Consider the following 461,373-nt stretch of genomic DNA (forward strand, 5'->3'; position numbering starts at 1 on the left):
TCCTGCTTCTGCGGGTAGTAAAATCGCGATTTTACTCTCCTCGGCGCAAAGAGAAATTCTAAAAATGTTTTAGAATTTCCCTTTACTACTGTCTTTAATGCCGCATGCATGGCCCGCCATACTAAAATGTTGCGTTTTAATTTAGTTAAAAGAGTCCAATGCTGCCGCTTGCGCATTCACGAGGCGGCGGGGATGCATAAAATATGTCGCTGTTTACGATCGATATTTAATATTTGTATAAAAAGTTGTTTCTGTAAATAAAAATTAAGTATTTTGATTGTCTCAAAATAAAATCACTTTTGGACGAAAGTAGACTTTATTTCAATTACAACACTCAATTCAGCACACTTCATTAAATAGCTTTGTAATAAAAGCCCACTTTAGTTATATAATAGAGTGCCGCGAAGTGAAGGGGCGGACTCCTTGGGGATAAAGCGTGTCTCCAGGAAAGCATGCCCCGTAGCGTAGCAGAACGAATTATATTATTTGCATGTACTTAATACCAGATATTGTATTGAAAAACACTCATTTTGAGTTCTAAATAACTATACGAAAGTCGAAAAGAAAAGATTCAATTTTCATGTCTTTTGTTTAATTGGGGAATTTTTCATGTTAAACTTGTTGTTAAAGGAGCCCGAGAATACATATGAAAAATATTTCGCACTTGCAGCTATTCCTAGATAGCTTAACGAATCCTAAAAAATTAGGTGCATATCGCATACTTTCGATTGGAAAAGTAATGCAATATGCCTTTTTAATGATTGCTTTACTTACTGCTTTTTCTTTTGGTCAATTTGTCAATGGCGGAACGGATGCAATCTTTGGCTATTCAGAAATAGAACAATACGCAGCCGATATTCAATGGATTGTTTATCCGATTGCTGTAGTCTTTTTATTCGTACTTAATACGAGTGTATACTTTATTAAGGTAAGCTTATATGCACTTGCTGGACAATTTTTCGTCAAACCAATGAAACGCCGTGGTGAATATCGTCAAGTATGGCGAAGTGCAGTATTTGCCTGTACATGGGCAACATTATTAACGATGATTGGAAATCTATTTCCGATTTCAGCAAACGTTATTACGCTTATCAGTATTTTTATTACGATGTTATTTATCATCATCGCGATTACAAAATATCCACTCACTAAATAATAATATGCTTCCCTCCAACATATGATTGAATTATAGATGCATATATTGGAGGGATTTTTTTGCGCTTTTTCATTGCGTCAGTCATTATATTAATTCTTGCCTTTGTGATTAAAGTTGATTTGCAACAAGGTACAATTCCTATGGCTTCTTTTTATCAAACAGAGGAAAAATGTGAGCAACAAGAAGAATTACAATATGTAGCCGTTCAAATTCAGCAAGATGATACGATTTATAGTCTATTTGCAGCAACACCCTCTCCCGTTAAAACAACATTCCCAGAACGATTATCCCAATTTTACAAACTAAATCCTCATTTACAATTACAAACGCTCATTCCCGGAAATACTGTCCTTATTCCGCTTATCTCAAATACAACAAAAATATGTGCAAATTGATTTCCTAGCGTTTCTTCCTTGTTCTTCTATTAAGACACTGATAAAATAAGGAACAGTGACGGCTTACATATCGTTTATATCTATGAAAGATAAAAACAACATTAAGAGGCCTGAAAAGGAGAGAATTTTTCATGAGTGAAATCGTTCACCGCACAAAAACGCGTCCAGTACGTGTCGGTAATTTAACAATTGGTGGCAATAACGAAGTCGTAATTCAAAGTATGTGTACGACAAAAACACATGATGTTGAAGCAACAGTTGCAGAGATTTTACGTTTAGAAGAAGCAGGTTGCCAAATCGTGCGTGTTGCCGTTCCTGATGAGCGTGCAGCATTAGCAATTCCAGAAATTAAAAAACAAATTAATATCCCATTAGTGGCGGATATTCATTTTGACTACAAATTAGCCTTAAAAGCCATTGAAGGCGGTATTGATAAAGTACGTATTAATCCAGGAAATATTGGTCGTCGCGAAAAAGTAGAAGCGGTTGTTAATGCTGCAAAAGCAAAAGGGATTCCTATCCGTATCGGTGTTAACGCTGGATCGTTAGAGCGTCATATCCTTGAAAAATATGGCTACCCTACTGCAGATGGTATGGTTGAGTCTGCATTGCACCATATTAAAATTTTAGAAGATCTAGACTTCCACGATATTATCGTATCGATGAAAGCTTCGGATGTTAACTTAGCTATTGAAGCATACGAAAAAGCAGCAAAAGCTTTTGATTACCCATTACACTTAGGAATTACAGAATCAGGTACATTATTTGCTGGTACTGTTAAATCAGCAGCTGGACTTGGTGCAATCCTTTCTAAAGGTATCGGGAATACATTACGTATCTCATTATCTGCTGACCCAGTAGAAGAAATTAAAGTTGCTCGTGAATTATTAAAATCATTCGGTTTAGCTTCAAACATGGCTACATTAATTTCTTGCCCAACATGTGGTCGTATCGAAATCGACTTAATTTCTATTGCCAATGAGGTAGAGGAATATATTTCAAAACTAAATGTACCACTAAAAGTAGCTGTACTTGGCTGTGCGGTAAATGGCCCTGGTGAAGCACGAGAAGCTGATATCGGTATCGCAGGCGCTCGCGGTGAAGGTCTGTTATTCATGAAAGGGAAAACTGTTCGTAAAGTACCCGAAGAAACAATGGTAGAAGAACTAAAAAAAGAAATCGATAAATTAGCAGCTGAAATGGTTGAAAAGCGTGAAGCCGAAGCAAAAGCTAACGCCAATGCATAAAGAAATGGAGTTATGGAAATGACGAACTTAAAGCATCGATTTGGCATAGATATTGATGGAACAGTTACATGCCCTGCTACATTGATACCTCATATAAACAAACAGTACAATATAAATATGAAGTTAGACGATGTAACTGAATACGACTTTTTAAGCGGCTTTCCATATCCGATAGATCGCAACGAATTCAATACATGGTTTAAAGAAAATGAACCGCATATGTATGAAGTGAGTGAACTTGCAGCTGATGCAAAATCTGTATTAACAAATTGGCAAAAACAGTACGAGTTATTTTACATTTCTGCTCGCGGTGAAAACGTTTTTGACATTACAAAAAATTGGTTTGACACATACAATGTCCCTTATGACCATATAGAATGTATCGGTAGTCATAAAAAAATTGAAATTGCGAAAAAACATCAAGTAGAAGCCTTTTTTGAGGATAAGCATGATAATGCAGTGGAAATTGCTGAGGAACTAAAAATTCCAGTTGTACTATTTGACACACCATATAACCGATTATCGGTTCCTAATAACGTCATTCGCGTTGCAAACTGGCAACAAGCCAATGAATGGATTCGAAAAAATTTCTAAAAAGTAAAGGTGATGGATTCTAATAAGTTTCCATCACCTTTTTCCATTCATTAAAATAAACTTCCATAGCCCGAAATCGTCGTTGCTAAATCTTCTCGATAATGATCATCTAACGGGTTAAAGCTATTCACATTTACTTCATTACCACCCAATGACGAATGAATGTATTGCTCATCCCCAATAAACAATGCTACATGCCCTGGGAAGAAAATCAAATCCCCCCGTTTTAAATTTTCACGCGCAATTTCTCGCAACGGAAATCCTTCCATTATATTGGCATCGCGGTATATATACGAGCCATTTAACATGTAGGCCATCGAGCATAAACCTGAGCAATCGATACCAAGTGGCGACTTTCCACCCCAGCGATACGGTGTTCCTAAATAACGAAACGCGGTTTGTACAACTTGTTCTCGAAATAGGTCTTCATTAGCAGTGTAAACTTTTACACGCTTTTGAATCCAACCAGTACGTACATAGCCAAATTGCCCTGTAACAAGCTGCACTTTCGCCCATGATGGTTCTAATCCTGCTTCTTCAACTATCTGAATAAATGCACCGCGCGTCAATGTGATGATCTTATCGCTTTGAATGTTTGGTCCTGTTAATACATCCGCAAAGCTTTGGATCACTACAAAATCCGCATCTGCAATCCAGCTTGTAACGATTTCTGCACCAATTGCTAAATTTGATTTTAACATGTTCCCTTCATAGCGATAAAATGTGCGAACTTTTACCCACGTTTCATCGATATCTTCCAAAATTTCTACCGGCATGCCAAATAGTGCTTCATCAACTAATTCAGAATGGCTATCCGTTTTTTCATGTAAATTGGCAATCATTACTTTTACAACTGCATTCATACTTGACCTCCATTTGACTATTCGCCTCATAAACTACTTTTGAAATTTGACCTATTAAACGCTTTGCTTGCTCATTATCAGATACTTCCGTAATGAAAACCCCGATAAAGTATGCACCTTTGTTATGAAAAACTATACCACAATCATGATCTACCGTATCTAGCCCTCCTGTTTTATGGGCTATTTTTACATCGTCCACAATATAACGTTTTAATGATTCATGACTTCGCTGACGACATAAAATATCGAAAGCGACAGCCGTCCATGTAGTGTCTAACAATTTTTCGTTATAAAGCGCTTCAAAAAGTTTTTGCATATCACGTGCTGTTGTTTCGTTGTCAAAGCCTTGCTTTTGCCGTTCGAAGTCCATCATTTTACGCTGCACTTTTGTATCATGTAAACCAATCTCTTTAAAATAAGTATTGCACGCATCCATACCTAAAAAATCAATACATGCATTCGTAGCTGTATTATCACTAGTGATGGTCATCCACAATAGCAATTCATGTAACGACACATGTTTTTGTCGTTGCTCTGTAAGTACACTAAAATCCACAAAATTTTCATCAGAAATGGCAATCAATTGTTGTAAATCGCCTTTTGTCATTTGTAAATGCTTTAAAATGGCGATTAAAATGGGCACTTTTATGACGCTTGCACTACTAAAAACATCTGAAGCTAGCTGCTCAAATAATTCGTCATTTTCATAGTGTTGCACTGAAATATGAACTTTAAACGGGCATTTTTCAATGATATTTTTTATTTGTTCCATTACCTTTACCCAACAACTTCAATCGTTTTATTTGTCGCATTGACTGTTACTTTTTTCCCTAAAGGAAGTGACATTGTCGGTAATACGTGGCCACAAGTGACATCAGCTAATATTGGAATATTTAGTGGTGATAAAATTTCATCAAATACTTGCTGAAGTGTTAAGTTGTTTTCAGGAATTTTCGTATCAAGTGGTCCACAATCTGTCCATGCACCCAAAATAATACCAACACACGCATCTAATTTACCCGCTAGCTTTAACTGTGTTAGCATTCGATCAATGCGCTGTACATTTTCATCAATATCTTCTAAAAATAATATTTTCCCGGTTAAATCTATCTCGTATGGTGTGCCTAGTGATGCTGTAACTAAAGTTAAATTACCACCAGCTAATATCCCTGTTGCAATTCCAGATGTAATGGTCCTCATCGCTTCTCCAGATTTATTTTCCAGGAAATATTGATTCCAATCTGTATTTGTCACAGTGTTCACAAAATAGTCCCACGTGTATTCATCCATCGCCGGCTTAATAAATTCTGTTGAAGGCATCGGTGTATGATACGTTACAAAGCCACATTGTTGATTGAACACAATATGTAATGCTGTAACATCACTATAGCCTGCAAATACTTTTGGGTTATTTTTAATCATTTCTAAATCGAGCATCGGCAAAATACGTGTTGCGCCATAGCCCCCACGAATGCAAAAAATACCGTCAATTGCTGGATTCGCAAACATTTCATTTAACTCTTTTGCACGTAGCGTATCACTACCAGCTAAATAACCGTGACGTGTTCGACAAGTTTCTCCGACAACTACGTTAAATCCTAATTTTTCTACCGCTTCAATCGCAGGTTGCAAACGCTCTGATGGAGTAGCTCCTGAAGCACTAATTAACGCAACGGTGTCACCCTTTTTCAATGACTTTGGAATAACTAAATTCATACTTTTGCCTCCTGACGTTTGATAACTGCGCGGTACTGTGCTTGTTCCTCTTTATTTGCTAATACAAAATGTCCTTCCTCAATTTCAACAAACTCCGGTGGGTCTGTCTCATATTGGTGTACAGTTGGATCATATACTTGTAATTTTTTCTGACGTTCTTTAATTGGGTTGGGTTCTGGAACTGCCGCTAATAACGCTTTTGTATACGGGTGTAGTGGGTTATTAAATAGCTTTTCCGTTTCACCTAGCTCAACAATTCTCCCTTTATAAATAACGGCTGTTCGATCTGTAATAAAGCGTACAATAGATAAATCATGAGCGATGAATAAATACGTTAAATCACGCTCTTGCTGTAAGCTAGAGAGCAAATTTAGCACTTGCGCACGTATTGAAACGTCTAATGCTGAAATCGGCTCATCGGCTACAACAAATTCCGGCTCCATTACTAATGCACGCGCAATTCCAATACGCTGACGCTGCCCACCTGAAAACTCATGCGGGAAACGGGAAGCAAACTCTGGCAATAAGCCTACTTCTAGTAATGCTTTTTTTACTTTTTCAATTCGCTCTTGCTCATTACTAAATTTCTTATTATTAATGATGCCTTCTGAAATAATATAATCTACTTTTGCACGCTCATTAAGTGACGCACCTGGATCTTGGAAAATCATTTGAATTTTTTGTGTAATTTCTTTATCCCATGCGCTTGAAATACGACCATTTATTTTTTTACCATGGAATAAAATTTCACCATTTGTTATCGGGTTAATACGCATAATAGCACGGCCGATTGTCGTTTTACCTGAACCTGATTCTCCTACTAAGCCGAAAGTTTCACCTTTATAAATATCAAAACTAACATTATCAACAGCTTTGAATACCTTTTTACCGCTACCAAAAATAATATCGATATTCTTTACTTCAATTAGTTTTTCGCGCTCATTACTCATGCATATATCGTCTCCCTTCCTCGAAAAATGCTTGTAACACTTCTGGAGGCTCGACTTTCGGTGCTTTCGGATCAAGTAACCATGTACGAGCAAAATGCGAATCAGTAACTTGGAAAAAGGGTGGACGTTCGACAAAATCAATTTTAAGTGCATATTGATTTCGTGGAGCAAATGCATCGCCTTTAATTTCTTTAAACAAGTTTGGTGGGGTTCCCTTAATTGAATATAACTCCTCACCTTTAACCCCTAGTTGCGGTAATGAAGATATTAACGCCCATGTATAAGGGTGCTTCGCATTAAAGAACACTTCATTCGTCTGGCCCACTTCAATAATATCCCCTGCGTACATCACAGCAATTCGGTCTGCCACTTTCGCAACAACCCCTAAATCATGCGTAATGTAGATCGTTGTTAATAAATATTTTTCTTGTAGGGTCGTTAACAGCTGTAAAATTTGTGCTTGTATTGTTACGTCAAGCGCAGTTGTCGGCTCATCACAAATTAATATTTGTGGATTACATGCGACTGCAATGGCAATAACGATTCGTTGACGCATCCCACCAGAAAATTCATGTGGAAATTGCTTGTAACGGCGTTCTACATCGTGAATTCCAACATCACGCAAAAGCTGTAATGTTGTTTCATAGGCAGCCTTACCTTTTAACCCTTGGTGAAGTACGACACTTTCTTCAATTTGCTTACCTATTGTTTTTAACGGATTTAGTGATGTCATGGGATCCTGTGTGACCATCGCAATCTTTTTGCCACGAATTTTTAACCAATCTGCTTCGGTTTTAAACTGCGCTAAATCATGACCATCATATAAAATCTTGCCAGAATCGATATAACCGTTTTTATCAAGTAAACCCATAATTGATTTTACTAATACCGATTTCCCAGAACCAGATTCCCCTACAATCGCAAGACTTTCCCCTTTATACAAATCTAGTGAAATATCACGAATGGCCGTTAATGTTTGGCCGCGCAATTTAAATTTAATGACTAAATTTTCAATCGACAAAATCTTTTCTCGTTCCATATAACGCCATCCTTTCTACACGTGGTTTTTCGGATCCGCCGCATCAGCAAATGCATTTCCGATAATATAAAAGGCAATCGTAATGACACTTAGCACAATACTAGGGAAAATTAATTGATAACGTAAATCTGGTGACATCATCAACACGCGACCTTCGTTTATTAAGTTTCCTAATGACGGTTCACTTACTGGTAAACCTAAGCCGATATACGTTAAAAATACTTCCGCACCAATCGCTGCAGGAACCGCCAAGCTCATACGTAGCATAATTACCGAGATTAAATACGGTAATAGATTTTTCAAAATGATTTTATAGCCTGGTGTTCCTAATGTTTTTGACGCTAAATTGTACTCTCGGTCACGCAAAATAACGATTTGGTTTCTTAAGAAACGCGCCATCTCAACCCAGCCGGTAATACACATCGCGATAATAATTGTCGAAATGCCAGGACGTAATATATAGGCCATTAAAATTAATACAATCGTCGTCGGAATGTTATCAACAATGTTATACAATTGCGTAATCGGCATTTCTAATTTTCGTGAATAGCCCCACAACGCACCGACTGTAAAGCCGATAATGACTTCAATAATTGCAACTGCAAAGCCAATAAATAGTGATGTACGTGTACCTTGCCAAATACGTGACCATAAATCTTGGCCAATAGAGTTTGTTCCGAAAATATATTCTTCATTTGGGGCTACATTTCGATCCTGCATACCCGTCTCTGAATTAAGATAAATTTGCGTTGGTGATTTTTGATCTGGTAAATAAGGTTGGATAAATGTAAACGCAATTAATAACACTACAAAGAATAATAAAAATACTGCAATTTTATTTTTTGTAAAGGAACGAAACGTCGAACGCCAATACGAATAATTCGAATAGGCTGTTTCTTCCGCTTTCGCATCGTCTACACCAGCAAATTCAAATAAGTGTTCGTTCGATTTATCCGAAATATTTTGAATTTCTTTCGTAAATAAGCCCATTAGCGTACACTGTCTCCCTTCCCTAGCTTAATTCGAGGATCGACAACTGCCATCAATAAGTCCCCTAAAATAAGCCCTATAATCCCTAACGAAGAAAACACTAGAACTAATCCTTGTACGACGTTATTATCTTGACGTTGAATCGCATCAACTAACAATCCACCCATCCCTGGAATCGAAAATAACGATTCAATATATATCGAACCTGTAATCGTAAATAAAATTGTTGCTGGTAAATATTGTGCCATCGGAATAAACGCATTTCGCATGACGTGGCGGAACATGATAGTACGCTCCTTTACCCCTTTTGCGCGCGCCAGTTTAATGTAATCTTTGTTCAATTCATCAACCATATAACGACGCATCCACATCGCATATGACGCAATCGGTCCAAGTGCAAGACAGATTAACGGTAATATAAAGCTTCTCGAATCGTATTCATCAAATAACATCGGTAATCCGAGCCAATCTGAAATATACATTTGAATCATTAAGAAATACACCATTGCCGGTACCGCTACAATAATAACGATATAACCCGTACCAAGACGATCTAACCAGCGCCCTTTAAATTGCGCCATTAATATTCCAAGTGGTACACCTACTAACAGCGAAAGTGCTACTGCCCCTAACCCAAATGAAATAGAATACATCATTTTATCTGCAATAATATCTACTACTGGTACATCCGTACGATATGTAATCGACTTTCCTAGATCCCCTTGGAATAAATCCACGTAAAAGTTTTTCAGCTGTACAATGAGTGGATCACGTAGACCTAAATTTGTTAAATAAACTTCTTGTTGTTCTGGCGACATTTTTTCTGCCGCTGCCCCTAAATAACCTTCATCTGGCATTAGGCGTAGCAGGGAGAAAACAATCGTAATAATAATAAATAACGTTAAAATCGATTGAGCAATTCGTTTGGCAAGATACTTTAACACGCGATTCCCTCCTTACATTTAAAATAAGAAAGGAGATGCAGAAATAATTCTGTCATCTCCTGACGTTACTACTGGTTAAAGCCCATAAAAAACTTACTTTGAAGCGTTCGCTAAAGCTTCAGCACGTTCTTTTTCCCATGCCTCTTTAGCTGATTTATACTCTTCATTGCTCATTGGCTTTTCTAGGATTGACTGACCTTTAAATTTCTCAGATGTTACACCAAATGGCGAATATTGTGATTCAAATGGATTTAATTTTGAAGCAACATAACCGCCACCACCAACAGCGTAAGGAATTACGAATGCTTCTTCAATTAAGAATGCTTCTGCTTTTGCAAATAGTTCATAGCGTTTTGCTGAATCAACTTCTGCTTTTGCAGCTTCTACTAACTTATCGTATTCACCGTTGTATCCTTCAGCTAACTCAGGCTTGTTGTAAGTACCACCTGCAGTGAATGGATCTGTGTACGTTGATGGGTCAGCAAAGTCTGGACCCCAGTTTGCTTCGATCATCGCGAATTTACCTGGACGACGCACTTCACCTAAGAAGCCTGTCGCTGGACCAGCATATAATACTACATCGATGTAATCAGCACCTAATAAGTTTTCAAGTTGTTGCTCTACGACTTGCGAACGGTTCGCCCATTCAGGTGAACCAGAGTTGTATGGTAGTACTAATTTTACTGGGAATGTTGCTTTTCCAGATAAAGCAGTCATTGCCGCTTCTTTATGCTTGATTGCTAAATCTTTGTTAAATGAATCTGTTTCAGTAATTGCTTTTAAAGGCTCTAAAACTGTGTAATCTACACCTTCAACGTCTACGAAGTTTTTCGGTGTAATTGTGTTTGATAATAAATCTTGTGGGTTGTATGGCTCAATTGTTAACATCGCCGATACACGGTCTAACGCATGGTAAAGTGATTTACGGAAATCTTTGTTGTTCACTGCTACTTTCCAGTTTTCTGGCTGATTCTCTGCATCAAATTGTGGATCAAAGTTTAATGCATAGAAGTATGTGTAGAAGTTGTTTGTATTTTGACGAACTAAATCTTTTTTGTCATCCGCATTTAACCACTCATCTAAAATAGATGTTGGGATGCTTGCGCCGTCAATTTCGCCACGTAAGAATAACTCAGGCGCAACTGTTGCTGCCTCTTTGTTATATTTGTAACGAATGCGGTCAATTTTTACATTACCTTTATCCCAGTACGTATCATTTTTCACAAGTACGCGCTCGTTTTGTGGCTCGAATTTGTCTAAAAGGTAGGCACCGTTATATAAGAATGCTTCAGCAGTTGTACCGAAAGTTTCTCCTTTTTCTGCTAAGAACTCTCCGTTAACCGGGAAGAAACATACATAGTTCAGCATTGATAGGAAGTAAGGAGTAGAGCCTTCTAATGTGTACTCTAACGTATACTTATCTACTGCCTTTACACCAACTTGTGAGAAGTCTGTTACTTCACCGTTGTAGAAAGCGTCACCGTTTTTCACAACAGTGGCAATCCATGCCGTTGAAGATTCATTTTTTGCATCAAGTACGTAGTTTAAACCGTCTACGAAGTCTTGTGCCACAACATCAGCAACTTCTTTTCCTTTATTATCTACCCACTTCACACCTTCACGAAGTTTGAATGTCCAAACCGTTGCATCTGCATTTGGCTCCCAGCTTTCTGCTAAACCTGGTTGTACAACACCGTACTTGTCATACTCAATTAAGCCGTCTACTAGGTTTGCAGCAACTGCAAATTCATTTGTTTCTGAAGTTTTTAAGTAGTTTAATGTTTTGATTTCACCAGAATACACTGTGCGGTACTCTTGCGGTTTGCCTGAATCGCCATCTTTGCCTGAATCCGCAGAATCATCGCTACAAGCAGCTAAAACTAATGCAAACATACATGCTAAAACTAATAAATATTTTTTCATGTACTTTTCCCCCATCCTTTTTCTTTTTCTTGGCTTTTAGGAGCCTATAGTTAAAATCCTAAGCCTGCGCGCTTAATCATTTGAATGGTTTCCCCTTCAAAAATCGGCCCACCTTCAATCGGATCTTTAACACAAAGACTAGGTCCATCTAAATCGACCATTGTAACGATTTTGTTAGCTGCCGCAAAATGAGCTGCCGCGCTAACACTAATTTTCGTTTCTAACATACAGCCAATCATACATTCCACACCGCTAGCCTGTGCAATATTGGCAATTTGCTGCGCCTTTGAAATGCCACCCGTTTTCATAAGTTTAATATTTATTAAATCCGCAGCACGCTTTTCGATAACCTCGATTGCCTGCTTTGGAGAAAACACACTTTCATCTGCCAAAATCGGAGTTTGTGTGTGATTTGTCACATACTGCATTCCTGCCACATTACTATAATGTACAGGCTGCTCAACTAACTCCATTTGCACCCCTGCATCTTCTAATTGACCAATTATGGATACTGCCTGTTTCGGAGTCCATCCTTGGTTAGCATCAATTCGAAGTACAATATTTGGACCTACTGCTTCGCGAATTTTTAGTATGCGGTCTACATCTCCAGCTGGATCTTTTCCTACTTTTACTTTCAAAATTGAGAAACCGCGCTTTACTGCTTCAAGGCTATCATGAACCATTTCTGTATGATTATTTACGCTAATGGTAATGTCTGTCGTTAACGATTTTTGATAGCCTCCGAGCAATTCATAGAGCGGTGCATTGTATTTCTTCGCCCATAGATCATACAGTGCAATTTCAACAGCAGCCTTTGCACTAGTATTTTGATATAAACAACTGTCTACACGGTCACATATTACCGCAATTTCTGCAATATCCATGCCATTGATTAGCGGTGCAATTACTTGTTCAATTGCAAATTGGATTGAGCCAAGTGTTTCTCCAGTAATTACATGTGTCGGCGCTGCTTCACCAATGCCTATTTGGCCATCATCCGTGTGAATTGTCACCATGACATTTTGTATACTATGTACCGTTCGTAAAGCCGTCTTAAATGGGGTAATAAGTGGTGCTTCTACTAAACCTACTTTGACATCTGTAATTTTCATGCTGCCACCTACTTTATGTTAAAAATTGTAATAAGCGTAACACTTCGAAATAATCATCCGTTTCAAACGCTACTGTATTATGTGCCTTAAATGTTGCACCTGGATAAAACGAATTGCGGTATGCTTTAATGTGATCTTTATAAATAATCTCTACGTTAAAATGCTTCGGCAATTCGAGTTGAAGTTGTTGTCGATCTACTTTCATAGCTTGCTCGATTAGTGCTTTTGTTTCTTTTAAGGTCTTCTGTGGACTAACATTTATCGTCGCATGCCCCACCCCTTCTTTTGTTGCAAACGTAACGATGTTTTCATTAAAACGAGCAATATGCTCAGTCAATGCCTGATCACCACTTACAAAGGCAACTGGCACATTGTGAATTGCTGATGCATAGGCATTAATAATAAATTCACTTGCATACTCACCATTAATTTTCACATCAGCTAATAAGCTTAGTGTATGCGCAAGCGGATTTTTTGCACTGCCACCTTCACTGTGATATCCGATAAAAATAGCTCGGTCAAAACTTTCATCTAGCCCTGCCACCATACACATTGGTTCTTGTGTCCACCCGCGAATGATTTTCACATTCTCCGGCAATTCTTCTATTAAAATATTACGCGCTGAATCATGCGCATCTTTTAATAAGATTTCAGTAGCCCCACCTGCAACCGCGCCTTCAATTGCGGCAAGCACTTCCCTTGTCATTTGCTTTTGAAACTGTAAATAGTCAGGTGAATTTAATTCCGTTTCACTCCAAACAGTCGTTCCTGTAATTCCTTCGATATCTGCGCTAATGTATACTTTCATTTGTATCGATACTCCTTTAGCTCATGTTGTTTAATTTTAGCAATGATTGGTCCATAGATTGCATTTGGCAATTTTGATTTTCTAGCCCATGTCACATTCCCAAAATCATAATGCCACCATTCTTCTTCATAATTGTGAAAGCCTACATTGGTCATGCTATGAAATAAGATCCGACGATTATTAAGGGCTTCGGTATTTTCAGCTAAATGACTTTCGAAATAGGCTGTTGCTGATTGAGCAGATGTTTCATCAAATGCCGTCCCTAAATCAAGAGGATTTCCGTTTGCATCGCCTAATGTCAAATCAATTGCTCCTCCAGTAAGATGGGGGGCGGGATATTGTGAATCCATACTTGGAAATGCAACATATTTTAATGTTTCTTCTTCAATTTGCTGTATGTTCCAGCTCGGATATTTCTTCGTTATATCACGCTTAATTTGATCAAACAGTACTTGCTGAACTTGTAGTGGTCTGAATCCGTCATAAACAATTAAGCTATATGCTTGCGGCAAACGATCAAGCGCGTGTAACAATCGATTCAATGCTTGCTCTCGTAAATATATGTCTTGCAAGCTATTGGCAATACCTTGTTTATAATAACTAGATTCGATAAAAAGTCGATTTTTTATTGGCTCAAGCTTTACTAATGGCTCTTGATTCTCAATAATCGGTGGTCGCTCACCTGCACTAGCTTTTATTGTAATTGGCTGTAAATATTTTTCTAAAATCGTTATGCACCTCGTTATATGTAATACAGTAAAACACCAGAATAATGCTAACATTTTGATTTTTCAGTATATTCATATAAAATACCACATTTTTTTCCAATGAGGAAGTTTTTTCTTGAGAATTCATTGCTATTTATAAAAATAAATTTCTATTTCTGGTCTTTACTAAAACTCAAAAGTTACATTTATATAACGCTAGAATTCATAATATTATGAATAAAATGGATATTTTTTTACGCAATTACCTTGTCTTCCAATCGTTGTTTCAGCTTGCACAAGTGAATTAATAATGGCTTCTTCGGTAGCTTCTGCAGCTGCTGTAAATAGCAAATTCATAATCGGCTGATCATCTCGTAATTGCATGCGTGTTTCGAGAATTTCTTCACTTTGATGTGAGATTTTATGCGCTATTGTAAAGCCAATCACTATATCGCCACTGCCATTTGAGAAATGACTTCCAGTTCGTCCAAGCCCAATTCCACATCGCTTAATCACACGTTTTAATTGGCGATCACTTAACGGTGCATCTGTCGCTAACACAATAATGATTGATCCATCTGTTGGCGCAATCGTTGAATCCTGTGCCGGTGTGTTTACCTGATAACGTTCCTTCATAAATTCCTCACTCGTACCAAAATTACTTAATACGAGGCATCCTACCGTATAGCTTGCATATTCAAATTCTACAATTCGCGAAGCACTGCCTATTCCGCCTTTATACCCAAAACAAACCATTCCCTTTCCTGCTCCGACCGCTCCTTCAAGTGCAACATCTGTCGTCGCATTTTCGATTGCTTCTTCGGCATGCTCTGGTTTTACTGCGCAATGTCTAATCGAATTGAGATGGCTATCATTACATTCCCCTACAACAATATTTACCGTTCCTGTCGACAAGCCAATTTCTTCATTTTGCGCTAACAAGTATTGTAAAGTTCCTTGTGTAACAGCTGGAACACTAAAAGTATTCGTCAGCATAATTGGTGATTCTAGGACACCTAGTTCATCGACTTGTACAAGCCCTGTTGTCTTTCCAAAACCATTAAGCACATAGCTAGCAGCTGTCACTTTTTCGCGAAATAGGTTACCTCCATGCGGTAAAATAGCCGTTACACCTGTGCAAGCAACATCTCCGTCATTATTTAAAGGATAATCCAATGTCACATGTCCTACTTTGACACCCATAACATCTGTAATACAATTTTTTTTACCTGACTTCAAATTGTCTATCTGTACGCCTAATTTTTGAATTTTCATATAGTTCTCCTTTTAATATGTAAATTAAATCCATATCTATCTTAATCAACAATAGCTAATTTGGATAGAGATTCGTAAATACATTTTTCACCAAATCACGAAACATGATATCTTTTCATATGTAGATTTCCTTGAAAAATTTATTCTTTTCCGAACAAAAAAAGAATTTGCCCAAAAATAATTCAGACAAATTCCTTTACGTATCTAGAAATGTTATTTGATTCAATGCCAACATCATCATAAATTATATTTCTAATATCCCTCTCGACCAACGATCTACAAAACTTTCGAACGTAATGCCGTATTTGTTATACACTTCATGATATACAAAATAAATGCCTAGTTTATCTAATAATTCATCATTAATTTTCACCGTAACAACTCCCTTAACTTTTCTTATGACGATGATGATTTTTTCTATTTCTTTGCGATAAAGTAATACTTAATTTATACCCCAAATTTCAATTTATTATTCACTTTACAAAGTCAAAAGTAAAAATTCATCATTTTCTATACCCCCTTCTCCTCGTTACAAATTTTTCACATTCTACCCAGAAATCCACCACTTAAATTGCTTGCAGTTTAGTATGATAAATTTATGGATAATGTTTATTTGGAGGGACTGGAATGAGAAAGTTAATTCCGCTGCTACTGGCAGTCATTTTATTAACAGGATGCAGCAATACGATGGAAGATATTAAGAATGCCGCATCTGGTATTAATTCTAAAGCAAATGAAGCAGCAACAGCCATTTCGATTGATGTACATACAATTCGAGCAACTGAGTTAGAATTTGACGACGAACATGTGACAATTAACGACTTATTTAAAACTATTTTACGTGATGTTCAATGGCATTATGACGAATCGAAGAACACATTGAAAATTACAGGTACATGGAAGGACAACCAGCTATTTTCCGACCAAGCTTTTACTGAACAACAAAAACAGGAATTAGTTGAAAATGGTAAAGTTACGATACTATTAAATTTTGTCGACAACAATTTATCTAAAAACGATACAACCGCACAAATGATCTTACATAACAAGCTGTTAGTAGATCAGCAAGGCGAACAATTATTACAACATTTTTATGATGTTTTTAAAAACTAATGCTCTAGGCGAGTCAAAGGTAGAATCTATCATCCTATTAACTTAAAACCGCCCCCTAATTTCAACTATAATTAATTTGTATTTATGTACTATTTAGGAAAGCTTAATTGCGTCCAGATTTTTGAGCCTTTCATACTTTGGCATTCACCCCCTACTTATAGAAGTAGGGGACTTCTGTACCTGTCGCTTTTCTTATGTTACAAAAAGAATCTGCTGAAACAAGTTAAATACATATTCTAGTATTATTTCTTTCTATTAAAAGCACGTTACTAATAACGAGTTGCGTACAGTATTCAACGTATCAAAATAAAAATTGAAGTGGCAAAAGATCGACCGTTTTACTGGCTTTTATTGCAGGTCTAAAGTATTATCCTAATAAACTATAAACCTATTATTTTGATAATTGTTCCAAAATACAAACATGAATTATACTATTTTTTACTTTTAGGCATTTAGACCTTTTATACGTAATTTATTTCAAATTCCCATAAATTTTGTTTTAATTTATAGTAATTTTGTTATACTTTAACTAATTCCAACATTTTATTAAGGGGGAAATTTTATGCAACTTAATCAATTACCGCCCCTATCAAAAGATCAATTACTACATTGGCTCATCACCTTCAGTAATCAGCTTTCGAAAGGAACATTCATTGTTGATATTCATGATCGTAATCTATCAATTTTACACACAAATGACTATCTTCTTCGTTTAACAAATTATGAGTTGCATGAGCTTATCAATCAAAATTTATCGATTTTTAATGGTAGTCGCACGAACAATGATTCCATAACGGAATTAATAACGCATATTCGATTAGGTCTCGCAAAAAAATTTACGGTTTTACATTATACAAAAAATGGTTCAGCTTTTTGGAACTCCATTACCATCCACCCTATTAGAGATTCAGAACAAACGATTCAATATGTATTATTAACATGTGAAGATACAACCGAAGCAGAATTAAATAAAATGGTTTACAAATTAGAACATGAAGTTTACGAAGCGATTGACAATGAAGATAATTTACAATCGATTTTGTCACTCATCTCTAAAAAAATTGAAAAATTCTATATTTATGATGTGTATTGTACAATTCATATTTACGATAAAAATTACGAAATTAAATCACTCGGTTCACATAACCTACCAGTTGATGTTATTCATGAACTTGATTTATTAACTGTAACACCTAATATGGGCCATAATCTACGTGCTATTTATGTGAAAGATTTTTCATCTAAAAGCATGGAAAGTAAAGATATAAATTATAATATGATTAAAGGTTCATGGACAAAGCCCATTTTAACTTCGCAAAATGAAACAATTGGAATATTAACATTGTTTTTACAAGATGATTTAGAATTGAAGCAATGCGATATGAACTATTTAAATCGCCTAGCGCTCTTAATTCAACTTTCAATTAAATATGCCGAGCAAAAAATCGAGCTGAGTTGCCTTGCTTTTTATGATATGGAAACAAAATTGCCGAATTTACAGTTCTTTAAAGGTGAGTTAGCGAAATGGATTGATGCGGGACTTACGGGCTATGTTGCAGTTATTCACCCTACAGAGTTCAACAAAATTATCGATTTATACGGACGAAATGCTGGCGCTGAGTTATTACGTCAAATGGCTGATCGCATGTGCAAATTTTTACCAAGTGGCGATGAATTAATAGCACGATTTTCAAATTCCATAATTTTGGCGAAAAAAGCGCCACTAAATTCATTCCATTCGCATCGCAAACATGTCGAACCATTGACACAAGTACCTTTCGACATTAATGGCGAGGAAAATTATATAACATTAAAAACTGGCTATACAACATTTACCTCCACAATGACAGTTGAGCAATGTATCCACCAAATAGACATTGCCTTAACAAATGCGAGAAAAATCAATGGCACGAGCTTTTCTATGTATGAGGAAAACAGCATCAATCAACTAACGGAAGAAATGAATATATTCAATCAATTGACGTATGGCATTAATAACAAAGAATTTGAAGTGTATTTGCAACCAAAAATTAATTTCAAAACAAATGAGGTTGAGGGCTTTGAAGCTTTATCTCGCTGGAATTCTAGCAAACTTGGCTTCGTTTCACCTATCAAATATATCTCTATTGCTGAACAATCGGGAAAGATTAAAGATATCGATCTTTTAAATTTAACTAACATATTACAATGGTTACAACATCGTATCGATACTGGTAAAAAAATTGTACCAATTGCATTGAATATTTCACCAGATCATTTCTATGAGCCCTATTTTTTAGATAATATTATCCGAACATTTAATCAGTTCCGAGTACCACCGAATTATATTAAACTTGAAGTTACGGAAAGTATCGAACTTGGAGACTTTGTAAAAGCAAAGTCGATTTTAGAAAAATTGAATGAACTGGGCATTGAAAGCTCGATTGATGACTTCGGTGTTGGCTTTTCATCATTAAGTTACTTACCTAAACTTCCTTTTTCTGAAATAAAAATTGACCGAAGCTTTGTCAATTCGATGAACGAACCCGGAATGTATGCTGTCGTTCAAACCATCATTCAATTAGCACATAATATTAATATGCGCCCGATTGCAGAAGGTATCGAAACTAAGGACCAGCTAGCTATGCTCCAACAACTAGGCTGCCCAGCAGGTCAAGGCTATTATTTCTATAAGCCAATGACAAAACAAGACGCCGAAATATTACTCGATCAATCCAACAGCTAACCTATTGTTAGCTGTTTTTTCATATGTATAGAAAAGGAGGAAATTTTATTTTTGTAACGAAAGTAATACATAATCCCATTTTTTACAGTCGATACAACGGTGGTTTACTTTTTAACGATTTAAGAATGGGTTAACAGAACTTCTACCTATTTTAGATTGGGGGATTTAATAATGAATTGGGATTTAGAATATGATGTTGTAGTCGTCGGTTCAGGCGCATCCGGTTTTGCTGCTGCTATTACGGCTAAAAACGAAGAATTAAATACATTATTAATTGAAAAAGAAACATATTTCGGTGGTGCTTCTGCTCTTTCTGGTGGTGGTATATGGATTCCAAACAATCGTTATTTAGTGGAGGCAGGTGCTGCTGACAGTTACGAAGAGGCTAAAACTTATTTAGACGCTACTGTAGGTAACGCTGTAGCTGAAGATGTTAAGGAAGCTTATTTAAAACGTGGCATCGAAATGTTAGATTACATGCATGACCTAAGCACGTATATGCGTTTTTCATATGCAAAAAATTATTCTGATTACTACCCTGCTCTACCAGGTGGCAAAGGGACAGGGCGTTCGATTGAACCACTATTATTTGATTTAAATGAATTAGGAGATTGGAAGGATAAGCTTCTTCCCCCTACAATAGATACAAAAGGCTTTGTCATGACTGGTCAAGATTTCGTAAAAGTAAATATGATTTCCCGTACTACCGTGGGGAAAATCCGTTCTTTACGACTCGGCTGGCGTTTAATGCAACATTTAGTGATGAAAAAGAATTTTGCCGCGCTTGGTCAAGCATTAATTGCGCGTTTGGCATTAACATATAAAAAAATTCAAGGCGAAATTTCTCTATCGACTGCGTTTGTGGACTTCGTGTATGATAACGATCAAATTGTTGGAATTGAGGTAATTAAAGACGGCAATCGTCTATTCATTAAAGCCGAACATGGTGTCATTTTTGCTTCTGGCGGTTTTTCACGCAACCAAGAATATCGCGATAAGTTTTTACCTGCGCCACAGAATGCTGACTGGACGAGCTCACCAGAAGGACAAACTGGTGACATGATTGCACCTTTCGAAAAGCTCCATGCAAAATTTGGACTTATGGACAAAGTTTGGGGTGCTCCGACGATTATTGACCATACTGGAAGACCATTTTTCTTAGTTGCTGACCGCGGAATTCCAAACATGATTATTGTTGACCAAGATGGCAACCGCTATATTAACGAGCCGACACCCTATCATGAATTTGTCGACAAAATGTATGAACATAACGAAGCAACAGGTGGCAAAGCGATTACATCTTGGATTATTTTAGATGGACGTGCAAAAAGTCGCTACTTATTTGCTGGGTTATTCCCAATGCAGGACTTCCCAAAAGATTATTACAACAATCAGATTGTTTTCAAAGCGGATAATATCGCAGATTTAGAGCGTCAATTAAATATTCCATTTGGAAACTTACAAAAAACAATTGAACGATTTAATGGCTTTGCGCGCAATGGTGAAGATTTAGACTTCCACCGAGGCGAAACACCGCACGATAAATATTACGGTGACCCAACCCTTAGGAATCCGAACTTACTTGAAATTAACAGCGCTCCATTTTACGCACTAAGGGTATATCCTGGTGATATCGGTACGAAAGGCGGCGTTGTCATTGATCGTGATGGCCGCGTGTTACGTGAAGACGGTACTGCCATTGAGGGTGTTTATGCTTGCGGAAACTGCTCGGCATCCGTAATGGGTACGGCATATCCAGGACCAGGTGCAACCCTTGGACCAGGCATGACATTTGGTTATTTAGCTGCCCTTGATTGCAAAGTTAATAAAGCACTAGCTAAATCAAAAATCAATTATGCCGAGGTTTGAACCCCATCTCTATGAAGGACATAATTAACACTATAGAAGTTGAAGACTTCTACTAAAGTAAGTAAACTTCAATTTATGAAAAATACCAGCTGACATTTTCACGTCAGCTGGCTTTTTAATTAGTTTAATGTTGTCGGTAAATCTTCTGCTAAGAAGGCAATTAAATCGCGTATGTTTTCTGAACTCACACCATGCCCTACTGGATAAGTTCTAAAGGATACATTAGTACCATAATCATTGAAGAAACGTACCGCATGCTCTGCCCATTCAATCGGGAAATCATAATCATATTCACCATGTGAAATGAAGATTTTCGATTCATCCATTGTTTTTTTACTATATTCTAGCGCTGCAAACTCCGGTAAATATCCACTTAATGCTGCTGTTCCACGTAATTTATTGCCCATGATCATTGCAAGTGACTGAGCCATTGCCGCCCCTTGATTGAAACCAACTACATAAAGCTGTTTTTCATCTAAATCAAATTCTTTTACTGCCTCAGCAATAAAATTTTCTACACCTTTTAGCACTTTATCAAAGATATGACGCTCTGGTTTACCCTCTTCTTCAGCAAACGTATAAAACGCATAGCCGGGGCGATGCTTTATAGGACCTTGCAAACTAAAAATATGGCATTGCGATGAAAATGAGTCTACTAATTGAAGTAAATCTTTTTCGTCACTCCCCAAACCGTGTAACAAAAAAATAGCAGGTTGCTTTATCCCTTGTACAGCTGGTGCTTTGTGTAAGTAAATAAATGGTGTATTCATATAAAAACTCCTTTTTAAGAAAGCGTCATTTTATTCACGATCTGATCGCTATGATATGCAATATAACCGTCGATTATTTTTAACGTTTCTTCGATATTTCCTTGCGTTAAAATTGTCGCATTTTTTGAAGTTACTAATGTGATGAAATCGACACGTAATGCATGGTCAACAGATGCATATGCATAATCGTAAATAACATCCTCGTCCTCTACTTCCAATTCCTCATACCGCTTATGGAAATCGGCTGTATAGGCATCCTTATTTTCTGCGACATTGTTGCGAACACGCATTTGCTGCGCCATTAATTCATTTTCTAGAAAGCTGATTTTTGGCACTTGACCTTTGCCGTATGTATCACGAACAATCGTTTCCCATGCCATCTTATTTTCAACGAAGTATGCCATATTTAACATTAAACGATCATAAAATTCGACTGTTGATGTTGCAGATTCTCTTTTTTGGCTCACGTTGTCTTGAAGAATCTTTTGAAACTTATTAATATCTACATTTTTAGTAAGTAAAAAAAGGGTTTGTTCGATAAATTTAGTAATCTCTTTTTGTAATTGTTCTGTTGTCATAATTGGTTCACTTCCTTGTATATTTACTTTCTTTGCCACTGTCTATCGTACCATTCCTTCCCTAAGAAAGCACGTACTTTAGAACAGTTGAATTTAATGATGGTACCATTTTTGAAGATCTTCGTGCTAGCCAACATCCCAGACAAAAAGGACTTGCCCAGAAATAACTTTCCAGACAAGCCCTTTACTGTTTGAATTATAGTGCTTTTACTTTCGCTACAACGTTTTCTACAGAGAAGCCGTACTCTTTTAAGACTACTTTTTCAGGAGCTGAAGCACCGAATTGATCGATTGCTAATACATCTCCCTCGAAGCCAACGTATTTATGCCAACCGAATGATGCACCCATTTCGATTGCTAAACGTTTTGTTACAGCTTTTGGTAATACAGATTCTTTGTATTCTTTTGATTGCTGATCGAAACGGTCCATTGACGGCATCGATACTACTGAAGCGTCAATTCCATCTGCTAATAGTGCTTTTTGTGCTTCTACTGCTAATGAAACTTCAGAGCCTGTTGCGATTAATAGTACATCTGGTGTTGCTTTCGTTGCTGGAGAAACAACATAAGCACCTTTTTCTACACCTGTATAAACCGTTTCAATAGAAGCGTCTAATACTGGTAAGTTTTGACGAGATAATACTAATACAGTTGGTGTTGAAGTGCTTTCTACTGCTAATTTCCAAGCTGCTACGGATTCGTTTGCATCTGCAGGGCGAATAACTGATAGGTTTGGCATTGCGCGTAAAGAAGCTAAATGCTCGATTGGCTCATGCGTTGGACCATCTTCACCAACAGCGATTGAATCGTGCGTGAATACATACGTTACTGGTAAGCCCATTAGTGCTGATAAACGAATCGCTGGACGAACATAATCAGAGAATACGAAGAACGTACCACCGAAGACGTTTAAACCACCGTGTAATGCCATACCGTTCATCGCTGCTCCCATAGCGAACTCACGTACACCGAACCAAATATTACGGCCTTCTGGAGTTTCTGCAAAGAAGTCACCAGCGCCTTTGATTGTTGTTTTGTTTGAACCTGCTAAGTCAGCAGAACCACCGAAGAATGATGGTGTTGTTTTTGCGATTGCGTTGATTGCATCACCTGAAGAAGAACGTGTTGCAACTGATTTACCTGCTTCATAAACTGGTAATTCTGATGCAAAGTTTACTGGTAAGTTGTTGTCCATTGCATTAACAAATTGTGCTGCTAATTCAGGATATTCGTTTTTGTAGCCTGCGAATAATTCGTTCCAAGCATTTTCAGCTTGTGTACCTTGTACATCAGCTGCCGCTTTGAACGTTTCGTAAACTTCTGTTGGTACGTGGAAAGCTTCATGCTCCCAAGCATAAGCTGCTTTCGTTAATGTCACTTCGTCCGTTCCAAGTGGAGCACCGTGAGAATCTGATTTACCAGATTTATTTGGAGAACCAAAACCGATTACAGTTTTCACTTCGATAATCGTTGGGCCACCTGTATTTTGTTTTGCTGTTTCGATTGCTGTATTAATCGCAGCAATATCTGTACCATCTTGAACTTTTAGGTAGTTCCAACCATATGATTCGAAACGTTTTTGGATGTTTTCTGAGAATGACTTTTCTAAATCACCATCTAGTGAAATATCATTTGAATCGTATAACACAATTAACTTGTCTAATTGTAAGTGACCTGCTAGAGAAATTGCTTCTGCTGCAACACCTTCCATTAGATCACCGTCACCACATAGTGCAAATGTATAGTGGTCTACTACATCATAGCCTGGTTTGTTGTAAGTAGCTGCTAAATGACGTTCAGCCATTGCCATACCTACAGTCATTGCAATACCTTGACCAAGCGGACCTGTTGTTGCTTCAACCCCTACTGTATGACCGTACTCCGGATGACCTGGAGTTTTTGAACCCCATTGACGGAAGTTTTTAATTTCTTCCATTTCTAATCCGTAGCCACCTAAGTGAAGTAAGCTATATAGAAGCATAGAGCCGTGCCCCGCTGATAATACAAAACGGTCACGGTTATACCAATTTGGATTTTGTGGGTTATGACGTAATTGCTTTGTCCATAATGTATAAGCCATTGGAGCTGCACCCATTGGTAAACCTGGGTGACCAGAATTTGCTTTCTCGATTGCGTCGATTGATAATGTACGGATTGCGTTAATTGCTAACTGATCCATTTGTTGTGTCATTATGTGACATCCTTTCTCGTACTTAATTTATACAATGTCTAGTTTAGACAAAATCATCTAAGAAAACAATGGTTATTCGCAACGTTCTTCAGAATATGTCATACTTAATGATAAATGTGACATATTAATCAATTATTCCACTTCGTAATTGTGTCCAGATTTATTCGAGCCGGTTCGAAAAATGCCTCTAAAAAAACTGTAACACCCGGTTGGAGGAGTAAGTCAACACGAAGTTGATCACGCAGTCGTTGACACAGGACGTGATGTTTTTAGCCTTCGCTCCCTATTCATCTGGGATTTGAACCCATGCCGAATGAAAGACATACTTGGGCATTCATTCCCTTCTTATTGAAGTGGAGGACTTTTGCTGGAAGCAAGTTAATCAAATTAATTCAAAAACCCTTTTTGCGCCTTAACTTGTTTTAATTTTTCTGGTGTTACGTCGTTACCTTCTTCATCTACTACTTTTACATGTTCAATTGTGTCACGCATCGTCGAACGGAACACATCTAAATATTCCTTGCGTAGTGCTGTTCTCTCTTTCGCTAATTCCTCTGTTAGCTTTCCTTCTTTAGCTAATTTTGATAACTCATTAATACGAGCGATTTTTTCTTTTGATAACATGTTGTTCTCACCTTTCTTATATCCAATACTACAAAGGTATAAAAAAACGACTTGAAGGGCAAGTAAAAGAACTCTGCATTAAAATAAAAAAAACAACGGAAACATTGATTTATAGGCATTTTGTTGATTCACTATTTTATTCAATCATGCAAGTAAATGCACATAAATGATTTAATTTGGGGCTAAGTGGGGCTGATTTGGGGCTTCCCCCCTGCCGCCTCTATTTCTATCATCTTCGCTAAAATTCTTGGAGCTGATGTTTTTAAGAAAAACTCATACATTGATTGTTGAGTTTCCGGCGAGATGAAAATTTCTTTATCCACGTAATCTCTCCTGTCATTTTTGATTAACTCTATACCCGTATTTTCTTTAACCTTTCACAGGGGCATTCCTTAATAGTTTCTCGATGAAATAAAATTCGCGCCGTACTTTAATCATGAGATTTCTCAACTTTTGATGGTGAAACAATATTAATTTCCACACCTTCAGATAGTTGTTTGATGTTGGTTAATAAATTCGCGTATTTCTATCCGCAAATAGTGAATCAACAGTAGTCTCAAAAAAGTTAGCAAGGATGAACGCTTCACTTAAAGTAAACTCTAAATCACCACGTTCTTTTCTGCTATATGTAACTGCATGAATATTTAATAAACGCGCAACATCGCTTTGTTTGAGTTTCTTCTCTTTTCTGGCCACATATAAATTAACCATAATATTTTCATTTGGAGTATCTATAGACTTTTTCTTGGTATCAATAGCAATTTCATTTATGAAAATTTCACAATCATTGTTGCTCACGTTGATTTCAATTTTCATGTATTATCACTTTTTTTCAAAGTGTACTTAGTAACCCAATGCCCTTTTTCGTTTTTGTATTCGTAACGTTCATATTTCCGTTCAATTTCTTCTTCATCTTTTTGCATTTTTTCGAGCATTTCCTCTGTTGGGATTACCCATATTGGTTCTAGTAATTCTGATAACCCTATTGGCGGTTTTATTTTTTCTCCACCAATTTTCAAATGAGTTACTTCAACTTTTATTCCATAATCAATTAAATATTTAGGCTCTTTCAAGACCATCACCTCTTTATATATTCTGTGCAATCTATGTAACATTTATTAATCTTGATAAATTAAAAAAAGCCACACCCGATTGGATGTGACTTCGAATATCACTTTACTTCTTCTATAGAAACAATGTGGTTTGTAAATATTAATTCTGATTGCTCTTCTTTTCCATCATTTAACACGAATCTTATATAACCATAATGAAAGTAACCGTCATCTTTTAAATACATTTCTTCAAATTCCTCAAGACTGGCTTTCATCTCTATCTTTTCACCATTACTTAAACGTAAAATTAAACTCATAACTATACCTCCTTCCACACTAATCATAGTGCGAATGGAAATGATTGTCTGTAATACAAATTTGATAATAAAAAGCCGCAAGCAATCGCTCACGACTATGATTCATACCATTTGATAATTTACTAAGCTTGTGTCTTAGCATAGAGAAAATAAAAAGACTATACTCTTCTAAAAATCCAGTCTCTCACTCATTTTCAAAATACACGTATATTTGTCTGAATAAATAAAAACACCTACCGAAGTAAGTGTTTTCCTTAATCCTATTTGAATGAAAAGGCTTCTAGCAATTTCTGTTTTTGTTCCTTTACCTCGCGAGCAATTTCTTGAATACTGGCAACGGACTTAGGGGTAGCATCTTTGAACTTAAATAGTACCAATTGCTGCTCAAGTGGACGCATTTGTTTCTTTAAAAATCTACATGAAGCATCTATTCCTTTGATTTCTTCTGCTGTACCGGCATTCCGTACTTCTTTACGAACTTGTTTAATCAACCTATGAATCTCTTTAACATCTTGACTCATTATTTTAAGTATACCTTGTTGGACTTTTAGTAACTCATTCATTTGTTTACACTCCCCATTCCATTGCCAGTTGCCTTTGAGCCTGTGTTGCTTTACGCGCGATCTCGGACGGTGATGGATTGTTACCATACACATTAATTGTTGTTTGACCGCTGTACGACTTGGAATTATTGACACTACTGTTTGTATAACTACCACGATTACCCATACCCATAACGTCCATCGGTTGCGTTACTGCTGACGCCATTCTTTTACCAGCGTTAACAACTTGTTGTATTTTATTGTCCATCCCGATTACTAAACCTTCACCCACCCATTCACCATATTGAGTGGTTAACTTACTCGGACTATTTATTTTTAATGCTTTGGTAATCGAGTCCTTAATACCGTCTGTAATGTGTTTTCAGGCAATGCAATTCGGTTGAATGGATTTCGTAATAGTATTTCTTCTTCAACTGCCGTATTGATAGCCGCTTTAAATATTTCATGTAATGTTTTTATCCATCCATTGGGCAACGGTAATATTTTCATTTTCTACGAATACCGTATTTCCACGCAGCGTTTGAGCCTTCACTTCCAAAAGGGCTTTAATCGCTGCTTTACGATGATGGCCTAATATTTATTAATTCAGCTGGGGAACCTGTGTATCACGCTTTACCATATTTCATAATGAAAAGGGTAATTGCCGTTGCAAAGCTCCCTGACGTCACTGTACATGGTTTACGTCATACCCATGCAACAATACTAATGAATGAAAAAATGCCTGTACGCGTCATTGCTGAACGTTTAGGCAATACTCCACAGATGATTCATAGCGTATATGGTCATTTACTAAAAGAACTTGAAGAGGAATCTGTAATGGTATTTAGTAAGAGTTTAGAACAGATTGGGGCTAATTAATATAAAATAGCCCCTCACCCCTTTAGTACCAACGATTCCATAAATGAAAAACGACTTGAAGGGCAAGTGATTACTCTTCAAATCGTTCCATATATTCAATATAACGGCGGTGAACAGTCGCTTTACTGATTGGGATACCAAGACCCTTTAATGTCATGGCAATCTCAGCAAATGTTAGTCCTTTTTGACGCAATTGCACAATTTCTTCGATTGGTACTTCTTTTCGCTCTCGCCCTTCAATATTGCCTCGATTTTTTAAATTATTTTGGGGCATGTAACCATTTTCAACTGCACGGCGCATACCTCGACGTATTTTGGCATTGTGCATACGACGTTGATATTCTTCAACGATCGCTAAAATTTCAAGTAGCATCGTATCCATTTCATTTAATGCAATTGGGCCAGCATCATTTAATGTATAAACTGTCGCTTCATATTTTTGAATTAAATGAAGAACCGCCATTCGTGCATTACCTCGACCTAAACGGGTTTCATCTTGCACAAATAAAACCTTCACCTGATGGTCTTTCATAAAATCGAGCATATCTAATAAACCATCTCGGTCTACTTCATAGCCACTATGCTGATCTTTGTAAACGCTAAGCTCTGTATAACCTAACGATTTGGCATAGCTCGTTAATTCTTCCTGCTGGCGAACTAACGATGTTTCTTGCGTGTCTTTATCGGTGCTAACACGACAATATAATACTGCTTTAGTTTGATCCATCACTTCTCGCTACCTTAACTGTCTTTTCCTTAACTGTCTTTTCGTTCGTTGAATCGTTTTGATTTAAATTGGCAATATAGTATGAATCCTTCTCCACAGGTACTACTAATACTTGGCCGTATAATACCTTTTCATCTTGTAAGCCATTTTCTTCTTTTACAAAGTTAATCCAATCGTTCTTAGCCATTTTACCACGATATGTTTCTGCTAACGACCATAAAGTATCACCTTGTACGATTGTCACTTGTTCGTATTTTTCGATTTTCTCATCTTCAAAAATTAAAAATGTAAATAATAAAATAGAAAATGCTAATAACATTGATGTGAAGCTGTTTAATTTGAATTTTTTCATTGTAGAAACCCCTTTTAGAGAATGTATGTTCGTAATATTTGTCTTTATAGTAATACGAACATATGTTTTTGTCAACTCTTTTTCGAACCTATGTTTGCATTTTTGTTCGCATACTGATATAATGTATCTAAGAAAATAGCATTATAAAGAGGTGAGTTCGTTGACACAAAAAATTTCAAAAAGGCAGCAAGCTATTCTAACTTTTATTAAAGAGGAAGTTCGTGCTAAAGGTTACCCACCATCAGTTCGTGAAATTGGTGAGGCTGTTGGTTTAGCTTCTAGTTCAACTGTCCACGGGCATTTAGCTCGTTTAGAAAGTAAAGGGCTTATTCGTCGTGACCCTACAAAGCCACGTGCAATTGAGGTATTAGATCAAGAAGAGTTGACCATCCCAAAATCAGGTGTCATTCATGTTCCTTTAATCGGTAAAGTAACAGCTGGATTACCAATTTCAGCAATCGAAGACATCCAAGAATATTTCCCACTTCCTGATACGTACGGCACATCAGAAGACGAGTTGTTTATGCTTGAAATTATGGGTGAATCGATGATTGAAGCAGGTATTTTAGATGGGGACTATGTCATTGTCAAAAAAACAGCTACAGCCAATAACGGAGAAATTGTTGTGGCAATGACAGAGGAAGATGAAGCGACTGTCAAACGATTCTTCAAAGAAAAAACACATTTCAGACTACAACCTGAAAATAGTTCAATGGAGCCTATTCTTGTCAACCAAGTTTCGATATTAGGTAAAGTAGTAGGATTGTATCGTAACGTTCATTAACTTTAAAATCCCCCATCAACTACATGATGGAGGATTTTTTTATCCTTAATATTGAACAGCAGCTTCGATAAAGCTATTAAATAGTTTTTCTGAAGGTTGATCATTTTGTAGCCCTTCTGGATGCCATTGCACACCAATACAGTATGGATGCTCTGGATGTTCAATTCCTTCGATAACACCATCTTTCGCTTGGGCATTTATTAAAAATCCTGGCGCAACGATATCAACTGCTTGATGATGATAGGAATTTGTTAAAATCGTTTCTTGCCCGATAATTTCCTGTAATTTGGATGGGAACAATTCAACCGTATGCGTTAATTCATGACGCATAGACGCTTGAGTATGCTTCAAGACATTCTTTACTTGAGTATCTATATCTTGAAGTAACGTCCCCCCAAAAGCAACATTCATCACTTGTTCTCCTCGGCAAATTCCAAGCATAGGCATATTGCGTTCAAAAGCTTTTTTCGCAATTAGAATGTCACTTCGATCGCGTTCATCAATAACCGTTCCCAACTTATAATGCGGTTCTTGATCAAAAATGAGCGGGTTAACATCATATCCTCCAATTAATAATATAGCGCTTAAACCATTCAGTACCGTGTCGACTGTTTCTTCATCCATATATGGAACACAAACTGGGATACCCCCAGCGCGTTTAATCGCTTGAATATACGAATTGTTTATTTCCATTTTCCCTTCGACTGGATGCATCGTTAATCCAATAATTGGTTTCATCGCTTTCCTCCAACAACAGTCGTTTTACATTCCTCAACAAAACTTTTAAATAATCGTTGTGCATGAGTATTACCAAGTGGAGCCAATTCTTCTGGATGCCACTGCACTGAAATACAATACGGATGATCCTCGTGTTCAATTGCCTCAATTATGCCATCCTTTGCAATTCCCGATAAAACAAGCCCTTCTCCTAGCTTTCCAACGGATTGATGATGAAACGTATTTACGCGGAACATATCCTCTTCAAAAATAGCTTTCATTTTTGGTGTTAGCACTTCAACATTATGTGCCAACGCTCCACGCTTTGATTGCTGCTTATGACCAATTGCACTTTCGAATTGGGTTGGAATGTCTTGAATAATCGTCCCACCAAAAAAGACATTCATAATTTGCATACCACGGCATACACCTAAAATCGGCATACCTCGTTCAAATGCGCGCTTCATAAACAATAAATCACTATCATCACGCTTCCGTACAACGCGACCTATATTTTGATGTGGTTCCTCACCAAATAGTTCTGGGTCAATATCTTCTCCACCAATTAAAATAATGCCATCCACACGATCAAGAAGTGCATCCACATGCTCCTCTGACGCATTAGGCAAACAAATGGGGATTCCACCTGCTATTTCCACCGAATCTAAATAGGCATTATTAATATCCAATTTTTTATCAATATCATACATTGTTAAGCCAATAACTGGTTTCATCTCACTATCCCCTTAGAAATATAATTATAATTCAAACTATTCAAATTATAATACTATATCACTATGAAATACTAGTATCTTAAAAGTAGATGATGAGACATATTTTTAAGCACAACTTTAGAAAAAACAAAAAATCACCCAATATTTTATAGTTGGGTGATTTTTTTGATTATTTTTTTGCTAATAGCTCCATAAAATACCCTTGAATTTCTCTCCAATTGTGGACGCGTTTATAGCCATCTTCGGCCGCGTTATACGGCATTGAGTAAAGCAATCCCGTACCACTAAAGGCTTCTAGTTGTCGTGGGCTATCATCGATTAAAAAGTCCGTATGTATTACGGCTTTATTGCCACAGAATACGATGTTTTGCGTTTTTATAAATGGCAAATGTTCCATTAACCAATCATACTTCGCATTAAATGAACCCGGCACATCCATTGCAGCAGTGGCAATATAAATTTCAAAATGTTCTTGTAGCCCTTTTATGACCTCAATACAATCTGGATCTAGTACTGCTAAATCACGGAAAAAATCTGGCTCATTTAATAGCGCAAAAAATTTCTTAGCATCTTCTTGTGATAAATCACGTTGTGTTGTTAATAAAAATTCGTCTTTTGTAAAATTAGCTCCGAAATTTTTATTATAAGTGTCGCATAATTTTGAATAAAAATCCGCTAACACTTGGTCCATATCAATCGCAATACTCGGTTTCATCATATGCCTCCTCAAACATTCCCTATTATTAGTTTATACAAAGCATTCACAAAAAAACAAGCGTAAGCCTTAGCAGCGAACATATTTACGCTTAAAGCCGATTCGGTCCTTTTCTATTTGCTTTTCAATTTCTAATGCAGCATGTAAAATGCCTGGTTTCTTACCTTCACGTTGCATTTCAACAGGGCCAATTTCATGTGAGATTTTTAATGCTTCCTCATGGAGTGGTTTAAACGAAACGCCAACTGTCATGACAAAGTTATTCATTGATGCTTGTGTTCTCGGCGGCGCATCGTGAATCTCTTTCTTTACTTTCTCAAGCATGCCCTGAATTTTCTGAACTTCAAAATATTCATCTTTACGATTTCCTAATAGCCAACAATAACAACTCCAACCAGCTGACATTTTCAATTCATTGCCACTTGCAATCCATTTATCACTTACTTGCTGGGCAATATCCGATTCTGCAAGTGTTACCGCCACAATATAATCTGAAATCATGTAAAAATAAGCACCATCAATCCAGCGGTCATAATCTTCCTCAGTCATCGCTTTTGGATCTGCAATTACCCCTGCAAAATACATCGCATCATAATTGCCCGATGCATATAACTGTTCAGCTAACTGTTGGTCAATTTTAATTTGCTTTTTATATGGCTTCATCGACCCTGTTGTTACACCGAATACAGGCTCCACAGCTCCATTACCCATATATATCTTTTTGGTACGCTCTTTCCCGAGTGCCTCTAATTCTTGCATCATCGTTTGAAATCCCATCTATAGTCCTCCATTCTGCTTATCTACTTAAATAATGACATCTTATTTTAATACAATAATCTATTTTTTCCATTCTGTCATTTTCATTACGTTTACAAAAGTTAAATCCAAATACCGGTAAATATCTCACAGTTAAAATAAAGACTTTATCTCAATTGATATGCATTCAAGATTGTCCAAACTTTTAATTTTGAATGCTCTCATATTTTATATTCTTAAAACTTTTTAAGGATAACGAGCTAACATTTTCTCATACTACCTTTATAACTAAGTAAGGATGTGATCAATTTGGTCAAAACAAAATTCGCAAACCTAGGACCTGAGCAGCTTAATGAATTAAAAAGTCTTGAAGAAAAATTAGGTGTAACTTTACTTGCATACGACCACTTCGCGACTGAGGAACAATCCGAAGAAGAAAATAATTCGAATACAATAAATCCTTCGTAAAATTAGAATGTCAACACAAAATATTGTACTGATTTTGAAGCGATCATTTCTTGCCACTTATCTGAGTGATTGCTTAGATTTTTTTATGGTTTTAATTAGTCGACATGTTTAGAAAGTATAGCATCTTGTTTAATTGTTAATAGTAATAATGGTGTAATAACACCAAATAACTACGATGGAGGGATTTTTTATGAACAACATTCGTGAAGGTTTAATCCCAGCTATTTTAGGTTCTGCTGTTACTGTGACTGGAATTGCACTAAAGCAAAAAAATGGTCCTAATAACATGATTGCACACACTGTATTTGGATTCGGTTTAGCCCATATCTTGTTGGGTGCAATTGACCTTGTAGAACATCGTCGTTAGTAATTGAAGAGCACAATTTTGTGCTCTTCATTTATTTCCAATCATATTAGTAAGAAGAAAGTAAGGTGTGCAAAAATCCCTAAAGGTTTTACAGGCAGTGTTACGGTTGATATCATAGACCGCGTTTATTACGTATTACACTTTAATAATAGGCTTTGTTAAATAGTATTGTTGTTTTTCAGGCAAAAAATATGGGAACGTCTGATTTGGACGTTCCCGTTCTTATTCCGTTATAGCACCCGTTAATGAAATAGGTAATTTATTTATTATAATCTTACCAGTGTACTTGAAGTTTATTACCATTTGGGTCATAAAAGTGGAAAAAGGCATGACCATTATCTTCTTTTATATCCTCGACCTTAACTTGATTATCAATTAAGTATTGATGAAATTTAGATAATTCTGGACTTGTAAAGCCAATGCTAAATTCTTGTTCATTATCAATTGTAAAATGTGCAAATGTTTCATCTTCGGTAGGAACTAAGATAAGTAAGAAAGGTCCTTCATTTACTTTTAAAATTGCAAGTTCCTCAGTATTGTTTAGTAACTTGAGACCTAATACATCTCTATACCATTGTACCGACAGTTCTAAATCTTTTACAGGAATTCTAATATAATGTACTTGTTCAATAAATGATTTACTCATAGCCTTCTCTCCTTTATTTAATCCGGTATATCAAATAGTTCCCTTTCTAAATACCTTTTTCCTTCCGATTATTGAATTAACCTGCCCCTTTATAATTGGAACCAGTTCAAATAATGGTCTAGATATTTAGTCGCTACACCAGTTTATGAGAAAAAACAAAAATAGCACTCTAATGAAGGTACTCATATAAAGTAGCTTTTCATTGTATAGTCAAGTATAATTATATCGACATAATTAATATTATTAGTATTTCAAATGAATATAGTTACTTAAAGCAACAAGAGAGAGTCTTTATATACATTTTAAAAGTGGGGAATTTTATTTTGACTGAGAAGTACTTTAAAATAATCGGATTACTTGTTTATGGCTTAATTCTAAGTGGGATAATCGGTTCTATTTCTTCTGTTTTTTTAATTTTAGTTAATGGGTTGACAGATTTTTTATGGACTGACATATCCAATAATTTAAAAACACCCTTCATCTATACATTATTTTTATGTATTTTTGGTGGTATTTTAGTAGGTTTTAGCAGGTATAAGTGGGGAAATCTTCCTAAAACAGCTAATGATTCTATATTTGAATTAAAAACAACTCAAAGAATTGACTATTCTTATGTATGGCTCAATTTTTTAATTGCTTTTTTTATTTTAATCTTCGGTGCAAGTGTAGGTCCCGCAGCAGCCATATTAAGTTCTGTTATTGCGTTATCGGTATGGCAGGGGGATAAAATGCGTTACTTTTATTTTTCCTACAACGAATGGAAAAAGGAATCATGGTTAATTAGACTGAAAAAATTAGCATTACCTCATAACTACCTTATTTCCTATGATCCTGATCGGGCTCCTAAAGAGAAAAAGCTGCTTTTACTTAAAAAATTATTATATATGGTATTTATCGTTAACGGTATGGTTGCCTTTATGTTTTTAATAAAAATATCAGACCAACCCCCTTTTGTGACAAAATTAGGGGAAACTAATTGGGGTTTGGATGAATTGATTCTTTTTATTCCTTTAATTTTGTTTGGTATTTTATTTAGTAAACTATATGAACTAATGGAAAGAACAATGAGTAAAGTCTTCTCTAAAATGAACAATAAAATTATTCTAAGTGCTGTTATCGGTGGAATTGGTATTGGTTTGATGTCTTTAATTGCTCCTAATCTACTTTTTTCCGGCCAACTTTCTATGCAAGCTTTGCCTAGTTTAGTACCGACACTTTCGATTGCTACATTAATTTTGGCTTCTGTTTTAAAACTGGTTTTAATGGAGTTTTGTTTAAAATCAGGTTGGGTTGGTGGAAATGTTTTACCAGTAATATTCGCTTCCATATTACAAGGCTACGCTATCGCGACGCTGTTTCCACAACTAGATATGCTTTTTATCGTAGCTGTTATAGGTAGTAGTGCTTCGATCTCTATTTTAAAGACACCTTTACTAGTAGGACTGTCTCTAATGCTATTTTTCCCGAAAGAGTTAGCCCCGGTTATATTAATCATTGTGGTTATATTTATTGGGTTAAGTAAAATGAGTAATAAACTTCCACAAAAAATAACTGCTTCATTTTAGTTAGAGACGCTGGGTAGTTAGATATTTGTGGAATAAAGAGATTTAAAATAATCAATAATTTTTTAAAAAATAGTTATTAAAAATAAAAGAAAGCTGTCATTTTGATTAATCTAAATATGACATAGCAGAGCTTATATCAATTCTCCCTAAAAAATCTATATGTAAAATAAAAATGCACACAACTAAAATTGAATTTAGTAATGTGCATTTTTTTAAATGTGAAACATTATATATAAGCCATTCATAGAAGATTATGAATTTGTGGGCAATTTGTGGGCAAACTGAAAAATGCTTTGTGGGCAAATATTATTCATAAATTTATTCATATTTACTTCAAATAAAATATGGTTATTAACGCTCTTTTATATTCGTGACCAACTTATATCTTATTTAACCTTAACAGCCGTTGTATAATATATACTGCTACCTTCTACATCTATCTTTGGCACTTCTAATCACCTCGAAATTAGCAAAAGACCAAGATAGCTATCTTGGTCCATAAACATCCATCAAGCGTGATAAAACTACACGCTCTTGTATTACTCTTATAAAACGCAAAGTAAAGCTAATGATTATTGTCCTGATTATCATTGTGGTTATCATTTTGGTTATCATTTTGATCTTCTTGTTGTTCAGAAGGTTCTTCAGTTGGATCAGGCTCCTGTTCATCATTAGCTGTTCCACACCCATACAATAATCCTGTAGAAAGTATTACTGCAAACGCACCAGTTATTACCTTTTTCATGTATTCACCTCATTTTCAAGGAAATTTTCTTCACCTTTATTATTGTCTTAACTATTATTGCGTATACGTATTTTTAAAGGGAAAGCACGAGTTAAATAAAAAGAAGAGTAGGCAACAAAATAACCCAATAAAACAAATCCATTTACCACGCCATAGATTCAATTCTACTAACAGTTTTTGATGATATGCTTTAACAATAGTCTGCTGTAGTTCGTCCCATTCCCAATCCGTTTTTTCTTTCGGGTACTCGTTACCTATGCTATTTTGCCACTCTTTTATCTGATACAAATGCTCAGGTATCATCATGCCAGTTTGCTAATCAGTGATGTTTAAATACAGAAATGCTCCTCCTATCATTGTGCCCTTAAATAACAAGAACATTCGTTCTCATCTTTTCGTATTATAGAACAATTGCTCTCATTTAAAAATGTGGAATTTTATGTTAAATTGGAATTAAAGAATACACGTAAAAAAGCCCGTTAACTAATTACAGTCCCTAGATTTATACGGATTTACAGGGTTAAGGCAAATATTGCATCCAAACACCGCTTTGGGAACTAATGTTATACTTAAAAGTGTTTCGTGATAATAAATTCGTTTAATTCATAAAGTCATTTGAAATTACTATGTATTAAGATGTTCTGTAAACAGATTGTTGTATAAGTTAAGTTAAAGTTGAAAAATGTGGGAGGTGGCAGCATTGCAAAGTAAACAGAGTATGGGGTTGCTTTCTTTTATTAGTCTAATAGTTGGACTTATTTTCCTAGGTGTCTATATTACTACGGGAAATTCGTTTATTGATGACAATATAACAATGCTACTCGGATTTACCTTTCTAATTCTCTCTTTTGTTTTATCCTTGTTCAGCAAAAAGGACAAATTAGGAAGGGTATCGCTATACGTTTTCCCAATACTTGTAGTTATTTATTTATTGTTTTTCGGAGTTATGTCTTTATTTTGGAATACACCATAAGAGTGCAACTAAAGGGCGCGATTGTTGAATACGCTTAACTTTTCTTCTTTAACTAATGGAGGATTTAATGCAACAGGAACTAATAATGTATACAAAATAAATACAAATAACGTTGCCAAATAAGACTTTGGTAGCCTCTATATTCCTTATTATAAAATATAGTAAAATCAGCTTAATTATAAAGGTTGGGTGAGCTAAATGAGGATATTATTAGAAATACTACGAGTTATGTTTATTTTTCTAATTTTAATGGCGATTTTAGGCACTTTTTTTGAAAACTTATACTTAAATATTGGCAATGGTGCTGAAAAAAATAGTTGGATAAGCTTAATCGCTATTATTATTCTCATTTTTGTATTGTATCGAAATAAATTTCAATTTAGTGGATGGTATGAGGGTGAAGGTAAAGAAAAATTGCCAAGAAAAGTTTCTCAAATATTAATTACAAGTTCAATTATTTTAATATTGATACCACCAATTATTGCTCAATTAAATTGATTCTAAGTACAAAAAACGAAAAATTATTATTACAACTTTATACAAAATAACGTTCCCAAAATAAAAGTTTAGGCGCACATTAAAAAGTCACGAATGTTGTTAAATCAACGTTTCGTGACTTTCATAATGAACATTGTTTATACATCATTTTATACAAATAGCATAAAGTGTGGATACAGCAATGTTTTCACTCGCTGGGCTTGTTCTTCACTTTGTATAAAATCGTGTATATTGTTGACTTGAAATAAAGATTGATTAAAACACAGCTATAAATGATGATTCTTATAGAAAATCATAGCCCCAATTTTTAACAAAGATTGATCATTTCGGAAACCGAATATTCAAGTAAAGCTCCCGTTAGCACAATAATGATTAACTAATCCAAGTCCTTTTCACATCTTTGGATTTCCATTTATTATCTTTATAATAGACTATTACTTCTACTCCAACACCCCCATCACCCGAACGATACTTGGAACCCTCAAAAAAGATATTGTTGTTAACTTTATATTCAACTTTTTCAATTCTAAGAAGTACGCCATCCAAAACGAACGTATCTGTATTAAATAATCCTTTTTCTTTCAGTTGTTCAAGAGTAGCATCCATTACCTCAACTTTATATTTTTCCTTAAAGTAGCTTAAAATTTCTTCTTTATCACTTTCATTTATTTCCTCAAAATTACTCATATCAATAGCTATATATTCCATATCACTACTTAATGCTTCATCTTGTTCCATAATAGAGTCCAATGCAATACTATATATTTCTCCTAAATGTTCCTTTGGTTCTAATCCAGTATTGCAAGCAGAAAGCAAGACCGACAGTATAAACAGAATACTAAAATATCTAAATTTCAATTTTATCCCATCCTTTTCTATTTAGACGGTGTATTTTAAGTTCCGTTTCAAAAAAATGTTATTCAACTAACCTGCTCCTTTAGTTCAATAATAAAAAAAGAGCTGCATATGCAACTCAATGATCTTCAAGTAAAGCACTCCGTTAGTTGAACAAGCAATCTATCTATAATCTTTTATTCCATCTTCAAAAGCCTGTCTATCTTCATTCTCAATCCCGTGCAATGCTTCTTGTAAAGCAAATGTGCTTTTATAAAATTTAACTCGTTCAGATATTTCATTACCGTTAGGATATAGGTTAATACAAATATCAAAAAAATCTTCGCCATAGCTAGAGAGTATTCCAGCAAAGTCATACGCCGGATCTCCTAAACCCGAACCACCAAAGTCTATTATCCCTGAAATCATACTTTTTTCTGGATTCCACAAAATATTAGCTGCTCCAAAATCTCCGTGTATAAGTGTTAAATCTATATTTGAGAATGCCTTCCCTTTTAGGGACGTTTCAAAAAATTGCGATATTTCCTTTTGGGCATCTTTTCTGATAAAAGGAAATAATTTATTTTGAATTTTATCATATAGATTATACATCTCTTCACGAGGGTCACGAACCTTTAGTTTCAAATCTCGACTTGCTTTTTCTCCTGAAATAGAATGGAGTTCTACAAGAAAAGAGACAAGTTGTTTTGCCAACCCATTAACCAACTCAACACTCTTAACACCTGTTAAACTTTCCTTCCACAAAGGAACACCATCTATTAGTTTATAGCCAGTGAAGACCTTACCTGGTTCTAACTCTTCAAAAGACTGATAAATTGGATTCGGAATTGGAGTGGAGATGATACCTTTAATGTATTTCAAAATTTCCGTCTCTCTTCTTAATTGAATTATTCCATTTTTATATTTTGGAAATCTAAAAACCAAAGATTTGTTTACAATTAACACATCATTATTCTGCCCAATTTCATTAGGATAAAAGTCTTCAATGGAAAGGTTAGAATAAAACGATTGAATGTTTTCAATAAAGTTGTTATTCATATAGTAATACCCCTTTTGTTCTCTTTCTATGGAAAGTGTTAAAATTCACAATCATCCCTATAAAAAATAGTTTTTATAATTTCTTTTATTAAAAGTCAAGAAAATGTTTAAAATCACTTATAATTAAGTAACCAACTATAATGTCACACATTTTACAAGGAAAAAGAAAGGATGGATGAACAGGATTAAAATACCTGTATTCATCTATCCTTTTTTGTACTACAAATGACCTCATTTACAACAACAAAATATTTTTTGTTGTTCAACTAAAGCCCCCGATAGTTTAAGTGAAACCATTCACAATCTCTTTACAAATAAACATAAGTAAAAGGGTAGCATCTTTTCAAGGTACCCTCTTACTTATTGTTTTTATTGAATTAATTCAGATTTCCAAGCATTATAAAATTCTTTTACCGTTGAATATCTTTTATTACGATTTTCCTCGACTGCTCTTATTGCAACTTGATAAAGTCCTTGTGTGGCATCCCATTTCGAGAAGGAACGATCCAATTCACCACCCAGTAGTCCAAACACAATCGCTCCAATATTAAAGACATTTGTAATAGAATCAATTGGAGACCCAAGTTTATATTCTTCTGGGGCTTTCGAACGTTTTGAACCCCAAAAATTCTCACCTACATCATTTATTGAAGGTGACTTTCGATAAAAGTCAATATCGCATATTTTTGTTTCATCGTTTTTGAAATCATAAAGGAGACTTCCATCATAAAAATCTACTGCAACATATTTCAGTGATTCCGCAAAAGTATGAAAAGAAAATATTGCGTCTATAGCTTTTAACCGTTTTTCCACTTCTAATTTCTTGAAACGATAAAAAGGTGACTGAGGGTTTGTGTATTTTGCTACCCCACCGAATGACCAATGTGAATGTAAACATTCACCTCCAAAGCATTGAAATACTAATGCATACCCATTATCAGTGGAAAAGTAATCTACTAACTTTATTAAGTGTGGATGTTTTAATGACTGATAAACTGATACTGCCATTTTAAGTCGTTCAATAGCATCATTTGGGTTTCCAGTAAATTCAATAGGTTTTGCTCCCGCATATTTCACAAAATACTTTTGTCAATCTTTTTCTATTCCGAAACTTATATTTCCTGAATCTTGTTGATCGAATACACAAAATACTGCTCCCAACTGCTTTAACCAATTGAAATCATGCTCTTCTTGAAGTTGTAAGTCCACTTTATTAAGTGTCATTGTAATTAAATTCGTTTGTTGAAAATTCTCCAAATTATATGATCCTCCCAAATTGTAAGTAGGGATCACGTAGTTTATAGGGGGATGATACGCTTCCCTTAAATTAATTGCACCCCGTTATTTAAAATTGTCATTTTCATAAGACAACGCCTCCTTTCAAATCTCTAACAAAAATAATACCATTATTTAACAAAATGTACATAAATATATTTCGAACTACTTAGTTAAACTAACCGACCTTGTTAGCTTAATAACTTCAACAAAAAAAATCAATCCTTCTTGGATCCCCCCACAGGAATGCTGCTCCGTTTGTTCAATTAGAGATATTTACAACTCTAAATAAAATAATTGATTTATATCATTTGATATCCCCTGATAACGATTTATCTCTCTTCATACCCCGTTCATATTCGTTTTATATACTCAGCTCAAGTAATAATTATTAATAGTTTATTTACTTAAAGGTAACAGTGGTTAGATAAATTAAAAAAGTGAGGGATTTCAATGCTTATATTAGCAATTATATTCATTACTGCAGCATTATTATTTTATTCTGTAGGAGTATGGTCAGAGAAATTTCAAAAGATATTAAAACCATGGCATGTAATCATTTTTTGGTTAGGATTAGTTTTCGACACTATTGGAACAACTACAATGGAAAAAATGGCATCAGAAGGATCTCTACTTAGTTTCCATGGCATAACTGGTTTATTAGCAATTTTATTAATGTTATTTCATGCTATCTGGGCTACAATTGTTTTGATTAAAAAGGATAAAGTTATGATGGAAAAATTCCACAAATTAAGTATTGTTGTTTGGTTAATATGGTTAATTCCTTATATATCAGGAATGATTTATGGGATGACGAATAATTTTTAATGTAATTGATCACATTTAATGTGATCTTTTTTATTTTCCAATAAAAATACAACAAAATCAAAAACAATATTTAAGTTAAGTTAGGTTAAGTTATTGATAATAAAATGGCCACACATATTAGATCTATATATAATGTGTGGTCATTTATTTTATTGAAGTAAAGCTCCCGCTAGTAAAAAGAGTATCTTCTAAAAAATTTCATTATCCTAACAATTTGTTTCCCAGGTTTTTATAATTTCACCGTTTTGGTCATCTACTTGAATAACACCAAATTCACAATTCTCTTCTATTGCCCAAAAAACGCTATACTCCCCCCTATCGTTGGTAAGGTGTTGCAAAACAATTGATTCTACTTCCACTTGAGTAATTTTAGGTTCTGAATTACCACAAGCAACTAATATAACAAGTGGTACAATAAAAAAGAAAGAAACCATTCTATGCATATTTTCGCCCCATTTCTTTATTAAGGTTAATTTTATTAAACTAACCTGCCCCTTTAGTTCAATAATAAAAAAAGAGCTGCATATGCAACTCAATGATCTTCAAGTAAAGCCCCCGTTAGTTGAAGAAGGAACTATTTAATTTAGTAAGTTTTCGCCCGTTAAAATTTTTATTAGAATACTTGAATTTTCCTTACTTAGTTTAGCGTATGCATCTTCTTCCATTACAATTTCGACTATATCATTATTAGGACTTATCCAAAGATTATATGATGCGACTTTCGCTTCTATATTAGGATTTTTATACTCAAATATAAACCTATAATCAGCAGGATGTTCCATCTGTACCTTTGCTTTTTCCCATTCAATATCAAATACTATCTCTTTCACTTTTTGGACTTCATCATTATCCGTAATTTCTTTGAAATCTTCATAATTGTTTTCATCGTCAACCCGTATTTGAACTTCAATTTTTTGTTCTTCATTCACTACTTCATTTGAGCAACCAGTTATCATTCCAAAAGCTAACAAAATGATAATGATAGAACGCATTGATATCCTCCCATATTGAACAGTCAACGTTGCCTTTCTAAGCATAAAAATTCACTCCCCTCACGCAATTTTTTGTTAGACAAATACAGATGTACTTAAACTAACCTGCCCCGTAAGTTGAAAAATCCTTTAGTTAGATTTATCCTTTTTAATTGGTTTAATTGTAGAATGAATTAACTCTCCAGTTTCAGAATATCCTCTAATGTTTACAGGCATTACCATCTCTCCATCTGATTTAACAAAGAAAAAACGCGATTCTTCGTAACTAATGATTAAAGCATCTTCATAGAAGTCTTTCTTTGTTTCAACTTCTATTCTCTTAATCGTAGGATTGATAATTTGACCAAAGTAGTATGATCTTATTCCCGCCTTTGAACCTGCACTCCAATTAAATTCCTCATCTTCCAAAGGTGGATAATAAGTTGAAATTAATGTAGATTCGTATCCCAGATCATCTTTTATCTCCCAATACCCCAACCAATTCTGCTCTAACCGAGCAATCATAATTGAATGCATATTTCTAAATATGGTTAACCAGTCCCCGTCTATTTTCCTCACAAAATAGACTTCCTCTGTTGCTGGAGACCAGTTTTTTGTAATTTTAAATACATCCTCTTTTGTGGGTAGTTGTTTGTGATTATATATTAGAAACACAATTATCAACACCGTTATTATTGCAATCCCTATAAAAACCTTTTTCATTACTTTCCTCCTCTGTTGTTAAAGTAAACTGCGCCGTTAGCTTAAGTACATTGTTTCACAAACTCACATCAAGATTAACATAAAAACCCATTCTTAATTTAGAAGTGTTATTCAATTAAATGGCCCTTTATTGAAAACGAGCGCTGATCCTTATTACAGAATCGCGCCCGATTGTTGGAGAAGGGGGTTCACCCCTTTATGAAGTTTAACGGCTTTATTTGTGTGTCTGAACTGTAACTCCAATTGTTAAGTGTATTAACAATTGGCGTGCAGTTTATGTTTTTAGTTGTTTTCCACAATAAGTGCGGTGCCTTATTATTTTTGAATATCTACAATAATATCCTCAAGCTCTAATATTTCCTTTATAGAATTGCTATTATCCTTAAAATATTTAACGCCATTTTCATCAATTACGTCAGCCTCCATCAATCGGAAGAATGGGGTGAATATTAAAGTTTCAGCATCCGGATGCAGTTTTTCAAAGGTATAGACAAATTCCTTATCTCTATGGTCGTGTCCTATACCACCGGTTAACGCTGGTGTATACGTATTACCTAAATTGTCCTTTACTTTTAAACCGGAAGAAATAATATCCCATTTTTCTTTTAAATTCTCGTTTTTTATTGTTTCTCTGTAATTGACGATAAAGGAAATCGGTGTGTATATGATTTCATTCAATTTAATACCTAAATCATCTTTTTTTGATGCAGGAGCTTCCACGATTTGGACTTTAGGCTCAGTCGCCTTAGCATTTATTTCAAAATCCCAACTCCCCTGGATCATTTCCTTTTTATCCTGACTGGAAATACTACTAATGTGAAACTCAAAATTCGCCTCCTGTAAATGATTAGATAAATTCAAGATCGCTGTTGTTAAGCCGGCGTATTGATTTGTCCCGACTTTTTCAATCATATGTTTCGTATGAAAAAGTGCGTGTTCGCGGCCATCCACCTTAAAAGTAGTCTCAATTTCCGGGGACTCACCTAAATCCCTGTCCGTTTCAATATAATAGCCAACTAAAAACTTTTTACTATCGAATAAGCTTTCATTTACCGTAATCGTTGTCCCATTGCTTTCTGCTACAAGATGTTGCTGATCCGCGAATTCCTCATAGCCTGATATCATTTTATCCTTGGTCGAGAAAAGCTTGATAATACTGTTCAAAATTGGAATTTCCTGAGCGAATGTTGTGTAGGATAGACCTATAATTGATGCGGTGCCGATACCCAACGACAAGCAGACAGCTGCAGCTCCCTTCATCCACTTTCTCGGTGTTGTTTTGGATGCCTGAATTCTCAAGTCCCTTTTATACTGTTCTTTTTCAAGTTCTGTTACCTCTGCTTCTTCAAATTCAGTTATATCGATTTCAATATCATTGAAGTGTTTAAACAGATTTTTCAATGGGCATACCCCCTAAATCTTTTTTTAGTTTTTTCCTGCCATGGTAAAGCCGGTTATCAATAGCCGATTTTGTCATCAGTAATTGATGGGCAATTTCTTCTGTATCAAAATCTAGCAGGTACCTCATTATAAAAATTTTCTGATCGACAGGCTTTAATGTTGAGATGATTGCCTGAATGTTCTCCTGTTCTTCCAGATAGGTGCTTTCATATTTCAAGGAGTCAGACGGCGTAAGCTCTATATCCAAAGTGGGGCTTTCTTTTTTCTTTATTTCCATGCGGTAATAATCGATTGCTTTATATTTGGCTATCACGCATACCCATTTTTGAAAGTCAGCTGCATCTCCGTTGAACTTTTTCGCGTTTTTCCAGATAGATAATAAAATATCGTTACAACACTCCTTTATGATGTCATTAATGTCAAGAGGACCTAAAATTTTTAATACAACACCTTTTATTAATGGAAGATAGTGATCGATTACGTAATCAAGAGCGTTTTCTTTGCCGCCTTGAAGATATTTTATAAAATTATGTTCATTAATCTTCATTTCTTTCTCCTTTTTATAGTATTGATACTGCAAAAGCCTTTACATTATATATAACGTTGAATGGCATCTATTTATCGCAAAAAACCTAAAAAATGTTGAAATCTTGAAACATCTATCGACTTTATCTCAAATTGCTTAACTTATATTTATAAGGGCGTCATCTGCGGCAACAATACGACGCCTGAGACTACAGGCTCAGGCCGTGCACGCGGAGAAGCTTCCCAGATAGGAAATAAATTTTTATCCATTTCAAAAAAATGCCATTTTCCTCCCCGAAGAAAATGGCATTACTCTCTATATTTTATTTAAGGTAAATATTAATTTCATTTGTCATACCCACTAATACTTCCGTTTCTTTTAATACTTCCAGTATCGTAATCGTAATTCCCATCTTAAAATAATATGTTTTTCTACTGGTATTTTTAAGTTATTGTAGCAAATCTCCATACGGATATATAAGATTCCCATCTGTACACATAACTTATAATTTTGAACCAATGACAATGCGATATTTAATTGTTGCAGCGCCTTTTCCTCTAAATTTTCTTTCACCAACTTTAAGCTATAATTCATCCGCAAATTAATCATTTGGGAACGTTTTCGTATGAGAACGTATATTATTATTTTTTAAAATCCAATTCCAAATGAGAAAAATAATCAATGTTCTAATAAATAACAAAGAAAAATCGAAAAACATATTTTTCATTCCTAAATTATAGACATCAAATATAGATACCATTTGTTCACCTTTATATTGAATTCACTTAAATGGGAAACCAAAAATCAACGCAATTATAAAGCTAATAGTATCATTTTCTTTTTGGTCATTACTGCACCTTAGTTTCATTTCATTATCATAAATAATTCCCTATCAATTTGAAATTTCCTTTTAAAATGCTACCAAAGCGTCGTTTGGTCATATTTCTTATCTTAGCGTTGTAAATCCATATAATTTTGAAGGTACTCCTTGTTGCACTAAACTGCCCCTTTAGTTCAATAAGAAAAAAGAGCTGCATATGCAACTCAATGTTCTTCAAGTAAAGCCCCCGTTAGTTGAAGAAGCACCTTCTCTTTTATTACACATTATGGTCGTACTGTGTATTAGATTTCATCTAACATAGATTGAATCTTATGATAGTCCTTATTCATAAGATTGTTATTTCCCAGTGTCAATAATGTTAATAACTGTGTCTAAGTTTAAGGGGTCACTTCAATGTAAAATGTCCGTTTTTAAGAACTATTATAGAAATAACAAAAAACAGAGAAAACCTATCAAGTAGATTTTCTCTGTTTTCATTATTTATCCATTTGAATCTGTTTCACTAGATAGTAGTTGAATTCTTAATTTAGACATTTCTTTGTCCAGTAACGAGGAAGCATTGGATAGCTCAATTAATTGTTTTTGAGCTTCTTCCGGTATCGATTCACCTTGATATTTATAGTTGAGTTTATGTTCTGTTGATGCCCAAAAATCCATAGCGGATGTTCGGATTTGGATTTCCGCGGGAACCCATATCACTTCATTAGATAAGATGACTTGCGTTTCTACAACAAGATGAAGGCTTTTGTAGCCACTCTTTTTAGGTTCTTTAATATAGTCTTTTACTCTAATCATGCGAATATCTTCACGCTGCTCGATATGTTCCTTCAGCAAATATACATCATCAATAAAGCTAGTGATAATTCGTACTCCAACAATATCTCGTATTTCTTGTTTAATAGATTCTTGAGTCAGCGGTATTTCTTTATTTTCAATCTTCTCAACCAATGACATAATAGTTTTCATGCGTGTTTTCATATGCTCAATGGGAGAGTATCCGTGTTTCGATTTCCATTCAAGATCAATAATATTGAAATCACTCTTCAACTCATTTAACGCCATCTCATATGGGATGAAAAAGCCTTTCCAGTTTTTTAAAACCTTTTGAACTAAATCAATCTTATTTGTCTCTTGATACATATTAAACACCCCTTGATTAAAATCACACTTTATTATTCTGTCATCATATCACAGGTGGTTTGAATCGGATATATAAGAGTGACTAGCCAGGGGATGAAATGGAAGTGTAATCGTGTTGTAGAAACAAGCTAAATTGAAGAACGTTTGAGCTCCCCCAAACTGCGAGAAATCCATTATCTTAAATTTTCACGTCCCTGGGAACAATCAATTATGACTATTCCAATACCGGAATTATGGCGTTCGTCCAGATTTAATTAAATCATTGAGAAATGAAAATCTACAAACAAAAGTGTACGTCACATATGGCACGGAATGGTACTTGTATCTTGCACACCGCATTGCAGAGCATCCACCAAATCTGTATACGTTTGTATCTGATATGATTGAGTCAAAAAACTTACAGACCTCCCTTTATTAATAAAAAGGAGTATGAATATTTTAAAGGCAGAATGCTTTGCGCTGCCTTTTTTTGTTTCGCAGTTTGTGTCAAATGCGACATGAAAACTTCCATTGTCTTATTCAACTAACCTGCCCCGTTACTTCAATAAGAAAACAGTCTTTATTTAAATACTTTATCAATTTCATCTCTGTCGTAATCCAATATCCAATCATTGTATTTTTTATAAATACCTCTTATTGTTTCGGGTGAAGTAGCCAGCAAATCACAACCTCTATCATCGTACACGTGAAAAATGGTTTTCCTTTTGATATTCAAAAAATATATCCTATGAAAGATACTTGGTTGGATTCCTAAATCCTGATTGCATACTGCTTTTAACAATGGAATGTGTTTTATATCAGATGCTTTGCATTTAAGGGTAAACCTATGTGTTTTATATTTTCCGTCTTCATCTTCTTCTGGGAATATATAAGGCATTTCGGTATGCTTCAATTTATATAAGAATGATTTATCATAGACATAGGGAGAAAAAATCCTCGCTTTGCGCTTATAGGTTTTTCCATCTCCAAAATCATTCACATCTACTACAACAAAAATTTCCTCGTCTTGTGAATGTAATAATTCAAATAACGTGACTACCCTTTTATAAACCCCCTTTACATAAGGACTGAGAACGTAATTGTATTGTCTATTCCACTCTACCCCTAATTCGAAACGTAGAGCAATTTCCCAGTTATAAAACAAAGGTGGTCTAAGGTTTAAGTTAGGGAAATTTTCAATCATATAGTCATTTAAAAGCATACTCGCACCTCATTTTGTTTCTTTAAAAGTCGATATTGCCCCAATTTCATTAGGAAACTTTACTAACTTCAAGTAGCTATATCTCACATGATAACCAGAGATTTTATTCAAACCTCCTTAGTTCACTTTATTTTTCGATCAAGCATTTAAGTCTGTTATTGAAGGAATAATGATTTCCTTAACACATGAAATTGGTGAAAGATTAATCACACATTGCACAATAGATACAATATCTTGTACAGGTATACGTGTACCTTCATATAAATCAATTGCCTTTTCTGCACCTTCTTCATAAGGTACTTCTGCTGCCATTTCCCCTGGATTAATACAAGTGACAGGGATTTTATCTTCTCTCAAATGTTCACGTAGCGCATTTGTAATGCCCCGTAAACCGAATTTAGATGCAACAAATGAAACTTGTGAACTGTTTGTGTGATCTAAGCCTGCCGTTGAACCAATTAAAATGACTTTTCCATTTTTAGCTTGTCTTAAGTTTGGTAGAAGCGCCTGAATATATGTAATAGTAGAAGTTAGATTTATATTGATTAAGTTAGAAATATCTCTAATTTCATCCTTGTCAAATGTATAGTCATCCTCGAAACCATGCTTTTCCCATACTCCAACATTATAAATTAATACATCTATTGCATTGTCTTTTAAAGTTTCCTTTAAATCAGAGATTTGTTGTTGATTTGATAAATCTATTGAGAGCCATTTGCGATTTACACCATCATTAATATCCAAACTTTCTGGTCGTGTTCTTGACACCATCCATACTGTATCTCCCTCTGTAGGTAGACCTTTTACAAAGGCGTCACCAAGCCCTTGACTTGCTCCAAAAATAATAAAGTTTTTACTCACCCAATCATCCTCTCCAATAACTATCTTTTTGAATATTTAAGATAGAAAACAATATAACAATTAAATCTATTATATTTACAACATTATTATTTCACTACATTCTTTTGACTGAAATTCAAAACTTTTGCTTGAGTTTTACTATCACTTTCTTGTTCTAGTTTGCTATACACCACATCTGTTCAACTAAACTGCCCTGTTAGTTCAATTAAGAAAAAAGAGCTGCATATGCAACTCAATGATCTACAAGTAAAGCTACCCGTTAGTTGAAGAAAAAAAGTGAAGCTTATTCAACAATCGCGCCCGATTGTTGAATATCGTTTTTTAACTAATATCCCTAAAGGAAACCCCAAGAAATGTTGTTTTCACAGCATTTCTTGGGGTTTTGTGACTTCCCAAACTTTCATTTGGGAACGTTTATTAGGTTTCTTTTGTATACTTTGTAAATCTTATTGCACTAAAGCACTTGTTTAGTCCGCTATTTGATATACGTATTGTTTACAAGTTCATTTTTAATGAACTCAGTAGGAATTATGAACAGGGTTTGGTCATTGTCGTTCCATTTAACTTACTAACAATTATTTCAAAATTCTTGAGCAGTCGCTTTATTCCAGAAAATGGCCCGATTGTTGAACAAAAATTAAACAACGCTCTTCAACTAATCTGCCCCGTTAGTTCAATAAGAACAGAGACGCTTATTCATCAATCGCGCTCGATTATTGAGTATTTTCATTTGTGCAAATAAAGAGTCATATCTTTTAGTATTTACGAATGAATTGGAATGTAAATCTGTACCTCTTCTATATTATTTTCAATTGGATGATAGGTCTCAATAATATAGGATCCTAAGTTTTTTTGATATCCATGTTCATCAGACCATTTAATTATTTGCAAATGAAGGTCACTAACATCGGTTATTCTTCCCCTAGTAGTTACATACTCCTGCGATATTTCAATATATTCCATACCAGAAGGGACTTCATTTAAAGCATCAGGAACAATCAATCCAACATAATAGTCACCCTCTAGGTGGTTTTCATCCCTTTTCGGTTCATAGAGTGCAATTTCTGTATTAGAATGATGTTGAATTTCACTTGCTTTACTTATAAATTGTTGAGCAAACTTAGGTACCTCACTTCCGAAGTTCGCATAAGCCCCCCTGTTTTTCATCCCAACAACTTTAAAATCTTTTTTTACCTTTTTGCATTCCATCATAGTACCCCCAATTAAATGTATTTATTAACTAATTCTATCAACCAATAAAATTTCCCTTTAGATCGACTTATAATTACCTTACATACCTTTCCAATCTTTATTCAACAATTTGGCCCGATTGTTGAACAAAAGTTAAACAACGCTCTTCAACTAATCTGCCCCTTTAGTTCAATAAAAAAGAGCTGCATATGCAACTCAACGATTTTTTACTAAAGCCCCCGTTAGTTGAATAAGCACCATCTCTTTTATTACACATTATTCACATAATATTTAGCAAGAGGGAAACCGAAGCGCTTGTACTCGCTGCGGTTTTTATTTTGCCTGTCATACAGGCACTCAACTAATTATAATCACTACCAAATCATAGAATATAACGTAAAGTGATTTAACTTTACAATCCATCTTTCTTTCATAAAAGGATCTCTTTAAATAAGAGATCCCTTTTTAATACTAATACATATATTTTTCCATAATCGCCCAAACTCGACTGTATGTTATATCACAACTATATTGACTTGGGGTTTTACCACGTCTCACCAAAATAAATCCTCTTTTCTCGAGGTCAGCGATAGCAACATCTAATTCTGTATCGTTTTGTCGTTTAATAGGCTGTAATCTGAATACACCATTTTGTGATGCTAAGCGAATATACATTTTTTCATCCCCTTTAAAATTCTCAACATAGAATTGACTTCAATATATATTTTATCCGCAATATCGATGACCAATTTATTGATAAACAACCATCATCTATTTTGTAATTTCAAGAATTTTTTTGTGTTCTCAGCCCATACTATCCTTGTTCGAATATGACAAAAAACTGAAAAGGACGTGCAAATATGGGTATGTTTAGCGGTAATCCCAAAGATGAACCATTACATTATGGTGAGGTGTTCAGTATCTGGACAAATCTTGCTACAAACTATGGCATGATTGCTGGGTATCAAACATTTTATAATCATGCTGGAGATAAAGATCTGAAAAATATTATTGCAGAAATAATTCAAGGCGCTAAAGAGGAAGTTAGACATCTACAAGAGATTCTAAAAACAAACGGCATTGCTTTACCTCCAGCGCCGCCTGAACGTCCAAACGCAAGACCAGAAGATATTCCTCCTGGTGCAAAATTTAATGATCCTGAAATCAGTGCGGCATTATCATTAGATGCTGCTTCGGGTTTAGTTTCATGTAGTCAAGCAATGGGAATGTGTATTAGAGAAGACATCGCACTAATGTATGGTCAATTCCATACAGCTAGAGCACTACTTGGTGGCAAACTATTACGTCTTAACAAAAATAAGGGTTGGTTAGTGCCTCCACCATTACATGTAAATCATCCAGGAAAATAATAAGTATTTATAAAGCCTGTTAAAAATTAGTCCCCAGTTTAAACTGGGGTTTTTTTACTTATTATTTTTAGGCAACTCTTTCCTAATTTGGATATTAACAAATTCATTTTTATTATCCATTTTCAATCCTCCTTATTTACTTCATATTTTTGTTCAAATGCGACATAAAAAATTCCCTTCTCTTATTGAACTAAACTGCCCCTTTAGTTCAATAATAAAAAAAGAGCTGCATATGCAACTCCATGATCTTCAAGTAAAGACCCCGTTAGCCATCCATGTCGCGTAAAATCACCGTTACACCACAGAAAATGAAAGATGATTACGTTCTTTCATGTGAGTTGAATAAGCTCATAATTTATTCAGATAAGGTAACAATACAATTAATTAGATGAATTTCTAAAGAGGTGTATTGAAAAAAATGAAAAAGATGTTATTCGTTTTTATACTATCCCTTGTTCTTATTACTCCTATTCAAACAACAATCGTTTCATCATTTGGACCTACTCAGGACTCTGAAGAGCTTAGATTACAAGATATGCTAATGTTAATGCTTACCCCTTATATCGAAAAAGATTTGACTAACTATTATTATCCGAAGATTATTAAGGATGTTTCACCTCATGTAACTCCGTGGAAAATTGAATTGATTGAAACTAAAAGAAATCATTTTCGAGGCTTTGATTTGCAAATTACTTTTGAAATTGAACCAACTGATGGCGGTCATAATATATCATTAGGGAAGGATCGAATGACTTATGAAATATCTCCTGGACCTGAGGTTAAATTGATAAATCACACGCACCTAAAGACGTATAAATACCCTCCAGAATGATAAATAGGCTTCAACTAACCTGCCTTTTTAGTTCACTAAGAAAAAAGAGCTGCATATGCAAGGCACTGACTACCCTTTTTGAGACAAGAATAAAACACCATTTTATGCAGCCAATTGACGGTATTGAACCGGCGATTGGCTGTTTAGTTTCGTTTGAATACGGATATTGTTATAATAAGTAATGTATTCTTCGACAATCTGTATCACACGTGCGTTCGTTGTGCGATAGATATCGTCGAGATAGAACGTTTCAGACTTTAGCGTGGAATGAAACGATTCGATTGGGGAATTATCAGCTGGCGTGCCTTTGCGGGACATGCTCATGGTAATTCCTTTTTCTTTGGCTGCTTTTTGATAAGCATAGGATGTATAAACGGAGCCTTGGTCACTATGCAGAATGCATCCTTCTGGTAGCTTAGGCAATTGATAGAGCGTATCCAACACAAAATCAGTGTCTTGTTTGATACCAGTAGTTTGTGCCACAATTTCGCCATTGTAGACATCGAGAATACTAGAAAGATACATCATCGATTGTCCAAAAGGCAAGTACGTAATATCCGTGACTAGCTTCTCCATAGGCTTAGATGCTGTAAAATCGCGTGCTAATAAATTCGGTGCGACGTATGCTGGCTGCCCGGTACGCTTCCGTTTCTTCACCTTTACTTTACATTGCCAACCATATTTTTGCATAACACGCTGCACAGTCTTCCTACAAACTCCTGGGTACAGATTAGCAATCTTTCGATAACCATATCGAAATTTATTCTGTTTGCACAAGTCGCCAATCTGCTGATCTCGAATCTCCTTTTGTGTGGATTGATCCACATCCTTTCTCCAACGATAGTATGACGAGCGACCTACGCCTAAATGACGACAGATTTCACCAATTGGCATAACATCTTTTAATTCTTCAACTAATTGAAGTACTACTTTTGGCGCCACTTCCCTTCCAATTCCGCGTACTTTTTTAAAACTTCAATCTGTTGTTTCAACTCTAGATTCTCTGCCTGTAGCTTGGCTGTCTCACTTTCAAATTCCGGTCCTTTGCCGAAGGCATATTGTTTACCAACTGGTTGTTTAAGACGGTGCATTTCACCATTTCGATACCAATGCATCCATCGCTTCAACTGCGTATAGTTTCGAATGTCCAATTCTTCCATTACTTCTTTTACCGGTACGTTAGCCATTCGCATTTCAATTGCCTTCATTTTCACTTCTACTGGATAACTGACTCTTGTTCCCATAGAAAAACACCTCCACATTGATTATTTCAGGTTTAAGTCCCCGTTATTCAATGAAAGGTGTTTTTATTTGTCTCATGTTATTAGGTCAGTGCCCAACTCAATGATCTACAAGTAAAGCACCCCGTTAATTTGATAAGAACAGCGATGCTTATTAAACAATCGTGCCCGTTGTTGGGAGGGGATTGCACTAAACATTACCCTTTCCCAGCCACTGAATACTCAATGTGTTCTAAAATCCAAGGATTATCTCCTTTTTTTGAATACAAGGAAAAATACTCTTCATCTTTCTTAATAAGGTTCCAAACCATCTCTTCTTGTATCACTATCTTAAATGCTTCCTCTTTGTTTTGATTGTTCGGGTCATATGCCTTAATCCAATATTCTTTGTAGTCGCTTGAATGACCTTTTTCAATCACAATCAACGTCGAGGTAATAGATGCTTCCCCCACACAGGAGGCAAGCATTAATGTGAAAAGCAAAATGAATAACCCGAAAAATTTTTTCATCAATCTTCCTCCAATGATTAAATAATGCTTTTAGGTTTCGACAATCTGGCCCGATTGTTGAACACAAGTTAAACAACGCTATTGAACTAACCTGCCCCGTTAGTTTAAGTACATTTCTTCACAATCCTTACAATTACATTAACATAAGTATCCAATAAAAAATCATCTAACCTCTAAGGAATATACAGAGGAGAGATGATTTTAATCAATCTTTATTACAAATTATCGATCTTTAATTTAAATAATCAATCTTTATTACAAAGCTACACTTAATGAAATATAAAAAATACATCCAATATCTCAAAAAAGAATGATTTAATGGATGTATTTTTATATACAAATAAAAAGTTTGATTATAAAGTTTGTTTATATATAATCAAACTCAAAATATCTAAATATAAGGTCTGGTTTTGTTTTATTATACTATTTACCCTATATTACCTTTACGTTCATGGCTTTTTAGTACGTTTCAACTTTTATTTAGGAACGTTATTTGAATACAACTTGTATAAATTGTAACTGTTATTCATTAGACGATTCGACTCTAGAGATTACCCCGCTATACATAGCTTTCCAGCTATCACCCTCCTTTTCGGCTCGATATAATTTTAGAGTACCTTTATACAAATGCCCTTCAACATCTTTTGTAAATTCGAAGAAATCGGGTTGTTGTTGTAATTCATCGAAATCGGTATAAAATACTTCAGTTTTATAAATAGGTAATCCAGAAGGTGTGTGTAAATATTCTTTCGTAGTTAAGTAGGAAACACCTTGAAAATCTAAAACTGTTTCTGTTTGAAACTCATCGGGAATTATCTCTAATAAATTCTTTACTGCTAATTCTGGTTTCAAAGATTCTGTAAAATCTAGTATATCCGTTTTAGAATAAGGGGCGGCATCAATATCATCATGAAGGTTATAAGTTTGAACAATTACTGTATACTTTTCATGATCAATTATAATTTCCGAAACAGCTATAATGTATTTATTTTCTTCCATGTTACTATGCGTTTTAGAGTCTGGAATGAGATTCCATTCCCCAACTTTTTCTACTACCTTATGGTTGCCTTCAAGGTTAATTTCACCTTTAAAAATTTGTGTGAAGTAAGAATTTTGTTGACTTTGAAAACTTAAAGCTAAAGTGATTTGCTCTGAAGAATAGGGATCTTTGTGTTCACCGCTTTTTGACCAGTAATTAAAACTAGCTTTACTAAGTTTATACTTTTCTGGATTGTTAATTATTGATAGTTGTAAATTGTTTGTTACTTCATTTGAAAACATTTTCTGACTTCTTTTGATAGCATTTCCATTAACTATATTATCTAATGAAGCTTTTATATGTTCATTGTCCTCAGTTTCCTTTTCTTCCACTGCAGAGTAATCGGATTGGGAGTTACTATTAAAGTTTAGAGTATCAAATAACGGTATGCTTAGAATGGTAATTAAAACAATTGTTGAAGCCAATACGATATAATAAACTCCATGAAACTTTATTGTTGAACTTTTATTTATTGTTTTACTGCGAATTTTTTGACTTTCTTCTTGAGAAAAATGTACATGTTTATTCAAGTATCCCTGTACCTCTTCTTTCACATGTTTATCGAATTTGTCCACTAGTATCACTCCTTTCCAATCTGTTTTGAAGGATTTTCTTTCCACGAAGTAATCTTGATTTAATCGTATTAATATTTACGTTGAGGATTTCACTTATTTCAGCCATAGTCATTTGCTGATAATAATATAGGATGATTACCTCTTTATATTTGGTTGGTAGTTTGGCTATTTGTTCTATCATACTTTTTGAAGTCTGCTCATTAATAAATTGCTCTTCTGCAGAAGGTGCAGTGAAAACAGATGAAATAATCGGTTTATATATCAGCTTTTTTATATTCCAACGTTTCTTATAATCCTTACATTTATTAATAGTAATTCGAATTAACCAAGTCTTATAGCTACATTCATGTCGGAAGCTAGTTAACTTTTGATAACAGGATATAAAGACTTCTTGAATAATATCCTCACATTCAGCCATATCATTTACATATAAGAAAGCTATTCTTTTTAAATCGGTTGCATAGTCCTCCATCAGTTGACTTAGTATTTCATCTGATGAAACTTCTGAATAATCTGCTTCAAGATCTATCACTCATTGCACCTCCTTTTATTAATTAGACGAGTCTCGAATTGATATTGACTCAAAAAGTTTTTAATTTCTATTTCTTCCTATTAAACTAACCTGCTGCGTTAAATTTATTTGTCCAATTTTTTAAAAACGTTATTCAATTAAATGGTCTGATGTTGAATAATGAAAAGTCCCCAAAGCGAGATTTGGGGACTTTATAATTTCATTTAAATGCTTGTAGCATATTTTTCAATTTGTTTTTCTTTTTGACCTACTAACCCTGTTTTAGAAAACTTATTGAATTGTTCTTTATCAAGAACTTTTGTTAATTGATTCATAACCATTTCAGTAATCATATCTTTCATATCACCAGTACCTTGTTCATTCTCTTTTGATTTAGGTAACTTCGTTTCTTTAATCATTACTTTCTCACCGTTTGCTTTCGTCACGTAATGACGTATATAGCCGTTTTCTTTTTTGATTTCATATGTTGCCTTGGATTTTTTATTTTTATCTAAAAACAAATCATCGGATAAACGATTAGAGCCATCCTTTTTTATGCTATTTAGATAACTACTATTTCCTAATTGAATATTCATATTAACCTCCGATATGTAACATATTCCCTTTTATATCATCTATTGTTTGTTTATTTAGAGGGGGAAAGCTCCCAAACCCTCGTTTGGTAACATTGTATAAAAGGCTTTTATTCCACAATATAGCCCGATTGGTGAACACAAGTTAATCAACGCTATTCAACTAACCTGCCCCGTTAGTTCAAGAAGAAAAAAGAGCTGCATAAGCAACTCAATGATCTGCCCCCGTTAGTTGAATAAGAACAGAGACGCTTATTCCACAATCGCGCCCGATTGTGGAATAACGAAAAATATATCGTTTTACTAGGTGGTTAATTTTCTACTTCTTTATTATTATTCGAGTATTTGTTTATCAACCTCATTCGACTGCTGTTCTTCCATTAATGTCCCCGTTCCTAAAAAATCTTTGAACGTACTAGTTGCGGATATTATTTGGATCATTTTATTTTGAGCATTCCAACTAACTGTTGCACCCAATTGTTCAAAAACTTTAACAGGAATCATTGTCACGCCATTAATCGTCTGAGGACCAGCAGGATAGTTTTTTACAATTCTAAGGCCGTTACTTCGTTCAGTTACTATATTTCCATTTCCAAGTTGCGCCCAAATATAAGTATCTCCCTTTTTCGCAGTTAGCGACTTATCTTTTCCATTCCAAGTAACCTTCGCACCTAATAATTCAAATCCTTCTCGGAAAGGGATGAATGTTGCGCCCTCTTTAATAACAGGAGAATGAGGATATTCTTGGAGCTTTCCATCTATTACAACGGATAAATTTTTTGCCGCTGAAACTTTTTCTGCTGAAAGTCCAAAGACAAGTGATACAAATAATAGTAGACTCATAAAATAATTCATTTTGTTCTTCATCATATTCCCTCTCTTCTAATCCAATAAATTATACCACGTATAAATAACAATTTATGGAATATTAAAATAGAATTCTTTATTTGATACATCTTCAAAGAACATATCGAGTGTTATTCAACATATAGACCAGATTGTTGAACACAAGTTAAACAACGCTATTGAATTAACCTGCTCCGTTAGTTTAATAACCATTTATTGTGAATTGATATACTCGCTACTTTATTCATATTACTTTTTTAATTACTCGAACTAAATATTTCGCAGCAAAGTATGATAAAGGAATACCTAAAATCAAGACAAGATAGCTCATAAAATGACTATTAAAAAAGTATTTATTTGACAAGTAAGCAGCTAGTTTAAAGTATTGAAGAAAAAGTATTATTACTAATGCTACAAAGCCTGCTTCTCTCATCATTAATCTATTTTCGTTAACCTTTCCCTTGCCATTCCAATTTCCTTCCATAACCAAATCCACCCCTTTTCCATTTGATTCTTCTTGCACTAACCTGCTCCGTTAGTTCAATAAAGTAAAAAAGAGCTGCATTATGCAACTCAACGATCTTCAAGTAAAGCCCCCGTTAGTGAAATTTTAAAAAGGTTTGGCAACCATTAAATACAGAATAAGAATTGGGATTATCGTTGATATTGTTCCAATAACATCCCAAGTTCTAGAGACTTTTTTATAATCAATTTTATTGAATTCTTCTCCACTATACTTAATCATTTTTCTTTGCAGAGGTAACAAAAGAGTAATCCATATCACTCCTGTAATTGTAAATAAAGCTAAGGAAACTGTTAACCAGTTTATTTCATCAAGAGAATACTTACTTTTTATTGCTAATAATAATCCTGAAATTAGTAAAGTGATAATGCTGGGTAAAGTAAACACATAATCAGCAACCATAATATTCTTTGCTGTTTTGTTGATATGTGTTTCATCTCCAGAAAATTCCGCCTTTAGTTTCCAAAAAGCAGCCGTGATAATATTACCAACAAAAATAATTGCCGAAATAATATGTAATAGCACTAAAAAAACCATTTTTATCTTCTCCCCTTTCTCCATACACTAACACATCATATATTCGTTTTTTACTTTCCAACTATATTTCTACATTTCCCATTTCGACAGGAACTAAAATAGTCCTCTAATAGTTCTACTTAAATTAAATTGCTGCTTTAGTTCAATAATAAAAAAAGAGCTGCATATGCAACTCAATGATCTTCAAGTAAAGCCCCCGTTAGTTGAATAAGAGTTGAAGTTTTACTCTCCTTTTTTCTTTTCCTTTGCTAGAGTAAAGTATATTCCTAGAATAACAATGATAATTAAAAAGACATAGGTTACCAAAGGTAAATCATCTGACCACGATAATGTAAGACCCCCTGTTTTCATATGTACAGCTGCTTCTGAAATAGAAACAGATAATTGATTTAACGCATCTAGAATTAGATAAGTCACTATAGCTTGAACGATAAAAAATATTCCTACTAAACGCTTCATCCTCTTACCTCCCTGTTAGTTCAATAATTCTCAAGTAAAGCCCCCGTTACTTTAAGTATATTATTTTACAAAGTTAAAATTTCTTTTTCCCTTTTACTTAAACATGACTCTATTGAAAATCATAAGTTTAGTTCCTCACATCTAAAAGTAATTTTATCTCTTTTATTTGTTCTGTGTGTCGTTGTTCATGTAAATATATCTGTTCAATCCATTGGTCAAGTGGTAATTCACCTAAGGAAGGATGCTTAAATGATTTTTCCGTCAATATCGATTTATCCTCTATTGTATTGAGGAAAGTAAAAAATTTTTTTCTCGAATCATTTAACAAATCAATAATTGACTGAACTTCAAATGGTTCTACATCTGGTTCAACGATTTCGGGAGCTTTAAACTTTTTCGTTCGATCCAACATAAGATGAATGTTTTTACGTTCTTTTTGAGTATTGTCAACCTTTTTTAACCCCCATGCAATAGCCTTTATTGTGGCCTGTTCCACTAAAACTAAGTGATGACAAACTTGTGCTATACTCCACATATTCATACCAGGTCTACCATTAAATTGATTATAACTTAATGAAGTAATCTCCTTTACTAAGTTATTTCTCGTTTCATACAGATTGTCATTTACTAAATTACTCATGAAATTCTCCCTTCAACAGAAAATAAATATCTAAGTTCCTATTCTGTATATATTCTCCACGATGAAAGATATTCTTTGAGTATTATGTTAGTATCTTGCTTTCGCTAATATTTCCAACTTATTCGTTACTTCAATAAAAAAACATCTTCACGTATTGTAGAAACGCCCCCGTTAGTTGAAGAAGGGACTTTTCATTGATATAAACATATAGAATATGCATATGAGTAAAGAAACTATAAAAAGGATCACTAAAGGGGGAAAGTGATCCTAATCCAAAAAAACATTAGAGTGATACCAAGCTATTAATAATTGACTATCGTACCCAGCGCTTACTACCTTTTGTTAATAATTGCCATGCATGAAAGTAGCACCAACAATAATTAGAAGTATGAAAAGGACGACAATTAGAACGAATGTTGAACCATTGTTCTTGCTATAACTGTTGTATCCTCCATAGCAATTACCATATCCTGAGTAGTCCATATTGTCGCCATCTTCTTTTCCTTATCGCTTAATCCATGCCGTAATATTTCACCTTGAATTGTGCGCATAATACTTGCCCCTTCATGTTAAATTGGAATGTTCCAGTCACTTACTTTGTTGTAAAATAAATAAAAAAAGAGGACAACAAATGACGGCAGCTAATACTGCTATCAATCGTTGTCCTCCAGTTTGCTGGTAGAACTTAATATTCATCTAAATATAGTTTAATCAATCCTTTAAGCCGAGTAAATTTCTCTATCTTGTCAATTGTGACAACCAAGTATTTTTTTAAAATCCTATATAACCAAAACAAAATAAATGCAAATCCTATTAAATCAAAGGAATTTTGTATAAGTTCAAAATCCCCTTCAAACTTCATTGAAATTACACTTACAATTATTTGAGAAATCTTTGGTATGGCAGCTAAAAAAATTGACAATATAATTGCTAAAAAAGTATAATATAAAGCTTCAAGTTTTTCTTTTTCAATTTTAGCATATACTGTATTACTCATAATTTTTAAACCTTTTTTATCTTTAAAACTAATTTGACTATTTTCGGTTCTTAACTCTAATTTAAGTGTTAATGATTCAATTTCATGTTCAATATATTCACTGTTCAATTATTTTTCTCCTATTCTGAATTCTAGTAAACAGTACAACAAATAAGGGTAGCGTATTGTTGTAATCCAAATGTCTGGTGAAACTATATTCCCCACTCTTTTTCATGTAATACAAATTTGGATAATACTTTATCAACTAACAAAATAAACTCCATTACATCAGAAACCTTAATGCCAATCACAGTAATCCCTGTCACAGTTGTGTCTCTAACTGGTGATAAGTTAAGTTTATTGATAGCCTTTTTTAATTTATTATTTTTATTAGTAATCTTCCCATCTTCATGCATAACAACGTTTCTAACTGTATTCCATAAAAGTATGTTTTTCCAATCATCATCTTGATTTAACGATATATTTGTCACCTTTTGGATATATTTTTTTGACCTTACTATACCAGCACCACTTAAATCTAAATAATTGTAACCGGGGTCAAAAACCTTCTCATAAATAATGCATAATTGATTTAATACGTCCTCCAATAGTGCGTAAGTTTTCAGAAAAACACCATTACATACAGCTAATTCCTGTACATCGAATCTTTCATAAAATAAAATTTGTTGTGTAAGATGTCTAGATTGCACCATTTCTTTATCTTCAAGTTCCATATCTTTATCATCAATTAGATTTTGTTGAACTTCTGATATTCGTTTCTGAAAATCCCCTTCTTCTTTTCGAAATAAATCCTGTAGTCTGTAACATAAATTCAAGTAATAGAGTAACCTAGTATTAACATTTTGCCCTAAATGCATGAGATTCATTATAATATCTTTTTTACTCCCCTCAGAATATGAGTCACTTATTCTAATAGTTACTACACTTGTTTCCATTGAAAAATTATGTTCATACTTTACTGTCAATACTCCTCATCCTCGTCCCATCTAATTCTTTTCACCTGCCCTTGATGTGTGACGATATTGGTTTCGGCTAATGCGGGAAGCTCGGCGACTTTAGCTTTACCTTGCGACAATATAATCACACAACTGTAAGGCAATTCCATTATATCAGTAATTAGTCTCCCATCGGCATTTATTTTTAGTTCTTGCGTTCTCATCCAAAAGCTCTTTTATGCCAGATTGGAATGAAACTGCCACTGACTTTGCAGTAAAATAAAAAAGGACAACAAAAGACGGCAGCTAATACTGCTATCAATCGTTGTCCTCCAGATGGCTGGTAGAACTCTTATTCATACTTAAATTTATCTAAAATAGCAATAGTATATGAAATACCTACAATTACAATCACCCAGACAAATTGCTTGACTGATTCATTGTATATGTTAATGTCTAAAAATGCGCCTATAGCAGTAGGTATTAATGCAAACCAAAATACTAGAATTGAAAAGTAATCTTTCACCTTAATATTTGTTTCTGAAAGTATGTTACCTTTAAAGAGTCTAATTAAATTTCTATTTAATATTCTCCTTATAACTTTTAATATATATATACTTAGAATAAGCGTTAGTAATGCTATTACTATTAGTTGAATTAAAAAAGGTATATCACGACTAATATATACATTATATTCACTTAACTTGGCTACTAGTATTTCCTCAAATTTATAAATTTTATTATGGAATATTAAATACACATTCAGTAGCACATTACTTATTACTCCGGTTGTAACCAATATTATTGCAAGTGTTAGTAGAGCTAGGTTTTTAATTTTTCTGTCTTCGCTTAATTTATCAAAAATATCAATCAGCTCCTCCTCAAATAATATTATTATAAAAAATAAAATTAATATACATTTTAAAAAAAATGGTTCTACAATGAAAAATAAAGCTAGTGAAATTGCCATAAAGTTTATTCTCAATTTAAACTCCTCACCCTCGTCCCATCTAATTCGTTTCACCTGCCCTTGATGTGTGACGATTTTGGTTTCGGCAAAAGCAGGAAGCTCGGCGACTTTGGCTTTACCCTTTGACAAAACAATCACACAGCTATCAGGTAATTCCATTATATCAACCAAAAGCTTCCCATCAACGTTTATTTCCAATTCTTGCATTCTCATTTGAACACCCCTCTGATATAATAGTATCGAACAGATTCAAAGGGTCGTTCCGAATCCAAGCTACGGTTACCTCCGTAGCTTTTTTTATTAAAACAAGCATAGTTGTTCATTCATTATTTCAACTGGTGCAGGAACTATTGAAAATTCTTGTACTGCCTCAAAATCACCAAGACGCAGTGAACTAGGAAAAATAATAAGGTCCTCCTTCCAATCAACCAAACCTAACGTTTGATGCACCGAGCATCTTTCTTTTGAAACGCAGCCAATATATTGCTCCAGCGCTTTATCCTTATAAATTGCCACTAAATTATGTGAAGCCTCAAAACCGTATACTATGAACTTCTTTTTCGTAGCTGCTATTTCATACATATACTCATAGGCTTCAACTTGCTTTCTTAATTGAGGAACTTCTGCAAAACGAGATAAACTGTAGCAACCTGTGTGAGCATTTTCATTCGGAAATTTACTAATATACGCAAAGCTATTGTTCACTGGAAAAGCATAATATTGAGCACCTACTGACAAAACAGAAACATTCGTAGCATCAATGCATTCAACGACAAGCATTAGATCACCTCGGTTCACTTTAAATAATTTCTCAAAGATAAACTTAAACCAAATACTTATAAAACCTATCGCAACGCTATTGAAGACCACGCTATGCCTGTTTTCGGTCATCAATACTTAAAGGACATTACCCCGATTGCTTATCAAAAATTCATCGACGGCATTATCGAAAGTGGTTTAGCTAAGTCTACCGCGCGTCGTATTCACAATGCGCTCAATCAGTGCATGAAGCGAGCCGTATTAAGTGGCTATATTAAACGCAATCCTTGTGAAAATGTTGTTATTAAGAAGCTAGAAGTTAAAAAGCTGAAATTCATTGAGCCTTCACTTATTCCGCAGTTACTTGAGTACATTTATCGTAGAAATTACACGTATGGTCTCTTTTTTGAAACACTTTTTGAAAGTGGCATGCGTAAAGGTGAATGCGCTGGGCTTCGTTTAGATGATATTAATTGGCGTGAAAATAAGCTAATCGTAGATGAAACACTCGAATTTCAGCCAGATAACAATGCTGAATTATTAGGCAGTACTAAAAACTATAGCTCTACGCGTGAAATTACTATGCGTGAAAGTTACATGCGCAAGCTCAAAACCTACGTAAAATATCGTACAGAGCAAAAAATGCTTGTAGGTGAACTTTATCATCATGAGTTAAATCTAATGTTTGCTAGAGATGATGGTACTCCCCTTCCAAAAGCAACATTGTGGAACGTGTTTAAATCCGCTATGGATCATATTGGACATGAACCTCTCCCTATTCACTCAACAAGGCATACGCACGTTGCTATGCTTATTGAAGCGAACTGGGATATGAAATCTATTGCAGATCGTTTAGGACATAGTTCACCTGTAACAACATTGAATACTTATGCACATATTTCGAATAAAGTTGCAGAAAAAAGTATGGGTAGTTTCGAAAAATACATGGAAAAATTGGGGCAATAAAAAGTTTGTGGGCAATTTGTGGGCAAACCAAAATTGGCTTGTGGGCAAGAAAAAGCAAAAAAGCGTTGGAGCCAGTCGCCCCAACGCTTTATCTATTAATACATTTTCATATATTGGTCGCGTTCCCATTGGTGTACTGTTGAACGGTACATCTCGAACTCGATTTCTTTTGCCTCTTTAAAGTTCGCATAAATGTGTCCACCCAAAGCGCGTTGAACAACTTCATCTTTAGCAAGTAGGCCAAGTGCATCGTCTAATGCTGCTGGTAAGTTATCGATACCATTAGCTTGACGTTCCTCTTCGCTCATTACATAAATGTTACGGTTGATTGCTGGTGGTGGCGTTAACGATTGACGAATCCCCTCTAAACCAGCTTCTAAAATTACAGCCATCGCTAAATATGGGTTAGCAGATGGATCCACAGAACGTACTTCTACACGTGTAGATATACCACGAGAAGATGGGATACGAATTAGTGGCGAACGGTTTTGTGCAGACCAAGCTACGTAACATGGTGCTTCATAACCTGGTACTAAACGTTTGTAAGAGTTTACAGTTGGGTTTGTAATCGCTGTAAAGCCTTGTACGTGCTTTAACACACCAGCCATGAATTGCATAGCTGTTTCTGATAAGCCAAGCGTAGTTGATTCATCATAGAATGAATTTTCTTTTCCTTTAAATAACGATACGTTAAAGTGCATTCCTGATCCTGCTTCGCCAAATAATGGCTTTGGCATGAATGTAGCGTGTAAACCGTGCTTACGAGCAATTGTTTTTACTACTAATTTAAATGTTTGGATGTTGTCACAAGCTGTGATAGCATCTGCATATTTAAAGTCAATTTCGTGTTGTCCTGGTGCCACTTCATGGTGAGAAGCTTCAATTTCAAAGCCCATTTCTTCAAGCTCTAATACGATATCACGACGGCAGTTTTCACCTAAGTCTGTAGGTGCTAAGTCGAAGTATCCACCGTTGTCATTTACTTCTAACGTTGGTTCACCTTTTGCATCTAATTTGAATAAGAAGAATTCAGGCTCTGGTCCTAAGTTGAAATTAGTGAAGCCCATTTCTTCCATTTCTTTTAACACACGCTTTAAGTTGTTACGTGGGTCACCAGCAAATGGCGTACCATTAGGATTGTAAATATCACAAATAAAACGTGCTACTTTACCTTTTTCTGCTGTCCATGGGAAAATCATAAACGAATCATAATCAGGATATAAGTACATGTCAGATTCTTCGATACGTACAAAGCCCTCAATTGAAGAACCATCAAACATCATTTTATTGTCTAATGCTTTATCTAATTGGCTTACTGGAATTTCTACGTTTTTAATTGTTCCTAAGATGTCCGTGAACTGTAAACGAATAAATTTTACTTCTTCTTCTTGTACGAGACGTTTAATATCTTCTTTTGTGTACTTACCCACTAAATTCCACACTCCTAAAATTGTTCAGTACTAATTTTTTTGCTTTTATAGCCTTATATAATTTACACGTTATTGATAAAAACGTGATAAATCCCCTTGTCGGATAGATGATTTTTGCATACGCTGTGCTTGACGCATTTCTTCACGTAATATTTTTCGTAATTCTGTATCCGAGATATCTTTGTTCGCTTGCTGTAGTGCAGGGTTATTTTTCATCGCAAATAGTTTTTTAATACCTGCCATATTGACACCTTGCTCTAGCATATCTTTGATTTCCAATAATTTATCGACATCATTCAGTGAGAACATACGTCGATTTCCCTCTGTACGGTGTGGCTGAATTAAATCATGTTCTTCATAATATCGAATTTGGCGTGCCGTAAGATCTGTTAGTTGCATTACGATGCTAATAGATAATAGTGGCATTGAACGTCGAATTTCGCTACTCATTTAATCCACCTCCCTTACACATATCATAATCCTTTGTAACATCCTTTGTCAATCTTATGTTAGAAAAACTAACACAAGATATATAAACTAGCAATTTTCGTTCTGAAAGTAGAGAATTATCTAAAAAACAATTAAAAAAGCCGTCCGAACTTCGAACGACTTTACAAATTATTATTTCAATTTTTGTACGGCTGCACAAATTGCATATTTCACATGCTCATATGTTAAGCCACCTTGTATAAAGGCTGTATAGGGCGGACGAATAGGACCATCTGCCGTCAATTCAATACTGGACCCTTGAACAAACGTACCTGCCGCCATAATTACATCATCCTCATAACCCGGCATATAAGCTGGCTCTGGTGCAAAGTGAGCGTTAATTGGTGAAGCTGCTTGAATTTCACGACAAAAAGCGACCATTTGCTCTGCCGTTTGGAATGACACCGATTGAATTAAATCCGTACGCGTTTCAGTGAAATGCGGCGATGTTGACATACCAACTTCCTCTAACATAGCTGATGTGAAAATTGCACCTTTTAAGCTTTGCGCGACGATGTGTGGTGCCATAAAAAAGCCCTGATAAAAGTCTGCCAATGTATTTAATGATGCCCCCGCCTCTGCACCAATTCCTGGCGATGTCATACGGTATGCACATTTTTCTACTAAATCCGCACGCCCTGCAATATAGCCACCGATTTTCGCAAAGCCACCACCTGGGTTTTTAATTAACGATCCTGCCATTAAATCCGCGCCTACTTCAGTTGGCTCTAATTCCTCTACGAACTCACCATAACAATTATCCACAAAGATAACTGCCTGTGGTGCGATTTCCCGTATTTGCTTTACCATATCTGCAATTGCTGCAATTGTAAACGAAGGACGTGTTGCATAGCCTTTTGAACGCTGAATCGCAATCATTTTTGTATTTTCTGTTACTTGTGCTTTAACGCCGTCCCAATCAATGTCTTTATTATCAATTAAATCAACATGACTATAACCAATCTTATAATCTTTTAATGAACCCGTATCTTTGTCTCCACCATCAACAATTGACTGTAATGTATCATACGGTTTTCCTGTGATGTATAATAGCTCGTCACCAGGACGTAGCACCCCAAATAAACTTAACGTAATAGCATGCGTACCTGAAATTATTTGTTGACGCACTATCGCTGCCTCTGCACCGAAAACTTCCGCATATACACGCTCTAGATTATCCCGACCTTCATCATCATATCCGTAGCCCGTTGAAGGATGTAGGTGAAAATCACTTACTTGATGATTTCGAAATGCAGCTAATACTTTTTGTTGGTTAAAAAAAGCGCGGTCATCTACCGCTGTATGATATTGACGAACCTTTTCTTCGACAAGCGTTGCAAGTTCGATTGTTTCGTTCGTTAAAATTGATTGAAATGCCATGATTCTAACTCCATTCTTTTTTCAAACTCCTCCCATTATACATCAAAATTTTTCTTTTTGACGAATGATTGAAAAACTGCTATTCTCATTGTTTAGTAACATTAAGGGGGAAGAAAGTTGGCTTGGGATGTGTTTAGCGTTATTGGCACTATTGCCTTTGCTATTTCCGGTGCGATTGTCGCAATGGAAGAGGAATATGATTTATTTGGCGTATATATTTTAGGGATTGTGACCGCTTTCGGTGGTGGTGCAATTCGAAATTTACTTATTGGTTTACCAGTCTCAACATTGTGGAGCCAGGAAATGATGTTTCAAATTGCGTTAGCAGCGATTACGATTTTCTTTTTAATGCCTCATCATTTAATAAAACATTGGAATCGTTGGGGAAATTTAACTGATGCCATTGGGTTGTCGGCATTTGCAATACAAGGTGCCATGCATGCGGTTCATTTAGAATTACCACTTGCTGCAACCATTGTTGCTGCGGTATTAACGGGTGCTGGCGGCGGTATTGTACGTGATTTACTCGCTGGAAGACGTCCGATTGTTTTACGCCATGAAATATACGGTGTATGGGCTGCATGTGCCGGACTGTTAATTGGACTTGAAATTTTTAAAGGCGATTTCTTTTTATATAGCTTATTTATAGTCATTACAGTTTTACGTATTTTCTCCTATACACGTAGTTGGAGCTTACCTATACGCAAACTGCAATATTCGAAGTAACGATAAAAGCACTGTCCAAAAGGTGATTACTATTTGGACAGTGCTTCTTTCATGTATTAATTATCCGCTTTAGGCCGCTTTTCGCGGTGGCTAAAAATAATAAAAATGGTTTGCTAAAAACGTCGCTTCCTGTGGCAACGCATTCATAACCAGCATCGTGCTGACCTCAATCCTCTGCGCAAAGGGTCTGTCCCAGAAATACTTCTCGGACAGACCCTTTTTTGCATTCATTATTTAAATTCTAATTCGCCGTCGTATGCCATCATACCGCCTTCAAGGTTTGTCACATCGAAACCTTGAGAAGCTAAGTATTCGCAAGCATTTGCACTGCGTACGCCGCCTTTACATACTAAAATATATGGTTTTGAAGCGTCTAACTCACCTGTGTGCTCTGGAATTGATCCTAGTGGAATATGTACAGCACCTGGAATCATCCCTTGCTCTACTTCAAAATCTTCGCGAACGTCAATAACATTTAAATCTTCGTTTGCATCTAATAGGTTTAATAACTCATCCGTTGTCATTGTTTTCATAATTAATCCTCCAATACGTGCTAGCGTCTTAGTTATTATAATCAATCCCACTGCAATGCGCTATTAAATTTCCTGAATTATTTATTCATCTTCTGATAATGCAATATTTTTTGAAGGAACGAAAGTTGAAATTGCATGCTTATAAATAAGCTGTTGCTTTCCCTCTGTTTCTAATAAGACGGTAAAGTTGTCATAGGATTTTACTTGGCCCTTTAATTGAAAACCATTTAATAAAAAAACTGTAACAAAAATATTATTTTTACGTATATTGTTTAAAAATGTATCTTGTAAATTTATCGATTTTGTCATCGTTTTTTCTCCTCATCTCTATAATGTATGCAATAATTACCTATTCGTTATTAGTATAAAGTATTCCTGCGAAATTTAGAATAATTTACAATATTTTTTTAATTTCATTATAATCTTTACCAATCCATTTGATTTCCATTTTATTGCGGAAATATGTTAATTGGCGTTTGGCATAACGACGTGAGTTTTGTTTAACTTGTTCAATCGCTTCTTCTAATGTCACATTCCCATCAAAATACGCGTAAAATTCTTTATAGCCAATCGCTTTAATTGCTTGCACGTCGCGAATTCCTGCATCATAAAGCGCACGAACTTCATCTAGTAAACCTGCATCCATCATTAAATCAACACGTAAATTAATGCGCTCATATAATTTTTCACGGTCCATATCCATACCGATAATCAAATGGTTGTAGAGCGCTACATCGCCTCGATTGAATTGTTCCGCTGCACGCGATACCCCTGCAAGCTCCGCCATTTCTAATGCACGAATGACACGGCGCGTATTATTCGGATGGATTTCTGCCGCCGCTGCAGGGTCGATTTGTGTTAATTTTTCATGCATTTCTTCTGGTCCAAGTAGTTCAAGCTCTTTATAGTATGCTTCACGCGCTTCTTCATTTACTTCTTGTTTCGCAAATTGGAAGTCATACAATACCGATTGTACATAAAGCCCTGTTCCACCTACTAAAATTGGCATTTTCCCACGCGACTGAATTTCCTCGATTTTTTCACGTACTAATAATTGATATTCCGCTACCGAAAAACTTTCTGTCGGTTCTTTAATATCAAGTAGATGATGCGGCACACCATCCATTTCTTCAGGAGTAATTTTCGCCGTACCGATATTCATATGACGGTAAATTTGCATGGAATCTCCATTAATGATTTCTCCATCAAATTCCTTTGCAAGACGAATACTTAACGCTGTTTTGCCAGATGCGGTTGGACCAATAATGGCCACTACATCAATTTTTTTATTCATGTTCTAACCACCGTATAATACTTTCATAAACTTTTTCTTTTCCAATTTCATTTAAAATTTCATGGCGCATACCTTCAAACAGTTGAACCTTCACATGTTCAACACCAGCATCTACTAATTGTTTCCCTACCTTTAGTACACCTTTCGCTTGTTTTTCACCTACCGGGTCATGCGTTCCACTAACTAGTAATATTTTCAAATTAGGACGAATACTCACATTGCCAGAATGATTGTCAAGCGTTGCCATCGCACCTGTTAAATCGGCATAAAATTGATTCGTTGATACAAAGCCACAAAAAGGGTCGTTGATATACTTTTGCACTTCAGTATGGTCAGACGTTAGCCAATCAAATTCAGTTTTTGGATTTGGCACTTGTGCATTAAAGGTACCAAAGCTTAATTGATTCATTAATTTACTTGGTTCTGCCGGTCCCTTTAAATGTACAAGTTGACTTGCAAGTACATGACCGGCTTTATGCATGAGAGACGATGAGCCTGTTCCACTTAAAATAAGACGCTCTATTTCCACGCTATACTTTTGTGTGAAACGACGCGCGATAAATGAGCCCATACTATGCCCAAATAAAATGGGCTTGCCTAGATCCTGTAATTTAAGCTGTTCTAAAATTTCCCGTACGTCTTCTACTACCCTTTCAAATCCATTTTCCAAATCAAAATAACCAAGTATACCATTATTCGCAGCGGTGTAACCATGTCCACGATGATCATGTGTCGTGACATAGTATCCTTGCGCACATAGCACTTCCGCAAACGGCTCATAGCGTTCACTATGCTCAGCCATCCCATGTAAAATATGGATATGCTTTTTCGGATGTTGCGGTTTAAATGTTCGTACAAAAATATCGTAACCATCTGACATTGTTACATAAAATGTATTTTTCTCCATACCATCACCCCATCGTTTTATTAGTTAATTTGAGTCTTAGCACTCTCTGAATGCATTTAATATTACATCACACGTTTGAACATTTTTTCTACCTCATATGATGTAAAATGAATGAGTACCGGGCGCCCATGTGGACAAGTAAATGGATTATCCGCTTTGCGTAAGTCTTCAATTAATCGCTGCATTTGTTGCTTATCTAAATAGTGATTTGCCTTAATTGATTTTTTACAACTCATCATAATGGCCGCGTCTTCTCGTAGTTTCTTTATATCTGCTTTACTTGCATTCAATACTTGTTCAATCAGTTCCTCAATAATTTCTTGTTCCTCACCTTTTGGAAACCAGGTCGGATATTCACGTACAACAAATGACGAATGTCCAAATTCCTCAAGAAACACGCCGACTTCTTCCAGTTCGTGTTTCGATTCTTTTAATCGCAATGCTTCATCCGCTGAATAATGGAATGTGAGCGGCATTAAAAGTGCTTGACGTTCATTAACATTCACTTCACCTACTTTGTCACGGAAAAATTCGTATTTAATCCGTTCTTGTGCAGCATGCTGGTCGATTAAATAAAAGCCGTCCTCCATTTGTGCAACGATGTATGTGCCGTGAATTTGTCCAACGATCTCAACTTGCGGGAAATGAAGTTTCTCTTTTTCGGGCAATTCTTCCACCTTCAAAGATTCCTCGAAATCGGGCTGAACATTTAGTGGCGGGTCAGTTTCTTCAATAAAGGATTTTGTTATTGGTTCTTGCATACTTTGCTCGATTGCAGATGGCTGTTTTGTTGGCGCAGGTGCATATGGCTCTTTAATTACAATTGGCTCTGAAGATAAGCGCTCAACTATTGAATTCATTTTCGATGCGTCAAAGGTTGGCTTTGATGCTTTTTGTGGATTCCAAATATTCAACTGCTCATTCGGTACTCGTACGGGCTTTTCTTTTTTCTCAGCCAACGGAATTCGAATAACATCTCGGATTGATGCACGGATTGTATCTTCAATGAGCTTTAACAATTCCGGCTCTTTACTTAAGCGTACTTGATGCTTCGCTGGGTGCACGTTAACATCAGTTAACTGTGGATCACCTTCCACATACAATAGCACAATTGGAAAACGCTCAATCGGTAAATACGTATGATACGCATCGGTAATCGCTTTTTGAATGACGAAGTGCTTTACCCAACGCCCATTCACAAAGAGTGAAATATAGTTTTTCGATGCACGTGTTACTTCCGGTAAGCTTGCAAAACCGTGAATTTTATAGTCATTATTACTTCCTTCAAAGGCTAGCATTTTCTTAGCATTATGCACGCCATAAATTGCTGCTAGCACTTGTTGTACTTGTCCACGACCGTTTGTTTGTAGCAGTGTTTGTCCATTATGCACAAGTTTTATCGCCACTTCAGGATAGCCAAGCGCAATACGATTAACAAAATCAATCGTATGCCCTAGTTCGGTTTGAATCGTTTTCAAATATTTTAAACGCGCTGGCGTATTGTAAAATAAATGCGCCACCGTAATATCTGTCCCTCGTCGAAGTGCTGTAGGTTTATGCTCTTTTAAATGGCCACCCTCTAAATAAAGATGTACCCCACCATTGCCATCAGACGTCCGCAATGTCAACTTTGAAACCGAGGCAATCGATGCCAATGCCTCACCACGAAAGCCTAATGTTCGAATCCGAAACAAATCCTGTTCTTTTTCAATTTTGGATGTAGCATGTCGAGAAAAAGATAAAAGCGCATCTTCTTCGTCCATGCCACTGCCATTATCAACCACTTGAATAGAGCTAAGACCCGCTTCTTCAAGAAAAATTTCAAGTGACGTACTGCCTGCATCAATCGCGTTTTCTACAAGCTCTTTAACAACTGATGATGGGCGTTCTACTACTTCACCGGCCGCAATTTTATTCGATAGCCATTCGTCCATAATTTGAATTTTTCCCATGCGAATCTCCTCCTTAGTTATTTCCTAATAACTTTTGCTGTAATTCATACAGTAACGTCATTGCTTGCATTGGTGTTGTGCCCATCACATTTAATTTCGTTAATGTATCTAGCACTTGTTGCTGTTCAGGTGACAATGTTGGCTCATCACGTAAGCTAAACAACGATAATTGCAATTCATCTTCCGCTACTTTTGTAGGTGTTGTTGCAACAGACTCAGGTTGCTTTAATTCTACTGCTTGTGCAATTGGCGCGAGTTTTTCTGAATGTCCTGCTTCAAATTGTGCTAATAGCACACGTGCACGCTGTAAAATTGCTTGTGGCATTTCTGCAAGCTCGGCAACATGTACCCCGTAGCTTTTATCTGCCGCGCCTTTTTTCACCTTGTGTAAAAATACAACACGTCCATCTTGTTCTGTTGCACTTACATGAACATTTTGTAGTCGCTCCAATTCCTGCTCTAAATCCGTCAGCTCATGGTAATGCGTTGAAAACAGTGTATTTGCCCCAATTTCAGTATGAATGTATTCCATCATCGCCTGCGCTAAGCTCATACCATCATATGTTGATGTGCCGCGTCCAATTTCATCAAATAGTAGTAAACTCTTTTTCGTTGCGTGAGTAATTGCGTGCTGTGACTCTAACATTTCAACCATAAATGTCGATTGTCCTGCTGCTAAATCATCCGCCGCCCCGATACGCGTGAAAATTTGGTCTGTAATCGGCAGCTCTGCTTCTGCTGCTGGTACATAGCAACCCATTTGCGCTAACACAACAATTAACGCCACTTGTCGCATATAGGTACTTTTCCCCGACATGTTAGGCCCCGTAATAAGCATCATATTTTTGTCTTCAGTTAATATGCAATCATTTGGTACATAGCTTTGTTTATTCAGCATTTTTTCTACGACCGGGTGACGACCTTCTACAATTTTTAATGCTCGACCTTCATGGAATACTGGCTTAGTAAAACGATATTTATCGGTTACCTCCGCGAAACTCATGAGGACATCTAATTCACTGATGGACGCCGCTAGCTTTTGAACGCGTGGAATATACGTTTTTAATTGGTCACGCAATGCAACAAATAAATTATATTCTAACGCTAAACTTTGCTCTTCTGCATTTAAAATAAGCGCTTCTTTCTCTTTCAATTCTTCTGTAATAAATCGTTCGGCATTCGCTAATGTTTGCTTCCGTTCAAAGCGCGCTAAATCGGTATTGCCTAAGTGTGATTTTGTAATTTCAATATAATAGCCAAACACACGATTATAACCAATCTTTAAATTTTTGATACCTGTTAATTCACGCTCTTTTTTTTCAAGCTGCGCAATCCAATCCTTACCATTGCGAGAGGCATCTCGGTATTCATCCAATTGCGCATTATAGCCATCACGTATTACATCGCCTTCCTTAATCGAGATAGGCGGATGATCGGTAATGGCATGCGCCAACAATTGTTCAATATCTGCACATACATCTAATTGTTGACCAAGTGCCGTAGATTTTTCACGCCCACTATCAATTAATTTTTGTTGAATCATCGGTACTTGGCGCAGTGATTCACGAAGTTGCGCTAAATCTCGTCCCCCTACTGAACCAAATGCGACACGACCCGCTAATCGTTCTAAATCATAGACATTTTTTAGTAATTCATTTAATTCTTGACGTAAGAAAAATTCTTCTAAAAATTCCGTAACAACGGTTTGGCGTGCTTCAATCGCTATTTTACTTGCAAGTGGTTGATGCATCCATTGTTTGAGCTTACGTCCTCCCATTGCTGTCACGGTTTCATCTAAAAGCCATAGCAATGTTCCTTTTGAATCACCACCGCGAATAGATTGAATCAACTCTAAATTGCGTTTTGAATTCGTATCAATGCGCAAATAACTACTTGCCTCAGTAAACGTAAATGCTTGAATATGTGAAAGTGAACGCATTTGTGTACGCTCTACATATTGTAACAAACGCTTAGCAACGCCTTGTAATTTTACCGGTAATTGTGCCACATAGTTTTCCGCACGAATGCCGTCCATTTCTTCTTTTTCAAGAGATAGCACAATGCCACTTGTATCTGCGAAATCCGATAATAGCAACTGCAATTGCTCTGTAACGATGACTTCCTTAATGGCATACGCTTGAAGTTGCTGAACCAATTCCTTTGCGCTACCTTCGATAATAGATGTATTGGCTTCTCCAGTCGAAACATCTAAATACGCAAAGGCTAACTCATTTGCCGATAGTTCCTCTGCAGCTGCAATAAAATGATTCGATTTTCCATCGAGTGCCTTACCCTCCATAATTGTTCCAGGTGTAATCACTTGTACGACCTCACGTTTTACAACACCTTTTGCATTTTTTGGGTCTTCTGTTTGTTCGCATACAGCTACTTTAAAGCCTTTAGCAACAAGTGTTTCAATGTAGCCTTGTGCTGAATGATGCGGCACCCCACACATCGGAATAGGATTATCCGTGTTACCTGCGCGTGCAGTTAAAGTTATTTCTAATAATTGTGATGCTTTAATAGCGTCCTCAAAAAATAGCTCATAAAAATCGCCTAAACGATAAAATAAAAACGCATCTTGAAAATCTTGTTTGACGAGCAAATATTGCTGCATCATCGGTGTATATGTAGTCATTAATTGTTTCCCTCATTTACTAAACTTGTACTAGTTATTATACCACTAGCTTCGCGATTTTCCTTATGCTCGCTATTAGAAAAACATGACAGACAAAAAAAACGCTCAAGCACTGAACTGTACTTGAGCAAAATCATTATGAAAATGATGATGAATCAAATTCCGCTTTTTCGGAACTAGATGACGATGAGGATGAGGATGAGGATGAAGATGAGCTCGAAGTACTTCTAGAATCATGTGAGCTTTCATCATATGACCACTCTTCCTCGTAATCTGTTGGATGTACATTGATAACAACAGTTGTTTCTCCGATAATTTCAACTAAAAATTCACGTTCAATTGATACTTGGATCTTATCACCTGATTTTGTAATGATCGCTTCTATACAGTTCGGCTGCTGTAAGACACGCATTTTCACATCGTTAGAATCAACTTCTACTCCATCACGAAAAGATAACTTAATACGATCTTTATAAGCAATCGTTTCCGTATGAACCGCTGTTTTTGAGTGATTACTATACGCATACCAAACATTCACATCAAATTTACCTGTTACATCAACAAATTTACCATTACGCTTTGCTTGGCATTGATGGTTTATAACCCAGCAACCTAAAATACTTGTCGGCGCATTTGGCGGACATAGTAATTCTTTGGATTCGGTTCTCTTTTTCCCCTTCGCTACCACCGCTCTTGTTACAATTTGACGCAAACGCTTCACGAAAACTTCTCTCCTTTCTTAACTATTGCTAATGTATGCGATAAGTGCCTAATTGGTGAAGGAACAAAAACATCATTATCAAATGTTAATTGAACCGAACTTAATCATAACCTTCCTTGCGATAACGGTTGTTTTTGCAACAAAAAAGGGAGTGTCCTAGATGTATTTCTGGGACACTCCCTTTGCGCCGAGGATGGAGGCTAGCACGAAGCTAGTCATGAATGCGTTGTCACAGGATGTGACGGTTTTAGCATTCGTTCTTTTATTCTGACCACCGCAGAAGCACCACCTAAAGCGGATTATTACTACACGAGGCTTGCACTGTCCAAAAAGTAGCGACTTTTTGGACAGCCCCAAGTTTTTTAAACTGGTACTGATACCTCAAGTAATTTATTAATTTCCTCTAGCGGTAACGGTTTGAAATAATAGTAGCCTTGCCCGGTTTGACAGCCAAGACGTTTTAACTCCTCGTGCTGTTCCTCTGTTTCAATACCTTCTGCTACGGATATCATATTTAAATTTTTTGACAGCTGAATAATCGTTTTAACAACAGCATTCATGCGTGGATCTGCTAAATTATCGACAAAACTTTTATCTATTTTAATCTCTTCAAATGGCAACTTTTGTAAATAACTTAATGAAGAGTAGCCCACGCCAAAATCATCAATGGCTGTATCAATCCCATTCGCTTTCAGTTCATTAATAATTTTTTTAGCGCGCATCACATTATCCAGTTCAATGCTTTCGGTAATTTCAAATTTTATGTACTTAGGGTCTATGTTGTAACTTTCAATTAATGTAATCGAATTTTCGACAAAGCCGGCATTATAGAAATGGCTTGGCGAAATATTGACTGACACTTGATACAGCTTTAAACCTAATGCTGCACGTTCTTCTAGCCATTGTAATACTTTTCGTAAAATGGCACGGTCAATTTTATAAATATTGCCCGTATTTTCTGCAACCGGAATAAACACTGCTGGTGATACGAAGCCAATTTCTGATGATACCCATCGAGCTAGCGCCTCAAAGCTTTCGATCTCTCCTGTAGCGATGTTTACTTTTGGCTGTAACATTGGTAAAAACTCATTATTTTTCAAGCCTTTTGTAATATGCGCTAGCACATTCATTTCCTGTTCTACTGATTCAATTTGACTTTGCTCAAAACGTTTAACAACTGTACCTGAAGCCTTCAATGCATTTGATAATGCTATATCTGATTTACGAATTGCATCTATAAAAGGCTCATTTTTATTAAATGGTGCTGTCCCTATTTTTAGTGTCAAATACGTCTCTTTTTCATTTATATAGTAAGGCTCAAACAATATATCATCAATTTCTTGCTGGGGAATTCTAACCTGTTGGTTTCTAGTACGAGTAGCAACTATAATCGATGAACTCGTATAACGGGCAATGATTGAATCATCAAATGTAGACAATTTTTGTAAACGTCCTGCCAATTGCCTTAATATTTCATCACCAGCTTGTCGCCCTTGTAAATCCACAATATTTTGATATTCACCTGGTGCAATAATAAATAAGGCCCCTTCAAAGCCATGTTCAATTAAAGACATCATTTTATTTTTGAAACGTTCGAAATTAGTTAAACCCGTTGTTGCATCTTGATATATCAATTGACGAATAGCGTATTTTTGCTCGTAATATTTCACGGCAAGTGTAACAATCGGCACAACTCGATTTAAAAATTTGAAATCTGCTGCCAATGGTTCTGCTTGTTGTTCAAAATATACTGAAAATAATCCAATAATTTTCCCTTCTGTATTTAAGATAGGTTGGCTCCATAATGATACAAATGGGTGCTTTTCAATTAGCGGTTTAAATATTTCATTGTACCTAGATTCACTTAAGTTTTTAATAATGAACGGTTTTTTGATTGAGGTATTTTCATTAAAAGTTAACCCCACCAATAGCAACTCTTCATCAAAGAAATGTATTTCCTCCGTTAAATCTCCATAAACATACTTCATACGATTGTAATCATCTACTAGGACAATCGAATTAAAACATTTCTTACCAAATGTAGCACTAACCGTACTACAAATTTTATTCATTATTTGCTCAAACGAATCGCCATTTTCTAAACTAAAGTATACTTCTCTTTCCAGTTCAATCAACGCCTCGACATTTATCGAATCAGTTAAATCCCTCATCATCAGTACGCTATATTGTAATTCACCGTACTGATTATGCATGGGTATTATATTCACTTCATTCCAAAAGTTCGACCCATCTTTACGATAATGTAGCGACGATGTTTTAAATGTTAAACCATTTTCAATACTTTCTTGAATCGCTTCTTCATTTAATAAATCCGTTTGTGGACCACGTAATTTATCGATCGTCATTCCAATCATGTCATGCTCGTTATAATCTGTCATACGCGAAAAAACATGATTTACAAAGTCAATTGTATAGCCCTTTTTTGTATTGACAATAACAATTCCCGAATCAAGTTGTCTAGCCATTTGACATAACCAAAAATATAATTCTGCATCACTTAAACTTCGATTTTCGAATTCATTCATCTTCCATGTCCTTTCCTTTTATTCAAACTAATTCAATAGTATAGCAAAAAAACGGGAATTTAGAATGAATAATACCACATTTATTTATAACTATTTTCACTTAAATCAGTTACAAAAAAGTACTAAAGGACTAAATTAACATCTTTTTAGAACGCAATAGGGTTTATACCATTAAGTTTTATAGGTACAATATTACCATTAATTATTAACAAAAAAGGAATAACAAGTATTCCCATTAAATTACATCACAATTTTACATAAAAAGGACATTTCATAATTTCCCGATGTATATTTTTCATTTATTTTCATAAAAAAGGCTATTTAAATAAGCACATTTACTTATTTAAATAGCCTAGAATATTTATTTTATGAACAAGAACCTGGCACGCTATTACGTACTTTTGAACCTGTTTCTCCTTTTAATAGATCTCCACCTGTTGAAGCAATGACCTCATTAGTAACTGTATTGGCAATTGCATTAGATACTAACTGCAATAAGTCGTTTACATCTACTTGAGATTGTTTAAACTGTTGTACTACTGGCAATTCGTCGATTTCTTTTTCAATATTTTCGATTTTTGTTTCCATTGTTTTTAATGCGCGCTCTTTCCCTAAGTGCTGGAAGTTAACCGCTTGTTTTTGAAGTGTTTTTAATGATGCGATTTTTTCACGTACAAATTGATTATCGTTAATTTGCTCTTCTGCCTTTTTGAAAAACTCTACTTCTTCCGTGTTGGCAATCATATGGGCGATTTCTTTTGCTTTTTCTACGATTTCGTCTTTCGTATATACTTTTGTTGTCATTTTACGAATTCCACCTCTTCTTTAACTTCTTCTACAAACTCACCCAGTAATGAGTAAGATTTTGCTTCTAAAATCTTCACTTGCACAAGCTTCCCAATATATTTTGGGTCTGCCTTAAAGTTTACAAGACGGTTTTTACGCGTATAGCCAGCTAAAACGTCATCTCGTCTTTTACTGCTGCCTTCAACTAAAACTTCTACGACTTGACCTTCTAGACCTTTTAATGCTTTAGCAGAAAATTCTTGAACAACTGCATTTAAGCGGTGCAGACGATCTTTCTTTTCTTGATCTGTTACGTTATCAACCATTTTCGCAGCGGGTGTGCCTTCACGTGGTGAGTAAATATACGTAAATGCCATGTCAAATCCAACTTGGCGATATAGATCAAGCGTTTCCTGGAATTGTTCCTCCGTTTCATTTGGATAACCAACAATGATGTCAGTCGTTAATGTAACATTCGGAATTGCTTCTTTAATTTTATCGACTAATTGTAGGAAATGCTCACGTGTGTACTTCCTGGCCATAATTTTCAATATTTCATTCGAGCCAGATTGTACTGGTAAGTGAATATGGTCAACTAAGTTTCCGCCATTCGATAACACTTCAATTAAATGATCATCAAAATCACGTGGGTGACTAGTTGTGAAGCGAATACGTGGGATATCAATTTTGCGTAATTCGTCCATTAAATCACCTAAACGATATTCGATGTCCTCAAAGTCTTTACCGTATGCGTTAACATTTTGACCAAGCAACATAATCTCTTTATAACCTTGTGCTGCTAATTCTCTTACTTCTTGAATTATTTCTTCCGGTCGACGCGAACGCTCTTTACCTCGCGTATATGGAACGATACAGTATGTACAGAATTTGTCACAGCCGTACATAATATTTACCCAAGCTTTAATCGAACCAAGACGTTTTTTCGGTAAGTTTTCGATAACGTCCCCTTCTTTTGACCAAACCTCTACAACAAGCTCCTTTGACATGTAAGCCTCATGTAAAATATTTGGTAAGCGGTGAATATTATGTGTACCAAATACCATGTCAACATGTTGATACTGCTTTAAAATTTTGTTTACCACTGATTCTTCTTGCGACATACAGCCACAAACACCAATTAGCATTTCTGGGTTTTTACGTTTATATTTTAACAAGAAGCCTAGCTCACCGAACACTTTGTTTTCAGCGTTTTCACGAATGGCACATGTGTTTAATAGCACCACATCCGCTTCTTCGATGATTTCAGTTGATGTGTAGCCAAGCTGCATGAAAATACCAGCCATTACTTCTGTATCATGTTCGTTCATTTGGCAGCCGTAAGTACGAATATAAAACTTACGATCATGTCCCATTCCTAAAAACTTCTCTTCAATATCAAAATCTTTATGGTATTTTACTTCTTCTTTCCCGCGTTTTTTCGCATCTTTCAGTGAAGGAGCTGTAAATACTTTCTCAAAATATTTACTATAGTCTTTTTCTTCTTTTGGTTGTTTAATCTGCTGACTTGCTAGTCGTTGTTCTTCATTCATCGACTATTTGCCCCCCTATCATTTATTACAATTACTCATTTCAACATTATAGCGAACAGTAGCTAGTAGTTACAAGTTAGTCGACGAATTGTTTATAACTATTTATGTCATTTGTACGCAAAATTGTAAGAAATGTGACACTTAATTTGATTACTTGTGACCAATTCATTGCATATTGTGCTTCAAACTGATGTTTTGGCAGTTTTAAAACATCTTGAAATAACTTTTTTGCATCGAGCTGCTGTTCATTTAAATACGCTAAAAATGCTAAAAACAGTTTGTGGTCCTCTACTGCCAACTCTTTACTTTCTAACAGCGCGTCCATGCGATCTCCTGGCGAATTGGCCCGTTCAAATAACTTCCCTAATAGGAGCTCTAGCTTTTCATTTTTATACTGTAAAAAATCAAAAATGTTCGACATGCTGCACCTCCGCAAATTTGGTGGTGATTTCCTTATTAACTGTAGCAGATTTTAGTGGTTTTCTCATTAGAATAGTAAAAGACAGAAAGATTACCTCTCCTGCCTTCACATTAATTATACAATTACTTTTTTATCGATTTTAGTACCGTGATGAGTGCTTTTTCCTTTGCACTGTAAAGATTTAATTCATTTTTATAAATATCCGTTGTATTGAGTATTTTTATAATGGTGCCATTATCAATTGTAGATTACGTACAACTGTTTCTTCCTCAATAACTTTCCTTTCTACTATAGTAATAGTCTCTTTCCAAACAAACATTTAACAGCATTTAGTTTTTTTTACCCGTATGCGTATGTTTCTAACTTCTTCACCTTTTAAAATAATTATTTTCTGATGGCAAATTCAAAAGTAAAATATTTCATCAATAGAGACAATTATTCGATTCATTGATCATCCTACTTAAACTATGAATAATGACATAACGGTAGAAACTCAATAAAACGCAACTTGAAATTGATAGTTTATGCTCTAACTAACGCATTGTATTTTTCAACTTAATATTATTAAGTTTGAATATTCTAAATGTGGTTATACTAGCGTTTATCGAATTATTATTAAAATTCACTGAAAAGATGTATTTTTAATACTTGTTTATGTCTATTTTGTTAAAGATGTATTTTTCATATTGCTTTAAGAAAATAATAGGCATATATTTATCTCGAAAGGACGTGTTCAGCACATGTTAGATCAACATACAATCGACGTTATTAAATCAACAGTACCAGTTTTAGAAGTACACGGTGAAACAATTACAAAAACTTTTTACCATAATTTATTTAGGGATAATCCAACATTACTAAACATTTTTAACCATACGAATCAGTCAAAAGGTCGTCAACAAACGGCTTTAGCAAACACAGTCTATGCGGCAGCACAACATATAGACAATCTTGAGCCAATCGTACCAGTAGTCGTACAAATTGCACATAAACACGTAAGTTTAGGCGTTTTACCAGAGCATTACCCAATTGTCGGTCAATATTTACTTGGCGCTATTAAGGAAGTATTAGGAGATGCTGCTACAGACGAAATCATCGATGCATGGGCAAAAGCTTATGGTGTAATCGCTGACATCTTTATTTCAGTCGAAGAGGATCTTTATAAAGCAGCGGAGAACAATGGTGGCTGGCGTGCATTTAAGCAATTCAAAATTGCACGTAAAGAACAAGAAAGTGATGATATAATTTCTTTCTACTTAACACCAACAGATGGCTCAAAAGTACCTGCTTATAAGCCAGGGCAATATGTAACGATTCGTGTCACAGTACCTGGCGAGGAATATATGTTAAATCGTCAATATACATTATCTCAGCCAAGTAATTCACAGGAATTCCGCATTTCTGTAAAACGCGAATCCGATAATCTTATTAATGGTAAAGTATCAAACTTTTTACATGACACTGAAGAAGGAACAGTCATTGACGTAAGCGCTCCAGCTGGTGTTTTCACATACGAACCAACAAATGCAGCTGTATTATTCATAAGTGGTGGGATTGGTGTTACACCATTAAATGCAATGTTCCAAACGATAGATAATAAAGATAACGTAACATTTATTCAATGCGCTCGAAACGAAAAGGTGCTTGCTTTCCACGAAGCAATCCAAAATAAAATGAACACATTAAATGGACCAACTGGTTTACGCAAGCTATTTAGTGCATTCAAAAAAGATAGCAACTCACACCATCACGTACTATACTCAGACAACAATGAGTACATTAATGCTAATATTTTGCGTCCAACCTTAACTTCTGATACTCAAGTTTACATGTGTGGACCAACACCATTCATGGAGGCGGCCATTAACGCTTTACATGAATGCAATATCCCAGATAGCCAAATTCATTATGAATTCTTCGGTCCTGCGATGCAGTTAAATACAAAGTAACAGTACCAAGACTAAGATTAAGTGGCAAATTTAAAGAAATAGACCAATTGTTAAACTTATCATTAAGCTGAAAAATTGGACTGTCCAATAAATTCCTTTTACAACAAAATCTCTAAAGTTTACTAATGCCGAAACGTTGTATAATCAACGTTTCGGCATTTTTAATTTTGCATAATTCCAGCTTATATTTACATTTTAGAACATTATCATTTTTATTATTAGACCAAACTTTATGACTTATCTTATACGAATGAAGTGCAATAATTTTCTCTTACCATACGCTAAATGACCATCTTCCAATTCAAAAATCACCATTATAAAACGGAGAAAAAAGTTTTCTATACTTTTTAAGGAAGATATTGCCATCACACCTATTTAAAAAAACTTATTAAAGATCAAAATATTAACAAATACCATTTATTTTCGGAATGAAGTACCTCACTGATTGAAGATTCACGTTATGGATGGATAATCACTTGTGTCCCTATTGGAACAATACTTGCTAACTCCTCAACATCTTTATTATGCATACGAATACAGCCATGTGATACAGCATGACCGATAGAGCTAGGATCATTTGTTCCATGAATACCGTAATGTTCTTTCGATAAACTCATCCACATTGTACCAAATGGACCACCTGGATTTGGCTGCTTGTTGACAATAATAAAATTCCCTAATGGTGTTTCAGTAAGCATTTTTCCTACGGCAATAGGATATTGCTTTTGGACCACACCATCTTTAAATAAACGTAACCAGCGATTATTTACGGAAATCTCTATTTGAAAAGGTGTCGAGTTTGGAAAACCCGGTATAATTATTTGCTGTCCAATATAAAGAACATCTGGGTTGATACCAGGATTAGCATGTATGATGGCCGATAAAGGTGTTCTAAAATCTCTCGCGATTTGGGACAATGTATCCCCAGCTTTTACTGTATAAATCAATCTAATCATCTCCAAAACCAAAAGTTGTTACAGTATCATATGCATTGGTTAAAAATGAATTATCGATTTACGATAGTAGTTGAATCAAAAAGCTTGTACACTGGAAAAAGTAATTGATTTAATACATACAAAAATATAATGCATGCCGCTACTATTCGAAGTATGCTGTAACATCCAAAAGAAAGGCGCACTTATTTATGAAGAGGTTTTATGTAATTTTACTTACCCTTTTACTAGCTGCTTGTATTAACGAAGCAATTTCATCAAATACTAATTTACCGTTCACGCTTTTAAAGTAGGTAAAGCCGATAGTTTATTAGTATCGCATCAAGAGGAACATGTTTTAATCGATGCAGCTGAAGAAGATGACGGAGAAAAAATCGTTGCCTATTTACAATCACAAGGCATTATTTATTTCAGGTGGACCCGAATTTTTGTAATGTAATGCTCCTCGCTATTTTTTACGACTCCATCATAAATATATTCTTCCATTACATAGTCCCCTATGTCATAATTTTGGCGTTGTATTTCTGAAAATAGACGCTCATAAGTTCGGTAGATACTCTCTTCTTTTCCCAAATGATAGCCAATTGCATACATTCCGGGTGCTGAATTAAAGTACGTCTGATTCTTTTTTTGTTTTAGCTGCTCCATATACAGGTAACTATAATTTGTATACTCGCCCTCTAGTACTTGTTCGCGCAAAGTCATCCCCCCGATTTGAAACCCTGTATCTAGACCTATCGCGTTTAGTTCATTAATAAATTGAGTGACTACCTTTGCAAATTCTTCATCTGTTATATCTTTTATATTTTGACTCAGGTATAAAAGATTTCCAGGTAAATATTGAATGCTAATTTGATGGAAATCAATATCTTCAGCTTCCTCCAACAAACTAATTTTCACATCCATCATCTTTTCTAAATTTTCTAATTCTCTCTTTTTCATGCGCACTTTTTCTTTTTGTTTCATCATTAAAGAATAAAATAATTCAGGTGACTTTTTTTCCATATAGCTTTGAATTTCCTCTAAAGACATTCCAAGTTCTTTTAATAAATGAATGACATTGAATAATTCAAGTTGCCGAAAAGAATAATAACGGTAGCCTTTTTCATTTCTGTAAGTAGGTGTTAGCAAGCCAATTTGATCATAATAGATTACTGTTTGCTTATTAATCTTACATAGTTTTGCGAACTCTCCTGTTGTTAATAATTTTTCAGACATTTGAGATCTCCTTTCTTGACTATATAGCAACTATATACCTTACGTTGTATATACACAAAAGAAAGAAAGGTTTTGACATTTTGTTTACTGGGATTCGAGCAATAACTGACTCAAACATAAAAGAGGTTTTAGATTTAAAAATTTCAGAGCAACAGCATGGATTTATCGAGCCTGTCAGCCATTGTTTAGCAGATGCTGAAAAGGACACGCGTTATATTCCGTTAGCTTTATATGAAAAGGGAGAAATTATTGGATTTTCAATGTATGGAAAATTCGATGAACAAATATGGCTCGACCGCTATTTAATAGATGAGCGTTTTCAAGGAAAGGGTCTTGGAAGCTACTTTCTCCGCGCACTTGTCGAATATTTACTGGAACGCTACCCAAAGCAAGTTATTTATTTAAGCGTATTTGAGCAAAATAAAGTGGCGATCCAGCTGTATCAAAAATTTGGTTTCTCCTTTACTGAGGAGTTAGATGAAAACGGAGAAAAAATAATGATTTATCCAAGCGGAGGATTGTAAGATGCTCAAACAAGTAATTATTATCGGTGCTGGTTTAGCAGGCTTAAGTGCTGCTAAGAAATTGAAAGAACAAAATATTCCATTTGTATTATTAGAGGCAGCTGAACGCGTTGGGGGGAAAATCGATTCCATCACATATGATAATGGAATTTATTTCGAGTTAGGTCCTCAATTTTTTAATAATGATATGCATGCCTTCAACCAGTTATTAAGCGTAGCTAATATTCCCGTTGTGGAAACAGCACTAGACAGCAATTCAATAGAAGTGGACGATTATCGTAGACTGGACGTAACTCCGATTATCCAAAAACTCCACACTATTGAAAAAACCAGTTTATCTGAGGATATTCCCTTACAAACTTTATATGAAAAGGTTATAACGAATGAACAGGACCGTCGTATTATTGAAAGTTATTTTTGTGAAATTTTAAATATCCACCCTTCACAAGCAAGTGCAATTGCGTCACTCGAAAGTAGTAACCGTTATTTATCTGAGCAAAATGATTTACTACTTCAAGGGGCAAAGCCATTTAAAGAGCTAACTCAATATCTCGCTTCCCTATTTCAAGAGGAGCTTTTCACGAATCATCTCGTTAATGCTATTCACAAGGTGAATGATTATTATGAAGTTCATACGACAAAGCAAGTATTTTATGCGCAAGCAGTTATTATTGCGGTACCCCCAACGATTGCTTGTCAAATTCAATTTAGCGAATCATTGAAAACACACTTTATGCCAGCTCTTCAAAGCTATGTGGATGGTGCAATTATTAAAATAACATGGCTTTATCCTCAAAAGTTTTGGCAGGATAAACAGCCACTTAATGGGGTTATTTATACTAGTGTCCCTGGTGTCTCAGTGGTGGATTCATCAAAAAAACAGGAGGATGCGCGGTTAACAATGTTCATCGGAGCAGAGGCCGCACATGAATTCGCTACCCTCAATACACAGACTCGCCTACAACAAGCGACTGCATTACTAAAGCAATATTTTGGAGAAATCGCGCATAGCTACACTAACGTTCAGGAAAGTATTTGGGTGAATCACCCTTATTGTGGTGGCGGATATAGTGCAAAAGTAAAATTTGATGGACTTATTGATGCGCCTAAAATTTTGAGGACACCGCATGAAAATATTGTTTTTGCTAGTAGCGAAGTAGCGCTTAAATTCCCCAACTTTATGGAAGGTGCTATTCAAGCAGGATACAATGCTGTGGACAAGTTAAAATTTAAAAAATAAGTTAATTGCTTTATAAAAAATACCTGCAGTTAGTACACTCTTCTTCAAATGTCCTAACTACAGGTACCATATTAGTTTTAGGTGGTCCCTTTAATAAATCTCTCTTACTTATGAAACGGTTCACCGTAATGCCTCTAAGTGCAATTTTTTTTATTACTAACCCCTTTAACTTTTTTGGTTTCAAACAACATTCCACTTAAATTAAATTGCAAAGCAAATGCTTTGCATTCAATAACAAACGCCACTCCATTAATCACCAGTAATATACCAATTTCGCCAAGTAGTTCAAATTCTTTAAAAAATGTTTCGTGAACTCCCCTTTTTAAAAATTGATAAGATAAATTTTTATCCAATAAATTACTTACATCTACATCAAACTCAAGGTGCATAATCAGGAAGTATGACCGGATTTCGAATTTCGTACTTGATTATGACTAAAGACATAAAAGTTATAGAATAATTACCCTGTAAAAAAATACATATCGACAATAGTTGTCCTTTAGAATGAATTTTAGTGTCATGACATACTTTTTCTTGAAGGAAACTTTTTTAGGGGTGGTTAAAAATGAGTGAGGAAAGCAATCTGTCAAGACGTGACGTCTTAAAGTTGGGAACTGCTGGTGCTTTGGGTTTGGCGGGAAGTTATTTTTTAAATAATCTAGCTCCTTTTAGTACTTCCGTTAAAGCACAATCGCATAGACCAAATCACAGTAAGATGAATCATAATCAAATGGTTGGGAATATGACAAAAACTTCAGGTTATAAAATGGCTGAAAAATTACTAACTACATTTGATTATGGAAAAGTAAGTAAGTTACCTACTGGGCAAACGCTTCGTGAATATGAAATTGTGGCTATAGATAAAGAGATTGAAATTGCAGAAGGAATTAAATTTCCAGGTTGGACTTATAACGGAACCATTCCAGGACCTACATTTCGTTGTACTGAGGGGGACTTACTTCGTTTTCATTTTATAAATCAAGGAAGCCATCCTCACTCTGTTCATTTTCATGGTATTCATCCACCAGAAATGGATGGTCTTGTACCGATTTCACCTGGCCAAAAATTTACTTATGAGTTTGAAGCTAAGCCGTATGGAATGCAGATATATCATTGTCATATATTACCACTTGCTCGCCACATTCATAAGGGATTGTATGGAAACTTTATTATTGATCCAAAAACACCAAGGGAACCAGCGTTAGAATTAAATATGGTGATGAATGGGTTTGACTTGGATTTAGATGGCGAAAACGATTTTTATACGGTTAATGGATATGCATTCGCATTCATGAATTATCCTATTAAAGTTAAAAAAGACCAATTAGTCCGTATTTATCTAAGTAATTTAACGGAATTTGATTTGTTGAACTCTTTCCATCTTCACGCCAACTATTTTACGTATTATCCTACAGGAAGAAATGATAATCCTTCTCAATTTACTGATACGATAATGCAATGTCAGGGAGAGCGTGGAATCCTTGAAATGAGATTCCCTTATAAGGGAAAATACATGTTCCACGCCCATGTTAGTGAATTTGCTGAATTGGGATGGATGGGGTTTTTTGAAGCAGAGTAAAGGAGGGTTTGACAAAGTGAATTTAAAGTGGATAATTTCGGGTTTGATTCCCTTGGTATTACTTATAGGAGTATTAGCTTTGGTTTTGATAAACGGAGCAGGAATAGAAAAAGATCCTGCTGCTCCTGTTGAAGTTTTAAATATTGAACGGATAAAAGTAACATATGAAGGTTTTGAACTTTCAGTAAGTAATACTGGTCCTGAAACACTGACAATTTCACAGGTAATTGTAGATGATTCTGTTTGGAATTTCAGTGTATCACCTGACCCTACGCTCAATCGCTTTGAAGATGGGAAAATCACCATTTCCTATCCATGGGTAATGGGTGATCCTCATGCTATTAAAATTATCACTGAAAATGGCATTATTACAGAAGGAGAAATTGCTGCAGCAACTCTTACTCCTGAAGCTAGCTGGAGTAACTTTTTAAACTATGGGTTTATCGGTTTTTATGTCGGGATTGTCCCTATTACTCTAGGATTATTATGGTATCCATTTATGAAACGTTTTAAGCGAAAATGGATAAATGCTATTCTTGCACTTACTGTTGGACTCTTATTATTCCTATTTGTTGGAACACTTGCGGACGGATTTGAGATTGGTGCTGAAGCTCCTTCTGTCTATCAAGGTAATATGCTAGTTATTATCGGAGCTGCTCTTACGTTTTTACTTTTAATTGGATTTGACCAGTATCAGCAAAAAAAACAGGAAGCAAAAGGATATTCACCATTTAAAATAGCATTTCTAATGGCTACAGGAATTGGCCTTCATAACTTTGGAGAAGGATTAGCGATAGGTTCTTCCTTTGCCCTTGGGGAAGCTGCATTAGGAACATTTTTAATCATTGGTTTTACCCTACACAATATTACAGAAGGTATTGGAATAGCTGCACCGCTATTAAAAACTAAGCCTAGTATAAAGCATTTCTTAATTCTAGGAACGCTTGCTGGTGCACCTGCCATTCTTGGAACTTGGTTCGGTGGATTCATCTTCTCTCCAATCTGGGGTGCTTTATTCTTAGGAATTGGAGCAGGTGCTATTTTACAAGTAATCTATGTCATAACAAAAATGCTCGTTGAAGATCATCGAGCATATAAGGAACCATCCGTTTCATGGTTAAATCTTTCTGGATTCACAATTGGAATGTTAATCATGTACTTTACTGCATTTTTCGTAAAATTCTAAGACCACAGATATTAATATATCTTGTTATGAAACTTTTCTAGAAATGATTATAAGCGTCTAAAAAGAATTGAAAGATTTAACGATTAGGAGGAACAATAATGTTTCAAAATATCGGAATACCAGGATTGATACTCATTTTAATGATTGCCCTTATTATTTTCGGGCCTTCTAAGTTGCCTGAAATTGGAAGGGCGTTTGGCTCAACATTAAGAGAGTTTAAAAAATCTACTAAAGATCTTATAGATGACTCAAATGTAGATACATTGGATAAGAAAGAAAAACTAGACAAATAAATTAAGAGGGGATGTAAGTTCTTTCTTACATCTTCTTCTTTTTCTTTATGGAGTGGTTAAATTGGAAGATCAAAATAAGGACTTAGTTAAGCATCTAGAGGAATTACGTAAACGTATTATCATTACTTTAGTTATCTTTTTACTGTTTTTAGTACTCGCTTTTATATACGTTCAAGATATTTATCTTGTGATTGTTCAAGAATTGCCATTTAAATTAGCTCTGTTAGGACCGAGTGATATCTTATTCGTTTATTTAATGATTGCTAGTATTGTTGCCATCACAGCTACTATACCTGTTGCAGCATACCAAGCTTGGCTGTATGTACGTCCAGCATTAACACCAAAAGAGCGCAAAGTAACAATCGCCTATATTCCAGCAATATTTATTTTGTTCCTATTAGGAATTAGTTTTGGTTATTTTATTCTAGTTCCACTTGTACTAAATTTTTTAATGTCACTGTCAAATGACATGTTTACTACTTTCTTTACAACAGAGAAATATTTTCGATTTTTGTTTCATATGACATTACCTTTTGGATTTTTGTTTGAGCTTCCTCTTGTTATTATGTTTTTAACAAGTATAGGAATTATCAATCCGAACAGTTTACGAAAGAATAGAAAATATGCATATTTTTTGTTAATTGTGGTTTCAATTTTAATAACGCCACCAGATTTTCTATCAGATATCCTTGTAATAATACCTTTACTACTTTTATACGAAAGTAGTATAAGCTTATCTAAATTTATATATAAACGGCAAAATAAAGAAGTGAGTAATGAAATATAAAAAAGGATCTTTAAACATTGAAAGATCCTTTTTGGCTACCAAACATATGCAAAAAGAATTAATCATATTGCAAATTGCACTCTCCCCTTTATTTCAAAAATAGAAGTTATTCAAATCAATTTATACAGAATAAACTAATCTATATTCAGAAAGAAATCCCCCTACAGTAGTAAGCTAATACTAAATTTCAATCAATCGTTCTCAGCATAGTTCAAAAAATCATTAAGACATATGGATGATTATGGTATCATTATAAATAGAACATTCTGAATTGTATATTCCGAAAACAAAGGGGGATCTTTTATTATGTATAAAAATATTTTAAGACATCCAGGGCCTACACCTATTCCTAAAAAAGTTCAGCTTGCAATGAATCGAGATATTTTTAGTCATCGGAGCAATGATTTTGTCGAATTTTATCGTGAAACTATTGAGCGAGTAAAGCCAATATTTGGAACGAAACAGGATATTTTACTACTCCCTTCTGGAGGTACAGCAGCACTTGAAGCTGCTGCTGTGAATACTGTTTCAGCGGGCGAAGATGTTGTCGTTGTTACAGTTGGTGCTTTCGGAGACTATTTTGTATCTATTTGTGAAAAATATGGGTTTCATGTTCATAAGCTAGAAAAACAATGGGGACAAGCATGTACAGCTGAGGAGTTACAAGCATTTTTACAACCATTAAAAAATATTAAAGCTGTTTTTGTTACATATAACGAAACATCAACAGGGGTTATTAACCCGATTGCTGAGTTAGCACAAGTAGTTCGAAATGAAACGGACGCGGTATTAATTGTTGATGGGGTGAGCTGTATTGGTGGTTCACTTGCTAAAATGGACGATTGGGGTGTAGATATTTTCGTTACTGGCTCTCAAAAGGCCATGATGTTACCACCTGGGCTTTCTCTTGTCAGTGTCAGTGACCGAGCATGGAAAGTCATTGAAGAAAATAATGCCCCATCCTATTACTTAAATTTGCTTAGCTATCGCAGTTGGGCCGAGAAAGGCATGACGCCGAACACTCCTGCGATTACGCTCATTTACGGTCTAAACGAAGTATGTAAACTAATTGAGGAAGAAGGCGGATTTGCTGAAACGGTCGCTCGTCACGAACTCATGAAAAACATGGTTCGCAGTGCGATGAAAGCACTAAATATCGGCCTTTTAACAGAAGATGAGCACGCTTCACCAACCATTACAGCGATTATGGCACCTGAAGGCATTGTATTGGGAGATTTCTTAACTCATTTAAAGCAAAAGTATCATCTAGATTTTGCTGGAGGACTTGGTCATTTACAAGGAAAAATTTTCAGATTTGGCCATATGGGCTATTGCTTCCCAAGTGACATTTTACAAGCTATCTCTTTAATGGAAGCAGCATTGCAGGACTTTTCTTATGAGTTTGAACCAGGGGCGGGTGTCCTTGCTGCACATAAAGTATTTTTAGCTGCACATTGTAAATAATTGAGGGTTATCTCCCGATGTAATTTTAACTTATATACTTTTACTTTTATAAGAGCAATTATAAGGGTATTTTTTTTCGTATCTTTATTTGCAAATATTGAATGAAGTGAAATTTCAAAATGAATAATGCAAGAAGGTTACAAAAAAGTCTTCCAACATTCACTGAATGACTGGAAGACTTTTTATAATTTTTCTAATAATGATTGAATTAACAACCAAGTTAATCCATTGCTAATAAATGAATGTACACTTCCCCTTTTCCGGACGTCCAAACGACTGGCTATAAAATTGACCGGACAAAACCATTTGGCGCACTCGTTAAATAATATTAAATGTAAAATTAATATTATTCATTTTTTTGATAAAAATAATTAATTTTATTATTTATGTTTTTCGATATTTGTTATATAATTTAATCGAATCAATAAAAAGGAAGGTTTCCAATATGGCTTATCAAGTAATTACAAATTGTCCTGTTTGCAGTGAAACATTGAAAGTCACAAAATTGCAGTGCACTCATTGTCACACGACAATTGAAAATGAATTTGAATTATCTAAGTTAGCATCCTTATCTAAGGAGCAGCTACATTTTGTTGAAGTATTTTTAACGAGCAGAGGAAATATTAAGGAAGTTGAAAAGGAATTAGGTATTTCGTATCCAACAGTTCGAGGAAAGCTAACAGATATCATTTCATCTCTGGGCTATGTGCAGAAAAAGGAGACTGAAGTTGACGAGAAAAAAGTTGTCTCAATGTTGGAAAATGGCGAAATTACACCCGAAGAAGCAATAAAACTTTTAAAAGAAAATTAAGGAGGAATGTATGATGAAAGAAGAAATTTCAAAAGTGTTAACAATGGTTCAAGAAGGAAAGATTGATGCAGATAAAGGATCAGAACTAATTCGAGTATTACAAGAAAAAGAAAATACCGCTATTAAGCTTCATGATAAAACAGTAAAATATATAGATAAAACATTAAAAATTCGTGTTATATCAGCCGAAAATGATAATGTCAAAGTCAATTTGCCCTTAAAGCTAGTTAAAGCAGTATTAATAGCTGGTCACAGCATCGCAGCGAGTATTCCTCAATCCGAAAAATACGTAAAAGATATAGATATCAACCTTATTATTGAAGCTATCGAAAACGAATTAGATGGTCAAATTGTTGATGTTCAATCGGCAAACGGAGATTCCGTTTCAGTTATTATTGAGTAGTGGTTTGCCTATGATGCACTTAAAAGTAAAAGCCAAAAATATGCGGTTCACCATTCCAATTCCATTTGCTGTTTTAGATTTGGCAATATCCATACTATCTTCAAAATTTCTCCATAAAAACGTTAATAAATGGACAAAAAAGTACTTTGAAAGAAAAAAAATTGATTTCTCCTTTCCATTAATAAATAAAAAATCGCTGAAACCTATCATCAAGGAACTGAAAAATAATAAAGGGCTCGTGCTAGTAGATGTTAAAGCGAAGGATGGTACAGAGGTAAAGGTTAGACTATAGTTTGAAAATGTACACGGTCCACTTTTTTTCATTTTAATCAAAAAGCCTATTTTCTCACTTATCATTCGAGAAAAATAGGCTTCCACAATTAAATTGACGAAGAGGCTTATATAAGCGATTTCTAGCACACCAATAAATACACCCCCTACATAGGAGATGCAAAAAATTATGCCAATCTTTTTGGTTGACGAATCCATGCAATAATTATAGCTATTATTAAAGCGAATCCTAAATAACCCATTGTTGAATATACTTTACCAACCAATGTTGTAAAACCTACTAAGCTTGCAAAAAAACCAAGTAACCCTACGAAAATAACAGTAGGTTTAAATTTCTTGCTTTCTGGTGCGACAAATCGAACTGTAAACGCAAAAAACATCCCAACTGCTGTATTGTACATCATACCCAGAAGTGCGAATGCCATTAGAAGACCGACTACCGGATGAATGTTATTTGCTAATTCAAGTGTTGGCATATCCACTTCAGCGATAACATCCAATTTAACAAACATTGTTAAGTTGATTAAAATGATTAGAACCCCAAGCATAACACCACCGAAAACACCGCCAATACCAGCTACTTTACGCTTTTTTACTGTTCCCCCCAATACAATGAGCATCGCGGCACCTGTTGCAAGGTTATACGAAACATAAAGCAAAGCACTGACGATCCAGTTAGACGCAGCAGAAGATTGTATTTGTGCCAGTTCATTTGCCTGTGAGATGGAAAGTTCCATTGTAAATAATGAATAAATTAATATAACAAAAATGATGACCATAAAGTAGGGTGTGAGTAAGGCGATAACATTAATGATATTTTTCACATTTAAAAACAGCGTAAAAATCGTTGCAACTACCATTATGACACTGCCAATCCTCGGGTCCATACCAAACATTTGCTGAAATGTAGACCCCGCACCAGCAAACATAACAACGGCTACACCAAATAAGATGAACGTAATTAATAAGTCTAAAACAAATCCAATATACCGTCCACCTATGTAGTACATTACATCTTTGTGCGATGTTGTTTGTAAATCCGAGCCTAGCTGTGCAAGCGTCATTCCTAATAAGGCAAAGGCAATCGTCGCAATAATCGCACCAATGAACCCTTTAAGACCGAAGCTGGTAAAAAACTGCAAAATTTCTTGTCCAGATGCAAAGCCGGCACCAACAACCATCCCTACAAATGCGCCACCTATTTGCATACTCTTTTTCATCTATTCACCTACTAGGTTTTTTAAAATATTCAGAATTGTATTTTCAAAGTAATCCTTAAATACCTTATTCGATACTTAAAGATTGTATACCATTATCGATACGTTTTTTTCTCAACCGTATATGAATTCTATTGTCTCTACATTTATGAATTTTTACCGTCAAAAGCACCAACTACAATGCCTCCATTTTTTAAAACGGTTAACGTTTGGTGCATCGAAATGGGATTGACTCCCCCAGACGAGTTTCTCTAGCAGCTGTACTTGTTCCATTTCTTGTAATGTTGTTAATTCTTTAATGATCAAGCGTTTTCGCTTACTTTTCATAGAGAATAAAGCATAAAAAAGGTAGTAATTTCGCTTAGTTATCCGATTTTAAATTTTTAGTCTAAGAACTTTTGCTGTTCTTTCAAACAAAAGATTAACGGTGTTAAATGGAATTTGTAGTTAACCAGGCTAATTCCCACTATGACTTTCTTTTTTTCACATAACTTAAAAATAATACTAATGAAAGAAGGTATGCTTTTTGTATCAAAATCCGTTTGATGAAAGTCCAAATGGCCAACCATTTAATCAATTCTTTCCACCAGGATTCGGCGGTCCTGGGGCTCCACCACCTGGATTCGGTGGTCCTGGAGCTCCGCCACCTGGATTTGGAGGGCCTGGCTTTCCACCTCCCCCAATGAATCAACCACCAATGGGAGGAAATACACAAATGCCTACGGGAGCTCCCCCAAACTTTACACCAGCAATGCCGATGTCAACATCTAGATCAGGTTCATACTCTGGTTCTAGCGGGATTAGGCGATGTATTTACCGCAATACATTCATTTGGCTAAGAAACGGCAATAGCTTTTGGTTTTTCCCAACATTTGTAACTAGAAACGTCGTTTTAGGATTCCGTTGGGGAAGATTTGGCTGGCAATATAGCACAATTAATCGAGACTCGATCCTAACATTCCAATGCTTTTAGTTGGTGATTTTCAAGTGATGGGAAAGACATTGTATGATGTAACAGATTTTGTTTTCAATTAAAAAAATTACGTACCTTTTCGATATGTACGAAGAATAGCCAACTATCTGATTTTTTTCGGATAGTTGGCTTTATTACGGTTTTTTCTTAAACATTTAGGTCAATTCATTCATTCATCTCGAATTTTTGGTTGCTATTGTTTCGGTAAATTTGGCAAACCTGTCATTAGATGATTCCTACTTTAGTGCATTGTCTTGATGAACTCAAATAGCTTTAAAATACTCTTTGGGAATGTGCGATTTTTCATTGTGCATAAGTATACATTGCGATTTAAAAATTCACTTTGCACTGGACGTATTAGTAGGTTTTCTGATAAATGCTGTGTAACATAGTGCTGCGGCAAGATGGCAATACCTAACCCTTCTTCTACTAATACTTTGATCATTTCAAAGCGCTCTATTTTATATTGAATACGCGGTTTGATATTCTCTAGTTCAAATGCTTTTAAGATTTGTGCACTTGTTTGAAATTCTGTCATCCCTATTATGAGTACTTCTTCGATAAAGTCTACTAACGTTAAACTTTCCTTCATAGCAAATCGGTGGTCGTTTTTTATTAAGACAACGTACGGCTCGTTATACAATAATTCACTTTTTATTTCTATATCGACAATTTGTTGGTTTGTAATTACTCCATGAACATGTAAGCCTAATAACGCTTGACGTACGGTTTGGTTGTACAGTGTGTCAATGAGGACAATTTGATTATTTGGATATAATTTTTGATAAGCAACCATTACTTTTGAAAACCAATGATTAGCCGATTCAATCATACCTAATCGAATTTCTAACTGTTCCCCTTTCGCTAACTCTATAAGCTCCGTATTCATGACTTCATATTGTTTGATTAAATTATTAGATCGTTCATAAAATTGTTGTCCAAATTCCGTTAATCTAAATTGCTTCGTTGTTCGTTCGATAAGTGGAGCATTGATTTCTCTTTCCAATGATTTTATCGCATTGCTTAGTGAAGGCTGTGAAATATGCAACGCTTTTGCAGCCCTTGAAAAACTTTGATATTTTACAATCGCATCAAAATAATACATCTTTCTCAATTCCATTGAACTACCTCATTTATAGTTTTAAGCTATTGTATAATAAATATTTAATATTTGTTAATATAAATATTTGAAAATATAATAAATATATTATTTTTAGTTTTCAGAAAGGTGAATGTAATGTATAAAAATACAGACTATGAAGTATGGCAAGGCCGTATTGACCATCATACAGAACCAGCTTATTTTCGTTATCATCAAGTAGTGCAATTAGCAGAGACAGCCCATCAAGGAAAAATTGGTTTAGTTGGCTTTGTTTGCGATGAAGGAGTACGTCGCAACAATGGACGTGTCGGAGCTAAAGAGGCACCTCATGCATTACGCAAACAGTTAGCACCATTACCATGGCGTCATTCAATTGTTGAAAATACACTTGTTGATTTTGGGGATATTATTTGTGAAGGACATGCCTTAGAGCTTGCCCAACAAGAACTTGGCGATAAAGTTGCTGACATTTTAAAAAGCGGTAAGGCCATTGTACTTGGTGGCGGACATGAAACGTTATATGGTCAATATTTAGGAGTACGAAAAGCTGTTGGTGCTAATGCTTCCATTGGTTTACTTAATATTGATGCACATTTTGATTTGCGTTCATACGACAATCAAACTTCATCTGGTACGATGTTTAAACAAATTTTAGATGAGGATCCAGATGCACACTATTTTGTATGTGGCATTCAGCAATTTGGCAATACGACTGCATTATTCAATACAGCCGATCAATACAATGTGCAATACTTCATAGACGAGCAAATGGATTCAGCTGTGTTCCTTTCTCAATTAAATCAGTTTATGGATACGCATGATGTGTTACTGGTAACACTATGTATGGATGTCTTAAATGCCGCTGAAGCACCCGGAGTCAGCGCACCATCACCATTTGGGTTATCTGCATTAAAGGTTCGTGATATTTTACGCCGTATAGCCGCTAACAAAAAAACAGTAAGCTTCAGTATTTGTGAAGTCAATCCTTCACTTGATGAAAATCATCGAACAGCAAAATTAGGTGCTTACTTTATTAATGAAGTTATTATAAATAGTTTTGAGTAAATTACCAAAGGGGGATTTTTATGCCATTAAATCAAATTACAACATTATGCCTAGCAGTAACATTATTTTTAATTGGTTCATTTTTAATAAAAAAAGTTGGTTTTTTAAACCGTTTTTGTATACCTGCACCTGTAGTGGGGGGCTTATTATTTGCTATATTAGCAACTACGTTAAAAGGTTTAGACATTGTTGAAATAACATTAGACACTTCTCTACAATCTATCTTCATGATCACATTCTTTACTACAATTGGACTTGGAGCAAGTTTCAAACTAGTTAAGCTAGGTGGGAAACTCCTTATAATTTATTGGATTGCTTGTGGATTCTTAGCATTAATGCAAAATGTCATTGGCGTGTCTTTAGCAAAAGTCATGGATATCCATCCGTTAATCGGTGTTATGGCTGGAGCTGTTTCTATGGAAGGTGGACACGGCGCTGCTGCTGCTTATGGCGAAACAATTGAAGGGTTAGGCGTAGCATCCGCCGTATCAATCGGGATGGCTGCTGCCACATGTGGATTAGTAGCTGGTGCACTTGTTGGTGGTCCAGTTGTCCAATACTTAATTCGCAAATTCGGCTTAAAGCCAACTTCTGATGAAACAGAAGAATATGTTGAAAAAGCACAACATCCGATTACTGAAAAGTCATTTATGATACAAGTTTTCTTAATTACATTCAGTATGGCAGCAGGTACGTATGTAGGTGAATTGTTCTCTACTTTAACAGGATTTGTATTACCTGGTTATGTTGGTGCTATGTTTGTAGCTGTAATTGTTCGTAATCTTATTGACCGTATTAACCCTGAATTAATTAACATGAAAGAAATTAACTTAATCGGTGATATTTCACTTGGTATTTTCTTATCTATGGCACTAATGAGCATTAAATTATGGGAAATTGCAGATTTAGCTTTACCATTATTCATCATTATTTTAGCTCAAGTAATCTTCATTGTTCTTTTCGCCGTATTCGTTCTGTTCCGTTTACTAGGCAAAAACTACGATGCAGCTATTATGGTATCTGGTTTCCTTGGTCACGGTCTTGGTGCTACACCAAATGCAATGGCCAATATGTCAGCAGTCGTTTCAAAGTTCGGTCCATCACGTAAAGCATTCTTAATCGTTCCAATCGTAGGTGCCTTCTTAATCGACGTGTTCGGCATGCCAATTATTATTACTACAATTAACTTGTTTAAGTAGTTCGCCTCGCAAATCATAACTTAAAAACGCAAACCCATAAGTTATACGGGTTTGCGTTTTTTTTAATTTAGTAGAATGTGTAAGTATATTCTTATTGCAATTGTAAGTCACTTAAATAACGAACCATTCCGAATACCTCAGTATAATCGTATTTATCTTATCCAAATATTTGTACTAAAATCAAATAACCATATTATTAATTCCACAATCCTGCTTTTTCTAATTTCTTTTTACCCTTAAACGCTAAAAGAATAGCTCCAACATTCATGATTAACATTATAAAAATAGCATATAAAACATTTGTGTAACTGCCTGTTATTTCAAACATATAACCGTATGTTGGTATAGCAACAATACCTGCAACTGCTAATCCCATAATCGCAAGACCATAGATTCGGCTGAACTCTTTATTACCAAATAGAGCTGTTGTTAAAAGAGGCCCTAATGTTCCAAGAGATGCTACTACAAATCCATATAAACCCGTAGCAATTACAAACATCACTGGATTTTCAGGTTCTATTATAAGAATTCCTACTGGAACTAGCCCTGTAAACATAGCGGAAATCGCTGTATTCTTTACTCCTATTTTATCACTGAGAAAGCCGAAGAACAGCGCCCCAATTACAACACCAACCGACCAAGAGCCCATCGCATTACCTGCAAACTTGATATCATAGCCCAAACCCACAGCGTATGGCGCAACATGTTGATTAAAGGCAGCTATTGACGTATCAAATAAGAAAAAAATAATTAAAAAATAAAATGCACTCGACTTTTTCGCTATCGCAACTGTAACGCCACTATTTGCTGTTTTTTCAACTTGAATCGTTTCATTATGTTTAACTTCATCCATACCATATGGCTGTAAACCTTTTTGTTGAGGAGTCATTCTAATCGTTAATAACACGACTGGTATAACAACCGCCATAACGCCTAGTCCTAAAATAAAGTACGTATTTCTCCAACCTTCGCTAGCAATTAAATTTCCTGCTGCAGGTTGTAAGAAAGCCCCTAGTAAACCACCAGCTGCAACCATGATTCCCATGGCCAACCCTCTGTGCTTTTTAAACCAATTATTAATCAGTACTGGACCGGCTAATTGTGTCACTATTACCGACCCCATCGCCATTGGAATAGCAAACAGATACCAACCCCATACTGAGTTCATGAACCCAAACATTGCAAAGGAACCTGCTTCTAAAATAACAGCTACTACTAAAAGCATTCTAATATTATATTTTGCTATCAGCTTACCTGCAATTGGTAGAGAAATCATTGTTACTATTGATGCAATACTAAAGTACAATGTTAAACTTCCCATACCAATACCTAAATCTTCTGTAATTGAAGTTAAAAATAATCCACCTGTAGTCATTATGCCACCTTTAGCAGCTCCGACCATTACAATTAATCCTATTAGTACCACCCAAGCATAGTGGATTTTTTTCTGTGACTGACTCATGATGACTTCCTCATTTTCTATATTTTATTTCTAGTTTTCATATATATTATTTAGAGAATATTAATAAATATACACTTACATATATTACCATCTAATTACCACCAATTTACTCCATATATAATATGAAAAGACCTTTTATTTCCAACTAATAATTACTAAGTTACTTTTCGTAACAATAATAACCGGAGGCGTATAATGTGTCAATAATATGAACTTTTTGAAATTACGGTATCCACATGGTACATCAACTGTTCAACGAGGCAGCTAAACCACACAAAAAACGCACTCTCCAGGGGGAAATTGGAGAGTGCATTTTGCTTGTACCGATACCGTCTCTAAGGAAAAAGCGATATAGCTGTAAATAGAAAATGTTTGTGACAAGTTTCTGGGTTAGTTATCTTCAATAATAATATACGTGGCTTTTACAGGGCCGTGTACACCAACAATAAGCACCATTTCAATATCGGCAGAGTTACTCGGTCCTGTCATCATTAATATACATGAGGAAATACGCTCGCCTCGCTCGATCTGCTGATGAATACGCTGTGCCGCTTGAGTAATACGTGGCACAATCGTACTTTTAGGAATAAGTACAATTACATTTTTAGGTAGGAAATTCATCGTGCGACCGTTATGCTTATTGCTATATAATACGGCAGTTCCTGATTCAGCAAGTGTCATTTCACTAATTGTAATACTAATATTTGCTTGCTCCGCTTGACGAATGTTTTCATCAGGTTGTGCTTCATTCCATTCATAATGCGCAATGTTTTGACTAGCCCATGCAATCATTGTTTCGGTTAGACCAAATGCTGCAAAGCGTTCATCTTTAGGTGTAATAATCGATCGTCCACCGTTTTCCTCTACGACATTTTGTAGTACGGTTGGTAGCTCAGCTGTATTCGTTACAAGGCAGGTTGTATGGATATTTTTACATTGCTCTTTTAGTACTTCGACTAGATCATCACTTGACGCGTCTTTTAACATATCGTGCTGTGGCTGAAATTTCCAGATAGGACGCTTTACAGCAGTGCGCACAGGACGATTTAATTGGCGCGCAATATTTTCTAAAAACGCTTCACGTTGTTGAATCATTGCGAATCTCCTTTCTGACGCTTCTTCAGCCAATCACGGAAACTTTCCTTATTGGGTGCAGGGAAATCACGTTCTTCAGTCCATGCCTTTAGCGGTCCAGGTCCTTTCGAAATTTTTCCATTCTTAACAAATGGCGACATAGCTGGAGAAGCAACCTTAGTCGCTACGTTAAATAACGAAGACGTAGAGGCACCATAGCCAAATGCTTTCATAATCAGCCGTTCCGAAATGGGTGCTTTTCCTTCAGTTTCAACAATTTTTTGACGATGCTTATGCAGTAATTCGTGCAGTGGAATTTTGACAGGACATACTTCTGTACAAGCACCACATAATGTTGAAGCATAAGGTAATTCTTTGAAATCATCATAGCCACCTAATAATGGTGATAATACAGCTCCAATAGGTCCCGAATAAATCGAGCCATAGCTATGCCCTCCTACATGACGGTATACAGGACAAGCATTGACACAAGCAGCGCAGCGAATACATTGCAGAACAGACTGGAATTCAGTACCTAAAATTTGTGATCGACCATTATCAACGATTACTAAATGGAACTCTTCTGGTCCATCTGTATCACCTTCATCTTTTATACCTGTTAACGTTGTAATATAGCTAGTAAGCTTTTGGCCAACTGCACTACGTGTTAATAGGCTTACTAATACTTCCATTTCTTCAAAAGTAGGCACAATACGCTCCATTCCCATCACGCTAATTAGCGTTTTTGGTAAAGCAGCAACCAAATCTGCATTGCCTTCATTTGTCACAAGTGTTACGGAGCCACTTTCTGCAATTGCAAAATTACAGCCAGTAATGCCAATCTCTGCGGTCAAATATTCTTGGCGTAGCTTTTCGCGCACAAATAATGCCATTTCTTCGGGTTGATTTGATTTATCATACCCAATCTTTTTAGCGAAAATATCACGAATTTGATCACGATTTTTATGCAATGGTGGCACGATTATATGCGATGGTGGCTCATGGTCATTTAACTGTAAAATATATTCCCCTAAATCTGTTTCAATTACTTCACAGCCAGCTTCCTCTAATGCTGCGTTTAAATGAATTTCCTCAGTTACCATTGATTTTGCCTTGACGATTTTTTTCGCTTGTTTATCAATTGCAATTTGTTGAATATAACGTGACGCGTCTTCTGCTGTTTGGGCAAAATATACATGCCCACCACGCTTTTGTACATTTTCACTTAATTCATATAAGTAAGCATCTAAATTTTCGAGCACATGCTGGCGAATTTCTTCTCCATGTGAACGCCAGTCTTCCCAATTGCCAATCTCATCTACCTGTAACTGTCTACGTGTTTGGAAACGTTGTTGTGCGCCAGAAACGGCACTACGCATAAATGTATTCGTTAAATTTGATGATACGCGGTCCTTAAATGGATCATGACTCGTTTTCATCGCCATAGAAAATCCCCCTATCTACAATTTAATACTTCTGCAATATGCATCACACGTATAGGCTTTCCTTTACGTTCAATACGACCGCCAATATTCAATAAACAGCCTGCGTCCGCACCAATTAAAATATCCGCTTCGGTTTCTTCGACATTACACACTTTTTCTTCAACCATTTGTCCAGAAATATTACCCATTTTCACTGCAAATGTACCACCAAAGCCACAACAGCGTTCCTTACCAGGTAACTCGACAAATTCAAGCCCCTCGACGTGCTTTAGTAAGGTCATTGGTGGTGTCTTAATACCTAATAAGCGTGTCATATGGCAAGATGTATGGAAAGTAGCTTTTCCTGTAAGGCGAGCACCAACGTTTTCAACTTTTAAAACGTTGACGATAAAATCAGTTAATTCATATGTTTTGTCAGCTAATTGCTGTGCTCGGTTCTCCCATTGAGGATCATCTTTAAAAATATGTGGATACTCCTTAAACATATACGCACATGATCCTGCTGGTGTTACAACATACTCCGCTTTCTCAAAAGCGTTAATCATATTTTGCATAGTTTTTTTAGATTGCTCAACATAACCGCTATTGTAAGCAGGCTGCCCGCAGCAAACTTGGCTTGTTGGAAATTCAATTTCACAGCCTAAACGCTCCAGTAGTTCAACTGTGGCTTTTCCAACATCTCCTTGGAACATTTCGACTAAACAAGTTGCAAATAATGTTACTTTCATCGTTTTCCGCCGTCACTTTAGACGATGCGGTTCCCCCCTTTTCGTTGTAAATATCATGTTTATACTGTTACGAACTATTTTCAGAACATTTAAACAACAGGTCATCAGATGATTTGAATATTATCACAATTTAAAAAAATCCGCTATATGTTTTTTTCGACAATATGTAGGTTAAAAATTAGAACGTTATACATATACAAAGGTGTAGTAAATAATCGCCTGTTAAGATAATTGAATTATAAAAATATTATGAATTTAAATTTCAAAAAAGCATTTCTCGCTAATTAAAACGAAAGGATGTCGCAACTTTGTGGGGTTCATTAAATATTTTATTCTTTGATCTCCACCCCAAAAAAATAAACAAAGCCATATTGACTTTGTTTATTTTCTTGCAGCAATTACGCCTAAGATAAATAGCGAGTACACTTATAAATGCTTTAAAAAAAGTTACCATGAGTTTCCCCCACTTATTGAAGTAGAGGTTTTCTGTACCTGTCTCATTGCAAATGGTACAGAAAGTATTTGCTGAAGCAAGCTAAATTAATACATCGTTTCTTCTATATATGTTATTAACGCATTTTCTACATTACTTAAATGAGAAAACATTGCTAGTTCAGCAAGATTGGTATTTTGTTGCTTAATTGCTAAAAAGATTTGCATATGCTCATCGTATAGCTGCTCGCTCGCGGTTTTGCTAGAGAACAATAACAAACGTCTTGTGGCACGCATAGTATCAAGCATTAAGTCTGATACTTGAGCTAATAAATTTACAAGTAGTGGATTTTGCGAAGCAGCTGCAATCGTCGCGTGAAATTCAAAATCCACCTGCTCTCCTAATTCGCCGTCACCTTGTACTTCTTTCATTTTTTGCAAAATTTGCTCAAGCTTTTGAATATCATCTTGAGAACGATGCTTGGCTGCGCTTACAGCTGTACCAACTTCAATAATTTTTCGAAGCTCTAGCAAGTGAGGTATGCTATCACGATTTGAAACAATTGTTTTCGATAGCGGTAAGTGTAGGTTTTCTTCGCTAAATTGTTTTACAAATGTGCCAGAGCCTTGTTTAATTTCAATTAGCCCCATCGCATTTAGAGCTGATAGTGCTTCGCGAATAGCAGAACGACTAACTGCAAACTGCTCAGCTAAATGCTCAACAGAATCTAAACGATCACCTGGCTGTAGTTTTCCACTAGTTATTTTTTCATGAAGTACCTCGAAAACTTCTTCATACTTCTTTCTTGTTATGACTTTATTATATTGCAATAAAAGACACCTCATTTTACATGCGTTTAGTAATTATTATACAGATTAACGAATAGAAAAACACTTTTTGAACTAAATCGCGTAAAATGATAATTTTTCTCTTGTTGATTTCCATTAAGAATATTTACTTTCCAATTCACACAAAAATACCAGCTTAAATAAATCTAGTAAGAAATGCAGTAAACACATAACTTTATAACACATTAGTTTAAATAAAATAATCATGTTTAAATTTGCTATGAATTAAACAATAACGACGAAAATATAGTTTTTCCCCCATAATATTATTTAGCAAACATTTTTAAAACAAAAAATATATTGAATTTTAGAAAAACCACCTTTTTAATCGGTTCATAAGTCATCAGATGATCTAACATTTTGATGGCGTACTTACTTTGATTATTACATATTGGAGGAATAAAACTTTATGGCAGTAGGAGGAAGTTTAGTTAAGCTTGTTTCGATTGGTGAACCCCAACACAATGGGACACGCACATTGTACTTTGAACTAAATGGACAATCTCGTGAAATTTCCAATCAAGGAATGGCCGTTGAAGTGGAAGGCAAGGTTGCACAAAAAGCTGATCCAACGAATCCAAACGAAATTGGCGCTACATTGTCAGGGACTGTTTTAAAGGTAGTTGTTTCTAAAGGAAGTTTCGTGAAGCTTGGTGACCATTTAACGATTAATGAAGCAATGAAAATGGAAACAACAGTACAAGCAACTAATGACGGCATCGTGAAGGAAATTCATGTAGTTGCAGGTGATACCATTTCAACAGGTAATTTATTAATCGAATTAATGTAAAGCTTGCTATGTATGAAGTACTTCTAATAACTCCATTAGATTTCATTAGCGCTTTAACATCCCCCTTACTCTATTAATAAGTTTACGAGATGGTTTGATTCAAATAAAGCATACTAAAAAAATAAGAATCATTAAATCAAACATTCTAGCAATTAATAGACGTAATTGTTTACAGCGTTCACTTTGAATAACAAGAATTTCAATATTATCTACGTTTTTAGAGGTAAATATGGAAATGGCATCTTAGTTTTTTGAAAAACCGGCTTTTCCATTACTTTTACTCCCTCTCCTTCTAAATGCGAGAAACGTTTAAATTTATAGACTGCTAGCTATTGATTATAACTAGCGCAATTGCACTGGATTTTATAAAAATGGAGAATGACCAATTCCACGATTAGTCATCCCCCATACTGTTCATCTATACAATTACTTTAACTGCTATTTGAAACTACTTCGTATCATCCATCTTCAGTACCGCCATAAATGCTTCTTGAAGTATATCTAGATTAAAGTAGATTTTTTTGCATTTTTTTATATCCAACAAACCTTTTATTATCAATGGTTTGTTGGATTATTTTTACCTTATTATATTTTTGGCTAACCGCTAATATATCACGTTTATCCGCTGAATTCGGTGGCATGTAGGTGGCTAAATATAGCACTAAGACCACTCATGTTCAAAGTATATTTTATTAATTAAGTTAAATAATATCTTTAGGAGGTGTCGAAATGAAAAGGGATAGAAAAGATACAGAATTTGCAACAGACTTGCCAACAAAACAATCATTTTCTAGTGGAGCAGACTCCAGTAATATTAAAAAACCTAGTGAGCGTGATGGACATACTGAAACCCCTCGCCCACCTGGAGACGTTAGGAATTCGAAACAAAGCAAATCGACTTCGTTATGATCTAATACTATTTAGCGTTTTATCTTTTTTGACCACCCATCACGGAGTGGTCTTTTTATAGTTTAATCAGCTAAAGCACCCTGACTTCAGTACTATAATGTTTACCTTTTGTTTACCTTAATTTTAAGACCCCTCCATAACAGTTAAGGAATTGGCGGAGAAATTACAAACATCACAGTCGAATTTATCCAATAAGTTGAAACGCGATAATTTTAGCGAGAAGGAATTAGAAGAAATTGCGGAAGTATGTAATGCTAAAGTGGAAATTAACTTTGTGTTAGAAGATGGAACTAAAATTTAATATGTAGAAGGAAAAAGAAAATGAATGCATTAGAAAAAGCCGTAAAAGAATTATTGGAAGTTGGTTATACAACTGAGGAAATTAGAAAAACACTAGAAGAAATGACTAAAGAATCAAATAATCCTACAAATGTTAATACAGACGACATATAAAGTTGTCTGTCTTTCTTTTTGCCTTTTATGGTAAAACATTGCAATACCAAACTGAAGAACATTGGCAACTCATCGTCCATTGCATCAATCTCATCCAACTCATCAGCTAATGCCTCTGCATGTTTAGCAATTGCAAGTAATTTTAATTGCATTTTGTCTGTGTTCAAATCAACTGAAATAGATAATGGTTTACGTTCTGTCATTTCCTCTTCACCTTCCCATTCACTTTCTTGTACGTCTGCCGATTAACGCCTATTAACTCACGTAAATCTGCATCTGATAATTGTTCTTTAGTTTGTTAGATGGACTATGAACAACAGGTTCCTTTGCGTTTAATAACCGTCGTGTATCATTTTAAATCAAATATTTTCATGTGCTCACCGCCTTCCATAGATGAATTTAGGGCATAATAATAAGCCACTCAAAGAAAATGAGTGACTTAAAAAATAATTAAGATTAAATAAAATTATTTTTGAATATATTCATGAAACGTTTTTTCGCCCACGGTTTTATCAACAATACTAACCAAAGCATTTAATTCCTCTTGGATAGTTTTAGCTTGTATTAAAGTAACCTCTTGTAAATCACCAATTAATTGGTCTAGCCTATCAAAATTTGTTATCTCAACACTTTCCCCTGATTCAGTAGCAAGACGAGTGACTAAACCGTTCATTGGATAATAATCTGTTAATTCAGTAGAATCTTGACTAAATCCAGAATAATAAATATTCCCATCCTCATCTAAACCACCAATTAAAATATTCATTTCATTTTTTACTTTTCCATTACCTAACTCTTTGAACATTGAATGCGCTAATGCCCTTGCGTTTCTTGTATCAAATTTATTAATACTTACTAATAAAATTTGCGAAACATTATAATTACCACCCACAGCTAAAATAGCATTATTTACTTTGATAACTTTTCGATAGTTTTCACGTACACTATTATTGGTCTCAACCTCACTTACTCTTCCATCACTCATAAATGAAATAAATTTGTCAGTCGCGATAAAACTTATTAAAGTCATTTGTATCCCCTCCATACTAATCATAATGTGAACGGAAATGATTGTCTGTAATACAATTTTGATATAATAAAAAGCCACATCTTTTTAGATGTAGCATGATTAGATTGATTCTATTCACCTATTAATTCAGTCAACTTTTTACACTCAGTTTTCAAATCTGCGATAGTTGTAGCCATAGCTGTATTTATACTTTCAAAGGGATAAAGTGAACCAAGGGCTCTATTTTGTTCAAGTTTTTTGAGTGAACTAAAAAGTCTTCTTATTACTTGATAAGTTTTTAGGTTTACATTTGCGGACTTCCGGAGTAAACCATCTTTCTCGAGGTATTCGATAATGTAGTTGATTCTCTCCCTATAATGACTGTTTAAAGCACTTTTTGATTGTTCCTTAAGGAAGCTTTTGAGTAATAATTCGTTTTGTCTTTCCATTATAAATATTATATCTTCAATATCTAATAACTTTTGGGGTAAAGAATCTTGTATTTGTTTTTCTTTTGAATCTTTTATCGTTATTCTTACACCAATTAAAGTTAACGCACCTGAAATTGTTCCACCTAATATCGCTCCAACAAGGCTAATACCCTCTGCGATGATAGCTGTATTATCTAGAAAAGCCCATTGCAATATTTTTAACCAAAATAACGGTAATGCAATTATAATTAAAATTCCAAAACTTAAAAATAAAATAAACTGCTTCATAATATTCCCTCCTCACTTATCATAGTGTGAATGGAATGATATGTCACTACTTGAAATATGAAGCATAATAAAAAGCCACGCTCAATTGAACGTGACTCTCATATTATTTTATTTCGAAAGCTTATAAACAATATATTGATTTAACGATACACCTTCAGATTCTGCTTCCTGTGCCAGATGTTTATGCAACGTTTTAGGAACACGTACGTTAAATTTCCCGCTATAGTCTTGGTCAACTGGTTCAGGTATTGGATCGCTGAACCCTAATTTAATTTCGATGTGGTCACGTAAAACCTTCTCTAAATCTGTATAAGCCTCTTGAATCGTATCAGCTGGCGTATGACACCCATCTAACTCTTTAACATTTGCCCAATAGCCCGATTCAGTTTTACGCACTTGAAATGTATACGGTAATGACAAATAATAATGTAAGTCTTTCTGATTTCCCATGTTTCACCTCTCATTCATTTAGTACCATATATAGTACCGAAAAGCAAGCGATATGGAAAACATATAATATAAAGCCACACCTAATGAACATGACTAATCTTCACGTTGTGATAAATAGTCTTCATATTCAGCACCAGCTCTCAGATCAAGATTGTAACATCGAATTACTTCTTCAACCTCTTCTTTCATCTGCAAGGCTCTCGCTTCAAAATGAGCACCTTCAATTGATTCAAGAAAGCGTTCGATTGGTTTTAAAATAGATTCAGCATCCATTTGATTCACATCCTTTTATGCATAATAAAAAGCCGCAACTCGTAGTGAGTACGACTTTTATATAATGTAATAAAGGTATCTCAGTTCAATTGTTCTTTTTTTAATTCCTTACTACTTTTTAACTCTTTAACATTTAATCCGTTTTCAAAAGTAATGATTTGTGTATCCTTCATTGATTTTATTTCAATTGCTTGAAATTCGGGCGACATAGTTTCCGTTTTAATATCAAGTGGAGCAATTATTAAATTACCACTATATGACGTAACCACAACGAAGAGTTCTTCCTTAAGCTTTAAAATCATGTATTCTTCTTTTGTTGAAGCTTTAAATTCACCCAATTTAAAGGCACCAAATATAAGAATTGAGATTAAAAACACTAAAATTGTAACCCGTTTCCATAAAGTATCTATTTTTAATTTGAAAGATATGAAATATACGATTGTATTTAAAATCGAAAAAATAACCAACGCTGCTAATAGTGTATATGATAGTGACCTAGTTAAGGTAGTTATATTTAAATCAATAAATACAATAGGTAATTTATAATACCCTTGATAACTGTATTCATAAAAAAATGCCATACCATACGAAACCCCTGTTATTAAAACTATTAACAACGCTATATCTATTTTATCTTTATCATTTTGCATTCTTTAATCGAGGAATTATTTTATCTTAATTTCTTTTATACTCTTTATCCCTCGATAACACCCCCATTCTCTCTACCTATATCATAGGATAAATGGAATGTATTGTCATTATAGAAAAATAGAACATAATAAAAAGCCACACTCGATTGAGCGAGACTTTTAAAATTAATCCTATTTTGAATCAAGCAAGTTATATTTCTTCGATACTTCCTCGATAAATAAGTTTAGATCTTTTTCGATACTTGCAGGATAGCTAAGGTTCCCATAGATATTAGCGACAGAAGAAGGTCCCCCAACATATAAACTAAAGTAAATAAATTTTTCATCTGTTTTAGTATAGTCGACTTGGTACTCTTTAAATTTTGATTTAATTTCCGAACAGGCTAAATTTATATCCTCTTTGTTCGTTGAGTATTTACTATCTCTAAAACTAAATTCAATTTCGTAATAAATTTGTTCAACAGACATATTCTCACCTCCCATTTATTTACCATTGATTCAATTGTAAATTAAAAGGGAATTTAAATAAACCGTTGTGCATATAAAACTTTCGTATTGTCTTAATAAACATATTTTGCAAGCAATCGCTCACGACTTTGATGTAAAACTCGATAATATCAATTTACATGGTTTTGTTGCGAACTTCTCTAGTGTTAATAAGTTCAGCTTTATCTTATTGTTGAACAATACAAACCGCCTATAGATTATAAAAATTGTAATTTTTCAATGTAAATTTGAATAGAATGATAAGGTCACACAGAGTTCATATTTATCATTCCTCCTAAGTTTTTTTGTTATTACCTTATATTTTAACCAATGAACTGGAGGGTAAATAATGAGCCGTTTAATAATGAACCATTTTAATATAACTTGTGCCTATATTATGAACGACCTTTATGAGTACAGAGGAACACTAAGTTGGGATGATTTATTTTGGTCTGTTCACCATGCAGTACAATATCATTCCTCGACTATTAATCGTCGTAAACATGGGAAATCTCATAGTTTTGATGAAAATGATTTCATTCTAATAAGAAATCGCATAATAGATGATCTTCTAACCTCAAAAAAATCGTAGGCTAAGCTTTAAACTGTGTGACACGAGCTACTAACTATAGTTGGTAGCTTTTTTCGTCATCAAGGTATAACAAAAAGCCACATCGTAATTGATGTGACTTTTGCTAATGTTATTTTAATATTATTAGATTTTGAATATCCTCTTTTAAAGATTCGATGAACCTTGCAATGCTACCACTTAATTCTAAATAATTTTTTTGTTGATCCTCAAGGTCTATATTTGTTCGCATAAAAGATAGTTGTTTTCCTTCCATGAAATTTATTAAATCTTCAAAATCCGATTTAAATTGCAACACTTTAGTTCCAATATCTTCTAAATCAATTGGTGTATTAAAAGACATTTCATACCTGTCAAACATTTCATACATAAGGTCCAGTGTTTCGATTTGAGTTTTTATTTTTTCAAATAATTTAATATATTGGTCATCTTTATATGGTAATCTCAAATATACAAGAATATTTCTTTTATTTTCATGACATGAAATTAGTGTTTTTTTAAATTCAAACGCCAAATCTAAAGTTTCATTTAGTTTCGCAATTTGATATTCTACCCTTCTATCACTATTTTGTTTTTCAAATTGTTTTTTCATTTGATAAGTAGCAACCATATAGGCACCTAATGCTCCGAACGCACCACCAACCATACTTAATAACCCACTAATAATAGTTGCAGTATTAGGATTTATTGAAACAGCTGATAAGAATGCATAACCGATTAAGTACATCAATACTAGTAAACTCTGTGTAATTAATACACTCCAAATACCAATAAAAACTTTCATATGTATTTCCTCCTAAATCTTACTGAATAAATAATACCATTAATTCGTAAGATTTACAGAAGCTCACAAACAATGTAGGCCTTAATTGAAATTAAGGCTTCAACACATAATAAAAGCCGCAAGCAATCGCTCACGACTTTGATATGATATTTGGTTTGTTTAAATTATGGTATGTTATCAATTTACACTGTTTTTACCTGAACTTCACTAGAGTTAAGAAGTTCACATTGTAAGTACATAATAAATTATATAGAGCCAACCGAACAGACCGTGGATAATTGCCCACAATATAGATTTATTAACGCTCCATGAAATAATCATAGCGAGCACCATACCAATACCTACACCACTAATTTCAATCTTCACAACCAACCCATCCTTTCTGCTGTTTTATCGATTAACACATTTCGCTTACGTAACACCTTATTACGGGACATGTATAATTTATCCGCTACATCTTCCCACTCATGGCAGCCTTCTTTATCCCAGTAACGCATATGCACAATGGTTTTCAAATCATCATCTATTTCTTTATATAAGCTTTCAATAATATCAATTGTTTTCTTTAAATGTTGATAACGCTCATCTTCTGCTAACACTATTGCTTTTCTTTCAGTTGGGTTGGATATTTTATTAGCTTTACCACCGCCAGTATTCCTATCTGCTTCATTATATGGATTCATCAATTCCAATTCACGAAAATGAAGAAGGCGTTTGTTTTCGCTGTGATAAATCCAAAATTCCTCAATGGTTTTATTTTGTACTGGTGATAATTTATTCATTTCTGCCCTCCACAATTACTGATGTATTTCAAAACGCACACACGTTCGTTTTAAGAGGTTAAAAAAATAAACAACACAAACATTTGTTCTTGTTATTAAAACCCCTAGAATCGAGCGCTAGGCACTAAATATACGATGTTAGTAATCTACTCCGATTGTAAATCTTCACTTTTTACGAATACACCGTCAATCATCTTTCCTGTACGTCCTTTAATTTCGTCATATGCGCAATTTAAGCATTCGTGTAAATCCATGCCGTTTTGTTGAGCAAGAATAATGAGTGTTACAACTACATCACCAATACCATCGCGTAAAGCGTTCATATCGTTACGTGCTAATGCTGCTGCAACTTCCCCAAGCTCCTCCGAACATTTCAAAAATTGCTTACTCGATTCCGCATTGTCCAATCCTTTATCGATTGACCATTGTTCTACTTGTTTGATTAATTCGTTCATTTTGTCCTCCTGGTTACTGTTTGATTTGATCATAATCTTTGAGTAACTAATCGCAAACAGCAGTATATGCTAATTCACATAAAATCCCGCATTCGCCCATTACTTCATCTTCTAAACGTCCACGTGCTGGGTCTAATTCGTCTAAGTAAACGCCTTTTATACAACTAGCACCTATATCACGCTCTAGTGCCGCCATCTCCTTAAAACGCTCTGGAAAATGCTTTCGAATCATATTCCAGTAGCCCATGCCGCCTTTAACGCAACCAACGCAATTATTATTACGGAAACCTAACTCATACATTGCTGGTCGTTTAACTACCAAACGGTCTAATAAGCCATGCACTTCATCTTTTGTTAGCATAGAGTCAATCAAAGGAAATACATGATCGTGCTCTGGATAAGTGCTATCTAAACGTTCTGCTCGATGTCGTTCTTCGCTATCATAACCCCACACATAACGCAGTAAATCATCTTGTGTTTTCTCCCATTGTTGACGTACTTTTCTCTTTATTTCACCCGTACACGCTGCACCAGATGGGCCATTATGTGGAAGGCTATACAGTTTGCTTTGAACCGTTAGGCGTTTTAGAAATGTTTGATTATATCGAACCAGCAAAAGTTACAATTTTTGAAAGGGGCTAACAGTATGAAAGGTGGAGTACGCAAACGCGGTAACACTTGGTATTATTATTTCGATATGGGGATTGTTGACGGGAAAAGAAAGAAAATAGAACGTTCAGCAGAAGGTGCTCAAACGAAAGCGGAAGCTGAATCGGTATTGAGAAGAAAAATTTTAGAATATGAAAATGCCGGCACAGTTTTTAAACCTTCTGAAATGACACTACAGGATTTCTTAACATTTTGGCAAAAAGAATACGTAGAACTTAAATTGAAACCAAATACACAAGTTAACTACCGAATAACGATAAAAAATCACATAACTCCCCATCTCGGAAAATACAAATTGAAATCTTTAACTCCTCATGTACTACAACAATTTATGAATATAAAAGTACGTGAAGGTTTAGCTAAGCAAACATTAAGTATTATAAGAGGTATTTTAAACAAAGCTTTAAATCAAGCTGTATATCCATTTAAATATATTAACGAAAATCCTATGCGTTATGTTGAATTAATGAAAAATAAAGATCGTAAGCCTACAAAAGAAGATTTAAAAATACAACCTAAAGAAAATTTGCGTCTTTTAAATAAGAAAGTTACAGAAGATCACCCGTTCTATCTACCATTTCACATTGGACTCCATACTGGCGTTCGCGTAGGTGAATTATGTGGTCTTGAATGGAAACATGTAAATTTTGATGAAATGACACTCGAAATAGAACAGCAATTAACTATCAAGCGTATTGAAGGTAAAAATCATTGGGTAGTATCGACACCTAAATCTATATCTGGCTATCGCACTATCCCCGTCGGTAATACGCTATTAAGTATCCTGAAAAAAGCTAAAAAGCTTCAAATAGAAAATAAATTGAAATATGGGGAGTTCTATCAGCAAGATTCCAAACATGATTTTATTTGTAAAAAAGAAAATGGTGAACATTATACACCAAGCGTTATTAAGTACCATACACGTGAATTGATAAAAGGAAAATTAAAAATAGATTTCAACTATCACTCATTACGCCATACACATGCAACAATGTTAATTGAAAATGGCACACCTATAAAAACTGTACAAAAAAGATTAGGACATAGCCGTTCTGCAGTTACAGAAGATCGCTATGTCCATTTAACTCAAAAGATGGCGAGAGATGCTGCCGATATTTTCGAGTCCATTGCTAAAGATTTATGAGTTGTTACTGGCATAAATCAAAAGCGGTGGCATATCGGTGGCAAACCCCACCATCTAGTTTTATTTATTTTATAAAATTATCTTCTAAAACATTGTTAAATCAATGTTCTTCAGAACTACTTCGTATCATCCATCTTCAGTACCGCCATGAACGCTTCTTGTGGTACTTCTACTGAACCGACTTGTTTCATACGTTTTTTACCAGCTTTTTGCTTATCAAGTAATTTACGCTTACGTGAAATGTCACCACCGTAACATTTTGCAAGTACGTTTTTACCCATTGATTTAATCGTTGAACGAGCAATGATTTTTTGACCAATTGCTGCTTGAACTGGTACCTCGAATTGTTGACGAGGAATTAATTCTTTTAACTTCTCTACGATTACTTTTCCGCGCTCATAGGCAAAGTCTTTGTGTACGATGAAGCTTAATGCATCGACTTGCTCACCGTTTAATAGGATGTCCATTTTGTTTAACTTCGAAGGTTTGTAACCAATTAACTCATAGTCAAATGACGCATACCCTTTTGTATTTGATTTTAAGAAATCAAAGAAGTCATACACGATTTCCGCTAATGGCATTTCATAGACGATTTTTACACGTGTATCATCGATATAATCCATCCCAGAGAAGTTACCACGTTTCTTTTGACAAAGCTCCATAACAGCCCCTACGTAATCGTTTGGTACCATAATTGTTGCTTTTACATATGGTTCTTCGATTTTATCGATTTTTTGTGGGTCTGGCATCATTGATGGGTTGTCCACTTTTAATACTGTACCATCTGTTTTTGTTACTTCATAAATTACAGAAGGCGCTGTTGTAATTAAATCAATATTAAACTCACGCTCGATACGCTCTTGGATAATTTCCATGTGTAATAGACCTAAGAAACCACAACGGAAACCAAAGCCTAATGCTTGAGATGTTTCTGCTTCATATTGTAATGCTGAGTCATTTAACTCTAATTTTTCTAAAGCTTCACGTAGGTCGTTATACTTCGCTGTGTCGATTGGGTAAAGACCGCAGTATACCATTGGATTTAACTTACGGTAACCAGCTAATGGCTCTTTTGCTCCGCGACTACCTGCAAACGTAACTGTATCACCTACACGTGTATCTTGTACGTTTTTAATCGATGCTGTTAAGTAACCTACGTCACCTACTGTTAATTCTTTTTGAGCTACAGATTTTGGTGTATGAACTCCAACTTCGATTACCTCGAATTCAGCTCCTGTTGCCATCATGCGGATAGTATCGCCCGCTTTTACCGTACCATTAATGATACGAATCGAGATAATTACCCCTTTATAAGCATCATAAACAGAGTCGAAAATTAACGCTTGTAGTGGAGCATCTGGGTCGCCTTGTGGTGCAGGTACTTTTTCTACGATTTGCTCTAAAATGTCTTCAATACCAATTCCTGCTTTTGCAGAAGCTAATACTGCCTCTGAAGCATCTAAACCGATTACATCTTCTACCTCTTGGCGTACGCGCTCTGGGTCAGCAGCTGGTAAATCGATTTTGTTGATAACCGGTAAGATTTCTAGATCGTTATCAAGTGCAAGGTATACGTTTGCTAATGTTTGTGCTTCAATCCCTTGTGCAGCGTCTACTACTAAGATCGCCCCTTCACAAGCCGCTAACGAACGAGATACCTCATATGTGAAATCGACGTGACCTGGTGTGTCGATTAAATGGAATGTATATTCCTCGCCATTTTTTGCAATGTATTTTAATTGCACGGCATTTAATTTGATTGTAATTCCGCGCTCACGCTCTAAATCCATAGAGTCTAAAAGTTGTGATTTCATTTCTCGTTGCGCAACTGTTTTTGTTTTTTCTAAAATACGGTCAGCTAACGTTGATTTCCCGTGGTCGATATGCGCGATTATCGAGAAATTTCGGATATTTTCTTGACGTTTTAAGCGTTGTTCTCGGTTCATAGTAATTTCCTCTCCTAATTAGAAAAAACACCGCTTTTTCATCGTTCAAAGCTCGGTGTTATGACGTATGTAAAGAATACCCCACTTACTTTTCTACTAAAATACAGCCCCTATGCTCTAGTGTTTTTACACAAATGAGCAATAGAGGCCTCTTGTATCTTTAATTATACTATGAAAGTAAGCGATACGACAACAAAGAACACATCTCAACAGCGGGCATTTTTTCTAAATTCAATAAAATATGTGCTTTATTAGACGAAAAAATGCTACACCATTGATTCAACAAATGCCAAACGAATCGCTTGCGCTAATACCGCCATTGTCCGCTGAAGTTCTTGCTCTGTATTATCTATACCACCAAATTCAATTAACAGCATATTGGGAGCTAAGTCTTGATTGTAAATCCCATCAACACCTTTACCCTCTTTTTTTATAATGCCACGCGATATACCAGGTACAATAGTATTTAATTGTTCACTTAATGCTTTAGCATAAGCTAAATTCGATTCATATCCAGCGTGTTCAGCACCGACAACAAATGCAACTTTCGCAAAGTTTTCCTCACCGTAATTCAGTGTTGTCACCTTTCTAGATGCCGAATCCCGATGGAAATCGATAACTAATTGATATTCGCTTTGTTGCAAATAATCAGCTAACACAGGACGCGCTACTTTATAAGCCTGATGAAATGTGGCATTTGTTAATTTCATTTCCGTCATTACATCAAAATCCAAAATATGCGGTGTAATGTCATTCAACTGCAAATAATGCTCCATCATTTGTTGCAACGAATAGATATTCGTTTGCTCATCATAAACCGCAGTTAAACCTGTCGCTTGTTCAACAATGGGTTTATACGACTCATGTGAATGTGTATAAAGCATAAGTGCATTAAATGGTTCAGTCTTTTCCATAATTGGTTCCGGTTCAGGCACATCTGCTGCTGCAAATACAAAATGAGGCTGCTCCTTTTTTTCGGTTGCCATTTTATTATTTGGAAAAGGGAGTTGCCCAATAATTAGGGGCAGTGTAAATAAAAGGCATAGCAAGATCGTAAAGCGTTTTAGTTTTTGCAAACACATCACCCTTTCTCCAATACGATATGGAGAAGAGATGAAAATTAGAACGATTTTCTAGCATTTTTTATCCATTCAAAAAGACTTTCACTTAGCAAAATGGCAAACTGAGTTAACCAAAAATCCACCTCTTTTGGTGTTACAATAAGACGTTCGGGATGGGAGCTAAAGACTTCCTCAAACAACTGACGGCGATCCTCATTTGACCATGTCACCCATTGACCAAAAATCGGTTCTAATGAAGTTAAATCAAGTTTTTCTTTCGATGAAGTCCAATTAGTTACAGATAATTTACTAGAGGGCTTTCCTTTTTCACTAATTTTCGCTGCAATCGATTGAAACACAGCCTCTACAGCATCTGCCATTAAAATCGGGGCCTCAACAACTGTAGGAATACCAATTGCGCTTATTGGTACGCTTAACACTTCCTTCGAAATTTCTTTCCGGTGATTACCTACACCACCACCTGGTTGAATACCCGTATTAGTTAATTGAATTGTACGGCACAGCCTTGCACTGCCACTCGTTGCAAGTGCATCAATAATAATAACAAGTTCAGGTTTAATGCTTTCTGTTAATGCTTGTACATAATCGCTTGTTTCAAAGCCTGTTTGTGCAGTCACACCTGGGGCATACAAAATAAACTCTGGTGATTCAAGCTCTGATTGCTTTTTATGCATCGCGTCAATTACATATGGCCCAATCGCATCTGGTGTTATCGTTTTATTCCCTAATCCAATTACTAAAACTCTTGAATCTGCGGTAATGGAGATTTCTTTATGCATCTCATCCAAATAATGTATAAGAGATTCTTGTAATTGCAAAAAGCCGTGCTGGTCTTCAGAGGTTAATGTTGGGATAGATAATGTAATATAGACCCCTTGTTTTTTTTGAATTTGTCGTTCACCTTCAGCATTTACTTCCACTTTAGTGACTTTTACTCGATTTTGCTGTGACTCTTCAATGTGAATACCGCTTTTTTCTTCTAATTTTTCTTTTTGCCGATCATTTGTTTGTAAGACAACTTCTGCTGCCTCATCTATTAAATCTGTCCGATTCCAAGTTATTTCTTGCATTTTAACACCTCCATTAGAAGTGTGTTCAAACTGTCAAGTAAATATTCTTTGCGTTTATGTATTGCAATTACTTCAATCCTTTGGTAGAATGATTTTTGTTGTATTGACACATGAATTAAGTGAGAAAATACTCATCTCGTACCTAAATACTAGGAGGTGAAAGAAATGCCAAACATTAAATCTGCTATTAAACGTGTAAAAGTTAACGAAAAAGCAAACGCTGCTAACGCACAAGCTAAATCAGCTATGCGTACTCAAGTTAAAAAAGCTGAGCAAGCGATCGCTGCAGGTGCTGATAACACACAAGAATTAGTAGTTGCTGCTTCTAAAGCATTAGATAAAGCTGCTTCTAAAGGTCTTATCCACAAAAACGTGGCTTCTCGTACAAAGTCTCGTTTAGCGAAAAAAGCTTAATTTTGTAACTTATAAAGTCAACTGTCATTGGACGGTTGGCTTTTTTCGTTGTCTGTAATCACAAAAAAGTAGGTGCTTAGAAAAAAACATTCTTAAACACCTACTTTGCTATAATTTTTTCATTAAAAACAATTCTAAATGACGTTCACGATTACCACCTGTCGTTTTCAGCTGCAAATCCACGTCTGCGAGGCTGTAGAGCGCCTGTAACAACCGATAATCACTCGGTCGATTCCTTTGTCCCGAAATAATTTGAACGCGATACGGATGAATTTTGAGCTGTTTAGCAATTTGTTGTTGGTGATAGCCCTTTTTTTGTAAATAAAAAATATGATTCATCGTTCGAATATTGCTCGCAAGTAATCCGACCAATTTAATAGGCTCTTCTTTTTGACGGAGTAAATCATGATAAATTTTCAATGCTTCCTCTTGATCATGGTTTAAATAGGCATTTAACATTTTAAATGCGTCGTGCTCTAATGTTTTTGCTACCAAATCCTCGACTAAACCAATCGTAATTTCTAGTTCTTCCCCTAAATAAAGCGCCATTTTTTCGATTTCCATTTGAAGCTGTAGCATGCTAGGCCCAACCATTTCAAGAAGCTTACCGATTGCATCCTCTGTAATTGCTTTGCCATGTATTTGCGCCTCATTTTGTATCCAAACATTCAAATCGTTATTTTGTGGTGTTTCTGCCAGTAATACAACACATTTTTCTTTCATAAGCTTTGTAACTTTTTTACGCTCATCTAGCTTTTCGTATGGGGCTATAAATACAGTGACTGCCGTATCTGTCGGATTGTAGAGCCAATTTTCGAGTCGTTTCACATCATGCTCTATTTTTTCTTTCCCTTTTTCTGTCGCTTTTAAAAATGAAGCAGTCTTAGCTATAATTAATTTACGTTCAGTAAAGAATGGAATCGTATCAGCTTCATCGATTACATAATCGATTGGCTGTTCATTTAAATCAAAGGTCATCACTTCTGCTTCTTCTTGTGCACTTAGAGCAACCTTTAATCGATTGATCGTTTCATCAACAAAGTAGGATTCTTCACCTACTATCAAATATACTGGGGCGAAATTCCCTTTTTTAATATCTTGCCATATTTTTGTTATCATATTGGGAACCTCCCTAAGTTGTCGTACCCTTTAGTATACACATTTTTTTGCAAATTGAGAATGTAGAGTTTGTACATGGCATCATGTGTCAAAACTTGTTTTAATGATTTTTGAAATACCATAGCTAATTTGTGGATTTTTCTTGAAATTATGTGTCGATAAACCACCTAATAAAGGGAATAATTAGTATTCTATATAGCATTTTAGATGGGATTATTTTATAATAATGGCAGATTAGGAGGGATACTTATGGCAGGACATCAAGATCCAAACTACGTAACTGAAAATCCATTTGAGGGTCGTGGCCGCGCAATGAAAGGTAACGACTTCCCAGATACAGGTTACGGTTTCGTCGTTGGCGGCGGTTTCTTCATCACAATGTTCATCATTGCGGTTATTGTAGAAGCAGCTGTTCGTTTATAATGCATTAAAAAGAGAGCGACTGACTATATTCAGTTGCTCTTTTTTTGAGTATATAAGAATAAGTTTTTCTAATTTATTTCTTTAACAAATCATTCGATGTTTCCAATTGCATCACACCATCTTTTACACGAAGTTCTATCGTTCCATCATAACCTGTTATTAAATACGGAATTTGTCGTTGTTCAAAACGGGTGATGACATCAATATTTGGATGCTTATAGCGATTATTTTCTCCTGCTGTAAAAATTGCAAGTTTGGGAGATGTCTGCTCTACAAACGCTTCAATACTCGATGTTTTACTGCCATGATGCCCAGTTTTTAATACATCTAGCTGTTCAATTGCCGCACTATATAGCCGTACAATTTCTTCTTCGCCTTCTTTTTCTAAATCACCTGTAAATAACATCTTAAACGCTCCCTGACGTACAAGTAGCACAAGCGAATCATTATTTCCCTCATATACCATATCATGTGGCCAAATATAATCAAAACGTACATCGCCAATTTGCCAGCCATCACCCGCCATTTTTTCTATCAATGTCGTCTTCGTTTTTGCAAGCTCTTCTAATAAATCATTCATTACTGCTTTATCAAGCGAATTCGGTGTTACATGTACTTCTGAAACGAGAATTTCCCGGAGCACTTCTTCTGCTCCCTCTACATGATCTGCATCAGCATGAGTCAGTATAAACGTATTGATTTTTTGAATACCACGCCCCTTTAAATAAGGGACAACAACTTGCCTCCCTACCTCAAAAGGTTTATCCCGTTCCTTCCAAGCCTCTTGCTCAAAGTGCAGTAAACCACCAGCATCAATGACGACAACTGAATTTCGGTGCGGCAATTCAATAACAATACAATCCCCTTGTCCAACATTTACAAAGGCGATTTTTAAATCTCCATGCAAATACGTTTGGAAGTGGAAAATAACCGCTGGGATAAGTAATGTAGCAGCCATCTTTTTAAGACTGGAACCTTTATCAAGGAAATAAAATGCCAATAACACCGAACCATATAGGACGACGAGCCAAAACATTGACGGTTTTCCAGGATTCCACATTTGAATAATTGGCTGTTGAATAGCGAGAATGAGGTCTGTTAACCACAAACGAAGTGGCTTATAAATCGTAAAAATTAGATGATTAATTGGTAGTGGAATAAATGAACAAGTAAGGAGAGCGAGATTAACCGGTAAAATAATGAAGGAAAACAGTGGTACAAAAAAGATATTCGCAATAAAAGAAGATAAGCTGATTTCAAAAAAGTGATGTAACAACAGTGGGTAAACGAGGATTTGACAAACGAACGTAATAAAAAATGACTGCACCCAAAAATTTTCGTAGCGCGCTAATATACGGCTTGAGTATACAAGACTATACGTAGCCAAATAAGATAATTGAAAGCCTACCTGATATATCGCACCAGGCTCAATGAGTAAAAAACCAAGCAAACTAAGTGATAAGGCATCGTCCATCGGAATTTTCCAACGAAAATATTGTGCTAACATAATGAATTCTACAACACTAACAGCACGCCAAATTGACGGTGCGCCACCCGCTAAAACAGCATATATAGGTAATAAAATAAGCAACAATATATTCGCTAACTCGCGTCGTACACCTAAACGCAGTAATAGTTGAAAAAACAGTAGTGAGACAAGTGCCACATGTAGACCTGAAATTGCAAACAAATGTGTAATGCCTAGTTTTTGATACGCGCGGTTTAATTCTTCATCCACATTTTCTTGTAGACCGATTAATAGCGCCTGAGCTTCTGCAACGAGCGAGTTTGGAAAGGTTTGTTCAATATGCTCTTTTAACCAAAAGCGCTGATCATAAATCGGTTGTAGGAACGTTTTTTCCGTACTGACAAGCGTCATGCTTCCAATCTCCACAATGCCGCGCGCACTTTTACTTTCCAAATACCGCCCCATTAAAAACCCGTAGCGATGCGCTGGAATTGACGGCTCTACTTGCTGTCCTGTTACAAAATAAATTTGCCCAGCTAATTGCATGGACTGTAATTCATGCTTTTGCTGTTCACTCTTGATTTCGTATGTAACATAGACTTTATTACCTTGCGCATCCTTCATAATGCCACGCAACATGACACCATTTATTTTGTATTGATCTGTCCAAGTAAGTTCTGCAGGCAACGTCACAGGTTCCTGTAACTTATCTACTTCATAGCTAAAATAACAGTATGTCAATAAATTAATAGTCACAATCCCTACTAAATGCCATTTCCAAAGCTTTTTATAGAAACAAAATCCAACTAATAACCCGAGTAACCATAATAGCCTTACCGATTGAAAACTAGCGACAGCACTAATACAAACCGATAAGGCATAGTAAATCCAATTATGCTTGTATAAGTTGACCAAATAAAGCATGCATCTTCTCCTCAAACGGGAGCAATTCTTCATGGCTAGCGCCTAAAGCACGCAATTTTTCAAGCATGTCAAATGTTAACGCGTATTTTTCATCCTGTAAAAAATCAATTTTTGCTTCATCAAATGGAATATGTACAACATTTACATTTGCTTTTGCAAATAATTCTAACGCATACATACTATTTTTATAATCTTTTGCATAGTAGACGTTTTTAATACCGGCTTGGATAATTGTTTTCGTACATGGTAAGCACGGGAAATGTGTTACATAAAGGTCGGCACCATTTGCCGGTGTACCGTATTTTGCACATTGTAGTAATGCGTTAGTTTCGGCATGAACCGTACGTACACAGTGATTATCCACCACGTAACATCCTTGTTCAATACAATGCTCATCGCCCGAAATCGAGCCGTTATAGCCACCTGCAATAATGCGTTTTTCGCGAACAATTGTTGCGCCAACAGCTAGGCGTGTACAAGTACTACGCAATGCTAGTAAATGACTTTGTGCCATAAAAAATTGATCCCAAGTAATACGCTCCATATGATAACCTCCAATAATTATGTTACTTCTCAGTTTATACGTAAGTTTTGTGAATCGCAATGCACGTTTATTTCGAGATTTTACATTACTTTACATCAATTAACTCTTTTAATTGCTCAAACGTCTTTTCACCGATTCCAGTTACCTTTTTTAAATCCTCAATCGTCTGAAAATTGCCCTGCTCTGTACGGTGGCCAATAATGGCGTTTGCCTTTGATGGACCGATACCTGGTAATTGAGTCAGTTCACTGTCATTTGCCTTGTTTAAATTAACTTTGCCTGATTTATTAACTCCACTGCTTCCACTTGATGAGGAATTGCTTGTGGCACCTACAATAAGCATTTCTAGCTCCTCTGTTAGCTGCTCGCCGACTTTTGGAATATAAAGTACCAATTCATCTTGAAGCTTTTGAGCATGGTTAATAAGTGTTGGATTTGCCTGTTCCGTATAGCCACCTGCAGCTTCAATAGCATCAACAATACGCATGCCTTCTTCAAGGGTATAAACACCTGGATAACGAACAGCCCCTTTCACATCTACCATATAAGCTTCGGGTGTATTATTTTCAATAATTTCGGGTTCGGTAGGTTCAATTGCTGCTAGTGGAGCGATTGGTTCAATCGTTTGTATTGGGGATTGTTTTGAAGTATCGTGAATGGTGAAAAAATAAAATAATAGAGCTGCGAGAACACTCCCTGTAATCACAAGCATCTTTTTATACTTCTCTAAAAATGGCTGCACATCAAAAAACACCCTTTCTTAAAGAAGGCTTTATATATGGAGCTACCTCCACTATACAAAGTTTCATTCATCAAGAAAAGGTATTTCAAGTAAATCACTGAAACTGTCTATTTCGGCTATTTTACCGCACGAATAAAAATTCGTTCACTTTCATCTTGTGGTGCTTCATCGGACCAATCGGCTGAAATTTCAATAGATGTAAAGCCGATTTCTGTTAACCACATTTCGTATTGCTGATAAGCAAATGTCCTCTGGAAATGCTCTTCGTCAAAACGTTCAAATAAATCGCTCTCTGTTTGTATAAAAAACGTCATTTGATGATAGACGGAATGCTCAAATTCACCTGGTTCTGTATGCCAAACATACGTTATTTTACCGTCGTCATACGTAAATGGACCATCCAAAAAGATGTCGTCCATTTTAAATAGTGAATGCACATCAAAAAACAATTGCCCACCAACACGTAAACTAGCATAAATCCGCTTCAACGTTTCAACAACATTTGCCTCGTCTTTTACATAGTTAATCGAATCAATTGGTATAATTGCAACATCTAAGTTGTCAAAGCCATCTAACTCATCCATACTCATCGCATATAACGGCATTGATATACCGTTTGCTGCCATTCGCGCACTTGCCACAGCAAGCATGTCCTCAGATAAATCAATACCCGAAACTTGATAGCCCGCAACATGTAGCATACTTGTTAGCGTCCCGGTACCACAGCCAATATCTAATAATTGTTTGAATTGTGTTGCTGGTGCATAACGAGTAATCCACTGTACGTACTGATCATACGGAATGTCGACCATTAGTTCGTCATAAACCTCAGCAAAACGCTCATAACTATTCATTGTTAGATTGTGGCGTATCTAAATGTGGTGCATCTCCCCATAAACGCTCTAAATTGTAGTATGCACGCTCATCTTTATGGAAAATATGCGCAACAACATCACCCATGTCCACTAAAATCCAACGAGCTGTATCAAAGCCTTCTAATTTACGTACAGTAAAGCCTGCTTCTTCTGCTTTTTCTTTAATTTCACGTGCAATCGCTTGTACTTGGCGTTCTGAGCTACCTTCTGCGATGATAAAATAATCTGCTAATAGGGAAATACCTTGCATATTTAATGCAACAATATCCTCGCCTCGTTTGTCGTCAATTGCTTTATAAGCAATACTTAATAATGTTTCGTTCATGTATGTTTATTCCTCTCTCATTAAACTGTTGTAACACTCAATTGAAACTGGATAAATGGCTATTTGTGAACTTACTAAATGCATGAGCGAATGCAGTACACATGCTCGAAATGCATCATTCAAATCCACCTCTGCAAATGCACGTAGCTCATCTACCCCGGGGAACTTTCGATTTGGTTCAATCATATCTGCTACAAAAATAATTTTTTCAAATGTAGTCATATTCTCTCGGCCAGTTGTATGGAAACGGATGGCATTCAAAATGTCTTTATCTTCGATATGAAGTTCGTTTTGAACAATCCAAGCGCCAACAGGTCCATGTAGAATTTCGCTATCCCATTGTAGTAATCGCGGATCTAAATTTTGTTCGTAAACAATTTTTCGCATCCACTCTACATCAGCATACTTGGCGATATCATGAAAAATCGCTGCAATTTCAGCCTTTTTTTCATCTTGACCATATCGTTTTGCCAAATGAATTGCCGTTTCCATTACTCCAATAGTATGAATATAACGTTTTTCTGGCATACGACCTTTAATTGCTGCTAACATCGCTTGTCGCTCCATATAGACCTTCCTTTCGAATATAACATTCCACTGCTTCTGGTAATAAATATTGCAGTGAGCCTTGCTGTTGTAATCGATTGCGAATAAATGTTGAAGAAAGATTAATCTCCGGTGCCTCCACCATTCGTACATTGTAATCAGTTTTTGCCTCGGAACCAGGACGCTTCACCCCAACGAAATTGACAAGCTTTATAAGCTCATCAATGTGGTACCACGTATGAAGCGAATCAATCATGTCGCCACCAATGATAAAATAAAATTCCACATCGGGTTCACGTTCATGTAATACTTTCATCGTATCATACGTATAAGAAACGCCTCCACGCTCAAGTTCAAAAGTTTCCACGTTAAAATAAGGTACGTCTTCAATCGCGAGCTCAACCATTTTTAAGCGTTGTTCATTCGTCGCAGATTTCGATACGTCTTTATGCGGTGCTTTCGCATTTGGCATAAAGCGTACTTCTGACAAACCTAACGCCGCATACACCTCATTAGCCATAATTAAATGACCAATATGTGGCGGATTAAATGTACCACCAAAAAGACCAACCTTCTTCATCATCATTCACCTTATTTCGCTTGTGCTTTTGGTAATACGATTTTTTTATTGTTACGAGATTCTTTATATAACACAACTGTTAATCCGATTAATTGTACTAATTCAGCGCGTGTACCTTCTGCTAACTCTTGTGCTACGTCATTTTTATCTTCTTCGCAGTTATCTAAAATACGTACTTTAATAAGTTCGCGAGCTTCTAAAACATCGCGTAATTGTACAAGCATTGCATCATTTACGCCACCCTTCCCCACTTGGAAAATTGGATCTAAATGATGTGCCTCAGCACGTAAAAAACGTTTTTGTTTACCTGTTAACATAATTTCTATTTTCCTCCTAATTGCTCTATTAAACGAGCAATCATTGCATTTGTATTTGGATAATTGCCTAACCAATGCTCATAAGCAATCGCGCCTTGATGAACGAACATGCCTAAGCCGTTGACAATTGTTGCACCTTTTTGCTCAGCCGCTTGCAAAAAGGGCGTCATTAATGGATTATACACAATATCAGCCGCAATTGCCCCTGTTGGAAACTTTTCAAGCGAAAATGGTAATGCAAAGTCGCCCGTCGACATACCTGCAGGAGTAGTTTGAATAAAGATTCGATACGCATCTAAATTCCCCTCTGCTTGTTGCATGGTAATCGCTACACCAGCATTCATTTCATCGACAATTTGTTGTGCTTTTTCGACTGTACGATTAGCAATTGTTATGTTTTTATAACCTACCATTTGAAGCGCAAATGCAATACCACGCGCTGCACCACCCGCACCGATTAATAATACAGGCTCCGTTCGCTTTGATGTACCGATTGCTGCTTCAAGTGACTTTACAAAACCTGGACCATCTGTGTTATAGCCTTTTAGTTTGCCTTCAGCTGTTCGTACGACTGTATTGACTGCACCCATTTTTTTTGCTAATTCATCTAATTCATCTAAAAAAGGAATAATCGTTTGTTTATGTGGAATTGTAACGTTCCAGCCACTAGCTCCTAGCAGTTTAAACGACGCAACTGCCTGCTGTAAATTTTCAGGCTTCACGTGTACTGGGATATATGTTGCATCTACTTTCTCCTGCTCATACCACGCATTGTGCATTTCAGGAGATTTTGATTGAGCAATCGGGTCTCCAATAACCGCAAACCACTTTTTCATCGACAAGACCTTCTTTCCCAAAAATTGAAATCCATTTCACCTTGGCATAATTACCGTCTAGCAGGTGTGCTGGTAGTCGTTAGATTAGTGACGGGCGAACGAATACTTCGACCCCTTTAGGTGCATACGCTGCAACGACAACATTTGCATGTTGTACCGTGATCCAGCCTAAACCTGAGAATACAACATCTGTTTTCGCTTCTTTAATCGAAAATTCATGACGTACTAATTCAGGTAATTGATCAATATGCGCTGCTGTAGGTGGTGCTAAAAGCTCCCCTTTATGCTCTGCGTACAATAAATCTGCTCGTTCTAGCTTTGTACGGTGAATTGGTAAATCATTTGCTACATGCACAGTAAATGCAGCACGTTCACCTTTAATGAAATCAAAGCGTGCTAATGCCCCAATAAATAACGTTTGTCCCTCATTTTGTTGATACACTTTTGGTTTAATTTCTTTTTTCGGCATAATGTATTTTAATTCACTCGAATCAATATGATGCGCCATTTGGTGATGATTGATAATACCAGGTGTGTCAAATAATGCAGCACCGTCATCTAACGGAATACCAATCATATCAAGTGTTGTCCCTGGGAAGTGAGATGTCGTAATTACTTCCCCTTCACCAGTTGCTTGTTTAATAATGCGGTTAATGAACGTTGATTTTCCTACATTTGTACAGCCAACTACATACACATCTTGTCCATTACGGTATTCTTCAATTGCCTCAACCACTTCTTGCATGCCCATACCTTTATGTGCAGAAACAAGTTTTACATCTATCGGCTTTAAACCTAATGCCTTTGCTTCGCGTTTTAACCAGTTGATTACCTTTTTTTCTTTTACAGATTTCGGTAAAAGATCGGCTTTGTTTGCAACTAATAATACTGGATTTTTTCCAACAAAACGGTGTAAACCAGGTAACCAGCTGCCGTTAAAGTCAAAAATATCTACAATTTTTACGATTAGACCTTGCTGTTGTCCAAGACCATTTAAAATACGTAAAAAATCGTCATCCGTTAAGCTAACTGGTTGAATTTCATTGTAATTTTTTAAACGGAAACAACGTTGGCAAATAATTGTTTCCTTTTCTAATGAAGATGCTGGCGCATAACCTAAACCATTCTTATCTTCTGTTTGAATCACTGTTCCACAGCCAATACATTGTGGCATTTCGTTCATTAAATATTTCCTCCTAAAATAAATGGCACCTTTGGATTAGTCCTCCCAAGGATATTGCCCTTTTCGTTTTAAATCATTGTACACACGACGCTCTACAAAGCGGTTAAACTTAGTTACAAGCCCGTCTGAGTCTGCAACAGGACGCACTAAAAACGTATAAATTTTTTGACGTTTTGCCCCCATGACATCCGTTAATAGTTGGTCGCCTAACATAGCAACCTCATTACGATTTAGGCGCAGTTTTACCATTGCATCATAGTAGGCCTTACCTAAAGGCTTTTTTGCACGATAAATAAACGGAATTCCATGTGGCTCTGCAAACGTTCTTACACGTTGTTCGTTGTTGTTTGATGCAATAATAACTTTTATGCCCGCTTCACGCATCATGTCAAACCACTCAACAAGTTCTTCCGTTGCATCAGCACGATCCCATTCTACTAACGTATTATCTAAATCCGTAATAATGCCTTTAATGCCTAGGTTGGCCAATTTTTCTGGCGTTACTTCGAAAATACTCGTGACAAATTCATTTGGTAATAAAAAACTATACAAATTCGTTACCCCTAACTCAAATTGATTTTTCTATTATAACATAGTAGCAAAGGCTTCTCCCATTTTTATCTTCGCTCCTTGGGTTACGTTCTCACAAAACGTCACTGCCTCTCGTTCAAATAACATCACCACAGTTGAACCAAATGTAAAATAGCCAACCTCTTCACCTTTCTTCCAATTGCTCGTTGTATTCGTTAATTCAATCGAATTGACGAAAGTTGCACCTACTTTAATGAACGCTGCTTGGTGTTGGTCATCATATTTGATTTCGCTAATCATACGATAGTTATGGCTAATTGGTTTCTTTCCATATTCAAGACCCATTTGATTTACTGGATATGATTTTTGTCCGAGCACATATTGGCGAGTAATCTGTCCGTTAATCGGGCTATGTATACGGTGATAATCTGCTGGGCTTAAATAAAAGACAATATATGTGCCATCTTCGTATCGCTTTGCTTGTTTAGTGGAGCCAAGTAAAGCTGCTAATGAATACGGCTTATTTTTTACCGTAAACATCATGCCATCCGTAATTTTGCCGAAAACTTCAATTTTCGCATCTACTGGACTAGTAAAAATCGTCGGGCGATTATCTACAGGTCTTACATCCGCTTTTAACTCACGCACAAAAAAATCATGTAAACTTGTAAATTGTTGCTGTGATTTTGAAACCTCTGATAGGTTAATTCCGTATATATTACTATAGCTTTTAATAAAGGATTTACTTATTCGTGATTGGGCAACTGTTTGAAGCATTTTTGATGAAAATTTCCCATTCGAAAGTTCGATTAAATTTTGATACAATTTTTCTTTCACTTGCACTGGCCTCCAATGTTTATGTTTTCATATTTTCTAATTAAATTGATTTCGTAATTAATTTATTAACGTGAACCTCCACCTACCACGTAGATTGATGAATGCATTTACTAAACGAGTTTTTTGGACGGTAATTTTACCGCTTATAAATACGGGATAAAGATAAATTATATAATGGAAATGCACACAAATAAAGGTCCTATTATGAATAAACTACTACCTTTTTTTCAATTAACAAGTATAATAAAGAATAGCTAAAGAGCAAAGGAGTGTTTCCGATGTTTCTATTTCAAAAGGTGGATTCCACATTGAAAAAGATAAAAGCAAATGCTGCAAATATTATAACAATTACCAATATGTCATTTGGTGGAGCTGCAATTATGGCGACGTTAAATGATTCATATAGCTATAGTGTTTTACTAATTTTTATCGCAGCATTTTTAGACCGTTACGACGGCAAAGTCGCACGGAAATTTAATCAAGAGTCTGATTTAGGGAAACAACTCGATTCAATGGCTGATATAATTTCGTTCGGTGTTGCACCCGCCCTGTTAATGTATGAAATGGCATTAATCGATGCTGGTGTTACGGGAATGATGATGCCCGTATTATTTATCGCGGCTGGCGCAATTCGTTTAGCACGCTTTAATGTAATGGATTCAACAGGTTATTTTGTTGGTTTACCAATTACAGCAGCTGGTACGTTACTAACATTTTCTTATTTCTTTACCGATGTTCTATCAACGCAATTTTACATGATTTTGTTCCCTGTACTTGCTGTATTGATGGTTAGTACATTTACATTGAAAAAAGTGTAGGCACTTTAAGTCCTACACTTTTTTCATGCTCTGACGAAATTCATCATATACTGTCGAAAACGTGAAAGGAGATTTCTTTGAGCGGTGTTTTGACAGTACTGCTTCAACTTTGGCTTGAGTTCCCTGCACTTGTCGGCTATTTAAAAGGGCAAACATTTTCGAAGCCACTCAGTCGTGAACGAGAACAGCAAGTAATTTCCCGCTTTATGGAAGGTGACGAACAAGCGCGTATCGAATTAATCGAGCACAATATGCGACTTGTAGCGCACATCGTCAAAAAATTTCATCCCCCACATGAATTGCTCGATGATTATATTTCAATTGGCACAATCGGTTTAATGAAAGCCGTCAGTAGTTTTACCCCTGAAAAGAAAACTCGCCTAGCTACGTATGCCGCGCGCTGTATAGAAAATGAAATTCTCATGTATTTACGCACGCAAAAAAAGGTCCAAAAGGATGTATCATTATTTGAACCTATTGGTATAGATAAGGATGGGCAATCCCTACAAATTCGTGATTTACTTCAGCTTGATGAACCTTCCGCCATTGAAGAAATTGAAAAAAAGGAAGATTTCGCGAAGCTTTATCACTATTTAAACACACTCGAACCTCGTGAACTTGAAATCATATCCTACCGCTATGGATTGCAAAACTATGACCCCCACACTCAAAAAGAAATTGCAAAACGCCTCAATATTTCGCGCAGTTACGTATCCCGAATTGAAAAACGGGCATTAATCAAACTGTATCAGCAGTTTAAACACAATGAAAATCACCAATAAAAGAATTGTCTAGAAATTTCCTTGTGCCGAGGATGGAGGGCACACAATGCTAATCGCGAATGCGTTGTCACAGAAAGTGTCGTGTTTAGCATTCTATCTTTCTTATCTTGACTACTGCAAAAGCACCACCCTAAGCAGTTCCATAATACAGGAAGAGGACATTGTGCAAAAAGTGTTACTTTTTGCACAATGTCCTCCCCTTTAAGTGTTGCTTTCATTCGTTTCAAAAATCATCACGAATCCAATAATAGTTGTAATCGCAACGGCACCATAAAGTAAAAAAATCATCGCGTTCCCCCTTTAAACGAAGTATTAATCAAGTTATACCCGTTTAAGAATTATTGAAAACGCTTCGTTAATTATAATTTTGTAATCGCTTTTAATACTACTTCTGTTGAATGCTTCGCTGCTACTGGTAAAAACTCATCAAAGCTAAGATTCGATTCTTGGCCTGCAATATCAGATAACGCACGGATTACTACAAAAGGTGTACCGAATTGGTAGCAAACTTGCGCTACGGCAGCTGCTTCCATTTCAACTGCCTTCATTGTTGGGAAGTCTTTACGCACAGCTTCAACGCGTACAGGATTGCTCATAAATACATCGCCTGAACAAATTAATCCCACCGCTGCGTTGTGCTCACCTACTTCAGCCACTGCTTGTTGTGCCACTCCCATTAACTTTTCATCAGAGTTATATGCTGCTGGCATGCCCGCCATTTGCCCAATTTCATAGCCAAATACTGTTACGTCACAATCATGATGACGTACTTCATCAGAAATGACAATATCCCCTACTTTTAATGCGCTATCAAAGCCACCAGCTGAACCTGTATTAATCACAACATCTGGCTGATATTTTTCTAATAAAATTGTTGTCGACATAGCTGCGTTTACTTTTCCAATACCACTTTTTAAAAGCACAACTTCTTTGCCTTCGTATGTACCCGTTGTATATTCGCTGTTTGCGATTGTTTCAGATTGTGGGTTTTGCAATGCTGCTCGTAATAATTCTACTTCTTGTTCCATTGCACCAATTACTGCAATTTTCATATCTATTCCTCCAATGTTAAAGCACTCTTCTTAAAGTACTCAATCCTACTACACTTCGTCAAGCAAAATTTGTGACAACTGCAAGGACACTAGACCAACATGATGTTGATCACTCACGCGTTGCCACACGGTGTAGCGCTCTTTACTTGAGTTCCCTTTTTCAGCCCTAGTTAGGAGCTTTTAATGTAGCAAATTAATAGGCACCAACAACTGTATTTAACATTTCTAAGCGCGTTGGTTTCCAGCCTTCACCATCAATCCATTCTATACTAACACGATACATTTCCGATTTATCCATTGACGTGACAACCGCAATTGCAGTATTTGCACTACCATTATTTTTTACTCTTAACACAATACTATTGTCTTGTTGTAAATCAAGCACACTAAAAACTGCCTTTAGCTTCTCTTCATAATCGATATGACCCGATACAAATGTCGATACATGCTTACCCGTTTGCTCAGTCGGATATGCTGCCCACGCACTATTCACTTGAACTTCATCGACAATTGGATCTGCAGAAGGTAGTATGGTGTTTTCAACTACATCTGTCGTTTCTTCCGTCACATTTTCATCATCTTCATCGTTTTCATCGTTTTCATCGGTAGTTCCAGCATTCGTTTGATCTCCACTCGTTTGATCTTCATTCGATTGTTGCTCTTCTGAAACAGCTTGCTCATTTGTTTCTTTCGGTTCTGCCTGGTCTTTTGGTACTGAATCATTTGATAATATTATCGCTAATGTTACGACAATCGCTATTGCCACAATTGCAATTAAAATATTTAAATTTTTATTGACCCGATCAAATTTTGAGCTCTTTGCTTTTTCTTCCGCATACTGTTGTCGTGTTTGAAAGCGTCTTTTACGTTCCATTTCCATACCCCCTATGCATGTACATATTGTAGCAAAAATAAAAGCAGTTAGCGAATATACGCTAACTGCTGCTTGCAAAAAATACAATTATTTAATTTCTAAAATAACAACTTCCATGTCGCCGCCTGGTGTTGTTAATTTTACAACATCATCGACTTGTTTGCCCATTAATGCTTTTGCGATTGGCGAGTCGTTTGAAATTTTACCTTCGATTGGATCTGCCTCTGCTGAACCTACAATTGTATAAGATTCTTCAAAGTTTGCACGCTTACCGCCGATTAGCTCATCGAAAGTAATCGTTTTACCTAATGACACAGCATTCGTAGTACCATCTTCAGTGATGATTAATGAATTACGTAACATTTGTTCGATTAAGGAAATACGTCCTTCAACGAATCCTTGCTCTTCTTTTGCTGAATCGTACTCAGAGTTCTTTGATAAGTCACCAAAAGAACGCGCTACTTTAATACGCTCTACTACTTCTGGGCGTTTTACCGTTTTTAATTCGTTTAATTCATTTTCTAATTTTGTTTTACCTTCAAGTGTCATTGGATATTGTTTTTCGTTTGACATTTGTTCTCACTCCTCCGTTATACCTTGAAAACGTTTACTTATACCATTTTCATGCTGTTTACTTTATTCTTAATTTGAACAAAGTTTACAATTCAAATTTTTTGTTCATAAATAACAGAAAACCCGACTACTAGTTTACGGTATGTGTAAAGATGTCTAATTAGAATCTTTACACAGCGTTTACTAGCAGCCGAATTTCATCATTGCTTATTTATGTGTTGTTACCATTATTGAAATGCAATATTTGTAAATACTACACCATCATATTACAAGTTAGCACCAGTTTCAAGAATTGTTTTTATTTTCGTTACCATTAAATCGATTGCAACGTTATTATCGCCACCTTCTGGGATAATGACATCCGCATAACGCTTTGTTGGTTCGATAAACATATTATGCATTGGTCTTACTGCCGATAAATATTGCTCAATTACTGAATCTGCTGTGCGACCGCGCTCTTTAATATCACGTTGAATACGGCGAATAATGCGTAAATCCGAATCTGTGTCTACAAATAATTTAATGTCCATTAAATCACGTAAACGCTCATCTTCAAGTACTAAAATACCTTCAACGATAATTACATCTTTCGGTTCGACGTCAATAACTTCTTCAGAACGCGTATGCTGTACATAATCATACACCGGCTTTTTTACCGCTTTATATTCTATTAGGCTGTGTACATGCTCAATTAATAAATCTGTATCAAATGCTAATGGATGGTCATAGTTTGTCAAAAGACGCTCATCAAACGTCATATGGCTTTGGTCTTTGTAGTAAAAGTCTTGTTCGATTACTACTACTGAATGGTCACGGAAAACATCATAAATGGCACGTGTTACACTCGTTTTACCTGAGCATGAACCACCAGCAATCCCGATAACAACAGGGCGCTTATTTGTCATTTAGTTGTTCTCCTTTCGCATCATGTCGTACTTCGAAAGTGGTCGGTCGACTTTGAATTTTAAAATTTGCAATGGGTGACGCGCAACATCTAACTCGTTGCCATCTTCGTCCCAAAGTTGGCCAACTGTCATTTTGAACGTTTCAATATTTGGTCCGAAGAATTCAATTGTATCACCTGGTTTGAAGTAGTTACGCTGCTCCATCGTCACCATTTGCGTTTCCGCATCATAGTCCATTACAAAGCCTGCGAAATCCCACTTCATTTTATGTGAGTGGAAACCGAACATTTGCTGTTTATAACTTGGCTCACCTTCGAAGAATGAAGAAGCTGTCGCGCGATTTGCACAACGCGCTAATTCTTCTAACCATTCTTTTTGGAATGAGAAGTTTTCTGGGTCAGCACAGTATGCGTCAATTACTTTACGATATACTGAAACAACTGTTGCCACGTAGTGAATTGATTTCATACGACCTTCTACTTTTAATGAATCAATGCCCAACTCAATCATGTGAGGAATTGATTCGATTAACTTTAAGTCTTTTGGACTCATCGCAAATGGTGCTTCACCTTCGTTAAATAATGCTACTTCTTCACCGTCTTTTTCTTCGTATAGATCATAGTCCCAGCGACAAGATTGGCAGCAGCCGCCACGGTTTGAGTCACGTGCTGTCATGTGATTCGATAATGTACAACGACCAGAGTAAGCGATACACATTGCACCGTGCACGAATGCCTCGATTTCAATATCTACTTCCTCTTTCATTTTTAGCATTTCTTCGCCGCCAACTTCACGTGCCAGTACAACACGCTCTAAACCTTCGTCTTTCCAATACTTAACCGCTTTCCAGTTTGAAAGTGATTGCTGTGTAGAAAGGTGGATTTCTAAAGATGGAGCTGCCTTTTTACAAGTTTCGATAATTAACGGGTCGGCTACAATAATCCCTTTAACACCAGCACCTTCAATTCCTTGTAAATATTCTTCAAGACCGTCCATATTTTCATTGTGAGCGAAAATGTTTGTTGTAACGTAAATCACTGCGCCATATCGGTTGGCAAACTCTACGCCTTCTTTCATCTCTTCAATAGTGAAGTTTCCTGCGTTTGAACGTAGACCGAATTCTTGACCACCGATGAATACAGCGTCTGCGCCGTAATGTACGGCAACTTTTAATTTTTCTAAGCTTCCTGCTGGTGCCAAAAGCTCAGGTTTTTTCGTAATCACTGTTTTTCCGTTAATTGTTTCACGGATTTTTTCGTTTTGAATTAACTGTAGCATGATGCCTTCGTTCTCCTTCCTAGTAAACTGTTTCTTTGTAGATGAAGCCAGTATCCAGTGGACGTAACGCCGGCTGAATTGCCTCTACTTGCTCGAATAATTCAGATTTGATTTCATCGTATGCATCTTCACCTTGCTCAAAGTAGGTATCAATTGCTGTACGGTAAAGTGACGCCACTTTGACCACATAGTCGAATGATTGTAAGATGCCATCGATTTTTAATGAATCAATGCCTGCTTCGAATAGTTCATTCATTTCTTCGATAATACACATATCATTTGGAGAATATATGTGCGTACCGTTCATGTCTTCATAAATTGGGTATTTATTTTTACGTTCTTTATCATGTATGAACATGTTTTTATTGTCTTTACGATTTTCGATTTCCATCGCTTGATCGCGGTATAAGAAATAGTTACCTAAAAGGGAACGCTTTGATTGGAACATGCATGTCATACCGTGCACTTGCACTTCGATTTCATGTTTTGTATTTTCTTTAATCTCTAACACTTCGTCAACAGAAAGCTCACGTGCTAATACACCACGTTTACTGCCTCGCTCACCCCAATAGTTTACTTGGAACCAGTTTGTAGCTGTTGTTTCTGGGTTCCAATGTAATGGAATCGTGATGCCTAATTCGCGAACCGCAACGATTACCGCTGGATCACCAAAGATTAGCGCATCAACACCAATTCGTTTCATTTCTTGTAAATACACGTCTAGCGCTTCTAAACGATCATTATGGAATAAAACATTTACCGCTACATATACTTTTTTACCTGCAGCATGAATAAGCTTCGTTGCCTCTTCTACTTGTGCTACGGTAAATTCTCCAGCTAAACGTAAGCCAAATTTCTGTTCACCAATTACAAAAGCATCTGCACCTGCATCAAGTAATGCTGCAACATGCTCTACCGATTGTGGTGTTACTAATAATTCTGGTTTTTTCACACTAATCACCTCTTCAAACATATTAACAAACCATCACCAACTGGGAAGAACGCACTTGTATAATCTGGGTGCGCCATAATCCAATCGGAAAATGTTTTTAAGTTTCGAATCATCGTTCTTTTTCTTCTCGGTACTTCTTTAATATCTAAATCTGAAAGCCCGTGCATATACATATTATCGATATATAAAACGCCACCCGATGGAACGAGCGGTGCATATTTTTCGAAAAACTTCATGTATTGCCCCTTTGCCGCATCAATAAAAACAGCATCAAAAGTAGGTTTAATGGATTCCACATCTACTTCTAACGCATCGCCCTCTATGACTTGTATACGGTCTTTTACCTGTGATCTTGCAATGAATTGTTTCGCATATTGTACACGTGACACATCACGTTCAATTGTGACAATTTGGCACGTTGGTAAAGCTTGTGCCATACGCATTGCTGAATACCCAATCGCTGTCCCAATTTCTAAAATCGATTTCGGATTTTGAATGCGCAGTAGCTGATTTAATGACTCAATACCAGCAAGCTGCATAATTGGTACATGATTCTCCTCTGCAAAGCGTTCCATTTCTAATAATAATTCATCACGTTCAGGAATGAAGGAAGCAATATAAGCATCTGATAATTCCATTCGTCTATCTCCCTTTACGTGTAGTTTTGCCTCGCATCTTTTCATTAGAAAAACACATTCCGTGCCAGTTAGCGTGAAATGATGTCGCATCTTTGTGGATTTCCTTGAAAAGGTATACTTCCCAATCCACTAAAAAAAGACGAAACGAAAGATGTTTGCGCCTACAAGCTTATTTATATAAGGACAAAAAATCACAATTTATGATAGCACGAAAAGAATAGGAATGCGAATAATCTTTACTAAAATCCGCCTTTAGACGAAAATATCTATCACATTTTGACGAAGTTACGACTAGATTTTTCGAGTTAATTCGATAATTACCTTATATATGTGTGCTATTAACTGAGGGATTTATCTTCATTTAACTACGAAATTGCACTAAAAAAAATAGCGATTATCTCTACTTTCATAAAAAGTGAGAGATAATCGCGAATTAAATTTATATTCTTTTAAAATTTTTCTAACTTAACGTAAATATTTTTCAATATTCGCTAAATGCTCATCATACGATTTAGCAAAGTGATTTGTTCCTTCTTTATCTGCTAAGAAATAAAGATAATCCGTTTCAGTTGGATTTAATGTCGCTTCAATTGATGTTTTCCCAGCACCAGCAATTGGGCCTGGTGGTAGACCAACATTTACATACGTATTATATGGATTTTTCACTTCTAAATCTTCATACAGCACTCGGTCTTTATGCGAACCTAACGCATAAAGCACAGTTGGGTCGGTTTGAAGTGGCATATCAATTTTCATTCGATTGTAGAATACACTCGCTATCGTTTCACGATCTGTTTGAGCAGTTGCTTCCTCTTCAAGTAGAGAAGCAAATGTTAAAAACTCATGAACCGACATTTCTTTTTCTGCTAAAACTGTTGTGTATTCAGACACAATTGTATTCATCGACGTTAGCATCGTTTTAATTACATCGTCAAGCGTAGGGTCTTTCTCAAAGAATGGATATGTCGCTGGATATAAGTAGCCTTCTAATGCATAACGAACATTCTCTTTTAAAATATCTTCTGTAAGTAATTCTGGATACTCTGTCATCATTTGTTCGATGAATGATTGATTTGTTACGCGTTCCATGAATTTCTCAGCGCTATGTGATGTATTTTTTTCTACAACATTAGCAATTTGTTCTAATGTTAACCCTTCAGGTACTGTCATCGTAAACACTGGCTCACGATAGACACGGCCTGTTTTTAAACTTTCGATAATTTCATCAAGCGTCATTGATTGTGTTAATGAATAATTACCAGCTTGGAAATCAGATTCGTTTTTAAATTTCGTATAATATTTAAAAATGCTCGCATCTTTAATAATACCTTTTTGCTCTAAAATACTCGAAATTGATGTAATCCCTGAACCCATCGGAATTTCCACTTCAATTTTTTTATTTGATTCTGGGTCCACTGGCTCTAGTGCCGAAGTGACATAATTATAGCTTGAATAACCCGCAATTGCGATAACAATAAGAACGACAAGCGCGATGATCCCAACAATTTTCCGCACGGTTTTCACCTCTCCTTTACGTTCCTTCATTTTCTTGAACATTTCTTGCTTTGAATTTTCATCTAGCACGGGAGTCCCCCCTTTTTCTCTTTCATTATGATACATAAATTTAAGCTTTCATACAATAATTGGCGTTAAATTGATGAATTTATTCTCGTAAATGAAGACGAATAAATATACTTTGAGGTTCAAACAGAAAAAAAGATATGCTAAAAGTTTTTCAACTTTCAACATATCTCTTATCCATATCACTTTTGAATTAGTTTTGTGCTAATGAATTTAGGACATCTTCCACCATTGCCCATTCTTCATCTGTTTCGATTGGCAATAAGTCCACTACTTCACCGTTTTCCCCAGCAATATAAGCTGAAGCGAATACTTCTTCAAGCTGAGGCTCGTCATCTTCTAAAATCGCATAGAATAAATAGCTTTTCCCTGCATTGTCGAAGCGGTGTAAAATTTGGCACATAATTTCTTCGTCTTCTTCATTTGTAATTGTGAAGTAATTGGCTTGGTCTGTACCAAATTCAGCTAATACTGTATTCATCACTTCTTCCACCATTGTCCACTCTTCATCCGTTTCGATGTCCGAAAAATCCGCCATTTCTCCATTTTCGTCTAGCTCGTAGCGCAATGCTGAAATTCCAGCATCTTCATCGCCCACTAATGAGAATAATACGTATGAATGATCGTCTGAATCAAATGTGAATACAACACGGCATTGTTGTTCGCCGCCATCTTCCTTTTGTAAAATGAACATATTTTCTTCCATTATTTTTTCCTCCTAAATGATTGAGAGTTGTTCAAAAAGTAATATCTTTTACACAGCGCCCAAACCAAAAATTAATGATTCATTGAAGGCAGAGATCGCAATTAGAGGGTAATTGCTAAAATCAACTCATGTGAAAACGCATTCACGACCCGTAATGTGCTGCCCTCCATCTTCGGCGAAAAGGGATTGTCTAGAAAACACTTTCCAGACAATCCCTTTGTTTTTCGAATAAATTATTCTTCGCCTAATTCGTCTTCGATTTGATTTAATACTTCTTCAATTAAATCCCATTCTGCTTCAGTTTCGATAGGCGTTAATTCGCCATCTTCACCATTTTCAGCTGGTACGAACGCTGATGCAAAGATTTCTACAGCACCATCTGCATCTTCTTCAGCACCTACTAAAGAATAAAGCACGTAAGATTTACCGAACTCTTCTGATTCAAATGTGTGTAAAATTTCGCAAAGTTGCTCGTTACCGTTATCGTCTACTACTGTAATGTGGTGTTGTTGTTCTGACATAATTGTCACCTCTTCATAATATTTAGGCAATACCTATTATTGCTCAACTCATTATACATAAAGCTTCCTGTATTCAGTACAAAAAAGCCTCATTTTAAGCAATTTTTATTTCTGCCTTAAAAGGATTTAAGGCAAGAAATGTTTAATTTCGGCTGTCTAAATAACCTTGTAAGATCATGACAGCAGCCATTTTATCAATGACCTGTTTACGTTTTTTACGGCTTACATCTGCTTCTAGTAGCACGCGCTCAGCAGCCATCGTTGTTAAACGCTCATCCCATAGCTTCACAGGGAACCCAAATGTATCTTCTAATAACTTTTTATAGTTTTCAGAAGCTTCCCCACGAGGACCAACTGTATTATTCATGTTTTTTGGATAGCCGACAACAAATTCTGTGACATTGTGCTCTTTTGTAAGTTCTTTAATGCGTTCAATGCCGAATTCACCTTCAGCTTCGTTGATTTTTACAGTTTCAATTCCTTGCGCTGTCCAACCAAGTGCATCACTAATTGCCACTCCGATTGTTTTTGAGCCAACGTCTAAACCCATAATTTTCATTATTCCGCCTCAGTATTCTTTCTAATATAAAATTTCACGAGCTCCTCTAATATTTCATCACGCTCGAGCTTGCGGATTAAATTACGCGCGTCTTGGTGGCGAGGGATGTATGCCGGGTCACCAGATAACAGATAACCTACAATTTGATTTGTTGGATTGTAACCTTTTTCTTCTAGAGACGTATACACCTTCAACATCACTTGCTTTACTTCTTGTTCCATTGACTCTTCAGGAAAACTGAATTTCATTGTTTGATCGAAAGAACTCAAGACCAGCACCTCGCTTTCAGCAATAAGGAGTCGGTATAAGACACCTTCTCCATTTTTACTATTATAACTTATTCAAGCAAGCACTTCAAATATGCTTCGAGTAAATTTTCAAACTTATAAAGATTTCACGTGTTCATATACATTTGCTAGAGCTTCATCTAATTTAGAAGCATCTTTTGCACCAGCCATCGCCATATCTGGACGACCGCCTCCCTTACCATCGCAAGCTTCTGCCACTAATTTTACGATGTTACCAGCATGGTAGTTACCACCAACAATATCTTTCGTTACACCAGCACATAGCATTACTTTATCATTATCTGATGCACCAAGTACGATAATTGCTGATGACATTTTTTCTTTTAAATCATCCATCATTTGACGTAATTGATTATTATCTTTCGCTTCAACGCGTGTCGCAAGTACGGTTACATCACCGATTTGTTGTGCCGCATCTAACACTGCACCAGCTTGTGCGTTGGCAATTTTTTGTGATAACGAATCATTTTCGCGTTGTAATTCTTTATAATCTGCTTGAAGTGATGCTACGCGTGTTGCTACATCTTTTGGATTTGCTTTTAATAAAGTTGCTGCTTCGTTTAGAATTGCTTCTTCTTCTTTAATTGCTTCATATGCAGCTTTACCTGTTACCGCTTCGATACGACGTGTACCAGCACCGATACCACCTTCAGAAACAATTTTGAAAATACCAATTTCAGAAGAACGGCTCACGTGTAAACCACCGCAAAGCTCGATTGAATAATCCGAAACTGCTACTACGCGGACAACATCACCGTATTTTTCACCGAATAATGCCATTGCGCCCATTGCTTTTGCTGAATCGATATCCATTTCTTGAATAACAACTTCGATATCTTCCCAAATCTTTTCGTTTACTGCGCGCTCTACTTGTGCAAGCTCTTCTTTTGTTGCCCCACCGAAGTGTGAAAAGTCGAAGCGCAAACGATCTGGACCTACATAAGAACCAGCCTGTGCTACGTGGTCACCTAACACATCTTTTAAAGCGCGGTGCATTAAGTGTGTAGCTGTATGATTTTTCAGGATTAATTTACGTTTTGCTTCGTCAACTTTAGCCGTTGCCGCGTCTCCAACGTTCATTTCACCAGATTCAACAACAACTGTGTGTAATGGTTGCCCGTTTGGTGCTTTTTGTACATCTTTTACGATTGCTTTGAATGTATCTGATTCAATAACACCTGTATCAGCTATTTGACCACCCATTTCAGCGTAGAATGGCGTTTCAGATAAGATAATAAGTGCTTCTTGACCTTCAGAAGCTGTGTTTGTTTCTTGACCGTTAACAACAATTGCAGCCACGGTACCTTGTAATTCATATGCATTGTAAGTAAATGTAGATGCCTGTTTTAAGTTTGATAATACTTCATTTTGGACTTGCATTGAGTCCACGTCCGTACGTGCATTACGAGCGCGTTCTCGTTGCTCTTCCATTGACGTCTCAAAACCAGCATGGTCAACTTTCATGCCTGCTTCTTCCGCGTACTCTTCTGTTAATTCCACTGGGAAACCAAATGTGTCATAAAGTTTGAATGCATCGCTACCCGGAATAACTGTTTCCCCTTTTGCTTTTTGTGCTTCAATGACTTCAGAAAGAATTGCTAAACCACCGTCTAATGTTTCGTGGAAGCGATCTTCTTCGTTTTTAATCACACGTTGAATGAATTCTTGTTTTTCAGTAACTTCTGGGTAGAAGTCTTGCATATTCGCACCTACTGTTGGCACTAATTTGTACATAAATGGCTTGTCGATACCAATTTGTTTTGCATAGCGTACCGCACGACGTAGTAAACGACGAAGTACATAACCACGTCCTTCGTTTGAAGGTAATGCTCCATCACCGATTGCGAATGCTACTGTACGGATATGGTCGGCAATAACTTTGAATGGCGTGTTAATATCTTCAGCTGAACCGAAAATTTCTTTTAAGTCTACTTCACCTGGACGTTTGTATTTACGGTTTGCGAATTCTTCTGTTTTTTCGATAATTGGCATGAATAGGTCCGTATCAAAGTTTGTTGGTACGTTTTGTACAACCGAAACGATACGCTCTAGTCCCATACCTGTATCAATATTTTGCTTTGGTAGTGGCGTGTAAGTGCCATCTGGATTATGGTTAAATTGAGAGAACACAAGGTTCCAAATTTCTAAGTAACGCTCGTTTTCGCCACCTGTGTATAGCTCTTCTTCAGGTGCACCAAATGCATAAGCTTCACCACGGTCATAGAAAATTTCAGAGTTTGGACCAGATGGACCTTCACCGATATCCCAGAAGTTCCCCTCTAAACGAATTAAACGCTCAGCAGGAATGCCAATTTCGTTATGCCACACGTCATAAGCTTCTTGGTCTTCAGGGTGTAGCGTAATCGATAATTTTTCAGGTTCAAAGCCCATCCATTTCGGATCCGTTAAAAATTCCCAAGCATAGTGAATTGATTCTTTTTTAAAATAATCACCAATTGAGAAGTTTCCTAACATTTCAAAGAAAGTATGGTGTCGCGCTGTTTTACCTACATTTTCAATATCGTTAGTACGAATTGATTTTTGAGCATTTGTAATTCGTGGGTTATCTGGAATAATACGACCATCGAAGTACGGCTTTAATGTTGCTACCCCTGAGTTAATCCATAATAATGATGGGTCATTGATAGGTACAAGTGGCGCTGAAGGCTCAACGTGGTGGCCTTTTTCTTTAAAGAAATCCAGGTATAAACGACGAATTTCAGATCCTGTCATTGTTTTTGTTGTCATGTGTTTTTCCTCCTAATATTGTTGAGTTGACGATGAATTTTACCAATAAAAAAAAGCCTCCATCCCAGGTAAAGGGACGAAGACTGTTATCTCGTGGTACCACCCTAATTTATAATGCAAAATGGCACTATATCTCAGATGCTTGTAACGTAAGCACACGGCAGGGATTAGCTGCACTCTGGAGTAGCTTTCGGTAATAGTTCATGGAGATTATTTCAGCCAAGGAATCTCTTTCTAATACATGATTATTATTACGTACTTATTCCATCATCGTTTTCAATTTTATTCTTTATTCATTATAAATAAAATAACAACGTACTGTCAATTGACACTTATTAATAATCAAAACGTTTTTTTGTCAACAGAATAATAAATACAGCAGGTACCGTAAAGATCAGCATACCTAAAAAGGCTAAGCCTGGTTCAATTTCATAAAGCACCCCACCAAGCAATGTTAATAGCGCCGCACTTAAGCTCATTGCTAATGCAGAATACAGTCCTTGCGCATTAGGAATTTGCTCTTTCGGTAAAGCTTTTGAAATATATTGTATGAATGCATAATGTGCCATTGCAAACGACAAGGCATGTAGCACTTGCGACACGACAAACATAGGCATATTTGGGAACAAATAAATGAGCAACCAACGCACTGTCGAGCCTATTGCAGCTAGCAACATGAGCGAAGAAGGCTTCCATTTCGTTAAAAACGAATCCGCCTTTAAGAAATATAAAATTTCAAAAAGCACCGCGACATTTAAAATCATCCCAATATAAAAAGCATTGACGTTTAAATTTTGTAAATAAATATAGCCATAATTGTAGTACGAGGCATGGGCACCTTGCAACAATATGACGACAATTATAACTACTACAAAACTCTTTTCCTTAAACAAACTTTTCATTGATAATGTTTTAGTGTTATCAATCTTTGGTAGAACACTTAAAATTGGTGGAGCTGGCATTAATTGAATCGCAAATAATGCAGTTAACCCAAAAATCATTGTCCATAAAATTATTTGTTCCCCGTAAACACCCGTTAACATACTAATAATTAATACAGACACAATGTAACCAAACGAACCAAGAGATCGCGCTTTTCCGTAATGGATTTGTCCATGTTGCATAAGTGTTGCGGCACTACTTTCCACAGCTGGTAATAATGCCGGATAAAACATGCTAAATAACATTGTAATTATAAACAATCCGACAAAAGAATCTACCGGGATATATAATACCGTCACAATTAATGAAGCTAACGTAAAGAATATTAATACACGTTTATTACTCATAATTTTTGAGACGTAAGGGAAAATAAACATCGTCGAAAACGCACGCGCTACTAATCCGAACCCCATAATTTCACTTGCTTCTGAAACTGAAACTCCCTTATCATTTATCAGCCAGCCTGTCCAATAGGCAATAAAAATGCCCCATGTTGCAAAAAACATAAAGAAGTTTTTCGCTAACCAACGTTGTTGATTCATACAAAACCTTCCTTTTTTTAATTTCTATTATGTTGAATATTAGCACGATACCCATTACAATACTGTGAGATATCTCATATTTTCTGTTTAGGAGTTGCATTATTTCTTGAAAAAATTAGCATATGATGAAGCAATTTATTATATTAACAAGTATCCCATTACGCAATATTTTTCATTTGATATTACCCCATTTATTCATGTGTATGAATTTGAAAAGGGTGAATTTATCTTTCAAGAGCAATCACACCCCGATGCGTTATACTACATGATTGAAGGGAAAGCAAAGCTATACATAACACATAAAAACGGGAAAATTTCTTTAATCGAATTTTTAACTTCCCCGACGTTTATGGGGGAAATCGAATTATTAAACGAGGCACGTTATTCAAAAGGCATTCAAACTGTTACACAAACCATTTGCCTTGCCATTCATTTCCGCGATGTAAAAGACAAGCTACTCGCCGATCCCGTTTTTTTAAAAAAGATTTGTCTGTTTTTAAGCTCAAAAACTATGAAAATAACTGCCAGGTATACTCAAAATCAAGCATATCCTCTTGAAAATCGACTTGCTTCTTTTATCTTACTGACTTCTGACAATGATTTTTACAAAGAAAAACATACCGAGGTATGCGAATATTTAGGAGTATCTTACCGCCATTTACTATTTGTACTTGCAAAGTTTACAGAGGCTGGCTATTTAACAAAGAATAACCGTGGCTATATTTTAAATGACCGAAAAACACTCGAACAATTGGCGTTAGAAATACAGTACTAGAAGACAAAAAATCCAGTAATTTCTTCAAATTTATAAGAAGAAATTACTGGATTAAATTAATAACTAACATTGAGCAAATTTACTAACAAAAAATGGATTAAGTGCAGTGTTACTTATTTTGGCGGGCTACGGCATGACAGCATGCATGGCCCGCCAAATAAAAATATTACGTTTTGTTTTAATAAAGGTAAAAGAGTCCAATGTTGCCTCTTGCGCTATCGCGAGGCGGCGGTGCTGAATAAAATATTACACTGTTTACAATATTGTATCTTAAATTAAAAGTTAGCCCTTTATAGTAGAGTGCCGCGAAGTGAAGTAAGGCTCAAATGCCGTATGATTTGAGCTTTGCTTTGCGACGAAAGCGCAGCGACAGGAGCACAATTTTTTGAGGAAACTTCTGAGACCTGCGCGTGTGCGGAAAAAAGAAAAGTTGCTCCTGCGGTTACTCGTCGCAAAGCGTTTGTCAACGCTTTGCAGCCACGCCCTCAGGAACAGTAGTGCAAATGCTAAAAGCGCCACATCGTGTGGCAACGCATTCGTGACCAACATCGTGTTGGCCTCCCGTAGCGTAGCAGAACGGATTATGTTAGATAAAGTAATAAATGATTTTCAATCTAATCATTGTAATCATACGGTGAAATGCCGTCCATACCAATCAACGGATGAATATAGGGCGCTGTTTCCGTTGTTAAATTGCTTGGTAATACTTCACCAATTTTATGTGATTCTGCAGTATTTAATAATCCTAACTGTTCTGTGGTAGATTGTATTGCTGTTTGTTCCTGTTTAAGTTCCATAATTGATGAGGGCTTTTCTTGTGACACCGCTTCGATAACTTCTGTCGTTAATGTTGGATTTAAACGTGCCTTTAATGTTGTAAAACGCATTAAATCATCTGTTGTTGCTAATCCTTTAGCCAGCACATCTGGTTCTCCACATAAAATTAAGAAGTTTTTTGCACGTGTAATACCAGTATACAGCAAATTTCGTCGTAGCATTTTCGAATAGCCACGAACAACTGGCATAATAACAGTTTGGAATTCTGAGCCTTGTGATTTATGGATTGAGCAGCAGTAAGCAAGGGTGATTTGATTTAAATCTGGTCGCTGATACGTTACTTCAATGCCATCATAAGAAACAACAAGTAAATCCTGCTTTTCAACTGTTTCCTTCGCTCGAATGATTGCAATAACTTCACCCATATCCCCATTAAATACGTTGTTTTCAGGTTGATTAACTAGTTGTAACACTTTATCACCAATACGGTAAATAGTATCCCCAAAGACGAGTTCTTTTCGTGTGCCATCATTCGGATTAACAAGCTCTTGAATTTCTTTATTTAAGTTATCAATACCTGCAGGCCCTTTATACATTGGCGCGAGCACTTGAATGTCACGAATTGCCTGACCTTTTGACATGGCTCCCTTCACTACTTGTGTGACAACACTCGTTACTTGGTTAGCAGCTGCTTGAATAAAAGAGCGATCGGATGTTTTCACCGTTAAACTATCTGGTACAATGCCCTTTTTAATTTGATGAGCCATTTCAATAATTGTTGAGCCTTCCGCTTGACGATAAACATCGGTTAATTCAACTATAGGAATTTGCTGCGAACCGAGCAAGTCTTTTAATACTTGCCCTGGTCCTACAGGAGGTAGCTGGTCTTGGTCACCAACAAAAACTACTTGTACATCTTCATGCAACGCTTTTAGTAGTTGATGTGCCAACCACGTGTCAACCATCGACATTTCATCGATAATAATTAACCGCCCAACAACCTCACGTCCTGTTTCTTCATCTTTTTCCTGTCCGTTAAAACCTAATAAGCGATGAATCGTCATCGCAGGTAATCCTGTTGATTCGGCTAAACGTTTTGCTGCACGTCCTGTTGGAGCTGCAAGTACGATCGGAAATGGCTCGTCTTTTTCTACATATGTTTTGGGATTTAAAGATAAACCATGTAGTTCTGCATACACTTCCACTAAACCGCGCACAACGGTCGTCTTCCCTGTACCTGGTCCGCCCGTTAATATCATGACGGCTGAATTAAGTGCCGTTTCAATTGCTTGTGCCTGTGTTGGAGCATATGTCACCTCATATTGCTCTTCAATATCGCCAATTGCTTTTCGAATTTCGTCACGCGAAAAATTTTGTGCTAACTTATTTTTTTCTTTTAGCTCAATAATTTTACTCGCGATTCCTACTTCACTGAAATAGAGCGTAGGTAAATACATGCGTGTTTCTTCACCGCAAATTTTCGACTCTTCACGCATTTCAATTGCCGCTTGTGAAATCGCCTCATACGGAATTTCAATACGCTGACTTTGTTCAAGCATTGCCTTTACTAGAGGAAGCACAATTTCTGCTTCCAAATAAACATGCCCCTCCGATAAAGCCGCATTTGTTAGCACATGAAAAATCGCCGCTTTTATCCGGTCTGGATGATTGCCAGTAATGCCAAGCTTCGCACCAAGTTCATCCGCGCGTATAAAACCCACCCCGTCTACTTCTTCAATAAGACGGTACGGATTTTCAGTAAGTAGCGAAATTGTTGCCTCTCGATAAGCTTGATAAATTTTCATCCCTAGCTGTGGGCCGAATCCCCATTCATTGAGACGTACCATTACACGCTCTAAACCTAGATTTTCTTCTATCGTCTGACGAATATGCAATTTTTTTTCTACTGAAAGTCGTGGTACCGCATCGAGCGCTGATGGGTCTTCTAAAATTTTCGTTAATGCATCGAGGCCAAGCTTTTCGACAATCGTCTCTGCTGTTTTGCGTCCAATACCTGTAAATAAATCACTCGATAAATAATGCACAATACCTTGCTCTGTTGTCGGCACTTCTTTTTCAAAGGTATCAATTTGAAATTGTACCCCATATTTTGGGTGTGTTTTCATTTGCCCTTTAAAACGGTAGAGCTCATCTTCAGCTAATTTTGGAAAATAGCCAACAACAATAATTTCTTTTTCTTCAAATTGAATATTTGTTTCTTGAATTTTGACACGAACAATGGAGTACATATTCGTTGCATTATGAAAAATTGTTACTATTGGGCGACCTAAAATAAAGTTTTTATTTAGCTCGAACAAATCTAGATTTTCCGCCATTTTCATGTCACACCTTCTTTTTCATCGTATCGTCATTTTACCATACGATGCCTATACTGTCTTTGCCATTGCTAAACCTGCGATGCGTCTGATTTTTCTATTAATTTCAGTTAGTAAAATGGTATGATAGAACATAATTATTGAAAGTAAAGGTAGTGAAAACATGCAATTTAGACCATGTATTGACTTACATGATGGCAAAGTCAAACAAATCGTCGGCAGCACGCTCGGCTATCAAGATAAAGAAGTTGTAGAAAATTTTACATCCGAGCATGATTCCTCATATTATGCATCATTATTTCAGCAAAATAAATTAACAGGTGGACATGTCATAATGCTTGGCCCTGGCAATGTAGACGCGGCAATTCGCGCGTTACAAGCGTATCCAAACGGCTTGCAAATTGGCGGTGGTATTACCGCTGACAATGCAACGAAATATATTGAGGCCGGCGCATCACACGTTATCGTTACCTCTTATATTTTTCATGATGGGATATTAGATATAGCGCGCCTCGAAAAATTAGTACAAGCTGTCGGCAAAGAAAGATTAGTCATTGATTTAAGCTGTCGCAAACGTGATGATAAATGGTTTGTTGTAACCGACAAATGGACGAAATTCAGTGATTTTGAAGTAAATGCACAATCGATTCAGCAAATTGAGAATTATTGTGATGAGTTATTAATTCATGCGGTTGACGTGGAAGGCAAACGTAGTGGTATGCAAGAGGAGCTTGTTCGTGATTTAGCGCAGTGGACTTCGATTCCAACTACGTATGCTGGTGGTGTACGTTCACTTGAGGATTTAAAAGAATTCGAATCAATCTCAAATGGTAAACTTCATGTAACAATTGGCAGTGCATTATCAATTTTTGGTGGCGATTTAGATTTCCAAAAGGTTGTAACGTATTGTAAGTAAACTGAGGATTGGCTCATCCTCGACGAAAAGGAATAGTCCAGGAAATACTTCCCGGACCATTCCTTTTTTATAAGTTGGCCATTAACCGCTTGGCAATCATTTGATATTCTTCAGGACCAATACCCGGTGCAAATTCTTCAGGTAGTTCATGTAAATCTGGAATTTTCACTCCCTTTGGTGTGCCCTCCTCCACAATGAGCGGAGCGTTCGTCAACGGATGTGTTCCTTTCCAAATCTTATCAATATCCTTATAATCGCCAACATAATTCCACGTAAAGAGTACATTTCCATAGCCGCGCTCTTCGTATTTTCTTGCCTGATCAAACACATGGTTATCAAGACTTGGAATTGGTAGCATTTTTGTGACATCAAGCCCTGTTGCCATTTCAATAGCTTTAGCATATGCCACTACGTGAACACCACCGCGCACAAGTAAATAACCAATCATTTCACGTGCGGTTGGGTGATCGGTCATCTCAAACACACGCATTTTATGAGTACGCGCTCCGCATTCTAAGAAAAAATTATGCAGTAAATCAAGCACTAAATTCCCACTAGAAAACACATTTTCCCCTGTCCAAGGCTTCCCCATTGAATCCATTGGTAAAGACGTTTGTGCAGCAGCAATAAAGCTTTGTGTATTCCGCATGTTTTTTGCATTTTGCAGTGGCGCCACATTTGGTACACCTGAAAACGAGCTATCCTTATTGAGTAAATTAATCGTATTCGCTACAAGCTCTACGTGGCCAAACTCCTCTGCCGTAATACTTGCAACTAAATCATAAAAAGGCTTTAGCTTCTTTTTGCCACGAAAATTAAACGACTGATACATATAATTATTAAGTGTCGACATTTCGCCAAACTTTCCACCTAATAATTCTTGAACTGCACTCGCCGCATTGGCGTCACCATACTCCACTTGCGGCAATTCAATTAACAAACGATTAACGCGTTGAAACAAACTTGCACCCCTCCTACTTAACAAAACATATGCCAGTAGAAGTAGCGCTATTCCTTAGTCTTTGCGATTTACAAACGGCGTTATCCAAACAATTTGATCAATACGAATGTAAAAAGGCGTTCGGCATACATCTAGTAAAATATAATCTGGACAGACAGCTGCTAAAACACCTTGTTGAACATGATTACCTGTTTGTTGCACAGCGACCATTTGCCCTAAATAATGCTGTATTGCTTCCAACCAGTACGCATTCGAATAATTATTCATTTGAACCAAAAAATCACTCCTTTAGTTGCATATCCTACAATATGCACAAAAGGAGTGATTCGTTCATCTCTTATTATTTTGCCTTAGATTCTACAATAATTGTTACAGGACCATCATTTACAAGTGAAACATCCATCATTGCACCAAAAATGCCCGTTTCGACATGTAAGCCATATGTTGATAACTCATTATTAAACGCTTGCCATAGAGGTTCTGCTTGCTCTGGACGTGCTGCAGAAGCAAAGCTTGGACGTTTCCCTTTGCGTGTATCCGCGTATAACGTAAATTGTGATACCGATAAAATGGTACCACCTACTTCGTGGATTGCTCGATTCATTTTGCCATCTTCATCTTCCCAAATACGCAAATCAGCAATTTTTTTTGCAACATATTGAATATCTTCTAATGTATCGGTATGTGTGATACCTACTAATAGCACATAGCCTTTGTCAATCGCGCCGGTAATTTGACCATCTACTGTGACAGAAGCCAGCTTTGAACGTTGTAATACTACTCGCATGTGATACCCTTCAATCTATTAATTAATAACGCGCTGTACAGAATAAATATCCGGCAGCTGCTTAATTTTTTCTACGACTTTATGCAGTCCAGAAATATTCGAAATCGCAATCGTTAAATGAATCGTTGCAATTTTATCACGGTCAGCACGACCCGTTACTGCTAATATATTCGTCTTTGCCTCACTTACGGCATGCATGACATCATTTAATACCCCTGGGCGATCAAACGCAGAAATTTCAATATCTACTGGATATTCTTTACGCGTTTGAGTCGTGGCATTTTCCCACTCTACTTCAATTAAGCGTTCCATATTGCCATCCTCTTGAATATTAGGACAATCTGCACGGTGAACGGAAACACCTCGACCTTTCGTAATAAAGCCAACAATTTCATCACCTGGCACTGGTGTGCAGCAACGAGATAGACGAATTAATAAATTGTCGATGCCTTTAACGATTACACCGGATTCAGTACGTTTTTTCGGTGCATTGCTATTCATATTTCTGACGATTTTTTCAAGCGCCTCTTCTTGTTCACGCTCTTTACGCATTTTTTCTGCAAGGCGATTGACGATTTGCTGTGCTGTAATACCACCTACACCAACTGCTGCATACAAATCATCTTCGTGCGTATAATTGAATTTTTCAATAACACGCTTAATATTTTCTGCTGTTAATACTTCTTTGGCGTCAAATTCTTGTGCTTTTATTTCTTTTTCAACAAGCTCTTTACCTTTCACAACGCTTTCTTCACGTACATGCTTTTTAAAGAACTGTTTTATTTTATTTTTCGCCTGTGAACTCTGTGCAATTTTAATCCAGTCACGACTTGGTCCGAATGATTGTTTTGATGTTAATACTTCAACGATATCACCCGTTTTAAGTGGTGTATCAAGCGGGACCATTTTACCGTTTACTTTTGCTCCAATTGTTTTGTTGCCGACTTCCGAGTGTACACGGTAAGCAAAATCAATAGGGACAGAGCCTGCTGGTAATTCAATAACATCTCCTTTTGGTGAGAATACGTATACCATGTCAGAGAATAAGTCGAATTTTAATGACTCCATAAATTCTGCGGCATTTGATGATTCATTTTGGAACTCTAAAATTTCACGGAACCATGTTAATTTTTGGTCAATGTTTTCTGCATTTCTCTCAACCGTTTTCCCCTCTTTATAAGCCCAGTGAGCCGCGATACCGAATTCCGCAATTTTATGCATTTCTTTTGTACGGATTTGCACTTCAAGCGGGTCGCCATATGGTCCGATGACCGTTGTATGCAATGATTGATACAAATTTTGCTTTGGCATCGCAATATAGTCTTTAAATCGTCCTGGCATCGGCTTCCACAACGTATGAATAATCCCAATAACAGCGTAGCAATCTTTAATGCTACCAACCAATATTCGCACTGCTAGTAAGTCATAAATTTCATTAAACTGTTTCTTTTGCAGCGCCATTTTTCGATAAATGCTATATAAATGCTTTGGACGGCCATAAACGTCCGCTTCAATTTCAACTTCTTCTAGCTGAGAGTTAATTTCGTCCATCACATTGTCTAAATAAGCTTCACGTTCATCACGCTTTTTCTTCATTAGGCTGACGATACGGTAATATTGCTGTGGATTTAAATAGCGTAAAGCAGTATCTTCTAATTCCCACTTCACTTTCGAAATCCCTAATCGATGTGCTAATGGTGCAAAAATCTCCAAAGTTTCTTGAGAAATTCGGCGCTGTTTTTCCGCTGGTAAATGCTTTAAAGTACGCATATTATGTAAGCGGTCTGCCAGTTTTATCAAAATCACGCGGATGTCTTGTGCCATTGCGACGAACATTTTACGGTGATTTTCCGCTTGCTGTTCTTCTTTTGACATATATTTGATTTTCCCAAGTTTCGTAACACCATCAACTAATTTTGCCACTTCTTCACTAAAGTCGTTCACTAAATCATCTCGTGTTACTTCTGTATCTTCAACGACATCATGTAAAAAGCCCGCTGCAACCGTCTCTGGGTCCATTTGTAATTCGGCTAAAATGCCCGCGACTTGCACAGGGTGAATAATGTATGATTCTCCGGAGCTACGGAATTGCTCTTTATGTGCTTCCTTTGCCACCTCATACGCTTTTTCAACAAAGGCAACATGTTCTTCATTCATATATGATTTGACCAGCTCGAATACATCTTCGGGCGCCAAAATTTGTTCTTTCGACATAGTTTGTCCACCTTGTTTTATATTTTCACGTTAAGTATAAATTCAATTGTATAAAAAATGTCTAGTAAAAGTAAAGACACGTGGGCATTTAGTTTTGCAGAAAAGCGAAATTTGTAGAATTGATGAACGGTAATTGGGGAATTTTTATCAATGTGGGCCAAAAATCGGCCTATAGAAAAGTAGAGTTGCGTTATGCCAGGTTTGTTTCGTGACTTTCTGTTGTACTTTATTAGGGATATTTTGAATTTCATTAATATTTAATTCTAACGAGGTGCAAGCTGCTAAAATCAAAATGAACAAAAGCAGTGTATAACATCGTTTTTTCAATTCATACTTCCCCTTTCTATCGATGGTTATACATTAGTATTTAACAATTCACTTCAAAAACCTCCCTAACACCTTTTTTAGTAATTCATAATACAAAGAGCTATCCTTATCAAAACCATCAAAAAACTACCCTGCACAAATGTACAGGGTAGTTGCATCTATTTAGTATTTAATTAATGCTTTAATTGGAGTTTGGCTAATTTTTTGGCGACCATTTAATTCCTCTAACTCAATTAGGAAAGCTGCACCTACTACTTCTCCACCTAATTGCTCGATTAAACGCACCGTCGCTTCTACCGTACCACCCGTTGCTAATAAGTCGTCACAAATCAATACTTTTTGACCAGGTTTTACAGCGTCTTTGTGCATTGTTAATGTATCTGTACCATATTCTAAGCCGTAATCCGCTGAAATTACTTCACGTGGTAATTTACCTGGTTTACGTACTGGTGCGAAACCAATTTCTAAAGCGTATGCTACTGGGCATCCGATAATGAAACCACGCGCTTCAGGTCCAACGATAATTTCAGCGCCAACTTCTTTCGCATAAGCAACAATTTGATCTGTCGCATATTTGTATGCAGGACCGTTATCCATAATTGTTGTAATATCCTTAAAGCTGATCCCTTCTTTAGGCCAGTTTTCTACTGTTGTTACATATTGTTTTAAATCCATTGTTCCTTGTTCCTCCTCAAGAACTCAATCGTTCATCAAACCATTGCTTTAATTCACTATATGTGGCATATAATAGTTTTTGCTCGAGCTCGATTTGTTTTGAACGCATTTTATATGACGGCGCTTCTGATAATGCTTTCTTCGGCGCATTATCATTGACAGTCGTCAAACCATTCTCTATTGTAACAAATCCTAGCTCAAAAAACACTTTTGTCATAAATTTAATTACTTCAATATTTAGTCCGATATGTTGTGATAATTGTTGAATATGCTGATTCAAGTTAAAGGTCGGACGTTTTTTCAGAAATCCATAATACCATGTAAAATGATCGCGTGAAGGCATCCCGTTAAAGTACGCTGAGTTTTTCGTGTAAAAATGTGCATATATTCGTTCTACTTTTACGGTTTGTAATAGTTGTTCTAATAGCATGATATTTTCCGGTAAATCTAAAAGTACAATATTCTTTTTTACATCAACTAACGACACTTGGTCTGTTACGTGAACAATTTCCTTTGGAATAACTTGGGCATGTTCAATGATTGTTTGCTCAGAAAAGGCAATAAAATCCGTTTGTTCCATTGGTATTTTGGCAAGCCAATGCGCTGTTTGACTTTTCCCACGATAATCGTACAGCTGCCATTCATTTACACCTACATCTTGTATCATAAATTGTGGTTTTTTATTTCCTTGCCATTCATTAATTTGTAAATCCCCAACGAGCGATAATGCAATGCCATACGAAATTTCATCAAACAAATATCCTTTGCCAAAGCCAATTGCATCTAGTGTCGCATAGGGATCTTCTAGTTCCATTTTTAAATGGTTCTCAGCTGTGCCAATTTTACGCATTGACTTTACTTTCACCTGTTGAATTGCAAAATTAGGCTTCGGGAATTCCGTTCCAAATGGAGCGAGCTGACGTATTTCTTCAATTGCTTCTACCGAAATTTCATTCAGATTAATTGGTACATCAATTTGAAGCTTTTGAATCAATTGTTCTTCAGTTAAACATGCACTTGCTTGCTCATTCAATCTCGTTCGAAGTTCATCGACATGTTCAATGGGCAAGGTCATACCTGCTGCCATAGGATGTCCACCAAAATGCGGTAAAATATCACGATTTTTCGCAAGTTCATTGTATAAATGGAACCCTTCAATACTACGGGCAGAACCTTTTGCAAGCCCTTTTTCGCGATCGATAGATAAGACAATTGTAGGGCGATAATATTTTTCTACTAAACGAGAAGCTACAATGCCGACAACGCCTGGATTCCAGCCTTCACCTGCTACGACTATTACGAGTGAATCTCGCATTGCCTCATTACTTTCAATGATTGCAATCGCTTCATTTGTAATATCTTCAACAATTTTTTTACGCTCTATATTTTTATCATTTAGCTGTTTAGCTAGATTGTTCGCTTCTAGTTGATTTTCACTCATTAAAAAGTGAACACCCGGCTGTGCATCACCTAATCGACCTATCGCATTTAAGCGCGGACCAAAGTAAAAACCGACTGTTTCTTCGTTAATCTCCTTTTGAACAGCTCCAGAAGCTTCACAAAGCGCTGGTACCCAAGGATTGTGCGATTGCTTTAACGCCTGTAAACCGCGCTGAACCAAATAGCGATTTTCGCCAACTAAAGGCACTAAATCGGCAATCGTTCCTATCGCCACATATTCAAATAAATGTTCTGGCAATTCGCCATATAAAGCATGTGCCAATTTAAATGCAACACCTACACCTGCAAGCTCACCAAATGGGTATTGCCCCTCTGGTATGCGTGGATGCACGATGATAGTAGCATCTGGTAATTCATCTCCCGCTTCATGGTGATCAGTAATAATCACATCCATACCGAGTTCGCGTGCCAATTTGACTTGCTCAATACCGCTAATTCCATTATCAACAGTAATAATTAATTGTACTCCGTCCATATGTGCTTGTCGGAATAAGTTTTCATTTGGGCCATAGCCATGCAGAAAACGATTCGGAATAACAAAATCAACATCTGCGCCTAAATCTAACAGTACATTAAGCAATACGGTAGTACTTGTAATTCCATCGGCATCATAATCTCCATAAACTAAAATCTTTTCGCCGCAATCTAATGCTTGTTCAATTCGGGCAACTGCTTGTTCCATACCTGCCATTAAAAATGGATCATGATAGGCAGTTTCATCTATCTTTAATAGCGGTGCCGCCTTCTCCACTGTTTCACAGCCACGTGCAATGAGTATTTTCGCTGCAATTGTTGAAATATTTAGCTGTGATGTTAATTGGTTTATAAGCTGTTCATCTGGATTTTGGATTGTCCAAAGTTTTTGTGACTGGATCATGTTAATTCACTTCCTCATGCAGTCCATTATACAAAAAAATAAGGATGTTTCCTAAGGATTCTTATTAAAATTAAAAAAGATGCTCTGCTAAAAATTTAGCAAAACATCTTCTGTAGGGTTATTTCGTTCAATCTCGATTTGTTTCGATATCATCCTGTAGTTCTTCTATTATGAATTAGAGGAACTTCGCTCTCGCAATTCAGCTTTCAAATCAAGGATTTCATCATCCTTTTCGTTAATTAGTGTTCGCGCATTTTCTAATTCTTTACGCACTGTTTTTGTTTGGCGCTGACTGCTAAACATCCGGAATGCGGAAAAGCAAAAACTCATAATAAAACCGACTAAAACTGACCCCAAAATAATTAAAATTAATGGCCAATATGCTTCACCAAAAATATAATCTACCGGAACTTTTTCAACATTTACCGTGGCAAAAACAGCGATAATTATTGCAAAACCAATCCCTACTACTACTGTCCATTGTTTTTTCATTACCATCACCTGCTCTAATATAATATGTCTATCCAATTATTGCTATTCCCACTTTTAAGGTTTATTCAAACAAAAAAGGCATTCAATAAGCAAAAAGCTTATTGAACACCTTTTTGACTTTCTTAAACTTGTGGCTCGTCTGAACCCCATTGTTTTTTCTCTTTTTTCACAACGGCAGTACCTTTTTTGTCCATTTCACGAGACTTTAAAGTATACCAAACTTGAGCTGCGATACAAATTGATGAGTACATACCCGTTACTAAACCAATCAGTAAGGCAATTGAGAAGTTTTGAATCGACGGTGCACCTAAGAAAATAAGCGCAATGACTACAATAATTACTGTTAACACTGTATTAATAGAGCGTCCCATCGTTTGACGAAGAGATTTGTTTACGATTGTTGCAAGTTCTTCTTTAGTAGAAATTGAACCTGCACGATCAATATTTTCACGAATACGGTCGAACGTAACAATCGTATCGTTGATTGAATAACCAACAATCGTTAACACCGCTGCAATGAATGTAATGTCTACTTCTAAACGTAGCATACTGAAAATCACCACAATAAAGAATACATCATGTAGTAACGAAATAATTGCCCCTAGACCCATGCGCCATTCGAAACGAACCGCTACATAAATAATAATTCCAAGTGCCGCAAGTGCTAATGCTTTAATTGCGTTTTTCGCTAACTCTTTACCAACTGTTGCTGAAACAGTACTTAAGCTTGGCTCATGACCATATTTTTCAGCTACATTAGCTTTAAAATCTAATACTTCTTGTTGAGAGAAGTCTGTTTTATAACGCATTACCGCTATATTTTGCTCTTCTCCCGAAATAACAACATCTTCATTTGCAAAACCAATTTCATCTAAATATTCAACGACTTCTTGTTGCGTTAATGCGTTGTCTGCTAGAATTTCAACTCGTGTACCTTGAGAGAAGTCAATGCCTAAGTTTAGCTTGAACACGCCAAGAATGACGATTCCGACTACAAGAATAATCGTTGAGAGTGCATAGAACTTTTTACGGTTATGCACGAAATCAATCTTATCGAATTTCGTTGTTAAATCTAATGAAGTAATGCCTTCTTCTAGGTTATGCTGTTGAGATTTGCGAATACCAAACCAAACTGGGTTATTAAAGTAGCCACTATTTACAAGTAAACCTTGTAGCATACGTGAACCCCATACCGCTGTTACGAATGATAATAATATCGAAATGATTAATGTTGTTGCGAAACCTTTAACAGAGCTTGTACCAAAGTAGAATAATACTACCGCAGCAAGCAATGTTGTTAATTGTGCATCAATGATCGCGGATAAAGATTGCTTTGAACCTAATTTAAAGGCATCTTTTACAGAATGACCAACACGTAATTCTTCGCGAACACGCTCTGCCGTTAAAATATTGGCATCGACCGCCATACCAATACCTAAAACAATTGCTGCAATACCTGGCAATGTTAATACCGCATTGATTCCGTTAAATACGATTAATACTAAGTAAGTGAATACAGTTAATGTAATAATCGAAATGAACCCTGGTAAGCGGTAGTACAGTAACATAAAAATAAAAATTATGATGACACCAACAATACCTGCTAATACTGTATCATTTAATGCATCTTCACCGAACTGTGCTCCAACAGAAGTTGAATATTTTTCAGTTAATTTAACTGGTAATGAACCAGAGTTTAATATCGAAGCAAAATGTTTTGTTTCATCAACAGTGAAGTTCCCTGAAATCATGACATCTGTTGTATTTAATACTTGTGTTACAGAAGCTGCAGATTCAAACTTTTGTTCTTCTACTGGCTTTTGAATTTCAGCAGCATATGAATCTACGCCTTCTTCAAAGTCTAACCAAACGACTAATAAGTTATTTGGCGCACCCATACTCATAACTTTTTGTGTTACTTCAGCAAATTTCGATGCATCTTTTAATGTTAATGTAACGATTGGACGGTTTTGATCGTCGAATGATGCATTTGCACCACCCTCTTTTAAATCTGTCCCATCGAGTAAGATGTTGTCATTCACATCACGGAACGTTAAATTGGCCGTACTAGATAATAACTCACGTGCAGACGATTGGTCTTCTAAACCAGCAAGCTGTACGCGAATACGGTTTTCTCCTTCGATCTGAATGCTTGGCTCACTAACACCGAACATGTTAATACGATTATTCAGTGCTGTTGTTGTATCAGCAAGCACCTTTTGTGTAATCTCTTGCCCCTCAACTAATGATTCCACTTCATAAAGAACTTCGAATCCACCTTGAAGGTCTAAGCCGAGCCTTACATCGTTTAATACTTTCTGTACCGTTGTGCCCATCCCTGTGAATAGCAGCGCTACAACAAGAACAAACGTAATTATACGGTTTGCTAATTTCATTAAAAAATCCTCCTCAATGTCGTACAAAAAAGTACGAACAAAAAACGTCTAACTGCGTTCCACAAACTATGTACTAATGGCTATTCATGTACTTTTTGCTTTTCAAATATAATATATCTACAAATTGAAAAGCGCAACACTATCATTATGAAACAGCTTGTGGAAACTGTCAAATTATTACTAGATATTTCGAATTACTTTTCCCTAAATTATGATGACCTATTTCTTTGAATCAAATAATTCATCTAGTTCATCCTTTGACATCATTGTTTCAACATTACTTTGCTTTAAATCTTTTATTTGAATATAGTTCAACAATTCAGAAGCACTTACACCTAAAATTCCTGAAGCGAGTTCATGAAGCCTTAAACTTTGAACGTCTTTCTTACGCCATACCTTATCGATGCAATAGCGCCACACATCTTGCTCTGTAATGGAATCATAGCCAAAGTAATGAATTTCCTCAACTTTGTTTTTCAAAATTTCTTGAACTTGTTCAAAAAGTTGTGAAAACGGAATTTGCATAGCAATCACTCCTACTGTAGGTTTTAACTTAATTTTATGGAGCATACGTTAATTGTATATGAATTCGAAAGGAGAGAGCAGAAGGTAATTGGGCTCATTTTTAAAAGGAACATTATTTTTAATGTTCGTCATCTTTATTTCTAAACTTTTTGGATTTCTTTACCGCATGCAATTTATGCGTATAGCAGGTGAAGAAGTTGTGGGGCTCTATATGACCTCATACCCAACATTCATTTTCTTTATTTCACTTATTCAACTAGGGATTCCGATTGCTGTGTCAAAGCTTATTGCGCAATATGATGCCACACGTAAAAACGATCAAATTTCAGCTGTCATGTCAACTGCTATTAAACTATCTGTCATTTCAATCATTATATTTACACCAATTGCCCTACTAAGTACCCCATTGATTGCAAAAACATTATTACATAATGAAAATTTAATCTTCACACTCTATATTAGCGTCTTTACGATACCACTAGTTATCATATCAAGTCTCATAAAAGCTTACTTACAAGGCTTAGCTAAAATTGCACCTACTGCTTGGGCACAACTCCTTGAACAAGCTGTTCGCATTGGACTCATCATGGCTGTTTTGCCGTATTTTGTTTCTACGTCCCCTGCCAAAACTGCGGCGGCAGCAATGGCGATTACGGCGATTGGTGAAATCTTTTCGTTGCTATTTTTGAGCTACTTTTACATTCGTGCCAAACGAAAACAAGCTACATCTAAAAAAGCGAAGACTTCTTTCACGAAACCGATTATGCAAATTGCTTTACCATCTGCGGGTAGCAAATTATTTGGCACATTTACGTGGTTTTTAGAGCCGATTGTTTTTTTAAAAGCGTTGACCGTTGCTGGCCTAACTGCGGGTGCAGCGACTACACTGTATGGGGTGATTTCTGGTGTACATATCCCATTATTATTATTCCCTGCGTTCATCCCAAGTGCGTTATCAATTATTCTCGTCCCAGCTGTTAGTAGCGCCTTAGCACGCAATGATTTGCCCTTGCTCACGAAGCGGGTCAGCCATTCACTAAGACTGAGTTCGTTAGTTGGCTGCATTGCTGCTACCTTGTTTTTCATACATGGAGACGAATTGGTCACGCTTTTGTTCCATTTAGAAGAAAATCGAGGCTATATGAAAATTTTAGCACCTATTTTTTATTTTTATTATATTCAAAGTCCACTTCATGCCATTTTACAGGCAATGGACGAGGCACAAGCTGCAATGATGAATTCGATTTATGGTGGCATCGGCAAACTGTTTTTATTATTTTTCCTTGCGTCTCAGCCGGAAATCCAAGAATTTGGTGCTATCATTGCCATAGGTTTTGGTGTTTTAATAACGTCCTTTTTACACATCGCGTCTATTAAACAACAACCAAAAATCCGTGTTGGTTTTCGATTTTTTGTGTTGCCCTATAGTGTATTTATCGTTACAGCTGCCGTACTCCCTACCTATACACAGCACTTTCCTTTCACTATACAAATCATAATAACACTTACAGTTACCATTTTATTATTAGTACTCACGAAGCAAATTCGCATTCAAGACATTTTATACATTCGTACGATCTTTTCGCGCACGTAATTGGACAAACCACTTCCCATTGTCATAGCTACAATAAAAAATATCTCGAATATTAGTATAGCCTTGTACCATCAGCTCATGCTCTAACCATTCCAAATCTCTATCAATAATTTTTAAATGCCGCATATCCACATAGCCATCAAGCACAAGTGGTAAAATTATCGGGTCTTGATCCTTAAGATAAATTGACAATTTTCCAGACTGCTCTAAAAACGCAAAGGCCACATCTTGTACAGAGCTAACACCTTGCTCTCTTAATTGTTGTAGCAAATCATCTAAATTATAGCGCTGTTTTCTCATTTCGATTTCACATAACCAGCCATCGCGAATGATCATTGTAGGATCACCCTCTATAAAATCACGTAATTTTTTATTTTTTAAAATAAACCAAGAATTCACATATTGTATGATAAATAATACACCAATTGGTAATATATCCTTCCCTAAATCATGATTTAGATCATCTAAAGCAAGTGCAGCAACCTCTGCCATTAAAACAAAAATCGCTAAATCTACAATGCTCAATTCGCCAACTTCTCGTTTGCCCATTAAACGAAATACAACAAGTAAAATAATATATAAAAGTATTGTCCGAATACTAATTAGTAAATAATCATTCATATGATCACCTCGTAATTAGCATGAACAAAAATAGAAAATTCATACAAAAAGGCTTGTGGAAGATGCATTCCACAAGCCTTTTATCATTACACAGATTCTACACGACCAATTGCTTGGCGTTCGAATTTTAAACGTGTATTTCCATCAACTAATAAGTATACAGTAGTATCTTCAATTGCGTCGACTTCACCATGTAACCCACCAACTGTAACGACTTTATCGCCACGTTTTAAGTTAGTCTGCATTTGTGTCGTTGCTTTTTGACGTTTTTGTGCTGGTCGAATTAAAATGAACCACATCGCAATGAACATTATGATAATTGGTAAAAATTGATATAAACCTTCCATTCTCAAATTGCCCCCCTTCTATATCTCATTTTCATAGTATAGTATAAAATTACGCTATTTTGCGCATAAAAACTCTAAAATTTCTTAAAAAAATTAAAAACTGCTAATTTCTACTAAAATTCTATCAGATTATTAGAAGTTTTTTGCATTTGGCTTATTATAACCATACTTCTCAAAAAATTCCTCTTTGAAATCACCAAGACGGTCTTCACGAATCGCCTCACGAACTTGCTCCATTGTTTTGATTAAAAAGCGTAAGTTGTGGTATGAAGTTAAGCGTAAACCAAACGTTTCTTCCGTACGCATTAAGTGACGAACATATGCACGTGTATAGTTTTTACAAGTATAACAATCACAAGTTTCATCGATTGGTGTAAAGTCTTTTGCATACTTTGCGTTTTTAATAACCATACGACCTTCAGAAGTCATTAATGTACCGTTACGAGCAATACGTGTTGGTAAAACGCAGTCAAACATATCAATTCCGCGAATCGCACCATCAATTAGTGAGTCAGGAGAGCCTACGCCCATTAGGTAACGTGGTTTGTCTGCTGGCATCATTGGTGCAGTGAAGTCTAATACTTTGTTCATAATATCTTTTGGTTCACCAACCGACAAACCACCGATTGCATAACCAGGGAAGTCTAATTCAACCAATGCTTCTGCTGATTTACGACGTAATTCCTCGTATTCGCCACCTTGAATAATACCGAATAACCCTTGCTCGTCTGGACGCTGGTGCGCTTCTTTACAACGCTTTGCCCAACGAGTCGTACGGTCTACAGATGCTTCCATATATTCGTATGTTGCTGGGAATGGTGGACACTCGTCAAATGCCATCATAATATCTGAACCTAAATCGTTTTGGATTTCCATTGCTTTTTCTGGTGATAAGAATAATTTATCGCCATTTAAGTGGTTGCGGAAATGTACGCCCTCTTCTTCGATTTTACGGAACTTTGATAAAGAGAAAACTTGGAAGCCGCCTGAATCTGTTAAAATCGGGCGATCCCAGTTCATGAATTTGTGTAATCCACCTGCTTCTTTCACGATGTCATTTCCTGGACGTAACCATAAATGATACGTGTTTGAAAGGATGATACCTGCATTCATTTCTTTTAATTCTTCTGGACTCATTGCTTTAACAGTAGCCTGTGTTCCTACTGGCATAAATGTCGGTGTTTCAAATGAGCCATGTGGAGTATGCACAATTCCTAAACGTGCTCCTGTTTGCGCACATGTCTTTATTAACTCATATCGAATGGGTGGTTGCTTTTTTGTTTCTGTCATATATATTTCCTCGCTTTTCTAAAGTATCAACACTACTTCGAATCAATTTCGCCTCGGCGTAATTGCGTCCAGATTTTTTTTGAGTTTACTCAAAAAGTTTCCTTTAAAAAATCTGTGACATCTACCAGAGGCTTATCATCATTCAGCGGGTGTCCCAGACAACCGCTGAATGATGATAAAACACCTACCACTTGTTGTAGTAGGTGCACACAGATATTTATTGTATAGAGATTTAAAGGTAATTGCAAATTACTTCTTCGGGCGAATAAACATCGCATCGCCAAAACTGAAGAAGCGATATTTTTCGTCTACTGCTTTTTCATATGCATTCATTATTGTTTCTTTTGAAGCTAATGCACTTACAAGCATCACAAGTGTTGATTTTGGTAAATGGAAGTTTGTAATAAGTCCATCAATCGCTTTATAGTCGAAGCCTGGGAAAATGAAAATGTTTGTCCAGCCTTGTGAAGCCACGATTTTACCGTTATTATCACGCGCTACCGTCTCCAGCGTACGTGTTGAAGTTGTACCTACAGAAATGACTTTACCACCTGCATCTTTTACACCTTGAATCGTTGCCGCTGCTTCTTCTGAAACACTGTAAAATTCTGAGTGCATGTCGTGCTCTTCGATTGAGTCAACACTTACAGGGCGGAAAGTTCCTAAACCTACGTGTAATGTAATAAATACAACTTTTACACCTTTTGCTTTTATCGCTTCCAATAAGTCTTCCGTAAAGTGAAGGCCTGCTGTTGGTGCTGCTGCTGAACCACGCTCTTTCGCGAATACGGTTTGGTAGCGATCTTGGTCATCTAATTTTTCGCGAATATATGGTGGTAAAGGCATTTCACCTAATTGATCTAAAATTTCATAGAAAATACCGTCGTACTTAAAATTGAACGTTCGGCCACCATGATCTAGCTCACCAGTACAAGTTGCTGTTAATAAACCGTTACCGAAAGTCACAACTGTGCCAACTTTTACTCGCTTGGCAGGTTTGACTAGTGTTTCCCACTCATCGTCTTTTGTTTGCTTTAATAAGAGCAGCTCGATGTGTGCCCCTGTGCCTTCTTTTTCCCCCATTAATCGAGCAGGTAAGACACGTGTATCATTTAATACAAGACAGTCCCCTTCGTTTAGCTCTTCTAAAATATGCCCGAATTTATGGTGCTCAAGTGCTAATGAATCCGGATTTACAACCATTAATCGGCTCGCAGTACGGTCTAATAATGGTGTTTGGGCAATTAATTCTTCTGGTAAATGAAAATCAAAATCTTCTACTCTCACGTTTAAAACTTCCTTCTTATTCTTTTTGTGCTGGCGGGTAGCCAAAATGTTCGTAGCAAATCATCGTAGCAATTCGGCCTCTCGGTGTACGCTGAATAAAGCCAATTTGAAGTAAATACGGCTCATATACATCTTCAATCGTAATGCGCTCCTCACCAATTGACGCCGCTAGTGCATCTAAACCAACTGGACCACCACCAAAGCGCTCAATCATCGACTGCATTAATTTATGGTCAATATGATCTAACCCGCGCGGATCGACTTGTAATAATTCTAACGCTTGCTGTGCTAGTTGTTCTGAAACAATACCATTCGCTAACACTTGCGCATAGTCACGCACACGCTTTAGTAAACGATTGGCAATACGTGGTGTCCCACGAGAACGACGCGCAATTTCAAAAGCCGCCTGTTCATTTAGCTCAACACCAAATAACTCACCTGATCGAATGACAATTTGTGCAAGTGCTTCCTCATCATAATATTCTAAGCGTGCTAACACCCCAAAACGATCACGTAATGGTGCAGATAACGCACCTGCACGTGTTGTCGCTCCTACTAATGTAAATGGGGGTAAATCCAAACGAATCGAACGTGCTTCAGGTCCTTTACCGACAACAATATCTAGACAAAAGTCTTCCATTGCCGAGTACAATACTTCTTCAATTGCACGTGGCAGACGGTGAATTTCATCGATAAATAATACATCGCCTGCTTCAAGTGAGCTTAATATCGCAGCTAAATCACCTGGACGTTCAATCGCAGGACCACTTGTCATTTTTACATTTACCGCCATTTCATTAGCTATAACTACTGCCAATGTTGTTTTCCCTAAACCTGGTGGACCATAAAGGAGAACGTGGTCAAGACTTTCTTGGCGTAGCTTTGCGGCTTTGATAAAGATTTTTAAATTGTCCTTTACTTTATCTTGGCCTATGTATTGCGCCAAGCGTTGTGGCCTTAACGAAAGCTCAAATTGCTGTTCAGCTTCGGTCGCTTGTCCAGAAAGTACGCGGTCTGACAAAGTTCTCACTCCTTTTTATTTCAATTTTAATAATAATTTTAATGCCTGTTTAATATAGGCATCTGTCGTTGTTAAGCTATCATCTTCTTCAAGCTGAGGTTTAATTTTATCGAGTTCTTTTTCTGAATAGCCAAGCGCGACTAATGCAAGCATTGCTTCTTCTAGCTCATGTTTATTTGGATTGACACCAAACAACGGTAGCTCATCTTCGGCACTTGGTAATACATCAGCATCAAGTAGCATATCAAGCTTGCCTTTTAAATCTAAAATCATTTGACGCGCTGTTTTCTTACCGACCCCTGGGAAACGCACTAAAAAAGCTTCATCTTCCATTTCGATAGCTTGAATCACTGATGTTGGATTACCGCTTGCTAAAATAGCTAAAGCACCTTTTGGACCAATGCCTGACACTTGAATGAGTTTTTTAAATAATTCACGTTGCTCTAAACTATGGAAACCGTATAAATTTTGTGCATCTTCACGCACTTGCATCGATACGAAAATTTGCTGATCACTTGCTGATGTTCGAAAAGCATAAGGATTTGGCGTATAAAGTAACCAGCCTACCCCTTGTTGTTCTAACACGATATACTCTGGTGTAATACGTGTCACTTGTCCTTTTAAATAATCATACATCGTTCATCCCTCACATTTCTTGCTTCATTATAGCATAGTTTGATTGGAACTTACGAACATACGTTGCATTAATCAAAACAAAGAGGCTGCCTATTAGACAGCCTTTCTAAGTGTAACATATTCTACATCATCATTGTTTGAATCGTACTTTTTAACGATGCTTTATATTTGAGCCAATCCCGGACAATCGATTGGATAAATGGATAGCATGAAAGCTTCTGTCGTTCGTTTAATTTCAAATAAAACAAACTTTCTCTCAGTATTTCATTGGGGAAATTTAAATATTGTAATTTATGATGGGCTGTTTGTAAGTACGGGTGCGTTTTCATGAGTTTTTTTAAATTATAGTTTGTTTGAGGTAGCACGCGATGCATCCATAATATCAACTCATCCGATGCTTCCCCAAGAGTTGCCAAATCAAAATCAATTATTTTTACCTCATTCGCTGTGACCATGAAGTTATGATGAACGACATCCCCATGCAGTATCGTAATTGCTTCCTGATTTTTTTGAATTTGTTCAATTGCATTTAATGCTGCTAAAGCTTCATTTACAATAATGTCATAATTATCACGGAGCAAGCTTTTTAAAGCCTCTTGTTGCATAACAAAACGGTCAAATCTCCGTTGCCATTTTTGTAGGAGATGGTAGTTTGGCAATTCTTCTCGAGACCAATTGATTTTATTTGATGTGTTGTGTAATGTTTCGAGTGCTTGTAGCGCTTGTATTTGATGCGCTCTTTTTTCATAGTTTACACTCGTACCATCAATCCATTTTTGCTTTAAAATATGGCCACTTTCATTTTGCTCAAGTGGCACATGGTATGGAAAATCAATATTTTCTAGCTCTTGATGAACATATTTCACTTTTTGTGCAAGCCCTATATCTTCATAATATTTCATAAAAAAACGGCCGTTTGGTGAATCCCATTGCCAACAATTATCTTTAATCACTTTCGACATGATTTATTTTGAGATGGCATTTGATGCATCGGGTGCATTTGTTGCATCTGTGGCATCATAAATGTGGGATGCGGCATCATTTGTGGATGGTGACAAGGATTCGGGTTACACATCATCTGATGAATTTCATCATAATAATGGCGTAATTGTTGATCTTGATCAGAGCAGTCACAATCTTTTGTCGGGGACTCTTCATGAATAATTGGAAGCATATTCATGGACTCTTCCATCGGCATACGGTGACAATGCGGACATTGGTGCATTGGCATCATTTCCGGCATCATTTCCGGCATCATTTGCGGCATCATCTGTGGCATCATCTGTGGCATCATCTGTGGCATCATCTGTGGCATACAATGATGTGGCATCATTTGCGGCATACAATGATGTGGCATCGTTTGCGGCATACAATGATGTGGCATCATTTGCGGCATACAATGATGTGGCATCATCATCGGCTGCTCGATATAAATCGGCTGCTGTGGTTGAGGTGGTTGCTGAATAAAAATAGGCTGCGGGTGTATCATTTGTGGCATTGGTTGTGGTTGCGGTATTGGTTGTGGCATTGGCTGCGGTTGTGGTGCAGTTACGTTTTGCTCAATCGATGGTTGGACATGTACATGCGTTTGCCAATTTGGCATCGGCATTGGCTGCGGTATTGGCGGTTGGAAATAAAAATCTCCTTGCCACAGCGGTTTTTGAATTTGCGGAACTGGTAATGGTGTTGGCGTTGGTGTTGGAGTCGGGGGTAGAGTAGGCTTTGATGGTTGCACTGGCGTCTCCTTCACCGGCTTCTGCTGTTCTTTCACTACGTGCTGTTCTTTCACTACATGCTGTACCTCTTTTTTCGGTGCACTATTAGGTAAATAAATTTCCATTCCCGGTACGATATAATCGGGATTGGTCAAATGTGCGTTTAAACGCTTTAATTCTTCAAAGCCAACTGCATACTGCTTGGCTATTTTCCACAAAGTATCTCCCTTTTGGACAATATGAACGCGCACATCTTTCCTCCTTTTCTCGTAATAGCATATGCATAAATTGCCTAGTTGCCACAATGTTTACTTCAAGTAGTTAAAAGTTGTGTTACACTTAAAGGTACAGCTACGTTGATAGAGGTGGAATAAATGAAAAAATTATTAGGAGAAGAACGCAGAATCGAACTTCTCGCCTTGCTAAAAAATGCGAAGCAACCATTAACAGGTACGGACTTAGCAAAGCATACAAATGTGTCACGTCAAGTAATTGTTAATGACATGAATTTATTGAAAGCACGCAATGAACCAATTGTCGCGACAAGTCAAGGCTATGTTTACATGCATCATGTGCAACAAGAAAAATTCACACGTAAAATTGTATGCGCGCATAAGCCGGATGAAGCAAAGGATGAGCTATTTATTTTAGTTGATTGTGGCGTTACAGTAGAAAGCGTCATTGTTGAACATCCCGTTTATGGTGAAATTACCGCATCCATCATGGTATCCAATCGTTTAGAGGTGGAGCAATTTGTGAAACGAGTCGAAGAATCGAACGCCCTTTATTTATCAGCATTAACAGACGGAACACATTTACATGTGATTAGCGCAACTTCTAAAGAAAGTATAAAATTAGCTGAAGCAAAATTACGCGAACGCGGCTTTTTAATCGAACATTAAACGAAAACAGCTTAACGGCATCATGGCCGCTAAGCTGTTTTATTTTATGTAATAACCTTTCTTTTCGTCATATATAATTTTCTACGATATACACTTAACACAACGCCGATTATTAATGCATTAAGCAGGTATGGTGTAATACCGTAACTTATAAACGGCAAGGGGATTTCTGTAATCGGCAACAATCCAAATACCATTAATATGGAATAAACACTTTGGACGCTATATAATGTGACTACCGATAGCACAAGCAATCGCCCATATGATTGTGGCATTGTGCGTAAAATCCATAAAATGCGAATTGCAATCGCAAGGATGACAACAATCACCGTGATACCCGCACTATACCCATATGTTTGGATTAACTGGACTAATGCAAAATCTGTATGACCTTCAGGTAAATAGTAAATGGTTTCGGAACCAAACCAACCTGCCTTCGCAAGTGCAGCTTTAATTTGTAGTATCATATAGCCTGCTGAATCCGGATATAATTCAGGATGTAAAAACGCTTTAATGCGCATGTATTGATAAGGTGCAAGCAAATAGTGATAGGCATATATAAGGTACGTGATTGACACAATTCCCACCCCACCCACTATCGAAAACACGGTTAGTTTAATTTTCCGCGTGTAATAACTAAAGCTAAACAATATTACCATAACGGCAATGTACAGCATTGCTACGGCAAGATTGGGAACCATCAAGAACATGGCTAATGGAAGTATAATTAAACCCGTTAACTGCCAAGTATTATATTGACTTTCTGCAAAAATTCCAGCAAAAGCTACCACCAATAGTGGTAACACTGTCCATGCCTGAAAAAGAATGGGACCAATTCTAAACATCGCTTCCCCGTTATGAGTTTCATTACGTATAAAAAGCATCATCATTAGTAAGAGTAATGCTACTGTATAAAGCACCATACGATAGCGCTGTAATTTACGGTAATCAACAAATATACACGCAACAATTAGCAAAATGGCTAGTATGATATGGATGATTTTTTGTTCTATTAAATAACGAACAATATTTTGTCCATATTGCATACTTAAATCCATCGTAAATATCGGCACAAAGCTTGCTGCAACAAGCAAAATGACTGCGCCAATTAACCAAAAATCCCATTTTGGTCGATGAATTTTGTCCATTGATTTTCCTAATTGTGATGGAGAACCCATTTCGCTAATCGCTATTTGCTCCGCTTCTTCTGTTGAGTAGCCCTTGTTCACCCACGCTTGTTTTGAATGCGCGATATGCTGTTGCAATTCTTCCTCCACATAACCGCGCGCCTCCTTGGAACGAATATGACTCGTTACTTGCTGCAAAAATTGTTTACTCGACATGCATGCGTACCCCCAGAATTCGTTCTTTGATCGATAGCTTTACATGTTCACCTTCCTGGTGTAATTGCTTTTTACTGTATTTTGATAATTGATAATATTTTACACCTTCTTCCCAACTTGAACTAAGCAAGCCCTGTTGCTCAGCTTCATGTAATAACGAATAAATGAGCCCCTCATTTTCAACAATTTGCTCAACACCTCGCACATGTAATAGTTGCGTCAGTTCAATGCCTGATTTTGCTTCTATAAGCATGGATAAAATCCTATGTTTTAGAGGTAGTACCTGGTTTTGCTTGCGTATTTTTTCTTGATGCTCGTTTGTAAATTCGATATTTTTAAAAGCCGTTCGATCGACTGCTTTTTGTAAATTTTTTAAGCGCTCTTCCATATCACTGACGCTCCAATCGTTTCTTTAATAATTGCTTTGCCTTACGAAGCCTTGTCTTCACAGTACTTTCGTTTAACTGTAACACGTCTGCTATTTCCTTCATCGGTTGCTCCTCGTAATAGCATAAATAAATGACTTCACGGTATTTCACCGGCAGTGCAAACAGGTCCTCATTATTCGTTTCTACATTTCTTACATACCAGCTTTTTAAATAATCCTTTGCATGATTAATCGCAATGCGCCATAGCCATGTTTTTAGCGAGGAATTAAAATGGAATGTTGGCAATGCCTTATAACACTTCATAAAAATTTCTTGCGTTAAATCTTCTGCAACATTGCGATTATGTACGTACTGCATAACAAGCTGTAAAATATCTTGCCCGTAATTAGTCATAAGTTCATCGATGATTGTTTCATAGGTAAGTTGTTTTGTTTGTTCAATTGAATAGCTATCCACTTTACTTCCTCCCTTCAAATCATTAGACGAGTGCCAATACCTGAAAGTTTGATTTAATTATAATGCAAATTTATTTAAACAATTTCTGCTTTTTTATCCACTAAAAAATGCTTGAATGAAAAATTTCCTTTTCACTCAAACATTTCTTTACAAATTAATGAGGCCAATAAACAAATAAACTGCCGTTGCAAATATAAAGAGTGCAGAAAATTTATTAAAGATGGTCATCACCTTTGTTTGATTATTCAACTGCTTCATTAATGAACCCGCAAACATTAATCCGAAAAACCAAATCCATGACACTACGATACAAGTTGTTGTAAAGAAGAAAAGTGCCTCACCGCTATATTTCATTGCACTTGTACCTATTACACCGACTATATCTAAAATTGCATGTGGATTTAATAATGACACGGATAATGCAAAAATAATTTGTTTTTTTATAGTAATTGCTTGGCCCACTCTTTGGTCATTCGGTGTCGAACGCCAAATTGAATAACTCATATATAGTAAAAACAAAATACCAACGCACATTAAAGCATTACGTAAACCCTCATATTGCAAAATAATTAACGACAGCCCATATACTGCCAAAACGATCAGTAGTGTGTCGCAAAGTGCAGCCGTAATTGTGGCAGGCAATGCACGTAGTAATGTCGGTTGAGTTGCCCCCTGTGAAAAGATAAATACGTTTTGAACACCTAAAGGCAATATTAACCCAAATGCTAACACAAGACCATGTACAACAGCTTCCATTTCATTCACTCCATTTCCCTTCTACTGTAAACCGTTTTATACTAATAGAAAACGACCAATTGGATGGTAAATAACCCAACCAATTTATAGGAGGGCTACGATGAACTGGCAACCAGTGAAAAATATATCCACAACATTACAACAGCAAATTATCAACTGGTTTACTACACAACTCGGGCAGGGTGATTTAACACCAGGTATGCGCTTGCCTTCTCAACGTTTACTTGCCCTTCAATTTAACGTGAATCGCAGTACGATTAATGTCGTAATGGAGGAACTGAAAGCAAGGGGCCTTATCGAAACACGCACTGGAGATGGGACCTATATTAGCGAAGATTCGTGGCAATTATTATGGAAAGAAACCCATCCAAAATGGCAGCAACATATAGATTTTAGTGTCCATAAACCGAATGACGATACGATTCAGCTCATCAATGAATATGAGCAGTATGAACACATCATTCGTTTAGGTACAGGTGAGCTATCGCCTTCGCTTATACCAACAAAACAAATCGAGCATTCTTTACGCGAGCTATCACTTACTGCTCCGGTTTTAGGTTATTCCGTGCCTCAAGGGAGTAAAGAGTTGCGTGAAGCCCTTTGCCATTATTTACAAAAGCGTGGTATTCATACAACTACAAACAATATACTCATTACATCCGGCGCATTACAGGCATTCCAGCTCATCGCACTTGGTCTTTTACAACCTGGTTCTTTTATTTTTCAGCAGGAGGCCTCTTATTTAAATTCTGTACATTCCTTTCAATCTGCAGGTATGCGCATGACTAGCGTCAAAATAAATGAACAGCTCCAGCAAACGCTCTTAACAAAAAAAAGAAATAATCAAGGCTTGTTTTATGCGATTCCTACTTTAGACAATCCAACTGGACACTGTTGGTCTAACACAAAAAGGCGGCTTGTTTTAGAGGCATGTAAGGCACTAGCAATTCCTATTATTGAGGATGATGTTTATCATGAACTATTATTTCAGCCAGATAATGAGCTCCCTTTAAAAGCATATGATCAAAGTGGACATGTCCTCTATATTGGTAGTGTATCCAAAACATTAAGTCCTGGACTGCGCATTGGCTGGATCGTCGCCTCTGAATCAGTTATTAAACGTTTAGCAGATATTAAAATGCAAACTGATTACGGTTCTAGTGCCCTTTCTCAACAATTAGTTGCACATTGGCTACAGTCTGGCATGTACGAACAGCATATTAAACAACTTCGTCATGACTTACACCAACGTGCCGAATTTGTTGAACAGCTTTTGCAGCGCTACATACAACCTTATGCAAAATGGCAGCAACCAAATGGTGGTTTTTATATTTGGCTTCGTTTTGAAAAACCAATTATTAATAAGGGCCTGTTTCTCGAATTACTTCACCAAAATATTCTCATCAATCCCGGCTATATTTATCAACCAAATGATTTTCATCATCTACGTCTATCGTTTGCATACGCCTCTTATGAGCAATTAGAGCAAGGGATTCGGCAACTGGCATTAGCTGTTAAACAGCGATAATCAATTACACCTCGGCGTAATTACGTCCAAATTTTTTCGTGCTTGGGGCCACAGGACGTGGGTCAGTAAGCCGTTGTCACAGGATGTGATGTTTTTAAGATAACATCATCTTTAAAACACCTCTAAAAAATCTGTGACATCCGCCGAGGGGCATTGGGCCAACACGATGTTGGTAACTTAGGCGTTGCCGCACGACGCGGCGTCCTTAACCTGAGTACCTCTATTCAGCCGGATTTGACCCCACTGAATGAAGGACACACTTGGTATTTCCTCCCACTAATAGAAGTTGAGGACTTTTGCTGGAACAAGTAAAAAAAGTGTGCGAAAAGTTTTTTCAACTTCTAGCACACCCTCTAAATTATTTGAAAAACGTATTTCATATCTTTGTGGATCTCATAGAAAATATTATTCTTTTCGATCAACTAAAAAACGACTTCGCTGCTCCACTGTTGGTAGCATACATGCCTCTTTTTTCCCAAACCAACGATAACGATTTTTCGCAAAATAGCTATAGACTGCATCGCGCAAAGGCCTCGGTACTAGGATTACGCCAAACATCAGCTTCCACAAACCAGCCAGCTGCCGCGCAATTCTTAACGCCGCAGTAGACTTCAAATAATAACACTCCCCTTCAAGAAGCACTAAACTATCAATGTCTACTGGTACTTGAAATTTCTTTAGCAATGCCTGCCCTATCTCACTTTGAAGCGCTGCAAATTGAAAAACTGCTTTTGTATCACGCGTTAAAATAAACTGCACACTTGCATCACAAAAACTGCATTCTCCATCAAATAATATTATACGTTCCATTATTGATTCACCTCATTCAGGTGTTACGTACGTAAAATATGTTCCGAGTGACTTTACAGTACAGCCAAGCGCTTTTAATTCCTCTACTGCACCTTTCATCATCGGTTCATCCTCATCTGCTAGTATATCAACAATAAAGAAATAATTCCCGAGCCCTGTTTTCAGTGGACGCGATTCAATTTTACTTAAATTAATTTTGCGCCATGCAAATACCGATAACACTTGATGTAACGCACCAGATACATCTGTTGGCAATGTTAACATGAACGTCGTTTTCGGCTGTGCTTTTAAGGGCACTATGCCATGACGAATGTTTTGTTTAGATAATACGAAGAAGCGCGTATGGTTAAAATGAAAATCATGAATATTTGTTTCTGCAATATGTAAGCCGTACTTTACAGCTGCCGATGCGTTTGCCACCGCGGCAATGCAACGATCTTCCGTCTTTGATACAAATTCAGCGGCTGCTGCTGTTGAAGCATATGGAGTTTGTTTTACACTCCCATGATTGTAAAATAAAAATTTATGACATTGCGCTAATGCATGTGGATGTGAGTATATTTCTTCAAGCATGTCTACATGATTTGCATATTTTTTATTCACTAACAAATGCTGTTGAATTTTTGACATAACTTCCGCTGTAACAAATAGCTCTGCCTCATGGAATAAATAGTCTACTGTAAGCGGCACAGAACCTTCCAGCGCATTTTCTACTGGCACAACTGCTAACTCCACTTTCCCTTCTGCAACAGCTTCAATACATTCTGGAATCGATTGATAGGGAATATGCCAGTCATTTGGAAATAATCCCTTTGTCGCTAAATATGTAAACGATGCTTCTGGACCTAAATACGCAATTCGTTTTTCCCATTGTTGTTGTGACATCTAATTACCCCCTCAATTTCAAGTTCTAAATTTTCTGTTAATTTTTTATAAAAAGAAAGGGCTGTCCAATCTGTCCGAAAACTTTTGGACAACCCTTTTTCATCTAGGTTAATGCGCTCATTTAGCACTTACGATTTATTATAATGCACCTGAACTAATCACTTCAGCCGATTCAACAAAGTCTAGTTGATTTAAGCCACGAATTAGCTCATCCAGCTCATGGACCATGCTTGTAACATCTAATGACAGTGTTACATTTGCACGACCTTGAATCGGAATCGTTTGGTGAATCGTGAGCACATTACAATGTGCATCTGATACGGTTTCAAGTAATTTGGCAAGTGTGCCTTTACGGTCTTGTAATTGAATAAACACCGTTAAGATACGCTCTTGCACAATTGAATGGAAAGGAAAAACTGCATCACGATATTTATAAAATGCACTGCGTGATAGGTCAACTTGCTTTACTGCATCCCAAATAGAAGCGACGGTACCCTTTTGTAATAGCTGCTTTGCTTCTAAGGTTTTTTGCATTGCATCGGTTAATACATCTTCACGCACTAAATAATACCGTTGATTTGCTACGTTTTTCATCAAGATCCCTCACTCCATTAGTCAACAAAGTCAAATTCGAATTCCATTAAACGAACTGTATCGCCATTTTCTGCGCCTCGTTTACGTAATTCTTCATCTACGCCCATTGCACGTAATTGACGAGCAAATCGGCGAATACCGTCTTCACGGCTGAAATCTGTCATTTTGAATAGACGTTCGATAGTGTAACCAGAAAGTACGAACGAACCGTCATCATCACGTGAAATATCGAAGTCTCCGCCTTTTGATTCGTGTTTATAAAGCACAACTGCTTCTGATTCTTCATCGACTACTTCATGTAATAAGAATTCTGGTGTTACCTCTAATAAGTCTGCTACTTCGAACAATAATGGTTTTAACCCTTGACGAGAAACTGCTGAAATCGGGAAGACTTTTACATCGTCGCCCACTTTCTTTTTAAACTCTGCTAAGTTTTCCTCTGCATCTGGCATATCCATTTTGTTCGCTACCACGATTTGTGGGCGCTCTAATAAGCGTAAATTGTATTGCTCAAGCTCGTTGTTAATCGTTACATAGTCATCATAAGGTTCGCGACCTTCCATACCACTCATATCAATTACGTGTACGATTACTCGTGTACGCTCGATATGGCGTAAGAATTGCATCCCTAAACCAACACCTTGGTGTGCACCTTCGATTAAACCTGGTAAATCGGCCATTGCGAATGAACGACCATCTTCCGTTTCAACCATTCCTAAGTTAGGTACGATTGTTGTGAAGTGGTAAGCACCGATTTTCGGTTTTGCTGAAGATACAACTGATAATAATGTTGATTTACCTACTGAAGGGAAACCTACTAAACCAACGTCTGCTAATACTTTTAATTCTAAAATAACTTCTAGTTCTTCGCCTGGTTCACCTTTTTCAGCAAGCTCTGGTGCTGGATTTGAAGGTGTAGCGAAACGACAGTTCCCACGACCACCACGGCCTGCTTTTGCAACTACCGCTTGTTGGCCGTGCTCTACTAAGTCTGCAATAACCGTCTTTGTTTCTGCGTTCATCACAACTGTTCCTGGTGGTACTTTAACGATTAAATCTTCCGCACGTCGACCGTGCATCCCTTTACTCATCCCGTGCTCACCGCGTTCAGCTTTAAAGTGACGTTTGTAGCGGAAATCCATTAACGTACGTAAACCTTCTTCTACTTCAAAAATAACGTTACCACCACGTGCGCCATCGCCACCTGCTGGACCACCATTTGGTACATATTTTTCACGACGGAAGGCTACCATCCCATCTCCGCCGTCTCCACCTTTAACGTAAATCTTTACGTGATCGACAAACATTGCTTTCACTCCTCATGCATGTGAATTACGTATTTCCATGATGTATCCGTTTGTTCATACGTTTTCACTTCAAAAATATTTTGCTCTATTGAAAATGGCTTCATTCGCCAATTCCCATTCAAATGGAATGTAATCGACCATTCCTTGTCTTTTGCTTCAATGTTCAATTGTAACTGATGTTCTTCAAAAGGATCGAGCACATCATAAACATGAATAATTGTTTTTTCCAAGTATTGCGCAATTGCATCATCAAATTCACTGCGAATAGGTGCTTGTACATAACTCGATAATTGGAATTGTAAAGCCGGGTAGCGCCAATGTACTGTATGTAGCCATTCTACGGTGTTTTTAAGCTGCAGTCGATTGATATTTGAAAATACTTTACAATGTTCAGATTGTTGTAAAATAACTTTTTTTGCATCCTCTACTCGGCCTAAATCTAAATTCATTTGAATTAAATGAAGCTGATTTAAATAATCGTGATTGGCGTAGCGTAACGCTTCGCTAACAGTTAATTTGGAAACGGTCATTTTGCACTCTCCGTTTTACAGATTCGTTATTAGTATAACAAGTTTTCGATTAATTTTCCTTCTATACCTCACACAAATAATACATTCAATACTTAAGAAAATTTCAATTATTCATTAAAAAAGCAAATTTTCGCTCGTTTAGCCTCAACAGATATTGGTGGGCTCAATGCACTTCACTTTCGACCACAGGACTGAAATGGCTGTGGGATTGCTACAAATGCTGAGATCTACTTTTACCAAAAAAAAGGACTGCAATAAATGCAGTCCTTTAATTGCAAAAATTATGCTTCTTGTGCAACTGGGTATACAGATACTTTTTTCTTGTCGCGACCCATGCGTTCGAATTTAACAACGCCATCAACTGTTGCGAATAAAGTATCATCTCCACCACGGCCTACGTTTGTACCTGGGTAAATTTTTGTACCGCGTTGACGGTAAAGAATTGAACCACCAGTAACGAATTGACCATCAGCACGTTTAGCGCCTAAACGTTTTGACTCAGAGTCACGTCCGTTTTTAGTAGAACCTACACCTTTTTTAGATGCGAAGAATTGAAGATCTAAAGTTAATAATAACATACTGTTCCACCTCCTAGATCATTTTATATTTCAATTCGATATATTCTGAATAGCTTGCAGTCATTGTATAGAACTGTGTCACCATTGTGTTCAGAATAACTTGTAATTTAGCGTCTGTTTCATCATTCAAATCCGCTTGAGGAATTGTTACCTTTAAGTAACCTCCTTGTGAACCTTGATCGATTTCGGGAGTTATCCCGATAATTTGTGGAATCGCATTTACTGCACCAAAAGCAACAGCAGAAGCGCCTGCACAAACTAAATCTCGACCATAGACGTCCGACAATGCGTGACCTGAAATTTCAAAGCCATACGATTTGCGATTTGCGTCACTGTAAATAGTTACCGTAATCATAATATCACCTATAATTAAGCGTTGATTGCTTCAACTACTAATTTAGTGTATGGTTGACGGTGACCTTGTTTACGACGGTAGTTTTTCTTCGCTTTTAATTTGAAAACAGTAATTTTCTTTTGCTTACCTTCTTTAACAACTTTAGCTGTTACAGTAGCGCCAGCAACAGTTGGAGCTCCAACTTTAACTGTTTCTCCACCTACGAATAAAACTTTGTCAAAAGTAACGATTTCATCAGCAGCTACACCTAGTTTTTCAACGTAGATTTCTTGACCTGCTTCAACTTTGATTTGTTTACCACCAGTTTCGATAATTGCGTACATTAAAATGCACCTCCTCTTAGACTCAGACTCGCCCGGAATTGCAGGTGATCATAAAAGATACTTAAAACCTGTTCAGCGCGGTTGCAGTAGCACGGGTGCTACAAACAATAACATTAAAATACTACCATACCAAAATTCTTAAGTCAACCTGTTCATTACATGTTTTTCAAATGCTGAACGGTATTTTCGATTTCTCCAATCTCCTATGACTTTGCTCCATAAGAATATACTTACGACAACTAAAGAAAGAGATTGTGGTAGTAAATATAATAGTACGATAATTGTGACTGTAAGTAAATAGAAAGAACTAGAGACGTAATATTCGAACAATTTTGAGTAAGAATATTGTTTTAAGAGTGTAAAACAAAGAATCCTTCCACCATCAAGCGGCCAAATTGGCAATAAATTAATGCATAAAATAAATAACTGTATTTCGATAAATAACCCTTTTAATAACGGTGGCAATAATAAACTAAGCCCAATCCCTATTAATGTTGCAATTGGTCCACCCATTGCAACGACGATCAATTGCCGATACGATAATTGCATTTCGTGCTTTAAAGTCATTTCTCCACCATATGGCATAATTTTACAAGTATCAACTTGAACTCCTACAAATTTTGCCGCTAGAAAATGACCGAGCTCGTGGATCACTAACGAAATCATCATCGCGCTATATAATGCAATATTACCATAAAGTGCGATCATCAATAATAGCAATAAAAATGCCGGATGAATTGAATACTTCATTTAAATTTCGCGATCCTTTAACCACTGAGTAGTTTGTTCCATATCCAAAATAACACCGTCTTTTTCAATTTGAATATAAAGCTCACCACTTTTTTTCGTTGCCATAACAGTTCCTTTACTAACAGATGTGTATGGCAACACATAAAAGTCATCAACAAAACCAAATGTCATCGTCATCCCATTATCATAAATAACTGAAATCGATTTACCATTGTATTGTGTATGACCAGTAAAAATTATAAGTCCGTCATAGAGCGCATTTAAAACGAAAGGCTCTTTATACGTTAGTAAATAGCCATCATTAAAGCGTTCAATTGTTTCGAACATCTGTAATTGCTCCACCGAAGAATGAGCCGTCACTGTAATCTGTTGGTCTTTTGGTTGTGTGATGGCTACAACTAATTTGCGCATATACAGTAAATCATCCGAGCTATAAACAATTTTATTAATAGCTCGTTTTAACGTTAAATCCCCAAAATAATTAGCACCTGCAATGCCAAGAAAAAGAGCGATTGCGATGAGCCATTGCCATTTTTTCAAGCTCACCATCCTATCCTTTTTTCTCTATTATATGCTCCATACAAAAGTGCATGAAAAAAGGAATGCTAAAAGTTTTTTCGACTTTTGACATTCCTTATATTCATTATTTAAATAATGATTTAATTTTTGCTAATACGCCTTTTGGTTGATCGTCCTCTAAAGTCATTAGTGGCACAGAATCTCCTAAAATACGACGCGCAATATTACGGTAACCTAGAGAAACTTTGTTATTCGGATCCATCACAATTGGTTCACCTTTATTTGATGAGCTAATGACATCCTCACTATCTACAATAATACCTAATAAATCAATTGATAAATGCGTCGTAACCTCAGTAATATCCATTGCATCACCATTGTTCATTAGATGTTTACGAATACGATTAATAATTAATTTTGGCGGTTCGATTGGCTCTTGTTCAAGTAAACCAATAATGCGATCTGCGTCACGCACAGCTGAAATTTCAGGCGTTGTAACAACGATTGCTCGATCCGCACCAGCAACAGCATTACGGTAACCTTGCTCAATCCCTGCTGGACAGTCGATTAATACATAGTCAAAATCACGTTTTAACTCATCAACTAATACCTTCATTTGCTCAGGAGATATAGCGTTCTTATCTGTATTTTGAGCAGCAGGTAATAAGTATAAACGATCATCAATACGCTTATCTTTTACTAGCGCTTGATGTGTTTTACAACGACCTTCAATTACATCGATTAAATCATAAATAATACGATTTTCTAATCCTAAAATAACATCTAAGTTTCGTAGCCCGATATCAGTATCGACTAAACACACCTTTTTCCCTTGCAGTGCTAATGCAGTTCCAAGGTTGGCGGTTGTAGTCGTCTTCCCTACGCCACCTTTTCCTGAAGTTATAACGATTGCTTCTCCCACATTAGCGGCCCCTTCCTTATGTAAGGTAGCATATTGAGTATTTGCTTCATCAATATTCTTAGAGAATAAAAACTCTTCTTCACTCATTTAGCTCCCTCCTTTAAATGTTGATAAATTCGGTCGAATATTTCTTAATTCTTGGATTCGGTCATAGGAAATCGTACCATCTTCGTTTACATAGGCAAAGATTTGATACGTGTGTTCTAAAAAATAATTGCTTTCGTTTGTCATTACTTCGACAAGATTCGCAATTAACACATGCGTCGGCTCAAAATGAGAAGCAAAAACGACTGCTTCTTCGTTGCCATTTGCTCCAGCATGAACAATTCCTTTTAGTTTACCTGCTATATGGACATTGCCCCCTGCTTCAACACGTCCATTTGGATTGACATCACCTAAAATTAGAATATCTCCAGTTGCACGTAATACTTGCCCTGAACGTACAATTCCAACAAATGTTTCAAAGTGACTTGATTCTTCCTGTTCTTTACTTTCTTCTACAGTTAGTACATCACTTTGAATATTTTTCACACGGTATTTTTGCTGTTTCTCGACAACTTCTATAAGCTGTGCCTTTTGTTCGGGTGTACAGTAACGTTTTCCTAAGTGCAATTGTACATCTATTTTACCATCAAGATGTCCATCTGTAACTTTTTTTCCTAGTTCTTCTAGCAATTCAGTATATGAGCATTGGTCTCTAAACGAAGGACCAATCCATCCTTCGTACCTTTAATATGGACAAGTTGCTTCTTCATAGCAATTTCCGTCACCTCGCGCCAAATTATTATGAAAAGAAACAATCCAATATAGTGAATTGTTTCTTCCCATCATTTTTTAATGCTACTTAAGCGCGTTGAAATACGCGAGCGCTAATACAATATTTAAACGCCCATGCAAGCATTATTAAAAATAAAAAATTTGCAATTAAAGTTGGAACTAATCGATAAACTAAAAATGGTTGCAACGCCATCGTAGTAAATTGAATCATATAGAAAAATTCATATAAGATGAATTCTAATACTGCTAATAGCCCTATAGCTAAAAATGTAGTGAATACTAAATGTGACTGTACACGCTTCACAGACCAAGCCGCAACAAAACAAATGGCAGGATATAACACAGTATATAGCCCAATAATATTAATGTAAAATACATCAAAACATAACCCAAAAATTAAGCCATAAATCATGGCTTTTTTACGACTATAATAAATGGCTAAAAAGATTAAATATAAAATTAAAAAACGTGGAATTAAATAATACGTGCCGTCATTCCACTGAAGTGGTGAAAACATCGCAAATTCAGACTCTACTAAAAATAATATTACTCCAACAAGTACAATAGCCAATCGAGTGATCATTATTCATCCCCCTCAACTGCTGCCTCGTCTACTTCATTTGTTAAATCCGCATTCGTTGCATCGCCGTCAGAGCCATCTACTGCTGTAGTTTTACGCTTTGCAATAATGACATTTTCTAGCATCGAAAAGTCTGCTGCTGGTTTTACATAGGCCATTTTCGTCAGACCGAAATCATCTGTTGTAACTTCCGTAATTTCACCGATTAACATTCCTTTAGGGAAAATCCCCCCTAAACCAGATGAAATTACTTTTCCGCCTACTTTTAATTTAATTTTCGAATCGATGCGCTTTAGTAATAATTCGTTACGCTCTGCGTCATAACCTTCTATTAAACCATGAATTTCTTCATTGTTTTCCCCAAAGACGATTGCTGAAACACGATAATTTTCATTATTCGTATAAAGCAGTTCTACTTCAGAAGTATACGGTGTCGCGATAACAATCTTACCGATTAATCCACGCGATGTCATAACTGCCATGTTTTTTTCAACACCATGAGCAGTACCTTTATTTAAAATAATTTTTTCTTCCCATTGATCAGGGTTTCTTGCAATGACCGTCGCCTGAATCGGGTCGAAATCACGTAAGCTTTCCTCTACTTTGGCAAGTTCACGTAATGAAGCATTTTCGGCCTTTAGCGTACTTACTTCCGCTTGTAATACAGCAAAATCCTCTAAGCGCATTTTTAGGCGTTGATTTTCATCGTACGTATTCATAAGCGAGTCAATATTGCTAAAAATACCCGTTATGTAGTTCGTTGGCTTTGCTACAAGCGATTGTGCAAAGCCAACTGTATCTTTAATAAGTTTTTCGGGTAATGTTGCGTTATGACGATCACGTAAAGAGAAACCAATCAATGCCACTAGAAAAATTACACTTACTAAAAGTATGATTAATTTTTTATTTGTTAATTGTGGCACAAGAAAAGTCCTCCTTATTTCAATTGTTGAGCACGAATAAGATCGATGTTATCTAGTGCTTTACCTGTTCCGATTGCTACGCAGTCTAATGGGCTCTCCGCGATAAATACAGGCATTTTTGTTTCATCACTAATCACTTTATCTAAGTTGCGTAATAATGCGCCACCGCCTGTTAATACGATACCTCGCTCCATTACGTCCGCTGATAATTCTGGCGGTGTTTGCTCTAATGTTTTCTTCACGCCATCTAAAATAGCCACAATTGCTTCGTGTAATGATTTAGAAATTTCATCTGATGTAATTTCGATTGTTTTTGGTAAACCTGTTAATAAGTCACGGCCACGAATTTCCATTGTTTCCGCTGGGCCTTCTGCACGTGCTGTACCGATTTCAACTTTAATTTGTTCTGCAGTACGTTCACCGATTGTTAAGTTATACGTTTTGCGAATATAAGCAATAATCGCGTAATCCATTGCATCTCCACCAACACGTACAGATTCACTTGTTACAATACCGCCTAATGAAATAACTGCAACTTCCGTTGTACCACCACCGATATCAACGACCATAGAACCTGTAGGCTCCCATACCGGTAAGTTGGCACCGATTGCCGCTGCAAATGGTTCTTCAATCGTGAATGCTTCTTTTGCACCTGCTTGACGAGATGCGTCGATTACTGCACGTTGTTCAACTGAAGTAATGCCATATGGTACACAAATCATTACATTCGGTTTTTTCCAATTAGAGCCAGAAGCTTTCATTGATTCACGTAAATAATATTGAATCATCGCTGTTGTAATTTCAAAATCAGCAATTACACCATCCTTCATTGGACGAATTGCTACGATTGAACCTGGCGTACGGCCGATCATATTTTTAGCATCATTACCAACTGCTACAATATCTCCAGTTTTCGTATTTTTCGCTACTACTGAAGGTTCACGTAATACGATTCCTTTTCCTTTTACAAACACAAGTGTATTAGCTGTGCCAAGATCGATCCCGACATCTTTATTCCCTAATCCAAACAAATTAGTACTCCCTTTCTTATAAAAACCATTGTTTATTTATGATGTTACAAAAATCATACGCTCTATTATAACGAATTACATCAAGAAATTATAGTGTCACAAGAACTGAATCGCGACTTTTGTCGAATATTTTTCATATAACACTACTTATCTATTGTATTTCGAAATTCGTTTTGAAACAAATAAAATTAATATGTAAGATTTAACAATATAACAACATGGACATGACGAATATAACAACAAAAAGTTCCATGATGCAATAACATTTAATTATTTATTGTTATGTAACAATTATTATAGTGATGTAACAAAAATGCATAAAAAAGGGAGTATCCTAGAAGTATATCTGGGACACTCCCTTTGCGCCGAGGCTGGAGGCCAGCACGATGCTGGTCATGAATGCGTTGTCACACGATGTGACGGTTTTAGCATTCGTTCCTATTCTGACCACCGCAGAAGCCCCGCCTAAAGCGGATTATTAAAACACTAGACTTGCACTGTCCAAAAAAATGTGACTTTTAGGACAGCATCTTATTGTTTAAAAATAGCCTTTTTCTTTCATGCTAATAAATTGATGGTCTCCGATGATAACGTGATCCAGCAAATCTACTCCAATAATTTTCCCGGCTTCGTATAGACGTGTCGTAACGTCAATGTCTTCAGGGCTTGGGGTAGGTACACCACTAGGATGATTGTGCGCACAAATTATCGAAGCGGCGGATCGTTTGACTGCTTCGCGGAATATCTCACGAGGATGTACAATGCTAGCATTTAAGCTTCCAACAAAAATCGTTTTCTTATGCAAAATTTGATTTTTGACGTTCAAAAATAAACAAACAAAATGTTCCTGATGTAATGATGTCATATCTTGCATTAAAAAATTAGCTGCATCTTCTGGTGACCGAATTGTGTAACGTTGCTCATCTTCTTTTGATGCTAATCTTCTCCCCAGCTCAATCGCTGCAAGTAGTAATACAGCTTTAGCCTCACCAATGCCTTTAATTTCAGTCATTTCCTCTAGTGTGGCAAATTTTAGATTGTGTAATTTTTCGAAATTTAGCAATACGCGATTGGCCACAGTAAGTACCGATTCTTGTTTCGTTCCTGTACCGAGTAAAATCGCGATTAACTCCTGATTAGAAAGACTTTTTGCTCCTTGACGCAGCAACCTTTCACGTGGGCGATCTGCTTCATGGACATCATGAATTTTCATATTTTGCATAGTAGTTCTAATCATTTCCATCACTCCTAAACGTGTAGTTTTAGAAGTTGTAATGTAAGCATTTTTTGGACTAAAGACGCAATCGGTAGACCAACGACATTATTATAATCTCCTTCAATTCTGTCAACGAGTAAGGCGCCACTCGTTTGAATGCCATAACCACCAGCCTTATCAAACGGATCTTTTGTTTGAACATATGCTTCAATCATTTCATCCGACACTTCTTTAAAAAGTACTGAAGTTTTCTCGACAATAGTATGCTCTGTACCATCTGCTAAAACGATGGCGACCGCTGTCATAACCATATGACGATTACCACGTAGCTGCTTTAAATGCGCTACCGCTTCTTCATGTGATGTTGGCTTATGTAAAATTTGGTCGTTAAAAACGACAATTGTATCGGCCCCAATGATGCATTTTTCGGGACATTTTGCTGCAATATCACGTGTTTTTAAGAGCGCAACCCCTTCTACATAATCTTCTGCTGTAAAAGCCTCTACACTTGTTTCTTCAACATTACTCGTTACAACCGTAAATGGCACACCTAACATCGATAATAATTCTTTACGTCTCGGAGAAGCTGATGCTAAAACGAGCTGTTCATTAGTAGTAAAATTCATATTCCAATCCTCCCACTACTATAGTAAACGACAATTTCGGTTTTGAAAAATGTCCTTATTCGATATTAGGTATGAATTTTGACAGTTTACACATATTTCTCAGTTCAAAAAGTTACTTTCATGCAATCTAGCTGTTCAAAATAATTTTTTGTTAAATGGAGGCGAATGACATTGGGATTTGTTGTTAGCTTCAACACTTCTTCCGCACGATCGACCCAATCTTCTGGAATTGCAGTTGTATCAGCCTTATCAACGGATTGTAACGTGAGCCATTTCGTATCTTTCAATGTTTTTGGCAATTGAAGCTGAGCTGCATTAGGACAACTACTATGAAGCGTAAGTTTTTTATAAAATGCGCTCGGCACAACCGTTAATGCCGTTTCCACCTTTTCAATATCTAGTCGCGACCATACAAAATATTGTGAATCTATTTCAATAATTGCTGATTTATTTAACGTTGGATACCCCGCAACAAATTGTTCCGCGCTTTCAGAAGACGAAAATACACCATGTTGCAACGCATAAAAAACTTGTACAACTTCTTGTTGTTCTTGTTGTTCTTGTTGTTGTACAGCCGTTTCCACAACTGAATCAACATCTTGTGCTTTTTCCTCAGTCGGCATTTTTAAAAGCATGATTAATAACAATACCCCAATGATTCCTGTCATACTTCCAATAAAAATCGCTTGAAAGACTACATTATTTTTTATTTTTTTCATTTATTAATCACCTCAACTCTTTTAGCTCTACTCTAGCAAAATGTGCATAAAAAAAGACGAGACTAATGTCGTCTCGCCAAAAAAATTTTTCGATCTCATTCGAGCTAAACAGACAATCGCTACTTAAAAATAGCTACACGATTACGCCCTGCCTGCTTTGCCCCAACATATAATGCCTTATCAGCAAATGTAATTAAATCTGATAATTTATTTGTATGCTCTGGAATACTAGCTACCCCAATCGATACCGTCACATGCACTGCCATTTCTTTTTTTAATTGCCGCTCTAATACTGTAATTTGAAATGATAGCGTTTCTATCACTTGACGATAATGTTCAGCTAATTTTAGTGCTTCATCGGAAGTCGTATTCGGTAATAATATTACAAACTCCTCTCCACCATAACGAGCCAAAACATACTGTTCATCAACAAGTGCCTGTAAGTGAGCCGCGAACTCTTTTAAAATACTGTTTCCATTTTCATGACCATACGTATCGTTCAAACGTTTAAAATGGTCAATATCTAAAATGATGGCCGATATATTATCCATTTTATGTTGAACTAACTGTAATTCCATTTCTTCAATACGTTCAGTTAGATAGCGATAATTGTACAAATTTGTCAATGCACATCGTTCACTTTTATAAATCGTTTCTTCTATGACCGATTTATGCTCCAATGCCGTTTTATATGCCGTCACTAGCAGTTTACAATGTTCAACTTGAACTTTGTTAAACGCAAAAAGCGCATCACTTTCTAGCACAAGCATCGCTGGATGATCGAATTGATCAATAGGAATGACCAATAAAGATTCTGTTTTAATATCCGTTTCCAGCCAGTGTTCCATTTGCAAATAGGCACGTTTTTTTATATAGTGAATCTTATTTTCAGCAAATACTTTTTGTAACAAATTAAGCTGAAACCGGTCGATATAACGTTTTTCAGGCTGTGCATTATTAAAAATAAAATGTTCCTCTGTTTCATAAACAACGGAAACTTGTTTTGCTCCAGTAACAAGTATCACCTTTTGTAAAAATTCTTTTGTAATTTGTTGCTGTGTTTCATAATCATTAAAATTCACTTGGAATTCCATGACATTTTCTAATGTTGCCGACTTTTGCAGCGTGGCATCATAATTCCGATAAATTTTTACAGTAATTATGTAAACTAATAATGCACCTACAACTGCATACTTTCCATACATTAAAAAATTCGTGTACAATGCAGTACCTAACAGTACAAAAAATATGGAACTTAACACCTCTCCAAAAAGCGACTCTTTATATTTAACTAAGTTCAAACCTTTAACTTGCTTATTTAAAGTCATTATTACAACTCCGCTAAAAAGAGCAAATATTGCATAAAATAGACAGTTCACCAACAGCATTTGTAAAAAAGGCATTGTATCAAATTCAAAACCGAATATCGTAATGATTGTATAAGACAACAAAGGTCCAACAAAAAACACCATCGCATAGATTGGGTAATGTGAAAAATTCCCCAATTTCATACGACTTATTAATAAAAAAGCGAATATAGCTAATTGATAATACAGTATCATCAATGGTAAACCGTACAAATATAAAACCGGAATCATTATCCAAAAAATATTAATGCGTTCCATTTGTCCATATTTCAATGGATAACAAGCCGCAAAAATTGTTACTAACAATAATCCTAAAAATGTATATATATCCATCTGATGTGTAGGCACTTTATCAAATAATAGAGCCAGCATAATCGTCACAACTAAAAAAACAACAGCATTTGATCTAATTTTATTTTCATTGCTAAACATATTTCCCCCACTAGAAAACACTTAAGTTCTACCATAGTAGCAAACTAGTGATATGATGTCATCTGATTAATCACAAGAGGGTAAGTTTTTGTCGTATCTCGCTCAATAAATAGAGTGAACCCGTCACAATTAGTACTTTTCCATTCTTTGTTGGCATTTGTAACAAAGTACCTACATTTGATACAATCGATTTTTCAATTACGTTACTTTTTTCCAGTAATTGCTGCGCTGGCATAGCACGTGGATTATCAATATCAACAAAATAAAACGTCTCACTAACTTGTTCAAGCATGTTCAAAATGGTATCTACATCCTTATCGGCCAATAAACCAACGATAAATTCAATCCTTTGCGTTGGAAATTGTTGATGGACTGTTTGTACAAGCATTTCGATACTTGCTGGATTATGTGCACCATCAAAATATACATTTGGTAACACTTGTTCAAAGCGACCTGACAATTTTGCTTTGCTGATTGCTTGATTTATTTTTAGTGCTTCCACTGGCAAATCAAATGCTTGAAGCACTTGTAAAAAAGCGGAAATTGCTAGCGCCATGTTTTTCCCTTGATGTGGTCCTAAAAATTGACGTGATAATTGATCAAATGAAAAGCTATTTTTTACGTGAGTATAGGTTTCGCCTTGCGCTGTATACGTCACAATAAATTCCCGCCCGTACTGCTCAATTGACGTATTTTTTATTTGTGCTTCCTTTTCGAAAATAAATTGAACCTCTTGAGGCACTTCGCCAAGGACAACTGGTCGCCCCTGCTTAATAATACCTGCTTTATGTGCGGCTATACTAGAAAGTGTATTACCTAAAAAATTCGTATGTTCAAGTGCAATACTCGTAATAACTGAAACTATCGGATTTACTACATTTGTACTATCATCACGCCCGCCCATCCCTGCTTCAATCAGCACTAAATCAACATGCTGCTGTTTAAAAAACACAAATGCGATAACTGTTAATAATTCAAAATCAGTTAGTTTCCCACTTAAACCACATTCATGTAATTGTTGAAAGATTGCGTCTAGTTGTTGTGCTGTAATATTAACACCGTTTATTTGAATTTGGTCGTGTACATCAACAACACATGGTGACATAAATTTCCCAACAGACAGACTATATTCACGTGCCATCGCTTCCACAAACGTTAATGTAGATCCTTTCCCATTTGTACCAGCAAAATGCACGACCTTTAGCTCCTTTTCAGGACTTCCGAGTACTTTAAGAGCTTGTTCAATCGAGGCTAGGCCTGGTTTTATAGCCGTATCACTCGCAACCTGCCAACGTTCTTTATAAACATCTAATAACGGAATCATTTATAACCACCCTTTACACAAAAAATAACTACGTACTTCTGCAATAAAATACAGTGAACCTGTGATGACAAGTACATCATCAGCTGTTAAATGAGCCATTTTTTGCTCAACTAGCTCCATCCAATTCCCACTAGCAAACTTCTGTTGATGATTACTTTGTTCAAAAAGCTGCCTTGCTGTAGCTGCCCGAGGTAAGGTAATTTGTGTGAAATTCATTTCTGAAGCGACTTGGTCCATTAACTGGATGCTTAGCGCATGATCTTTATCTTGCAGCGCAGCATAAATAAACACATATTTTTTGTTTGGAACGACTTGCTGTAATGTTTCAATAAGCGCCGTTGTTCCTTCCGAATTGTGAGCACCATCTAATACAATATTATTACGTACCCATTCGAAGCGACCTTCCCATTTTGCTTTTTTCAATGCGTCACGCAATTTCACTTCATCCAGCTCTTGTAAAAACAGCTTTGTAGCAGTAATAGCAAGCGCGGCATTTGCTATTTGATGCTCCCCCAACATTGCTAGCTCTACATCTTTTAGCATGAACTCACCTACATAATCAAAACGTACTTGGTTTGACTTTGCAAAAAATTGCTCACTTAATGTATAAATTGGTGCCTGTAACTTATGCGCGGTTTCTTTAATGACCGACAAAGCTTCCTCATTTTTCACACCGACTACTACCGGTTTTCCTGCTTTAATAATGCCCGCCTTTTCCGCTGCTATCAGTGCATATGTGTCACCTAACATATCGGTATGCTCTAATGAAATCGTCGTAATAACCGAGACCTCTGGAATAATGACGTTTGTCGAATCTAAACGTCCGCCTATGCCCGTTTCAAGAAGTGCAACATCCAACTTTTGTTCAGAAAAATAGACTATAGCTAACAGTGTCATAAATTCAAAAAAGCTTGGAAACTTCCCATCAAGCTTGTCTACAATGACCCTTACCAAAAGATTAGCAATTCGCAAAAAATCCTCGTCTAATATTTGCTGCTTGTTAATTGTTACGCGCTCGTTGGCACGCTCTAAATGCGGCGAAATAAAAGCACCTACTGTTAAACCATGTGCCATTAATATTTCACGAGTAGCATTTAGTGTCGAGCCCTTACCATTTGAGCCAGCAAAATGAATAAATTTCGTTTTATGTTGTGGATTACCTAGTGCTCCTAAAATAATATGTGCTGATTGTAAAGGCTCTCCCTTATACTGACTTGCCTTTAAGCGAAAAATAAAATCTGTGCACTGCTCCATCGTTTGAAACATGTCGTTCTCTCCCTAGTTACATGTATATGCATATTGTATTAATTCTTAATTATAGCGAAAAAAAAGAAAAGAGGTACCGAAAATTCGGTACCTCTAAGAAAATTACATAGCCTTTAACTCAGCAATGCGTTTTTCTACTGTTTCGTATTTTGCTTCGTAGTCTGCAAGTTTTTCACGTTCCCCGGCTACTAAAGCTTCTGGCGCTTTTGAAACGAAACGCTCATTTGATAATTTACCCGAAACTAATTTTACTTCTTTCGCCCATTTTTCCAGCTCTTTTTCAAGACGTGCAATTTCTTCATCAATATTGATTAAGCCTGCTAATGGCATGAAGATTTCTGCGCCTGAAACAACCGCTGACATCGCTTGAGCTGGTGCTTCAAGTGTCGCACCAATTGTTAAGCCATCTGGGTTACAGAATTTTTCGATATAGCCTTTATTTGCTTCAAGTACAGACGCAGTTACAGCATCTTTTGCTGAAATTGTCATTGCTACTTTTTTGCTCATAGGCGTGTTTACTTCTGCACGGATATTACGAACTGAACGGATAATGTCCATTAATAGCTGCATGTCGCCCGCTTCCGCTTTGAAATCAAATGTAGGGTTTACAATTGGCCAAGCTGCTACCGTAATTGAATCACCTTCATGCGGTAAGTGCTGCCAAATTTCTTCTGTTACGAATGGCATTAATGGATGTAACAGGCGCATTGTATTGTCTAAAACGTAAGCAAGTACAGAACGCGTTGTTAATTTTGCTGCTTCATCTTCACCGTATAATGGTAATTTCGCCATTTCGATATACCAAGAACAGAAATCATCCCAAATGAAGTTGTATAACTCACGGCCTACTTCACCGAACTCGTACTTATCAGATAATGTTGTAACACGCTCGATTGTTTCATTTAAGCGACTTAAAATCCACTTATCCGCTGTAGAAAGGTCGCCTGTTAAATCGATTTGCTCGAATGTTAAGCCTTCCATATTCATTAAAGCAAAGCGTGACGCATTCCAAATTTTATTTACGAAGTTCCAAGTAGATTCAACTTTTTCAGTTGAGTAACGTAGATCTTGACCTGGTGAAGAACCAGTTGCTAAGAAGTAACGTAAAGAATCGGCACCATATTGCTCGATTACTTCCATTGGATCTACACCATTTCCTAGTGATTTAGACATTTTGCGTCCTTCTTCATCACGTACTAAACCATGGATTAATACATCTTGGAATGGACGTTTGCCCGTGAATTCTTTCCCTTGGAAGATCATACGACTTACCCAGAAGAAAATAATGTCATAGCCAGTTACTAGTGTGCTTGTTGGGTAGTAACGTTTGTATAATGCGTCTTCTTCATTTGGCCAGTTCATTGTAGAGAATGGCCATAATGCAGATGAGAACCACGTATCAAGCACGTCTTCATCTTGAGTCCAGTTTTCTTTATCTGCTGGAGCATCTTTACCTACGTAGATTTCCCCAGTTTCGTTATGATACCATGCAGGAATTTGGTGACCCCACCATAATTGACGAGAAATACACCAATCATGAATGTTTTCCATCCAGCGGTTATACGTATTTTCGAAACGGTTTGGTACGAAGTTTACTTTTTCTGCTTCATTTTTTTGCATTTCTAATGCTTCTTCAGCTAATGGGCCCATTTTTACGAACCATTGTGCCGAAAGATATGGCTCTACTACTGCGTTTGTACGCTCAGAGTGACCTACTTGGTGTACATGTGGCTCGATTTCAACAAGTACGCCCGCTTCTTGTAAATCTGCTACAATTTGCTTACGGCATTCGAAACGATCCATGCCATTGTATTTTCCAGCAAGTTGATTCATTGTGCCATCTTCGTTCATAATTAAAATACGTTCTAAATTATGACGGTTCCCTACTTCAAAATCATTCGGGTCATGCGCTGGTGTCATTTTTACAACACCTGTACCGAAGTCCTTATCAACGTAATCATCTGCAACGATTGGAATTTCACGGCCTACGATTGGTAAAATAACCGTTTTCCCTACTAAGTGTGCATAGCGCTCATCTTCTGGGTGAACAGCAACACCTGAGTCACCTAACATTGTTTCTGGGCGTGTTGTTGCAACGCGTAACACACCAGAGCCATCAGCAAGTGGGTATTCCATATGGTAGAATGCACCTTCTACTTCTTTATGAATAACTTCAATGTCAGAAAGGGCAGTTTTTGCAGCTGGGTCCCAGTTAATGATGCGTTCGCCGCGGTAAATTAAATCTTTTTCGTATAATTTTACAAATACTTCATTAACTGCTTTTGATAAGCCTTCATCTAATGTGAAACGCTCTTTTGAATAGTCTAATGCTAACCCTAACTTCGACCATTGCGCGCGAATGTGAGAAGCATATTCATCTTTCCATTCCCATGTTTTTTCTAGGAATTTTTCACGACCTAAATCATAACGTGTAATACCGTCTTCACGTAATTTTTGTTCTACTTTTGCCTGTGTTGCGATTCCTGCATGGTCCATACCTGGTAACCAAAGCGCATCGTAACCTTGCATACGTTTCATACGGATTAGAATATCTTGTAATGTTGTATCCCATGCGTGACCAAGGTGTAATTTCCCCGTTACATTTGGCGGTGGAATTACGATTGAATAAGGCTCTTTATCGCTAGTTGGGTCTGCTTCGAAAAATTTACCGTTTAACCACCATTCATAGCGGCCGGCTTCTGTTGACTGTGGATCATACTTAGTTGGCATTGTCATTTCAGTCATGTGTATCTCTCCTTTTAATAAAAAACTTTTTCAATGAAATCAAAAAACTCCCTTCGTCTTTAAAAAAGGACGAGGGAGTTAAGTCGCGGTACCACCTTTAATTCCGGTCGGGTTTAGTCAAGCGCTCGCAAAATATGCGGCGTTACTATGCCCAAACGGCACTTCATTCGATAACGGTGTTTAACCGGCACTTAGCTACTAACTGTTCACTAAGTCAGCTCCTAGGCTACCTTCTGTAAGGACAATGTGGAAACTTTGCAGCTACCGTTTCCTCTCTAATACATTGTTGCTTTACGTACTCTTCCTATTCAACGCTTCAAATATTAAGTTATTCTTTATTTTATGATGTTTTGCGTAAAATTTCAAGTATCACAATTTACACGGAATGATTATTTGTAACATATACTGACCTAAAGGAGTTTTCTAAATGCGTAAAAATTATAATCCATATTTATTGCCTCCTTGGCTAAGAAAATTTCGCTTTTTAATGCGACATTGCATTGTTCCATTAACGGTTTTTCAAGCAATTCGCACTCTTATTTTCCCAACTACTTTGGACATTATCTTATTGTTTATTTTGATTTTATTTTGTTATTTATTTTTAACAGATTTCATTTAATTAAATTTCCCCAAAATAAAAAAGGCAATAAAGAATAAGTCTTATTCTTTATTGCCTCGTTTCTTATTTTTTGGATGCATTTAACTGTACTTGTACAACACTATAGGCTTCCGCTAATTGGTCAAAAAAGTCAACTTCTTCATTCGAAATTCCTGAGGATTCTAAGATGGCAGCTTTCACCATTTTTTGTGCTTGCTGAAGCTGTTCATTTTCCTCATGCGTAACCGTAATTTGATGTTCTTGTTCGATATGGGCAACCGTAATTGGCTGTTCTTGTTCGATAACCTCTATTTTCTTTTCAGCTTCTTCTTTTTCTAGGTCACAGCTCACTTCCCACTTACAAACACATTCTCCACGCTCATTAACAGTTACAACCGATTGGAATGTCTGAATTTTAATATTCGCCACTTCCTCATTCGGTACATCGATCGAGAAAGGTAACGCGTATTCGAAATAGGCCTCGTCCTTTTCAATATCGAGATGTTCAATATAAATACCATCTTTCGAATTCGATTCGTTTTCTTTAAAATCAAAGTGCATATGACCTTTTAATACATAAACACCCTTTACGATGATTGAATCTGCATTCACTTCACTTTGCCAATTTGGCTCTACTTTTATGATAGAGCCTTCCTGTACAGTTCCAAAATGTTCAGGAAAGCGAAGTACCTCACTCATCTCCCATTTTTGCATTAAAACCGCCTCCTCCGTTTACTTTATGCCAAAATGCAATAAATAGACCAAGTATGAATAATTGTCCAACTATGCAAAAAATATTTACCTCATTTCCCCAGTTTAACTTGCTGTATCAGTTTTTACTCAAAAAAAGACCATTGTTTCCTGTGTAAACGAAACAATGGTCTTTAAATTTATCTTGCTAATTTCTCAAATACGGTATGGAAAGCAGCAACTGTTTTTGCAATATGTTGTTCTGTGTGAGCTGTTGAAAGGAATAAACCTTCAAATTGTGATGGTGGTAAGAAGATTCCTTCCTCCGCCATTAATTTAAAGTACTCCGCAAAAAGTGCTAAATCCGATGTTTTAGCAGATTCAAAATCAACTACGTTTTCATTTGTGAAGAAGAAACCAATCATAGAGCCTGCACGATTTACTGTGTGTGGAATGTTGAATTTCGTTGCTGCTGCGCGGAAACCTTCTTCTAATTGATCACCTAACTTTTTGAAATATTCATAAGAAGCTGGTGTTAATTGCTCTAATGTAGCACGGCCTGCTGTCATTGCAAGTGGGTTACCGGAAAGTGTACCCGCTTGATAAATCGGACCTGCTGGCGCGATGTTTTCCATAATTTCACGTTTACCTGCAAACGCTCCTACCGGAAGACCACCACCGATTACTTTCCCTAATGTTGTTAAATCAGGTGTTACACCGTAGTAACCTTGTGCACAGCCATAGTCTACACGGAATCCAGTCATAACCTCATCAAAAATTAATACCGTCCCATGTTTTTCCGTTAATTCACGTAAGCCGGTTAAAAACTCTGGCTTCGGCGGAACAACACCCATATTACCTGCTACTGGCTCAACGATAACCGCCGCTAATTCTGAACCGAATTTTTCAAAGACAATTTTTGCTGCTTCTAAATCATTGTAAGCAACCGTTAATGTATTTTTTGCGATATCTGCTGGAACACCAGGAGAGTCTGGTAAACCTAAAGTAGCAACACCAGAACCAGCTTTAATTAATAGCGAATCGCCATGTCCATGATAAGAACCTTCAAATTTTAAGATTTTATCACGCCCTGTATAACCACGAGCTAAACGCAATGCAGACATCGTTGCCTCTGTGCCCGACGAAACAAAACGAATCATTTCGACGCCTGGTACGCGGTCCATCACTAATTTTGCTAATTCATTTTCAGAAAGAGATGGTGCACCAAAAGAAGTTGCTTTCGCTGCTTGCTCTTGAATTGCTTGTACAACTTTTGGCTCTGAGTGACCTAAAATAAGTGGTCCCCAAGATAATACGTAATCAATGTATTCGTTGCCATCGATATCTGTAATCATTGCACCTTTACCTGATTCCATGAAAATTGGGTCTAAGTTTACTGATTTGAATGCACGTACTGGAGAGTTTACTCCACCCGGCATTAAATCAACAGCCTCTACGAAAGCTGCTTTTGATTTTTCATAACTACGCATATTATTTTTCCTCCAACCAACGGCAAACGTCTTTTGCATGATAAGTAATAATTAAGTCAGAACCCGCACGCTTCATACCTAATAATGTTTCCAGTACAACGGATTTTTCATCAATCCAGCCATTCCCGGCAGCTGCTTTAACCATTGAATATTCACCCGAAACGTTATACGCAACGACCGGAACAGGGAAGCTATTTTTCACATCACGAATAATATCCATGTAAGCTAATGCCGGTTTAACAATTAAGAAATCCGCGCCTTCTTCAATATCAGAAGTTGCTTCGCGAATGGCTTCCATACGGTTTGATGGGTCCATTTGATATGTTTTACGATCACCAAATTTCGGTGCACCTTCTGCAGCTTCACGAAACGGTCCGTAGTAGCTTGACGCATATTTTACCGCATAAGACATAACAGGAATATGTTCAAAACCAGCTGCATCTAACCCAGCACGAATGGCTGCTACGAAGCCGTCCATCATGTTAGAAGGAGCAATAATATCAGCCCCTGCTTCCGCTTGAGAAATAGCAGTTTGCGCTAATAAATTCAATGAAGGATCATTTAAAATTTGTTGGTTTTCAACAACTCCACAATGTCCATGATCTGTGAACTCGCATAAGCAAGTGTCAGCAATTACTAATAACTCAGGGTGTAATTCTTTAATTAATCGCGTTGCTTTTTGAACGATACCGTGTTCATGGTATGCACCTGAACCAACCGCATCCTTTTCAGCTGGAATTCCAAATAATAATACTGCTTGAATGCCTAGCTCAACAATTTCATCTACTTCAGTAGCTAAATTGTCTAGTGATAATTGAAACACACCTGGCATTGAGCTTACTTCGTTTTTAATATTTTCGCCTTCAATAATGAATAAGGGATAAATCAAATCTTCTTTGTGTAAGTATGTTTCTTTTACTAATGCACGCATCGCCGATGTTTGACGTAAACGGCGGTGACGTTGAAAATAAAGTTCTGTCATGTTGATGATTCCTCCACAATAAGCTGTTCAATGACTGCTTGCATAGTATAGATTTTAGGCTGAACACTTGGTGTAATACCATATTTTTCTAGTGCCGCCGTTGTTATATGACCAATAGAGGCTATTTTTACTTGATCCCATGAAATAGAGGTAGCCACTTCATTTGCATACACATCTACTGCGGATGGGCTAGCAAAAATAACGACTGGATTTGGTACATTTCGTATTCTTTCTTTCAAATCCTCTACGTACCGCTGATGAGCATGCGTTTCATAGACCGTCCATTCATCTGCGCCTGTGCCATCACGAATAGTGCTTTTTGCCATAGAGCCCCGTACAAATAAAGCACGTTCATTTGACTGTAACTGAAATTCTTTAATAAACACATCGGCACTATAAACAGTCGGTATAAAGTGAATCGGATAGCCATGCTTTTTCAGTAAGGCCGCTGTCTTTTCACCGACAGCCGCAATTTTAATCGTACTCGACAATGTTGTTAGAGCGCGTTCAAGTTTGTTTACAAAATACTTAACCGCATTTTGACTCGTAAAAATAAGCCAATTATACGCTGTCAAATTACATAAATAAATTTGATCTTCTTTCGTCTCTTTTTCAACTGTTTCAATTAACGGATAACAATAAACTTGACCGCCATGCTGTGTAATGCGTTCTTTGACAGACATGACAACACTTGAGCCCGTTAAAAAAATTGTTTTGTTAGCAAGTGCTTTACTCAACATCAAGCTCAGCCTTTACTTTTTGAATTAAATCAAAGGCACCTTGTTCTGTTAGTTTTGCTGCTACTTGTTTACCTAATACATCCGCATCCGTACCTGTTAACGTTTCTTTATAGCTTACAGAAGCATCAGGTGCTGCGACTAAACCAGTTAATGTAATTGTGTCCTCATCAACTGTTGCATACCCTGCGATTGGTACTTGGCAACCCCCATCCATAGCCGCTAAGAACGCTCGCTCTGCATTAGCTGTTTTCCAAGTAGGTGCATCTGTTAATTTTGACAATTGCTCAAGTAACTCTGCATCATCTGCACGGCACTCGATTCCTAATGAGCCTTGTGCTACTGCTGGTAGGCAGATATTCGTATCTAAGTACTCTGTTACGACTTCATCGCTCCATCCAAGACGTTTAAGACCTGCTGCTGCTAAAATAATCGCATCATAGTCTTCTGTTTCAAGTTTATTTAAACGTGTATCTACATTTCCACGTATCCATTTAATAGTTAAGTCTGGTCGTACTGTGAGAAGCTGTGCTGAACGGCGTAACGAGCTTGTACCAACAACTGCGCCTTCTGGTAAATCAGCAAATTTTACATGATTTTTTGAAATGAATGCATCACGAGCATCTTCACGTGGTGGAATACAGCCAATCACTAAGCCTTCCGGTAATACAGCAGGCATGTCCTTCATTGAATGCACCGCGAAATCGATTTCTTTATCATATAATGCTTGCTCAATTTCTTTTACGAATAAGCCTTTACCACCAACTTTTGAAAGCTGAACATCTAAAATACGGTCGCCTTTTGTAACGATTTCTTTAATTTCAAATTCAAACGGTACACCAGCTGCTTTTAATTCGTTAATAAACCAGTTTGTTTGCGTTAATGCTAATTTACTTTTACGTGAACCTACAATAATTTTTCTCAAGTTATTCCGACCTTTCTGTTATACCCATAGATGGAAATTCGATAGTTTGCTGCCGAGAAAGAAATTTACGACAACAAGTAAAAATAAATAAATATGTACGCGTGCATACATCGTACCTATTAATGTGCCTTTACGGTGCAATACAAAAATAATTAAGTACACGACTGACACAACAAATGAGCCAATAATTTTCACATCAAAAATTGAAATACCTTCTAACGTTAAAAATGCCCATTCCAACCCTAAAATTAAACTAATTAATAATAAAGGAACACCAATAATTGTTGAATAATTAATCCAACTCATCGTTTGCTGTAAATTCGGCAAGCGCGACCATAAATTGTTCCATTTCTTTTGCTTTAATATGCGATACAAAATCAAATACAGAATGGCAAAGATAAACGCCACAGAAAATGCCGCATAAGAAACAATCGCAAAGCTAATATGAATAAGTAGCATTTCAGAAATTAGCGCTTCTCCAACTATTTGTTGTGCTGACTGTGGTGCAATTAAATGAATCGACATAAAAACAAAACTCAATACATTTATAAAGAACACCGGCAGATCAACACGGACAATGCAGTGTAGGACGATTGACAACATTGTAAGTAGCCATGCATAGATAAAGACACCTTCATAGAGCGATAATATCGGGAAACGTTTCGTCTCTATGACAAACAAGACTAAATAAATCGTTTGCAATACCCAAACAATCGAAACAAACCAAAATGCAACACGCCTACATTTCACATTTTTATATAAATAATCAATAAAATATAGCACGATACTGAGCGCATAGAGAACAATTATGAGCTCATATAATCTTGCCATAACTAAATCTGTCATAAGCTCAATCCCCTATTTGAAATTTGCTCCAATAACCCATTTCTAGTTATGTTTAGAGAAACATCTTCCACACTAAATCGTGCGAATTACTATCATTTCTAATGTAGACTTCCAAAATTTTATACTTGATAATCTACAATAAAAACGACCAATCATAGAATGTCCTAAAACATATATGAAAAAGCGTTTTCGCTATCTATAATTTTACCATATAGATACGAAAACGCTTATGTTTTATTTGAAGAAAGTACGTCAATATGGCCAGATTTCTATTGGCGAAGCGTTCTATTAATAAGACAAACGTGGCTCAAAATTTGCCTCTTGAAGCTGTTCATCTTGCTGTGCCTTTTGTTGCATTTGTTGCACTTCATGTTCCACATCTTCTTCAATCCCAAAAATTTGTTGGAATAATAAAAGCTGTACCGCTGCTTCATTTGAATTGGCCAATTCTTTCGCCTGTAAAATAGGATTTTTTAATAATTGATTAATAATCGATTTCGTATGTTTATTTAAAATTTTTCGCTCACGCTCTGTTAAATCAGGCATTTTGTTTTCAATACTCATCATCGTTTCTTCTTGAATCGATGCCGCTTTCTTACGTAATGCTGAAATAACTGGTACTACACCCAACGTTTTAAACCAATCTTTAAATTCAACAATTTCGTTTTGAATCATTGTCATAATTTCATTTGCTGCACGTTCTCGCTCTGCTAAATTGGCTTGTACAATTCCTTGTAAATCATCGATATCATATAAGAAAACATTTGGTACGTCGCTAATTTTTGGATCTAAATCACGTGGTACCGCAATATCTACCATAAATAACGGGTCGCCTTTACGGAATTTCGCGACGTCCTTCATTAAATCGTAATCAATGACATAGTCAGTCGCACCTGTTGAGCTGATTAAAATATCCGCCTCAAGTAGCGTACATTGTAATTCATTCATTGCCTTAGCATCACCATCAAATTTGGATGCTAAATTTTGTGCCTTTTCAAAAGTACGGTTAATTACTGTTACTTTCCCAACGCCATTACCATGAAGATTTTGAATCGCTAGCTCACCCATTTTACCAGCACCTAAAATCGCGACATGCTTGTTTTGTAATGAACCGAAAATCTTCTTGGCTAACTCAACTGCTGCATACGAAACAGATACGGCATTTTCTCCGATCGCAGTTTCACTATGAGCACGCTTGGCAAACGTTACAGCTTGTTTAAATAAGTGATTATAAATAGTTCCCGTTGTCCCTAATTCTTGACCTTTTAAGAAACTTTTTTTCACTTGACCTAAAATTTGGGTTTCACCTAACACCATCGAATCAATCCCCGCAATTACACGGAATAAATGATCTAGCGATGCTTCCTCCTCACGAATGAATAAGTGATCCTCAAATTGTTCCATTGGGATGTTAAACCAGTTCGCTAAAAATTGCTTTATATAATGACGGCCTGTATGTAATTGATCTACAACCGCATAAATTTCTGTACGATTACATGTAGAGATAATTACATTTTCTAATATACTTTTTTGATTTTGTAGCGCTTCCATCGCATTCGGAATATCAGATTCGATAAATGATAATTTCTCTCGGATTTCGACTGGCGCTGTTTTATAATTCAAGCCTACTACCAATGTATGCATGAATCCCCCACACCTCACACGTTCTAATTCACAAAGCTTATTGTATCATATTTCCAACATAATTCACGTAAATATTGTGAACATGCTATGAATAAAATGTAACACACTTAATTAGAATAATTCTAATGTAAGTTTACCAAAGTTCTCTTAATAATTCAATGCGTTCGACTCAGAAAAAAGCTACACCAAAAGTTTCCTTTTAGTGTAGCCAATATTTTTACATATTATGAATTTTAGTAGTGATAACATTTCCAGAAGCATCTAACGCTTGGAATTCCACTTCTGTGTAGAGATCAAACTCTGGGAATTCATATAAATTTGGACGGTGCATATACCGTGAAGATCCACGCGACGGTAAGTCATATTGTGTGTTACCGCTTGGTGAATGGAAAATAACACGCACACCTTTTACATCTGTACAGCTTGTATTAACATCCGCAATCAACGTTACTTTTGTTGGTTCAATTCGTACATCCGTATTATTGAATAATGTATCCCCAACTAAGCAGCTATTATTGCTAACAGGTGTTTTACATAAAATCGAATTAATAATCGATTGTAAAGCACCATGTAAATTCTCAATCTCTACAATATTTTGGTAAGTACCTTTTGTTTCAGATGCGATATCTTTTAACAGCTTTTCGTTCACTTGCTTGTACGAGCCAACGGAAACAGTATGAATCGCAATTCCTTGTGCATTTGCTTTTCGAAGCACTTCATCTAAGCCATTTGTATTTGAATAACCGTCTGTAATTAAAACAATTGCTTTATTCGTAAACTCATTGGTTGTGAAGTTATTTAATGCCGTATTCAACGAAGCGATTAAATTTGTACCGCCCGAGCGCTTTTGATCTAACAAGCTTTCCATATTAGCGACTTCCTCTGCCTTACCTTGTGCTTCAAAGGTTGCTCGTGTGTTAAAACGATACACATGCGTTGGATTTGCATTCACTTGCTTCACTGTTTGCTTTATTTTGCCTCTTGTTGCGTTGGCAGGATCCACTTTATTCATCGAACCTGAATGATCGACTACAAACATTACTTCAGATTCTAGTGAACATAAATTATTTTCATATCGAGGGTTTGCAAAAATTGGTGCTGAAATGGTTTGCCCTTTCAATGAACCTATCACTTTATCGTAACGTGGATCTAAGTCAACCAAACGTACCTTGACCTCTGATTTGCCATAAATAATATCATCGAAGAATACAACGGCCGAGCCTGGGCTACCTGTGCCGGTATTGTAGTCTTTTGTGTTTGTATCGAATGACACAAGCTTCGATTTACCGTTATACGTCACTTCGACCGTTCCGTAATAATCGGTAATGATGACCCCACCTGGTGCAACAAGGTTTACAATTATTTTCGTATAACGATCCATGCCTTCTGGACGCTGTTCCAATTCTTGCCCTGCAAGTAACACATCTATTTTGGCAATGGCACCTAGTAATTTACCGATTAAGTCTGCTTGTTCCTTCTGCAATAAGTTTTTATCCACTTGACCTAATCGTTCATACATTGCTTGAATCACTTTTACCGTTTCAGCATGGGCTAATGTAATATCATCAGCAGGAGGTAAAAATTCTTTAATTAAATAAATAATAACGGCGTGTACTTTGCTCTCAAATTGATCTAAATATTCTTTACCAATAACGCCTTGTAAATCATATGTGGCACGGCCTTCACTATTTAGTGTATACATCACTTTTGCAGTGCCTACGCCTCCCCAATCAGAGTCTTTATCTGCGCCATAAATCATATAATCTAAAATTTGTTCAAATAACCAAACGGAAATGATTTGACCTTCTAACTTTAATTCAGCATTTCCATATTGAATTTCATCAGATTCGACGTCACCTTGCGTTAAAACACCTTGTTCGTTTGTGTAGGTTTCCCATTTTGAACCTGTCATTAATTTCGTATCAACATCATAATCCGTTACTGTAATTTCTCCATTCACTGTAAAAGGAACTGTTATTGTACCTACCTTCCCTTGAGGCAGCGCTGGTAATGGCTTAGATCCTGGATCAACGTTGCCGCCATTCCAATCTTTTTGCTCTGGGTCAAATACTTGATACGTAACACGTAATTCTGGCCTTGGAATGTAACGAACAGACGTTTTAATTACTTGATTTTTATATGTGTAATATTTGTCTGCTGGGTTAACCATTTCAAAGCTAATCGTATCAACAATTGATTTTGTTAAGGCTGGTGCGGTTACATAAACGTTTAAAAATGGACCATCCGTGTAAACAACGCTCGCTTCACCACTAGTACTTGTATTCGTTTCAGAAATTTTCGCTTTTGCTTGTGATGCTACTTTAAATGCTAAAGATTCATCATAAGGAATGTCATTGCCATAACTGTCACGCAAATCAATTGTAATAAGTGTAGAATCTACACCATTGGCAATTAATTCTTCTTTTGCTACGTTAATACTTTTTACTGCCTTATAAACATCCGGACGTTTTTCCTTGTCATCTGTGCTTGAACCTGGCTTAGATGGAATCGTTACCGAATTATCTTTAGATGTTACAAAGTTTGGAGGCAGTGTAATTTTATTATTGTCTTTACCTGTTGGTGATGATGTTAGCCCTTCGATTGATAGCTTCCCTTGCTTATAAATACGATACATAAATACAGCAAAATCACCGCGTTTCAGCGTATTCCCCGATACATAGTCCTCAAAGGTTTTCTTTCCTGTTGTACCTGCTGTAATTTCATTCATATATAAATAACGAACAGCTTGAACCTCTGATAAATCTAATCCGTTCGCCGCCGCATAAATTCGAGCAAATTGCCCTCTATTTACTGGTGATGTACGTTTGTTTGCATTAGCAACACCATTTAATGGGATATTTAAATTACCATAATAATTATATAAAATCTCTTGCATTTCTCGCTCTGACTTACCCTTTAAATCAAGATGAAAATTCTCATCTAATTTTGAAATAAAATGAAGTAGCTGCCATTCTTTTACAGAATAACCTCCGTCAAATTTATTTCCTGGAAACAAGTCCAAATAATTATTATCCACTGCCCATTTAATCGCAGTATACTTCGGATTGTTCGTTGAAACATCCGAGATTTTCGTGTTAGCCGCCGCCTCAACTGGTGACGCACTAAATGGTAACGCCGTTGAAAGAATCAGTACACAAATTACTACTAGCGCCATATATTTTTTTATATTTTTCATATTAGCACTCCCCTAATTGTAGAACAAAATGTTGTCGCGATAGTTTTCTTTTAAATCTGTTTCTAAATAACGTAAGAAGCGCTCAATAATAGCTGCTGACTCGGCACGCGTTAACGTACTTTTCGGATAGAAGTAACCATCATCCCCCTGCAGTAGCCCTATTTCTGTCGCTACATAAATCGAATCACGAGCATAGTCTGAGATTTTGTAATCATCCTTGTACTCAGTTGCATAATTTGGATCTGGAGCTTTCCCTTCAAGTCCTAATGCACGCACTAAAATCGTCGCTGCTTGTTCACGTGTTAAATAGCCATCTGGTTCAAATGTTTGCGGAGTAATCCCGAAAATGACACCTTTTTTAACTGCCGCCTCTAAGTAGTTATAATCTTTCATTGAGCGCTTGACATCTTTAAAAATCGTAGTTGCCGTCTTAGTCTTAGTTTTCTTTTCTTCTAATACACGAATATCAATCGCTTTACCAATGGCAATCGCAAAATTATAGCGTTCCTCTGGTGTATTTGGAGAATAGAAATTCGATTGATCATCTAAAATTCCTAACGAATAAAGCTTTTCAATTGATTCACGTGCCCAGCTTGATGAAAGGTCACGGAACTTAGGTATCTTTAGCATCTCAATTTTTGGCATATACTCGATTTCAAGTGCTACCTTTCCACTAGCATCAGGTAAATCATATTCATATTCTGATAATGTATCCGCCGAGCTAATCGTTTTGTAATTGCCTTTAAAGCTCGATAAGCTTGCATCACTTTCGTTGTACTCTAATACGCGAGATTTCGCAGTTGAAATTTTATTTTTTACAGTTCCGATTTTTCCATCTGCGAAATAGATTTCATAATCTGTTATTTGTGTCTCAGCTGAACCCCAGAAGTTTTCATAGCCTTCATCTCGGCTATTAATATGAATCGTAATTTCTTCTGGTTGTGCCTTTTTCCCACTACCAACCGATGTATACGTTTTGCGTGCAATCGCATTGCCTGCATAATAATCTGAAGCAGGGCGCTTATCTGTTACTGCACTGTCTGAAAGCTGGTAGTCCGCTAATGTATACGTGCGGTTATTAGCTACAATTTTCTCAGTAAATTTCGTAACGCTACCTGTTGCAGTACTTTGACCAATTTGATCGTAGTTTGTTACATCATATGTATAAGCATAGTTACGCGTAAGCTTTTCGCCATTTGGTCCAGTTAACGTTAATTTATAAGTTTCAGTTAACTTCCCTTTATTTTCTTTTATTGTGACCGATACATCTTTATTAGTGCCTGTAAATTTAATTGGTTTACCCGTTAAAAAAATATATTCTTCGTAATCGTATTCATTTTTAATGCCACCAGTAAAATCCAATGACTGTGCTGAACTCTTTTGCGGCACCATCAGCACTAACATCAGCAAGCATGAGAAGGCTGCTGAAAAAATAAATTTAAATTGCTTGTTCACTCATACATCCCTCATCTCTCTATGTACTTCTATTTTTAACTTTCTCTAAAAACATTGATTGGCATGCGAGTATTTCCCTCGCATGCCATCTTACTTATTCGCTTACCATTAAGACATAAACATCAGATGTTGAACGAGCAATTGCCGTAATATGATCTGATTTTTTAATATCATTGATTGTAATGACTTTACCATTTTTGACAATCATCGTTTTCGATAAATCCAATGTTAATGCCCCATATCGGAAGCTCCATGACCCATCCTTATTCCACTGACTACTATTTTTCACTGACATTTTTTTCGTATTATAGTTAATGTCATCGACACGACCAGTTAAGGTTAATGTCGCTAACTTCTCACCAGGAACAAAGTGAATACCTTGTATATGACCGTCCTTCTCATAGAAATAACCGTAGTATGGGTTTGGCGAGTTTGTATAGTTATCATACAAATCTAAATCTAATTCAGGAATGACTTTGAAATTTGAAGAACCATCTAATTCAGACGCAACTGTTGAATTACTAAATGCAAACTGCGCATTTGACTTATCTGTTTTCCAGAAATGATTATTAAAGCGCTCAATATCTGTTAATTCTAATTGATATGCGCCCATATCTGCTACATCAATACGTGCAAAGTATAGACCGTATTTCGATAAATTTGGCGCTAAGAAGCCATCATTTGTAATATTGACGATATGTGCATAATCGTTCTTCGTTGCACCATCTGTCAGTACAAAGGCAGTTGTAGAGATAGGTGTTTGCTCTGTATTTAACGCAATTAATCCCTCTGGTTCTACTAAACGGCCATTTCGAATTAAAATCGAACCGTCATGATATTGAACCTTTGATACGTTTTTTAATGAAATGGTATTAACATCCAATGATACATATTCAATCGGCTGATAATAGGTACGCTCATTTTTAGCTAACACAATAATTTTGTCGACTACTTCTTTACTAAATTGCTTTTTCGTTACAAAATATAAATCACTATTTTTATAGTTTATTAATTTTGATTTTGAAATCTTTTTGTTGCCTACATAAATCGATGTATTATTCGTCAATGTGAATGTTTGCTGCGCTATCGTATCTTCTGTGCCGAAACGCCAATTCAACAGTGGATGCGCATTTTTAACGACCATTGTATTTTTCGTAGTATTGACTGTGTTTAAATTTGCCTTATACAAATCTTCTACCATTACCGCAGTTGAAATAATATGAATTTCCGACACGCGAGATGTAGTTGCCGTTTCAAACTTGAGACGAACACGATCCCCAACATAAATGGTACTTATATCAACTGAAGAATTATCTTTAAACACTTCCGTATTGTTCGTTACAACAAAGGTTTTTGTTGAAGAACCATCAACCTTTACACGAATTTGTAAGCCATTTGGGTCAACCGATGTCACGCTACCTGAAAGCTGCTTACTATTCGATACAATCGAACCATCTTCAATATTCGTTGTGCCACGCATTTCTTTAATTTTACCATTCGATAATTTAATCGTTACTGGCATGCCATTTTTGAAGCCAGCAATCGTTGTTAGCGTATTATTTATGTAGTAAATGCTATTTGCAGCTACTTGGAAAACCCCTGTAGTACCATTGCTCTTTTGTAATGAAATACTCTTTAGTGTACGTGTTACACTACCATCTTTATTTTCCGTTTCACTATATTGCGCCTTTACAAATGTATATGTAGTTGCTGCCTCAGCTTGCTGTCCTGTTGGAAACATTGCTAAAGCAATAATAATTGCTAGTAATACTGTTGCCCATTTTTTTAGCAATTGTTCCGCCTCCCTTAAGTTACTTCTACATAATAATTTTATCAAAATAAATTCATTCATCATCTATTAATCAAAATTCGTAACAAAACGCTCGTAATATTTGTATAATTTGTAAAGCTCAAATGAACTATCCCCTGTATTAAACAAAAAAATAATGAGCGTTTTTAATTTTGGTCAAACATTTTAAACCGATACGTCAATTGCATGACCAGAAGTTGGGTGTGGAGCATCTAAAATTTCAAGTACTTGCTCGGTAGATTGTTCTTGAAATTCCATCGCTTTTTTTGTTACAGCCAATGAAACATTTTGCATTAATTGTGCTTGTTTCATCGACATCGCTAATGCTGCAATATCCATATGTAGCACCTCCCTACACCTTTTATCGACAGTCCATATTAAATATCAAGTCATTTTGATTTGTTTATTGGGAATATTATTGAATTTTCCCAATAAAAAAGCAATCTCACAGACAAACATGAGATTGCTTTTTCATTCTTACATACGTCCTTCGATTTCAGCCCAAGCTTGCTCGAAACCAAGACCTTTTTCTGAAGAGAAAACGAATAATGGATCTTCCTTTTCCATTTGTAATACTTCACGGACATTCTTTTTGTGTTTATCCCATTTACCTTTAGGGATTTTATCTGCCTTCGTCGCAACAACAATTACCGGAATGTTATAATGCTTTAAAAAATCATACATCATTTGGTCATCGTTTGTTGGATTGTGGCGGATATCGACGATTAGCACAACCGCTCTTAGCTGTTCGCGACCCATGAAGTACTTTTCAATCATTTTCCCCCATGCAGCACGTTCAGTTTTTGACACTTTCGCATAACCATAGCCTGGTACATCAACGAAATACAATTGTTCTTCAATTCGATAGAAGTTTAACTGTTGCGTTTTACCCGGCTTTGACGAAATACGTGCCATCGCTTTACGGCCAATCATACGATTAATGAACGAAGATTTGCCGACATTCGAACGACCCGCTAACGCAAACTCAGGTAACCCATCTTCTGGGAACTGTTCTTCTCGGACAAAACTTCCGATCATTTCAACGTTGTGGACTTTCATTACTTTTTAAAACCTCCATCTAGTGCAATAGCTAGAACTTCTTCAGCTTGTGACACTAGTTTAAATGTGAGCTGCTCACGAACTGTTTCAGGAATATCATCAATATCGCGCTCATTGTCTTTCGGAATAATAATCGTCGATAGTCCTGCACGATGCGCACTTAACGATTTTTCTTTAAGACCACCAATTGGTAATACGCGACCACGAAGCGTTACTTCACCTGTCATACCTACCTCGCGCTTAATTGCTTTACCAGTTATCGCTGAAACAATTGCTGTCGTCATCGTAATACCTGCAGAAGGACCATCTTTTGGTACAGCACCTTCTGGAACGTGAATATGAAAATCATGCTGCTCGAAATAATCTGCATCTATGCCTAAATCGTTCGTAAGTGTACGGACATAAGATAGTGCGATTTGAGCAGACTCCTTCATCACATCACCAAGCTTCCCTGTTAATACTAACTTTCCTTTACCAGGCGCTAACGAAACCTCAATTTGAAGTGTATCGCCACCAACTGTTGTGTAAGCTAAACCTGTTGCTACACCAATTTGATTTTCCGTTTCGGCTTGACCGTAACGGAAGCGGTGTTTTCCTAGCATATCAACTAAGACTTTTGAAGACACGGTTACTTTTTTCTTATCACCAGAAACAATTATCTTCGCAGCTTTACGGCAAACCGTTGCAACTTGGCGTTCTAAGCCACGCACACCTGCTTCACGCGTATAGTAACGAATTAAATCAGTAATTGCTTCTTCCTTCATTAAAAATTGTGCCTTTTTTAAACCATGTTCCTTCATTTGCTTCGGAACTAAATGGTTTTTCGTAATTTCCATCTTCTCATACTCTGTATAGCCTGCAATATTAATCACTTCCATACGGTCAAGAAGCGGCCCTGGAATTGTACTTAAATCATTCGCTGTTGCGATGAATAAAACATCATGTAAATTATATGGCTCTTCGATGTAGTGATCGCTGAATGTACCGTTTTGTTCAGGATCTAATACTTCAAGCATCGCTGCTGATGGGTCTCCACGGAAATCATTCGACATTTTATCGATTTCATCAAGTAAAAATACAGGGTTTGTAGTACCCGCTTTTTTCATCCCTTGAATAATACGACCTGGCATCGCTCCAACATAAGTACGACGGTGACCACGAATTTCTGATTCATCACGCACGCCACCAAGTGAAATGCGGACAAATTTACGATCTAAACTTTCAGCAATTGATCGCGCTAAACTTGTTTTACCAACACCTGGAGGTCCCGCTAAACAAAGAATCGGACCACGCAATGAATTCATTAATTGACGCACAGATAAATATTCTAACACACGCTCTTTCACTTTTTCTAATCCATCATGATCGCGGTTCAAAATTTCCTCTGCAATACCAATATCAATACGGTCTTCTGTTTTTTCGCTCCAGGGAATCGATACTAGCCATTCAATATAATTACGAATAACACCGCTCTCTGCACTTGCTGCTGGCAACTTTTCATAACGATCTAATTCTTTATACGCCACTTTTTGTGTTGATTCTGGCATGTCTGCAGCTTCGATCTTTTTACGTAGCTCTGAAATTTCACCTGTTTTGCCTTCGCGATCACCAAGTTCTGTTTGAATCGCTTTCATTTGTTCGCGTAGATAGTATTCTTTTTGCGTACGCTCCATCGCTTGCTTTACTTTTGAGCTAATTTTCTTTTCTAAATTTAAAATTTCTTGCTCATCATGTAGACGGATCATTAAATGATCTAAACGTTTTTTAATATTTGTAATCGCTAATACTTCTTGCTTTTCACTAATTTTAAACGGCAAATGTGACGCAATTACATCTGCTAAACGCCCAGGCTCTTCAATATCTAATACCGATTCAATCGTTTCAGTCGTAATTTTATTCGATGATTTTGCATATTTTTCGAAGTATGTTAGCACTGTTCGCATTAATGCTTCCGTTTCAGAATCTTTATAATCTTCGTCCTCGAAAAGTTCTAAATCGGCAATTGTAAATTTGTCAGATTCTACGTAACGTAGCATTTTTGCTCGGTGTAAGCCTTCCACTAAAATACGTAATGTACCGTTTGGTAATTTTAGCATCTGCTTCACTTTGACTAATGTACCCATTTCAAATAAGTCTGATTTTACAGGAGATTCTACACGTAAATCTTTTTGTGTTACTAAAAAAATTGTGCTGTCCCCTAACATTGCATGTTCTAGTGCAGCGATTGAGCGCTCACGTCCCACGTCAATATGTAAAACCATCGTTGGGTATACTAAAAGACCTCTTAAAGGTAAAACTGGCATATTCGTTAATTTGTTTGTCACGCGGGTATTCACCTCCATCCAAATCTTTAAAAAAACCCGCATTTGTAGTATGTGTTAGTTTTTCATCAATTAAGCTTTGCTATACGTAGTCTCAATTTTTTCCGAGTTATTAAAAAATGTTCTTCAAAAAATCTGGGACATCAGCCAGCAGTTATCTTAATTCAGCGAGTTAAATATTCGCTTGAATTAAGTTTAATATTCCAATTTATTGCCGATATGTATTTTCTTTTGTTAGAAAAAGCTGACTTTGGACTTGTTTATGAAGTCAAAGTCAGCTACATCATTGGATAACTTCAGCAATTAAGCTGTTGTTTTTTCGTTATCATCTTTTGTATAGATTGTGCCGTCTTCTAATAATAGCTTTGGCTCTACTTTGTCGCGAATTGTTTCTGCTGTAATGATACATTTTTTAATATCTTCACGAGATGGTAGTTCAAACATTACATCTAGCATTGTCGCTTCAATAATTGAGCGTAAGCCACGAGCACCTGTTTTACGTTCGATAGCTAATTTTGCAATTTCAACTAACGCTTCTTCCTCGAATTCAAGCTCTACATGATCAAGTTCCAACATTTTTTGGTATTGTTTAGCTAACGCATTTTTCGGCTCTGTTAAGATTTGAACTAATGCATCTACATCTAACTGTTCCAATGTAGCTAACACTGGTAAACGTCCGATAAACTCTGGAATTAAACCAAATTTTAATAAGTCTTCAGGAATTAATTGAGACATTAATGAACCATCTTCATCATTCCCCTTATTTGGGTTTGTACCAAAGCCGATTACTTTCTCACCTTGACGACGTTTAATAATCGTATCAATACCGTCAAACGCACCACCTACGATAAATAGGATGTTCGAAGTATCGATTTGTAAAAACTCTTGGTGTGGGTGCTTTCGGCCACCTTGTGGAGGAACGCTTGCAACTGTACCTTCTAGAATTTTTAGTAATGCTTGTTGCACACCTTCACCTGAAACATCGCGTGTAATCGATGGGTTTTCAGATTTACGTGCTACTTTGTCGATTTCATCGATATAAATAATCCCTTTTTCAGCACGTTCAATATCGTAATCTGCTGCTTGGATTAATTTTAGTAAGATATTTTCTACGTCTTCACCAACGTAACCAGCTTCTGTTAGGCTCGTTGCATCTGCAATAGCAAATGGCACGTTTAAAATACGTGCTAACGTTTGGGCTAGTAATGTTTTACCACTTCCCGTTGGACCGATTAAAACGATATTTGATTTTGATAATTCCACATCATCAATTTTTGAATTTGAATTAATGCGTTTATAGTGATTATAAACAGCAACTGCTAATGCTTTTTTTGCACGCTCTTGACCGATTACATATTCACCTAAAATATTTAAAATCTCTTTAGGTTTTGGAATATCTTGGAATTCGATTTCTTCCTCAATCCCTAACTCCTCGACTACAATTTCTGAGCATAATTCGATACATTCATCACAAATATATACACCTGGCCCTGCAACCAGCTTTCGAACTTGTTCTTGTGGCTTACCACAAAAAGAGCATTTTAAATTGCCTTTTTCATCATTAAATTTAAACAATTCGGTTCACCCCTATTCAAGCAACAATCTTACAAGATTCTATTCGTTTTATCAAATATATTGACTGCACGACGTTACTTCGTTGTTTTAAAATATTATATTTCAATATTGTGAGAATACTAGGTAAATTACAAAAATTGATAATGTCCTAGCTTTCTAACAATAGGAAAATATATTTCTATGTATGTATTATGTCATATTTCATCATTATGTAAAATCAGAAGCATTTATGTGATAAAACAAGGCACGGCAAAAAACCGTACCTTGTTATCATCTACTATATAATTGAGTTTTCATTCCTTAAATTTCAATAAACAATCGCCCAATGAAATCAAGTAAAAAATTGCTATCCATTCCTTACCATGGTGAATAAATAGCCTTTTCTATTGAATATAAATCAAAAGATATTAGTTGATTTTAGCGTTTTCTACTAAGAACTCAACTGTTTTTTGTGTGCGGATATCGTTCTCAAGGATCGATGTACCACCTAAAGCAGTTAGGATTTGGTCTTTGTCCATACCAAATTGTGCAGCCATTTTTTCGATTTCTGTATTGATATCTTCTTCAGATACTTCGATGCCTTCAGCTTGACCGATTGCTTCTAATACTAAAGAAACTTTTACGCGACCGCCCGCTTCTTCTGCCATTTGAGCGCGTAATGCAGCCTCATCTTGACCTGAGAATTGGTAGTAAAGGTCTAGGTTCATACCTTGCATTTGTAAACGTTGACCAAATTCTTGGATCATACGGTCTACTTCAGTGTTGATCATGCCTTGTGGAATTTCAACTTCTGTGTTTTCAGCAGCTTTTTCAACTAACTCATCACGTAAAGTTGCTTCAACGTCAGCTTCTTTGTTAGCGATTGTAGTTTCTTTTAATTTAGCTTTTAAAGCTTCTACAGTTTCAACTTCTGGGTCGATTTCTTTAGCGAACTCATCTGTTAATTCTGGTAATACTTTTGTTTTTACTTCTTTAATGTTTACCACGAATTTCGCTTCTTTACCAGCTAATTCAGCAGCGTGGTACTCTTCTGGGAAAGTAACTAAAACGTCTTTTGTTTCGCCAGCTTTAGCACCGATTAATTGTTCTTCGAAGCCTGGGATGAATGAACCAGAACCGATTTCTAATGGGTAGTCTTCACCTTTACCACCTTCGAATGCTTCGTCACCTACGAAACCTTCGAAATCGATTACAGCTGTATCGAATTCTACGATAGCTTCATCTTCTTTAATTTCTAATTCAGCTTTTTTCGCTAATTCAGCGTCAATCATAGATTGAATCTCTTCATCAGTTACTTCAGCAGATTGTTTCGTTACTTCTAAACCTTTGTATTCGCCTAATTTTGGTTCTGGTTTCACTGTTACTGTTGCAGTGTAAGTGAAGTCAGCACCTTTAGCGAAGTTTTCTGTACCAGCGATTTCTGGGTAGTCAACTGGCTCGATACCAGCTTCATCTAATGCTACTGGGTATGAAGAGTTAATCACGATTTCTAAAGCATCTTGGTATAATGCTTCTACACCGTACATTTTTTCGAATACTGGACGAGGCATTTTTCCTTTACGGAAACCTGGTACGTTAATTTGTTTTACAACTTTTTTGAAAGCTTGGTCTAAAGCTTTATCAACTTCTACAGCTTCTACTGTAACTGTTAATAAACCTTCGTTACCTTCTTGTTTTTCCCATTTTACTGACATGTATAATTACCTCCAAAATTAACTTTCGTTTGATTTACAACTGTCATATATATTGTTTGACAACCATTTTAGTATAACATAGATGCACAATGTTTCAACAATTTTCACTACCGTTGTAAATCGGTCATATATTCTAATTTTTGTAAAAAATCCTCAAGTTCATCATGGGCTTCTAGTATTTCGCCGAACATTGTTTTCACGAAATTAACGTAACTATTTGCTACATCTTCACTATTGTAGCCGCTCCACTCAAATGGGTACAGCACAATTGCATGTTTGGCTACTAAATGGTTTACAGCCTCAAGCATCGTAGGATCTTGCTCCAGCATCTCTGTTATATGCACCATCACTTCTTGAAATTGTGGCAGCTTCGTTGGTAATTCCAACTGAGCAGGATTTATTGTATCCATGTGATTAAACTTTGCAAGCGCAATTGGTATATTTACTTGTTGTTCTACTAATAAAATCAGTAACAAACTTTGAATAAACGGATGAACAGATTCGGTTTCGATGATAATCTTTAATTCTTCCACAAATGGTCGAATGTTTATATCTGTCATTTCATGAATTTGTAATAACTGCTGTTGCACAGTAAGTTGTAAAAAAAGATGTGCGTCAAAATCATCATCATCTTCATCGATTGTTGTTTGCAATAAATGCGCCTCTTGGTTTTCGGCAATTTCAGCATTTAATTTTTTTAAACGTGTAAACTTGTCAATTTCATCGCTTGGAATAATATCTTCATCTAATAGAGACTGAATGATTTTTTCTACTTGTTTAAACTGACGAAGCTGCATACAAATCGTTAAATATAATTCCATTACTTCAAAGTACATGTTCGGCCCTTTTGCGAGTATGTCCTCACAAATTTCTTTCGCACGCTCATAACTTTTCGTTTCATAAAGTGAATATGCAAAAACACTCAATGAAACTTCATCACCTTCCTCTAAAAGCAATGCCTGTTCAAACAATTCATTCGCATCATGATAACGATTTAGCTCAGCTAAAGATTTGGCCTCATTGAATAATCGCTCAACAGTACCCGGAAATAAAATAACTTTCCGCGATGATTTATTATTTTCCATCTAGTTCAACTCCAATAATTGTGAAGTAGTATAATGTCACTATTTGTATCAAAACTATATCACACTAATATTTTATTAATCATGGCTTTAAAATTCACAAATTTAATATTTATCATAATTTACATTAATTGAAAAAAGTATATACTAAGTAATAAGATACATATAATTCTCTCATTTTCCTTTTTACATAATTCATTATTCCCGTTCAGTTCAGTAAATAATCTAATTTATTATATAAAGGGGCGTTTCAAATGGTTGTACTTTCTGAAAATGTACTATTAGAGTTTAAGCCACGTTTCGAAAAGTCTTTAGAAAATTTACCGATTACCGTTGTTAGTCGTAGTACTGCGATTGTCAATGAATCCGAATATCCTGTTAAATTCGATTTTATTACTGAGACATTAGTTGATTACAAGAAGCAAGTGGTGACAACAAATATTATTAAAATCGAAGGAACGATTCCAGGATCAATTAAAATCGGTGCACTTCTGGTTGTTCCTCAACATTTATACATCACTTGTGAATATGAAATTTTATCAATTACAAACAATGAATTAAAAACTTTAATTCAAAATGAAAATCCGATGTTATTATATAGTAACTGGCTACTTGAAGCGATTGAAAACGAAACATTGGTATTAGAGGTAAAAACAGATACAGGACAAACAGTAGATTGGCCTGTAGGAATTAAAAACGCATATTTCTTATAATATTTTGGAGATGCTAATCATTTAGCATCTTTTTTTCTTTTATACCGCTTTTGTTTTTCAATATACCCATTTCAATTTAAATTTTCTAATGTCTATTGTATACTAATCGCTATGCACATTTCAGTAGATTTATATAAATGAAAGAAGGAATACGTAACATGAAATATGGATTTATCGGGCTTGGCAATATGGCGAGCGCTATTATACATGGAATGATTACAAGTGAATACTTTGTGCCAACAAATGTATATGGGATTAATAGATCTATCGAAAAAACAGAAAATTTAATTGATAAATATGCTATTCAAGCAGCTACTTCTATAGAACAATTAGCAAATGAAGTCGACGTCATCATACTTGCAATAAAGCCACAAATGTTCGAAGATGTTTTGCCAACAATTAAGAAACATTTAACTGACAAGCACATCATAATTTCTATCGCAGCTGGAAAATCACTAGAATATTTACACGAACAATTAGGTAATGACACAACAATTTTCCGTGTAATGCCAAATATTAATGCAACAATTGGTGCTTCAACAAGCTGCTATTCTACCCTTAATGCCAGCCAAACACATAAGGAGTTAGTTGAACAATTATTTTCAACAATAGGTTCAATTGTGGAACTACCAGAAAATTTATTCTCGATTTTTACATCAATTGGTTGTTCTTCACCTGCTTTTACCTACCTTTACATTGATTCATTGGCTCGCGCTGCTGTTCGCGAAGGAATGCCTAAGGATATGGCATTAGAAATTGCGGCAAGTTCGGTATTAGGTAGTGCAAAAATGGTACTAGAATCCGATTCGCATCCATGGGCTTTAATCGACCAAGTTTGTTCACCAGGTGGCACTACGATTCAAGGTGTTACTTCACTTCAAGTAAATCATTTCGAAAGTACCATTTATGAAGCTGTAGATGCTGTCACTACGAAAGACGCATTGATTCAAAAACAAACTGTAAAATAATTAGGAGAATAATTATTTCACTTTGGCTATTTTTAATTAGATACTTTCTGCTACGCTACGAGTGGCCAACACGATGTTGGTCACGAATGCATAGCCACACCATGGGGCACTCTTAGTATTTGTACCCCTTTTTTGATGGGAGTGCCTTCAAAGTTTTGAATAAAAGCTTTGCAATTAGTAACTGCAGGAACAACCCATTTTCACCTACCTGTTTGCCCTCCTAAATGTATTATGTGCCCCTATTCCTACTCTCTCTCCGCAACCCCAAAGTTTTGTAAAAGCTGATTAGAAAAAATCCCTCCATGCTACAGTGAACCCCCATAGTTCCCCAACCCTTTTCAAACTAATTTTAATCCACTGGCTAACCCTCTCCCAAATTAGGACCTTCCCATTATTTCTTTACAATTGACACAATCAAAAAAAATTTTTATAAAACATAATTGCTAACTTTAATACTATTTTATATAATCAATCTTGTTTCGAATTGAAACAACTCTATAAAAGATGATTGGGAGCGTGACAAGAAATTGGGTAAAGCATTGATTATTGGAGCTGGCGGTGTAGCTAGCGTAGTGGTACACAAATGTGTACAAAACTCTGAAGTATTCGAAGAGATTATGATCGCGAGTCGAACAAAATCTAAGTGCGATGCTTTGAAGGAAAAATTAGATGGTGGTAAAACGATTATCCACACAGCACAGGTGGATGCGGATAACACTGAAGAACTAATTGACCTAATCAATGGATTTAAACCAGATGTGGTAATTAACGTAGCTTTACCATATCAAGACTTAACTATTATGGATGCATGTTTAGCAACGAAGACTCACTATGTAGATACAGCTAACTACGAGCCTTTAGAGACAGCTAAATTCGAATATAAATGGCAATGGGCTTATAAAGAGCGTTTTGAAGAAGCTGGTATCACAGCACTTCTAGGTTCTGGTTTCGACCCAGGCGTAACAGGCGTATTCACAGCGCATGCACAAAAGCATCACTTCGATGAAATTCACTACATCGATATCGTGGATGCAAACGGTGGCGACCATGGCCTTCCATTCGCAACAAACTTCAATCCAGAAATCAACATTCGTGAAATCACAGCGAATGGTCGTTTTTGGAAAGAAGGAGAATGGGTTGAAACAAAACCTTTAGAGCACAAAATGGTATACAACTTACCAGAAATCGGCGAAAAAGATTGCTACCTTCTATACCATGAAGAATTAGAATCTTTAGCGAAAAACATTAAAGGATTAAAACAAATCCGCTTCTGGATGACATTTGGTCAAAAATATTTAACACATTTAAACGTGCTTGAAAACGTTGGAATGACTTCAATCGAGCCAATCGAATTCCAAGGCCAAATGATTCAACCAATTCAGTTCTTAAAAGCTGTTTTACCAGACCCTGCAACACTAGGTCCACTAACTAAAGGTAAAACAAACATCGGATGTATCGTTCGCGGTATTAAAGATGGCGAAGAAAAAACATATTATGTATACAACATATGTGACCACCAAGAGTGCTACCAAGAGGTTGGCTCACAAGCAATTTCATACACAACAGGTGTACCAGCAATGATTGGTGCAATGCTTGTGATGAACGGCGAGTGGCAAAAACCAGGTGTTTGGAACGTAGAAGACTTCAATCCAGACCCATTCATGGATGCGCTAAACAAATGGGGCTTACCATGGCAAGAAACAGAAAATCCAGATTTAGTAGACTTAGACTTCACAAACCCTAGCAAAGAGGTTAAATCATAATGGCGAGCGCGAAAGCTGATTTAAAACCTATTATGACTGCTGCTCTTGAAAAAGAAACAGGCATTAATTGGAATGAGGCACCATCACCTGCCTTCGTTGTAGACGAACGCCTACTAGAACGAAATTTAAAGCTGTTAAAATCAGTCCAAGACCGTACAGGCTGTGAAATTTTACTTGCATTAAAAGGGTTTTCAATGTGGTCAACATTCCCAATGGCTCGCGAATATTTAGCAGGAATCACATCTTCTTCTTTATTTGAAGCGCGCCTTGGTTTCGAGGAATTCGGCAAGGAAGTACATGCATATGCACCTGCCTATGCAGAACACGAAATTGACGAATACTTAACATATGTCGACCACATCGTCTTTAACTCATTTGATCAGTTAAATAAGTATAAAGACAAAGTATTAAACCACGAGAAAAATATTTCGATTGGTTTACGCGTCAACCCTGGTTATTCTGAGGTGGAAACACCACTTTATGACCCGTGCTACATTAATTCTCGCCTTGGGATTCCAGTTGATTCATTCCGACCTGATGAACTAGACGGGGTGGAAGGCATTCACTTCCATGCGATGTGTGAGCAAGGTGCTGACGTACTAGAACGTATTTTAGTGCACTTTGAAGAAAAATACGGTCAGTACTTACACCAAATGAAGTGGGTGAACTTCGGTGGTGGTCATCATATTACGAAACCAGGTTATGATGTGGAACTACTTGTAAAGCTAATTAACCATATTCAAGACACATATGATGTCAAAGTAATTTTAGAGCCAGGTGAAGCAATTGCGCTAAACACAGGTTATTTAGTCGCTACAGTGCTTGATATCGTACACAACGGCATGGAGCTAGCAATTGTTGATTCTTCAGCAACTTGCCATATGCCAGATACGTTAGAAATGCCGTACCGCGCACATATTATAGGTTCAGGTGAAGCAAATGAAAAAGCATATACATACCGATTAGGTGGTATGACATGCTTAGCTGGTGATATTATCGGTGATTATTCATTTGATGAGCCATTAAAAGCAGGCGATAAGCTCGTATTTACAGACATGGCGCATTATACAATGGTGAAAACGCATATGTTCAACGGTGTAAATTTACCAAGTATTTGCTCTTATAACGATGAGGAAGGTATGAAGGTCATTCGTACATTCCATTATGAGGATTATAAAGGCCGCTTATCTTAAAATTCAAAAAGACATCATCTCGTGCCTAATAAGCGCAAGATGATGTCTTTTCTTTATGTGGATTTTATCGGATAATTGATACTTTCCTATCCATCAAAAATGTTATAGTCATATGCTATTTTTAATTTATTTTGGCGTTGGAATAAATAGTGAGACGAACGACGGCTGCCATATGCCCTGCTCATTTTTTGCCATCCCTACACCTGCTGGTAAGCCGTTTTCCCCTGTAAACATCACCCATCCTTTAGTATCTGTATCTTGTTCAAATTCACCTTCTTGCAGCCCATTAAAGTAAGTGGCAATTAATATACGATTGAGCTCAGGCGTAAATAGCTGCTGGTGTAGCGCTTTTGTTTTTTCATAATATGCCTTTACCTCTAAAATTTCTGGCGATTGAGCCGTTGTAAAAAGCGCCTCGTATGTTGGAAAATCCATCTCTATTTCGCTCAATAAATACATTTTCGCAATTACTACAGGTGAAATATGTCGTAAACGCTCTAAATCATGATCGATTTTAAATGCCTCAAAAACAGCCTGCTCCTCAGCTGTCAATGTCAGTGCCAATTCATCTGACGCTTGAATGGCTGTCACCTTACCAGCTAATTGTCCCTCGTTAATTTTCAATAATTGATGCTGCTCTTCATTTTGATAAACAAGCAGCTCATCCTTTGCCGCCTTAATCGTTTCATTCGCAAATGACGAAAATGTTACGCCATGCTCCTGAAAATAGTAGGGATTAAGAAACGGGTCTTGCTTATTCATTTCGGTTAATTTTTCACCAAGCCCTCGTACCGTTAGCACCGTACCATTGACAGTAATTTGCCCCTCATCCATCGTCACAGAATCATTCGCTAAACCGAGTACAGTCGAGACAATGATTCCACCAGGCGTATAGTAGGCGACGTAATCCCCGTAAGTAATCGGTGCGTCCTTATCTATGACCATTGGCAAACTCTCTAGCATCCATTGTTCGCCAAGTAAACGCGCATAACTGGGTTCAATAACCTCTAAACCTGTTACATCATTTAATAACGGCAATAACGTCTCACTTTCACTTGCAGTTAGAACACTTTTTTGAGATGCAAATTGTGCAATCAGCAACATGCCAATAAGACAGCACAGTGCAACTGAAACGGATAGTACTTGCCAATTATGTTTTTTAGGTTTTGGCTTCGGTTGTAATAGCCGCTGTTTTAATTCGTCCGTAAATGGTGCGTCTTGCTGTAATTCCTGCCTTAGCTGTTTATTAAATCCCATCATAAAATGCCGCCTCCAACTCCTGATTGTTTTTTAATAATTCCTTTGCACGACGAATTCTTGTACGCACGGTGTTTTGTGAAATGTTTAATAAATCGGCAATTTCAGCTACCTCAAATTCCTCGTAGTAGAATAAGACAATTACTTCTCGATAATGAACGGGCAATGCAAACACACTATCTTTTAACGTTGTAAACGATTCTGTTACTAAGTATGCTTGCTCGCTTGAAGGTTCATTTTTACGTATCGGGAGTAATTTCGCTAATAATTTTTTGCGCTTTTGTTTGCGTAATTCATCGTGACAGCAATTAATAGCGATACGCGTTAAATAGGTTTTTAATGAGGCATCTTTACGGAAATCCTCTTTATGTATTAGAAACTTTATTAATACATCCTGCGTAATTTCCTCTGCAAGCTGAATATCCTTCACGTATAAATAGCTAAAATGATATAAATATTCACCATATTGCTCTATGATTTGTTCCACCGATCACTCACCTCTTTTCAATTCTACAACTTAGACGCATATTTTCTGAAAAATTGTTCAATTAATTCAAAAATATTTTTCAATAGCATTCTTTTGAACAAATAATTATAAAAATGTTATACTTACTTTTAGTAACTAAAGGTAAAGGAGTAACCTATAATGAAAAACTTTGAATTTGGGATTTATTCACTAGCTGATATTGGGACTAACCCATTAACTGACGAAACACCGAGCCCTTCGCTGCGACTTCGGGAAATATTAACGATGGCAGATTTAACAGAGCAACTTGGACTAGATATATTTGGCGTTGGAGAGCATCATCGCTTAGATTATGTCGTTTCTGCTCCACCCGTTGTTCTATCCGCTATTTCACAACGTACAAAACGTATTAAATTAACGAGCACAACAACGGTATTAAGTACGGTTGATCCAGTACGTTTATTTGAAGATTTTGCTACACTCGATTTACTTAGTAATGGACGTGCTGAAATCTTAGCAGGTCGTGGAGCATTTATTGAATCATTTCCACTATTTGGCTATGACACAAAAGATTACGATGCATTATTTGAAGAAAACTTATTATTACTACAACAATTGAACAGTAATGACCGTGTCACATGGAATGGACAATTTCGCTCTTCATTACGTAATGCCGATATTGCCCCTCGTCCATTACAAAACGAAATTCCGATTTGGGTTGGGGTTGGTGGTACTCCTCAGAGCGCTATTCGTGCAGGAAAACTCGGTGTTGGTATGGCATTAGCGATTTTGGGTGGCCCTCTTGACCGTTTCCAGCCTCTTGTCGATTTGTACAGAGAAGCAGGACAGACGCATGAGAAAATTTTAAATGTTGGTGTTACAGGACATCTATTTATTGCTGAAACAACCGAGCAAGCACGTGAAGAATTTTATCCGTTTTATAAAAATTATTGGCAGTATGTCAATCAGCAACGTGGTGGCTTAGGCTTCCAATTATCCTTTGAACAATTTGAAGAAATGACTGCTCCAAATATGGCGTTATTTGTTGGTAGTCCTGAAGCGGTTGCTGAAAAAATTATTAAGCAGCATCAACTTTTTGGACACACTCGCTTTTTAGCACAACCAGATATCGGTGGACAGCCAATTGAATTAATCGAACGTAGCATGAAGCTATTTGCCGAAAAAGTAGTGCCCCTTGTGAAAAACTATATGCAGCAACAGTAAAAAGCACGGAACAACAGATTTTCATGTTGTTCCGTGCTTGCTATTTCAAGTTGATCGGCAAGTTGAATATGGGTCTTTAACCACTTCCATCACTCCGTACCATTTACTGCTTTTATCATACTTGAAAATCTCATGAAAAAACACCATAGCAAAATACTATGGTGCAAAGATTTATGTGCCACAATAACTCACAAATGGTGGAGAGTCATCTTGTGGTGGCTCGGTAAATTTTGAGTCTGCTATTGTATACGGATTTGTTACCGCTTGTAATAGTTGTAAAAAAAGCGCTGGCTCCCCTTCAACGAATTCGTTAATCGATTGTTCAACGACATGATTACGCGGGATAATAACTGGGTTCACTGATTTCATAAAGTCTCTTGCTTCTTCAATAGTCGTGCCTTGTGCATCTAAACGGCCTAGCCATTGTTGTTCCCATTGTAAAAATTCTTCTGATTGGAACAATAGGTTCTTAGGATATGCTCCGGCTGTTAGAGCACGGAATGTATTTGTATAGTCAACTTCAAATTGCTCCATATACTCAAGCAATTGTAAGATAAGTGCCTCGTCTTGCTCTTCGGTTGATAATAATCCTAGCTTTTTTCGCATTTCACTAAAATAATAAGCTTCAAAGGCACTCGGGAACTTTTCAACTACCGGTTGAGCAAACTGAATAGCTTCTTCTAAATCAGTTGCAATTATCGGCAACAAACTTTCGGCAAATCGTGTTAGATTCCATAATGCGATGTTCGGCTGATTACCATATGCATATCTCCCTTGCCTATCAATTGAGCTAAAAACCGTTGCGGGATCAAAGGTATCCATAAATGCACATGGGCCATAATCTATTGTTTCACCACTAATCGTCATATTGTCTGTATTCATGACACCATGAATAAAACCGACACTTTGCCATTTTGCTACAAGTGCTGCTTGCTTGTCTAAAACACGCTCTAGCAGCGCTAAATAACAATTTTCATCCTGTAAAATGTCAGGATAATGACGTGCTATTGTATAATCTGCCAACGCACGCAAATTCTCTACACCTGCATATGTTGCCGCATATTGAAACGTCCCAACACGCAGATGGCTTTGTGCAATACGTGTTAATACTGCGCCCTCTAACGCCTGTTCCCGATAAATCACATCGCCTGTAGAAGTGACTGCTAAGCTACGGGTTGTCGGAATACTGAGCGCATGCATTGCTTCACTGATGATAAATTCACGCAACATAGGGCCAAGTGCTGCACGCCCATCGCCACCACGAGAATACGGTGTGCGCCCAGAGCCCTTTAGCTGTACATCAAAACGTTCACCATTTGCTAATACATGTTCACCCAATAATAGTGCGCGCCCATCACCTAGCATATTTAAATGACCAAATTGATGTCCAGCATATGCCTGTGCGATTTGCGCAGCTCCTTCTAGCTCTAAATTTCCGGCTAATACATCCGCACCTGTCTGTAATAATTCATCTGCATTCAACTGTAAATCCTGGGCCAACGAACGATTAAAAATCGCAATCGAAGGCTTTTTCACACGATTTAGCTGAACTTTCGTAAAAAAACTTTGCGGTAACGTTGTATATTGATTGTCAAATCGAAATCCAAATTGTTGTTGTTGCAAAAATTTTCACCTCATTCTTCCTTATACTTATTATAGCCGTCTGTATTTAAACAAACCAAAAAAATAGACCTAACCTTTTATGGTTCTTCACTTGATAACATATAGATATCATTGCAAGTCCCTTATGTAAACGCAAGACAAACGTTTTCCACTTTACTCATTTCTGTAAAAAGTTATAGTAAACTAACAAAATCATCGTTAACCATCTATAAATATCGGTTGACATACTACAAAATTCCACCTATCATTTAAGTTAACTAATTTAAATTCCTAGTTAACTAAAGGAGTACTCAAATGAATACTATTACCTCAACAAATAGCTTTAAAACGATTGATTTAGTTTATTGCGGACTATTTTCTACTTTGATGATGATCGGTGCAAATATTACATCATTCGTACCCTTTTTAGTAATTGGAGGTGTTCCAATTACATTGCAAACCTTTTTCGCGATTTTAGCAGGCCTTGTACTTGGAAGCAGAAAAGGGGCCATTGCTTGTACAGTATATATGTTAATCGGATTAGCAGGTGCACCTGTATTTTCTAAATTCACAGGTGGTTTCTCAGCCATTCTATTTCCAACATTCGGCTTTATCATTACGTTTATCTTATGTGCGTATGTAGCAGGTAGAATTGTAGAACACTACAAAACAAAAACTTCTTATATCTTTGCAGCTCTTATTGCACTAGTTATTAATTACGTACTAGGTACAACTTGGATGTATGTTGCCTATAAATTTTGGGCTGATGCACCAGAAGGCTTTAGCTATGGGATGGCTTGGTTATGGATGTTACCTCCGATGCCAAAAGATATCATACTAGCCATTTTTGCTGGTATCTTTGGGTACCGTATCCAAAAGATACTAAAAATTTTACCGATAAAATAATACAATACATGTAATTATTTTAGTAACCCTACACAATCCTCCTTTGTACAAAGTAGAAGCTTTATTTTTCCAATTTCTTTTTCTTTGATATAATAAAGTTAATTACAAAGGAGGAATTCTCTGTGTCGAACCATTATCAAAATATTGTCGTTGCAGTAGACGGCTCAAAATTATCAGATTATGCATTTAAAAAAGCGATTGATGTAGCAAAACGAAATGTGGGGTCTACCCTACATATTATTCATGTAATCGATACTAGTGTAGCTACTTCATTCGATATGCTTTATGACAATATGATAGAATTAATTCGCAAGCACGGCGAAGTATTATTAGATGGATGCGAAACACAAGCAAAAGATGCAGGCATCGAAAATGTAGAAAAGATCTTAACAAAAGGGGTTCCTAAACAAGTATTATCAAAAAAATTACATGAACATGTGCAACCCGATTTAATCATTTGTGGTGCAACAGGTGTTAATGCCGTAGAACAAGTTTTCCTTGGCTCAAACACTGAAGCAATTGTACGCCACGCAAAATGTGATGTTTTAGTAGTACGTACACCAGAAGAGTAAACGAAAGGGTATGAGGATTTTTGTCCTCATACCCTTTTTAGTTGAATAAATTACGCCTCGGCGTAATTGCGTCCAGATTTTTTCAAGTTTACTTGAAAAACTCCTCTAAAAAATCTGTGACATCCTCCGAGGCCAACTTGATTCATCCGCTACTTCTATAAGTGGGGGATGAATCAAGTTAAAATTTCGCGAATGTCTTGTTCTGTTAATATAGACGACTGCTCCGAATCTAAAATATCTGCAATGAGCATCTTTTTCTTTTGCTGTAATTGATTCATTTTCTCCTCAATCGTGCCACGTGCAATGAGCTTAATAACCTGTACGACATGCTGCTGTCCCATGCGATGCGCTCGGTCTGCCGCTTGCTCTTCTACTGCTGGGTTCCACCATAAATCGTATAAAATAACGGTGTCTGCGCCAGTTAAGTTGAGGCCGGTTCCTCCAGCCTTTAACGATATTAAAAATAGATTACTTTCCCCTTCATTAAAAGCGTTACATAATTGCACACGTTCCTCTGACGGCGTTTGCCCGTCTAAATAAAAATAATGTTCTCCGCGCTTTGTTAACTCAGTCGAAATTAGTTTTAGCATTTGTGTAAACTGAGAAAAAATTAGCACACGACGCCCTGAATACTTTGCTTCTTGTAAAATCCGTAGTAGCTGTTCAAACTTTGCCGAACTCCCTTGATAATCTTCAATAAACAATGCGGGATGACAACAAATTTGTCGTAATCGAGTGATGCCTGCCAAAATACGAATTCTATTTTGCTGAAATGTATCCTTATCTAAATGCTTTAATGTATCTTCACGCAATTTTGCTAAAAATGCTGCATACAAAGCTTTTTGATCTGGTAGTAATTCGCTAATATCAATTGTTTCTTCCTTACCTGGAAGCTCCGTTAATACATTTTCTTTCATGCGGCGCAGCAAAAACGGGCGCACACGACGGGCAATGTCCTTGCGTTGCATATGCTTAAATTCCTCAAGTTCACGGAAAAGCTGCGGAAAAATAATACGATAAATGGACCATAATTCAGCTAATGAGTTTTCAATTGGTGTTCCTGTTAACCCAAAGCGATTCGTTGCTTGAATTTTTTTCACTGTACGGGCGGTTTGCGTTAATGGATTTTTAAAGGCTTGCGCTTCATCAAAAAATACCGCGTGAAAATGCTGACGCTCATAAAATGCGATATCCCGGCGCAGTAATGGATACGTTGTAATGATCACATCATGCATCGGTAATTGTCGGAGTAATTCTCGACGTTCTACTGTTGTGCCATCTACAATAATAGCTTCAATTTCTGGTGCAAATTTCATCAGTTCATAAAGCCAGTTATATGCTAGTGAAGACGGACAAACAACCAGTACTGGCTGCTTATTGGCTCGAATGATTTCTAGCTCAGACACAATAAAGGCGATACTCTGAATGGTTTTACCAAGCCCCATATCATCTGCGAGTACACCACCAAAGCCATAATTCGCAAGTAACTTGAACCAATTGTAGCCGTGCTTTTGATAATCACGTAAAATTGGTGCTAAACTTTCTGGTACTTTAAATGACAACATTTCTGGTTGTAATAGCTGCTGTGTAAACAATTGAAAGGACTGTTCTGCTTCAAAAATGTCACTATGCTCAAACTGTTCTAGAAAAGGCAAACTATCTAAAATCGGCATATTAAACGTCAGCTCATATTCATCATCCTGTGCTGGAATTGCTCGTAAAAAGCGCTGGATTTCTTCCATTTCACGTGTTTCTAAAGATAATAAAGCACCATTTGCGAGACGATAAAATTTCTGTTTTACAGTCAGCCCTCGTAATATTTCTTTAATTTGCTTATTTGTTACGCCATCCATTTCAAATTTAAATTCCAGCCAATTTGTACGCTCTCGTTGTACATTGACACGAATTTTCGGAAAGTTATTTTCCTTTGCAATACGTAATTTCACAGAATTCGTCGTATAAATTTGCGTGAGCTTTTGTAGCTGTGGCAATGTATGATACAAAAATTGATACTCTAATTCATCATTTTGCATATAATAGCCGCCCTCTGTATTTGTGAATCCACTATCATCCATTACTTGCATAATGGCTGCCTCTTTTTCGATATCACGCAAAATTAAAATCTCGTCTGCAATCGACGTTTCTTCAAGTGGCTGAATAACAAATTGGTCATAATGAAATTCTAGCCCTGCTAATAGTCGATTATTGACACGGTCTAAATACAGTTTTGCTTGTAACGGTATCTTCATTTGTTCCTTTGTAATATCCGCGGCGATTTCGACACATCCAATTTTCTTGAGCTTTGGTACAATCACATCTAAAAAATGCGTTAACTGGTTATTTTCAATGATGAAGCGCTCCTGTTTTGCAAAAAGTTGCTGCAAGTCTTTTACTTGCTTTGTACTTTGCGCAGACAAAACATACATATCATGCTCAATTAAAAGGGCCCCGTAGCTTTCAAATAAAATAACGCTCTCTATCTGCGGTATGTTCATTTCATAATGATTCTCCATTTTTTCAACATTAAATGTCAATGAAGATGGCGCTTCCATATAGTGAAAGCCATTAAAACTTTCACGGTTATATTGAACAGCAATTTCTTGTTGCTCTGCTAATTTCGGCGCAAGTTTTTTCCATGCAGATGGTGGAATGAGCATCATATCTTCAAATAATTGAAGTTCATCTTGCTGTAAGGCTGCATCAATATATAGTTCCTCATCTTGCACAATGTCATTTAGCTGTTGTACGATATTATTTTGTTTCGTTTCAAAACAATGCTTACTTTGCTCATACGTAAAATGTGGGGCAATTTGATACGGCTGTGCTCCTGAAACTGCCTGTAAAAAAGGGCGTATAGCGCGAATCGGAATGTCCTCTACCCTCAAACGTAGCGCAAATAATATTTCATGTTTTGTTAACTCAATCGGTGTTAAAACAAATTGCAGTGCTAATGTCTCACGCTGCTCAAAATGCCGCTGATAACCACTCCCACGAACCGACTTCTCGTCAAAAATTGAAAATAATTCATTATCAATAGCGTCTTGCTGCTCTCTTTTTATTTGTAATTCGCCCTGAAGTAATCTTTGCTGCTGAAACGCAATCAAAACAGCGGCCACATGCTGACATTTTTTCGAAAACTGAATAAGGCTTTCACAGCTACAGCTCGTTTGCAATTCTTTTGATGTTGTTATTTTCATAATACGCACTTGAAAATCTTCTGCGCTTTTCACAGTAGCTGTAGCATGAATTTCGTCATTTTCATTGATTGTAACTTTTCCAGTTTGATAAAAGGTTTGTCCCTTTTTATAAGAGACCGTCCCGCATAGATCCTTAATTTTTTTGTCTGTTATGTTTATCTCCATGCTCAACACCCCTTTCTCATTACTTCTATTCTCGCATGAAGTCACTGCAATTTCTATCCTACTACCCCAAACATTCTTCCTCAAAGCTATTATCTAATGCTTTAGAGATTTAATCTGAAATGATTTAACAATTTGAGGTGACGATATGTCATTATCATAAATATTGATGTCATGCTTGCGAAAAAGCGATGTGAAGCTCTTGAATGTCAGTTAGAATATGTAAAGGAATAGGATAATAAGAGAAATCATTAATTTTTAGACGGATAACTAAGCGAAAAAGACATTTTCACGAATGAAAATGCCCTGTCTCGCTTTTAATTACTTATTTCGCTCCCATCTCAGCAATGACGGATATGGATCATATGCCCATTCTGTCCGACCATTGAATTTATACATACCATAATGTAAATGAGGCGGAAACTTGCCAGCCGTTCCTTCTTTACCATAACCTGTACTCCCCACATAGCCAATCGTCTGCCCTGCTTCCACGATATCACCTTGTTTTATGCTATCATCAAATGAATGTAGATGTGCATAATAATGGTACGAATTATGATGATCACGAATGCCAATGCGCCAACCGCCAAATTCATTCCACCCTATTACTTCCACAACACCGTACGAAGTCGAACGTATTGGTGTACCGTAATTTGCAAAAATATCTGTCCCTTCATGGATACGTCTACCACCCCAGCCACGATTTGCTCCCCATGTGCCAGCATAGCTATAATCGTAATTTTTAGGAATCGGGAAATAATACGCATCTAAATCAATCGTGCCAAACTTTTCGAATAATTTCGCAATGACCGTAATTTGATTGACAACTTGCTCATTTTTATAATAATCCCACAACGCTAATTTAAAATCCTGTACACTATGCCCATACATACGCAAATATTTAGCCATTGTAAACATTACATCATCATCATCATCTAGTGATGCAACACCATCTCCATTGCCATCTAGTCCCATGCCACCAAACAGTTGAATTGAATTTGGAATCGTATCATCTTCTACTGGATTCAATGCACCTGCCCAATATTCATTTGAAAATTGAATAGCTATAACGCCTTCCTTCTTCGGTATGTCTTGCCGCACTTGCTGAATATTACGTTCATACTGATCAATTGCCGCTAAATAATACCATGGAATAACGAAATCCTGGAATTGCACATAATATTTCATACGCTCTTGGATTCGCTGCTCTTTTGTATCCTGTTTTTCATTTGCATTAATAGCTTCATGTCCTATGTTCATAGTTGCTATTGCAGCAACAACCATCGCTAATAATTTTCGGTGCACAATTCCTCCTCACTTTCCGGCCTGCTGCAATCTCAACATTTCTGAAATTGTAACAAAGCTATAGCCTTGCTTTTTAAGTTCTGGTAATATTTTTTCAAGTGCCTGAACCGTTTGCTCACGGTTTCCGCCTCCATCATGAAACAGAACAACATCTCCTTGTTCTATACCAGTCAACACTGTATTAACAATCTTATTGACTCCAGGGTCTTTCCAATCTTCAGTATCTAAATGCCAAGACCACATGACTAATTTATAGCCTTCACGTGCCACTTCCGTTACTAATTCATCTGTGTAATTTCCTTCTACTGGACGAAATAATTTCGTTGAAAAACCGGTAATACTGTAGAGAATTTTATTCGTTTTCTCAATTTCCTTCATTACCTTTGGGACAGATTTCGAATAAGGGTGGCTGTACGTATGATTGGCAATTTCATGACCTGTTTCATACATACGTCGAACAATTTGTGGATATTTTTCAGCTTGTTGTCCTACAATAAAAAAAGTACCTTTCGCATCATATTGATCGAGTAAATTTAGCACGTTTTCTGTATGCGTCGCTTGTGGGCCATCATCAAACGTAAGTGCAACAACCTTTTTTTCGGTTTGAATATCCCAAATAATATAACCGGCGTCTTCATAAAATTTACGCCCTTTTTCAGCTGCAGTTCGATCAATGACGTATACTACCGAAATGGCAGTAAACACAAAAACACTTAAAAAAAAACCCATTTCTTTTTCATTATTAAGCCACTTCCTTTAATCAATCGTTACGTATATTATTGTTCATTCCAATAAAATTATTGACGAAACATTAAGGAATTGTTGTTAAAAAAAACCTAATACTTTTTTAAAGCATAATTATTTTCCTCATTTACCGAAAATTTTTTATTCTAAATACTATAATAAACAAGTTGGTAACGGCACCATTGTGTATGTATGAAATGGATAACGATTCTACAAAAACGAGGAGAGAAGCTGGCACCTAGACACCTTTTTCTTTTCTTTAAATGAAAAACACCTGTAGACTAAAATCATGTCTACAGGTGTTTATTTGAATTAGTTCATTTTTAAAGAATATTTGCCAAAGCCGTCTGTACCTTCCCCAATGTATTCTATACTTTTATTGCCGTCTAAAACTTTCACTGCTTTTTTAGATGATTCAAATACAACTTTTACATCGCCTGAAATCGGAGCGAATTTCCAGTTACCATCTGCTGATGGGTCGATCGTTTTTTCATCTAAAATATAATCGATAATCGCTTGACGATTTTCATCTGGGTAAATTTCTACAGCTGTTGCATTACGAACACCTGGGAATGTACCATTTGCGCGGTAGTTGTTTGTTGCTACGATAAATTCTTGTGCTAAATCAATTGGTTGACCATTGTATTGTAAGTTGACAATACGTGAAGCACCTTCATTTACTAATTTACCGCTTGGATCGTATTTTGCTGGTTGTGTTACATCGATTTCATATGTCACTCCATCAATTACGTCATAGTTATATGAACGGAAGTCTGTGTTAATTAGTTGTTGTTCTTCTTTATTACTTACATTAATTTGATTGAACTGACCTGCAGACATTTCTAACCATTCTTTTACATCTGCGCCTGTTACTTTTAACATCGATAACGTATTATCGTATAGGTAAAGGTCTGCCACGTTTTTAATCGCCAGTTCGCCAGCTGGAATGTATGTGTAGTAATCTGCATCGCTACGAGTACCTGCTTTAAATGGTGCACCGGCTGATAATACTGGAAGATTTTCGTATTGTGTCCCTTTGATTTTGTTTTTCACATAAATAGTTTGTGCATTTGTTACGATTTGAATCGATGGATCGTCTTGTATTTGTGAGAAGTAGCTATGAATTGTTGCTGTTGTTGTCCCTACAGCTTGACGTACATACTTAATTGTACCTTCATGCGCTGATTTTACACTTTCTACAATCTCTTTATTTACTTCAACGTTGTCTTTTGAGATTTCACGCACTGCGCCAGTACCTGAAGTTACGTCCCAATCATCGCCTTTTTTCTCAAGTTGTAAATCGATTACACCTAAATGGCTACCGAATTTACCCGCCATTACTACCGGAACACCATTCATTGTACCTTGTGTTTCATCAACATTTGTTAATGATTCATCAACTTTCCCCGGGAATACGCCATGTGCATGTCCTGTAATGATTGCGTCTACGTCATTAATTTTTGAAAGTAAGTAGGATACATCCTCTTCGCCCGTTTCATGAGTTGCATCACCCATACCTGAGTGAGAAAGAACAACAATTACATCTGCCCCTTCTTCCTTCATTTGAGGAACGACAGCTTTTACAGCTTCTACAGAGTCATCTACTGTTACTTTTCCCTCAAGGTTAGATTTGTCCCATTTTAAAATTTGTGGTGGAACGACCCCTGTAACACCTACGCTAATTGTAGATGTGTTACCCTGTGAATCCACTACCTCTTTATCAATTAGTACATACGGTGTATATTTTAATGCTTTTGTTGCTGCATCACGAACATTCGCATTAACAAATGGGAATGTCGCGTCATCTGTTACTTCATCTAAAAAGTCTAAACCATAGTTAAATTCATGATTACCAAATGTAGCCGCGTCATAATTTAAAACTTCCATTGCTGCTACTGACGGATGCATTTCTCCGTCTTTAAGCTTTTGAACTGCTTGAACATAAGAGCCAAGTGGTGTACCTTGAATCGTATCACCATTATCAAATAATAATGTATTTGGATTTTCTTTACGCGCATCGTCAATTAGAATAGCTGTTTTCGCAAGACCTAAGCTGTTAGATTGTGTATCTTTATAGTAATCATAATTCATGATATTTGTATGAATATCTGTTGTACCTAAAATTCGTAGTGAGGCCGTTGTATTTGCTACTACCGGGCTATATTCTGCTAAGAAACGTTCTAAAATTTTCTCAGCTTGTGCTTTTGTTACAAAGTCTTTCGGACGGATTGTCCCGTCATCAAAGCCTGTTACTAAACTTAAACCTACTGCTTTTGCCATATCAGCACGATCGCCTTGTGCGATTTTTGAGCTATCTTTATATTGGTCTAATACCTTTTCTGAAAATGTTTCATCCGTATCAAGACCACGAACTGCAATCATAGCTGCATGTGAACGTGTTAGCTTTTCATTTGGCGCAAATTCAGTCTCTGTTTTACCTTTAATTAATTTTAATTCGATAGCCTTTTCAATATATGGCTTTAAAGAATCTGGAACATCTTTAAATTTTACTGATTGTCCAGTTCCTAAAGGCACCCCTAACGCATCAATTACTTCTTTAACATACTCACCACGCGTAATTTGATCATTTTCTGCTGCCGCTGTTGGCATCACTGCTAAACCACCAGCTAATAGCGATAGTGTAAGGGCAGAAGCCGATAATTTTTTCCACATACATATTCCTCCATTGATTAATTTTCCAACTCACTAATATATATTACCAAACATTCAAAATAATAATGGATAATTAATTAACTATTTATAAAATATTTACAATTTAAAAGAGTTAATAGAGCTTGAAAATTATAAAAAAGTTTATAAATAAAACCCCTCGAAATAATCTAATATTTCAAGGGGGTTCGTGAACAACTTCTATTTAGATATTGTACATTTCTCAAATGCGCTTTGTGTTTCGCGATATAAAATCATATTTGGTATTTGATATGTTTCTGTCGTAATAAAAATTTGTTGAAAGTCATTTTGTAACGTCGATAACCTATCTTCCTCTTCTGACGAAATAAAAAATTGACTCGTCATAATATCAAAAGTTATCGTATGGATTTGATTATCTTCGTCAATTGTATTGACGATTAACTTCGGTACACCAAATGTAAGCTCAAGTTTATGCGTAATAAGCCTTTCGCTATGATTCAATAGATTGTGGAAATCATCTAGATAAGGTAAAGTATAAATTATTTCCTTGAAGGGTAAATCTGTTAACATAGTATTTAATATTAATTTAAAAAATTTAGTATTAGTTGAACCTTCAAAGTTAGTTTCTTCTACATTTAACTGTTCATACTTAAAAGGAACTTCGAAAACTTTTCCGCTATCCGCTTTAAATAAAATATTCACTCGGAACACCTACTATTTCAAAATTTCCGCCAATTTGTGCTACTACATTTAAATGTTTAAGTTAGCAATTTATTTACATAGCGGCAAAAGTATTATAACTCAATTAGTTATTTATAACTAATTTAAAGTCTAAATACATTACTTTTGATTCAACTCAATTCATCCATATACAAATTATTGTAATGTGTCTTATGAATTGATCTAAAACTAGTTATACATGAGGTATTTTTGGGAAATTAGAAAATATATTAGAAATGCATTCTATCTATAAAATTATTTTTCTGCCTATAAATTTCGATTTTCTTTGTATAAATTATAGATCGCTCCAGACATCCGCTCTGGATTACCAAAGAAAAAGCGTTCATACAATGTTTGACGGGTACCAAATGGACTCATCGTTAAATCCCATGCAATGCGAAATAGCTTTACGCGTTCTTCACCTAATTGAGATTTTGATTGGAGAAAATGATTCAGGTCATCGTTTAGCCCAGTTTGAAAGGTATTTTCTGTTGGTATATTTATTAAGCCACTTGCAGCTAATAATTGAATAATTTCAACCATGCGTGGATACATTTTTGGATAAATCAAAATGGCTGCTTCTAGCGGCTCACGTTGTGGACAAATATAGCCAAATTCGTGTAGCTTCGCGTTATGCTCTGATTTTAACAACAATGCTTCAATCGTTTCCTGAAGCACAAGCATTTCCGCTAATTTTTGCTGAACATGAATATACTCCCCGATATTAATCGAATCGACAATTGCATTTGCAACATCTATCAAAAATTCAGTTTTCTTTACTTGCCGTGCCACAACTTGATGTAATGACAGTGGGCGAAATAACGAATTTTGAGCAAATGTGTTTGCTACATGCACATTATTTACATAAAAGACACGCTCCCATGGAACAAATACATTATCAAAAATAACGAGCGAATCGATTTCATCAAACTTTGAACCAAGAGGATAATTAAATTCACTTTCCCCAAGTACAAATGATTCACGGCAAATAAATTTTAGCCCACTCGTATTACTCGGAATCGCAAACGCAAACGCACGATTTCCATCTCCATCGTTACTTGCAGACATCACATAAATTTCGTCCGTCATCCCACCCTGTGTAGCAAGTAATTTTGCACCATCAACAATAATCCCTTTATCATTTTGTTCAATAATCGTTGCCGCAATTGGTTTTTCATCTAATTCGATATAAAAATTCGAGCGGTTCACTTGTGGATCAATGAATGTATGGGTAATGGACAAATCCTGCTCACGTGCATATTCATAATAAGCCTGTAAATGCTCAGGATAGCAATTTTCTTTTCCTTGTAAATAATCCGTCGAACAAGCAAATGCGGTAACTACTGTATTCATATAATCCGGGCTCCGGCCCATTAAACCATGATGATACGATGCGTAATGCTGAACCATCTGCCTCCGCTTTACTAAATCCTCCTTAGTTTTCGGTTGAATAAATGACCGACCTATCAAATCATTCGTTGTCGGTGATGAATAAGTCAATTCATGTTGCAAGCTTTGATCGTGCTGCATTGAATAAAGCTCAGCCTGACTGTTCATAATCCCTTTAAATGCGCGGTGCTCTGATAGTTTGCCCTGTATCCGCTCCCCGTCAATCCATATCTCAGTCCCTAATTGATCAATACGTGAAATATATTGCTCCCCTGTAATAATTGGCATTAGCACGCTCCTTTTTTAACAATCATTCTATGTATCATATTAATAGCAACATTAATTTGACCATCTATTAATAAAAAACTAAATAAAGGGGGTGTCCGAGAAGTGATTCTGGGACACCTCCTTTGCGCCGAGGATGGTGGAAATTTTATTTCGACCACCGCAGAAGCACCGCCTGCAGCGGATAATTAATACACGAACGAAGCACTGTGCGAAAAGTATTTACTTTTTGCGTAGTACCAATTGTTTAATCTTCCAAATAATCGTACTTTCGTGCCTCATCTGCATAAGCTTCGGAAATTTGACCATTAAGCTGTTCATCTTTAGAAAGATGTAATATTTCTATCGCTCCGTACATGTCTTCATTCAATTCACCGTACAAACTTTTGTAATTGTCATAATCCCCTTCAAAATCAGAAGGTGTATCTGAATTACCATACTGAGCAACTTCTTGGAACGAATCTTCATCATCTTGTAAAACATCGTGTGATTCCCTATTAGAAAATGAATTATCCACTGGCGGCAAAATTATTTCTTCCTCAACTGGTCGATCAGTCGCAATCGATTTAGACTCTGTATGCTCAATACAAAATGCTGTATAAGGTATTGCCCTTAAACGATCATATGGAATTAATTCTTGGCATTTTGCACAAACTCCATATGTGCCATTCTCCATTTTTTCGAGTGCGGAATTTACCTGTCTTAACAATTCTTCACTATGGACACTTAAGGCTAAATCCTTTTCTCTGTCATATAACTCAGTTGCTAAATCGGCTGGATGATTATCGATTGTCGATAATTCATCGGTAGCCTCTCTCAAGCTGTTGCGAATTGACCCTCCATTTTCTTGATCAGCCGTTGCAATAGTTAGTTCCTCTTTTTGTTCTATAAGCTGCTTTTTTAATTTTGATAACTGTTTAACGGTAAGCATCGCTTTCACTTCCCTTCATTTGTAGTATGAGCGAAATGAAGCGAAATCATGAAAGTAAACTTGGTAAAAAAACGAATAAGGTTCTATTGATGAAGCAAGTCAAGCATTTTCAAGTATTATCTTATATTGTTGTGCAGTTCGAATCTCGATTGTCAGCACGCCGGTACTATAAAATGTTTTAATTAAAAAAGGCACACCACTCGTATTTTGAAATTTAAAATCTAACGTGCCATAAGATACAGTTGCATCTCTGCCTACAGGTACGTAGCCTACACTTAACGAATGATGATGTCGCTCTGTTATCCTTAACGCAACTTGATCGATTGCATTAAATAATGTGGAGGAAGTTTGACAAATCCCTCCGCCAATTCCCATCACCATTTTTTTATTGACAATTTCATATGCGGGTTGATAGCCCCTTACTTCAGTCCTTTCACCAACCATTGTATTAAATGAAAAATAATCGCCTTCTCCAACAATGATATTGTTTAGTGCGAGTGCCGATAGCTCGATGTTTTTACTTCTTCCTTCTTCTGACGGTTGGAAATAAGTTGTAAATGAAGCAATCACAACATCATTCAGCGAGGCAACTTCTTCAAATTGATAATTACTTTCTATTTCGTACAGCGGTAAATATACATTTTCTCCATTTTTAGAAGCTTCAATAATTTTAGCTACTAATTCACTTTCTTTTAGAATTATCCCTACATTTCCTTTAATAATTTGCCCATTCTCCCCCACACGATCAAGTTCCATTGTTTGATCGTAGCCAATAAAAGTCTCGTATCCCCGTGCTAAAGTCTTGGCAATTTGCTTCAACTGTGTTTGATAAAACGTAAAATCGGATTCGAAACCTAATTCTTTCGGATTTATCGTTTGAACAATTTCCAAGGTACGTGGATCGATTAAGGTAACAAAAGCCGATTTTGAAATTTGTTGTGGCTCAACATCTACCTCCGTTACATTTGAACTTTCTTCTGTAGGTTGAGTCATATATGTGGGTTCATTTTTCTCCTGTTCGCTATGAAGTGTTTTTTCCTGACATCCTACTAAAAGCCATATGGTACAAAAAAGCAGTAAAGTTCCCCACGTTTTTTTCACTAAATTTCCCCTATCTATAAAAGCCAAGATACTTCTAGTTTATTCAACACTTTCTAAAATTGTGTTATGTAAGAAAAACGTATACTTCCTCTCCATAATAAAAAACCGACAAGTGAACTTATTAACAGCTCATTTATCAGTCTTTTGGTTGAATTATATTTCAATAACAATGGGTAAAATTATCGGACTTTTTTTCGTCAACGTATAAATATATTGATCGACTACCTTTTTGACCGCTCTTTTCATGGCAAATGGATTGGCTTCATTAAATTTCAATACAGCTGTTTTCGCCAGCTCATTAATATCATTAATTAACTGCTCGGCGTCTCTAGCATAAACAAATCCTCGCGAAATGGTATCTGGGTCTGTAATAATCGAACCATCCAGCTTACTAATCGTTACAACAATTACGAGCATGCCATCTTCAGACAAACGTTTGCGATCACGTAATACAATATCGCCTACTTCTCCAGTGCCAATACCATCTACATAAGAATCTCCAGCAGCTACAGCCCTAGTTTGCCGCGCCACTTGCCCGAATATATCGACAACGTCTCCATTTTTCAAAATAAATGTGTGCCCTTTCTCCACGCCAACTGCCTCAGCGAGTAAACGATGAATATGTAGCATACGGTACTCTCCGTGCACGGGAATGAAATATTTCGGCTGCATGAGCGTAAGCATTAGCTTCAAATCCCCTTGATAACCATGTCCCGAAACATGTAATCCAGTTATACTTGAATTACCATATACAACATTTGCTCCAAGTTGAAATAAATTATCGACGATTTTAGATACGTCTTTCTCATTCCCTGGAATCGGTGAAGCCGCAAAAATAACTGTGTCACCTTGTATCACTTTAATATCCCGATTACTACCTGTAGATAAACGTGACAGCGCTGCTAAAGGCTCCCCCTGACTTCCTGTGCAAACGATGACGATACGTTCTGGTGGTAATTCGGTCAAATCTTCTATCTCTATTAACATCCAACTCGGCATTTTTAAATAGCCAAGCTTGATGGCAACAGATGTAACACTTTTCATACTACGTCCAAGAAATAATAGCTTACGGTTTGTTTTACTAGCCGCTTCTATAATTTGCTGGATGCGGTTTACGTTTGAAGCAAAGGTTGAAATAAAAATCTTTCCCGTCGCCTGCAAAAATTGTTGCTCTAATTGATTAGCCACTAAACTTTCAGATGGTGTATTACCTGGTCTTTCTGCATTCGTACTTTCCGAAATTAATGCTAATACACCATCTTGACCTATTGCTGCCATTTTATGAATATCCGATGATTGGTCATTTACAGGAGTTAAATCGAATTTAAAATCTCCCGTATGCACAACTTTCCCTTCAGGTGTGTGGAATACTAGCCCTAAACAGTCTGGAATACTATGGCTCGTTTTGAAAAAGGTTACGGCCATTTTGCCAAACTCCAAGCGAGAGTCCGCAGTAATTTCGGTTAATTGAGCATCCCGCAATAGCTTATGTTCTTTCAATTTTAATTCAATAAGACCTAATGTAAAACGTGATGCAAAAATAGGGATATTGAATTTATTCAATAAATACGGAATCCCACCAATATGATCTTCATGCCCATGCGTTACAATACAGCCTATGACTTTATCTCGATTTTCTTCAATATAAGTAAATTCAGGGATGATTACATCAATACCTAATAAGCTTTTATCCGCAAATTTCACCCCGCAATCAACCAGAACAATTTCATCTGCATATTGAATTACATACATATTTTTTCCGATTTCATTAATACCACCTAAGGCAAAAATGGAAAGTGTCGATTGTGCGCTAGTCAAACAATTCCCTCCCGATGAAAAGTTAGTAAAACACTTCAAGTGCTTTCTAGTATTGCTTATTAAAGTGTGTTATATACCGTAAAAATTACTCGGGAGAAGCATCATATACAAAAACACTCTTGCTATTTTTTCACTACATTAAAATTTGAACCAATTAATTGCCAATTTTGCGGGAATGGAAGACCGAGCTTCCAATAACCAACGCCACGTAAATTTAAACGTTTTACCAAATTAAATTTCGCTTGAATAGAGCGAGCATCCTCAAACCAAACAATATGTGAACGCCCCTCATCATCGGTATAATTAAAGTATGGTGCTTGCGCGGTATAGTCGTATAGAATCGCTGCATGATATCGTTTCGCTAACTCAATCGCTCGCTGCGGGCTTAATGCTTCTGCATATGGTCCACCTTGTACGAAAGGTAGCGTCCAATCATAGCCGTATAAATTTTGCCCAAGTATAATTTTTTTCGATGGTATAACCGTTAAGGCATATTGTACGACCTTTTCGACTTCCGGTAACGGTGAAACAGCCATTGGTGGCCCTGCTGAATATCCCCACTCATACGTCATTAACATCACAAAATCGACTATTTTACCGTGTGCTTCGTAATCATGACCAGCGACCCATTCACCAGATTGAGCCGAACTCGTTTTCGGTGCGAGTGCAGTCGATACCGTATAGCCCTCTGCATGCATTCGTTCTACGGCTCTACGCAAGAAATTATTGTATGCTTCTCGTTGATCACCTGGTATTTTTTCGAAATCAAAATGAATATCCGACACATTGCCAATGCGCTGTGCTTCCTCAATAATATTGTCAAAAAGTACATCTTGTACGGCTACACTTTGAAAAATATCGCGGGCAAGTTCACTACTGAACTGAAAATCTTCAAGATTCGATATGACCATCGCAATTGCTGCGTTGTTCTTTGCTGCTACTGTCGGTAATGGCTTGATAGGCGGGACCTTTAACGAACCATCGCGCCTCGCCTCATAACTAAAAAGCGCTAAATACGTCAAATAGGGACTCGTTGCTCGCGCTTCATCTACTAATGCATCGCTTACTTCATCGCCCCTCGGTTCAATATACGCCAAAATTTCCGCTGTAGTTTTTGGTATTGGGGGAATAAATAATCGTGTACCAATCATAAGCGGTGCATTTGGATTAATGCCATTCATTTGCGCAAGTGTTAAATAATTGATCCCAAAACGCTGTCCAATTGACCATAAACTATCCCCAGCCTGTACGACATAAAATTGCCCCCAAATAGGAATAACCAAAGCTTGCCCGACAACTAATCGGTCTGGTTCTGGTATTTGATTAGCTGTCACTATGTCTTGAACAGTAGTTCCATATGCCCGCGCGATTCCCCACAACGTTTCTCCCGGCTGTACGACATGAATGTAAATTGTCGTTCCTCCTCTTTATTCGATTCTATAATTTATGAATTGAAGTGTGCGAAAATGTATTAATGTATATTGAAAGGTGCGAAGCAAGGAGCTGTTCAAGCTCCTATATACAATTTCGACATGGGGAATGGCATCAATTTCGACTTTTTTCATATGATAATGATGAGGTGAATAAATGCCAAGAGTCAAATATCGCGAAGCTGATGTGGATTTAATGGCTCGTATGATGCGGGCAGAGGCAGAAGGTGAAGGAAAACAGGGAATGCTCTATGTTGGTAACGTTATCGTTAATCGCGCCATTGCGGATTGTTTAGATTTTCGTGATGTTAGAACGATTGAGGATGTTATTTTTCAAGTACAGGGTAACAATTATTCATTCGAAGCAGTCCAAAAAGGCAATATGTTTTATCAACGTGCCCGCGATACCGAACGAAGATTAGCGCGCCAAACCCTAGATTACTGGCGCCAACATCCTGCTAAATTTGCACTATGGTACTTCAATCCAGCTGGTGAATGTCCACCAACGTGGTACGGTCAACCGTTTACCGGACAGTTTAAGCAACACTGTTTTTACGAACCAATAGGTGGGACTTGTGATAGTGTTTATATGAATTAATTATTTACATTAAAATAGAAAATTTTATGGAACTGCTTAGTATATAAGCGTTCCTTTTTTTAATGCACATTTCATTTAAGATTTGAATAATTTAGGGAATAACCTAACTTTTCATTTTTCGCCAGAAAAACCAAAGGAGCGAACGACTATTTATTCATATGAAAATCTTGGTTACCCACCTTCAATGCGTTCGATTTATCCAAGTGCCCTCTCTGAATATCCCGCGCCAATACGTCATTTCTTAAATGAACAGCCTTCTTGGAACGATTGTCGATGTATTAGTAAAAAAGAAGCAGACTTTATGGCAATGAACCAATTATTATGGATGGAACACGTGAACTGGACGAGAATGACGATTATTAGTATTGTTTTCGGTTTACCTGACTTACCATTTGTACAAGAGCGTCTTTTACGTAATGCAACGGATTTAGGCAATAGTTTGCGTCCGTTTTACGGGGATCAAATTGCCAATCGGTATGCTGAGTTAATTAAAGACCATTTAACGATTGCTGCCGAGTTGGTGACCGCAGCAACCAAGGGAGATACCATTACTGCGAAATTGAAAGAAGAAGAGTGGTATCGTAATGCGGATGACATTGTTGCTTTTTTAACGCGGATTAACCCCTATTTACCCAAAGCTCCCTTACAACAAATGTTTTATGGACATTTGAAACTTACAAAGGAAGAAGCCGTTAACATTATCCAAAAAAATTATAAAGAAGGTGTCGCTATTTTTGATTTAATCGAAGCTGAAGCATTAGCCATGTCTGATATGATTGCTTCAGCCATCGTTTGTCAATTTTGGGGGTTCTTTTCTCCTTTTAATCTGTATTAACAAATAAATAGGTTAGCGAGCGCAAATCGTTTGTGCTGCTAACCTGTTTTGATTGAACCGATTACTCCTCTTTTAAAACGAGTTGATAATATAATCTCCGCAACTCAGACGTTTTGGAAAGCCCTAAATGTGTTTTAAATTGTGGATGCAGCTTTACGCCGTTCATACGTAATTCCCTCACATACCAGCCCTTCGAATACCTGTACATTCTTCTGTCCCCTTCTCCCCATTACTTGACCAAAAAACCGTTTTACCGTACCCATCATATGCTGGAAAATGAATTCAATTACGCGTAATTAGTGAATTTTTTGGATATATATTTTAGAAATACAATTGAGTATTTTACGCAAAAAAACCACTTCGATTTATACAAAGCGGTTATTTTATCAGTTTAGAATATGACAGATTTAGATTTTGTACTTAAAGAGGTTTTCTACATTTGATCATAATAAATTTAAATGGAGGTTTATGTTCCATATTTTTATGTGGTTCAACAATTTCAGAATAATCTACCATTCCGTAATTGCCAAACTCTTGTTCAATTGACTCCGAATCATAAAAGAACATTTTTACTCCGGCCATTGTTTCGAAATAATCTTTCCCTAGTTGTTTCCCTTTTCCGAACATTGGGGCATCTTTTGAAATCGTTGTGAAAATCATATATCCACTTGGCTTTAACTGATTGTAGCAATCTTTTATCAGCTTTTCTCTCTCGTCACTATTCAATAAATGAATTAGTGCATAACAAAAAATACCGTCATACAGTTTGTTCTCAAAAGGCATATCTGTTACTGAACCATGAAAAATATTCATATGAAGCCCATTTTGCCTTGCTAATTCAATCGCAGTATTGGAAATCTCAATACCTGATACATTGATTCCGTTATCAATAAAAACCTTTGCATTTCGACCATAGCCAATACCAGGAATCAATATATCCTTTACATTCTTCTCAAGGAAAAAATCCTTTGTCAGGATGGCGGAGTCTGAAGGTTCAAATCCCCACATCATTTGATTTTCTATGAAACTTGCTTCCCAAAATTCAGACATATATGAATCTCCTTTGAAATTAGTTGTTTTTTTGATATCAGCTTGCTCTATAATTGAAAGTACTTTAATCCCTTAGAGATTTGAGCGTATTTTAGCATGATTAATAAAATATAACAAAATAAAACTCCAATACCTCAAACACAATTGTTGTGCAAGAAGTATTGGAGTGGATTATTTCTATTATAGTGGTAATTTACCGGCTACATAGCCACCATCAACTGGTAAGATAACACCGTTAACTTGTTTAGCTAAATCTGAACATAAGAATAATACAGCATTCCCTTGATCTTCAGCTTTAGTCATTTCACCTGAAGGCATTGCTTTTAAAACTGCGTTATATTGTTCTGGTGCAGTCTCTGCCCAACGCTCGATAGCTGGTGTAAGAGTAGAACCTGGTGCAATCGCATTTACACGGATTTTATCCTTTCCGTATTCTAATGCAGCAGCTTTCGTTAAGCCAACTACAGCGTGCTTAGATGCTACATAAGCAGCCATGTTCATAACGCCTTCCATACCAGCACCAGAAGCTGTGTTTACGATAGAACCACCGCCGTTTTTCAGCATGGCATTTACTTGGTGCTTAATAGAATAGAACGTACCATATAAATTAATTTGAATCGTTTTATCCCATGCTGCAGAATCAGCATCACCTATTTTTGTTTGTTGTAAGTTTACACCAGCATTATTATGAGCAAAATCTAATTTGCCAAATTTATTTACTGTTTCGTCAACTAGTGCTTTTACTTCTTCTTCTTTACTAGCATCACACTTGAAGAAATGTGCTTCGCCACCGATTTCTTCAATCAATTTAACTGTTTCAAGACCACCTTCTACATTAACGTCTGAAACCATTACTTTTGCGCCTGCTTTTGCTAAAGCTAGTGCACTCGCTCTTCCAATACCTGATCCCGCAGCTGTTACTAATCCAGCTTTACCTTCCATTAACATCATAAATGTCAACTCCTCGTGATTTTGATTAATTGTAATGTTCCTTGTCATTATTACAATTACTAGTTATTTAATTTTTGTAAACCATGATTAAAATATGATTATTTAAAATAGTTTAGCATTAAACTATATTGATAATATACAACAAGAAAGAATAAATGGTCAAAGAAAACGTCTATATTTTTAACCCTAAAAGTAGAATAATGATATTAATCCCCCTCTTATAGAAGCAAGTCATATTTTGTGTATAGCGTTCAGAAGCTCATCTGTCAAAATTGATATACGACTTAAATATAAATAAGTGACAATCTGTTGCTAAAGTCCCTTTGTGGCACTTAATAGTAAATATGTAGTATATCAAAAACTACAACGTGGAAATTTGCACTATTTTTCCATTCAGTTAATAAATTCAAATGAGAAATGAAAATAGAAAATTGATTGTATCAGCCAGAGAAGATTTTTCTTGGTGTGGATTTATAATTGTTAATTCAGCATCGCCAATAGTCTTAGAATGAGCTGTAGGTACTTTCCTTCCCTAAACAGATGTAGTTAACTCATGAATTGATAGGTTTAAATCGACATCAAACACTCCCGATTTTTTGGTCATAAAAAAAATCCTCCAATCATGTAAATTGGAAGATGCTTTGGTTCATATAGATAGTATAATTTTTATTTAACAAAAAAAGGGATTCAGAATCAATGACCGAAGCCCTGACCGAATCCCCTACTGCTCAAAAACCCTTGGTATAGAAAAATTTTTGATTTGTTAATTTACGTCCCCAGTAGGATTCGAACCTACGACCGCACGCTTAGAAGGCGTGTGCTCTATCCAGCTGAGCTATAGAGACAACTGCTTTAATAATATAACTGGTATTAAAGACAATTTTTATTATAAGTTACAAACTAAAGAAAGTCAACAACCTTTTTCATAAACTATTATTGAAATAAAATTATAGTTCAAAAACCTATCTTACTTCATACTATGCAAAAAGCCTCGAATTTAAAACGAGGCCCCTCCATTTATTCATTAACGTTCAATAAACATTTGATCAAATAAATTATTTCTGTCGTCATAACAATCTAACGTATAATGCGTCGGCGATATGGTTAACGTGACAAAAGATTTTTCTTTTATTTGGCGAGGCTTCTTTAAGCTACCCGGATTAATGAAAAAGATACCATCAATATATTCCGCACCTAAAATATGCGAATGCCCAAAGCACACAATATTCGCACCAAGCTCCTTAGCACGATAGACAAGCTTCATCGGCGAAGATTTCACGTCATATAAATGGCCATGTGTGACATATACACGCTCACCATTTACATGAATCAAAACTTCATCTAAGTAATTTTGATCATAATCACAGTTGCCCTTCACCCGTTCCATGTCTTGCATTGCTGAATGGGAGTACGGTAATTCACTATCGCCACAATGAATCATCTTGTATGCATCTGGATGATAGCTTTTTATACGTTCAATGATTTCCTCATCACCATGGGTATCACTCATAATTAATAGTTTCAATCCAACCCACATCCTTTTCCAGTGTATACGAATCAGTTTGTCATCAACTAAAAAAATCAATTATCATTTCACAATTGTTTTTAACTATTTACTTCAGTAATTCCGCTAATTGCAATGCCAATTTACGAATTGCGTTACCGCGGTGTGAAATGGCACCTTTCTCTTCACCAGAAAGCTCAGCCATATGCTTTTCTAAAGCTGGTACGTAGAAAATTGGGTCATACCCAAAACCGTTTGTTCCTTTTTTCTCATGGGCGATGATACCTTCACATGTGCCAAATACCGTTTTCGTTTCCATATTTGGACCGGCGATTGCTAATGCACAGCAAAAGCGTGCTGTACGTTCTTCTTCTCGAACGTCCTTCATATTTGCTAGTACTTTCACCATATTGGCTTCGTCGTCATGATCGCCTGCATAGCGTGCAGAATATACGCCTGGCTCCCCATTTAATGCGTCGATTGCTAAACCGCTATCGTCAGCGATTACGATTTTGCCAAGTAAATTGGCTAACGTTTCTGCTTTTAATATTGCATTTTCTTCAAATGTCGTCCCAGTTTCTTCGATTTCTAAATCTGGGGCTACTTCGAACATTGTAACTACTTCATAGCCGAATGGATTAAATAAGGCTTCAAAGTCTTTTGCTTTGCCTTTATTTTTAGTGGCGATTACTACTTGCTTCATTATGCTTCCACCTTCCCAATTAGTACTGCTAATTCACCTAGCGCGTCTTTTTGAATATTAATTAACTGGGCAATACCCGCTTCACCTAAATCTAATAGCTCGTTTAATTCCGTTCTTGAGAAAGTCGCTTCTTCGCCTGTTCCTTGTAATTCAACAAATTGACCTGCACCCGTCATAATTACGTTCATATCAACCTCTGCTGTTGAATCTTCAATGTAATTTAAGTCTAATACTGCTCCAATGTTAGCTAATTTCCCAACACTTGTTGCAGCTAGAAAATCGGTTACTGGAAACTTGGCAAATGGTTTTTCAGTGCCCATTTCCGCAATCGCTTGAGTCATTGCTACAAACGCTCCAGTAATTGACGCTGTACGCGTGCCTCCGTCTGCCTGAATAACATCACAGTCAATCCATACTGTTTTTTCACCTAACGCCTCTAAATCAACAACTGCACGTAATGCACGCCCGATTAAGCGTTGGATTTCCATTGTACGACCTGTTACTTTACCTGCTGAAGATTCTCGGCGTGTACGTTGCTCCGTTGCGCGTGGTAGCATTGAATATTCTGCAGTAATCCAACCTTTACCTTGTCCACGTAAAAAACCTGGTACTTTATCTTCAATAGTTGCTGTACAAATTACTTTTGTATTCCCAACGCTAATTAATACCGAGCCTTCTGGATGCATTAAATAGTTATTTTCAATTTGAACTGGACGTAATTCCGCCACAGCTCGTAAGTCATGTCTTGTCATGATGGACCTCCTCAATTTGTTCGCGCACTAATCTTAACATACTTTACTAGCAGCCTAAAGCGAAAATGCAATGCTAAAATAGAAAAAACCCAAATTAGAGAACACTCTAACCTGAGTTTGATCATTATTTTTCAAATGAGATTTTACGAATATCCAGAGTCCCCCGCTCTAACCAGCGCTCCGCAATAGAACGGAAAATTGGCACTGATCCAGAGGCATAAAGGACATGTTGTGGCGGCTCACTGTCCAAACGCAGTTGACCTTTATAGCTTAGTATCGCCTCAACATCTTTTGCCGTTTCTTCAGCACTAGATAAAACGTGTACATCCTTACCTACTGCTGCCTCAATTTGCTTTTGTAAAATAGGATAATGCGTACAACCTAAAATCACCGTATCAAAACGTTCATTTTCAATAGGTTTCAACCCTTTTGAAACGAGATCATACGAGAACTGTCCCTCATATTCACCACTTTCTACAAGAGGCACAAATGTTGGACAAGCTAGCGGAATAACCGTAGCCTTAGTCGAAAGCGATTTAACAGCTTCCTCATACGCTCCACTTTTTACCGTGCCTTCTGTAGCTAACACAACGATTTCATTACGCTTTGTTTGCTTAATTGCTGCTCGTGCCCCAGCATTAATAACACCTAAAACAGGGAAAGGCATATGCTTTTGTAAGCTTTCTAATGCCACCGCTGTCGCTGTATTGCATGCAATAACGAGCATTTTAATATTCATTTTTTCTAGCGCCTTTGCCATTTGCCATGTAAAGTTACGCACTTCTTGTTTCGAGCGTGGCCCATACGGACAACGCGCAGTATCACCGATATAATATATTGTTTCATTCGGTAATAGTTCCATTATTGCTTTTGCGACAGTTAACCCGCCGACTCCTGAATCGATTACACCAATTGGGGCATTCACTAGTACCGCCTCTATCCTATTTCATTAATAAATGTAGCTTTTGCAAATATTTTAATAATTGCTCGAACTCTACTGTGTCAAATTCATCGGTAATATCGCGTAAATAATCTTGACGCTTTACAATTACTTCTTGAATAATGCGTTCACCCTCCGGTAATAGGTGGATGCGCACCACACGACGATCATTTTCGTCACGAACTCTCTGAACAAGTTCGTTTTTCTCCATTCTGTCGACTAAATCGGTTGTTGTCGAAAATGCTAAATACATTTTAGTCGATAAATCACCAATTGTCATATCACCTGACTCTTGCAACCATTGCAATGCAACAAATTGCGGAGGTGTAATAATATAATTGCTTAATATTTCACGGCCTTTTTGCTTTATTAAGTGAGAAATATATCGTAATTCTTTTTCTAAGATTGCTACAGATTCAGAGCTATGTGTGCTTTGATCTTTCATCGATTTCATTCACTCCCCGAACGTTTCATAATTCTATTTTGATGTTTTTTTCGTAAAATAGCAAGTATCCATTCAGTTTATAGACAATTCTTGCAATCGCAATAACTCAATTAGTGCCTGTGTTCGACTGGAAACACCTAATTTTTGAATTGTATTGGAAATATGATTACGTACTGTTTTTTCACTAATACCTAGCTTAGCCGCAATTTCTCGTGTCGAATAGTCTTCAATTAATAACTCAAAAATTTCTCGTTCTCTTTTTGTTAACAGCGAACGATGCTGCGGACGAGTCATTTATGCAACACCCTCCTATCCTCTTCTTTGTACATTATGTCACGTGCGAATTAGAGGTGAGGGCATTTAACTATTTCCCAAGCAATAATTTTTTTTGTTCTTCTAAAAACGGGACACCTTTACCTGTCTCATAGTTCAATTGAACCAATGTACCTCGCGCTGTGTAGCAGACTTCCTCTTTTTCGTTTTTAACTAAGTAATGTAAATCCATTGAAGTATTGCCGATTGATGCAGTTTTCACATAAATCGTTAATGTTTCGTCATAAAATACTTGTTTTAAATAATCACACTGAATATCGGCAACAACTAACATATTTTGATTAATTGCTTCACTTGAAAGGTCGAATCCAAGTGCTTTATAATATTCCATGCGAGCATATTCTAAGTAGGCAAATACCTTCGTATTATTAACATGTCCATACATGTCAGTTTCTGAAAAACGCACCTTTACGGTTGTCGAAAATGAAAATCCTGCTGCCCATTCTTGTGGCTCTTGAATATAAGTTGCTCTCATATTATTTCCCCCTTTTAAGTAAAAAAACATCATCCCCCGATAATGAATCTCCGTTCATTATAACATAATTTGTCATTTTCGACAGATATGATCATTATGCTATTACTTAATTATTGATGGACTATTATATTAATGTAAATACAATTAAGATTTAATTACGCTAATATCAAAATCCCTAAAAAAAGACCTCCACAAATGTGGAGGTCTTTTGAGTTGGTTTGATTAGTCAACCATGTGGTCAGAACCGAAGAAGTTCTTGAACATTTGAACAGTTGTTGCACGGTTAAGCGCAGCAATTGAAGTTGTTAAAGGAATACCTTTTGGACAAGCAGCTACACAGTTTTGAGAGTTACCGCAGTTTGCAAGACCGCCGTCTCCCATAATTGCTTCTAAACGCTCGTCCTTATTCATTGCACCAGTTGGATGAGTGTTGAATAAGCGTACTTGTGATAATGGAGCTGGACCAATGAATGAAGCTTTTTCAGACACGTTTGGACATGCTTCCATACATACACCACAAGTCATACATTTAGATAATTCGTAAGCCCATTGACGTTTGCGCTCTGGCATACGAGGACCCTCACCTAAATCATAAGTACCATCGATTGGAACCCATGCTTTAACTTTCTTAAGTGCGTTGAACATACGTTCACGGTCAACTTGTAAGTCACGGATGACTGGGAAAGTTTTCATTGGCTCTAAGCGAATTGGTTGAGTTAATTTGTCTACTAAAGCAGAACAAGATTGTTGTGGACGTCCGTTGATAACCATTGAACAAGCACCACAAACTTCTTCTAGACAGTTCATATCCCAAGCTACTGGAGTCGTTTTTTGACCATCAGCAGTTACTGGGTATTTTTGAATATGCATTAAAGCAGAAATTACGTTCATACCTGGGCGGTAAGGAACTTCAAACTTCTCAACGCGTGTAGCACCATTCTCAGAATCTTGACGAACGATTTCTAACTGAACTGTTCTACCAGTATTTACTGTTTCCATTTTCTAGTTCCCCCTTTTACGCAGAGTAGTCGCGTTTACGTGGTGGAATTAACGAAACGTCTACTTCTTGATAAGTAATAATTGGCTCGCCCGTAGCTGGATCGAACTTCGCCATAGTTGTTTTTAAGAATCTTTCATCATCACGTTCAGGGAAATCTGGTTTGTAGTGCGCTCCACGAGATTCATCACGTAATAATGCACCCTTCGTCATAACTTTTGCAAGGTATAACATGTTCTTTAACTGACGAGTGAAGTGAGCACCTTGGTTAGACCATTTTTGTGTGTCATTGATGTTGATGTTTTCCCAACGCTCTTGTAATTCAGTTAATTTTTTGTACGTTTCTTCTAATTTAGAGTTAACACGTACTACTGTCATGTTATCAGTCATCCACTCACCAAGCTCTTTGTGAAGTAAGTAAGCGTTTTCTGTACCGTCCATTTTAAGGATAGCTTCCCATTTCTCTTGCTCTTCTTTTTCACGACGTGTGTAGATTTCTTCTGATAAATCTTCCGCATGCTTTTTAAGACCTTTAATGTACTTAACAGCATTTGGACCAGCAACCATACCACCGTAAATCGCAGATAATAATGAGTTAGCACCTAAACGGTTTGCACCGTGTTGTGAGAAGTCACATTCACCAGCAGCGAATAAACCTGGGATTTCAGTCATTTGGTCGTAATCTACCCATAAACCACCCATTGAGTAGTGAACTGCTGGGAAGATTTTCATTGGTAATTTACGTGGGTCATCACCTACGAATTTTTCGTAGATTTCGATAATACCACCTAACTTAATATCTAATTCATGTGGATCTTTATGAGATAGGTCAAGGTATACCATGTTCTCACCGTTGATACCTAATTTTTGGTTTACACATACGTCGAAGATTTCACGAGTAGCAATATCACGAGGTACTAAGTTACCGTAAGCTGGGTATTTCTCTTCTAAGAAGTACCAAGGTTTACCGTCTTTGTAAGTCCAAATACGACCACCTTCACCACGAGCAGATTCTGACATTAGACGGTTTTTGTCGTCTCCAGGAATTGCTGTTGGGTGAATTTGAATCATTTCACCGTTTGAATAAGAAGCACCTTGTTGATAAACAATTGATGCTGCTGAACCAGTGTTGATTACTGAGTTTGTTGTTTTACCGAAGATAATACCAGGGCCACCTGTTGCCATGATTACAGCGTCAGAACGGAATGATTTAATTTCTTCAGTACGTAAATCTTGTGCTACGATACCGCGGCAAACGCCTTCGTCATCCATAACGGCACCAAGGAATTCCCAGTGCTCATATTTTGTAACTAAACCAGCTACTTCGTGAGAACGAACTTGCTCGTCTAGTGCGTATAGTAATTGTTGACCAGTTGTTGCACCTGAGAATGCTGTACGGTGCATTAACGTACCGCCGAAACGACGGAAGTCAATTAAACCTTCTGGCGTACGGTTGAACATTACACCCATACGGTCCATTAAGTGGATAATTCCAGGGGCTGCATCACACATACCCTTAACTGGTGGTTGGTTCGCTAAGAAGTCGCCACCGTATACTGTATCGTCAAAGTGGATCCATGGAGAATCCCCTTCACCTTTTGTATTAACTGCTCCGTTAATTCCGCCTTGCGCACATACAGAGTGCGAACGTTTAACTGGAACTAACGAGAATAACTCAACTGCAGTACCAACTTCAGCTGCTTTAATCGTAGCCATTAAGCCGGCAAGACCGCCACCAACGACGATAACTTTACTCTTTGCCATGATTATTTCTCACTCCTCATTAATTGCTAATTACTTTTACTCACAATTTCATCCGATACTTAGTTCTTAACTATGTATTAGCGTTCAAGTTAAGAAATTATGCGAATGAAACGATTGCTGCAACACCCATAATGCTTAAAATCACAAATACTAATAAAGAAACATAAGTGAAGATTTGTTGAGATTTTTTAGATTGTGTAATACCCCAGCTCACGCAGAATGACCATAAGCCGTTCGCTAAGTGGAATGTTGCTGATACGATACCAACGATGTAGAATGCTAACATTAATGGATTGTCAACGATTTCAGCAATCATGTCCCATTCAACTTCAGTACCTAATGCTTTTTGTATACGAGTTTGGAAAATATGCCAAGCAATGAAGATTACTAGGAAAATCCCTGTGAAACGTTGTAAAGCGAACATCCAGTTACGGAATGTGCTAAAACGCTTCGTGTTGTGTGTAGCAGTGAATGCAATATACACTCCGTAGAATGCGTGGAACATAAGTGGGATATAAATAATAACCCATTCCATTACTAACAATAACCAATGCGGAACTAAATCCATCATGTGAATTGAGTCATTGTAAGTACTTTCACCGCCAATTGCAGTGAAGTTCAAACTTAAGTGGAACACCAAGAATAACCCGACAGGAATTACACCTAGTAACGAGTGTAAGCGGCGCCATAAAAATTCACGATCTTTCGACAAAACTGTTACCCCCCTTAGTACTTGAAATACACATAAACATCGTCACGAAATTGTTGACTCTGTTTGTTGACTGCATATTTCATCATGGTACAATATTATGACATGTCCATTGTACTCTCAACAGATACTAGCGTCAAGGCAACCAGTGATATTTTATAATCATTTTAAAGACGACTTTAAGCTGTTTTGAGTCGGATTTTTTCTACTTATATTAACATTTCTTATCAAGAATTAAAATTATAAGAAAAATTATGAAAGAGGTATTTTACTATGGGAGAGCTAAAAATGAAAACGATTCCATCTTTTGGGTACGAAATCATTCGAGATCATCTGCTTCATTCAATTTTAGGAAAGCACGAAGAGGATGTATTATATTGGGCGGGAAAAGAACTAGCACGAAAATTTCCACTATTTTCATCAGAGGAACTACCATCATTCTTTACAGAAGCAGGCTGGGGCGTAATTACATTAGAAAAAGAATCAAAAGATGAAGCCCACTACGTATTGACGACAACTGAAGAACATTCGTTAAATATTGAACAACGTTGTTTCCGTTTAGAAGCCGGGTTTTTAGCCGAGCAAATACAAAAACAATTAGGCTGTTTAACAGAATGCTATGAAGAAAAAATCGAAAAGAAAAACTACGTAAGATTTACTTTAAAGTGGGATTTAAAGGAGTTAGTTTAACAAAAAATACCGTTCATGGACTTAGTCAATCCATGAACGGTATTTTGATTATGAAGCTGAAATCTCTAATATTGCTAGATTGAATTCATCATGCAATGCATTAGCCGCGCGTACCATTTCGTCCTGCGGCACAACAACCGACACTTTAATTTCTGATGTACTTACCATCTTCACAGGAATATTCTCTTTACCTAATCTGGCAAACATACGTGCTGCGACACCAGGATTCGATACCATCCCTGAACCCACAATTGAAACTTTTGCTAAGCCAACCTCAAAATCTGCAAAGCTAAAACCTAATGATAATTTACTTGCCTCTAGTACACGCAAGCTTTCCGCGAATTCTTCTTTTGCAATTGTAAAAGAAATGGTTGGCTTTATACCATCAATCACTGCCTGCACAATAATATCCACATTGATTTCATGTTCGGCTAACGCATGAAACACCTCAGCTAGTGAAGCTGTTTCATAAGAATCATAGCCAATTGTTAAACGAATAATATCCGATTCATATGCAACACTGCGCACGATTAAATTTTTTTCCATTTCTACATCTCCTTTAATTAACGTCCCATCCACATCATGCTCAAATGAACGAATGACGAGCGGTAATTCATATTTCTTAGCTAGCTCTACCGCACGTGGATGTAAGATATGTGCTCCTAAATTTGCAAATTCGAGCATTTCATCATATGAAATTTCAGGTAACATACGGGCATGTTCAACGATTTGGGGATCTGCAGTAAAAATGCCGTCCACATTGGAATAAATGTCTACTCGCTCTGCTTCTAGCGCTACAGCTAGTGCTACAGCTGATGTTTCAGAGCCGCCTTTTCCTAATGTTGTAATATCATGCGCCTCCGTTATTCCTTGAAAACCCGACACAACAACAATTTCACCTTGTGCTAAATGTGCTTTAATACGCAGCACATCAACGTCTTCAACACGTGCATTACGATGCGCATCATTTGTTTTAATCCCTGCTTGCCACCCCGCAAGTGATATCGCTTTTCCACCTAACTCTTGAATGGCCATCGTTAAAAGTGCACTTGTCATCTGCGCTCCTGTTGCGATTAATACGTCCATTTCACGCTTTGATGGCTCATCCGTAATATCATGTGCAAATTGTCGCAACTCTCGTCGAATTGATTCCATCGAAGAAACCACAACAACTAAGTGTATGCCTCTTGCCTGCTCCTTTATTACGTTTTTCGCTACATCCCTAATTTTTTCGGCCGTCGCGATTGCCGGGCCACCAAATTTTGCAACAACTGTTTGCATACATTTGCACTCCTTTTTTCTTGTACTCTTAATACCACTTCTTCTATTCCAGTGAAAAAACGCAAAAAAAAGCGACCTTCCACGTTCATGGAAAGTCGCCATCAAGACAAATAAAAATTAAAATATCTTTTAGGATAGCTCTCCAGAACATAATGCTCTGACAGTCTTACATCTCTTAAATGCAAAACCAGCAAAATACGTGAACAATACGCATTTCACTTCGGCAGGCTCCCCTTTCGATTGCTTTCTTAGGAATTGTTCTTCCTCGAGCAATGTACTATTGAATACTGCACCTCTATCATTCGAATTTATAGAATTGTTTGTATTTTAGCATAACACTACTCCGTTTTCAATGATGCATCCTGAAAATGTCGGTAAATGCCCTCCGCTAGCTTTGGTGGTATACCCGCCTCTTGTAATTGTAATTCACTCGCTTCACGTATTTTTTTCACAGAGCCAAAATGTTTCATCAGTTGTTGTTTGCGTCTTGGTCCGACACCGTCAATATCATCCAGTACAGACTGAATCGCATTTGTTTGACGCTGTTGACGTAAAAACGTAATCGCAAATCGGTGTACCTCGTCTTGAATACGCTGCAATAAATAAAACCCATCACTTGTACGTTTTAGTGGCACCACTTCAGGTGGACTACCGAATAATAGCTGTGACGTATTGTGCTTATCATCTTTCGCAAGACCCGCAATTGGAATCACGAGGCCAAGCTCATCTTCAATCACTTCACGTGCCACTTCGATTTGCCCTTTCCCACCATCGATAACGATTAAATCCGGTAACGGTAAATTTTCACGTAGAACGCGCGTATAACGGCGGCGCACGACCTCTGCCATCGCACCGTAATCATCATGCTTTGCTGCTTCACGTGTTTTATATTTGCGGTATTCCTTTTTAGCGGGCTTTCCATCTATAAAAACAACCATAGCTGACACTGGATCAGCTCCGTGCATGTGGCTATTATCAAACGCTTCAATTCGCAACGGAATCGAAATATTCATCGCTTCCGCTAATGCTTCACATGCACCAACTGTTCTTTCTTCCTGACGTTCAATTAGTTGGAATTTTTCTTGAATGGCAATGCCTGCATTTTTCATCGCCAAATCGACGAGCTCTTTTTTAGAACCTCGTTTTGGAATTATAACTTTTGTATTTAAAAGCTTTTGCAATATTTTTTCATCAATTGAACTTGGCACAAAAATTTCTTTTGGCAAAATATGATTCGACGGTTCATAAAAACGACCTACAAAGGTTAGAAACTCCTCTTCAGGCTCATCGTAAATCGGAAAAACAGAAACATCACGCTCAATTAGTTTCCCTTGGCGTACAAAAAATACTTGTACACACATCCACCCTTTTTCAACTGCGTAACCAAATACATCACGGTTTGTTAAGTCATCAGACACCATTTTTTGCTTTTGCATAATACTATCAATATGTGTAATTAAATCACGGAATTCCTTTGCACGTTCAAACTCTAAATTTTCCGCTGCTTCGAACATTTTTTGCTGAAGATCCTCTTTAATTTCATCGACCCCTCCATTTAAAAACTTTGAAATTGCTTCAATCATTTCGTCATATACTTGTTTTTCAATATCCTTTACACAAGGTGCCAAGCATTGACCTAGATGGTAATACAGGCACACCTGATTGGGCATATGAGCACATTTTCGAAGTGGGTACAGTCGGTCTAACAGCTTTTTCGTTTCATTTGCTGCGTAAGCATTCGGATAAGGACCAAAATATTTCGCTTTATCCTTTTTAATTTTACGCGTCGTAATAAGACGTGGATGACGCTCATTTGTAATTTTAATATACGGATAGGTCTTATCATCAGTTAGTTTAATATTATATTTTGGATCATGGAGCTTAATTAAATTTAGTTCTAAAATAAGCGCCTCTATGTTACTAGAAGTGACAATATATTCAAAGTCTTCAATTTCACTTACTAAGCGTGCCGTTTTCCCATCATGACTGCCTGTAAAATACGAGCGAACACGTTTTTTTAATATCTTTGCCTTACCAACATAAATTATCGTGCCTTGACGGTCCTTCATAATATAGCAACCCGGGTCAGCCGGTAAAATTTCTAGTTTCGCTTTAATCATTGCATTCATATTTCTCACCTATACACTGTGTCGTTATCTTAATTTTAACCGATTCTAATACAAGAAAAAAGCCGTACACCTTCATAGGCATACGGCTTAGTTACTGAAATTATTTATTGTCGTTAATGAAGTCGATTAACGCTTCTTTTGGCATGAAGCCAGCTGTTTTTGCTTTTAGCTCGCCATCAACGAATAATAATAATGATGGAATAGACATGATTTGGTACTCAGCAGCAGTACCTTGGTTGTTATCTACATCCACTTTAACGATTTTAACATCGTTACCGATTTCTGCATCTAATTCTTCAAGAACTGGAGCGATCATTTTACATGGACCACACCATGCAGCCCAAAAGTCTACTAAAACTACACCATTTGAAATTTCTTGTGCGAAAGTTTGATCTGTACCGTGTACAATTGCCATTTTAAAATAGCCTCCTTAATTACAATATGCTAGTAGTATAGCATGATTTGGCAATGAGAAAATAATAAAATGCTCGCGAAAATTGGATTTGCGGTGAAATGTTGGAAACAGGGAGATACATAAACATACATTTGAAAAATACTTGTATCAACTTATATCAATTACGTCTCAGCTACTTTTGTCCAGATTTTTTTCAAGCTCTCTTGAAAAACTTCCCTAAAAAATCTGTGACATCTGCCGGGGATTGAACCCCTGCTGAATCAAGTTAAAATTGTATATATCAAATAACACCTAACAAAGTTACGATACTACTTATCATTATAATTCCCCCTATATTATTAGAAGAGTTAAAATATAAATGCTCTACCACCTAGTGAATAGTCAGGATGGATCTCGTGGATTCTGATTATCGAGGTATAAATACGCAGCTTTTCTTCTTCCAAAAATTAGAGTAAGCTATAGACAGAGTACATAAAGGAGGTAGTATTACATTGATTACAATAAATAAAGAGCGTGTCCTTCAAATCGCAACGGACTTACTACAACTGCATAGTCCTACTGGATATTGTCATGAAATTATGGATACGATTGAACAGTTCGTTCATCAAACAGGTTATCAATTTGAGCGTACATTGAAAGGCGCGGGGATCATTTCTATTCCCGGAGCTAATGAGGGCAAGGTTATCGGTCTTTCTGCGCATGTTGATACATTGGGCGCAATGGTACGTTCGATTACTGGTCACGGAACACTAAAGTTTACGCTTCTAGGTGGTCCGCTCGTTCCAACTTGGGATGGCGAATATGTTTTTATTCGTACGAGAGATGGCAGAACGTATAGCGGTACTATTTTAAGCACAAGCCCGGCAGTACACGTATTTGAAGACAGCAAATCAAAAAAACGTGAACCGCAGTTTATGGAAGTGCGTCTCGATGAAAAGGTGAAAACGAAGGAAGATGTTTTGAAGCTTGGCATTGGTGTCGGTGACTTTATTTTTATTGATCCGAAAACGACTGTAACAGAAAGTGGCTTTTTAAAATCCCGTTTCATTGATGACAAAGGAAGTGTGGCGTGCTTATTAGCGCTTCTTGAAATTATGAAACAGGAATCAATTGTACCGGCATATCCGGTGAAAATTGTGATTTCCAACTATGAAGAGGTTGGTCATGGTTCATCGTATATCCCTGCTGATATTACAGAATACATTTCTGTTGATATGGGCTGTATCGGTGATGATTTAAGCTGTACAGAATATGATGTTTCCATTTGTGCAAAAGATTCAACTGGTCCGTATGATTATGAATTAACATCAACTTTTATCCAATTAGCTCAAGAAAATAAGCTGCAATACGCAGTTGATATTTACCCTATGTACGGGTCAGATACAAGCGCCGCGCTTAGAGGCGGCAATAACATCAAAGGTGCCCTAATCGGACCTGGTGTTCACGCTTCACACGGAATGGAACGAACACATTATGAAGCATTAGAAAACACGATTAAATTACTTTACCTGTACATCACAAAAAGTTAATAAGGACTATCTCTAGGCAACACAAAAAGCTTCCCCAATTAATTGAGGAAGCTCGTTTTTTATGCGTTTACTTTTAATGCTTTGAATTCCTCGATTAAAAGTGGGATAACTTCGAATAGGTCCCCTACGATACCGTAGTCAGCAACTTTAAAGATATTTGCTTCTGGGTCTTTGTTAATTGCTACAATTACTTTAGAGTTCGACATACCGGCTAAGTGTTGAATTGCTCCAGAAATACCAGCCGCGATGTAAAGGTCAGGTGTTACAACTTTACCAGTTTGGCCGATTTGTAATGAGTAATCGCAGTATTCTGCGTCACATGCACCACGAGAGGCACCAACTGCACCACCTAGTAAGTTAGCAAGCTCTTTTAATGGTTCGAAACCTTCCTCGGATTTCACGCCACGGCCACCCGCAACAACTACTTTTGCTTCAGAAAGGTCTACACCTTCAGTAGATTTACGAACAACTTCTTTAATAATTGTGCGTAAGTTTGTAATGTCTACTGTAACAGCAGATACATCACCTGAGCGACCTGTATTTTTTTCTAAAGGCGCGATGTTATTTGGACGAATTGTCGCAAAAATAACGCCATCTTTAATTTTTACTTTTTCAAATGCTTTACCAGAGTATATTGGACGGATGAAAACTGTGTCATCACCAGCGCCTTCGATTTCTGTAACATCTGAAACTAAACCAGATTGTAAGCGAGACGCGATCTTTGGAGATAAGTCTTTACCTAATGAAGTATGTCCAAATACGATTGCTTCTGGTTTTTCTTTTTCAACTACAGCTAAAATTGCTTGGCTGTAACCATCAGATGTATAGTTTTTTAAGTGTGGGTGCTCTACAGTAACGACACGGCTTGCACCATATGCGATAAGCTCATTTGCTAAATCTGCTACAGCATCCCCAACTAATAATCCAACTACTTCACCACCGTCAGCTATTTTTGAACCTGCTGCGATTGCTTCGAATGAAACGTTACGTAAGTTCCCTTCACGAACCTCACCTAACACTAAAACTTTCTTTGACATGAATATCCCTCCATTACCATCTTCGTAAAACTTCGATTTATTTCGTATCTAATGAATGATTAGACAACTTTTGCTTCGTTGTGTAATAAGCTTACTAGTTCTTTTACCTGTGCAGAAAGATCGCCTGATAATACGCGACCAGCTGCTTTTTGTGGTGGTAAATAAATTTCTACTGTTTCTACTTTTACTTCAACATCATCTTCATCGATATCTAAATCATCTAGCTCAAGTTCTTCAAGTGGCTTTTTCTTTGCCTTCATAATCCCTGGTAAAGATGGGTAGCGTGGCTCGTTTAACCCTTGTTGAGCTGTTACTAATAATGGTAAAGATGTTTCTAACACTTCAGAGTCACCTTCGATATCACGAACAATTTTCACGTTAGTACCGTCAATTTCAAGGCTCGTAATTGTTGTTACATAGTTAATGCCTAATAGGTCTGCTAAACGTGGACCAACTTGACCAGACCCACCATCGATTGCAACGTTACCTGCTAAAATTAAATCCGCTTCTTTGTCTTTTAAATATTCCGCTAAAATATAAGCTGCAGAATATTGATCTAACTCATCTAAATCATCTTCTGTATTAATTAACACTGCTTCATCAGCACCCATTGCTAATGCTGTACGTAATTGCTTTTCAGCATCTTCGCCACCGATTGTTACAACCGTTACTTTACCGCCTAATGCATCACGCTTTTGAATTGCTTCTTCAATTGCATACTCATCATATGGATTAATGATGAACTCAGCACCATCTTCTTGAATTTTACCGCCTGAAACGACGATTTTTTCTTCTGTGTCAAAAGTACGTTTTACTAATACATAAATATTCATAATCTAGACCTCCTAAAAGCTTTTTAATTTAATCCGTATGAACGGTTTATTTACCTGTAAATACTGGTTCACGTTTTTCGATAAATGCTTGAATGCCTTCTTTTGCGTCGGATGATACGAATACTTCACCAAAGCTTTTTGCCTCTGCAGCAACGCCATCATAGAATGAAGGTGTTTTCGAGAATTGCAGCATTTGAATCGCTGCTCTTAATGCAATTGGTGATTTTTTTGCAATTTTTTTCGCAATTGCAAGCGTCTCTGGTAATAAATTCTCATCAGAAAATGCTCGGTTTGCCAATCCCCATTCCACAGCTTCAGCACCTGAAATCGGATCGCTTGTAAACATCATCTCTGCCGCTTTAGCAACCCCTACATAGCGTGGTAAACGCTGTGTACCAGCAAAACCTGGAATAAGACCTAATGATAGTTCAGGTAAGCCAAGCTTGGCATTTTCAGTTACGAAACGCATATGGCATCCCATCGCAAGTTCTAAACCTCCACCTAATGCCGCCCCATGAATAGCCGCGATAACAGGCTTTGAAAAATTTTCAAGTCGCTCGAATACGTCTTGCCCGTTTTTCGCTAAAGCGGTGAACTCTTCACCTGACTGTACGCTTGTAAATTCTTTTATGTCAGCCCCTGCAGAGAAAAATCGTCCCTCTCCATGAATGACAACTACTCGTACCGATTCATCATTTTCTACAAAGTCCAGTAATCCATTTACATCTTGGATTAAGCCTTGTGAAAGCGCATTTGCAGGCGGTCTAGAAATTGTAGCGATTGCTACGTTATCTTCTACTTTCCAACTTAGAAACTCCATTTCCCCACATCCCCTTTTTATGCTTTTAATGCATTTATTAATAATTGCTGAATTTTTGGAGCTTGTTCCATTAAGTCATAGCGATATTCATTCATCACCCATGATGTCGTAATTTCGTCAATCGTACCGAATACCATTTGACGGGCAATACGAACATCCATCGTTTGATTAAACTCTCCATTAAGCATGCCCTCGATTAATATTTGATCTACTAAAATTAAATACTCTTTAAGAATAGCGTTAATTTTCAATCTAATCTCTTTATTCGACTGCCTTAACTCTAATTGAGTTACGGTTGCTAAATGGCGATCACTCGATAAAACATGGAAATGGTTTTCAATCATTTTGCTTAACTTTTCTGAAGACGTTTCTCCACTTTTTATTATAGCCTGTAAATTCTCTACGAAAATACCCATTTTTTCCTGAAATACAGAAATTAAAATATCTTCTTTATTTTTAAAATATAAATAGATTGTTCCGTCAGCTACGCCAGCCTGTTTTGCAATTTTAGATACTTGTGCTTGATGATAGCCATTCTCCGCTATTGCAATGACTGCAGCATCTACTATTTGCATATACTTGGGTTTATTTCGTTTCAAGTTGCTCACCACCAAAAAAAAATGAAAACATGAATGACTATTCATTCATGTTTTCATATTATAATTTGTTAAACTTTCTGTCAATAGCTTAATCTGGATTATTTTGCTTCTCGTTCCATCATTTTTTGTTTTTCTTCATCTACTAATTTACGACGTAATATTTTTCCTACAGCTGTTTTCGGTAACTCTGTACGGAATTCATAATAGCGTGGTACTTTGTATGCTGCTAAATTGCTACGACAAAATTCATTTAATTCTTTATCGGTCACTTTTTTGCCTTCTTTTAATACGATATAAGCTTTTACTGTTTCACCACGGTAAGGATCTGGAATACCTGCAACAACGCATTCTTGAATGGCATCATGCTCGTATAAAACCTCTTCTACTTCTCGCGGATAAATATTAAAGCCACCTGCAATAATCATATCTTTTTTACGGTCTACTACGTAGAAATAACCTTTTTCATCCATATAGCCTAAGTCACCCGTTAAGAACCAGCCATCATTAAACGTCATAGCCGTATCTTCTGGACGATTCCAGTAACCTTTCATTACTTGCGGTCCTTTAATCGCGATTTCCCCTATTTCACCTGGTGGTAATACTTCCGATTCGCCAGAACGAAGAACAGCAGCATCTGTATTTGGCCAAGGCAATCCGATCGAACCATTAATTCGATTGTCCCAAATTGGATTAGCATGAGTTACCGGTGATGTTTCAGTTAATCCATACCCTTCAACAATACGACCACCTGTTAATGCTTCAAACTTTTCTTGTACTTCAAGCGGTAGTGGCGCAGAACCACTTAAACATGCTTTGATAGAAGAAAGATCATATTTTAATAAATCGGGATGATTTAATAGTCCGATATACATCGTTGGTGCACCTGGGAATAATGTTGGCTTTTGCTTGTCTATTGTTTTTAATGCTTGCTCAACATCAAATTTAGGTAATAACACCATTTTACCTTGTTGCATTATTGAAAGAACTAACACGGTAGTCATTCCATAAACATGGAAGAACGGTAAAATACCTAAAATTATTTCTTCCCCTTTATTACATTTATACATCCATGCATCACACATCATTGTGTTAGCTATTAGGTTTTTATGCGTTAACATTACACCTTTCGGGAACCCTGTTGTACCACCCGTATACTGTAACAGCGCTAAATCATTTTCAAAATCAAAATCTACGGAAATTTCAGTAGCAGTTGCTGACTTCATAATTTCTGTGAACAAATGATTCATACCGCTATGTTCAACTTTTACACTGAATCCGTATTGTTTTTTCTGAATGAATGGATATACCAAATTTTTAGGGAACGGTAAATAATCTTTAATACCTGTAACGATAACGTTTTCAATTTTCGTTTCATTTAATATTTTCATCGTACGCGGATACAAAATATCCATCACTAAAATCACTTTCGCACCACAATCAGACATCTGATATTGAAGCTCACGCTCAGTGTATAACGGATTTGTTTGAACGACAATACCACCAGCATACAAAATACCATAATAAGCGATAACTGATTGAGGACAGTTCGGCAACATAATTGCGACACGATCGCCCTTCTCCACCCCTAGAGAACGTAAATAATTCGCAAACTTTAATGCCGATTGATATAACTCTTTGTTTGTTAGCTCCCTACCCATGAAGTGAACCGCTACTTTATCCGGGACCTCATTGTAAGCATCCGTCAAAAATTGTTGCACTGGAATTTGAGGAAGATCTATCGTATGCGGGATTTCCTCAGGATAACTCGCTAGCCAAACCTTTTCTGTCATAAAACTTCTCCCCTTTTCTAAAAGCTTTATTTATTACCAACAGTATAATTAAAAAAGGAAATTCTTTCAAACTATTTAGTTATAATTTTACTTTATTTTCTCGATATTTCATGTATTTTCTCGTTTAATATTATGTTTCTCATAATAATCTCATACATTAAAAACAAAAAATTGCATAATTATTTTTGAAATATATTTTTGTAGAAAAATATTATTTTTTTCTAAAATGGCTAATCTTTTTCCTCAAAATAAAAAAGCAAACAAACCATTACTAGTTTGTCTGCTTCTTCATTTAAATCGTAGCCAAATAATAAACTCCTACTGCGAGGAATAGAACACATACAACAATTAAAATTTTTGATAAAGTTTCCATCGACCTTCTCCTTGGAAAAACACACTTCTCGCCGAATAACGTGAAATGCACTATTTTCTTATGTGGATTTCAACGAAAAATCATTCTTTCTATTCCACTAAGATATACTTGCACCAATGACAAAGGATAATCCTAATGAAATCGTAAATGATATAAACCCGACAGAACGATTGTCTGCAGCGATTTCTTCATCTACATTGAATTTTGGTGTTAAAAATTCAAACAGTAAATAAGCAAAAATCAATAATATAAACCCGAAAAGTCCCCAACCTAACATCTCTACAAATGATGGATGTTGTTGAATTGAGTATCTGAAAATGTTACAAATGCCGACAATCTTACCACCTGTCGCTAATGCAACTGCAACATTTCCTTTTTTTATTTCTTCCCAATTTTTATATTTCGTCACGATTTCAAAGATAATCATTGCCACAAACAAACATAGCACTACTACACTAAAATAGCCTGCCGTTTCAACGAGAGGATGGCGCCAAAAGCTTGAACCTAGCAATCCATTGTACCCCCTTAACAAATTTTGTACTTACTCTTAATATGAGCTAATTTTGAAAAAGGAGCAACTATTATTTTAGTTCAACGACCGTCACACCAAAGCCACCCTCACCTGCCTCACCATATCGATAGGATTTGATACGCTTATGATTTTTCAAGAAGCTTTGAATTCCTTGGCGTAATGCCCCCGTTCCTTTACCGTGAATAATTGATACACGTGGATAGTTCGCCAGTAAGGCATCATCTAAATATTTTTCCGTGAGAATGAGTGCATCTTCATAGCGCTCTCCACGTAAATCTAATTCTAGTTTCACATGGGAATTACGATTTTTAACATTCATATTCGGACGTGTTACTTGTTCTTTTTCTGGCTTAATGTATTCTAAATCGCTATCAGGTAGCTTCATTTTTAAAATACCAATTTGAACAACCCACTCATTACCTGATTTATCAAGAATTGTTCCTTTTTGACCATAACTTAATACTTTGACCTCATCGCCGATTTGTAAATTTTGTTTACGTTCTCGTGCAGCAACTGCTTTTTGAAGGACTTTATTTTCTTTTGGTGTTGCTTCGTCTAAACGTTTTTTCGCATCGATAAATTCGTGTTCCTTAACGTTTGCTGCTGCGAGTTTTTTCATTTCACGTAAATCAGCAATGACATTTTCAGCTTCGCGTTTTGCTTCATCTACAATTTTACGCGCTTTTTCTTTTGCTTTTTTCTCTAGGCTTTCTTTCTTTTCATCATATATGCGAAGACGTTCTTCAAGCTCCGCGCGAATTTGTGCTGCATCTTCTAGTAATACATGTGCCTCATCTGCCTCACGCTCTGAACGTAAGCGGCTTTCTTCTAGTGAAGCAATCATGGATTCCACTTCATGACGGTCTGTGCCAGTAAATGATTTCGCACGGTCTATAATCGAGTTTGTTAATCCTAAACGCTTCGAAATTTCAAAAGCATTTGAACGACCCGGCACACCAATTAATAAACGATAAGTTGGACTAAGTGTTTCAATATCAAACTCCACGCTGGCATTCACTACAAGCGGACGATTATAGCCGTATGCTTTTAGCTCAGGATAGTGTGTCGTTGCCATAACGCGTGCCCCACGATCTACCACTTCATCTAAAATTGAAATTGCTAATGCCGCACCTTCTTGTGGGTCTGTACCCGCACCAAGTTCATCAAACAGTACAAGAGATTTGTCATCAAACTTACTTAAAATGTCAACAATGTTCACCATATGAGAGGAGAACGTTGATAATGATTGCTCGATGGATTGCTCATCACCAATGTCCGCAAAAATTTGCTCAAACACCGCTAGCTCTGAGCCGTCTAAAGCAGGCACTGGTAAGCCAGACTGTGCCATTATTGTACAAAGTCCAACTGTTTTTAACGTTACCGTTTTACCACCTGTATTTGGACCCGTAATAACAATCGCTGTTACATCGCGCCCAAATTCAATTGTGTTTGCTACTGCTTCTTCAATCGGTAATAGTGGGTGTCGAGCACGAACTAAGCGTGTATAGCCTTCCTGATTCATTTTTGGCATCGTACATTTATTTGCTTGGCCGTACTTCCCTTTTGCTAAAATAACATCGATTTCCCCAAGCAATTGCACTAACACGAATAAATCATGACCTACTTCTGCTACTTTCGATGTTAGCTCTAATAATATACGCTCTATTTCCGCTTTTTCTTTTACTTTTAAGCGCTGGACTTCATTGTTTGCTTGAATTACTGATTCTGGCTCAATGAACAATGTTTGACCGGAAGCTGATTGGTCATGCACAATGCCACCATAATGTGAACGGTATTCTTGTTTTACTGGAATAACAAAACGATCGTTACGAATCGTAATAATGGTATCTGATAGCATTTTTGTCGCATTCGAACCGCGCGTTAAGCTTTCTAGCTTTTGACGTACCTTTGATTCCTCCGAACGTAATGACTGACGAATTGAACGTAATACTGGACTCGCAGAATCAAGCACCGCACCGTTATCATCAATACAGTCATTAATTTCATGCTGTAATGCCGTAAGTACTGGCATCTGCTCTTTTCGCTCGATAAAATGAGGGATTTCAATATCCTTTTCTGCCTCAATATCTTCAATGAAATTACGTAAAATGCGGCTCGCACGAATCGTACTTGCAATTTCCATTAACTCCATTGGGCTCAGCATTCCCCCAATTTGTGAACGACGTGCATGCGGTCGCACATCAAAAATACCGCCTAACGGAACATTGCCCTTCACACGTAAAATAGCTAAGCCTTCATCCATTTCTGCTAATAATTCAACAACTGTTTCAAAATCGGTTTCAGGCACTAATTCATCAATAGCCTGCTTTCCGATTGAGTTCGTACAAAATGCCGAGACTTGTTCACGGACTTTATCAAATTCTAGTGTTTTCAACGCTCGCTGTTCGATCATGAAAAACACCTCCTGCTACAATTATTTATTTTTCCTAATAAAAGCTTCAAATTGCTCTTTTGACCATGTATTAACGATTAATTCTTTCTTTAACCATGCTTTTTGCGCGTATTTAACACCAATTTCCATGAAGCGTAATTGATCAATCGCATGAGCATCGGTATTAATAGCGATAGGTACATTATGTTCCATTGCTAATTGTAAATGCTCAATACATAAATCCAAACGGTATGGGTTGGCATTCAGCTCTAAAATTTTCCCATGCTGTGCAGCCCATTCAATTAATAGTGGAACATCTGGTTCATAGCCACCGCGCTCGCCAACAATTCGCCCCGTTGGATGTGCAATCATATGCACGTATGGATGTTCGACTGCTGTTTTTAAACGTGCCATAATTTTGTCCTGTTTTTGCGTGAAGCTTGAATGAATCGACGCAATGACAAAATCTAATTCCTTTAGTACTTCATCGTCAAAATCAAGTGTGCCATCTGGTAAAATATCCATTTCTGTGCCGCGATATAGGAAGAAATCAGGGTTTGCCTCATTAAAGGCATAAATATCTAGCTTTTGTTGCTGTAAACGTTCTGGCGTTAAACCGTTCGCCACTTTTAAATATTGCGAATGGTCAGTAATTACCGCATGTGTATAGCCTTTAGCAATTAATGCTTGCCCCATCTCACTTACTGAATGTGCACCATCTGACCAAGTTGTATGCATATGCAAGTCCGATATAATGTCCGCAAGATTCACTAAATGATCCAGCTCATCTAAACGGTCTAGCTCTTTACCACTTTCACGCACAGTTGGCGGAATGAACGGTAAATCAAAATGTGCGAAAAACTGCTCTTCGGTTTCAAATGTCACAATCGAGCCGTCCTCTTGTTCAACACCGTATTCACTAATTTTTTTGCCCATTGACTTGGCCAGCTGGCGCATACGTACATTGTGATCTTTTGAGCCAGTGAAATGGTGTAGCGCTGTCGCAAATTCCTCACTCATAACTAAACGGAAATCAACACTCACAGGCTCATCACGGTCTAAAATTACCGACACTTTTGTATCTCCTGCAGCAATTGTTTCTAAAATCACAAGACGTGTTAAAATAGCTTCACGTACAATTTCATAAGCACTCGTTGCAACTATAAAATCGATATCCTTACTCGTCTCTGCTACACGTCGAAAACTACCAGCTACAGAAAACTTTTCCACTTCAGGCAAGCTTGCAAGTAGTTCATTGATTTCTAATACAGCTGGCTCTAATTGCCAAATCGGTAAACGTTCTTTGCGTGAACCGAAATTTTCAAGTTCTTTTAAAATTTTCTCCTCGGTTTTTGCCGCAAAGCCTGCTAATTCTCGAACTTTCCCTGTTTCACATGCTGTTTTTAACGAATCTGCATCGACTATGTTTAATTCTTGGTATAATTTCGCTAGCTTTTTTCCACCTAGGCCAGGTAATTTCATTAAAGGAATCAACCCTTTTGGTACCATTTCTTCAAGCTCTTTTAATGTTGAGGATACGCCCGTTTCCATTAGCTCTAAAATAACCGCAGCTGTTCCTTTCCCAATGCCTTTTATTGCTGTAATATCATCTATTTCACTTAAACTACGTTCATCAGCCTCAAGTGCGGCAGCAGCCTTACGAAATGCCGATACTTTAAATGGGTTTTCTGCTTGTAATTCCATATATAACGCGATTTTTTCTAGTGTGCGGATAATGATTTTTTTATTCATCATATTTCCCCTCTCTAAAGAAAGCTCCCCCCGAAAATCGAGAGAAGCTTTCACATGATTTTCAAATCCATTACTCCTGATTAATTATGCCTTGGCGTAATTATGTCCAGATTTTTTTCAATGTTACTCGAAAAACTCCTCTAAAAAATCTGTGACATCCGCCGGGGGCATTAACTTGTTTCAGCCGGGGGTTAAAATCCCACTCGATTAAGGAAATCTTGGCATTCACCACACACTTATAGAAGTGGTGGACTTTTGCTGAAGTAAGTTAAAAGTTAATTTTTGTAAATATACCACCAATTTTGGAACATGCTTGTGATGACTGGCGTGTGTTCAAGAATTAGCCCTGTTAGGAACGAGCTATCAATTATCAACTGGACCGATTCTACAGGTAGTAATGCAATGACGTATAACCCGATAAATAAAATAATGTACGCTTCGATAAAGCATAATACTGCGCCTAATAAGTAGTTTAACGAATTCAACACAGGTAAATAAGTTAAAAAGTCAAACATCGAGCCTAAAATTTGTAACGCAATTTTCACAACAAAGAAAATAAGTGCAAATGCAAATACGCGGTAAAACGTACGATCGACATCTAATGAATCTAGCACTAATGTCATCGTCGAACCTTCTGTAAAGCCTGGATATGGAATCCACAGCACAAACTTATCGGCAAGTGGTTTATAGTAAATTATCGCCACTACAAGCGCTACTAAAAAGCTACCGATATTGATTAATTGGACGACAAGACCACGCTTGGCACCAATGATTAAACTAATGATAAAGACCGCAAGAATAAATAAATCTAACATATATGTCAACCCTTCAACTGTTTCAATTGTTCTTCTAATTTTTCATATTGTTCTTTTAATATTAAATAGTCGTTAACAGAATTTACAGCCGTTAATACAGCTAGCTTCGAACTATCTAATGACGGATTTAACCCATTAATTTCACGCATTTTGTCATCGACGATTGAAGCGACTAATCTCATGTGGCCAGTTGACTCTGTTCCTACCATTTTATATGTATGTCCATAGATTTCTACGGATATGCGATTCTTTTCTTGCTCAGCCAAAATAACCCCTCCAAAAAAGAATAGATAAACAGTTATCAACAACTCTAGCTGGATTGTTCGCATGTCATATACGTCTGATCCCTGTTCTATATCAATTACGCCATTTTCATATTGTACATCATATCATTTCCAATTTGATTATCGCAACCGAATGCCTATATTGTATATCGGAATCTGCAAAACAAATGTTATTTTCACATTTTTTCATTTCGGGCTATACTTATTTTAACTCACGCTTTCGAAAGGACCTATTATGACAAACATTGTATTACAACTAACTACTGACATTCAGAAACAAATTAAAACGCATTACCAATCTTCATTGATCGAACGCCATGCTCCTGGGGTTATTTTTGCCGCAAAATTATCTGATACAGCCATTACTGCATATAAATCTGGGAAAGTGATGTTTCAGGGTGCAGGCGCTGAACGTGAAGCGGCACGTTGGTCTAGTACTGCTACACCCACTACGACAAAAACACCGTCTACAAAAGGTGACAAGCTTCCAACCAATTTTGCTGCCTTTTCCGTCATTGGCTCTGATGAAACAGGTACTGGAGATTATTTCGGACCTGTAACGGTAGCTGCCGTTTATGTGTCGGCTGAAAATATCGCTCTTGTACAAGAGCTCGGTGTTAAAGATTCGAAGCAATTAACTGATGACTATATGCGTCAAATTGCACCGGATTTAATGAAGGTTTGCCCTCATAGCATTTTAACGCTACGCAATGACAAATATAATGAAATACAGGCACGTGGCTATTCACAGGGCAAAATTAAAGCACTTCTTCACAACCAAGCATTAAAACATGTATTAGCAAAAATTGAGCCTGAAAAACCAAACTATATTTTAATCGACCAATTTGCGGAGCGCGGCATTTATTACAACCACATTAAAAATGAAAAGAATATTATACGTGAAAATGTCTTATTTTCCACGAAGGCCGAAAATTTACATGTCGCAGTAGCTACTGCCTCGATATTAGCCCGCAATGCTTTTTTAAAAGAAATGGACCGTTTAGCTGAAATGGTTGGCTTTCCATTACAAAAAGGAGCTAGTGGCAAAGTTGATGCAATGGCAGCAAAAATTTGGCTGAAACATGGCGAAGAAGTGTTGAAATCAATGACAAAATGGCATTTTGCCAATACCGAAAAAGCACGTAAATTACTACAAAAAAAGAAGGGATGATGCGCTAATAATAGTGCATTTCATCCCTTTTTAGTTATTTTTCTGTAATTGCGAAATAATTTCCTTCTTCATCCGAAAAATTAAAGACTTTACCAAATGGCATATTGACTAATTCACCAACTGTAATGCCTTTCGCTTTAAAATCTTCATATAATGCATCTAAGTTTTCACTGTAAAACATTAATGAAGGCGTACCTAAATTTAATTCTGGTGACATTGCTTGAATTTTCTTTTTGTCGTGCAATACAATGCTTGTCTGCGCTTCATCTGTTGGTGCAATTGTAATGATGCGCATACCATTATCTACATCTGAAATTACTTCAAAGCCTAACTTCTCTGTCCAAAATGCTTTTGCTAGTTCTTGGTCATTTACATAAACCATTACTTGTCCTAATTGCTTAATCATCCCATTCACTCCTTCACGTTTCACCTTTTACTATACCCGATTTTACCAAAAGTAAAAACGATAGAGCTTCATAAACTCTATCGTTTTCATTAATTATTTTTCTTCTGGTTTTGCACCCATAAAGTCATCTCGTTTTGTAATATCAACACGTTTAATAAATAACGCTAAAATCATTGCTACAACCGTAATCCCCGCTGCCACGAAGAATGAGTACGTAATCCCATCAAGTAATGCCTGTTGCATAACTTGACCTTGAATCAGTTCTAATTGCTCTGCTGTTGGCTGTGCTGCACTAGGATCCGCATTCGCTTTCATGTCAGCGACAATTTCTGCTGCGCGAGTTTTTGTATGTGAGTTGAAAATGGTTACTAATACCGCTGTACCAATCGCACCTGCCACTTGTTGTGCTGTGTTATTCATTGCCGTACCATGAGGATTTAGGCGGTTAGGTAAAGCATTTAAACCATTTGTCATGATCGGCATCATCACCATTGAAATCCCCAACATACGAACTGTATACATCGTAATAATAAATGTATACGTAGAATCTGTTTCTAAGTAGCCTAAACCGAATGTTGCTATTGTCGCAATCATTAAACCAGTAACAGCTAAAATACGTGGTCCAAATTTATCGAACAACTTACCTGTAATTGGTGACATAACCCCCATCACAATTGCACCTGGTAACATCATTAATCCCGCCTCAAATGGCTCAATACCACGTACATTTTGAACGTAAGCTGGTGTCAAAATCATTCCTGAGAACATCGCAACGGATAATACCATAGACACAACAGATGCTAGTGCATAGGCTGGATATGTGTAAATACGTAAATCCAGTAAAGGTTCCTCTAAGCTGAATTGGCGCGTAATAAACCAAACTAAGCCAATCGCCCCCACAAGAATCGTACCCCAAACTTCAACGGCACCCCATCCTGCTGAACTTGCAGTACTGAAGCCGTATAACAATCCTCCAAAACCTAAAGTCGATAATACAACTGAAAATAAATCAATTTTAGCTGGACGATTTGGCAATACATCTTCTAATTTCCAAACCGCTAATAATAAAGCAATAATTGCGATTGGTAAAATCATTTTGAACAGAACGCTCCAGTCATAATGTTCAACAATCCATCCTGATAATGTCGGTCCAATTGCTGGCGCTAATACCATAACTAAACCGAAAACCCCCATTGCAGTCCCACGCTTTTCAACTGGGAAACTAATTAACATCACATTCATTAAAATTGGAGACATTGTTGCTGCACCTGCTGCTTGAATCATACGACCTGCTAGTAACAGACCAAATGATGGTGCAAATGCGGCCATCGCTGTACCAATAACGAAAATCGCCATTGATAAAATAAATAACGGACGTGTTTTAAATTTAGTAATTAAGTAAGCCGATGCTGGAACAAGTATCCCACTTACTAACATATACCCCGTTGCTAACCACTGCACCGTTGAGTAATCCTTAATATCGAATGCCACCATAATGGAAGGTAGTGCTACGTTTAATAGCGTATTGTTTAAAAAAGCAACGAATGCCCCTACAAATAACACAGCAATCATTAAATAGGGAGGCTTTTTAAACGTTTTAACGTCTTGTATCTTTTCCATAATTGAAACCCCTCTTTTTCTTTTAAAAAATTAATATTTTTATACTCGAACTATTTTATACTCACAGTCCAATAAATTCAACAATTTTGCACCACAAGTCCAAAAAATTGCTATACTCCTAAGAAAACAGTAAACTTGAAATACAAACTAAACGGAGGAATAGTATGAATCTGCGAAAAAGACAAGTATTAGAAACCGCGCTACAGCTATTCATAGAAAAGGGATTCCACAATACATCGATTCAAGATATATTATCAAAATCTATGATTTCAAAAGGAACATTTTATAACTACTTCTCCTCTAAAAATGAATGCTTTATGGCCATATTAGAACAAGTACGTTATGAGGCAAGCATACGCCGACATGAAATATTACACGGTAATGACCCATCAGATGAAAATATACTGATCGAACAAATTATCGTATTAATGCAAATCAATAAGGAGCAAAATCTTGTCTCGATTTTCGAGGGCATTTTTCAATCAAATGATTTAGAATTACGTGATGCACTTATGCGTAATCGCCTCATTGAAGTAGAATGGCTATCGAATCGATTCGTTGATATTTTTGGCGAAGAGGCAAGACCCTATACACTAGAACTATCCATATTATTTTTTGGAATGGTACAGCATTTATCAATGTCATTTCGTACATTTTATGGTGTCACAGTAGATGTTAAAAAGGTTGTAAAGATTGCCTTTCGAAATATTAAAGTAGTGTTACCCGAAATGATTGCAACAAATGACGTTATTATAGGAGCAGGGTCACTCCAATTAATTGAAGGAAACACGCACTATCAACCAATTACAAAAGATATGATTTTAAATAAACTAGAAGGCTTTTTATCTGAATTGCAATATGAAGATATCCATACAGTGGGCATCCAGTTTACGCAAACGTTAATCGAACAATTAACTGAAGATACATTGCGTAGCTCAGTGGTCGAAGCTTTATTAAAACCATTTCGCTCTTCATTTTCAAATACCTCACATGAAGCTGAATCGATTGAACTCTCCAATATGCTGTGGTTTTTCGTAAAAAACTTTAAAGAAGCATAAAACAGGTTACGCCAAAGGAATTTTACCTTAGCGTAACCTGTTTTTATTTGCTGTTATCTATTGATCGCTATAAAACAGCCGATCTCTTTATTTACTACTCATGAGCATTTTTCAATACAGAATTTGGAACCAATTGCATTTATCTAATAAAATCCGTTCTGCTACGCTACGGGGGACGCTTTTCTGGGGGCGTGGCTACAACTAACTCATTTGTGCCTCTTACGGGTGCACAAATGAGTGGATTTTCCGCACACGCTTGATCCCCTAGAAGTCGCCCCCTACACTTCGCGGCACTCTACACAAACTAAAGTTGGTTTTTATAACAAAGATTTTGAATAAAGTTTGGTGAATCAAGCGCTGTTATTGAAATAAAGTAAAAAGTTAGTCTAAGAATGATTATATTTTAACGCAATAAAAGTAGCTAATTTCATTGCCATAGGTAACTTTTAATCAAAGATACAATATTGTATACAGCGTACTATTTTATTCATCACCGAAACCCCTGCTCCTGTCGCTATGCTTTCGTCGCAAAAGAACAATCAAATCACACGGCATTTGATTGTTCTTTGCCTCGCGATAGCGCAAGCGGCAGTATTTTACGATCTTAATTATTTGAGAAAAAGTAACATTTTAGATTGGCGGGCCTTGCATGCGGCATTAAAGACAGTCAAGAAAAAGTCTAAAACCCTTTTTAGACTTTTTCTTTGCGCCGAGGATAGTAAAATCGCGATTTTACTACCCGCAGAAGCAGTAATGCTCCTTTCGCTACGCTTTCGTAACATTATTTAAAGTCAGTCAATACTGACTTTAAATATGCTGTCATGCCGTAGCCCGCCGAATATAAGTAGATTGCACTTGATCCATTTTTTGTTAGTAAATTTGTTCAATGTTATTTACTAGTTGAAATATGCACTTTTAGTTGCTTCCCTTTAACAGGTGTAGTTTTCATTGCATTCAACACAATTTTACCTTTACCGTTTAAAATTTCGATAAATGTAGATGTATCTAAAATGGTAATGATGCCGATATCTGCTGCGGTGATACCTGGAATTTTACATAATGTGCCGACAAAATCAACGGCGCGTAGCTTTTTCTTTTTACCGCCATTGAAGTAAAGCTTAGTAATATTGGCATCAACCTTAGCGCTTTTTTGCTTTTTCTTTTGTGGACGGGTTTGCATTTTTTTATCAAATGCCTCTGCCTTAACTTCTACTTCTTCATGTGTTGGTAGAGCCGCAATCGGAATTTTATTCCCAATATATTGCTCAATTCCTGCTAAAAAGTCGTATTCAAAAGGTGTCACAAACGTAACTGCCTTCCCTTCTTTCCCAGCACGACCTGTACGACCTGTTCGGTGCACATATGCCTCTTTTTCCATCGGCAAATCATAGTTAATGACTAACGAAATATTATCAATATCAATGCCGCGCGCTGCGACATCTGTTGCGACTAAATAACGAAAATCTCCGCGCTTATAGTCATTCATTACCATTAAGCGCGTCGATTGTTCCATACCACCATGTAGTTGGTCGACGCTATATTCACGATCATATAAATAATCATACACTTCATCTACTCGTGCTTTCGTACGACAAAATATGATACATGTATCAGGATTTTCAATAACCGCCACCTTTTCTAGTGCTGATAGCTTTTCTTCCTCCGGTACTTCAATGACCACATGTTCAATTTTTGGCGCTTGCTGTTCGGAATGTACTTCAATATCAAGCGCATTCTTTAAATGACGGCCCGCAAGCGACTTAATTTCATCAGGTACTGTTGCAGAAAATAGCATTGTTACATGTGGTTCGGTAATATGTGACAGGATGGCCTCTACTTGTTCAATAAAGCCCATATTGAGCATTTCATCGGCTTCATCTAAAATCACATATCGAATTTTTTCTAGTTTTAATGTGCCTTTTTCAATATGATCAAGTACGCGACCCGGTGTTCCAACCGCAACATGCGTTTTTTGCTTTAGTTCATCTTGCTGATAACGGAAAGGTTGTTTTCCATAAAGTGCTGCTGCTTTTACACGTTTGTAGCGACCGATATTGGTGAATTCTTCTTTTACTTGCACGGCTAACTCGCGCGTTGGTGTTAATACTAATGCTTGCGGTTTGTTTTCTAACCAGTCAATGTTTTCGCAAATCGGAATCGCAAAGGCGGCTGTTTTCCCACTGCCTGTTTGTGCTTTAACGATTAAATCTACATTATTTAATGCGTGAGGCAATACTTTTTGCTGCACTTCTGAAGGAGAAATGTAGTCTAAATCACGTAACGCCTGTATTATTTCTCTTGTTAAATTGTATTGTTTAAAGTCGTTTGACATTTATTTCCCTCATTTTCTGTTAATGGATTATTCCTGGGTCTACGATTGCGATGAATTTACGCGTAGCTTGTGATAGTGGCACAGTTTTTAAATGAACAATACCAATACTACGTTTAGGAATTTTTTGTTGTAGTTCAATTTCATATAAAATCCCTCGTTCAATATAGTCGAGCGAAAATTCCTTTGTCACACTGGCAATTCCTAAATTGATTTTCGCAAATTCTAAAACTAAATCATGCGATCCTAGCTCGAACTCAGGAGAGATTGCATAGCCTTGCTCTTTCAAATATCCTTCGACATAATTACGTGAATTAGCCTTCTTTTCTAAAAAAATTAGCGGCATTTTCATGAGCATTTCGAAACTGATTGGTTTGCTTGTTAAATTTTTATATTTTTGACCGCATACAAATATATCATGAATTTCTTTGCAAGGGATTACTTGTAGATGCATATCTTCTACCGGTAAGTTACAAATGCCTAAATCTGCCTCTCCAGCTTTAATAAAAGCTAAAATTTCACTCGTAGTTCCATTTAATACTTTTAATTTTATACCAGGATAACGAATGTGGAATGTTTCTAAATATGGAAGTAAAAAATGGCGTGAAATTGTATCGCCTACTCCAATACGCAATTGCCCTGTCTGTAAATTTTTAAATTCAGCAATTTTCTCTTCGCCTGCGTCAAGGATTCCTAAAGCTGAATTTACATATTCATGTAATAATTCTCCTTCAGTTGTAAGCTTTACTCCTTTAGGCGTTCGGTTGAACAACAATGTTTCAAGTTCTTTTTCTAGCTTTGAAATCGCTTGACTGACTGCTGGCTGTGTCATATACAGCTCTTTGGCTGCTTTAGAAAAGCTTTTATTGCGACTGACTGCATTAAAAATTCGATAAGCTTCTAATTTCGCTATCATATAACCACCACTTATATCTGTTATTAGAAATATTAATTTTACTTATATCACATCACTGCGTTATAGTAAACATCGTGATAAAAATTAAAACAATATTTGTTTACATATGAGGAGAGATTATTTTGGAACGAGTAGTAGGAACTGTAGTACGAGGTCTTCGTGGCCCAATTATTAATGAAGGGGACGACATTGTACAAATCGTCGTTGATACAGCATTAAACGCTGCGAAAGTTGAAGGTTATTCTATTGAAGACCGCGACATCGTAACTGTAACAGAATCAGTAGTAGCGCGTTCACAAGGTAACTATGCGACAATGGAAGATATTGCTACGGACGTAAATGCAAAATTCGGTGATGACACTGTGGGGGTAATTTTCCCAATTCTTTCACGTAACCGTTTCTCAAATATTTTAAAAGGGATTGCAAAAGGGACAAAAAAGATCGTTCTTATGTTAAGCTACCCTTCTGATGAAGTTGGAAATCACTTAGTATCATTAGATGAATTAGACGAAAAAGGCATCAATCCTTGGACAGATGTTTTAACTGAAGCTGATTTCCGTGGACACTTCGGTTACAATAAACATACTTTCACTGGTGTTGACTACATTGAATACTACAAAGAATTAATTGAAGAACAAGGCACTGAAGTGGAAGTTATCTTCTCAAATAACGCGAAAACGATTTTAGATTATACAAAGAGCGTACTTACTTGCGATATTCACTCTCGCTTCCGTACTAAACGCATTTTAACAGCTGCTGGTGCTGAAAAAGTATACGGTTTAGATAACATTTTAAATGAATCTGTAAACGGTTCTGGCTTCAATTCAAACTACGGTTTACTAGGCTCAAACAAATCAACGGAAGATGGTGTAAAATTATTCCCTGATAACTGTCAACCAATCGTGGATGACATTCAAGCGAAAATTTTAGCAGCTACAGGTAAATTAGTAGAAGTAATGATTTACGGTGATGGTGCGTTCAAAGATCCAGTAGGTCAAATTTGGGAACTTGCTGACCCAGTTGTATCACCTGCTTACACTCCGGGACTTGACGGTACACCAAACGAAATCAAATTAAAATATTTAGCTGATAACGATTTCTCTGAATTAAAAGGTGAAGAGTTAAAAGCTGCTATTAAAGAATATATTAACAACAAAGAAGAAGATTTAACTGGTCAGATGGCAGCTCAAGGGACAACACCTCGTAAGCTTACTGACTTAATCGGTTCATTATCTGACTTAACTTCTGGCTCTGGCGACAAAGGAACACCAATGATTTACATCCAAGGTTACTTCGATAACTATACAAAATAATTTTCTGACTAGGTGTTTGTAAAAGCACCTAGTTTTTTTGTCTTTTCCCTCTAGTTTATCCTACTTTTTTTCTGAAAACAGGTATTGCTTTTGTCACTTCAGTACTTCAACTCGATAAACCTCTTTTATTTTCTGAAAATTTATGATATTATTTTGATTATTGCTTTATAGAAATAGGTGTTAATATGAAAAATTTATTAAGAAAAAAATCAATCGATGACCTTTTACATAAGAAAGGTTCGATTCAGCTTCAAAAAACTATGGGTCCCTTCGATTTGATGTTACTTGGTGTAGGTGCCATTGTCGGTACGGGGATTTTCATTCTTCCAGGTACAGTTTCAGCGCAGCATGCGGGACCTGGTATTGTGTTTTCATTTATTATCGCAGCCATTGTTTGTGCGTTAGCCGCGCTTTGTTACTCAGAATTCGCTTCTACTGTTCCTGTAACAGGAAGTGCTTACTCATATAGTTATATTGTATTTGGTGAGATTGTTGCCTGGTTTGTCGGCTGGGCATTACTACTTGAATACGGCTTAGCAACAGCTGCCGTTGCTACAGGCTGGTCGGGTTACTTTGTCACATTAGTAGAAGGCTTCGGTATTCATTTACCGGCTGCACTTACCAACTCATTTAGTGTAGAAAATGGCACGTATATTAACTTACCTGCTGTTATTATTATTTTTGTTATCGGTTCTCTTCTCTCATTAGGCATGAAGGAATCAACACGTTTTAATGCTTTACTTGTTGCACTAAAAACTGGGGCAGTCTTATTATTTATCTTAGTCGGCGTATTTTACGTGAAGCCTGAAAATTGGTCACCATTTTTACCTTATGGCATGAGTGGCGTGTTCACAGGTGCCGCACTTGTTTTCTTCGCTTACTTAGGTTTTGATGCGGTGTCATCTGCTGCAGAAGAAGTAAAAAATCCACAACGTAATATGCCAATCGGAATTATCGGCTCTTTAATCATTTGTACGATTCTTTATGTAGCAGTTTCGCTTGTATTAACAGGGATTGTTCCATATCAACAGCTGAATGTAGCTGATCCAGTTGCCTTTGCGATGAAATTTGTCGAGCAAGATTGGGTAGCGGGGGTAATTTCATTAAGTGCGGTTATCGGGATGTTAACAGTAATTTTAGTCATGATGTACGGTGGTACACGTTTATTAATGGCCTTTGCACGAGATGGCTTAATGCCAAAAGTAATGAAAGAATTACATCCAAAGCGTAAAACACCGATGAAAAATACATTTATTTTCACACTGGTTATTTCCATATTTGCCGGTTTTATTCCACTAGGTACATTAGCTGAATTGGTCAATATGGGCACATTAATCGCGTTTATCTTCGTATCTGCGGGCATCATTTATTTACGTAAAAATAAAGACTTACCAAACGGTGGCTTTAAAGTTCCGTTTTATCCCGTACTACCAATTGTGTCGTTATTATTGTGTATTTTCTTAATTAGCCAGCTTTCTGCACACACTTGGATTGCTTGTGGTATCTGGTTCGTGTTAGGAATTATCATTTACTTCATTTATGGTAAAAGACATTCAGCTTTAAATAAATAAATAAATCTATTTGTATGAACTATCCAACATTTTTGCTTCATTAAAAAATGTTGGATTTTTTTATTCAATTCATTTTAACTTCATAACTAATATAGTTTACTTAGCACAAATTATAGGAGTGATATCGCCTCCATGTGTCCAGGTCCTTCTGTGCCACCTGGTGGACCCCCAGGGGAAGTACGCAAATTCCTACACCATATGGGACCCCCTCCTGAATTCACTCCAACTAGGACACACTGGAGCCCTGACTCAGCCAAAATGCGAAGCTGTTTAATCGCAATACATCTGTAGGGTTAAATAACCTAGATGATTTTTGGTACTTCCCGACATTCGTATCTCGAAGCATCATCCTCGGTTTCAGGTGGAGGCATCGATTCTGCTGGGGATACCAACCCCTTACCTCAAATAGCATTAGTTTCATTTCAAAGTTTTTAAGAAATAAACTACAGTAAATAATCTTTAATTCATTATTAGTTTAACTTTCCAGATGAAAGTGGCTAAGACAGCATGCCGAAAAATACAATTTTTTTTACTTATAGAAAAATTGTATTCTTGTTTTATCACAACCCTTTTCATCTTTTTTTGCTCAAACCAGCAAATATCCCCCTAAATATTAGCCACCAAGTTAAATAGAGGTAACTGAAACAATTGTAATTAAACTGTAATTAATGCTAGTTTACCTAGTAATAGCAGTCTATTGGCGCACTTTCAAAATCTGCTACCAACATTTCCCTCCAAGAATCATGTATTTCCCATGATAAAGTCGTTAGTGTACTAAATTTGGAGGTAACTATTATGAAAAAACGTTTCGTAACAACTGTCGCTTTAGCAATTGGGATTAGTTCATTTTCTACAATGCCAGCAATAATGGAACCAACACCTGTATATGCTGCAAATGTACAAAATAATGATCAAGCCGTTGCTATTAAAGCCAATCAATTAATTACTACTGCAAAAAGTTTAATCGGGAAAGCAACTTATAGTAATACCGTCTATAAACCTACTGCACCTTATAAATTTTCATGTGCCACTTTTTTAATGTATATTTTCGAGAAAAATGGCGTAGATTTAGCAACTTATAACGAAAACTATATGATGCAACAAGGAACCTATGTACCACGTAACCAGCTTCAAAAAGGGGATTTATTATTCTTTAAAAGTAAAAAAACAGGAACAGACCCAGACCATGTTGGGATGTACATTGGAGATAATAAAATCATTCACATGGCGGATTCAAAACAAAACATAGTTATTTCAGATTTAAATAGTAAGCCGTACTACAAAGATAATTATGTAACCGCTCGTCGCGTACTACCAACATTAATGAGTGCAAATCCTGCAACAACAGGAGATAAAATTGTTGCCAAAGCGTACGCTACGAAAGACCAAGTAAAGATGGGCTCAATTAATAATGATGCTTCATTACGATTTACATCAGGCGGCTTCATTGAATATACGTACCGAAAAAATGGCGTTTTATTAAAAACCAAAACACTTAGCGAGCAAATGAAACTTGGTACAGCTGTTTCTAAATCAAACTTAAAAAAAGGGGATTTAGTATTCTTCAACAGTACGAAGGGATCTAAAACACCAACACAAGTTGCAATTTATGCAGGTGACCACCGATTAATTATTCCTACGAGTAATGGAGTGATTACACGTGTTTTACTAGTAGATTATTATAAAGATCATTATATTACCGCTAGACGTGTAACGAAATAAAACAAATGAAAATAGCTCTATCAACTGTATTGTAGACAGTGATAGAGCTATTTTTAATCTATTTCTTTTCATCATTCACTACTTTTTAGTTGTTTAGCAAATTGAATCATTGCTCGACTCGACATCGGGCCCTTAATGAGCAAAAGTGATTCTCTATCTAACTGTTGCTCTAGTAACTCATACACACCTTTAATGTCTTTATACATATATACTTTTGCTGATGTTCCGTCTGCAATTGCTTGTTTGGCAATATTCTCCGCTTTCGTGCCAACCGTTATTAACGTGTGAATCGGATAGGTGGCAACTAAACTCCCTAATTCCATGTGATATTTTTTTTCGAATTTTCCAAGTCTTTTAATATCACCTAATACTAAATAGCGCTTCTTACCATTCCCTACCGAATCTAGTACCTTTAATGCTGCTTCTAGCGAGGTTGGGTTATTTGTCCATGTATCATCGATAATCGTGCTCCCGCCTACTCCCTTTGAAAACTGTAAATGGCGCTCCATTTGCTCGAAAGTTCTTAACTGTAAGATTGCCTTTTGAACAGATAGGCCAAGCTCATGAATGACCGCTAGCACTGCAAGAACGTTGTACACTTGATGTTCCCCGTAACCCGGAATATAGGCTTGATATTTTTTGTTATTTACATGAACCTGAAATTTCATGCCTTTTTCAGCAAATTGCACTGCCGTGGCGTATATGTCCGCTTTATTTTTAATGCCAAATGTAAACACTTTATTTTGATACGTTGATAAAGGAATTTTCTTTGTATTTTCATCATCGCTGTTAATGATTAGTGTTCCTCCCGCACGTATTCCATATAAAATTTCGGATTTCGCTTTAATGTAGCCATCTAAATTTTTACATCCATCTAAATGATGTACACCTATATTTGTAATTACACCAATGGTTGGCTGGTAGATTTGACATTGATAGCTGATATTACCTGAATTCCCTAAGCCTAATTCAAATACAGCCGCCTTTGTGTCATCATCAATTCCTAATAAATATGGTAATGATTGACGCGGTTCGTTTTTACTGCTTACGGATGTTTGAACGTTCATTTCATTACTTAATATATGTTTGAGCATTTCTTTCGTAGTCGTCTTTCCACAAGTTCCAGTAATTGCAACAACGGGAAGGTCAAACAAGTTCCGATAATACGTGCAAAATACAAAGAAAGCTTGTAAAAGATTGCGAACATAAATAGCGGTAATTTGAGATAGTGCTTGATTTTGCAGTTTCTCCTTTTCATCACAAACAATTAATAAATGCTTTATATTATTTAATTCTTCCCAATTTATATCATCACTTTTGCGGATAAACAACATTGTATTCGGTGCGATTAATTGCTGTGGATCATAATTCATAACATGCTTCACAAACCAATTTTCAGCACCGTTTATTAATTGCCCTCCTAGCAATTGACGTATGGTTTTTACATGTAAAGCTCGGATAAAATCGCCCCCTTTAAATTAGGTTATGAAAGTTTATCCATCTTTCTTAGGTGATCTATTCATAAGTTTATAATTCATTATCGTGTTGTACATCGTTGTATCTTCTAATGTTTGAAAGAACGACAAATCTGGTACATAATTACCTTCAATAACCCATATCCTCCCCAAATCTGTTACCGCTATATCAAAGCCAATAATGTTACGTTCTGTTGATTGGTCAAGCAAATGGGATGCTGCTTTACAAACGGTATCTATTTGATTTTCCAGTTGCCCATGGAACTTTGAAAGTACAGTAGATTGTCTTAGCGCTTGTTGCAAAGTCAAAATAGCTTGAGCTGCATTCGTTACAAAAAAATGAGGCCCAGCAACTTTTACCACTTTGCCAGTTACATACCAATCATTTGCTACCTTTTGAGTTATAACTCGGATATCCATAAAACGATTATCGATTGTCGCCAATTCAATACCCCGTTGAATGATATAGTTTTCTTCTATTGGAGCAATTTTGAGGACATGCTCATACACTTGCTCAATACCTGCTATTGCCCATTTTTGTCTTCCCATCTGAATTTCATAATTTCGCATTCCTCTTTTGTGAATTTTAATAATCCCTTTTCCTTGTTGCCCATTACATGGCTTTAAAAATACAAGGGAATACCTACTTAAATAGCATGAAAATGTTGACGACGTTAGTAAATCCGTTTGGGGCATGAAGTTCGCGATACTTTGATATTGATTCCATTTGCTAACCGAGAAATGGAGAAACGAATCGGTAATCACTATATCCCCTGCTAAATTAAATATCAACTCTATAACTATAGATTCACAATTGCTATAAGATGGTCCCAGTTGTTCAGCCGCCATAATCGCAACTTTTTGTAATTGTACTTGGTGCCTAAAACAAGCTACTGTTTCAATAATATTGAGAGTTTGTTTTGATGAATGTGTAACATACCAGCGTTCATTGCGTCTTTGAACAGTTATTAAACAGTGATACCTTTTTTTACTTAGAAATGTCGAATGAAATTGCGATTGAATGATATAATTTCTATCACCAATAATCTGTTGAATATATTCATAAAGACCTTCTTCTAATACGTCAACTACTATAACTTTAGTTTTTACCTGATACATTCCTTGATGTTTTGTCACAATAATAAAATCCATGCCAACAATTGGTTTCAGGATGATTTGATGCTCTAGCTTCAACATGGAGTACAATGCATCCTTTGAAAAACGTTCATTCTTGGCTAAATACGGTTGCAATTGCTCATGTTGCATTAGTATTTTATATTGTTCGATTCTCCCCCTAATCGCATGCATGATGGCCTCCCCCGATACATTTTATAAAAGCCCCCTCAATTCATAATTGAAGGGACCTCATTCACATTAACGTACCTTTAACATTGACAACCTAAAGCAACAACTGATCCTTGCTCAACGGGTACAGTACCGTCTTGATCAAAGAATCCTTTAATGACGAAGCTTTGAACTAAATCATTATTTGCAGTCGCTACTTGATCTCTGAATACTGCTTTAAATGGGTATTCTGTCATCCCAATAAGCCCAGTACCACGAACCTTTATAACACAGTTCTTCCCTTCTCTTTTACATTTCACATCTGTAATTTCATTTGCAGTAAATAAAAAACTAAAATGATCTGGTGTTTCAGTATCTTCAAATCGTAATGACAGCGTAGAAGTACTTAGTGTAGTAATACATACATTGGCAAGGTATGTTAAATTCCCGCGAATATTTCCACTAACACCATCGAACTTAACATTTACACCTTCGGCAAAAGCATTTACACGCACACCACATGGACAAACTCCTCCCATAGTTTCCCCTCCCTTCTTGTATGATTAATACACTATATTCATATAACATTGTTGGTGCTTGTGTATATGCCAATACCAGCTCTATCCCTATATGCGTGTCTTGTATAAAATGATTTATCAATTATCAAAAAGCAACGTATCACTCTTTCATGTTTTTTTCTTCAATTTTGTCGCTAAATCAAACATCGTTTTACTATACATATCTCCTTTGATTAAAATAATTGTATTGCGATTAATGATTTCTTTTAAAAGTTCATAGGCTAACACACTATTAATAAAACGATATACTTGTGCTTGTATCCCTAAGTCCTCCGCATGATCTGCAATAATTTTTGCATGTTCTCCAACGGTAATAAGTATATCTACTCCTTTTTCAAATACTATCTCTGCTGCTTTTTTATGAATAAACGTTCCCCATGAACCGACATCGGTAATTGTTCCAATAATGGCAATACGTTTCTTTCCACCAGCAAGTTCATTTAATACGGTTAAGGCCGCTTCAAGTGATGTTGTTGTAATGCTCCACGTATCATCCAGTATGAGCGCATCATTCGTACCTTCAAATAATTGCAATTGTTTATTGAGCGGACGATATATTTGTAACTGTCCCGCTGCTTGAGGTATTGTTAACCCCATCTCAACTACTGCGACAATAGCAGCTAACGCGTTCATTACTTGGTGTTTTCCAAAGCCTGTAACGTTTACTTTATGGTGCTCCCCCTTATGAACAACTACAAACTCCATACCATTTGTACTGTAGCGGATATTTGTAGCGGCAAAATCATTTGAACTTTTCGTTCCAATTTTTATGAGTCGCCCTTTGAATCTTTGGAAATCTATTTTGCTTGTATTACGATCCTCCGTATTAATGATTAACACACTATTCGCATCTAATATTTCTAACATTTCAGCCTTAGCGTCAATATAACCCTCTAATGTTTTGCAATAATTTAAATGATGTTCTCCAATATTTGTAATAATTCCAATTGTCGGCTTGTAGTACTTTCCAGCTTTACGCAAATCTCCTGGTGCCCCTACAGCTGTTTCAAAAATAGCTGCCTCCGTATCACTTTCAATGCTTAATAAGTATTGAAAAAAGGCCGTCCTAGAATTCGTACTAAGCTGTGTTGCCGTCACTTTTTTATAACGCATTAAAATATGTTTAATCATTTCCTTTGTTGTTGTTTTACCTGCTGTTCCCGTAATGGCCACAACCGGTAGCTGAAATTGTTGTCGATAGAAATGGATAAATTTCCATAACGCCTCCTCTGAGCGCTCTACTTTGATTACCGTCACTTCATTTGGAAGTTCCTTCGTGTGATAATGACATTCCGTAACAAGTACAAGCGGGAAACATGGTGCTAATTTTGCCCAATTCATAATGCGCTTTTCAATAAACAAAACCGTATTTCTCCGCTTTACCTGTTTTAATCGATATGCCCCATAATGAATACCGATTGACGAGCCATGTATATGTTTTCCATCAACAATTGTACATAATGTTTCAACAGAAATCGGTTTCATAATACATTTCACCTTCCTTTCACTCTTAGCATATGTTCGATGAATTTTTAGACGTAGATATTTGAATTATATAGGTTGGATAACCAGACAAAATCTATATGTCACCATACTTTTAAGAGGAGGTACTTTCATCAATTCGAATGGAGGTGAATGAATTGAAGACAATTGTTTTTATTGGTACTAACAAATCTGGTTCAAGCAGGGAAGCAACAAAAGCAGCGGAAAAGTTAGGTTATTTTACCGTCCTATTTACAAGTAACGAAAGACAATTTGAACAGCGTGAGCAATACGTGGATATCCATAAAATGATTGTTGTGGATACTTCAAATATGGAGGCTTTGAAAGCGGAAATTGTTAAACTTCAACAAATCGGATTAGAAATTAAAACGATTGTTAGTTTTGTGGACCCCTATGTACATGTGGCTTCCTTACTTTGCGATATGTTTTGTCAAAATCTCACCTCATCAAAAGCAATTGAAATTATGGAGGATAAAGAGGAGACACGAAAGTTTTTACTGAACAAATCATACACGCCACAATTTACAGTCATCGGACCAAACGAAATACCAACAGGCAAATTAATATTCCCTCTCATCATTAAATCTCCAAAATCAACTGGTTCTAAAGATGTATTATTTGCTAAGGATAAAAAGGAATTTAACAAGCATCTTGCAACGCTTCAAAGTAAATATCCTACCGAATCCATTATTTATGAGGAATACTTAAAAGGTGAACAATATTTAGTGGAAGTTATTGTACAAAAACACCTTCCCCATATTATTGCGGTCATGAGACAAGATATTACAAAGGGAAAACGATTCATTATTACAGGCTATCAGCTATTTGCAAATATACCTCCAAATTTGTTACCAGGACTAGAAACGCTTTGCCAATCCATTGTGGAAACGTTCGATATTAATACTGGGGCTTTTCATTTAGAATTACGACTAATAGGCAATAGTTGGAAGTTGATTGAAATAAACCCACGTATTTCAGGTGGAGCTATGAATAGAATGATTGAGGCCGCATTTGGTATTAATTTGATAGAGCAAACATTAAAACTCTATCTCGGGGATGAACCAGATTTCACACCTAAACACCATCATTTTGTCTATACTAAATATTTAATTGTCCATCGTAAAGGTAGATTAGAAAAAGTGACAGGAAAGCTACGCGCCTTAAAATCCCCAGGCATTTTCGATGTGTATATTAAACCTAAAAAAGGCACAATACTCATTCCCCCTTTATCAATGGGACATCGATATGCCTACATCATTGCTCAAGGCAGTTCTATAAGTGAAGCCGTATCACGTGCTAATCGGGCAGCCCACGAAATAAAATTTCACATGCACCATCTACAATAAAAAATAAAAGGCTTTACGAAAAGAAAAAACTTCCGTAAAGCCTTTTATTATGCGAATTATGCTTTAAATTGCTTATCTAAAAATTGAATCGTTTCAAACATATTTGTTTTACTTGCACCCTTAACTAAAATCGTATCTCCTCTTCTAACCATACCTTTTAGAAACAAATGTAATTGATCCTTATTAATAAAATGGTGAATGTTCTTCGCCGGTATGCCACTTTTTTGTGCTGCTATCCCGATTTCCTCTGTCCGGAATCCGTACGTAATTAATTGATCTATTTTTTTATCCCCAATATACGCACCTAACTTACGATATTCCTCTTCTCGCAAATCTCCTAATTCACGCATTTGTCCGATAATCGCAACTTTTCGCCCTTTTGCAATTTCGCCTAACACATCAAGTGCAGCGCGAACCCCCTGTGGATGCGAGTGTACCGTGTCATCAATTAACAAAATATCATTTCTGCATTGGTAAAGCGTTAAACGACGTGGCGGCTTTTTGAATACTAAGCCCGCCTGAATAACATCTGATGAAAATCCTAATTGGTCCGCCACCGCTATAGCATTTAACGCATTATATACATGGTGCTCCCCTAAAATTGGAATAAACATCGGGATTTCCTTATTTCGTAATCGGATGTTAAAAGTCATACCATCATCTTTATACTGCACATCATAAGCCATATAGTCTGCCTTTTTATGAATACCAATTGTCTTTATTTGTCCTTTAAATTGGTCGGTTAATAGCCATTTAGAATTATCATCGTCTTTATTTAATATGAGTAATCCTTTTTGATCCATTCCTTGAATTAGTTCTGATTTGGCTTTTGCCACGCCTTTAATGTCACCATCAAAGTTCCCTACATGCGCTAATCCAATATTTGTTACTACGCTTATGTTCGGTTGAATGATTTCACAATGATCAGCAATGACACCTGGATAAGCCATACCGTATTCTAAAACAACAGCTTTATGGGATTCGCTAATAAGTTCCTTATGCTTTTTCGTATGTTCCGTTGTATTCCAATAATCCTTCGACTCAAAAATGGACCAATTTTTTGATAAAATCGATGCAATGAATGCTTTTGTAGTTGTTTTTCCTGCACTCCCTGTAATTGCAATAATTGGTTTTTCAGTTGTTTTTCCTGCTCTCCCTTTAATTGGGACAACTGGTTTTTCAGTTGTTATCTCTGCACTCTCTGTAATTGTAGCGATTGGTTCTTCAGTTGTTATCTCTGCACTCTCTGTAATTGCAGCGATTGGTTCTTCAGTTGTTTTCTCTGTACTCTTTGTAATTGCAACAATTGGTTTTTCAATTGTTTTCTCTGCTGGTGCAAGATTTTTGGCGGCTTGAATCTGCGCTTTTATCTCCTGCTGATGATGTGCAATGTAATTTGCATACTGGATGGTATGTCGGACAACATCTAATTCCAAGTAAAATGCTGGTGGACACCCTGGTCGCCAGTTAACTTCATAAATCCAAAGCTTACCGTTTTCATCTAAGCCAACGTCAATACCGATTTCATCAATTACTTCCTGAAATTTAACCATTTGAATGTCATCTAAGTGACGCGCCAATGACAAACCAAAATGCTCTAGCATGCGCTTAATATTAAACGCCTCACGAGGAAATTGTAATTGTAAAAAGGGCTCTAAGTAATTTGTAAAACCACCATTATTAATATTAGGAACTATCGAACCTTGGGGCGCAACACGAGGATACACGGTAGTAATGATCCACTTACCTTCACCATTTTTTTGAACATGAATTCTAAAATCAAATACTTGCCCGTTTTTCAACGAAGATTTAATATATGGTTGCAATATAAATGCTTCTTCTGCTAATTGATTTTTTAAAAATGTGTCTAGCTGATCCTTTGTTAGCCTTTCTTTCTGTGTATCCTTTTGTACTTCATAGCCATTTGCTAGTATTGAAATATAATATATCCCCTTACCTTTACGGCCTTCAACCGGCTTAAAAACTACTTTTTTGTATTTTTGAATATGCCGGTAAAATTGTTCTTCATTTTGTACACTTTCAGTAGGGATGAGGTAACTCGCAAACTCCTTCCCCTCCTGTAAACGTTTGGTTATACTCAGTTTGTTGCCGATGGAATTTGTCGTGAAAGGAATTTCTTTACGCAATTGCCTTAAAATATTTTTCGAAATCGCTAATTTTTCTGGGCTTCCTGCGTTATAGATGACATCGGGAAATGGGACGTTTTTTTCTTGCCAAACCCCATCTTCTAAAACTTTCGCTTGAATCGTTCGTGTTTTGAAGTTAACCGCTCTAGGTGTGAAATAATAAAACAACATCCCTTCTGCCTTTGCAACTGCTGCAAACGCATATGACTTGAAAACGGTTTCTGGATCTTTACGATGGTGCAACATGCCAATTGTTGTCAAAAACATACACTCCTTTTTATCCCACTACCATTTCGACTCTATATAAGTATTTTTGCTTAACAATGCTGGCTCTAATAGTTGAATCGCCAACATGGAACCAAGGTCAACGGTCATCTGCGTTTCAGTTTTTTCTAGCCGAACAACATCTTTTAATACATTCGTATTTTGCTCTTCTATATCAACTGCACGTAATAACGTTAACTTTACGCGTGACTTTTCAATTGCTTCTAAACGAAAGAAGCTTGTTGCTGTATGTGTTTTTGGATTCACTACTGTATATAGCTTACATTCCTTAGTCGTGAAGCAAAACGGAATCGTGTCACTCCCAACTAACTTCTCAAAAAAATGACCATAGTATTTTGACCAAGAATTCGTGAGTAAGTCTTGCAATTGTTTCAAATCGTTTAGTGCACCATAAAGCGGGTGTTGCTTTTGATTTTCATTGTTCACAATACTTCCTCCCTCTTGTCTCGTACACAGTCCTTTTCAGCAGTTAACGATTCTTACAAAGTGCTTCTCTCTACGATATGACTGTACATGAATTGTTGGTGATAAGTTACGCCCAATTATTAAAATTTCAGTTCTGTTTTTCTCACCAATAACTCCTGCCTTTTTTACATCCACAATATTTGGTTTTCGAAAAAAAATTTCAATCCTTCACAACTGACCACTATTGTTTAATGTATATTGACACTTTCAACCATACCAATTATTTGTTAAGGTATCAGTAATCGCGAAACAGAAAAAATTATCAGCTGAACGACAACATTTTGGAGGAACTTATTATATGGAAAAAACATCAACACTTTCTAAATCATCTAGTAAAACATTCGATATCATTTTATCGGCAATGTTAATTACACTCGTATTTGTGGCTACACTATTTTTAAATATTCGATTACCTATAGCGGCTAATGGAGGATTAGTGCATTTAGGTACGGCTATGCTTTTCATTGTTTCAATTGTATTTGGACCTAAAAAAGGGGCAATTGCAGGGGCATTCGGAATGGCTTTATTTGATTTATTTTCGGGTTGGACACTTTGGGCTCCATTTACATTTATTGCTCGCGGCTTACAAGGGTATGTAGTCGGCAAAATTGCATGGTCTTCAAATCGCCAAGGAAATAATGTAATGTTTAATATTTTGGCAATTATTGTTTCTGTACCAGTAATGTTAGCCGGTTATTACGTTTGTGAAGCTATTTTATTTAAAAGCTTGGTAGCACCATTCCTTTCAATTCCTGGAAATCTTGTTCAAAATGCAGTAGGTATTATCATTGCGATACCCGTAGCAATTGCGCTAAAAAAATTACCCATTTTCAAATAAAACATCTATGAGCTTTTCGCTCACAACCATTGTAGGCAAATAAATTATTTACACAGAAAAAATAGGTTAGCGTGGAAAAGTAATCCGCGCTAACCTATTTTTTACTTCACTATTTTACTAATGGCTTTAAAGGCATCACCTTGTGCAATTTGTTGCATTTCAAAAAGTGCCATTTCAACACTTGTAATGTTCGCGCCAAGTTGTAGCATTTTTTGAATCCCTACTTCTCGGTTGCCTGCTGTACGGGATGACACACAGTCGGCTAATACTTCTACCTCGTAGCCATTTGCTAGTAAATGCGTAGCCGTTTGATATACACAAATATGAGTTTCAATACCAGCTAACAGCACCTTTTTACGTCCCGTTTGCTCCAATGCTTGTACAAATTCTGGTGTGTCGTACGCACTAAACGTAATTTTTTCAATTGGCTGTTGATCTGTTAAATGCATAGCAATACGCTCATCAGTTGGACCAAGTCCTTTTGGATATTGCTCTAACCATAAAATCGGTAATTGTAATACCTTTGCCCCCTGTACTACATTGGCAATGTTATTAATGACAAAGTCACTTTCATCGACAATTTGCGCTAACTTTCCCTGAATATCAATTAAAACTAACACCGTTTCTTGTTTTTGAAGCATAAAATCCCTCCTCTTTGTTACATTCCTTTCTATTATACTGGAATTTTAATAAAAGAACAAAAGCGCTAATGCGCCTGTTCAGCCCCGAGAGACATTGGAGGACCCGAAGCAAAAGTAAACGGTCTACCACTTTTGCAGGAGGGATCTAATGGTGCGAGAGGCTAGCGTTTTAGCCTAGACGGAAGATGAATTTTTATAAAAGTTATCCACAATGCGATAATTTATAGTTTCCTTAACAGAGAAAAAACGATTCCTTAACATTGAATCCGCTAAGACAACCCTGTATAGTAAAATTAGAATGGAGGATTTACATGCTACGTCTTAGTTGGTTCATTAGTATGGGCATTAGTTTATTTGGTGTAATGATTATTCAACATTTTTTCACAATGAAACCAGATGAAACAGCAAATGCAGGTAACTTGGGAGCATTAGGCATTGCGCTGGTGGCTCCGTTTATTTTGCTTAGCCTTTTTATTACATATCGCTTTTTTGTTGAAAGTTCACGTCACGCGCGTGATCATATTATGCGCATGATTTATTTAGTATTTGGTGTTGCGTTGCTTGTTGTATTCGCTTTTTATGCAAATGGCTATAAGGAAGATGTATTGACCAATTTAGGTGGCGACACAAAAACACCCGGCTCACAAATTTATGGCTTTCCACTACTAAATGAATATACAAATAGTACTTTTATTAATTTTTATACATTTGGTATTGTGCATACGATTAGTGGTCTTATCGGAACCATAGTTGGTATCGTGCTTCCTGCAAAGCAAGCCGATATTGATCAATAAGAGAACCCCGAATGTCGTTTAACTACGACATTCGGGGTTTCGTTTTATGATAACTTAAATTTCCGTACTTCAGTTTTTAAATTGGCTGCGATTTCAGCTAATTCCTCAGAATTTGCTGTCATTTCTTCCATCGTTGCTGATTGCTGCTGAGTAGTTGCAGCTACTTGTTCACTTGCGGCTGCTGTATTTTCAATAATTGTAGAAATATCTCGCATTGCACGCTGGACTTGGATGGAGTTATCTTGCACTTGATTAAATGCTTTATGCATATGACCAACATTTGCCTCTGTATTTGCTACACGATCAACGATTTGTATTAATGCGTCGCCGCCCTTTTTAATAATCATTACTTGTTCTTCTACTGCAAGTAAATCACTTTCCATTGTTTTTACTGTTACAGTAGTTTCAGCTTGAATCTCATTAATCAGCTCTGTAATTTGGCTAGATGCTAGACGAGATTGTTCTGCTAATGCACGTACTTCCTCAGCTACAACGGCAAAGCCCTTCCCATGATCACCTGCACGTGCGGCTTCAATTGCTGCATTTAATGCAAGTAAATTTGTTTGGTCTGCAATATTCGTAATAACCGTAATAATGCCTCCAATTTCTTCGGAGCGCTTACCAAGCTTTTGAATCGAATCTGTTGCAAATGAAACCGTCTGCGTAACGGTACTTAAATGTTTAATCGCATCACTTATTGCTGCTTCACCTTCTTTAGCAATAGCTGTTGATTCTGTCGCAGTAACAAGTGTTTCTTCCGCCTCACGTAAACATGTCGCCACTTCTGAGATTGTTTCACCTAACATGTGTAAGATTTTCTCAATTTGGGTAGATTGCTGTGATGCGCCCGCTGCAATTTCATTAATCGTATTGGCAATTTGGTTGGAGCCCTCGCTAGTTTGCACGGATGAATCTGACAAAATTTGTGAAGACTCAGCAACTTGAACGGCACTGCTCGACACGATACGTATTGTTTCTTTCAAACGAAGTTGCACCGCTTTAAAGCTGTTTGCTACACCAGCGATTTCGTCATTTCCTTTCCATTCTAAAATACGGGTATCCAAATTTAATTCTGCTAGCTCATTTGCATTTTCTTGTACCTTTTTAAGAGGTCTTGAAACTTTATATTCCACAAATAAACTAATGACTGTTATTGCCAAGAACATTAAAATAGCGTTAATAACCGTAATAATGCCTAAATCCTCTTGTAAACTCCCTACATAAGGAGCCATCAAAATCGCTGTTGCCCATATCCCAATAACCTCACCATTTTTATCAATTATTGGTTCATAAATGCCTTCTGATTCTTCATCTAAGATTTTTGAAAATCCAATATAACGCTCTTTATTACCAAGCACTGTTTCTTGGATTTCACTTGAAACTTCCGAATTTAGAGCACGTTCACCATTTGCCATAACATTAGTACTAATACGAGTACCACCTTGAAAAAAAGACACATAGTTGCCATTTGTCAATGTTGCAATTTCATCGACAATTTCAGTATTCCCTACTAAATTTAGGTCCCCTTTATGTAAATCACCATCAATAATAGCCCATTCTCCTGGATATTTCGCTTCTATGTACGCTTGACTTAATGAACTATCAGAAATCAGTTTGTTTACCATTGTATCAATTAAATTTTGTTTAGATGAGTTATAGTTAAATACCGTGATAACTACCACCAGTACCGCAATACAATTAAATAAAATAAAATTAATTTTTGTACGTATTTTTGGTGATTCTGCAATAAATTTTAAGCCTTTCATCGTTCTCCTCCTCTTTATCTATGTACTTCGACTCTATTTTCATCATTATAGAATAAAATGGGTTTTTTAGAAATATACAACCAAATAATACTAATAATTATTTTAATATTCCATTTCTAAAGCAACTCATTCTGCATATCTCAGAAAGTGAAATTTGTCCGGCCATTTTCTCAAAAATAAAAACAGTCTATAGTAAATTTACTATAGACTGCCCTTACTATTCATGTTAAATTATCGTACTTCTGCACCTGCTTGAGCCAATGCTTTTAGTACTTTGTTATGTGCAGCTACGACTTCTTCATCTGTTAACGTACGTTCTGGATCGAAGTAAGTTAATGAGAAAGCAACTGATTTTTTTCCTGGTGCCATTTTCTCACCAGAGTATACGTCAAATACTTTCACATCTTTTAATAAGCTAGTGCCTGCTCCTTTAATAATGCTTACGATTTCACCTGCAGCAGTTGTTACATCAAGCTCTAACGCGATGTCACGGCTCATAGCAGGGAAACGAGGAATGATGTTGTAAACTAATTCTTCTTTAGTTGCAACTAAAATCGCGCGTAAGTTTAATTCTGCTACATATGTTTCTTTTACATCAAATGCTTTTTGCTCTTGTGGGTGAAGCTGCGCGATTATCCCAACTTTTTCGCCATCTAAGAAAACTTCGGCAGTACGGCCTGGATGCAGCCCGTCTAACTGAGCTTTTGCGTAAGAAACACGAGCTGTTAAGCCTAATTTTTCAAATACTGCTTCCACAATACCTTTTGCTACGAAGAAATCTACATTTTTCTTCTCACCTTGCCATGTATTGTCAATCCATTTACCAGTTAATACAAGCGCTAAATGCTCTTCTTCAAATGGAAGCTCTTCCGCAGTTTGACCAAGGAATACAGAACCAATTTCATATAATGCCACTGTTTCTGCTTGGCGTGCTACGTTGTAAGCTGCTGCTTCTACTAAATGTGGAATTAAGCTTTGACGTAATGTTGAACGCTCTTCAGACATTGGCATTAATAATTTTGTTGTTTCTTCTGCCTTTAACGCGAACTTTTGAGAAAGGGCTGCAGACGTTAATGAATACGTCACTGCCTGGTAAAGACCCGCGCCCTCAATAACGTTACGCACAATACGGCGACCCGCTTGATATGGTGTTAAGCTTCCGATTTGCTCACTTGCTGGTAAGCTTACAGGAATTTCATCATATCCATACATACGTGCGATTTCTTCCACAATATCCTCTGGAATTTTAATGTCTTGGCGGCGAGTTGGCGCATCAATAATTAATAAACCATTTGCTGCTTCTACATCGAATTTTAAACGATTTAAAATAGATAACATATCTTCTAATGAAATCTTCATACCTAAACGACCATTAATGAAGTCTGGAGATACAATCACACGAGTAGGTGCTTTATCTAACTCATCTACTAACACTGTACCTTCTAATACTTCACCACCTGCAAGTTCAGCCAGTAATTGTGCTGCACGATCTGCTGCTGGTAACACACGGTTCGGATCTACACCTTTTTCAAAACGAGCTGATGAGTCCGAACGTAAGCCGATATCTTTTGAAGTACGACGCACGCTTGCTGGGTTGAAGTAAGCTGATTCGATTACTACTGTTGTTGTCGTATCAGAAACCTCTGATTTTGCTCCACCCATTACACCAGCAACAGCTTCAGCTTCTTGACCGTTTGTGATCATTAAGTTATGTGACGCTAATGTACGCTCTTGGTCATCTAAAGTAGTAATGACTTCACCGTCTTTTGCCATACGCGTTACGATTTCGCCTGTTGCAAGCTTGTCGTAGTCGAATGCGTGAAGTGGTTGACCATATTCCATTAACACGTAGTTCGTAATATCCACTACATTGTTATGTGGACGTACGCCTGCAGCCATTAAATAATGTTGTAACCATAATGGAGACTCTTTTACTTCAATGTTTTTTACAACTTTCGCTGCATACACTGGGTTGGCTTCTTTATCTTCTACTGATAATTTTAAAACATCAGCTGCTTTTTCAGAAGAAGTAGCATATGAAATTTCAGGTAATTTTACTTCTTGCTCTAAAATTGCAGCTACTTCATAAGCAACACCTAGCATGCTCATTGCGTCAGAACGATTTGGCGTTAATCCAAGCTCTAATACAGTGTCGCATAGACCTAAAACTTCTAAAGCATCTGCACCTGGAGTCGCATCTGCTGGTAACACGTAAATACCTTCCGCGTAAGCTTTTGGTACAAGACGACCTTCGATACCTAGCTCTTGTAATGAGCAAATCATACCGTTTGATTCTTGACCACGTAATTTCGCTTTTTTAATTTTAATGCCGCCTGGTAATTTTGCACCTGGGCGTGCAACGATTACTTTTTGACCTGCGTCAACGTTTGGTGCACCACATACAATTTGTTGTAGCTCTTCTTCGCCAACATCAACTTGGCAAACATTTAATTTATCTGCTTCCGGGTGCTTTTCTTTTGATACAACGTGACCGACAACAACATTTGTCATCCCTGATGCACGATCGATTACCGCATCCACTTCAATACCCGCGCGCGTAATTTTTTCAGCTAATGCGTTTGCTTCTAACGCTGAAATATCAACATATTGACTTAACCATTTTAATGATACTAACATTTCGATTGTCCTCCTTACACTTCTGCCTGGTGGAATTGTGATAAGAAGCGTGTGTCATTTGTATAGAAATGACGAATATCATCCACACCGTATTTTAACATTGCGATACGTTCTGCACCGATACCGAACGCGAAGCCTGATAATTTTGTTGAATCGTAACCAGCCATTTCAAGTACGTTCGGATGAACCATACCTGCGCCTAAAATTTCAATCCAACCAGTTTGCTTACATACGTTACAGCCTTTACCAGAACATTTATGGCAAGATACATCTACTTCTACAGAAGGCTCTGTGAATGGGAAGAATGACGGACGTAAGCGAATTTCACGCTCTGCACCAAACATTTTCTTAGCTAACGCATCTAATGTCCCTTTAAGGTCTGACATGCGAATGTTCTCGCCAATAACTAACCCTTCGATTTGCATGAATTGGTGAGAGTGTGTTGCATCGTCTGTATCACGACGGAATACTTTACCCGGGCAAATTACGCGAATTGGCTCGCCTTTTTTCGCTTCCATTGTACGTGCTTGTACTGGTGAAGTATGTGTACGTAATAATGTTTCTTCAGAGATGTAGAATGAATCCTGCATGTCACGTGCTGGGTGCCCTTTTGGTAAGTTCATCGCTTCGAAGTTGTAGTAGTCTTTTTCTACTTCTGGTCCTTCTACGATTTCATAGCCCATACCTAAGAATAGATCTTCGATTTCTTCAATTACACGCGTTAATAAGTGACGGTTCCCTACGCGTACTTTCGCACCTGGTAATGTTACGTCGATTGATTCACTTTCAAGCTGCGCTAAAATTGCGGCCTCTTCTAAAACCGTAACTTTCTTTTCAAGTTCTGCTGTAACATTTTCGCGCACTGTGTTAACAAGTGCTCCCATTTTTGGGCGCTCTTCAGCAGAAAGCTTCCCCATTCCTTTTAATAAGTCCGTAATAGGTCCTTTTTTACCTAAATACGCAACTCGAACTTCGTTTAATGCTTTTAAATCAGCCGCTTCAGCAATTTTCGCTAAAGCTTCTTGCTCTAATTGCTTTAATTGTTGTTCCATTTATAAAATCCTCCTTTATATCGTTTTTTCATAGCGTGTAATTTACAACATTTATGAAAACAAAAAAACCTCGCCCCTATAAAAGGGACGAGGACGAGTTTCGCGGTACCACCCTAGTTATTGCTAAAAAAGCAATCACTTCATTGGAGCTAACGACTGTTTCCAGCCGGCTATCCTTTCACCAAAATCGGCTCCCGGACGCTGCTCGCGGGGTGAACTTCATTATACGTTTTGTTAGCGTGCTTTCAGTCAGTGACGCGCTTTTCCTAAAACAAAACATGTATAATTACTCTTCCCGGTCAAAGCATTTAGTAATTATTCTTCAATTAGTCTACTCGATTTTTTAGCATTTTTCAACTAATTGAAGAAATTCGATTGATTACATATCCCAAAGAAGGATTAAAAGTGTACCAAGAATTGTCATAACTACTAAACCTATACCGTATACAATGTTTGAATAAATTGACCAACGATCTTCTGTTTCACCTGCGTGCATGAAAACTGCAAACTGTAAAGTCGCTTGTATAAACGCTGTTACTATAAGAACGATCATTCCTGTAGTGAACGACATATCTGTAAAGTAAACAAGCATCGCAATCACAGTTAATACTAGTGAGAACAAGAAGCCCATTACTTGGCCAATTGGAAAGAACTTAGCCATAAATTACATCATTCCTTTCAGGTAAATGAAACTGAAGATGAAAATCCAAACAACGTCTAGGAAGTGCCAGTAAAGTGAGAATACAAATGTTTTACCAGCTGTAACTGAGTTTAATCCACGTTTCCAAATTTGGAAGATGATGAATGAACCCCAGCATAGACCCATTGTTACGTGTAGTCCGTGTGTTCCTAAAGTTGTTAATAGTATCGACGTGAAGGCACTAACTGATAACCCTGCACCGATGTGTACATAGTGTTTAAATTCGTAGATTTCAACACCTAAGAATACTGCACCTAAAAGTAGTGTAATAACCATGAAACTAATTGTAGCTTTTTTACTACCAATGCGCATTGCATGAATTGCTAAACCAATTGTAAAACTTGATGTTAAAAGAACGAATGTTTCAATTAACACTGGTGTAATTTCGAAAATTTCTGCACCAGTTGGACCCGCACCTGTGCGATCAACTAATGTGAAGTATGATGCGAATAATGTACCGAATAACATAATCTCCGCACCTAGGAACACCCAGAAACCAAAGATTTTCAGGTTGTTTTCCTCTGTAGAGTACTCTAATGGAACGTTGTTATTAACCTTACCCATTATTTCGCACCTCCTTTTTGAGCATGTTTTTTCTCGTCTTCTTCGACTTCATGAGCATGAATATGGTAGCCATGATCGTCTTCTAATGAACGGTAAGCCATACAAGCAAGAATTCCAATTAAACCGAAGATTGCTAAGTACCACATACTGAATACAAATGCGAACCCAGCGATGAAGAAGAATACTGACATAACAAATGTTTGCCCTGAGTTATTAGGCATATGAATGTCTTCAATTTTACCTTTAAATAACTGCGTACCTTTTTTCTTAGAATCCCAGAATGCTTCTTCTGACGCGTCAGTTACATCTGGAGTAATTGCAAAGTTATAGTGTGGAATTGGCGTATGCGTTGCCCATTCAAGACCACGTGCATTCCAAGGGTCGCTTGAAATATCGCGTGGAGAGTTTTTAAAGCTGTACCAAATGTTCCAAACGATCATTATGAATGAAACTGTCATAATACCAGCACCAACGAATGATACCATGTTTAAGAATGAGAAGCCTGTCGCATCAGAGTAAGTGTACATACGACGCGCTTGACCATCAAGACCCGTAATGTACATTGGAATGAACGCTAGTACGAAACCAATAGACATTACCCAAACAGTTGCTTTACCGATTTTCTCGTTAAGCATGAAGCCAAACATTTTTGGCCAGTAGAATGTTAAACCAGCTAGCATCGCGTAAACAACACCTGGGATGATTACGTTATGGAAGTGGGCTACTAAGAACATTGTGTTGTGGTATTGGTAGTCAGCTGCTGACATCGCAAGCATAACCCCTGTTACACCACCAAGAGTGAATAATGGAATGAAATGCATCGCATAAAGCATTGGCGTTGTCATTTCAATCTTACCTTTGTAAAGCGTAAACAACCAGTTGAAGATTTTAACCCCTGTTGGAATTGCAATCGCCATTGTTGTAATCGAGAAGATTGAGTTTGTAAATGCACCTTGCCCCATCGTGAAGAAGTGGTGCGTCCATACTGCGAATGAGAAGACCGAAATAACTATCATCGACCAAACCATTGACGTATAACCATAAAGGTTACGACGAGCAAATGTTGAGATAACCTCAGAGAAAATACCGAATGCCGGTAAAATTAGGATGTATACTTCAGGGTGGCCCCATACCCAGAATAGGTTGGCCCAAAGCATATCCATACCACCGTTAACAGTCGTAAAGAAGTTTGTAGCAAATAAGCGATCCATCGTACCCATTGCTAATGCAACTGTTAATACTGGGAACGCGAATACGATAATTAAGTTGGCAATCAGTGCAGACCAAGTGAACATTGGCATTTTGAATAATGTCATACCTGGGGCACGCATTTTCATAATTGTCGTAATGAAGTTAATACCTGTCATTAACGTACCAAGACCCGCAATTTGTAATGCTATCATGTAATAGTTTGTACCAACACTCGTACTAAATTCATTACCCGCTAACGGGAAGTAAGATGTCCAACCAGAATCTGGAGAACCACCGATTACGAATGAGATATTAAATAATCCCATACCCATAAAGAATAACCAGAATGCTAAGTTGTTTAAACGTGGGAACGCTACGTCACGTGCCCCGATTTGTAATGGTACTAAAAAGTTAAAGAAGAAAGTAATGAATGGCATTGCCATGAACAGGATCATTACAACCCCGTGTGTTGTAAATACTTCGTTATAGTGCTGTGCTTCTAAAAATGTATTTTCTGGAACAGCAAGTTGCATACGAAGCATTACGGCATCTACACCACCACGGAATAGCATAACTAGAGCCGTAATTAAGTACATAATACCGATTTTTTTATGGTCAACAGTTGTAATCCACTCACGCCATAAGTAACCCCATAATTTAAAATACGTAACAACTGCTACTAATGCGATTGTACCAAAAACAATCGAAGCCATTGCGATATAAATTAATAGACTTGGATGTGGAATTGCAAACTGTGCAAAGAATTCCTTCATTGTAGTACTCCTTTCGAGTTTAATACTTGCTTATTCGTGTGAAGAATGATCTTCCGCTGCTTCGTCATCATGATGCTCGTGATGAGGAGCTGGTGAGAACTCTAAGTGAGTTCCAGTGTAAGTTGATTTACCAAGATGACCTGGTTCTAATAACTCATCGAATTTTTCTTCAGTAATAGGATCAGCAGTTTCATGAACCTCTGTTACCCACTCGTCAAATTCTTTTGCAGTCATTGCTTTTACATCAAAAATATTTTCTGCTGTACCGCGACCAGAGAAGTTCGCGTTACGACCCCAGAATTCACCTGGGTTATCAGCTGCTAAGTGTAAAGTTGTTACCATGTCAGACATTGCATATTTCTGTCCACCTAGTTGTGGAATCCAGAAACTAGTAATTGGGCCGAATGAATATAATTTAAATTCAACTGGTCGATTTGCTGGAATGTAAACATAGTTCACTGTCTCAATACCTTGTTCTGGGTAACTAAAATGCCATTTCCAGTCAGATGAAGAAGCATAAATTACAAGTGGTTCTTGATCTTCGTATCCTTCTGGGACATTTTCTACAATGTAGTTACTCTTTACAGATACTACAGATAAGAATATTACAATAATAACCGGAATCCCAATCATAATTGTTTCTACAAGCCAGTGACCATGAATATGTGGCGGCTCGTAATCAGCACTTTGTTTTGAAGCACGGTACTTAAATAACATAAATATCAAAATCGCTACTACCGTGATTACAATACCACCCATCAGAGTAATTAATAACATCGTATCGTCTGCTTGGCGTTGTGCTTGAGGACCTTTAGGGTCAAGTACTGTTAATTTGTCATTACAACCTGCTAATAACACTGCACTTAAACCAATGAAAGATAGTAAAGTTGCCTTCAGATTTTTCATAGTTGGACTCCTTTCCAATATATCGATCTTGTTAGAATTTCGCGTAGCTTGCAAACTTTGCAAACAAAATAAAGAAACAATGCATGTCATGGAAAATGTTTTCTACTTTCCCACTATGGTAATAGTAGAAAATAAAAATATTTCTAGGATACATACACAATTGAATTTGGTATGTACAGTTTTACTCATATAAAAACATTTAACTTCGTTTCCACATGAAAAAATTATTTTGTTTAGCATGTTGCGTTAATTTATTTTCTAACCTTCCTCGATTTTAGTGAAACATCAAATAAGTGTCAAAACATCAAATTGGAAAAAAGCCTTTTTTATTACTATTTCCTCAAATTTATTTTTCATTATTTCAAAATATCGATAGGAAACCCAGTAAAACCGCGCAATTACGAGCATTAAAATTCACATTGTTAAAATTGACATTTCTATGAACTTCTCAAAGTTCACCTTTTCCGAACTATCTGAATTATCCGCATGACGTAAATTTTGGGTTTATCTTACAGTTGTTTACCAATAATTATAAAAATAAGGGATTGTAAGCACTAAACTTACAATCCCGTTACTTATAATTTATTTGACAAATGAGTATAATAAAATTCCCGTTGCTACTGCGACATTTAATGATTCTGCGCCACCTAAAATTGGAATAATGACATTTTGGTCTGTCTTGGCTAAGATTTGCGGATTAATACCGCTACCTTCATTTCCAACAATTAGTGCAAATGAATTAGTTTGTTCAATTTCTTTGTAAGAAATCGATTCTTCTAGAGATGTTCCATATACCTTAACGTCATCTTGCTGTAATTGCTCAATCCATTCGATTAAATCCCCACGTACAACAGGGATATGAAAATGTGAGCCCTGTGCTGATCGCAATGTTTTTGGATTGAATGCGTCTACACAGCCTTTTCCTAAAACGACTGCATCAATACCAGCTGCGTCTGCTGTACGAATCATTGTCCCGATATTACCTGGGTCTTGTACTGAATCGACTAATAATACTTTGCGCCAATCGTACTTCTCATCTTCCGAAATTTCACGTTGCTTACAGTGCGCAAATACACCTTGAGAATTTTCTGTTTCTGCAATTTCCTTAGCAACTGAGTCATTTACATGTACTAACACAACATCATCAATCGCCCATAATAATGGTAAATCTACACCATCACGTACGATAATTTGAATGATTTGGTCTGTATGCTTTAATGCCTCTTCTACTAAATGAAAGCCTTCTACAATATATTCACCAGATTTTTCCCGCTCTTTACGCTGTGATACGAGTTTTTTCCAATGCTTTACGAGCGCATTTTGTGTTGATTCAATTCTTTTCATAATTTCCCGTCCTTTATAAGTACTCGAAAATTCATTTTATCACAGAATCACTTTATTCCATAATGAGATGTGATGTATAAAATTGAATTACTGCGAACACACTTCGTATAAAGGAGGCGTTTTGAATGGATTTTCAAATTCGACAAGCAATTACAGCCAATGTATTAGGGTCAGATGCAGCTGAATTCAAAGACATTGTAAATGATGCTATCTCTCGAGGAGAAGAACATCTATTACCTGGGTTAGGTGTATTTTTAGAAACTTGGTGGCAAGCATCAAATGAAGACGACCGAACACATTTTGCCGAAAAGCTAGCAGAAAAATTCGCAAATTAATAAATGCCCATCTCAATTTTCTCTAATGGATTTTGAGATGGGCTATTATAATTTTTGACGTATCCAAGTACTATCCAATTGGTTTATTTTCAGATGACAAACTTTTTTCAAAAACAAAAAAAGCAATCCAGCGTCTCCCGAATTGCTTTTTTCTATGTAGTGATGGGGCATTCCATCTTGAATACAAACATCACTGTAGCGTACCACCCTTTGTCACAGCGTCTCCCATTTCAAAAGGCTTTACTCTACTACATCACTTGCTCGCTCTTCCTGCTTACAAATGCTGCACACCTTAAATAGATGAGACTACAACCGGTAGCACGCTTCATCTATTTCAATCTTTACGCTAATAAAGATACTAATACCGCTTTTTGTGCATGCAGACGATTTTCTGCTTGCTCAAATATATAAGAATTTGGTCCATCAATTACTGATGTCGCAACTTCTTCCTCTCTGTGTGCTGGTAAGCAATGTAGGAACAAATAATCTGGCTTTGCATGTGCAACTAACTCATCATTAATTTGGTAGCCTACAAAGTCTTTTAAACGCTTTTCTGTTTCCTCTTCTTGCCCCATAGATGTCCAAACGTCTGCATATACCGCATCCGCATCTTTCACGGCTTCAATCGGATCATTTGTCACAAAAACTGTGCTACCGTTTTGGACTGCAATTTGCATTGCTTTTTCAATAATTGTCTTGTCGCATTCATAGCCAACTGGAGTTGCTACTGCTACATGCATACCAACATGTGCTGCTGCTACAATTAATGCATGTGCAACGTTATTGCCATCACCTACATAAGCAATTTTTAAACCTTTTAACTCACCTTTGTTTTCAGCAATTGTTTCAAGATCCGCTAATGCTTGGCACGGATGATCGATGTCTGTTAAACCATTAATCACTGGAATTGATGCGAATTCAGCTAACTCTTCTACCATCGCATGTGAATTGGCACGAATCATAATTCCATCTAAATAACCAGATAACACTTGGCCCGTATCTGATATTGGCTCACCGCGTCCGATTTGCATATCACGTGCATTCATATACATACCGTAGCCACCTAACTGCTGCATACCGACCTCGAATGATACACGTGTACGAGTCGAGCTTTTTTCAAAAATCATGCCTAGCGTCTTACCTTCAAGTAGACGAGGACATTTGCCCGCTTTCGTAATTGTTTTTAACTGTGTAGCAAGTGTCAATAACTGTTGTACTTCTTCACTTGTATAATCAAGCAGTGTTAATAAGTCTTTACCTTTTAAGCTTTCGACAGGCTTTAACTGCACCTCTTCTAATAATTTCATGTCTTACACACCTCTGTCACCTTTATGTTGATTTTCATTTTACATATGCATAAATATAAAGTCAAGCGAATTAATATAAATTTTTATAATTAATTAAATTATTCAATAATTATACATATCCATCCCATGGTGATTTATTATAAAATTTTTACACAAACGAGCATTTTTGTTGTTTTTACAGAAAATACCTACATAAACATTGAATTCCGATTCATTTTTCAGCATAATAAAAACAGGATATTCTTTGAGAATATTTTACTTCAAATAGATCTTTCAAAGGAGGAATCATTCATGCCACAAGCAACAAATATCGTAACGTTAGCAGTATCAAAGAACGCTATATGGGATTTTTTAAAGGATTACACAAATTGGGCACCATTAATTCCAGGCTATATCGCGCATGAGGTACAAAGCGACAAGCAATTCACATGGATCTTCTTAGCAGATTTAGGCTTCACGAAAAAAACAATTAAATTAGACGTAAAAATTACTGATTTAGTTGAAGCAATGGATGTAAAGTTTGATTTAAAGGGGCTTTCTGATAATTTTAACGGCAATGGATTTTTTAATATTGCAGGCGACACCCAAGCAGAAGTGATAGGTAGTTTGGAGTTATCAGCAAGTGGCATAATGGGTATGATGATCAACTCCGTATTAGAAAATTTTGTCCCAAAGGCAACAAAAGAATTAACAGAGTCTATTCAATCTAAAATCGATGAATTACACGGTGTAAAATAATGAAAATCCTGCATTGCTCAATTTTAAAGCAAATGCAGGATTTTTTAGTTCTCTGTTTTTGTAGTTAGCTTTTCATATAATGCTTGCGTTTGTTCCGCCGTTTGTAAATTGAAGATAACGATTTTCCCATCATCAATAAACTGAATAAATGGTGGGACGTTTGTATCAACAAAAAGCTTTGCCTTATCGCCATTTTCAAATTTGAAATGTCCCTTTAATTTAGATCCAACAGCTGAACCATTTGTACGCATTGCAATGTCCGGCAGCTCTTCTAATAATTGCACGTGCTCCATTTGTGCAAATTCGTATGTATCACCATACATACCAGTAATTTCAATATGTTCATCGGTAACTGTAACCCCTGTTGGCTGTAGTGCAAAATAGAAAATAATCGCAACGCCAACCAATGTAACCGTTAAAATAATCACTGGACGCTTTAGGTTTTTACTAGCTCCTTGTTTCCACTTACCATTTTCATCGAATAAATTGTGATTATATTTTTGCGATTTCACAACAACGATAACCGTAAAAACTATAATGAGCGTTAAGAGAGGCATTATAAGGTTTGTATAATCAAAATATTCTACAATACCGATAACAATAAACAGTGCTGCTAATGCACAGGAATACCGACCAATTAACTTTGCAAGTCCCTCAACATCGACCTTTTCCTTTTCCTCCTTTGTCATCGTATTATAGCCAGATATTAAAAAATACCATTTTAATTTTTGTACTGCGAAGCCTAAGAAGAGAAATAATGCCGCTAAAATAATCCAAATCATCTTCATTCCCCCTTCTAAAGTAAATAATAAATAAAGATAGATTTATTCTATATAAGAACAAATCTACCTTTTATTATAGTGTATATAGCACCAAATTATGGCGCATTATGCATATTTATTCGAATTTAATTTTATCCACTGTTTCACGGTCTAAGCGTTTAATGACTTCTACGATTAACTTAACCGCATTGTCGTAGTCGTCACGGTGTAAAATCCCTGCGTGTGAGTGGATATAGCGTGTTGCTACACCGATTGCTAAAGATGGAACACCGTTAGCAGTGATATGGATTGAACCCGCATCAGTACCGCCGCCAGCGATTGCTTCGAACTGGTATGGGATGCCAGCTTTTTCCGCAACATCTACTACAAATTCGCGTAAACCTGAATGCGATACCATTGATGCGTCATATACAACAATTTGTGGACCTGCACCCATTTTCGATGTTGACTCTTTTGGTGTTACTCCTGGTGTATCCCCAGCAATACCAACGTCGACTGCGAAGCCGATATCTGGTTGTACTTTAAATGTAGAAGTTTTCGCACCACGTAGGCCGATTTCTTCTTGCACGTTACCAACACCGTATACGATGTTCGGGTGTTTTTCGTCTTTTAACGCTTTTAATACATCAATTGCAATCGCACAGCCAATACGGTTATCCCATGCTTTTGCTAGTAGATGCTTTTCGTTTTTCATAACGTTGAATTCGAAATATGGTGTAATCATATCACCAGGACGGATTCCCCACTCCATTGCTTCCTCTTTAGAAGTTGCACCGATATCAACGAACATTGCTTTAATATCAACTACCTTATTACGTTGATCTGCTGGTAAAATGTGAGGTGGTTTTGAACCAATTACCCCAATTATTTCTTCACCATTGCGTGTTGTAATTGTTACGCGCTGGGCAAGCATTACTTGGCTCCACCAACCACCAACTGTTTGGAAGAATACGAACCCTTTGTCATCAATCCGTGTCACCATGAAGCCAACTTCATCTAAGTGACCGGCAACCATAATTTTTGGACCGTTCTCATCACCCACTTTTTTCGCGATTAAGCTACCTAAGTTGTCTGTTTCTACTTCGTCTGCAAATGGTGTAATGTATTTTTTCATTACTTCACGAGGAGCACGTTCATTCCCTGGAATACCGTTTGCATCCGTTAAATCTTTGAACATTTGTAATGTTGGATCAAGCTTTGTCATGAGAAATTGCCTCCTAAATAGATTCCATTTAATTATAACGACTTTATTTCGAAAAGTGAAATAGTTTTACTGTTTTCGTGTATATTTCAGCCATTAATACCCATTACGCTGACGCTCGTAATTTTTTTCGTTTTTAGCTTTATATGCTTCAATAATATCTTCCACTGTAAAGCCTAAATTATAAGCAATTAAGCTATATTGCGACCAGATTGCCTTATAATTTTCTTCTGTTTGTTGTTTTAAAAACGTTAATACAGTTTGTGTCGCATCAATAAAAGCTTGTGTTAAATCCGTTTTCTTTTCAACAACTGGCCATGCCTCTAATGTAAATTCGCGCATGTAACCAAGTGACAGCATAAAATGAATGGAATCAACAAACTCCTCTAAAATCACGCTTTTTTCTGATGGTCCCTTCGTTGACCAAAACTTAAAGCAGCGCGTTTCATTTGCTAACTCGGCAAGCTCTACTAATAGTGCCAACCCTTTTTCATCAAAAACATCCTTTTGAATATTTTGTGTTTCTTCAATAAAACGATCTAGTTGACGCTGCATTTCAAATAATTCTATAAATTCCATAAAAAAATCCCTCTTTTTCTAAAATAAATGAAACTTTCATTCATACTTAATCGTATAGCATGAAAACACTGTAATCAAGGAGGAACTTCTATGGCACTTCTTTTACGTATTGTCATTATTATCCTCATCATCTACATATTTTATAAAGGGGTTCGCTATTTAATCGACCCAAAACGCAAATTAGATGAGGCATATGAAAATGGGAACTATTATTTTTATGATGATGTAAAAAATGTCCGGAAAAACTTTTTCATCACTTATAAAGGAGCGCTTTTTGAAGGGGAAAAATATTTAGGCACAACAGACAATTCCTTTGAAGTTATTAGCATTTTTATTTTTGTACATGATGCCATGAAACTCCAAGGGTTTACAAAAGAAGACTTCTTATACTTGGAGAAGGAAGTCCAAATGAATTATCCAAACGCCACCATCAATTGGAAAAATCCGATTGAGCAATTGATGAAGGACTAATTGATGTAAAGCGAATCGTTTTTTAACGGTTCGTTTTTTTTTTTGAAACGAAACGCCGTTATAACCGTATAGTAGTTTGAGGTGAAATTTATGGAAATACATATTCAACAAGCTGGTTATGTAGCAAATGAACCAAGTATTGAACAGATTGAATTTTTAATAACGTCCGGTGAAATTGTTGGGCTCATTGGAGGTAATGGTGCTGGTAAAAGTACAACGATTCAATCGATGTTAGGTGTTATTCCTTACTTTGAAGGGGATATCTCGATTCCCTCTTATGGTTATGTCCCTGAACGTCCACTATTCTATGAACATTTTACATTACGCGAACATCTTCAATTTTTAATCGACGAATTTCACGATGAAAGTTTATGGCATAAGGCAAATCAGCTATTAACGCTTTTTCAAATAGACAAACGTCTGGATGATTTACCTATTTACTTTTCAAAAGGAATGCAGCAAAAAGTAATGCTCGTTTTAGCATTTTTAATTGAACGCCCACTCTACATATTAGACGAGCCGTTTATGGGGTTAGATCCAAGGGCTATGCGTGAGCTGCTTATGCTAATTGATGAACGAAAACAACAAGGGGCCAGTTTTTTACTTTGTACGCACCAATTAGAAATGGCTGAAAAATTATGTGACCATTATGTATTACTGCATGATGGAAAGATGCAAGCACGGGGCACATTACAGGAACTACAACAAATTGTGGGGCAACCCATTTCATTATTGGATATTTTTTACGAGCTTCAAGGTAGGTTGTAGTTATGTTTGTAAAACGCCTTTATCGCTCTTATCAATTTAATTTTAAATTATTTAAATCTGTCTTTGATTGGACCGTTGTTCTATACATTGCCATTCCTAGCGTCGTTATTAGCTTCTTCTTATATCGCGATATTTCAGCAAATTTTCAAGCAATTGAAATTCAGTACAACATTTTGCTCACTCTACTTTTCGGATTAAGCTTTTTTCTAATAATACCTTCTTTGCGTTTGTTTTTGTATGATGCTGACCTTTTATTTTATAAACAGCAAGCCACGAAAATACGTCATATCAAATTATATGGCTATTGCTATTCATTTTTACGCTATAATTGTTTCCTTATTATCGCACTATTATTTGCTTCTCCATTCATTATTTTGCCATTATCAAAAATCATACTCGTTTTCAATATAGTCAGCGTGCTCCATATTTTCATTCATTACAAATATCAAAAATGGTATACGAAATGGCCTCTTTTTTTAGTCATTCACGCACTTTTTACTTTTACTCTTTTTATAATTCCAATTTGGGGATATAGCATACTGCTGGTGATTGTGCATGTAATTTTATTGAAAGCTGTTTTTAGCAATCGCTACTGGACAATCGAGGTTCGTTGGGAATACGAGGCATTTTATCAATGGATGAAACGTTTCTATCAATTTAGTAAGGAAATGCGCTATTATTTACCAGCTAAAACAAAGCAACCACTCGTTTTACTCGCTAAAAAGACGGTGTTTAGTAAATATCGAATTGACAATTTATTCTATAAAACACTTTTACGAAAATTACATTACATGATCTCACCTCTTCAGCTTATTGCGATTTGCTCCGGTCTATCTTTAGTTTTACCAATGTGGGCAAAAGTTTTAGTTTTTGTGTTTTCAATTATAGGTCTTCATGTTTTATTGCGTTCAATTATAGGCGAAATTAAGCAAGCGCCCTTTTTCCAGCTAATGACGGTTCATGAAGATGAATGGTTAAATGCAACATCACGGCTCCGAAATCGATTACTTACTCCAACGATTGTTATAATGGCAGTCCTATTTTTTATTCTTTAACAAACTAAAAGTGGATGCTACAGCTTTGTAGCACCCATTTTTTTCGTTTTATCGATTATGTCCATAATGCCCTGGGTTGGCAATTGCACCAATTGTACTTACCCAGCGATTTGTATAATTGAAGAAACCTGCAACGTACGCCGCCTCTAACACTTCATGGTCATTAAAGCCAGCTGCTCGCAATAAATCTACTTCTTTCGGTGTCATTTCATTCGGATAACGCGTTGCACGATACGCATAATCGCATAAAGCACGCTGCTTTTGCGTTAACTTCGCTGAACGATAATTATAGGTTAACTGATCGACCCAGCCTGGATTTTTCGTTAGTCCACGTAAGACATCGCTATGTGACGTTAAACAGTAACTACAATTATTAGTTGATGATACAACAAGCCCTATCATCTCTTTATCCGCAGTTGATAAATAGCAGGTTTCTTCATTAAATAACGAATATTTAAAGTCTAAAAAGCCTTTGTACTGCGCTGCATTAAGCGGAAGTACTTTAAATAAGTTATTTACAAAGCCATTTTGCTCTAGCTGCTTTTCGACATGCCCATCGAATATCTCCTGCAAGTCCTGTGGAATTTCTTCTTCATTTGGCTTTTGTAAATAAGAGAGCTGTTCGTTATATTTACTCATCTGCTTCACCATCTACTGGGGCAATCGCAAAACAACGAGCTGGGAAACCTGTTGCATTTTTAACTTTCGGGAACGTTGCAAAAATAATCGCACCAACTGGAGGCACTTGGTCTAAGTTGGCCATTACTTCAATTTGGAATTTATCTTGTTGTAAAACATAATCCTCACCAGCAAAGCCGATTTCTTGCTGTAATAATGGCGGATCTGTATCAAATGGTTCGTGTCCAACCGCGCCAACATTTCGCACTTCAAATAAAAACTTCAATGCCTCCACAGACCAACCTGGATAACGTGAAATGCCATTCTCATCTTTATTTAACATCGCATTTTGATTTGGCCAACGCTTCGACCAGTCCGAACGCATTGCGACAAACGCACCTTCTGGAATTTGACCATACTGCGCTTCAAACTGCTCAATATCTTCAACCGTTAATGCATAATCATGACTTTCTGTCACTTTTTCATGCACATCTATGACAGTTAATGGATATGCAAATTCATCGACACGAATTTCATCGACTAATCGGGCATTTGGTACAAAATGCCCCGGTGCATCAATATGCGTACCATATTGGCCTGGAAAAGCATAATGATTTACTTTCATTGGCGCTTCAGGGAAATCAAATAATACCGTATTTTTTAACGGTTCAAATCCCGGCCAGCGCGGTGTATCTTCACCAAAACTTTGTGTTAAATCTACCCACTTGTATTTTGGTGACTGCAATTCCTTTAATTGATTCCAAAGTGTTAAGTTTGTCGCAACTACCATCTAGAGTCCCTCCTAAAATAGTTTTCTGAATTTATTGTAAATTACAAATATTTATAAATCAAACTATTTTAATATGGATAATTAAATAATTTTTTTGTATTTCAATTATTGAATTCCTATCAAATTAAAAAAAACAATTTTTCTACATAGTGAAAAATTGTTTCTTGTTTTGTTCGAGCTTCATATCGCTATATTTTAAATAATTGCACAAGAAAAAAAATATGGATTGCCGCCATTAATGGTAAGCCAAACGCGAAGGCATTGTGCTTTGTTTTATGGCGAAATAAATACATTCCTAGCACGCCGCCACATGCGCCACCGAAAAATCCAAGCGTTAACAATGTTTTTTCTGAAATGCGCCATTCTTTTTTCTTTGCACGGTCTTTATCGATATACATATAGACGCACAAAATGAGTGAAACAATTACAACGTATGAAAGGGCTGCTAATGCCACAACAATTCCCCCTTGATTTAAGAAAATCGCTAAAGCACCCTTCCAGCCCCGAGTGGGATCGAAATCGCCGAAGGGCTGGCGCTTTAGCCTAGACAATTTGAAAAAAGACTGATAAGGAGAATTCCCTATCAGTCTTGATTATAAAAGAACATGCTAAGTATTTTGCACCTGTCGCTTCGCTTTCGGTGCAGAAAAAATATTTTCGGCTTAGCCTCAAATATTATTTAGCTACTGCTTTTTTAGCTTCTTCAGCTAATTGAGTGAATGCTGCAGCATCAGTTACAGCTAAGTCAGCTAACATTTTACGGTTAACTTCGATACCAGCAACTTTTAAGCCGTGCATTAAACGAGAATATGATAAGCCGTTCATGCGAGCAGCCGCGTTGATACGAGTGATCCATAATTTACGGAAATCACGTTTCTTTTGACGACGGTCACGGTATGCATATTGACCTGATTTCATTACTGCTTGGTTAGCTACTTTGTATAATGTATGTTTTGAACCATAGTAACCTTTAGCTAATTTTAAAACTTTTTTGCGACGAGCGCGTGTTACTGTTCCGCCTTTTACGCGTGGCATAGTAATTACCTCCTGCTAATTCTTTCGAATGATTAGTTATTTTTGTGTTTTTAAATAATCTTTACCGAACAAAGATTATTTCATGTAAGTTAATAATGTACGAATACGTTTGAAATCGCCTGAAGTTGCAACTTTAGCTTTACGTAAGTGACGTTTTGCTTTAGTAGATTTGTTAGCGAATAAGTGAGAGCCATAAGCACGGTCAAATTTTAATTTACCAGTACCTGTTTTTTTGAAACGTTTCGCAGCTCCACGGTGAGTTTTCATTTTTGGCATGTCGATTTCCTCCTAAACTTGTTTCTACATACTTATTATTTCTCGTTCTTTGGTTGAAGAACTAAGAACATGCTTCGGCCTTCCATCTTCGGTTTTTGTTCAACCGTAGATACTTCAGCACAAGCTTCAGCAAAGCGATCTAGCACACGCTGACCAATTTCTTTGTGTGTAATTGCACGACCTTTGAAGCGAATTGTAGCCTTCACTTTGTCACCTTTTTCAAGGAACTTAACTCCGGCACGTAATTTCGTTTGGAAATCATGTTCATCAATTGTAGGGCTCAAACGAACCTCTTTCATACTGATAACTTTTTGATTTTTACGAATTTCGCGGTCTTTCTTTTGCTGTTCGAACTTAAATTTACCATAGTCCATGATACGAGCGACTGGTGGCTTGGCTTGAGGGGCCACAAGGACAAGATCCAAGTTAGCACGAGCGGCAATTTCTAGCGCTTCGATTCTCGTTTTAACGCCAAGCTGATCACCATTGTGGTCGATTAGACGAAGTTCACGTGCGCGAATGCCTTCGTTTACATACATGTCTTTGCTAATAATAATCCACCTCCAAGTGTTTGTCGCGAATACATGAGTTGGTGTAAAGTATAACCCGGTCGAACGGTACACCTCTCCGCGTTATGTCCATATAGCCTTTTTTGCCTTTACAAACAAAAAAGACGGACATTCGAGATGTCCGCCCGCTATATGTGCATACGCATAAACGCGTAAAACAATTCAACGTGTCTATACCTGTAGATAACAAAATGCATCATTCAGGTGAGAAGCGGGCAGCCTCTACTTGCTAACTTTGTATTCATAACCTAGATAATCTTATCATGCCTCTTATTTAACGTCAACGTTTTTCTTTTTTTATTTTGAACAAAAATAGCCTTTCTATTCCACGCAACATTTTAAAATATTTAAACTTGCTTCAAACGTTCACCATGTTTAAAACTTTTTCAACTAGAACATTTATTAATAGTTCTTTAGATTCTTACTGTACTACTATCAATACTAGTTCATTAGATTTCAATTGAATTGTCCACAGAAACTACCTTTTATTTCCTATAGCTCCCTGTACTACAATGAAAGTGTAAGGCTATAATATTAAATGGAGTTGATAGGTATGTCTATTAAACACAAATTATTAGCTGGATTTGCACTAATGGTTATTACGAACCTCACAGCAAGCACAATCTCATTTTATCAAATGATTGGCATTGACAAACAGTACAGTGACACAATAAACAACGGATTGCCCAAGTTAAACGCAGTAAGTGATATACGAAATAGCTAAACGATAGAAAGTACACAGCTACAATCTTATATTTTAGGCGATGACACTGCTAAGGAGCAACTTGAAGTAGCTCAGTCTAAATTAGATGAAACACTAGACCTTTTCAAAGAAGGCTTAGAAACCGATGCAACCATGCAGCAATTTATTTACACTAATGAAAAAATTGAACTTTATGAAAAAGAAATTAATGAAGCATTACGAATTAATGATGCCACAGGTGGAGTCGATGCCGTGGCGTACTATTTAAAAACCGTGATCCCAGCTCGTGATGCAGCCATTAATTCAGGTGAAGAGTTAAACAATCAATTTAAACAATTATTTGATAATGCAAAAAAACAATCCGAAAATAAAAAGAACGAAGCAATAATTATCGCCGCGATTGTATTCTTTAGCTCACTCCTATTAGGTATACTACTTGCACTTAGCTTAAACCGACGAATCGCTACACCATTACAAAAATTACAAGCTTCCGTGCATACAATTGCTTCAGGTGACTTGAGTCAAGAAGACATTCAAATAAAATCAAAAGATGAAATTGGTCAATTAACGGGTTCAGTTAACACGATGAAAAATACAATCAAGGGACTACTTGAATCCTTAGGTAGAAATGCTGAGCATTTAAGTGCTTCAGCTGAAGAGTTAAATGCTTCAACACAAGAGATTACATTACTCTCTGAAAATATTGCCCATGCTGCTTCTAACTCTGTAGAATCTACACAGAATAGTGCATTTGCCGCAAAAGAATGTGCAACGGCAATGGAAGAAACTTCTTCAGCTATCCAACGTATTGCAGAATCCGCGCAGCTATTAAATACATCAGCTAACGAAACTTCTGACATGGCAGATGAAGGTGAATCAAATGTTAAAACAGCAAAACACCAAATGCAAACGATTTATCAATCAACGAAATTAACAACAGATTTAATCCATAAATTAGCGCAACAAACAGTCGAAATTGAAAATATATCACGCGTCATTACAAGCATTACAGATCAAACGGATTTATTAGCACTGAATGCAGCCATTGAAGCCGCACGTGCAGGTGAGCATGGTAAAGGCTTTGCAGTTGTTGCTGATGAAGTCCGCAAATTAGCAGAGGCTTCCAACAAGTCCGCAAATGAAATTGTCGCATTAACAAACGAAATTCAACTAGATACAAAAAATGTAGAGCAAGCCATTCAAGAAAGCTTAACTTCCGTTGAACAAGGCGTTGACATCATTGACAATACAGGTACATCCTTCAATAAAATATTGGCGGCAGTAGATTATATGCGCTCGCAAATTGAAGATGTATCTGCAGTAACAGAACAAATTTCAGCCGCAGCAGAAGAAGTTACCGCTTCAGTGCAGGAGTTGGCTGCCCAATCACAAATCGTCACAGATGATACTGCAAAAGCGAGAGATTCGATTAATGAACAAATTTCAGCCATGCAAGAAATTAATAGTGTTGCAAACGATTTAAGTGTACGCGCAGAAGATTTACAACAAGCTGTTGGAGAATTTAAATTTTAACTATTGATATTAACGAAAAATCTTACCATGTTGTATGAAACAACTTGGTAAGATTTCTTTATTTCGGAAGGATTATACTTCCAAATTACAAAAACACCCCCCTTTTTTTCAATGTCAGCATTGAGAAAAGGGGGTGAGATAAATTATTTTGTAATTTCAGCTTTAATGTTTGCTAAGAATTCTTCAAATGATACTGTTTCAGAATCTTTTGAGCCGTAACGACGAATGTTAACTGCCCCTTCTTCCACTTCTTTATCCCCTAATACTAACATGTAAGGGATCTTCTTCATTTGAGATTCACGGATTTTGTAGCCTAATTTTTCTTCACGGTCATCCATTTCGACACGTACACCAGCAGCTTGTAATTTTTCTTGTACTTCGCGAGCATAGTCATAGTGTACAGCATTAGAAACCGGAATGATTGTTGCTTGAACTGGTGCTAGCCATGTTGGGAATGCACCTTTGTATTCTTCGATTAAGAATGCTACGAAACGTTCCATTGTCGATACAACACCACGGTGAATAACGACTGGGCGTTGTGGTTGACCATCTTCCCCGATGTATGAAAGATCGAAACGCTGTGGTAATAAGAAGTCAAGCTGTGCAGTCGATAGTGTTTCTTCTTTACCAATTGCAGTTTTTACTTGAACGTCTAATTTTGGACCGTAGAATGCTGCTTCGTCTTCTGCGATGAAATAGTCATAGCCTAATTCGTCCATCGCTTCTTTTAACATCGCCTGTGCAGTTTCCCACATTTGGTCGTCATCGAAATATTTCTCTTTATTGTTCGGGTCGCGGTAAGAAAGACGGAATGAGAAGTCTTTTAAATCGAAGTCTTTGTAAACTTCTAAGATTAACTCCACTACTTTTTTGAATTCCGCTTTAATTTGGTCTGGACGTACGAAAATATGCGCATCGTTTAATGTCATCCCGCGTACACGCTGTAAGCCTGATACCGCACCTGACATTTCATAACGGTGCATTGTACCAAGTTCTGCAATACGAATTGGTAAGTGACGGTACGAGTGTAAACCGTTTTTGAATACCATCATGTGGTGAGGGCAGTTCATCGGACGTAAAACTAAAGTTTCGTTGTCCATCTCCATTGGAGGGAACATGCCATCTTGATAGTGCTCCCAGTGACCTGATGTTTCGTATAATCTTTTCGAACCAAGTACTGGAGTGTAAACATGCTTGTAGCCTAAAGATAATTCTTTGTCTACGATGTAACGCTCAATTGTACGACGGATTGTTGCACCGTTTGGTAACCATAATGGTAAACCTTGACCTACAGTTTGAGACGTCATGAAAAGGTCTAATTCTTTACCGATTTTACGGTGGTCACGCTCTTTTGCTTCTTCAAGCATTTGTAAATGATGTTTTAACTCTTCCTTCGTGAAGAACGCAGTACCGTAAATACGTTGTAACATTTTGTTGTCTGAGTTACCTCGCCAGTAAGCACCAGCAAGTGATAATAATTTGAACTCTTTTAATTTCCCTGTAGATGGTACGTGTACCCCACGGCAAAGGTCAAAGAAGTCACCTTGGTAGTAAATTGATACTTGCTCATCCGCTGGAATTGCTTCAAGTAATTCTAATTTGTACTCGTCTCCTACTTCTTCGTAGATTTTTTGCGCGTCATCACGAGAAACATTTTTGCGATCAATTTCGATGTTTTCCGAAATAATTTTTTTCATTTCTTTTTCGATTGCTGGTAGGTCTTCTGCTGTAATTGGTGTTGGTGAATCGATGTCATAATAGAAACCTGAATCGATAACTGGTCCAATACCTAATTTTACATCCGGGAATAAACGTTTCACTGCTTGTGCAGTCAAGTGAGCTGTCGAGTGACGTAAAATTTCTAATGCCTCTGGTGATTTGTTCGTAATAATTTCAATCGCACCATCTTGTTCGATCCCTGTTTTTGCATCGACTAACGCGCCATTAATTTTACCTGCTAATGTAGATTTTTTTAGACCAGGGCTAATTGAACCTGCAACGTCTAAAGTAGATGTGCCTTTTGCAAATTCCTTTACTGCGCCATCTGGGAAAGTTAATTTAATCATTTCTGACATAATGTTGTCCTCCTTATTTTTGGCAAAATAAAAAGCACCATCCCTCGTAAAGGGACGATGCTGTATATGCTCGTGGTGCCACCCTTCTTCCTTCTTCGTATATTACGAATAAGAAGCTCTCGGTCAGTTAACGTACTGAGAAACGTTGACGGATTTGCCCCATCACTGCTCCAAGGTAGTAAAGTAAAACACTTTGCTAGGAAGTTTGCAGCCAATGACTTCCCTCTCTAAAAGCTAGTTCGTTAAACTTATTGTCCTTATCAATGCATTTATTGTTTAATTACGTTAAAAGTATACGCTCGTTTTTAATGAAATGCAACTACGAAGAAGAAAATATTTAACAATTTAAATTCTTCGGTTTGTACCATCCATTTGCACTGGAATTGTGACTGCTTTAATGCGCTCCATTAAACGTGCTGCTTTTACGACCTCAATATCACCGCGCTGCGATTGTGCCAAATGATGCTCTAACCCGCTATAATCAAAATTAGATGTAATGAATGTTGGTAGCTCTTCACTCATTCGGTAATGCATAATCGTTCCTAGGATTTCATCACGTGTCCATGCTGACATCGTTTCTGCGCCAATATCATCTAACATAAGTACGGGTGCTTTTTTAACATAATCGATTTTCTCATTTAATGAATTATCGCCAATGGCATTTTTCATTTCACGTAAAAATTCTGGTACGAATACAACAACAGTTTTCACTTTTAATGTTGCAAGCTCATTGGCAATTGCACCGAGAACAAAGGATTTACCAACACCAAATTTACCATATAAGTAAAAGCCTTTTTTCGGTAGCTCTCCTGTACGTTTATATGTTGCGACAAACTCTGCTGCTTGATCAGCAATCGTTAAACGCGAATGATTGTCGATCGCTAAATCTTTTAATGTCGCCTTTAACACATCTTTTGGCATATGCATACTCGAAATCATATTCGCTACGTCACGGCGCTCATCTTCACGTTGCTTTTGCTCGCATGAGACATACGTAATATCAATAACATTGCGCGTAATGAACAACTTCGGAATATAACCTTTTAGTAAATTAGTACATTGATTCGTATTACCACAGCCGCAGCATGTTAGGGATTGCCCGGTATACTCTAATAGCTTCGGTAAGCTAATTTCAACCATTTCCTTCGTTACTTGCTGCTCATGTTCGCGTAAAAATTCTTGAACTTTTGGGTGTTCGATCGTTTCACGACGAATTGCTTCAAAACGTTCTTCAAATGAGGGCATACGCTTTTTAATTTCGTTTAATTGATTATTAATTGGTTCGATTGCTATTCACCTGCCCTATCAAGCTTTTGTAATATTTTTAAGCGCTCTTTTTCAAAATCGATTGCTCCGTCTGGTTGCTTATCTTGAAGTGGTTCCTCATTACGCTTATAAAACCAATCTGGTACTTGCTCGTCACGGCCACTTTTTCGATTATTATAGGTTGGCTTTTTCGTTTGCGTTTGTTTTGGTTGCGCACTTTCTTGTTTCCACTGCGAATACTTATCACGCTCTTGTCGTGCCAATTCCATCGCTTCTTTCGCCGTTTTTAACTGTTTTCGATTCCAGTGGTCCGCAATTTTTTCAACGTAAGCCTTAGGTAACTTCATGTCTGTTGATAGCATAACGTATTCTAATAAAACGTTTACTACACCAACGGACATTCCATATTTCACGACTAAATCTTCAGCAAGCTGTATCGAAGAGGGGATCGGTTCTTTGCCGTTGTTGATATCACGTAAAACTTGAACCGGTGCCGTTGTTTCTAAATATTGCAGTAGTTCTTGCTCTTTTGATAAATTTTCATCAACAGCTACTTCTATTTGTTTTTCAAAAGCTTTCGTTAACACTGGCGCATCTGTTGACACTGTCAGTTTATAAAAATCTGCTGCTGCTCGTTTTAAACGTTCTGTCGTTAACTTATTGTGCTCATCTAATGCGGTGATGACCACTTTTTGCATATGAAGCGGTGATAAATTGTATAAAAATGCAAGTTTAGCAATTGTATCTCGTGCCTCAAGCGTTAATGCTGCACTTGGAATTAATTGCTCCGATAGGCCAGCCTGTAATAATTTAAAATCAAATTGCTCATAGTAAAAAGGATAATCCCCAGTTGTCGCTTGATTTATCTCTAAATCGTCCATAGGTAAGCTTTGATTGATTGGGCGATACACATCAGTAAATGTGCGCGTCACCTCTTCAAATTGAGCCTTATTTGGCATTGTTAAAAAGCGTTGACGCAGTTTACGATAAGCCCCTTCTCCGATCTTACTAAATAAAAACATCGATAAAAGCGGATCTTTAAAAAAACTTGCCGCATCAAGTGGGCGCACTAATTCATAGAGAAAATGGCGACCATCCGCGACGTCTTTACGCCATGTACGAAGGAGGCCGATTGCTTCTAGCGCTACACGCGCTTCAAATACTTGCTTTAGTGGTAGTGATAACACTTGCATTAAATAATAATGGTTCATCACCTGCACACTATGGCTTTCTGCTTCTGCCCACAACGTTAAATACAAACTAATAGGTGGGGGGCCAATTAACGGCTGATAAAATAATGTTAATAATTGACGTTCATTTGTTGAAAGTGCGTGAGGGAGCGTAATTTCAAAATGATCCGTAGGCTGTAATTCTTTGAAGTGAACCATTTTCGTCCCTCCCTTTATTATTTCGAATTCGATTGACGGGTCATAATTTCTTTTAGTTCATCGATAAATACCGTAATGTCTTTGAATTGACGGTAAACGGATGCAAAGCGCACGTAGGCAACTTCATCGACTTTTGATAGTCGGTCCATTACCATTTCCCCCACATCTTCAGAGCGGACTTCAGCATTACCTAAATGACGAAGCTCTTTTTCAATTGCAAGTACGAGTTCTTCTAGCTGCTCTAATGAAACAGGACGCTTTTCGCATGCGCGAATTAAACCACGCAATACTTTTTCACGGCTAAATTCTTCGCGTGAGCCTTCCTTTTTCACAACAATTAATGGTGTTTCTTCTATTTTTTCGAATGTCGTAAAACGAAAACTGCATGATTCGCATTCACGACGTCTACGAATTTCTTTATTATCATCAACAGGTCTTGAATCAACAACACGTGTGCCATTGTATTGACAAGCTGGACATCTCATAGTTTTTTCTCCTAAGTCGTTTAATTAATATCTTTATTATATCAAAAAGCGCGCAATGGAAATAGTGATTCCTACGCGTCTATATTGTATTCAAAATGAATGCTTTAAAATTATATAGTGTTCATAGCATATAAACAATCAAAAAAAGCTTTTTGTAGAAACAAGTCGTTCTACAAAAAGCTTAGGAATTTTCAAATTAAGAGTTTACTACTGCTAATTCGTTTGCAATTTTCGTTGCTAAGTCTACTACGCGAGCTGAGTAACCCCACTCGTTGTCGTACCAAGCGATTACTTTTACTTTACGGTCACCTAAAACGATTGTTGATAAACCATCTACTGTAGATGAGAATGTTGTTGTGTTGTAATCTGAAGATACTAATGGCTCTAAGTTGAAATTTAAAATACCATTCATTTTGCCATCAGCAGCCGCTTTAAATGTAGCATTTACTTCTTCTACTGTTACATCACGTTCTAAATCAACAACTAAGTCTACTAACGAAACGTTTGGTGTTGGTACACGTAATGCCATGCCGTGAATTTTGCCATCTAATTCTGGTAATACTAAGCGTAAAGCTTTTGCTGCACCAGTTGAAGTTGGGATAATTGACGAAGCACAGTTACGCGCACGACGTAAGTCTTTATGCGGGTTGTCAATGTTGTTTTGATCATTTGTGTAAGCGTGAACTGTCGTCATTAAACCGTTTACGATACCAAACTCATCGTTTAATACTTTCACTACTGGAGCTAAACAGTTCGTTGTACAAGATGCATTTGAAATCACGTCATGTTTAGATAAATCTAATTTGTCGTCATTTACACCTAATACTACTGTAATATCTTCATTTTTACCTGGAGCAGTTAAAATAACTTTTTTCGCACCAGCTTCTAAATGCATTGCTGCTTTCGCACGGTCATTAAATTTACCAGTTGCTTCGATTACGATATCTACGCCCATTTCAGCCCATGGTAATTTTAATGGATCGCGTTCGCTTACTAATTCAACGCGTTTGTCGTTTACGATTAAAGCACCTTCGATAGCTTCGACAGTACCTGGGAATACGCCGTGATTTGTGTCATACTTAATTAAATGTGCTAACGTTTCAGATGGGTAGCTCGCATTTACCGCTACGATATTTACGTCACCGCGCATCATTGCTTGGCGGAACACCATACGACCAATACGGCCGAAACCATTAATTGCAATAGAAACTGTCATATTTTTTAAATCCTCCTAAAAGTACATTTCATTCGTTTTCTTTATTCGTTGATTAGTATAACACATATTTCAAAAAGGTGAACACATTTTACGCACATTCATAAAGTTGTTATATTCTGATAATAATGGCTGAGTAGCTACAACAAAGATGTTTATCTTTTACAAAGTAAATCAGAATGTAATCATGTTACGATTCATTTATCCACATATTTTTCATAATATGATGGCAAATCGTTTTATTTTGGGGCATGAACATAGAAATTTTTACCATTTTGTGAAAAAGCCTGTAGTAGTCGTCTTGGTTGAATTCGTTTCTTTTCCTGTTCTGTAATGCCTCATCGAATTAACTTCAATACGACCGTTTGCCATTGATTTCTTAATAATTTATATGGTGAAAAATCACATCCATTCACCTTTCTTGTCATGCCACCCATAGTATCAAGCATATGTATCTGTTGATTTAAGTTACTCTTGAGACAACTGTGTTATACTAAGAAAATTCCTGGTGTGACTTTTACTTTCTTTTGGTTGTTGAATTCTAATCAAAGAAGATTTGTTATAGTTATTTTGTCCACAAATTGTAACACCCACAATCCGGAGACTGTGGGTGTTACAATTTATTTACTTTCTTATCTTTGAAATAATTTAGCCCTAATTATTTCAAATAATCTACCATTATTTGTACAATCAGTAACACGGTCACTACCCTTAGGAGCGGCTTAATATGTTTTGATTTTAACTTTCTCGCTAAACGCAATCCTAACTGGGCACCTACAATTGCCCCAATCATCAATGCAATGGTAAGTGACCAAATGATTTTACCTGTCGAGATATACGTAATGGATGCCCCAAAACAACTTGCGAAAACACCAATTCTAGCTAAACCCACCGCTCGGATATACGCTATTTTTTGACTAGCATACAAATACATTGCAAGCGTGCTACTTCCAGGTCCAAACATCCCGTCATACATACCAATTCCGAGTAAGGCTGTACCTATTTTTTTATTCACATGTAATGGCTCTGTCCCATCAAAGTTCCCGCTACCCATGAAAGATGTAACGAATGCAAAGCTAAGTAGTAATATTGCAATGACCGTCAGCGCTTCCCCACTTAAAAAGGAGGCAATTAGTCCACCTAAAACCCCACCGCCTAAGCAAAATGCGATGACAGCCAGCGCCTCTTTACCCGTAACTTCTTTCTGTTTGAAAATAACGAGAAAACTAGATAATGAACTAACTGTATTAGACACTTTATTTGCTCCAATTGCTGAATGCACGGGCAAGCCCATGAGAAGCATTGTTGGTAAGCTAATAAGTCCTCCGCCTCCCACTAGTGTTCCAACTACATTACCAACGACCCCGACAATAAAAAAGAGGAGAAATTCCATAAAAGAGCCTTCTTTCCATTCGTACTAAATGTAAATAAAGCATACCTTTCCATAACCAATAAGTAAATTCAATATTTTTTATCGTCGCTCATAAGAAATATTCATCCTAAAAGAAGGTGAGTAAAAGATGAAAACAGGAAATGAATCCCTCGATAATAACGACCCTTACATCGGTAGGTCACCTTATTTCAAATCAAGACATCCTTCGCAAACGAAAAGTTTGAAACCATTGACAATCTTTCTTCACCCCTAACTTTATTACTTCTTTTATCGCTATCAGCCTTACCTTTTTTCTATGATTCTTTAGAAATCACTTAGAATGACTATACTCATCAAAAAATATACGTTTTAAAATATTCGTCTCCATGAAAAGTAAAATGCCATGAACACTAGGTTCATGGCACACTTAATTTATATACTTTTTTCTTTGTTAAAAAAATTCTTCAATCAGGGCACTCCATTATTTCAACACATTCCACTCATATAAAATCGATTGTAACTGAATGGCCGTATCTTCCAATGTGCCATTATTATGAATCACAGCATCTGCAAGCTGCTCTTTTTCTTTTACAGGTATTTGAGTAGCGATACGCGCACGTGCCTCGTCTTCTGTAAAGCCGTTACGTGCCATTAAACGCAGTAATTGCACTTCTTCCTCGACTGAAACAACGATAATTTTCTCTACAAAATGCTCGAGCTTACTTTCAAACAGCAATGGAATATCCATAAAAATGTTTTTTTCACCATATGACATAAATTCATCGCGCTGGCGCAGCATTTCCTCACGAATGGCGGGGTGAATAATACCGTTTAACGTTTGACGCATGTCGCCGTTATGAAAAATAATGCTCCCTACCTTTGCACGGTCCATTGAGCCATCAACTGCAATCACTTCTTCTCCGAAGGCTTCCGCGATTTTTTTTAATGTGGGGGTGCCTGGCTCTACTACCTGACGTGCAATCAAATCCGCATCCACTATTGGTAATTTATAAGATTGAATCATTTTTGCGACAGTGCTTTTTCCACTCGCAATACTTCCTGTTAATCCAATAATCACAGCAATTTCCCCCTTTTACTTTTGGCATTGTGGACAATAGGTTGATGTTCTACCCGCAATGACCATTGATTCTGTAGTTGTCCCGCATGCTAAACACTCTTTTTTTCCATACATTTTCAAGCGGTGCTGCATTGTACCCGCGCCACCATTAATACTACGGTAATCCGAAATCGTTGAGCCACCTGAGTCAATGCTCTCCTGCAATACCTCACAAATCACCTGAAACAGCTCAATTTTTTGTGTATGGCTTACTTCACTTGCTGGTTTTGCAGGGTAAATACTCATTTTGAATAAAGATTCTGTTGCATAAATATTGCCACAGCCCGAAATAACCTGACCATCCATAATAACTTCTTTAATCGCCTTTTTTGCAAAGCGCGGTTTATCACTTTGCATTAAGAAAAAGTCGCACGCCTCCGCATCAAATGGCTCAGGGGCCATTTTCAAGAGCGGTGCATGGTCAGCTATTTCTTTAATAAAGCGCAGCTCACCAAAGCGGCGAATGTCTGAAAAAACAAGTAACTCACCGCTCGTTAATGTGAAAATAGCATGAATATGCTTACGGAATTTTTCTTCAGTTATTTCAAGAACATCATTTACGACAAACCATGCACCTGTCATTCCTAAATGATTGACTAACATAAAGCTTTCTTCATTTTTCGTTAAGTGAAAGAAAATATATTTGGAGCGACGTTGTATGCGTTCAATTGTCATTCCTTGTAGCATTTTTTCAAATTGTTCAGGCGCTGCACTTTTAATAATCGCTTGTTTTCCAGCCTCATGAGAAGCATAAACGGTTTCTGAAAGTGTGACACTTGCGATTGTTTTTCCTTCAACAATTGGCCGTAAATCGCGTACTACTCCTTCGACTTCTGGTAATTCTGGCATTACATTTACTCCTTATTTCGCGTCGTACCAAGTAGCTCCATGTGAATAATCCACCTTAAGCGGTACAAGTAGTACAATCGCATGCTCCATTACTTCTGGTACAATACGCTCTAAAATTTCGATTTCTTCTTTTGGTGCTTCGAAAATTAATTCATCATGCACTTGTAGTAATAATTTTGCCTGTAAGCCTTCTTGTTGTAGGCGTGCATCCATATCAATCATCGCTTTTTTAATAATATCGGCTGCACTACCTTGAATCGGTGTATTCATTGCCGTACGCTCAGCAAAGCTTCGTAAGTTGAAGTTCGAGCTTGTGATGTCTGGTAAATAGCGACGGCGATTTAAAATCGTTGTCACATAGCCCATTTTCTTCGCATCTTCAACAATTGAATCCATATAGTTTTTTACACCTGGGAAGCTTTGTAAATAATTTTCAATAAACGTCGCTGCTTCCTTACGAGTAATATCTAAGTTTTGCGATAAGCCGTAATCACTAATGCCGTATACAATACCAAAGTTTACCGCTTTTGCTGTACGACGCATATTGCTTGTTACTTCATCTGCTTCAACACCAAACACGTCCATCGCAGTACGTGTATGAATATCCATTCCTTGCTTAAATGCTTCTACGAGTGCTTCGTCCCCGCACATATGGGCTAATACACGTAATTCGATTTGAGAATAATCGGCCGCAAATAATACCCAGTCCTTTTTCGATGGCACGAATGCTTGGCGGATTTTTCGCCCTTCTTCCAAACGAATCGGTATGTTTTGTAAGTTCGGATCTGTTGAACTTAAGCGCCCTGTAGCCGTAAGTGCTTGCTGGAAGCGTGTGTGTACTTTTGAATCGTCACAGTGCACCTCTTTTGTTAAACCTTCAATATAAGTTGACTGTAATTTTGCTAACGTACGGTACTGTAAAATATGCTTTACAATATCATGCTCAGATTGTAATTTTTCCAGCACATCGGCCGCTGTTGAATAACCTGTTTTTGTCTTTTTAATAACTGGTAAACCAAGCTTATCAAATAAAATAACACCTAATTGCTTTGGTGAATTGATGTTGAATGTTTCACCGGCAAGGTCATAAATCGTTTGCTCAATGACATCTAGTTTCGCTTTCAATTCATCGCCCATTTGCTCAAGTGTATCTACGTTTACCGTAATCCCTTCGCTTTCCATTCGCCCTAAAATATGTGCAAGTGGCAGCTCTAGCTCTTTATATAATTCAAATTGTTCGTTTTGTTGTAACTTCGTTTCTAATACCGGGTGCAATTTCCAAACTGCAACTGCTTTACGGCTCACATGCTCGGCTAGCGCTTCAGCTGTTGGTAATGCCCATTTTGCACCTTTACCATATACGATTTCGTTTGCCTGTACATCTGTATAGCCAAATTCCTTTGCTAACGTTGCCACATCATCCCCTGAAATCGACGGCTTTAAAATGTATGAGGCAAGGAGTAAATCAAACTCGACACCTCTTAATGAAATATTTAAACGCTGTAGCATCGCTTGTGCCGCTTTACTATCTGCAATATATTTTTTCTTAGATTCATCTTCTAACCATGCTTTTAACGCTTCATTGTTGAACACATCTTCCATTGTAGTGAAATACGTTTTCTCACCATCAGATAGTGCAATTCCAAATGCTTGGCAGCTATGATAATGCTCATTTTCAAGCTCTAAATGCAACGCCATCGTGTCTTTTAACATATCTGTTGTAAAAGTCTCTACGGTAGTAAATTCCACTTGTGCCTGTTCTGTATCTTCAACTTCAAAATCACTTTTTTCGATTAAAGATTTAAAGCCAAGCTCTTTCCAAACATCCAGCAACGCTTCTTCGTTCGGACCTTGATATGCTAAATCTTCTAAACCAATTGTAATTGGTGCTTCCGTATAAATCGTCGCTAATTTTTTCGATAAATGTGCCAGTTCTTCATTTTCAACAAGCTTCTCCTTCATTTTAGAAGCCTTCAACGCATCCATTGCTTCGTATAAGTTTTCGATTGTCCCATGTTCTTTTAATAGCTTAATTGCTGTTTTTTCGCCGACACCTGGAACACCTGGGATATTATCCGATTGATCGCCCATTAACCCCTTCATATCGATAATTTGTATCGGGGTTAAGCCATATTTTTCTTCGATATGTGCAGGTGTATATTTTTCGATATCGGTAATCCCTTTTTTCGTAATGTACACTGTCACATCATCATTCGCTAATTGCGTTAAGTCTTTATCGCCCGAAACAACAATAACTTCCGTTCCCTGTGCTGCAGCTTGTTTTGCTAAAGTCCCGATAATATCATCTGCCTCATACAGTTCTAACTCATAGCGTTTAATATTAAAAGCATCGATTAATTTGCGAATGTACGGGAATTGCTCTGATAATTCAGGTGGTGTTTTTTGACGACCGCCTTTATATTCGCCAAATGATTCGTGACGGAATGTCGTTTTGCCCGCATCAAAAGCGACTAACATTTGTGTTGGATTTTCTTCACCAATTATTTTTTGTAGCATTGTCGTAAAACCATATGTCGCATTCGTATGGATACCGCTATCATTCGTTAATAATGGCAGTGCAAAAAATGCGCGGTAAGCTAAGCTGTTGCCGTCTAATAAAAGTAGTTTTTGTTTTGTCATTCGTTTTCCTCCATTTAAATCAATTTCGCCTCAGTGTAATTGCGTCCGAATTCGGTTTTGCGCTAGAGCAAAGTACTTCTTACCGAATTCGTGATATCCGCCGGAGGCATTAACTTCTTTTAGAGTGTTTAACACTCGCTAAAAGAAGTCAACGTACGATTATATGTTCTCTTTCTACTTTACCGATTGTTCACATGAATTACCAACATTTAATGGTCATTTGCAACGTTTTTTCTCAAAAAAACAAAAAAGCCCCTAATCATAGGAGCTTTCCATTATTTCAATTTCTTAAATTTAACTTGTTCAACTGTATCACGTTTTTCATCATAAAAGATTTCTTCAAAAATAACCGTTAATAAAAACGCATTTAAAAATGGAATAATGAGATACATCGGCATGCCCGCTAAATCATATGGCATTAAGCCGCGTGCAAAAACTTCTACAAAACCAATTTGTGTGAAGTAAAAAATCATCCCCACCCCTACTTGCCAAATGGGACGCTTATCCTTGCGCTTTTCAAACCAAAGCACCTTTTTGAATGAATTTCGCACATCTTCTGCAACAAACAAACTTAATATAAAAATGACAATAAATAATACAGGTATATGATAAATTTCAACTTTCATAAATTGAAGATTCGACTGGAAAAATAAAGCGGTAACAGAAGTTGCCATAATAAAAGCAATTAATGTATTTTGAATTGTTCTACTCATGCGCAATTCTCCTTTTCTATTAACTAGTTCATATTATAACAGTAAAATAATATGAAACAGTAGTATTTTTAGAAGAATTCATGAAGGTAATTAAGCCCAAAAAAGGAACGCACATTATTTGCATGTACGCTCCCCAAAATTATTGTAATTGTCCTGAAAGTAATTTTGCATATGGTGAATCGGCTGGAATAATAATAACGGTTTCATCACCAATAGTTTTCTTATATGATTCTAGAGTTCTAAATAAGCTGTAGAACTCTGGATCTTTTGAATAAGCATTATTATATATTTCAGCGGCTTGCGCTTCACCCTCTGCACGAATAACCGCAGCATCTTTATTTGCTGTCGCTAAAATGACTTGCACTTCCTGATCGGTTTGTGCCTCTCGACTACGCTTCTCCGCGTCACCTTCAGATAAATACTTTTGGGCAATCGATTGACGCTCCGACACCATACGAGTAAAGACAGCTTGCTCATTTTCCTGTGGTAAATCGGTACGGCGAATTCGTACATCGACTACTTCAATCCCCAAATTAGCTTCGGTAATCAGTTCATTGACACGCTCCGTTACACGGTCATTAATATTACCACGTTTTGAGTTCTCTTCGTCAATGATATCATCATAAATTGTTTGACCGAATTCTGTACGCAACGCCGAGTAAATATACTCTTCCATACGACTTTCTGCATTCAGCAATTGACCCGCGTTTGAAATTAACGCTTTCGGGTCTGTCACACGCCAAATTGTATAGTTATCAATAATAATACGCTTTTTGTCCCCCGTACTAATTTCTTCCTCTGTCATATCATGCGTCATTAAATTACGAGGTAACGTCGTAATACTTTGAATGAATGGGACTTTTATGTGTAGACCAGGTTCAGTTTCATATTTGATTACTTCACCAAATTGGCGAATAACTTTATACTCATTTTCCTTCACGACATAAAGATTGGCAAAGACAATGGCTAGTACTGCAAATACAGCAGTAATAATTGCAGCAGATGCACCCCATTGCTTCATATTCACAGGTTTTTTATCTTTATTAATTGTTTTCGGTGCTTTTTTAGACTTTTCCTCAAACGCTGTTTCTCCATCATTTGTTTCGGTCTTTGGTACTTCGTGCACTGTTTTTTGTTGCTTTTTATTGCCAAATAATTTTTTTACAAACACATCTAAATCGCCATCAAAGTTATTTTTATCATTACTCATTAGTTCGAACCTCCTTCTTTCTTCGTTTCAGTAGAAGTATTCGTTTGTGTTGGTTGTAATGGTAAATACTTTAATGTACTACTACCATCGTCATTCATAATATAAATTTGTGCATTCGGTAATACTGCCTCTAATGTTTCAATCATTAAACGTTCACTTGTAATCTCTTTATTTAAGCGATATTCTTCATAAAGCTGATTGAATAGGGCTACTTCCCCTTTTGCCTGCTCAATACGGGCCGTTTTTTCCCCTTCTGCTTTCGATAAAATAGCCTTCATTTCCCCAGCTGCTTCACTTGTACGTTGGTTATTATATTTAATTGCTTCGTTGATTTTTGTGCTCTTCATTTCACGTGCATCCGTTACAGCGGTAAACGACGCACGAACTTCTTCATTCGGTACATCAACATCTTGGAGCTTGACGCCAACAACGCTAATCCCAATATCATACTTTTCAATTAACGACACTAATAAATCACGCGTTTTCGCCTCGATGTCTGCTTTACCATCCGTTAATGCATCATCAATCGTTGAGCTACCTATAATTGAACGAATCGCACTTGAAGTCGCGCTATGTAAAATTGTGCGTGGATCAGCAGAATTAAATAAATATTTCTTAGGATCAACAATACGCCATTGCACGACAAGGTCTGTTAACACAATGTATTCGTCACCTGTAATCATTTTTGTTTCTTTATCAAATGTTTCTAATGAGCCATCTGATTTTTGCTTATAACCAAATTGTAGACTGTATGTTTCTTTTGATAAAATTTCTACCGTTTGAATTGGCCAAGGTAATTTAAAATGCAACCCTGAATCTTGAATGGTTTCATCGGCCTGCCCGAACGTAATTACAACAGCTTGTTCGGATTCATCTACCGTATACCACGATGTCGTTACAGCAACGATTGCGATAATAGCAAAGAATATAAGTCCAATCCATAATAATGTTCGCTTAACACTCATCGTTAAAAACCTCCTAATCTTTTTTATTATTCAAATTGTTTTACGGACGAAACAAGCTTAAAGTTTCAATATTTTTCATAAAAATTAGATTTAGGTAAAAATAGAAAATTCATTCGGTGCAAAATGATCAATATTAATCATTAAAAAACCGTCCTCTAATAATAGAGAACGGCAGTTTGAAGTACGTATTCATCAACTAATGTATTACTTTTGAAACGGGGGTTTCTAATACAAAGAATAGCACCCGAATATAAAGTATTTATATCAGTATTGTAAAAGAATTGTTAAGCTTATTTTTTCAGTGGTAAGTAGACCTTCATACTCGTACCTTTACCGACTTCACTCGTTACTTGAATTTTCCCTTGATGCGCCTCGATTAAATGCTTTACAATTGACAAGCCTAGCCCTGTACCCCCAGAATTTCGACTGCGGGCACGATCTACACGGTAAAAACGTTCAAAAATTCGTGAAATTTCCGCCTTTTCAATGCCTAACCCTTCGTCTTTTACCTCAAAAATTCCGTAATCATTATTGGTACTAATTCGAAGTTTGACTGTTGTTTCTTCTTTTGAATAAGCGATTGCATTGTTAATTAGATTTGTAAAAATTTGCATTAGGCGATTGACGTCACCTAATATGACGGCATCTTGTTCGATATCTACATCAAATTGCATATGCTTACTTTCAAGCTGTGCACTTGTTAAATCAACGACGCGTACTAAAATATCTTGTAATTTTGTTGGCATAATGTCTAATGTAAAGCCGTGCCGCTCGATTTTCGATAGTTCTAATAAATCATGTACAAGCACTTCAATACGGTTACTTTCATCATGAATAATTGTCAAAAACGATAGCAGCATTTGTTCATCTTTAAATGCTCCATCTAGAAGTGTTTCAGAAAATCCTTTAATCGACGTAATAGGTGTTCTTAATTCATGGGATACATTGGCGACAAAATCTTTTCGAATTTGTTCAAGTCGTACAATCTCACTAATATCATGCATTACAATGACAACCCCAAGCCATCGCCCATGTTCTCCAACTACTGGTGCACCATAAACTTGTTCATTATATTCTTCTTCCGCAATTTCCAAAACAAGCTGCTGACGGTAAGGCATTTCGGTTAAAAATACATGGTCAATAAACTTCTCTAACTGCTTTGGTAAACCTAGCGACATAAAGCTTTTACCGATTAATTGTTCAGTGGGTAATTCAAAAAGCTTTTGGAATTTTTTATTGACGATTGAAATATTCCCTTCGCGGTCAATCATCATAAGCGCACTCCCCATATTTTCAATCAATGTTTTAAGACGTTCCTCTTCAATCATACGGGTTTTTGTAATGTCTTGGAGATTACGCGCTAAAATATTGATGGAATTACGAAGCTCTACTACTGTTCGAGGGCCATTCGCAAAGGCACGGGCACGATAGTTGCCCTTTGAAAGCTCAATCGCTGTTTTCGTAATATTGACAATCGGCGTAGTAAAGTTTGCAGCCACTCGATGCGCCATCAACGCCATTATGATAAGCCCTATCAGAAGCAATATTGCCACAGAAATATAGAGCTTCATTTTTAATGTGTTAAAGTCAGTCGAATACATATCCATTGTATAAGTCTCTAATAATGCTTGCTTTTGAGAGTCCGTTAACACAATTTGTTCATCCGCTATTAATTGTTCCACTTGTGCAACATTGGCATCTTTTGCAATCGTATAATATTCATCTGCAAAAAAAGGAAAAAGCTGCCCTATGAACAACCCTAGAACAGCTAATCCTAACCCAATGACAAAAATAAACGAATAAAATAAACGGTTCTTCATGATATTCATTATTTTTTTGGCTCCTCAAATTTATAACCCAGTCCGCGAATTGTTTTAATATACAATGGCTTACGACTATTTTCTTCAATTTTATCGCGTAAATGGCTAATGTGGACGTCCACAATTCGTGTATCGCCAGCAAAATCATAATTCCATACGGCGCTTAGTAATTGATCGCGCGTTAATACGCGGTTTTTATTTTCTAATAAATACACTAAAAGCTCAAATTCTTTCGGTGTAAATTCTAATGATTCTTCATTAATGAATGCTTCAAAACGTTCTGGATATACTTTTAAATTTCCAAACGAATAAACAATTTCACTCGATTCTACTACCTCTTCAACAATTGGGCCAGAAAAACGACGTAATACAGCCTTCACACGTGCAATCACTTCACGCGGGCTAAACGGTTTTGTCATATAATCATCCGCACCAAGCTCTAAACCTAACACTTTATCAAACTCATCATCACGTGCTGTTAACATAATAATCGGTACGTTAATACGAAGGCGGCGTAATTCTTTACAAACTTCAACGCCATCAAGCTTAGGTAACATTAAGTCTAATAACATTAAATCCGGTGTATTTTCTACAGCTGCATCAAGTCCTGCTTGACCATCATGCGCAAGCAAAACTACAAAGCCAGCTTGTTCTAAGTTATATTTCAATAGTGTTGCAATTGGCATTTCATCTTCTACCACTAAAACCGTTTTCGTCATATTTAAATCCTCCAAGATTGATTTGAAACCCCCATCTCAAATCAATGACTTCATTTGCCTTGTAGTAAAACTATTCTTTGAAATACGGTATATCAAAGTGTCCCTTTCATAGTAACAACTTTTTCGGAAAAGCACAATTGTTGAAATGCATGTAAATTTCCTTTCCATAAGAAAAACACCATTTCACGATAAAATGGTGTTTCGTGTATAACTAGTTTAAACTAAAGCCTTCATAACATCCTTCACTGCATTTGCAGAGTTGTCTAATGCTTGTTTTTCATCTGTTGTAAGTTCTAGTTCATATACTTTTTCAATTCCGTTTGCACCAAGTAATGCTGGTACACCAAGGTAAATTTCTTCATAGCCATACTCGCCTTCAAGGTATGCGATTGATGGTAAAATACGTTTTTGATCTTTTAAAATTGCCTCAGCCATTTCGACCATTGCTGCAGCTGGTGCATAATATGCTGAACCGTTGCCAAGTAAGCTGACGATTTCACCGCCTCCAACACGTGTACGTTGCACGATTTCTGCTAAGCGTTCTGCGGCAATTAAGCTTTCTAACGGTACACCACCAATTGTAGCAAGTCGTGTTATTGGCACCATTGTGTCACCATGCCCACCTAAAACTAGCGCTGAAATATCTTTCACAGATACGTTTAATTCTTCTGCAATAAATGCACGGAAGCGCGCCGTATCTAGTACCCCAGACTGACCAATAACACGGTTTTTCGGGAAGCCCGATTCTTTAAACACAGTATACGTCATCGCATCTACTGGATTTGTTAATACGATAATAATTGCATTTGGTGATGTACGTGCGATTTCTTTGGCAACTGTTTTCATAACACCTTGGTTGATTTGTACTAAATCATCGCGACTCATCCCTGGTTTGCGTGCAACACCTGCCGTAATTAATACGATATCTGAATCCGCGATATCATCATAATTTGAAGTACCCTTTACATAAGAATCAAAGCCTTGAATCGGTGCTGTTTCCCACATATCAAGTGCTTTCCCTTTCGTCGGATTTTCTACTGCTGGTAAATCTAAAATGACAACATCGCCTAATTCTTTTTGCGCTGCGATGAATGCTGCTGTTGCACCTGTGTAGCCACTACCAATTACTGCGATCTTTTTTCGTTTTAATACCATAGTAAACGCTCCTTTTTAATAGCTAGTATAAGGTAACTAATTTTTAGTGGATAAGAAAGGATAGCTTTTTAATAAAATCCACATAGGAAAAGGGAGAAAACACGAAGTCTCTCCCTTTTGTAGTTACTATTTATTTTGAAACGAATTCTTATTAAAGTCAATCATTGCCTATAAAATGATTTATTATGTTCACAATATTATTTTAAACTAAATAATTTGTTAAATATTTCACATAAAACGGCAAAAAATAAGTTTTAATTAGAAGTTTTCGATTAATTTAGTAGCGAATTCAGAACATTTAACTTCTGTAGCGCCATCCATTAAACGTGCGAAGTCATAAGTTACGTATTTAGAAGAGATTGTTTTCTCAACTGAAGCAGTAATCATGTCCGCAGCTTCTTGCCATCCTAAGTGCTCAAGCATTAATACGCCTGATAATAATACTGAAGATGGGTTTACTTTATCTTGACCAGCGTATTTAGGAGCAGTACCGTGAGTAGCTTCGAAAATAGCGTGTCCAGTTAAGTAGTTAATGTTAGCACCTGGAGCGATACCGATACCACCAACTTGAGCAGCTAGTGCATCAGAGATGTAGTCACCGTTTAAGTTCATTGTAGCAACAACGTCGAACTCGTTTGGACGAGTTAAGATTTGTTGTAAGAAGATATCAGCGATTGAATCTTTAACTAAGATTTTACCAGCAGCTAATGCAGCAGTTTGTGCTTCGTTAGCAGCAGCTTCACCTTTTTCAGCTTTGATTGCATCGTATTGGTTCCAAGTGAATACTTTGTCGCCGAATTCAGCTTCAGCTACATCGTAACCCCATTGTTTGAATCCACCTTCAGTGAATTTCATGATGTTACCTTTGTGTACTAAAGTAACAGATGGTTTGTTGTGAGAGATTGCGTACTCGATCGCAGAACGTACTAAACGCTCAGTACCTTCTTTAGATACCGGTTTGATACCTAAACCAGAAGTTTCTGGGAAGCGGATTTTGTTAACGCCTAATTCAGTTTGTAAGAAGTTTAATAATTTCTTTTGCTCATCAGAACCAGCTTTGTACTCGATACCAGCATAGATATCTTCAGTGTTTTCACGGAAGATTACCATGTCTACGTCTTCTGGACGTTTAACTGGAGAAGGTACACCGTCAAAGTGACGTACTGGACGTAAGCATACGTATAAGTCTAACTCTTGACGTAAAGCTACGTTAAGTGAACGGATACCGCCACCGATTGGAGTTGTTAAAGGACCTTTGATAGCGATTAAGTATTCATTAATTTTTTCTAAAGTTTCTGCAGGTAACCATTCACCAGTTTGGTTGAATGCTTTTTCACCAGCTAAAACTTCTAACCATTCGATTTTCTTTTCGCCGTTATAAGCTTTATCTACTGCTGCGTCGATAACGCGAGAAGCTGCTGCCCAGATATCTGGACCGATACCGTCACCCTCGATGAATGGGATTACTGGATTGTTTGGAACGTTTAGTTTACCGTTTTCAACTACGATTTTGTTAGTCATTGGAAATTGCCTCCTAATAATCATAAATCTAGGACTGTGTCAATTCACAGTCCCAGATATTTTAACATACTTTTTTGCTTAGCGCTCGTTAATTGGAACGTATTTTTGCATATCTGGACCAACATATTCCGCACGTGGACGGATTAAGCGGTTGTTTGCATATTGTTCTAAGATGTGCGCTACCCAACCTGAAGTACGAGATACTGCAAAGATTGGTGTGAATAAGTCATGCTCGATACCTAAAGAATCATATACTGATGCTGAGAAGAAGTCTACGTTTGCAGGTAATTTCTTTTGCTCAACGATCATGTCATGAATTTTTACTGACATTTCGTATAATTCTGGTTTACCAGTTAACTTAGTTAACTTTTCAGACATTACGCGTAAGTGAGGTGCACGTGGGTCTCCACCACGGTAAACGCGGTGACCGAAGCCCATGATTTTTTCTTTGTTGTCTAGCTTGTTTTGTACCCAAGCTTCAACGTTATCTAACGAACCGATTTCAGTTAACATTTTCATAACTTGTTCGTTTGCTCCACCGTGTAATGGACCTTTTAAAGCGCCGATAGCTGAAGTTACACCAGAATATACATCTGATAATGTAGCTACACATACACGTGCTGTGAATGTAGAAGCATTTAATTCATGGTCAGCATGTAAAATTAACGCTTTGTCGAATGCTTCGATTTCGATTGCTGCAGGCTCTTCACCTTTTAGCATATATAAGAAGTTTGCTGCATAACCTAATTCAGGTTTTGGAGCTACTGGTTCTTTACCTTGACGTACACGTGCAAAAGTAGTTACTACTGTACCGATTTTCGCTTGTAAACGAATCGCTTTACGGTAGTTTGCTTCTGTTTCCATAACGTCTGCTTCTTCGTCAAATGCACCTAACATTGATACAGCTGTACGTAATGCAGCCATTGGGTGTACTGTGTTTAATGGCATAGATTTAAATAAATCTGTAATTGCCGCTGGGATTTCCATGTTCGCTGCTAATTCAGCTTTTAAGTTAGCTAATTCTTCAGCGTTTGGTAAACGTGTATTCCATAATAAAAATACTACTTCTTCAAATGTTGCGTTGTTAGTTAGGTCGTCGATGCCATACCCTACGTATGTAAGTGTATCATCGATAATTGAAGAAATTTTCGATTCTGCTGCTACGATACCTTCTAAACCTTTAGTTGCTGACATAAAAAATCGCTCCTTCACTTAATAAAATAGTTTTGTAAGTGCTTTCTTTTTCTAGTAATAAAAAGAACTACACTCATACTGTTCTGCTCAATGAACCTATAAGTAAATCGCTTACATAACTCATTATAATCAATTTTGACGGCTTTGTGAATGAATTAGTTCGATTTTAAGAAAAATACGAATATCTAATAGAATTCAAGAATTAAAGAGAATTTCTCGTTTCGAGCGAGTGATATAAGGCATAATTTAGGAGTGATTTGCATAGAAACCAAAAAAAACCAAACCCAATTACTATTAAAAATTAAACATATAGGCGTTTTCTTACTATATATTGCCCTTTTTTATTTCATTCCACCTATAATTTTTGGACTATTTTTCGCTTACTTACTATTCCCTATTTTTCTTTATTTTAAGCGAATTCTACATGTCCCATTTTTTATAGTTGTTGTTGTACTTTCTATTTTACTTTTTACAGTAATAAGTGCCGTTGTTATATTAATTTTACATAGTTTATTTACTCTACTCCCTAGCTTACAAACTACAGTTCACCTATTAGAAAAAAACTATGATACCCATCCATTATTTCCTCTAATTCTCGATAAATTTTCAGGTTTACTAAACGAATTAATGTTCTTTATGGTTGATTTTATTAAAAATAGTTTGCATTCGATTTTTGAATTACTTATTTTTATCGTTACTTTCTATTTTGCATTGTTCGAAAGTAACAGGAACCGTCTTTGGTTCTTTGCTTATATTCCAGCAATGTATCGAGCAAGTTGGTCTCGGTATTTTCAAAAGGCGATGCAGTTAATAAGCTATTTTTTACTCGTGGAAATACAACTATTTACATTAACGTTCATTCTACTTAGCATTGGCTTTTATTTTTTACAGTTTGAAGCGTTTTTCATGAAAGCATTTTTAATTGCTTTTGCAGATTCTTTGCCATTTTTGGGCATTGGTATTTTTTTAATTCCTATATCTATTTATTTTTTCATTGTCGGACAGCCTATTGTAGCTACGCTTATAATCGCGCTCTATATTTTTGTACAAATAGTTAGACAGCTAACTGAGTCAATGTTATGGAGTCATACATTTCACTTACGTATGATTCACACATTCATCATTAGCGCTGCCTCTGTTTTACTATTTGGTATTTATGGCATCATTTTGAGCCCATTGCTTTTAATGATGGCTATTAAATTTAAGCAACATCCTATCTTTGTACGATAATAACATTGCCTCTTTTCATTTTTTTTCGTAAGTAATAAAAAATTAATGGTTTAAATAAATTTCTTGTAATTCCTAGTACAAATAATAAACCGATAATATCGGTTATAAAACCAGGGAACACCATTAACACGCCACCTATGAAAATCATAAAGGTTTCAATCATTGCAATACCTGGTGGTTGACCTTGCTGCAGGCTATTTTGAACGTCTTTATACGATTTCATGCCGCGCTGTTTTGCGATGAGTACACCCACTACAGAAGTGAGTACAATTAATAATAATGTATAGAAAACGCCGATTGCTTTTCCAATTAGGATAAGCATAGCAATTTCTGCAAAACCTAGCGCTAACATTCCCCATAATAATTTTTTCATATTGATTGTCCCCCTTCTTACAATATATACGTATTTTCACCAAAAAAGTTTCATAAGAAAAGTGCTAAAGCGCCCTTCCAGCCCCGAGTGGGCAAAACACCACGTCCATGTGGTATGCCCACAATGACTCACATCGTGTGAGCCTCAGACATTGGAGAGACCGATGCAAAAGTAAACGCTCCACCACTTTTGCAGGAGGGTTCGAAATGGCCGAGGGGCTGGCGCTTTAGCCTAGACACTGTTATAACGGAAAAATTTATACTTTCTTATAAATATAAAAATCCATTTTCATAATTGAAAATGGATTTTAACATTTAAATTTTATAGTACACTCGCATGACCTTTGTAGATGACACCTGTTTCTGCGTCCATTGTAATTTCTTGTCCGTGACGAATTAATGTTGTTGCTTCTTTTACGCCTACAATTACTGGAATGCCAAGACTTAGGCCAACTACCGCTGCATGCGACGTTAAACCGCCTTCTTCTGTAATAATACCGACACAGTTTTCAATGGCTGGCATCATTTCACGGTCTGAACCGACTGTTACGATAATGGCACCTTCTGTATCATAAGCTAATGCTTCGCCAGCGTTTTTCGCTACAATCGCTTTACCGACTACCGAAGCTTTACCAATCCCTTGTCCACGCGCTAATAAGTCACCAATTACGTGAACTTTCATTAAGTTTGTTGTACCCGCTTCACCTACTGGTACACCTGCAGTAATAACAACAACATCTCCATGACTTACGAATTCGTGTTTAAGTGCTTCATCGACTGAAAGCTCTAAAATTTCGTCCGTAGTTGTTACACGCTGCGTTAAAACTGGTTTTACGCCCCACACTAAAGTTAATTTTTGTGCAGTTGATTGTTGGCTTGTAACCGCGATAATTGAAACGCCTGGGCGATATTTCGCGATCATTTTTGCTGTATTTCCGCTTTCTGTTGGCGCTAATACAGCTGTAACACCTAAGTTAATCGACGTGTACGCCACTGCTTGTGAAATCGCTTCTGTCATGTTTGCTTCTCTTTCACGGCTACGTTGAGATACGATTTGACGATAGTCTAACGCATTTTCTGTGCGCTCAGCAATTTTATTCATTGTAATTACTGATTCAACTGGATAAATACCAGCTGCAGTTTCACCTGAGAGCATAATTGCATCTGTTCCGTCCAAAATGGCATTCGCTACGTCTGACGCTTCTGCACGCGTTGGGCGAGGATTACGTTGCATAGAATCTAACATTTGCGTTGCTGTAATAACCGGCTTTCCAACCTGGTTACATTTATTAATTAATGATTTTTGTACAAGTGGTACTTCTTCAGCCGGAATTTCTACCCCTAAATCACCTCGTGCGACCATTAAGCCATCTGACACTTCAATAATGTCATCAATATTGTCTACACCTTCTTGGTTTTCGATTTTCGGGATAATTTGAATATGGCTACCATTATTTTGTTCTAATAGCTCACGAATTTCTAATACATCCTTTGCTGTACGTACGAATGATGCGGCGATAAAGTCTACCCCTTGATCAATACCAAATAAAATATCGGCTGCATCTTTTTCTGTAATCCCTGGTAGTTTAACTGAAACTCCTGGAACGTTCACACCTTTTTTATTTTTTAAAACACCCGCATTTTCAACAATCGTATGAATTAATCCTTGTTCTAAATCCTTTGCTAAAACGCGTAATTCAATTAAGCCATCATCTAATAAAATAATGTTATTTTGATCTACATCTTCAATTAACTGATCATACGTTACTGAAAAACGAGATTCATTGCCAAGCACTTCTGTCATAGAAATGTCGATTACTTGACCAGTTACTAAATGAATTTCGCCGTTTTCCATTGAATGCGTACGAATTTCAGGGCCTTTCGTATCTAATAAAATACCTACTGGTTTTTTCATACGCTCTGACGCATCACGAATAGCTGCAATACGAATTGCATGTTCTTCATGATTACCGTGCGAAAAGTTTAAACGCGCTACATTCATACCCGCCGTAATTAATTTATCTAACATTTCTGGTGATTCACTTGCAGGACCAATCGTACAAACAATCTTAGTTTTTCTCATAGTTTTGTCATCTCCGTTTTTTACACTTTAAATTGAAAGTTCTTGTGATAATGTATAAAGACTTAAATCTGCTTGGTGTTTTGATTCAAATGCTTCCTTTAAATCATAATCGATAATATGATGATTTTTCACGCCAACTGCTCGTCCACCTTTATTTTCAAGTAAAAGTTCTACTGCTCTTGCACCAAATTGCCCTGCTAATACGCGATCGCGTGCAGATGGTGAACCACCTCGTTGAATATGACCTAATACGGAAGTACGGATTTTGACACCTGTGCGCTCTTCAAGCTGCTTTGCTAATTTGTGCCCATTCATAACGCCTTCTGCCACGATAATAATACTATGGCGCTTACCACGTGCCGCACCACGTTCTAAACGTGTCACAATATCCTCCATGTCAAACGACTCTTCAGGTATTAAAATGGATTCAGCACCAGCTGCAACTCCAGCCCATAATGCAATGTCCCCCGCATCACGCCCCATTACTTCAATAACAAAAGTATTTTCATGGCTTGTTGCCGTATCACGAATTTTATCGATTGATTCGACAACAGTATTTAATGCCGTATCAAAACCGATTGTATATTCAGTCCCTGGTACGTCATTGTCAATTGTGCCTGGAATTCCAACACAGGGGAACCCTTTTTCAGTAAGTTGCATTGCACCACGGTAAGAACCGTCACCACCAATAACAACTAACCCTTCGATGCCGTCTTTTTTCATGCGTTCAATCGCTTCATATTGATAGTCATCTTCTTTGAATTCTGGAAAACGAGCAGAGAATAGCTTCGTGCCACCACGTTGAATAATATCGCCAACTGAACCAATATCTAAAAGCTCATAATCACCATTGTATAAACCTTCATAGCCGTGATGCACACCAACTACGTCTACTCCATGAAAACGTGCCTTACGAACAACCGCACGAATCGCAGCGTTCATTCCTGGTGCGTCTCCACCACTCGTTAATACCGCAATCTTCTTCATACGCTATTTTCCTCCTACTTGTCTCATACTATTCACATTAACAGAAAAATGGTCTATATGTAACTATTCTGGATAACAAAAAATACAATCTTAATAAAAAAATGAAAGAATGCGCTTTCACGCATTCTTTCGCATCAATTCTTTCAGTCGATATTTTCTTCTGAAAACTGACCGATGTTTTTAAATTTTATATAACGATTCTCAATTAATTCATCTGATGTTAATTTTGTTAATTCACTCAAATGAAGCTCTAGCGCTTGCTTCATGAAATTTGCCTGTGCAAGTACATCTTTATGTGCACCACCCGCAACTTCAGGAATAATGTCGTCAATGATTTCTAAATTTTTCAAATCGGGTGCCGTAATCTTCATTGCCTCTGCAGCTTGCTGAGCATAGGTTGCATCCTTCCATAAAATCGATGCTGCTCCTTCAGGAGAAATAACAGAATAAGTTGCATTTTCAAGCATAAGAATTTTATTTGCTACCCCGAGTGCTAATGCACCTCCACTACCACCTTCGCCAATGACAATACTAATTACCGGAACACGTAACCCTGCCATTTCAAATAGATTGCGTGCGATAGCTTCACTCTGTCCACGTTCCTCGGCTGCCTTCCCTGGATACGCGCCTTTTGTGTCAATCAAACAAATAATCGGACGGTTAAATTTCTCAGCCTGCTTCATTAAACGTAGTGCTTTACGGTAGCCTTCTGGATGAGGCATACCAAAATTACGGCGAATATTTTCCTTCGTCGTTTTCCCACGCTGATGACCGATTATCGTTATCGGCTGACCATTAAACGACGCAATGCCGCCTACAATCGCTGCATCATCTTTGAATGTACGATCGCCATGTAGTTCAATGAAATCATCAAAAATATGTTCAATATAATCAAGTGTCGTTGGACGCTCTGCATGGCGTGCCACTTGTACACGATCCCACGGTTTCATATTTGCATATACTGATTTTTCAAGCTCTAGTAAACGAGTTTCAAGCTTTTCAATTTCACCACTCATGTCGACATCTGCTTCTATAGCAATGGTCTTTAACTCCACAATTTTTTCTCGTAATTTTACAACCGGTTCTTCAAACGCCATTAATTTAGACATGAGAAACACCCCCTTGTACATGTAACTTCACAATTGTTGATACATTTTCACGGATATCACAGCGGTTAAAAATCGCATCTAATTGACCATGCTCGAGTAAAAACTCAGCTGTTTGGAAATCGTCCGGCAACTTTTCACGTACCGTCTGTTCAATAACACGACGTCCCGCAAAACCTATTAAACTTTGTGGCTCAGCGATATTGTAATCTCCAATTGAAGCAAAACTCGCTGATACACCACCCGTTGTTGGATGTGTCAATATCGAAATATATAGTAAACCTTCTTCACTATGTCGTTTGAGCGCTACACTTGCTTTCGCCATTTGCATTAGCGACAACACACCTTCTTGCATGCGGGCACCACCACTCGCAGTAAAAATAATAAATGGAACACGTAATTCCGTTGCTTTTTCTACTGCACGTGTAATTTTTTCTCCAACAACCGAGCCCATAGAGCCCATTCGGAAAGTAGAATCCATTACCGCAACAACGATTTGCATCCCTTTCAATGTTCCTACGCCTGTCAACACAGCTTCATTCAAGCCTGTTTTCTTTTTGTCGACTTCAATCTTTTCGACATATGCTGGGAATTGTAACGGATTAGTCGTCTGTAAATGGTCGTCCATTGATGTAAATGAACCTTCATCTAAGAAGCTCGCGATACGTTCCTTAGCATTAAGTGTGAAATGGTGCTGACATTTCATGCACACTTTTAAATTTTTCTCTAATTCCTTTGTGACATGAATCGTTTTGCATTTTGGGCATTTTGTTACGATTCCTTCTGGAAATTCCTTTTCTTCAGCTTTTTTTGATATGCTGCCACTATTTTTTTTGCGGTTTATTGATAATAAATCACGAATCGCCATTGTATATCCCCCTTTTGTAGTAACTCGCTTTTTTAGCGCTCTATACATTCCATCCATTTTTCATATGCTTGAATTGCTTCATGTGTATAACCCATTTGCATCGCCTTTAGCATTGTTTCAACTTCAAGTTTTTCATGCATTTCAATCACACCTGCTAACAAATCATTGCTAAATACTACTAGTTGCATCCAAATTTTTAGTGCTAACCGATTGCCACTCGCGATTATACATTCACGTAATATATCCTCACGCAATACATTTTCTCCGAGTTCCACTTTAATGAAAAAACTATCTAATATCGGCAGCGACCGTAATTTTTTCGACTGACAAATCAAACGAATCGCTTCTTTTTCATGCATTTGTCGTGTTGCCTCAACATCGTTTGAAGACTTTTCATCTTGTAATATAAACGAGCCAACAATTTCAACAAATTGGTGATGCTTCATGCTGGCCAAAAATGTTCCGCCACCATGCTTTGTTTCGATTAAACCTAATAGCTCTAAACTTCGCAGTGCTTCTCGAACTGATGAACGTCCTACTTGTAATTGCTCAGACAAAACCCGTTCAGAAGGAAGCTTTTGACCTTCCAGAATATTTTGGTTCGCAATTAACTCTCGTAGCTGCTTCACAATTTGCAAAAACATTTTTTTCTCTGGCTTATGTTCCACTCAACTCACCTCAATATCATTTCCATATCAATTGCGCCTCGGCTAACTTTAGTCCAGATTTTTTTCAAGTTCACCTGAAAAACTCCTCTAAAAAATCTGTGACATCCGCCGGGGGCTTAACTTGATTCAGTGGGGGTTTGAACCTCCACTGAATCAAGTTAAAAGTGGTCTGACCAGTTTCACTATAATTAAGAATACAAAATGTTTTTATCATTGTAAAGAAATATTCGCTATCTTTTCAATTCACCATAAAGATATTTATGTATAACACATAAATTTTACGATTTTTCGACCAATATTTTTTACTTCAGAAAAAAAAGCGCTTCTAGTATACACTAGAAAACGCTCTATATTATTATTCATTTAATAGTAATTTGCTTTACTTTTATTTGTGCTTTGTTAAATCTCCGTTCCAAAAAGCCCTCTACATATAGTAATGTATCTTCGTTTAACTGGCCGACAACTTGTTCATATTCTTTTGGAAATAGCGTGCAAATTACCGCACCAAATTCATCTTCAATCGTTACAAATGCCATCAGTTCACCACGCTTCGTACGCAATTGACGAAACTCGCTGACAATACCAATGATGCGAATATAACTATTATCCTTCAATGTCTGCAATGATTGAACATTGGCGTTCGTCTGCTGAAATTGAGGACGCATACGGATAATTGGATGATCCGATAAATAAAAGCCTAGCACTTCTTTTTCATATTGTAGTTTTTCTTTTTCAGGAACATTGGACATTTCGACATACTTTGGTTTACCAAATGCCATGAAATCAGCTTGCTTTTGAGCACCCTCAATAGTAGCAAGTAGTGTAGCACGGTCTTTCCCAAATTCATCAAGTGCGCCTGCTTTAATAAGCGGCTCAACTACTTTACGTTGAAAATGCGTGCTTGTTAATGATACAGCCAAATCAAAGATTGTCTCAAACCGCTGTTGTTGCTCATCTCGCACTTTCAATAATTGTTGTAAAAATGGTTGTGAAACTCCTTTAATAGCAGATAAGCTAAAACGAATCTTACCATTTTCCACTTTAAAATGACGTACGCTTCGATTGATCGATGGCGGTAATATTTCAATTCCATTTGCTTTAGCTTCCATTAAAATTTGCATCAGTTTATCGCTATTCCCAGTTGCATTTGTTAATAATGCTGCATAGAAATTGACAGGGAAATTCGCCTTTAAATACGCCATTTGGTATGAAATGATACTATACGCAACCGCGTGACTCTTCGGGAATCCATAATCAGCAAAGCGCACAATTAATTCATAAACTTCGTGCGCCACTTGCTCTGTGTATCCTTTAGAAAGCGAACCTTTTACAAATGCTGCGCGTTGTTCTTCTAGCGCTTCCCGTTTTTTCTTACTTACCGCACGTCGCAGAATATCAGCTTGACCAATCGTAAAGCCCGCCATGACATTTGCGATACGCATAATTTGTTCCTGATAAATAATAACACCGTACGTTTCTTGTAAAATGGAAGTTAAATCAGGATGAGGCATACTGACAGGCTCTAGATGATGCTTACGATTTGCATAGACAGGGATAAATTGCATTGGACCTGGTCGATAGAGCGCATTAACTGCAACGATGTCTAAAAAATGCGTAGGCTTTATATCACGGAGTGCACCTTTCATACCGTCAGACTCTAACTGGAATATCCCAACCGTATCCCCCCTCTGCAACAATTCAAACGTTTTCGCATCGTTTAATGGAATCTGATTGAAATCTAGTTCGATTTGATGAGTATACAGAATCGACTTTCGAATTTGATCTAAAATTGTTAAATTTCTAAGACCTAAAAAATCAATTTTCAGTAACCCGGTTTGCTCAACTTCAAGCATTGGCCACTGTGTTAAATAGATATCATCATGCCCTTGTTCGATCGGTACAACATCGACAAGTGGTACAGGGCTTAGTACAACACCGGCCGCATGTGTTGACGCATTACGAGGCAACCCTTCTAATCTTAGTGCCGTTTGAAACCATTTATGTCGAATTGGCTCAGTGTCCATCCATTTACGTAAGTTTTCAGAATTTGCATAGGCTTCTTGTAGTGTAATACCTGGCTTGTTTGGAATAAGCTTTGATATCATTTCAAGTGTTTCTGAATTAAAGTTAAACATTCGTGCGACATCACGCGCGACAGCTTTTGCGGATAAAGTCCCAAATGTAATAATTTGTGCAACATATTGCTTTCCGTATTTACTCGCTACATACTCAATAACTTCCTGTCGACGTGTATCTAAAAAGTCGATATCAATATCCGGCAATGTAACACGCTCCACATTTAAAAAGCGTTCAAACAGTAAATCATACTGTAGTGGATCTACTTGTGTAATTTCTAGCGCGTATGCGATGAGTGATGAAGCAGATGAACCACGACCTGGCCCTGTTAAAATTTGTTGTTCACGAGCAAAGCGCATAAAGTCGGCAACAATTAAAAAATAATCCGAGTAACCCATCGATTGAATGACTTGTAGCTCATAATCAATACGTTCTACATATTGCTTTGGTAATATTTCCGTTTGTAATCGCTTTTGTAAGCCAGCCTGCACTTCTTGCTTTAATACATCTGCAGCTGTTTGCCCTTCCATAAGCGGAAACTTTGGCATATACACTTGATTTAGGTTAATTTCCACATGACAGCTTAATAATAATTTTTCAGTTGCATCTAACCACATTTGCTTATCTGAAAAGCGAGCATTCCAATCTTGGGCTGTTAATACATAGCTGTCATGCTTTTGTTCATGATTTCGGTCATTCAACTTTACACCTGTTTCAATCGATTGTGCGACTTCATAGGCAAATGCGTCTTGTTCATACATATACAAACTTTCATGTGTAGCAATTACACGCAGTTGATGTTGCTGTGCTAGCTCCTCTGCCTGAACTTCAAATGGATGCACGCCATTTGCACGTGTAATCCCTATGTAAAGGTTTGCCTTATTTGCTTGAATAAGAGCATGTAAGGATTTTTGTGCTTCTGGCTGTAACCAGGCTTGTTGATTAGCAAATGGTAAGAGAACAAATGCGATGTCCTGACAATAGGCAACAAGCCAACGTAGTGGAATGTTTTGTTGTGGACGAATTGCAATACTACTCGCTATTTTCAATAAATTTTGGTAGCCTTTATTTGTTTTCGCATAGAGCACAAGCGGTAGTGTTTCATCCTCTGTTCGTTCAAGCTCAATCGTTAAGCCGGCCACTGGATGAATGCCAGCCTTTTTTAGTTGAAACATAAAAGGCAAAAGCCCATACAATTTTGAGTTAACAATTGCACAGCTTTTTGCCTGTTGTTGTTGTAAAAAAGGGATGAGCTCATTGATACGAATTGTACTTTTCAATAAATCGGCACTCGTCCGTATTTGTGGATATACCGTCATCGTTCATCCCTCCTGAATTAATCCCGTATTAAGGGCCCGTAAGACGCCCACATCAAACTAGCAATTGATGGAAACAGCTAAGTGGGCGATCCACTGTACCTATAAGTCCGATTGGTGAAAGCTAATGCTCTGTGGGGATGAGCAACACCCCCTCCGAGCAAAGTTTCACTTTATGCGTTTTGACAAATTTCCTTTAAATCGACAATAACTTGTTCTACTTCTTCCCAAGAATGTGCCGTTGCACCTGAAGCAAGTGGATGACCTCCACCGTTGTACTTTTTCGCTAACCCGTTAATCACCGGCCCTTTTGAGCGTAAGCGTACACGGATTGTGTCATTTTCTTCGATAAACATCACCCATGCACGAATGTTTTTCACATTGCCTAATGAGCCGACTAATAACGATGTTTCAGATGGTGTTGCATCAAATTGCTCTAACACTTCTGTTGGTAATTTAATGTAAGCCATACCGTTTTCGTCCATCATAAAGTGTTGATAAATATAACCTTGTAAATTTAGTAGCTTGCGTTCCATTTCATACATACCATCAAAGACTTGGTTACGATCAAAATCATACTGAATAAGTTGTCCCGCTGTTTCAAATGTTTTTGCACTCGCACTCGGGAACAAGAAACGTCCTGTATCTCCGACAATGCCTGCAAATAAGAGACGTGCCGATGCGTCAGACATTTGCCAGTTTGCGTAGTCTTTAGCTTCTTCATATAATTCATAAATCATTTCACTACAAGAGCTTGCATTCGTATCAATCCATAAAAGATTACCGTATGCGTCATCATTAGGATGGTGGTCAATTTTAATAAGGAAATCACCCATTGTGTAACGTTGATCATCAATACGTTCTGTGTTTGCTGTGTCTGTTGCAATAATTAATGCCCCTTCAAAAACAGCATCATCAATTTGCTCTGGATGTGCTAAAAATGAAAGGGACTCGTCATGCTCTCCAACTGTGTAGACCTTTTTTTCTGGGTAATTGGCGCGAATTAGTTCTGCTAAACCCATTTGGGAACCATAGGCATCTGGGTCTGGACGTACGTGCCGATGCACTATAATTGTTTCATATTGTTTAATTTTGTCAATAATTTGACGCTTCACAAAGTTTCCCCCTAATACATAGTGAATACCTATCGCAATTCCCTGAAAAAGCCGTTACAATATTTAGTAGTTTTTGTAAATGGGAGGTTCACTATGGTTTATTTAAATTTCTTGTTAGTAGCTGGTATTATTGCATCTCTTGTTTTTTATTTTTATTTCAAAACAAAGCAGTTCCGTTCGACGTTGCCAATTCGTACGAAATGGTATAAGGCCAAATCAGGTATTGCACTCGCTGCATTTATCATTTTCTTTGGGTTCAATGCAACGATTCTTTATCCTGATCTGATTGGCTATATTGTAGCGGTTGTATTTTTAATTATTGGTATCAGTCTTGGTACGAATAACTACAAACGTATGCGTCACGAAGGGCGTTTCATTCAAGAGGAATACGAATTAAATAAATAATGGATGGGCCACTATTTTTTATAGTGGCCTTTTCATTTAGATAAGAAAAGCGCTAAAGCGCCCTACCAGCCCCGAGTGGGAAAAACGCCACGTCCATGTGGCATGCCCCCAATGACTCACATCGTGTGAGCCTCAGACATTGGAGAGCCCTCCTGCAAAAGTAAACACACCACCACTTTTGCAGGAGGGTTTGAAATGGCCCAGGGTCTGGCGCTTTAGCCTAGACACTTTAAAAAATAATTATTAGCGCTCTAATAGCTGGAATGTCATCATTGCTTTACCGACTAACAATCCCTTACTATATACTTCAAAGTCCATTTTTACGAATTTACGTGACATGTCCAAAATACGTGGTTGCACGGTTAATACACTCTCCATTTGTACAGGCTTGATGAAATAAATATTCATATTCTCTACAACTGCTTCACCACGTTTACGACGTTTTAATGCAAACGCCCCTACTTCTGATAATAAAGTTGTGAAAGCGCCGTATGAAATTGCACCGAATTGGTTCGTCATTTGCGGTGTAACCGTAAACTCGACAACGATATCATCTTCACCTGTAACACGCATTTCGTTTTTCACTAAATCATCAATCGTTTCGCCATGCTGTGGTTGACGTTGGGCAATTTGAATCGCCTTTAACACGTCTTGACGGCTAATAACACCACGCAATGAACCACCATCATCAATAACAGGTAATAGGTCGATTCCTTCCCAAATCATACGGTGACCTGCTGTTGCAACACTCGTTTTCATTGAGGCAGCAATTGGATTTTTCGTCATTACTTTTTCGATTGGCTCATCCTCGTCTTTTCCGATTACGTCTTTACTCGTAATCATTCCGACAAGTTTATTTTGTTGTGTGACAACCGGGAATGCACCGTGTGTTGTACGTAAATTTTGTTTGTGGAAATCGGCAATTGTGTCGGAATTTTTCAACACTGCCGTATCCTCGATTGGCACATACACATCTTCAATTAATAATATATCTTTTTTGATTAATTGGTCATAAATCGCACGGTTAATCATTGTTGCAACGGTAAATGTATCATAACTTGTTGAGATGATTGGTAAATCTAATTCATCAGCCAACTGCTTATTTCGCTCAGTCGAATCGAAGCCACCTGTAATTAATACAGCCGCGCCTGTTTTTAATGCGTATTCATGCGCTTGCGTACGGTTACCGACAATCAGTAAACTACCTGCATCCGTGTAGCGCATCATATCTTCTAGCTTCATCGCTCCTATTACGAATTTTGTTAAAGTTTTATGTAGACCTGATTTTCCACCTAAAACTTGACCATCAATAATATTCACGATTTCAGCAAATGTTAGACGCTCAATATTTTCCTTCTTTTTCTTTTCAATCCGAATGGTTCCGACACGTTCAATAGAGCTTACTAAGCGACGATTCTCCGCTTCCTTAATCGCTCGATAGGCAGTTCCCTCACTCACTTGCATTTCCTTTGCAATTTGACGAACAGAAATTTTATCTCCGACTGGTAGTGATTCAATATATTGTAATATTCTCTCGTGTTTTGTTGACAACTACATCACCTATTTTTCTTCATTCATTTCTAATATTAGTGTAACACATTTAATCATCGTAATTACACCAATTTCATTAGTACAGTTGTGAAACATTCGTTCAATTATTTGAAAATTGATAGTCGAGCAATTAAAAAAGCTGTCCAAGTAAGAACAAACCTACTGGACAGCTTTAAAATAGTTAAAGCTTTACCGACTCACCGGCTGATAATATTTGTACTTCCGCACCTTCTACAAGCTTCGCAAATTCATATGGATCTTGCTTAATTGGTGGGAATGTATTGTAATGGATTGGTACAACAATTTTTGGCTTTAACAATGATACAGCGTAGGCTGCATCTTCAGGCCCCATCGTAAAATTATCACCAATAGGTAAAAACGCTACATCAATCGGATGACGTTTCCCGATTAACTCCATATCTCCAAATAGCGCTGTATCTCCTGCATGGTAAATGGTCTTTCCTTCTGCTGTAAATAAAATTCCCGCTGGCATTCCTGTATAAATAATTTCGTTATTTTCTGTTACATAAGATGAGCCATGAAATGCTTGTGTAAACTTCACTTTGCCAAATTCAAACTGCCGTGCACCCCCAATATGCATATTGTGTACATTACAGCCTTGCCACCCTAAATAATCAGCTAGTTCGTATGGTGCTACAACAAGTGCATTGTTTTTCTTTGAAAGCTCTACCGTATCCCCTACGTGATCGTTATGACCATGTGTCAATAAAATAACATTAGGATTCTCGTTTTCAACTATTAAATCGGTTTGCCCATTTCCTTTAATAAATGGATCAATTAAAATGGTCGTTCCATTCGTTTCGATTTTTACGACGGAATGTCCGTGATAAGAAATTTGCATCTTATTACCTCCTCGATAAATTTCATCACCAATTCTATTCGTTATTTCTGCACATTTCCCCTTTTTTTGATATGCTAAATAAGCGAAAATAATAATTTTATTTTTATTCAAAATCAAAGGAGTATGTACTATGACAAAACTTAATGAATTGCAAGATTACTTATTGGCGCACAACATCGATGCGGCTTTTATTACAACGCCAGATAACGTATTTTATTTCTCAGGTTTCAATAGCGATCCACATGAGCGTTTACTTGGAATCATGGTATTTAAAGACTCAGAGCCATTTTTAATTTGTCCAAAAATGGAGATGCCAGATGTTGTAGCGGCTGGTTGGACATATGAGGTTGTAGGTCACGAAGATACAGAGAATGCATGGGATGTTGTGGCAAAAACAGTTGCATCACGCAAAACAGCATTCAATACACTTGCTATTGAAAAGTCTCATTTAACAGTTGAGCGTTACGAAGCTATACAAGAACGTTATGAAAACGTAACTTTCAAGGGCCTTGATGAAAAAATCAATGCGATGCGTATTTGTAAAGGCGAAGAAGAATTAGTAAAAATGCGTAAAGCTGCTGAACTTGCAGACTATGCAATTCAAGTTGGTTGTGATGCAATTGCTGAAGGTAAAACTGAAATGGACATTTTAAATGAAATCGAATCAGCTATTAAAGCGAAAGGCTATGCCATGAGCTTTGATACGATGGTACTTGCCGGTGAAAAAGCCGCTTCTCCACACGGAACACCAGGTGAAAGTAAAATCCAACATGGCGACCTTATTTTATTTGACCTTGGTGTTATTTATGAAGGCTATTGCTCAGATATCACGCGTACTGTCGCATTTGGTCAACCAGGTGAGGAGCAAATCAAAATTTATAATACCGTACGTGCTGCCAACGAAAGTGCAATTGCAGCCGTAAAACCCGGGGTACGCGCAATGGATTTAGATAAAATCGCACGTGATACAATTTCAGCAGCTGGTTATGGCGAGTATTTCACTCACCGCTTAGGGCATGGTCTTGGTATTTCAGTACATGAATTCCCTTCTATTAACGGCACAAATGAAATGGTCTTAAACGAAGGTACCGTTTTCACAATTGAACCAGGCGTATATAAAACAAATGTTGCTGGTGTTCGAATCGAAGACGATGTAGTTGTGACAAACACAGGGGTAGAAATATTAACAAAGTTTACGAAGGAATTAGTGATTCTTTAAGTTCCACGATCAACGGTGTGTCCGAAAATCGAGGCAAAATTTTAGTGGCCACCACTAAAAGCACCACACTTAGTGAATAATGAATACATTAGTAATGCACGGGGACGTCCTAGAAATATTTCTAGGACGTCCTTTTGCGCCGAGGATGGAAGTATTCATGAATGCGTTGTTACAGTATCCAACGTTTTTTACATTTATTCTTTACTTGCAACCACCGCCACAAGCGGATTATTATCATGTGAGGTGCGAGCATACTTTCTAAAAAGTTTCTACTTTTTGCACAGCTTCAATTCTTTATTCATGGACATATTTAATAATTACATTGCCGTTCATTTTTAAATATGTTTTAATAATGATAATCATTCTCAAAATTAAGAATAAAGGAGTTTATTCCATGATTGCTATTATCCATTACGCTTATGGCGCACCAAAATCGATAGATGATGTAGAAACGTTTTTCAGCCATATTTTAAAGGGGAAACAAGTTCCAGCACCAATGCTTGGGCAAATTCAAAATGCTTTTTTAAAGCCAGGTTTTCCTGACTTTATCGCATCAAGCACACAACGTATTGCACAAGGCTTAGAGCTGCTATTAAACGAAAAATTAGAGCAAGAAGTAAAGGTATATAATGCCTATAAACATACAAATCCATTTGTCCCTGAAGTGTTAACAACTGCCCTTCGTGAAGGAGCAACAACAATTGTCACATTGCCAATTAACGCGATTAGCTCAGCTTCTGGCGGTGGCGCTGTACATGCAGAAGTGGCGGCATTACTTGAAGGTCAAAATGTGCGCCATATCGCTCTTGATAACTGGCATACAGACGAAAACATTGTCGCTGTTTATGCAGATCGCGTAAGCCGTGCATTCTCTTGGCTACCAATTACAGTCCAAAATGATTCGCATGTATTGTTTACAGTACATAGCCAGCCGATTGATCCAGAGAAAAACGCAGCATATGTATCTCAATTTGAACAGTTAGCACAGGCAATTGTAAAAAAAGCAGGGTTCGAAAACTTTCATATTACATACCGTTCTTCAGGCGGTAAAGCGAACTGGTTAGCACCAGATGTAAAAGATAAAATTAAAGAATTACATGCGGCAGGTGTAACAGGCTTCGTTACTTGTGAACTTTTAGCATTAAGTGCAGATGTAGAATCCTATTCCGAGGTTGGCAAAGAGTGCCAAGACATATGTAAGGAATTAAACGTACCATTTAGCGTAGCAGAGTTCCCTAGCGACAGCTTCGATACAGTTGTAGCATTAGCTGAAATAGTTAAAAAAAATATTTGAATAAAACGCATTATTTTTGCGTAACCTATTACGAGTGATTAACGAGCATTATGCAGTTAATCACTCGTTTTTTGTTTTACAAAAGATATTTTTGATAAAAAAGTATTTTACAATATTTCACTCGTTTTTCATAGATAAAAAAAAGGAATAGTAAATTCATAACTTTCGAAAGGAATGGTGCATCATGAAAAAATGGACAATCATTACCATCTTTGTTTTACTTTTTTCTATCTTGCCAAACTCTCCTGTGGTACAACATACGGAAGCCGCTTCTACACAATACGTACAAGCAATAAACGATATTCTTTTACGTGATGCACCAAAGCAAACGGCAAACACGATATTGAATATTAAGACCAACTCAAAGGTAATTGTTCATTCCAAAAACAAAAATTGGGCATTTGTTGAGTATAATGGCAAGAAGGGCTATGTTCTCGCTTCCACCTTAACTACGAAAAAACCAAAGGCTATTGCAAAAGCGCCAATTATTACAACAGGCTTAATGCCGAAAGCAAATAGGAGTTATACGTATGAGCCTTCTTTTGAAGGACTTGAAAAAACAACCTACTATGCCTCTAAAAATGAGGCAATTTCAGATTCAATTGAATTACTGCAATCGGATTATATTGGATTTACGTATATCGAAAAATTTAATCAGCTCACATTTGGTGTTGCCTATTCAGACGTTTTTTTCTTTACACTTAGCTATCCAATAAAAGAAAAAGCTACCGTTCTGGATACCGATTACGACTATGATGGCTCAATGACAACAACAAAAGTCTTTGTAGAAAGTACATCTGCAACTTTATTAACTAAGGCCGGTACGTTTAATAATGTCGTAATATTAGCTTATCCGAATGGCACAAAGCTTTATTTTGCTAAAGATTATGGTATTATCCGCATTACAGATTTTGAAGGTAAGATTGTCACTGAACTCGTTTCTGTCGATTAAAAAACCATGTGAAAAACAGTATTGTCTAACAAAAAATCCGCCCTACTTTCATTTTTTGAAAGTGAGGCGGATTTTTCTATTATTTACTTAATCCTGTTAAAACGCCTAATACATCGTCAACTGCAACATAAGACAATTCTTGTGCATCTGCTACTGCGCGGTACACAACTTTACCATCAATTGTATTAACACCACGTTTTAGTGCTTCATTTTCTAAGCAAGCACGAATATAGCCTTTGTTCGCAATTTGTAATGCGTAAGGTACTGTGTTGTTAGTTAAAGCAATTGTCGACGTACGTGGTACTGCACCTGGCATATTTGCCACTGTATAATGCACAACTCCGTGTTTCACAAACGTTGGGTTGTCATGCGTCGTTACTTTTTCAGATGTCGCGAAGCATCCACCTTGGTCAATCGCAATATCGACGACAACAGAACCTGGAGACATCGCTTCAATCATTTCTTCCGTCACTAATTTTGGTGCTTTTGCGCCAGGAATTAGTACAGATCCAATGACTAAATCCGCAGAACTTACCGCATCCGCAATATTAAATGGATTAGAAATTAACGTTTGTACATCACGGCCAAAAATATCTTCTAATTGACGTAAACGCTCTGGGCTTAAGTCAATAATTGTCACATCTGCACCCATGCCTACTGCAACCTTAGCTGCATTTGTTCCAGCAATACCGCCTCCAATAACCGTTACTTTTCCTCGATGAACGCCTGATACACCACCTAATAAAATCCCTTTTCCGCCTGGTAATTTTTCTAAATAGTGTGCACCAATTTGTGTCGCCATACGTCCCGCTACTTCGCTCATTGGCGTCAGTAATGGTAAAGAACCATTTGGTAATTGCACCGTTTCATAAGCAATGCCGACTACTTTGTTTTCAAGTAATGCTTTTGTTAACTCTGGCTCAGGTGCTAAGTGTAAATATGTAAATAATATTAAGCCCTCACGGAAATATTTGTATTCGCTTTCCACTGGCTCTTTTACTTTTAACACCATGTCTGTATTCCAAGCTTCTACTGCTGAATCAACAATAGTAGCTCCTGCTAATAAATAATCATTATCTGTGAATGAAGAACCTAATCCAGCGCCAGTTTCAATATACACCTCGTGATTATTCGCAACTAATGATGATACCCCAGATGGCGTCATTGCCACTCGATTTTCATTGTTTTTAACTTCTTTTGGTACCCCGATTTTCATTGTGAATTCCTCCCTGTGAATCATATATTCTAATAATTCAAATCCATTCTACCAATTTTATCAAAAAAATAGTAGCTAATTTTTTAATATAAAATATTTTCGTAATAATCGGATTATAAGGAACTCCCTTTTTTCCCTAAAAATACTTTTCTAATATTGTAGTGAACATTATTTTTTAATAAAAACCGAATAATATTTCAACATTTTTAAGAATTATTTTACATATATGACCGAAAATATTATTAATAATCAGTTTTTTCAATGTTAGGTATTTCCAATCTTAAAACATTTGTTATAATAAAGCTATAGAAAACTAGGAGGTAATGAAAATGGCAAATCATTATAAAAGTATTGTAGTAGCAGTAGACGGATCAAAAGAAGCAGAATATGCATTCCGCAAATCGATCGATGTTGCAAAACGTAACGAAGGCGCGACAATTAACTTAGTTAACGTTATCGACACTCGTTCATTCGCAGCAATCGAAGCTTATGATCGTTCTATCGCTGAGCGTGCTCAACAACACTCTGAAGAACTATTAAACGGTTACAAAAAACAAGCAGAAGAAGCTGGCGTTGCTAACGTAAACTTAGTAATCGAATACGGTTCTCCAAAAAATATTATCACAAAAGAGCTTTCTAACGTAGTAGAAGCTGACTTAATCATCTGTGGTGCAACTGGTTTAAACGCTGTTGAACGTTTCTTAATCGGTTCTGTATCAGAAGCTATCGTACGTTCTGCAAAATGTGACGTATTAGTTATCCGTACTCCAGAGTGATTTTTTCATTCTTATAATTGAAAACGCCATCATTTTTATTTAATGATGGCGTTTTTTTATATTTTGGCTAAAATGCCAGCCCCATAGAGCTATACGAAAGCTTTAGCGCTTTTGATCATTTCCTTCACGCCACATACTTACTTTTTCAAAGAACATCGCAAGTGCTTCTCGGTTTGACATATTTGGCACTTTTGCCAATAATACTTCGCGTGGTGCTTTTAAATGCTCGCTTTGCTTTTGTAATATCAAAATACTTTTCTCATGCGCTTTCGATGCAAATAAATTTTCTGGTAATTGAATTACCGCTTGAATCCATGCATGACCTTTAATAAACTTGTGTAATTGCTTTGCTTGCTCTGATTCAAATAAATTAGCAGGAATTAAGAAGAATGCAAAGCCTCCATCTTTTGTATAATTTATGGATTGTTCAATAAATAAGTGGTGTGCATAGCTCATTCCTTCACTCGCACATAATTCAAAATCTAACGCTACTTCTTCATTTGGATAATACCCAACAGGTAGATCACAAATGACTGCATCTACTGGATCTACTAATAATTTTTCTAATGCATCTTGACGGAATAATGTCACAGGTTGCTCAATTAAATCACCTGTTGCTGCAGCAAGGCGTATTAATAAATCATCGACTTCAACACCTGTTGCTTCGACATTACCATTTAAAGCATTCATAACGGTAAATAGTAAATTCCCAGTGCCTAGAGCTGGATCAACTACTGAAATTGGTCCATGCTGTAATCGCTGTTCAAAGCATTGCTCTACAAAATGCGCCACAAGTAAGCCTAACGTGTCTGGTGTCATTTGGTGGTTAGGTTGTGCACTTTTACGCATGCCTTTTAAAATTGCAATTTGGATTGCTTTCCGCATATCTTCCTTAGTTGCGCCATCTACTTGCCACTCAAATTTACCGTCTAATGTATCTTCTAATGTCTGTAATAACGCTTCTAAATAATCAAGCCCGTTTGCTTCTACCAATTTTTCTGCATATTCATTGACATATTTAAAAATCTGTTCAAATTTTTCCATCGTATTAAAACCCCTCTTACTATTTTAGAAAACACTTTTTCGTCAAATGGCATAAAATGATGCCTTTCTTATGTGAATTCCCTTGAAAAATTTATCTTTTCTTATCCATCAAACAAATGAACAACCCACTCAAGAAAATTGAGTGGGTTTATTATACCTCTATTCACTTTACACTAAATTACTGTAAAACAAAATTATTTTGAAAGTTCTTTTACCGCTTCTAAAGCTGCTTCATAGTTCGGGTGTGTTGTACCTTCTGAAACGTATTCTACATAAGCTACCTTACCGTTTTCATCCACTACGAAAATTGAGCGTGCTAAAAGGCGTAATTCTTTCATATGTACGCCATATGCTTCCCCGAATGATGCATCGCGGTGATCTGATACTGTAACTACTTTATCGATACCAGCTGCGCCGCACCAACGTCTTTGTGCAAATGGTAAATCCATTGATACAGTATAAATAATAACGTTATCGCCTAACTCTGCAGCCGCTTCATTGAACTTACGTGTTTGTTGGTCACATACACCTGTATCTAATGATGGAACGACTGAGAACAAACGAACTTTACCTTCAGAATCTTTTAATGTTACTGGTGATAAATCGTTTGCTAACACTGTAAAGTCAGGTGCTTGGTCGCCTACTTTTATTTCATTACCGATTAAAGTGACTGGTTTGTTAATAAATGTTACTTGTGCCATAATAACGCCTCCTTATTTATTACCTTATATTACTAAACTCTAATTGAACTTTGCAACTGACGGGACTTGAAAACAACAAGAAAAAAGCTATTTCATAAGTTAACCCTTACAAAATAGCTTTTTACTTGTTTAGAAGGTATCGATACTTTATGATTCCCTCACATTGTACTTGTTAAACCTTTTGCACATAAATATTTTCATGTACTACCATCGTATCCGCAAAATAGTCTGCGATGCTTTTATTGTTTGGTGCAAATGCGACAATTACATATGGTAAATATAACATCGTCCCATTAATAAAGCGTCCCACCCCTTCACGGAATAATACTGTCATCCAGTCTAATGGCTCCCCATTCTCTTTTTGCACTTTTAATCCAAATACCATTTTGCCTAAAGTTTGTTTAAAGAACTTCGTCATCAATACGAAGTACACATAAAATATTATCCCCGATATAATCGTATATGGTGCGTACCAAATTTCACCCGTTACGCTCCAATCCATCACTGCGAATAATGGCTTTACTGCAATTCCTACAATCGCTGCAATAACTAGCGAATCTATGACAAAAGCCCAAAATCGCATCCAAAAGCCACCTGTTTTAAGTTGAAGAGAAGGCTCTACTACGACTGGTTTCGTATCAATCGTATTTACTTCTTCGATTATGTCCGACATCGTAACCCCTCCTAATCTATTGTTCTCCATATAAATACATCATACGCGGTGAGCTTGTTGATGAAATAATTTTTGAAATTGCTTGTGTTTCCACTGAAGGACTAAACATTGAACCAATTTTAACGCCTAGTAACGAAGCCCAGTTATCTGATTCCGTTGCATATTCAAATAACTCTGCGTCCTCTAATCCTTGTTCTGTTCGTAATGCGCTTAACGCTGTATTTTCGTTGCCAATTTCATCTACTAATCCCGCTTTTAATGCTTGCGTACCGCCTAAAATTCGTCCGTCTGCAACTTTCTTTACATCCGCTTCTGACATACCACGACCTTGTTCAATAATGTCGACAAATTCTTCATACGATTCATCGATCATTTCTTGTAGCATTGCTTTCTCCTCCGCTGTAGATGGACGAATGCCACCGAACATATCCTTATGCGCACCAGATTTAATTGTTTCATATTCAATTCCTACTTTTTCTGCTAACTTGCTATAGTTAAGTGATTGCATAATGACACCAATCGAACCTGTAATCGTTTCACGTTGTGCAAAAATTTTGTCTGCTGGCGCTGAAATATAATAACCACCTGAGGCAGCCATTGAGCCCATTGAAACATAAATTGGTATTTGCTTTTCTTCTTTAATTTGAACAAGCTTTTCATGGATTTCAGCTGATTCTATAACACCGCCACCTGGAGAATTTACAGAAAGCAATACAGCTTTAACTGTATCATCCATTAAAACAGCATCTAACTGTTCCATAAAAGCCTGATGATTATATTCAACCGTTTCCCAAACACTCGGTTCTCCTACATCTTGAATGACACCACTTACCGTTAAATGGGCAATCCGATTTGAAAAGTCACCCGATTCAATCACATTTTCATACGTTAAATTTTGACTTCCAAGCATGTCGTCAAAGCTCGTAAAAAAATCTGTTTTAAAGATCGTAATAATTGTATTTATTCCGATAGAAAAGAATAATAATACCGCTGCGATAATGAGCGCAACTACACGTTTTGTATTCATTTTTAAAGCCTCCTTTATTTATTGTACGAAAGTATTTTACATAAAGTTTCAACTTTCTACAAAACTAGCCCCAAAAAAAGAGGGTGGAAAAATAACCACCCTCAATATTACCCAGGAAATAAATCGAAATAGCTGTTATTTTGTTGCTTTTACGCGTAGTTCAACGCGGCGAATTTTGCCGGAAATTGTTTTTGGTAGCTCATCTAAAAACTCAATAATTCGTGGATATTTATATGGAGCTGTTAGTTGCTTAACATGGTTTTGCAATTCTTCAATAATTGTTGGACTCTCTTTTAAACTAGCATCCTTTAAAACAATATATGCTTTTACGACATTCCCTCGGATTTCATCGGGACTTGCTACAACCGCACATTCTTGAACAGCTGCGTGTTTCGTTAATGCATCCTCTACCTCAAATGGCCCGATTGTGTAGCCAGATGAAATAATAATATCGTCATTACGCCCTTCAAACCAGAAATAACCGTCCTCATCCTTCGTTGCTCGGTCACCCGTTACATACCAATCGCCACGGAATTGAATCGCTGTGCGCTCAGGGTCTTTGTAATATCCTTTAAATAATGCCGGTGTCGATTTATGCACGGCAATATCGCCCACTTCACCTGTAGGGACTACTTCACCAAACTCATCGATTAAATCAATGCGGTTACCAGGTGTTGGTTTCCCCATCGAACCTGAACGTAATTCTGTGTTCAGTAATGTACCAATTAATAATGTATTTTCCGTCTGACCATACCCATCACGTACAATAATTCGATGTTCACGCATAAATGTTTCTATAACTTCACGATTTAATGGCTCACCTGCAGATACCGCACTTCGTAATGAAGCTAAATTGTAGGAGCCAAGTTGATCAAGTTTTGCCATCATCCGATATTCAGTTGGTGTACAGCATAGTACATTAATTTTTTGTTGTTCAATAATTTCTAAATATAATTTTGCTTCAAACTTCCCTTTGTAGACAAAGCCCGTTGCTCCGCTACCAAGAACCGCTAAAAACGGACTCCAAATCCATTTCTGCCACCCTGGCGCAGCAGTTGCCCAAACGATATCCCCATCTTGCACACCAAGCCACTCGCTCGCGGTTGTACGTAAATGCGCATACCCCCAACCGTGTGTATGCATTACTCCTTTTGGATTGCCAGTTGTGCCAGAAGTATAAGCTAAAAATGCCAGGTCATCAGCATTTGTTGCAACAGCATTAAAATCAGTTGGCTGCTCATTTGCTAACTCCATTAGTGATAGCCAATCTTCATGTTTTTCACCAATAATAAAGCACTTAACGTTCGCTAAGTTTTTGACTTGCTCAAATTCTTTTACAAACTGCTCTTGCACAATAACTGCCTTAGCATCTGAGTGAATTAAACGGTAGTCAATATCTTTTGCGCGAAGCAATTCCGAACTAGGTATAATAACTAATCCCGCTTTTAACGCACCAATATATGACACATACGCTTCTAAACAACGAGGCAACATTATTAAAATAACGTCCCCTTTTGTTAAGCCTTGAGCGATAAAGGCATTGGCTGCCTGGTTTGCTTTTTCAAGGAGCGCTTCGTATGTATACCGCGCTTGTTCGCCGTTTTCCTCTTGAATAATGAGTGCTGTTTTTTCCGATTTATTGCGGTGTTTTTCAAATTCATCCGCAATATTGTACTTTTGTGGCGCTAATAATTGTTCATAATTCACCATCAAACTTCCCCCTTGTTTGAAAAAATGATACTTTCCATTTTAGTATAATAATACAACGCTATAAATTCAAAAAATCCCATCGAAAATTTCGAATAAATTATTTAATTAACGTCAAAAATAAAAGGAATGCCTACATGTAGGCACTCCCTTTATTTTTTACTTATTATTGTTTTCCGCGTAATTGTTGTTCAGCCATTTGAACTAGGCGTTTTGTAATTTCGCCACCAACTGAACCGTTTGCGCGTGATGAAGCGTCTGGGCCAAGTTGCACTCCGAATTCTTGTGCGATTTCGTATTTCATTTGATCAAGTGCTTGTTGTGCTCCAGGAACTCGTAATTTGTTTGAGCTACCGTTGTTGTTTGTCATGTGTTGCTCACCTCCTTGTGCAATTAGAATGCGCAGGATGAAATTTTTCATACACATTAGAAAACAGGTAATTCCTACTTCTAATAGGAAATACGCTACAACTTTTCACAAATTATAGTAAGTCTGCAAATTGATCCTGTTTTGCTTCTTTTTGCGGGAAGCTATATACTTCGCGGTTTTTCACTGCACGCTCGATTAATTCATCAAATTCCGTGAAGCTTTCAAAATGTTGAACTTTTTCTAATTTTGGCTTTGTTTTCGGGCTAGATGGCGTAAAAATCGTACAGCAATCCTCATATGGCTGAATCGATGTTTCATACGTACCGATTTTTTCAGCAATTTTAATAATATCATTTTTATCTGCTGAGATCAGTGGGCGTAAAATAGGTGTGCTCGTTACATCATTAATTGCTGTTAAGCTTTCTAATGTTTGCGAAGCTACTTGTCCTAAGCTTTCACCTGTAACAATTCCTAATGCACCAACTTCTTCTCGCACACGGTCTGCTACTTTCATCATCATACGACGTGTTGACGTCATGGACATATTATCCGGTACAGCATCTTTAACTGCTACTTGTAATTCAGTAAAAGGAATTACGAATAAACGGACACGCGCACCAAATTTTGTTAATTCATTCGCTAAGTCTTTCACTTTTTGTAACGCATTATCACTTGTGTACGGTGGACTGAAGAAATGAATCGCGTCAATACGTACACCACGCTTCATCATTAAATAACCAGCGACTGGACTATCGATTCCACCAGATAGCATAAGTAATGATTTACCATTTGAACCAATTGGCATACCACCAGCACCTTGAATGACTTGTGCCATCATATAAATTGCATCTTCACGCACTTCAATACGTAATGCCACTTCTGGATTTTTCACTTGTACTTTAAAGTTTGGGAACTGTGGTAACAGTGTCGCACCCATTTCACGCTGCAATTCATGTGTGTTTAACGGGAACATTTTATCAGTACGGTGCACTTCAACTTTAAATGTTACCAGTTCGCGGTCACGATAATCTTCTAAAATTTCACCAGCTAAAGCTTTCATTGTATCTAAATCTTTTTCACAAGAAGCAACAGGACTGAATGATTGGATACCGAATACATGTGGTAAACGCTCCATTAACACATCGAACTTTTCTTGGTTTTCGATTTCGATAAACATACGATCGCGCTCAGCACGAATTTTTAGTGGCGCGATATCATGGAATGAATAACGCACATTGTCACGCAAACGGCTAATGAAGTCTTTTTTGTTACGACCTTTCGTCGATAATTCACCGTAGCGAATTAAAATTTCTTTAAAAATCATGATGTAAATTCTCCTTTTAACTCTTTCATCACTGCTATAAATTGCTTTTTAAATGCTTCGATATCAGCATCTGTATTATTTGCGCCAAAGCTAATACGTAGTACACCGTTTTTAAAACGGCTATCCATATTTAACGCTTCGACAACATGGCTTGTTTTCGTTTGTTTTGATGAACATGCACTAGACGTTGACACAATAATATCACGTTTTTGTAGCGCATTAATTAACACTTCACCTTTTAAGCCTCTTACACTGAAACTCATAATATGTGGCGCACCATTACGAGATGATAATACATATATTTCTTCACCAAATCTAGCAAAGAAATCATGTAAATCATTAGCCCATCTTTTATAGTTTTCAACGTGTTGTGGCATTGCTTCAATTGCTAAACGTGCGGCTTTTGCCATTGCTACGGCTTGAGGTACTGCTACTGTACCGCTACGTAAACCAAACTCTTGCCCACCACCAACGATAAAAGGCTTAACTTGTGGCTTTTTGCGGAATGCTAACACCCCTGTTCCTTTTAACGCATGAATTTTATGACCGGAAATTGAAATTAAGTCCGGCCCTTTTTCACCATTAAATAGGATTGGCAATTTACCAAAGCTTTGAATCGCATCAACATGTAGCATCGCTTGACATGTTTCATGAATCAACTCAGCGGCCTGCTCAATTGGCTGAATGGCCCCCATTTCATTATTTACGTGCATAATGCTGACGATAATTGTATCTTTACGTAATTTTGCACGTAATTCGTCTAATGAAATAACACCTTGTTTGTCGACTTTTAAATAATCGATTTCGTAACCTTCTGATGCAAGTCGTTTTGTTGCTTCTAAAATCGATGGATGCTCGATTTCTGTTGTAATGATGTGCTTACCACGGAAGTCACTTGATTTTGCTAAACCGTAAAGCGCTGCGTTATTTGACTCTGTACCACTTGCTGTAAAGAGCACATTTTTTTCTTCTGTATTTAAAAGTTGCGCAAGCTGTTCGCGTGCTTTTGTAAGTAATGCATTTGACTCAACACCTGCTTTATGAATCGATGACGGATTCGCAAAGTATTGTTCATTCACTTGAATAAATGCTGATAGTACCTCTTTGTGCGGCTTTGTTGTCGCACTATTATCTAAATAGATCATGTTTGCATACCTTCTTTTTAGAACTAGTTTCCGTAAGAAAAAGGGCTCGTTCCGAAATAACCTCCCGAACTGCCCCTTGTTCTTTTTGCTTATATATTATACCGCTAAAATCCGTAACATGTAACCGTTATGCTTATGAATTTGATAGTAATTGCTCCTGCACTAATTCTTCGATACCTTTAATAGCGTTTGGATCGACCATTTCTACTGCTTTTGCGGCATCTTCAAGTGCTTTCACATAGCGGAAGTTTTTAAATGCATCCTCTGCATCTAGTAAACTTTCATGTACTTGACGATTGCCTGCACGGTAACGGTTACCATATTGAATTAAACGCTCAATGATTAAGACATTTTCAATCATTTCTTGTGCTTTGTCGTGTGTTTCTTCAATCGATTGTTTTGCTGTTAGTAAATGCTGATTTACTTGAATTATATTTAACGGCACTTCTTGTAAGCTTTGAATTACGACATAAATACGTTCTTCTGCTTCTTCTAAACGTGCATCCATTTCTTCTGGAATCCCTGGAATATTGGCACGGTTTAACAGACGTTCTGTATCTTGCAATGTACGTTTTAACAACTCTAAATCCGTGCGAGCTTTATTTTCATCGATACGTAGATTTTTTAATTGGTTTGAGAAGCGTTCTTGCTCTTCTGCAATACGTTCGATTTCCTCAGTAATTTCTGTTAGCTCTTGTTGTAAGCTAGAATACGCTGATTTTTCTTCTTGTACACGCATTGATAAAATTTCATAGCGCTTTTGCAATACTTCTAAATGTTTTAAACCTACTTTTGGGATTTCTGCCTCTTTTTCTTGCAAGCGATAGCTATGCTGCACATACTCGACTTCGTTATTGATGTCTTTCGTTAAGCGCATCACTTCTGTAATTGTGTTAAACATACTAGAACAATTGCGCTCTACATATTTACGCGACATAACCTCTTTTTCCAGTAAATCATAGAAATGATCAATTTCATCATTAATTTCTTGAATGCGAGGTGATACCGCTTGTAAATTAAGCTCAGCAATCGCAGTTTTTAATGTAATTAGTTCATTATCTAGTGCATCTAAGTATTCTGTTAGCTCTAGATGGCGCAAGTAATAGTTTTGCTCTTCCATTTCACGTTGACCATTTCGTAATTCATGAATAGCCGTTGGAATTTTTGTTTGAATTTCTGTTAATAATGTTGGTACTTCATTTAGCAGATTGAAAATTTCCTGTGCTTCGGTATTTAGCTGCAACACAATTTCACGTGCTTGTAAGTAATTACCTTCTTTTGTTAACTCATTAAACTCTTCAAATCTAGGTGAAAACTGTTCCAAACGCTTTTCTAACCCTTCTAATGCAGGGCCAAATGAATGTTGATGAGCTAAAATTGTTTTACGCGCAGAGCGGTAATATTCTTTTAGTTGTTCCATTTCAATGCGGTTCTTTTCTTCACTACCGATTAATTCATCCAACTCTGCGATAATTTGTACACGTACTTGTTCACATTGTGTTAGCTGTTGTTCAATTTCACGCTCAGTAGTAGATGCTTTTTTAAATTGAAAGCGGTCAATATGCTCTTCTGCATCAAATAGCATTTCATCAACTTTTGGAATTTGCTTATCCATAACATCTAGCCATCGATTACGCCAGTTTTCGAATAGTTCCTCTGTTTGACCATTCATATTTAGTGCTTTCACTTTTGCTAATTCTTCAAAAATCGGATAATGTTGAATTTGTAATTTTTCTTTGTCTAATCGTCCTATTTCTGCATTATGCTTGCGTCGTACTACTAAGCCGGCAGTTAATAATGCTAATAGTATGACGACAACAATGATGATATACTCCATTGTAAGCCCCCTAATCCCAAAAAAAAATCAATAAAATAGCTATATACGTATTACTAATCATAACATGTTTTTTGGAATTTGTTTAACTATTTACAGGTTTTTTACTTCGAGAATCCCTTATTTTCAAAGGAGGACGCTAATGAGAAAGCGAGACGGTCATATACATACGCCTTTTTGCCCACATGGATCAGGTGATTCATTGGACAAGTATATTACTAAAGCAATAGATGAAGGTTTTACTGAAATTACATTCACCGAGCACGCACCATTGCCAATTTCGTTTATCGACCCTACTCCTGAAAAGGATTGCGGCATGAAACACGAATTGCTCACAGCTTATTTTGGACAATTACAAGAATTAAAAGAACGTTATAAAAAGCACATTATTATCAATATCGGTTTAGAAATTGATTATATTGTAGGTTTTGAACATTCAACTCGAAATTTTTTAAATGAAGTAGGACCAATGCTTGATGATGCCATTCTTTCAGTACACTTTTTACAACATACAGGAAACTATACATGCATTGATTTTTCTGAGGATGTATATTTACAATTTAGTGAACAAATTGGTGGAATCGAAGCAATGTACGACCTTTATTATGAGACGGTGAAGCAATCTATAATAGCCGATTTAGGGCCTTACAAACCAAAGCGTATCGGGCATCCTACACTAATTCATAAATTCCAACTTGCACATAACCAATCGATTAATGATCGGGCACAAATCGAATCAGTGTTACAGTTAATGCAAACACATGGCTATGAACTTGATTTCAATAGTGCGGGATTAAGTAAAACCTATTGTCAGGAACCTTATCCAAATTATGAATATGCAGCTTTTGCTAAACAAATTGGTGTACCGATTGTTTTCGGTTCAGATGCACACACGGCAAAAGATTTACATCAGCATTATAATGCGTTACAACAAAAACTAACTTTTTAATTTTGGAGGCTTTTTTATGTTTGCAAAGAAAACTTACAACGGCACTCTCGCCGAGCAATACCATTTACTCTCAAAGCAATTAGACGCACTTTGTCATGGTGAAACTGATATGATTGCCAACTATAGTAATGCTTCTGCTTTACTAAATCAGTTTTTAACAGACATTAACTGGGTCGGCTTTTACTTTATGAAAGAAGGGGAACTTGTACTCGGGCCATTCCAAGGTTTACCAGCATGTGTTCGAATTCCTGTTGGTCGTGGTGTTTGCGGAACAACGGTGGCCAACAAAGAAACTATCGTTGTTGAAGATGTACACGCATTCCCTGGTCATATCGCTTGTGACGCAGCATCAAAATCAGAAATCGTTATTCCAATTATCAAAAACGATGAAGTGATTGGTGTGTTAGATATCGACAGTCCAATAGAAGCTCGTTTCAGTTCAGAAGATCAAGTAGGCTTAGAAAAATTTGTGACAGTTCTACTAAAGTATGTATAAAACAGTTAAAGCTCCCCACTACTGTGGAGAGCTTTTTTAATGATGTAATTGCATCGAATCTGCAAATAAGCAATAACGATTTTTACCATTACGTTTTGCGCTATATAACGCAGTATCTGCTTGCAAAAATATGTCCTGGAAATCCGGACGGGCATGGCGGTTCCAAGTAATAAGCCCTGCCGAAACGGTAACAGATGGATTAGTCTTATGTGGAACAATATCTACAATGGATTGCGCTATTTTTAATGCTTCATTATTTAAAATATTCGGGATATAAACGGCGAGTTCTTCCCCACCCCATCTTGAACAAATACCGCGCGTACCAATTTGTTGTTGTAGCTGTGTGCTTATTTGCACGATCACTTCATCGCCAACTTGATGACCAAAAGAGTCATTTATTTTTTTAAAATTATCAATATCAATTAGTAAAAACATCCCCGAATCATCTTTTTGAATTGATTGTTCTACATAATTATCCGAAAATCTGCGCGCGTACAGCTTTGTTAAATGATCACGGTCTACCATTTCTTGCAAACGATCACGTAAAATCGAATTGGATATAGCAAGCGATGAATGGTGAATTAACGATTGCATTAGTTTGAAACTATCAAACGAAAAGAAATAAGGTTCATCATGTAATACAATACTAAACCCATTAATCTTTTCTTCAACAATCATCGGAATGGCCATAATTGATTTGAAAGGAATGTCCTCATCAATAAGACGACTAAAATCTGCGATAAATAACGAATCTTGTGTTACTTCGAAATGTTTTTCTATATGCTCAATATAAATTTGGACTACCTCATGTTGGAAAAAGTCCGTACAAACTTCGGTTGATTTATATTGATTTTCATTTTTAAAGAAGAAACCAATCTCTCTTGGTTGAAATGACTTCAATAATTGTTTTTGTAAAAAAAGTAGCATTTCATTAATCGATAGCTTCATATTCATTCGATGGGACGTTTCATTAATCAGTTGTAAGTCGCTTACTAAGCGATGTGATTGATGATATAACTTCGCATTTTCTAGTGCATTACCTGAAGCATGCGCTAACATACGAATAAATTCTTTTTCAGTAGTTGAAAATACATACTTTAACGGAGCCTTTACTTGTAAAATGCCGTATATTGCTTGGCGACCTTTAATTGGCGCATTCAGTAAGCAGCAATCTAAATCAGAAGCTTTTTCTTCTTTCATTTCTCCAGACACAAAGGATTCTATCGTTGATGGACGCTCTGACAAATAATCAAACGGCTTAATACTTACACGCGTTTGACGGTCCTGGTCATTTGATAAAATCAACTCTACTTCAAAATTTGCGAAATTTTCTTCTATTGTTACGAGTACATTTTCTAAAATGACATCAATATCCATTGTTGAATGGAATAAATCCGTGATGGCATATAATTTGCGATATTTATCTTCATTTGCTTGCATATTATAGCTATCCAGTAAAAATTGATATATCTTCGTTACTTCTTGCACAAGTTGAGGTGTTAAATAAGCTTCTTTTGTTTCATCATCACATTTAAAAACAATCAAGCCTAAAATAGATTGCTCTACAATTAGTGGCATAATATGTGTATGATTTTGTAAATAGTTTTGTTTTTGAACTATTTTTGGTATTTCAATTATGTAGTGACTTTTTAATAATGGTTGAACATCGTTTAATGTAAGTTCATTTAAAAACTGATAATCTGTATAGTTTGGTTTCAGCGAATTTCCTTTTAACCGAAATAAAAAGCTGTCTTGAATCGTAAAGTATTTGTTTAAACCATGAGCTAATAAACTAAAATAATCATTAAAATTATTTAGGTTTTCTTTAGAGTCGATACATAGACTTAAGATTTCGGATTTAAATTGATCAACCAATTGTTGATATTCTGTCATTTAACCACCTTTTCTTTCACACTTACGATTTACGTTACCTCTACTTACTTTATATTATACACTAGTTATGCCTATTAGACCATTTATTTTTGTTAAAATTTTCTAAACAATTAAACTAAAATGTCCTTTTTGCGTATAAATCGAGACTTTAGTTTAATTTACAAATATTAAAACTATGTAATTTTAACTATGTTTATCCACCTTATATAAATCTAAATTCACTATATCGGCTTCAACAGTATAATTGGTTGACGTGCAAAAAAAAAAAAGTTACAATAGTTTTTGTGTAAAATGAATGCAGTAGTTGTATAACTTACTTGTGTATTTTATTCCTTCTTTTTATATAGAATGGTGTATTGCGTAACCCTTTCGGCTGCATGGGCGAAGATACGTGAAAATAAAATGCCTATTAAGATCGGGTACAACTGGTTTTTTCTTTTACAACAAAAACCAAATTTAAAGGAGGAGACACAATTATGTCTCGTTATACAGGTCCATCTTGGAAACTATCTCGTCGTCTTGGTATTTCATTAAGCGGCACAGGTAAAGAAATCGCTAAACGCCCTTACGCACCAGGTCAACACGGCCCGAACTCTCGCGGTAAAAAATCAGAGTACGGTCTACAATTAACTGAAAAACAAAAATTACGCCACATGTATGGAATGACTGAACGTCAATTCAAAAACACATACAATAAAGCTGGTAAATTACAAGGTGTACACGGCGAAAACTTCATGATTTTACTTGAAACTCGTTTAGACAACTTAGTTTACCGTTTAGGTTTAGCTCGCACTCGTCGTGCATCTCGTCAATTAGTTAACCACGGTCACATTTTAGTTGACGGTAAACGCGTTGACATTCCATCATTCTCAGTAAAACCAGGTCAAACGATCTCTTTACGTGAGAAATCAGCTAACTTATCAGTAATTGCTGAATCAATCGAAGTAAACAGCTTTGTACCAGAATATTTATCATTCGATGCTGACTCTAAAGTAGGTACTTTTGTACGTTTACCAGAGCGCTCTGAATTATCTTCTGAAATCAGCGAACAATTAATCGTAGAGTTCTACTCTCGTTAATTTTTAACGGTTGATTTTCTAACCCTTGGGGTAACGGCTTAACGCTGTTATACCAAGGGTTTTCATATTTTCTATGCCCTTTTCAATTTAGTATAATTTACGATTAATTTTTGGGAACCGCTGGGGGACCGAAAATATTAATATAAATCGGGCAGATGTATACATAAAAAAAACCTTTCATATAGTCACCACTGAATTTTACAGAGTGACCGGCTTAAATTTATTTAGTAGTACGCTTAATATAAATGAGTGCATACTCTAATAATTGACTTGTTGTGTAATTTTCAACATTATCATGTGGCTATGGAAATACCTTCGTAGCCATTGCATTTTTAATTAACGCAATGGCACGCTCTCCCTGTAAACTATGTCTTGGTGACTTTTTAGGTATTTATTAAATACCCTCCGTGTTCATTAAAACAATACGCCAACCATCAGGATCTGCAATTGTCACACCTTTTTCTTCCCAGTATGGATTTTCTGGCGGTACTTCGGGATAGCCCATGTTAGCGAGTCGAGATTGTATTGCTTGAATTTGTGTGGTATTAGGCATATAAAAAACGAGCAAATTGTCATCTGTCGGTGCAGGGCATGGACTTCCATGAATATGCTCTGTAAATTCTAAATGATACGATGTATCTGGTAAGCCAATCATTATGCCAGTATATCCGCGATGCCCTTTAAATTCACCGAGTTTTTTTAGACCAAGACCTTCGCAATAAAAACGTTCTATTTGTTCTAATTTATCTGTTGGTCTTGCGATGCGAAATTGTGCTATGTGTAATGTTTCTGTCCACTGTTTCATAATCATCCCCCTACTTTCATTTTAAAGAGAAAAGATGAAGAATACTCTACAACATTTGGCTGAAAAAAGTAGGCTAAATCATTGTAAATCCGTTTTGTCTGGTACTTACCCTGCAAATGCAAAAAATCCTGCCACCACTGTACTTAAGAGTGATGACGGGCTAAAATTTATTTACGTGTACGCTCAATATAAATAAGAGCGTACTCTAATAATTGAATTGTTGTGTACTTATCAACATCAGTATGCGGTGATGTAAATACTCCACCTTTTACTGCTTTACGAATTAGATCGCGCGCTTTGTCCTCCACAGACGATGTTGTGAAAGGCTTATTTAATCTAGCACGGACATTGTTCATATTATCTCCAGGGCAATTAGTGGATTGGTTTGGGAACTCGTTATGCCCTTTTACGTCCTTAGCATTCAATCCTAAGCGTTCCATCCAGTAGCGAGACCGTTCATCAAATACCTTCTCTTGCTCCGCTGTTACCGCCATCAATCTTTTCGGCAATACCTGTTGTTGCATCTAGCGCATCATCATGCTTATTTTTACCTTCGCTTAGGTACTCGTTCATAGCTTTAATATAATCTGGCCATCTCTCACGCCAATTGCTCGGGAAATAGATAAGATCCATTATCCATGTCGCATTAGGTATATACGAGCTTGTTTGTTTTTACTTTGATGAAATGGCTCAACACGCGGGAAATTCAATTCCATATGTTGTAGTATGTGCCGTAGCTGAAAACGAGCCCAATTGATCTTTCATACGCTTATACTTACACATATTATTGCGATATTTCTTTAACACCTTGTCTAATTGATAACGATTTAACTTAACTTGCCCTGCCATAAAATCCCCCCCTTTTATCTAGAATAATCTTGTTGGAATAATACGAAAGAGAATTACCAGGCCGCAGCTCTGCAAAGCTGTGGCTTTTTTCACTCAGAAACAGGACTTTTCTTTTCGACATTTAAGATTGCCATATTCACTATAATATTGGAAAATTTTATTATTTATTGATTATAATTAATCTAATCGAATTTGGGTTTTCAAAGTTCGTATTATAAAAAGGAGTCTGTTAAATGGATAAAGCTAAACTTCAATCTTTTTGTCTCACACTACCCGGAACTACACATGATTACCAAGTAGACTGGCAAGCGGATCGTTATCATGTTGGCGGAAAGATGTTTGCAATGATGGGTGGGGACGCTGAAAGAAAGCCTATCATTACTTTAAAATGCGCCCCTGCTCATGCTGAAGAGTTACGAGAAACCTTTCAAGGCATTGTTCCAGGTTATTATATGAATAAGACGCACTGGAACTCTATTTATTTTGATTCAGATTTATCCAATGATCTGATTGAAAATCTGATTCTTCATTCCTACCAGCTAGTTTTCGAAAACCTCACAAAGAAAGTTCAAAACCAAATCAATCCGAAATAATTTTGCTGACTTGAGTGGATGCTCAGGTCTTTTTATGCGGATATTACTACGCGTAATTGACGAATTGTTCAGTAAGTCATTTTATAATTTCAGCATTAACAATCGCATCTTTAACAAATTCCGCTATTTCTGATAACGTGTTTCTATCGTCTTGTTGGTGCTGGATGAGTACGACAACCTCAATGGTAATGACTTTATAAGGGCACCTTTCTACTCTTTAGTCCATAAGATACCTAATAAGGTGATTTTCTATTATAAATAAAAAGGACGTGACTTTTTGTATCACGCTTTACAAGGAACTTCAAACGATAAGTTAGTTCTCGACATTAATAATGCAATTAATGGTGAATTCAATGCTATCCGATTTTATGAACATTTGGCACAACTTGCTCCAAATGAAGAAGTTAGAAATCGAATTTTAGAAATTAGGAATGATGAAATACGACATTACCAGGGCTTTACTTATACGTATACCTGGCTCACTGGCCAACAACCTTCACCTCAATTAACTGAGCCTTTACCATATGATTTTAAAAGCGGTATTTTAACTGCATTTAAAGATGAACAAGAAGCGGTTGATTTTTACCATCGGGTATCTAGAGAATCTAATATGCCTTATATCAGTAATCAGTTTCGTTCTAACGCTTCTGACGAACAGAATCATGCTGTTTGGTTTTTATTTTTTATAAACAAATATTAACACCTTATCCTGATTATTTTAGGAGGTTGAATTTTGAGTAAAAAAAAAGAGAATTTTAATATTAATGAACTTTTATCAAGTGTAGATAATGACGCTGCTAAACTTGCTGTAATTGCTGGATTAATTACTACATTAGGTGATGGTTTAGCTACTATTGCAGCAATTATGGCCTTAGAGGAATCACAACAATCAAATAATAGCAACGATAATAACTCGATCAAAATAGCTGAATTAGAAAAACAAGTTCAATATTTAACAAAGGAACTAAATAGACTTAAATACTCAAGAAAATGAACCTCGTTGTTTTTGCACATTTTGTTTCACTTGCTTAGCAATCCCTTTCCGTCTTTATCTTTTTAGAAGGTTCTTCTAGGGCTTGCTCCTTGTCATAGCCCTTCACTTCGGCTAAAAAATGCACATGTGCCATGAATGCCATTTCAATCTCGTAATAACTCAATCCACCAAATAAACAACATAATCTATAAATTTAATCAAACCTACTCAAATAATTGGGGGATTAGCCGGGGGAATGAATTTAATTGCTACTGGCGAGTTCAATAATTAAGATGGATATAAATAAGCCTGCCACTATCTATAACTGTGGAAGGCTTATTTTATATCTAATCGAGCATGGTCTGAATTGAGTTGTTTTATACTTTATGGATTATTGGCAACATTTTTTGTTCTATCAATAATTGGCTGTTTTGCTTTAGCACATGGGTAGAAAATCGAATTACTACATCTTCACCATCAGTGGCTAATATGGCGTCTGTAAAATAATCATCTACCTTTACCCACTTGTAAAATCGTATTTTCTTTCCAACCAACTTTTTACGTCGCCAATGATAATCTACTTGTAAATTTTTCAGTACTCCGTCTAGCTGGGTAAAATACAGCTCGGCAAATTTTAAATGTTTCATATTATCTATATCATATTGTAATGACCGAATAGCTAATTCCAACATTAGAAATTCATACACTAATTGACGATCTTGGAGAGCAATCATTATTCAATCTCCCTAACATTTTCTATTTCCCCGTATTTAATGCGCTTAACGCTAAATTCTGTATCAAGTAGTAATTCATTATGTCCAGAATGCAATGCCGTTATAATCCCTTTTTCTACAATCCATTTATCTCGCCACAAATTCAATTCTACTTGCTGTTTTTGATGATATGCTTTTACAACGGTCTGCTGTAGTTCGTCCCATTCCCAATCCGTTTTTTCTTTCGGGTACTCATTACCTACGCTATTTTGCCACTCTTTTATTTGATGCAGGTGCTCCGGTATCATCATACCAGTCCATTTTTTAGCCAAACCTCTATTTTTAATCATAGAAGCGCCCCCTATTTTTTATGCCCGGCAACAAGCTGTCGGCGTGACCTTGCAGTACCTGCACTTGTAAATGATACTGCCCGTAATATGGATGTTGAACCGAATCGATTCCGTAAATTATCCATTGTGTGAGCTAAATGCGCACGTTTATCTTTCGCTTGGTCAAACAAATCAAGCTGCATACCTCGTTCTTTTGAAACGTTGGATATTCGCACAGATAATTGGCGAGCTGGCTCACCACCATAAAACTCATTTAAAAGTTCCTTGCATACATTATATATTACAAGCGTGTCGTTCGTTGGCTCCTCAATTGTACGCGAGCGATAAAAATTATCAGACATAATTGCGTGTCGACTATGTGCTAAACCGAGTGAAATTGTTCTAGCTGAATAGCCCTTCTCTCGTGCACGTTTTGCTACATCCTCGCACATTTCCAGTAAAACAACAGAAATTTCTCTTTTATGATTATAGTCACGCATCAGCATTTGAGACTTCCCAAAACTCAGACCACGCTTTATATCTTTACTATTTTCTTGCTCTCCAATTTGCGCTAAATCTATTCCCCATGCGTGATAATATAATTGATTACCCATAACACCAAACTTCTTTTCGAGTTCATCTAAATTAGCTTCAGCAAGCCCACCAACAGTATAAATCCCCATAGCATTTAAACGTTTTTCGGTTCGTTTGCCTATTCCCCACATTTCTGATAGGGGACTTACTTTCCACAGTTTGTGCGGTATATCCTCATAGGTCCATTTAGCAAAGCCCGATTTTTTTCCTTCCAAGTCTAGAGCCAATTTCGCCATCAAAATATTATCCCCCATACCAGCTGAACAAGGTATTTTAAATTGCTGATAAATTGCGTTTTGTATGGATTTTGTTATTGATTCTGCGTCGCCATATAAACTTGTTACATCATCTAATTTCAGCATAAATTCATCGATACTATAAACGTGTATCGATTCAATTGGGACATAGGTAGCTGCTAATTTTATTATTTCTACTGACATGTGAATAAAAAATTCCATTTTGGGCTCAAAAAGTTTTATATCTGGGTGTTTAGGGATCTCATATAAACGGTTACCAGTCTTTATTTTAAAGCGCTCCTTCATTGGGCGATTAGCTGAAAGGACTACCGAACCGGATTGTTTTAAACTACCTACAACAGCCATTGGTACATTCATAATATCGATATTTTCTAGCGACGCTATGCAACTTACGTAAAATGCGTGCATGTCCATACAAACGATTTTGTTTCGAGGCAAAATTTCGTATAAATGATATTCTCCCACTTTCCAACAACTCCGTTCTCTTATAAATAAGAACATGTGTTCCTAATTACTTTATTATAGAACGTTTGTTTCTATTTTAAAACAGAAAAAATTTAATTTTATTGGAAAAATTATGATTAAACGCAAAAAAGCACGTTACCACCATTTAAAGTGGTAACAGGCTTCAAATATATGGCTATTTTTTGTGTATATTGTAAAACATCGTAATTAACTCCTCGAGTGTAGCTGGATGGCAGCGTGAAAATATCATTGATTGTATAAAACAAACGCATAAACAACTACATAAATGCTAAAAGGGCTTAGTATAGAAATAAATTCTGTACTAGCCCTTCTTTTTTGTTCAATTACACCTCGGCTAACTCTTGTCCAGATTTTTTTGGAGTTCTCTCGAAAAACTTCTCTAAAAATCTGTTACATCTGCAGAGCTTGGGCCAAACGATGTTGGTCACTCAAGAGTTGCCGCACGACGCGGCGTTCTTAGCCTGAGTTTGGACCCCGCAGAAGCAAGTTAAAATAACACAGCCTGCGCCAAGATAACTAATAAGATTAATACAAATAGCGATGCAAAAAACGCTTTCCATTTCGAAATTTTATGTACCTCCGAAATACCGATAATTGTAATGACATACGTCCAAATACTTGCAATGATGATCAGCGTTCCACAAATAAATTGTAAAATATAATCGCCCATTCCCGGCAGTATATATGGAATATTAAAAAACGACTGTGGTGCGAACTGCATCCAAAATAAGACAATCGGTAAAATCCAAATGTACGGCACCATTGTCATACTAATCATGCGGAACATTTCTTTAAACTTCCCTACTCCACCGAACACTTTTGCAGATAGCATCAAAACCCCTGCTGATAATAACGTTGATAAGAAGTACAGTAAAAAGCTCGACATGAATGTAGAGTAAACAATATCTCCAAGTGTAAATTTCCCTGTAAACTCCGAGCCGACAAAGCTAATTAAATTGCTAGCAAACATTCCAACAACCCCAACAAAGATGAAGTATGGAAGATTTTTTGTAGTTAATACATAGCGAATCGTATCACGAGGTTTTATAGCAATGTTTAAAATCGCGTGACGATCATCAACCAATGTATTTGGTAGATTACTCAAAAATAGAACCCCCTAAAAAAATGTATAGTATCTATTATACTAATATCTTTCTAGTGATTCAAAGTTAATGAACAACAAAGTTATGGTGTTGTAGGAGAAGTGATAGGAACATAGCCCGCCTTTTCTAGTAGCAGCTGCCCTTCCGTTGAAGTTACCCAATCAATAATTTGTTGTACTTGAGGATTACTATTCTGCGTTGTGACAATATAAAATTCATTCGTTATCGGGTAGGCTTCACTGCGAATCATCTCAACAGTCGGCGCAACACCATCTACTTCAAGCAATTTTATTTCATCATTTTTGACCATTTCATTCGAATAATAACGGAATGTATAACCAATTGCATTTTTGTAATTACGGTATTTTGACACTTCTTCAATAATGCCACCCATACCTTGTGCAATGTTTTCCGTTGGCGCTTCCATAATCGGTTTGTCACCCATTAGATTTTGCAAAGCAGTTTGTGAGCCACTGTCTTGTGGTCGCTGGAATGCCCGAATGTCTTCATCTTTACCGCCTACTTCTGACCAATTCGTAATGGTTCCTGCATAAACATCTTTAATTTGATCGAGTGTTAATCCATCAATATTATTTTTAGCATTTACAAAGAATACAAATGCCTCTTTGCCAATTGGCGTTAATTTCAACTCAACACCCATTACTTTTGCATAATTAATTTGCTGCTCAGATGGGGCCAAAGCAAAAATTAAATCGACTTGACCATCTATTAAATTTTTATAGGCTGCTGGTGTTTTATTAACCATTACCTTGCTTTCATAAGGTTGATAGTCTTTCTTTGGGTAAATTGCTTCTGTAAAAGATGCATAAAGCGGATAAAATGCCGTTGCACCATCGATAATAGGTAATGGTTCCTGTAGCTGTATACTCGCCTCATGGTCAATCTTTGTCACATTATTCCCCTCTGTAAATGGCATATATTGATAAATATCAACCTCTGCATCAACAGTCGGTATCTGATTTTTATAAATCTCCTTAAACGGCGTAATAAAAGCTAAAAGTATCGTGATGACAGCTAACACTGCAACAGCTTGCTTTCTTTTTTTCGTCGTAAAAAACTGGAACATCATCAAAGTAGCAACAATAAAAATAACAACCGCTACAACAATAATAAATGATACGTAATAGAATCCACCATTTAATGATACGACTAACAACAAGAATATCGTCCCCATTGCCAGCACGATACCAATACCGACTAGCCCCATAATACGAAATATGATTTGACCTAAATCCATAACGGACACCTCTCTTTAATATGGACTTCCCTTTTTTCTCAAAAATCCCCTCTAAAATACAAAAAAACACCCCAAATGACTTGAAGTGTTTTCATATTATAATAAAATTATGCGAATTTCACCATATGGTATTTTTTCTTACCGCGACGAATAATCGCGAATGCATCTTCTAAACGGTCTTTGCCGTCGATTACATATTCTAAATCTGTAATTTTTTCACCGTTTACACTAATCGCACCGTTTGTTACATCTTCACGTGCTTGGCGTTTCGATGAAGAGATGCCTGCTTCTACGATTAAGTCGACGATGTTTTTATCTTCTTTTGCCACTTCTACTGAAGGAACACCTGCAAATGCAACTTTCATTTCATCTACTGATAATGCTTTTAAATCACCAGAGAATAATGCAGCTGTAATACGCTCAGCTTGTGCTAATCCTTCTTCGCCATGAATTAGCTTGGTCATTTCAGCAGCTAATGTTTTTTGTGCTTTACGTAAATGTGCTTCTGCTTCAACACTTTCAGCTAAAGCTTCAATTTCCGCGCGGCTTAAGAATGTGAAGATTTTTAAGTATTTCACAACATCCGCATCGGCTGTGTTAATCCAGAATTGGTAGAACTCGTATGGCGATGTTTTCTTGCCATCTAACCATACTGCGCCACCTGCAGTTTTACCAAATTTTGTACCATCTGCTTTTGTTACAAGTGGAATTGTAATACCGAATGCTTTTGCGTTTTCATCATGCGTTTTACGAATCATTTCTAACCCAGTTGTGATGTTCCCCCATTGGTCAGAGCCACCGACTTGGATGCGTACATTGTGGTGGTCGTATAAGTGATTGAAGTCCATCCCTTGAATTAATGTGTATGCAAATTCAGTAAATGAAATACCCGAATCTAAACGAGAAGCAACAGTATCTTTATTTAAAATGTAATTTACATTAATCAATTTCCCGTAATCACGTAAGAAATCGATTAACGTCATTTGACCTGCCCAGTCATTGTTGTTAACTAATACCGCACCATTTTCATTATCAGATGAGAAGTCAAATAAACGTTCCATTTGCTTTTTAAGACCTTGTACGTTCTGCTCAACTTGCTCCATTGTTTGTAATTGACGCTCTTCTGAACGACCTGATGGATCACCTACAGTACCTGTTGCACCACCAACTAATAAAATTGGTGTATGGCCAGCTTTTTGGAAGCGACGTAATGTCAGTAATGGTACGATATGACCAATATGCATTGAATCTGCTGTAGGATCTACCCCTACGTATAACGAAACCTTTTGCTCGTTTAATAATTTTTCCATACCTTCTGCGTCAGTTTGTTGGTATAACAAGCCGCGCCATTCTAAATCTTGTAATAATTCGTTTGTCATTGTCATTCTCTCCTTTTACATGTTTTAACATTTGCATTGTAAGGAAATAAAAAAACGCCCCTACACGCAAACTTGCATGCAGGGACGTCAAATGGTCATTTAACGCGGTACCACCCAGCTTGAAGAAAAAACTTTCTTCCACTTTAAGCGTCTATATCGCTGACGATGCGTACAAGCTCCAAGAACGTAATTCATAAAAGCGTTATGACTAGCTTTCACCAACCGCTAGCTCTCTAAATCAGGGAACGTTTTTACTACTGCAAACTCTTCAATGCTTGAAATTTATAATCTCTATTCTACTTAGAATTCGGATGATGTCAATAATTATATTCGTTTATAGAACAAATATGCTATAATAAACAAGATTTTAGGAGGGCGATGATGTGAAAAAATGGCTTGACCAATTAAAAAAATGGCTTGATCAATTAAATGAAAAAATCGAAACCCTTGCTTCTTCAAAACCAATGCGTTATGTAAGAATGACAGGTGACGTATTTTGGAACCTTTCATTATTAGCAGTTATTTTTATTACGACCGTTGTCATTTTAGTCGGCGGGATTGGCTTTGGTTACTTTGCATCATTAGTAAAGGATGAGCCGTTACGTTCCAAAGAAGAAATGCGTGAACAAATTTTTAACTACGAAGAAACAAGTGAAATTTACTTTGCAAATGATATTTACATCGGTAAAATCCGAACAGATTTAGATCGACGTGAAACATCACTAGCAAATATATCCCCAAACGTAATTAATGCTGTACTTGCAACAGAAGATGAATATTTCCGCGAGCACCCTGGTATTGTACCAAAAGCCGTACTTCGTGGTCTGTTACAAGACGTAACAAATTCGTCAACGCAAACAGGTGGTTCAACACTCACACAGCAATTAATTAAAAACCAAATTCTAACGAATGAAGTATCTTATGAGCGTAAAGCAAAGGAAATTTTACTTGCCTACCGCTTAGAAAACTTCATGTCAAAAGAAGAAATTTTAGAAGCTTATTTAAATATCATCCCATATGGACGTAACTCATCCGGTCGCAATATCGCGGGGATTGAAACAGCCGCACAAGGTATTTTTGGAATTAGTGCTTCTAAGCTAAACTTACCACAATCGGCTTACATTGCGGGAATTCCTCAAGCTCCATTTAAATACACACCTTTTACAAATAAGGGTGAGATAAAAAGCGCTGAAGGAATGCAGCATGGTATCGACCGTATGAAAACGGTATTATTCCGTATGTTAGAAGTTGGCTATATTACAGAAAAAGAATACAACGAAGCCATTAACTATGATATTAAAAAAGATTTTAAAGAACCCGAAGAACGTCCAGAAGATAAATATCCATGGTTAACTGTTGAGTTAGAAGAACGTGCGAAAGAAATTTTTGCGACAATGCTTGCTGAAAAAGACGGCATTGACCCTACTCGCTTAAAAGAAGAGTCAAACTTAAAAGATAAATATACAATTTTGGCTGACCGAACAATACGTTCAGGTGGTTACCGTATTTATTCAACAATTGATAAAGATATGTACGACACAATGCAACAAGTTACACAGGATTACACACTGTACGGTCAAACATATAAGAAAAAAGAAAAAGACCCTGAAACTGGTGAAGAAGTTGAAGTCGATGTCCCTGTACAAACAGGTAGTATCGTCATTGACAACAAAACCGGCAAAATTTTAAGCTTTGTTGGTGGGCGTGATCATGAGCTAGAGCAGCTAAACCACGCTACTAAGGCATACCGCTCAAATGGTTCGACGATGAAACCACTGTTAGCGTATGCACCTGCATTAGAATATGGCGTTATTGGTGCTGGTAGTCCGGTTGTCGATGTCAAATTCAAGCGTTCATATGACAATTATGAACCAGTCAACTACAATCCAAAACAAGAGCTAGGTATTATTCCTGCTCGCCAAGCCGTAGCTTCTTCTCAAAACTTAGCAGTATTACGTCTATATGATTCCATTTTAGATCGACGCCCTGCAACGTTCTTAGAAAAAATGGGCTTCTCTAAGTTAACAAAAGGTGACTTTGTCAATCTTTCAACATCTATCGGTGGTTTAACATACGGAGCGACTGTTGAAGAAAACACAAATGCCTACGCAACATTTGCAAATGGTGGTCAATTTATTGACGCTTATATGATTGACCGCATTGAAGATTTAGATGGCAATATTATTTACCAACATAAAGCTGAGCCAGTTCAAGTATTTTCTCCAGAAACAGCTTACATGATGACAGATATGCTTCGCGGTGTATTAAAAGAAGGCGGGACAGCTACATTAGGTAAGAGCCAGCTAAAATTCTCATCTGACTTCGCTGCAAAAACAGGGACAACCCAAGACCATAATGACGTGTGGTTAGTCGGTTACAACCCGAATATTTCAATCGGTGTATGGCTTGGCTATGACAAACCACGCACACTCAATGCATTCAATAATCGTTATCAGCACCCAAGTAATCGCGTTAACCGATTATGGGCCAAGTATTTAAATGCGCTTTATGATATTAACCCTGAATATATCGGGACGAAAGAAACCTTCAAGCAGCCTGAGGGTGTTGTGACCAAATCATTCTGCGGTATTTCAGGATTAGCACCATCCACATCTTGTGCAAATGCCGGTCTAGTTCGTTCAGATTTATTTAATAGAAATGTATTTTTACCAACACAGCCAGATGACAGTTTCGTTTCATCAACAACGGTTGTTATCAATGGAAGCACATATGCAGCTTTACCAACAACACCTACTGAATTCGTACAAATGAATGGCTTCGGACTTAACCAAAGCTTCATTGATCGTATGTTAGGCAAATTAGGTGGCGATTCAGCCAAATTACTGCCGTCCAGTTCAGGAAATGGGATTGTTGCAGGAGCAACGTTTAATGCAGATAGCCAAGCTCCAGAAGCAGTATGGGCTAAGTTAGCAAATGGTTCTTTAACTTGGACAGCCTCTGCTTCAAATGATGTAGTAGGTTATCGCGTTTATAGTGTTACAGATGGCGGTATATCGTTTGTTCGTTCAATTAAAGCTTCTGATGGGTTACAAATGAACGTTTCACCTGGCGTACGCTATGTAGTGAAAGCTGTGGATATTAGTGGCTTTGAATCGGCCATTTCTAATGAAGTCGGTGAAATTATCGAAGTTCCAGAACCACCAGCTCCTGAAGAAAATCCAGATACGTCGACACCTGAGGAAAATCCAGAAAACCCAAGCCCTGAGGAAACACCGGATTCTGGTGAAAATCCTGACGACACAACCGACACTATAGAATAACTTCAAAATGATCAAAAACGCCCGAGCTCAAATTTGAACTCGGGCGTTTTTTTATTTATCCACTTCGATTCTGCTATTTTTAATGACTGCTTGTAATTTTGCAACTGCTTCATCGATTTCTTGCTCCGTCACCGTTAATGGAGGTAATAAACGAATCACTTTTGGACCTGCTGCTACCGTTAATAACCCCGCTTCATCTAACGCCATTACGTACGGTGCTACATCTTCTCCGCCTAAACCAAGACCTAACATTAAGCCTTTCCCTTGAATCGTGTATTTTTCTTCAGGGAATGCTTGCTGTAGTTTTTCTACAAAATAGGCAGATTTCTGTTGCACATTTTGTAAAAACGCTTCGTCGAATACGTTGTTAATGACTGTTTGTGCTACTGCAACGCCTAATGGATTACCACCAAACGTTGTACCATGTGTACCCGCGCTAAATGTATTGAAAAATTTCTCTTTCGCTAAAATACCACCGATCGGGAATCCGCCACCAAGCCCTTTTGCCATGGACATGATGTCTGGGTTGATTGCTGTTTGTTCAAATGCAAAGCGTGTACCTGTACGACCAATACCTGTTTGTACTTCGTCGACAATGACTAATATATCTGAGTTTGCCTGAATGTCCGCAATTGCATGTGCGAACTCTTCCGTTACACTATTAACGCCACCTTCACCTTGAATAATTTCAAGCATAATGGCTGCTGTTTCAGAATCAACCGAGGCTTTCAATTGTTCTACATCATTGAACGGTAGTGTAATAAATTCACTTACTAATGGGCCGAAACCTTGGCGTACTTTATCTTGCCCCGTTGCACTCATCGCACCAAATGTACGACCGTGGAAGCTTTGCTCGAACACGATGATTTTATGTTTCCCTGTATGCTTACGTGCTAGCTTAATTGCTGCTTCATTTGCCTCTGCACCACTGTTACAGAAAAAAGCGTAATCTAATGGAATATCCTTTACTAACGATGCCGCAAGTTGCTCTTGTCCTGGACTTTCAAATAAGTTACTAATATGCCATAGCTTTTCACTTTGGGTTTTAATGGCTTCTACGATTACTGGGTGGGCATGCCCTAAGCTACAAACTGCAATACCACTTGTAAAATCTAAATAACGCTTTCCTGTTGTATCAAAAACTTCTGTTCCTTTCCCTTCGACAATTGCGAAAGGTCTTCTTGCGTAATTTTGAAATAATGCACTCATCCTACTAGCTCCTCACTTTTAATCGTCGTACCTGTCAACGTTTCATTGACAATTTGGACAGATGGAATACCGGCTTGTAAACAATTTAACGCCCCTTGTACTTTTGGAATCATGCCACCGTAAATGTGGCCCTCTTCAATCCAGTTATTGATTAAGCTTGGTGTTACTTCTGTTTGATATTCATCATTAATGCGAATTCCCGCAACATCCGTTACGAGTAATAAACAATCCGCACCCACTGCAAGCGCGATTTCACTTGCTACCGTATCACCATTAATATTAAGCGCTTGACCATCTTCGGTAGCCCCAATACAAGCAATGACCGGCACAACACCTGCTGATGTTAACATATTTAAAATATTCACATTCACTTTCTTCACTTCACCAACATATTGATACGTAGCAAAGTCTAAATAATCACTTGTTAAAAGTGCGTTATCAAAACCATTTAATCCGATTGCCGTAATGTCAGCAGCATGAAGCTCATGTACAAGTGCAGGGTTCACCTTACCAATTAATGTCGATTGTACAATACCAATCATTTCTTCGCTAGTGACACGTAAGCCATTTACAATATGCGATGTAATCCCGAATGATGCGAGTTCTCGGTTAATTGCTGAGCCACCACCATGCGTAATAATTAGTTGGATGCCCTGTGCTTGTAAGGCTTTGAAATTGCGAAAGAAGGCCTCATTAAGACCTTCTAGCGTACTACCTCCAAGCTTAATCACCATTTTACGAGCGGTAAGATGCGTTGATTTGAACGTAGTCATAAGTTAAATCACACCCCCATGCAAAGCCGTGTCCCTCTCCTACTTCAAGTGACACATAAATTTTCACTTCATGCTGCTTTAAAATATCAATAAGCGCTTCTTCCGAGAATTTAATCGGCTCGCCGTTTTCAACCATCGTCGCGCCGCCAATCTTAATTGTAATTTTTTCTGGATCAACCGTTGCACCTGAATAGCCAACTGCAGCAATAATACGGCCCCAGTTCGCGTCACAGCCAAACACCGCTGTTTTTACAAGAGGTGAGCCGACAACTGTTTTCGCGATTTTACGTGCTTCTTCGTCTGAAACCGCACCTTCTACCTCAACTTCGATTAATTTCGTTGCACCTTCCCCATCACGTGCAATTGATTTTGCTAAGTCTTCTGCGACAAGGCGTAATGCTGTATAGAAGTTTTCCCAGTCTGGATGTGTTGGTGATAATGATTCGTTCCCCGCTAAACCGTTTGCCATCACAACAACTGTGTCATTTGTAGATGTATCACCATCAACTGTAATAGAGTTAAATGTGCAGTCTGTTACGCTTGATAATGCTTTTTGTAATTCATCTGATTCGATATTGGCATCTGTTGTAATAAACCCAAGCATTGTTGCCATATTTGGTTCGATCATACCAGAACCTTTTGCCGCGCCAGATACTAAAACTTCCTTACCATCAATTACCGTTGCGTACGTTGTATTTTTCATCACCGTATCTGTTGTCATAATTGCCTGTGCAAAATCAATGCCGTTTTCTAGTTTTGAATCTGGTTGAAGTAATGCCATACCATTTTTGACTGGCTCCATTTTCATAATTTCGCCGATTACACCTGTTGATGCTACCCCTACTAAACTCGCATCGATGCCTAATTTTTCTGCTGCTAGCTTTTGCATTTCATATGCATCCTCTAACCCCTGTTTACCTGTACAAGCATTGGCATTGCCTGAGTTAACAATCATTGCCTGCATTTTTTTCGTATTATAAACAACTTCTTTTGTAACTTTAATTGGCGCTGCTTGCACAGCATTTGTTGTAAATACACCTGCAACGCTTGCAGGAACTTCACTAATTAAAATCGCTAAATCTTTTTTCTTATGCTTAATACCTGAATGTACACCTGCTGCTGTAAAGCCTTTTGGTGATACGATATTTTTGCTCGATAATTTTTTCATTTCAATTGTTGATGCCATTGATATTGCCCCCTAATTAAATAAAGTATGGTACAAGTTGTAAACCTGTTTGTTGTGGTAACCCGAATTGAACATTCATATTTTGAATCGCTTGACCAGCCGCGCCTTTAACTAAATTATCAATCACCCCAATGATTGTTGCGCGCTTTGTTCGTTCATCAAGCTTGACGTAAATATCACAGTAGTTAGAACCTTTTACTCGATTTGTACCAACCGCATTCGCATCTTGGATAACACGAACGAACGGATGATTTTTGTACGTTTCATTTAAACAATCAATTAATTGTTGCTGCGTAACACCATCTGTTACGTGCGCATAAGACGTTGCTAAAATACCGCGTGTCATCGGTACTAAATGTGTATTAAATGTGATTTTTGTATCGACACCTGCAAATAAACCAATTGCCTGTTCAATTTCTGGTATATGCTGATGTTCGTTAATTTTATAAATCGAGAAGCTTTCATTCGCTTCGCTAAAGTGTGACGTTTGTGATGGCTTGTTACCCGCACCTGAAATGCCGCTTTTCGCATCAATTATTAAAAAATTTGGATCTATTAATTTATGCTTTAGTAGTGGCAATAACGACAATAATACAGCTGTCGGATAGCAGCCTGGATTGGCGATTAATTCCGATCGACGAATCTCTTGTTCATTCCACTCAGTTAATCCATAAACGCTTTTGTTAACGGCGTCTTGTGGTGCTGGAGTTTTTTTATACCAATGCTCATAGCTCGCTAAATCCTTTAATCGAAAGTCACCCGATAAATCAATTAGCTTTGGCCCTAAACCAACAAGAGGTGGGAAAAGGCTACTGGATACTCCTGATGGCGTGCTTGCAAATACTACATCGTATTTCGCCAATGCATCATAATCAATTTTTTTTAACGGTACATTGTATAGGTCTGTTAAATGGGGAAACTTATCTGAAAAAATTGTTCCTTCCTCAGATGATGTAAATAAACCGATTAATTCTACTTCTTTATGGTTATGCAAAAAGCGCAACAATTCTAAACCGCCATAGCCTGTTGCACCAATAATACCTACCTTCATCATGTCACCTCGAATTTTCATTTCGTACGTTAGTTTAAATAAAAGATAAAACTAAGTATAATTATGTATAAATATTTAGTCAACTGTATTTTTATATATTTATCGATAATTCTAAAATTTTATTTTATATTACATAAAAGTAAAAAAAGACAAAGCTATTATTATCGTAGCTTTGCCTTTTGAACTTAGTCTTCCATTGTTGAAAGATCGCCTGTTGGTAGGTTTAATTCCCATGCTTTCAACACTCGGCGCATAATTTTACCGCTTCGTGTTTTTGGAAGCTTCTCTTTAAATTCGATTTCACGTGGTGCTGCATGCGCTGAAAGCCCTGTTTTTACGAAGTCACGGATTTCGGATTCTAGCTCTTCAGTTGGTTCTACACCTTCGCGTAAAGAAACAAATGCTTTAATTATTTCACCACGCACTGGATCGGGCTTACCGATTACCCCTGCCTCAATTACATCAGGGTGCTCTAATAATTTACTTTCAACCTCAAAAGGACCAACACGCTCACCTGCTGTCATAATAACATCATCAACACGTCCTTGGAACCAGAAGTAGCCTTCATCATCCATATAAGCAGAATCCCCCGAAACGTACCATTCTCCTTTTAAGAAGTATGATTCATAGCGTTCTGGATTGCCCCAAATTTGACGCATCATTGCCGGCCAACCTTTTTTCACCGCTAAATTCCCCATTGTAAATGGCGGCACTTCATTGCCTGAGTCATCAACAATTGTTGCATAAACACCTGGTACTGGTTTACCCATTGAACCTGGTTTAATAGTCATAGTTGGATAATTACAAATCATGTGCCCACCTGTTTCAGTCATCCACCACGTATCATGAATACGATGATTTAATGTTTCTACACCCCATCGGACTACTTCTGGATTTAACGGCTCCCCAACCGATAATACATGACGAAGTGACGATAAATCATATTGGCTAATGACATTTGGTCCTGCCCCCATTAACATGCGAAATGCAGTCGGGGCACTATACCATACTGTTACGCCATATTCTTGAATGGCACTATACCAAGCTTGTGGACTAAAGCGCCCACCGATGATAACATTGGTCACGCCATTTAACCATGGACCAAAAATTCCATATGCTGTTCCAGTAACCCACCCCGGATCTGCTGTACACCAATAAATATCATTTTTCTTTAAATCCAATACCCACTGTGCTGTTTGGAATTGTTGCACCATTGCATAATGTACATGCAGGACTCCTTTAGGTGCCCCTGTTGAACCCGATGTATAATGTAAAATAGAGCCATCTTCTTTATCAACCCATTCAATGTCAAAGTCCTCAGATGCCTCTTGTAATTGCTTATTAAAATCGATAATGTTTGTTGTTTCTTCAATATCATCGCCAACTAAAAAAACTGTTTTTAAATGTGGCAATTTATCCAGTGGAACACGACTTAATAGTGCTGGTGTAGTCACAAGTGCTACCGCCTCACTATCAGCTAAACGATCATATACCGCTCCTTCCATAAATGCTTCAAACAGTGGACCAACAATTGCGCCAATTTTAATTGAGCCCAATAAGCTAAAATAAAGCTCTGGCGTCCGAGGCATAAAAATGAAAATACGATCCCCTTTTTGCAATTTCGATTTATCCTTGATGACATTTGCAGCTTTGTTTGAATAATTCTTCATGTCTTCAAATGAATATGCTTCTTTACGTGTCCCATCATTATAATGTAGTGCAACTTTGTTTTTTAGTGTTGTATCCACATGGCGATCAATTGCTTCATATGCAATATTGACCTTACCTGTTTCATACCAAGAAAATGCCTTTTCAGTGTTTTCCCAGTCATGTGTGTTAGCTGTTTCCTCATAATTTTTTAAATTATGCTCCCCTGGAATCACAGCTAATTTCTCCATCGTTTTCATCCCCATGAAAAATCCCCCTTATATATAACATACACCAATTTTACAACACTGTACTATAATAGGCAAAAGTTTTTTAAATTTTCACTTAATTAAGATATTGACCGTAAATTTAAGCTTTTTTTAACATAAAATAGAGTATAATGGAAATATCATAAGCAGGTGGTGTGACTATGAATCATGTGAAAAATCATTATTGCCTTGAATTCGAAACGAGGCATGGTAAAGTTTTAGTAGAAGGTCCTGTTCCTTCTACAAGGCTTGCTTCGTATACATTACACGAAGATTTAAAAGCATTTAGGCCTTCACATCAGCAACACGAGGCGCTAATAGAAATTGCAAAGTTAGAAGAAGGCCGCATTATCGTCATCCGACAAGACGATACAGTTGTCGGTTATGTGACGTATTTGTATCCGGATCCGCTTGAAAGGTGGGCAGAAGATCGTATTCCAAATATGATTGAGCTCGGTGCAATTGAAGTTATTCCCACGTTTCGTGGCACAGGGGCAGGGAAAAAATTATTGGAGGTATCGTTTATGGACGATACAATGGAGGATTATTTAGTCATTACAACTGAGTATTATTGGCATTGGGATTTAAAAGGGACAGGTCTTACAGTGTGGGATTATCGAAATATGATGGAGCGCATGATGACATCTGCCAAATTTGAATACTATGCAACGGATGACCCTGAAATTACCTCTCATCCTGCGAACTGTTTAATGGGACGTGTAGGGGCACGTGTTGAAACAGATACGCTTGAACGTTTTGACAAACTGCGCTTTAGAAATCGTTTCATGTATTAATTCTTATCACAAGGGGGATTATAAAATGATTGTCGAAGAAATTATGAACAGGGAATTACATACGCTAACGCCAAAAAACTCTGTGCGTGACGCCGTGCGCTTAATGCGTGAAAAAAATATCCGTCATGTTCCAATAATTAATAAAGAAAAAAAGATAGTAGGAATCATTACAGACCATGACATAAAAAAAGCACTTCCTTCGTGCCTAAGAGAAGAGCCAAATTCCACTATTTACGATGCAGCAATTGAAGAAGTTATGACGAAAAATCCACTTGTTGGCCATCCACTCGATTTTGTAGAAGAAGTCGCACTCACATTTTATGAATCTAAAATTAGCTGCTTACCGATTGTTTCAGCTAACGAATTGATCGGAATCGTGACAACAACCGATTTACTGTATACGTATATCGAATTAACAGGTACAAATCAACCGGGCTCTAAAATTGATATCCGTGTCGATGATCGCCCAGGTATATTGTTTGAAATTACAAAAGTATTTCATGAAAACAAGGCCAATGTATTAAGTTTACTCGTCTATCCAGATGGTGAAAGTGAAACAACTAAGATTTTAAGTGTCCGATTACAAGTAATTAACCCACTACAAATTATTGAAGCTTTACGAAATCAAGGCTACGACGTCCTGTGGCCACATGTGCCTGGCGTAACACTATGAAAAAAGCTGTTTTTATTTATTCGCCAGATCAGCTCAATTACAAATTTTCGGACACTCACCCGTTTAATCATAAACGCTTACATTTAACTATTGATTTACTTAAAAATATCGATGCTCTATCCGATGATGACATCGTACCTGCGCGCATGGCAACCGATGAAGAAATCGCACTTGCGCATGACCCACAATATATTGAAATCGTCAAAAAGGCAGGTCACGGTGAACTCACTTCTTTACAAGGTGAGCCTTATGGCATTGGTACAGAAGATACACCGATGTTTACAAACATGCATGAAGCAAGTGCGCTGCTAGTTGGTGGTACACTACAAGCCGTTGACTATGTGCTACAAGGGAAATCCGAGCACGCTATTAATCTCGGTGGAGGCTTACACCATGGCTTTCGCGGGCGCGCATCAGGATTTTGTATTTACAATGATAGCAGTATAGCTATTAAGTACATACAAGAAAAATACGGCTTACGCGTTCTCTATGTCGATACGGATGCTCATCACGGGGACGGCGTACAATGGTCGTTTTACGATGACCCAAATGTGTGCACCCTCTCCATTCATGAAACAGGTCGTTATTTGTTTCCGGGTACAGGTAGTATTACCGAGCGTGGCAATGGTGAAGGTTATGGAACATCATTCAATTTCCCGATAGACGCTTTCACTGAAGATGAAAGTTTTTTACAAGTATATGAGCAATCCATGCGCGAAGTGTTTGAGTTTTTTAAGCCTGATGTTGTGTTAACACAAAATGGAGCAGATGCACATTACTTTGACCCACTTACACATTTATATGGCACAATGAATATCTATAAAGAAATCCCTAAACTTGCACATAAATTAGCACATGAATATTGTAATGGACGATGGATTGCAGTTGGTGGTGGTGGTTACGATATTTGGCGTGTTGTACCCCGCGCTTGGAGCTATATTTGGACAGAAATGACCGATCAACAAGCGCCAACTGGTCCTCTTCCCCAAGCATGGTTAGAAAAATGGCAAGTAGAATCACCGGTACCATTCATTCCAACATGGGAAGATCCCCACCCATTATACGAGGCTATTCCACGTAAAGCTGAAATTGAGGAAAAAAATGCACAAATGCTAGAAAAAGCCTTACATATGGTTCGTTCAGAGAAAAATCGTATATAAGTGTAGTAACTATGCAGTCTTTTACAAGTTTGCATAGTTTTTTGATTGGAATATATTAAGTTTTTCGGTGTAATCCGTATAAGATACGACAAGCACTCGTGCTATTTCACGAGAGTTGTACATATCTAAAGTTCGTTTGTTTTTCACAGCAAATACTGAAAAAATGAACTATAATAATCTTATTAACGGATTGGAGGTTTTTTTATGTATAAACATATCTTACTAGCTGTTGACGGTTCTGAAAATTCATTACGAGCAGCACAGGACGCCGTAAAAATTGCTTCTGAAGAATCGTTCATTGAGCTATTTTCTGTCATTCCAACAGAAGGTATTACATCGCAAGCTGTACGTGCAGGTACTTTAGACAATTTAGAAGCAGAATATGCTCAAAAATTAAAGCAAGAACAAGAATACATTCAAGCAAATCATCCAAATTCCAAATTAACAATCGTACACGGCCCAGCTGGTCGTATGATTTCAAACTATGCAAACGACAAAAAAGTAGACTTAGTAGTTATAGGTTGCCGTGGCTTAAACCCAATGCAAGAAATGGTGTTCGGTAGCGTAAGTACCTATGTAACAAAAAACGCAAACTGCTCCACTTTATTAGTTAAATAATTCAAAAAGGGGGACAACCAATAGTAATTCTAGGTTGTCCCCTTTGCGCCAAAAATGAACATAAGCACAAGGCTGATCATGAAGAGCGTATTGTCCAAAATCTTTCTACGTTTTGAATAGCTCCTATATTTATTTACTTGAATCGCGTTGTTCCACACGGTGAGGCAGGATGACATGCTGCTCATCTATTTCCTCTTTGTTCATAAACTTCGTCAGTAATCGCATTGCTACCGCGCCGATATCGTATAGTGGCAATACAACACTTGTAAGCTGTGGGCGTACCATTCGTGCTAATTTTGAATTTTCAAAGCTGATGATTTCAACATCACCTGGCACCGTTTTACCACTGTCTTGAATACCGTGAACTAAACCAATTGCTAATTCATCATTGCCAACAAAAATTGCCGTTGGTGGTACATCAAGTGCTGCCAATGTAGCCCAGGTTTCTAAGCCATCATCATAAGAGTCATCCCCTGCTACGATTAACGCTTCATCAATTTCGATATTTGCCTGTGCTAATGTATCTTTATAAGCCGTTAACTTATGTTGACCATTCACCGTATATTGCAGTGGGCCAGATACGAAAGCAATACGTGAGTGCCCGTTGCTAATTAATAGTTGGACTGCTTCTTTTGCCGCTGTGTAATAATCGATATTAACCGATGCAATTTCTTCCGTTTCACATATTGACCCTGCTAGCACAATAGGCACCGGACATGTTTCAATTGCACGCTGAATGTTTTCCGTTACTTCTTCACTCATCATTACAATACCATCTACCTGTTTGCCAAGCATTGTATCAAGTAATGAAAGCTCTTTTTCTTCATTTTGGTCTGAATTTGCTAAAATAATGTTATAGCGATACATTGTTGCAATATCTTCAATGCCGCGCGCAAGCTCAGCATTTAAATTGTTTGAAATATCAGGGATGATGACTCCTACTGATGTTGTTTTTTTACTCGCTAGCCCACGTGCAACCGCATTTGGACGATATTCAAGTCGTTCAATAACTTCTAATACTTTTTTTCTAGTTGTCGGCTTAACATTTTGATTTCCGTTTACTACGCGTGATACTGTCGCCATCGAAACATTAGCCTCGCGTGCAACATCGTAAATTGTGACAGTCAAACTAATCTCCCCCTTTAACTTGTAAATTCAATAAATGATGGCCTAACCCATATTTATGTATAACATCATCATATAATACTTTCATTTCCATTTTCAATCTAAAACCAAGTAATTTACTAGATTTCTCCTAATATTATGAACAACTCGTGTTGCATATAATCATATTTAATACAAGTTAGCAAGGGACTGTATTGAAAGTTGATTACTTTCCGCACAGTCCTTCATGGTGAGCTTAGTCTTGTCGATTGAGAATCTTTTGTTGTAAGGCTACATAAATTTGAATTTCTTCATTTGTTAATGCCGAAAATAAATCTAAATGTATTTCTTTTCCTATCTTGTTTGCTTCAAATAATGCTTGTTTCCCTTTATCTGTAATGCATAATCGAATTATGCGACGATCATTTTCGTCGAATACTCGCTCCGCTAACTGATTCGTAACAAGCTTATTCGCAATACTTGTCATTGCACCTTTCGTATAGCCTAAACGATCTGCTAATTCCACTTGTTTAAGTAGCCCATTATCTTTTAATTCTAATAATACTAAAATTGGAGAAATGCCGATTGGATACTTAAATTTTTTTGTAAATTTGACAATGTTTTCATTATTTATTAATTCAGTCATGTGAATCAATTGAAAAATATTTTCCTTAGTGATAAAAAGCACCCCTAGCTCACAAATTTATTAGTGTTATTATACTGAAACACCATTAACCATAATGATTTAGCCAATGATGTATCTCGCGTCTTCAGAAGTTAAAAATACAGCAACTTCGCCGAAATTTTTTTCTGGCTCACCCCACCAACCTAATGGAATACGGTTTAATGTCGCTTCATCCATACTTGTTTACAAACCTCTACGACAGGAATGTTTGAAATTGGTCTAATCAAGTTAATATTATATTTATCCAACTATTTCTGTTGCAACATGAATGACTTCTTTTGACGATACATAACCACCTTATATTGGTTGACCAATTAAACCAATGCCTATAATAATAACAACTTTATCTATTAATTTCATTAAATAACACTACCCATGTTGAACTAATTCCATTGTAAAACACAAATAGTTTACAAGTAAACCATTCACTTATAAACCTTTAACATTTTGCTCTCACTATTATGTTCTTCAAAAATAAAACAATCCCTCTAATAAACATCAGAGGGATTGTTTATATTATTTTGAAACTTCGTATTGCTTCATGAATTTTAAAATTTCATTGTAGAACGCATTAAACGTTGGGATGTCCATTTGTTGTTGTTGATCAGATAACGCAATAGATGGATCTGGGTGCACCTCAGCCATTACACCATCTGCACCGATCGCGATTGCCGCTTTTGCACACGGTAATAATAAATCACGACGACCTGTAGAGTGTGTTACGTCTACCATTACTGGTAAATGCGTTTCTTGTTTTAAAATTGGTACAGCTGAAATATCTAATGTATTACGTGTTGCTTTTTCGTACGTTCGAATACCGCGCTCACAAAGAATGATGTTTTCATTCCCTTTTGACATGATATACTCTGCAGCGTGAATGAACTCGTCGATTGTTGCTGCTAAACCGCGTTTTAATAATACTGGCTTGTTCGTTGCACCTGCAGCTTTTAATAATTCAAAGTTTTGCATGTTACGTGCACCGATTTGGATAACATCAATGTAATCTAAAGCATGATCTAAATCAGATGGTGTTACAATTTCTGTAATGACACCTAAGCCATATTCTTTAGATACTTCTTTTAAAATTTTTAAGCCGTCTAAGCCTAATCCTTGGAAATCGTATGGTGATGTACGTGGTTTATATGCACCACCGCGAATTAATTTTAAGCCTTTTTCTTGAATTGTAGCAGCAACTGCTGCAACTTGCTCGAATGATTCAACCGCACATGGTCCGAATACAAAAGAAGGTGTACCTGAACCAATTAGCTCACCGTTCACATTAATGACAGTATCTTCTGACTTTTCCTTACGTGAAACCAGTAATTCTTTTTTCTTTTCTGCTTCAAGTTGCTTTAAAGCCGTTTTGAAGATTTGTTTGAAAATATAATCAACCGTCATTTGATTTAATGGACCATTGTTATTTTTCTTAATTAAATCAAGCATATGACGCTCACGTAATGGATCGTAACGGTTTACGCCTTGCTTTTCTTTAATTTTACCGATTTCTTCTACGACAGCGGCACGTTCGTTAATTAAACGTAAAATATCCAAGTTCAAGCTGTCAATTTGGATACGTAAGCCTTCTAAATCTTGTTGACTCATATTCCTCTTACCCCTCTTCTTTGCGTATCCGGCACTTTAAGATAACTTAAAAGTATGATACATTTTTAAATAATAAGCTTATTATAATCAACTCTCACCAAATTGTCACGCATTTTTAATTTAGCGCTTCAACTCGCTAAAGTTAATTGCAGAAATAGTTAGAAAGGAAGCGTTTTCAAATGACCAATAAATTATTTGCACTTGATATCGGTACTCGTTCAGTTGTAGGTATTATTCTAGAACAACTTGGAGACCAATACCATGTATCCGATATTTTAGTAAAAGAACATAAAGAACGTGCGATGGTAGACGGCCAAATACATAATGTTTTATACGTTGCAGAACTCATCAAAGAAATTAAAGCCGAATTAGAACAGGTACATGGGCAATTACAAAAAGTAAGTGTAGCCGCAGCTGGTCGTGCTTTAAAAACTGAGCAAGCAAGCGTTACTATTTCAATAAAAAATCGTCCAATTTTTACCGAAGAGGATATTAACCGCTTAGAACTTCAAGCGGTTCAACAAGCTCAGCAACAGCTTCTACAACAAAAAGGAGATGCAAAAAATAACCATTATTATTGTGTAGGTTATTCAGTACTACATTTCCGTTTAGATGGTGAAGAAATCGGTAGCCTCCTTGATCAGCAAGGCGATGAAGCAACAGTTGAAGTCATCGCTACATTTTTACCACGTGTCGTTGTCGAATCATTACTTGCCGCATTAAAACGCGCGGATTTAGAAATGGAGGCTTTAACATTAGAGCCAATCGCGGCTATTAATGTATTAATTCCACCAACAATGCGTCGTTTAAATGTTGCGCTTGTTGATATTGGCGCAGGGACATCCGATATCGCGATTACCGACAAGAGCACTGTAGTGGCATATGGGATGGTACCAACTGCTGGTGATGAAATTACCGAGGCATTAAGTGACCATTATTTACTCGACTTTCCGATTGCCGAGACAGCAAAGCGACAAATGCATACAAACGATGAAATCTTAATTCAAGATATTTTAGGCTTTGACCAATACTTCCCTCGTGAAGAAGTGTTACAAGCAATATACCCCGCTATCGAAAACTTAGCAAAATCAATCGGGGAAGAGATTTTACGTTTAAACAACCAGATTGCGCCAAAAGCGGTGATGCTTGTTGGCGGTGGTAGTTTAACACCAAACTTACCTGAAGAAATTTGCAAAATTCTACAATTACCAACAAACCGAGTAGCTGTACGTGACGTCAATGCTATTCAAAACTTAACGCGTGCCGAGCATATCGAACCAACTCCTGAACTTGTTACACCTATTGGAATTGCCATTGCAGCTCAAAAAGCACCCGTTCACTATATGTCTTTAACAGTAAATGAACAAGTTGTTCGGTTATTTGAGCTAAAAGAAATGACTGTTGGCGATGCATTTTTAGCCGCAAATATTCGTGCGAAGCAACTTTATGGAAAACCAGGACACGGATTATCAATTACAGTAAACGGACAAAGTATATTTGTTCCAGGCGAACATGGCCAAGCTGCCCAAATTTTAGTGAATGGTGAAGCCGCATCGACAAAAACACAAATTAAGAGCGGTGATAAAATCGATCTTATTCCAGGTCTTGATGGTGCCGATGCAAAAGTATCTGTCCGAGAAATTATAGATGGTGCCACAATCAAGTCGATTACCATTCAAGAAAATCTGCATATGATTGAACCAAGAGTCCACGTTAATGGTACCATCGTAAACTTAGATACGGCTTTAGTGGATCGCGATGTTGTTATGGTCGAATCAATTGAAACAATAGAAGATGCTTTTAAGCACACAAATAATTTGATGCAGTTACAGCAATTTAATTCCTATTGTGTGCATATCGATGGCAAGCCATTATACTTGCCTGAGTTTTCATCACAGCCTTCGATAAACGGCAAACCTGTTAAAATTAATTACCCTGTTCAAAATGGCGATGTAATCACTTTTGATCAAAGCTCTTTACCAACAGCTGATCAAATCGCTGCACATTTGGATATATTGCTAGAAGAAAAAGTGGTCGTAACCTTCCAAAATGAACAGGTAGAGCTCATGAAGCAAGCTCGCGAATTTTCCGTCAATGGTCATGTTGTTGAGAGCGGCTCAACCGTACCGAATGGCGCAACAATTAAAATTTTAGAAAAAGATATGAGCAAATGGATTTACCAAGATGTATTCCGCTTTTCAACATGGCAGCTGCCAACCACATTTAAAGGTTCATTTACGATTTTACGAAATGGACAACCATCAATGTTTGATGCTGAAATTTTCGGCGGTGACCGTTTAGAAATCCAATTATCTGAACAAACCGTTTCACAATAAAAATTAGCGTCAAAAGTAAATAAATAATTATCTCCGCTAATTTTCCATTTAAAAACGGCTCTCAAAATGCTTGAGAGCCGTTTTTATTATTCTACATCCGTATGACGTGTTGAGTTTGCAACGTCGCCCTGTGTAACTTGTGCTTCTTCTTCAGCAATTCCATCGATTATTGCTTCATACTCATTTCCAAGTGGTTCTTCACCCTCAGAGGAGACCGTACCATCATCCAAAATCGGTGCTTGTTTTGCCGTTTTTGCTTTTACTTTTTCTACAATTGTTGTAGATTGTTCCTTAAGTTGTGATGATAGTTGTACAGTTTTTTCTTTCGCTGTTCCTGATAGCTCAATCCCTTTATCCTTAAGTGTTACCGCTTGAATGGCTACATCATTACGCAATTCGCTACCTGCTTTTGGTGCAAGTAATAAGGCCGTTGCTGCTCCGACAATACCACCGACTAATGCACCAATAATAAAATCTTTTCCGTGAATTTTATCATCCCCATAAATGGCGTCATTAATTTGCGTAAAATCTTGAGTTGCGTTGTAATTTACTGGTTGTTCTACCTTCATAACAAATCTCCCCCTTATGTCATAAAATTAATAATTATTTACGTTTAAAAAATCCAAATTTTTGCTTTGGTTCCATCGCTGGAGGTGTTTCATTTGTTTTTGTACTTGTATAGACAATGTCATCTTGGTTAATCGGCTTGCGTTGACGCCATTGGTCAGCAATTCCCATCGCAACATTGCTCCACTGAACAACTTGTGCAATTTTTTCTTCGTTTTTGTGAACCTCTGTAGAAATCGAAGAAGTAACTTTTTGTATTGAGGTGTTTAAACTATTGACTGAATCACCAACACCTTTTACTGCATGAATAACAGAGTTTAATTTCTCTGATTTATCCGAAATATCATCTGCTAGAGCATTAGTTTTTGTTAGTAGGCTCGTTGTTTCACGTGTGATGCCTTCTAGTTGCCCTTCAATTCCTGCTACTGTTCCCGCGATTGAATTTAATGTATTCTTTAATGAAAACAGCGTCATACCAATACTTATACATAAGACTAAAAAGCCGATTGCTGCCACAAGTGCTGCAATATAAAGCACTACTTCCATCCAATATGACCTCCTCTATCTAATTCAATTTAAACATTCAACAAAAAATAAGACAATCCCTTTTCTATAAATAGAATGACAATTTTGTCCACATTTACATATTCCCCATTCAAACTTGGAATAAAACACAAATTTTTGATATATGTATGAAAAACAGCTTAGCCAGTCGTGCCGGTAAGCTGTTTGATTGTTTACTATTTTAAAATGGCTTCGAATGCTTCTTGATATTTATGCACGTCGCCTGCACCCATAAATAGGAATACAGCATTGTCGTATTTTTTCAAGTGATCGATTGTTTCTAATGTTAATACTTCACAACCTTCAATTAAGTTTGCTAAATCTTGAATTGATAGCTCGCCTTGCTTTTCACGGGCTGATCCGAAAATATCGCATAAATATGTCGCATCTGCTGGGCTCAAGCTATCCGCAAAATCTTGTAAAAATGCCTTTGTACGCGAGAATGTATGTGGTTGGAAAATAGCCACTACTTCACGCTCTGGATATTTTTGACGTGCTGATTGTAATGTTGCTGCAATTTCTGTTGGGTGATGTGCATAATCATCCACTAAAACCGCATTTCCAATTTTTGTTTCTGTGAAGCGGCGTTTAACACCACCATAAGTCAATAAACGTTCCTGCACTAAATTTGCTGGTATACCTTCATAATGGCATAACGAAATTACTGCAAGTGAGTTTAGTACTGTATGGTCACCAAATAACGGGATAAAGAATTTACTATAAAATTCATTGCGCACATACACATCAAATTCAGTACCTTCTGTAGTTTTCACGATGTTGCGTGCTGCAAAATCATTTTCTTGACCGAAGCCATAGTAAACAACTGGTACATTCGCTTGAATTTTTTGTAGTTGCTCATCATCCCCACAAGCGATAATTGCTTTATTTACTTGGAGCGCTAACGATTGGAATGCACTATATACATCCTCAATATCGCTAAAGTAATCTGGGTGATCGAAGTCGATATTCGTCATCACAGCATAATCTGGGTGATATGCTAAAAAGTGACGACGGTATTCACATGCCTCCATAACGAAATACGCAGCATCTTCTTTCCCTGCTCCTGTGCCATCTCCAATTAAAAATGAAGTCGGCATAAATCCACCAATAACATGACTCATTAAGCCTGTTGTTGATGTTTTACCATGTGCACCAGTAATTGCAATAGATGTGTAACGGTTAATATAGTCGCCTAAAAACTTATGATAACGGATTACTTCTACGCCTAATTCACGTGCACGTACTAATTCAGGATGCTCGTCAGGAAATGCGTTCCCCGCGATTACTGTTAATCCTTCTGTAATATTATTTTCGTCAAATGTTAAAATTTCAATTCCTCGGTCGCGTAAAGGCTGCTCCGTAAAATAATATGTGTCGACATCAGAACCTTGTACGTACTCTCCAGCATCAAATAAAATTTGTGCAAGTGGACTCATGCCTGAACCTTTAATACCGGTAAAATGATAGCGTGTCATTATTGTTAAAACCCTCCTAGGATGCAACGATCCCATTGAATTAAAATATTTCAAATTCTTTATACATTATAGCACTAAATACACGGAACGATAATAGAACAACAATTCAAATTATTCTTTTTCATGTATTTTTTAGTTCTTTAGTCACCAAACTGTAAGACTAAATCCTCTTCCGTAATAAAGACGTCTCTCGGTTTACTTCCTTTTGGCTCGGAAACGTACCCTTGACGCTCTAACATATCAATTAATCTCGCCGCACGATTATAACCGATATGGTATTTACGTTGTAACAGTGAAGTAGAAGCCGAACCTTGTTCATAAACAAAACGGCATACTTCTTCAAACAGCTCATCTTGTTCTTCGATTGCTTCAGATCGTTTTAATAGTTCTTCTTGTTTGAAAATGTATTCAGGCTCCCCTTGTTCACGAACAAAATCAATAATTTCTTCGATTTCATCATCCGTTACAAATGTACCTTGAATACGTGTTGGTGCTGACATACCGTTACCTAAATATAGCATATCCCCTCGACCAAGTAAGCGCTCAGCTCCTTGTGCATCTAAAATTGTTCGTGAATCAATTTGCGATGAAACTGAGAAGGCGACACGTGTTGGGATGTTTGACTTAATTAAGCCAGTAATAACATCCACCGATGGACGTTGTGTCGCGACGATTAAGTGAATACCTGCTGCACGTGCCTTTTGCGTAATACGGCATATGCTATCCTCTACATCTTGCGGTGACATCATCATTAAATCCGCTAACTCATCAATAACTATTAATAAGTATGGCAATTTCTGCGCGTGCATGCCATTTTCATCACACATTTTATTGTATGCTTCAATTTTACGTGCACCGCTATGCATAAATAACTGATAACGTCTTTCCATTTCTTCAACTGCCCATTTTAATGCTGCTGTTGCGGCTTTTACATCGGTAATAACCGGACTTACTAGATGCGGAATATGGTTAAACGGCGCTAATTCAACCATTTTCGGGTCAATTAACATTAGCTTTAACTCATTTGGATTGGCTTTGTAAAGTAAGCTCACTAAAATGGAGTTAATACAGACCGATTTTCCTGAGCCTGTAGCCCCCGCGATTAATCCATGTGGCATTTTTCGTAAGTCAATTGTAACTGGCTTCCCTGTTAAATCTAATCCTAGTGCCGCTTCTAATGGCGAATCTGAGTTGCGGAATGATTCAGAATCTGTCACTTCCGAAAGCCTTACAGAACGAGAAATACGGTTTGGAATTTCAATACCGATTGAGCGTTTCCCTGGGATTGGTGCATCAATACGGATGTCCTTTGCAGCAAGAGCTAATTTTATATCGTCCGCTAAATTACGCACTTTACTTACTTTCGTGCCTTGACCAACTGTAATTTCAAATTGTGTAACGGCTGGTCCCTGTACGATTGACTCAATATTCGCTTGAATTTGGAAATACGACAATGCTTCAACTAAATTTTCACCTTGTTCGTCCATCCAATCACGGTCTTCTATCATTTCCTCTGGCGGCACTAAATAATCTAGTGGTGGTTTAACATATGGTATGCGTTTTTTAATTGGCTCGATCATTGGTTGTTCTTCAATAATGGGCTCTTCTTCTACTGTTGAAGCTGATTCATGTTCATCTTGTACTATGTCTACAGATGTGGGTAGTTGTATTTCGTCCTCAATTACAACCTGTTGTTCATCTTGTTCATCTTGTTCATCTTGTTCATCTTGTTCATCTTGTTCATCTTGTTCATCTTGTTCATCTTGTTCATCTTGTTCATCTTGTTCATCTTGTTCATCTTGTTCATCTTGTCCATGCTGCTCTAACTCTTCTTTGCTAGTTTCACGATCTAACAGTCCAATTGCTGTTGTTTGTGGTTGTTGGTCTAGCTCAGTTAACGCTCCTACAGTTTGTTCGAATGCTTGTGGCATCAATATCACTGGGGCTTCCGTTTCAATTTCTGACTGTTTTTCAAATTGAATTGGTTGTTCCTGTTGAACAGCGTTTTCCACGTGAGTTTCTTCTGTAATAGCTTGCGGTTGATCTTCAGTTATTTGTAGAACTTCCTCAATAATCTTCTCTACTACTGTATCTTGTTCAAAAAGTTTTGGTTCTTCGATTGCCTCTTCAACATCAGATTGTTTGAATTGCTGTGCAACAAATTGCTTTGTTAATAGCTTCTGTTTATCTGATTTTAACATCAAGACATTAAACGGTAAGCGACTTCCTGTAGGCTCTGGTTGCACTTGCAATGAATTTACTTGCTGTGCTTGCTCAATAATTTTGTCTTGCTCCTTCTGAGGTAGTTGCTCCACATTTAGCTGCCCAATATGAATCGTAGAATTTTCAATCGTGACATGCTTTACCTGCACATCATTTAAAGCCTCTTCTACTGTAGACTCTTGAGGTACTTGTTTATCCTCTGCCAATAATATCACTGGTGGCTCAGCTTCTTCAGGTAGTGGCTCGAGAATTGCGATGTCACTTTCTACCGCAACTGGTTCATCTTCAAATAAAATTGGTTCTAAAGCTTGAATTTCGATTTCTTCAGCAATTGCTGGTTCCATATTTGTTGCGACAGGTTGGTTTTGTTCGATATCTGCAGCTTCTAACACTGCTATCCGCTCGATTGTAGTAGCAATTTCTTCGACAATCACTTCATTCGACGGCGCATCTTGTACAATTGGCTCAATTGGTTTAGGAGGCAGAATATCTTCCACAACTTCTGATGCAGCTACCTCATGTTGTACTTGTTCATCAATAGGTTGAGGTTGTTTTAAGTTTTGTTGTTGGCCATGTTGCTTTTCGATTAACTGCTCAATCGGTGTCGGTTTCAAAAATCCATGCACCGGTGATGGTACGTCAGTTGGAACAAAGCGTTTACGATTTTCTAACGGATTGACGAATTCCCTGTTGATGTTTGAATCTTCCCGCATAGGATTTTTTGTTAATATTTGTCGTTCTTCCTTCGTCACAGGAACATTACGTACCTGCTCTGGTGTACGAATAACATTCGAATGTCCCTTACCTTTTCGGCGACGCTCTAATAAATCACGAATGCCGGAAACCTCAACTTCTAATATTTCATTTGTTGGTCTCTTTTGTAAATGATTCGGTAGTGATAATTGTGCTCGATCCTCATCGTAATAGCTTGTCGTTTGTGGCTCGACATGTTGCTGCTGTGATTGTGTCTCATATTCGTCATCAATTAATGGAAAACGAAATGTCTTTTTTGGCTGCTGCGGCTCTTCGTAAAAATCTTGCTGTCTCTGACTAATTTGTTGAGCTGGTTGCTCGACTTCCTCAAGGTATTCCTCATAATAATCTTCATTTTCATCCAATTTAAATAATTTATTAAATTGATTTTTAACCCAACTCATTTATTTCACTTCTTTCTATCAAAACATTGCCTTACAAATAGTTTATTTGTATCGGTCTTTCATAAAATACGTCAAAAAAATATATTTCGTACTACCTAGTGCGAAATGCTATTTTTTCTAATGTAGATTTCATTGAAATAATTTATACTTTTTTATCCACTAAAAATATGTATACCTCAAAAGCATATCATATTTATTGCATAAATGCGCACATCACAATGTTTTTTCAAGGCAAAATAAAAAGTCAGTACGAAAGACTACGCTACGTACTGACTATTGTTTCAATTATCGAGTTGGTACTGTAAATGCACTACCTACTTCAGCAGTTTCTTCTAATACTAAAATCCCTTTTACTTCTGGTGCGCCTGGAATTGCTAGCTCACGCGCTGAACAAAGCATACCGAATGAATCTTCGCCACGTAAGTTACCTTCTTTAATTAATAAACCTGATGGCATCACTGCACCTACTTTTGCTACCACTACTTTTTGACCTGCATCTACGTTTGGTGCACCACATACAATTTGTAATGTTTCTTCACCAACGTTTACTTTACAAACGCTTAATTTATCTGCATTTGGGTGCTTTTCTTTTGATTCTACTAAACCTACAACAAATTTAGGTGTGAAATCTACGTCTAACGAAATTTCTACGCCGTTTTCTTTAATTGCAGCTTCTAATTTTTCTACTAATTCAGGTGTTACTTCTACGTTACCTGCTACATCAAGTGCCACGTATTTGCTCGCATTAAATAAATTGAATGCTTTTACTTCACCCGTCGCTTCTTCTTTTAAAATCGCGATGTCACCAACTCGCTCCATTTGTGTTTTTACGATTGATTCCATTGCTAATTGAACTAATAATACGTCCCCTACATGTACTTTGTTGTAAGCTACTTTCATAAATATTCTTACTCCCTTTTCTTGTTTTTCGCTAAAATAAAAATTGGTTCGAAACGACCATCTTCATATACAAATGAAAGGCTCGTAATTGGAACGGCCCCCACTGTAAAGAAGTGCATCGTCATCTGTGCTAATACATCATAACCTACATCGTTACGAATATCACCAATAATTAGTACATCTTGGTGTGGCACAGACACCGTCATTTCGCCTTCAATTTGACTGGCCATCTCTTTTAAGAAACCGTCATTTAAAATACGACTCGCATCATAGCCGTCATTATGATTTAAAAAATAATAGACATTGCCCGAAACTTCATCACGTTTGACAGAAGTCGGTAATTTTTTGACAGAAAACCGTGCCATCTCACGTACTTGCTCCGCTGTAATGTTTAATTTGGGCAGCATCGATTCATCAATTAAGCGATACGTTGTGCCTAAATCAAGTGCATAAAAAATGCGTGTTTCTGCAGTATGATCTGTTGTGACAAATGCGTGCCCCTCATTAGACTTTTTTTGGAAGGAAGTCGAACGAACAACTGGATACACTGATGCTAAGCCTTCAAAACCCTGCTCTTGCTCATGTGTCATTGCTGCAAAGGTTTGCTCAATTGTATAAACGACTTCATCGATTGCTCGTTGTTTTTTTGTTTCATATTTTGCTAAAATTTCTGCTAAAGAAATATCCATACCACGTCTAATTACTTTGTTATCGAGACGCAATTTATCATGTTTTTCATCGAATATGAATGTATAATGTGCTTCACCTAATCTTTTTTTCAGTTCCGCTACTAATTGTTTCGATTCCATGAGGTCACTCCTTTTCTATTAGAAAAACACAATTCGCGCCAAATAGCGCGAATTGATGTATTTTCTTATGTAGATTTCCTTGGAAAATGCATACAATCTTATCTACCAACACAAAACGGTCCACAACTGTGAACCGTTTTGAAATACTCTAACTATTGTAGCAAAATTTAAGTTGCATTACTTAGTTGAAAGCTTGTATTACTTAATTACTTTTACTGATTGTGCAATTTCCATCATGTATTGTAACTTTTCATCTAATTTTTTCTTGTCAGAAATCGTTGTCATTTTTACGCCGCCAACACTAACAATTAGTTCAAACTCTTCTTCATTCAATTGATTTACAGCAGAAAATCCAAATAAATCCCCTTTTTCAAACTTCTTATCTTCAATAATATTCGTCTTCGCATCTTGCTTTAAAATGTCGTAATGTAATTGGCTATTTTCGGTTTCATTTGGATTAACGAATAAAATATATGAATCTTTGCCATTAATAACTGTGTAGTTTGCTTCATCAATACCTTTTTCAATATTAAAGCCGTTTGGTAAATAAAGCTCGATATGACCCATCGACTTATTTGTTGCATTTGGTTCGTTTGTAAATACAGATTCTGCATTTTCAATCCCTGTTGCTGTTTTTTCTTCTACCGTCTTGCCACAAGCAGATAATACAAGCATACATAAAGCGGCTAACAGTATGTGACTCCATTTTCGGTACATCTTAATCACTCCTTAAAACCTTATAATGATGATTGTTGTTTTTTTAATTTAAATAATACTTGCCCAATAAGTAATGTGACAATATGTTCAAACATTTGCTTTCGATCGATTAAATCATTTGTAAAAATTCCTATTGCTCCTTGGTGATGGCGAATATTTTCGATATCGGTATAGACGTCCATTACTGGGCCAAGTTCCTTCCCCATACGAAGCTCCTGCGCTATAACTTCTGGCAATGCAAATTGTGCCCCTGAACTTGAAATAACTGTACCATCTTTCATTGCCACTGCACCCCAGTTACAGCAATACATTACACCACCAATTTCATCGACGCCACCTTCTAAACCAAATGCTAAATCAGCATTTGTTTTAAGTAAAGTGTTACGTGCGCGATTTACTGCACCTTGACGGGTTTCTTCATTTGAAAATGGTTGCACTGATACATCTGAGGCAACTTCTAAATTTTCAAGTTGTGCATCAGGAAAATATTTAGACACAATAGCTTGTACTGCGCCTACTTTTGCTTTATTTTCTGTCCCTACTGCGATTTTCATTCATTCATCTCCAAATTGTGTTGTAGATTTTTAGTTTAGAAAACTCATTTCACATCAAATGCGCGAAATATTATTTTTCTTATGTGGACTCCTAAAAAAATTTACTCTCCAATAAAAAACGAGAATGCGAAAAACACCACATCCTCGTATTATAACATTAATATACTTTTTTACACGTTTGCACGAATTGAATCGATTGTTGAACGGTCTGCTGATCGAATCAGTTTTACTAATAACTCTTTTGCAGCTGCATAGTCATCAACATGGATAATGGACGCAGATGTATGGATGTAACGCGAGCAAATACCGATAACTGCTGAAGGAATACCGTCGTTTTGTGTATGCACGCGACCTGCATCCGTACCACCTGGTGAAACGAAGTATTGATATGGAATATGATTTGATTCAGCTGTATCTAATACGAATTCACGCATACCTCGGTGTGTCACCATAGAACGGTCGAAAATACGTAATAACGGTCCGTTTCCTAATTGACCAAATTGCTCTTTATCACCCGAAGTGTCGTTTGCTGGTGACGCGTCAAGTGCAAAGAAAAGGTCTGGTTGAATCATATTTGCCGAAACTGCTGCACCACGTAAACCAACTTCCTCCATTACGTTTGCGCCAGAATAAATGTGGCTCGCTACTTCTTTGCCATGCAATTCTTTTAATAATTCGATTGCTAAACCACAGCCATAGCGGTTATCCCAAGCTTTAGCCATAATTTTTTTCGGATTTGCCATTGGTGTAAATGGACAAACTGGAATGATTGATTGACCTGGGCGTACCCCTAAGTTCATCGCATCTTCTTTAGAATCCGCGCCGATATCGATTAGCATGTTTTTAATATCCATGGGCTTTGCACGTTCTGCATCTGTTAATAGATGCGGTGGAATTGATGCAATTACACCCGGAATTTCACGATCTTTTGCATACACTGTTACACGCTGAGCTAGCATTACTTGGTTCCACCAGCCACCAAGTGTTTGGAAGCGAATCATACCGTTATCTGTAATTGATGTTACCATGAATGCCACTTCATCCATATGACCAGCTACTAAAATTTTTGGCGCATTTTCGTCTTGTGCTTTACGTACACCAAAGATGCCACCTAAATTATCTTGAATAATTTCATCTGAGTATTTTTCTAATTCAGAACGCATGAAGTTACGAACAGCACGTTCATTTCCTGGTGCACCAGGGAGTTCTGTTAATGTTTTAAATAAATTCAATGTATCTTGATTCATGTTAGACACCTCAAAATTAGATTTTTTCCATTATAACATAAATTCCAAATAATATTTCGAAATTCGAACCTTCTATTTTTTGTACACAAAATTCAGAGTATGTTAAAGTAAATGTAGATTATATTTTTGAGGGGGATTTTTCATGAATGTAAAAGATTTTGCTCTTGGCGTGGTGACAGGTGTTGCAGCAGCAGTCATCGTCAAAGAAATGTCAAACCGTGTCGTTCCATATGCAAATCCAGACAATATTTTAGAAAATATTAAATCGGAATTTAAAAAACAAACACCAATTGATGGCTCATGGATTTATATGAAAACTGAAAACTACAGCAATGGCTTTACTGAAATCCCAGTATTTAAAGGTGGAATTACCCGTACGGTAGAAGGCGAAGTTGAAAATTTTGAATTTGCTGCAGATGCACGTTCTGGGGCAATCGTAAATATTGAACAAGTGAAGTAATTCCAAAAGAGGGGCTGTGCAAAAAGTGTTTACTTTTTGCACAGCCCCTCATGTATTTATAATTCGCTTTTGGCGACAGTCAGATATAGAAACAATGCTAAAAACGTCACGTCCTGTGACACGCATTTATAACCAGCTTTATGCTAGCCTCCATCTTCGGCGTAAAGGGAGTATCCCAGAATTACTTCTTAGGGTACTCTCTTTGTCATTTAAAAGATGATTTTTGCTTGTTTTGAACGCTCTAGACGATCGGTAATTTCTTTACCTGTCGCGTCCCATTGAATCATGCGATAGTAAGCATCATGATAGAAAATAAAGCGGTAGTTATTCGCTAATGCTTCCTTTAGAATCTTTTCTTTCGCAAACACACTTGTCATTGGATAATCATCATACGCTAATACCCAAAGCGGGTTTTGGTGGGCATGTGTTGGCATTATATCTGCCATGTGTAGCGCTACTTCTCCATTTTGCTCAAGGCGAATGACTGCATGTCCATCACTATGACCACCTGTATGGATCATTGTAATGCCAGGCGCGACTTTTAGCTCACCATCAAACGGTTTTACTAAATGCTGCACAGGCTCCCAATTGTCCTTCCAGTACGTATTTTTAGAGCGTAAATTTGGCTGACGCATTTCATCCCATTCAGTTTGCGTCACGAAAATGTCTGCATTCGGAAATACCGGCACAAGCTGTTCGCCTTGCCATTTCGTTAAGCCCCCTGCATGGTCAAAGTGTAAGTGTGTCATTAAAATCGCATCGATATCGCCAGGTGTCATGTCGAGTTCGGCTAGGCTTTGTTCGATTGTTGATTCTTCCGAAACACCAAAATTGCGAAGCTGCTTTTCATTTAACTTCCCAGCACCAACGCCAGAATCGATTAAATAATTTTTCCCTTCGTATTGAAGTAGAATCGGCTCACAAGGTAATTCAATTTGGTTTAACTCATTCACTGGATATTTGCGTGACCACAGTGCTTTTGGCACTACCCCAAACATTGCCCCGCCATCTAGTGCTGTGACACCCCCATCTAACCAAGTTAGTGTCATGTTGTGAAATTCAAAACGATCCATTAATCCATCCCCCAAATCATCTTATTATTTTGTTTTAAATTGAGATTCTAATCGATAAATCGGCTGACCTTTTTTCGAGAATTTTTCCTCGTACTCAGTCATGACGTTATCTTCTGGCATGTTTACGTGTAAATCTAATGAAACATAATTTAGAGACATTCCATAAGCGTTCATGCTCACTAATGAATATTCAAAAAGACCACGGTTATCCGTTTTGAAATGGATTTCCCCGTTATCGACTAAAACATTTTCATAAAGCTTCAAGAAGTTTTCATGTGTTAAACGACGTTTCGCATGACGCACTTTTGGCCATGGATCTGAGAAGTTTAAATACACACGGTCTACATCATTTTTAGCAAAGAATTTTTCTAAGTCTTCACCATTTACTTTTAGTAGACGCAAATTAGAAGGTTTGTTTGCTGCTTCGATTTTTTCTAAAGCACAAACAATAACACTATCAAATAATTCAATACCGATATAGTTGATATCTGGATTTTGCTGGGCCATACCTAACACGAATTGCCCTTTTCCTGTTCCTACTTCTATATGTACAGGATTATTGTTGCCAAATACTTCATGCCATTTGCCTTTATAATCTTCTGGGTTTGGCAAAATCACATCTGAATGTTGTGCAATATATTCTGCCGCCCAAGGTTTATGCTTTAATCTCACTGATATATCCTCATTTCTTTTGTAACATCCTCTACATTATAACATCAATTACGACTTGGCGTAATTGAGTCTGGATTCTGCTTTGAGCTCTCGCAAAGAACTCCTTTCCGAATCCATGGCATCCACCGGAGGCTTTAACTGTTATTTTGCTAATTGCCACGCTTTTTCGATTACCGTAATAGCAATCTTGTTGTTACTTTCAAGGAGAAGTTGGTTTTCGCCATCTGCATGCGCCATTACGGAGTCGCTAAACTCAAGCTCAAGCGCTATCGTTTCAAACTGATAAACTTCTTTTAATCGCGTATGCTTTGCAAAAAACACACTACCAAAAAGGAATAACAATTTCCACTTTGATAAATTCGAAACAACCGTTACTTCTAATTTTCCATCAGAAGTATTTGATTGCGGAGATATATTCATACCTCCTCCAAAATACGGCTGATTACTAACGGTAGCAAACCATACATTTTGAAATCGCTGCTGATTGCCATTCTGTTTCACGGTTAATTGAAACGGTTTAAAGGTAAACAGTGCATAAACGACAAAATACGGATAGATTAATTTTCCAATACTCCATTTATTTAGCTTTTTCTTTAGCTGTGATTCATTAGCCGTGTTCGCTACAAGTGCATCAAAGCCTACACCGAAATTATTAACGAATAATTTTGATGCTCCATTTATTTGTGCAATACCGTAATCATGCACTGACGTTTCTATAGTAGCAACAAACTGCTCAAGTTGTTGTACATTTGCAAAAGCTGTATAGCCTCGTGCAAAATCATTACCCGAGCCTGCTGCAATTGCTCCAATATATACATTTTCTACATTTGCCGCGCCGTTTAACACTTCATGTACTGTTCCATCCCCACCAATTGCAACGATACATACCGGCAGCTCTTTTGTTGCAAGCTTTGCAATGTCCTGTGCGAGTACAAATGTGTGCCCCACGTACTGTGTTTCATGCAGTTCATACGGAAACGAGAGCTGCTGATTAAACTGCAACCAACGCTTTTTGGCACGTCCATTCCCAGCATTCGGATTTAAAATAAAATGAACATGCATCGCTAGTTTTCCTTATTCTCCGTACTTTCTGTATTCCAAATATCACGGTGGAAGGACGTCGTTTGAACATTATTTAAAATAGATTGTGCCGCGCGTATTTGCATATGCTTCATCGGGGAAACTGAGCGTCTTAATTGCTCCATCCACTCAGGAAAATTACGCTTGTCTACTAATTGCGTACCATACATTGTACCTGGATAATCGAAATATCCATTACGTGTTAACAATACTTTTTTAATCGACATTTCAGTTCCACTTTGGATAAACAATTGCTCCAGTAACTTTTCCATACGATTCAATTGAATTAATGGGCTTAATACTTTTTTGTCATTTTTGCCAACCTTCTTCATCCAAAAACGCTCACTATTTGCAATATAAACGGCCTGTTCTTCTTGTTCAAGCACTGTAATACATAAGCATTCTGTTGGCGTTAAAATAATAATATCCAGTTCAATCGGTGCCTTTTTCACACGAATTATCGGATAATAAAAAATCAAATAATTATCTGGTAGTGTTTGTAACATCGCCCGTAGCAATGTATCACGCATATATTTCGGATCAACATATGATCTTTCACGTAGCGTTGAGCTTGCCCATTTCATCTGAAAATGGAAAAATTGATCAATAAACATCTTTTTTAATTCTTCTAATGTATTGGGCTCATAAATAATATTTGGTTCAAAAATTAATGTTGTATCTTCTTCTGGAATTTGATCTTCAACAGCCCACTCACTCGAGATATTCACTGTTTCTATTTCTTCACTTTCTTGTACTATAACTTTTTCTTTTTTACTAAACGGAAAGAATTTTTGAAAAAATGTTCGGCTTTTTTCTTCCTGCAGTAAGGGATCTTCATCAATATGTTCCCATCGTTCGATTACTTCACCTGTCTGCCATTGTTGCTTGACACGTTCCCACTGATTTTGTTTTAATCGCATAAACTGTGTCGGGTAACGCGACAAATCAATTTGATAGCGTGAAATATAATCTTGAAGTTTAACTAATTGAGCCATTGTATCGTCTCCTAAATTGTAACCTTATGTTTATTAAGTTATATTTTACAGGTAATTGACAAAAAAAAATAGCAGATTGCGTGATTGCAACCTGCTAGCACCTTTTTCAATTCTTATTATGCATTAATGCCTTTAGGAATCTTTGTTTCAAATTGGGCTTGTAATTTGCGTGTCCATTCGCCCGGCGTACCATTTCCAATTGCCTTACCATCTATGTCAATGATTGGTGTCACTTCAGAAGTTGTTGATGAAACAATTGCTTCATCCATTGCCAGTAACTGCTCTTTTGTCATTGCTTCTTCCTTAACAGACATACCGATTTCAGTTGCACATGTTAAAAGTACTTGGCGTGTAATACCATTTAAAATTAAGTTATTTGCTGGATGCGTGTATAATACTCCATCTTTTATGCCGTAAATATTTGAAGATGATCCTTCTGTAATCGTTTCACCACGGTGTAAAATCGCTTCGTAGCACCCTTTTTCATGTGCTTCTTGTTTTGCAAGCACTGCACCTAGTAAATTAAGTGATTTAATGTCGCATCGTAACCAACGGATATCTTCTACAAATGTCGCTTTTACGCCATTTTCAAAGTTTGCCACTGGACGTGGATTTTCTTTTGTATTCCCCGTAATTACTGGTTTTACGTCATCTCCAGGGAAAATGTGATTTCGTGGGCAAGCACCGCGCGTAATTTGGAAGTATACATGACCAGTGTCGACATTATTGGCTTCTACTAACTGATGTAATAATTGATGTAACTTATCTTTTGTATACGGAATTGCGATACGAATTTTTTCTGCGCTCGCATAAAAACGATCAATATGCTCAGTAGCTGTGAATAATTCACCATTATATACTTTTACTACTTCATATACACCATCACCAAATTGGTAACCACGGTCTTCCTTATCAATTACTATTTCATCATTTTTCACGATTTGATCATTTAATAAACTATAGCTCATTAATTTTACCACCTTTTATTTAATTATTTCGTTGCTAATTTTACAATAGCTTCCGCATAAATTGCAGCAGCCTTTACTAAATTTTCTACTACAACAAACTCATTTGCTTGGTGTGCTACATCTGGTTCACCAGGGAATAACATCCCAAACGCCACACCTTTTTTCATAACACGCGCATACGTACCGCCACCTGTAGATAGTGGTTTGCGGAAATCCCCGCTATATTTGCGGTACACTTCCATTAATGTTTGTACTAGTTCATCATCCTCACTTACATAGTGTGGCTTTGAATTACCCGCTACATCTAATGTAAATGCATCTTGTTGCAATAAGCCTTGCGCTGCTGTCATTTTTTCTTCAAATGGATAAGTAACAGAGTATCGCATGCTTACTTCAATGACTGCACCATTTTCAGTGAACGACACAATACCTGGATTTAGTGTAGTTGGGCCTGACATATCATCTTTAAAGTTTAGCTGTAGCGCTGAACCATAGCAATCCCCGTCAAATAGCTTGACTGTAAAATCAACAAATGCCTTCGCTTCTGTTGTTGTCACAACGCTTTGTAAAAACTTCGCTAAATACACCGCTGCGTTTCGTCCTTTTTCTGGCTCCATCGCATGCGCTGATTTACCTTTAATCGTAATTATAATCGTATCGCCCTGTTCAATGAAAGAGCCTTCAACATTATTTTTTTCTAAAAATGCTTGAAAATTCCCATTTGAGTTAGCATCAATACATTTTAGGATTGCCACTGCTTCATCTGGCACCATATTTATACGATTACCTGCTTTAAATGAAATAAGCTGTTCATTTGCTGACGGCTTTTCTTTGCCCGCGAATACTAAATGCGCAATGCCTTTTTCTGCATTAATCAGTGGGAAATCTGCATCTGGTGCAAATCCAATTGTCGGCATCTCTTCTTTCTTAAAATAGCGGTCCACACATCGGAAGCCGCTTTCTTCATCTGTACCGATAATCATACGCACACGCTTGTTTAATTCAATTCTCTCGTCTTGAATCATCTTCATTGCGAGCCATGCTGCTATCGTTGGTCCCTTATCATCAATAGCTCCACGGCCATATAGCTTTCCATCGGCAACTTGCCCTGCAAAAGGTGGGTAGGTCCAAGTACTGGAATCACCAGCCGGTACAACATCTACGTGGCAAAGGACACCGATTAACTCGTCCCCTTCGCCCATTTCAATATGTCCCGCCATATGATCAACATCTTTTGTTTTCATGCCTTGTTGCTGTCCTTTAGCAAGCATAAAATCCAGTGCCGCACGAGGCCCCGGTCCAAACGGCATCTCGTTAGACGTATGCTGTTCATCTAAAATACTTTCAATTTGAATTAGTTGCTGTAATTCATTTATAAGTTCCTCTTGTCTCGCCTCGGCAATTTTTAGCCAGTCCATCAAAGCACCTCATTGTTAATTTATGGATTTTTAAAAAATGTCAAAATACTTTTATATTTCCTATGTATCATACTACTTAAAACATTCGCGAGTCCATTACTCTGTCGCTTGTGCAGCCTTTCATTTAGAAACATCAAAAAAGTTGAACACCGTAAATGCTCAATCCCTTTATTTTAAAGAACTATCCTCCATCCTCGACGCAAAAGGAGTGTACAAGAAGTAATTCTCGTACACCCTCTCTGTTATTATTTTACAAAACCAAACGATTGCCATGGCTTAATATGTTGGAGTAGAAATTTTTCCTCCTCAACTATTGTTCCAACAATGTTTGTTGTCCCTTCATTTGGCATTTCTTTTAGGACAATTTGTAGCTCGCCTTTATAGCGAACATCCTCATTGTTATCGATTGTCACATCGCCCATTTGTAATGGTCGAACCGTATGCGCCGGAAAGTCTTCCTGCTTAAATTTTACACGTGATTGTGTGCTACGAATCATATATTCTGACACATCACCACGATTAAAATGGTACTCATCAAACACAATTGTTTCCTCGATAGGTGTGATACCTGTTGCAGGTTGGACTTGCAGCTCTAGTTTTTGACGATTTAATTTGCCAAGTGCTTGCAATTCCTGCTCAGAAGCAAACATATTGCCAATAATTAAATCATCTATTAAGCAGGTATTCCACAAATCCTTCGCCTGTACAGTGATTGGTAAATGACGGTGTTCCTCCAACGTTGGCAGGCCATACAGCGTCTCTTCCCACGGTCCAAACCTCCCGTGTTGCGAGCTAATCATTGCAGCTGTACGAATATTTTGCGCTTTAAATAGTTGCGATGTTGTCAAAAAGTGCTGACGAGAAAGTGCTGTATATTTTCTTGGATAAAAATTATGACAGCCCAATAAATTATCTCGATTTGCCTCGTATGTCAAAATCGTTTCAACATACTTCGTTCCATTACTAATATTTAATTCTATTTTAATATTACTTTCATCAAGAGACATAAACGCTTCCTCTTGCCCGCTAAAGCCCATATCAAGACGTAAAGCTGATACATGAAATTGTTCTTTAAAATAACCGACATCGCGATACGTTTTCCCTAATTCCTGAAAAACGGACGGCGCAATATCTGCGGAAATATCAAAGCCCAAATTTTTGGCAAATACATTGACTTGTTGTAGCTTGTTCAGTTCTTGTTCATTTGTTAATGACATCAAGCATGTAAACATTCGATTGAAACCGTTTTGATGTGCAAGCTGAATGTAGTTCTGCAGCTCTTGTACTGTGCTATGCTGTGGATAAACAGCAATTCCAAGCCTTCTCATTGCATTCCCTCCATGCACTAATCCACTTTTTGCTCGCTATTTTTCACTGACATACGATTCGCCATTGCGATAAATGGTAAATAGATTAACACCGAAATTACGATGAGCACTAAACTTAATACCGCGCCACTCCAATGCTGAGTTACTAATAAACCATTTAAAACTGGAGGTATTGTCCAAGGCGCAACAACTGTTGCTACAGGGACCAGCCCCAATTTTGTAACGAAGTACGCAATCGATACATTGACCATCGGCGTTAAAATAAACGGAATAAATAAAATTGGATTTAATACAATCGGAAGTCCGAATAGTAACGGTTCATTAATATTGAATAGACCTGGTGCTGCGGAGAGCTTTCCGACCGTACTGTATTGTTTGTTCTTTCTTGCAAATATGAATATTGCGATAATTAAGGCGATTGTCGTTCCAGAACCACCCATATTAACGAATGCATCAAAGAATGGTTTGTTAATAATATAAGGTGCTGCTTCTCCCGCTTGTAGTGCTGTTACGTTCTTTGCAATCGCGTCTGCATTAATAGTTTGCATGAACGGGTCAATAATATTTGCACCGTGCACACCTAATGTCCATAAAAACGCTGGAATAAATGCAAGGATTAATCCTGCTGTCCAAGTATTCGTTAAGCCCATGAACGGCTCTTGCACCGCTGCATAAAACGACCCAATAATATCTGGCATTTCTAAAGTTACTGTAATAATTGTGCGAACAAGAGCAAAAATACTAATTGTAATAATTACTGGTAATAATGATGCAAATGATTTCGATACTGCTGGTGGTACACCATCTGGCATTTTAATTAACAGTTTGCTATTTCCAGATAATCGACAAAACAACTCAGAAGCAAGTAAAGATATAATAATGGCAATAAATATTCCGCCTGTACCTGTTGTTAAGCCTGTTAATCCACCTTCACCGAATGTACCAAATGTCATGTATGCGGCAAGTCCCATTACCCCTGCCGCTAAGCTATCTTTACCATACCCCTTCGCCAAATTATAAGCGATTGTAAATGCAAGTAAAATGGACATCATTGCGAAGGTAGCGCTCCAAACATTTCCACCCCATTGCTTCCAATTGCCATCACCAAACACGGCATTCATCATGTTTTGATACAAATCAATTGGTAAATTATTAACTAATACTGCGAGTGAACCTGCAATTGTCAGCGGCATAATCGCGATAAAGCCATCACGTACTGCAATTAAATGACGCTGATTTCCAATTCTTGCTGCTACTGGCACAAATTTTTCTTCTAAAAATTTGAACATAACAACCCAACCCCTTTACTTTTATAAGATGCATCTAAAACTAGATGGTATTTCCCCCTAGACGTTCGTAAAGTTCAACCATTTCAATTGCTAAATCTCTAAATGTAATCGCATTCATCAAATGGTCTTGCGCATGAATTAATAGCATTGTCAGTTCGATTTTTTCCCCACTTGCTTCTTTTGTCAGTAACCCCGTTTGCGAATGATGGGCATTGATAAGCGCTTCATTTGCTAAGTTTATTTTTTCTTTTGCCTCAGTAATCTTTCCTGTTTTGGCAAGCTTCAATGCTTCCATACATTCACTTTTCGTATTTCCACTATGCACAATTAACCCCATCACTGCTTGTAACATATCGTTTTGATCCACGGTCAAATCCCCTTCTATCCAATAAGCTTTAATGCGTGATTTAATACATTGTCACCATTCATCATGCCGTAATCGACCATCGCAATTGTATCAATCGGAATGTTGTGGTCCCTATACTTCTCTTCAAATGTAGATTTTAAATAACGAACTTGAGGACCTAGCAATAATACGTGCACATCCTCATTTGCTAAAACTTTATCTACTTCATTTTCAGCAACTGCAAAAATATGTGCATCCACATTTTTCTCCTGTGCTACTTTTTGCATTTTTGAAACAAGTAAACTAGTACTCATACCAGCTACACAAACTAACATAATATTCTTCATTTAGCACACCCCTATTGTAATTATTGTTCTCTGATTTCGACTTATGAAATCGCTTTCTTAAAAAGAGAATAGCATCTGTCGGTCTATACCACAATATAATTTTTACATTACTTTCATTAATTACCATTAAATCTAAATGCCGGTCTATCGCAGTATTCCAATGAAAATCACCTTTCTATAACAACTGGTATAGTCCAGAAAAATCCGCAAATTTTTTTATGAATATTCAAAAATATTCATAAAAAGTTGGTACTTGATATGGAATAGCTCTTTCCCACTGACGGATAACTTCCTCTGTACACGTAACATTTGTTAAATAGACTAAACGTTCCATCGTTATATACCCAAGCAACAAAGTAGAAAGGTGATTGATGGTTAGCTCCAATATATGCTCCTTATTCACGTTTTCTTCATCGACTTTTGCAATTTTTCCGTATTTATTTATTTCATAAATCGCTTCATTCCATTCACAAAATGGATCAGTAATTTGCACATATAAACTTGCATCAAGCTCTCTCCAATTATATTGTTGCAAAAATTTCTCCACATCAACAATTCGAGCCATGACATCGCGCGTCAGTTCACGCTTATACTGAGGTTCTTGGAATAAAAAGCCCATCTGCTCATCGAGAGAGGTCACTCCACATATTTTTTCTATACTTGCTGCATGCGCAGTCATAAAACGCCATAAAGCTTGTTGGGCATAATAATTCTTCACAAGAAAATCTTGTACTTCAAATGTTAATTGATCGATTGTATAACGAATATAGCCGATCACTTCTTGCAGCTCATAAACAACCGCAAAATGACTTGTAGGTTGACGTCGTTCTATTCGCTTCCACCAGGCTGCATCACGTAGCATCGCACCATTTTTCTTCGCACACAATTCATTATGAAACTGCATTACATCACTAAAAAGCGCTGTATCTACTACAGAAAAGCTAAAACGTTTGACATCATCTCGTTGCTTGCCAAAGTCAGGAAATGCCGTGCGTGGAACTATATAGTGAACCTTATCAACAAACAGTTCCCAGCCAAAATAACGATAAAAAGAAACAGAATAGGGTGCTAATACGGAAACAAGCTGTCCCTTTTGCCGCATGCTTACTAATGCTTGTTGCATTAATTGCTTCATTACACCTTTATTTCGATGCTCTGGATACGTTGCAACGAAGCCAATTCCCCCCATGGACATATTAACCCCATGGACCGTCATATTTAACGGCAGCACTAATAATTGACCGATTAATTGGTTTTCCTCATATGCACCAAGCGTCTCACTACTTGCTACCCAAAATTTAAAATCTTCTTTTTTGTCGCCTTCATAAACACTCGGAAAGCTATAATCACGTAAGCGATAAATTTGTTCATAGTCGGAAGGTGGTACTTTTTTGATTTCCAAAATGGTTCAACACCCTTCATTGATAACGTGATAATTATTTCAATATATCTATTACAGCTTGTTCAACTTGCTGTGCAGTAGTTAATTGTAGTAAATTTTGTACATGCGGAACGAGCTGTTCTTTACTTAAAGTCGCAAGCTGACTACGTACCGGTAAAATAGATGACGCGCTCATCGAAAATTCATCTAAACCAAGTGCAAGTAAAATTGGAATGGCTACCCAATCCCCTGCCATTTCACCGCACATCCCTACCCATTTACCTTCGTTATGGCCAGCATCAATAATCATTTTTACTAAACGCAAAATGGCTGGATGATACGGCTGATATAAATCCGATACATTTTCATTCATGCGATCCGCAGCTAAGGTGTATTGAATTAAATCATTTGTGCCGATTGATAAAAAATCTGCCTCTTTGGCAAATAAGTCCGCAATAATTGCAGCTGACGGAATTTCAATCATCAGGCCAATTTCTATTTCTTCCTCTACTGGAATGCCCTCTACACGGAGCTTTTCCTTTTCCTCGAATAACAATTCCTTAGCCTTACGAAACTCATCTAGTGTAGCGATCATCGGAAACATAATTTTTAAATTACCAAACACACTGGCGCGCAGTAATGCTCGTAATTGTGTACGGAATAGCTCTTGATGATCCAAACAAAGACGAATCGCACGATAGCCTAAAAATGGGTTCATCTCCGTTGGTAATTTCAAATAAGGCAGATTTTTATCCCCGCCAATATCAAGTGTACGAACGACTACAGGCTTGCCATTTAACGCTTCTAGAACCTCCTTATAAGCTGTGAATTGCTCTTCCTCACTCGGTAAATCCATTCGGTCCATATAAAGAAATTCCGTTCGAAAAAGACCTATGCCCTCGCCACCAACAGCTAATACGGCTGCAACATCTTGTGGCCCGCCAATATTCCCTGCAAGTTCTACGAAATGGCCATCCTTTGATACACTTTTTAACTCACGATATTTTTCTAATTGTTGCTTGAATAGCTTTTGCTGTTGTTTTATTTGCTTGTATTTTGCAATACGGTCATCATCTGGATGAATAATAATTTCTCCAGAGGAACCATCGATAATTAATACATCTCCATGCTTAATATCCAATGTGGCACTTCTAACCCCCACAATTGCTGGGATACCTATCGTTCTTGCTAAAATAGCTGTATGTGATGTTTTTCCACCAATATCCGTAATAAATCCCTTTACATGAGTCGGATCCAACTGAGTTGTCATGGAAGGTGTTAAATCCTTCGCTACAATAATGACATCTTCTTTAAGACGACTATAATCTGGTAGCACTATGCCTAATAAATGAGCCAATACCCGCTTTGATACATCGCGAATATCCGCAGCACGCTCCTTCATATAGTCATTATTCAAATCTTCAAACATGTGTATGAAAAATTGTGCCGTTTCATCTAAAGCATATTCTGCATTCATACCATCTTTAATTTTCCCTACTACCATAGTAATCAATTCAGGATCTTGTAAAACAAGTAGATGCGCACCAAAAATAGCTCCTTTGTCTTCTCCATACTTTTGCGTAGCTGCAGCTTGAATTCGTTCAATTTCACTTTTAGCATGACTAATTGCTTCGTTGAAACGTATGATTTCTTCATCATTATTTTGATTTTGCTTTTTTGAAAAGGTTAAATCAGGCTCTACTAAACAATAAGCCTTTGCAATTGCTGCACCGTTTGAAACAGGAATCCCTCTTAACGCTAGCATTCTTCTCCAATTCCTTTCGACACAATTACATCGCCAATCACCTGTAATGCCTCTGCCTCATCACTGCCTTGTGCTGAAATAACGATTGTACTTCCAGTAACAACCCCTTGCGCCATAACGCCCATTATCGACTTTAAGTTTGCTGATTTTCCATTAAAGTGTAATGTAAGGTCCGCTAAAAATGGAGTTGCCGTCGATACAAGTAATGCGGCAGGTCTTGCATGAAGCCCTTCTGGTGCAGTAATTTTAAATGTTTTTTCCATAATTCATTCCTCCAATTAATTAAATCTCATAACGAGCATTTTTCAATACAAAATTTGGAACCAAGTGTATTTATCTAATTTAATCCGTTCTGCTATGCTACGGGGACGCTTTCCTGAGGGCGTGGCTTCAAAGCGTTGAGAAACGCTTTGCGACGAGTAACCGCAGGAGCAACTTTGTTTTCTTACACGTACGCTTAATCCTCTAGGCGTCGCCCCCTTCACTTCGTGGCACGCCACTATCAAAGAGATTAATTGTTGAACTTCTACTACGTATTGATGCATTTACTCACCTTTTTATTTCACTAATAAATTTATAGCTATCTGCTCGGTACGTACTCTCTACCATTTCAAATGGGAAGCCATCGCTCAAATAACTAATTCGTTTAATATTTAACACAGCAGAAGTTGGACTTATTTTTAATAGCTTACTTTCCTCCTTTGTCACAATAGATGCCTCAATTTGCTGCACAGCATTGCCTATTTTTTGTGGAAACTTTGCTTCAATCAGCTGATAAAAAGAGCCCAATATTTTTTGTTCATCTAAATTAGGTATGAGCTTAACGGGAATATAGGCTCGCTCGATCCCCATTGGTTTATCATTGGCACTTCGTATACGCACAACATAAAAAACCTCATCCCCAGACTCCAAAAATAAATCATTTATAACATCGAGTGATGGGATTATTTTTTCAAATCGGATGATTTTGCTACTTGGCTTCATACCACGTGCCAGCATATCCTCTGTAAAGCTCCGAAGTCCTGTAAGTGGTTGCTCTAGTTTAGGATTGGCTACATAAGTCCCTCGCCCTTTTTCACGATATAATAGACCGTTATTTACTAAGTTTGTAATTGCCTGCCTAACAGTCATTCGGCTTACATCAAATTGAACCGATAGCTCTCGTTCAGAAGGAATATTTTCACCAATTTTATAAATCTTTAAATAAATCTTTTGTTTAATAATTTCTTCGATTTGACCGTAAATCGGTATTCGAGAATTTTTATCGATTTTTGTATTCATCTTCATTCATCTCCATGTTAGATTTTTCATAGACGACCTTTCCTTGACGAATGGTTTTACAAACAGTTACTTCGCTGTCTACTAATATTAAATCGGCTTCATAGCCAACAGCAATGCGCCCCTTAGTTGTTTCTTGTAGTTGCTGCGCTGCATTGGATGAGGACATAGCGACATTTTCTTCTAAACTACAATTTGTACACTTTCATGTTTTCATAGTTGCTCCATCGTTAAGATGCTACCTGCCAATGTCCCGTCTTCTAAGTGCGCGCTATTTTCTGTTACATACACGATTTGCCCACCCAAATCATATTCACCATAAGGCAATCCCTTGGCGCTCTCAATGAGTTGCCTGTGTAACACCTGCTTCAACAGCTGCTTGCACTTCCTCCTTGGTTGAATCCGAATGTCCTATGGAGGCAATAATATTAAGCTTGCGTAGCATAGTTACAAATTCCAACCCATTTTCTAATTCTGAAGCGAGTGTCATTATTTTTATTACTCCATCACTTAAAGTATGCCCGTGCTTAGAAGAGAAATTGAAGAGTAAAAATAATGATGTCGCTTACAATCAATTATCCGAGTAGCTTCTTTTTTTAACGATTTACCAATATCAATATTTTTTCCATTTTCAATATAGATGTCACATAATTCATTTCTTTCATCGCAATTGACAATGGTAATATTGGTAATAAGTAATGTTTCCATCAATATCCCACCCCATATAATTTATTACTACACGGTCGCTTTACATTTCGGTATAGTTGTCTATACCAATTATACACAATAGTTATTGGAATTTGAAATGTATTTTGTATTTTCTGAATATTAATTTCGGTTTTAGCATAAAAATCTTACTATATACTGAAATGGAAATCATCTTTTCAAATATGTAGATGACATTCAAATCCTCTCGTACATTTCAGTAAAAGATACTTTTACAAATTTTCTACCTGATTTTACGATTTAAAAACAATAATTTTTGATCATTAAGTTAAATTAAAGTTTATGAATTTTCAGTAAAACTATTAATAATTCGATCTCAATTATGGAACTATACTTAATTTTTCGCTATAATGTATGTGTCGGAACAATTATTCTGACCAAACTTTCAGAAAAGGGGATGTCTCAGGCAAATTAAAAAGAGCCTAAGTGCACTCCGCACATATCTTGTCGTCCGCTAGTCTTATGCCATGAGAATCTAAGATCGAAGGAGTGGTTTTTATTATGAAACCAACTACTGACAGAATGCTTAATCGTATTAAAGACGTGTATATGTTTATCCTCAACAAAGGAGAAGTGACTACACAGGATTTAGTCGAAGAGTTCAACATCACTCCTCGCACCATTCAAAGAGATTTGAATGTGTTAGCCTTCAATGACTTGGTAATGAGCCCAAGTCGAGGTAAATGGACAACGACGAAGAAAAAAGTTAAAATGACATCTTAGAATTTTTGAAAGCGGCTGATTCTTATTTTGTGAGAAAGGACTTAATTGTCCCAACATAATTTAAGGTGTCGATCAGTTACACAATGTAATAAATAGACTTTTATGCTGAAGGTCAACCAGTTCCTAAAACACTGGGAACGAAAAAAGCGAATGTCCTTTTCGTCGGGGACATTCGCATTTTTTTAACGCTCTAATAAACTCGTTAATTCTTCTTTCGTTAGCTCACGGTAATCACCTAACGCTAACTCTTCATCCAATTCAAGTGGCCCCATCGATAGACGTTTTAAATACGTTACTGTTTTACCAACGGATTCAAACATACGCTTCACCTGATGGAACTTTCCTTCTTGAATCATTAGTTCAATTTCAGATTCCTCACCCGAAACTAATACTTTCAACTCACCCGGCTTTGTATGATAGCCATCATCAAGTGTTACCCCTTGCGCAAATGCTTCGATATCGGCCTCCGTTACAACACCGTCTATTTTTGCATAATACCATTTGGGTACGTGCTTTTTCGGAGATAATAAATTATGCGCTAAATTACCATCGTTCGTAATCAGTAATAGCCCTTCTGTATCTTTATCTAAGCGTCCAACAGGGAATGGCTGAAAATGCTGTACATAAGGATCTAACAAATCAATTACTGTTTGGTCATAACGATCTTCTGTCGCCGAAATTACTCCCGGTGGCTTGTTCATCATCACATAAATGAATTCAATGTATTCCACACGTTCACCGAACACAGATACATTCTGCTTTTCTGGATCAACATGCATCGCTGAATCCTTAACCACTTCACCGTCAACTGTTACGGCTTTTTGTTTTAATAATACTTTTACTTCTTTACGCGAACCATAGCCCATGTTCGCTAATAGTTTATCTAAACGCATAAAACCCTCCAAAATGAAAGAGGACGCCTACTAGACGCCCAACTTGTTTATTTAACTAAACGTAATTTACGCATCAATTTTGTTAATTTTTCACCTAATAATAATTGAGCTAAACCAAGCTTGTATGAAATTGAACCGTATACAACCATACCTATTCCCGCGCAAATAACGGCATACATAAGTGCCATTAATTTTGTATCGGCTGGGGCAATTGCTGTTAGTGCCAAATGTGTTAATGACACCGCAATCGCCATGAAAACTGTTAATAACAATATCAATAAAATTCGGCGACGTGCTACCTTCATTTTGTAATTTGTTACTTCATTAATGACGAATATATTAATGACAATCGTAAAGATATAACCAATAGCTGTTGCTAAAATTGCACCATCAACAGATAGTAATTTAATTAGCGGTGTATTTAAAATCGTTTTTACAAACAAACCAATTAATAAGCTAAAGATAACCCATTTTTGATAATCGACACCTTGTAAAATCGCTGCCGTTACTGAAAATAAACCAAATAAAATTGCAAGAGGTGCATAATGACTTAACACCTGCGTCCCCATTTCACTATATTCAAAGAAGAAGTGATATAAGTCCTCCGCTAAAATAGCGATACCAATTGATGCTGGCACCGTAATAAATAACAGTATTTGGTACGTTTTATCAATCGCCCCATGTACAGAGCGTAAATTTCCTTCCGTGAAAAACTTTGTCACTGTTGGAATAATCGCCATCGAAAAACCTGTCGCTAATACAACTGGAATCATCACAATTTTTTGTGTTAATAAGTTAAGCATCGTAAAGTATGTATCCGTTACATCTGCTGGCTCGCCCCCTGCAATCATTGCACGGTTGAACGTTAACATATCAACTAATTGGAATAACGAGCTCCCAAGTCCTACGAAGACCACTGGGATCGAGTATTTGAATATTTCCTTATACATCTCTGAATATGGCAACTGATGTTGTTTTGGTGCAACAACTTGAACGGCTTTAATTTCCGGACGAAGCTTCTTCCAAAAATAGAATAGTGTGGCAAGACCACCAAGTGCGCCAAGAAACGCAGCAAATACCGATACGTTAATCGCAGTAATTTTGTCTCCTTCAAAAACATTTACTACTAAGAATGCTCCGCCAAGCAAAAAGACAATACGCACAATTTGTTCAATAAGCTGTGATACTGATGTAGGTAAATAATGACCATATCCTTGGAAATAGCCACGCACTAAACTCATAAAAGGCACGACAATCAATGCGTAACTTACCCATTGAATGACATCGGTAATTTGCTGTACACTAAATGCTTGCTCGTCATCAGCAATTACAATATTAGCAATAGGCTCTGCCAATAAATTCATGATAATAAACGCTACAATCCCTGTAAGCGTCATGAAAAGTGCACCCGTTTTTACTAAGCGACGACCGGCATCATAATCACCGAGCGCATTATATTTTGAAACGAATTTTGATACCGCAATTGGTAACCCTGCAATAGCGATACTCAACATAATGTTATATGGAATATAGGCATAGTTGTATAAACCAATATTTTCTTCACCAACAATCGCATAAAAAGGGAAAATATAAACTAATCCTAAAAGCTTAGATAAAAACAAACCGATTGTTAAAATCGCCGTTCCCTTCATTAAAGAAGACATGAAAAAACCTACCGTTCTAAATTTAAATTCAAGTGATGCTGCTGTCATCACTTTTAATAATTGCCAGTTTTCATAATGACGACTTCCCTTTGTCGGAAGTTTCATTGTATTTCACTATAACAGTTTACATGTGAAAGACCATTTACTCAAATAGTTTCTTCAATTAATGTATAATAGGTCATAGAAAACTTTAGCCAGTTAAGAAAATTTATTGAAAAGAAAGTGAGAAATAACTATGTTTGATTGTATCGTAATCGGAGGCGGGCCATCGGGCTTAATGGCCGCAATCGCCGCAGCCGAACAAAATAAAAAAGTATTATTATTAGAAAAAGGGTCGAAGCTTGGGAAAAAACTTGCGATTTCTGGTGGCGGGCGTTGTAATGTTACAAATCGCCTATCTGTTGAAGAAATTATTAAGCATATTCCTGGGAATGGACGCTTTATGTATAGCCCATTCACAGTCTATAACAACGAAGATATCATTCGCTTTTTTGAAGGGCTTGGAGTGCCATTAAAAGAAGAGGATCACGGTCGAATGTTCCCAGTATCAAACCGCGCGCAAGATGTTGTCGATGCTTTAGTGAATGAATTAAAGCGATTAAAAGTAGAGGTTCGTTTACACACTGCTGTCAATAAATTAATGATGGACGACGAAAAAATTTATGGCGTACGTCTAGAAAACGGTGAAGAAATCCGTGCGAATGCGGTTGTCGTAGCAGTTGGTGGTAAAGCAGTTCCACAAACTGGTTCAACGGGTGATGGCTACCCATGGGCCGAACGTGCCGGACATACTGTGACAACACTTTTCCCAACAGAAGTACCGGTTACATCCAAAGAATCTTTCATTCAATCGCGCGAATTACAAGGTCTAGCACTGCGTGACGTAGCAGTTTCAGTATTAAACAAAAAAGGCAAAATACTCGTTACGCATCAAATGGATATGTTATTTACACACTTCGGCTTAAGTGGTCCTGCTATTTTACGTTGTAGTCAATTTATTGTGAAAGAGCAATTAAAAACAGGTAGTGCCCCTGTACAAGTACGTATTCAATCCTTAATTGAATATAATGAAGAAACTTGTTTCCAAATGTTAAATAAAACAATTAAACATGAGCCAAAAAAAGCCGTTAAAAATTTATGGAAATCACTCATTCCTGAACGATGGTTACTATTTTTACTAGAGCGTGCTGGAATTGACGCATCACTTACTGGTATCGAATTATCTCAAGAAAAGATTCGCAACTTTGCCCGTGAATTAGTTAGTTTTACGATGGATGTACACGGTACTCAATCTATTGACAAGGCATTTGTTACTGGTGGAGGCGTATCTGTTAAAGAAATTGAGCCAAAAACAATGGCTTCAAAGAAAAAAATTGGTCTTTATTTCTGTGGTGAAATTTTAGACATCCACGGTTATACAGGTGGCTACAATATAACATCCGCACTAGTGACTGGTCGTATTGCAGGTATGAGTGCAGGTTCTTTCAAATTTTAGGTGAATTCAACTAGCGATTGCCAGCATTCCTTAGTATCATTAATGGCATGTAAAATCAGGAGGCTACAGCACGATGCTTAATTCTGACGCAAAACAATCAACTCTTTATTTAGCGGCAGACGATATGATGCAAATTCATTTGTCTGTCCAAAAAATACGTGACTTAAATAAGGATGAATTTTCATTTGCTATTCGTACATTTTGCTATGTTGAACAAGATGAGGAATTCGCTCAAAATTTACTTTTCAAACTTATTTTAGGCATAAGCAAGCAAGGGCAAGGCATGACGCTCGCGGTAGATTTAGTAAACATCCCTAATATTTTTCCGCTTCAATTAAAAAATATTATCGAACACATTCAAAAAAGCCCCATGCTATTGGAAAGTCTGTACAATCAGCTCACTTATATACAGAAGTCTGATGATTACGAAAAAAGTTTGCAGGCTCAGCGCGCAAAAGATTTTTTATTAGATAATCTTTCAAAGGGCATTACGAGCTTTTCTACCAATCGACAAGCAACCGAAATGATTTGGTTAACAAATCAAAACCATAATATTTCAAATATTAGTCCCTTTTTACTCGACGAAAAAGGTGGGCATATTCAATTTACAGTTCAAATCGGGTTCAAACATTCCTATATGATGCAATGCTATGAAGTAGATTGCATGATGCATATGTTTAATGAAGGTGAAAAACTAGGCTACTATTTTGAGCTGTATTTAGATCAAGAAAATTACCATCACCAGTTGATGTACGAAAAATTGCCAGACCAGTTTATGGATAACCAAGCCTTTTTACAGCAAATTTTAACTCAAATGAAAAAACGCAACGAAGAACAATACGACGAATATTTACATGATTTAATCGAAAAATTTACTGCGAGTATTTAAAAAAGTCGGCTCTCCAAATACGAGAGTCGACTTTTTAATCAATTACGCCTCGGCATAATTCCGTCCAGATTTTTTCGAACCTAGGCCTGCACGATGCAGGTCAATTAGCCGTTATCGCATGAATGCGATGAGCTTAAGCGTTATACGTATAAATAAATCGCGAAATACATCGCAACACTGCCACCCATTACAAATAAGTGCCAAATTGCATGATTGTACGGAATGTTTTTATTTTTATAAAAATACGTGCCAATTGTGTAGCTTAGGCCTCCTGCAAGTAATGTGAGGATGCCCGCAATACCAATGTGTGCAAATAAAGGCTTGAACACGAAAATAATAATCCAGCCCATACCGATATAAACTAGTAATGATACCCCCATATACCGATGGACGAAAAATTGTTTTAGCGCAATACCAATTGCCGCTAATCCCCATTGAACCGCGAAAATCGTCCAGCCTAACGTACCACCAATTGCAATTAAAACAACTGGTGTATAGGTCCCCGCAATAAGTAAAAAGATTGAGCTATGATCAAGTTTTTTTAGGAAAGTTTTGTGCGTTGGCCATACGTGATACATCGTTGAGGCTAAATATAGGCAAAACATTGACATTCCAAAGATTATATAACTGACGAGCTCTACTGTTGAACCATTTACCTGTGCTTTAGCAATCAAAGCTATCGTTGCAGGAATTGTTAACAGCGCGGCAATACCATGCGTCAAGCCATTCCAAAACTCTTCTTTGGCATTATAGCCACTTTGTTCCACTATGATTTGTGTCATCAAAACCACCTCTTTCGTAACTACATTATAGGAAAGAGCAGGTCGTTTCCACATAGGAAGTTGTCATAGCTTCAATATGATATTTATCACATATTAGTAAAGTACTAAAGTGCCTGTGACAAGCTTTGGTAGGGCCGACTAGTAAGTAGATGCTTTATCAACTTTCTACGTACGGACCAAAAAATCGGGGAGCTGACGCTTTAGTCTAGCCCCCAGTAAAAAGTTATACTTCCTTATCTTAGAACAAAAGCCCATTAGAAAAACATTCTAATTGGCCTGTTAAAATTAAGCTTGGATATGACGTGCAATTTTTTCCGTTAAACGAGATGTGATTTTTGGTAATACTACTTTAATCGCTGGCGTTAATACAGCCCCAGATAAACCACCTGCATTTACTTCTACTGTACCAGTCATGTATGTACCGCCGTCTTTTGGCTCTGCTTTAAATTCGCCGCCACCTGAGAAATTGTCTGACAACCCTTTTATTTCAAATTTAATGCTCGATGGTTCGTTCATTTCGACAATTTTAATTTCTAGTTGGATTTTTTTTGATAAACCTTTGAAGTTACCTTCGAACGTCCAATGCGATGTTAGTTCATCAATTTGCTTATGATCTTTATAGGCTGGAACTAATGTTGCCCATTTTTCGATTTTGCTTACGAAAGCCCATACTTTGTCTTGAGCTACTGGAATTTGTACTGAATGTGATGCTTGTGCCATATTACTACACTTCTTTCTAATTAAATCGTTAAATGAAAGTCATTTACTATTCTAGTATACATAAAACTATGGATGACTAAAGTATTATTTTTCATTTAATTGTAGTGTCATTTTATCGAAGTTCGCTTTATTTAAAGCATTCTCACCTTTTTTCATATTCAATGAAATCTGAACTTCCTAAATCAATTACAATAGCAATAATGTACCCACCTCTTACAAACACGCTTTCTTCATACAATCGCAATATCCCTCTCAAACCAATTCTTTTAACCTATATACTTTCCATATATACCATTTTAACCATTAAAGTTAACCATCCACTTTATACTTAAAGTAATTATTTCAAAAACAATAAACAGTACTTTTTAATTAATTATTTCTAAATAATTCAATAAAATTTATCCATTGATGAACAGAATTAACATATAATAGGTAATGAATTGTTTGCATTTAAAGTTAGGAGTGAACCTATGCCAAAAATTGAACAACTATTGCTGCAGGATATCGTACCTGGTGATATTCTTGCTGCCGATATATATGTTGACCGCCAACTAATCATGACAAAAGGTAGTCCCATCACAGAAAAAGCAATTGATTTACTTAAAAGAAAGAGTGTACAATTTGTTTCGATTTACTATAACGAACAAGTTATGGCACCAATTGATATAAATATCCCTAATGTCAAATCAGAAACCCTTCAGCCAACGGAAAGCTTAACATTTAACTTTGCAGCTATTTCTGAAGATAATTACGAAACCTTTGACTTCTACGCTATATTAGCTGAACTTGATATTGAAATTCGTTATGGTGAAATCTTAAAGGATGAGAAAAAAATTGATTACTTGCAAAAATTATTAGCCAAAATTTTATCAAATAGTGATTATAAAAATTATTTAATGCAACTAAGAACATGGGATCATCATTCTTATCTACATTCGATTGATGCCTATATTATTGGAACTTTATTTGCGCTCCATTTAAATTTAAAAAATATAGAGCGTTTGGCAATTGGCTATTTGCTACACGATATTGGGAAGCTTAAAACTCCACGTACCATCTTATCAAAGCCTGGTCGCTTAACTGCACACGAATATGAAGAAATGAAAATGCATACGCTTCATGGTGAAGAGATTTTCAAACAAATTGGCTTAACAGATTTAGCTTACATCGCCAAATCACACCATGAACGTCGTAATGGCGAAGGATATCCTGAAAGTGTACCAACCATTTTTACAACAGAACTTGAGCTGCTTCAAATCATTGATGTTTATTCTGCTACAACAATGAAACGAACATACCGTGACGCGATGCGTGCAGCAGATGCCTTTAGTTTACTTTACCGTGACGAAGAAAAATTTAATGATAGTCTATTAACATTATTTGTTGATTTTATTGGTATTTACCCTGTAAATTCAATTGTTCTATTATCAGACGGCTACCACGGAATTGTCGAAAAAACAAATCCACAATTCCCAACGTCACCTCGTGTGAAATGTATGGAAACGAATACTTCTTTCCATATTTCAATTAACAACGATATTACAATTGTTAAAATGATTTCACACCAAACTGAAGATAAGTCAGAGCTTTTAAATACGTTTTACAATGAACTTGCTAGCGCTAATGTAGAAAGCGCGAAAAAAACCTATTTAAAAATTGTAGACAACTTTAAGGTTATTGAATATTTCACGAAAATTTTTATTCCTGTCTATCAAATTCTAAATTTACTGCATATGCAAAAGGCCATTTCTGACAAAAAGCATGCAGATGTCATCAATTATATGAAGCAGCTCATGCAACAAAAAGTAAACGAACAAATAGAAAATAATTTATATAAAGAAAATGTTTTAATTTTGGTTGATGATCAATTTAAAAACGATTACTTCTTCTCGGTTTTTTTAGGTCTCATTCATAATGATCGCGTGATGCCACATATCATGCCGATAAACGCTAATCTTGAATTAATTTTAAACAAGCTAGACACTGTAGAATTTACAACAACATGCGTCATTAGTAATTCCAATACCGATACGTTGTTATTGTCATATTTACCAAATATGTATGAAGTACCGAAAAATAAAATCGAAAACTATTTAATCGGCCTTATTGGTGATAATAAGGATGTATTCAACTTCCACTATTTACTCGAAGATTTAGCTGTGGAACAACCGTTTGTTTTTAATTAATATAAAAGTGGTTATGCAAAAATGGCGACCTGAAACACTTCTCGGCCGCCTTCCTTTTTATGTTAAGAAGCATCTGTTATTTCACTTCAAATTTATAGCCAAACCCTCTGACTGTTTGAATATACTTCGGCTTCGCTGGATTCGTTTCAATTTTTTTACGTAGCATACTAATATGAACTGTAACTGCCTTTAAATCGACATTTTCGTCATAGCCCCACACTTGATCAATAATTTGCTCGACACTTAATACTTGATTGCGATTTTCGACAAGATAAAATAAAATTTGCTTTTCCTTTGTAAAGAGATGCACCTGTTCCCCGTTTATGTACACATTTTTTTCTTCAAAATCAATTAGCATATTATCTAATTTAAGCTGCTGCTTTTTCATACCTTTTTTTCGATTAATATGCGCATTGATTCTTGCAATCACTTCTTTTGCGATAAATGGCTTCGTTATATAATCATCCGCCCCTACATCAAAGCCAGTTAATCGATCCACTACCGTATCATTAGCCGATATAAAAAACATTAATACTTCTGATTGCTTACGAATATATTTTGCTAATTCCATTCCTGAACCATCAGGTAAATTAATATCAATTAGCATTAAATCAATTGGATGCGCTGAAAATTGTTTTTTACCTTCTGAAATTGATCTTGCTTTGACAATGTTGTAACCTGCATTTTGTACATAAAGTGAAAGAACTTCTAAGATATCTTCATCATCTTCAATAATTAAAATCGTCACATCCTCCATATTACTCCCCCACTGTAGTATTATTTTTCTGACGTTACTAGAAAATAGTATCATATTTTACAGATGCTTCATAATACAAACAATGTTTTCTTGAAATAAAATAGACTGTTCAGAAAAAATTCTGAACAGTCTTTCATAAAAAATGATTATTATTTTACAACGATGTTTACTAATTTCCCTGGGATTACGATAACTTTTACAACATCTTTACCAGTAATGAATTCTTGTACTTTAATATCTTCAAGCGCAACTTTTTCTAATTCTTCTTTAGAAACGTCTTTTGCTACTTTTACTTTAGCACGAACTTTACCTAATACTTGCACAACAACTTCGATTTCATCATCTACAAGCTTAGATTCGTCAAATGCTGGCCACTGTTCGTACGTAATTGTACCTTCGTGACCTAAAATTGCCCAAAGCTCTTCTGCTACGTGTGGAGCGATTGGTGATAATAATTTTACAAAGCCTTCTACATATTTAGTTGGAATCACTTCTGCTTTGTAGCAATCATTGATGAACACCATCATTTGTGAAATCGCCGTGTTGAAACGGATACCTTCGTAGTCATCTGTCACTTTTTTCACTGTTTGATTGTACACTTTTTCTAATGATTGATCATCTGATACTTGTACTTTATCGGCTAATTTGCCTTCGTCTGTCACGAATAAGCGCCAAATACGATCTAAGAAGCGACGTGCCCCATCAAGACCATTAGTAGACCATGCAACAGAAGCTTCTAACGGACCCATGAACATTTCGTATAAACGTAATGTATCGGCACCATGAGATTCGATAATATCATCAGGGTTTACAACATTCCCTTTTGATTTCGACATTTTTTCGTTCCCTTCACCTAAGATCATCCCTTGGTTGAATAACTTTTGGAATGGCTCTTTCGTGTGAACAACGCCTAAATCGTAAAGTACTTTATGCCAGAAGCGTGCGTATAGTAAGTGCAGTACCGCGTGCTCCGCGCCACCGATGTAAATATCAACCGGTAACCAACGCTTTAATAATTCTGGGTCAGCAATTGCTTTGTCATTTGTCGGATCGATATAGCGTAGGAAGTACCATGAAGAACCAGCCCATTGTGGCATTGTGTTCGTTTCACGACGACCTTTTTTTCCTGTTACCGGATCTACAACATTTACCCACTCTTCAATATTCGCAAGTGGTGATTCACCTGTACCTGAAGGACGGATGTTTGTTGTTTTCGGTAACTCAAGTGGCAGCTGCTCTTCAGGAATTGTAGTCATTGTACCATCTTCCCAGTGAATTACTGGAATTGGCTCACCCCAATAGCGTTGACGGCTGAATAACCAGTCGCGTAGACGATAAGAAATTTTCTTCTCTCCAACACCATTTTCCTCTAACCAAGCAATTGCTTTTTCAATACCATCCACTTTGTTTAAGCCATTTAAGAAATCAGAGTTAATGTGAACACCGTCACCAGTGAATGCTTCGTTTTCGATATCGCCACCTTCTAATACAGGTGTAATTTCTAAACCGAATTCTTTTGCGAACTCGTAGTCACGCTCATCATGTGCAGGAACCGCCATGATTGCACCTGTACCATAAGAAACTAATACATAGTCGGCAATCCAGATCGGCACTTGTTTGCCGTTAATTGGGTTCACAGCATAAGCACCAGTGAAGACACCCGTTTTTTCTTTCGCTAAGTCTGTACGCTCTAGGTCAGATTTTAGAGAAACCTTTTCTAAATAAGCTTCAACCGCCTCTTTTTGTTCTGGTGTAGTAATTTCAGAAACAAATTTATGCTCTGGTGCAAGTACACAGTAAGTTGCACCGAATAATGTATCTGGACGAGTCGTAAATACTTCAAACTCTTTTTCTGTACCAGCAACTGTGAATTTCACTTGTGCCCCTTCAGAACGTCCAATCCAGTTACGTTGCATCTCTTTAATTGACTCTGGCCAATCTACATCTTCTAAATCATCTACTAAACGGTCTGCGTATTTTGTAATACGTAGTACCCATTGACGCATCGGTTTACGCACTACTGGGTGACTTCCACGTTCAGAAAGACCATCGATTACTTCTTCATTCGCTAGTACAGTTCCAAGTGCTTCACACCAGTTAACTGCGATTTCGTCTACATACGCTAAATCCATTTCCACTAATTTCGTGAAAATCCATTGCGTCCATTTGTAGTAGGAAGGATCTGTTGTATTAATTTCACGATCCCAGTCATACGAGAAGCCTAATTCGTTAATTTGACGTTTGAATGTAGCAATGTTTTTTGCAGTGAATTCTGCTGGGTCATTTCCTGTATCAAGTGCGTATTGCTCCGCTGGTAAACCGAACGCATCCCACCCCATTGGATGAAGTACATTGTAACCTTGCATACGTTTAAAACGAGAAAGGATATCTGTTGCTGTGTAACCTTCTGGGTGACCTACATGAAGACCTGAACCCGATGGATAAGGGAACATATCTAATGCGTAGAACTTCGGTTTATCGACTTCGTTTTCCGTTTTGAATGTTTTGTTAACATCCCAATATGCCTGCCATTTTTTTTCGATTTGCTGATGATTAAAGCTCACAATATTTCCTCCTTTTAAAAGCTGTTGATTGATCTATGATGAAGTATTTCACAATACGCGCATAAATTAACTGAATATTTTAACAATAAAAAAACTCGCCCCTATCTTGTGAAAGACAGGGACGAGAGAATATTGTTAACTCCCGCGGTACCACCCAAATTAGTGACACAGCACTCAGCTTGTAGATTCTTAACGCGAATTCACGGCTTTACTTACTAAGTGTTCAGCAAAGCATACTCCGAGGCGAGTTCGATTTATCACCTACTAGCTTACACCAACCGCTAGCTCTCTATAAAGTGAAACCATCTACTATTCCTCATCACAGTTCAATTTATTATTATTTCATTCATTCTAATGGATAGCTGGTAAAAGTACAAGTGGGAGTTTTACGTATTCTTCAATGCTCTGTCATAAACCAAACATGGAATAATTGCGACTAATATAATAATAGATAAAATGATCATTAACACTTGCATACCATAAACATCCACCATGAAGCCACCAAATACTGGACCAATCATACGTCCAATTGTTGTAGCACTATTTATTAAACCTTGATAAAAGCCTTGCTGTCCTTGTGGAGCTAGATTGTTTGCAATTAACGGAATGACCGGTGAAAAGAACACTTCACCAAACGTTAAAATAACCATCGCTGCTACAAATATTTTAAAATCTTGTGCAAAATACACGACCATATAAGATACAGACATTAACACTAAACCAAGCACTAGTTGATGCTTAACTTTCTTTTCCCAACGCGTTACAAGTGGTTTAATAATCGGTTGCACCGCAACAATCATAAAGCCATTTATCGTCCATAGTAAGCTATACTGCGACAAACTCATCCCTAAACCTTGAGTATATGACGAAATGGTTGCGCTCCATTGCGAATAACTTAGCCAACAAACAACAAGTGAAATACTTAATATTGCAATGGCCAATATCGGACCTTTTTGACGACCTTTCTCCCCTTGCGAAATCGCTTTTGTCGTCACTTGAGCTACGTCAAAACACTTAAATGTTGTTAACACAAGAATGAAAAATAACACATAGAAAAATAGATTTGCACTAAATACATAATCAAATTTAATATCAGCCACAATTCCCGCAAGTGCTGGACCAATAGCAACTCCAACATTATTTGCTAAAAAAATAGAGTTAAAGGCTTTTCGTCCCCCCTCTGGCCAAGCACTACCAGCAATCGCATAAATTGCAGGATATACAATCCCCCCACTAAAGCCAAGCATCGCTAAAAAGATGACATATTGTGGCCAATCATGCCAAAATGTTAATAACAAAATCGATACTAAATTAAGCACAACCCCAATAAATATCGCTTTATAGCCTCCCAATTTATCAAATAAAAAACCACCAACTAAATTACCAATTACCCCTGCTAATGAATTTAGCATAAGAACAATTCCTGCAACCGTTAATGACTTCCCTAAATGATCATGTATGTAAATACTATTTAAAGGCCATAAAAATGAATTTCCTACCGTATTAATAAACGAGCCAATAATTAATAACCAAACTTGTTTCGGCACAAAATTTCCCCCTTCAAAAACGACCTCAAACAACAAGTTTATTCTTAATATTAAAAATACACAAGAAAAAGATTTTCTATTAGTACAGTTCTTAGCTCCATGATAAAATAAATGCTTAGAGGAGTGAAACAGACTTATGACTGAAACAAATTTCCCTTTCCCTTCAGATGGAAAGCGTTATTATACATGGAATCGCTATTTACGAAATGAATTCGGGAAAAAGGTATACAAGGTAGCACTAGATGCTGGCTTTGACTGCCCTAACCGTGATGGTACAGTTGCATTTGGGGGTTGTACATTTTGCTCGGCAGCTGGTTCAGGTGACTTCGCTGGCAATAAAGTGGATCCTATTCCCGTACAATTTGAGCAAATCAAATCAAAAATGGAGAGCAAATGGAAAGACGGCCTAACGATGGCTTACTTCCAAGCTTACACAAATACACATGCTCCCCTTGAAGTATTAAAGGAAAAATTCGAAGCAGCATTAGCTTGTGAAGGCGTTATGGGCTTATCAATCGCCACTCGTCCTGACTGTTTGCCAGACGATGTTATTGAATATTTGGCGGAATTAAATGAACGCACATATTTATGGGTAGAGCTTGGTTTACAAACGGTACACGAAAAAACAGCAAACTTAATTAACCGCGCACATGATTACGAAACCTATGTTGAAGGAGTTAACAAGCTCCGCAAACATAACATTCGTATTGTGACACATATTATAAACGGCTTACCACTCGAAGATTACGATATGATGATGGAAACCGCGCGTGAAGTGGCAAAGCTTGATGTACAAGGCATCAAAATTCACTTATTACACCTATTAAAAGGCACACCGCTCGTAAAACAATATGAAAAAGGTATGCTTGAGTTTATGGATAAAGATGCCTACATTAATCTCGTGGCGGATCAGCTTGAAATCATTCCCCCAGAAATGATTGTACATCGAATTACAGGTGACGGCCCCATCGATTTAATGATTGGTCCAATGTGGTCAGTGAACAAATGGGAAGTGTTAAACGGCATCGACGCGGAGCTTGAACGACGCGGATCATGGCAAGGAAAGCACTATAAGGCTGATGTGACAAGCGAATGAAGCTAGAACGAGTTATTCAATACGCACAAACACTACTACAAATGTCAATTGCTGAAGGTGATATCGCCGTTGATGCGACAGCTGGTAACGGGCATGATACGTTATTTTTAGCGAACCTTGTTGGCGATCATGGTTTTGTTTATGCATTTGATGTGCAGAAAGAAGCCGTTGATGCAACATTACACCGTTTACTTGACAATGCATTAGAACACCGTGCCATCGTGTTACGCGACGGCCATGAAAATGTAGCTAAATACGTCAATAAGCCGGTATCAGCCGCCATTTTTAATCTTGGCTATTTACCAGGCAGTGACCACGAAATTGTAACAAAGCCAAATACAACAATTCAGTCACTCGAAAGCCTACTTAAATTATTAAAAGTAGGCGGCATGATTGTATTAGTTGTCTATCATGGACACGAAGGCGGGAAAGAAGAGCGCGATGAAGTGATTCGCTTTGTTAGTAATTTACCACAAAAACACATTCACGTACTGCGCTATGAATTTATTAATCAAAAAAATGACCCGCCGTTTATCATTGCATTAGAAAAAGTAAAAGAATTACCAAGGGATTTTGAATTTATTTTGACCACCGCAGAAGCACCGCCTGTAACGGATAAATAATATATGAGACGAGCACTGTCCAAAACGGAAACATTTTTTTGACAGCTCCCCTTTTAGAAATGAGGGAATATATGCGATTATGGCATTATAAATTGATACCTTATTTACCAAAAAGCCAACTTCTTGCACAATGGCGCGAGCTCAACAGTATTTTTGCGAAAGAAGACAAACACATTCTCATCAATTATATTTACGAATACCCAAAGAGCGATTTATATGTATACTCAGAGCTTGTACTACAAGAAATGAAATTGCGCGGTGTCAACATTCGAACGCTTGATAAAATGGCACGCTATTTTGAAGACATTGAAATTCCCATTACTTATAACCCGTTCGCGAAGCATCATAACGAACCGTATTTAACCATTTGCTTCTACAATTTATATGAAAAATTTATTCGCGGACAAAAGGATTTTTCTTCAGAGCAATTTACAACACTTGAAACATTTTATACGTTAGATAAACCTATTTCTCGCAATAATAATGTGAAATAATGGCTATACTTACGTGGAATTCCTTGAAATATTTTATACTTTCCTATCCACCAAAAAGGGCAGCCGAATTAATTCGGTCTGCCCTTTTCCATTTTTATTTATTACGCGTTTCCCAAAAATCAGCATTTTTAATGCCGAGCTTCTTCGGATCAAACTCTGGGTCTTTCCCCTCTTTTTTTTGCTGCTCATAGTCTTTCAACGCAATTAACGCTGGCTTCATGATGAATAGCATCAAAATAACGTTTATCCAAACTGTTAATCCTAATCCTACGTCACCAAACGCCCATGCTAAATCAGATGTTTTTACCGTACCGTAGAATGCAGAAGCTAATAAAATAATTTTCATTGCGAAAATACCAATTTTTTCGGTATTACCTTTAAACATGTATGATACATTTGTCTCTGCAATGTAGTAGTAAGCCATTAATGTTGTAAATGCGAATAAGAATAATGAAACCGCAACAAATCCTGAACCAAAGTTATTTAATGTAGGGAATGCATCATTTACAGCTGCTTGTGTAAAGCCTGTATATGTGATTGCTCCATCTAATTTCGCCTCGATTAATGCACCATCTTGACTCCCATCATGTACGTTGTATGTCCCCATGAATAAAATCATTAATGCCGTCGCAGAACAGACTAATAATGTGTCAATGTAAACCGATGCTGCTTGAACTAAACCTTGTTTTGCTGGGTGAGAAACTTCAGCAGCTGCGGCTGGATGTGCACCAGTACCTTGGCCTGCTTCGTTTGAATAAATTGCACGTTTTACACCCCAGAAAATCGCACTACCAATCATACCACCAAATAGTGCATCCGTTGCAAACGCACTACGGAAAATTAAAGATAAAACAGCTGGTACTTCTGAAATATTCATAATGATAATAATAAATGCAACTAACATATACGCTAATGCCATGAATGGCACTAAAACTTGTGCTACGTTGGCAATACGTTTTACCCCACCAAAAATGATTATTCCAAGTAAAACAATTGTTACTAATCCAGTGATCCAAGGCTCAATACCAAATGCATTTTCTACTGCACCTGAGATGGCGTTAGCCTGTACTCCTGGCATTAAAACTGCAACCGACATAATCATTGCAATCGCAAAAATAATACCTAACGCTTTAATACCTGTTGATTTTTCGATATAAAATGCTGGACCACCACGATATTGCCCATCCTTCTTTTCTTTGTAGATTTGGGCTAATGTTGATTCCATATACGCTGTAGATGCACCAATGAATGCTGTTACCCACATCCAGAACACCGCACCAGGACCACCAAATGCAATTGCTGAAGCTGTCCCGATAATATTACCTGTACCTACACGTCCTGATAATGCAATCGACATCGCTTGGAATGACGATACACCCGCGTCTGACTTTTCCCCTTTAAACATCAGAGTGAACATATCGCCAATAAGTCGAACTTGAGCGAATTTTGTTAGAATCGAGAAAAATAACCCGACAATTAAAATACCGTAAATCATTACTGGGCCCCATAAAATATTATTGGCCCACCCTACAAACTCATTAATAAATCCCATAAGTTTCCCCCTTGTTGGCATAGTGTATTATTTTAAAGTTTAGTATATTACAAATATTCTAAAATTTCGATATATTTTTTCTTAAAATTTTAAAAGCCTAGTAAAATGGAGTCTCTACTAGGCTTTTCCTTATTCAATAATATATCCCAAATCGCGCAAAGCGTTGTTTATAAAGTCTACACTATATCTAAAAACTTCCTCTCGTTCTAGCTCAAAGTATAAGCTATGCATACACCCTTTCCACTGTTTAAATTGGAATTCTGAGTGTCCCGTTTGTTCATAAGCCCATTTTTTTGTTGCTTGAACATCGGTAATTTTATCATTTTCACCCGTCATCACTAATAGGGGAACATTAGGTAATTTAAATTCTGGATCACGTATGGTACGTGTTACTTGCTGCCAATCACGATACCATTTCACTGTCACTGTATTATTTAATGGCAAATATTCTTTTAGCTCCATTAACACATCCGTGTTACGTGTAAAATGTTGTAACGTCAACTCATGCTTCAGCTTTACATTAGACGTAATAACACTAAAGCTAGATAGCGCATTGGATAATTTTCCTGGAGTTAATTTTAAATTTAGCCACGGTGAAGTTAATATGATTCCAGCACAATCAAGTTTTTTCTTTTGAAGTACATACGTTGCAATCGTGGCACCTAAACCATGCCCAACTACAAATAATGGTAAATTATATTCTAATGCTACTTTAAATAATAATTTCGTATATTTATAATATCCTTCGAAATCTTCATCATGATATCTTGCAAATTTCTCTTGCTCCCCATGTCCAGGTAAATCTCCCATTACAACATGAAAGCCCGCACTTCTAAACTTTTCAATTAACCATGCGTACCAGCGATGCTGTTCATAAACACTATGAAGAATGACGATTACTGCTTTCGGTTGCTGTTCTGTTTCCCATTTCCACATGGTCAAACCACTCTTTCATTCAAATTTCTATTTTCTATCATACATTGTGCCTCAAATAAATGCTAATTGAAAATTTCCCTCTATCTGTTACGATAATAACAGCACATACTATTTTATATAAGAATCGAGGAATTGCACATGATTTATCCTTACAAAGACAAATCACCTAACATTCATCCTAGCGCGTTTGTTGCGGATTATGCAACAATAACAGGCGATGTAACAATTGGGGCTGAGTCAACTATTTGGTTCAATACTGTAATTCGCGGTGACGTCAACAAAACCGTAATTGGTGAACGTGTTAGTATCCAAGATTTATCTTGTCTACACCAAAGCCCTGCTTATCCATTAATTGTTGAAGATGAAGTAACAGTAGGTCATCAAGTTACGCTACATAGTTGTACAATAAAAAAACGCGCACTTGTCGGTATGGGTTCCATCATTTTAGATGGGGCTGAAATTGGTGAAGGGGCGTTCATTGGTGCAGGTAGCCTTGTCCCTCCAGGAAAGGTAATTCCACCAAACTGCTTGGCAATGGGGCGTCCAGCAAAAGTTGTACGTGAACTTACAGAAGAAGACCGCGCGGACATGGATCGAATCATCCGCGAATACGTTGAAAAAGGGCAATATTATAAATCTTTACAAAACACTCAAGCAAATAAGAGCGTTTAAAATTATACAGTTCCTTCCTATTGTATTGGTCTAAATTTTTCGAGTACCGAAAAAAGCAAATAGAGCCATTATTAGCATGTTACTAATAATGGCTCCATTTTTAATTTTATAAACCTGCTTTTTCTTTTAACAATTGTGCTTTGTCTGTATTTTCCCAAGGCACATTTAAGTCTGTACGACCAAAGTGACCATAAGCAGCTGTTTGCTTATAAATTGGACGACGTAGGTCTAACATTTTAATGATACCTGCAGGACGTAAGTCGAATAATTCACGTACCCATTCAACCATTTGAGATTCTGCTACTTTACCAGTACCGAATGTATCAATCGCGATTGATACAGGTTGTGCTACCCCGATTGCATACGCTAATTGCACTTCTGCGCGATCTGCTAAACCGGCCGCTACGATATTTTTAGCCACATAACGTGCTGCATAGGCTGCAGAACGGTCTACTTTTGTCGCATCTTTACCAGAGAATGCACCACCACCATGACGTGCATAACCACCATAAGTGTCCACGATAATTTTACGACCTGTTAAACCAGCATCCCCTTTAGGACCACCGATTACGAAACGGCCCGTCGGATTGATGAAGTACTTTGTAGCTTCGTCTAATAATTCTGCCGGAACAACTGATGCAATAACATGTGCCTTCATGTCCGCTTGAATTTGCTCTAATGTTGCTTCTTCATCATGCTGTGTAGAAATTACGATTGTATCGACACGAACAGGTACGTTGTTTTCATCATACTCAATTGTTACTTGTGTTTTACCGTCTGGACGTAAGTATGCAAGCTGACCAGATTTACGCACTTCCGATAATCGACGCGCTAATTTATGCGCTAATGAAATTGGCATAGGCATAAGTTCTGGCGTTTCGTTACATGCATAACCGAACATTAAGCCTTGGTCACCTGCACCGATTGCTTCTAACTCGTCCTCTGACATTGAACCTTCACGTGCTTCTAACGCTTGGTCTACACCTTGTGCAATGTCAGGAGATTGCTCACCTACTGCTACAAGTACTGCTAAGTTTTCGGCATCAAAGCCATATTTACCACGCGTGTAGCCGATCTCTGCTACAGTGTCACGGATAATCCCTTTCATATCTACGTATGTTGATGTTGTAATTTCACCAGATACTAATACTAATCCTGTAGTAACTGTTGTTTCACATGCTACACGTGCATTTGGATCTGCTGCTAAAATTGCATCTAAAATTGCATCTGAAATTTGATCACAAATTTTGTCTGGATGTCCTTCCGTTACACTTTCTGATGTAAACAGTCGACGATTTGCCATGTTTATTTCCTCCTAAAAAACCTTACAAGTATTTTTGACGGTACTCATTACGCCCATGTTCAGCTTCTTTGCTTTATCAACACGAGTTATTCGAAAGGTATTTCAAGGAAACTTCCCTTTATAAATTAAAAAAACCTTCCGCTCTGATCTGCGCAATAGTGCACAGCGAGGAAAGGGTTACGTTCGTTCATTACCTTTCACTCTTATCGTTCAAGGAAAAATCCTTGCATCAGATTGGCACCAACGCATGTCGTGAATGTTCATGCAGGTTGCCGGGTTTCATAGGGCCTGACCCTCCACCAGCTCGGGATAAGAGTATCCGTTCAATTAAACATCTTACGTAAAAAAGCTTTTACTGTCAATTAAATTTGTCTTATTTCATGCAGTTTTTAAACAGATAAAATTTCCTAAAAAAATAATACATAATTAGTATAGATTATTATAATCAATGTGTTATACTATTTTTGAATTAACAAATAACTCCCCTACACAAGGGAATAATATAAAAAAGGATGGTATTTAATAGATGAATTCGGTAGAAATTGCTAACGAGCTGAAAGAACTTTTAAATGGGGAAAACATTCAAACTCAATTATCAGTTCCACAATTAGTTGAAAAAGCTACATCACGTGGAGAAGCAATGTTAACTGTAGAGGGCGCATTACGTGCCGAAACAGGTAAATATACTGGTCGTTCTCCTAAAGATAAATATATTGTTGAAGAAGAATCTTCAAAAAATAAAATCGACTGGGGCAAAGTAAACCGTCCAATCTCAGCAGATGTTTTCGATAATCTTTATGTAAAAGTAATCAAGTACTTAAAAGAGCGCGATGAATTATTCGTATTCAACGGCTATGCAGGTGCAGATAAAGCTTCTCAATTATCTATTAAAGTAATTAATGAATACGCTTGGCATAACCTATTCTGTCATCAATTATTCATCCGTCCTACTGCAGAAGAATTAGCTACTCACATTGCTGACTTCACAATCGTATCTGCTCCAAACTTCAAAGCAGATCCAAAAGTAGATGGAACGGATTCTGAAACATTTATCATTACATCACTTGAAAAGAAAATCATTCTTATCGGTGGTACAGAATATGCTGGAGAAATGAAAAAATCTATCTTCGGTATTATGAACTACTTATTACCAGAACAAGATATTTTCCCAATGCACTGTTCAGCAAACGTTGGTGAAACTGGGGACGTATCATTATTCTTCGGTTTATCAGGTACTGGTAAAACAACTTTATCAGCAGACGCTGACCGTAAATTAATCGGGGATGACGAGCATGGTTGGTCTGACAACGGCGTATTTAATATCGAAGGTGGTTGCTACGCTAAAACAGCAAACCTTTCTCCTGAAAACGAACCAGAAATTTATGCAGCAATCAAATTTGGTTCGGTTTTAGAAAACGTAGTAGTAGATGCACATACACGTGTAAGTGACTACAGCGACCTTTCATTAACTGAAAACACACGTGTAGCGTACCCAATCGACTACATCGAAAATATTGCAGTACCATCAGTGGCAGGACACCCAAATACGATCATCTTTTTAACTGCAGATGCATTTGGCGTATTACCTCCAATCTCTAAATTAACAAAAGAGCAAGCAATGTATCACTTCTTAAGCGGCTTCACTTCGAAGTTAGCAGGTACAGAGCGCGGTGTTACTGAACCAGAGCCAGTATTCTCTACATGCTTCGGCTCACCATTCTTACCATTACCTGCAACAGTTTACGCTGAGCAATTAGGTAAAAAAATCGACGAGCACGGTTCTCAAGTATTCTTAGTAAATACTGGTTGGACTGGTGGCGAATACGGTGTTGGTAGCCGTATGAAGCTTTCTTTCACTCGTACAATGGTACGTGCAGCAATCGAAGGAAAACTAAACAATGTGGAAACAACTCAAGATGCCGTATTCGGATTAAATATCCCAGTTGCTGTTGAAGGTGTTCCAACTGAAGTGTTAAACCCTCGCGATGCATGGTCTGACAAAGCAGCTTACGATAAAAAAGCATCTGAGCTTGCAGACTTATTCAAAAACAACTTCACAAAATTCGTAAACGTAGACGAAGCAATTGTGAAAAAAGGCGGTCCTTTAGCATAATTCGCTAAATCAATACGACATAATGTTTAACTTTGGAGTGCATTTTCAGAGCTCCTCCCTAATTTGGGTAAACATCAAATAAATGTATATCATATTAGAAAAAGGATGTTACGCACAGGTCTAATGCGTAACATCCTTTTTCGATTTCATCCAACCACATAATTTTTGTACGGTTATCCGATTTAATTTAGGTGGGTAATGATGTTTTAAGCCATAAGAAAACCACGTTTCAACTGACTTCCCTTCCCCTTTTAAATACAGCTCGAGCTGATAGGCATGCTCAATATCGACATGTTGGTCTTCTGTACCATGAATAATTAACACAGGTGCATGAATTTGTGCAACATCATATAACGCTGTACGATCCTCATAGTTTTCAGGTACTTTATTTGGTGTACCACCTACGATACGTTTTAAGCCTCTGCGCATATCAACACGCTCCCAATACGTAGCAGTCGCATCTGATACACCCGCCCACGTTACAAGTGATTTTACTTCATCACTTAATATTGCGGTCCATAATGCCATTAAACCTCCGCGTGAAAATCCGAAAACATTCACTTGCTGAACATCAATAAATTGCTTTAGTACCGCAATAGCACTAATCGCATCATAGCGATCGTCACCAGCAAACTCATCCTTCCCTTCACCACCACGATTTCCACGATAATACGGTGCAAAGACAACGAATCCATGTTGGGCAAATTGTGCGATACGCGCAGGGCGTACCATGCCAATCGATTGTAAACCTCCGCGCAAATAAAGAATGGCTTCGTAATTTCCATCCTCTATAGGGCGCGCTAATAGCCCTTTAACGCGAAGTCCCTGCGAGTAGTAAATTACTTCATCTAGACGTATTTGACGGTTAGGTGAAGGATATGGGCGTATTGAAAAGATATTACCATTGTCATTCATGATTTTTCACTTCCTGCAACATCTTTTTCATGCCAGCATCTCGCATATAGAAACTTAAGTTGGGCCGCTGCCAAAGCTCCTCTTCCGTCAACCATAAAATTCCGTCAGTCTCATAATCACCAACAAACGTCTCAATTTCTTTTACCTTTGCTGTAAATACAGCCTTGCAAAATGGAATTTTATCATGTACAACATAGTAAGCAAACCACTTTATATCTTCTACAATAACATTCGTTTCCTCATACACTTCACGAATGGCCGCCTGCATCAATGATTCATCCTCTTCCTGCTTGCCGCCAGGAAATTCTACTCCACGGCTACTATGAATTGTACAAAGCCATTTTCCGTCGTGTTGTACAAGTGCTAGCACATGCTTTGGCTCTACTTCAAATGGTCCTTCATCAAAACGTAAATCTACTTGTAATCCGTTTTCATCAATAAATGTAAACATTCGCTCAACTCCTACTTGTAAGTGTAACGAACGAATAAACATCATTCAATATGAGATATCATCTCTCTAACGAAAATAAGGTAACTGTTCTACAAATCTTTTTGCCTCATCGTCGCCAAATTCATGAATAAGTGCGTATACTTTTTGCAGACGGTAATCAAGCTCATGATTTAAGCGGTCCATATGGTACGGAATAAACGGCATATGCGCTCGAAATGCATTCGATGCTTCTAAGCTTTGCATTTGTGAAAATAGTTTTGAAAACACCCGTGCCTTAATGGGGTCCATTTGCAACACAAATTCATACGACGATCCTGGATGCATATTACACGTTAAATGAACGACAGATACATAGATATTTCTCTTTTGCATGTTGTTTCACCTCAAGTATTAGCATGCTTAACATCGAAAAAACTATGCAAAAAAACGACCCCATAATCGGAGTCGTTCTCTTATTAGTTACCTAAATATGCGTTTAACATCCAAGCATGCTTTTCTAGGCTTTGGAATGTTGCGTTCAGTAAATCTTCCGTACGATCATCACCAGCTTCACCTGCTGTTTCCATCGCTTTCTTTAAAGCTTTCATAATCGTTTGGAAGTCGGCAATTGTTGATTCAACCATTTCTTCCGTTGATTCTTTCCCTGTCGCCTCTTCGATTAATGATAATTCCAGATGCTCTTTTAACGTTGCAACTGGTTTACCACCCTTAGATAAAATACGCTCTGCAATATCATCTAAATTAATTGTTACTTCGTTGTATAGCTCTTCAAATTTAGTGTGTAGCGTGAAGAATGATGGACCATTTACATACCAGTGATAGTTATGTAATTTTGTATACAACACTGACCACGTAGCTACTAATTCGTTTAACTGTCCATTTAACTTTTTCTCTGCCATGCTTGTCACCTCATAGTTTATATTTAAAATCTCAAGTTTAATAGAGATTTTATCCCTAATTGAAAAATATTATCATTAATATAATAATACACCATTTTAATAATTGCTGTGACAAAACCTCGAATTTTACTCACCTTTAATATTATTGCCCACTAAGAATGTTTTAAAACATAATATATTCAATTTTTATGCCGTCCATTTATTGTAATATAGAAGGGAGTATTTACAAATTGGAGGTAGCATTATGAAGATGACGATCATTGTTATTGCTGTAGTAGTTATTTTTATTATTACTGGATTATTTTTAACAGCCGTCAACTGGGGTTATAAAGTAAAGCACACTGTAGACACGATTACACATGATGATTCCGAACAAATGAAAGAGGTGAAAAAATGAGCTTACCAATTGTTTTGATTATTATCGTAACGATTATGGGGATATTTGCATTCTCAATTATTTTACTTGCACGAAAAAACAACGTATCATTAAAGCAGACTATTGATGAAAAACCGATTCGAGCTTATAAAAATGGAGAACAAAAATAACAATGAAAAAACTTTTTATCGGATTCATTCGCCTGTATCAAAAATACTTATCGCCAATGAAGCCTCCATCATGTCGTTTCCATCCTACTTGTTCAAGCTATGGTATTGAGGCCATACAAAAGCATGGGGCCATTAAGGGAACATTGATGACCATTATCCGCATATTAAAATGTCAGCCACTTCATCCCGGCGGCTTTGATCCTGTGCCAGATAAATGGCCTTCGAAAAAAAATTAATTTTCGAAGGCTTTTTTTAATTGTATTTTACCCTTTTATCTTATATAATAGGTAATGTTTCAAAAATACAAATCGTAATTATTACTATTTAAGGGGTATATAGCGCATGAAAAAATGGTTTTTATTTATTCCACTATTAACATTATTATTAGTGGCATGTAATTCTAATGATGACACTACTTCTCCAACGCAATCAGAGGATACTTTATCTGTTTATACAACGGTATATCCGTTACAATATTTCGCAAAACGTATCGGCGGCGACTATGTGGATGTCACTTCAATTTACCCGGCTGGTGCAAATGAGCATACATTTGAACCAACGCAGAAAGATATGATGGCTTTAGCTGATTCAGATATTTTCTTCTACATTGGTCTTGGCTTAGAAGGATTTGTTGAAAATGCTAAGAAAACTTTGGCAAATGAGGACGTGAAGTTAGTACCTACTGCAGAAGGAGTAACGGAAGAACAGCTTCAAATTTCAACTGGGCATACACATGCAGAAGCCGAAGAAAGCGCTAATGAGCATGGTGAAGATGAGCACTCTGACGAAGAAGGACATGACGAGCACGCGGACACAGAGCATGATGCACATGTTTGGTTATCACCTGTTATTTCACAACAATTAGCATTAGCTATTAAAGATGAGCTTGTAGTTGCTTTACCTGAGCAACAACAAACATTTACAGCAAACTACAATGCATTAGTAGCAGACTTAACTACATTACATGCAGATTTTGAAAAAATGGCATCCGAAGCTACAACGAAAACTTTCTTTGTATCACATGCAGCGTTCGGTTATATCGCTGGTCATTACGGACTGACGCAAGTTCCTATAGCAGGCTTGAATTCTCAAAGTGAACCATCACAAAAAGAGCTGACGTCTATTGTAGATTTAGCAAAAAAAGAAAACATCGAATATATTTTCTTTGAGCAAAATATTTCATCAAATTTAACAAAAATTATTCAAAACGAATTGGGCGCAAAAACCCTCACATTGCATAACTTAAGTGTATTAACAAAAGAAGATATCGAAAATGAAGAAGATTACTTCACATTAATGCGTAAAAATATCGATGCATTAAAGCAAGCGTTAAACTAAAAAAGAGGGCTTTCACGTTATTGTGAAAGCTCTCTTTTTCAATTTATTTTGCTGCTACAAAAGTCTTTTTTGTTTGTTGAAACTGTTTTGCTGTAATTGCCGTTGATTCCAATGTTTTTAAGTTCATTAGATAATACTTCTTATCTTTTTCGTTCATATAATATAAGTTATTTTTAACCGTATATGCTTGCGTTGCTATATGAAAATTTTTATACTTTTCACTTTTAGCAACAGGGTATTCTGATTTTTCCCAACTATGCGTTGCTACAATTTGTTTGTCGGTTAACATGAAGTATTTATAGCGAACTTCATCTGCGTTATTACCGATTGGATCATCCCATGTTGGATCAACGTGGTACCATTGTTTATCAACGTTCACCAAAATCCATGCGTGACGCTCATTATTTGAATAGCCTTTCACATACTTAGCTTCAATTTTTAGCTCATCTAACATTTTTAACATTAATAATGCATAAGCCTGACATACACCTTTGCCTTCTGTTAAAAATGTATACGTACTATATTGGCTGTTTTTTGTGTTACTTGAATAGCTACCATTTAACACGATGTAGTCATGTACCGCTTTGATTTTTTCGACTTGTGTTGCATCTTTTTTAATGATATTTGGGAGAATTTTTTTTACTTCTGCTGTAACATGATTTTCTTTTTGCTTATTTGTTAAGTAATTAATTTTAAAAGTTAATGTGCCACTATTACCTTTATATTTCATTGCCAATTGCCATTTTGAGACATTCTCATAAATGTACGAATTATTTCTGCGAATTTCATCCATTACACTTTGTACAAGCGTTTTCATTTTTGAAAAATCACCATCATAAGCAAATGCAAAATCCGTATTATAATTACTTAATTCGCTTAAAATATCATTTTTTAACGTACGCTCGGTAGTAATGTTTTCTGCATATGCTGTTGTATTTCGCACTTCCCAAATCGATGTAGGTAAAACACTAAGTAACAGTATCACTATAAAAAATGGAGTAATTATTTTCTTCATATAAAAAACCTCCCCAAATTTTTATATTCAAAAAATCTATTCAATTTCTTATTACAAGTAATACCTTAATATTCAATGCTGTTTCAGCTTATTTAATTGCCTTCTAAGAAGTTTATTTGAACCATTTCTAGGTAAGTTATTTACAAAATATATTTTATTAGGTTTTTTATAGCTCGCCAGATTCATTTCACAAAAATTCATTAATTGTTTTTCTGTGACAGGCGCTTT

At 36.9% G+C, this 461,373-nt stretch carries 455 protein-coding genes, 1 tRNA gene, 5 pseudogenes, 2 riboswitches and 7 other annotated features (1 of these 470 only partly in view); of the genes and pseudogenes, 106 read left to right on the plus strand and 355 right to left on the minus strand.

All coding sequences use genetic code 11. The features are described 5' to 3' along the window. The first annotated feature begins 646 nt into the window (after positions 1–646). The 4 genes from O7776_RS12640 to O7776_RS12655 all read left to right on the plus strand — a co-directional run bounded on the left by O7776_RS12640 (position 647) and on the right by O7776_RS12655 (position 3,392). Positions 647–1,156, plus strand: a complete 510-nt coding sequence (locus O7776_RS12640; RefSeq protein WP_274307405.1) for a DUF1189 family protein — start codon at positions 647–649, stop codon at positions 1,154–1,156. A gap of 59 nt (positions 1,157–1,215) precedes the next feature. Then, the gene (locus O7776_RS12645) at positions 1,216–1,551 is read left to right on the plus strand and encodes a hypothetical protein (RefSeq protein WP_274307406.1); all 336 of its coding nucleotides are present in this window, start codon (positions 1,216–1,218) and stop codon (positions 1,549–1,551) included. Positions 1,552–1,682: 131 nt separating this feature from the next. Further along, positions 1,683–2,798 carry a flavodoxin-dependent (E)-4-hydroxy-3-methylbut-2-enyl-diphosphate synthase gene (gene ispG / locus O7776_RS12650; RefSeq protein WP_274307407.1) on the plus strand — a complete coding sequence of 372 codons (1,116 nt, stop codon included), beginning with the start codon at positions 1,683–1,685 and terminating at the stop codon, positions 2,796–2,798. Between the two features lie 18 nt (positions 2,799–2,816). Next, positions 2,817–3,392: a 5' nucleotidase, NT5C type gene (locus O7776_RS12655; protein WP_274307408.1), complete on the plus strand. Its 576-nt coding sequence runs from the start codon at positions 2,817–2,819 to the stop codon at positions 3,390–3,392. Positions 3,393–3,442: 50 nt separating this feature from the next. Here the strand turns inward: O7776_RS12655 and O7776_RS12660 are convergent, their stop codons facing one another. From O7776_RS12660 to O7776_RS12720, 13 genes are all read right to left on the minus strand, one after another. Beyond that, complete coding sequence (locus O7776_RS12660; RefSeq protein ID WP_274307409.1) at positions 3,443–4,255, minus strand: C40 family peptidase; 813 nt, start codon at positions 4,253–4,255, stop codon at positions 3,443–3,445. Further along, positions 4,215–5,027 carry a serine hydrolase gene (locus O7776_RS12665; protein ID WP_274307410.1) on the minus strand — a complete coding sequence of 271 codons (813 nt, stop codon included), beginning with the start codon at positions 5,025–5,027 and terminating at the stop codon, positions 4,215–4,217. The genes O7776_RS12660 and O7776_RS12665 overlap by 41 nt, the downstream gene beginning before the upstream one ends. 5 nt (positions 5,028–5,032) lie before the next feature. Further along, positions 5,033–5,971: a S66 peptidase family protein gene (locus O7776_RS12670; RefSeq protein ID WP_274307411.1), complete on the minus strand. Its 939-nt coding sequence runs from the start codon at positions 5,969–5,971 to the stop codon at positions 5,033–5,035. Then, positions 5,968–6,921, minus strand: coding sequence for an oligopeptide/dipeptide ABC transporter ATP-binding protein (locus O7776_RS12675; protein WP_274307412.1), 954 nt, complete (start codon positions 6,919–6,921; stop codon positions 5,968–5,970). The genes O7776_RS12670 and O7776_RS12675 overlap by 4 nt, the downstream gene beginning before the upstream one ends. Then, positions 6,914–7,960 (minus strand): ABC transporter ATP-binding protein, encoded by a 1,047-nt coding sequence (locus tag O7776_RS12680; RefSeq protein ID WP_274307413.1) that lies wholly within the window; start codon positions 7,958–7,960, stop codon positions 6,914–6,916. Before O7776_RS12680 ends, O7776_RS12675 begins: the two co-directional genes overlap by 8 nt. A gap of 15 nt (positions 7,961–7,975) precedes the next feature. Then, complete coding sequence (locus tag O7776_RS12685; protein WP_241368734.1) at positions 7,976–8,950, minus strand: ABC transporter permease; 975 nt, start codon at positions 8,948–8,950, stop codon at positions 7,976–7,978. Then, on the minus strand, positions 8,950–9,894 hold the full coding sequence (locus O7776_RS12690) for an ABC transporter permease (protein WP_274307414.1): 945 nt from the start codon (positions 9,892–9,894) through the stop codon (positions 8,950–8,952). The genes O7776_RS12685 and O7776_RS12690 overlap by 1 nt, the downstream gene beginning before the upstream one ends. 93 nt (positions 9,895–9,987) lie before the next feature. Then, complete coding sequence (locus tag O7776_RS12695; RefSeq protein WP_274307415.1) at positions 9,988–11,817, minus strand: peptide ABC transporter substrate-binding protein; 1,830 nt, start codon at positions 11,815–11,817, stop codon at positions 9,988–9,990. A gap of 50 nt (positions 11,818–11,867) precedes the next feature. Then, the gene (locus O7776_RS12700) at positions 11,868–12,929 is read right to left on the minus strand and encodes a dipeptide epimerase (RefSeq protein ID WP_274307416.1); all 1,062 of its coding nucleotides are present in this window, start codon (positions 12,927–12,929) and stop codon (positions 11,868–11,870) included. Positions 12,930–12,942: 13 nt separating this feature from the next. Beyond that, entirely contained in the window at positions 12,943–13,737 is a 795-nt protein-coding gene (locus tag O7776_RS12705) for a M55 family metallopeptidase (protein ID WP_274307417.1), read from the minus strand. After that, positions 13,734–14,519, minus strand: a complete 786-nt coding sequence (locus tag O7776_RS12710) for a M15 family metallopeptidase (RefSeq protein ID WP_274307418.1) — start codon at positions 14,517–14,519, stop codon at positions 13,734–13,736. Before O7776_RS12710 ends, O7776_RS12705 begins: the two co-directional genes overlap by 4 nt. A 156-nt stretch (positions 14,520–14,675) precedes the next feature. Further along, the gene (locus O7776_RS12715; protein WP_274307419.1) at positions 14,676–15,719 is read right to left on the minus strand and encodes a DmpA family aminopeptidase; all 1,044 of its coding nucleotides are present in this window, start codon (positions 15,717–15,719) and stop codon (positions 14,676–14,678) included. Between the two features lie 244 nt (positions 15,720–15,963). Continuing rightward, positions 15,964–16,092, minus strand: coding sequence for a hypothetical protein (locus O7776_RS12720; protein WP_274307420.1), 129 nt, complete (start codon positions 16,090–16,092; stop codon positions 15,964–15,966). 254 nt (positions 16,093–16,346) lie between these two features. Between O7776_RS12720 and O7776_RS12725 the strand changes: the two genes are divergently transcribed. The 3 genes from O7776_RS12725 to O7776_RS12735 all read left to right on the plus strand — a co-directional run bounded on the left by O7776_RS12725 (position 16,347) and on the right by O7776_RS12735 (position 21,426). Then, positions 16,347–16,832 carry a 23S rRNA methyltransferase gene (locus O7776_RS12725; protein WP_274307421.1) on the plus strand — a complete coding sequence of 162 codons (486 nt, stop codon included), beginning with the start codon at positions 16,347–16,349 and terminating at the stop codon, positions 16,830–16,832. Positions 16,833–17,394: 562 nt separating this feature from the next. Beyond that, complete coding sequence (locus tag O7776_RS12730; RefSeq protein ID WP_274307422.1) at positions 17,395–19,557, plus strand: EAL domain-containing protein; 2,163 nt, start codon at positions 17,395–17,397, stop codon at positions 19,555–19,557. 171 nt (positions 19,558–19,728) lie between these two features. Continuing rightward, positions 19,729–21,426, plus strand: a complete 1,698-nt coding sequence (locus tag O7776_RS12735) for an FAD-binding protein (protein WP_274307423.1) — start codon at positions 19,729–19,731, stop codon at positions 21,424–21,426. 119 nt (positions 21,427–21,545) lie between these two features. Here the strand turns inward: O7776_RS12735 and O7776_RS12740 are convergent, their stop codons facing one another. The 11 genes from O7776_RS12740 to O7776_RS12790 all read right to left on the minus strand — a co-directional run bounded on the left by O7776_RS12740 (position 21,546) and on the right by O7776_RS12790 (position 28,010). Beyond that, positions 21,546–22,196, minus strand: a complete 651-nt coding sequence (locus O7776_RS12740) for an alpha/beta hydrolase (RefSeq protein WP_274307424.1) — start codon at positions 22,194–22,196, stop codon at positions 21,546–21,548. Between the two features lie 14 nt (positions 22,197–22,210). Then, positions 22,211–22,774: a DNA helicase gene (locus O7776_RS12745; RefSeq protein ID WP_274307425.1), complete on the minus strand. Its 564-nt coding sequence runs from the start codon at positions 22,772–22,774 to the stop codon at positions 22,211–22,213. Between the two features lie 196 nt (positions 22,775–22,970). Next, entirely contained in the window at positions 22,971–24,965 is a 1,995-nt protein-coding gene (gene tkt / locus O7776_RS12750; RefSeq protein WP_274307426.1) for a transketolase, read from the minus strand. A gap of 387 nt (positions 24,966–25,352) precedes the next feature. Continuing rightward, positions 25,353–25,589 (minus strand): DUF896 domain-containing protein, encoded by a 237-nt coding sequence (locus O7776_RS12755; protein WP_241368721.1) that lies wholly within the window; start codon positions 25,587–25,589, stop codon positions 25,353–25,355. A 182-nt stretch (positions 25,590–25,771) separates the two neighbouring features. Continuing rightward, positions 25,772–25,912: a hypothetical protein gene (locus tag O7776_RS12760; RefSeq protein ID WP_274307427.1), complete on the minus strand. Its 141-nt coding sequence runs from the start codon at positions 25,910–25,912 to the stop codon at positions 25,772–25,774. A 184-nt stretch (positions 25,913–26,096) separates the two neighbouring features. Beyond that, complete coding sequence (locus O7776_RS12765; protein ID WP_337999444.1) at positions 26,097–26,405, minus strand: helix-turn-helix transcriptional regulator; 309 nt, start codon at positions 26,403–26,405, stop codon at positions 26,097–26,099. Further along, positions 26,402–26,662 (minus strand): hypothetical protein, encoded by a 261-nt coding sequence (locus O7776_RS12770; RefSeq protein ID WP_274307428.1) that lies wholly within the window; start codon positions 26,660–26,662, stop codon positions 26,402–26,404. Before O7776_RS12770 ends, O7776_RS12765 begins: the two co-directional genes overlap by 4 nt. A gap of 98 nt (positions 26,663–26,760) precedes the next feature. Beyond that, a complete protein-coding gene (locus O7776_RS12775; RefSeq protein ID WP_274307429.1) occupies positions 26,761–26,958 on the minus strand; it encodes a hypothetical protein in 198 nt (65 codons plus the stop codon). 260 nt (positions 26,959–27,218) lie between these two features. After that, positions 27,219–27,521 (minus strand): hypothetical protein, encoded by a 303-nt coding sequence (locus O7776_RS12780; protein WP_274307430.1) that lies wholly within the window; start codon positions 27,519–27,521, stop codon positions 27,219–27,221. A gap of 4 nt (positions 27,522–27,525) precedes the next feature. Next, complete coding sequence (locus O7776_RS12785; protein ID WP_274307431.1) at positions 27,526–27,792, minus strand: hypothetical protein; 267 nt, start codon at positions 27,790–27,792, stop codon at positions 27,526–27,528. 44 nt (positions 27,793–27,836) lie between these two features. Beyond that, positions 27,837–28,010, minus strand: coding sequence for a hypothetical protein (locus tag O7776_RS12790; RefSeq protein ID WP_274307432.1), 174 nt, complete (start codon positions 28,008–28,010; stop codon positions 27,837–27,839). A 90-nt stretch (positions 28,011–28,100) separates the two neighbouring features. Between O7776_RS12790 and O7776_RS12795 the strand changes: the two genes are divergently transcribed. Then, the gene (locus tag O7776_RS12795; protein ID WP_274310503.1) at positions 28,101–28,379 is read left to right on the plus strand and encodes a tyrosine-type recombinase/integrase; all 279 of its coding nucleotides are present in this window, start codon (positions 28,101–28,103) and stop codon (positions 28,377–28,379) included. A 70-nt stretch (positions 28,380–28,449) separates the two neighbouring features. On the opposite strand, the gene O7776_RS12800 is transcribed toward O7776_RS12795, so the two are convergent. Together O7776_RS12800 and yneA are read right to left on the minus strand one after the other, a co-directional pair. Next, complete coding sequence (locus O7776_RS12800; protein ID WP_274307433.1) at positions 28,450–29,106, minus strand: YneB family resolvase-like protein; 657 nt, start codon at positions 29,104–29,106, stop codon at positions 28,450–28,452. Further along, the gene (gene yneA / locus O7776_RS12805) at positions 29,093–29,458 is read right to left on the minus strand and encodes a cell division suppressor protein YneA (RefSeq protein ID WP_274307434.1); all 366 of its coding nucleotides are present in this window, start codon (positions 29,456–29,458) and stop codon (positions 29,093–29,095) included. Before yneA ends, O7776_RS12800 begins: the two co-directional genes overlap by 14 nt. Positions 29,459–29,618: 160 nt before the next feature. Here yneA and lexA point away from each other — a divergent pair, with 160 nt between their 5' ends. Beyond that, positions 29,619–30,242: a transcriptional repressor LexA gene (gene lexA / locus O7776_RS12810; RefSeq protein ID WP_274307435.1), complete on the plus strand. Its 624-nt coding sequence runs from the start codon at positions 29,619–29,621 to the stop codon at positions 30,240–30,242. Positions 30,243–30,287: 45 nt separating this feature from the next. On the opposite strand, the gene O7776_RS12815 is transcribed toward lexA, so the two are convergent. From O7776_RS12815 to O7776_RS12830, 4 genes are all read right to left on the minus strand, one after another. Beyond that, positions 30,288–30,980 (minus strand): gamma-glutamyl-gamma-aminobutyrate hydrolase family protein, encoded by a 693-nt coding sequence (locus O7776_RS12815; RefSeq protein ID WP_274307436.1) that lies wholly within the window; start codon positions 30,978–30,980, stop codon positions 30,288–30,290. Then, positions 30,977–31,693, minus strand: a complete 717-nt coding sequence (locus O7776_RS12820; RefSeq protein WP_274307437.1) for a gamma-glutamyl-gamma-aminobutyrate hydrolase family protein — start codon at positions 31,691–31,693, stop codon at positions 30,977–30,979. Before O7776_RS12820 ends, O7776_RS12815 begins: the two co-directional genes overlap by 4 nt. Positions 31,694–31,862: 169 nt before the next feature. Continuing rightward, complete coding sequence (locus O7776_RS12825) at positions 31,863–32,408, minus strand: 5' nucleotidase, NT5C type (RefSeq protein ID WP_274307438.1); 546 nt, start codon at positions 32,406–32,408, stop codon at positions 31,863–31,865. A gap of 69 nt (positions 32,409–32,477) precedes the next feature. Then, positions 32,478–33,185, minus strand: a complete 708-nt coding sequence (locus O7776_RS12830) for a DNA alkylation repair protein (RefSeq protein WP_274307439.1) — start codon at positions 33,183–33,185, stop codon at positions 32,478–32,480. Positions 33,186–33,473: 288 nt separating this feature from the next. Here O7776_RS12830 and O7776_RS12835 point away from each other — a divergent pair, with 288 nt between their 5' ends. Further along, positions 33,474–33,632 (plus strand): hypothetical protein, encoded by a 159-nt coding sequence (locus O7776_RS12835; RefSeq protein ID WP_274310558.1) that lies wholly within the window; start codon positions 33,474–33,476, stop codon positions 33,630–33,632. A 190-nt stretch (positions 33,633–33,822) separates the two neighbouring features. Beyond that, on the plus strand, positions 33,823–33,999 hold the full coding sequence (locus O7776_RS12840) for an asparagine synthase (protein ID WP_274307440.1): 177 nt from the start codon (positions 33,823–33,825) through the stop codon (positions 33,997–33,999). Between the two features lie 274 nt (positions 34,000–34,273). On the opposite strand, the gene O7776_RS12845 is transcribed toward O7776_RS12840, so the two are convergent. Next, complete coding sequence (locus O7776_RS12845; protein WP_274307441.1) at positions 34,274–34,645, minus strand: VOC family protein; 372 nt, start codon at positions 34,643–34,645, stop codon at positions 34,274–34,276. A 323-nt stretch (positions 34,646–34,968) separates the two neighbouring features. Between O7776_RS12845 and O7776_RS12850 the strand changes: the two genes are divergently transcribed. Then, complete coding sequence (locus O7776_RS12850; RefSeq protein WP_274307442.1) at positions 34,969–36,210, plus strand: chloride channel protein; 1,242 nt, start codon at positions 34,969–34,971, stop codon at positions 36,208–36,210. Between the two features lie 565 nt (positions 36,211–36,775). Here the strand turns inward: O7776_RS12850 and O7776_RS12855 are convergent. Then, positions 36,776–36,955, minus strand: a complete 180-nt coding sequence (locus tag O7776_RS12855; RefSeq protein WP_274307443.1) for a hypothetical protein — start codon at positions 36,953–36,955, stop codon at positions 36,776–36,778. Positions 36,956–37,009: 54 nt separating this feature from the next. Further along, a complete protein-coding gene (locus O7776_RS20375; protein WP_420802119.1) occupies positions 37,010–37,261 on the minus strand; it encodes a YolD-like family protein in 252 nt (83 codons plus the stop codon). Between the two features lie 394 nt (positions 37,262–37,655). Here O7776_RS20375 and O7776_RS12860 point away from each other — a divergent pair, with 394 nt between their 5' ends. Both O7776_RS12860 and O7776_RS12865 read left to right on the plus strand, forming a co-directional pair. Continuing rightward, positions 37,656–37,928 (plus strand): hypothetical protein, encoded by a 273-nt coding sequence (locus O7776_RS12860; protein WP_274307444.1) that lies wholly within the window; start codon positions 37,656–37,658, stop codon positions 37,926–37,928. Positions 37,929–38,126: 198 nt separating this feature from the next. Continuing rightward, entirely contained in the window at positions 38,127–38,426 is a 300-nt protein-coding gene (locus O7776_RS12865; RefSeq protein WP_274307445.1) for a hypothetical protein, read from the plus strand. 372 nt (positions 38,427–38,798) lie between these two features. Here the strand turns inward: O7776_RS12865 and O7776_RS12870 are convergent, their stop codons facing one another. The 3 genes and pseudogenes from O7776_RS12870 to O7776_RS12880 form a co-directional block, all read right to left on the minus strand. Then, entirely contained in the window at positions 38,799–39,284 is a 486-nt protein-coding gene (locus tag O7776_RS12870; protein ID WP_274307446.1) for a peptide ABC transporter substrate-binding protein, read from the minus strand. Between the two features lie 159 nt (positions 39,285–39,443). Continuing rightward, positions 39,444–40,319: a phosphotransferase family protein gene (locus O7776_RS12875; protein WP_274307447.1), complete on the minus strand. Its 876-nt coding sequence runs from the start codon at positions 40,317–40,319 to the stop codon at positions 39,444–39,446. A gap of 369 nt (positions 40,320–40,688) precedes the next feature. Further along, positions 40,689–41,543: pseudogene (locus tag O7776_RS12880) on the minus strand (protein kinase family protein). Positions 41,544–42,047: 504 nt separating this feature from the next. Here O7776_RS12880 and O7776_RS12885 point away from each other — a divergent pair. Next, positions 42,048–42,422 carry an HsmA family protein gene (locus tag O7776_RS12885; RefSeq protein ID WP_274307448.1) on the plus strand — a complete coding sequence of 125 codons (375 nt, stop codon included), beginning with the start codon at positions 42,048–42,050 and terminating at the stop codon, positions 42,420–42,422. A gap of 206 nt (positions 42,423–42,628) precedes the next feature. On the opposite strand, the gene O7776_RS12890 is transcribed toward O7776_RS12885, so the two are convergent. The 10 genes from O7776_RS12890 to O7776_RS12935 form a co-directional block, all read right to left on the minus strand. Then, entirely contained in the window at positions 42,629–42,865 is a 237-nt protein-coding gene (locus O7776_RS12890) for a hypothetical protein (RefSeq protein ID WP_274307449.1), read from the minus strand. A gap of 135 nt (positions 42,866–43,000) precedes the next feature. Further along, positions 43,001–43,414: a YhfM domain-containing protein gene (locus O7776_RS12895; protein WP_274307450.1), complete on the minus strand. Its 414-nt coding sequence runs from the start codon at positions 43,412–43,414 to the stop codon at positions 43,001–43,003. Positions 43,415–43,543: 129 nt separating this feature from the next. Beyond that, a complete protein-coding gene (locus O7776_RS12900; protein ID WP_274307451.1) occupies positions 43,544–44,116 on the minus strand; it encodes a hypothetical protein in 573 nt (190 codons plus the stop codon). Between the two features lie 315 nt (positions 44,117–44,431). Then, complete coding sequence (locus tag O7776_RS12905; protein ID WP_274307452.1) at positions 44,432–45,517, minus strand: DUF4179 domain-containing protein; 1,086 nt, start codon at positions 45,515–45,517, stop codon at positions 44,432–44,434. Continuing rightward, positions 45,501–46,064 (minus strand): sigma-70 family RNA polymerase sigma factor, encoded by a 564-nt coding sequence (locus O7776_RS12910; RefSeq protein ID WP_274307453.1) that lies wholly within the window; start codon positions 46,062–46,064, stop codon positions 45,501–45,503. The genes O7776_RS12905 and O7776_RS12910 overlap by 17 nt, the downstream gene beginning before the upstream one ends. Positions 46,065–47,364: 1,300 nt before the next feature. After that, positions 47,365–48,024 (minus strand): GTP pyrophosphokinase, encoded by a 660-nt coding sequence (locus O7776_RS12915; RefSeq protein ID WP_099423441.1) that lies wholly within the window; start codon positions 48,022–48,024, stop codon positions 47,365–47,367. Positions 48,025–48,583: 559 nt separating this feature from the next. Further along, positions 48,584–49,207, minus strand: a complete 624-nt coding sequence (locus O7776_RS12920) for a DUF3885 domain-containing protein (RefSeq protein ID WP_420802184.1) — start codon at positions 49,205–49,207, stop codon at positions 48,584–48,586. 156 nt (positions 49,208–49,363) lie between these two features. Further along, positions 49,364–50,086 (minus strand): SDR family NAD(P)-dependent oxidoreductase, encoded by a 723-nt coding sequence (locus O7776_RS12925; RefSeq protein WP_274307455.1) that lies wholly within the window; start codon positions 50,084–50,086, stop codon positions 49,364–49,366. A 762-nt stretch (positions 50,087–50,848) separates the two neighbouring features. Then, complete coding sequence (locus O7776_RS12930; protein WP_274307456.1) at positions 50,849–51,295, minus strand: GyrI-like domain-containing protein; 447 nt, start codon at positions 51,293–51,295, stop codon at positions 50,849–50,851. A 453-nt stretch (positions 51,296–51,748) separates the two neighbouring features. Further along, on the minus strand, positions 51,749–51,952 hold the full coding sequence (locus O7776_RS12935; protein WP_274307457.1) for a hypothetical protein: 204 nt from the start codon (positions 51,950–51,952) through the stop codon (positions 51,749–51,751). Between the two features lie 185 nt (positions 51,953–52,137). On the opposite strand from O7776_RS12935, the gene O7776_RS12940 reads away from it, so the two are divergent. Together O7776_RS12940 and O7776_RS12945 are read left to right on the plus strand one after the other, a co-directional pair. Continuing rightward, a complete protein-coding gene (locus O7776_RS12940; RefSeq protein WP_274307458.1) occupies positions 52,138–52,647 on the plus strand; it encodes a DUF3231 family protein in 510 nt (169 codons plus the stop codon). Between the two features lie 418 nt (positions 52,648–53,065). Then, positions 53,066–53,479: a DUF3888 domain-containing protein gene (locus tag O7776_RS12945; protein ID WP_274307459.1), complete on the plus strand. Its 414-nt coding sequence runs from the start codon at positions 53,066–53,068 to the stop codon at positions 53,477–53,479. A gap of 102 nt (positions 53,480–53,581) precedes the next feature. Here O7776_RS12945 and O7776_RS12950 read toward each other — a convergent pair. From O7776_RS12950 to O7776_RS13025, 16 genes are all read right to left on the minus strand, one after another. After that, positions 53,582–54,723, minus strand: a protein-coding gene (locus O7776_RS12950; RefSeq protein WP_420802120.1) for an IS3 family transposase whose coding sequence is annotated in 2 segments (ribosomal slippage) — positions 53,582–54,450 and positions 54,450–54,723 — 1,143 coding nt in all. Because the reading frame shifts where the segments join, the coding sequence is not laid out codon by codon here. Between the two features lie 194 nt (positions 54,724–54,917). Then, positions 54,918–55,229, minus strand: coding sequence for a hypothetical protein (locus tag O7776_RS12955; RefSeq protein ID WP_274307461.1), 312 nt, complete (start codon positions 55,227–55,229; stop codon positions 54,918–54,920). A gap of 522 nt (positions 55,230–55,751) precedes the next feature. Then, complete coding sequence (locus O7776_RS12960) at positions 55,752–56,843, minus strand: hypothetical protein (protein WP_274307462.1); 1,092 nt, start codon at positions 56,841–56,843, stop codon at positions 55,752–55,754. Beyond that, positions 56,827–57,375: a sigma-70 family RNA polymerase sigma factor gene (locus tag O7776_RS12965; RefSeq protein WP_274307463.1), complete on the minus strand. Its 549-nt coding sequence runs from the start codon at positions 57,373–57,375 to the stop codon at positions 56,827–56,829. Before O7776_RS12965 ends, O7776_RS12960 begins: the two co-directional genes overlap by 17 nt. Before the next feature lie 203 nt (positions 57,376–57,578). After that, on the minus strand, positions 57,579–57,950 hold the full coding sequence (locus O7776_RS12970; RefSeq protein ID WP_274307464.1) for a hypothetical protein: 372 nt from the start codon (positions 57,948–57,950) through the stop codon (positions 57,579–57,581). Between the two features lie 330 nt (positions 57,951–58,280). Further along, positions 58,281–58,814 (minus strand): copper amine oxidase N-terminal domain-containing protein, encoded by a 534-nt coding sequence (locus O7776_RS12975; protein ID WP_274307465.1) that lies wholly within the window; start codon positions 58,812–58,814, stop codon positions 58,281–58,283. 223 nt (positions 58,815–59,037) lie between these two features. Next, positions 59,038–59,316 (minus strand): hypothetical protein, encoded by a 279-nt coding sequence (locus O7776_RS12980; RefSeq protein ID WP_274307466.1) that lies wholly within the window; start codon positions 59,314–59,316, stop codon positions 59,038–59,040. 87 nt (positions 59,317–59,403) lie between these two features. Further along, positions 59,404–59,853 carry a DUF2269 family protein gene (locus O7776_RS12985; RefSeq protein ID WP_274307467.1) on the minus strand — a complete coding sequence of 150 codons (450 nt, stop codon included), beginning with the start codon at positions 59,851–59,853 and terminating at the stop codon, positions 59,404–59,406. Positions 59,854–60,075: 222 nt separating this feature from the next. Continuing rightward, complete coding sequence (locus O7776_RS12990; protein ID WP_274307468.1) at positions 60,076–60,312, minus strand: hypothetical protein; 237 nt, start codon at positions 60,310–60,312, stop codon at positions 60,076–60,078. A 127-nt stretch (positions 60,313–60,439) separates the two neighbouring features. Then, a complete protein-coding gene (locus O7776_RS12995; RefSeq protein ID WP_274307469.1) occupies positions 60,440–60,952 on the minus strand; it encodes a DinB family protein in 513 nt (170 codons plus the stop codon). Positions 60,953–61,294: 342 nt separating this feature from the next. Continuing rightward, positions 61,295–61,435, minus strand: a complete 141-nt coding sequence (locus O7776_RS13000; protein WP_241369468.1) for a YjcZ family sporulation protein — start codon at positions 61,433–61,435, stop codon at positions 61,295–61,297. 202 nt (positions 61,436–61,637) lie between these two features. Then, complete coding sequence (locus O7776_RS13005) at positions 61,638–62,057, minus strand: hypothetical protein (protein WP_274307470.1); 420 nt, start codon at positions 62,055–62,057, stop codon at positions 61,638–61,640. Positions 62,058–62,140: 83 nt separating this feature from the next. Next, positions 62,141–62,914 (minus strand): hypothetical protein, encoded by a 774-nt coding sequence (locus O7776_RS13010; protein ID WP_274307471.1) that lies wholly within the window; start codon positions 62,912–62,914, stop codon positions 62,141–62,143. Then, on the minus strand, positions 62,911–63,108 hold the full coding sequence (locus O7776_RS13015) for an XtrA/YqaO family protein (protein WP_274307472.1): 198 nt from the start codon (positions 63,106–63,108) through the stop codon (positions 62,911–62,913). Before O7776_RS13015 ends, O7776_RS13010 begins: the two co-directional genes overlap by 4 nt. Before the next feature lie 128 nt (positions 63,109–63,236). Further along, positions 63,237–64,067, minus strand: coding sequence for an XtrA/YqaO family protein (locus O7776_RS20285; protein ID WP_337999445.1), 831 nt, complete (start codon positions 64,065–64,067; stop codon positions 63,237–63,239). Between the two features lie 87 nt (positions 64,068–64,154). Continuing rightward, positions 64,155–64,634, minus strand: coding sequence for a hypothetical protein (locus O7776_RS13025; protein WP_274307473.1), 480 nt, complete (start codon positions 64,632–64,634; stop codon positions 64,155–64,157). A gap of 45 nt (positions 64,635–64,679) precedes the next feature. On the opposite strand from O7776_RS13025, the pseudogene O7776_RS20380 reads away from it, so the two are divergent. Next, positions 64,680–64,898, plus strand: a pseudogene (locus tag O7776_RS20380) (tyrosine-type recombinase/integrase); the annotation flags it as partial. Between the two features lie 51 nt (positions 64,899–64,949). After that, positions 64,950–65,579, plus strand: coding sequence for a site-specific integrase (locus O7776_RS13035; RefSeq protein WP_274310504.1), 630 nt, complete (start codon positions 64,950–64,952; stop codon positions 65,577–65,579). Between the two features lie 95 nt (positions 65,580–65,674). Here the strand turns inward: O7776_RS13035 and glnA are convergent, their stop codons facing one another. From glnA to O7776_RS13050, 3 genes are all read right to left on the minus strand, one after another. Continuing rightward, positions 65,675–67,009 carry a type I glutamate--ammonia ligase gene (gene glnA / locus O7776_RS13040; protein ID WP_274307474.1) on the minus strand — a complete coding sequence of 445 codons (1,335 nt, stop codon included), beginning with the start codon at positions 67,007–67,009 and terminating at the stop codon, positions 65,675–65,677. Positions 67,010–67,078: 69 nt separating this feature from the next. Further along, entirely contained in the window at positions 67,079–67,459 is a 381-nt protein-coding gene (locus O7776_RS13045; RefSeq protein WP_241369185.1) for a MerR family transcriptional regulator, read from the minus strand. A 171-nt stretch (positions 67,460–67,630) separates the two neighbouring features. Continuing rightward, positions 67,631–68,878 (minus strand): methionine gamma-lyase family protein, encoded by a 1,248-nt coding sequence (locus O7776_RS13050; RefSeq protein ID WP_274307475.1) that lies wholly within the window; start codon positions 68,876–68,878, stop codon positions 67,631–67,633. Between the two features lie 117 nt (positions 68,879–68,995). On the opposite strand from O7776_RS13050, the gene O7776_RS13055 reads away from it, so the two are divergent. Further along, positions 68,996–69,604, plus strand: a complete 609-nt coding sequence (locus O7776_RS13055; RefSeq protein ID WP_274307476.1) for a trimeric intracellular cation channel family protein — start codon at positions 68,996–68,998, stop codon at positions 69,602–69,604. A 230-nt stretch (positions 69,605–69,834) separates the two neighbouring features. Here O7776_RS13055 and O7776_RS13060 read toward each other — a convergent pair whose 3' ends face one another. The 11 genes from O7776_RS13060 to O7776_RS13110 form a co-directional block, all read right to left on the minus strand. Then, on the minus strand, positions 69,835–70,137 hold the full coding sequence (locus tag O7776_RS13060; RefSeq protein WP_274307477.1) for a rhodanese-like domain-containing protein: 303 nt from the start codon (positions 70,135–70,137) through the stop codon (positions 69,835–69,837). Between the two features lie 81 nt (positions 70,138–70,218). Continuing rightward, complete coding sequence (gene hfq, locus O7776_RS13065; protein WP_241369189.1) at positions 70,219–70,446, minus strand: RNA chaperone Hfq; 228 nt, start codon at positions 70,444–70,446, stop codon at positions 70,219–70,221. 85 nt (positions 70,447–70,531) lie between these two features. Beyond that, a complete protein-coding gene (miaA, locus tag O7776_RS13070) occupies positions 70,532–71,431 on the minus strand; it encodes a tRNA (adenosine(37)-N6)-dimethylallyltransferase MiaA (RefSeq protein WP_274307478.1) in 900 nt (299 codons plus the stop codon). Beyond that, complete coding sequence (locus O7776_RS13075) at positions 71,424–72,338, minus strand: alpha/beta hydrolase (RefSeq protein ID WP_274307479.1); 915 nt, start codon at positions 72,336–72,338, stop codon at positions 71,424–71,426. The genes miaA and O7776_RS13075 overlap by 8 nt, the downstream gene beginning before the upstream one ends. A gap of 62 nt (positions 72,339–72,400) precedes the next feature. Next, positions 72,401–74,290, minus strand: coding sequence for a DNA mismatch repair endonuclease MutL (mutL, locus tag O7776_RS13080; protein ID WP_274307480.1), 1,890 nt, complete (start codon positions 74,288–74,290; stop codon positions 72,401–72,403). A 13-nt stretch (positions 74,291–74,303) separates the two neighbouring features. After that, on the minus strand, positions 74,304–76,928 hold the full coding sequence (gene mutS / locus O7776_RS13085) for a DNA mismatch repair protein MutS (RefSeq protein ID WP_274307481.1): 2,625 nt from the start codon (positions 76,926–76,928) through the stop codon (positions 74,304–74,306). 136 nt (positions 76,929–77,064) lie between these two features. After that, positions 77,065–77,649, minus strand: coding sequence for an outer spore coat protein CotE (cotE, locus tag O7776_RS13090; RefSeq protein ID WP_274307482.1), 585 nt, complete (start codon positions 77,647–77,649; stop codon positions 77,065–77,067). A gap of 362 nt (positions 77,650–78,011) precedes the next feature. Beyond that, positions 78,012–80,195: a bifunctional diguanylate cyclase/phosphodiesterase gene (locus tag O7776_RS13095; RefSeq protein ID WP_274307483.1), complete on the minus strand. Its 2,184-nt coding sequence runs from the start codon at positions 80,193–80,195 to the stop codon at positions 78,012–78,014. A 366-nt stretch (positions 80,196–80,561) separates the two neighbouring features. After that, positions 80,562–80,999: a YlbF/YmcA family competence regulator gene (locus O7776_RS13100; RefSeq protein WP_241369197.1), complete on the minus strand. Its 438-nt coding sequence runs from the start codon at positions 80,997–80,999 to the stop codon at positions 80,562–80,564. Next, positions 80,996–82,531, minus strand: a complete 1,536-nt coding sequence (gene miaB, locus O7776_RS13105) for a tRNA (N6-isopentenyl adenosine(37)-C2)-methylthiotransferase MiaB (RefSeq protein WP_274307484.1) — start codon at positions 82,529–82,531, stop codon at positions 80,996–80,998. Before miaB ends, O7776_RS13100 begins: the two co-directional genes overlap by 4 nt. Before the next feature lie 76 nt (positions 82,532–82,607). Then, entirely contained in the window at positions 82,608–82,952 is a 345-nt protein-coding gene (locus O7776_RS13110) for a hypothetical protein (RefSeq protein ID WP_274307485.1), read from the minus strand. Between the two features lie 740 nt (positions 82,953–83,692). Between O7776_RS13110 and hmpA the strand changes: the two genes are divergently transcribed. Then, positions 83,693–84,901, plus strand: coding sequence for an NO-inducible flavohemoprotein (gene hmpA, locus O7776_RS13115; RefSeq protein ID WP_274307486.1), 1,209 nt, complete (start codon positions 83,693–83,695; stop codon positions 84,899–84,901). 458 nt (positions 84,902–85,359) lie between these two features. Here hmpA and O7776_RS13120 read toward each other — a convergent pair whose 3' ends face one another. Further along, positions 85,360–85,848 (minus strand): L,D-transpeptidase family protein, encoded by a 489-nt coding sequence (locus tag O7776_RS13120; RefSeq protein WP_274307487.1) that lies wholly within the window; start codon positions 85,846–85,848, stop codon positions 85,360–85,362. A 411-nt stretch (positions 85,849–86,259) separates the two neighbouring features. After that, complete coding sequence (locus O7776_RS13125; RefSeq protein ID WP_274307488.1) at positions 86,260–87,072, minus strand: MerR family transcriptional regulator; 813 nt, start codon at positions 87,070–87,072, stop codon at positions 86,260–86,262. An 80-nt stretch (positions 87,073–87,152) separates the two neighbouring features. Here O7776_RS13125 and O7776_RS13130 point away from each other — a divergent pair, with 80 nt between their 5' ends. After that, entirely contained in the window at positions 87,153–87,596 is a 444-nt protein-coding gene (locus O7776_RS13130; RefSeq protein WP_274307489.1) for a GNAT family N-acetyltransferase, read from the plus strand. 1 nt (position 87,597) lies between these two features. Then, entirely contained in the window at positions 87,598–88,836 is a 1,239-nt protein-coding gene (locus tag O7776_RS13135; RefSeq protein WP_274307490.1) for a flavin monoamine oxidase family protein, read from the plus strand. A gap of 134 nt (positions 88,837–88,970) precedes the next feature. Here O7776_RS13135 and O7776_RS13140 read toward each other — a convergent pair whose 3' ends face one another. After that, entirely contained in the window at positions 88,971–89,189 is a 219-nt protein-coding gene (locus O7776_RS13140; RefSeq protein WP_274307491.1) for a hypothetical protein, read from the minus strand. Between the two features lie 212 nt (positions 89,190–89,401). Here O7776_RS13140 and O7776_RS13145 point away from each other — a divergent pair, with 212 nt between their 5' ends. The 8 genes from O7776_RS13145 (at position 89,402) to O7776_RS13180 (ending at position 95,651) form a co-directional block, all read left to right on the plus strand. Then, entirely contained in the window at positions 89,402–90,415 is a 1,014-nt protein-coding gene (locus O7776_RS13145; RefSeq protein WP_274307492.1) for a multicopper oxidase domain-containing protein, read from the plus strand. A 16-nt stretch (positions 90,416–90,431) separates the two neighbouring features. Continuing rightward, a complete protein-coding gene (locus tag O7776_RS13150) occupies positions 90,432–91,601 on the plus strand; it encodes a ZIP family metal transporter (RefSeq protein ID WP_274310505.1) in 1,170 nt (389 codons plus the stop codon). A 98-nt stretch (positions 91,602–91,699) separates the two neighbouring features. Next, positions 91,700–91,894, plus strand: coding sequence for a twin-arginine translocase TatA/TatE family subunit (tatA, locus tag O7776_RS13155; RefSeq protein ID WP_241369218.1), 195 nt, complete (start codon positions 91,700–91,702; stop codon positions 91,892–91,894). A 61-nt stretch (positions 91,895–91,955) separates the two neighbouring features. Further along, positions 91,956–92,681, plus strand: coding sequence for a twin-arginine translocase subunit TatC (gene tatC, locus O7776_RS13160; RefSeq protein WP_274307493.1), 726 nt, complete (start codon positions 91,956–91,958; stop codon positions 92,679–92,681). Positions 92,682–92,987: 306 nt separating this feature from the next. After that, positions 92,988–94,145, plus strand: a complete 1,158-nt coding sequence (locus O7776_RS13165; protein WP_274307494.1) for a pyridoxal-phosphate-dependent aminotransferase family protein — start codon at positions 92,988–92,990, stop codon at positions 94,143–94,145. 445 nt (positions 94,146–94,590) lie between these two features. Then, on the plus strand, positions 94,591–94,956 hold the full coding sequence (locus tag O7776_RS13170; RefSeq protein WP_241369221.1) for a DUF2089 domain-containing protein: 366 nt from the start codon (positions 94,591–94,593) through the stop codon (positions 94,954–94,956). A 13-nt stretch (positions 94,957–94,969) separates the two neighbouring features. Continuing rightward, positions 94,970–95,359: an SHOCT-like domain-containing protein gene (locus O7776_RS13175; RefSeq protein ID WP_274307495.1), complete on the plus strand. Its 390-nt coding sequence runs from the start codon at positions 94,970–94,972 to the stop codon at positions 95,357–95,359. 10 nt (positions 95,360–95,369) lie between these two features. Then, positions 95,370–95,651 (plus strand): hypothetical protein, encoded by a 282-nt coding sequence (locus O7776_RS13180; protein WP_274307496.1) that lies wholly within the window; start codon positions 95,370–95,372, stop codon positions 95,649–95,651. A 166-nt stretch (positions 95,652–95,817) separates the two neighbouring features. Here O7776_RS13180 and O7776_RS13185 read toward each other — a convergent pair whose 3' ends face one another. Next, positions 95,818–96,870 carry a YkvI family membrane protein gene (locus O7776_RS13185; RefSeq protein ID WP_274307497.1) on the minus strand — a complete coding sequence of 351 codons (1,053 nt, stop codon included), beginning with the start codon at positions 96,868–96,870 and terminating at the stop codon, positions 95,818–95,820. 523 nt (positions 96,871–97,393) lie between these two features. Between O7776_RS13185 and O7776_RS13190 the strand changes: the two genes are divergently transcribed. Beyond that, entirely contained in the window at positions 97,394–97,840 is a 447-nt protein-coding gene (locus O7776_RS13190; RefSeq protein ID WP_274307498.1) for a hypothetical protein, read from the plus strand. A 241-nt stretch (positions 97,841–98,081) separates the two neighbouring features. On the opposite strand, the gene O7776_RS13195 is transcribed toward O7776_RS13190, so the two are convergent. Further along, a complete protein-coding gene (locus O7776_RS13195; protein WP_274307499.1) occupies positions 98,082–98,960 on the minus strand; it encodes a LysR family transcriptional regulator in 879 nt (292 codons plus the stop codon). A 117-nt stretch (positions 98,961–99,077) separates the two neighbouring features. Between O7776_RS13195 and hutG the strand changes: the two genes are divergently transcribed. Both hutG and gltS read left to right on the plus strand, forming a co-directional pair. Then, positions 99,078–100,007 (plus strand): formimidoylglutamase, encoded by a 930-nt coding sequence (gene hutG / locus O7776_RS13200; protein ID WP_274307500.1) that lies wholly within the window; start codon positions 99,078–99,080, stop codon positions 100,005–100,007. Between the two features lie 14 nt (positions 100,008–100,021). Continuing rightward, positions 100,022–101,206, plus strand: a complete 1,185-nt coding sequence (gltS, locus tag O7776_RS13205; protein ID WP_274310506.1) for a sodium/glutamate symporter — start codon at positions 100,022–100,024, stop codon at positions 101,204–101,206. A 196-nt stretch (positions 101,207–101,402) separates the two neighbouring features. On the opposite strand, the gene O7776_RS13210 is transcribed toward gltS, so the two are convergent. The 5 genes from O7776_RS13210 to O7776_RS13230 form a co-directional block, all read right to left on the minus strand. Next, entirely contained in the window at positions 101,403–102,668 is a 1,266-nt protein-coding gene (locus O7776_RS13210; RefSeq protein ID WP_274307501.1) for an MFS transporter, read from the minus strand. A gap of 390 nt (positions 102,669–103,058) precedes the next feature. Further along, entirely contained in the window at positions 103,059–103,763 is a 705-nt protein-coding gene (locus O7776_RS13215; protein ID WP_274307502.1) for a LutC/YkgG family protein, read from the minus strand. Further along, positions 103,760–105,187 (minus strand): LutB/LldF family L-lactate oxidation iron-sulfur protein, encoded by a 1,428-nt coding sequence (locus tag O7776_RS13220; RefSeq protein ID WP_274307503.1) that lies wholly within the window; start codon positions 105,185–105,187, stop codon positions 103,760–103,762. The genes O7776_RS13215 and O7776_RS13220 overlap by 4 nt, the downstream gene beginning before the upstream one ends. Before the next feature lie 11 nt (positions 105,188–105,198). After that, on the minus strand, positions 105,199–105,915 hold the full coding sequence (locus O7776_RS13225; protein ID WP_274307504.1) for a (Fe-S)-binding protein: 717 nt from the start codon (positions 105,913–105,915) through the stop codon (positions 105,199–105,201). Positions 105,916–106,455: 540 nt separating this feature from the next. Next, entirely contained in the window at positions 106,456–107,178 is a 723-nt protein-coding gene (locus O7776_RS13230) for a FadR/GntR family transcriptional regulator (RefSeq protein ID WP_274307505.1), read from the minus strand. Between the two features lie 445 nt (positions 107,179–107,623). Between O7776_RS13230 and O7776_RS13235 the strand changes: the two are divergent. The 3 genes and pseudogenes from O7776_RS13235 to O7776_RS13245 all read left to right on the plus strand — a co-directional run. Continuing rightward, a pseudogene (locus O7776_RS13235) lies at positions 107,624–107,986 on the plus strand (biotin/lipoyl-containing protein); the annotation flags it as partial. Between the two features lie 729 nt (positions 107,987–108,715). Beyond that, positions 108,716–108,895: a hypothetical protein gene (locus O7776_RS13240; protein WP_274307506.1), complete on the plus strand. Its 180-nt coding sequence runs from the start codon at positions 108,716–108,718 to the stop codon at positions 108,893–108,895. Between the two features lie 151 nt (positions 108,896–109,046). After that, the gene (locus O7776_RS13245; RefSeq protein WP_274307507.1) at positions 109,047–109,196 is read left to right on the plus strand and encodes a transcriptional regulator; all 150 of its coding nucleotides are present in this window, start codon (positions 109,047–109,049) and stop codon (positions 109,194–109,196) included. A gap of 64 nt (positions 109,197–109,260) precedes the next feature. On the opposite strand, the gene O7776_RS13250 is transcribed toward O7776_RS13245, so the two are convergent. From O7776_RS13250 to O7776_RS13280, 7 genes are all read right to left on the minus strand, one after another. Continuing rightward, complete coding sequence (locus tag O7776_RS13250) at positions 109,261–109,551, minus strand: hypothetical protein (RefSeq protein WP_274307508.1); 291 nt, start codon at positions 109,549–109,551, stop codon at positions 109,261–109,263. Positions 109,552–109,814: 263 nt separating this feature from the next. Further along, complete coding sequence (locus O7776_RS13255; RefSeq protein WP_274307509.1) at positions 109,815–110,378, minus strand: hypothetical protein; 564 nt, start codon at positions 110,376–110,378, stop codon at positions 109,815–109,817. A 110-nt stretch (positions 110,379–110,488) separates the two neighbouring features. Beyond that, entirely contained in the window at positions 110,489–111,076 is a 588-nt protein-coding gene (locus tag O7776_RS13260) for a hypothetical protein (protein ID WP_274307510.1), read from the minus strand. Between the two features lie 108 nt (positions 111,077–111,184). After that, positions 111,185–111,526 (minus strand): type II toxin-antitoxin system HicB family antitoxin, encoded by a 342-nt coding sequence (locus O7776_RS13265; RefSeq protein WP_274307511.1) that lies wholly within the window; start codon positions 111,524–111,526, stop codon positions 111,185–111,187. Positions 111,527–111,619: 93 nt separating this feature from the next. Continuing rightward, positions 111,620–111,799 carry a hypothetical protein gene (locus tag O7776_RS13270; RefSeq protein ID WP_274307512.1) on the minus strand — a complete coding sequence of 60 codons (180 nt, stop codon included), beginning with the start codon at positions 111,797–111,799 and terminating at the stop codon, positions 111,620–111,622. A gap of 80 nt (positions 111,800–111,879) precedes the next feature. Continuing rightward, positions 111,880–112,380, minus strand: coding sequence for a hypothetical protein (locus O7776_RS13275; protein WP_274307513.1), 501 nt, complete (start codon positions 112,378–112,380; stop codon positions 111,880–111,882). Between the two features lie 240 nt (positions 112,381–112,620). Continuing rightward, entirely contained in the window at positions 112,621–112,917 is a 297-nt protein-coding gene (locus tag O7776_RS13280; RefSeq protein WP_274307514.1) for a hypothetical protein, read from the minus strand. A gap of 367 nt (positions 112,918–113,284) precedes the next feature. On the opposite strand from O7776_RS13280, the gene O7776_RS13285 reads away from it, so the two are divergent. Continuing rightward, positions 113,285–113,527: a hypothetical protein gene (locus O7776_RS13285; RefSeq protein ID WP_274307515.1), complete on the plus strand. Its 243-nt coding sequence runs from the start codon at positions 113,285–113,287 to the stop codon at positions 113,525–113,527. A gap of 109 nt (positions 113,528–113,636) precedes the next feature. Here the strand turns inward: O7776_RS13285 and O7776_RS13290 are convergent, their stop codons facing one another. From O7776_RS13290 to O7776_RS13305, 4 genes are all read right to left on the minus strand, one after another. Continuing rightward, positions 113,637–114,308, minus strand: coding sequence for a hypothetical protein (locus O7776_RS13290; RefSeq protein WP_274307516.1), 672 nt, complete (start codon positions 114,306–114,308; stop codon positions 113,637–113,639). 362 nt (positions 114,309–114,670) lie between these two features. Next, positions 114,671–115,090, minus strand: a complete 420-nt coding sequence (locus tag O7776_RS13295) for a DUF722 domain-containing protein (protein WP_274307517.1) — start codon at positions 115,088–115,090, stop codon at positions 114,671–114,673. 146 nt (positions 115,091–115,236) lie between these two features. Continuing rightward, positions 115,237–115,545: a MazG-like family protein gene (locus O7776_RS13300; RefSeq protein ID WP_274307518.1), complete on the minus strand. Its 309-nt coding sequence runs from the start codon at positions 115,543–115,545 to the stop codon at positions 115,237–115,239. 46 nt (positions 115,546–115,591) lie between these two features. Beyond that, entirely contained in the window at positions 115,592–116,161 is a 570-nt protein-coding gene (locus O7776_RS13305) for a hypothetical protein (RefSeq protein WP_274307519.1), read from the minus strand. A gap of 30 nt (positions 116,162–116,191) precedes the next feature. Here O7776_RS13305 and O7776_RS13310 point away from each other — a divergent pair, with 30 nt between their 5' ends. Beyond that, on the plus strand, positions 116,192–117,358 hold the full coding sequence (locus O7776_RS13310) for a tyrosine-type recombinase/integrase (protein ID WP_274307520.1): 1,167 nt from the start codon (positions 116,192–116,194) through the stop codon (positions 117,356–117,358). 116 nt (positions 117,359–117,474) lie between these two features. On the opposite strand, the gene lepA is transcribed toward O7776_RS13310, so the two are convergent. The 3 genes from lepA to gpr all read right to left on the minus strand — a co-directional run bounded on the left by lepA (position 117,475) and on the right by gpr (position 121,456). Then, a complete protein-coding gene (gene lepA / locus O7776_RS13315) occupies positions 117,475–119,304 on the minus strand; it encodes a translation elongation factor 4 (protein ID WP_274307521.1) in 1,830 nt (609 codons plus the stop codon). A 266-nt stretch (positions 119,305–119,570) separates the two neighbouring features. After that, positions 119,571–120,386: a stage II sporulation protein P gene (gene spoIIP / locus O7776_RS13320; protein WP_274307522.1), complete on the minus strand. Its 816-nt coding sequence runs from the start codon at positions 120,384–120,386 to the stop codon at positions 119,571–119,573. Positions 120,387–120,424: 38 nt separating this feature from the next. Beyond that, a complete protein-coding gene (gpr, locus tag O7776_RS13325) occupies positions 120,425–121,456 on the minus strand; it encodes a GPR endopeptidase (RefSeq protein WP_274307523.1) in 1,032 nt (343 codons plus the stop codon). Positions 121,457–121,621: 165 nt separating this feature from the next. On the opposite strand from gpr, the gene rpsT reads away from it, so the two are divergent. Continuing rightward, positions 121,622–121,870, plus strand: a complete 249-nt coding sequence (gene rpsT / locus O7776_RS13330) for a 30S ribosomal protein S20 (protein WP_241369238.1) — start codon at positions 121,622–121,624, stop codon at positions 121,868–121,870. A 108-nt stretch (positions 121,871–121,978) separates the two neighbouring features. Here the strand turns inward: rpsT and holA are convergent, their stop codons facing one another. After that, positions 121,979–122,989 (minus strand): DNA polymerase III subunit delta, encoded by a 1,011-nt coding sequence (gene holA / locus O7776_RS13335; protein WP_274307524.1) that lies wholly within the window; start codon positions 122,987–122,989, stop codon positions 121,979–121,981. A gap of 249 nt (positions 122,990–123,238) precedes the next feature. Here holA and O7776_RS13340 point away from each other — a divergent pair, with 249 nt between their 5' ends. Then, positions 123,239–123,412, plus strand: coding sequence for a YqzM family protein (locus O7776_RS13340; protein ID WP_274307525.1), 174 nt, complete (start codon positions 123,239–123,241; stop codon positions 123,410–123,412). Positions 123,413–123,485: 73 nt separating this feature from the next. Here O7776_RS13340 and O7776_RS13345 read toward each other — a convergent pair whose 3' ends face one another. The 12 genes from O7776_RS13345 to O7776_RS13400 form a co-directional block, all read right to left on the minus strand. After that, positions 123,486–125,804, minus strand: coding sequence for a DNA internalization-related competence protein ComEC/Rec2 (locus O7776_RS13345; protein ID WP_274307526.1), 2,319 nt, complete (start codon positions 125,802–125,804; stop codon positions 123,486–123,488). Then, positions 125,773–126,348, minus strand: coding sequence for a ComE operon protein 2 (locus tag O7776_RS13350; protein ID WP_274307527.1), 576 nt, complete (start codon positions 126,346–126,348; stop codon positions 125,773–125,775). Before O7776_RS13350 ends, O7776_RS13345 begins: the two co-directional genes overlap by 32 nt. Before the next feature lie 85 nt (positions 126,349–126,433). Continuing rightward, a complete protein-coding gene (locus O7776_RS13355; protein ID WP_274307528.1) occupies positions 126,434–127,090 on the minus strand; it encodes a helix-hairpin-helix domain-containing protein in 657 nt (218 codons plus the stop codon). 116 nt (positions 127,091–127,206) lie between these two features. Continuing rightward, positions 127,207–127,944 carry a class I SAM-dependent DNA methyltransferase gene (locus O7776_RS13360; RefSeq protein WP_274307529.1) on the minus strand — a complete coding sequence of 246 codons (738 nt, stop codon included), beginning with the start codon at positions 127,942–127,944 and terminating at the stop codon, positions 127,207–127,209. Next, positions 127,937–128,290, minus strand: coding sequence for a ribosome silencing factor (rsfS, locus tag O7776_RS13365; protein WP_274307530.1), 354 nt, complete (start codon positions 128,288–128,290; stop codon positions 127,937–127,939). Before rsfS ends, O7776_RS13360 begins: the two co-directional genes overlap by 8 nt. 6 nt (positions 128,291–128,296) lie before the next feature. Next, positions 128,297–128,857 (minus strand): bis(5'-nucleosyl)-tetraphosphatase (symmetrical) YqeK, encoded by a 561-nt coding sequence (yqeK, locus tag O7776_RS13370; protein ID WP_274307531.1) that lies wholly within the window; start codon positions 128,855–128,857, stop codon positions 128,297–128,299. Further along, positions 128,826–129,416: a nicotinate-nucleotide adenylyltransferase gene (locus tag O7776_RS13375; protein ID WP_274307532.1), complete on the minus strand. Its 591-nt coding sequence runs from the start codon at positions 129,414–129,416 to the stop codon at positions 128,826–128,828. Before O7776_RS13375 ends, yqeK begins: the two co-directional genes overlap by 32 nt. 11 nt (positions 129,417–129,427) lie before the next feature. Next, positions 129,428–129,733 carry a ribosome assembly RNA-binding protein YhbY gene (gene yhbY, locus O7776_RS13380; protein ID WP_274307533.1) on the minus strand — a complete coding sequence of 102 codons (306 nt, stop codon included), beginning with the start codon at positions 129,731–129,733 and terminating at the stop codon, positions 129,428–129,430. A gap of 5 nt (positions 129,734–129,738) precedes the next feature. After that, complete coding sequence (gene aroE, locus O7776_RS13385; RefSeq protein WP_274307534.1) at positions 129,739–130,569, minus strand: shikimate dehydrogenase; 831 nt, start codon at positions 130,567–130,569, stop codon at positions 129,739–129,741. A 79-nt stretch (positions 130,570–130,648) separates the two neighbouring features. Then, complete coding sequence (gene yqeH / locus O7776_RS13390; RefSeq protein WP_274307535.1) at positions 130,649–131,752, minus strand: ribosome biogenesis GTPase YqeH; 1,104 nt, start codon at positions 131,750–131,752, stop codon at positions 130,649–130,651. 36 nt (positions 131,753–131,788) lie between these two features. Beyond that, positions 131,789–132,304 carry a YqeG family HAD IIIA-type phosphatase gene (locus O7776_RS13395; protein ID WP_274307536.1) on the minus strand — a complete coding sequence of 172 codons (516 nt, stop codon included), beginning with the start codon at positions 132,302–132,304 and terminating at the stop codon, positions 131,789–131,791. A gap of 33 nt (positions 132,305–132,337) precedes the next feature. After that, positions 132,338–133,120 carry a phosphatidylserine decarboxylase gene (locus O7776_RS13400; RefSeq protein ID WP_274307537.1) on the minus strand — a complete coding sequence of 261 codons (783 nt, stop codon included), beginning with the start codon at positions 133,118–133,120 and terminating at the stop codon, positions 132,338–132,340. A 278-nt stretch (positions 133,121–133,398) separates the two neighbouring features. On the opposite strand from O7776_RS13400, the gene pssA reads away from it, so the two are divergent. Together pssA and sigK are read left to right on the plus strand one after the other, a co-directional pair. Further along, a complete protein-coding gene (gene pssA, locus O7776_RS13405) occupies positions 133,399–133,938 on the plus strand; it encodes a CDP-diacylglycerol--serine O-phosphatidyltransferase (RefSeq protein WP_274307538.1) in 540 nt (179 codons plus the stop codon). A gap of 77 nt (positions 133,939–134,015) precedes the next feature. Continuing rightward, the gene (sigK, locus tag O7776_RS13410) at positions 134,016–134,720 is read left to right on the plus strand and encodes an RNA polymerase sporulation sigma factor SigK (RefSeq protein WP_274307539.1); all 705 of its coding nucleotides are present in this window, start codon (positions 134,016–134,018) and stop codon (positions 134,718–134,720) included. Positions 134,721–135,079: 359 nt separating this feature from the next. Here the strand turns inward: sigK and mtnN are convergent, their stop codons facing one another. From mtnN to O7776_RS13480, 14 genes are all read right to left on the minus strand, one after another. Beyond that, positions 135,080–135,772 (minus strand): 5'-methylthioadenosine/S-adenosylhomocysteine nucleosidase, encoded by a 693-nt coding sequence (gene mtnN / locus O7776_RS13415; protein WP_274307540.1) that lies wholly within the window; start codon positions 135,770–135,772, stop codon positions 135,080–135,082. 193 nt (positions 135,773–135,965) lie between these two features. Continuing rightward, a complete protein-coding gene (locus tag O7776_RS13420; RefSeq protein ID WP_274307541.1) occupies positions 135,966–136,646 on the minus strand; it encodes a YrrS family protein in 681 nt (226 codons plus the stop codon). Positions 136,647–136,733: 87 nt separating this feature from the next. Then, a complete protein-coding gene (gene greA, locus O7776_RS13425; protein WP_274307542.1) occupies positions 136,734–137,219 on the minus strand; it encodes a transcription elongation factor GreA in 486 nt (161 codons plus the stop codon). Positions 137,220–137,485: 266 nt separating this feature from the next. Continuing rightward, a complete protein-coding gene (udk, locus tag O7776_RS13430; RefSeq protein ID WP_274307543.1) occupies positions 137,486–138,124 on the minus strand; it encodes a uridine kinase in 639 nt (212 codons plus the stop codon). Then, the gene (locus O7776_RS13435) at positions 138,125–139,402 is read right to left on the minus strand and encodes a peptidase U32 family protein (RefSeq protein WP_274307544.1); all 1,278 of its coding nucleotides are present in this window, start codon (positions 139,400–139,402) and stop codon (positions 138,125–138,127) included. A 19-nt stretch (positions 139,403–139,421) separates the two neighbouring features. Next, complete coding sequence (locus O7776_RS13440; RefSeq protein ID WP_274307545.1) at positions 139,422–140,354, minus strand: peptidase U32 family protein; 933 nt, start codon at positions 140,352–140,354, stop codon at positions 139,422–139,424. Positions 140,355–140,359: 5 nt separating this feature from the next. Then, a complete protein-coding gene (locus O7776_RS13445; RefSeq protein WP_274307546.1) occupies positions 140,360–140,992 on the minus strand; it encodes an O-methyltransferase in 633 nt (210 codons plus the stop codon). Positions 140,993–141,457: 465 nt separating this feature from the next. Next, positions 141,458–142,576, minus strand: coding sequence for an endolytic transglycosylase MltG (gene mltG, locus O7776_RS13450; RefSeq protein ID WP_476661787.1), 1,119 nt, complete (start codon positions 142,574–142,576; stop codon positions 141,458–141,460). Between the two features lie 190 nt (positions 142,577–142,766). Next, on the minus strand, positions 142,767–143,279 hold the full coding sequence (locus tag O7776_RS13455) for a DUF1292 domain-containing protein (protein ID WP_274307547.1): 513 nt from the start codon (positions 143,277–143,279) through the stop codon (positions 142,767–142,769). A gap of 233 nt (positions 143,280–143,512) precedes the next feature. Beyond that, positions 143,513–143,800, minus strand: coding sequence for a DUF1292 domain-containing protein (locus tag O7776_RS13460; protein ID WP_274307548.1), 288 nt, complete (start codon positions 143,798–143,800; stop codon positions 143,513–143,515). Positions 143,801–143,942: 142 nt separating this feature from the next. Further along, positions 143,943–144,359, minus strand: coding sequence for a Holliday junction resolvase RuvX (ruvX, locus tag O7776_RS13465; protein WP_241369268.1), 417 nt, complete (start codon positions 144,357–144,359; stop codon positions 143,943–143,945). Beyond that, positions 144,359–144,628, minus strand: a complete 270-nt coding sequence (locus tag O7776_RS13470) for an IreB family regulatory phosphoprotein (protein ID WP_241369270.1) — start codon at positions 144,626–144,628, stop codon at positions 144,359–144,361. Before O7776_RS13470 ends, ruvX begins: the two co-directional genes overlap by 1 nt. Positions 144,629–144,742: 114 nt before the next feature. Next, a complete protein-coding gene (gene alaS / locus O7776_RS13475) occupies positions 144,743–147,415 on the minus strand; it encodes an alanine--tRNA ligase (protein ID WP_274307549.1) in 2,673 nt (890 codons plus the stop codon). A 69-nt stretch (positions 147,416–147,484) separates the two neighbouring features. Beyond that, positions 147,485–147,695: a binding site (T-box leader), on the minus strand. Positions 147,696–147,750: 55 nt separating this feature from the next. Beyond that, entirely contained in the window at positions 147,751–148,899 is a 1,149-nt protein-coding gene (locus O7776_RS13480) for an MFS transporter (RefSeq protein ID WP_274307550.1), read from the minus strand. A gap of 106 nt (positions 148,900–149,005) precedes the next feature. Between O7776_RS13480 and yeiL the strand changes: the two genes are divergently transcribed. Next, on the plus strand, positions 149,006–149,674 hold the full coding sequence (gene yeiL / locus O7776_RS13485) for a transcriptional regulator YeiL (RefSeq protein WP_274307551.1): 669 nt from the start codon (positions 149,006–149,008) through the stop codon (positions 149,672–149,674). Positions 149,675–150,288: 614 nt separating this feature from the next. Here yeiL and recD2 read toward each other — a convergent pair. Further along, complete coding sequence (gene recD2 / locus O7776_RS13490; protein ID WP_274307552.1) at positions 150,289–152,787, minus strand: SF1B family DNA helicase RecD2; 2,499 nt, start codon at positions 152,785–152,787, stop codon at positions 150,289–150,291. 163 nt (positions 152,788–152,950) lie between these two features. On the opposite strand from recD2, the gene hisA reads away from it, so the two are divergent. Continuing rightward, entirely contained in the window at positions 152,951–153,703 is a 753-nt protein-coding gene (gene hisA / locus O7776_RS13495) for a phosphoribosylformimino-5-aminoimidazole carboxamide ribotide isomerase (protein ID WP_274307553.1), read from the plus strand. A 67-nt stretch (positions 153,704–153,770) separates the two neighbouring features. Here the strand turns inward: hisA and O7776_RS13500 are convergent, their stop codons facing one another. From O7776_RS13500 to O7776_RS13540, 9 genes are all read right to left on the minus strand, one after another. Continuing rightward, complete coding sequence (locus O7776_RS13500) at positions 153,771–154,664, minus strand: manganese catalase family protein (protein ID WP_274307554.1); 894 nt, start codon at positions 154,662–154,664, stop codon at positions 153,771–153,773. Positions 154,665–154,718: 54 nt separating this feature from the next. Then, a complete protein-coding gene (locus O7776_RS13505) occupies positions 154,719–154,931 on the minus strand; it encodes a YuzF family protein (protein WP_241369551.1) in 213 nt (70 codons plus the stop codon). Between the two features lie 73 nt (positions 154,932–155,004). Then, complete coding sequence (gene dtd / locus O7776_RS13510; protein ID WP_274307555.1) at positions 155,005–155,451, minus strand: D-aminoacyl-tRNA deacylase; 447 nt, start codon at positions 155,449–155,451, stop codon at positions 155,005–155,007. Positions 155,452–155,469: 18 nt separating this feature from the next. After that, entirely contained in the window at positions 155,470–157,665 is a 2,196-nt protein-coding gene (locus tag O7776_RS13515; RefSeq protein WP_274307556.1) for a RelA/SpoT family protein, read from the minus strand. A 489-nt stretch (positions 157,666–158,154) separates the two neighbouring features. Continuing rightward, entirely contained in the window at positions 158,155–158,667 is a 513-nt protein-coding gene (locus tag O7776_RS13520; protein WP_274307557.1) for an adenine phosphoribosyltransferase, read from the minus strand. A gap of 16 nt (positions 158,668–158,683) precedes the next feature. After that, the gene (gene recJ / locus O7776_RS13525; RefSeq protein WP_274307558.1) at positions 158,684–161,005 is read right to left on the minus strand and encodes a single-stranded-DNA-specific exonuclease RecJ; all 2,322 of its coding nucleotides are present in this window, start codon (positions 161,003–161,005) and stop codon (positions 158,684–158,686) included. Between the two features lie 168 nt (positions 161,006–161,173). Further along, positions 161,174–161,497 carry a LapA family protein gene (locus tag O7776_RS13530; RefSeq protein ID WP_274307559.1) on the minus strand — a complete coding sequence of 108 codons (324 nt, stop codon included), beginning with the start codon at positions 161,495–161,497 and terminating at the stop codon, positions 161,174–161,176. Positions 161,498–161,619: 122 nt separating this feature from the next. Further along, positions 161,620–163,893, minus strand: coding sequence for a protein translocase subunit SecDF (secDF, locus tag O7776_RS13535; RefSeq protein WP_274307560.1), 2,274 nt, complete (start codon positions 163,891–163,893; stop codon positions 161,620–161,622). A gap of 219 nt (positions 163,894–164,112) precedes the next feature. Then, entirely contained in the window at positions 164,113–164,418 is a 306-nt protein-coding gene (locus O7776_RS13540; RefSeq protein WP_274307561.1) for a post-transcriptional regulator, read from the minus strand. An 88-nt stretch (positions 164,419–164,506) separates the two neighbouring features. Between O7776_RS13540 and O7776_RS13545 the strand changes: the two genes are divergently transcribed. Next, positions 164,507–166,012 carry a putative polysaccharide biosynthesis protein gene (locus O7776_RS13545; protein WP_274307562.1) on the plus strand — a complete coding sequence of 502 codons (1,506 nt, stop codon included), beginning with the start codon at positions 164,507–164,509 and terminating at the stop codon, positions 166,010–166,012. Here O7776_RS13545 and O7776_RS13550 read toward each other — a convergent pair. The 8 genes from O7776_RS13550 to O7776_RS13585 all read right to left on the minus strand — a co-directional run bounded on the left by O7776_RS13550 (position 165,980) and on the right by O7776_RS13585 (position 173,180). Then, on the minus strand, positions 165,980–166,633 hold the full coding sequence (locus O7776_RS13550) for a DUF421 domain-containing protein (protein ID WP_274307563.1): 654 nt from the start codon (positions 166,631–166,633) through the stop codon (positions 165,980–165,982). The two genes, O7776_RS13545 and O7776_RS13550, sit on opposite strands and share 33 nt — an antisense overlap. Before the next feature lie 86 nt (positions 166,634–166,719). Beyond that, positions 166,720–166,980 carry a preprotein translocase subunit YajC gene (yajC, locus tag O7776_RS13555; protein WP_274307564.1) on the minus strand — a complete coding sequence of 87 codons (261 nt, stop codon included), beginning with the start codon at positions 166,978–166,980 and terminating at the stop codon, positions 166,720–166,722. Between the two features lie 132 nt (positions 166,981–167,112). After that, positions 167,113–168,270, minus strand: coding sequence for a tRNA guanosine(34) transglycosylase Tgt (tgt, locus tag O7776_RS13560; protein ID WP_241369287.1), 1,158 nt, complete (start codon positions 168,268–168,270; stop codon positions 167,113–167,115). Positions 168,271–168,519: 249 nt separating this feature from the next. Beyond that, positions 168,520–169,557 (minus strand): tRNA preQ1(34) S-adenosylmethionine ribosyltransferase-isomerase QueA, encoded by a 1,038-nt coding sequence (gene queA / locus O7776_RS13565; protein ID WP_274307565.1) that lies wholly within the window; start codon positions 169,555–169,557, stop codon positions 168,520–168,522. Positions 169,558–169,573: 16 nt separating this feature from the next. Next, entirely contained in the window at positions 169,574–170,578 is a 1,005-nt protein-coding gene (gene ruvB, locus O7776_RS13570; protein ID WP_274307566.1) for a Holliday junction branch migration DNA helicase RuvB, read from the minus strand. Between the two features lie 15 nt (positions 170,579–170,593). Further along, entirely contained in the window at positions 170,594–171,214 is a 621-nt protein-coding gene (ruvA, locus tag O7776_RS13575) for a Holliday junction branch migration protein RuvA (RefSeq protein ID WP_274307567.1), read from the minus strand. A 122-nt stretch (positions 171,215–171,336) separates the two neighbouring features. After that, the gene (locus O7776_RS13580) at positions 171,337–172,116 is read right to left on the minus strand and encodes an aminoglycoside phosphotransferase family protein (protein WP_274307568.1); all 780 of its coding nucleotides are present in this window, start codon (positions 172,114–172,116) and stop codon (positions 171,337–171,339) included. 47 nt (positions 172,117–172,163) lie between these two features. Continuing rightward, positions 172,164–173,180, minus strand: a complete 1,017-nt coding sequence (locus O7776_RS13585) for a LysM peptidoglycan-binding domain-containing protein (protein WP_274307569.1) — start codon at positions 173,178–173,180, stop codon at positions 172,164–172,166. Between the two features lie 123 nt (positions 173,181–173,303). Between O7776_RS13585 and O7776_RS13590 the strand changes: the two genes are divergently transcribed. Then, positions 173,304–173,831: a transcription repressor NadR gene (locus tag O7776_RS13590; protein ID WP_274307570.1), complete on the plus strand. Its 528-nt coding sequence runs from the start codon at positions 173,304–173,306 to the stop codon at positions 173,829–173,831. A gap of 44 nt (positions 173,832–173,875) precedes the next feature. Here O7776_RS13590 and O7776_RS13595 read toward each other — a convergent pair whose 3' ends face one another. From O7776_RS13595 to O7776_RS13610, 4 genes are all read right to left on the minus strand, one after another. Next, entirely contained in the window at positions 173,876–175,174 is a 1,299-nt protein-coding gene (locus tag O7776_RS13595) for an FtsW/RodA/SpoVE family cell cycle protein (protein ID WP_274307571.1), read from the minus strand. Further along, entirely contained in the window at positions 175,164–175,562 is a 399-nt protein-coding gene (locus O7776_RS13600) for a helix-turn-helix transcriptional regulator (protein WP_274307572.1), read from the minus strand. Before O7776_RS13600 ends, O7776_RS13595 begins: the two co-directional genes overlap by 11 nt. Before the next feature lies 1 nt (position 175,563). Then, positions 175,564–176,019 carry a sigma-70 family RNA polymerase sigma factor gene (locus tag O7776_RS13605; protein WP_274307573.1) on the minus strand — a complete coding sequence of 152 codons (456 nt, stop codon included), beginning with the start codon at positions 176,017–176,019 and terminating at the stop codon, positions 175,564–175,566. Positions 176,020–176,166: 147 nt separating this feature from the next. After that, a complete protein-coding gene (locus O7776_RS13610; RefSeq protein ID WP_274310508.1) occupies positions 176,167–176,775 on the minus strand; it encodes a LysE/ArgO family amino acid transporter in 609 nt (202 codons plus the stop codon). 100 nt (positions 176,776–176,875) lie between these two features. On the opposite strand from O7776_RS13610, the gene O7776_RS13615 reads away from it, so the two are divergent. After that, the gene (locus O7776_RS13615) at positions 176,876–178,303 is read left to right on the plus strand and encodes an aminotransferase-like domain-containing protein (protein ID WP_274307574.1); all 1,428 of its coding nucleotides are present in this window, start codon (positions 176,876–176,878) and stop codon (positions 178,301–178,303) included. A 405-nt stretch (positions 178,304–178,708) separates the two neighbouring features. On the opposite strand, the gene O7776_RS13620 is transcribed toward O7776_RS13615, so the two are convergent. From O7776_RS13620 to O7776_RS13810, 38 genes and pseudogenes are all read right to left on the minus strand, one after another. Further along, positions 178,709–179,113 (minus strand): thiol-disulfide oxidoreductase DCC family protein, encoded by a 405-nt coding sequence (locus tag O7776_RS13620; RefSeq protein WP_274307575.1) that lies wholly within the window; start codon positions 179,111–179,113, stop codon positions 178,709–178,711. Between the two features lie 12 nt (positions 179,114–179,125). After that, on the minus strand, positions 179,126–179,998 hold the full coding sequence (gene pheA / locus O7776_RS13625; protein WP_274307576.1) for a prephenate dehydratase: 873 nt from the start codon (positions 179,996–179,998) through the stop codon (positions 179,126–179,128). Between the two features lie 138 nt (positions 179,999–180,136). Continuing rightward, a complete protein-coding gene (locus O7776_RS13630; protein WP_241369296.1) occupies positions 180,137–180,592 on the minus strand; it encodes an ACT domain-containing protein in 456 nt (151 codons plus the stop codon). Positions 180,593–180,609: 17 nt separating this feature from the next. Continuing rightward, positions 180,610–181,899 carry a GTPase ObgE gene (gene obgE / locus O7776_RS13635; protein WP_274307577.1) on the minus strand — a complete coding sequence of 430 codons (1,290 nt, stop codon included), beginning with the start codon at positions 181,897–181,899 and terminating at the stop codon, positions 180,610–180,612. Positions 181,900–181,904: 5 nt separating this feature from the next. Continuing rightward, positions 181,905–182,429 carry a Spo0B domain-containing protein gene (locus O7776_RS13640; RefSeq protein WP_274307578.1) on the minus strand — a complete coding sequence of 175 codons (525 nt, stop codon included), beginning with the start codon at positions 182,427–182,429 and terminating at the stop codon, positions 181,905–181,907. Positions 182,430–182,710: 281 nt separating this feature from the next. Then, complete coding sequence (rpmA, locus tag O7776_RS13645; RefSeq protein WP_241369299.1) at positions 182,711–183,007, minus strand: 50S ribosomal protein L27; 297 nt, start codon at positions 183,005–183,007, stop codon at positions 182,711–182,713. A gap of 13 nt (positions 183,008–183,020) precedes the next feature. Then, positions 183,021–183,362 carry a ribosomal-processing cysteine protease Prp gene (locus O7776_RS13650; RefSeq protein ID WP_274307579.1) on the minus strand — a complete coding sequence of 114 codons (342 nt, stop codon included), beginning with the start codon at positions 183,360–183,362 and terminating at the stop codon, positions 183,021–183,023. Positions 183,363–183,376: 14 nt separating this feature from the next. Beyond that, positions 183,377–183,685 (minus strand): 50S ribosomal protein L21, encoded by a 309-nt coding sequence (gene rplU, locus O7776_RS13655; protein ID WP_008405205.1) that lies wholly within the window; start codon positions 183,683–183,685, stop codon positions 183,377–183,379. Positions 183,686–183,699: 14 nt separating this feature from the next. Continuing rightward, positions 183,700–183,778, minus strand: a sequence feature (ribosomal protein L21 leader region). Positions 183,779–183,823: 45 nt separating this feature from the next. Beyond that, the gene (locus O7776_RS13660) at positions 183,824–184,435 is read right to left on the minus strand and encodes a site-2 protease family protein (protein ID WP_274307580.1); all 612 of its coding nucleotides are present in this window, start codon (positions 184,433–184,435) and stop codon (positions 183,824–183,826) included. Beyond that, a complete protein-coding gene (locus tag O7776_RS13665) occupies positions 184,436–184,975 on the minus strand; it encodes a hypothetical protein (protein ID WP_274307581.1) in 540 nt (179 codons plus the stop codon). 103 nt (positions 184,976–185,078) lie between these two features. Continuing rightward, positions 185,079–185,876, minus strand: coding sequence for a septum site-determining protein MinD (minD, locus tag O7776_RS13670; protein WP_274310509.1), 798 nt, complete (start codon positions 185,874–185,876; stop codon positions 185,079–185,081). Between the two features lie 87 nt (positions 185,877–185,963). Then, positions 185,964–186,631, minus strand: a pseudogene (gene minC / locus O7776_RS13675) (septum site-determining protein MinC). 89 nt (positions 186,632–186,720) lie between these two features. After that, positions 186,721–187,236, minus strand: coding sequence for a rod shape-determining protein MreD (gene mreD / locus O7776_RS13680; protein ID WP_274307582.1), 516 nt, complete (start codon positions 187,234–187,236; stop codon positions 186,721–186,723). After that, positions 187,236–188,156 carry a rod shape-determining protein MreC gene (mreC, locus tag O7776_RS13685; protein ID WP_274307583.1) on the minus strand — a complete coding sequence of 307 codons (921 nt, stop codon included), beginning with the start codon at positions 188,154–188,156 and terminating at the stop codon, positions 187,236–187,238. Before mreC ends, mreD begins: the two co-directional genes overlap by 1 nt. 14 nt (positions 188,157–188,170) lie before the next feature. Next, positions 188,171–189,187 carry a rod shape-determining protein gene (locus tag O7776_RS13690; RefSeq protein ID WP_274307584.1) on the minus strand — a complete coding sequence of 339 codons (1,017 nt, stop codon included), beginning with the start codon at positions 189,185–189,187 and terminating at the stop codon, positions 188,171–188,173. A 538-nt stretch (positions 189,188–189,725) separates the two neighbouring features. Then, positions 189,726–190,424 (minus strand): RadC family protein, encoded by a 699-nt coding sequence (gene radC, locus O7776_RS13695; protein ID WP_274307585.1) that lies wholly within the window; start codon positions 190,422–190,424, stop codon positions 189,726–189,728. Positions 190,425–190,435: 11 nt separating this feature from the next. Next, positions 190,436–191,029: a Maf family protein gene (locus O7776_RS13700; protein ID WP_274307586.1), complete on the minus strand. Its 594-nt coding sequence runs from the start codon at positions 191,027–191,029 to the stop codon at positions 190,436–190,438. A 104-nt stretch (positions 191,030–191,133) separates the two neighbouring features. Continuing rightward, complete coding sequence (locus O7776_RS13705; protein ID WP_274307587.1) at positions 191,134–191,748, minus strand: translation initiation factor 2; 615 nt, start codon at positions 191,746–191,748, stop codon at positions 191,134–191,136. Positions 191,749–191,867: 119 nt separating this feature from the next. Further along, a complete protein-coding gene (locus tag O7776_RS13710; protein WP_274307588.1) occupies positions 191,868–193,547 on the minus strand; it encodes a GGDEF domain-containing protein in 1,680 nt (559 codons plus the stop codon). 70 nt (positions 193,548–193,617) lie between these two features. After that, complete coding sequence (locus O7776_RS13715) at positions 193,618–194,871, minus strand: bifunctional folylpolyglutamate synthase/dihydrofolate synthase (protein ID WP_274307589.1); 1,254 nt, start codon at positions 194,869–194,871, stop codon at positions 193,618–193,620. Further along, a complete protein-coding gene (locus O7776_RS13720) occupies positions 194,872–196,137 on the minus strand; it encodes a bifunctional folylpolyglutamate synthase/dihydrofolate synthase (protein ID WP_274307590.1) in 1,266 nt (421 codons plus the stop codon). A 102-nt stretch (positions 196,138–196,239) separates the two neighbouring features. Next, positions 196,240–198,882 (minus strand): valine--tRNA ligase, encoded by a 2,643-nt coding sequence (locus O7776_RS13725; RefSeq protein WP_420802122.1) that lies wholly within the window; start codon positions 198,880–198,882, stop codon positions 196,240–196,242. Between the two features lie 62 nt (positions 198,883–198,944). Continuing rightward, positions 198,945–199,203 (minus strand) — a binding site (T-box leader). A gap of 361 nt (positions 199,204–199,564) precedes the next feature. Beyond that, entirely contained in the window at positions 199,565–200,194 is a 630-nt protein-coding gene (locus O7776_RS13735; RefSeq protein ID WP_274307592.1) for an alanine racemase, read from the minus strand. A 176-nt stretch (positions 200,195–200,370) separates the two neighbouring features. Beyond that, positions 200,371–201,660, minus strand: coding sequence for a glutamate-1-semialdehyde 2,1-aminomutase (hemL, locus tag O7776_RS13740; protein ID WP_274307593.1), 1,290 nt, complete (start codon positions 201,658–201,660; stop codon positions 200,371–200,373). Position 201,661: 1 nt separating this feature from the next. Then, positions 201,662–202,642 (minus strand): porphobilinogen synthase, encoded by a 981-nt coding sequence (gene hemB, locus O7776_RS13745; RefSeq protein WP_274307594.1) that lies wholly within the window; start codon positions 202,640–202,642, stop codon positions 201,662–201,664. Then, positions 202,639–203,382 (minus strand): uroporphyrinogen-III synthase, encoded by a 744-nt coding sequence (locus O7776_RS13750; protein WP_274307595.1) that lies wholly within the window; start codon positions 203,380–203,382, stop codon positions 202,639–202,641. Before O7776_RS13750 ends, hemB begins: the two co-directional genes overlap by 4 nt. Next, complete coding sequence (hemC, locus tag O7776_RS13755) at positions 203,372–204,304, minus strand: hydroxymethylbilane synthase (RefSeq protein ID WP_274307596.1); 933 nt, start codon at positions 204,302–204,304, stop codon at positions 203,372–203,374. Before hemC ends, O7776_RS13750 begins: the two co-directional genes overlap by 11 nt. Before the next feature lie 18 nt (positions 204,305–204,322). Continuing rightward, positions 204,323–205,150 carry a cytochrome c biogenesis protein CcsA gene (ccsA, locus tag O7776_RS13760; protein ID WP_274307597.1) on the minus strand — a complete coding sequence of 276 codons (828 nt, stop codon included), beginning with the start codon at positions 205,148–205,150 and terminating at the stop codon, positions 204,323–204,325. Between the two features lie 288 nt (positions 205,151–205,438). After that, positions 205,439–206,794, minus strand: coding sequence for a glutamyl-tRNA reductase (gene hemA, locus O7776_RS13765; protein ID WP_274307598.1), 1,356 nt, complete (start codon positions 206,792–206,794; stop codon positions 205,439–205,441). A gap of 217 nt (positions 206,795–207,011) precedes the next feature. After that, positions 207,012–209,990, minus strand: coding sequence for a VWA domain-containing protein (locus O7776_RS13770; RefSeq protein WP_274307599.1), 2,979 nt, complete (start codon positions 209,988–209,990; stop codon positions 207,012–207,014). Between the two features lie 12 nt (positions 209,991–210,002). After that, positions 210,003–211,445 (minus strand): S-layer homology domain-containing protein, encoded by a 1,443-nt coding sequence (locus O7776_RS13775; protein WP_274307600.1) that lies wholly within the window; start codon positions 211,443–211,445, stop codon positions 210,003–210,005. A gap of 94 nt (positions 211,446–211,539) precedes the next feature. Beyond that, positions 211,540–213,237, minus strand: a complete 1,698-nt coding sequence (locus tag O7776_RS13780) for a phosphate ABC transporter ATPase (protein ID WP_274307601.1) — start codon at positions 213,235–213,237, stop codon at positions 211,540–211,542. Between the two features lie 183 nt (positions 213,238–213,420). Continuing rightward, positions 213,421–213,594, minus strand: a complete 174-nt coding sequence (locus tag O7776_RS13785) for a YjfB family protein (protein ID WP_274307602.1) — start codon at positions 213,592–213,594, stop codon at positions 213,421–213,423. 138 nt (positions 213,595–213,732) lie between these two features. Further along, a complete protein-coding gene (gene yihA, locus O7776_RS13790) occupies positions 213,733–214,314 on the minus strand; it encodes a ribosome biogenesis GTP-binding protein YihA/YsxC (RefSeq protein WP_274307603.1) in 582 nt (193 codons plus the stop codon). Next, positions 214,314–216,656 carry an endopeptidase La gene (lon, locus tag O7776_RS13795; RefSeq protein WP_274307604.1) on the minus strand — a complete coding sequence of 781 codons (2,343 nt, stop codon included), beginning with the start codon at positions 216,654–216,656 and terminating at the stop codon, positions 214,314–214,316. Before lon ends, yihA begins: the two co-directional genes overlap by 1 nt. Before the next feature lie 282 nt (positions 216,657–216,938). Beyond that, positions 216,939–218,210: an ATP-dependent protease ATP-binding subunit ClpX gene (clpX, locus tag O7776_RS13800; RefSeq protein ID WP_274307605.1), complete on the minus strand. Its 1,272-nt coding sequence runs from the start codon at positions 218,208–218,210 to the stop codon at positions 216,939–216,941. A 407-nt stretch (positions 218,211–218,617) separates the two neighbouring features. After that, positions 218,618–219,904, minus strand: a complete 1,287-nt coding sequence (gene tig / locus O7776_RS13805) for a trigger factor (protein ID WP_274307606.1) — start codon at positions 219,902–219,904, stop codon at positions 218,618–218,620. A gap of 107 nt (positions 219,905–220,011) precedes the next feature. Beyond that, entirely contained in the window at positions 220,012–220,989 is a 978-nt protein-coding gene (locus O7776_RS13810; RefSeq protein WP_274307607.1) for a tetratricopeptide repeat protein, read from the minus strand. Positions 220,990–221,240: 251 nt separating this feature from the next. Between O7776_RS13810 and O7776_RS13815 the strand changes: the two genes are divergently transcribed. From O7776_RS13815 to nspC, 4 genes are all read left to right on the plus strand, one after another. Further along, positions 221,241–221,699 (plus strand): hypothetical protein, encoded by a 459-nt coding sequence (locus O7776_RS13815; protein ID WP_274307608.1) that lies wholly within the window; start codon positions 221,241–221,243, stop codon positions 221,697–221,699. Between the two features lie 158 nt (positions 221,700–221,857). Beyond that, a complete protein-coding gene (proC, locus tag O7776_RS13820) occupies positions 221,858–222,667 on the plus strand; it encodes a pyrroline-5-carboxylate reductase (RefSeq protein ID WP_274307609.1) in 810 nt (269 codons plus the stop codon). Positions 222,668–223,194: 527 nt separating this feature from the next. Continuing rightward, entirely contained in the window at positions 223,195–224,430 is a 1,236-nt protein-coding gene (locus O7776_RS13825; RefSeq protein WP_274307610.1) for a saccharopine dehydrogenase family protein, read from the plus strand. Between the two features lie 32 nt (positions 224,431–224,462). Next, positions 224,463–225,623 (plus strand): carboxynorspermidine decarboxylase, encoded by a 1,161-nt coding sequence (gene nspC, locus O7776_RS13830; protein WP_274310511.1) that lies wholly within the window; start codon positions 224,463–224,465, stop codon positions 225,621–225,623. 126 nt (positions 225,624–225,749) lie between these two features. Here the strand turns inward: nspC and O7776_RS13835 are convergent, their stop codons facing one another. Both O7776_RS13835 and O7776_RS13840 read right to left on the minus strand, forming a co-directional pair. Next, positions 225,750–226,883, minus strand: coding sequence for a hypothetical protein (locus O7776_RS13835; protein WP_274307611.1), 1,134 nt, complete (start codon positions 226,881–226,883; stop codon positions 225,750–225,752). Next, positions 226,870–227,367 carry an RNA polymerase sigma factor gene (locus O7776_RS13840; protein WP_274307612.1) on the minus strand — a complete coding sequence of 166 codons (498 nt, stop codon included), beginning with the start codon at positions 227,365–227,367 and terminating at the stop codon, positions 226,870–226,872. Before O7776_RS13840 ends, O7776_RS13835 begins: the two co-directional genes overlap by 14 nt. Before the next feature lie 159 nt (positions 227,368–227,526). Between O7776_RS13840 and O7776_RS13845 the strand changes: the two genes are divergently transcribed. After that, positions 227,527–228,570: an LLM class flavin-dependent oxidoreductase gene (locus O7776_RS13845; RefSeq protein WP_274307613.1), complete on the plus strand. Its 1,044-nt coding sequence runs from the start codon at positions 227,527–227,529 to the stop codon at positions 228,568–228,570. A gap of 171 nt (positions 228,571–228,741) precedes the next feature. On the opposite strand, the gene O7776_RS13850 is transcribed toward O7776_RS13845, so the two are convergent. Further along, positions 228,742–230,193 carry a protein adenylyltransferase SelO gene (locus O7776_RS13850; protein WP_274307614.1) on the minus strand — a complete coding sequence of 484 codons (1,452 nt, stop codon included), beginning with the start codon at positions 230,191–230,193 and terminating at the stop codon, positions 228,742–228,744. Positions 230,194–230,487: 294 nt separating this feature from the next. Here O7776_RS13850 and O7776_RS13855 point away from each other — a divergent pair, with 294 nt between their 5' ends. After that, on the plus strand, positions 230,488–231,078 hold the full coding sequence (locus tag O7776_RS13855; RefSeq protein ID WP_274307615.1) for a biotin transporter BioY: 591 nt from the start codon (positions 230,488–230,490) through the stop codon (positions 231,076–231,078). 122 nt (positions 231,079–231,200) lie between these two features. Continuing rightward, a complete protein-coding gene (locus tag O7776_RS13860; RefSeq protein ID WP_274307616.1) occupies positions 231,201–231,650 on the plus strand; it encodes a universal stress protein in 450 nt (149 codons plus the stop codon). Between the two features lie 173 nt (positions 231,651–231,823). Here the strand turns inward: O7776_RS13860 and O7776_RS13865 are convergent, their stop codons facing one another. The 10 genes from O7776_RS13865 to O7776_RS13910 all read right to left on the minus strand — a co-directional run bounded on the left by O7776_RS13865 (position 231,824) and on the right by O7776_RS13910 (position 247,366). Beyond that, entirely contained in the window at positions 231,824–235,012 is a 3,189-nt protein-coding gene (locus O7776_RS13865) for a DEAD/DEAH box helicase (RefSeq protein ID WP_274307617.1), read from the minus strand. A 318-nt stretch (positions 235,013–235,330) separates the two neighbouring features. Beyond that, entirely contained in the window at positions 235,331–236,269 is a 939-nt protein-coding gene (locus O7776_RS13870) for a M23 family metallopeptidase (protein ID WP_274310512.1), read from the minus strand. Between the two features lie 54 nt (positions 236,270–236,323). Next, positions 236,324–237,043 (minus strand): polysaccharide deacetylase family protein, encoded by a 720-nt coding sequence (locus tag O7776_RS13875; RefSeq protein WP_274307618.1) that lies wholly within the window; start codon positions 237,041–237,043, stop codon positions 236,324–236,326. Positions 237,044–237,370: 327 nt separating this feature from the next. After that, positions 237,371–239,731: a bifunctional 2',3'-cyclic-nucleotide 2'-phosphodiesterase/3'-nucleotidase gene (locus O7776_RS13880; RefSeq protein WP_274307619.1), complete on the minus strand. Its 2,361-nt coding sequence runs from the start codon at positions 239,729–239,731 to the stop codon at positions 237,371–237,373. Between the two features lie 198 nt (positions 239,732–239,929). Beyond that, positions 239,930–240,412 carry a hypothetical protein gene (locus O7776_RS13885; RefSeq protein ID WP_274307620.1) on the minus strand — a complete coding sequence of 161 codons (483 nt, stop codon included), beginning with the start codon at positions 240,410–240,412 and terminating at the stop codon, positions 239,930–239,932. 285 nt (positions 240,413–240,697) lie between these two features. Further along, positions 240,698–242,107, minus strand: a complete 1,410-nt coding sequence (hpaB, locus tag O7776_RS13890) for a 4-hydroxyphenylacetate 3-monooxygenase, oxygenase component (RefSeq protein ID WP_274307621.1) — start codon at positions 242,105–242,107, stop codon at positions 240,698–240,700. A gap of 244 nt (positions 242,108–242,351) precedes the next feature. Continuing rightward, entirely contained in the window at positions 242,352–243,035 is a 684-nt protein-coding gene (locus O7776_RS13895) for a TraR/DksA C4-type zinc finger protein (RefSeq protein ID WP_274307622.1), read from the minus strand. A gap of 99 nt (positions 243,036–243,134) precedes the next feature. Further along, positions 243,135–244,136, minus strand: a complete 1,002-nt coding sequence (locus O7776_RS13900; protein ID WP_274307623.1) for a VanW family protein — start codon at positions 244,134–244,136, stop codon at positions 243,135–243,137. Between the two features lie 153 nt (positions 244,137–244,289). Next, positions 244,290–245,954 carry a ribonuclease J gene (locus tag O7776_RS13905; RefSeq protein ID WP_274307624.1) on the minus strand — a complete coding sequence of 555 codons (1,665 nt, stop codon included), beginning with the start codon at positions 245,952–245,954 and terminating at the stop codon, positions 244,290–244,292. 122 nt (positions 245,955–246,076) lie between these two features. Continuing rightward, positions 246,077–247,366 carry a glycoside hydrolase family 18 protein gene (locus O7776_RS13910; protein WP_274310513.1) on the minus strand — a complete coding sequence of 430 codons (1,290 nt, stop codon included), beginning with the start codon at positions 247,364–247,366 and terminating at the stop codon, positions 246,077–246,079. 175 nt (positions 247,367–247,541) lie between these two features. On the opposite strand from O7776_RS13910, the gene O7776_RS13915 reads away from it, so the two are divergent. Then, positions 247,542–247,982, plus strand: a complete 441-nt coding sequence (locus O7776_RS13915) for a cell wall hydrolase (protein ID WP_274307625.1) — start codon at positions 247,542–247,544, stop codon at positions 247,980–247,982. Positions 247,983–248,166: 184 nt separating this feature from the next. Then, a complete protein-coding gene (locus tag O7776_RS13920) occupies positions 248,167–248,817 on the plus strand; it encodes a hypothetical protein (protein ID WP_420802123.1) in 651 nt (216 codons plus the stop codon). 61 nt (positions 248,818–248,878) lie between these two features. Here the strand turns inward: O7776_RS13920 and O7776_RS13925 are convergent, their stop codons facing one another. The 14 genes from O7776_RS13925 to O7776_RS13990 form a co-directional block, all read right to left on the minus strand. Continuing rightward, complete coding sequence (locus tag O7776_RS13925; RefSeq protein ID WP_274307627.1) at positions 248,879–249,025, minus strand: DUF2639 domain-containing protein; 147 nt, start codon at positions 249,023–249,025, stop codon at positions 248,879–248,881. A 212-nt stretch (positions 249,026–249,237) separates the two neighbouring features. After that, positions 249,238–249,867: a class I SAM-dependent methyltransferase gene (locus tag O7776_RS13930; protein WP_274307628.1), complete on the minus strand. Its 630-nt coding sequence runs from the start codon at positions 249,865–249,867 to the stop codon at positions 249,238–249,240. A 180-nt stretch (positions 249,868–250,047) separates the two neighbouring features. Next, complete coding sequence (locus tag O7776_RS13935; protein WP_274307629.1) at positions 250,048–250,818, minus strand: glucose 1-dehydrogenase; 771 nt, start codon at positions 250,816–250,818, stop codon at positions 250,048–250,050. Between the two features lie 771 nt (positions 250,819–251,589). Further along, a tRNA-Arg gene (locus tag O7776_RS13940) sits at positions 251,590–251,663 on the minus strand. 179 nt (positions 251,664–251,842) lie between these two features. Then, positions 251,843–252,343 (minus strand): metallophosphoesterase family protein, encoded by a 501-nt coding sequence (locus O7776_RS13945; RefSeq protein WP_274307630.1) that lies wholly within the window; start codon positions 252,341–252,343, stop codon positions 251,843–251,845. 88 nt (positions 252,344–252,431) lie between these two features. Then, positions 252,432–253,025, minus strand: a complete 594-nt coding sequence (locus tag O7776_RS13950; RefSeq protein ID WP_274307631.1) for an XTP/dITP diphosphatase — start codon at positions 253,023–253,025, stop codon at positions 252,432–252,434. Further along, positions 253,025–253,777 carry a ribonuclease PH gene (rph, locus tag O7776_RS13955; protein WP_274307632.1) on the minus strand — a complete coding sequence of 251 codons (753 nt, stop codon included), beginning with the start codon at positions 253,775–253,777 and terminating at the stop codon, positions 253,025–253,027. Before rph ends, O7776_RS13950 begins: the two co-directional genes overlap by 1 nt. Positions 253,778–253,901: 124 nt before the next feature. Next, positions 253,902–254,702, minus strand: coding sequence for a glutamate racemase (gene racE, locus O7776_RS13960; RefSeq protein WP_274307633.1), 801 nt, complete (start codon positions 254,700–254,702; stop codon positions 253,902–253,904). A gap of 16 nt (positions 254,703–254,718) precedes the next feature. After that, complete coding sequence (locus tag O7776_RS13965) at positions 254,719–255,162, minus strand: MarR family winged helix-turn-helix transcriptional regulator (RefSeq protein WP_241369356.1); 444 nt, start codon at positions 255,160–255,162, stop codon at positions 254,719–254,721. Between the two features lie 72 nt (positions 255,163–255,234). Next, positions 255,235–255,456: a helix-turn-helix domain-containing protein gene (locus O7776_RS13970; protein ID WP_241369357.1), complete on the minus strand. Its 222-nt coding sequence runs from the start codon at positions 255,454–255,456 to the stop codon at positions 255,235–255,237. Positions 255,457–255,526: 70 nt separating this feature from the next. After that, positions 255,527–255,970, minus strand: a complete 444-nt coding sequence (locus tag O7776_RS13975; RefSeq protein ID WP_274307634.1) for an acyl-CoA thioesterase — start codon at positions 255,968–255,970, stop codon at positions 255,527–255,529. A gap of 222 nt (positions 255,971–256,192) precedes the next feature. Beyond that, a complete protein-coding gene (gene sdhB, locus O7776_RS13980; protein ID WP_274307635.1) occupies positions 256,193–256,969 on the minus strand; it encodes a succinate dehydrogenase iron-sulfur subunit in 777 nt (258 codons plus the stop codon). A 16-nt stretch (positions 256,970–256,985) separates the two neighbouring features. After that, positions 256,986–258,731, minus strand: a complete 1,746-nt coding sequence (sdhA, locus tag O7776_RS13985) for a succinate dehydrogenase flavoprotein subunit (RefSeq protein ID WP_274307636.1) — start codon at positions 258,729–258,731, stop codon at positions 256,986–256,988. Positions 258,732–258,828: 97 nt separating this feature from the next. Continuing rightward, positions 258,829–259,443: a succinate dehydrogenase cytochrome b558 subunit gene (locus O7776_RS13990; protein WP_274307637.1), complete on the minus strand. Its 615-nt coding sequence runs from the start codon at positions 259,441–259,443 to the stop codon at positions 258,829–258,831. 270 nt (positions 259,444–259,713) lie between these two features. Here O7776_RS13990 and O7776_RS13995 point away from each other — a divergent pair, with 270 nt between their 5' ends. Further along, positions 259,714–260,130 carry a YslB family protein gene (locus O7776_RS13995; protein WP_274307638.1) on the plus strand — a complete coding sequence of 139 codons (417 nt, stop codon included), beginning with the start codon at positions 259,714–259,716 and terminating at the stop codon, positions 260,128–260,130. A gap of 48 nt (positions 260,131–260,178) precedes the next feature. Here O7776_RS13995 and O7776_RS14000 read toward each other — a convergent pair whose 3' ends face one another. The 3 genes from O7776_RS14000 to trxA all read right to left on the minus strand — a co-directional run bounded on the left by O7776_RS14000 (position 260,179) and on the right by trxA (position 263,955). Continuing rightward, the gene (locus tag O7776_RS14000; protein ID WP_274307639.1) at positions 260,179–261,411 is read right to left on the minus strand and encodes an aspartate kinase; all 1,233 of its coding nucleotides are present in this window, start codon (positions 261,409–261,411) and stop codon (positions 260,179–260,181) included. Between the two features lie 127 nt (positions 261,412–261,538). Then, a riboswitch (Lysine riboswitch) is annotated at positions 261,539–261,717 on the minus strand. Between the two features lie 32 nt (positions 261,718–261,749). After that, positions 261,750–263,540 carry an excinuclease ABC subunit UvrC gene (gene uvrC, locus O7776_RS14005; protein WP_274307640.1) on the minus strand — a complete coding sequence of 597 codons (1,791 nt, stop codon included), beginning with the start codon at positions 263,538–263,540 and terminating at the stop codon, positions 261,750–261,752. A gap of 100 nt (positions 263,541–263,640) precedes the next feature. Then, positions 263,641–263,955, minus strand: a complete 315-nt coding sequence (gene trxA / locus O7776_RS14010) for a thioredoxin (protein ID WP_274307641.1) — start codon at positions 263,953–263,955, stop codon at positions 263,641–263,643. 485 nt (positions 263,956–264,440) lie between these two features. On the opposite strand from trxA, the gene O7776_RS14015 reads away from it, so the two are divergent. Next, positions 264,441–265,484, plus strand: a complete 1,044-nt coding sequence (locus tag O7776_RS14015) for a M42 family metallopeptidase (protein WP_420802185.1) — start codon at positions 264,441–264,443, stop codon at positions 265,482–265,484. A gap of 59 nt (positions 265,485–265,543) precedes the next feature. On the opposite strand, the gene O7776_RS14020 is transcribed toward O7776_RS14015, so the two are convergent. The 10 genes from O7776_RS14020 to zapA all read right to left on the minus strand — a co-directional run bounded on the left by O7776_RS14020 (position 265,544) and on the right by zapA (position 276,693). Then, complete coding sequence (locus tag O7776_RS14020; protein WP_274307643.1) at positions 265,544–266,521, minus strand: electron transfer flavoprotein subunit alpha/FixB family protein; 978 nt, start codon at positions 266,519–266,521, stop codon at positions 265,544–265,546. A 59-nt stretch (positions 266,522–266,580) separates the two neighbouring features. Next, entirely contained in the window at positions 266,581–267,354 is a 774-nt protein-coding gene (locus O7776_RS14025) for an electron transfer flavoprotein subunit beta/FixA family protein (protein WP_274307644.1), read from the minus strand. Positions 267,355–267,400: 46 nt separating this feature from the next. Beyond that, positions 267,401–268,174, minus strand: coding sequence for an enoyl-CoA hydratase (locus tag O7776_RS14030; RefSeq protein ID WP_274307645.1), 774 nt, complete (start codon positions 268,172–268,174; stop codon positions 267,401–267,403). Between the two features lie 17 nt (positions 268,175–268,191). Further along, on the minus strand, positions 268,192–268,773 hold the full coding sequence (locus O7776_RS14035; protein ID WP_274307646.1) for a fatty acid metabolism transcriptional regulator FadR: 582 nt from the start codon (positions 268,771–268,773) through the stop codon (positions 268,192–268,194). 98 nt (positions 268,774–268,871) lie between these two features. After that, positions 268,872–270,563: a long-chain-fatty-acid--CoA ligase gene (locus O7776_RS14040; protein ID WP_274307647.1), complete on the minus strand. Its 1,692-nt coding sequence runs from the start codon at positions 270,561–270,563 to the stop codon at positions 268,872–268,874. Between the two features lie 470 nt (positions 270,564–271,033). Further along, positions 271,034–271,447, minus strand: coding sequence for a DUF350 domain-containing protein (locus O7776_RS14045; RefSeq protein WP_274307648.1), 414 nt, complete (start codon positions 271,445–271,447; stop codon positions 271,034–271,036). Between the two features lie 70 nt (positions 271,448–271,517). Next, entirely contained in the window at positions 271,518–273,881 is a 2,364-nt protein-coding gene (locus O7776_RS14050; protein ID WP_274307649.1) for an endonuclease MutS2, read from the minus strand. A gap of 21 nt (positions 273,882–273,902) precedes the next feature. Then, positions 273,903–275,612, minus strand: a complete 1,710-nt coding sequence (gene polX, locus O7776_RS14055) for a DNA polymerase/3'-5' exonuclease PolX (protein WP_274310514.1) — start codon at positions 275,610–275,612, stop codon at positions 273,903–273,905. Positions 275,613–275,887: 275 nt separating this feature from the next. Then, positions 275,888–276,427 (minus strand): CvpA family protein, encoded by a 540-nt coding sequence (locus tag O7776_RS14060; protein ID WP_274307650.1) that lies wholly within the window; start codon positions 276,425–276,427, stop codon positions 275,888–275,890. A gap of 5 nt (positions 276,428–276,432) precedes the next feature. After that, positions 276,433–276,693 carry a cell division protein ZapA gene (zapA, locus tag O7776_RS14065; protein WP_241369376.1) on the minus strand — a complete coding sequence of 87 codons (261 nt, stop codon included), beginning with the start codon at positions 276,691–276,693 and terminating at the stop codon, positions 276,433–276,435. A gap of 253 nt (positions 276,694–276,946) precedes the next feature. Here zapA and rnhC point away from each other — a divergent pair, with 253 nt between their 5' ends. Then, complete coding sequence (gene rnhC / locus O7776_RS14070; RefSeq protein ID WP_274307651.1) at positions 276,947–277,882, plus strand: ribonuclease HIII; 936 nt, start codon at positions 276,947–276,949, stop codon at positions 277,880–277,882. Positions 277,883–277,916: 34 nt separating this feature from the next. On the opposite strand, the gene O7776_RS14075 is transcribed toward rnhC, so the two are convergent. Together O7776_RS14075 and O7776_RS14080 are read right to left on the minus strand one after the other, a co-directional pair. Beyond that, complete coding sequence (locus tag O7776_RS14075; protein ID WP_274307652.1) at positions 277,917–278,288, minus strand: VOC family protein; 372 nt, start codon at positions 278,286–278,288, stop codon at positions 277,917–277,919. 93 nt (positions 278,289–278,381) lie between these two features. Continuing rightward, positions 278,382–279,908, minus strand: coding sequence for a DHA2 family efflux MFS transporter permease subunit (locus O7776_RS14080; RefSeq protein WP_274307653.1), 1,527 nt, complete (start codon positions 279,906–279,908; stop codon positions 278,382–278,384). Between the two features lie 164 nt (positions 279,909–280,072). Between O7776_RS14080 and O7776_RS14085 the strand changes: the two genes are divergently transcribed. Continuing rightward, entirely contained in the window at positions 280,073–280,966 is an 894-nt protein-coding gene (locus tag O7776_RS14085; RefSeq protein WP_274307654.1) for a TetR/AcrR family transcriptional regulator, read from the plus strand. An 889-nt stretch (positions 280,967–281,855) separates the two neighbouring features. On the opposite strand, the gene O7776_RS14090 is transcribed toward O7776_RS14085, so the two are convergent. Further along, entirely contained in the window at positions 281,856–283,298 is a 1,443-nt protein-coding gene (locus O7776_RS14090; protein WP_274307655.1) for a DEAD/DEAH box helicase, read from the minus strand. A 19-nt stretch (positions 283,299–283,317) separates the two neighbouring features. After that, on the minus strand, positions 283,318–284,211 hold the full coding sequence (locus O7776_RS14095) for a LysR family transcriptional regulator (protein ID WP_274307656.1): 894 nt from the start codon (positions 284,209–284,211) through the stop codon (positions 283,318–283,320). Between the two features lie 122 nt (positions 284,212–284,333). Between O7776_RS14095 and O7776_RS14100 the strand changes: the two genes are divergently transcribed. The 3 genes from O7776_RS14100 to O7776_RS14110 all read left to right on the plus strand — a co-directional run bounded on the left by O7776_RS14100 (position 284,334) and on the right by O7776_RS14110 (position 288,817). Continuing rightward, a complete protein-coding gene (locus O7776_RS14100) occupies positions 284,334–285,524 on the plus strand; it encodes a coenzyme F420-0:L-glutamate ligase (protein ID WP_274307657.1) in 1,191 nt (396 codons plus the stop codon). A 185-nt stretch (positions 285,525–285,709) separates the two neighbouring features. Continuing rightward, complete coding sequence (locus O7776_RS14105; RefSeq protein ID WP_274307658.1) at positions 285,710–287,095, plus strand: branched-chain amino acid transporter BcaP; 1,386 nt, start codon at positions 285,710–285,712, stop codon at positions 287,093–287,095. A 795-nt stretch (positions 287,096–287,890) separates the two neighbouring features. After that, positions 287,891–288,817, plus strand: a complete 927-nt coding sequence (locus tag O7776_RS14110) for a C40 family peptidase (RefSeq protein ID WP_274307659.1) — start codon at positions 287,891–287,893, stop codon at positions 288,815–288,817. A 71-nt stretch (positions 288,818–288,888) separates the two neighbouring features. Here O7776_RS14110 and O7776_RS14115 read toward each other — a convergent pair whose 3' ends face one another. From O7776_RS14115 to O7776_RS14130, 4 genes are all read right to left on the minus strand, one after another. Continuing rightward, positions 288,889–290,190, minus strand: a complete 1,302-nt coding sequence (locus tag O7776_RS14115) for a UDP-N-acetylmuramoyl-tripeptide--D-alanyl-D-alanine ligase (protein WP_274307660.1) — start codon at positions 290,188–290,190, stop codon at positions 288,889–288,891. Between the two features lie 120 nt (positions 290,191–290,310). Further along, positions 290,311–291,600 carry a YheC/YheD family protein gene (locus tag O7776_RS14120; RefSeq protein WP_274307661.1) on the minus strand — a complete coding sequence of 430 codons (1,290 nt, stop codon included), beginning with the start codon at positions 291,598–291,600 and terminating at the stop codon, positions 290,311–290,313. A gap of 77 nt (positions 291,601–291,677) precedes the next feature. Then, the gene (locus tag O7776_RS14125; protein WP_274307663.1) at positions 291,678–292,115 is read right to left on the minus strand and encodes a hypothetical protein; all 438 of its coding nucleotides are present in this window, start codon (positions 292,113–292,115) and stop codon (positions 291,678–291,680) included. Between the two features lie 147 nt (positions 292,116–292,262). Beyond that, positions 292,263–293,639, minus strand: a complete 1,377-nt coding sequence (locus O7776_RS14130) for a Mur ligase family protein (protein ID WP_274307664.1) — start codon at positions 293,637–293,639, stop codon at positions 292,263–292,265. A 155-nt stretch (positions 293,640–293,794) separates the two neighbouring features. Here O7776_RS14130 and O7776_RS14135 point away from each other — a divergent pair, with 155 nt between their 5' ends. Further along, on the plus strand, positions 293,795–295,003 hold the full coding sequence (locus tag O7776_RS14135; protein WP_420802124.1) for an ATP-grasp domain-containing protein: 1,209 nt from the start codon (positions 293,795–293,797) through the stop codon (positions 295,001–295,003). A 56-nt stretch (positions 295,004–295,059) separates the two neighbouring features. Here the strand turns inward: O7776_RS14135 and O7776_RS14140 are convergent, their stop codons facing one another. Next, positions 295,060–297,417: a YheC/YheD family protein gene (locus O7776_RS14140; protein ID WP_274307665.1), complete on the minus strand. Its 2,358-nt coding sequence runs from the start codon at positions 297,415–297,417 to the stop codon at positions 295,060–295,062. Between the two features lie 18 nt (positions 297,418–297,435). Beyond that, on the minus strand, positions 297,436–297,861 hold the full coding sequence (locus tag O7776_RS14145; RefSeq protein ID WP_274307666.1) for a CotY/CotZ family spore coat protein: 426 nt from the start codon (positions 297,859–297,861) through the stop codon (positions 297,436–297,438). A gap of 337 nt (positions 297,862–298,198) precedes the next feature. Here O7776_RS14145 and O7776_RS14150 point away from each other — a divergent pair, with 337 nt between their 5' ends. Then, positions 298,199–298,738, plus strand: a complete 540-nt coding sequence (locus O7776_RS14150; RefSeq protein WP_274307667.1) for an ECF transporter S component — start codon at positions 298,199–298,201, stop codon at positions 298,736–298,738. Between the two features lie 101 nt (positions 298,739–298,839). On the opposite strand, the gene O7776_RS14155 is transcribed toward O7776_RS14150, so the two are convergent. Further along, a complete protein-coding gene (locus tag O7776_RS14155) occupies positions 298,840–299,379 on the minus strand; it encodes a hydrolase (RefSeq protein ID WP_274307668.1) in 540 nt (179 codons plus the stop codon). Positions 299,380–299,690: 311 nt separating this feature from the next. Here O7776_RS14155 and O7776_RS14160 point away from each other — a divergent pair, with 311 nt between their 5' ends. Continuing rightward, a complete protein-coding gene (locus O7776_RS14160) occupies positions 299,691–300,173 on the plus strand; it encodes a nucleoside-diphosphate sugar epimerase (RefSeq protein ID WP_274307669.1) in 483 nt (160 codons plus the stop codon). Between the two features lie 44 nt (positions 300,174–300,217). On the opposite strand, the gene O7776_RS14165 is transcribed toward O7776_RS14160, so the two are convergent. The 8 genes from O7776_RS14165 to O7776_RS14200 all read right to left on the minus strand — a co-directional run bounded on the left by O7776_RS14165 (position 300,218) and on the right by O7776_RS14200 (position 311,106). Further along, positions 300,218–301,939 carry a methyl-accepting chemotaxis protein gene (locus O7776_RS14165; RefSeq protein ID WP_274307670.1) on the minus strand — a complete coding sequence of 574 codons (1,722 nt, stop codon included), beginning with the start codon at positions 301,937–301,939 and terminating at the stop codon, positions 300,218–300,220. Positions 301,940–302,170: 231 nt separating this feature from the next. Further along, positions 302,171–304,576 carry a phenylalanine--tRNA ligase subunit beta gene (gene pheT, locus O7776_RS14170; RefSeq protein ID WP_274307671.1) on the minus strand — a complete coding sequence of 802 codons (2,406 nt, stop codon included), beginning with the start codon at positions 304,574–304,576 and terminating at the stop codon, positions 302,171–302,173. 14 nt (positions 304,577–304,590) lie between these two features. Continuing rightward, positions 304,591–305,628 carry a phenylalanine--tRNA ligase subunit alpha gene (gene pheS / locus O7776_RS14175; RefSeq protein WP_274307672.1) on the minus strand — a complete coding sequence of 346 codons (1,038 nt, stop codon included), beginning with the start codon at positions 305,626–305,628 and terminating at the stop codon, positions 304,591–304,593. Positions 305,629–305,708: 80 nt separating this feature from the next. After that, positions 305,709–305,940 (minus strand) — a binding site (T-box leader). A gap of 67 nt (positions 305,941–306,007) precedes the next feature. Then, positions 306,008–306,289, minus strand: a complete 282-nt coding sequence (gene qoxD, locus O7776_RS14180; protein WP_274307673.1) for a cytochrome aa3 quinol oxidase subunit IV — start codon at positions 306,287–306,289, stop codon at positions 306,008–306,010. Between the two features lie 3 nt (positions 306,290–306,292). Further along, positions 306,293–306,892 (minus strand): cytochrome aa3 quinol oxidase subunit III, encoded by a 600-nt coding sequence (gene qoxC, locus O7776_RS14185; protein ID WP_274307674.1) that lies wholly within the window; start codon positions 306,890–306,892, stop codon positions 306,293–306,295. After that, positions 306,892–308,856 carry a cytochrome aa3 quinol oxidase subunit I gene (gene qoxB, locus O7776_RS14190; protein ID WP_274307675.1) on the minus strand — a complete coding sequence of 655 codons (1,965 nt, stop codon included), beginning with the start codon at positions 308,854–308,856 and terminating at the stop codon, positions 306,892–306,894. Before qoxB ends, qoxC begins: the two co-directional genes overlap by 1 nt. Positions 308,857–308,886: 30 nt before the next feature. Next, positions 308,887–309,762, minus strand: a complete 876-nt coding sequence (gene qoxA / locus O7776_RS14195) for a cytochrome aa3 quinol oxidase subunit II (RefSeq protein WP_274307676.1) — start codon at positions 309,760–309,762, stop codon at positions 308,887–308,889. Between the two features lie 582 nt (positions 309,763–310,344). Next, a complete protein-coding gene (locus O7776_RS14200; RefSeq protein WP_274307677.1) occupies positions 310,345–311,106 on the minus strand; it encodes a TrmH family RNA methyltransferase in 762 nt (253 codons plus the stop codon). Between the two features lie 125 nt (positions 311,107–311,231). Between O7776_RS14200 and sspI the strand changes: the two genes are divergently transcribed. Then, positions 311,232–311,441 carry a small acid-soluble spore protein SspI gene (sspI, locus tag O7776_RS14205; protein WP_274307678.1) on the plus strand — a complete coding sequence of 70 codons (210 nt, stop codon included), beginning with the start codon at positions 311,232–311,234 and terminating at the stop codon, positions 311,439–311,441. A gap of 341 nt (positions 311,442–311,782) precedes the next feature. Here the strand turns inward: sspI and argF are convergent, their stop codons facing one another. Continuing rightward, positions 311,783–312,748, minus strand: a complete 966-nt coding sequence (gene argF, locus O7776_RS14210; protein WP_274307679.1) for an ornithine carbamoyltransferase — start codon at positions 312,746–312,748, stop codon at positions 311,783–311,785. Between the two features lie 291 nt (positions 312,749–313,039). Here argF and O7776_RS14215 point away from each other — a divergent pair, with 291 nt between their 5' ends. Next, entirely contained in the window at positions 313,040–313,486 is a 447-nt protein-coding gene (locus tag O7776_RS14215) for an SRPBCC family protein (protein WP_274307680.1), read from the plus strand. 44 nt (positions 313,487–313,530) lie between these two features. Here the strand turns inward: O7776_RS14215 and O7776_RS14220 are convergent, their stop codons facing one another. The 3 genes from O7776_RS14220 to O7776_RS14230 form a co-directional block, all read right to left on the minus strand. Continuing rightward, positions 313,531–314,268, minus strand: a complete 738-nt coding sequence (locus O7776_RS14220; RefSeq protein ID WP_274307681.1) for a DUF3784 domain-containing protein — start codon at positions 314,266–314,268, stop codon at positions 313,531–313,533. 115 nt (positions 314,269–314,383) lie between these two features. Beyond that, positions 314,384–315,472 carry a M42 family metallopeptidase gene (locus O7776_RS14225; RefSeq protein ID WP_274307682.1) on the minus strand — a complete coding sequence of 363 codons (1,089 nt, stop codon included), beginning with the start codon at positions 315,470–315,472 and terminating at the stop codon, positions 314,384–314,386. A gap of 93 nt (positions 315,473–315,565) precedes the next feature. Further along, positions 315,566–316,048, minus strand: a complete 483-nt coding sequence (locus O7776_RS14230) for a dUTP diphosphatase (RefSeq protein WP_274307683.1) — start codon at positions 316,046–316,048, stop codon at positions 315,566–315,568. A gap of 90 nt (positions 316,049–316,138) precedes the next feature. Here O7776_RS14230 and O7776_RS14235 point away from each other — a divergent pair, with 90 nt between their 5' ends. From O7776_RS14235 to O7776_RS14245, 3 genes are all read left to right on the plus strand, one after another. Next, positions 316,139–316,519 (plus strand): sigma-w pathway protein ysdB, encoded by a 381-nt coding sequence (locus O7776_RS14235; protein ID WP_274307684.1) that lies wholly within the window; start codon positions 316,139–316,141, stop codon positions 316,517–316,519. Between the two features lie 90 nt (positions 316,520–316,609). Continuing rightward, positions 316,610–317,287, plus strand: coding sequence for an ABC transporter ATP-binding protein (locus O7776_RS14240; RefSeq protein WP_274307685.1), 678 nt, complete (start codon positions 316,610–316,612; stop codon positions 317,285–317,287). A gap of 2 nt (positions 317,288–317,289) precedes the next feature. Beyond that, complete coding sequence (locus tag O7776_RS14245) at positions 317,290–318,342, plus strand: ABC transporter permease (protein WP_274307686.1); 1,053 nt, start codon at positions 317,290–317,292, stop codon at positions 318,340–318,342. A gap of 48 nt (positions 318,343–318,390) precedes the next feature. Here O7776_RS14245 and O7776_RS14250 read toward each other — a convergent pair whose 3' ends face one another. The 6 genes from O7776_RS14250 to infC all read right to left on the minus strand — a co-directional run bounded on the left by O7776_RS14250 (position 318,391) and on the right by infC (position 321,600). Then, positions 318,391–318,981, minus strand: a complete 591-nt coding sequence (locus O7776_RS14250) for a peroxidase-related enzyme (RefSeq protein WP_274307687.1) — start codon at positions 318,979–318,981, stop codon at positions 318,391–318,393. Then, positions 318,974–319,750: a cyclase family protein gene (locus tag O7776_RS14255; protein ID WP_274307688.1), complete on the minus strand. Its 777-nt coding sequence runs from the start codon at positions 319,748–319,750 to the stop codon at positions 318,974–318,976. Before O7776_RS14255 ends, O7776_RS14250 begins: the two co-directional genes overlap by 8 nt. A gap of 188 nt (positions 319,751–319,938) precedes the next feature. After that, positions 319,939–320,205, minus strand: a complete 267-nt coding sequence (locus O7776_RS14260; protein ID WP_274307689.1) for a DUF1294 domain-containing protein — start codon at positions 320,203–320,205, stop codon at positions 319,939–319,941. A 220-nt stretch (positions 320,206–320,425) separates the two neighbouring features. Beyond that, positions 320,426–320,785: a 50S ribosomal protein L20 gene (gene rplT / locus O7776_RS14265; protein ID WP_241369418.1), complete on the minus strand. Its 360-nt coding sequence runs from the start codon at positions 320,783–320,785 to the stop codon at positions 320,426–320,428. 75 nt (positions 320,786–320,860) lie between these two features. Then, positions 320,861–321,061: a 50S ribosomal protein L35 gene (gene rpmI / locus O7776_RS14270; RefSeq protein ID WP_008407727.1), complete on the minus strand. Its 201-nt coding sequence runs from the start codon at positions 321,059–321,061 to the stop codon at positions 320,861–320,863. A gap of 35 nt (positions 321,062–321,096) precedes the next feature. Continuing rightward, positions 321,097–321,600 (minus strand): translation initiation factor IF-3, encoded by a 504-nt coding sequence (infC, locus tag O7776_RS14275; protein ID WP_274310516.1) that lies wholly within the window; start codon positions 321,598–321,600, stop codon positions 321,097–321,099. A 583-nt stretch (positions 321,601–322,183) separates the two neighbouring features. Between infC and O7776_RS14280 the strand changes: the two genes are divergently transcribed. Beyond that, a complete protein-coding gene (locus O7776_RS14280; protein ID WP_274307690.1) occupies positions 322,184–322,354 on the plus strand; it encodes an MCP four helix bundle domain-containing protein in 171 nt (56 codons plus the stop codon). A gap of 132 nt (positions 322,355–322,486) precedes the next feature. Next, complete coding sequence (locus O7776_RS14285) at positions 322,487–323,866, plus strand: methyl-accepting chemotaxis protein (RefSeq protein ID WP_274307691.1); 1,380 nt, start codon at positions 322,487–322,489, stop codon at positions 323,864–323,866. A 143-nt stretch (positions 323,867–324,009) separates the two neighbouring features. On the opposite strand, the gene thrS is transcribed toward O7776_RS14285, so the two are convergent. The 18 genes and pseudogenes from thrS to citZ form a co-directional block, all read right to left on the minus strand. Then, positions 324,010–325,941 carry a threonine--tRNA ligase gene (gene thrS, locus O7776_RS14290; protein WP_274307692.1) on the minus strand — a complete coding sequence of 644 codons (1,932 nt, stop codon included), beginning with the start codon at positions 325,939–325,941 and terminating at the stop codon, positions 324,010–324,012. A 47-nt stretch (positions 325,942–325,988) separates the two neighbouring features. Continuing rightward, positions 325,989–326,214: a binding site (T-box leader), on the minus strand. Between the two features lie 72 nt (positions 326,215–326,286). Further along, on the minus strand, positions 326,287–327,228 hold the full coding sequence (gene dnaI, locus O7776_RS14295; RefSeq protein ID WP_274310517.1) for a primosomal protein DnaI: 942 nt from the start codon (positions 327,226–327,228) through the stop codon (positions 326,287–326,289). 2 nt (positions 327,229–327,230) lie between these two features. Then, a complete protein-coding gene (locus tag O7776_RS14300) occupies positions 327,231–328,595 on the minus strand; it encodes a replication initiation and membrane attachment family protein (protein ID WP_274307693.1) in 1,365 nt (454 codons plus the stop codon). A gap of 17 nt (positions 328,596–328,612) precedes the next feature. Then, positions 328,613–329,080 carry a transcriptional regulator NrdR gene (gene nrdR, locus O7776_RS14305; RefSeq protein ID WP_274307694.1) on the minus strand — a complete coding sequence of 156 codons (468 nt, stop codon included), beginning with the start codon at positions 329,078–329,080 and terminating at the stop codon, positions 328,613–328,615. 196 nt (positions 329,081–329,276) lie between these two features. Next, positions 329,277–330,296, minus strand: a complete 1,020-nt coding sequence (locus O7776_RS14310) for a glyceraldehyde-3-phosphate dehydrogenase (RefSeq protein WP_274307695.1) — start codon at positions 330,294–330,296, stop codon at positions 329,277–329,279. A 239-nt stretch (positions 330,297–330,535) separates the two neighbouring features. Beyond that, positions 330,536–330,823: pseudogene (locus O7776_RS20385) on the minus strand (IS91 family transposase); the annotation flags it as partial. A 128-nt stretch (positions 330,824–330,951) separates the two neighbouring features. After that, positions 330,952–331,686 carry a sulfite exporter TauE/SafE family protein gene (locus O7776_RS14315; RefSeq protein WP_274307696.1) on the minus strand — a complete coding sequence of 245 codons (735 nt, stop codon included), beginning with the start codon at positions 331,684–331,686 and terminating at the stop codon, positions 330,952–330,954. 460 nt (positions 331,687–332,146) lie between these two features. Beyond that, entirely contained in the window at positions 332,147–332,743 is a 597-nt protein-coding gene (gene coaE / locus O7776_RS14320) for a dephospho-CoA kinase (RefSeq protein WP_274307697.1), read from the minus strand. Positions 332,744–332,758: 15 nt separating this feature from the next. After that, positions 332,759–333,631: a bifunctional DNA-formamidopyrimidine glycosylase/DNA-(apurinic or apyrimidinic site) lyase gene (mutM, locus tag O7776_RS14325; RefSeq protein WP_274307698.1), complete on the minus strand. Its 873-nt coding sequence runs from the start codon at positions 333,629–333,631 to the stop codon at positions 332,759–332,761. Between the two features lie 12 nt (positions 333,632–333,643). Further along, positions 333,644–336,271, minus strand: a complete 2,628-nt coding sequence (polA, locus tag O7776_RS14330) for a DNA polymerase I (protein WP_274307699.1) — start codon at positions 336,269–336,271, stop codon at positions 333,644–333,646. Between the two features lie 275 nt (positions 336,272–336,546). Next, positions 336,547–336,984: a DNA polymerase I gene (locus O7776_RS14335; RefSeq protein ID WP_274307700.1), complete on the minus strand. Its 438-nt coding sequence runs from the start codon at positions 336,982–336,984 to the stop codon at positions 336,547–336,549. Between the two features lie 139 nt (positions 336,985–337,123). Then, positions 337,124–338,194 carry a protease modulator HflC gene (gene hflC, locus O7776_RS14340; protein ID WP_274307701.1) on the minus strand — a complete coding sequence of 357 codons (1,071 nt, stop codon included), beginning with the start codon at positions 338,192–338,194 and terminating at the stop codon, positions 337,124–337,126. After that, on the minus strand, positions 338,194–339,159 hold the full coding sequence (hflK, locus tag O7776_RS14345; RefSeq protein WP_274307702.1) for an FtsH protease activity modulator HflK: 966 nt from the start codon (positions 339,157–339,159) through the stop codon (positions 338,194–338,196). Before hflK ends, hflC begins: the two co-directional genes overlap by 1 nt. 290 nt (positions 339,160–339,449) lie before the next feature. Further along, complete coding sequence (gene pnpS, locus O7776_RS14350) at positions 339,450–340,988, minus strand: two-component system histidine kinase PnpS (protein ID WP_274307703.1); 1,539 nt, start codon at positions 340,986–340,988, stop codon at positions 339,450–339,452. After that, on the minus strand, positions 340,988–341,698 hold the full coding sequence (locus tag O7776_RS14355) for a response regulator transcription factor (RefSeq protein WP_274307704.1): 711 nt from the start codon (positions 341,696–341,698) through the stop codon (positions 340,988–340,990). Before O7776_RS14355 ends, pnpS begins: the two co-directional genes overlap by 1 nt. Positions 341,699–341,914: 216 nt before the next feature. Beyond that, positions 341,915–342,853, minus strand: coding sequence for a malate dehydrogenase (mdh, locus tag O7776_RS14360; protein ID WP_274307705.1), 939 nt, complete (start codon positions 342,851–342,853; stop codon positions 341,915–341,917). Positions 342,854–343,111: 258 nt separating this feature from the next. After that, complete coding sequence (gene icd / locus O7776_RS14365) at positions 343,112–344,374, minus strand: NADP-dependent isocitrate dehydrogenase (protein WP_274307706.1); 1,263 nt, start codon at positions 344,372–344,374, stop codon at positions 343,112–343,114. Positions 344,375–344,452: 78 nt separating this feature from the next. After that, positions 344,453–345,568, minus strand: coding sequence for a citrate synthase (citZ, locus tag O7776_RS14370; protein ID WP_241369436.1), 1,116 nt, complete (start codon positions 345,566–345,568; stop codon positions 344,453–344,455). 252 nt (positions 345,569–345,820) lie between these two features. Here citZ and O7776_RS14375 point away from each other — a divergent pair, with 252 nt between their 5' ends. Continuing rightward, positions 345,821–346,798 carry an AI-2E family transporter gene (locus O7776_RS14375; RefSeq protein WP_274307707.1) on the plus strand — a complete coding sequence of 326 codons (978 nt, stop codon included), beginning with the start codon at positions 345,821–345,823 and terminating at the stop codon, positions 346,796–346,798. Here O7776_RS14375 and O7776_RS14380 read toward each other — a convergent pair. From O7776_RS14380 to O7776_RS14415, 8 genes are all read right to left on the minus strand, one after another. Beyond that, positions 346,782–347,171, minus strand: a complete 390-nt coding sequence (locus tag O7776_RS14380) for an FxsA family protein (RefSeq protein WP_274307708.1) — start codon at positions 347,169–347,171, stop codon at positions 346,782–346,784. The genes O7776_RS14375 and O7776_RS14380 overlap by 17 nt on opposite strands. 321 nt (positions 347,172–347,492) lie before the next feature. Continuing rightward, positions 347,493–349,253 (minus strand): pyruvate kinase, encoded by a 1,761-nt coding sequence (gene pyk, locus O7776_RS14385; RefSeq protein WP_274307709.1) that lies wholly within the window; start codon positions 349,251–349,253, stop codon positions 347,493–347,495. A gap of 27 nt (positions 349,254–349,280) precedes the next feature. Beyond that, on the minus strand, positions 349,281–350,240 hold the full coding sequence (gene pfkA / locus O7776_RS14390) for a 6-phosphofructokinase (protein ID WP_274307710.1): 960 nt from the start codon (positions 350,238–350,240) through the stop codon (positions 349,281–349,283). Between the two features lie 143 nt (positions 350,241–350,383). Next, on the minus strand, positions 350,384–351,349 hold the full coding sequence (accA, locus tag O7776_RS14395) for an acetyl-CoA carboxylase carboxyl transferase subunit alpha (RefSeq protein ID WP_274307711.1): 966 nt from the start codon (positions 351,347–351,349) through the stop codon (positions 350,384–350,386). After that, on the minus strand, positions 351,342–352,214 hold the full coding sequence (accD, locus tag O7776_RS14400; RefSeq protein ID WP_274307712.1) for an acetyl-CoA carboxylase, carboxyltransferase subunit beta: 873 nt from the start codon (positions 352,212–352,214) through the stop codon (positions 351,342–351,344). The genes accA and accD overlap by 8 nt, the downstream gene beginning before the upstream one ends. Before the next feature lie 32 nt (positions 352,215–352,246). Next, the gene (locus tag O7776_RS14405; RefSeq protein ID WP_274307714.1) at positions 352,247–352,882 is read right to left on the minus strand and encodes a FadR/GntR family transcriptional regulator; all 636 of its coding nucleotides are present in this window, start codon (positions 352,880–352,882) and stop codon (positions 352,247–352,249) included. A gap of 359 nt (positions 352,883–353,241) precedes the next feature. Beyond that, positions 353,242–356,277 carry a DNA polymerase III subunit alpha gene (dnaE, locus tag O7776_RS14410; RefSeq protein ID WP_274307715.1) on the minus strand — a complete coding sequence of 1,012 codons (3,036 nt, stop codon included), beginning with the start codon at positions 356,275–356,277 and terminating at the stop codon, positions 353,242–353,244. A 170-nt stretch (positions 356,278–356,447) separates the two neighbouring features. Beyond that, positions 356,448–357,389, minus strand: a complete 942-nt coding sequence (locus O7776_RS14415; protein WP_274307716.1) for a DHH family phosphoesterase — start codon at positions 357,387–357,389, stop codon at positions 356,448–356,450. A gap of 93 nt (positions 357,390–357,482) precedes the next feature. Between O7776_RS14415 and O7776_RS14420 the strand changes: the two genes are divergently transcribed. After that, positions 357,483–357,794, plus strand: a complete 312-nt coding sequence (locus O7776_RS14420) for a YtpI family protein (RefSeq protein ID WP_241369446.1) — start codon at positions 357,483–357,485, stop codon at positions 357,792–357,794. 243 nt (positions 357,795–358,037) lie between these two features. Here O7776_RS14420 and O7776_RS14425 read toward each other — a convergent pair whose 3' ends face one another. Both O7776_RS14425 and O7776_RS14430 read right to left on the minus strand, forming a co-directional pair. Continuing rightward, the gene (locus O7776_RS14425) at positions 358,038–359,345 is read right to left on the minus strand and encodes a DRTGG domain-containing protein (RefSeq protein ID WP_274307717.1); all 1,308 of its coding nucleotides are present in this window, start codon (positions 359,343–359,345) and stop codon (positions 358,038–358,040) included. Between the two features lie 181 nt (positions 359,346–359,526). Then, positions 359,527–360,207 (minus strand): metal-dependent hydrolase, encoded by a 681-nt coding sequence (locus tag O7776_RS14430; RefSeq protein WP_274307718.1) that lies wholly within the window; start codon positions 360,205–360,207, stop codon positions 359,527–359,529. A 130-nt stretch (positions 360,208–360,337) separates the two neighbouring features. On the opposite strand from O7776_RS14430, the gene O7776_RS14435 reads away from it, so the two are divergent. The 3 genes from O7776_RS14435 (at position 360,338) to O7776_RS14445 (ending at position 363,672) form a co-directional block, all read left to right on the plus strand. After that, complete coding sequence (locus tag O7776_RS14435; RefSeq protein WP_274307719.1) at positions 360,338–361,426, plus strand: M24 family metallopeptidase; 1,089 nt, start codon at positions 360,338–360,340, stop codon at positions 361,424–361,426. Positions 361,427–361,820: 394 nt separating this feature from the next. Then, entirely contained in the window at positions 361,821–362,720 is a 900-nt protein-coding gene (locus O7776_RS14440; RefSeq protein ID WP_274307720.1) for a ferrochelatase, read from the plus strand. Between the two features lie 184 nt (positions 362,721–362,904). Next, positions 362,905–363,672 carry an SH3 domain-containing protein gene (locus tag O7776_RS14445; RefSeq protein ID WP_274307721.1) on the plus strand — a complete coding sequence of 256 codons (768 nt, stop codon included), beginning with the start codon at positions 362,905–362,907 and terminating at the stop codon, positions 363,670–363,672. A 79-nt stretch (positions 363,673–363,751) separates the two neighbouring features. On the opposite strand, the gene ald is transcribed toward O7776_RS14445, so the two are convergent. Next, positions 363,752–364,888: an alanine dehydrogenase gene (gene ald, locus O7776_RS14450; protein ID WP_274307722.1), complete on the minus strand. Its 1,137-nt coding sequence runs from the start codon at positions 364,886–364,888 to the stop codon at positions 363,752–363,754. Between the two features lie 329 nt (positions 364,889–365,217). Here ald and O7776_RS14455 point away from each other — a divergent pair, with 329 nt between their 5' ends. After that, positions 365,218–365,664, plus strand: coding sequence for a universal stress protein (locus O7776_RS14455; RefSeq protein ID WP_241369453.1), 447 nt, complete (start codon positions 365,218–365,220; stop codon positions 365,662–365,664). A 102-nt stretch (positions 365,665–365,766) separates the two neighbouring features. Here O7776_RS14455 and O7776_RS14460 read toward each other — a convergent pair whose 3' ends face one another. The 9 genes from O7776_RS14460 to ezrA all read right to left on the minus strand — a co-directional run bounded on the left by O7776_RS14460 (position 365,767) and on the right by ezrA (position 375,492). After that, complete coding sequence (locus O7776_RS14460) at positions 365,767–366,708, minus strand: class I SAM-dependent methyltransferase (RefSeq protein ID WP_274307723.1); 942 nt, start codon at positions 366,706–366,708, stop codon at positions 365,767–365,769. A gap of 194 nt (positions 366,709–366,902) precedes the next feature. Then, positions 366,903–367,409 carry a thiol peroxidase gene (tpx, locus tag O7776_RS14465; RefSeq protein ID WP_274307724.1) on the minus strand — a complete coding sequence of 169 codons (507 nt, stop codon included), beginning with the start codon at positions 367,407–367,409 and terminating at the stop codon, positions 366,903–366,905. Positions 367,410–367,581: 172 nt separating this feature from the next. Continuing rightward, a complete protein-coding gene (locus O7776_RS14470; protein ID WP_274307725.1) occupies positions 367,582–368,082 on the minus strand; it encodes an RDD family protein in 501 nt (166 codons plus the stop codon). Between the two features lie 16 nt (positions 368,083–368,098). Then, positions 368,099–369,109: a signal peptide peptidase SppA gene (sppA, locus tag O7776_RS14475; protein ID WP_274307726.1), complete on the minus strand. Its 1,011-nt coding sequence runs from the start codon at positions 369,107–369,109 to the stop codon at positions 368,099–368,101. A 135-nt stretch (positions 369,110–369,244) separates the two neighbouring features. Further along, positions 369,245–370,816 (minus strand): acyl-CoA synthetase MbcS, encoded by a 1,572-nt coding sequence (mbcS, locus tag O7776_RS14480; RefSeq protein WP_274310518.1) that lies wholly within the window; start codon positions 370,814–370,816, stop codon positions 369,245–369,247. Between the two features lie 166 nt (positions 370,817–370,982). Continuing rightward, a complete protein-coding gene (locus tag O7776_RS14485) occupies positions 370,983–371,186 on the minus strand; it encodes an alpha/beta-type small acid-soluble spore protein (RefSeq protein ID WP_274307727.1) in 204 nt (67 codons plus the stop codon). Between the two features lie 112 nt (positions 371,187–371,298). Then, a complete protein-coding gene (thiI, locus tag O7776_RS14490) occupies positions 371,299–372,510 on the minus strand; it encodes a tRNA uracil 4-sulfurtransferase ThiI (RefSeq protein ID WP_274307728.1) in 1,212 nt (403 codons plus the stop codon). Continuing rightward, a complete protein-coding gene (locus tag O7776_RS14495; RefSeq protein ID WP_274307729.1) occupies positions 372,507–373,655 on the minus strand; it encodes a cysteine desulfurase family protein in 1,149 nt (382 codons plus the stop codon). The genes thiI and O7776_RS14495 overlap by 4 nt, the downstream gene beginning before the upstream one ends. A 133-nt stretch (positions 373,656–373,788) precedes the next feature. Next, a complete protein-coding gene (ezrA, locus tag O7776_RS14500) occupies positions 373,789–375,492 on the minus strand; it encodes a septation ring formation regulator EzrA (RefSeq protein ID WP_274307730.1) in 1,704 nt (567 codons plus the stop codon). Positions 375,493–375,631: 139 nt separating this feature from the next. Here ezrA and hisJ point away from each other — a divergent pair, with 139 nt between their 5' ends. Both hisJ and O7776_RS14510 read left to right on the plus strand, forming a co-directional pair. Further along, positions 375,632–376,438, plus strand: a complete 807-nt coding sequence (hisJ, locus tag O7776_RS14505) for a histidinol-phosphatase HisJ (protein WP_274307731.1) — start codon at positions 375,632–375,634, stop codon at positions 376,436–376,438. A 16-nt stretch (positions 376,439–376,454) separates the two neighbouring features. Continuing rightward, positions 376,455–376,934, plus strand: coding sequence for a GAF domain-containing protein (locus O7776_RS14510; protein WP_274307732.1), 480 nt, complete (start codon positions 376,455–376,457; stop codon positions 376,932–376,934). Positions 376,935–376,970: 36 nt separating this feature from the next. Here O7776_RS14510 and O7776_RS14515 read toward each other — a convergent pair whose 3' ends face one another. Next, positions 376,971–378,827 (minus strand): sensor domain-containing diguanylate cyclase, encoded by a 1,857-nt coding sequence (locus O7776_RS14515; RefSeq protein WP_274307733.1) that lies wholly within the window; start codon positions 378,825–378,827, stop codon positions 376,971–376,973. Between the two features lie 476 nt (positions 378,828–379,303). Between O7776_RS14515 and rpsD the strand changes: the two genes are divergently transcribed. Beyond that, positions 379,304–379,906, plus strand: coding sequence for a 30S ribosomal protein S4 (gene rpsD, locus O7776_RS14520; RefSeq protein WP_241369465.1), 603 nt, complete (start codon positions 379,304–379,306; stop codon positions 379,904–379,906). Between the two features lie 394 nt (positions 379,907–380,300). On the opposite strand, the gene O7776_RS14525 is transcribed toward rpsD, so the two are convergent. From O7776_RS14525 to O7776_RS14540, 4 genes are all read right to left on the minus strand, one after another. Continuing rightward, positions 380,301–380,711 (minus strand): VOC family protein, encoded by a 411-nt coding sequence (locus O7776_RS14525; RefSeq protein WP_274307734.1) that lies wholly within the window; start codon positions 380,709–380,711, stop codon positions 380,301–380,303. Positions 380,712–380,878: 167 nt separating this feature from the next. Beyond that, complete coding sequence (locus tag O7776_RS14530) at positions 380,879–381,235, minus strand: hypothetical protein (protein ID WP_274307735.1); 357 nt, start codon at positions 381,233–381,235, stop codon at positions 380,879–380,881. Then, entirely contained in the window at positions 381,171–381,344 is a 174-nt protein-coding gene (locus tag O7776_RS14535) for a hypothetical protein (protein ID WP_274307736.1), read from the minus strand. The genes O7776_RS14530 and O7776_RS14535 overlap by 65 nt, the downstream gene beginning before the upstream one ends. A gap of 57 nt (positions 381,345–381,401) precedes the next feature. After that, positions 381,402–381,560, minus strand: coding sequence for a hypothetical protein (locus O7776_RS14540; RefSeq protein WP_274307737.1), 159 nt, complete (start codon positions 381,558–381,560; stop codon positions 381,402–381,404). A gap of 233 nt (positions 381,561–381,793) precedes the next feature. Here O7776_RS14540 and O7776_RS14545 point away from each other — a divergent pair, with 233 nt between their 5' ends. From O7776_RS14545 to O7776_RS14555, 3 genes are all read left to right on the plus strand, one after another. After that, positions 381,794–382,153, plus strand: a complete 360-nt coding sequence (locus tag O7776_RS14545) for an MmcQ/YjbR family DNA-binding protein (protein ID WP_274307738.1) — start codon at positions 381,794–381,796, stop codon at positions 382,151–382,153. A gap of 277 nt (positions 382,154–382,430) precedes the next feature. Further along, positions 382,431–382,853 carry a ferritin-like domain-containing protein gene (locus O7776_RS14550; RefSeq protein WP_274307739.1) on the plus strand — a complete coding sequence of 141 codons (423 nt, stop codon included), beginning with the start codon at positions 382,431–382,433 and terminating at the stop codon, positions 382,851–382,853. Positions 382,854–382,886: 33 nt separating this feature from the next. Beyond that, on the plus strand, positions 382,887–383,147 hold the full coding sequence (locus O7776_RS14555) for a hypothetical protein (RefSeq protein ID WP_274307740.1): 261 nt from the start codon (positions 382,887–382,889) through the stop codon (positions 383,145–383,147). 356 nt (positions 383,148–383,503) lie between these two features. Here the strand turns inward: O7776_RS14555 and O7776_RS14560 are convergent, their stop codons facing one another. The 6 genes from O7776_RS14560 to tyrS all read right to left on the minus strand — a co-directional run bounded on the left by O7776_RS14560 (position 383,504) and on the right by tyrS (position 389,245). Further along, the gene (locus O7776_RS14560) at positions 383,504–383,860 is read right to left on the minus strand and encodes a YhjD family protein (protein WP_274307741.1); all 357 of its coding nucleotides are present in this window, start codon (positions 383,858–383,860) and stop codon (positions 383,504–383,506) included. Next, on the minus strand, positions 383,860–384,189 hold the full coding sequence (locus O7776_RS14565; RefSeq protein ID WP_274307742.1) for a YolD-like family protein: 330 nt from the start codon (positions 384,187–384,189) through the stop codon (positions 383,860–383,862). Before O7776_RS14565 ends, O7776_RS14560 begins: the two co-directional genes overlap by 1 nt. A gap of 11 nt (positions 384,190–384,200) precedes the next feature. Next, positions 384,201–385,433, minus strand: coding sequence for a Y-family DNA polymerase (locus O7776_RS14570; protein WP_274310519.1), 1,233 nt, complete (start codon positions 385,431–385,433; stop codon positions 384,201–384,203). 559 nt (positions 385,434–385,992) lie between these two features. After that, the gene (locus O7776_RS14575; protein ID WP_274307743.1) at positions 385,993–386,610 is read right to left on the minus strand and encodes a Yip1 family protein; all 618 of its coding nucleotides are present in this window, start codon (positions 386,608–386,610) and stop codon (positions 385,993–385,995) included. A gap of 80 nt (positions 386,611–386,690) precedes the next feature. Next, a complete protein-coding gene (locus tag O7776_RS14580; protein ID WP_274307744.1) occupies positions 386,691–387,866 on the minus strand; it encodes a PstS family phosphate ABC transporter substrate-binding protein in 1,176 nt (391 codons plus the stop codon). Positions 387,867–387,973: 107 nt separating this feature from the next. Next, entirely contained in the window at positions 387,974–389,245 is a 1,272-nt protein-coding gene (tyrS, locus tag O7776_RS14585; protein ID WP_274307745.1) for a tyrosine--tRNA ligase, read from the minus strand. A gap of 77 nt (positions 389,246–389,322) precedes the next feature. Continuing rightward, positions 389,323–389,526, minus strand: a binding site (T-box leader). 183 nt (positions 389,527–389,709) lie between these two features. Here tyrS and O7776_RS14590 point away from each other — a divergent pair. Beyond that, a complete protein-coding gene (locus O7776_RS14590) occupies positions 389,710–392,526 on the plus strand; it encodes a transglycosylase domain-containing protein (protein ID WP_274310520.1) in 2,817 nt (938 codons plus the stop codon). Between the two features lie 51 nt (positions 392,527–392,577). Here the strand turns inward: O7776_RS14590 and O7776_RS14595 are convergent, their stop codons facing one another. From O7776_RS14595 to acsA, 5 genes are all read right to left on the minus strand, one after another. Next, positions 392,578–393,735 carry an acetylornithine transaminase gene (locus tag O7776_RS14595; RefSeq protein ID WP_274307746.1) on the minus strand — a complete coding sequence of 386 codons (1,158 nt, stop codon included), beginning with the start codon at positions 393,733–393,735 and terminating at the stop codon, positions 392,578–392,580. Further along, complete coding sequence (gene argB, locus O7776_RS14600; protein WP_274307747.1) at positions 393,732–394,508, minus strand: acetylglutamate kinase; 777 nt, start codon at positions 394,506–394,508, stop codon at positions 393,732–393,734. The genes O7776_RS14595 and argB overlap by 4 nt, the downstream gene beginning before the upstream one ends. Further along, a complete protein-coding gene (gene argJ, locus O7776_RS14605) occupies positions 394,471–395,694 on the minus strand; it encodes a bifunctional ornithine acetyltransferase/N-acetylglutamate synthase (protein WP_274307748.1) in 1,224 nt (407 codons plus the stop codon). Before argJ ends, argB begins: the two co-directional genes overlap by 38 nt. Before the next feature lie 16 nt (positions 395,695–395,710). Continuing rightward, entirely contained in the window at positions 395,711–396,745 is a 1,035-nt protein-coding gene (gene argC, locus O7776_RS14610) for an N-acetyl-gamma-glutamyl-phosphate reductase (protein ID WP_274307749.1), read from the minus strand. Positions 396,746–396,930: 185 nt separating this feature from the next. Next, positions 396,931–398,658, minus strand: coding sequence for an acetate--CoA ligase (acsA, locus tag O7776_RS14615; protein WP_420802125.1), 1,728 nt, complete (start codon positions 398,656–398,658; stop codon positions 396,931–396,933). A 164-nt stretch (positions 398,659–398,822) separates the two neighbouring features. On the opposite strand from acsA, the gene O7776_RS14620 reads away from it, so the two are divergent. The 4 genes from O7776_RS14620 to O7776_RS14635 all read left to right on the plus strand — a co-directional run bounded on the left by O7776_RS14620 (position 398,823) and on the right by O7776_RS14635 (position 401,906). After that, positions 398,823–399,455: a GNAT family N-acetyltransferase gene (locus O7776_RS14620; RefSeq protein WP_274307750.1), complete on the plus strand. Its 633-nt coding sequence runs from the start codon at positions 398,823–398,825 to the stop codon at positions 399,453–399,455. Positions 399,456–399,480: 25 nt separating this feature from the next. Then, on the plus strand, positions 399,481–400,128 hold the full coding sequence (locus tag O7776_RS14625; protein ID WP_274307751.1) for an acetoin utilization AcuB family protein: 648 nt from the start codon (positions 399,481–399,483) through the stop codon (positions 400,126–400,128). Beyond that, the gene (locus O7776_RS14630) at positions 400,125–401,288 is read left to right on the plus strand and encodes an acetoin utilization protein AcuC (RefSeq protein ID WP_274307752.1); all 1,164 of its coding nucleotides are present in this window, start codon (positions 400,125–400,127) and stop codon (positions 401,286–401,288) included. Before O7776_RS14625 ends, O7776_RS14630 begins: the two co-directional genes overlap by 4 nt. 204 nt (positions 401,289–401,492) lie before the next feature. Beyond that, complete coding sequence (locus O7776_RS14635) at positions 401,493–401,906, plus strand: universal stress protein (RefSeq protein WP_274307753.1); 414 nt, start codon at positions 401,493–401,495, stop codon at positions 401,904–401,906. A 129-nt stretch (positions 401,907–402,035) separates the two neighbouring features. Here the strand turns inward: O7776_RS14635 and ccpA are convergent, their stop codons facing one another. From ccpA to O7776_RS14650, 3 genes are all read right to left on the minus strand, one after another. Beyond that, positions 402,036–403,034, minus strand: a complete 999-nt coding sequence (ccpA, locus tag O7776_RS14640) for a catabolite control protein A (RefSeq protein WP_274307754.1) — start codon at positions 403,032–403,034, stop codon at positions 402,036–402,038. Between the two features lie 232 nt (positions 403,035–403,266). Beyond that, positions 403,267–403,656, minus strand: coding sequence for a MarR family winged helix-turn-helix transcriptional regulator (locus tag O7776_RS14645; RefSeq protein ID WP_274307755.1), 390 nt, complete (start codon positions 403,654–403,656; stop codon positions 403,267–403,269). 555 nt (positions 403,657–404,211) lie between these two features. Further along, positions 404,212–405,297, minus strand: a complete 1,086-nt coding sequence (locus O7776_RS14650) for a bifunctional 3-deoxy-7-phosphoheptulonate synthase/chorismate mutase (RefSeq protein ID WP_241369489.1) — start codon at positions 405,295–405,297, stop codon at positions 404,212–404,214. 179 nt (positions 405,298–405,476) lie between these two features. Here O7776_RS14650 and O7776_RS14655 point away from each other — a divergent pair, with 179 nt between their 5' ends. Next, the gene (locus O7776_RS14655) at positions 405,477–407,633 is read left to right on the plus strand and encodes a cell division protein FtsA (RefSeq protein ID WP_274307756.1); all 2,157 of its coding nucleotides are present in this window, start codon (positions 405,477–405,479) and stop codon (positions 407,631–407,633) included. Positions 407,634–407,719: 86 nt separating this feature from the next. Here O7776_RS14655 and O7776_RS14660 read toward each other — a convergent pair whose 3' ends face one another. From O7776_RS14660 to O7776_RS14700, 9 genes are all read right to left on the minus strand, one after another. Further along, positions 407,720–408,202 carry a YtxH domain-containing protein gene (locus O7776_RS14660; RefSeq protein ID WP_274307757.1) on the minus strand — a complete coding sequence of 161 codons (483 nt, stop codon included), beginning with the start codon at positions 408,200–408,202 and terminating at the stop codon, positions 407,720–407,722. A gap of 34 nt (positions 408,203–408,236) precedes the next feature. Further along, the gene (locus O7776_RS14665) at positions 408,237–408,746 is read right to left on the minus strand and encodes a DUF948 domain-containing protein (RefSeq protein ID WP_274307758.1); all 510 of its coding nucleotides are present in this window, start codon (positions 408,744–408,746) and stop codon (positions 408,237–408,239) included. Positions 408,747–408,940: 194 nt separating this feature from the next. Next, complete coding sequence (gene murC / locus O7776_RS14670; protein WP_274307759.1) at positions 408,941–410,239, minus strand: UDP-N-acetylmuramate--L-alanine ligase; 1,299 nt, start codon at positions 410,237–410,239, stop codon at positions 408,941–408,943. Between the two features lie 140 nt (positions 410,240–410,379). Then, entirely contained in the window at positions 410,380–413,619 is a 3,240-nt protein-coding gene (locus O7776_RS14675) for a DNA translocase FtsK (protein WP_274307760.1), read from the minus strand. A gap of 285 nt (positions 413,620–413,904) precedes the next feature. Continuing rightward, a complete protein-coding gene (ytpR, locus tag O7776_RS14680; RefSeq protein ID WP_274307761.1) occupies positions 413,905–414,519 on the minus strand; it encodes a YtpR family tRNA-binding protein in 615 nt (204 codons plus the stop codon). 8 nt (positions 414,520–414,527) lie between these two features. Next, a complete protein-coding gene (locus O7776_RS14685) occupies positions 414,528–415,328 on the minus strand; it encodes a DUF1444 domain-containing protein (RefSeq protein ID WP_274307762.1) in 801 nt (266 codons plus the stop codon). 198 nt (positions 415,329–415,526) lie between these two features. Next, entirely contained in the window at positions 415,527–416,045 is a 519-nt protein-coding gene (locus O7776_RS14690) for a hypothetical protein (protein WP_274307763.1), read from the minus strand. A gap of 20 nt (positions 416,046–416,065) precedes the next feature. Then, positions 416,066–416,599, minus strand: coding sequence for a DUF84 family protein (locus tag O7776_RS14695; RefSeq protein WP_274307764.1), 534 nt, complete (start codon positions 416,597–416,599; stop codon positions 416,066–416,068). Positions 416,600–416,769: 170 nt separating this feature from the next. Beyond that, positions 416,770–417,846 (minus strand): M42 family metallopeptidase, encoded by a 1,077-nt coding sequence (locus tag O7776_RS14700; protein WP_274307765.1) that lies wholly within the window; start codon positions 417,844–417,846, stop codon positions 416,770–416,772. 142 nt (positions 417,847–417,988) lie between these two features. On the opposite strand from O7776_RS14700, the gene O7776_RS14705 reads away from it, so the two are divergent. Further along, positions 417,989–418,306, plus strand: coding sequence for a hypothetical protein (locus O7776_RS14705; RefSeq protein WP_274307766.1), 318 nt, complete (start codon positions 417,989–417,991; stop codon positions 418,304–418,306). Positions 418,307–418,515: 209 nt separating this feature from the next. Here O7776_RS14705 and O7776_RS14710 read toward each other — a convergent pair whose 3' ends face one another. The 17 genes from O7776_RS14710 to O7776_RS14790 all read right to left on the minus strand — a co-directional run bounded on the left by O7776_RS14710 (position 418,516) and on the right by O7776_RS14790 (position 432,954). Next, a complete protein-coding gene (locus O7776_RS14710; protein ID WP_274307767.1) occupies positions 418,516–419,379 on the minus strand; it encodes a YtnP family quorum-quenching lactonase in 864 nt (287 codons plus the stop codon). A 24-nt stretch (positions 419,380–419,403) separates the two neighbouring features. After that, a complete protein-coding gene (gene trmB / locus O7776_RS14715; protein ID WP_274307768.1) occupies positions 419,404–420,051 on the minus strand; it encodes a tRNA (guanosine(46)-N7)-methyltransferase TrmB in 648 nt (215 codons plus the stop codon). A gap of 141 nt (positions 420,052–420,192) precedes the next feature. Then, on the minus strand, positions 420,193–421,113 hold the full coding sequence (locus O7776_RS14720; protein ID WP_274307769.1) for a diacylglycerol/lipid kinase family protein: 921 nt from the start codon (positions 421,111–421,113) through the stop codon (positions 420,193–420,195). Between the two features lie 2 nt (positions 421,114–421,115). Further along, entirely contained in the window at positions 421,116–422,126 is a 1,011-nt protein-coding gene (locus O7776_RS14725; protein ID WP_274307770.1) for a nuclease-related domain-containing protein, read from the minus strand. A gap of 116 nt (positions 422,127–422,242) precedes the next feature. Beyond that, positions 422,243–423,094: a D-amino-acid transaminase gene (gene dat, locus O7776_RS14730; protein WP_241369505.1), complete on the minus strand. Its 852-nt coding sequence runs from the start codon at positions 423,092–423,094 to the stop codon at positions 422,243–422,245. Positions 423,095–423,117: 23 nt separating this feature from the next. Next, positions 423,118–424,512: a dipeptidase PepV gene (gene pepV, locus O7776_RS14735; RefSeq protein ID WP_274307771.1), complete on the minus strand. Its 1,395-nt coding sequence runs from the start codon at positions 424,510–424,512 to the stop codon at positions 423,118–423,120. 245 nt (positions 424,513–424,757) lie between these two features. Further along, complete coding sequence (locus O7776_RS14740; RefSeq protein WP_274307772.1) at positions 424,758–425,840, minus strand: DUF871 domain-containing protein; 1,083 nt, start codon at positions 425,838–425,840, stop codon at positions 424,758–424,760. 17 nt (positions 425,841–425,857) lie between these two features. Further along, complete coding sequence (locus O7776_RS14745; RefSeq protein ID WP_274307773.1) at positions 425,858–427,129, minus strand: PTS sugar transporter subunit IIC; 1,272 nt, start codon at positions 427,127–427,129, stop codon at positions 425,858–425,860. 40 nt (positions 427,130–427,169) lie between these two features. Then, entirely contained in the window at positions 427,170–427,481 is a 312-nt protein-coding gene (locus O7776_RS14750; RefSeq protein WP_420802186.1) for a PTS sugar transporter subunit IIA, read from the minus strand. Positions 427,482–427,510: 29 nt separating this feature from the next. After that, positions 427,511–427,822, minus strand: coding sequence for a PTS sugar transporter subunit IIB (locus O7776_RS14755; protein WP_241369509.1), 312 nt, complete (start codon positions 427,820–427,822; stop codon positions 427,511–427,513). A 226-nt stretch (positions 427,823–428,048) separates the two neighbouring features. Then, positions 428,049–429,224 carry a GNAT family N-acetyltransferase gene (locus O7776_RS14760; RefSeq protein WP_274307775.1) on the minus strand — a complete coding sequence of 392 codons (1,176 nt, stop codon included), beginning with the start codon at positions 429,222–429,224 and terminating at the stop codon, positions 428,049–428,051. A gap of 34 nt (positions 429,225–429,258) precedes the next feature. Beyond that, positions 429,259–430,968: a phosphoenolpyruvate--protein phosphotransferase gene (gene ptsP / locus O7776_RS14765; protein ID WP_274307776.1), complete on the minus strand. Its 1,710-nt coding sequence runs from the start codon at positions 430,966–430,968 to the stop codon at positions 429,259–429,261. Then, entirely contained in the window at positions 430,962–431,234 is a 273-nt protein-coding gene (locus O7776_RS14770; RefSeq protein WP_274310522.1) for an HPr family phosphocarrier protein, read from the minus strand. The genes ptsP and O7776_RS14770 overlap by 7 nt, the downstream gene beginning before the upstream one ends. Positions 431,235–431,517: 283 nt before the next feature. Continuing rightward, a complete protein-coding gene (locus O7776_RS14775; protein ID WP_274307777.1) occupies positions 431,518–432,249 on the minus strand; it encodes a GntR family transcriptional regulator in 732 nt (243 codons plus the stop codon). Next, positions 432,230–432,415 (minus strand): amidohydrolase family protein, encoded by a 186-nt coding sequence (locus tag O7776_RS14780; RefSeq protein ID WP_420802126.1) that lies wholly within the window; start codon positions 432,413–432,415, stop codon positions 432,230–432,232. The genes O7776_RS14775 and O7776_RS14780 overlap by 20 nt, the downstream gene beginning before the upstream one ends. 171 nt (positions 432,416–432,586) lie before the next feature. Beyond that, complete coding sequence (locus O7776_RS14785) at positions 432,587–432,736, minus strand: hypothetical protein (RefSeq protein ID WP_274307778.1); 150 nt, start codon at positions 432,734–432,736, stop codon at positions 432,587–432,589. Positions 432,737–432,756: 20 nt separating this feature from the next. Then, a complete protein-coding gene (locus O7776_RS14790; protein WP_274307779.1) occupies positions 432,757–432,954 on the minus strand; it encodes a hypothetical protein in 198 nt (65 codons plus the stop codon). Positions 432,955–433,473: 519 nt separating this feature from the next. Here O7776_RS14790 and O7776_RS14795 point away from each other — a divergent pair. After that, positions 433,474–433,695, plus strand: a complete 222-nt coding sequence (locus tag O7776_RS14795; protein ID WP_008408196.1) for a DeoR family transcriptional regulator — start codon at positions 433,474–433,476, stop codon at positions 433,693–433,695. A 182-nt stretch (positions 433,696–433,877) separates the two neighbouring features. Here the strand turns inward: O7776_RS14795 and O7776_RS14800 are convergent, their stop codons facing one another. Both O7776_RS14800 and O7776_RS14805 read right to left on the minus strand, forming a co-directional pair. Further along, positions 433,878–434,588 carry a pseudouridine synthase gene (locus tag O7776_RS14800; protein WP_274307780.1) on the minus strand — a complete coding sequence of 237 codons (711 nt, stop codon included), beginning with the start codon at positions 434,586–434,588 and terminating at the stop codon, positions 433,878–433,880. Positions 434,589–434,635: 47 nt separating this feature from the next. Continuing rightward, positions 434,636–436,252, minus strand: a complete 1,617-nt coding sequence (locus O7776_RS14805) for a putative polysaccharide biosynthesis protein (protein WP_274310523.1) — start codon at positions 436,250–436,252, stop codon at positions 434,636–434,638. Positions 436,253–436,487: 235 nt separating this feature from the next. Here O7776_RS14805 and O7776_RS14810 point away from each other — a divergent pair, with 235 nt between their 5' ends. Both O7776_RS14810 and O7776_RS14815 read left to right on the plus strand, forming a co-directional pair. Next, on the plus strand, positions 436,488–437,747 hold the full coding sequence (locus O7776_RS14810; RefSeq protein ID WP_274307781.1) for a BaiN/RdsA family NAD(P)/FAD-dependent oxidoreductase: 1,260 nt from the start codon (positions 436,488–436,490) through the stop codon (positions 437,745–437,747). A gap of 73 nt (positions 437,748–437,820) precedes the next feature. Then, positions 437,821–438,636, plus strand: coding sequence for a cysteine methyltransferase (locus O7776_RS14815; RefSeq protein WP_274307782.1), 816 nt, complete (start codon positions 437,821–437,823; stop codon positions 438,634–438,636). Between the two features lie 140 nt (positions 438,637–438,776). Here O7776_RS14815 and trhA read toward each other — a convergent pair whose 3' ends face one another. Further along, positions 438,777–439,418, minus strand: coding sequence for a PAQR family membrane homeostasis protein TrhA (trhA, locus tag O7776_RS14820; protein WP_274307783.1), 642 nt, complete (start codon positions 439,416–439,418; stop codon positions 438,777–438,779). A 285-nt stretch (positions 439,419–439,703) separates the two neighbouring features. Then, positions 439,704–440,138, minus strand: a complete 435-nt coding sequence (locus O7776_RS14825; protein WP_274307784.1) for an SRPBCC family protein — start codon at positions 440,136–440,138, stop codon at positions 439,704–439,706. 470 nt (positions 440,139–440,608) lie between these two features. Here O7776_RS14825 and O7776_RS14830 point away from each other — a divergent pair, with 470 nt between their 5' ends. Continuing rightward, positions 440,609–442,324: an HD-GYP domain-containing protein gene (locus tag O7776_RS14830; RefSeq protein ID WP_274307785.1), complete on the plus strand. Its 1,716-nt coding sequence runs from the start codon at positions 440,609–440,611 to the stop codon at positions 442,322–442,324. 76 nt (positions 442,325–442,400) lie between these two features. On the opposite strand, the gene O7776_RS14835 is transcribed toward O7776_RS14830, so the two are convergent. The 3 genes from O7776_RS14835 to O7776_RS14845 form a co-directional block, all read right to left on the minus strand. Further along, positions 442,401–443,081, minus strand: coding sequence for a response regulator transcription factor (locus O7776_RS14835; RefSeq protein WP_274307786.1), 681 nt, complete (start codon positions 443,079–443,081; stop codon positions 442,401–442,403). A gap of 149 nt (positions 443,082–443,230) precedes the next feature. Further along, on the minus strand, positions 443,231–445,645 hold the full coding sequence (gene leuS, locus O7776_RS14840; RefSeq protein ID WP_274307787.1) for a leucine--tRNA ligase: 2,415 nt from the start codon (positions 445,643–445,645) through the stop codon (positions 443,231–443,233). 114 nt (positions 445,646–445,759) lie between these two features. After that, positions 445,760–445,977, minus strand: a binding site (T-box leader). A gap of 54 nt (positions 445,978–446,031) precedes the next feature. Continuing rightward, positions 446,032–447,192 (minus strand): MDR family MFS transporter, encoded by a 1,161-nt coding sequence (locus O7776_RS14845; protein WP_274307788.1) that lies wholly within the window; start codon positions 447,190–447,192, stop codon positions 446,032–446,034. A gap of 136 nt (positions 447,193–447,328) precedes the next feature. On the opposite strand from O7776_RS14845, the gene mnmL reads away from it, so the two are divergent. The 3 genes from mnmL (at position 447,329) to O7776_RS14860 (ending at position 449,405) form a co-directional block, all read left to right on the plus strand. Beyond that, complete coding sequence (gene mnmL / locus O7776_RS14850) at positions 447,329–448,288, plus strand: tRNA modification radical SAM protein MnmL/YtqA (RefSeq protein ID WP_274307789.1); 960 nt, start codon at positions 447,329–447,331, stop codon at positions 448,286–448,288. Then, a complete protein-coding gene (gene mnmM / locus O7776_RS14855) occupies positions 448,285–448,911 on the plus strand; it encodes a tRNA 5-(aminomethyl)-2-thiouridylate-methyltransferase MnmM (protein WP_274307790.1) in 627 nt (208 codons plus the stop codon). Before mnmL ends, mnmM begins: the two co-directional genes overlap by 4 nt. Before the next feature lie 71 nt (positions 448,912–448,982). Beyond that, entirely contained in the window at positions 448,983–449,405 is a 423-nt protein-coding gene (locus O7776_RS14860; RefSeq protein ID WP_274307791.1) for a pyrimidine dimer DNA glycosylase/endonuclease V, read from the plus strand. 94 nt (positions 449,406–449,499) lie between these two features. On the opposite strand, the gene O7776_RS14865 is transcribed toward O7776_RS14860, so the two are convergent. Together O7776_RS14865 and O7776_RS14870 are read right to left on the minus strand one after the other, a co-directional pair. Then, a complete protein-coding gene (locus O7776_RS14865) occupies positions 449,500–450,957 on the minus strand; it encodes an alanine/glycine:cation symporter family protein (RefSeq protein WP_274307792.1) in 1,458 nt (485 codons plus the stop codon). A 129-nt stretch (positions 450,958–451,086) separates the two neighbouring features. Next, a complete protein-coding gene (locus O7776_RS14870; RefSeq protein ID WP_274307793.1) occupies positions 451,087–451,893 on the minus strand; it encodes an alpha/beta hydrolase in 807 nt (268 codons plus the stop codon). Between the two features lie 138 nt (positions 451,894–452,031). Between O7776_RS14870 and O7776_RS14875 the strand changes: the two genes are divergently transcribed. After that, positions 452,032–452,565 carry a gamma carbonic anhydrase gene (locus O7776_RS14875; protein ID WP_274307794.1) on the plus strand — a complete coding sequence of 178 codons (534 nt, stop codon included), beginning with the start codon at positions 452,032–452,034 and terminating at the stop codon, positions 452,563–452,565. Positions 452,566–452,671: 106 nt separating this feature from the next. Here O7776_RS14875 and metK read toward each other — a convergent pair whose 3' ends face one another. Continuing rightward, on the minus strand, positions 452,672–453,868 hold the full coding sequence (metK, locus tag O7776_RS14880) for a methionine adenosyltransferase (protein ID WP_274307795.1): 1,197 nt from the start codon (positions 453,866–453,868) through the stop codon (positions 452,672–452,674). A gap of 200 nt (positions 453,869–454,068) precedes the next feature. Beyond that, a riboswitch (SAM riboswitch) is annotated at positions 454,069–454,184 on the minus strand. A 210-nt stretch (positions 454,185–454,394) separates the two neighbouring features. Here metK and pckA point away from each other — a divergent pair. Beyond that, positions 454,395–455,981, plus strand: coding sequence for a phosphoenolpyruvate carboxykinase (ATP) (pckA, locus tag O7776_RS14885; RefSeq protein WP_274307796.1), 1,587 nt, complete (start codon positions 454,395–454,397; stop codon positions 455,979–455,981). A gap of 120 nt (positions 455,982–456,101) precedes the next feature. On the opposite strand, the gene O7776_RS14890 is transcribed toward pckA, so the two are convergent. From O7776_RS14890 to O7776_RS14905, 4 genes are all read right to left on the minus strand, one after another. Next, positions 456,102–456,896 (minus strand): alpha/beta hydrolase family protein, encoded by a 795-nt coding sequence (locus O7776_RS14890; protein ID WP_274307797.1) that lies wholly within the window; start codon positions 456,894–456,896, stop codon positions 456,102–456,104. After that, on the minus strand, positions 456,889–457,347 hold the full coding sequence (locus tag O7776_RS14895; protein ID WP_274307798.1) for an NUDIX hydrolase: 459 nt from the start codon (positions 457,345–457,347) through the stop codon (positions 456,889–456,891). Before O7776_RS14895 ends, O7776_RS14890 begins: the two co-directional genes overlap by 8 nt. Before the next feature lie 66 nt (positions 457,348–457,413). After that, a complete protein-coding gene (locus O7776_RS14900) occupies positions 457,414–457,719 on the minus strand; it encodes a transposase (RefSeq protein ID WP_274307799.1) in 306 nt (101 codons plus the stop codon). Positions 457,720–457,802: 83 nt separating this feature from the next. After that, a complete protein-coding gene (locus O7776_RS14905) occupies positions 457,803–458,246 on the minus strand; it encodes a Dps family protein (RefSeq protein ID WP_274307800.1) in 444 nt (147 codons plus the stop codon). A 244-nt stretch (positions 458,247–458,490) separates the two neighbouring features. On the opposite strand from O7776_RS14905, the gene ytzI reads away from it, so the two are divergent. The 4 genes from ytzI to O7776_RS14925 all read left to right on the plus strand — a co-directional run bounded on the left by ytzI (position 458,491) and on the right by O7776_RS14925 (position 460,130). Beyond that, positions 458,491–458,643, plus strand: a complete 153-nt coding sequence (ytzI, locus tag O7776_RS14910; protein ID WP_274307801.1) for a YtzI protein — start codon at positions 458,491–458,493, stop codon at positions 458,641–458,643. Next, positions 458,640–458,792, plus strand: a complete 153-nt coding sequence (locus O7776_RS14915; RefSeq protein ID WP_241369535.1) for a hypothetical protein — start codon at positions 458,640–458,642, stop codon at positions 458,790–458,792. Before ytzI ends, O7776_RS14915 begins: the two co-directional genes overlap by 4 nt. A 2-nt stretch (positions 458,793–458,794) precedes the next feature. Continuing rightward, positions 458,795–459,028 (plus strand): membrane protein insertion efficiency factor YidD, encoded by a 234-nt coding sequence (yidD, locus tag O7776_RS14920; protein WP_241369536.1) that lies wholly within the window; start codon positions 458,795–458,797, stop codon positions 459,026–459,028. A gap of 106 nt (positions 459,029–459,134) precedes the next feature. Then, positions 459,135–460,130 carry a metal ABC transporter solute-binding protein, Zn/Mn family gene (locus O7776_RS14925; RefSeq protein WP_274307802.1) on the plus strand — a complete coding sequence of 332 codons (996 nt, stop codon included), beginning with the start codon at positions 459,135–459,137 and terminating at the stop codon, positions 460,128–460,130. Between the two features lie 43 nt (positions 460,131–460,173). Here the strand turns inward: O7776_RS14925 and O7776_RS14930 are convergent, their stop codons facing one another. Both O7776_RS14930 and O7776_RS14935 read right to left on the minus strand, forming a co-directional pair. Continuing rightward, positions 460,174–461,145: a transglutaminase domain-containing protein gene (locus O7776_RS14930; RefSeq protein ID WP_274307803.1), complete on the minus strand. Its 972-nt coding sequence runs from the start codon at positions 461,143–461,145 to the stop codon at positions 460,174–460,176. Between the two features lie 72 nt (positions 461,146–461,217). Then, positions 461,218–461,373, minus strand: the 3' end of a protein-coding gene (locus tag O7776_RS14935; RefSeq protein WP_274307804.1) for an o-succinylbenzoate--CoA ligase. It continues 1,281 nt past the right edge of the window; 156 of the gene's 1,437 nt are visible here — the last part of the coding sequence; its start codon lies off the right edge, out of view; it ends in the stop codon at positions 461,218–461,220.

Origin of the sequence: Solibacillus daqui, assembly GCF_028747805.1 — a bacterium.
In the GTDB taxonomy this organism is placed as follows: domain Bacteria; phylum Bacillota; class Bacilli; order Bacillales_A; family Planococcaceae; genus Solibacillus; species Solibacillus daqui.

What these genes read in the sequence shown, in the direction of transcription:
- ruvX (WP_241369268.1), bottom strand. Translation starts at nt 144,359, where the DNA reads ATGAAAATTATGGGTTTAGACGTTGGCTCAAAAACAATCGGAGTGGCA.
- O7776_RS13060 (WP_274307477.1), bottom strand. Translation starts at nt 70,137, where the DNA reads ATGAAAACAATGACAACGGATGAGTTATTAAACCTATTAGATGCAAAC.
- O7776_RS12845 (WP_274307441.1), bottom strand. Translation starts at nt 34,645, where the DNA reads ATGAGTAAATCATTTATTGAACAAGTACATTATATTAGAATTCCTGTA.
- O7776_RS13515 (WP_274307556.1), bottom strand. Translation starts at nt 157,665, where the DNA reads ATGTCGAAAGAACAAATTTTGGCGCCCGAAGATGTATTCGAGCTGGTC.
- O7776_RS14095 (WP_274307656.1), bottom strand. Translation starts at nt 284,211, where the DNA reads ATGATAGCGAAATTAGAAGCTTATCGAATTTTTAATGCAGTCAGTCGC.
- rph (WP_274307632.1), bottom strand. Translation starts at nt 253,777, where the DNA reads ATGACAAGACATGACTTACGAGCTGTGGCGGAATTACGTCCAGTTCAA.
- O7776_RS13650 (WP_274307579.1), bottom strand. Translation starts at nt 183,362, where the DNA reads ATGATTACGGTAACTATTTACAGTGACGCAAATCGCAAATCGTATGGC.
- O7776_RS13295 (WP_274307517.1), bottom strand. Translation starts at nt 115,090, where the DNA reads ATGAATAAATTATCACCAGTACAAAATAAAACCATTGAGGAATTTTGG.
- O7776_RS12790 (WP_274307432.1), bottom strand. Translation starts at nt 28,010, where the DNA reads ATGAAAATATTACCGTTGCCCAATGGATGGATAAAAACATTACATGAA.
- miaB (WP_274307484.1), bottom strand. Translation starts at nt 82,531, where the DNA reads ATGAATGAAGAACAACGACTAGCAAGTCAGCAGATTAAACAACCAAAA.
- O7776_RS14705 (WP_274307766.1), top strand. Translation starts at nt 417,989, where the DNA reads ATGAATGTAAAAGATTTTGCTCTTGGCGTGGTGACAGGTGTTGCAGCA.
- O7776_RS14685 (WP_274307762.1), bottom strand. Translation starts at nt 415,328, where the DNA reads ATGGAATCGAAACAATTAGTAGCGGAACTGAAAAAAAGATTAGGTGAA.
- lon (WP_274307604.1), bottom strand. Translation starts at nt 216,656, where the DNA reads ATGGAGGTGAATACCCGCGTGACAAACAAATTAACGAATATGCCAGTT.
- O7776_RS14495 (WP_274307729.1), bottom strand. Translation starts at nt 373,655, where the DNA reads ATGATCTATTTAGATAATAGTGCGACAACAAAGCCGCACAAAGAGGTA.
- ptsP (WP_274307776.1), bottom strand. Translation starts at nt 430,968, where the DNA reads ATGCTAGCGTTAAGAGGGATTCCTGTTTCAAACGGTGCAGCAATTGCA.
- O7776_RS14650 (WP_241369489.1), bottom strand. Translation starts at nt 405,297, where the DNA reads ATGAGTCAACAAGATTTAGAAGGCTTACGTATCCAAATTGACAGCTTG.
- O7776_RS12910 (WP_274307453.1), bottom strand. Translation starts at nt 46,064, where the DNA reads ATGAAGATTAATGAACATAATTTTATAAAATATCTTCAAGGCGGCAAA.
- trhA (WP_274307783.1), bottom strand. Translation starts at nt 439,418, where the DNA reads ATGACACAAATCATAGTGGAACAAAGTGGCTATAATGCCAAAGAAGAG.
- yneA (WP_274307434.1), bottom strand. Translation starts at nt 29,458, where the DNA reads ATGAAAAAATTCAAATTAAACAGCTTCACATCAATGTTATTAGCATTT.
- O7776_RS13590 (WP_274307570.1), top strand. Translation starts at nt 173,304, where the DNA reads ATGAAAAAATTATTAGGAGAAGAACGCAGAATCGAACTTCTCGCCTTG.
- O7776_RS13350 (WP_274307527.1), bottom strand. Translation starts at nt 126,348, where the DNA reads ATGGAGCGTATTACTTGGGATCAATTTTTTATGGCACAAAGTCATTTA.
- O7776_RS13255 (WP_274307509.1), bottom strand. Translation starts at nt 110,378, where the DNA reads ATGACTTTAATAAGTTTTATCGCGACTGACAAATTTATTTCATTTATG.
- O7776_RS14665 (WP_274307758.1), bottom strand. Translation starts at nt 408,746, where the DNA reads ATGGAAGTAGTGCTTTATATTGCAGCACTTGTGGCAGCAATCGGCTTT.
- O7776_RS12940 (WP_274307458.1), top strand. Translation starts at nt 52,138, where the DNA reads ATGGGTATGTTTAGCGGTAATCCCAAAGATGAACCATTACATTATGGT.
- O7776_RS12675 (WP_274307412.1), bottom strand. Translation starts at nt 6,921, where the DNA reads ATGAGTAATGAGCGCGAAAAACTAATTGAAGTAAAGAATATCGATATT.
- O7776_RS12985 (WP_274307467.1), bottom strand. Translation starts at nt 59,853, where the DNA reads ATGGTTTTTTTAGTGCTATTACATATTATTTCGGCAATTATTTTTGTT.
- O7776_RS13970 (WP_241369357.1), bottom strand. Translation starts at nt 255,456, where the DNA reads ATGACTCGTCCGCAGCATCGTTCGCTGTTAACAAAAAGAGAACGAGAA.
- O7776_RS13875 (WP_274307618.1), bottom strand. Translation starts at nt 237,043, where the DNA reads ATGGGTTTTTTTTTAAGTGTTTTTGTGTTTACTGCCATTTCGGTAGTA.
- O7776_RS14835 (WP_274307786.1), bottom strand. Translation starts at nt 443,081, where the DNA reads ATGGAGGATGTGACGATTTTAATTATTGAAGATGATGAAGATATCTTA.
- O7776_RS13345 (WP_274307526.1), bottom strand. Translation starts at nt 125,804, where the DNA reads ATGCTTTATTTGGTCAACTTATACAAGCATAATTGGATTTACTATGCC.
- O7776_RS12900 (WP_274307451.1), bottom strand. Translation starts at nt 44,116, where the DNA reads ATGAAAAAGGTTTTTATAGGGATTGCAATAATAACGGTGTTGATAATT.
- O7776_RS14825 (WP_274307784.1), bottom strand. Translation starts at nt 440,138, where the DNA reads ATGGCACAAGCATCACATTCAGTACAAATTCCAGTAGCTCAAGACAAA.
- O7776_RS14915 (WP_241369535.1), top strand. Translation starts at nt 458,640, where the DNA reads ATGAGCTTACCAATTGTTTTGATTATTATCGTAACGATTATGGGGATA.
- O7776_RS14470 (WP_274307725.1), bottom strand. Translation starts at nt 368,082, where the DNA reads ATGTCGGACATAATCGAAGAAGTAAATACGATTGATACGAAACCAGTC.
- O7776_RS13275 (WP_274307513.1), bottom strand. Translation starts at nt 112,380, where the DNA reads ATGGCATTTTTTTATGAATACAGTTATCAAGGGTATTATAAATTACCT.
- O7776_RS12745 (WP_274307425.1), bottom strand. Translation starts at nt 22,774, where the DNA reads ATGACAACAGAACAATTACAAAAAGAGATTACTAAATTTATCGAACAA.
- nspC (WP_274310511.1), top strand. Translation starts at nt 224,463, where the DNA reads ATGACTGCTGCTCTTGAAAAAGAAACAGGCATTAATTGGAATGAGGCA.
- sspI (WP_274307678.1), top strand. Translation starts at nt 311,232, where the DNA reads ATGGATTTTCAAATTCGACAAGCAATTACAGCCAATGTATTAGGGTCA.
- O7776_RS14335 (WP_274307700.1), bottom strand. Translation starts at nt 336,984, where the DNA reads ATGAGTAGAACAATTCAAAATACATTAATTGCTTTTATTATGGCAACT.
- O7776_RS13615 (WP_274307574.1), top strand. Translation starts at nt 176,876, where the DNA reads ATGAACTGGCAACCAGTGAAAAATATATCCACAACATTACAACAGCAA.
- O7776_RS14380 (WP_274307708.1), bottom strand. Translation starts at nt 347,171, where the DNA reads ATGAAAAAATTATTATGGGGAATGTTAGCGCTAGGTTTTGCAGAAATT.
- yqeK (WP_274307531.1), bottom strand. Translation starts at nt 128,857, where the DNA reads ATGGAGCGACAAGCGATGTTAGCAGCAATTAAAGGTCGTATGCCAGAA.
- tig (WP_274307606.1), bottom strand. Translation starts at nt 219,904, where the DNA reads ATGTCAGTAAAATGGGAAAAACAAGAAGGTAACGAAGGTTTATTAACA.
- O7776_RS13125 (WP_274307488.1), bottom strand. Translation starts at nt 87,072, where the DNA reads ATGTCTGAAAAATTATTAACAACAGGAGAGTTCGCAAAACTATGTAAG.
- O7776_RS13700 (WP_274307586.1), bottom strand. Translation starts at nt 191,029, where the DNA reads ATGAATTTTACTACTAATGAACAGCTCGTTTTAGCATCAGCTTCTCCG.
- uvrC (WP_274307640.1), bottom strand. Translation starts at nt 263,540, where the DNA reads ATGAATGCAATGATTAAAGCGAAACTAGAAATTTTACCGGCTGACCCG.
- O7776_RS14755 (WP_241369509.1), bottom strand. Translation starts at nt 427,822, where the DNA reads ATGAAGAATATTATGTTAGTTTGTGTAGCTGGTATGAGTACTAGTTTA.
- citZ (WP_241369436.1), bottom strand. Translation starts at nt 345,568, where the DNA reads ATGTCAGCAACTAAAGGTTTAGAAGGTATCGTAGCAGCAGAATCGAAA.
- O7776_RS14780 (WP_420802126.1), bottom strand. Translation starts at nt 432,415, where the DNA reads ATGTCCTCATCCAATGCAGCGCAGCAACTACAAGAAACAACTAAGGGG.
- O7776_RS14105 (WP_274307658.1), top strand. Translation starts at nt 285,710, where the DNA reads ATGAAAAATTTATTAAGAAAAAAATCAATCGATGACCTTTTACATAAG.
- argF (WP_274307679.1), bottom strand. Translation starts at nt 312,748, where the DNA reads ATGAAATTATTAGAAGAGGTGCAGTTAAAGCCTGTCGAAAGCTTAAAA.
- O7776_RS12990 (WP_274307468.1), bottom strand. Translation starts at nt 60,312, where the DNA reads ATGAAGCGTTTAGTAGGAATATTTTTTATCGTTCAAGCTATAGTGACT.
- O7776_RS14570 (WP_274310519.1), bottom strand. Translation starts at nt 385,433, where the DNA reads ATGGACATGCACGCATTTTACGTAAGTTGCATAGCGTCGCTAGAAAAT.
- murC (WP_274307759.1), bottom strand. Translation starts at nt 410,239, where the DNA reads ATGACACGCTATCATTTTACCGGTATTAAAGGTTCAGGCATGAGTCCA.
- qoxD (WP_274307673.1), bottom strand. Translation starts at nt 306,289, where the DNA reads ATGGCTAAGTTCTTTCCAATTGGCCAAGTAATGGGCTTCTTGTTCTCA.
- rpsD (WP_241369465.1), top strand. Translation starts at nt 379,304, where the DNA reads ATGTCTCGTTATACAGGTCCATCTTGGAAACTATCTCGTCGTCTTGGT.
- hutG (WP_274307500.1), top strand. Translation starts at nt 99,078, where the DNA reads ATGTATAAAAATACAGACTATGAAGTATGGCAAGGCCGTATTGACCAT.
- O7776_RS14565 (WP_274307742.1), bottom strand. Translation starts at nt 384,189, where the DNA reads ATGATTAAAAATAGAGGTTTGGCTAAAAAATGGACTGGTATGATGATA.
- ald (WP_274307722.1), bottom strand. Translation starts at nt 364,888, where the DNA reads ATGAAAATCGGGGTACCAAAAGAAGTTAAAAACAATGAAAATCGAGTG.
- O7776_RS13135 (WP_274307490.1), top strand. Translation starts at nt 87,598, where the DNA reads ATGCTCAAACAAGTAATTATTATCGGTGCTGGTTTAGCAGGCTTAAGT.
- pepV (WP_274307771.1), bottom strand. Translation starts at nt 424,512, where the DNA reads ATGGACTGGCTAAAAATTGCCGAGGCGAGACAAGAGGAACTTATAAAT.
- mutM (WP_274307698.1), bottom strand. Translation starts at nt 333,631, where the DNA reads ATGCCAGAATTACCAGAAGTCGAAGGAGTAGTACGCGATTTACGGCCA.
- O7776_RS14925 (WP_274307802.1), top strand. Translation starts at nt 459,135, where the DNA reads ATGAAAAAATGGTTTTTATTTATTCCACTATTAACATTATTATTAGTG.
- trxA (WP_274307641.1), bottom strand. Translation starts at nt 263,955, where the DNA reads ATGGCAATTGTACACGGTACAGATCAAACTTTCGCACAAGAAATTTCA.
- O7776_RS14660 (WP_274307757.1), bottom strand. Translation starts at nt 408,202, where the DNA reads ATGAAGGTAGAACAACCAGTAAATTACAACGCAACTCAAGATTTTACG.
- O7776_RS13210 (WP_274307501.1), bottom strand. Translation starts at nt 102,668, where the DNA reads ATGAGTCAGTCACAGAAAAAAATCCACTATGCTTGGGTGGTACTAATA.
- O7776_RS13000 (WP_241369468.1), bottom strand. Translation starts at nt 61,435, where the DNA reads ATGGACTACTCAGGATATGGTAATTGCTATGGAGGATACAACAGTTAT.
- O7776_RS14540 (WP_274307737.1), bottom strand. Translation starts at nt 381,560, where the DNA reads ATGGCAGGGCAAGTTAAGTTAAATCGTTATCAATTAGACAAGGTGTTA.
- O7776_RS13865 (WP_274307617.1), bottom strand. Translation starts at nt 235,012, where the DNA reads ATGGAGATAAACATAACAGACAAAAAAATTAAGGATCTATGCGGGACG.
- spoIIP (WP_274307522.1), bottom strand. Translation starts at nt 120,386, where the DNA reads ATGTGTTTGCAAAAACTAAAACGCTTTACGATCTTGCTATGCCTTTTA.
- O7776_RS13285 (WP_274307515.1), top strand. Translation starts at nt 113,285, where the DNA reads ATGAGCCGTTTAATAATGAACCATTTTAATATAACTTGTGCCTATATT.
- O7776_RS13610 (WP_274310508.1), bottom strand. Translation starts at nt 176,775, where the DNA reads ATGGAAGCTGTTGTACATGGTCTTGTGTTAGCATTTGGGTTAATATTG.
- O7776_RS14355 (WP_274307704.1), bottom strand. Translation starts at nt 341,698, where the DNA reads ATGACGAAAACGGTTTTAGTGGTAGAAGATGAAATGCCAATTGCAACA.
- O7776_RS13925 (WP_274307627.1), bottom strand. Translation starts at nt 249,025, where the DNA reads ATGTACAGGTATTCGAAGGGCTGGTATGTGAGGGAATTACGTATGAAC.
- O7776_RS14150 (WP_274307667.1), top strand. Translation starts at nt 298,199, where the DNA reads ATGGAAAAAACATCAACACTTTCTAAATCATCTAGTAAAACATTCGAT.
- O7776_RS12765 (WP_337999444.1), bottom strand. Translation starts at nt 26,405, where the DNA reads ATGAAAATTGAAATCAACGTGAGCAACAATGATTGTGAAATTTTCATA.
- O7776_RS13580 (WP_274307568.1), bottom strand. Translation starts at nt 172,116, where the DNA reads ATGAAATATTATGAAGATATAGGGCTTGCACAAAAAGTGAAATATGTT.
- O7776_RS14695 (WP_274307764.1), bottom strand. Translation starts at nt 416,599, where the DNA reads ATGAAAATCGCAGTAGGGACAGAAAATAAAGCAAAAGTAGGCGCAGTA.
- mnmL (WP_274307789.1), top strand. Translation starts at nt 447,329, where the DNA reads ATGACTGAAACAAATTTCCCTTTCCCTTCAGATGGAAAGCGTTATTAT.
- rplT (WP_241369418.1), bottom strand. Translation starts at nt 320,785, where the DNA reads ATGCCACGCGTAAAAGGCGGAACAGTAACACGCGCTCGTCGCAAAAAA.
- O7776_RS14645 (WP_274307755.1), bottom strand. Translation starts at nt 403,656, where the DNA reads ATGACTGAATTAATAAATAATGAAAACATTGTCAAATTTACAAAAAAA.
- pheA (WP_274307576.1), bottom strand. Translation starts at nt 179,998, where the DNA reads ATGTCACAACAACAATGGGAAAAACGAATTGCGTATTTAGGTCCAGAA.
- sppA (WP_274307726.1), bottom strand. Translation starts at nt 369,109, where the DNA reads ATGAATACAAAACGTGTAGTTGCGCTCATTATCGCAGCGGTATTATTA.
- qoxC (WP_274307674.1), bottom strand. Translation starts at nt 306,892, where the DNA reads ATGGGTAAGGTTAATAACAACGTTCCATTAGAGTACTCTACAGAGGAA.
- O7776_RS13025 (WP_274307473.1), bottom strand. Translation starts at nt 64,634, where the DNA reads ATGCTTGTCGTTGAATGCATTGATGCTACGAATGTTTCTGTTTTGTCA.
- tpx (WP_274307724.1), bottom strand. Translation starts at nt 367,409, where the DNA reads ATGGCACAAGTAACATTTATTAACAAACCAGTCACTTTAATCGGTAAT.
- polA (WP_274307699.1), bottom strand. Translation starts at nt 336,271, where the DNA reads ATGACAAAACAAAAACTACTTTTATTAGACGGCAACAGCTTAGCTTAC.
- O7776_RS14085 (WP_274307654.1), top strand. Translation starts at nt 280,073, where the DNA reads ATGAATCTGCGAAAAAGACAAGTATTAGAAACCGCGCTACAGCTATTC.
- sdhA (WP_274307636.1), bottom strand. Translation starts at nt 258,731, where the DNA reads ATGGCAAAGAGTAAAGTTATCGTCGTTGGTGGCGGTCTTGCCGGCTTA.
- O7776_RS13340 (WP_274307525.1), top strand. Translation starts at nt 123,239, where the DNA reads ATGGCAGGACATCAAGATCCAAACTACGTAACTGAAAATCCATTTGAG.
- O7776_RS13225 (WP_274307504.1), bottom strand. Translation starts at nt 105,915, where the DNA reads ATGAAAGTAACATTATTTGCAACTTGTTTAGTCGAAATGTTCCAAGGA.
- O7776_RS12955 (WP_274307461.1), bottom strand. Translation starts at nt 55,229, where the DNA reads ATGAAAAAATTTTTCGGGTTATTCATTTTGCTTTTCACATTAATGCTT.
- O7776_RS14700 (WP_274307765.1), bottom strand. Translation starts at nt 417,846, where the DNA reads ATGAATCAAGATACATTGAATTTATTTAAAACATTAACAGAACTCCCT.
- O7776_RS12700 (WP_274307416.1), bottom strand. Translation starts at nt 12,929, where the DNA reads ATGAAAATTACAGATGTCAAAGTAGGTTTAGTAGAAGCACCACTTATT.
- dtd (WP_274307555.1), bottom strand. Translation starts at nt 155,451, where the DNA reads ATGCGAGTAGTATTACAACGTTCAAAGCTGGCTTCTGTCACAGTAGAT.
- O7776_RS13480 (WP_274307550.1), bottom strand. Translation starts at nt 148,899, where the DNA reads ATGAATCAACAACGTTGGTTAGCGAAAAACTTCTTTATGTTTTTTGCA.
- rpsT (WP_241369238.1), top strand. Translation starts at nt 121,622, where the DNA reads ATGCCAAACATTAAATCTGCTATTAAACGTGTAAAAGTTAACGAAAAA.
- O7776_RS12920 (WP_420802184.1), bottom strand. Translation starts at nt 49,207, where the DNA reads ATGATTGAAAATTTCCCTAACTTAAACCTTAGACCACCTTTGTTTTAT.
- ispG (WP_274307407.1), top strand. Translation starts at nt 1,683, where the DNA reads ATGAGTGAAATCGTTCACCGCACAAAAACGCGTCCAGTACGTGTCGGT.
- O7776_RS13300 (WP_274307518.1), bottom strand. Translation starts at nt 115,545, where the DNA reads ATGAACGAATTAATCAAACAAGTAGAACAATGGTCAATCGATAAAGGA.
- hisA (WP_274307553.1), top strand. Translation starts at nt 152,951, where the DNA reads ATGCAATTTAGACCATGTATTGACTTACATGATGGCAAAGTCAAACAA.
- O7776_RS14485 (WP_274307727.1), bottom strand. Translation starts at nt 371,186, where the DNA reads ATGACAAACAACAACGGTAGCTCAAACAAATTACGAGTTCCTGGAGCA.
- pfkA (WP_274307710.1), bottom strand. Translation starts at nt 350,240, where the DNA reads ATGAAGAAGATTGCGGTATTAACGAGTGGTGGAGACGCACCAGGAATG.
- O7776_RS12975 (WP_274307465.1), bottom strand. Translation starts at nt 58,814, where the DNA reads ATGAAGAACAAAATGAATTATTTTATGAGTCTACTATTATTTGTATCA.
- O7776_RS14020 (WP_274307643.1), bottom strand. Translation starts at nt 266,521, where the DNA reads ATGTCAAAGAAAGTTTTAGTGTTAGGTGAGGTTCGTGAAGGGAACTTA.
- greA (WP_274307542.1), bottom strand. Translation starts at nt 137,219, where the DNA reads ATGTCAAACGAAAAACAATATCCAATGACACTTGAAGGTAAAACAAAA.
- O7776_RS12865 (WP_274307445.1), top strand. Translation starts at nt 38,127, where the DNA reads ATGAGGATATTATTAGAAATACTACGAGTTATGTTTATTTTTCTAATT.
- hpaB (WP_274307621.1), bottom strand. Translation starts at nt 242,107, where the DNA reads ATGCCAATTATTACAGGGGAGCAATATATTTCACGTATTGATCAATTA.
- O7776_RS14430 (WP_274307718.1), bottom strand. Translation starts at nt 360,207, where the DNA reads ATGCAAATTTCTTATCACGGACATTCCGTCGTAAAAATCGAAACGAAT.
- O7776_RS12685 (WP_241368734.1), bottom strand. Translation starts at nt 8,950, where the DNA reads ATGGGCTTATTTACGAAAGAAATTCAAAATATTTCGGATAAATCGAAC.
- O7776_RS14800 (WP_274307780.1), bottom strand. Translation starts at nt 434,588, where the DNA reads ATGCGTTTAGATAAACTATTAGCGAACATGGGCTATGGTTCGCGTAAA.
- O7776_RS14750 (WP_420802186.1), bottom strand. Translation starts at nt 427,481, where the DNA reads ATGTTACAAGCAGTGATGGGGTTAATTGTGCATAGTGGAAATACGAAA.
- O7776_RS13110 (WP_274307485.1), bottom strand. Translation starts at nt 82,952, where the DNA reads ATGTCGAACATTTTTGATTTTTTACAGTATAAAAATGAAAAGCTAGAG.
- argJ (WP_274307748.1), bottom strand. Translation starts at nt 395,694, where the DNA reads ATGGCATCAACAATTGAAATGAAAAAATTATCGAGCAAAAATATCGTA.
- mdh (WP_274307705.1), bottom strand. Translation starts at nt 342,853, where the DNA reads ATGGTATTAAAACGAAAAAAGATCGCAGTAATTGGTAGTGGCTACACA.
- O7776_RS14785 (WP_274307778.1), bottom strand. Translation starts at nt 432,736, where the DNA reads ATGACACTCGCTTCAGAATTAGAAAATGGGTTGGAATTTGTAACTATG.
- O7776_RS13265 (WP_274307511.1), bottom strand. Translation starts at nt 111,526, where the DNA reads ATGGGAAATCAGAAAGACTTACATTATTATTTGTCATTACCGTATACA.
- thrS (WP_274307692.1), bottom strand. Translation starts at nt 325,941, where the DNA reads ATGTCAGAAATGATTAAATTAACTTTCCCAGATGGCGCAGTAAAGGAA.
- tkt (WP_274307426.1), bottom strand. Translation starts at nt 24,965, where the DNA reads ATGACACAACAAATGGATCAGTTAGCAATTAACGCAATCCGTACATTA.
- O7776_RS13095 (WP_274307483.1), bottom strand. Translation starts at nt 80,195, where the DNA reads ATGAATGAATTCGAAAATCGAAGTTTAAGTGATGCAGAATTATATTTT.
- O7776_RS12755 (WP_241368721.1), bottom strand. Translation starts at nt 25,589, where the DNA reads ATGTTATCAAAAGAAAAAATCGCTCGTATTAATGAGTTATCAAAATTA.
- accD (WP_274307712.1), bottom strand. Translation starts at nt 352,214, where the DNA reads ATGGCGATTCGTGATTTATTATCAATAAACCGCAAAAAAAATAGTGGC.
- alaS (WP_274307549.1), bottom strand. Translation starts at nt 147,415, where the DNA reads ATGACAACAAAAACAATGACAGGATCTGAAATTCGTCGTTTATACCTG.
- O7776_RS14200 (WP_274307677.1), bottom strand. Translation starts at nt 311,106, where the DNA reads ATGAAAAGAATTGAATCAACACAAAATGCGCTCGTAAAGCATTGGAAA.
- O7776_RS14030 (WP_274307645.1), bottom strand. Translation starts at nt 268,174, where the DNA reads ATGGAGTTTCTAAGTTGGAAAGTAGAAGATAACGTAGCAATCGCTACA.
- O7776_RS12655 (WP_274307408.1), top strand. Translation starts at nt 2,817, where the DNA reads ATGACGAACTTAAAGCATCGATTTGGCATAGATATTGATGGAACAGTT.
- O7776_RS12715 (WP_274307419.1), bottom strand. Translation starts at nt 15,719, where the DNA reads ATGAAAATTCAAAAATTAGGCGTACAGATAGACAATTTGAAGTCAGGT.
- O7776_RS12780 (WP_274307430.1), bottom strand. Translation starts at nt 27,521, where the DNA reads ATGAATGAGTTACTAAAAGTCCAACAAGGTATACTTAAAATAATGAGT.
- O7776_RS13705 (WP_274307587.1), bottom strand. Translation starts at nt 191,748, where the DNA reads ATGAAAAAAATAAAAAATAATGTAGTCTTTCAAGCGATTTTTATTGGA.
- hmpA (WP_274307486.1), top strand. Translation starts at nt 83,693, where the DNA reads ATGTTAGATCAACATACAATCGACGTTATTAAATCAACAGTACCAGTT.
- O7776_RS13640 (WP_274307578.1), bottom strand. Translation starts at nt 182,429, where the DNA reads ATGACCGTTTCCAAATTAACTGTTAGCGAAGCGTTACGCTACGCCAAT.
- O7776_RS14060 (WP_274307650.1), bottom strand. Translation starts at nt 276,427, where the DNA reads ATGTTAGATTTATTTATTCTTGCGGTCTTTATCATTAGTTTAATCATT.
- O7776_RS13460 (WP_274307548.1), bottom strand. Translation starts at nt 143,800, where the DNA reads ATGTCAGAACAACAACACCACATTACAGTAGTAGACGATAACGGTAAC.
- O7776_RS13100 (WP_241369197.1), bottom strand. Translation starts at nt 80,999, where the DNA reads ATGACAACAAAAGTATATACGAAAGACGAAATCGTAGAAAAAGCAAAA.
- pyk (WP_274307709.1), bottom strand. Translation starts at nt 349,253, where the DNA reads ATGAGAAAAACTAAGATTGTTTGTACGATTGGTCCTGCAAGTGAATCA.
- O7776_RS14710 (WP_274307767.1), bottom strand. Translation starts at nt 419,379, where the DNA reads ATGGATCGTTTTGAATTTCACAACATGACACTAACTTGGTTAGATGGG.
- dnaE (WP_274307715.1), bottom strand. Translation starts at nt 356,277, where the DNA reads ATGACGGTATATCCACAAATACGGACGAGTGCCGATTTATTGAAAAGT.
- O7776_RS14635 (WP_274307753.1), top strand. Translation starts at nt 401,493, where the DNA reads ATGTATAAACATATCTTACTAGCTGTTGACGGTTCTGAAAATTCATTA.
- O7776_RS14725 (WP_274307770.1), bottom strand. Translation starts at nt 422,126, where the DNA reads ATGGCTCAATTAGTTAAACTTCAAGATTATATTTCACGCTATCAAATT.
- rnhC (WP_274307651.1), top strand. Translation starts at nt 276,947, where the DNA reads ATGACAAACATTGTATTACAACTAACTACTGACATTCAGAAACAAATT.
- O7776_RS14875 (WP_274307794.1), top strand. Translation starts at nt 452,032, where the DNA reads ATGATTTATCCTTACAAAGACAAATCACCTAACATTCATCCTAGCGCG.
- O7776_RS13920 (WP_420802123.1), top strand. Translation starts at nt 248,167, where the DNA reads ATGCGTTCGATTTATCCAAGTGCCCTCTCTGAATATCCCGCGCCAATA.
- yhbY (WP_274307533.1), bottom strand. Translation starts at nt 129,733, where the DNA reads ATGTTAACAGGTAAACAAAAACGTTTTTTACGTGCTGAGGCACATCAT.
- miaA (WP_274307478.1), bottom strand. Translation starts at nt 71,431, where the DNA reads ATGAATAAAAAAATTGATGTAGTGGCCATTATTGGTCCAACCGCATCT.
- O7776_RS20375 (WP_420802119.1), bottom strand. Translation starts at nt 37,261, where the DNA reads ATGATGATACCTGAGCATTTGTATCAGATAAAAGAGTGGCAAAATAGC.
- O7776_RS12670 (WP_274307411.1), bottom strand. Translation starts at nt 5,971, where the DNA reads ATGAATTTAGTTATTCCAAAGTCATTGAAAAAGGGTGACACCGTTGCG.
- O7776_RS14675 (WP_274307760.1), bottom strand. Translation starts at nt 413,619, where the DNA reads ATGAGTTGGGTTAAAAATCAATTTAATAAATTATTTAAATTGGATGAA.
- O7776_RS12665 (WP_274307410.1), bottom strand. Translation starts at nt 5,027, where the DNA reads ATGGAACAAATAAAAAATATCATTGAAAAATGCCCGTTTAAAGTTCAT.
- dat (WP_241369505.1), bottom strand. Translation starts at nt 423,094, where the DNA reads ATGAGCTATAGTTTATTAAATGATCAAATCGTGAAAAATGATGAAATA.
- O7776_RS13260 (WP_274307510.1), bottom strand. Translation starts at nt 111,076, where the DNA reads ATGAAGCAGTTTATTTTATTTTTAAGTTTTGGAATTTTAATTATAATT.
- ccsA (WP_274307597.1), bottom strand. Translation starts at nt 205,150, where the DNA reads ATGACAGATTTAGTTATGGCAAGATTATATGAGCTCATAATTGTTCTC.
- O7776_RS14245 (WP_274307686.1), top strand. Translation starts at nt 317,290, where the DNA reads ATGTTTGTAAAACGCCTTTATCGCTCTTATCAATTTAATTTTAAATTA.
- recJ (WP_274307558.1), bottom strand. Translation starts at nt 161,005, where the DNA reads ATGATCCAGTCACAAAAACTTTGGACAATCCAAAATCCAGATGAACAG.
- O7776_RS13360 (WP_274307529.1), bottom strand. Translation starts at nt 127,944, where the DNA reads ATGAATAGTTATGAGCGTTTTGCTGAGGTTTATGACGAACTAATGGTC.
- O7776_RS14740 (WP_274307772.1), bottom strand. Translation starts at nt 425,840, where the DNA reads ATGAGAAGGCTTGGAATTGCTGTTTATCCACAGCATAGCACAGTACAA.
- udk (WP_274307543.1), bottom strand. Translation starts at nt 138,124, where the DNA reads ATGACAAATAAGCGCCCTGTTGTTATCGGGATTGCTGGTGGTTCATGC.
- O7776_RS14620 (WP_274307750.1), top strand. Translation starts at nt 398,823, where the DNA reads ATGAATCATGTGAAAAATCATTATTGCCTTGAATTCGAAACGAGGCAT.
- O7776_RS14790 (WP_274307779.1), bottom strand. Translation starts at nt 432,954, where the DNA reads ATGGAAACATTACTTATTACCAATATTACCATTGTCAATTGCGATGAA.
- O7776_RS13935 (WP_274307629.1), bottom strand. Translation starts at nt 250,818, where the DNA reads ATGATGTTAATGGAAGGTAAAGCTGGATTAGTAACAGCTGCGGGATCA.
- O7776_RS14890 (WP_274307797.1), bottom strand. Translation starts at nt 456,896, where the DNA reads ATGAATGACAATGGTAATATCTTTTCAATACGCCCATATCCTTCACCT.
- O7776_RS13735 (WP_274307592.1), bottom strand. Translation starts at nt 200,194, where the DNA reads ATGCAAAAATGGGAGATGAGTGAGGTACTTCGCTTTCCTGAACATTTT.
- O7776_RS12930 (WP_274307456.1), bottom strand. Translation starts at nt 51,295, where the DNA reads ATGGAATGCAAAAAGGTAAAAAAAGATTTTAAAGTTGTTGGGATGAAA.
- O7776_RS13180 (WP_274307496.1), top strand. Translation starts at nt 95,370, where the DNA reads ATGATGCACTTAAAAGTAAAAGCCAAAAATATGCGGTTCACCATTCCA.
- mtnN (WP_274307540.1), bottom strand. Translation starts at nt 135,772, where the DNA reads ATGAAAATTGCAGTAATTGGTGCAATGGAACAAGAAGTAGAATTATTA.
- O7776_RS12705 (WP_274307417.1), bottom strand. Translation starts at nt 13,737, where the DNA reads ATGAAAGTATACATTAGCGCAGATATCGAAGGAATTACAGGAACGACT.
- O7776_RS13785 (WP_274307602.1), bottom strand. Translation starts at nt 213,594, where the DNA reads ATGGATATTGCAGCATTAGCGATGTCGATGAAACAAGCACAATTAATG.
- O7776_RS13250 (WP_274307508.1), bottom strand. Translation starts at nt 109,551, where the DNA reads ATGACAGAACGTAAACCATTATCTATTTCAGTTGATTTGAACACAGAC.
- O7776_RS13930 (WP_274307628.1), bottom strand. Translation starts at nt 249,867, where the DNA reads ATGTCTGAATTTTGGGAAGCAAGTTTCATAGAAAATCAAATGATGTGG.
- O7776_RS13165 (WP_274307494.1), top strand. Translation starts at nt 92,988, where the DNA reads ATGTATAAAAATATTTTAAGACATCCAGGGCCTACACCTATTCCTAAA.
- rpmI (WP_008407727.1), bottom strand. Translation starts at nt 321,061, where the DNA reads ATGCCAAAAATGAAAACTCACCGTGGAGCTGCGAAACGTTTCAAAAAA.
- O7776_RS12820 (WP_274307437.1), bottom strand. Translation starts at nt 31,693, where the DNA reads ATGAAACCAGTTATTGGCTTAACAATGTATGATATTGATAAAAAATTG.
- O7776_RS13530 (WP_274307559.1), bottom strand. Translation starts at nt 161,497, where the DNA reads ATGAAAAAACAATGGACAGTAGTAGTAGGGATTGGTTTTGCAATAATT.
- O7776_RS14460 (WP_274307723.1), bottom strand. Translation starts at nt 366,708, where the DNA reads ATGGAAAAATTTGAACAGATTTTTAAATATGTCAATGAATATGCAGAA.
- aroE (WP_274307534.1), bottom strand. Translation starts at nt 130,569, where the DNA reads ATGAAAAAGTGGTTTGCGGTTATTGGAGACCCGATTGCTCAATCAAAA.
- O7776_RS12830 (WP_274307439.1), bottom strand. Translation starts at nt 33,185, where the DNA reads ATGGGATTTCAAACGATGATGCAAGAATTAGAGGCACTCGGGAAAGAG.
- yihA (WP_274307603.1), bottom strand. Translation starts at nt 214,314, where the DNA reads ATGAAAGTCCACAACGTTGAAATGATCGGAAGTTTTGTCCGAGAAGAA.
- O7776_RS13600 (WP_274307572.1), bottom strand. Translation starts at nt 175,562, where the DNA reads ATGGAAGAGCGCTTAAAAAATTTACAAAAAGCAGTCGATCGAACGGCT.
- O7776_RS14535 (WP_274307736.1), bottom strand. Translation starts at nt 381,344, where the DNA reads ATGGATCTTATCTATTTCCCGAGCAATTGGCGTGAGAGATGGCCAGAT.
- O7776_RS12725 (WP_274307421.1), top strand. Translation starts at nt 16,347, where the DNA reads ATGAGAAAGTTAATTCCGCTGCTACTGGCAGTCATTTTATTAACAGGA.
- O7776_RS13240 (WP_274307506.1), top strand. Translation starts at nt 108,716, where the DNA reads ATGAAAAGGGATAGAAAAGATACAGAATTTGCAACAGACTTGCCAACA.
- O7776_RS14930 (WP_274307803.1), bottom strand. Translation starts at nt 461,145, where the DNA reads ATGAAGAAAATAATTACTCCATTTTTTATAGTGATACTGTTACTTAGT.
- qoxB (WP_274307675.1), bottom strand. Translation starts at nt 308,856, where the DNA reads ATGAAGGAATTCTTTGCACAGTTTGCAATTCCACATCCAAGTCTATTA.
- O7776_RS12695 (WP_274307415.1), bottom strand. Translation starts at nt 11,817, where the DNA reads ATGAAAAAATATTTATTAGTTTTAGCATGTATGTTTGCATTAGTTTTA.
- O7776_RS12660 (WP_274307409.1), bottom strand. Translation starts at nt 4,255, where the DNA reads ATGAATGCAGTTGTAAAAGTAATGATTGCCAATTTACATGAAAAAACG.
- O7776_RS14110 (WP_274307659.1), top strand. Translation starts at nt 287,891, where the DNA reads ATGAAAAAACGTTTCGTAACAACTGTCGCTTTAGCAATTGGGATTAGT.
- obgE (WP_274307577.1), bottom strand. Translation starts at nt 181,899, where the DNA reads ATGTTTGTCGATCACGTAAAGATTTACGTTAAAGGTGGAGACGGCGGA.
- O7776_RS13075 (WP_274307479.1), bottom strand. Translation starts at nt 72,338, where the DNA reads ATGGAGAAAAATACATTTTATGTAACAATGTCAGATGGTTACGATATT.
- O7776_RS13280 (WP_274307514.1), bottom strand. Translation starts at nt 112,917, where the DNA reads ATGTCTGTTGAACAAATTTATTACGAAATTGAATTTAGTTTTAGAGAT.
- O7776_RS14560 (WP_274307741.1), bottom strand. Translation starts at nt 383,860, where the DNA reads ATGATTGCTCTCCAAGATCGTCAATTAGTGTATGAATTTCTAATGTTG.
- O7776_RS13505 (WP_241369551.1), bottom strand. Translation starts at nt 154,931, where the DNA reads ATGAATAATTATTCGAATGCGTACTGGTTGGAAGCAATACAGCATTAT.
- O7776_RS13720 (WP_274307590.1), bottom strand. Translation starts at nt 196,137, where the DNA reads ATGTTTCAAACGATGGAGCAGTGCACAGATTTTATTTTTCGCTTAAAG.
- hemB (WP_274307594.1), bottom strand. Translation starts at nt 202,642, where the DNA reads ATGACAGAACTTTATTTTCAACGTCACCGCCGTTTACGTCAAACATCG.
- O7776_RS14215 (WP_274307680.1), top strand. Translation starts at nt 313,040, where the DNA reads ATGCCACAAGCAACAAATATCGTAACGTTAGCAGTATCAAAGAACGCT.
- O7776_RS13550 (WP_274307563.1), bottom strand. Translation starts at nt 166,633, where the DNA reads ATGAATGATTATTTACTAATTAGTATTCGGACAATACTTTTATATATT.
- O7776_RS14220 (WP_274307681.1), bottom strand. Translation starts at nt 314,268, where the DNA reads ATGATTTGGATTATTTTAGCGGCATTATTTCTCTTCTTAGGCTTCGCA.
- O7776_RS14285 (WP_274307691.1), top strand. Translation starts at nt 322,487, where the DNA reads ATGCAGCAATTTATTTACACTAATGAAAAAATTGAACTTTATGAAAAA.
- O7776_RS14445 (WP_274307721.1), top strand. Translation starts at nt 362,905, where the DNA reads ATGAAAAAATGGACAATCATTACCATCTTTGTTTTACTTTTTTCTATC.
- O7776_RS12840 (WP_274307440.1), top strand. Translation starts at nt 33,823, where the DNA reads ATGAACAACATTCGTGAAGGTTTAATCCCAGCTATTTTAGGTTCTGCT.
- O7776_RS14130 (WP_274307664.1), bottom strand. Translation starts at nt 293,639, where the DNA reads ATGAAACCGATTTCTGTTGAAACATTATGTACAATTGTTGATGGAAAA.
- pheT (WP_274307671.1), bottom strand. Translation starts at nt 304,576, where the DNA reads ATGTTAGTATCATTAAAATGGTTAAGTCAATATGTTGATATTTCAGCG.
- O7776_RS14075 (WP_274307652.1), bottom strand. Translation starts at nt 278,288, where the DNA reads ATGATTAAGCAATTAGGACAAGTAATGGTTTATGTAAATGACCAAGAA.
- O7776_RS13185 (WP_274307497.1), bottom strand. Translation starts at nt 96,870, where the DNA reads ATGAAAAAGAGTATGCAAATAGGTGGCGCATTTGTAGGGATGGTTGTT.
- O7776_RS12640 (WP_274307405.1), top strand. Translation starts at nt 647, where the DNA reads ATGAAAAATATTTCGCACTTGCAGCTATTCCTAGATAGCTTAACGAAT.
- O7776_RS13895 (WP_274307622.1), bottom strand. Translation starts at nt 243,035, where the DNA reads ATGCTTACCGTTAAACAGTTATCAAAATTAAAAAAGCAGCTTATAGAA.
- O7776_RS14440 (WP_274307720.1), top strand. Translation starts at nt 361,821, where the DNA reads ATGATTGCTATTATCCATTACGCTTATGGCGCACCAAAATCGATAGAT.
- pnpS (WP_274307703.1), bottom strand. Translation starts at nt 340,988, where the DNA reads ATGAATATCATGAAGAACCGTTTATTTTATTCGTTTATTTTTGTCATT.
- O7776_RS13750 (WP_274307595.1), bottom strand. Translation starts at nt 203,382, where the DNA reads ATGTTGAGTAAAGCACTTGCTAACAAAACAATTTTTTTAACGGGCTCA.
- pheS (WP_274307672.1), bottom strand. Translation starts at nt 305,628, where the DNA reads ATGGAACAACAATTAAAGCAATTAGAGCAAGAAGCTTTAGCGAAAATT.
- O7776_RS13540 (WP_274307561.1), bottom strand. Translation starts at nt 164,418, where the DNA reads ATGCAAATTCCGTTTTCACAACTTTTTGAACAAGTTCAAGAAATTTTG.
- qoxA (WP_274307676.1), bottom strand. Translation starts at nt 309,762, where the DNA reads ATGAAAAATCTGAAGGCAACTTTACTATCTTTCATTGGTTTAAGTGCA.
- yajC (WP_274307564.1), bottom strand. Translation starts at nt 166,980, where the DNA reads ATGGAAGGTTTATATCAATTTTTACCAATTATCATAATGTTCATTGCG.
- O7776_RS12945 (WP_274307459.1), top strand. Translation starts at nt 53,066, where the DNA reads ATGAAAAAGATGTTATTCGTTTTTATACTATCCCTTGTTCTTATTACT.
- sdhB (WP_274307635.1), bottom strand. Translation starts at nt 256,969, where the DNA reads ATGGAAACAGTAAATACTGGTAGAACAGTTCAGTTAGAAATCGTTCGT.
- O7776_RS14140 (WP_274307665.1), bottom strand. Translation starts at nt 297,417, where the DNA reads ATGTTTTTGACAACAATTGGCATGTTGCACCATCGTAAAGATCCAGAA.
- O7776_RS14240 (WP_274307685.1), top strand. Translation starts at nt 316,610, where the DNA reads ATGGAAATACATATTCAACAAGCTGGTTATGTAGCAAATGAACCAAGT.
- hemL (WP_274307593.1), bottom strand. Translation starts at nt 201,660, where the DNA reads ATGCGTAGTTATGAAAAATCAAAAGCAGCTTTCGTAGAGGCTGTTGAT.
- O7776_RS14000 (WP_274307639.1), bottom strand. Translation starts at nt 261,411, where the DNA reads ATGCAAACAGTTGTTGCAAAATTTGGTGGCCCGGCAATCGCGACGGCC.
- O7776_RS13195 (WP_274307499.1), bottom strand. Translation starts at nt 98,960, where the DNA reads ATGGAATTGAGAAAGATGTATTATTTTGATGCGATTGTAAAATATCAA.
- O7776_RS13310 (WP_274307520.1), top strand. Translation starts at nt 116,192, where the DNA reads ATGAAAGGTGGAGTACGCAAACGCGGTAACACTTGGTATTATTATTTC.
- polX (WP_274310514.1), bottom strand. Translation starts at nt 275,612, where the DNA reads ATGAATAAAAAAATCATTATCCGCACACTAGAAAAAATCGCGTTATAT.
- pckA (WP_274307796.1), top strand. Translation starts at nt 454,395, where the DNA reads ATGAATTCGGTAGAAATTGCTAACGAGCTGAAAGAACTTTTAAATGGG.
- yqeH (WP_274307535.1), bottom strand. Translation starts at nt 131,752, where the DNA reads ATGAACGAAATGCCACAATGTATTGGCTGTGGAACAGTGATTCAAACA.
- O7776_RS14860 (WP_274307791.1), top strand. Translation starts at nt 448,983, where the DNA reads ATGCGATTATGGCATTATAAATTGATACCTTATTTACCAAAAAGCCAA.
- O7776_RS13845 (WP_274307613.1), top strand. Translation starts at nt 227,527, where the DNA reads ATGAAAAACTTTGAATTTGGGATTTATTCACTAGCTGATATTGGGACT.
- O7776_RS14280 (WP_274307690.1), top strand. Translation starts at nt 322,184, where the DNA reads ATGTCTATTAAACACAAATTATTAGCTGGATTTGCACTAATGGTTATT.
- ytzI (WP_274307801.1), top strand. Translation starts at nt 458,491, where the DNA reads ATGAAGATGACGATCATTGTTATTGCTGTAGTAGTTATTTTTATTATT.
- recD2 (WP_274307552.1), bottom strand. Translation starts at nt 152,787, where the DNA reads ATGGCGGAAAATCTAGATTTGTTCGAGCTAAATAAAAACTTTATTTTA.
- hflK (WP_274307702.1), bottom strand. Translation starts at nt 339,159, where the DNA reads ATGAGTGTTAAGCGAACATTATTATGGATTGGACTTATATTCTTTGCT.
- yidD (WP_241369536.1), top strand. Translation starts at nt 458,795, where the DNA reads ATGAAAAAACTTTTTATCGGATTCATTCGCCTGTATCAAAAATACTTA.
- O7776_RS14895 (WP_274307798.1), bottom strand. Translation starts at nt 457,347, where the DNA reads ATGTTTACATTTATTGATGAAAACGGATTACAAGTAGATTTACGTTTT.
- O7776_RS13950 (WP_274307631.1), bottom strand. Translation starts at nt 253,025, where the DNA reads ATGAAGCAAGTAGTAATCGCCACTAAAAATAAAGGCAAAGCAAAAGAC.
- mutS (WP_274307481.1), bottom strand. Translation starts at nt 76,928, where the DNA reads ATGACTACATATACACCGATGATGCAGCAATATTTGCTCGTCAAACAA.
- O7776_RS13015 (WP_274307472.1), bottom strand. Translation starts at nt 63,108, where the DNA reads ATGAGAACGCAAGAACTAAAAATAAATGCCGATGGGAGACTAATTACT.
- O7776_RS12890 (WP_274307449.1), bottom strand. Translation starts at nt 42,865, where the DNA reads ATGCATAGAATGGTTTCTTTCTTTTTTATTGTACCACTTGTTATATTA.
- mnmM (WP_274307790.1), top strand. Translation starts at nt 448,285, where the DNA reads ATGAAGCTAGAACGAGTTATTCAATACGCACAAACACTACTACAAATG.
- holA (WP_274307524.1), bottom strand. Translation starts at nt 122,989, where the DNA reads ATGATAACAAAAATATGGCAAGATATTAAAAAAGGGAATTTCGCCCCA.
- O7776_RS13435 (WP_274307544.1), bottom strand. Translation starts at nt 139,402, where the DNA reads ATGCTACAGTTAATTCAAAACGAAAAAATCCGTGAAACAATTAACGGA.
- mutL (WP_274307480.1), bottom strand. Translation starts at nt 74,290, where the DNA reads ATGGGAAAAATTCAAATTATGGACGAATGGCTATCGAATAAAATTGCG.
- O7776_RS13710 (WP_274307588.1), bottom strand. Translation starts at nt 193,547, where the DNA reads ATGTTTAGCAATGAAAATAAAATTAGATCAAATGCTGTTGTTTTTTTA.
- ruvA (WP_274307567.1), bottom strand. Translation starts at nt 171,214, where the DNA reads ATGTATGATTATTTAAAAGGACAAGTGACACGTATTACACCAGAGTAT.
- O7776_RS14165 (WP_274307670.1), bottom strand. Translation starts at nt 301,939, where the DNA reads ATGAAAGGCTTAAAATTTATTGCAGAATCACCAAAAATACGTACAAAA.
- O7776_RS14115 (WP_274307660.1), bottom strand. Translation starts at nt 290,190, where the DNA reads ATGAATTATGATCCACAGCAATTAATCGCACCGAATACAATGTTGTTT.
- acsA (WP_420802125.1), bottom strand. Translation starts at nt 398,658, where the DNA reads ATGGGGATGAAAACGATGGAGAAATTAGCTGTGATTCCAGGGGAGCAT.
- metK (WP_274307795.1), bottom strand. Translation starts at nt 453,868, where the DNA reads ATGGCAAATCGTCGACTGTTTACATCAGAAAGTGTAACGGAAGGACAT.
- hisJ (WP_274307731.1), top strand. Translation starts at nt 375,632, where the DNA reads ATGAGAAAGCGAGACGGTCATATACATACGCCTTTTTGCCCACATGGA.
- O7776_RS14810 (WP_274307781.1), top strand. Translation starts at nt 436,488, where the DNA reads ATGTTTGATTGTATCGTAATCGGAGGCGGGCCATCGGGCTTAATGGCC.
- O7776_RS13715 (WP_274307589.1), bottom strand. Translation starts at nt 194,871, where the DNA reads ATGATTCCGTTATTAGATGTTTATAAAGAACGTTGGCAGGTTGCGAGT.
- O7776_RS14515 (WP_274307733.1), bottom strand. Translation starts at nt 378,827, where the DNA reads ATGACAGAATATCAACAATTGGTTGATCAATTTAAATCCGAAATCTTA.
- O7776_RS12800 (WP_274307433.1), bottom strand. Translation starts at nt 29,106, where the DNA reads ATGGATCAAACTAAAGCAGTATTATATTGTCGTGTTAGCACCGATAAA.
- O7776_RS13375 (WP_274307532.1), bottom strand. Translation starts at nt 129,416, where the DNA reads ATGAAGAAGGTTGGTCTTTTTGGTGGTACATTTAATCCGCCACATATT.
- O7776_RS12775 (WP_274307429.1), bottom strand. Translation starts at nt 26,958, where the DNA reads ATGAGTTTAATTTTACGTTTAAGTAATGGTGAAAAGATAGAGATGAAA.
- O7776_RS13420 (WP_274307541.1), bottom strand. Translation starts at nt 136,646, where the DNA reads ATGGAACGTAAAAGACGCTTTCAAACACGACAACAGTATGCGGAAGAA.
- mreD (WP_274307582.1), bottom strand. Translation starts at nt 187,236, where the DNA reads ATGATCACTCGATTGGCTATTGTACTTGTTGGAGTAATATTATTTTTA.
- infC (WP_274310516.1), bottom strand. Translation starts at nt 321,600, where the DNA reads ATGTATGTAAACGAAGGCATTCGCGCACGTGAACTTCGTCTAATCGAC.
- O7776_RS13045 (WP_241369185.1), bottom strand. Translation starts at nt 67,459, where the DNA reads ATGAGTAGCGAAATTCGACGTTCAATGCCACTATTATCTATTAGCATC.
- O7776_RS14230 (WP_274307683.1), bottom strand. Translation starts at nt 316,048, where the DNA reads ATGGAATTTATAGAATTATTTGAAATGCAGCGTCAACTAGATCGTTTT.
- O7776_RS13810 (WP_274307607.1), bottom strand. Translation starts at nt 220,989, where the DNA reads ATGGAAAATAATAAATCATCGCGGAAAGTTATTTTATTTCCGGGTACT.
- O7776_RS13915 (WP_274307625.1), top strand. Translation starts at nt 247,542, where the DNA reads ATGCCAAGAGTCAAATATCGCGAAGCTGATGTGGATTTAATGGCTCGT.
- O7776_RS14830 (WP_274307785.1), top strand. Translation starts at nt 440,609, where the DNA reads ATGCCAAAAATTGAACAACTATTGCTGCAGGATATCGTACCTGGTGAT.
- O7776_RS14025 (WP_274307644.1), bottom strand. Translation starts at nt 267,354, where the DNA reads ATGAATATTTATGTATTAGTAAAACGTACTTTTGACACAGAAGAAAAA.
- O7776_RS14580 (WP_274307744.1), bottom strand. Translation starts at nt 387,866, where the DNA reads ATGGATTTAGGTCAAATCATATTTCGTATTATGGGGCTAGTCGGTATT.
- O7776_RS14235 (WP_274307684.1), top strand. Translation starts at nt 316,139, where the DNA reads ATGGCACTTCTTTTACGTATTGTCATTATTATCCTCATCATCTACATA.
- O7776_RS14530 (WP_274307735.1), bottom strand. Translation starts at nt 381,235, where the DNA reads ATGCAACAACAGGTATTGCCGAAAAGATTGATGGCGGTAACAGCGGAG.
- O7776_RS13815 (WP_274307608.1), top strand. Translation starts at nt 221,241, where the DNA reads ATGGTTGTACTTTCTGAAAATGTACTATTAGAGTTTAAGCCACGTTTC.
- O7776_RS14160 (WP_274307669.1), top strand. Translation starts at nt 299,691, where the DNA reads ATGCTACGTCTTAGTTGGTTCATTAGTATGGGCATTAGTTTATTTGGT.
- O7776_RS13620 (WP_274307575.1), bottom strand. Translation starts at nt 179,113, where the DNA reads ATGGAACGTATAATATTATTTGATGGAGAATGCAGTTTTTGTGATGCA.
- O7776_RS12915 (WP_099423441.1), bottom strand. Translation starts at nt 48,024, where the DNA reads ATGTATCAAGAGACAAATAAGATTGATTTAGTTCAAAAGGTTTTAAAA.
- O7776_RS14595 (WP_274307746.1), bottom strand. Translation starts at nt 393,735, where the DNA reads ATGAGTGCATTATTTCAAAATTACGCAAGAAGACCTTTCGCAATTGTC.
- O7776_RS13445 (WP_274307546.1), bottom strand. Translation starts at nt 140,992, where the DNA reads ATGGAATTATCAGATGCTTATATTGCTTCCTTCATTCCTGAACGTGAT.
- O7776_RS14630 (WP_274307752.1), top strand. Translation starts at nt 400,125, where the DNA reads ATGAAAAAAGCTGTTTTTATTTATTCGCCAGATCAGCTCAATTACAAA.
- O7776_RS13050 (WP_274307475.1), bottom strand. Translation starts at nt 68,878, where the DNA reads ATGGCATTTCAATCAATTTTAACGAACGAAACAATCGAACTTGCAACG.
- hfq (WP_241369189.1), bottom strand. Translation starts at nt 70,446, where the DNA reads ATGACAAAATCGATAAATTTACAAGATACATTTTTAAACAATATACGT.
- O7776_RS13725 (WP_420802122.1), bottom strand. Translation starts at nt 198,882, where the DNA reads ATGACTGAAATGACAATGCCAACTAAGTATGATCCACAGTCAACAGAA.
- O7776_RS14125 (WP_274307663.1), bottom strand. Translation starts at nt 292,115, where the DNA reads ATGGGAGGAGTTTGTCCATGTGGTGTGCGTGTAAATGCTTTTGCCGAA.
- O7776_RS12855 (WP_274307443.1), bottom strand. Translation starts at nt 36,955, where the DNA reads ATGAAAAAGGTAATAACTGGTGCGTTTGCAGTAATACTTTCTACAGGA.
- O7776_RS12735 (WP_274307423.1), top strand. Translation starts at nt 19,729, where the DNA reads ATGAATTGGGATTTAGAATATGATGTTGTAGTCGTCGGTTCAGGCGCA.
- ezrA (WP_274307730.1), bottom strand. Translation starts at nt 375,492, where the DNA reads ATGGAGTATATCATCATTGTTGTCGTCATACTATTAGCATTATTAACT.
- O7776_RS14795 (WP_008408196.1), top strand. Translation starts at nt 433,474, where the DNA reads ATGAAACCAACTACTGACAGAATGCTTAATCGTATTAAAGACGTGTAT.
- O7776_RS14420 (WP_241369446.1), top strand. Translation starts at nt 357,483, where the DNA reads ATGGTTTATTTAAATTTCTTGTTAGTAGCTGGTATTATTGCATCTCTT.
- O7776_RS14315 (WP_274307696.1), bottom strand. Translation starts at nt 331,686, where the DNA reads ATGGAATTTCTCCTCTTTTTTATTGTCGGGGTCGTTGGTAATGTAGTT.
- O7776_RS14255 (WP_274307688.1), bottom strand. Translation starts at nt 319,750, where the DNA reads ATGGTAGTTGCGACAAACTTAACACTTTGGAATCAATTAAAGGAATTG.
- O7776_RS12970 (WP_274307464.1), bottom strand. Translation starts at nt 57,950, where the DNA reads ATGAATATTCAATTAGGAAATAGTAGTTATCTAAATAGCATAAAAAAG.
- O7776_RS14815 (WP_274307782.1), top strand. Translation starts at nt 437,821, where the DNA reads ATGCTTAATTCTGACGCAAAACAATCAACTCTTTATTTAGCGGCAGAC.
- O7776_RS14155 (WP_274307668.1), bottom strand. Translation starts at nt 299,379, where the DNA reads ATGCTTCAAAAACAAGAAACGGTGTTAGTTTTAATTGATATTCAGGGA.
- O7776_RS14545 (WP_274307738.1), top strand. Translation starts at nt 381,794, where the DNA reads ATGGATAAAGCTAAACTTCAATCTTTTTGTCTCACACTACCCGGAACT.
- argC (WP_274307749.1), bottom strand. Translation starts at nt 396,745, where the DNA reads ATGAAGGTAGGTATTATTGGTGCAACAGGCTATGGCGGTTTAGAATTG.
- O7776_RS13880 (WP_274307619.1), bottom strand. Translation starts at nt 239,731, where the DNA reads ATGTGGAAAAAATTATCGGCTTCTGCCCTTACACTATCGCTATTAGCT.
- O7776_RS13630 (WP_241369296.1), bottom strand. Translation starts at nt 180,592, where the DNA reads ATGAAAAACGTAGCAAATCAACGGTATTATTTAGTGCGTGAAGATGTA.
- O7776_RS20285 (WP_337999445.1), bottom strand. Translation starts at nt 64,067, where the DNA reads ATGAGAATGCAAGAATTGGAAATAAACGTTGATGGGAAGCTTTTGGTT.
- O7776_RS13995 (WP_274307638.1), top strand. Translation starts at nt 259,714, where the DNA reads ATGGGAGAGCTAAAAATGAAAACGATTCCATCTTTTGGGTACGAAATC.
- radC (WP_274307585.1), bottom strand. Translation starts at nt 190,424, where the DNA reads ATGATTAGAACTACTATGCAAAATATGAAAATTCATGATGTCCATGAA.
- O7776_RS12710 (WP_274307418.1), bottom strand. Translation starts at nt 14,519, where the DNA reads ATGTTAGCATTATTCTGGTGTTTTACTGTATTACATATAACGAGGTGC.
- O7776_RS13270 (WP_274307512.1), bottom strand. Translation starts at nt 111,799, where the DNA reads ATGGATGCTGAATCTATTTTAAAACCAATCGAACGCTTTCTTGAATCA.
- O7776_RS14300 (WP_274307693.1), bottom strand. Translation starts at nt 328,595, where the DNA reads ATGGTTCACTTCAAAGAATTACAGCCTACGGATCATTTTGAAATTACG.
- O7776_RS13290 (WP_274307516.1), bottom strand. Translation starts at nt 114,308, where the DNA reads ATGAAAGTTTTTATTGGTATTTGGAGTGTATTAATTACACAGAGTTTA.
- accA (WP_274307711.1), bottom strand. Translation starts at nt 351,349, where the DNA reads ATGTCTAAATTAATGGCGTTTGAAGAACCGGTTGTAAAATTACGAGAA.
- O7776_RS14805 (WP_274310523.1), bottom strand. Translation starts at nt 436,252, where the DNA reads ATGTCTTCTTTAATGAAGGGAACGGCGATTTTAACAATCGGTTTGTTT.
- O7776_RS12730 (WP_274307422.1), top strand. Translation starts at nt 17,395, where the DNA reads ATGCAACTTAATCAATTACCGCCCCTATCAAAAGATCAATTACTACAT.
- O7776_RS13595 (WP_274307571.1), bottom strand. Translation starts at nt 175,174, where the DNA reads ATGTCGAGTAAACAATTTTTGCAGCAAGTAACGAGTCATATTCGTTCC.
- argB (WP_274307747.1), bottom strand. Translation starts at nt 394,508, where the DNA reads ATGACTACGTTCAAATCAACGCATCTTACCGCTCGTAAAATGGTGATT.
- O7776_RS13520 (WP_274307557.1), bottom strand. Translation starts at nt 158,667, where the DNA reads ATGGATTTAAAACAATATGTAACAACAGTAGAAAACTGGCCTAAAGAA.
- O7776_RS14040 (WP_274307647.1), bottom strand. Translation starts at nt 270,563, where the DNA reads ATGACAGAAAAGGTTTGGCTAGCGAGTTATCCTGAGGAAATCCCGCAT.
- O7776_RS12815 (WP_274307436.1), bottom strand. Translation starts at nt 30,980, where the DNA reads ATGAAACCAATTATTGGATTAACGATGCATCCAGTCGAAGGGAAAATG.
- O7776_RS14745 (WP_274307773.1), bottom strand. Translation starts at nt 427,129, where the DNA reads ATGTTCAAATTTTTAGAAGAAAAATTTGTGCCAGTAGCAGCAAGAATT.
- O7776_RS14225 (WP_274307682.1), bottom strand. Translation starts at nt 315,472, where the DNA reads ATGACAAAGCTTGATCCAACATTACAAATGTTCAAAGATTTAACGGAT.
- O7776_RS14775 (WP_274307777.1), bottom strand. Translation starts at nt 432,249, where the DNA reads ATGAATACAAAAATCGATAAAAATTCTCGAATACCGATTTACGGTCAA.
- O7776_RS12875 (WP_274307447.1), bottom strand. Translation starts at nt 40,319, where the DNA reads ATGAATAACAACTTTATTGAAAACATTCAATCGTTTTATTCTAACCTT.
- O7776_RS12895 (WP_274307450.1), bottom strand. Translation starts at nt 43,414, where the DNA reads ATGCGTTCTATCATTATCATTTTGTTAGCTTTTGGAATGATAACTGGT.
- O7776_RS13855 (WP_274307615.1), top strand. Translation starts at nt 230,488, where the DNA reads ATGAATACTATTACCTCAACAAATAGCTTTAAAACGATTGATTTAGTT.
- lepA (WP_274307521.1), bottom strand. Translation starts at nt 119,304, where the DNA reads ATGAACCGAGAACAACGCTTAAAACGTCAAGAAAATATCCGAAATTTC.
- gpr (WP_274307523.1), bottom strand. Translation starts at nt 121,456, where the DNA reads ATGCAAGAAATAACTTGGAATCGGACAGATTTAATAGATGAGGCAGCA.
- O7776_RS13215 (WP_274307502.1), bottom strand. Translation starts at nt 103,763, where the DNA reads ATGATTCAACAACGTGAAGCGTTTTTAGAAAATATTGCGCGCCAATTA.
- tgt (WP_241369287.1), bottom strand. Translation starts at nt 168,270, where the DNA reads ATGACAGAAACAAAAAAGCAACCACCCATTCGATATGAGTTAATAAAG.
- secDF (WP_274307560.1), bottom strand. Translation starts at nt 163,893, where the DNA reads ATGAAATTAGCAAACCGTATAATTACGTTTGTTCTTGTTGTAGCGCTG.
- O7776_RS14435 (WP_274307719.1), top strand. Translation starts at nt 360,338, where the DNA reads ATGACAAAACTTAATGAATTGCAAGATTACTTATTGGCGCACAACATC.
- O7776_RS13965 (WP_241369356.1), bottom strand. Translation starts at nt 255,162, where the DNA reads ATGAAAGATCAAAGCACACATAGCTCTGAATCTGTAGCAATCTTAGAA.
- O7776_RS14865 (WP_274307792.1), bottom strand. Translation starts at nt 450,957, where the DNA reads ATGGGATTTATTAATGAGTTTGTAGGGTGGGCCAATAATATTTTATGG.
- nrdR (WP_274307694.1), bottom strand. Translation starts at nt 329,080, where the DNA reads ATGAGATGTCCAGCTTGTCAATACAATGGCACACGTGTTGTTGATTCA.
- icd (WP_274307706.1), bottom strand. Translation starts at nt 344,374, where the DNA reads ATGACTAACAAAATCGTAGTTGAAAACGGTAAACTAAACGTTCCAAAC.
- tatA (WP_241369218.1), top strand. Translation starts at nt 91,700, where the DNA reads ATGTTTCAAAATATCGGAATACCAGGATTGATACTCATTTTAATGATT.
- O7776_RS14080 (WP_274307653.1), bottom strand. Translation starts at nt 279,908, where the DNA reads ATGGAAAAGATACAAGACGTTAAAACGTTTAAAAAGCCTCCCTATTTA.
- O7776_RS14870 (WP_274307793.1), bottom strand. Translation starts at nt 451,893, where the DNA reads ATGTGGAAATGGGAAACAGAACAGCAACCGAAAGCAGTAATCGTCATT.
- O7776_RS12680 (WP_274307413.1), bottom strand. Translation starts at nt 7,960, where the DNA reads ATGGAACGAGAAAAGATTTTGTCGATTGAAAATTTAGTCATTAAATTT.
- O7776_RS14510 (WP_274307732.1), top strand. Translation starts at nt 376,455, where the DNA reads ATGTTTGCAAAGAAAACTTACAACGGCACTCTCGCCGAGCAATACCAT.
- O7776_RS14905 (WP_274307800.1), bottom strand. Translation starts at nt 458,246, where the DNA reads ATGGCAGAGAAAAAGTTAAATGGACAGTTAAACGAATTAGTAGCTACG.
- pssA (WP_274307538.1), top strand. Translation starts at nt 133,399, where the DNA reads ATGTTTCTATTTCAAAAGGTGGATTCCACATTGAAAAAGATAAAAGCA.
- O7776_RS14455 (WP_241369453.1), top strand. Translation starts at nt 365,218, where the DNA reads ATGGCAAATCATTATAAAAGTATTGTAGTAGCAGTAGACGGATCAAAA.
- O7776_RS13455 (WP_274307547.1), bottom strand. Translation starts at nt 143,279, where the DNA reads ATGGAAGAAAATATGTTCATTTTACAAAAGGAAGATGGCGGCGAACAA.
- O7776_RS14690 (WP_274307763.1), bottom strand. Translation starts at nt 416,045, where the DNA reads ATGTACCGAAAATGGAGTCACATACTGTTAGCCGCTTTATGTATGCTT.
- O7776_RS14310 (WP_274307695.1), bottom strand. Translation starts at nt 330,296, where the DNA reads ATGACAGTTTCTATTGCAATTAATGGTTTCGGCCGTATTGGTCGTATG.
- proC (WP_274307609.1), top strand. Translation starts at nt 221,858, where the DNA reads ATGAAATATGGATTTATCGGGCTTGGCAATATGGCGAGCGCTATTATA.
- O7776_RS12825 (WP_274307438.1), bottom strand. Translation starts at nt 32,408, where the DNA reads ATGAAACCGAGTATTGCGATTGATATGGACCAAGTGTTAGCGGATTTT.
- O7776_RS13660 (WP_274307580.1), bottom strand. Translation starts at nt 184,435, where the DNA reads ATGAAGTATTCAATTCATCCGGCATTTTTATTGCTATTATTGATGATC.
- O7776_RS13835 (WP_274307611.1), bottom strand. Translation starts at nt 226,883, where the DNA reads ATGATGGGATTTAATAAACAGCTAAGGCAGGAATTACAGCAAGACGCA.
- O7776_RS14900 (WP_274307799.1), bottom strand. Translation starts at nt 457,719, where the DNA reads ATGCAAAAGAGAAATATCTATGTATCTGTCGTTCATTTAACGTGTAAT.
- O7776_RS14120 (WP_274307661.1), bottom strand. Translation starts at nt 291,600, where the DNA reads ATGCATGCGATTAGGGGGAGAATCGAACAATATAAAATACTAATGCAA.
- O7776_RS13145 (WP_274307492.1), top strand. Translation starts at nt 89,402, where the DNA reads ATGAGTGAGGAAAGCAATCTGTCAAGACGTGACGTCTTAAAGTTGGGA.
- O7776_RS14590 (WP_274310520.1), top strand. Translation starts at nt 389,710, where the DNA reads ATGCGTTATGTAAGAATGACAGGTGACGTATTTTGGAACCTTTCATTA.
- O7776_RS13870 (WP_274310512.1), bottom strand. Translation starts at nt 236,269, where the DNA reads ATGAACATAGGACATGAAGCTATTAATGCAAATGAAAAACAGGATACA.
- O7776_RS14525 (WP_274307734.1), bottom strand. Translation starts at nt 380,711, where the DNA reads ATGAAACAGTGGACAGAAACATTACACATAGCACAATTTCGCATCGCA.
- O7776_RS14050 (WP_274307649.1), bottom strand. Translation starts at nt 273,881, where the DNA reads ATGATCGAACAGCGAGCGTTGAAAACACTAGAATTTGATAAAGTCCGT.
- O7776_RS12935 (WP_274307457.1), bottom strand. Translation starts at nt 51,952, where the DNA reads ATGTATATTCGCTTAGCATCACAAAATGGTGTATTCAGATTACAGCCT.
- rsfS (WP_274307530.1), bottom strand. Translation starts at nt 128,290, where the DNA reads ATGAACGAAACATTATTAAGTATTGCTTATAAAGCAATTGACGACAAA.
- O7776_RS14655 (WP_274307756.1), top strand. Translation starts at nt 405,477, where the DNA reads ATGACCAATAAATTATTTGCACTTGATATCGGTACTCGTTCAGTTGTA.
- tyrS (WP_274307745.1), bottom strand. Translation starts at nt 389,245, where the DNA reads ATGACAAACGAATTATTACAAGATTTAGAATGGCGCGGCTTGTTATAC.
- hflC (WP_274307701.1), bottom strand. Translation starts at nt 338,194, where the DNA reads ATGAGTAATGATAAAAATAACTTTGATGGCGATTTAGATGTGTTTGTA.
- ytpR (WP_274307761.1), bottom strand. Translation starts at nt 414,519, where the DNA reads ATGAAAGTAGCTTACAACAAAGTACATGTAGGGGACGTATTATTAGTT.
- thiI (WP_274307728.1), bottom strand. Translation starts at nt 372,510, where the DNA reads ATGATTTTTAAAGAAATTTTAATTCGCTACGGTGAATTATCGACGAAA.
- O7776_RS13975 (WP_274307634.1), bottom strand. Translation starts at nt 255,970, where the DNA reads ATGAGAGCAACTTATATTCAAGAGCCACAAGAATGGGCAGCAGGATTT.
- O7776_RS13175 (WP_274307495.1), top strand. Translation starts at nt 94,970, where the DNA reads ATGAAAGAAGAAATTTCAAAAGTGTTAACAATGGTTCAAGAAGGAAAG.
- O7776_RS14720 (WP_274307769.1), bottom strand. Translation starts at nt 421,113, where the DNA reads ATGCATGTTCATTTTATTTTAAATCCGAATGCTGGGAATGGACGTGCC.
- rpmA (WP_241369299.1), bottom strand. Translation starts at nt 183,007, where the DNA reads ATGTTATTATTAACTTTAGATCTTCAATTCTTCGCATCTAAAAAAGGT.
- hemA (WP_274307598.1), bottom strand. Translation starts at nt 206,794, where the DNA reads ATGCATACATTGGTAGTAGGCTTGAATTATAAAACAGCGCCAGTCGAA.
- O7776_RS12885 (WP_274307448.1), top strand. Translation starts at nt 42,048, where the DNA reads ATGCTTATATTAGCAATTATATTCATTACTGCAGCATTATTATTTTAT.
- O7776_RS14250 (WP_274307687.1), bottom strand. Translation starts at nt 318,981, where the DNA reads ATGAGTAAATATAACGAACAGCTCTCTTATTTACAAAAGCCAAATGAA.
- O7776_RS12995 (WP_274307469.1), bottom strand. Translation starts at nt 60,952, where the DNA reads ATGAGTAATTTAGTAAATGACAATCTGTATGAAACGAGAAATAACTTA.
- O7776_RS13220 (WP_274307503.1), bottom strand. Translation starts at nt 105,187, where the DNA reads ATGGCGATGAAAACGAGTCATGATCCATTTAAGGACCGCGTATCATCA.
- O7776_RS14625 (WP_274307751.1), top strand. Translation starts at nt 399,481, where the DNA reads ATGATTGTCGAAGAAATTATGAACAGGGAATTACATACGCTAACGCCA.
- O7776_RS13170 (WP_241369221.1), top strand. Translation starts at nt 94,591, where the DNA reads ATGGCTTATCAAGTAATTACAAATTGTCCTGTTTGCAGTGAAACATTG.
- O7776_RS14090 (WP_274307655.1), bottom strand. Translation starts at nt 283,298, where the DNA reads ATGTCAAACGACTTTAAACAATACAATTTAACAAGAGAAATAATACAG.
- O7776_RS12740 (WP_274307424.1), bottom strand. Translation starts at nt 22,196, where the DNA reads ATGAATACACCATTTATTTACTTACACAAAGCACCAGCTGTACAAGGG.
- rplU (WP_008405205.1), bottom strand. Translation starts at nt 183,685, where the DNA reads ATGTACGCAATTATCGAAACTGGTGGTAAACAAATCAAAGTTGAAGCA.
- O7776_RS13770 (WP_274307599.1), bottom strand. Translation starts at nt 209,990, where the DNA reads ATGAAAAATATAAAAAAATATATGGCGCTAGTAGTAATTTGTGTACTG.